The 332227-nt window shown below is 63.6% G+C and carries 313 protein-coding genes, 10 tRNA genes and 12 pseudogenes; 137 read left to right on the top strand and 198 right to left on the bottom strand.

Annotation, left to right across the window (positions count from 1 at the left end; genetic code table 11):
• The 3 genes and pseudogenes from H0485_RS21990 to H0485_RS05220 form a co-directional block, all read right to left on the bottom strand.
• Positions 1-182 (bottom strand): annotated as a pseudogene (locus H0485_RS21990) (IS3 family transposase); the annotation flags it as partial.
• A gap of 65 nt (positions 183-247) precedes the next feature.
• Positions 248-495, bottom strand: a pseudogene (locus H0485_RS21985) (transposase); the annotation flags it as partial.
• 68 nt (positions 496-563) lie between these two features.
• Complete coding sequence (locus H0485_RS05220) at positions 564-1004, bottom strand: universal stress protein (RefSeq protein WP_226934288.1); 441 nt, start codon at positions 1002-1004, stop codon at positions 564-566.
• Between the two features lie 631 nt (positions 1005-1635).
• On the opposite strand from H0485_RS05220, the gene H0485_RS05215 reads away from it, so the two are divergent.
• Entirely contained in the window at positions 1636-2028 is a 393-nt protein-coding gene (locus H0485_RS05215) for a hypothetical protein (RefSeq protein ID WP_226934287.1), read from the top strand.
• Between the two features lie 591 nt (positions 2029-2619).
• Here the strand turns inward: H0485_RS05215 and H0485_RS05210 are convergent.
• The 7 genes and pseudogenes from H0485_RS05210 to H0485_RS21825 all read right to left on the bottom strand — a co-directional run.
• On the bottom strand, positions 2620-3021 hold the full coding sequence (locus H0485_RS05210) for a YbaY family lipoprotein (RefSeq protein ID WP_226934286.1): 402 nt from the start codon (positions 3019-3021) through the stop codon (positions 2620-2622).
• 464 nt (positions 3022-3485) lie between these two features.
• Complete coding sequence (locus H0485_RS05205) at positions 3486-3773, bottom strand: hypothetical protein (protein WP_226934285.1); 288 nt, start codon at positions 3771-3773, stop codon at positions 3486-3488.
• A 13-nt stretch (positions 3774-3786) separates the two neighbouring features.
• Complete coding sequence (locus tag H0485_RS05200) at positions 3787-4833, bottom strand: linear amide C-N hydrolase (protein WP_226934284.1); 1047 nt, start codon at positions 4831-4833, stop codon at positions 3787-3789.
• A 10-nt stretch (positions 4834-4843) separates the two neighbouring features.
• Entirely contained in the window at positions 4844-5569 is a 726-nt protein-coding gene (locus tag H0485_RS05195; RefSeq protein WP_226934283.1) for a hypothetical protein, read from the bottom strand.
• 10 nt (positions 5570-5579) lie between these two features.
• Entirely contained in the window at positions 5580-7028 is a 1449-nt protein-coding gene (locus H0485_RS05190) for a metal-dependent hydrolase family protein (protein WP_226934282.1), read from the bottom strand.
• 320 nt (positions 7029-7348) lie between these two features.
• Positions 7349-7690, bottom strand: a complete 342-nt coding sequence (locus tag H0485_RS21830) for a 2Fe-2S iron-sulfur cluster-binding protein (protein ID WP_226934311.1) — start codon at positions 7688-7690, stop codon at positions 7349-7351.
• A 46-nt stretch (positions 7691-7736) separates the two neighbouring features.
• A pseudogene (locus tag H0485_RS21825) lies at positions 7737-8279 on the bottom strand (FAD-binding oxidoreductase); the annotation flags it as partial.
• Here H0485_RS21825 and H0485_RS05175 point away from each other — a divergent pair.
• The 4 genes and pseudogenes from H0485_RS05175 to H0485_RS05165 form a co-directional block, all read left to right on the top strand.
• Entirely contained in the window at positions 8272-8424 is a 153-nt protein-coding gene (locus tag H0485_RS05175) for a hypothetical protein (RefSeq protein WP_226934281.1), read from the top strand. The pseudogene H0485_RS21825 and the gene H0485_RS05175 overlap by 8 nt on opposite strands.
• Before the next feature lie 7 nt (positions 8425-8431).
• Positions 8432-8818, top strand: a complete 387-nt coding sequence (locus tag H0485_RS21820; protein ID WP_354002438.1) for an amidohydrolase family protein — start codon at positions 8432-8434, stop codon at positions 8816-8818.
• Positions 8815-8967 carry a hypothetical protein gene (locus H0485_RS21815; protein WP_354002435.1) on the top strand — a complete coding sequence of 51 codons (153 nt, stop codon included), beginning with the start codon at positions 8815-8817 and terminating at the stop codon, positions 8965-8967. Before H0485_RS21820 ends, H0485_RS21815 begins: the two co-directional genes overlap by 4 nt.
• A gap of 102 nt (positions 8968-9069) precedes the next feature.
• Positions 9070-9672, top strand: a pseudogene (locus H0485_RS05165) (YeiH family protein); the annotation flags it as partial.
• Between the two features lie 120 nt (positions 9673-9792).
• Here H0485_RS05165 and H0485_RS05160 read toward each other — a convergent pair.
• Complete coding sequence (locus tag H0485_RS05160) at positions 9793-10590, bottom strand: helix-turn-helix transcriptional regulator (RefSeq protein WP_226934280.1); 798 nt, start codon at positions 10588-10590, stop codon at positions 9793-9795.
• 219 nt (positions 10591-10809) lie between these two features.
• Positions 10810-11925: a C4-dicarboxylate TRAP transporter substrate-binding protein gene (locus H0485_RS05155; RefSeq protein ID WP_226934279.1), complete on the bottom strand. Its 1116-nt coding sequence runs from the start codon at positions 11923-11925 to the stop codon at positions 10810-10812.
• 501 nt (positions 11926-12426) lie between these two features.
• Between H0485_RS05155 and H0485_RS05150 the strand changes: the two genes are divergently transcribed.
• The 6 genes from H0485_RS05150 to H0485_RS05125 all read left to right on the top strand — a co-directional run bounded on the left by H0485_RS05150 (position 12427) and on the right by H0485_RS05125 (position 18288).
• A complete protein-coding gene (locus tag H0485_RS05150; RefSeq protein WP_226934278.1) occupies positions 12427-13308 on the top strand; it encodes an MBL fold metallo-hydrolase in 882 nt (293 codons plus the stop codon).
• 2 nt (positions 13309-13310) lie between these two features.
• Positions 13311-13643 carry an ArsR/SmtB family transcription factor gene (locus H0485_RS05145; protein ID WP_226934277.1) on the top strand — a complete coding sequence of 111 codons (333 nt, stop codon included), beginning with the start codon at positions 13311-13313 and terminating at the stop codon, positions 13641-13643.
• Positions 13644-14072, top strand: a complete 429-nt coding sequence (locus H0485_RS05140; protein ID WP_226934276.1) for a YeeE/YedE family protein — start codon at positions 13644-13646, stop codon at positions 14070-14072.
• A gap of 3 nt (positions 14073-14075) precedes the next feature.
• Positions 14076-14492 carry a DUF6691 family protein gene (locus H0485_RS05135; RefSeq protein ID WP_226934275.1) on the top strand — a complete coding sequence of 139 codons (417 nt, stop codon included), beginning with the start codon at positions 14076-14078 and terminating at the stop codon, positions 14490-14492.
• An 885-nt stretch (positions 14493-15377) separates the two neighbouring features.
• Positions 15378-17156, top strand: a complete 1779-nt coding sequence (locus H0485_RS05130; protein ID WP_226934274.1) for an SLC13 family permease — start codon at positions 15378-15380, stop codon at positions 17154-17156.
• 343 nt (positions 17157-17499) lie between these two features.
• The gene (locus H0485_RS05125) at positions 17500-18288 is read left to right on the top strand and encodes a helix-turn-helix transcriptional regulator (RefSeq protein WP_226934273.1); all 789 of its coding nucleotides are present in this window, start codon (positions 17500-17502) and stop codon (positions 18286-18288) included.
• Between the two features lie 119 nt (positions 18289-18407).
• On the opposite strand, the gene tsf is transcribed toward H0485_RS05125, so the two are convergent.
• On the bottom strand, positions 18408-19319 hold the full coding sequence (gene tsf / locus H0485_RS05120) for a translation elongation factor Ts (RefSeq protein WP_226934272.1): 912 nt from the start codon (positions 19317-19319) through the stop codon (positions 18408-18410).
• A gap of 97 nt (positions 19320-19416) precedes the next feature.
• Positions 19417-20175: a 30S ribosomal protein S2 gene (gene rpsB / locus H0485_RS05115; protein ID WP_226934271.1), complete on the bottom strand. Its 759-nt coding sequence runs from the start codon at positions 20173-20175 to the stop codon at positions 19417-19419.
• A gap of 321 nt (positions 20176-20496) precedes the next feature.
• Between rpsB and H0485_RS05110 the strand changes: the two genes are divergently transcribed.
• Positions 20497-20886, top strand: coding sequence for a GFA family protein (locus H0485_RS05110; RefSeq protein WP_226934270.1), 390 nt, complete (start codon positions 20497-20499; stop codon positions 20884-20886).
• Between the two features lie 177 nt (positions 20887-21063).
• Entirely contained in the window at positions 21064-21684 is a 621-nt protein-coding gene (locus H0485_RS05105; protein ID WP_226934269.1) for an FMN-binding negative transcriptional regulator, read from the top strand.
• A gap of 76 nt (positions 21685-21760) precedes the next feature.
• Here H0485_RS05105 and lpdA read toward each other — a convergent pair whose 3' ends face one another.
• The 5 genes from lpdA to H0485_RS05080 form a co-directional block, all read right to left on the bottom strand.
• Positions 21761-23158: a dihydrolipoyl dehydrogenase gene (lpdA, locus tag H0485_RS05100; RefSeq protein WP_226934268.1), complete on the bottom strand. Its 1398-nt coding sequence runs from the start codon at positions 23156-23158 to the stop codon at positions 21761-21763.
• Positions 23159-23254: 96 nt separating this feature from the next.
• On the bottom strand, positions 23255-23824 hold the full coding sequence (locus H0485_RS05095; protein ID WP_226934310.1) for a DUF924 family protein: 570 nt from the start codon (positions 23822-23824) through the stop codon (positions 23255-23257).
• Between the two features lie 51 nt (positions 23825-23875).
• Positions 23876-25255 carry an MFS transporter gene (locus tag H0485_RS05090; RefSeq protein WP_226934267.1) on the bottom strand — a complete coding sequence of 460 codons (1380 nt, stop codon included), beginning with the start codon at positions 25253-25255 and terminating at the stop codon, positions 23876-23878.
• Between the two features lie 53 nt (positions 25256-25308).
• Entirely contained in the window at positions 25309-26358 is a 1050-nt protein-coding gene (gene queA / locus H0485_RS05085; RefSeq protein ID WP_226934266.1) for a tRNA preQ1(34) S-adenosylmethionine ribosyltransferase-isomerase QueA, read from the bottom strand.
• Positions 26358-29663: an AsmA family protein gene (locus tag H0485_RS05080; protein WP_226934265.1), complete on the bottom strand. Its 3306-nt coding sequence runs from the start codon at positions 29661-29663 to the stop codon at positions 26358-26360. Before H0485_RS05080 ends, queA begins: the two co-directional genes overlap by 1 nt.
• 423 nt (positions 29664-30086) lie before the next feature.
• Between H0485_RS05080 and H0485_RS05075 the strand changes: the two genes are divergently transcribed.
• The 4 genes from H0485_RS05075 (at position 30087) to H0485_RS05060 (ending at position 33673) form a co-directional block, all read left to right on the top strand.
• Positions 30087-30560 (top strand): peroxiredoxin, encoded by a 474-nt coding sequence (locus tag H0485_RS05075; protein WP_226934309.1) that lies wholly within the window; start codon positions 30087-30089, stop codon positions 30558-30560.
• Positions 30561-30983: 423 nt separating this feature from the next.
• Positions 30984-32327, top strand: a complete 1344-nt coding sequence (locus tag H0485_RS05070) for a M23 family metallopeptidase (RefSeq protein ID WP_226934264.1) — start codon at positions 30984-30986, stop codon at positions 32325-32327.
• Complete coding sequence (locus H0485_RS05065) at positions 32317-32817, top strand: bactofilin family protein (RefSeq protein ID WP_226934263.1); 501 nt, start codon at positions 32317-32319, stop codon at positions 32815-32817. Before H0485_RS05070 ends, H0485_RS05065 begins: the two co-directional genes overlap by 11 nt.
• Before the next feature lie 265 nt (positions 32818-33082).
• Complete coding sequence (locus tag H0485_RS05060; RefSeq protein WP_226934262.1) at positions 33083-33673, top strand: DUF2585 domain-containing protein; 591 nt, start codon at positions 33083-33085, stop codon at positions 33671-33673.
• Between the two features lie 99 nt (positions 33674-33772).
• On the opposite strand, the gene prfB is transcribed toward H0485_RS05060, so the two are convergent.
• The 4 genes from prfB to H0485_RS05040 form a co-directional block, all read right to left on the bottom strand.
• Positions 33773-34891 (bottom strand): peptide chain release factor 2, encoded by a 1119-nt coding sequence (gene prfB, locus H0485_RS05055; protein ID WP_226934261.1) that lies wholly within the window; start codon positions 34889-34891, stop codon positions 33773-33775.
• Positions 34892-34985: 94 nt separating this feature from the next.
• Positions 34986-37550 carry a penicillin-binding protein 1A gene (locus H0485_RS05050; RefSeq protein ID WP_226934260.1) on the bottom strand — a complete coding sequence of 855 codons (2565 nt, stop codon included), beginning with the start codon at positions 37548-37550 and terminating at the stop codon, positions 34986-34988.
• Positions 37551-37707: 157 nt separating this feature from the next.
• Complete coding sequence (locus H0485_RS05045; protein WP_435531481.1) at positions 37708-38886, bottom strand: N-acetylmuramoyl-L-alanine amidase family protein; 1179 nt, start codon at positions 38884-38886, stop codon at positions 37708-37710.
• A gap of 180 nt (positions 38887-39066) precedes the next feature.
• Entirely contained in the window at positions 39067-40221 is a 1155-nt protein-coding gene (locus tag H0485_RS05040; protein WP_226934258.1) for a pyridoxal phosphate-dependent aminotransferase, read from the bottom strand.
• A gap of 86 nt (positions 40222-40307) precedes the next feature.
• On the opposite strand from H0485_RS05040, the gene H0485_RS05035 reads away from it, so the two are divergent.
• Positions 40308-41057, top strand: a complete 750-nt coding sequence (locus H0485_RS05035) for a DsbA family protein (protein WP_226934257.1) — start codon at positions 40308-40310, stop codon at positions 41055-41057.
• A gap of 83 nt (positions 41058-41140) precedes the next feature.
• Here the strand turns inward: H0485_RS05035 and ispG are convergent, their stop codons facing one another.
• The 4 genes from ispG to H0485_RS05015 form a co-directional block, all read right to left on the bottom strand.
• A complete protein-coding gene (ispG, locus tag H0485_RS05030; protein WP_226934256.1) occupies positions 41141-42283 on the bottom strand; it encodes a flavodoxin-dependent (E)-4-hydroxy-3-methylbut-2-enyl-diphosphate synthase in 1143 nt (380 codons plus the stop codon).
• A 79-nt stretch (positions 42284-42362) separates the two neighbouring features.
• Entirely contained in the window at positions 42363-43580 is a 1218-nt protein-coding gene (locus tag H0485_RS05025; protein ID WP_226934255.1) for a helix-turn-helix domain-containing protein, read from the bottom strand.
• Between the two features lie 118 nt (positions 43581-43698).
• The gene (hemA, locus tag H0485_RS05020; RefSeq protein WP_226934254.1) at positions 43699-44928 is read right to left on the bottom strand and encodes a 5-aminolevulinate synthase; all 1230 of its coding nucleotides are present in this window, start codon (positions 44926-44928) and stop codon (positions 43699-43701) included.
• 129 nt (positions 44929-45057) lie between these two features.
• Complete coding sequence (locus H0485_RS05015; protein ID WP_226934253.1) at positions 45058-45459, bottom strand: hypothetical protein; 402 nt, start codon at positions 45457-45459, stop codon at positions 45058-45060.
• Positions 45460-45649: 190 nt separating this feature from the next.
• Between H0485_RS05015 and H0485_RS05010 the strand changes: the two genes are divergently transcribed.
• Both H0485_RS05010 and H0485_RS05005 read left to right on the top strand, forming a co-directional pair.
• Positions 45650-47047, top strand: coding sequence for a M20/M25/M40 family metallo-hydrolase (locus tag H0485_RS05010; protein WP_226934252.1), 1398 nt, complete (start codon positions 45650-45652; stop codon positions 47045-47047).
• A complete protein-coding gene (locus H0485_RS05005; RefSeq protein WP_226934251.1) occupies positions 47044-47490 on the top strand; it encodes a GNAT family N-acetyltransferase in 447 nt (148 codons plus the stop codon). The genes H0485_RS05010 and H0485_RS05005 overlap by 4 nt, the downstream gene beginning before the upstream one ends.
• A gap of 126 nt (positions 47491-47616) precedes the next feature.
• Here H0485_RS05005 and H0485_RS05000 read toward each other — a convergent pair.
• From H0485_RS05000 to H0485_RS04985, 4 genes are all read right to left on the bottom strand, one after another.
• Positions 47617-47693 (bottom strand) — tRNA-Asp (locus H0485_RS05000).
• Between the two features lie 35 nt (positions 47694-47728).
• A tRNA-Asp gene (locus H0485_RS04995) sits at positions 47729-47805 on the bottom strand.
• 37 nt (positions 47806-47842) lie between these two features.
• Positions 47843-47919, bottom strand: a tRNA-Asp gene (locus H0485_RS04990).
• Positions 47920-48066: 147 nt separating this feature from the next.
• Positions 48067-49005: a pirin family protein gene (locus tag H0485_RS04985; RefSeq protein WP_226934250.1), complete on the bottom strand. Its 939-nt coding sequence runs from the start codon at positions 49003-49005 to the stop codon at positions 48067-48069.
• A 202-nt stretch (positions 49006-49207) separates the two neighbouring features.
• Between H0485_RS04985 and H0485_RS04980 the strand changes: the two genes are divergently transcribed.
• Positions 49208-49283 (top strand) — tRNA-Val (locus H0485_RS04980).
• A gap of 79 nt (positions 49284-49362) precedes the next feature.
• Positions 49363-49539: pseudogene (locus tag H0485_RS21810) on the top strand (DUF6538 domain-containing protein); the annotation flags it as partial.
• Positions 49540-49790: 251 nt separating this feature from the next.
• On the opposite strand, the gene H0485_RS04975 reads toward H0485_RS21810, so the two are convergent.
• Both H0485_RS04975 and H0485_RS04970 read right to left on the bottom strand, forming a co-directional pair.
• Entirely contained in the window at positions 49791-50168 is a 378-nt protein-coding gene (locus tag H0485_RS04975; RefSeq protein ID WP_226934249.1) for a hypothetical protein, read from the bottom strand.
• 65 nt (positions 50169-50233) lie between these two features.
• Complete coding sequence (locus H0485_RS04970; protein ID WP_226934248.1) at positions 50234-50581, bottom strand: COG4315 family predicted lipoprotein; 348 nt, start codon at positions 50579-50581, stop codon at positions 50234-50236.
• Between the two features lie 210 nt (positions 50582-50791).
• Here H0485_RS04970 and H0485_RS04965 point away from each other — a divergent pair.
• From H0485_RS04965 to H0485_RS04935, 7 genes and pseudogenes are all read left to right on the top strand, one after another.
• Positions 50792-51548, top strand: a pseudogene (locus tag H0485_RS04965) (IS5 family transposase).
• Positions 51549-52147: 599 nt separating this feature from the next.
• Positions 52148-53707, top strand: a complete 1560-nt coding sequence (guaA, locus tag H0485_RS04960; RefSeq protein ID WP_226934247.1) for a glutamine-hydrolyzing GMP synthase — start codon at positions 52148-52150, stop codon at positions 53705-53707.
• A 213-nt stretch (positions 53708-53920) separates the two neighbouring features.
• The gene (locus H0485_RS04955; protein WP_226934246.1) at positions 53921-55060 is read left to right on the top strand and encodes an OmpP1/FadL family transporter; all 1140 of its coding nucleotides are present in this window, start codon (positions 53921-53923) and stop codon (positions 55058-55060) included.
• 139 nt (positions 55061-55199) lie between these two features.
• Entirely contained in the window at positions 55200-56081 is an 882-nt protein-coding gene (locus tag H0485_RS04950; protein ID WP_226934245.1) for an ATPase, read from the top strand.
• Between the two features lie 52 nt (positions 56082-56133).
• Positions 56134-57060, top strand: a complete 927-nt coding sequence (locus tag H0485_RS04945; protein WP_226934244.1) for a homoserine O-succinyltransferase — start codon at positions 56134-56136, stop codon at positions 57058-57060.
• Positions 57061-57166: 106 nt separating this feature from the next.
• Complete coding sequence (gene ppk2 / locus H0485_RS04940) at positions 57167-58066, top strand: polyphosphate kinase 2 (RefSeq protein WP_226934243.1); 900 nt, start codon at positions 57167-57169, stop codon at positions 58064-58066.
• The gene (locus H0485_RS04935) at positions 58063-58674 is read left to right on the top strand and encodes a TetR/AcrR family transcriptional regulator (protein ID WP_226934242.1); all 612 of its coding nucleotides are present in this window, start codon (positions 58063-58065) and stop codon (positions 58672-58674) included. The genes ppk2 and H0485_RS04935 overlap by 4 nt, the downstream gene beginning before the upstream one ends.
• A gap of 130 nt (positions 58675-58804) precedes the next feature.
• Here the strand turns inward: H0485_RS04935 and H0485_RS04930 are convergent, their stop codons facing one another.
• The 4 genes from H0485_RS04930 to H0485_RS04915 form a co-directional block, all read right to left on the bottom strand.
• On the bottom strand, positions 58805-59881 hold the full coding sequence (locus H0485_RS04930; RefSeq protein WP_226934308.1) for an ABC transporter ATP-binding protein: 1077 nt from the start codon (positions 59879-59881) through the stop codon (positions 58805-58807).
• A gap of 41 nt (positions 59882-59922) precedes the next feature.
• Positions 59923-60732: an ABC transporter permease gene (locus H0485_RS04925; RefSeq protein WP_226934241.1), complete on the bottom strand. Its 810-nt coding sequence runs from the start codon at positions 60730-60732 to the stop codon at positions 59923-59925.
• Complete coding sequence (locus H0485_RS04920) at positions 60729-61670, bottom strand: ABC transporter permease (RefSeq protein ID WP_226934240.1); 942 nt, start codon at positions 61668-61670, stop codon at positions 60729-60731. Before H0485_RS04920 ends, H0485_RS04925 begins: the two co-directional genes overlap by 4 nt.
• A gap of 263 nt (positions 61671-61933) precedes the next feature.
• On the bottom strand, positions 61934-63337 hold the full coding sequence (locus H0485_RS04915) for an aminotransferase-like domain-containing protein (protein ID WP_226934239.1): 1404 nt from the start codon (positions 63335-63337) through the stop codon (positions 61934-61936).
• Between the two features lie 85 nt (positions 63338-63422).
• Here H0485_RS04915 and H0485_RS04910 point away from each other — a divergent pair, with 85 nt between their 5' ends.
• The gene (locus tag H0485_RS04910) at positions 63423-63650 is read left to right on the top strand and encodes a DUF1127 domain-containing protein (RefSeq protein WP_226934238.1); all 228 of its coding nucleotides are present in this window, start codon (positions 63423-63425) and stop codon (positions 63648-63650) included.
• A gap of 210 nt (positions 63651-63860) precedes the next feature.
• Here the strand turns inward: H0485_RS04910 and rpsI are convergent, their stop codons facing one another.
• The 4 genes from rpsI to H0485_RS04890 form a co-directional block, all read right to left on the bottom strand.
• Positions 63861-64364: a 30S ribosomal protein S9 gene (rpsI, locus tag H0485_RS04905; protein WP_226934237.1), complete on the bottom strand. Its 504-nt coding sequence runs from the start codon at positions 64362-64364 to the stop codon at positions 63861-63863.
• Between the two features lie 5 nt (positions 64365-64369).
• Positions 64370-64834 (bottom strand): 50S ribosomal protein L13, encoded by a 465-nt coding sequence (gene rplM / locus H0485_RS04900; RefSeq protein ID WP_226934236.1) that lies wholly within the window; start codon positions 64832-64834, stop codon positions 64370-64372.
• A gap of 176 nt (positions 64835-65010) precedes the next feature.
• Positions 65011-65799 (bottom strand): SseB family protein, encoded by a 789-nt coding sequence (locus H0485_RS04895; protein ID WP_435531480.1) that lies wholly within the window; start codon positions 65797-65799, stop codon positions 65011-65013.
• 19 nt (positions 65800-65818) lie between these two features.
• Positions 65819-66400, bottom strand: coding sequence for a uracil-DNA glycosylase family protein (locus H0485_RS04890; protein ID WP_226934234.1), 582 nt, complete (start codon positions 66398-66400; stop codon positions 65819-65821).
• A gap of 299 nt (positions 66401-66699) precedes the next feature.
• On the opposite strand from H0485_RS04890, the gene H0485_RS04885 reads away from it, so the two are divergent.
• From H0485_RS04885 to H0485_RS04875, 3 genes are all read left to right on the top strand, one after another.
• Complete coding sequence (locus H0485_RS04885) at positions 66700-67926, top strand: Na+/H+ antiporter NhaA (RefSeq protein ID WP_226934233.1); 1227 nt, start codon at positions 66700-66702, stop codon at positions 67924-67926.
• Positions 67927-68064: 138 nt separating this feature from the next.
• Positions 68065-68715 (top strand): ABC transporter ATP-binding protein, encoded by a 651-nt coding sequence (locus tag H0485_RS04880; RefSeq protein WP_226934232.1) that lies wholly within the window; start codon positions 68065-68067, stop codon positions 68713-68715.
• Positions 68702-70495, top strand: coding sequence for a KpsE/RkpR family capsule polysaccharide export protein (locus H0485_RS04875; protein ID WP_226934231.1), 1794 nt, complete (start codon positions 68702-68704; stop codon positions 70493-70495). The genes H0485_RS04880 and H0485_RS04875 overlap by 14 nt, the downstream gene beginning before the upstream one ends.
• A gap of 54 nt (positions 70496-70549) precedes the next feature.
• Here H0485_RS04875 and H0485_RS04870 read toward each other — a convergent pair whose 3' ends face one another.
• Positions 70550-71731, bottom strand: coding sequence for a BaiN/RdsA family NAD(P)/FAD-dependent oxidoreductase (locus H0485_RS04870; RefSeq protein ID WP_226934230.1), 1182 nt, complete (start codon positions 71729-71731; stop codon positions 70550-70552).
• Positions 71732-71804: 73 nt separating this feature from the next.
• On the opposite strand from H0485_RS04870, the gene H0485_RS04865 reads away from it, so the two are divergent.
• The 4 genes from H0485_RS04865 to H0485_RS04850 all read left to right on the top strand — a co-directional run bounded on the left by H0485_RS04865 (position 71805) and on the right by H0485_RS04850 (position 73279).
• Positions 71805-71879, top strand: a tRNA-Gln gene (locus tag H0485_RS04865).
• 73 nt (positions 71880-71952) lie between these two features.
• Positions 71953-72027, top strand: a tRNA-Gln gene (locus H0485_RS04860).
• Positions 72028-72245: 218 nt separating this feature from the next.
• Positions 72246-72698 (top strand): c-type cytochrome, encoded by a 453-nt coding sequence (locus tag H0485_RS04855; RefSeq protein WP_226934229.1) that lies wholly within the window; start codon positions 72246-72248, stop codon positions 72696-72698.
• Between the two features lie 410 nt (positions 72699-73108).
• On the top strand, positions 73109-73279 hold the full coding sequence (locus H0485_RS04850; protein ID WP_226934228.1) for a hypothetical protein: 171 nt from the start codon (positions 73109-73111) through the stop codon (positions 73277-73279).
• 294 nt (positions 73280-73573) lie between these two features.
• On the opposite strand, the gene H0485_RS04845 is transcribed toward H0485_RS04850, so the two are convergent.
• From H0485_RS04845 to tgt, 5 genes are all read right to left on the bottom strand, one after another.
• Positions 73574-73726, bottom strand: coding sequence for a hypothetical protein (locus H0485_RS04845; protein WP_226934227.1), 153 nt, complete (start codon positions 73724-73726; stop codon positions 73574-73576).
• Between the two features lie 127 nt (positions 73727-73853).
• Positions 73854-73928 (bottom strand) — tRNA-Val (locus H0485_RS04840).
• Positions 73929-73940: 12 nt separating this feature from the next.
• Positions 73941-74312, bottom strand: a complete 372-nt coding sequence (locus H0485_RS04835) for an HU family DNA-binding protein (protein WP_226934226.1) — start codon at positions 74310-74312, stop codon at positions 73941-73943.
• Between the two features lie 184 nt (positions 74313-74496).
• Entirely contained in the window at positions 74497-76902 is a 2406-nt protein-coding gene (lon, locus tag H0485_RS04830) for an endopeptidase La (protein ID WP_226934225.1), read from the bottom strand.
• 363 nt (positions 76903-77265) lie between these two features.
• On the bottom strand, positions 77266-78396 hold the full coding sequence (gene tgt, locus H0485_RS04825; protein ID WP_226934224.1) for a tRNA guanosine(34) transglycosylase Tgt: 1131 nt from the start codon (positions 78394-78396) through the stop codon (positions 77266-77268).
• 166 nt (positions 78397-78562) lie between these two features.
• Between tgt and H0485_RS04820 the strand changes: the two genes are divergently transcribed.
• Genes H0485_RS04820 through H0485_RS04810 form a run of 3 tightly spaced genes read left to right on the top strand, consistent with a single transcriptional unit; the run spans position 78563 to position 83689 of the window.
• A complete protein-coding gene (locus tag H0485_RS04820) occupies positions 78563-79243 on the top strand; it encodes a TetR/AcrR family transcriptional regulator (RefSeq protein ID WP_226934223.1) in 681 nt (226 codons plus the stop codon).
• A complete protein-coding gene (locus H0485_RS04815; protein ID WP_226934222.1) occupies positions 79213-80385 on the top strand; it encodes an efflux RND transporter periplasmic adaptor subunit in 1173 nt (390 codons plus the stop codon). Before H0485_RS04820 ends, H0485_RS04815 begins: the two co-directional genes overlap by 31 nt.
• Before the next feature lie 13 nt (positions 80386-80398).
• The gene (locus H0485_RS04810; protein ID WP_226934221.1) at positions 80399-83689 is read left to right on the top strand and encodes an efflux RND transporter permease subunit; all 3291 of its coding nucleotides are present in this window, start codon (positions 80399-80401) and stop codon (positions 83687-83689) included.
• Between the two features lie 141 nt (positions 83690-83830).
• On the opposite strand, the gene H0485_RS04805 is transcribed toward H0485_RS04810, so the two are convergent.
• The 7 genes from H0485_RS04805 to H0485_RS04775 all read right to left on the bottom strand — a co-directional run bounded on the left by H0485_RS04805 (position 83831) and on the right by H0485_RS04775 (position 89919).
• Positions 83831-84223 carry a Fur family transcriptional regulator gene (locus H0485_RS04805; protein ID WP_226934220.1) on the bottom strand — a complete coding sequence of 131 codons (393 nt, stop codon included), beginning with the start codon at positions 84221-84223 and terminating at the stop codon, positions 83831-83833.
• A 128-nt stretch (positions 84224-84351) separates the two neighbouring features.
• Complete coding sequence (locus tag H0485_RS04800; protein WP_226934219.1) at positions 84352-85560, bottom strand: ABC transporter permease; 1209 nt, start codon at positions 85558-85560, stop codon at positions 84352-84354.
• Positions 85557-86291, bottom strand: coding sequence for an ABC transporter ATP-binding protein (locus H0485_RS04795; RefSeq protein WP_226934218.1), 735 nt, complete (start codon positions 86289-86291; stop codon positions 85557-85559). Before H0485_RS04795 ends, H0485_RS04800 begins: the two co-directional genes overlap by 4 nt.
• Positions 86291-87541, bottom strand: a complete 1251-nt coding sequence (locus tag H0485_RS04790) for an efflux RND transporter periplasmic adaptor subunit (protein WP_226934217.1) — start codon at positions 87539-87541, stop codon at positions 86291-86293. The genes H0485_RS04795 and H0485_RS04790 overlap by 1 nt, the downstream gene beginning before the upstream one ends.
• A 138-nt stretch (positions 87542-87679) precedes the next feature.
• Complete coding sequence (locus H0485_RS04785) at positions 87680-88222, bottom strand: DUF2478 domain-containing protein (protein ID WP_226934216.1); 543 nt, start codon at positions 88220-88222, stop codon at positions 87680-87682.
• A 19-nt stretch (positions 88223-88241) separates the two neighbouring features.
• Complete coding sequence (aroB, locus tag H0485_RS04780; RefSeq protein WP_226934215.1) at positions 88242-89372, bottom strand: 3-dehydroquinate synthase; 1131 nt, start codon at positions 89370-89372, stop codon at positions 88242-88244.
• 4 nt (positions 89373-89376) lie between these two features.
• Positions 89377-89919 (bottom strand): shikimate kinase, encoded by a 543-nt coding sequence (locus H0485_RS04775; protein ID WP_226934214.1) that lies wholly within the window; start codon positions 89917-89919, stop codon positions 89377-89379.
• Positions 89920-90100: 181 nt separating this feature from the next.
• On the opposite strand from H0485_RS04775, the gene H0485_RS21635 reads away from it, so the two are divergent.
• From H0485_RS21635 to H0485_RS04765, 3 genes are read left to right on the top strand one after another with little or no spacing between them, the layout of a single operon-like run.
• A complete protein-coding gene (locus tag H0485_RS21635; RefSeq protein WP_255613323.1) occupies positions 90101-90235 on the top strand; it encodes a hypothetical protein in 135 nt (44 codons plus the stop codon).
• A complete protein-coding gene (locus H0485_RS04770; protein ID WP_226934213.1) occupies positions 90225-91904 on the top strand; it encodes a hypothetical protein in 1680 nt (559 codons plus the stop codon). Before H0485_RS21635 ends, H0485_RS04770 begins: the two co-directional genes overlap by 11 nt.
• Before the next feature lies 1 nt (position 91905).
• Positions 91906-92847: a tyrosine recombinase gene (locus H0485_RS04765; protein WP_226934307.1), complete on the top strand. Its 942-nt coding sequence runs from the start codon at positions 91906-91908 to the stop codon at positions 92845-92847.
• Positions 92848-92928: 81 nt separating this feature from the next.
• Here the strand turns inward: H0485_RS04765 and H0485_RS04760 are convergent, their stop codons facing one another.
• Positions 92929-94506, bottom strand: a complete 1578-nt coding sequence (locus tag H0485_RS04760) for a helicase HerA-like domain-containing protein (protein ID WP_226934212.1) — start codon at positions 94504-94506, stop codon at positions 92929-92931.
• A gap of 515 nt (positions 94507-95021) precedes the next feature.
• Here H0485_RS04760 and H0485_RS04755 point away from each other — a divergent pair.
• Positions 95022-95723, top strand: coding sequence for an invasion associated locus B family protein (locus H0485_RS04755; protein ID WP_226934211.1), 702 nt, complete (start codon positions 95022-95024; stop codon positions 95721-95723).
• A 7-nt stretch (positions 95724-95730) separates the two neighbouring features.
• Here the strand turns inward: H0485_RS04755 and H0485_RS04750 are convergent, their stop codons facing one another.
• The 4 genes from H0485_RS04750 to H0485_RS04735 are packed head-to-tail and all read right to left on the bottom strand — an operon-like array spanning position 95731 to position 99993.
• Positions 95731-96933, bottom strand: coding sequence for a beta-ketoacyl-[acyl-carrier-protein] synthase family protein (locus H0485_RS04750; RefSeq protein ID WP_226934210.1), 1203 nt, complete (start codon positions 96931-96933; stop codon positions 95731-95733).
• A complete protein-coding gene (locus H0485_RS04745; RefSeq protein WP_226934209.1) occupies positions 96930-97199 on the bottom strand; it encodes an acyl carrier protein in 270 nt (89 codons plus the stop codon). Before H0485_RS04745 ends, H0485_RS04750 begins: the two co-directional genes overlap by 4 nt.
• Before the next feature lie 21 nt (positions 97200-97220).
• Positions 97221-98318, bottom strand: a complete 1098-nt coding sequence (gene lpxD / locus H0485_RS04740) for a UDP-3-O-(3-hydroxymyristoyl)glucosamine N-acyltransferase (protein WP_226934208.1) — start codon at positions 98316-98318, stop codon at positions 97221-97223.
• Positions 98319-98352: 34 nt separating this feature from the next.
• Positions 98353-99993 carry a L,D-transpeptidase family protein gene (locus tag H0485_RS04735; protein WP_226934207.1) on the bottom strand — a complete coding sequence of 547 codons (1641 nt, stop codon included), beginning with the start codon at positions 99991-99993 and terminating at the stop codon, positions 98353-98355.
• 334 nt (positions 99994-100327) lie between these two features.
• On the opposite strand from H0485_RS04735, the gene mepK reads away from it, so the two are divergent.
• Positions 100328-100897 carry a peptidoglycan L,D-endopeptidase MepK gene (mepK, locus tag H0485_RS04730; RefSeq protein ID WP_226934206.1) on the top strand — a complete coding sequence of 190 codons (570 nt, stop codon included), beginning with the start codon at positions 100328-100330 and terminating at the stop codon, positions 100895-100897.
• 170 nt (positions 100898-101067) lie between these two features.
• On the opposite strand, the gene H0485_RS04725 is transcribed toward mepK, so the two are convergent.
• Both H0485_RS04725 and H0485_RS04720 read right to left on the bottom strand, forming a co-directional pair.
• Positions 101068-101850, bottom strand: a complete 783-nt coding sequence (locus tag H0485_RS04725; protein ID WP_226934205.1) for an RlmE family RNA methyltransferase — start codon at positions 101848-101850, stop codon at positions 101068-101070.
• A gap of 2 nt (positions 101851-101852) precedes the next feature.
• Positions 101853-102986, bottom strand: coding sequence for a Ppx/GppA phosphatase family protein (locus H0485_RS04720; protein ID WP_226934204.1), 1134 nt, complete (start codon positions 102984-102986; stop codon positions 101853-101855).
• 270 nt (positions 102987-103256) lie between these two features.
• Between H0485_RS04720 and H0485_RS04715 the strand changes: the two genes are divergently transcribed.
• Genes H0485_RS04715 through H0485_RS04705 form a run of 3 tightly spaced genes read left to right on the top strand, consistent with a single transcriptional unit; the run spans position 103257 to position 105531 of the window.
• Positions 103257-103571: a virulence factor gene (locus tag H0485_RS04715; RefSeq protein ID WP_226934306.1), complete on the top strand. Its 315-nt coding sequence runs from the start codon at positions 103257-103259 to the stop codon at positions 103569-103571.
• Between the two features lie 35 nt (positions 103572-103606).
• Positions 103607-104521, top strand: a complete 915-nt coding sequence (locus H0485_RS04710) for a methylenetetrahydrofolate reductase (protein ID WP_226934203.1) — start codon at positions 103607-103609, stop codon at positions 104519-104521.
• A 26-nt stretch (positions 104522-104547) separates the two neighbouring features.
• Positions 104548-105531 carry a methyltetrahydrofolate cobalamin methyltransferase gene (locus tag H0485_RS04705; protein ID WP_226934202.1) on the top strand — a complete coding sequence of 328 codons (984 nt, stop codon included), beginning with the start codon at positions 104548-104550 and terminating at the stop codon, positions 105529-105531.
• 22 nt (positions 105532-105553) lie between these two features.
• Here the strand turns inward: H0485_RS04705 and H0485_RS04700 are convergent, their stop codons facing one another.
• Positions 105554-106285 carry a GNAT family N-acyltransferase gene (locus H0485_RS04700; RefSeq protein ID WP_226934201.1) on the bottom strand — a complete coding sequence of 244 codons (732 nt, stop codon included), beginning with the start codon at positions 106283-106285 and terminating at the stop codon, positions 105554-105556.
• An 83-nt stretch (positions 106286-106368) separates the two neighbouring features.
• Here H0485_RS04700 and msrB point away from each other — a divergent pair, with 83 nt between their 5' ends.
• Positions 106369-106776 carry a peptide-methionine (R)-S-oxide reductase MsrB gene (msrB, locus tag H0485_RS04695; protein WP_226934200.1) on the top strand — a complete coding sequence of 136 codons (408 nt, stop codon included), beginning with the start codon at positions 106369-106371 and terminating at the stop codon, positions 106774-106776.
• A gap of 302 nt (positions 106777-107078) precedes the next feature.
• Here the strand turns inward: msrB and H0485_RS04690 are convergent, their stop codons facing one another.
• Positions 107079-107567: an outer membrane protein assembly factor BamE gene (locus H0485_RS04690; protein ID WP_435531476.1), complete on the bottom strand. Its 489-nt coding sequence runs from the start codon at positions 107565-107567 to the stop codon at positions 107079-107081.
• A gap of 150 nt (positions 107568-107717) precedes the next feature.
• Between H0485_RS04690 and H0485_RS04685 the strand changes: the two genes are divergently transcribed.
• From H0485_RS04685 to H0485_RS04650, 8 genes are all read left to right on the top strand, one after another.
• Entirely contained in the window at positions 107718-108344 is a 627-nt protein-coding gene (locus tag H0485_RS04685) for a YceD family protein (RefSeq protein WP_226934199.1), read from the top strand.
• A gap of 191 nt (positions 108345-108535) precedes the next feature.
• Complete coding sequence (gene rpmF / locus H0485_RS04680; RefSeq protein WP_226934198.1) at positions 108536-108742, top strand: 50S ribosomal protein L32; 207 nt, start codon at positions 108536-108538, stop codon at positions 108740-108742.
• Between the two features lie 26 nt (positions 108743-108768).
• Positions 108769-109905: a phosphate acyltransferase PlsX gene (gene plsX / locus H0485_RS04675; RefSeq protein ID WP_226934197.1), complete on the top strand. Its 1137-nt coding sequence runs from the start codon at positions 108769-108771 to the stop codon at positions 109903-109905.
• Positions 109902-110873, top strand: a complete 972-nt coding sequence (locus tag H0485_RS04670) for a beta-ketoacyl-ACP synthase III (RefSeq protein ID WP_226934196.1) — start codon at positions 109902-109904, stop codon at positions 110871-110873. Before plsX ends, H0485_RS04670 begins: the two co-directional genes overlap by 4 nt.
• Positions 110874-110990: 117 nt before the next feature.
• Positions 110991-111293: an integration host factor subunit alpha gene (gene ihfA, locus H0485_RS04665; RefSeq protein WP_226934195.1), complete on the top strand. Its 303-nt coding sequence runs from the start codon at positions 110991-110993 to the stop codon at positions 111291-111293.
• A 7-nt stretch (positions 111294-111300) separates the two neighbouring features.
• On the top strand, positions 111301-112383 hold the full coding sequence (locus H0485_RS04660; RefSeq protein ID WP_226934194.1) for a MerR family transcriptional regulator: 1083 nt from the start codon (positions 111301-111303) through the stop codon (positions 112381-112383).
• 97 nt (positions 112384-112480) lie between these two features.
• Positions 112481-112558: transfer RNA gene (locus H0485_RS04655), tRNA-Pro, on the top strand.
• A 120-nt stretch (positions 112559-112678) separates the two neighbouring features.
• On the top strand, positions 112679-113755 hold the full coding sequence (locus tag H0485_RS04650; RefSeq protein WP_226934193.1) for a 2'-deoxycytidine 5'-triphosphate deaminase: 1077 nt from the start codon (positions 112679-112681) through the stop codon (positions 113753-113755).
• A gap of 78 nt (positions 113756-113833) precedes the next feature.
• Here the strand turns inward: H0485_RS04650 and scpB are convergent, their stop codons facing one another.
• From scpB to epmA, 8 genes are all read right to left on the bottom strand, one after another.
• On the bottom strand, positions 113834-114481 hold the full coding sequence (gene scpB, locus H0485_RS04645; protein ID WP_226934192.1) for an SMC-Scp complex subunit ScpB: 648 nt from the start codon (positions 114479-114481) through the stop codon (positions 113834-113836).
• The gene (locus H0485_RS04640) at positions 114478-115239 is read right to left on the bottom strand and encodes a segregation and condensation protein A (protein ID WP_226934304.1); all 762 of its coding nucleotides are present in this window, start codon (positions 115237-115239) and stop codon (positions 114478-114480) included. Before H0485_RS04640 ends, scpB begins: the two co-directional genes overlap by 4 nt.
• Positions 115240-115292: 53 nt before the next feature.
• Entirely contained in the window at positions 115293-116333 is a 1041-nt protein-coding gene (locus tag H0485_RS04635; protein ID WP_226934191.1) for a glycoside hydrolase family 3 N-terminal domain-containing protein, read from the bottom strand.
• Positions 116330-117145 (bottom strand): SPOR domain-containing protein, encoded by an 816-nt coding sequence (locus H0485_RS04630; protein ID WP_226934190.1) that lies wholly within the window; start codon positions 117143-117145, stop codon positions 116330-116332. The genes H0485_RS04635 and H0485_RS04630 overlap by 4 nt, the downstream gene beginning before the upstream one ends.
• Before the next feature lie 194 nt (positions 117146-117339).
• Positions 117340-119082, bottom strand: a complete 1743-nt coding sequence (gene argS / locus H0485_RS04625; RefSeq protein WP_226934189.1) for an arginine--tRNA ligase — start codon at positions 119080-119082, stop codon at positions 117340-117342.
• Positions 119083-119226: 144 nt separating this feature from the next.
• Positions 119227-119700: a cytochrome c maturation protein CcmE gene (gene ccmE, locus H0485_RS04620; protein WP_226934188.1), complete on the bottom strand. Its 474-nt coding sequence runs from the start codon at positions 119698-119700 to the stop codon at positions 119227-119229.
• 47 nt (positions 119701-119747) lie between these two features.
• Positions 119748-120776, bottom strand: coding sequence for an N-acetyl-gamma-glutamyl-phosphate reductase (gene argC, locus H0485_RS04615; RefSeq protein WP_226934187.1), 1029 nt, complete (start codon positions 120774-120776; stop codon positions 119748-119750).
• Between the two features lie 241 nt (positions 120777-121017).
• Positions 121018-122067 carry an EF-P lysine aminoacylase EpmA gene (gene epmA / locus H0485_RS04610; protein ID WP_226934186.1) on the bottom strand — a complete coding sequence of 350 codons (1050 nt, stop codon included), beginning with the start codon at positions 122065-122067 and terminating at the stop codon, positions 121018-121020.
• A gap of 117 nt (positions 122068-122184) precedes the next feature.
• On the opposite strand from epmA, the gene efp reads away from it, so the two are divergent.
• Positions 122185-122751, top strand: a complete 567-nt coding sequence (gene efp, locus H0485_RS04605; RefSeq protein WP_226934185.1) for an elongation factor P — start codon at positions 122185-122187, stop codon at positions 122749-122751.
• A gap of 276 nt (positions 122752-123027) precedes the next feature.
• Entirely contained in the window at positions 123028-123837 is an 810-nt protein-coding gene (locus H0485_RS04600) for an alpha/beta hydrolase (RefSeq protein WP_226934184.1), read from the top strand.
• 85 nt (positions 123838-123922) lie between these two features.
• Here the strand turns inward: H0485_RS04600 and H0485_RS04595 are convergent, their stop codons facing one another.
• On the bottom strand, positions 123923-124684 hold the full coding sequence (locus H0485_RS04595) for a DeoR/GlpR family DNA-binding transcription regulator (RefSeq protein WP_226934183.1): 762 nt from the start codon (positions 124682-124684) through the stop codon (positions 123923-123925).
• A 327-nt stretch (positions 124685-125011) separates the two neighbouring features.
• On the opposite strand from H0485_RS04595, the gene glpD reads away from it, so the two are divergent.
• The 9 genes from glpD (at position 125012) to H0485_RS04550 (ending at position 135462) form a co-directional block, all read left to right on the top strand.
• On the top strand, positions 125012-126604 hold the full coding sequence (glpD, locus tag H0485_RS04590; protein ID WP_226934182.1) for a glycerol-3-phosphate dehydrogenase: 1593 nt from the start codon (positions 125012-125014) through the stop codon (positions 126602-126604).
• A gap of 24 nt (positions 126605-126628) precedes the next feature.
• On the top strand, positions 126629-127732 hold the full coding sequence (locus H0485_RS04585) for an ABC transporter ATP-binding protein (protein ID WP_226934181.1): 1104 nt from the start codon (positions 126629-126631) through the stop codon (positions 127730-127732).
• Between the two features lies 1 nt (position 127733).
• Positions 127734-128804, top strand: a complete 1071-nt coding sequence (locus H0485_RS04580) for an ABC transporter ATP-binding protein (protein ID WP_226934180.1) — start codon at positions 127734-127736, stop codon at positions 128802-128804.
• A gap of 3 nt (positions 128805-128807) precedes the next feature.
• Positions 128808-129683: a carbohydrate ABC transporter permease gene (locus H0485_RS04575; protein ID WP_226934179.1), complete on the top strand. Its 876-nt coding sequence runs from the start codon at positions 128808-128810 to the stop codon at positions 129681-129683.
• Positions 129683-130486, top strand: a complete 804-nt coding sequence (locus H0485_RS04570) for a carbohydrate ABC transporter permease (RefSeq protein WP_226934303.1) — start codon at positions 129683-129685, stop codon at positions 130484-130486. Before H0485_RS04575 ends, H0485_RS04570 begins: the two co-directional genes overlap by 1 nt.
• A gap of 11 nt (positions 130487-130497) precedes the next feature.
• A complete protein-coding gene (locus H0485_RS04565) occupies positions 130498-130899 on the top strand; it encodes a DUF2160 domain-containing protein (RefSeq protein ID WP_226934178.1) in 402 nt (133 codons plus the stop codon).
• A 97-nt stretch (positions 130900-130996) separates the two neighbouring features.
• Positions 130997-132718 carry an ABC transporter substrate-binding protein gene (locus H0485_RS04560; protein WP_226934177.1) on the top strand — a complete coding sequence of 574 codons (1722 nt, stop codon included), beginning with the start codon at positions 130997-130999 and terminating at the stop codon, positions 132716-132718.
• 125 nt (positions 132719-132843) lie between these two features.
• Complete coding sequence (gene glpK, locus H0485_RS04555) at positions 132844-134328, top strand: glycerol kinase GlpK (protein ID WP_226934176.1); 1485 nt, start codon at positions 132844-132846, stop codon at positions 134326-134328.
• On the top strand, positions 134329-135462 hold the full coding sequence (locus H0485_RS04550) for an iron-containing alcohol dehydrogenase (RefSeq protein ID WP_226934175.1): 1134 nt from the start codon (positions 134329-134331) through the stop codon (positions 135460-135462).
• Positions 135463-135574: 112 nt separating this feature from the next.
• Here H0485_RS04550 and H0485_RS04545 read toward each other — a convergent pair whose 3' ends face one another.
• Positions 135575-137104: an NAD(P)(+) transhydrogenase (Re/Si-specific) subunit beta gene (locus tag H0485_RS04545; RefSeq protein WP_226934174.1), complete on the bottom strand. Its 1530-nt coding sequence runs from the start codon at positions 137102-137104 to the stop codon at positions 135575-135577.
• Between the two features lie 12 nt (positions 137105-137116).
• The gene (locus tag H0485_RS04540) at positions 137117-138691 is read right to left on the bottom strand and encodes a Re/Si-specific NAD(P)(+) transhydrogenase subunit alpha (protein ID WP_226934173.1); all 1575 of its coding nucleotides are present in this window, start codon (positions 138689-138691) and stop codon (positions 137117-137119) included.
• 341 nt (positions 138692-139032) lie between these two features.
• Here H0485_RS04540 and kynU point away from each other — a divergent pair, with 341 nt between their 5' ends.
• Both kynU and H0485_RS04530 read left to right on the top strand, forming a co-directional pair.
• Positions 139033-140283 (top strand): kynureninase, encoded by a 1251-nt coding sequence (gene kynU, locus H0485_RS04535; protein WP_226934302.1) that lies wholly within the window; start codon positions 139033-139035, stop codon positions 140281-140283.
• Between the two features lie 307 nt (positions 140284-140590).
• Positions 140591-141706 carry a L,D-transpeptidase gene (locus H0485_RS04530; RefSeq protein WP_226934172.1) on the top strand — a complete coding sequence of 372 codons (1116 nt, stop codon included), beginning with the start codon at positions 140591-140593 and terminating at the stop codon, positions 141704-141706.
• A gap of 67 nt (positions 141707-141773) precedes the next feature.
• On the opposite strand, the gene H0485_RS04525 is transcribed toward H0485_RS04530, so the two are convergent.
• Together H0485_RS04525 and H0485_RS04520 are read right to left on the bottom strand one after the other, a co-directional pair.
• A complete protein-coding gene (locus H0485_RS04525) occupies positions 141774-142460 on the bottom strand; it encodes a D-lyxose/D-mannose family sugar isomerase (protein WP_226934171.1) in 687 nt (228 codons plus the stop codon).
• Between the two features lie 173 nt (positions 142461-142633).
• Positions 142634-143395 carry a gamma-glutamyl-gamma-aminobutyrate hydrolase family protein gene (locus tag H0485_RS04520; protein ID WP_226934301.1) on the bottom strand — a complete coding sequence of 254 codons (762 nt, stop codon included), beginning with the start codon at positions 143393-143395 and terminating at the stop codon, positions 142634-142636.
• A gap of 307 nt (positions 143396-143702) precedes the next feature.
• On the opposite strand from H0485_RS04520, the gene copM reads away from it, so the two are divergent.
• From copM to H0485_RS04500, 4 genes are all read left to right on the top strand, one after another.
• A complete protein-coding gene (gene copM / locus H0485_RS04515; protein ID WP_226934170.1) occupies positions 143703-144113 on the top strand; it encodes a CopM family metallochaperone in 411 nt (136 codons plus the stop codon).
• A 75-nt stretch (positions 144114-144188) separates the two neighbouring features.
• The gene (locus tag H0485_RS04510; RefSeq protein ID WP_226934169.1) at positions 144189-146069 is read left to right on the top strand and encodes an ABC transporter ATP-binding protein; all 1881 of its coding nucleotides are present in this window, start codon (positions 144189-144191) and stop codon (positions 146067-146069) included.
• 147 nt (positions 146070-146216) lie between these two features.
• Positions 146217-147035 (top strand): CAF17-like 4Fe-4S cluster assembly/insertion protein YgfZ, encoded by an 819-nt coding sequence (ygfZ, locus tag H0485_RS04505; protein WP_226934168.1) that lies wholly within the window; start codon positions 146217-146219, stop codon positions 147033-147035.
• Positions 147036-147317: 282 nt separating this feature from the next.
• Positions 147318-147644 carry a DUF6280 family protein gene (locus H0485_RS04500; RefSeq protein ID WP_226934167.1) on the top strand — a complete coding sequence of 109 codons (327 nt, stop codon included), beginning with the start codon at positions 147318-147320 and terminating at the stop codon, positions 147642-147644.
• Between the two features lie 130 nt (positions 147645-147774).
• Here H0485_RS04500 and H0485_RS04495 read toward each other — a convergent pair whose 3' ends face one another.
• The 4 genes from H0485_RS04495 to H0485_RS04480 all read right to left on the bottom strand — a co-directional run bounded on the left by H0485_RS04495 (position 147775) and on the right by H0485_RS04480 (position 151716).
• Positions 147775-148485, bottom strand: coding sequence for a hypothetical protein (locus tag H0485_RS04495; protein ID WP_226934166.1), 711 nt, complete (start codon positions 148483-148485; stop codon positions 147775-147777).
• 163 nt (positions 148486-148648) lie between these two features.
• Positions 148649-150082 (bottom strand): TolC family outer membrane protein, encoded by a 1434-nt coding sequence (locus tag H0485_RS04490; protein ID WP_226934165.1) that lies wholly within the window; start codon positions 150080-150082, stop codon positions 148649-148651.
• 178 nt (positions 150083-150260) lie between these two features.
• Entirely contained in the window at positions 150261-150914 is a 654-nt protein-coding gene (locus tag H0485_RS04485; RefSeq protein WP_226934164.1) for a protein-L-isoaspartate O-methyltransferase family protein, read from the bottom strand.
• 160 nt (positions 150915-151074) lie between these two features.
• Positions 151075-151716, bottom strand: a complete 642-nt coding sequence (locus H0485_RS04480; protein ID WP_435531479.1) for a lytic transglycosylase domain-containing protein — start codon at positions 151714-151716, stop codon at positions 151075-151077.
• Between the two features lie 365 nt (positions 151717-152081).
• Between H0485_RS04480 and ssb the strand changes: the two genes are divergently transcribed.
• Positions 152082-152651 (top strand): single-stranded DNA-binding protein, encoded by a 570-nt coding sequence (gene ssb / locus H0485_RS04475; RefSeq protein ID WP_226934163.1) that lies wholly within the window; start codon positions 152082-152084, stop codon positions 152649-152651.
• 117 nt (positions 152652-152768) lie between these two features.
• Here the strand turns inward: ssb and H0485_RS04470 are convergent, their stop codons facing one another.
• Complete coding sequence (locus H0485_RS04470; protein WP_226934162.1) at positions 152769-154178, bottom strand: aminotransferase; 1410 nt, start codon at positions 154176-154178, stop codon at positions 152769-152771.
• 203 nt (positions 154179-154381) lie between these two features.
• Between H0485_RS04470 and H0485_RS04465 the strand changes: the two genes are divergently transcribed.
• From H0485_RS04465 to H0485_RS04450, 4 genes are all read left to right on the top strand, one after another.
• Positions 154382-154744: an SUF system Fe-S cluster assembly protein gene (locus tag H0485_RS04465; RefSeq protein ID WP_226934161.1), complete on the top strand. Its 363-nt coding sequence runs from the start codon at positions 154382-154384 to the stop codon at positions 154742-154744.
• 154 nt (positions 154745-154898) lie between these two features.
• Positions 154899-155255 carry a HesB/IscA family protein gene (locus tag H0485_RS04460; protein WP_226934160.1) on the top strand — a complete coding sequence of 119 codons (357 nt, stop codon included), beginning with the start codon at positions 154899-154901 and terminating at the stop codon, positions 155253-155255.
• Positions 155256-155503: 248 nt separating this feature from the next.
• A complete protein-coding gene (gene tpiA / locus H0485_RS04455; protein WP_226934159.1) occupies positions 155504-156247 on the top strand; it encodes a triose-phosphate isomerase in 744 nt (247 codons plus the stop codon).
• Positions 156248-156449: 202 nt separating this feature from the next.
• Positions 156450-157388, top strand: a complete 939-nt coding sequence (locus H0485_RS04450) for a DMT family transporter (protein ID WP_226934158.1) — start codon at positions 156450-156452, stop codon at positions 157386-157388.
• A 46-nt stretch (positions 157389-157434) separates the two neighbouring features.
• Here the strand turns inward: H0485_RS04450 and H0485_RS04445 are convergent, their stop codons facing one another.
• The gene (locus H0485_RS04445) at positions 157435-157896 is read right to left on the bottom strand and encodes an Lrp/AsnC family transcriptional regulator (protein ID WP_226934157.1); all 462 of its coding nucleotides are present in this window, start codon (positions 157894-157896) and stop codon (positions 157435-157437) included.
• A 133-nt stretch (positions 157897-158029) separates the two neighbouring features.
• On the opposite strand from H0485_RS04445, the gene cobA reads away from it, so the two are divergent.
• From cobA to H0485_RS04415, 6 genes are all read left to right on the top strand, one after another.
• Positions 158030-158803 carry a uroporphyrinogen-III C-methyltransferase gene (gene cobA, locus H0485_RS04440; protein WP_226934156.1) on the top strand — a complete coding sequence of 258 codons (774 nt, stop codon included), beginning with the start codon at positions 158030-158032 and terminating at the stop codon, positions 158801-158803.
• On the top strand, positions 158800-159108 hold the full coding sequence (locus H0485_RS04435; RefSeq protein WP_226934155.1) for a DUF2849 domain-containing protein: 309 nt from the start codon (positions 158800-158802) through the stop codon (positions 159106-159108). Before cobA ends, H0485_RS04435 begins: the two co-directional genes overlap by 4 nt.
• Positions 159101-160771 (top strand): nitrite/sulfite reductase, encoded by a 1671-nt coding sequence (locus H0485_RS04430; RefSeq protein ID WP_226934154.1) that lies wholly within the window; start codon positions 159101-159103, stop codon positions 160769-160771. The genes H0485_RS04435 and H0485_RS04430 overlap by 8 nt, the downstream gene beginning before the upstream one ends.
• Positions 160761-161510, top strand: a complete 750-nt coding sequence (locus H0485_RS04425) for a phosphoadenylyl-sulfate reductase (protein ID WP_226934153.1) — start codon at positions 160761-160763, stop codon at positions 161508-161510. The genes H0485_RS04430 and H0485_RS04425 overlap by 11 nt, the downstream gene beginning before the upstream one ends.
• Positions 161511-161544: 34 nt before the next feature.
• A complete protein-coding gene (locus H0485_RS04420; RefSeq protein ID WP_226934152.1) occupies positions 161545-161949 on the top strand; it encodes a DUF934 domain-containing protein in 405 nt (134 codons plus the stop codon).
• Positions 161950-162030: 81 nt separating this feature from the next.
• Positions 162031-162864 carry a ferredoxin--NADP reductase gene (locus tag H0485_RS04415; protein WP_226934151.1) on the top strand — a complete coding sequence of 278 codons (834 nt, stop codon included), beginning with the start codon at positions 162031-162033 and terminating at the stop codon, positions 162862-162864.
• Between the two features lie 156 nt (positions 162865-163020).
• Here the strand turns inward: H0485_RS04415 and H0485_RS04410 are convergent, their stop codons facing one another.
• Entirely contained in the window at positions 163021-163659 is a 639-nt protein-coding gene (locus tag H0485_RS04410) for a hypothetical protein (RefSeq protein WP_226934150.1), read from the bottom strand.
• A gap of 89 nt (positions 163660-163748) precedes the next feature.
• Between H0485_RS04410 and infC the strand changes: the two genes are divergently transcribed.
• From infC to H0485_RS04395, 3 genes are all read left to right on the top strand, one after another.
• Positions 163749-164384: a translation initiation factor IF-3 gene (infC, locus tag H0485_RS04405; protein WP_226934149.1), complete on the top strand. Its 636-nt coding sequence runs from the start codon at positions 163749-163751 to the stop codon at positions 164382-164384.
• A gap of 239 nt (positions 164385-164623) precedes the next feature.
• Positions 164624-167737, top strand: coding sequence for a valine--tRNA ligase (locus H0485_RS04400; protein ID WP_226934148.1), 3114 nt, complete (start codon positions 164624-164626; stop codon positions 167735-167737).
• A gap of 217 nt (positions 167738-167954) precedes the next feature.
• On the top strand, positions 167955-169058 hold the full coding sequence (locus H0485_RS04395) for a pyridoxal phosphate-dependent aminotransferase (RefSeq protein ID WP_226934147.1): 1104 nt from the start codon (positions 167955-167957) through the stop codon (positions 169056-169058).
• A gap of 6 nt (positions 169059-169064) precedes the next feature.
• Here H0485_RS04395 and H0485_RS04390 read toward each other — a convergent pair whose 3' ends face one another.
• From H0485_RS04390 to gatB, 3 genes are all read right to left on the bottom strand, one after another.
• Complete coding sequence (locus H0485_RS04390) at positions 169065-169529, bottom strand: DUF4177 domain-containing protein (protein ID WP_226934146.1); 465 nt, start codon at positions 169527-169529, stop codon at positions 169065-169067.
• A gap of 138 nt (positions 169530-169667) precedes the next feature.
• On the bottom strand, positions 169668-169982 hold the full coding sequence (locus H0485_RS04385; protein ID WP_226934145.1) for a DMT family transporter: 315 nt from the start codon (positions 169980-169982) through the stop codon (positions 169668-169670).
• A 195-nt stretch (positions 169983-170177) separates the two neighbouring features.
• A complete protein-coding gene (gatB, locus tag H0485_RS04380; protein ID WP_226934144.1) occupies positions 170178-171689 on the bottom strand; it encodes an Asp-tRNA(Asn)/Glu-tRNA(Gln) amidotransferase subunit GatB in 1512 nt (503 codons plus the stop codon).
• A 345-nt stretch (positions 171690-172034) separates the two neighbouring features.
• On the opposite strand from gatB, the gene H0485_RS04375 reads away from it, so the two are divergent.
• Positions 172035-172679 carry a transglycosylase SLT domain-containing protein gene (locus H0485_RS04375; RefSeq protein ID WP_226934143.1) on the top strand — a complete coding sequence of 215 codons (645 nt, stop codon included), beginning with the start codon at positions 172035-172037 and terminating at the stop codon, positions 172677-172679.
• A gap of 63 nt (positions 172680-172742) precedes the next feature.
• On the opposite strand, the gene pepN is transcribed toward H0485_RS04375, so the two are convergent.
• From pepN to H0485_RS04355, 4 genes are all read right to left on the bottom strand, one after another.
• Entirely contained in the window at positions 172743-175349 is a 2607-nt protein-coding gene (pepN, locus tag H0485_RS04370) for an aminopeptidase N (protein WP_226934142.1), read from the bottom strand.
• Between the two features lie 107 nt (positions 175350-175456).
• Positions 175457-175909, bottom strand: a complete 453-nt coding sequence (locus tag H0485_RS04365) for an NUDIX hydrolase (protein WP_226934141.1) — start codon at positions 175907-175909, stop codon at positions 175457-175459.
• A 107-nt stretch (positions 175910-176016) separates the two neighbouring features.
• Positions 176017-176484, bottom strand: coding sequence for an SRPBCC domain-containing protein (locus H0485_RS04360; protein WP_226934140.1), 468 nt, complete (start codon positions 176482-176484; stop codon positions 176017-176019).
• A 125-nt stretch (positions 176485-176609) separates the two neighbouring features.
• A complete protein-coding gene (locus H0485_RS04355) occupies positions 176610-176861 on the bottom strand; it encodes a BolA family protein (protein WP_226934139.1) in 252 nt (83 codons plus the stop codon).
• 85 nt (positions 176862-176946) lie between these two features.
• Between H0485_RS04355 and H0485_RS04350 the strand changes: the two genes are divergently transcribed.
• The gene (locus H0485_RS04350) at positions 176947-177579 is read left to right on the top strand and encodes a J domain-containing protein (protein ID WP_226934138.1); all 633 of its coding nucleotides are present in this window, start codon (positions 176947-176949) and stop codon (positions 177577-177579) included.
• A gap of 184 nt (positions 177580-177763) precedes the next feature.
• Here the strand turns inward: H0485_RS04350 and H0485_RS04345 are convergent, their stop codons facing one another.
• Positions 177764-178060 carry a hypothetical protein gene (locus H0485_RS04345; RefSeq protein ID WP_226934137.1) on the bottom strand — a complete coding sequence of 99 codons (297 nt, stop codon included), beginning with the start codon at positions 178058-178060 and terminating at the stop codon, positions 177764-177766.
• Positions 178061-178279: 219 nt separating this feature from the next.
• Between H0485_RS04345 and cobS the strand changes: the two genes are divergently transcribed.
• The 3 genes from cobS to H0485_RS04330 all read left to right on the top strand — a co-directional run bounded on the left by cobS (position 178280) and on the right by H0485_RS04330 (position 183147).
• Entirely contained in the window at positions 178280-179254 is a 975-nt protein-coding gene (gene cobS / locus H0485_RS04340; protein WP_226934136.1) for a cobaltochelatase subunit CobS, read from the top strand.
• Positions 179255-179413: 159 nt separating this feature from the next.
• Complete coding sequence (gene cobT, locus H0485_RS04335) at positions 179414-181282, top strand: cobaltochelatase subunit CobT (RefSeq protein WP_226934135.1); 1869 nt, start codon at positions 179414-179416, stop codon at positions 181280-181282.
• Between the two features lie 74 nt (positions 181283-181356).
• On the top strand, positions 181357-183147 hold the full coding sequence (locus tag H0485_RS04330) for an aminopeptidase P family protein (protein ID WP_226934134.1): 1791 nt from the start codon (positions 181357-181359) through the stop codon (positions 183145-183147).
• 53 nt (positions 183148-183200) lie between these two features.
• Here H0485_RS04330 and H0485_RS04325 read toward each other — a convergent pair whose 3' ends face one another.
• The gene (locus H0485_RS04325) at positions 183201-183617 is read right to left on the bottom strand and encodes a SufE family protein (protein ID WP_226934133.1); all 417 of its coding nucleotides are present in this window, start codon (positions 183615-183617) and stop codon (positions 183201-183203) included.
• 169 nt (positions 183618-183786) lie between these two features.
• Here H0485_RS04325 and H0485_RS04320 point away from each other — a divergent pair, with 169 nt between their 5' ends.
• Positions 183787-184260 (top strand): hypothetical protein, encoded by a 474-nt coding sequence (locus H0485_RS04320; protein ID WP_226934132.1) that lies wholly within the window; start codon positions 183787-183789, stop codon positions 184258-184260.
• Positions 184261-184486: 226 nt separating this feature from the next.
• On the opposite strand, the gene rnd is transcribed toward H0485_RS04320, so the two are convergent.
• Complete coding sequence (rnd, locus tag H0485_RS04315) at positions 184487-185650, bottom strand: ribonuclease D (RefSeq protein WP_226934131.1); 1164 nt, start codon at positions 185648-185650, stop codon at positions 184487-184489.
• Between the two features lie 305 nt (positions 185651-185955).
• On the opposite strand from rnd, the gene H0485_RS04310 reads away from it, so the two are divergent.
• On the top strand, positions 185956-186423 hold the full coding sequence (locus H0485_RS04310; RefSeq protein WP_354002434.1) for a YbaN family protein: 468 nt from the start codon (positions 185956-185958) through the stop codon (positions 186421-186423).
• Between the two features lie 19 nt (positions 186424-186442).
• On the opposite strand, the gene purN is transcribed toward H0485_RS04310, so the two are convergent.
• From purN to H0485_RS04230, 16 genes are all read right to left on the bottom strand, one after another.
• Positions 186443-187030, bottom strand: a complete 588-nt coding sequence (gene purN, locus H0485_RS04305; protein WP_226934130.1) for a phosphoribosylglycinamide formyltransferase — start codon at positions 187028-187030, stop codon at positions 186443-186445.
• Entirely contained in the window at positions 187027-188109 is a 1083-nt protein-coding gene (gene purM, locus H0485_RS04300; RefSeq protein WP_226934129.1) for a phosphoribosylformylglycinamidine cyclo-ligase, read from the bottom strand. The genes purN and purM overlap by 4 nt, the downstream gene beginning before the upstream one ends.
• A gap of 251 nt (positions 188110-188360) precedes the next feature.
• Entirely contained in the window at positions 188361-188729 is a 369-nt protein-coding gene (locus tag H0485_RS04295; RefSeq protein WP_435531478.1) for a hypothetical protein, read from the bottom strand.
• A gap of 8 nt (positions 188730-188737) precedes the next feature.
• A complete protein-coding gene (locus tag H0485_RS04290) occupies positions 188738-189445 on the bottom strand; it encodes a hypothetical protein (RefSeq protein ID WP_226934128.1) in 708 nt (235 codons plus the stop codon).
• On the bottom strand, positions 189445-190140 hold the full coding sequence (locus tag H0485_RS04285; RefSeq protein WP_226934127.1) for a response regulator transcription factor: 696 nt from the start codon (positions 190138-190140) through the stop codon (positions 189445-189447). Before H0485_RS04285 ends, H0485_RS04290 begins: the two co-directional genes overlap by 1 nt.
• Positions 190140-191681, bottom strand: a complete 1542-nt coding sequence (locus tag H0485_RS21805; RefSeq protein WP_226934126.1) for a sensor histidine kinase — start codon at positions 191679-191681, stop codon at positions 190140-190142. The genes H0485_RS04285 and H0485_RS21805 overlap by 1 nt, the downstream gene beginning before the upstream one ends.
• Positions 191678-193036: an ATP-binding protein gene (locus H0485_RS04275; RefSeq protein WP_226934125.1), complete on the bottom strand. Its 1359-nt coding sequence runs from the start codon at positions 193034-193036 to the stop codon at positions 191678-191680. Before H0485_RS04275 ends, H0485_RS21805 begins: the two co-directional genes overlap by 4 nt.
• Positions 193017-194195 (bottom strand): FIST N-terminal domain-containing protein, encoded by a 1179-nt coding sequence (locus H0485_RS04270; RefSeq protein WP_226934124.1) that lies wholly within the window; start codon positions 194193-194195, stop codon positions 193017-193019. Before H0485_RS04270 ends, H0485_RS04275 begins: the two co-directional genes overlap by 20 nt.
• A gap of 16 nt (positions 194196-194211) precedes the next feature.
• A complete protein-coding gene (locus H0485_RS04265; protein WP_435531475.1) occupies positions 194212-194910 on the bottom strand; it encodes a response regulator in 699 nt (232 codons plus the stop codon).
• A gap of 179 nt (positions 194911-195089) precedes the next feature.
• Positions 195090-195701, bottom strand: coding sequence for a hypothetical protein (locus H0485_RS04260; RefSeq protein ID WP_435531477.1), 612 nt, complete (start codon positions 195699-195701; stop codon positions 195090-195092).
• A gap of 65 nt (positions 195702-195766) precedes the next feature.
• A complete protein-coding gene (locus H0485_RS04255; protein WP_226934122.1) occupies positions 195767-196564 on the bottom strand; it encodes an ABC transporter permease in 798 nt (265 codons plus the stop codon).
• On the bottom strand, positions 196561-197343 hold the full coding sequence (locus H0485_RS04250) for an ATP-binding cassette domain-containing protein (RefSeq protein ID WP_226934121.1): 783 nt from the start codon (positions 197341-197343) through the stop codon (positions 196561-196563). The genes H0485_RS04255 and H0485_RS04250 overlap by 4 nt, the downstream gene beginning before the upstream one ends.
• A complete protein-coding gene (locus H0485_RS04245) occupies positions 197340-197594 on the bottom strand; it encodes a PepSY domain-containing protein (RefSeq protein ID WP_226934120.1) in 255 nt (84 codons plus the stop codon). The genes H0485_RS04250 and H0485_RS04245 overlap by 4 nt, the downstream gene beginning before the upstream one ends.
• Positions 197595-197637: 43 nt before the next feature.
• On the bottom strand, positions 197638-198078 hold the full coding sequence (locus H0485_RS04240) for a cupredoxin domain-containing protein (protein WP_226934119.1): 441 nt from the start codon (positions 198076-198078) through the stop codon (positions 197638-197640).
• Positions 198079-198090: 12 nt separating this feature from the next.
• Positions 198091-199065 (bottom strand): PQQ-dependent catabolism-associated beta-propeller protein, encoded by a 975-nt coding sequence (locus tag H0485_RS04235; protein ID WP_226934118.1) that lies wholly within the window; start codon positions 199063-199065, stop codon positions 198091-198093.
• 12 nt (positions 199066-199077) lie between these two features.
• On the bottom strand, positions 199078-200259 hold the full coding sequence (locus H0485_RS04230; RefSeq protein WP_226934117.1) for an ABC transporter substrate-binding protein: 1182 nt from the start codon (positions 200257-200259) through the stop codon (positions 199078-199080).
• Between the two features lie 194 nt (positions 200260-200453).
• Between H0485_RS04230 and H0485_RS04225 the strand changes: the two genes are divergently transcribed.
• Both H0485_RS04225 and H0485_RS04220 read left to right on the top strand, forming a co-directional pair.
• On the top strand, positions 200454-200984 hold the full coding sequence (locus H0485_RS04225) for an SRPBCC family protein (protein ID WP_226934116.1): 531 nt from the start codon (positions 200454-200456) through the stop codon (positions 200982-200984).
• 65 nt (positions 200985-201049) lie between these two features.
• Entirely contained in the window at positions 201050-201964 is a 915-nt protein-coding gene (locus H0485_RS04220; RefSeq protein ID WP_226934115.1) for a YncE family protein, read from the top strand.
• 79 nt (positions 201965-202043) lie between these two features.
• Here the strand turns inward: H0485_RS04220 and H0485_RS04215 are convergent, their stop codons facing one another.
• The 14 genes from H0485_RS04215 to H0485_RS04150 all read right to left on the bottom strand — a co-directional run bounded on the left by H0485_RS04215 (position 202044) and on the right by H0485_RS04150 (position 215086).
• Positions 202044-202898: a substrate-binding domain-containing protein gene (locus H0485_RS04215; RefSeq protein ID WP_226934114.1), complete on the bottom strand. Its 855-nt coding sequence runs from the start codon at positions 202896-202898 to the stop codon at positions 202044-202046.
• A gap of 2 nt (positions 202899-202900) precedes the next feature.
• On the bottom strand, positions 202901-203416 hold the full coding sequence (locus H0485_RS04210; protein WP_435531474.1) for a c-type cytochrome, methanol metabolism-related: 516 nt from the start codon (positions 203414-203416) through the stop codon (positions 202901-202903).
• A gap of 210 nt (positions 203417-203626) precedes the next feature.
• Entirely contained in the window at positions 203627-205432 is a 1806-nt protein-coding gene (locus H0485_RS04205) for a methanol/ethanol family PQQ-dependent dehydrogenase (protein WP_226934113.1), read from the bottom strand.
• 373 nt (positions 205433-205805) lie between these two features.
• A complete protein-coding gene (locus H0485_RS04200) occupies positions 205806-206270 on the bottom strand; it encodes a c-type cytochrome (RefSeq protein ID WP_226934112.1) in 465 nt (154 codons plus the stop codon).
• Between the two features lie 71 nt (positions 206271-206341).
• The gene (gene fghA, locus H0485_RS04195; RefSeq protein WP_226934111.1) at positions 206342-207172 is read right to left on the bottom strand and encodes an S-formylglutathione hydrolase; all 831 of its coding nucleotides are present in this window, start codon (positions 207170-207172) and stop codon (positions 206342-206344) included.
• Positions 207173-207297: 125 nt separating this feature from the next.
• Entirely contained in the window at positions 207298-208428 is a 1131-nt protein-coding gene (locus tag H0485_RS04190) for an S-(hydroxymethyl)glutathione dehydrogenase/class III alcohol dehydrogenase (RefSeq protein ID WP_226934110.1), read from the bottom strand.
• A 110-nt stretch (positions 208429-208538) separates the two neighbouring features.
• Positions 208539-209120, bottom strand: coding sequence for an S-(hydroxymethyl)glutathione synthase (gfa, locus tag H0485_RS04185; protein ID WP_226934109.1), 582 nt, complete (start codon positions 209118-209120; stop codon positions 208539-208541).
• A gap of 96 nt (positions 209121-209216) precedes the next feature.
• Positions 209217-210341: a hypothetical protein gene (locus H0485_RS04180; protein WP_226934108.1), complete on the bottom strand. Its 1125-nt coding sequence runs from the start codon at positions 210339-210341 to the stop codon at positions 209217-209219.
• A 20-nt stretch (positions 210342-210361) separates the two neighbouring features.
• Complete coding sequence (locus H0485_RS04175) at positions 210362-211012, bottom strand: hypothetical protein (RefSeq protein WP_226934107.1); 651 nt, start codon at positions 211010-211012, stop codon at positions 210362-210364.
• A complete protein-coding gene (locus tag H0485_RS04170) occupies positions 210955-211905 on the bottom strand; it encodes a VWA domain-containing protein (protein ID WP_226934106.1) in 951 nt (316 codons plus the stop codon). Before H0485_RS04170 ends, H0485_RS04175 begins: the two co-directional genes overlap by 58 nt.
• Positions 211902-212864, bottom strand: a complete 963-nt coding sequence (locus H0485_RS04165; protein WP_226934105.1) for a VWA domain-containing protein — start codon at positions 212862-212864, stop codon at positions 211902-211904. The genes H0485_RS04170 and H0485_RS04165 overlap by 4 nt, the downstream gene beginning before the upstream one ends.
• Positions 212861-213226, bottom strand: coding sequence for a hypothetical protein (locus H0485_RS04160; protein ID WP_226934104.1), 366 nt, complete (start codon positions 213224-213226; stop codon positions 212861-212863). Before H0485_RS04160 ends, H0485_RS04165 begins: the two co-directional genes overlap by 4 nt.
• Positions 213223-214158 carry a DUF58 domain-containing protein gene (locus tag H0485_RS04155; RefSeq protein ID WP_226934103.1) on the bottom strand — a complete coding sequence of 312 codons (936 nt, stop codon included), beginning with the start codon at positions 214156-214158 and terminating at the stop codon, positions 213223-213225. The genes H0485_RS04160 and H0485_RS04155 overlap by 4 nt, the downstream gene beginning before the upstream one ends.
• Entirely contained in the window at positions 214142-215086 is a 945-nt protein-coding gene (locus H0485_RS04150) for an AAA family ATPase (RefSeq protein ID WP_226934295.1), read from the bottom strand. Before H0485_RS04150 ends, H0485_RS04155 begins: the two co-directional genes overlap by 17 nt.
• Before the next feature lie 505 nt (positions 215087-215591).
• Here H0485_RS04150 and pqqA point away from each other — a divergent pair.
• The 5 genes from pqqA to pqqE are packed head-to-tail and all read left to right on the top strand — an operon-like array spanning position 215592 to position 218745.
• A complete protein-coding gene (pqqA, locus tag H0485_RS04145; RefSeq protein WP_226934102.1) occupies positions 215592-215693 on the top strand; it encodes a pyrroloquinoline quinone precursor peptide PqqA in 102 nt (33 codons plus the stop codon).
• A 16-nt stretch (positions 215694-215709) separates the two neighbouring features.
• Positions 215710-216594: a pyrroloquinoline quinone biosynthesis protein PqqB gene (gene pqqB, locus H0485_RS04140; protein WP_226934101.1), complete on the top strand. Its 885-nt coding sequence runs from the start codon at positions 215710-215712 to the stop codon at positions 216592-216594.
• A complete protein-coding gene (gene pqqC, locus H0485_RS04135; protein ID WP_435531473.1) occupies positions 216591-217346 on the top strand; it encodes a pyrroloquinoline-quinone synthase PqqC in 756 nt (251 codons plus the stop codon). The genes pqqB and pqqC overlap by 4 nt, the downstream gene beginning before the upstream one ends.
• On the top strand, positions 217346-217618 hold the full coding sequence (pqqD, locus tag H0485_RS04130; protein WP_226934100.1) for a pyrroloquinoline quinone biosynthesis peptide chaperone PqqD: 273 nt from the start codon (positions 217346-217348) through the stop codon (positions 217616-217618). The genes pqqC and pqqD overlap by 1 nt, the downstream gene beginning before the upstream one ends.
• Positions 217615-218745, top strand: coding sequence for a pyrroloquinoline quinone biosynthesis protein PqqE (gene pqqE / locus H0485_RS04125; protein ID WP_226934099.1), 1131 nt, complete (start codon positions 217615-217617; stop codon positions 218743-218745). Before pqqD ends, pqqE begins: the two co-directional genes overlap by 4 nt.
• Positions 218746-218772: 27 nt before the next feature.
• On the opposite strand, the gene H0485_RS04120 is transcribed toward pqqE, so the two are convergent.
• From H0485_RS04120 to H0485_RS04065, 12 genes are all read right to left on the bottom strand, one after another.
• Complete coding sequence (locus H0485_RS04120; RefSeq protein WP_226934098.1) at positions 218773-219507, bottom strand: SDR family oxidoreductase; 735 nt, start codon at positions 219505-219507, stop codon at positions 218773-218775.
• A 40-nt stretch (positions 219508-219547) separates the two neighbouring features.
• Complete coding sequence (locus H0485_RS04115; RefSeq protein ID WP_226934097.1) at positions 219548-219871, bottom strand: antifreeze protein; 324 nt, start codon at positions 219869-219871, stop codon at positions 219548-219550.
• Between the two features lie 196 nt (positions 219872-220067).
• Positions 220068-221738: an amidohydrolase gene (locus H0485_RS04110; protein WP_226934096.1), complete on the bottom strand. Its 1671-nt coding sequence runs from the start codon at positions 221736-221738 to the stop codon at positions 220068-220070.
• 90 nt (positions 221739-221828) lie between these two features.
• Positions 221829-222854, bottom strand: coding sequence for an ABC transporter substrate-binding protein (locus H0485_RS04105; RefSeq protein WP_226934095.1), 1026 nt, complete (start codon positions 222852-222854; stop codon positions 221829-221831).
• 51 nt (positions 222855-222905) lie between these two features.
• Positions 222906-223709 (bottom strand): ABC transporter permease, encoded by an 804-nt coding sequence (locus tag H0485_RS04100; RefSeq protein ID WP_226934094.1) that lies wholly within the window; start codon positions 223707-223709, stop codon positions 222906-222908.
• Complete coding sequence (locus tag H0485_RS04095; protein WP_226934093.1) at positions 223702-224628, bottom strand: ABC transporter permease; 927 nt, start codon at positions 224626-224628, stop codon at positions 223702-223704. Before H0485_RS04095 ends, H0485_RS04100 begins: the two co-directional genes overlap by 8 nt.
• A 4-nt stretch (positions 224629-224632) precedes the next feature.
• Positions 224633-225700 carry an ABC transporter ATP-binding protein gene (locus H0485_RS04090; protein ID WP_226934092.1) on the bottom strand — a complete coding sequence of 356 codons (1068 nt, stop codon included), beginning with the start codon at positions 225698-225700 and terminating at the stop codon, positions 224633-224635.
• A 158-nt stretch (positions 225701-225858) separates the two neighbouring features.
• Positions 225859-226929, bottom strand: a complete 1071-nt coding sequence (locus H0485_RS04085) for an AbrB family transcriptional regulator (protein ID WP_226934091.1) — start codon at positions 226927-226929, stop codon at positions 225859-225861.
• 173 nt (positions 226930-227102) lie between these two features.
• A complete protein-coding gene (locus tag H0485_RS04080) occupies positions 227103-227885 on the bottom strand; it encodes a L,D-transpeptidase (protein ID WP_226934090.1) in 783 nt (260 codons plus the stop codon).
• A gap of 355 nt (positions 227886-228240) precedes the next feature.
• Positions 228241-228444, bottom strand: coding sequence for a hypothetical protein (locus tag H0485_RS04075; protein ID WP_226934089.1), 204 nt, complete (start codon positions 228442-228444; stop codon positions 228241-228243).
• Entirely contained in the window at positions 228441-228611 is a 171-nt protein-coding gene (locus H0485_RS04070; protein WP_226934088.1) for a hypothetical protein, read from the bottom strand. The genes H0485_RS04075 and H0485_RS04070 overlap by 4 nt, the downstream gene beginning before the upstream one ends.
• A complete protein-coding gene (locus H0485_RS04065) occupies positions 228608-229258 on the bottom strand; it encodes an RBBP9/YdeN family alpha/beta hydrolase (RefSeq protein WP_226934087.1) in 651 nt (216 codons plus the stop codon). The genes H0485_RS04070 and H0485_RS04065 overlap by 4 nt, the downstream gene beginning before the upstream one ends.
• A gap of 405 nt (positions 229259-229663) precedes the next feature.
• Here H0485_RS04065 and H0485_RS04060 point away from each other — a divergent pair, with 405 nt between their 5' ends.
• Positions 229664-229975: a YdeI/OmpD-associated family protein gene (locus tag H0485_RS04060; protein WP_226934086.1), complete on the top strand. Its 312-nt coding sequence runs from the start codon at positions 229664-229666 to the stop codon at positions 229973-229975.
• A gap of 121 nt (positions 229976-230096) precedes the next feature.
• Here the strand turns inward: H0485_RS04060 and msrA are convergent, their stop codons facing one another.
• The 12 genes from msrA to H0485_RS04000 form a co-directional block, all read right to left on the bottom strand.
• On the bottom strand, positions 230097-230603 hold the full coding sequence (msrA, locus tag H0485_RS04055) for a peptide-methionine (S)-S-oxide reductase MsrA (protein ID WP_226934293.1): 507 nt from the start codon (positions 230601-230603) through the stop codon (positions 230097-230099).
• A gap of 22 nt (positions 230604-230625) precedes the next feature.
• Positions 230626-231792: a M20 aminoacylase family protein gene (locus H0485_RS04050; protein WP_226934085.1), complete on the bottom strand. Its 1167-nt coding sequence runs from the start codon at positions 231790-231792 to the stop codon at positions 230626-230628.
• Positions 231793-232035: 243 nt separating this feature from the next.
• Positions 232036-233379: an NAD(P)/FAD-dependent oxidoreductase gene (locus tag H0485_RS04045; RefSeq protein WP_226934084.1), complete on the bottom strand. Its 1344-nt coding sequence runs from the start codon at positions 233377-233379 to the stop codon at positions 232036-232038.
• A 78-nt stretch (positions 233380-233457) separates the two neighbouring features.
• The gene (locus H0485_RS04040) at positions 233458-234750 is read right to left on the bottom strand and encodes a DUF3422 family protein (protein WP_226934083.1); all 1293 of its coding nucleotides are present in this window, start codon (positions 234748-234750) and stop codon (positions 233458-233460) included.
• 131 nt (positions 234751-234881) lie between these two features.
• Positions 234882-236141: a glutamate-5-semialdehyde dehydrogenase gene (locus tag H0485_RS04035; protein WP_226934082.1), complete on the bottom strand. Its 1260-nt coding sequence runs from the start codon at positions 236139-236141 to the stop codon at positions 234882-234884.
• A gap of 87 nt (positions 236142-236228) precedes the next feature.
• Positions 236229-237344, bottom strand: a complete 1116-nt coding sequence (proB, locus tag H0485_RS04030) for a glutamate 5-kinase (protein ID WP_226934081.1) — start codon at positions 237342-237344, stop codon at positions 236229-236231.
• A 12-nt stretch (positions 237345-237356) separates the two neighbouring features.
• On the bottom strand, positions 237357-238382 hold the full coding sequence (obgE, locus tag H0485_RS04025) for a GTPase ObgE (protein ID WP_226934080.1): 1026 nt from the start codon (positions 238380-238382) through the stop codon (positions 237357-237359).
• A gap of 210 nt (positions 238383-238592) precedes the next feature.
• Positions 238593-239105, bottom strand: coding sequence for a GNAT family N-acetyltransferase (locus H0485_RS04020; RefSeq protein ID WP_226934079.1), 513 nt, complete (start codon positions 239103-239105; stop codon positions 238593-238595).
• Positions 239102-239692: a GNAT family N-acetyltransferase gene (locus H0485_RS04015; RefSeq protein WP_226934078.1), complete on the bottom strand. Its 591-nt coding sequence runs from the start codon at positions 239690-239692 to the stop codon at positions 239102-239104. The genes H0485_RS04020 and H0485_RS04015 overlap by 4 nt, the downstream gene beginning before the upstream one ends.
• Positions 239693-239884: 192 nt before the next feature.
• Positions 239885-240154, bottom strand: a complete 270-nt coding sequence (rpmA, locus tag H0485_RS04010) for a 50S ribosomal protein L27 (RefSeq protein ID WP_226934077.1) — start codon at positions 240152-240154, stop codon at positions 239885-239887.
• 6 nt (positions 240155-240160) lie between these two features.
• Complete coding sequence (gene rplU, locus H0485_RS04005) at positions 240161-240598, bottom strand: 50S ribosomal protein L21 (RefSeq protein WP_226934076.1); 438 nt, start codon at positions 240596-240598, stop codon at positions 240161-240163.
• Positions 240599-241116: 518 nt separating this feature from the next.
• A complete protein-coding gene (locus tag H0485_RS04000; RefSeq protein WP_226934075.1) occupies positions 241117-241869 on the bottom strand; it encodes a hypothetical protein in 753 nt (250 codons plus the stop codon).
• 422 nt (positions 241870-242291) lie between these two features.
• Here H0485_RS04000 and H0485_RS03995 point away from each other — a divergent pair.
• Positions 242292-242381 (top strand) — tRNA-Ser (locus tag H0485_RS03995).
• 138 nt (positions 242382-242519) lie between these two features.
• Positions 242520-243812, top strand: coding sequence for a site-specific integrase (locus H0485_RS03990; RefSeq protein WP_226934074.1), 1293 nt, complete (start codon positions 242520-242522; stop codon positions 243810-243812).
• Here H0485_RS03990 and H0485_RS03985 read toward each other — a convergent pair.
• The 21 genes from H0485_RS03985 to H0485_RS03885 form a co-directional block, all read right to left on the bottom strand.
• Positions 243794-243937, bottom strand: a complete 144-nt coding sequence (locus H0485_RS03985) for a hypothetical protein (protein WP_226934073.1) — start codon at positions 243935-243937, stop codon at positions 243794-243796. The genes H0485_RS03990 and H0485_RS03985 overlap by 19 nt on opposite strands.
• Before the next feature lie 372 nt (positions 243938-244309).
• Positions 244310-244690 (bottom strand): hypothetical protein, encoded by a 381-nt coding sequence (locus H0485_RS03980; RefSeq protein WP_226934072.1) that lies wholly within the window; start codon positions 244688-244690, stop codon positions 244310-244312.
• A 96-nt stretch (positions 244691-244786) separates the two neighbouring features.
• Entirely contained in the window at positions 244787-245317 is a 531-nt protein-coding gene (locus H0485_RS03975) for a hypothetical protein (protein ID WP_226934071.1), read from the bottom strand.
• A 91-nt stretch (positions 245318-245408) separates the two neighbouring features.
• Positions 245409-245594, bottom strand: coding sequence for a hypothetical protein (locus H0485_RS03970; protein ID WP_226934070.1), 186 nt, complete (start codon positions 245592-245594; stop codon positions 245409-245411).
• Positions 245595-245782: 188 nt separating this feature from the next.
• On the bottom strand, positions 245783-246460 hold the full coding sequence (locus H0485_RS03965) for a hypothetical protein (protein ID WP_226934069.1): 678 nt from the start codon (positions 246458-246460) through the stop codon (positions 245783-245785).
• Positions 246461-246522: 62 nt separating this feature from the next.
• Positions 246523-246969 carry a hypothetical protein gene (locus tag H0485_RS03960; protein WP_226934068.1) on the bottom strand — a complete coding sequence of 149 codons (447 nt, stop codon included), beginning with the start codon at positions 246967-246969 and terminating at the stop codon, positions 246523-246525.
• A gap of 407 nt (positions 246970-247376) precedes the next feature.
• Positions 247377-249758, bottom strand: coding sequence for a phage tail tape measure protein (locus tag H0485_RS21980; RefSeq protein ID WP_435531472.1), 2382 nt, complete (start codon positions 249756-249758; stop codon positions 247377-247379).
• Positions 249759-249771: 13 nt separating this feature from the next.
• Positions 249772-251307, bottom strand: coding sequence for a terminase large subunit (locus tag H0485_RS03950; RefSeq protein WP_226934067.1), 1536 nt, complete (start codon positions 251305-251307; stop codon positions 249772-249774).
• Between the two features lie 77 nt (positions 251308-251384).
• Positions 251385-251777 carry a phage terminase small subunit P27 family gene (locus H0485_RS03945; protein WP_226934066.1) on the bottom strand — a complete coding sequence of 131 codons (393 nt, stop codon included), beginning with the start codon at positions 251775-251777 and terminating at the stop codon, positions 251385-251387.
• On the bottom strand, positions 251774-252088 hold the full coding sequence (locus H0485_RS03940; RefSeq protein ID WP_226934065.1) for a phage head closure protein: 315 nt from the start codon (positions 252086-252088) through the stop codon (positions 251774-251776). Before H0485_RS03940 ends, H0485_RS03945 begins: the two co-directional genes overlap by 4 nt.
• Positions 252085-252507: a tail completion protein gp17 gene (gene gp17, locus H0485_RS03935; RefSeq protein WP_226934064.1), complete on the bottom strand. Its 423-nt coding sequence runs from the start codon at positions 252505-252507 to the stop codon at positions 252085-252087. Before gp17 ends, H0485_RS03940 begins: the two co-directional genes overlap by 4 nt.
• Positions 252504-252962: an HK97-gp10 family putative phage morphogenesis protein gene (locus tag H0485_RS03930; RefSeq protein WP_226934063.1), complete on the bottom strand. Its 459-nt coding sequence runs from the start codon at positions 252960-252962 to the stop codon at positions 252504-252506. Before H0485_RS03930 ends, gp17 begins: the two co-directional genes overlap by 4 nt.
• Positions 252962-253264: a head-tail connector protein gene (locus H0485_RS03925; RefSeq protein ID WP_226934062.1), complete on the bottom strand. Its 303-nt coding sequence runs from the start codon at positions 253262-253264 to the stop codon at positions 252962-252964. Before H0485_RS03925 ends, H0485_RS03930 begins: the two co-directional genes overlap by 1 nt.
• Positions 253265-253505: 241 nt before the next feature.
• The gene (locus H0485_RS03920; protein ID WP_226934061.1) at positions 253506-253988 is read right to left on the bottom strand and encodes a hypothetical protein; all 483 of its coding nucleotides are present in this window, start codon (positions 253986-253988) and stop codon (positions 253506-253508) included.
• A complete protein-coding gene (locus tag H0485_RS03915) occupies positions 253975-254322 on the bottom strand; it encodes an HNH endonuclease (RefSeq protein WP_226934060.1) in 348 nt (115 codons plus the stop codon). Before H0485_RS03915 ends, H0485_RS03920 begins: the two co-directional genes overlap by 14 nt.
• A complete protein-coding gene (locus H0485_RS03910; protein WP_226934059.1) occupies positions 254322-254930 on the bottom strand; it encodes a hypothetical protein in 609 nt (202 codons plus the stop codon). The genes H0485_RS03915 and H0485_RS03910 overlap by 1 nt, the downstream gene beginning before the upstream one ends.
• Before the next feature lie 6 nt (positions 254931-254936).
• Complete coding sequence (locus H0485_RS03905; RefSeq protein ID WP_226934058.1) at positions 254937-256439, bottom strand: phage major capsid protein; 1503 nt, start codon at positions 256437-256439, stop codon at positions 254937-254939.
• Positions 256436-256771: a gene transfer agent family protein gene (locus H0485_RS03900; protein ID WP_226934057.1), complete on the bottom strand. Its 336-nt coding sequence runs from the start codon at positions 256769-256771 to the stop codon at positions 256436-256438. The genes H0485_RS03905 and H0485_RS03900 overlap by 4 nt, the downstream gene beginning before the upstream one ends.
• Positions 256764-257966: a phage portal protein gene (locus H0485_RS03895; protein WP_226934056.1), complete on the bottom strand. Its 1203-nt coding sequence runs from the start codon at positions 257964-257966 to the stop codon at positions 256764-256766. Before H0485_RS03895 ends, H0485_RS03900 begins: the two co-directional genes overlap by 8 nt.
• A 491-nt stretch (positions 257967-258457) precedes the next feature.
• On the bottom strand, positions 258458-259765 hold the full coding sequence (locus H0485_RS03890; RefSeq protein ID WP_226934055.1) for an ATP-binding protein: 1308 nt from the start codon (positions 259763-259765) through the stop codon (positions 258458-258460).
• Between the two features lie 8 nt (positions 259766-259773).
• Positions 259774-260505, bottom strand: a complete 732-nt coding sequence (locus H0485_RS03885; RefSeq protein WP_226934054.1) for a response regulator — start codon at positions 260503-260505, stop codon at positions 259774-259776.
• A 276-nt stretch (positions 260506-260781) separates the two neighbouring features.
• Here H0485_RS03885 and H0485_RS03880 point away from each other — a divergent pair, with 276 nt between their 5' ends.
• The 4 genes from H0485_RS03880 to H0485_RS03865 all read left to right on the top strand — a co-directional run bounded on the left by H0485_RS03880 (position 260782) and on the right by H0485_RS03865 (position 268750).
• On the top strand, positions 260782-263031 hold the full coding sequence (locus H0485_RS03880; RefSeq protein ID WP_226934053.1) for a FepA family TonB-dependent siderophore receptor: 2250 nt from the start codon (positions 260782-260784) through the stop codon (positions 263029-263031).
• A 69-nt stretch (positions 263032-263100) separates the two neighbouring features.
• Positions 263101-264495 (top strand): YncE family protein, encoded by a 1395-nt coding sequence (locus H0485_RS03875; RefSeq protein ID WP_226934052.1) that lies wholly within the window; start codon positions 263101-263103, stop codon positions 264493-264495.
• 290 nt (positions 264496-264785) lie between these two features.
• Positions 264786-265214 carry a hypothetical protein gene (locus tag H0485_RS03870; protein ID WP_435531471.1) on the top strand — a complete coding sequence of 143 codons (429 nt, stop codon included), beginning with the start codon at positions 264786-264788 and terminating at the stop codon, positions 265212-265214.
• A 326-nt stretch (positions 265215-265540) separates the two neighbouring features.
• Entirely contained in the window at positions 265541-268750 is a 3210-nt protein-coding gene (locus tag H0485_RS03865) for a bifunctional RecB family nuclease/DEAD/DEAH box helicase (RefSeq protein WP_226934051.1), read from the top strand.
• A gap of 179 nt (positions 268751-268929) precedes the next feature.
• Here the strand turns inward: H0485_RS03865 and H0485_RS03860 are convergent, their stop codons facing one another.
• Positions 268930-271092: an esterase-like activity of phytase family protein gene (locus tag H0485_RS03860; RefSeq protein WP_226934050.1), complete on the bottom strand. Its 2163-nt coding sequence runs from the start codon at positions 271090-271092 to the stop codon at positions 268930-268932.
• Positions 271093-271435: 343 nt separating this feature from the next.
• Between H0485_RS03860 and H0485_RS03855 the strand changes: the two are divergent.
• The 3 genes and pseudogenes from H0485_RS03855 to rarD all read left to right on the top strand — a co-directional run bounded on the left by H0485_RS03855 (position 271436) and on the right by rarD (position 273732).
• Positions 271436-272047, top strand: a pseudogene (locus tag H0485_RS03855) (integrase core domain-containing protein).
• 162 nt (positions 272048-272209) lie between these two features.
• Positions 272210-272755 (top strand): pseudouridine synthase, encoded by a 546-nt coding sequence (locus H0485_RS03850; protein WP_226934049.1) that lies wholly within the window; start codon positions 272210-272212, stop codon positions 272753-272755.
• A gap of 71 nt (positions 272756-272826) precedes the next feature.
• Positions 272827-273732, top strand: a complete 906-nt coding sequence (rarD, locus tag H0485_RS03845) for an EamA family transporter RarD (protein WP_226934048.1) — start codon at positions 272827-272829, stop codon at positions 273730-273732.
• Between the two features lie 61 nt (positions 273733-273793).
• Here the strand turns inward: rarD and H0485_RS03840 are convergent, their stop codons facing one another.
• Positions 273794-274771, bottom strand: coding sequence for a DUF808 domain-containing protein (locus H0485_RS03840; RefSeq protein ID WP_226934047.1), 978 nt, complete (start codon positions 274769-274771; stop codon positions 273794-273796).
• Positions 274772-275059: 288 nt separating this feature from the next.
• Here H0485_RS03840 and gap (H0485_RS03835) point away from each other — a divergent pair, with 288 nt between their 5' ends.
• The 3 genes from gap (H0485_RS03835) to gap (H0485_RS03825) all read left to right on the top strand — a co-directional run bounded on the left by gap (H0485_RS03835) (position 275060) and on the right by gap (H0485_RS03825) (position 277373).
• Positions 275060-276061, top strand: coding sequence for a type I glyceraldehyde-3-phosphate dehydrogenase (gene gap / locus H0485_RS03835; protein ID WP_226934046.1), 1002 nt, complete (start codon positions 275060-275062; stop codon positions 276059-276061).
• A 45-nt stretch (positions 276062-276106) separates the two neighbouring features.
• Positions 276107-276253, top strand: a complete 147-nt coding sequence (locus tag H0485_RS03830; RefSeq protein ID WP_226934045.1) for a hypothetical protein — start codon at positions 276107-276109, stop codon at positions 276251-276253.
• Positions 276254-276371: 118 nt separating this feature from the next.
• Positions 276372-277373, top strand: a complete 1002-nt coding sequence (gap, locus tag H0485_RS03825) for a type I glyceraldehyde-3-phosphate dehydrogenase (RefSeq protein WP_226934044.1) — start codon at positions 276372-276374, stop codon at positions 277371-277373.
• 88 nt (positions 277374-277461) lie between these two features.
• On the opposite strand, the gene coaD is transcribed toward gap (H0485_RS03825), so the two are convergent.
• From coaD to H0485_RS03810, 3 genes are all read right to left on the bottom strand, one after another.
• A complete protein-coding gene (gene coaD / locus H0485_RS03820) occupies positions 277462-277953 on the bottom strand; it encodes a pantetheine-phosphate adenylyltransferase (protein WP_226934043.1) in 492 nt (163 codons plus the stop codon).
• Between the two features lie 139 nt (positions 277954-278092).
• Positions 278093-278524, bottom strand: coding sequence for a CBS domain-containing protein (locus tag H0485_RS03815; RefSeq protein ID WP_226934042.1), 432 nt, complete (start codon positions 278522-278524; stop codon positions 278093-278095).
• 76 nt (positions 278525-278600) lie between these two features.
• Complete coding sequence (locus H0485_RS03810) at positions 278601-279512, bottom strand: LysR family transcriptional regulator (RefSeq protein WP_226934041.1); 912 nt, start codon at positions 279510-279512, stop codon at positions 278601-278603.
• Between the two features lie 107 nt (positions 279513-279619).
• On the opposite strand from H0485_RS03810, the gene H0485_RS03805 reads away from it, so the two are divergent.
• Positions 279620-281119, top strand: a complete 1500-nt coding sequence (locus H0485_RS03805) for a CoA-acylating methylmalonate-semialdehyde dehydrogenase (protein ID WP_226934040.1) — start codon at positions 279620-279622, stop codon at positions 281117-281119.
• A gap of 167 nt (positions 281120-281286) precedes the next feature.
• Here H0485_RS03805 and H0485_RS03800 read toward each other — a convergent pair whose 3' ends face one another.
• The 3 genes from H0485_RS03800 to recA form a co-directional block, all read right to left on the bottom strand.
• Entirely contained in the window at positions 281287-281577 is a 291-nt protein-coding gene (locus H0485_RS03800; protein WP_226934039.1) for a DUF1330 domain-containing protein, read from the bottom strand.
• 3 nt (positions 281578-281580) lie between these two features.
• Complete coding sequence (gene alaS / locus H0485_RS03795; RefSeq protein ID WP_226934038.1) at positions 281581-284238, bottom strand: alanine--tRNA ligase; 2658 nt, start codon at positions 284236-284238, stop codon at positions 281581-281583.
• Between the two features lie 198 nt (positions 284239-284436).
• Positions 284437-285504, bottom strand: coding sequence for a recombinase RecA (gene recA, locus H0485_RS03790; RefSeq protein ID WP_226934037.1), 1068 nt, complete (start codon positions 285502-285504; stop codon positions 284437-284439).
• A 234-nt stretch (positions 285505-285738) separates the two neighbouring features.
• Here recA and H0485_RS03785 point away from each other — a divergent pair, with 234 nt between their 5' ends.
• Positions 285739-286344 carry a hypothetical protein gene (locus tag H0485_RS03785; protein WP_226934036.1) on the top strand — a complete coding sequence of 202 codons (606 nt, stop codon included), beginning with the start codon at positions 285739-285741 and terminating at the stop codon, positions 286342-286344.
• Positions 286345-286347: 3 nt separating this feature from the next.
• Here H0485_RS03785 and H0485_RS03780 read toward each other — a convergent pair whose 3' ends face one another.
• From H0485_RS03780 to H0485_RS03770, 3 genes and pseudogenes are all read right to left on the bottom strand, one after another.
• A complete protein-coding gene (locus tag H0485_RS03780; protein ID WP_226934035.1) occupies positions 286348-288657 on the bottom strand; it encodes an ATP-binding protein in 2310 nt (769 codons plus the stop codon).
• A 148-nt stretch (positions 288658-288805) separates the two neighbouring features.
• A complete protein-coding gene (locus tag H0485_RS03775; RefSeq protein WP_226934034.1) occupies positions 288806-289972 on the bottom strand; it encodes an RsmB/NOP family class I SAM-dependent RNA methyltransferase in 1167 nt (388 codons plus the stop codon).
• 592 nt (positions 289973-290564) lie between these two features.
• Positions 290565-290807, bottom strand: a pseudogene (locus tag H0485_RS03770) (IS3 family transposase); the annotation flags it as partial.
• Here H0485_RS03770 and H0485_RS03765 point away from each other — a divergent pair.
• Positions 290793-291229: pseudogene (locus H0485_RS03765) on the top strand (IS66 family transposase); the annotation flags it as partial. The pseudogenes H0485_RS03770 and H0485_RS03765 overlap by 15 nt on opposite strands.
• A 169-nt stretch (positions 291230-291398) precedes the next feature.
• On the opposite strand, the gene H0485_RS03760 reads toward H0485_RS03765, so the two are convergent.
• A tRNA-Leu gene (locus H0485_RS03760) sits at positions 291399-291482 on the bottom strand.
• A gap of 147 nt (positions 291483-291629) precedes the next feature.
• Positions 291630-292520: a KPN_02809 family neutral zinc metallopeptidase gene (ypfJ, locus tag H0485_RS03755; RefSeq protein ID WP_226934033.1), complete on the bottom strand. Its 891-nt coding sequence runs from the start codon at positions 292518-292520 to the stop codon at positions 291630-291632.
• A 243-nt stretch (positions 292521-292763) separates the two neighbouring features.
• Here ypfJ and H0485_RS03750 point away from each other — a divergent pair, with 243 nt between their 5' ends.
• Positions 292764-293228, top strand: coding sequence for a disulfide bond formation protein B (locus H0485_RS03750; protein ID WP_226934032.1), 465 nt, complete (start codon positions 292764-292766; stop codon positions 293226-293228).
• Between the two features lie 52 nt (positions 293229-293280).
• Here the strand turns inward: H0485_RS03750 and H0485_RS03745 are convergent, their stop codons facing one another.
• Positions 293281-294477 carry a deoxyguanosinetriphosphate triphosphohydrolase gene (locus tag H0485_RS03745; RefSeq protein WP_226934031.1) on the bottom strand — a complete coding sequence of 399 codons (1197 nt, stop codon included), beginning with the start codon at positions 294475-294477 and terminating at the stop codon, positions 293281-293283.
• A 92-nt stretch (positions 294478-294569) separates the two neighbouring features.
• Between H0485_RS03745 and H0485_RS03740 the strand changes: the two genes are divergently transcribed.
• Both H0485_RS03740 and xth read left to right on the top strand, forming a co-directional pair.
• Positions 294570-294932 carry a HesB/IscA family protein gene (locus H0485_RS03740; protein WP_226934030.1) on the top strand — a complete coding sequence of 121 codons (363 nt, stop codon included), beginning with the start codon at positions 294570-294572 and terminating at the stop codon, positions 294930-294932.
• A 181-nt stretch (positions 294933-295113) separates the two neighbouring features.
• Positions 295114-295893 carry an exodeoxyribonuclease III gene (gene xth / locus H0485_RS03735; protein ID WP_226934029.1) on the top strand — a complete coding sequence of 260 codons (780 nt, stop codon included), beginning with the start codon at positions 295114-295116 and terminating at the stop codon, positions 295891-295893.
• A 20-nt stretch (positions 295894-295913) separates the two neighbouring features.
• On the opposite strand, the gene H0485_RS03730 is transcribed toward xth, so the two are convergent.
• A complete protein-coding gene (locus tag H0485_RS03730; protein ID WP_226934028.1) occupies positions 295914-297086 on the bottom strand; it encodes an FAD-dependent oxidoreductase in 1173 nt (390 codons plus the stop codon).
• 125 nt (positions 297087-297211) lie between these two features.
• Positions 297212-297634 carry an RNA polymerase-binding protein DksA gene (dksA, locus tag H0485_RS03725; protein WP_226934291.1) on the bottom strand — a complete coding sequence of 141 codons (423 nt, stop codon included), beginning with the start codon at positions 297632-297634 and terminating at the stop codon, positions 297212-297214.
• 171 nt (positions 297635-297805) lie between these two features.
• Between dksA and H0485_RS03720 the strand changes: the two genes are divergently transcribed.
• The 4 genes from H0485_RS03720 (at position 297806) to H0485_RS03705 (ending at position 301366) form a co-directional block, all read left to right on the top strand.
• The gene (locus H0485_RS03720; RefSeq protein WP_226934027.1) at positions 297806-298645 is read left to right on the top strand and encodes an AAA family ATPase; all 840 of its coding nucleotides are present in this window, start codon (positions 297806-297808) and stop codon (positions 298643-298645) included.
• A 578-nt stretch (positions 298646-299223) separates the two neighbouring features.
• Positions 299224-299391 carry a hypothetical protein gene (locus H0485_RS03715; protein WP_226934026.1) on the top strand — a complete coding sequence of 56 codons (168 nt, stop codon included), beginning with the start codon at positions 299224-299226 and terminating at the stop codon, positions 299389-299391.
• A gap of 16 nt (positions 299392-299407) precedes the next feature.
• Entirely contained in the window at positions 299408-300589 is a 1182-nt protein-coding gene (locus tag H0485_RS03710; protein ID WP_226934025.1) for a vWA domain-containing protein, read from the top strand.
• A gap of 78 nt (positions 300590-300667) precedes the next feature.
• Positions 300668-301366: a M48 family metalloprotease gene (locus H0485_RS03705; RefSeq protein WP_226934024.1), complete on the top strand. Its 699-nt coding sequence runs from the start codon at positions 300668-300670 to the stop codon at positions 301364-301366.
• Between the two features lie 79 nt (positions 301367-301445).
• Here H0485_RS03705 and H0485_RS03700 read toward each other — a convergent pair whose 3' ends face one another.
• Together H0485_RS03700 and H0485_RS03695 are read right to left on the bottom strand one after the other, a co-directional pair.
• Entirely contained in the window at positions 301446-301985 is a 540-nt protein-coding gene (locus H0485_RS03700; protein WP_226934023.1) for an RSP_2648 family PIN domain-containing protein, read from the bottom strand.
• Positions 301985-303217, bottom strand: coding sequence for an RSP_2647 family RNA methyltransferase (locus tag H0485_RS03695; RefSeq protein ID WP_226934290.1), 1233 nt, complete (start codon positions 303215-303217; stop codon positions 301985-301987). The genes H0485_RS03700 and H0485_RS03695 overlap by 1 nt, the downstream gene beginning before the upstream one ends.
• 341 nt (positions 303218-303558) lie before the next feature.
• On the opposite strand from H0485_RS03695, the gene edd reads away from it, so the two are divergent.
• A complete protein-coding gene (gene edd, locus H0485_RS03690; protein WP_226934022.1) occupies positions 303559-305376 on the top strand; it encodes a phosphogluconate dehydratase in 1818 nt (605 codons plus the stop codon).
• Between the two features lie 60 nt (positions 305377-305436).
• Positions 305437-306081: a bifunctional 4-hydroxy-2-oxoglutarate aldolase/2-dehydro-3-deoxy-phosphogluconate aldolase gene (gene eda, locus H0485_RS03685; protein ID WP_226934021.1), complete on the top strand. Its 645-nt coding sequence runs from the start codon at positions 305437-305439 to the stop codon at positions 306079-306081.
• Between the two features lie 96 nt (positions 306082-306177).
• Here the strand turns inward: eda and H0485_RS03680 are convergent, their stop codons facing one another.
• Positions 306178-306444: a hypothetical protein gene (locus H0485_RS03680; RefSeq protein ID WP_226934020.1), complete on the bottom strand. Its 267-nt coding sequence runs from the start codon at positions 306442-306444 to the stop codon at positions 306178-306180.
• Positions 306431-309244 (bottom strand): [protein-PII] uridylyltransferase family protein, encoded by a 2814-nt coding sequence (locus H0485_RS03675; protein ID WP_226934019.1) that lies wholly within the window; start codon positions 309242-309244, stop codon positions 306431-306433. The genes H0485_RS03680 and H0485_RS03675 overlap by 14 nt, the downstream gene beginning before the upstream one ends.
• A 248-nt stretch (positions 309245-309492) precedes the next feature.
• Between H0485_RS03675 and H0485_RS03670 the strand changes: the two genes are divergently transcribed.
• From H0485_RS03670 to ilvN, 4 genes and pseudogenes are all read left to right on the top strand, one after another.
• Positions 309493-309957: a DUF2852 domain-containing protein gene (locus tag H0485_RS03670; RefSeq protein ID WP_226934018.1), complete on the top strand. Its 465-nt coding sequence runs from the start codon at positions 309493-309495 to the stop codon at positions 309955-309957.
• 381 nt (positions 309958-310338) lie between these two features.
• On the top strand, positions 310339-311202 hold the full coding sequence (locus tag H0485_RS03665) for an arginyltransferase (RefSeq protein WP_226934017.1): 864 nt from the start codon (positions 310339-310341) through the stop codon (positions 311200-311202).
• A 372-nt stretch (positions 311203-311574) separates the two neighbouring features.
• Positions 311575-313323 (top strand): annotated as a pseudogene (locus H0485_RS03660) (acetolactate synthase 3 large subunit); the annotation flags it as partial.
• A gap of 79 nt (positions 313324-313402) precedes the next feature.
• Positions 313403-313963: an acetolactate synthase small subunit gene (ilvN, locus tag H0485_RS03655; protein WP_226934015.1), complete on the top strand. Its 561-nt coding sequence runs from the start codon at positions 313403-313405 to the stop codon at positions 313961-313963.
• Positions 313964-314128: 165 nt separating this feature from the next.
• Here ilvN and H0485_RS03650 read toward each other — a convergent pair whose 3' ends face one another.
• The 3 genes from H0485_RS03650 to H0485_RS03640 all read right to left on the bottom strand — a co-directional run bounded on the left by H0485_RS03650 (position 314129) and on the right by H0485_RS03640 (position 317679).
• Positions 314129-314905 carry an enoyl-CoA hydratase-related protein gene (locus tag H0485_RS03650; protein WP_226934014.1) on the bottom strand — a complete coding sequence of 259 codons (777 nt, stop codon included), beginning with the start codon at positions 314903-314905 and terminating at the stop codon, positions 314129-314131.
• A 174-nt stretch (positions 314906-315079) separates the two neighbouring features.
• Complete coding sequence (locus H0485_RS03645; protein WP_226934013.1) at positions 315080-315550, bottom strand: cytochrome c-type biogenesis protein; 471 nt, start codon at positions 315548-315550, stop codon at positions 315080-315082.
• The gene (locus H0485_RS03640; protein ID WP_226934012.1) at positions 315547-317679 is read right to left on the bottom strand and encodes a heme lyase CcmF/NrfE family subunit; all 2133 of its coding nucleotides are present in this window, start codon (positions 317677-317679) and stop codon (positions 315547-315549) included. The genes H0485_RS03645 and H0485_RS03640 overlap by 4 nt, the downstream gene beginning before the upstream one ends.
• A gap of 287 nt (positions 317680-317966) precedes the next feature.
• Here H0485_RS03640 and rocF point away from each other — a divergent pair, with 287 nt between their 5' ends.
• Entirely contained in the window at positions 317967-318890 is a 924-nt protein-coding gene (gene rocF / locus H0485_RS03635) for an arginase (protein WP_226934011.1), read from the top strand.
• Positions 318891-319007: 117 nt separating this feature from the next.
• On the opposite strand, the gene H0485_RS03630 is transcribed toward rocF, so the two are convergent.
• The gene (locus tag H0485_RS03630; protein WP_226934010.1) at positions 319008-320057 is read right to left on the bottom strand and encodes a lysine-2,3-aminomutase-like protein; all 1050 of its coding nucleotides are present in this window, start codon (positions 320055-320057) and stop codon (positions 319008-319010) included.
• 197 nt (positions 320058-320254) lie between these two features.
• On the opposite strand from H0485_RS03630, the gene gyrA reads away from it, so the two are divergent.
• Genes gyrA through gluQRS form a run of 4 tightly spaced genes read left to right on the top strand, consistent with a single transcriptional unit; the run spans position 320255 to position 325599 of the window.
• Complete coding sequence (gyrA, locus tag H0485_RS03625; protein WP_226934009.1) at positions 320255-323089, top strand: DNA gyrase subunit A; 2835 nt, start codon at positions 320255-320257, stop codon at positions 323087-323089.
• Positions 323086-323403 carry a hypothetical protein gene (locus tag H0485_RS03620; RefSeq protein ID WP_226934008.1) on the top strand — a complete coding sequence of 106 codons (318 nt, stop codon included), beginning with the start codon at positions 323086-323088 and terminating at the stop codon, positions 323401-323403. Before gyrA ends, H0485_RS03620 begins: the two co-directional genes overlap by 4 nt.
• A 31-nt stretch (positions 323404-323434) precedes the next feature.
• Positions 323435-324763, top strand: coding sequence for a methylenetetrahydrofolate--tRNA-(uracil(54)-C(5))-methyltransferase (FADH(2)-oxidizing) TrmFO (trmFO, locus tag H0485_RS03615; RefSeq protein ID WP_226934007.1), 1329 nt, complete (start codon positions 323435-323437; stop codon positions 324761-324763).
• A gap of 5 nt (positions 324764-324768) precedes the next feature.
• Positions 324769-325599: a tRNA glutamyl-Q(34) synthetase GluQRS gene (gluQRS, locus tag H0485_RS03610; protein WP_226934006.1), complete on the top strand. Its 831-nt coding sequence runs from the start codon at positions 324769-324771 to the stop codon at positions 325597-325599.
• An 11-nt stretch (positions 325600-325610) separates the two neighbouring features.
• Here the strand turns inward: gluQRS and hisI are convergent, their stop codons facing one another.
• Entirely contained in the window at positions 325611-325970 is a 360-nt protein-coding gene (gene hisI, locus H0485_RS03605; protein WP_226934005.1) for a phosphoribosyl-AMP cyclohydrolase, read from the bottom strand.
• A 76-nt stretch (positions 325971-326046) separates the two neighbouring features.
• Between hisI and H0485_RS03600 the strand changes: the two genes are divergently transcribed.
• Positions 326047-326484 carry an iron-sulfur cluster assembly scaffold protein gene (locus tag H0485_RS03600; RefSeq protein ID WP_226934004.1) on the top strand — a complete coding sequence of 146 codons (438 nt, stop codon included), beginning with the start codon at positions 326047-326049 and terminating at the stop codon, positions 326482-326484.
• 378 nt (positions 326485-326862) lie between these two features.
• Here the strand turns inward: H0485_RS03600 and H0485_RS21625 are convergent, their stop codons facing one another.
• The 5 genes and pseudogenes from H0485_RS21625 to H0485_RS03580 all read right to left on the bottom strand — a co-directional run.
• Positions 326863-326985 carry a hypothetical protein gene (locus H0485_RS21625; RefSeq protein WP_255613299.1) on the bottom strand — a complete coding sequence of 41 codons (123 nt, stop codon included), beginning with the start codon at positions 326983-326985 and terminating at the stop codon, positions 326863-326865.
• A 222-nt stretch (positions 326986-327207) separates the two neighbouring features.
• Positions 327208-329298, bottom strand: coding sequence for an ATP-dependent DNA helicase RecG (gene recG, locus H0485_RS03595; RefSeq protein ID WP_226934289.1), 2091 nt, complete (start codon positions 329296-329298; stop codon positions 327208-327210).
• Positions 329295-331556 carry an NAD-dependent DNA ligase LigA gene (gene ligA, locus H0485_RS03590; RefSeq protein WP_226934003.1) on the bottom strand — a complete coding sequence of 754 codons (2262 nt, stop codon included), beginning with the start codon at positions 331554-331556 and terminating at the stop codon, positions 329295-329297. Before ligA ends, recG begins: the two co-directional genes overlap by 4 nt.
• 151 nt (positions 331557-331707) lie before the next feature.
• Positions 331708-332007, bottom strand: a pseudogene (locus tag H0485_RS03585) (winged helix-turn-helix domain-containing protein); the annotation flags it as partial.
• 56 nt (positions 332008-332063) lie between these two features.
• A pseudogene (locus tag H0485_RS03580) lies at positions 332064-332227 on the bottom strand (IS5/IS1182 family transposase); the annotation flags it as partial.

Here is a 332227-nt window from a genome sequence, read left to right as displayed (position 1 = left end):
CCGTAGACCTTGCCGCTTTCGGTCCATGCCTTGTGCAGAAGGTCTGTTTGACGCGCATCCTCTTGGGCGCGCTTGCTCATCGGGCGTTGCAACCAAGCATAAAACCCGCTGGGCTGGATGCGCAGGCACCGGCACATGGCCCGGACCGAGAACTGTCCCCGATGCTCGGCCACGAACGCCGTCGCCATCGGGCTTGAACCGATGGCGCTCCAATGGCTCCGCTCACTTTGCATCCCGAGCGAAATACGCGGTGGCTTTTTTTAGGATGTCGCGCTCCTCGGAGACCCGCGCCAGTTCCCGCTGCAAACGCCGGATCTCGGCGTCCTTATCCGTTTCGCCGGACGCGGACTTCGCGAACTTGCGCTTCCATGCATAAAGCGAGTGCTTGCTGACACCCAGGCGCTCTGAAACCTCGCTGACGGGGTAACCCCGCTCGGTGATCTGCGCGACCGCGTCGCGCTTGAAGTCGTCGCTGAAAGTGGCTGTGCCCATCATGGCCTCCTTGCCTCAAAATTAGCGAAGAAGGCGTCCATGAAATATGGGGCATCTCAGCTGCACACGGGCTATTTAACAATCAGGACCGGCAGGTTCGTTCCGGCGAGAACTTCGGCCGCCTGACTGCCGAGAAACAGTTTGGTCAGGCCGCGGCGTCCGCGCGAGCCGATCACGATCAGGTCGCAGCCGAGCTCCCCGGCTTTGGAATCGATGGCGGCAGAGCCGTAAGAATTTGCCACATAGATATAGTCAGGGCTCACATTGCGCTGCTTTGCGAGGATATCCAGCTCATCAAACAGATCCTGCGCCCTCAGTTCCAGCGCGCGGGCGGTTTCGCTGAACTGCGTGACTGATATGATGCCATCGCCAAACAGGTAATGCGGATTTGGCTCAGAGGCATGCACGATGCTGAGACGTGCGCCGAGGCTGGCAGCCATATCGATGGCGACATTCACGCCTTTAAGCGCCCAGTCTGAGCCGTCGGTGGCGGTAAGGATGTGCTTAAACATGGCTTCCTCCTTGCTTTATCGCCGGGAGGTGCGGATCTGCCGGATCTGCCCCGACGTCAGTCATTCTACACTGTAACCCCTGGCGAGTCACGACATCTGCGCGGGGCAGGGACGGGCATGGCCCTGGCTGCGCCGCGCCCCAGGCTGAAAGATCAGAGCGGGGCGGAAGACTGACCTGGCACTCAAAAGGCGCGCTTACGCAAAGCTGTTCCTGGCCCGCTCACTGGTCCCGGCCGGGCTGTCGCCGGGTTCCGGTTTTGCGCCCGCTGCATCCGGCCCGGTCCCGCAGCTGGACCGGTATTGCCGCGAATTTCAGGCGCATGTTTTGCGGCGAGTGCATCCCTCCTGCCTTTCCGGCCCCGGCCTGGAGGTCAGAGCCGGCCTCGAGCTCAAAGCTGTCGTTTTGACGATTTTCGGCCAGGTCATGAACCGGCCCTGTCATGAAACAGTCTGCTCTCAGGGCACACGACAGGACCGGGCGACAGGTTGCCTGCCCCCCCTTCATGCTGCGCCGCAAGGGCATCGCTCTTTGCTGCTTTGCCCGGCTATCATCCGCCTGCACCATAAGGTTGCCAGTGCAGCCGCTGCCGGAAGGGGCTATAATCGCGGCGGTGAAGCGGAGGGTTCTGGCATGGCTGTTTCGTTCAATCTTAGCGCTGCGATCTTTGCCGCCACGCTTCTGGCAGGCCCGGCCCTGGCAGAGGCAAAGAAGCATCGTGGTGCTCATGGCGATGATTATGTCGCGGCGCATTGCCCGCCGGGCCTGGCCAGAAAGAACCCGCCCTGTGTCCCGCCCGGCCAGGCTGGAAAGCTTCATAAGAAACATCGCGAGGACCGGCAGCACCGCATTGGCGAGCGGCTGGATCCCGGGCATGTCATCCTGATCCGCGATCCCGGGCGATATGGTCTCGCTCTGCGCAATGGCTGGACTTATTACCGTGACCCCTATGGCATCTATAGGGTCGATCCCGAAACGCGAAAAATCCTTGCGATCCTCGATCTGATCGAGGCTTTCGCCAAGTGAAGCGGTGACAGGCTGACGATCTGAAAGCAGCGCGGTGCTGGTCTGATGTCGCACCGGTCCTGGATCTGGCTGATCAGACAGCGCTGCAACCTGAGAACGGAACGCTCAGGGGGCAGGGGCTGCAGAGCGCTGTTGCGGGACATAAGACGGGACATAAGACGCAGCCGCCTGACTGATAGCCACAGAAAGCCAATCCGGGGCCGCAGTCTTCACCGCAAATCCGGCTGAGCATGGCGTGTAGCGGCCAGTGATATGACCGGGCCAAAGGCGCTGATATCAGCGGTCTATGTGAAAATCAGGAGCAGCGGCCATCGCAAGGGCCACTGACTTAGAGGGCGGGATGGCCAGCGGCCCCGCACGCGATAACTCGTTACTCCCTGTGAAAAGCAAACTGCTCCTGGTTAACGATTCGCGCAATACTGGTAAATGTGATGGTTAACCTATCCTATCGGGTGATTTGTCAATCACCCGATAGGATGAATTATCGCATGATATTGCGATCACCCCGGCGAGAAAACCGATCCGGCGGGCAGGCCCGCCCGCCCCAGCCTTCCGCAGAAGGGCGGCGCAGGGGACGGGCTGCTCACGCGCTTAGTTGCCGACGCGTTGCAGGACGAGATCAGATTCGCCCGGCACGCCATTGACCAGCTCGTTGCGGGTTGTGGTGATGAAAAGCAGCTTATCACCCGAGGTGATCTTTGCGGCAATCGCATAGCTGTGCCCGGCCTGCATTTTGGCCGGATCGTAGCTCAGCTCCCAGTTGGCGGGCACGCCTTTGAGCGCGGCTTCATATTCTGACACTGTCACAGAAGGGGCGTCTGCAAGCGAGACATCCTCAAGCGTCACCCGCAGCTGGGCATCCGGCGGCAGGGCAATGCGCTCAAGATATGTCGCCGTACCCGCAATGGTCTTGCTATCGGCCTTCTGAGGCCCCGATTCTGTGCATCCTGCAATGGCAAGTGCAACAACAGCGGCAGTGGTAAAGCGGATCATCCTGGCAACCTGTCAAAAATTACAACGCGTTGAACATACAAAAGCAGCAGGCCATCTCAACCCGCAATGCATTGGGCCGAAGATAAAGTCTCTGTGAGGCAACAGAAATACCACGCGGAGGCGGTCGGGGTACCGGTCATTCAGATAAGGGCTGCGGCAGGGATGGAAGGGGGCCAGGGATGGTGGCGGGCCGGGCCAGCGCAGATCGCGCTCAGACCCGGCCGGAACGGGGCTGGGGCGGAGGGCTGTGCCGGAGAGGGCAGGGGCGGAGGGCAGGGGCGGATCCTGATAACCATATGCGATCTGAGCACAGCCACACCGGGGCAAGCTGCCCGGTGTGGCCGCGTGCAAAGGGCAAAAGCCCCTGGTATTTCCGAGGCGACCCCGGGCCTGAACCGCGCGGGGCCGCGCGACGCGCGACCGGCCTGCACCGGAAAACGCGCCTCAGCCCCCTCGGAACAGCGTCACTTCCCCGCGGTGCAGTGATAGGTCACATCAAAGCCAAAGGTCGATTTTTGCTCCATTTTTGCAAAGACCGCCTGTTTGCCCGCCCGGGCGCATTCGCTTTGCGCCAAAACCTCATAGCGTTCGGGCGGGGTTGTGCGTGTGGCATCAATCAGCCCGTGCAGCACAACACTATCGGCAGTGCTGCGCAGCACACGCACAGGCTCATCTGTGCCCGTCGGGACGCAGGCCGAAAGCGAAGCTGCGAGCAGCACGAAGAGGGGAACAGGGATCAGGGAATTTGACATAGGCCGACCTCTATCACTCTGCAGGCTCGAAACGGAATGGTTCAGCCGGGGTAAATCCGGCAGAAACCTCACCGGAATGGATTTTGCCCATATCCATTCCCAGATCCAGCCGGCGCACGCCGCTGGTTGCAGAGAAATCAAGCTGCTTCAGATCGACCCAGAATACATTGGGGGAAATCGCGGATTCGACATAGAACAGCCGGTCCTTCTGATCGGCGACCACCCGCCAGCGCGTGGTGGAAAGATTGGGCGCATCCGGCGTCGAAATGCCATAGGGGACCGAGGTATTGCGGATCACGCTGAAGGCCGCCGCTGCCGCCTCGCGCGGGTCATCCGATTGCACAACCATATCGATATAGGTGCCGGCGCGCACGAAACGGTCTGCCGCCCGGGTGGTGCCCGGCAAGACTTCGCGCGGGTTAACGCCCTGCCAGTAGGAGGCCAGGGCCAGCTGCTGATCATAGGGCGGATCATTGGTCATGACGTTGAATTCAGGCCCGTGATGGATCACCAGCTCGCCATTGAGCCATTCGAGGATCGCGCTGTCACCCGAGGCATCCGAGAGCGAGAGATGCACCGTGGTCAGTCGCCCGGGCTGCATCGGCACATCGCGGGTCACCACATGGAAGGGCTGCTTTTCCAGCCCCTCGATAGCTTCGGCAACACTGGCGTAATTATCCATGAAATACTGCGCCCAGAGCGAGAGCGACATCTGCGGCGTCTCGCCATCATCCCCGGGATAGTCCGAAGAGACCAGCCAGAGCATATTCGCCACCAGTCCGGCCTCGTTCATGCCATCGACGGTGGCGATGTCATAGCCGGTGACGATCATGCTGCCGTATTTTGATGTCCATTCCAGCGAGCGCGGGCCTGCCTCACCGCTGCGGGCCATGCCGCGCGGAAAGACCCAGAGATTGGAGACCATCGGCAGGCTCCAGTCCATCGAACGCGCGGTCAGCACCCGGCCCTCGGGCCCGTGATAGACCACGCGGGTGCAGGCCTCGGCGACCGGGGTTGCGGCGAGGGCGCAGGCCAGCGCCAGGCTAAGGGATCTGATCATCTGCATCTCCTCAGAACCGCCAGGTCAGGCCGAAAAGCGGCCCGCCCATCTGCACATCGGCCTCGGTGCCGCCGCTGCGATAATCGACATTGAGCTGGCGGTAGCCAAAGGACAGCCAGAGGTTTTCATTCACCGCATAATTCGCCGTCGCCATGATCTGACTGGTGCTTTGCGACCCCACACCAAAGCCGCCGAAATCGGCATAGAGCACCGCCGACCACTGCGGTGCCAGGGCGATATTGGCGCGCGCGGCCAGGATCGGATCGACAAAATCCTTGCCGGGTGCGGCCTGCATCATCCCGCCGGCCAGGCTGATGCTGCTCCTGATATTCCAGGCCCGGGCACCGCCGAGCAGATCCAGGGTAAAGGCTTCATTCTGCACCGCGCGCCAGCCCGCGAGCAGGGTCAGCGAGCGCTGGGTCAGCTTGCCTTCGGCAGGCAGGCCTGGCGGAACCAGCCCGGATTTCGAGCTTGAGGACCAGCTCAGATCCCCCATCAGCACCAGCCGGTCGCGCCGCGCATAGCCCGACAGGAAAAAGGCGCCATCGAGATCTTCGAGCACCTCAGAAAAGCCCTTGCTGAAGGACAGGCTATGCGCGCCGCTATAGGGCGTGATATCGCCGCCAAAGCCTGCCGCCCAGACATAGGGGGTGATCTGTCCCGACCAGTCTTCGGCCAGGCTGGCGGCTGATCCGGCGAAAAGAAGGGCCGTGGCCGCCAGAAGATTGCGGATCATATCACTTTCCTCACAGGGTATTTTTGAACATACGGCCACCTTTGAGGATGACCCGCAGATTTGAGCTGTCGGCCAGCCAGTCAAGCCCCGCCTCGGCATCGCCCTCAATCACCAGCAGATCGGCCAGCGCGCCTTCGGCGATCACGCCCAGAGCGCCGTCATAGGGCGCGCGCGCGCCCGACAGCGCCAGCAGGTCACCCGCCGCCCCGGTCGCGCGGTGCAGCGCTGCCAGCGGCGACATGAAGCGGGCCAGCTTGGTCAGCTGTTTCGCCTGGGTCTCACCGCCGCCATAGAGAATATCGGTGCCAAAGGACCAGTTCACCTTATGCTTATCGGCCCATTCAAAGGCCCGCATCGTGCCCTCAGCCACCATCTTCTGCGCGGCGATGGCCTTGGGATCGGTATATTTATTGGCATCCTCATCGGCGAGGAAGGGCTGGATCGACCACCAGGTGCCATTGTCCGCCATCATGCGCACGGTATCCTCATCGGCGAGCTGGCCATGTTCGATCGACTTTACGCCCGCCTTGATGCAGCGCTGAATCCCGGCCGAAGTATAGACATGGGCGCAGACATAGGTGCCCCAGTCCGTCGCCGCATCCACCGCGGCGCGCATCTCTTCAAGGGTGAACTGCAGCGATTCCAGCGGGTCATATTGCGAGGCAACCCCTCCGCCTGCGGTGATCTTGATCTGGCTGGCGCCTTTCATCAGCTGTTCACGGGTGCGGCGCAGAACCTCGGGCACCCCATCCGCCAGTGCCGACATTCCGGCTTTGGTCGCGTAATCGGCCTGATCCACCGGCATCATCGGCAGGGCATTCTGGAAGCGGAAATCGCCATGGCCCGAGGTCTGGCTGATGATCGCGCCCGCCGGGAAGATACGCGGCCCCGTTACCACGCCACGATCAACCGCCGCCTGCAGGCCAAAGGCCGGGCCGCCGACATCGCGCACCGTGGTAAAGCCGCGCATCAGCGTCGCGCCCGCTTCTTTCCCGGCCATCAGATGCAGAAAGCCAATATCCTGGGTCATAGCCGCCATCTGGCTGACCGAGGCCAGGGTGGTATGCCAGTGGCTGTCGATCAGGCCCGGGATCACCGTGCGTCCGCCGCAATCAATCCGCTCAGCCGCCTCAGGGCCCTGGCCCGCAGCGGGCAGGCCGGTGATGCGCCCGCCCTCGATCAGAATATCCGTTCCGCTGTGCAGGCGCAGGGTTGTGCCGTCGAAATAGCGCAGATTGGTCAGCAGCAGTGGCGCGCCGGTGGTCTGGGCCCGCAGCTCTTTCGGGGCAAGGCCAAAGCCAGCAAACATGCCGATGACGGCCGCCATGCCGCCCAGCATCTGCCGCCTGGAAATATCGGCCTCAATGCGGCGCATCGCCGTCAGCGTGGCCGGGCTGCCGCAATGGCAGAAATGCATCAGGCCACTGCCGGGGAGGGTTTCAAAACAGGCGGTGCACACAGGATCACTCCGGGAGGGTGAAAGATGAATAAAATCCTAAAGTTGGCGACACCCTATCAACTCAATCCCGGATTGAAAGATTTTTTTCCCGGCGGACGGATCACAATGCAGCCGCCAGCGGATGCCGCCTCAGCCAGTGCGGCGCTGCCATTTGCCTGTCCCACAGTGTTCAGCAGCGACAGGGCTTTGCATCTGCCTGAGCCTGCCACGGCAGCGGGCTTGGCCCCGGCCCCGGGATCCGTCTGCCCGCTGCCGGGCCTGATCCGGTCCGGCCAGCCAATAGGGGCCGAGCGCCCTCTGCAGGCCTTGCCCGGGCCGGCTCAGGCCTCAGCCGATACGGCACCTCTGGGCCGGCTGCAGCAGGCGAGGACATAGCCTGCGGCCCGCGCATCCTCAGCCAGGCCGCCTGCATCCTCGGTATCGACAGCGCCGCCGGTCAGCCGGACCCGGCAGCTGCCGCAGACACCCTGCTGACAGGAACTGTCGATCCAGACGCCTGCGTTCAGCGCGGCTTCGGGAAGGGTCTCGCCCGGCGGATGTCTGCCGCGTTTTCCCGAGAGGGTAAAACGAACCTCCCCCCCCGGCTGCTTCCCCCCCGCCAGATTGCCTCCCCTCTGCCTCCACGTCGTGGAGGCAGATTTTTTCACCAAAACTCTCTTCATGAATGGCGGCAACCCCGATCTCGCGGGCGACGGCGCGGGCGGATTTCATGAAGCCCTCCGGACCGCACATGAAAATCTCGCGTTGTGCATGATCGGGCACAAGCCTGCGCATCAGCCCGTCCGAAATATGCCCCACCACGCCACTGAAGCCGGGTTCCTCACCAGCATCACCGACGACCAGATGCATCTTCACCGTGCTGAAGCGCCTGCCGATGAATTCCAGCTGATCGCGGAAGATAATATCCTTTGGCCTGCGGGAAAAATGGACAAACACAGTATCGGTCGGATCCGCCAGATCGCTGATATACTGCAGCATTGACATCACCGGCGTCACGCCTGAGCCGCCGCTGAGATAGAGCGGCTTTCTGGCCGGAATATCGAGCGCGTTGAACCGCCCGCCGATATCGGCAATCTCCAGCCGCATCCCCGGGCGCAAGCTGTCGTTCAGCCAGTTCGAGGCCAGGCCGCCGGGAACGCGTTTTACCGTCACCTGGATGTTATGGGGCATGGTCGGGGCCGAGCTGATCGAATAGCTGCGCAGGCAGAGCTGGTCACCGATGCGAAGCCTGAAGGTCAGGGATATGTTCATCCGCGGCGAAAGGACCGGCCCGCGCGGCGCCTTTCCACATGGTCACCGCCCCTGGTTCCATCCCGAAGGCTTTGCGCGCCATGACATCAACCCGATCGAGGAAGATGATAACTATCTGATCATGAAAGGAAAAACATCTCGATAAATTTAATATCGACGTTGCGATTCTGACCGGGGATGAGCCAATTGAGGCCTCGACCCTGGCAAATCCCTATTCTGCCAATGCCCTGTGCAAAGCCTATAATGATTATATGATCGATTACTGCCTGCCCAAGGATGCGCGCTTCTGGGGTTCGCTGGTGGTGGCACCGCAGGATCCGCAGCTCGCCGCCGCAGAAATCCGCCGCGCCGGAGCCCATCCGCGGATTGTTCAGGTGCTGGTCAGTCATGGGGCGCAGCGGCCCTATGGTGATCCTTTCTACCATCCCATTTTTGAGGCCTGCGCAGATATGGGTCTTCCCTTCGCCATGCATCTGGGCGGGCAGGGCCCTCGACCTTCTTCTGGGAGACCCATGCGATCCTGCCGCAATCGGCGATGACGCATATGGCCTCGCTGATTGCTCAGGGCGTGTTTGAGAAATGGCCCGCTCTCAAGGTCGTCATCATTGAATGCGGCGTTGCCTGTGTGCCTTCGGTGCTCTGGCGTCTGGATGCAAATTACCGCGCTTTGCGCAAAGAGACGCCCTAGCTGAAGCGGCTGCCCTCGGATTATTTCAAAAGCAATATCCGCATGTCGACCCAACCGCTGGAGCAGCCGGCAAATCTGCAGCATCTCTGGGCCACGCTGGAGGCGATGGCGATTGCCGCTGTTCTGCCCCGAAGCAGATTTTCCGAGCGCAATCTGATCTTCACCGTGCTGTCAGTGACCGTGCTCTCGACGCTTTCCATGATCCTCTATCCGATGATCGCCCAGGCACTCGGCCTTGATGCAAGGGCCACCGGGATCTTCCTCGGCGGCACGATTCACGATGTGGCCCAGGTGGTGGGGGCAGGATTCTCGGTCTCGCCCGAGGCCGGCGAGACCGCGACCCTGGTCAAGCTGATCCGTGTCGCCATGCTGGCGCCGGTTGTGCTGATCTTCTCGCTCGCCACGCGCAGACCAGGTTCTGCCGGCGAGACGGGCGCGCGGCCAGCGCTGCTGCCTGGTTTTGTTCTCGCTTTCCTGGTTCTCGCCGCCGCCAGTTCCTTTGGTCTTGTTCCCGCTTTGGTGTCAGAGGCCGGGATGGAGGTCTCCCGCTGGGCGCTGCTCGCCGGTATCGTCGCGGTTGGCATGAAAACCTCGCTGCGCCGCGTGCTTGAGGTCGGCGGCGACGCAATTGCCCTGATCGTGGCGCAGACGGTTTTCATCGCGCTCTTTATCCTCGCCGGGATCTGGCTGCTCGGCTATGCCTGAGCAAGACACCGGCACTCCGTTCGAAGGGAAAACCTTCCGCATGCTGCTCGCACGGGAGGGCTGAGCGGGGCAGGCACCCTGGCACCAGGTCCTTAATCTGAAAAGGCTGAGGGCAGATCGTCAGCTGCAGGCCTGGTCGCCGATCATCAGCTGCAGCAGCTCATTCTGGCTCGAGATATTCAGGCTGGAATAGCATCTTTTGCGATAGGTGCGCACGGTATTGATGCTGATCCCCAGCTCCAGTGCGATGCCTTCCGAACTCAGCCCACAGGCAATCCCGGCCGCCACCTGCAGCTCACGCGGGGTCAGATCTGTGCCCATGTTTTTAATCAGCATTTCAGCCGATCTGCGGGTGAGCCGCGTGTTTTTCCTGGCCTGATAGGCGCCATGTCTGGCCAGCAGCGCCTGCATCACCGGAAAGCTGTCTTTGAGAAACCGCGTGCAGCCTCTTTCCTGAAACCGATCCCTGGCGAAGTAGAAATTGGTCCGCGACTGCCCGGCCTCGCCGGGCTGGCAGAGGCTGAGCCGCAGCGCATAGCCGAGCCGGTCATAGCAATCCTGGCGGTAATCGGAATCGGTGATCTCGTCCGCGCTCTGCGGCACGACGGTAAGCTCCTGGCTGCGGTCTTGCTGCAGGCGGTGCAGCAACGGATCGGCCCGCCAGTAGCGCGACATATACATCTGATTGTGCCAATGGGTGGGCTGGCGTCCCACCATGAAGGTGGTAGAGGGCGGGGCGCCGGAGCCGTTCACAAAGACGATGATCTGCTCACAATCGAGTTCGAGCCGCACCGCATCGAGCAGGATGCTGGCAAATTTTTCGCTGCCGATATGCTGAATCAGCCTCGGGATTTCGCGGTTAAACCCCATCGGCGCCAGCCCCTGTACCATCCGGGCGGCGGCAGTTCTGCGCAACACCACCCGGGCCAGGCCGCCCGCCGGATCGGTTTTCTGCGGCGTTCAAACTGCTTCTCCCCCCCCATGCCAGGGAGAGCACCCTTATGGCCCTGGATCAGGATTAATAGCGCTTAAACTTATATCATTTGCAACGAATTTTATCGCCACCAGAGGAAAAATGCAGCAATAAGGCCCCGCAACCGGGCGGGGCCCCAGAAATTAAGCCTCAGAGATTAAGCTTCAGAGCCCGAAGCTGTTCTCATCCAGCCCGTCATAGAGGTTCTCGCGCACCGCCCGGGTCACCGCGGTCAGATCCTCGCGGTCGACACCGGCAAAGATCTCGCGCCATTTTTCCTCAAGCCTGAAATAATCGGCAATCACATCAGAGGGATCGGCAATGCCACGCTCTTTCATCGCGCTGGCCGCCAGGCTGGCCGAATGGGCGCTCTGGAACTCCTTAAGCGATTGCGCCAGATCTTCGGCAGCAGGGCCGACATCGAGGCCGCGCTCTTGCGAGCCTTGCAGCGCCGCTGCGGATTCCATCGCATATTGCGCCTGGGTGCGGGCGATGCCTTCGGCGAAATTATCGAGCATCAGGCGCCGCTCAGCCGGCGGCAGTTCAGACCAGAAGCGCTGATTGGCGACGAAAGTGGCGCCGATGATCACCCCGGCCTCGACCGTGGTAACGCCTTTTGCAATCTCCCAGAGCCGGTTGCCTTTATCCAGCGCCGTGGCATCGGACATGGTGCAGTCCAGCGAGCCGCGCTCAAGCCCGGTATAGATATCGGGCGAGGGCACCGAGACCGGCACGCCGCCGAGCGAGGCAATCCAGGCGGTCTGCGCCGCGCCGACGGTGCGGATCTTCTTGCCCTTCACATCGGCAAGGCTCTTCACCACCGGGCCGCAGATCAGCTGATAGAGCGGCGTCGAATAGCCACCAAGGAAGATCGTGCCGCGCTTGTTCCATTCCTCGGCCAGCCTGGCATTGGTCAGGCCAAGCTCGGTCCAGGCGAGGGCGCTGACCAGGGCATCGCCCGAGGCAAAGACCAGATCATTGATCGTATTGGTCAGCGGCAGTTCCGAGGCGGTATAGGCCGGAACCACCAGACCGAATTGTGCCACCTCATCGCCCAGCCCCTGCAGGGTGGTGGTGGCCGGAACCAGGCTGCCCGATGAGAAAAGCTCAATCGAAAACGCACCGGCAGCTTCGCGATTGATCTTCTGCACCGTCGCCTCAACGCCTGCGGCATGCAGCGGATTGGTGGGGTTGAGATAGCTGGTAAAGATATAGCTGTCGGCCAGTGCCGCCGAAGACATCAGCCCGCCCAGTACGCTGGCGATCAGAAGCTTTTTCATAGGTCGTCCTCCTCACTCACAAAGGCCGGGGAATGCCGCAAAAGCCCGCGACTGTGTATCGCTTTCGGTCATCAGGATGGTTTGCGGCCAGGCCCTGAACCGGCAATGTGATCGAGGTCGCGCCCGGACATCAGTCACATCGGCATGTGACCGTGACCGGACCGGGGCTGAGAGGGAAGGGCCGGGCAAAACAGATAAAATACCTGATTTCATCTGGTTGACTGATAAACCCACCCTGCCACAACGCCTGTTTTCCGGGATCCGCCTACTGCCTTGCCCTGACCCCGACGGCGCGCATTGCCCCGAGCCGGTCATCGGCAAGGGCCTGGTCTGCGAGGGCACAGGGCACAGGGCACAGGGCAGGGTAGTATGGTTGCGCTACTTTAATATAGTCAAAACGATTGCAATTTAATGCAATCGTTGATATCTCGTGCCGGAGCAGCCAGACTCGCAGGGGATGGCGCACCGCACCGCAGCCCTGATCATGTCAGAGGAGATGAGATGACCCGACAGGCCGAAGTCACCGCCTTTTACGATCCGCGCACATTCTCGCTGCAATATGTTGTGGCCGATCCTGACACCCGGTCCTGTGCCATCATCGATCCGGTGCTGGATTTTGATGAGAAATCGGGCCAGACCGCGACCGGGAATGCGGACCGGATTCTGGCTTTCATCGCCGGGCAGGGCTATGCGCTGCAATGGATCCTCGACACCCATCCGCATGCCGATCACTTTTCGGCCGCCAGCTATATGAAGGCAAAAACCGGCGCGCCCATCGCGATAGGCGAGAAAATATGCGAGGTGCAGAAGCTTTGGAATGGCTTTTATAACTGGCCCGCAGCCCCCAAGGATGGCCGCCAGTGGGACCGGCTTTTTGCCGATGGCGAGAGCTTCCGCATCGGCAACCTTCCGGCCCGGGTGATGTTCTCGCCCGGCCATACCCTGGCCTCGGTCACCTATGTGATCGGTGATGCCGCCTTTGTACATGATACTTTGTTCATGCCCGACAGCGGCACGGCGCGGGCCGATTTCCCCGGCGGCTCGGCCAGCGCTTTGTGGCACAGCATCCAGGCCATTCTGGCCCTGCCAGACGAGACGCGGCTTTTCACCGGCCATGATTACCGGCCCGGCGGGCGCGAGGTGCAATGGCAAAGTACAGTGGCTGCTCAGAAGGCCTCGAACAGCCATATTTCGGTCTGTCGCAGCGAGGCTGAATTTATCGCGCTGCGCGAGGCCCGCGATGCCACTTTGCCGATGCCGCGGCTGATCCTGCAGGCTTTGCAGATCAATACCAATGCCGGGCGTCTGCCCGAGCCGGAAGCAAACGGGCGGCGCTATCTGAAGATCCCGCTCGATCTGCTCAAAGCTCCCTGGGGGAATTGAGCATGGAGCATCTGTCGCCCGAAACCCGGGCCATGCATCAGCGCGCCGGCGAGGCGACGGCCTTTCTGAAGCTGCTGGCCAATCAGGACCGGCTGATGGTGGTCTGCGCTCTGGCCGAGGGCGAGAAATCGGTGCGGGAGCTGGAAGATGCCCTCGGCATCCGCCAGCCCGGGCTGAGCCAGCAGCTGGCGGGCCTGCGTGAGGCGGGGCTGATCCTCGGCCGTAAAGCGGGCAAGCATATCTTCTACCATCTTTCCGATCCGCGCGCCGCCGCCGTAGTGGCCACTTTATATCGCTTGTTCTGCGCGCCGCAGTCCGGCGAAGAGGAGCTGTAAATGACTGAATTCACCCCATTCCTCTCTCTTGCCGGCGGGGCTCTGATCGGGCTCGCGGCGGTTTTGCTGATGCTGTTTCATGGCCGTATCGCGGGGATCAGCGGCATGTTGCAGGGGCTTTTGCCGCCCTTTGCCAGCGACTGGCACTGGCGGGCCGCCTTTCTGGCCGGTGCGGTGCTGGCGCCGGTGCTGATCCTGGCCCTGACCGGCTGGCGCCCGGATTTCGTCTCTGAGACCCCGGTTCTCTGGCTGATCATCGGCGGGCTGATCGTCGGGGCAGGGGTGCAGCTCGCTTCGGGCTGCACCTCGGGTCATGCGGTCTGTGGCATCGCGCGCTTCTCGCCGCGCTCGATCGTGGCGACGCTGAGCTTCATGATCACCACCACCATCACCGTCTATGTCATCCGCCATCTGCTGGGAGGCTTTTGAACCATGCGTATACTGACAGCAGCTCTGATCGGTCTGATCTTTGGCGCGGGCATCGCGCTGGCTGGCATGATCAATCCGGCCAAAATCCTGAATTTCTTTGATATTGCAGGCAGCTGGGATCCGTCGCTGGCCTTCGTCATGGCGGGGGCGCTGATCGTGACCGCGATCGGCTACCGCCTGGTCTGGCAGCGCAAAGCCCCGGTGCTGGAGGCCAAATTCTCACTGCCAACGCGCCGCGATCTGGATCCGGCCCTGATTGGCGGTTCGGCTCTGTTCGGGATCGGCTGGGGCATTGCCGGCTTTTGCCCGGGCGGCGCCATCCCGGCGCTTGGCCTCGGCAAAAGCGATGCCTTACTCTTCGTCGCCGCCATGCTGGCCGGGATCTGGGCCATGCGGGCCATACGCGGCCTGAAGAACTGAGCTGCTGCCGCGCGGATCCGCAGACCAGCACAGGATCCGCGCGCCCGGTCCGGCCGGGCGCAGCTTTTCCTGCACGCTGCGGTTCTGGTCCCCCGGCTGAAGATGTCAGGCTGAGTGCAGCCATATTTCTGGCAAGCTGTTGCGCTTCCGAGCTCTGATCCGGTTGCAGGCTGCGAAAAAACCGAGGGAAGCGGATGCAGAGTTTCAGCGCAAGCCATTGAAATTATCAACACTCCTGGCGCGAAACTTGGCTTTCGCAGCACCATGCCAGGGCACGACAGGCTGTGAGCGAACCTGTTGCTCTTCTGCTCACTGTCAGGTGAGAACATTGCACGGCATTGATTTTAAATGATTTATAAAACTTCTCGCATCCAGTTATCTTTCGTTTCTGGAAGATAATGTTTGCCCTTTAGCGTAAAATAATTTTCGGCCACACAGGGATGAAACCGAGGGATAACCACATATGATGTGACCCGCGCTCCGGCGACATCTGTATGCCAGGATTGGTCTGATATGATCCATATCGGATAGCCGTCATGTCGGAGATTATCGCTTCGGGGCGGGACGATAGCGATACCGGCTCCGTCAACAGGCTGGAAACCGAAATCTTCCTGTCGCCAGAACGAAGCCTCTGCGGAACATGAAAGCGCTTCACCATATGGACTCCGGTTTGAAAACTGAAATTGAGGCATATGCAACCGAACACGAATTTTGTGGGACAGATTGCGAAGGGTCAGAGGATCTCAGGCAGGGTGACAGGCCTGATGACAGGATGCGCCAAACTCAGGCGCCGTGATCCGGACAGTAAGCCCGGCTGCATCACTGGGAACTTCTCTTATCCGCCAGCGTTTTAGAGGTTCGTTCCCCAGATCCGGTTTCCTTGACATGACCATGCCTCAGATTGCTGCCTTCGCCATTATCATCGGGATGATGGCGCTCTTTATCCATGGGCGGTTGCGCTATGATGTGGTTGCCATGGTCGCGCTGGCAGCATCGGTGGCCGCAGGAACGGTGGCACCGGAAAAGGCCTTCAGCGGTTTCAGCGACGATATCGTCATTATCGTCGCGAGCGCGCTCGTGGTAAGCGCGGCCGTATCGCGCTCCGAACTCATCGAAATGGCGCTGCGCTGGCTGGTTCGTAAGCTGTCGCATTTCCATGGGCAGCTTCTGGTGCTGATCGGCTCGGTGACAATCCTGTCCGCGCTGATCAAGAATATTGGCGCCTTGGCGATGATGATGCCCGCGGCGCTGAAAATGGCGAAGAAATCCGGCAATTCGCCATCGCTCTATCTTATGCCGATGGCTTTCGGTTCCCTTCTGGGCGGTCTCATCACGCTGGTCGGAACATCGCCCAACATCATCGTCAGCCAGCTTCGGGAGGAGATGACGGGCACGCCATTCGGGATGTTCGACTACGCGCCGGTCGGCCTTGGGCTTTCGCTGGTCGGGATCATCTTCCTGGTATTCGCCTCCCGGTTTCTTCTGCCCTCAGACCGGAGGGCGACCGCATCGCTGGGCGAGGCGGTTAATATCAGCGATTACAATACCGAGGCCCGGGTCGATGCGGGGTCCGCCCTGTGCGGGAAGACCATCGGGGCCTTTCTCAGCCTTGCAGATGGGGAGGTGACCGTCACCGGGGTGATCCGTGACGGGAAGCGGCGGGCGGTGATGCTTTCGGATTCAAAGATCGAAGAGGGCGATATCCTGCAACTCCGTGGCCAGCCGGATAGTCTGGAGCGCGCGGTCACAACGGCGGGCCTGGTCCTCGCCCGGCAGGATGAGCCGGCATATGCGGATCTCCCCGCTGGCAAGATCGGTGTGATCGAGGCGGTAATGAAGGTGGATTCCTCCCTGATTGGCCAGACCGTTAAGAGGGTAGGCCTCTTCGATGCGCATGGCGTCAATCTGATCGCGATCTCCCGCTCAGGGCAAAAGATGACGGAACGGCTTTCGGAAACGGTGCTGGCACCGGGCGATGTTATGCTGTTGCAGGGCCCATTGGAAAGCCTGAGCGAAAGGATGCAGGCGCTCGGCCTTCTGCCGCTTGCGGGGCGAGAGATGCGGCTCGGTTCGGTCCGTCGCGATATCGTGCCGCTGCTGATCCTCACGGTAGCGATGGGAGCGACCGCTCTGGGGCTGGTGTCCGTTTCTATCGCATTTTCTGGTGCGGCCCTGGCGATGATCCTCACCGGCGCGATCAGCCTGGAGGCGGCCTATGGAGCGGTAGAATGGCCACTGCTTGTGATGCTCGGCGCACTGATCCCGGTCAGTGAGGCTATGCAGACCACCGGGAATACTGAACTTATTGGTGATTTGCTTTCCTCTATGGCAACCGGCCTTCCGGCCTGGGGGGCGGTCGGGCTGATCATGATTGTTGCGATGGCCGTGACGCCGTTTCTGAACAATGCCGCGACTGTTCTGGTCATGGCGCCGGTGGCGGCAATTTTTGCACAACGTCTCGGACATGCGCCGGACGCCTATCTGATGGCGGTTGCGGTTGGCGCGGGTTGCGACTTCCTGACCCCGATCGGCCATCAGTGTAACACGCTGGTGCTCGGGCCGGGCGGATACCGTTTTGGCGACTACGCGCGACTGGGTGCGCCGCTGACTCTCCTCGTCGTGCTGGTCGGGGTGCCGCTGATATTGCTGACCTGGCCGGTCTGATCAGAAAAGCAGGAGCTCTGCAGTTTGAAGCGGAGGGGTTGAAGGATCCCTCAGCATCGCGAATTGGGTGAACTGGCAAATTATCTGGTTCGCTTACACCTATAGGATTGATGCTCAGCAATAATCGCATAACCAGTATTATGTAATATGTTAGTCATCAATCCCAGCCCAACCCCGCTGAGACCACCTGGCCCGGCTGCTGCAGATGACAAGTTCCGTCATAAAAAGTTTGAGGCTTCTCCAGGGATCGACAGCTCGGAAACGTCTGCATAGGTAGATCACAGGATCTGCGGCGCGGACAGATTGTGCTGAACGGCTTCAGGGAAAGTAAGGAGGTTCTCATATGCCCGGTAACCCGCTTCTGAAACAGCTTGGCAGCATTGCCGCTGCGACCTGCATTGATCAGGCATGGGATATTGCCACAGCGCATTTCGCCGCGCTTGGTTTTTCCCGGGCGAATTATGGCTTTACCCGGTTCAGACATCTGAGAACCATCGGCTATCCCGATGATGCTTTATTCCTCTCCACCTGTGACAGTGCCTATGCGCAGCGCTATTTTGACATTGGTGCCTGGGCGCGCTCGCCGATGTTTCGCTGGGCCGAGCAGAATACCGGGCTGAGCACCTGGAAATGGGTGCATGACGCCTATAGCGCCGGCAAGCTTCCGGCTGATCAGATGGAGACCGTCCGCGCCAATCTTGCAGCCGGGATCCGGGCCGGAATTTCGGTCAGCTTCCCCGATGCCTCGGTCCGCGCCAAAGGCGCGCTGGGGCTGATTGCCGATCCCGGTCTTTCTGTCGGTGATGTTGAGGCGATCTTTGCCGAGCGTCAGGATGAAATCGCCGCCGTGGCCAATATGATGCATCTGCGCATCGTGCAGCTGCCGCAGCTCAGCCGGGCCCGGGCGCTCAGCCCGCGGCAGCGGGAGGCGCTGGAATGGGTCGCCGATGGCAAAACCACCCAGGATGTGGCGCTGCTGATGGGGGTTTCGGCGGCGATGGTAGAAAAACATCTGCGTCTGGCGCGCGATGCGCTGGCGGTCGAGACCACGGCCCATGCGGTGGCCAAGGGGGCGCTGCTGAATATGATTTTCCAGCATGCGCCCGAACATATGGCCCAGGCGGCCCGCTGAAACCCGGGGCGACAAGCCCTGCCCGGCCCGTGGCGAAGGCCCAGGGACAAAACCCTCCGGCGCCAAAAGAAAAGGCCGCATCCGAAGATGCGGCCTTTCTGTTTTCCACTGAAAAGCGATCAGCCGCCCGACAGGGTTTTCGCAACTTCTGCTGCGAAATCTTCTTCTTTCTTCTCGATGCCTTCGCCGACAGCGACGCGGGCAAACGAGGTGATCTCAACGCCGGCTTCTTTGGCAGCAGCCTCAACGGTCAGATCGGGATTGATGACGAAAGCCTGGCCGAGCAACGTGTTTTCTGCCAGGAATTTCTTCATCCGGCCCGGGATGATGTTGTTGTGGATGACCTGCTCGGGCTTCGGCTTGTCCGAGGAAGCGTTTTCTTCCAGGGCCTTAGCGGTCTGAACCTGCAGTTCGCGCTCGACGATTGCCGGATCCAGGGTGGCTTCCGACAGCGACAGCGGGCTGGTGGCAGCGATATGCATTGCAAACTGCTTGCCGATTTCCAGGGCCTTGGCCGCATCGCCTTTCAGAGCGACGAGAACGCCGATTTTGCCCATGCCTTCGGTTGCAGCATTATGCACATAAGAGACAACGGTATCACCTTCGATCGAGACGAAACGACGGAAATCCATCTTTTCGCCAATCGTTGCGATCGCTGCGGTCAGGGTATCCTCAACGGTTTTGCCGTTCAGATTTGCCGCTTTCACCGCTTCGACCGAACCACCGACTTCCAGTGCGACGCCGGCGATATCACGCACCAGAGCCTGGAAATCAGCGTTTTTGGCAACGAAGTCGGTTTCCGAGTTGATCTCGACCGCGACGCCTTTGCCCGCGGCAACTGCCACGCCGACCAGACCCTCAGCAGCCACGCGGTCTGCTTTCTTCGCGGCTTTCGCCAGACCTTTGGTGCGCAGCCAGTCGATAGCGGCTTCCATGTCGCCATTGACTTCGGTCAGCGCTTTTTTCGCGTCCATCATGCCTGCGCCGGTGGTTTCGCGCAGTTCTTTCACCATTGCTGCGGTGATGCTCATCATTCAGCTCCTTCGGAAACGGGGCACGGCGGAACTAAGCCCGCCGCGCGACATCCTCGTGACAGAAAAGGGGGCGCTGGCGCCCCCTGCCCTGTGATCAGGCCTCTTCGGCTGCTTCTTCTTCCGGAGCAGCTTCCAGCGCGCCGAGGTCAACACCGGCAGCACCCAGCTGAGCCGACATGCCTTCGAGAGCCGCACGTGCGACCAGGTCGCAGTACAGGCTGATCGCGCGGGCGGCGTCATCGTTGCCCGGGATCACATAGTTCACGCCTTTGGGCGAGTTATTGGTGTCGACAATGCCAACAACCGGGATGCCCAGCTTCTGAGCTTCCTGGATGGCCAGGTCTTCTTTACCAACATCGATGATGAACAGCAGGTCCGGAACGCCGCCCATCTCACGGATGCCGCCCAGCGAAGCCTGCAGCTTAGCCTGGTCGCGTTCCATGTTCAGACGCTCTTTCTTGGTCAGGCCTTCGCCGCCTGCCGAGAGCACCTCGTCGATGTTTTTCAGACGCTGGATCGACTGGGAAACGGTTTTCCAGTTGGTCAGCGTGCCGCCCAGCCAGCGGTGGTTCATATAGTACTGAGCGCATTTCTCAGCGGCTTCAGCGATCGGCTTCTGGGCCTGACGCTTGGTGCCGACGAAGAGGATACGGCCGCCTTTTGCAACGGTGTCACGGACCGCTTTCAGCGCCTGTTCCAGCATCGGAACGGTCTGGGTCAGGTCAACGATATGGATGCCGTTGCGATCGCCGTAGATATATTCGGCCATGCGCGGGTTCCAGCGCTGGGTCTGGTGGCCGTAGTGAACACCAGCTTCGAGCAGCTGACGCATCGAGAAATCAGGGAGTGCCATCTTAATGGTCCTTTCCGGTTTGTGCCTCAGCGGAGGGTCTCAGGGCAGATGCCCCAACCGGTGGACCAGTACAGGATTTCTCCCCGCAAAGGCCCGCCTCCGCCTGTGAAGTGCCGCGCGTATAGCCGGGGTCACGGGGAAGTACAAGCCCCGAGCTGCATCTTCCCGCCCGGTCCGGCAGCTGTCGCCGGCGAAAACCTGACCGCGCTCCGGCCGGGTTAAGCACTGCCGCATTTCTGGGGAAAAGTCGATTGCCGGCATTGCAATCTGGCATATGTTCCTGTATTGTTCCGACCATCTGAACGAAGAGAGGGGACGGTCATGATTCAGGGCAGCTGCTGCTGTGGCGCGGTGAAATTTGAACTTCTGGCTATCCCGGCGATGATGGGAACATGCCATTGTTCCAGATGCCGTAAGGCAGGCGCCAGCACGATCGTTTTCACCAGAAAAGAAGATCTGAAATGGCACCAGGGCAAGGAGCATGTCGCACGCTACATGCCCGAGGCCCCCTATAAATATGGCCGGTGCTTTTGCAAAATCTGCGGCAGCTCGCTCGGTGAAATCCTCTCGGAGGAGGCCAGCTTCCCTGTCGCAGCAAATGCCCTCGACGGGGATATCGGGCTGAAGAATCAGTTCCACGAATTCACCGCTGAGAAGCCGGGCTGGTATCAGATCTGTGATGACGCCCCGCAATCACCAGGCCATCCGTAATCATCCGCCCGGCCCGCTTGCGCCTCAAAACACGCGCTGATGCGCCCTTGCCAGAGGGCGGCCCGGGTGCATCAGCCGCGGGCGGCTGAAAAACGCGGCCTGCTAAAGGGCAAAGGTGCACTGCCACAGCTGTTTGCGCAGAATGAGCGGAGCGCACAATCACTGGCAGGGCCACAGATGTATATCCCGCCGCATTTCGCAGAGGCCGACCCCGCGGTCATCGCCGCTGTTATCAGCGAGGCGCCGCTGGCCTGCATCATTGCCCAGACCGAAACCGGGCTGATCGCCAACCATCTGCCGCTGTTTCAGGCCCCGGGCGGCGATCTGATCGGCCATGTGGCGCTGGCCAATGATATGCACCGGCTGATCCCTGCCGATCAGGAGGTGCTGGCGGTATTCCGGCGCGGGGATGCCTATGTCTCGCCGAATTTTTATCCCGGCAAACAAGAGCATCATCGCCATGTGCCGACCTGGAATTACGAGGTGGTTCATGTCTATGGCAGCCTCAGCTTCCAGCATGATGAGGCTGCTAAACGCGCCGCAGTGGCTTTATTGACCCGCGGCCATGAGCGCCGGGTGAATGGTGCCGGGGCCTGGCGGATGACGGATGCACCGCCCGATTATATCAGCCAGATGCTCGGCGCGATTGTCGCCTTCAGGATGCGCGTCACAAAGGTTCTGGCAAAATCAAAGCTCAGCCAGAACCGCGAGGCCCGCGATTATCTGGGCGCGGCCGAGGGGCTGCGCGCCAGCGGATATGGCGAGATGGCCGACAGAATGCTGAGCCGGATCGGCTGAGCGGCCGATCCCGGGGCCAGAGCGGTTCCGGGCCAAGGCCGTTGCGGGCCAGCCCGAAGGCCGGCCCGGCAAAAGCTTACATATGAATGGCGCGACCGTAAGCGTCGAGCACCGCCTCATGCATCATCTCCGACAGCGTCGGATGCGGGAAGACGGTGTTCATCAGATCTTCCTCGGTGGTCTCAAGCTGGCGACCCACGACATAGCCCTGGATCATCTCGGTCACTTCGGCGCCCACCATATGCGCGCCCAGCAGCTCGCCGGTCTTTGCATCGAAGATGGTTTTCACCATGCCCTCGGCCTCGCCCAGAGCAATCGCCTTGCCATTGCCGATAAAGGGGAAACGGCCGATTTTGATATCAAGCCCCTGCTCTTTCGCCTTTGCCTCGGTCAGGCCAACGCTGGCGATCTGCGGATGGCAATAGGTGCAGCCGGCGATGGAGCCCGGCTTGATCGGATGCGGATGTTTGCCCGCGATCAGCTCGGCCACCATCACACCCTCATGGCTGGCCTTATGCGCCAGCCAGGGCGCCCCGGCGATATCACCAATAGCATAGAGGCCCGGAACGCCGGTGCGGCAGAATTCATCGGTGACGACATGGCTGCGGTCGATTTTCACCCCGAGGCCTTCCAGCCCGAGGTTTTCGACATTGCCGACAATGCCGACCGCCGAGATCACCGTGTCGAATTCATGGGTGGTGATTTTGCCATCCTGCTCGATATGAGCGGTAACGCCGACACCCGGCTTGCGGTCGAGTTTTTTGACGCCGGCTTTCTCAAGGATCTTCATCCCCTGTTTGACGAAGCTTTTCTTGGCAAAAGCCGAGATTTCGGCATCCTCGACCGGCAGGATGCGGTCCATCACCTCGACCACGGTGGTATCGGCGCCGAGAGTATTGAAGAAGCTGGCAAATTCGATGCCAATCGCGCCCGAGCCGATCACCAGCAGCTTTTTCGGCATCCGGCTGGCAACGAGGGCATGTTTATAGCTCCAGACCAGATCGCCATCCGCTTCCAGCCCCGGCACTTCACGCGCCCGCGCGCCGGTGGCGAGGATCACGTCTTTCGCCTTCAGGGTCTCGCTGCCCTTCTCGGTCTTCACCTCGACCACGCCCGCTTTCGCGAGGAAAGCGGTGCCCATGAAGACGGTGATCTTATTTTTCTTCATCAGATGACCGATGCCACCCGAAAGCTGTTTGGCCACGCCGCGCGAACGCGCCACCACGGCGTCGAGATCAAAGCCGAGATTTTCAGCTTTGAGGCCAAATTCCTTGGCGCGGTGCATCAGATGGAACACTTCCGCCGAGCGCAGCAAAGCCTTGGTCGGGATACAGCCCCAGTTGAGGCAGATGCCGCCCAGATGCTCGCGCTCAACCATGGCAACTTTTTTGCCCAGCTGTGCGGCGCGGATCGCGGCAACATAGCCGCCGGGGCCGGCGCCGATCACGATCACATCAAAGCTCTGCTCTGCCATCATTCTCTCCCTGCTCAAACTGGTTCACCCTTAAACTATCTGCCGCAGGCAAGCAATAAAGGCTGCGCCGCAGCCCCTTGCAGCCGATGCATAGCCTCAGCGCAGGCTTTCCACCACAGCAGCATAGGCCCCGGCATCGAGGAAAGCCTGTTCCTCCGGCGTGGTTTCGCGCCCCAGCGCCTTGTTGCGGAAGGGAAAACGGCCAAAACGGCGGATGATTTCCTGATGCGCTTTCGCATGTAACAGGGTTTCGTCCGCCCCTGGCATACGCTCGGTAAACAGCTGCACCGACAGGGCCTGATCCTGCAGATCCTCGGAATGTTCAAACGGCATATAGAAGAACTGGCGCTCGGGCTCGGGCGCGCCCAGATCCCAGCCCGCCGCAATGGCACGGCGTGCCGCCGCCCGGGCCAGCGGGTCGGCGGCAAAGGCCGCAGCCTTGCCGCGATGGATATTGCGCGACAGCTGATCGGCGAGGATCAGATAGGCCAATGTGCCGACCGTACCCTCAACCCAGTGTTCCAGCCCGCCATCGCTGAGGGCGGCCAGCTCTTCGCTGAACAATTCGCTGCAGCGCGCATCAATTTCGGCACCGCCGAGATACCAGCCCTCAGGGCCGATATCGCCCAGCCAGAAATCAAGAACGTCAACAGGATCAGACATCAGCGCCTCCGCATTTTTGCCAGAGTGTCAGGCCTGATCCGGGGTTGCAATCCCTCAGCCCTGCGGCGGGCGCGCCTCCCCTTCCCCGTCCGGGCGCCCGGCCTTCTCCTCCGGCGCGGGCACATCGCCTGGTGCCGCCGCCTCACGCGGCTGAATGATCAGCGCCTCGGCGGCCTCGGCCGCGGCTTCTGGATTTTCCGGCGAAGGATTGATCTCGGCCGCGCTCTCGACCACGGCAACCGAAGCCACAGCCGAAGCGGTCGGGCTCAGCCTGACGAAGACGCCGGTGGCCAGGGGCGTCGCGCGCCGGGTCATCCGCCAGGCGGCATAGCCCGCCAGCATGGCGTAAAGCGCGCCGTTGAACAGAAAGAAGCTGCGCGTGCCGATCACGCCCATCATCCAGCCGGTGATCAGCGGCCCGAAGATCGAGCCGATGCCATTGATGAACAGCAGCCCGGCCGAAGCCGCCGCCATCTGCTCTTTCGACAGGTAATCATTGGTATAGGCGATCAGCAGACCATAGACCGGATAGGTGATACCGCCGAGCAGCGCCGCCACGATCAGCAGCGCCCAGAACGGCAGGCTGAAAACCGTTGCCACCAGCATCACCAGGGCTGCAATCACTGACAGCCACAGCATGACCTTCCGCCGGTCGACCCGGTCCGAAAGCTTGCCGATCGGATATTGCATGATCAGCCCGCCGATATAGAGCGCCGAGGAGAACAGCGCGATCTCCTTGACCGTCAGCAGGCTGAGCGTGCCCCAGACCGAGGCCATACCAAACATCGACGAGAAAATGCCGCCGATCAGGAACATCCCCACGCAGCCAAGCGGCGAGATTTTGTACAGCTCACGAAAGCCCAGCCGCTCGCCGCTCTCAAAACTGGGGGTCGGGAAAGTGGCCAGGAGCAGCGGCAGGAAGGCGAAGGACACCATGACCGAGGGGATGATGAACAGATCATAGCCCAGCGGATCGCCATAGGCGATCAGCCCCTGAGCGGTCACAATCCCGACCATCTGCACGATCATATAGGCCGAAAGCGCCTGGCCGCGGTTTTCATTGGTCGAGATGCTGTTCAGCCAGCTTTCGGCGGTGATGTAGATCCCCGAGAATCCAAAGCCGATCACGATCCGCATCAGCGCCCAGACCTGCCAGTCGAGCAGCAGCGGATAGAGCACCAGAATGGCCGAGATCAGCGAGCCGAGCGCGGCAAAGACCCGGATATGGCCGACATGGCGCAGCATCTCGGGCACCAGCCGCGAGCCGAGCAGGAAGCCGGCAAAATAGGCCGACATCACCACCGAGAGCTGGAACGGGCCAAAGCTCTCCAGCGTGCCACGGATCCCGAGCAAAGTGCCCTGGACGCCATTGCCCACCATCAGCAGCAAAACGCCCAGAAGCAGGGGCCAGGTGGTGTAAATCACACGCAGCATCGCGGTTTCCTCAGAAGACAGGAGAGCAGGTTAGACCAGACCCGCAATGCAGGTCAGGCAGGATCAGCGGGGATCAGCAGCGAGGAATCCCCGTAAGAGAAGAAACGATAGTCATTCTGCACCGCATGTTGATAGATCTCGCGGATCCTTGCCTCGCCCATCAGCGCCGAAACAAGCATCAGAAGCGTCGACTTCGGCAGATGGAAGTTGGTCATCAGCGCATCTGTCACCCGGAAGGTAAAGCCCGGGTAAATAAAGATATCGGTTTCGCCCTCCCAGGGCTGAATTTCGTCGCTTTCGCGCGCCGCGCTCTCGATCAGCCGCAGCGCTGTGGTGCCGACCGGGATCACCCGCCCGCCCGCCGCCTTCGTGGCCCGGATCTCTGCCGCCGCCTCCGGGCTCACCCTGCCCCATTCGGCATGCATTTTATGGGTTGTGACATCCTCGACCTTGACCGGCAGGAAGGTACCCGCGCCGACATGCAGGGTCACTTCGGTAAAGCTGACCCCTTTGTCGCGTAAAGCCGCCAGCAGTTCGGCATCGAAATGCAGGCTGGCGGTGGGGGCGGCCACCGCGCCCGAATGGCGGGCAAAGACGGTCTGGTAATCCTGTTTATCCGCCTCATCCGCCGGGCGTTTGGCGGCGATATAGGGCGGCAGCGGCATGGCCCCGCACAGGGCCAGCGCCGCATCGAAATCATCGCCCGCAAGGCTGAATTCCAGCCGCAGATCGGTTTCGCTTTTTTCGGCCACCACGGCGCTCAGCTGATCGGAAAAGCGGATCTTCTCGCCTTCTCTGAGCTTGCGCAATGGCTTTGCCAGCGCGCGCCAGCCACCTTTGGCCGAGGGTTCGAGCAAAGTGATCTCCACCTTCGCCACCGCCTCGCCGCGCGTGCGGCTGCCAAACAGCCGCGCCGGGATCACTTTGGTATTATTGAGCACCAGCCGGTCGCCGGGGCGGAAAATATCAACCAGGTCACGCACATGCAGATCACGGATCGCAGCGTTTTCGGCCAGCAGCAGCCGGGCCGAGCTGCGCGGCCGCGCCGGGCGGGTGGCGATCAGGGTTTCAGGCAGATGGAAATCGAAATCAGACAGCTGCATCAGCCGGCTCCTTTCAGGACCGGCGCCGGCCGGCGGAAGATATCACGGAACATGCCCGGGGTCAGGATCGACAAAGGATTGACGCTGACCGAGGGCGATTTGACCGGCCCCGAGAGCCGGTAGTTAAAGCCGAACAGCCCCTCGCCCTTGCGGGTAAAGATCGAGCCAATGCCATTCAGCAGATAGATCGGAGAGATGGTGCCCTGGATCTCCACCGCCTGACGGGCGGCATGATAGAAGCCCGAGAAGGAAATCCCCATCGAGGCACCAATGGCCGCCCCCCGGGCGATCTGCACCCCTTCAGGCAGGATCAGAAAACTCACATCCCCCTCCTGAAATGCGATGCCGCCGCCCTGCAGCTGCTCGAGCAGTCCGACAACCGAGGCCGCCGAGAGCAGTTCCGCCAGGATCGGTGCATTTTCAACCCGGAAATTCTCAACTCTGGCGACACCGCTGTATTGCCCCGCCACATCGCGTGGCTGGATGGTCATATCAAGACTGCCACCGCGTCCCATCGAGAAGATCCCGGCTGCCGCCATGATGCGCCCGGCATCCTGCGAGGTCAGCCGCACCGCCGTGCCGCCTTTATAGGCAATGGTCGCGCCCTGCACCTGGCCTGCGCCATTCACCGCCGCGACAAATCCCCCCTCCAGCCCCGCGCCGACCGGGCGCAGATTGCCGCTGAGCCCGGTCAGCGAAATGCCTTCGGTCACCACCAGCCTGTCGAGAGATACAGAAATCTCATCCCCGCGCCCGCCGCCCGAAGCGCCGGCGCTGCCGCCTTTGGGCAGATGGCGCAGATCGAGACTGCCGCCGGTCAGTTTGACCGCGGGCATGGTGTTCCTGCCGCGTCCGCTCAGTTCAGCCGTGGCATCGAGCCAGTCGCCGACCCGCAGCCGGGTGATCTCCATCTTTCCCAGACCGCCCCCGGTCGCGGTGGTCAGGCTGGCATGCAGATCAAGGCCCGCAGCGGAAAGATCAAGACGCGGCACCACCGGCGCGGCGCCAAGCACCGCATCGAGCGAAAGTTTGCCGCCGGTGGCTGCGGCTTTGCTCCAGCTCAGCGGCGGCACAGCAAGTGTGGCGCCTTTCAGATCGCTGGTCAGGCTCAGCTCGGCCGGACGCCCGCGCGCGAGGCGCAGCTGCACCTCGGCCCCGGTCTCGCCCTTCAGCCAGCCTGCGGGCAAAGCCACGCCCAGACGGCGCAGCCCGGCATCTGAGAGCCGGACCGTGCCGCGCAGCGAGGCCGCCCCGCCGGTCTCCTTGCCAAAGGGCTGTTCATAACGCGCCACCGCCGGCACGCCCTCAATTTTGCCCGCCCCCGAGATGCTCAGGCCTTTGCGGGTCACTTTCACCGCCAGATCCGGGCTTTCGAGCAGCTTGCCCGGCACCAGGCTTTGCGAGCGGAAATCAGTCACCCTGCCGCTGACCGAATAGCTCACATCCTCCTGGGCGATTTTCTGCTTCAGCGGGAAGGCCAGATCGGCGACCAGATGCGCCCGCCCCTCGCCCAGACCGACCTTCTGCCCGGCTTTGGTGATGAAGCGGAACGGCTCCTGATCGAGCAGCGACAGAGTGGCGGTCAGCCCGGCCTCGACCAAGAGCCGCACCTCGGCACTGGCGGGCTTTTGCGTGATATCGGGCACCCGGAACAGCGAGCCATCGACCCGGATCCGCGCATCCCTGTCCCCGGCATCGGGTGCGGTGATCTCGCCGCCCTCGATCACCACCGTATAGCTGCGATCCATCAGCGTGGCGCGGCCATAGCCATTCTGCACCGGCGGCAGCGAGCGGATCACCCTTACCTCGGCACCGGAAAATTCGTAATCCAAAGCGAAATGCGGCTCGCTGCCCTCTTTAAAGCGCAGCGCTGCCGCGACATCGGTCAGCTCGCCCTGGCCGACATTCTCGGCCAGCCAGCTCCGGGTTTTCGGCACCGCCGCCAGCGGCCAGAGCCGGATCAGCCGGTCAGTGCTGATCTGGTTCAGCGCCACGTCAATCGCGCCGCTCCAGCCCTCGCCCGGTAAAACCGAGGCCTCCCCCCTCAGGCTCAGCCTTTCCTCGCCCTCCAGCAGATTGACCTCGCCGATCTCAACCCGGAACGGGCGCAGCCAGAGCCGCCAGCTGGCCGAGCCGGCCGAAAAGCGCACCGGCGCGGCAAAAAGCCCCTCGGGATCGACCATCAGCTCGGAGATCCGCAGCTGGGTCACCGCGGATTCCGGCAAAGCCCCGGGCTGCAGCGGCGCCCCCCCGGCATCCATCAGATCGACCGTGCCGCTGGCCTGGAGCCGGGCCGAGGGGCTTTCGACATTCATCTGATCGAGAAAGACCCTTTGCAGCGTGGAATCGTAGCGCAGGCGCAAAGCGGCACGGTCAAATTCCAGCACCCGGCGGCGCGGCACCGGCGGGGCATCGCCGGGCTCCGGGCGCGACAGGGCGATGGCCTCGCCCTCACCGGGACGCAAAGCCCCTGCAGCAAGGGTCAGCTCGGCCTCGAGCCCGGCCGGTTTGCCCGAAGCATCCAGCGCGCCGCGCAAAGCCCCCGAGATCGGGGCATCGATCACCTCAAGCATGGCCAGCGGCACGGCCTGGGCCGCCAGATCGCGCGAGGCCACATGATCAAAGGTCACGCTCAGCCTGGCTGAGGCATCCTGTTTCGAGCTTTCAACCAGCATCGAGGCCCGGGCCGGGGTGCCGAGCTGGGTCAGCGAAAGCTCGGCCGCCAGCGCATCGGCGCGGTTCTCCAGCACCAGACGACCATCGCCCAGCTCCCAGGTCCGCCCCGCCCGCGCGTCTTTCAGCGAAAAGGCCAGCCCCTCCATCTCGATCAGCTTCAGAACGGAAAGCGGGCCGGTGGTGAAAACCTGCTCGATCGCCGCCAGCAGCTCGGCAGGCGGGCGGCTTTTGCCGCCGGTCAGCCCGGCCAGATCCAGGGTCAGCAGCCCGTTCTCATCGCGGGCCATAGCGATGCGCGCCGCGCTCAGCCGCAACAGCCGCGGGCGCAGCTCGCCGCGCAGCAGCGGTGCCGGAGCAAGTTCCATGCGGATTTCCGGCAGCACCAGCCCGGCGCGGCCCTCGCCCTCGCGCAGCCGCAGATCGCGCAGCACGAAACGCGGCGCCAGATCCGGGGCAAGGCCGATCTCGACATCATCAATCGAGATTGTACTGCCCGGCGGCAGGCCCGAGGCCTTCATCGCCAGGTTGATCCGCTCTTCCAGCTCGGCCACGGCCCAGACCGGCAAAACGATATTGCGCCCCAGCAAAGCCATAGCGGCCATGCCAACGCCCAGCATCAGCAGCAGCATGACCAGGGCCAGCCCGATGCCAAAACGCCGCCTTCTCCGCGGTCTGGGCTTATCCTGCGCCCTTCGGCGGGCAAGAAATCTGCCGCGCTCCGGCGCTGCCCCAGAAACGGGCGCAGCTGAACCGGTCTCGACGGCACCTGGCGCAATGCCCGGCCCAGCCTCAGCGCCAGGCAGCCCTTCTGCCGGGCTCTGCAGCCTGGCAGGGCCCGGGGCCCGATTGTCGCGCTCAGCCTGGCTGCCTTCTGTCACGCCCTGATCTGCCTTTCGCCGGTCCTCTGCCGCAGAGCGGCCCTCGCCCTGCGCCCCGAAAAGCGCAGTGAGTTTTTTCGCTTTGCCCTTGCCTCTATCCTGGTGTGAAGGCAATCGGAACATTAAGCTGAAGCATCACCGAAGCGAGGAGCCGCGCATATGACCCTCTCTCTCCTGCCCGAACCCGGACAGATCGCCCCCGATTTCACCCTGCCCGCCAGCCAGGCCGAAGGCGAAACCGCGGATCTGCAGCTGTCTTCGCTGCGTCCGGGCAAGGTGGTCGTGTATTTTTATCCCAAAGATGACACGCCCGGCTGCACGCTTGAGGCACAGGATTTCAGCCGTCTTGCTGCGGAATTTGCCGCAGCCGGCACCCGTGTGATCGGCATTTCAAAAGACAGCCCGGCCCGGCATGAGAAATTCTGCCGCAAACACGGGCTGGGCGTGACCCTGGTCTCGGATGCCGAGGGCACGACCTGCGAGGCCTGGGGCACCTGGGGCGAAAAGCAGAATTACGGCAAAACCTATATGGGCATTACCCGCACCACTTTCCTGCTTGATGGTGAGGGCCGCATTGCCCGGGTCTGGCCGAAGGTAAAGGTAAAGGGCCATGCCGAAGAGGTGCTCGCGGCCGCCCGCGCGCTCTGAGCCTGCAGTGGGTGAGCGCCAGACCTGCCATCAGACCTCCGCCTCCGGCCCGGCCACAAGACCCGGGCCTGGAAGCGGCCTGAGGCCTCGGGCGAAGGCGCGGCCGGGGTGCCAGGCCGGTCCTGACAGCGGCCCGGCACAGACTCAGGCCATCCCGGGGCGTTCTGCCGGTCAGCGGCAATGACAAGGCGGTTCCTTGCCACAACCGCAGGATGATCGGCGGGATCTTGCCGATCATCGGCCAGTTCCTGCGCCTTGCGCCCGGGAATTTCGCAGCTCGGTTGCGACAGGGACTTAGCGGCGATAATCACCCTGAAACGCCGCAACGCCCTGCCCCTGCAAACGCCCGTTCCGACGCCCGCCCCCAGGCCGCGCGCGCCGGAGGCCGCAAGGGTGTGACGGGCCCCGATGATGGATTGCCCCTTGCTGACCAGATTAGCCATCCGGATCAATGCCGCCCTTGAAACGGTATTCCCCGAGCAAAGGCTCTATCTGAAATCAGAACATGGCACCCATTACCTGCGGCTGCGCCCGGTCACCCAGGGGCTGGTGGTGCTGGTCGGGGCCATGGGCCTGGCCTGGACCATCGTCGCCACCGCCTTATTCATGATGCATTCGCTCAGCGCCGGTTCAGTGCGCGATCAGAGCCAGCGTCAGGGCATGATGTTTGAGGAACGGCTGACCCTGCTCTCGACCGACCGCGATCTGCGGGCGAGTGAGGCGCTGCAGGCCCAGGAGCGGTTCAATATGGCGCTGACCCAGGTCTCCTCGATGCAGGAAATGCTGCTCGCCTCGGAAGACCGCCGCCGGGAACTCGAGACCGGCATTGATGTGGTGCAAAACACCCTGCGCGGTGTGATCCGCGAGCGCGACAGCGCCCGCGACGAGGTGAGCCGGCTCAACACCGCCCTCAGCCAGCAGGGCGGCAATGCCACCGAAATCGGCCGCGCGAAAGACACTGTCGCCTCGCTTGATTTTCTCAGCAGCAAACTGGCCGCGACCGCCGCCGAGCGTGATCAGCGCGGCGAAGAGGCCCTCGCGGCCCGCGATGAGCTGATCCTCGCCCAGGATGAGCGCCGGGCGCTGGAGCTGCGCCATGATGCGATCTTTGCCAGGCTGGAAGAGGCGGTCACGGTTTCGGTCGAACCGCTGGAGCGGATGTTCCGCTCGGCCGGGCTTAATCCCAACGATCTGATCGCCACGGTGCGGCGCGGCTATTCCGGCCAGGGCGGCCCGCTGGCCCCGATCACCGCCTCCTCCATGGGGGGCGGCTCGCTGAGCGCCAGTGAGAAACGCGCCAATGCCATCCTTAAACAGATGGAAGAGATGGATCTCTACCGGCTCGCCGCCTGGAAGGCCCCCTTTGCCAATCCGATCCCAGGTGGCGGCGTGCGGCTGACCTCGGGCTTTGGCGGGCGCAATGATCCTTTCGGCAAGGGCCACCGCCAGCATGAGGGCCAGGATTACGCCGGCTCCTACGGCACGCCGATCCATGCCACTGCCGAGGGCGTGGTGGTCCATGCCGGCTGGCAGAATGGCTATGGCCGGCTGATCAAGATCCGCCATGCCTTTGGCATTGAGACAAGATACGCCCATTTGTCGCAGATCCGGGTCAAGGTGGGACAAAAGGTGTCGCGCAGCGAGCGGATCGGTGATATGGGCAATTCAGGCCGGTCCACCGGCACTCACCTTCACTACGAAGTTCGCATCGGGGGCAGTGCCGTCAATCCGATGACCTTCATAAAGGCAGCGAGAGATGTTTTCTAAGAGCCGTATCAACGAGCCGGGCCAGAAGCCTGAAGCGGAAAAAGCCAAAGCCCCGGAGGCCCCCGTGTCCAAACCTTCGATGGATTTTGCCCCTTCAGCGCCCAAGGGCAAAGCTGTTGCATCGGTCCTGTCCTCTGACCTGACCGTGGTCGGCAATCTGCGCACCACCGGCGATATCCAGGTCGAAGGCACCGTCGAGGGCGATATCCGCGCCCATCTGCTGACCGTTGGCGAAAGCGCCACCATCCGTGGCGAGATCGTCGCTGATGATATCGTGGTCAATGGCCGGGTGATCGGCCGGGTGCGTGGCCTGAAGGTCCGCCTGACCTCGACCGCCCGGGTTGAGGGCGACATCATCCACAAGACCATCGCCATCGAATCGGGCGCCCATTTCGAGGGCTCGGTTCAGCGTCAGGAAGACCCACTGGCCACCGGCCGCGTGGCCGCGCCGCATGCGCCCTTCCCGCCCGAGCCGGTCACCGAAGGCTGAGCCTGACAGCCCCACTGAATTTGAAAGCCCTCCGGTTCCGGGGGGTTTTTTTATGACAGCGCCAGCCCGGGGGGCGCTGCCCGCGCGCGCGCCTGCGCCGCCCACCCCCCCCGGGATAGTTGCCGACAGATGAGGTGGCGACGGGCCCCTATAGCCTGAGCCGAAATTCCTGACTCTGGCCGCTGTTTCATACAGATTTCGCTTTCCCTGCCGGGCCTTACTGCGCAGTCTCAGGCCAGAGTGACTGCATTGAAATGAGACCTTCATGACCGCTCCGCCCGGGCTGCGCCCCGCCTGGCCACCCGCTTTCTGGTATCGCATCGCCGCCCTGCTGCTGCTGATCCAGGCGATCAGCCTGATGGCCATGGGCCGGGTGCTGATCTGCGATTGTGGCTATATCAGGCTGTTTGAACCCGGGGTGAATACCGCCGGTAATTCCCAGCATCTTGCCGACTGGTATACGCCGAGCCATTTCCTGCATGGGGTGCTGTTCTTCCTGCTGACCTCGGCGCTGTTTCGCCACCACGCGCTGGCCTTTCGCTTTGCCTTTGCCGTGCTGCTCGAGGCGGGCTGGGAAATCCTCGAGAATACGCCGATGGTGATTGCGCATTACCGCAATGAGACCATGGCCCTGGGCTATAGTGGCGACTCGGTGCTGAATTCGGTGATGGATAGCGTTTTCATGGGCCTCGGCTTCTTCTTTGCCGCGCGGATGCCGGTCCGGGTCTCGGTGCTGAGCTTCCTGGTGCTCGAGATCGGCACGCTGATCATGATCCGCGACAATCTGAGCCTGAATATACTGATGCTGACCTGGCCGGTTGAGGCGGTGAAGACCTGGCAGGCCGCGGGCGGCTGATCCGGGGCTGCGGCCTGCGGGGCTGGGGCCTGCGGGGCACAAAAAACCCCGCACCGGCGCAGCGGGCGGGGTTTTTCTGAGACAGATATGAGAGATGGCTTATTCGTTATCGGCGCGGCTTTTGCCCGACATATCCATGGCCAGCGTCGCCGCCATGAAACCATCCAGATCACCATCCAGCACGCCCTGGGTATCCGAAGTCTCGTGATTGGTGCGCAGATCCTTCACCATCTGATAGGGCTGCAGCACATAAGAACGGATCTGGTTGCCCCAGCCGGCATCGCCCTTGGCATCATGCGCCTCATTGATCGCGGCCGAACGCTTGTCCAGCTCGATCTGATAGAGCCGTGCCTTCAGCGCATTCATCGCGATCTCGCGGTTCTGATGCTGTGATTTCAGCGAGGAGGTCACCACGATCCCGGTCGGGAAGTGGGTGATCCGTACCGCCGAGTCGGTTTTATTGACGTGCTGACCACCGGCGCCTGAGGCGCGCATCGTGTCGATACGGATATCTTTATCCTGAATATCGATCTCGATATTATCGTCCACCACCGGATAGACCCAGACCGAGGCGAAAGAGGTCTGGCGTTTATCGCCCGAACCGAAGGGCGAGATCCGCACCAGGCGGTGCACGCCGCTTTCGGTCTTCAGCCAGCCATAGGCATTATGGCCACTGATTTTATAGGCGACCGATTTGATCCCCGCCTCCTGCCCGGCTTCCTCGGCGAGCATCTCGACGGTGAAACCGCGGCGCTCGGCCCAGCGGGTATACATCCGGGCCAGCATCTCGGCCCAGTCCTGCGACTCGGTGCCACCGGCGCCGGCATTGATCTCAAGGAAAGTATCATTGCTGTCGGCCTCGCCATTCAGCAAAGCCTCCAGCTCTTTCTGGGCGGCGACGTCCAGCAGCGCTTTCAGGGCGGCCTCAGCCTCCTCGATGATGCTGTCCTCGCCTTCCATCTCGCCGAGCTCGATCAGCTCGAGATTATCGTTCAGCCCGGATTCGATCATCTTATAGCCATTGACCGCATCCATCAGCGACTGGCGCTCGCGCATCAGCTTCTGGGCCTTGGCCGGGTCATTCCACAGATCGGGCTGTTCGATCAGCGCATTGAATTCTTCCAGCCGGTGGGGAGCCGTCTCCCAATCCAGCCGCTGCGCCAGCAGGCCCAGCGATTTGCGGATCTGTTCGACATTGGCTTGCGTCTCGGCGCGCATCTTCTACCCCTTATTCGTCGGAATCGGCTCTTAGCGCCCCTGCGCCCTCCCGGCAAGGGGAGGCGCAGAGCTGCGGCAGGAAGACCGGTGCTGGTTAATACAATCCGCCCGAAGAGACGGTGCCGAAATCGGCCTTGCCGGGGATCACCCGGGTCTCGCCGGTCGAGGTGGTGACCTCGGCCGCGCCGCCCTCATTCTCGCCATGGGCAAAGAGCGGCAGGTTCTGGCCCATTTCAAAGCCGCCATCGACCAGCGCCCCCATGCCGAAGACCGGATCCTCGCCATCGCGGAAATATTCCGCCACCACATTCGCACCGCTGGCATCATCGGGCAGACGCGCGCCGGTGAAACGGTCGATCTTCATGAAATAGCCCCCCGGCGGCACCCGGAAGCGCGAGCCGCCGTATTTCTTCACCACTTCTTTCATGAAGTCCTGGAAGACCGGCACACAAAGCGTGCCGCCATAGGCCCGTGCGCCAAGGGTGCGGGGCTGGTCGAAACCAATATAGCAGCCCGCGACGATGTTTGAGGTATAGCCGATGAACCATACGTCCTTGGCATCATTGGTGGTGCCGGTCTTACCCGCCACCGGCACCGGCAGATTGACGCCCGAGGCCGAGCCGCGCGTCACCACCCCCTCCATCATCGAGGTCAGCTGATAGGCGGTGATCGCATCCATCACCCGCTCGCGGTTCGAGGTGATCTGCAGGCCTTCGCTGCCCGCTATCACCCCCGAAGCGCAGTTTTCACAGACCCGGTGATCATGGCGATAGATGGTGCGGCCATAGCGGTCCTGCACCCGGTCGACGAGGGTCGGCTCGACCCGCTCGCCGCCATTGGCAAACATCGCATAGGCGGCGACCATTTTATAAAGCGTGGTCTCCTGCGCGCCGAGGCTGTTGGCCAGATGCGGCGCGAGCCGGTCATAGACGCCGAAACGCTCGGCATATTGCGCCACCGTCTCCATCCCGACTTCCTGGGCAAGGCGGATGGTCATCAGGTTACGGCTCTGCTCGATGCCGGTGCGCAAAGGCGTCGGGCCGTAGTATTTGTTCGAGGCGTTCTTCGGCGTCCAGAGGCCCTGGGGGGTCTGAATCTCAATCGGCGCATCCACCACGATGGTCGCCGGGGTGAAGCCGCTGTCCAGCGCTGCCGCAAAGACAAACGGTTTGAAGGACGAGCCGGGCTGACGTTCGGCCTGGGTGGCGCGGTTAAACACCGAATCCTGATAGGAGAATCCGCCCTGCATCGCCAGAACCCGGCCGGTATTGACATCCATCGCCATGAAAGCGCCCTGCACTTCCGGCACCTGACGCAGGGTCCAGCGCAGGAAGGAGCCATCGCTGTCTTTGGTCATGCGGCGCACCAGCACCACATCCCCCGGTTCCAGCAGATCGCTGGCCCGGCTGGCTTTCTTGCCCAGCTTGCCATCGGCAAGGCGCTTGCGCGCCCAGGTCACATCCTCGGCCGGGATGAAATGGCCATCGCCATCCTCGGCCACGTCCTCAATACCGATCCGGGCCGATTTATCGCCCAGAGACAGCACCACCGCCGGATACCAGTCCTCGATATCGCGCGGCACATCGGTTGCGCTCAGCGCGGCGCGCCAGGCCTGTTCCGTGCCAAGCTGATCGGCGGCGATCACCTTGCCGGTGCCGCGCCAGATGCCGATGCCACGGTCGTATTTCTCCAGCGCCTTGCGCAGGCTGGCCTCGGCAATGCCCTGCAGCTCCTGGTCGATAGTGGCGCGGATGGTCAGACCGCCGCGGAAAAACTCCTCGCGGCCAAAGTTGCGCGACAGCTGCCGCGAGACTTCCTCGGTGAAATAGGTCCGGCCCGGCAGTTCCTCGCGGAAGGACTGGAAATCGCCATTCTGCACCGAACGCAAAGGCAGCTGCCGCTCAGATTCCATCACCGCCTGGGTGATATAGCCATTCTGCGCCATTTCGCGCAGCACGTAATTGCGCCGGTCGGTGACGCGCTGTTTTGCGGTCACCGGATGATAGCGCCCCGGGGCCTGGGGCATCGCGGCCAGCATCGCCGCCTCATGCGGGGCCAGCTCGGTCAGGCTCTTGTTGAAATAGGTCTGGGCAGCGGCGGCCACGCCATAGGAATTCTGGCCGAGGAAGATCTCGTTCAGATAGATCTCAAGAATGCGCTCTTTGCTCAGGCTTTCCTCAAGCCGGGTGGCGAGGATGATTTCCTTGATCTTGCGCTCGACCCCGGCCGCACCTTTGCGGGTGCCGTCGAGCAGCATGTTTTTCGCCACCTGCTGGGTGATGGTCGAGGCGCCTCGCACCTCTTCGCCACGGCTGACCACCGCCTCGCGCAAAGCCGCCAGCATACCGCCGGCATCATAGCCGGAATGGGCGTAGAAATTCTTATCCTCGGCCGAAACAAAAGCGGCTTTGACCAGATCGGGGATGTCTTCGGCCGAGACGAACAATCGGCGCTCTTCGGCGAATTCATCAAGGATGCGCCCCTCGCCCGAATAGATCCGGCTGATCGTGGCCGGAGCATATTGCGCCAGGGTGTCATGACCCGGCAGATCGCGCGAATACATCCAGAAGATAGCGCCGATGGTCAGGGCACCAAAGAAGATGCCCAGCGTCACCGCCGTGAAGATCGCTCCGAAGAACGAGCCGATGAATCGCAGCACCGCAATATCCCCGCCTGATGGAGGCTTTCCCCTATATCAGACGCATGGCGGGGTCAAAACCCTCGGTGAATTTCCGCGCGGCTCCGGCCATTTTATGTCGATAAAGAACCGCCGGGTTCAGTTCTGGCCGGATCTGCCCGGAACGGGTGCCGCCGCTTCAGTCCTGCAAAGCGCTGATCGCCTGATCCTCATCCGCCCAGGCCCGCAGCCCGGCCGCAAGGGCTGCGGCCATTTTCGCCCGCCAGTCCGGATCGGTCAGACGTTTGAGATCACGCGCCGAGGAGAGGAATCCCAGCTCGATCAGCACCGAAGGAATATCGGGCGATTTCAGCACCGAAAAGCCACCGCTCTGGCGCGGTTTGCGGTGCATACGCAGCTCGGCGCCCCTGATCGCGGTCTCAAGCGACGCCGTCAGCCTTTCGGTGCGCGGTGCGGTGACGGTGCGCGCCATATCCATCAGCACAGTGGCCACCACATCATCCTGAGCCGCCAGATCCACGCCTGCGAGCAGATCATCGCGCTCATGGCGTTCGGCCAGCGCCTTAGCCGCTGCATCGCTTGCCGCCTCGGAGAGGGTGTAGAGCGTCGCGCCCTGGGCCTCGCCCTCGGCAATCGCATCGGCATGGAGCGACAGAAAGACATGCGCCCCGGCGGCGCGCGCCACCGAGATCCGCGCCTCGAGCGGCACGAAAATATCGTCATCGCGGGTCAGAACCACGCTATAGCCGCCGTCGCGCAGCAAAAGTTCTTTCAGCTCCCGCGCAAAGCTCAGCATCAGATCGGCCTCTTTATGGCCATCACGCTCGGCGCCGGGGTCAATGCCGCCATGGCCGGGGTCGATCACCACCACCACCGGCCCGGAGCCGCGCTTTTGCGGCGCGGGCAGTTTGCTGGCCACCGGCAAGATCCATTCGGGCGGCTCGGGCTGGGCTGCCGCTCTGGCAAAAATCTCGCGGGTGGCGCGCTGCAGCCGGATCTGCACCTTCGCACCGGCATCGCCGGTCTGCATCTCGCTGCGCATGATCAGCCAGGGGCCGTCAAGCATTACCACCAGCCGCGACCAGCCCGGGCGGAACACCCCTGCCCGCAGATCGGGCCGCTCGCCCTGGCGTGGCACGGCGGCAAGGCCGGTCCAGTCGACCTCGCGCATGTCAAGCACCAGGCGCGGCGGCTCATCAAGCAGCCGCACCCGCCAGGGCACCGGCTGGCTGATGGCGAAATCGAGGCTCATATCCTGAATGCCGGTGCTGATCGCAGAGCCGCCCGGATTGAGCCGGGCCAGAGCCGAAAGCCCCGTTGACAGCCCACCCGAAAACCCCTCGGCTGCCGCCGGCATCACCGGGGTCAGGCCAAGGCAGAAAGCCACAGCCAGAAACTGCCTCAGAAATCGCATCATTGCCCTCGTGCTGCGCCCTGGTCCCTTTGGTCCGGTCTTTTACCGTCTGTCCGGCCCCGTCTGTCCGGGCTTTTTACCGATTATCCGCAAAAAGCCCGGGCAAGTCCATGCGTCGCCCGATCAGCCGCGCGCCGCCATAAAGGCCTTCAGCCGCCGCAGCCCCTCGATAATATCAGCGGTGGCGCGGGCATAGGAAAAGCGCAGGGTCTGCCCGCCGCGAAGCGGATCGAAATCAAGCCCGGGCGTCACCGCCACCCCGGCCTGTTCAAGGATTTCCCCGGCAAAGGCGAGGCTGTCCCTGGTCAGATCCGAGACATCGGCATAGATGTAGAAAGCGCCGTCCGGCGGGGCGAAATTGCGAAAGCCCGCCTCGCGCAGCCCCTCGGTCATCAGCCGGCGGTTTTCGGCATAGACCGCGCGGTTCGCCTCCATCTCGTCGATAGAGTCCAGCGCCGCCAGCGCGGCAATCTGGCTGGCATGGGGCGGGCAGATGAACATATTCTGCGCCAGCCGCTCGACCCGGCGTATCTGATCCTCGGGCACCACCATCCAGCCGATGCGCCAGCCGGTCATCGAGAAATATTTCGAGAAGCTGTTGATCACCCAGGCATTTTGCGAAATTTCCAGCGCCGAGACCGCGCGGTCGCCATAATGCAGCCCGTGATAGATCTCATCCGAGATGAAGGGCACGCCCGCTTTTTCCGCCCAGCCGATCAGCGACGAAAGCGCCTCGTGATTGAGCATCGTGCCCGAAGGATTGCCCGGCGAGGCCACGATCAGACCGTCAAGCCCCTTGCCTTCCAGATCGGCCGCCACCGGCTGCAGCCGGTTTTCCAGGCTCGCGGGAATACCCACCGGCTCGAGCGAGAGCGCGCGCAGGATCTGGCGGTAGCTCGGATAGCCCGGCTCGCCCAGCCCCACCCTCTCGCCCGCCTCAAACAGCGCGGTAAAGGCCAGCAGGAAGGCGCCCGAAGAGCCCGGTGTCACCACCACCCGGGCCGGATCCAGATCGACGCCGTACCAGTCTTTATAAAGCTTTGCGATCCCGGCACGCAGTTCGGGCAGGCCAAGCGCCACAGTATAGCCAAGCGGCTGATCCAGCGCGGCGGCCAGGGCTGCACGCGCGGTTTTCGGGGCGGGAGTGCCGGGCTGGCCCACCTCCATATGAATGATCGAGCGACCCGCAGCCTCCAGCGCCCGGGCGCGCTCCATCACATCCATCACAATGAAGGCATCAACATCGCCGCGACGGGAGGCCTCACTTGATCTGCCCATTCATAACCCCTTAATCTGCGCCCAGTTTTGCGCCCGGTGCTTTCGTGCCCCCGGGCTGCTCCCAGGTCAAGCCGGAAGGATCTCTGATGCGTCTCGCCCTCTCTCTCGCCGCCATTCTGTCGGTCAGCTCACTGGCGCCGGTACAGGCCGAGGGGCTTACCGCAATGAACGATGCCGAGCGTGTCGCATTTGACGCGGCGGTCAGGGATTATCTGCTGCGCAATCCCGAAGTGATTGTCGAAGCCATGACCGAATTGCAGCTGCGCGAGGAGCGCGATGCTGCCAGCCGCGATATCGAGATGCTGGCCGCGAATAAAGACCGCATTTTCAACAGCCCCGGCGACTGGGCCGGCGGCAATCTTGAGGGGGATATCACCCTCGTCGAATTCATGGATTACCGCTGCGGCTATTGCCATAAGGCCTTCCAGGAGGTCGAAGAGCTGGTGAAATCCGACGGCAATATCCGTTTCGTGCTGAAAGAATTCCCGGTTCTGGGCGAGCAATCGGTGCTGGCCGCGAAATTCGCCATCGCCATCCGCCAGCTTTACGGCGACGATGCCTATAAGGCGGCGCATGATGCGCTCTTTGCTTTGCGCGGCGATATGACCACCGAAACCCTGAGCCGCGTCGCCACCGATCTGGGCCATGATGCCAATGTGGTGCTGGCGAAAACCGGCGATCCGGCGGTGCAGGCGGTGATCGATGAGAATTACGCGCTCGCCGGGGTGATGGAGCTGAACGGCACCCCCAGCTTCGTGCTCGGCGATGTCATGCTGCGCGGCTATCTGCCGCTTGATGTGATGCGGCAGATGGTGGCGGATGCCCGTAAAGGCTGATCCGCACTGACAGCAGAAAAAACCCGCAGGACCAGGTGGTCTTGCGGGTTTTTTATTTTATAACAGCTTGTTACACGTCGAACTTAAGATTTTACATTAAGCGCAGCCTCGGCTGCCGCCTCTTCATCCCTGAGCTTTGCCGCCCGATCCTCAACCAGTTCGACGATATGGTCGATCATCTGCTCATTCGACATTTTATGGCTTTGCTTACCCGCCATATAGATCATGCCTGACCCCGCACCGCCGCCGGTAAAGCCAAGATCGGTCATCAGCGCTTCGCCCGGCCCATTGACCACGCAGCCGATGATCGACAGGCTCATCGGCTGTTTGATATGCTCAAGCCGCTGTTCCAGCTTCTCAACGGTTTTGATCACGTCAAAGCCCTGCCGCGCGCAGCTCGGGCAGGAGATGATCTGCACGCCGCGGGTGCGCAGGCCGAGGGATTTCAGGATTTCATAGCCGACCTTCACCTCTTCGACCGGATCGGCCGAGAGCGAGACGCGGATGGTATCGCCAATGCCGAACCAGAGCAGCGAGCCAAGCCCGATCGCCGATTTCACCGTGCCCGAGGTCAGCCCGCCGGCCTCGGTGATGCCAAGATGGATCGGCGCATCGGTGATCGCCGCCAGCTGCTGATAGGCCGCCGCCGACAGGAAGACATCCGAGGCTTTCACCGAGATTTTGAACTCGTGAAAATCATTATCCTGCAGCAGTTTGATATGGTCGAGTCCGCTTTCCACCATCGCATCGGGGCAAGGCTCGCCGTATTTTTCCAGCAGATGCTTTTCCAGCGAGCCGGCATTGACGCCGATGCGGATCGAACAGCCGTGATCCTTCGCCGCCCTGACCACCTCGGCCACGCGTTTTGCATCGCCGATATTGCCGGGATTGATGCGCAGGCAGGCCGCGCCCGCCTCGGCGGCCTCAATCGCGCGCTTGTAGTGGAAATGGATATCGGCGACCAGCGGCACCGGGCATTCGCGCACGATCTGGCGCAGGGCAGCGGTGCTTTCCTGATCCGGGGTCGAGACCCGGACGATATCTGCCCCGGCATCCGCGGCCCGGATCACCTGATCGAGCGTGCCACGGATATCGCTGGTCAGGGTATTGGTCATGGTCTGGACGGTGATCGGCGCATCGCCCCCCACCGGCACTTTACCGACCATAATCTGACGGCTTTGGCGGCGCTCGATGTTACGCCAGGGGCGGATCGGGTTCAGACTCATGCCGTATGCTCCGGATATTGTCGGAGCAAGTCTTTAGCCCTGCCGGCGCCTGAGGGCAACCGGCGGGGCCGCCTCTCAGTCACTGTTGAGCGGGTCTGGTCGCCGCACAGCCCGCCGCCAGATCAGGCGTCGCGCCACTGGCATCAGCGGTCATGATCCGGGCCAGATCGCGGTCGCCCGACAGATCAGCCTCGGCATATTTGCCGGTAATTGCCTCGGGCGAGAGAGCGATCTTGCTGGCGACATTGGCACCGGGCGCGGCCGGACCATAGGTCTTGCCGCCAACTACGAAATAGACCGCTCCGGAATTGCCGGTGCGCAGCTGGGCCACATCTTCCAGCGCCGGGACCTGATAGCTTTCGCAGGCGTCGAGGATTTTCTCGAACAGAACCGTGCCATCGGCCGCGCTGACCCGCATCCAGGCCGGACGCACCGGCAGGATCTGCACCCCTTCCGGGGCCGAAGCGGTCACCTGAATCTCGGGCTCGGCCGCCTCGGGGGCGGCGGCAAGACCAGTCGCGGCGGCAAGGGTGCCGGTGCTTTTGGGATTGATCGCGCCGATCGGGCCATTGCGCGAGATAAAGACCGGCACATCCAGCGCTTCGGGGCGATAGAGACGGTCCATCACATCCGGAGCCGCATTGCCCTGGGCCAGCTGCTGGCTGGCATCGCCGCCTGCTCCGGCGCTCTGCACCGGGTTGTTGTTTTGCAGCGGGTCGAGCGAGACCACCACCGAGGGCGCCTCATCCACCGGCGCCAGCTGCACGCGCTGCACCTCCTGCAGGATCGACCAGCCACCATAGCCAATCGCGCCGATCAGCACCGCCAGCACGGCGAGAGAGCCGACCGCGCCGGGTTCGACCCGCGACAGCCAGGATTCGCCACGCGGCACAAAAGCCAGATTGGGATTGGCCAGCGGTTCGGCAAATTCGCTGCGCACCCGGCTCTGGGCGGTGCGCGCCGGAGCAGCCTGGGTCGACATGCCATGGGCCGGGGCGAAATTCGCCTCGCGGCAGAAACGGGCAAAGGCCTGATCGGGATCCATCCCCAGATAGCGCGCATAAGAGCGCACATAGCCTGCGACAAAGCCGGGCGTCTCAAAGGCTGAAATATCAGCATTTTCGATTGCCGCTATAAAGGTGGCTTTAATCTTCAGGTCACGCTGCACATCCAGCAGCGATTTTCCGAGTGTAGCGCGTTCACCGCGCATGAGATCGCCCAGGCGAAGGTCGAAATCATCAAAGCCCTTTGGCTTTTCCTCTTCCGCTGCCTGAGGTTCTGACCTCCAGCCGATCATACGATGCCCGTCCCCCTGGCGCCTGTTATGCCCGATTCGCGCAGAAAACGCGACTCACGGTGTTTTGTATTGCTGTAACGCTAACACAGGGCAAGGGACTTTGCACCTGCAGGATCGGTCAGGCAGTGGCTTCGGCACGATTCAGCGCACAATGCCCCCAGAGTCTGTCCATAGCTTTTACCAGGTGATCAATTTCCTGTGCACCATGCACCGGCGAGGGTGTGAAGCGCAGCCGCTCGGTACCGCGCGGCACAGTGGGGAAATTGATCGGCTGCACATAAATCCCGAACTGATCAAGCAGCATATCCGAGAGCATCTTACAATGAACGGGGTTGCCGACATGAACAGGCACAATATGTGTGTCGTGATCGATGATCGGCAGGCCAAGTCCCCGCAGACGCAGTTTCAGCACTTTCGCCTGTTCCTGATGCTTCACCCGCAGCGCACGACCGCCCTCGCCTTTCAGGAAACGGATCGCTGCCGCCGCCCCTGCTGCAACCACAGGGGGAATCGATGTGGTGAAAATAAATCCGGGCGCATAGGAGCGGACCGCATCCACCATCTTCGCAGATGCAGCAATATAGCCGCCGAAAACCCCGAAAGCCTTGCCGAGCGTGGCATTGACTATATCGATCCGGTGCATCTGATGATCGCGCTCGGCAACCCCGGCACCGCGCGCGCCATACATGCCCACGGCATGGACCTCATCAAGATAGGTCAGCGCGTTAAACTCTTCGGCCAGATCGCAGATCTCGCGGATCGGCGCGACATCGGCATCCATCGAATAGATCGATTCAAAGGCGATCAGCTTCGGTGCTGCCGGATCATCGGCCGCCAGCAGCTCGCGCAGATGCGCCAGATCATTATGCCGGAAGATCCGTTTGGCGCCGCCGCCACGCCGGATGCCCTCGATCATCGAGGCATGGTTGAGCGCATCGGAATAGATGATCAGCCCCGGGAAAATATCGCGCAGGGTCGAAAGCGTGGCATCATTGGCAATATAGGCCGAAGAGAAGACCAGCGCCTTCTCTTTGCCATGCAGATCGGCAATCTCGGCTTCCAGCTCATTATGATAGATCGTGGTGCCCGAAATATTGCGCGTACCACCCGAACCGGCGCCGGTGGCGTCCAGCGCGTCATGCATCGCCCTGAGAACCTCGGGATGCTGGCCCATGCCCAGATAGTCATTGCCGCACCAGACGGTGATCTCTTTTTCGCTGCCATCGGGACGGGTCCAGATCGCATGCGGGAACTGACCCTTGCGGCGCTCGATGTCGATAAAGGTCCGGTAGCGACCCTCCTCATGCAGCCTGCCAAGCGAAGCGTCGAGCGCAGCCTCGTAATTCATGGGTCCGTCCTCACGTCTTAATGCAGCCCGCCTTGTGCAGCGGCCCGCTCTGGCTGGCCTTGATATGCGTCAAGAGCCATACCGAAAACAGGGGACGAAATGTCGCCCCCCTATCGGATAACGGATTTTTCAGCCAGGTTCCACTGCAAGAACCAGTACACAGGGCTTTTTCCCCTTCCGACTTTGGTTGCAGGCGGCCAGAGCATTCTTCGTGGCAGTCTGCGCATCGGGCAGGCCAGCGATGGCAATCGCCGAGGCCACCGGCTGGCCATCGCGCAGGAAGCCGTCATCGGGCGAGACCGCCATGGCGGCAAAACCTTTGTTATCGGGCACGAAGATCGCCAGCGCCTGATCATTGGTCTGCACCATGCGCAGCATCGCCAGCTCATCCTCGCTGAGGAAAGCATGCGACCAGAGCGTCACCTTTGCCGTGCCATTCTGGCGGGTATCGCCCTGATCGCCGGCGAGCGCGGGCAAAAGCATCAGGCCGAGCGCAAGGCTGGCAATGGGAAGAACGGCAAGACGTATCATCGGCGATCCTTAACTGGCAGTGCGGCGGGATAATCCGGCGGGTGGTTCTGGCGAGGTTTTTCGGCGGACGGCACAGCAGGGCCCGGCTCAGTGCCAGCCCTGCTGCCCCGAAATAACCGATCCGGCCAGCTCTGGCGAGTTGGTTTTGCCCCTGATAGGCTGCCCGGACCATCACAGTCAGGAGAGTGCCATGAGCGCCGCAGTATCGCGCAACCATCAGATGAGTGAGGTTCTCGCCCGGATCGATAAAGATCTGCCAGAGGCCATTGACCGGCTGATGGGCCTGCTCCGCATTCCCTCGATCTCGACCGATCCCGCCTGGAAGGCCGATTGCGCCAAAGCCGCCGACTGGCTGGTCGCGGATCTGAATTCGATCGGGTTCAAAGCCGAATCCCGCCCCACCCCCGGCCATCCGATGGTCGTCGCCCATGGTGGCGAGGGCGAGCGTCATATTCTGTTCTATGGCCATTACGATGTGCAGCCGGTCGATCCTTTGCATCTGTGGAATCGCGATCCCTTTGATCCGGCCATCGAATCAACCGCCAGAGGCGATGTGATCCGTGGCCGTGGCGCCTCCGATGACAAGGGCCAGCTGATGACCTTTATCGAGGCCTGCCGCGCCTGGATCCAGGTCAATGGCAAGCTGCCCTGCCGCATCACCCTCTTCCTTGAAGGCGAAGAGGAAAGCGGCTCGCCCTCGCTGATCCCCTTCATGAAGGAAAATGCCGCCGAGCTGACCTCGGATATCGCGCTGATCTGCGACACTTCGATGGTCTCGCCAGGCGTGCCTTCGATTGCCGGTCAGCTGCGCGGCATGCTGAAGGATGAATTTACCCTGCACGGGCCGAAGATCGACCTGCATTCCGGCCATTACGGCGGCCCGGGGCTGAACCCTCTGCGCGAGATTTCCAAAATCATCGCCAGCTTCCATGATGATACCGGCCGCGTCGCGGTTGAGGGCTTCTATGACGGGGTGCATGAGGTCCCGGCCGAGCTGAAGCGCCAGTGGGAAGCTTCGGGCTTTGATGAGGCCGACTATCTGAATTCGGTCGGCTACACGAAATCGCATGGCGAGGCGGGCTATTCCTGCCTCGAGCAGCAATGGGCCCGCCCGACGCTGGAAATCAATGGCCTCTGGGGCGGCTATCAGGGCGCGGGCTCGAAAACCGTGCTGCCGGCCGAGGCGCATTGCAAGATCACCTGCCGCCTTGTCGGTGATATGGATCCCGATGATCTGCGGGTGAAGCTGCGCAAACATGTCGAAGACCGCCTGCCCATTGATGCCCGCGTCACCTGGGACAGCAATCTCGAAGGCTCGCCTGCAGCGGTGATGAACACCTCGCGCGCGGAATTCGAACAGGCGCGCATCGCGCTTTCGGAAGAATGGAACCGTGAGGCGGTGATCGTCGGCATGGGCGGCTCGATCCCGATTGCCGGTTTCTTCAAGACCGTGCTCGGCATGGATGCGATGCTGATCGGTTTTGCCAATGATGATGACGCGATCCATTCGCCGAATGAGAAATACGATGTGCAGAGCTTCCATAAGGGCATCCGCTCCTGGGCGCGGATTCTGGACCGTATTGCATGAGCCGGATCAGCATCCGCGATCTGACCCAGGCGGATTTTTCCGCCTGGGGCCAGGTCTGGCAGGAATATCTCGCCTTTTATGAGGTGGATCTTGCCCCCGAAGTGACCGCTGCCACCTGGGCAAGGCTGATCGACCCCGCTTCCGTGGTCAAAGCCCGGATCGCAGATTTTGACGGCAGGCTGGCGGGCTTTGCCATTCATATGCATCACCCCTCGACCTGGGTCATGGGCGATGACTGCTATCTGGAGGATCTCTGTGTCAGCGCCGCAGTCCGGGGCCAGGGCATCGGCCGCGCCCTGATCGATGATCTGATCCGCCTCTCCAAAGCAAAGGGCTGGCACCGCCTCTACTGGCATACCAATGCAAAGAATGCCCGGGCCCGCGCGCTTTATGACAGCTATGTCGAGAGCGATGGTCATATCCGCTACCGGCTGGCGCTCTGAGCCTGTGGCTCAGGGCCCCTGCCTTTTACGCCGCCTCAGACCGCATGATCTGTCCCGGAGCAGAAAAGACAAAAGCCGCGACAACCCGAAGGTGTCGCGGCTTTTTGTATGCCACCTTCAGTGAAATGGCGCGGTTGACGGGGCTCGAACCCGCGACCCCCGGCGTGACAGGCCGGTACTCTAACCAACTGAGCTACAACCGCACTAAACTTCACAACAGGCGTTTTCAGGAAACAAATGGCGCGGTTGACGGGGCTCGAACCCGCGACCCCCGGCGTGACAGGCCGGTACTCTAACCAACTGAGCTACAACCGCGCAATATTTGTTCCCAGAGGATCATCGAAAAGATAAGTGGCGCGGTTGACGGGGCTCGAACCCGCGACCCCCGGCGTGACAGGCCGGTACTCTAACCAACTGAGCTACAACCGCACTTTATCTTTTCCGGCGATCCAGCCGGTGTGAGGGCTATCTACCTGGGGGTTCGGGTGGCGTCAAGCACCCGATTTCCGTTTTTTCACCCCGAAAGGAAAACTTCTTCATGAAAGCGTCAATAAACCCCTATTTTCCTGATTTAATTTAATTATTCGGGGCCGGAATAAATTCCTGATTGTCCTGCGGCGGCAGGCGGAAGCGGCCATGCGCCCAGTCTCCGGCACGCCAGGCCTCTTTTGCCGCCTGAATCCGCTCGGGCGAAGAGGCGACGAAATTCCACCACAGATAGCGCGGCCCATCCATGGTCGCCCCGCCCAAGAGCATCAGCCTTGCACCCTGCCCGCCCGCTTTGACCGAGACCTGATCGCCGGGACGAAACACCAGCATCCGCCCCGCCTCATATTCCTGCCCGCCCGAGAACAGGCTGCCGCTCAGGATATAGATGCCGCGATCCTCATGGTTATCGGGCAAGGGAATCGCCGCACCAGGCTGGAGCACCGCATCGGCATAGAAAACCTCAGAGGGCATTTCGAGCTCCATCCGCGCCCCCCAGGCCTCACCCAGAATCAGCCGCACCTGTTTGCCCTCCCCCTCCAGCTCGGGCAGATCCTCTTTGCCACGATGCACAAAGGCCGCCGGATCATCCTCACGCGATTTTGGCACCGCCAGCCAGGTCTGCAGCCCGAACATCGACAAAGGCGCCTGCCGCGCCGCGCCATCGGTGCGCTCAGAATGGGTGATGCCATGCCCGGCCATCATCCAGTTGACCGCGCCCGGCTCGATCCACTGATCGGTGCCAAGGCTGTCGCGGTGATGCAGCCGCCCCTTCATCAGATAGGTCACCGTGCCGAGGCCGATATGCGGATGCGGGCGCACATCAATGCCCTCGCCGGTCAGAAATTCCGCCGGGCCCATCTGATCAAAGAAGATAAAGGGGCCAACCATCTGGCGCTGCACCGAAGGCAGAGCCCGGCGCACCTCAAAGCCGCCCAGATCCCGGGCACGCGGCACGATCACGCTCTCAATCGAATCCACCTGGTCACCGATCGGGATCGAAGGATCAAGGGCGGGGTTCCAGCTCATGGCTCACTCTCCTGGCAGGGCAAATTATTTTTCTGCGGCAAAGTTAGGCAATTTCCAGAGCCTTTTCACTCTTTACCCTAGTGTAAGGGGCTGTGCGCCAGTGAACAGAAGCGGCCGGCGCATTTCCCCCCTTGCGCCCGCCCGCCGCCCGGGCTACCTCAGCGCCACAGAGCAGGGTGCCCACGCCCCGCAGCCTCTGTCCGGGTGGTTAGCTCAGTTGGTAGAGCGCTTCGTTTACACCGAAGATGTCGGGGGTTCGAGTCCCTCACCACCCACCACTTTTAGCCTCTGATCGCAAATAAACACTTTATTACAGGGGCTTAGTGCCGCTATTGGTGCCAGAGCGAGGCAAAAACGCTGGCCGCAAAGCTACGAGAGCGGAAGGAAAAGGGCGAACGTTTCTACGCCCGGCTCGCCGTTCCGGCCGCTTTAAAACCGATCCTGAGTAAGTCCGAACTGATTGAGGCACTCGGTGCAGATCGCAAGGCTGCGCTCTACAGGCAACCAGCTGCTGTAACGCGCCTGCAGACCCAGATCGCTCACGCCAAGAAAAAGATCGAAGCTCGCCTCCTATATTGGTCGGATGGCAAAAGCACCGCTTACCGATTTGGAAGTGTCAGACCTGCTGAGCAAGGTCTGGAACCAGCTCGCACCCGAATGGGGCGCATCCATACATGGCGACACAGCGCTGAAATCTGCATCACTGGCGCTGATGATGATCAACACGGCCTTCACGAACATACTGGACAAAGAATGGCGGGGCCTGGCGCCCTACCCTCTCAGGATCACATCGAAATAGACCGCCACGCCGCCGGGTCGAAAGGCTCGCAGCGAACGATTGCCATGCCACCCGGGCTGGCATCACTGCCGGTGATGGTGACAGATGCCGGGGCGACCAGCGCGATGCGGTCTGCCGTGGTGGGCGTGACGCCCTCGGCCGCCATCATCACGCGGATATCGCTGGCCCGGATCTCGGCCCCGTCAACCAGCCCAAGGCCAATGGTGTCCTGCATCACGCGGATGGGGTGCGTGGTGGGTGGGCCTTGAACGGGTTCCCACTCGGGTCCGGTCGGCACCCCCGGCCGGATCAGGGTCGCGGTAAAGCCGACCTCGGCAAGGCTGGCCGCGACTTCTTCAGCGATGGCGGTCCAGTCTTCAGCCATTGGGTGCTCCCAAACGTAAATGGCCCCGCGAACCGCGAGGCCACCTTGCGTCAATCTCACGACATTCAGTCTTTAATGACGTGCCAGACCCCACCCTTGCCGTCGCCAAGCATATCCCCGGCTTTGGTATCCTCGGCGTAGAGGTAGGTCGGCTTTCCGTCATAGGACCATTGATGGGTTCCGTCAGTACGCTCAACAAGCGTCCAGCCTTCACCCTTATCTTCGCCCGCTTTACCGATGTATGGCGGCCATTTCGTCGCGCAATCATCGTAGCAAGCGGATTTGCCGCCTTCATCCTTGTCATAGGTGTAAAGCGTCATCTTCGCATCATTGGTCAACAGGGTTTGTGCAGAAGCAACACCAACTGGCAGAATGACCAGAAATGCAGATAGCAAGGAGATTGATGACTTCATCACTTCCACTCCCGGAGCATGCTGAGCCACAGATTGGGGGGCACGGCAACGCTGCTCCGAGACGCAGCCATGAGCCACCCAGTCAACAGCTGCGCCTGTGAAACACGTCTGTCACTTCACCTTTTCGAAATGAGCGCAGAGCCGCTAGGGTCAGGACCCATTGATTGTGCTGCTGTTTGGTGATTCAGCAGGTGTCAGGAGCCCCTTCTGATGAGCAATCTATTCTGGCTGACTGACGCACAGATGGCGCGGCTCGAGCCGTTTTTCCCCAAGAGCCATGGCCGCCCGCGCGTCGATGATCGCCGTGTCTTGAGCGGCATAATCTTTATCAATCGCAATGGGTTGCGCTGGTGTGATGCGCCTCGCGAGTATGGTCCATCAAAGACGCTCTACAACCGCTGGAAGCGCTGGAGCCGGATGGGGGTGTTCACCCGAATAATGCACGGCCTGGCATCGGAGGCTGCCGACGAGAAGACCATCATGATCGATGCGACAACCTGAAAGCTCATCGCACGGCCTCCAGCCTGCGGGTGAAAAAGGGGGGCGTGGTCGCCTGATCGGTCGCACGAAGGGTGGTATGAATACCAAGCTTCACGCCGTTGCCGATGCCCAGGGCCGCCCGATCAGCCTGTTTGTCACAGCCGGTCCGGTCAGCGACTACAGCGGAGCCGCTGCTCTGCTACGCAGCTTTCCAAAGGCAGAGTGGATGCTGGCGGATCGGGGATACGATGCCGATTGGTTCAGAGATGCGTTGAAAGACAAAGGCATAAGCGCCTGCATCCCGGGGCGGAAAACCCGCAAGAAGACAGTTCGATACGACAAGCGCCGCTACAAACGCCGCAACCGCATCGAGATCATGTTCGGCAGGCTCAAGGACTGGCGACGAGTTGCAACCCGATACGACAGGTGCCCCATTGTCTTCCTCTCGGCCATAGCCCTCGCCGCAACCGTCCTCTTCTGGCTCTAAAGTTAATGAGTCTGGAGCCTAGCCACTCGCCCCCATTGAAATTGCTAAGAAATGGGTAAACCTCACCACCTACCACTTTAAGCCCCCGATCGAGAATAAAACTTTTGATTACGGTGGCTTAGTGCCGTTGTTGGTACCAGATCGAGGCAAAAACGCTGGCCGCAAAGCTATGAGAACGGAAGGAAAAGGGCGAACGTTTCTACGCCCGGCTCGCCATTCCGACAGCTTTGAAGCCGATCACAGGTCCGTCTGAACTGACTGAACCGCCGAGCGCAGATCCTAAGATCGCGCTCTACAGGCCCCCTGCCGCCATTCGGCACGGGCTCTTTCGCCCGGCTTACCGTTCCGGCCGTTCTGAGGCCGATGAGCGACAGGTCCGATCCTCGGGCAATGCAGGCCCGGACTGGCGGGCCGTGCCCAGAAGCTTCCCGCCTGCAGATGCAGATTGCCCAGGCAGTTCTGCAGGCTCTGCCCCGCCAGCCCCCGGCCAGTGGCCTTTCGCCTCACCCCGGGGTTTCGCCTTTATTTTCGCACGCGATGAGGTGCTTTCGCCCGCTCTCACCTCTTGCGATTTTTCGCCCCCGGGCCTAAGCGGAGCCATGACCCAAGCTCATCAGCGCCTCCTCATCATTGATTTCGGTTCTCAGGTGACGCAGCTCATCGCGCGGCGGCTGCGTGAGCTGAATGTCTATTGCGAAATCCATCCCTATCAGAGCGTCACCGACGCCTTCCTGAAAGACTTCGCCCCCCAGGCGGTGATCCTTTCCGGCGGGCCGGATTCGGTCACGCGCCCCGGCAGCCCGCGTGCGCCCGAAAGCCTCTGGGGCTTCGGCGTTCCGGTGCTCGGCATCTGCTATGGTCAGCAGACCATGATGCATCAGCTGGGCGGGCTGGTGGAAACCGGCCATGGCACGGCCGAGTTCGGCCGCGCCTATGTCACCCCGAAAGGCCAGGATCTGCCGCTGCTGGCGGAATGGTTCACCGAAGGGGATGAACAGGTCTGGATGTCGCATGGCGACCATGTGTCGAAAATTGCCCCCGGCTTTGAGGTCTATGGCACCTCGCCGAATGCGCCTTTCGCCATCACCGCTGACCCCTCGCGCAATTTCTATGCGGTGCAGTTCCACCCCGAGGTGCATCACACCCCGAAGGGCGCGAAGCTTTATGAAAACTTCGTCCGTCTGGCCGGCTTCACCGGCGACTGGACCATGGCGGGCTACCGTGAACAGGCGATTGCCGCCATTCGCGAACAGGTCGGCGACAAGCAGGTGATCTGCGGCCTTTCGGGCGGCGTCGACAGCTCGGTCGCGGCGATCCTGATCCATGAGGCGATCGGCGATCAGCTGACCTGCGTCTTCGTTGACCACGGGCTTCTGCGCAAGAACGAGGCCGAAGAAGTCGTGAAGATGTTCCGCGACAATTATAAGATCAGGCTGATCGCGGCGGATGAATCCGAGCTGTTCCTCGGCGAGCTGGAAGGCCAGTCTGACCCCGAGACCAAGCGCAAGATCATCGGCCGTCTGTTCATCGACGTGTTCCAGAAATACGCCAATGAAATTGAGGGCGCGGAATTCCTCGCCCAGGGCACGCTTTACCCCGATGTGATTGAATCGGTCTCCTTCTCGGGCGGCCCATCGGTCACCATCAAATCGCACCATAATGTCGGCGGTCTCCCGGAAAAAATGGGGCTCAAACTGGTTGAGCCGCTGCGCGAGCTGTTCAAGGACGAGGTTCGCGCCCTTGGCCGCGAGCTGGGCCTGCCCGCCAGCTTCATCGGCCGCCATCCCTTCCCCGGTCCGGGTCTGGCGATCCGCTGCCCGGGCGAGATCACCCGCGAAAAGCTGGCGATCCTGCGCGAGGCCGATGCGGTCTATATCGATCAGATCCGCAAACACGGTCTCTATGATGAGATCTGGCAGGCTTTCGCGGCGATCCTGCCGATGAAAACCGTAGGCGTGATGGGCGATGGCCGGACCTATGATTTCGCGGTCTCGATCCGTGCGGTCACCAGCGTCGATGGCATGACGGCAGATACCTATCCCTTCAGCCATGAATTCCTTGGCGAGACCATGACCCGCATCATCAATGAGGTGAAAGGCGTGAACCGGGTGTTCTACGATCTGACCTCGAAGCCGCCGGGCACGATCGAGCTGGAGTGATCCCGGCCCTGCTCCGGAGCTGAAAATACAACGCGCGGCAGACCCCTGCCGCGCGTTTTCTGTTTCAGCGCGAAAGCAGGGCTGGCAATTCCGGCACAGCCGGAATTCGTGCCTCTTCGTCATATTTTCGTGACGTGGCGTCGTGATTGACGCTTCACGGCCCGGGTTCATAGCCTTTTTCCAAGGGAGCCTTTGGAGGGGATGGGGAAAGCTATGAAATATCTGACAAGCGTTTCGCTGCTGGCGCTGAGCGCCGTTGCAGCTCAGGCTGGCGGCATCGAAAGATCGCATTCGCCCTATGCCATCCTGTGGGAAAAGGGAAATTACGTCGAGCTGAGCTATGGCCGGGTGATGCCCGACCTGACCGGTGAGCGTCCGGTTGCACCGGGGGTGTCGCTGGGCTCGGGCAATATTCTTGAGGATTTCAGCCAGGTTGGCCTCGGCTTGAAATATCAGCTGAACAGCAATCTCGATCTCGCGATTGTCTTCGATCAGCCGATGGGCGCGGATATCGCCTACCCGGGCGGGCTTATCTCCGGCCCGGCCCCCTATCCGATCGCGGGCTCCAATGCCGAGATTGAGACCAATGCCATCACCGCGATGCTGCGCTATAAATTCGACGACAGCTGGAGTGTGCATGGCGGTCTGAAACTGCAGCGCACTAAAGGCAATGTTGAGCTGTTCAACACGGCCTTCCCGGGCGGCCGCTATGCGATGGAAACCTCGAGCGAGACCGATGCCGGTTTCCTCATCGGCGCCGCCTATGAGCGCCCTGATATCGCACTTCGGGTCGGGCTGACCTATCAGTCGGCGATCAAGCATGACTTTGAAGTGATGGAGGGCTTTGGTCCGGGCGCGCCCACCACCGCCGGTGCCATGGAAGTTGAGACGCCGCAGTCGCTGACGCTTGATTTCCAGTCCGGCATTGCGGCTGACACCCTGCTCTTCGGCTCGCTGCGCTGGCGCGAATGGTCGGCCTTTGACATCACCCCGCCGCTCTATTCCTCGATCGGCTCGTCGGATCCGCAGAACCCCAATAATGCGCTCGTCGATTATCCGCGCAATGTGGTGACGCTGAACCTCGGGCTGGGGCGCAAATTCACCGAGAATTTCTCGGGCATGGTCTCGATCGGCTATGAAAAGGCCAATGACTTCCGCACCTCAAACCTCGGGCCGCATAACGGCATGAAAAGCATTACCGTGGGCGGCTCCTGGACCCAGGATGCCTGGAAGGTCTCAGGCGGGGTGAGCTATATCAAATTCGGCGATGCCGAAACCTATGCCCCGGTCTCGGGCCAGTTTGCCGATAATGATGTGGTCGCGGTCGGGGTGAAGGTCGGCTACAGCTTCTGATCCTGCTCCGGCCCTGCAAGGGGCTGGTGCAACAGCGTTTTTCATCGAACTGCCCGCTTCCGCCTCCCGGAAGCGGGATTTTTATTGCTTCAGTTCCGCGCGCGGGCTACCTCCGGGCTGAATTTCGCATGGGGCCGTTATGATTTATTCCACCGGCGAGGCCTGGAGCCAGGCCAAGAACAAGCAGGTGCTGCTGTTTGGCATGTCAGGCCTCGGCAAGACCTATCTCTCGAATATGCTGCGCGCGGCCCCCCCGGATGAGGGCGGCTGGTTCCATTACTCGGTCGATTACCGGATTGGCACCCGCTATATGGGCGAGTTCATTGCCGATAATTTCAAGCTCGAGGCGATGAAAGTGCCGCTGCTGCGTGAGCTGCTGATGTCCGATTCGGTCTGTATCGCCTCGAATATCACTTTCAACAATCTGGCGCCGCTTTCGACCTATCTCGGCAAGCCCGGCGACAGCGCCCGGGGCGGCCTGGCCTTTGGCGAATATATGAAACGCCAGGAGCAGCACCGCGAGGCCGAGATCGCCGCCACGCTCGACACGCGCTGGTTCATCGAGCGCGCCCGCGCGCTCTATGGCTATCAGCATTTCATCTGCGACACTTCCGGCTCGGTCTGTGAGGTGGTCGATCCCTGGAATCCTGAGGATCCGGTGATGAGGCAGCTCTCGGAAACCCTGCTGCTGGTCTGGATCAAAGGCTCCGAAGCCCATACCGAAGAGCTGGTGCGCCGTTTTGACCGCGCCCCCAAGCCGATGTATTACCAGCCCGCCTTCCTGCATCAGATGTGGGAGGAATACCGTGGCAGCCATGACGTGACCGAGGCCGGTTGTGATCCCGACCACTTCGTGCGCTGGACCTATGCGCGCGCCCTCGCCCATCGTCAGCCGCGCTATGCGCAGATGGCCGAATGGGGGGTGACGGTCACTGCCGATGAGGTGGCCCAGGTCCGCAATCCTGCGGATTTCAATGCGCTGATCGCCGCAGCCATTGAACGCAAGCGCAGAGCGGCTTAGGTCTCTGCTATCCCTCCCGGTCCGTTCAGGCCGGCCAGTTCAGGAAAGCCCGATGCCGATTACCCTGCCAGAAACCCTTCCCGCCTTTGACGTGCTGCAGCGCGAAGGCGTGATGGTGATGTCGCCCGAACGGGCGGCGAGGCAGGATATCCGGCCGCTGAAAATCGGCCTGCTGAATCTGATGCCGAAGAAGATCCAGACCGAGAACCAGTTCGCGCGGCTGATCGGGGCGACGCCCTTGCAGATTGATCTGCAGCTGATCCGCATGACCGAGCATCAGACCAGAAACACCGCTGCCGAACATATGGCGACCTTCTACCGCTCGTTCCAGGAGGTGAAGGAGGAGAAGTTCGACGGCCTGATCATCACCGGCGCGCCGATTGAGCATCTCGAATTTTCCGAGGTGACCTATTGGGATGAGCTCTGCGAGGTGTTTGACTGGACCCAGAGCCATGTGCATTCGACCTTCGGCGTCTGCTGGGGCGGCATGGCGATGATCAATTATTTCCACGGCGTGCCGAAACATCTGCTGCAGCAAAAAGCCTTTGGCTGTCACCTGCATGACAATATCGCCCCCGCCTCGCCCTATCTGCGCGGCTTCTCGGATGATTGCTTCGTGCCGGTCTCGCGCTGGACCGAGATGCGACGCGGCGAGATCGAAGGGCTCGACGGGATGAAAATCCTGCTCGACAGCGAGGAGACCGGGCCCTGCCTCGTCGATGATCCGAAACGCCGCGCGCTTTATGTGTTCAATCATTTTGAATATGACAATGACACGCTGAAGCAGGAATATGACCGCGATATTGCCAATGGCACGCCGATCGAGGTGCCGGTGCATTATTATCCGGCCAATGATCCGTCCCGGGTGCCGCGCAACCGCTGGCGCGGCCATGCGCATCTGCTCTATGGCAACTGGATCAATGAGATCTATCAGACCACGCATTTCGATCCGGCGCTGATCGGATCGGAGAGGGTCTGAGCCCTGCCTCAGGCCTGAGAAGGCAGTTGCGGCCCCGGCGCCGCGCCGCCAGACTGGCCCCCTTAAAGAGGGGGGCCGCCCCCTGACAGCACCCGGAGCCCCGCCAATGGATCTGCCCTTTAACGGCGCCATCAGCCAGTATTTCCGCGACGAAGCGCCGGAAGAGATCCGCGCCGCGATCCGCGCCGATGACGGCAGCAGCATTCTGACCCCCTCTTATCCCTACCGCGATGAGATGAAGCGCCGCGATTATGATCAGGCGATGGAGGGGCTGCAGCGCCAGCTGGTCCGGCTGCAGGCCGATCTGAAGGCCACCGGCAAGCGGCTGATTGTGCTGTTTGAGGGCCGCGATGCCGCCGGAAAAGGCGGTACAATCGACCGGTTCAGCGAGAATCTGAACCCGCGTCTCGCCAGTGTCGTCGCTTTGCCCACGCCGTCAGACCGCGAAAAATCACAATGGTATTTCCAGCGCTATATCGACTGGCTGCCTGCAGCCGGTGAAATGGTGCTGTTCGACCGCAGCTGGTACAATCGGGGCGTGGTCGAGAAGGTTTTCGGCTTTTGCACCGCCGCCGAGCGCGAGCGTTTCTTCACCCAGGTGCCGCAGCTTGAGGCCGCCCTGGTCTCAGAGGGCATTGTACTGATCAAACTCTGGCTCGAGGTCGGCCGGGCTGAACAGCTGAAGCGCTTTCTGGCGCGCGAACAGGATCCGCTGAAACAATGGAAATTGTCGCGCATCGATATTGAGGGGCTGGCGAAATGGCAGGATTATTCCGATGCCATCGCCGAAACGCTTGCGCGCAGCCATTCCGCCGCCGCGCCCTGGACGGTGATCCTGTCGGATGACAAGCGCCGCGCCCGGATTGAGGCGATCCGTAAAGTCTTGCTCTCAATGGATTATCAAGGCAAGGATCCGGTTAAAATCGGCAGTCCGGATCCGCTGATCTGCGGCGGGCCCGAGCTGTTGCCGGCGGATCTGCGGCCAGAGGAAAGCAGGCAGGGGTGAAACGCGGCTATCATCATGGCAATCTGCGCGAGGCTCTGGTCGCGGCGGCGCTGGAGCTGATCACCGGGCGCGGCCCCCAGGGCTTTACCCTGTCAGAGGCGGCGAAAGCCGCCCAGGTGACGCCGGCGGCGGTCTATCGCCATTTTGCTGGCCGCGATGATCTGCTGGCCGAGGTGGCGCGCCAGGGCTTTGGCATTTTCGCCGCTTTGCTCGATTACGCCTGGGATGACGGCCGCCCGACCAAACTCGCGGCCTTTGAGGCGACGGGCCGGGCCTGGCTGGCCTTTGCCCGCAAATATCCCGGCCATTATCAGGCGATGTTTGAAAGCGGGCTGCAGCCCGGCAATCATCCCGATCTGGCGATTGTCTCCGGGCGGGCGCGGGCGCTGATGGACCGGGCCGCCGAAGGTATGCTCGAGGCCCTGCCCGCCACGCGCCGCCCGCCGGCCTCGATGGTCTCGGCCCATATTCAGGCGATCAATCACGGCATGGTCGAATTATACCTGCGCGGCAATGGCGGCGCCCAACCCTGGCCCGTCGAGGATCTGCTCGAGGCCGGGATCGGCATCTATCTGCGCGGTCTGGGCGTGCTCGCCCCCGACGATTAGCGGCGCGGCCCCTGGCGGCCCAGAGCGCCCCCCCCGGGATATTCAGCGGCCAGATGAAAAGCCGCCTTCATCTGGCCCTTAAATATCCCCGCCGGAGGCTTCCCCGGGGCCTGCACCCCGGGGAAGGTTCTCAGCGAAACAGCACGAGGGCTGAGGGCGACCAGGCCAGCTCGACTTCGGTGCCGACCTCCAGCACCTTGCGGCCCGGCACATTGCGCATCGAGAGCCGCACCTCGACATCGGTGCCACCGATGAAGACATCGTAATAGGTCATATCGCCGAAATAGATCACCTCGTCGATTTTACCCTTCACGCTGCGCTCATCGGCCTTCTGGCCGGGATAGAGCAGGGTCAGGGTCTCGGGGCGCAGCCCCACCACCGGCTCCCCCTCGCCCGAGGGCGGCGGTGCCTGATCAGCCTCAAGTGTGACCCGGCCAAGGCCTTTGGCCTCGACCTCGATCTGGCCGTTGTTCTCCGACAGGATCTCACAGGGGATGAAATTCATCGTGCCGATGAAATCGGCCACCCGGCGGCTGTTCGGGCGGCGGTAGAGGGTCTCGGGATCAGCGAGCTGGGCGATCTGGCCCTCAAACATCACCGCGATCCGGTCCGACATCACCAGGGCCTCTTCCTGGTCATGGGTGACGAGGATGAAGGTAATGCCGACCTGGCGCTGCAGTTTGATCAGCTCAACCTGCATATGCTCGCGCATTTTCTTATCCAGCGCCGAGAGCGGCTCGTCGAGCAGCAGCACCTTCGGCTTCAGGATCAGCGCCCGGGCCAGTGCCACGCGCTGGCGCTGGCCACCGGACAAAGCATGGGCGGCGCGGCCACCATAGCCTTTCAGCCCGACCATGGTGAGCGCTTCCTCGACCGCTGCGGCCTTTTCGGCCTTGCTGCGCGGATCGCGGCGCAGGCCGAAAGCGACGTTTTCGGCCACCGACATGTGCGGGAAGATCGCATAGCTCTGGAACACCATATTGGTCGGCCGAGCATTGGCCGGCACATTGGCCATATCCTTGCCATCGATCAGCATGACCCCGGCATCAATGCCCTCAAATCCGGCAATGGTGCGCAAAAGCGTGGTCTTGCCACAGCCCGAGGGCCCGAGCAGCGAGAAGAATTCCCCCGCCCGGATCGAGCCGTCAATGCCGCGCAGGGCATGGTAATCGCTGTAGTATTTATGAATGCCGCGGAACTCGATCATCGCGGGGCGCTGATCTGCCTGGGGGCGTTGCTCGGGTCTGGTCACAGGAAGCCTCCGGTATCCTTGCCGCCGGTTTTTGCGATGCCGCGACGACGGAAATATTCAGCAATGGTCAGAAGAAGGATCGAGAGCCCGACCAGAATGGTGCCGAGCGCCAGCATCGAGGGCACTTTGGCCGGGAAGCGGAACTGGCCGAAAATATAGACCGAGAGGATCGGCTGGCCCGAACCAAGGAAGTTCGCCACGATGAATTCATCGATCGAGATGGTGAAGGTGATCAGGAAGGAAGACAGGATCCCCGGCATCACCAGTGGCAGGATGATCAGGCGGAAGGTCGAGGCCGCGCTCTCGCCCAGATCCAGCGCCGCCTCTTCCAGCGAGCGGTCAAGCGACTGGAAGGCCGAGGTCAGGATCACCACCGCATAGGGGGTGCAGAGCAGTACATGGCCCATGATCACGGTAAAGATCGACAGATTGACGCCGATGCCGAGCAGCAGGATCAGCAGCGCCATCGCGACGATCATCTCGGGCAGCACCAGGGGCAGCATGATAAAGCCCATCACCACCGGCTTGCCCGGCCACTGATAGCGCACCGAGGAGCGCGCCGCAAAAATCCCGAGCACGGTCGAGAGCACCGCGGTCGAAAGAGCAATGATCAGGCTGTTTTTCAGCGCCTTCCACAGGTTCGGATCGGCCCACATCTCGGTGAACCATTTGGTGGTGAACCCGCTCAGCGGGAAAGAGACGATGGCCGAATTGTTAAAGGCGAAGACCGGCAGAATCAGGATCGGTCCGTAAAGGAAGATCAGATAGGCGATGGCATAGGCTTTAAAGCCAGGGGCTTTGCTCATGATTTCCGGCCTCCGAGGAAACGGCGGTTCCACAGGATGAAGATGAGCGAAATCACCGCCACGATCATCATCGAGGTCGCCGCCAGCGCCGAGCCCATGGCAAAGTTGCGCCGTTTCAGCAGTTCCACCTCAACGAGGTTTGAGATCATCGGCACCTTGCCGCCGCCGATCAGCTCGGGGGTGACATAATCGCCGACGGTGGGAATGAAGACGATCAGCACCGCCGCAATCACCCCGGTCATCGACAAAGGCAGAGTGACGCGCAGGAAGGTGACCCATTTGGTCTCGCCCAGATCCTGACCGGCCTCGAGCAGCGAGCGGTCGACCTTTTCCAGGGCGATAAAGATCGGCAGCACGGCGAAAGGCGCATAGGCATGCGACAAGGTGATGATGATCGACAGGATGCCGTTTGACAGAATATTGAGCTGGCTGTCCATCAGCCCGAGGCCGATCAGCGAGCTGTCAACAATGCCGTCATAGCCCAGAATGGTGCGCCAGAGCGCGACGCGGATGATATAGCTGGTCCAGAACGGAATGGTGATCAGGAACAGCCAGAGCGATTTTTTCGAGGCCTGGACGTGGAAGCTGACGAAATAGGCGATCGGATAGGCCAGCAACACGGTGGCGAGCGTCACCGAGAAGGCCACCAGCAGCGCCCTTCCCATCACCAGCAGATAGGGTGCCTTGCTCAGCGCCTCGGGGATCTTGCCCCAGTCACCGCTGAAGATCAGATCGAGAATATTTCCCGGGCCGCTGCGGAAGAAACTATAGTAATTCTCTGCGGTCAGCGGCAGTGAAACCGTGCCGCGCCCCCCGGTCATGATTGAGTAAATCAGGACGGTGGCCAGTGGTGCTGCCAGGAGCAGCAATGTCACCAGCGCCGGAGGCGTGATCAGCAGCCATCCGGTCCTTCCTTCGGTAGATTTGGTTTGCGCCATCGGCCCCCCCGCCGTGCCAGAGAGTGTTTGATCAAATTTTGACGAGTCAGATCTGTTCTGGCAAGCAGGGAATGGACTGACGCCCCTCAATTTGGGCCGATTATATGCCCGAGGCGCAACCCGGGGGCAACTGGCCTCGACTGCAGATCAACCGTTCCATTCCGCTGCGGCGGCTGCTTTTATCCTGCCAGAGCGGCAGATTGCGGCGCTGTGCCACAGCGTGAGCCGGGCCCCTCCGGGCCGCGCCAGGGCCCTGACCGGCGTCAGACCGAAAGCGCCGAGGGCGGATTGCCGAGCAGCCGCGCCAGCCGGTCGAGCCCGGCCTCGAATTCATCGGGCGGCAGATGCGCCGCAATCGCCAGGCGCACGGCATTGGGGGCGCGGCCGCCGACCAGGGCATATTCATCGGCCGAGCGCAGCAAAATGCCCTCGGCCTCGGCCTCGCGCCCCAGCGTCGAGGCGCGCCAGCCCATCGGCAGGTTCAGCCAGACAAAAGGCACCGTGGCCTGCCAGGAGATATCAAATCCGCCGAGCCGGTTCACCATCTGCTGGATCCGCACCTGGAATTCAGCCTGAACCCTGGTGCGCAGCTCTGCCGCCGCGCCTGAGCGGAACAGATGCAGCATCATGCCCGAAACCGGGCGCGACAGCGCGAAAAAGCCATATTGTGCCGAAAGCCGCCCCGCCTCGCCAAGGCCGGTCGGGCAGATCACATAGCCAAAGCGCAAAGCCGCTGACAGCGTTTTCGAGACGCTGCCGACCAGCCAGACCCGCTCGGGCGCCAAAGCGCGCAGGCTGGGGATCTCGCTCATCGCCACGGTATAGCAATCATCCTCAAGAATTTGTAGATCATAAGTTCTTGCAATGGCTGCGATTTTCTGGCGCCGCTCCAGCGGCATCCGCCGGTTGGTCGGATTCTGCGCCTCGGTGGTCAGGCAGAGCACCTGGGGGCCATAGCGGCGGCAGGCGGCCTCCAGCGCCTCGGGGACCATGCCATCGGCATCGATCTCAATGCCCACCACCTCGGCCCGCGCCGCGCGCGCAGCATAGCGAAAACCGGGATAGGCCAGTTCTTCCAGCAGCACCACCGGGCGGTCACCGCGCAGGCAGCAGTCAAAAACCAGCCCCACCGCATTCTGCCCGCCATGGGTCAGCATCACCTCATCAGCGGTAGCCGGGCCGATAATACCGCCCTGCAGCCAGTCGAGCACCGCCTCGCGCAGCGGATATTCACTGCTCTGACTGGTATAATCGAGCCATGCGGCGGTTGCCGCCTCGCTGCTCAGCGCCTGCAAAGCCGCGGCAAAGGCCTTGCCCTGCCCGACTTCCGGCACACGCGGCGCGCGCAGATCGACGAAGCCGCTGCCAGGGGCCGGCCGCTCGATGAACAAAGGCTGCGAAGGGCCAAGTCTGGGCTGGGCCGAGGCAACGAAAGTGCCGCGCCCGACCGTAGCCTCGAGCAGCCCCTCCTGGGTGGCAAGCTGATAAGCCCGGGCAACGGTGCCCGGGGTCAGCGACAGCCGCCAGGCCAGATCGCGCACGGTCGGCAGCTGGGTGCCGGGCGGCAGCTCTCCCGAACGCACCGCCTCGCGCAGCGCCCGGCTGAGGCTGAGATATTTCGGACCGCTGAAGGCCGTGAGGTCGGGGGACCAGGTTGTATCAGGCACAATATCACGCTGGATTTGAGAATTGGTCTATTGTACTTATAAATGTACGCGAGAAACAGTTTTGTATCAATACAAGGTTTGCATCATGGCGCAGCTGAAAGGAAGCTCCCTCCCCGCCCTCCCCGCCTTGCCGGTCCAGGGCCCGCTGACAGCCCGGCTGCTGATCGGCCTTGCCATGCAGATCACCCGTTTTGATGAACGCCGCCGCTCGCGCCGCGCCCTCTCCCGGCTTGATGATTATATGCTGCGCGATATCGGCATCTCGCACGCAGCGCGCGAGGCGGAAATTGCCAGGCCGTTCTGGCGCGCCTGACGCCGGTGCCGCCCCCTGTCCGTACCCCCCTGGCGCCGGTTCTCCGGCGCCTTTTTTTAAGTCCCGCCCTCACTCCTGCCCCGGCTGGCGTGGCTGATCTGCTGCACAGGCCCACCCCGGATCCATGCGTCGCCCCCGCCCATACCGGGCAAAAGAAAAAGGCGCAGGGTTGCCCCCGCGCCTTTTCCTGAATTCGCAGTAAGAAGCGGATCAGCGCTTCGAGAACTGGAACGAACGGCGAGCTTTTGCTTTACCGTATTTCTTACGCTCAACCACACGGCTGTCGCGGGTCAGGAAGCCAGCGGCTTTCAGAGCAGCGCGCAGTTCCGGCTCGTGCAGCTGCAGAGCTTTCGAGATGCCGTGCTTGACAGCGCCGGCCTGGCCCGAGAGACCGCCACCGGCAACGGTAGCCATCACGTCATACTGACCTTCAACATTCGCAACCTGGAACGGCTGACGCAGGATCATCTGCAGCACCGGACGGGCGAAGTAGAGCGAATAATCGACATATTCGCCTTTGTTGTTGCGGATCAGGAACTTGCCCGAGCCCGGCTTGACCCAGACGCGTGCGACAGCGTCTTTACGCTTGCCGGTTGCATAGGCGCGGCCCAGCGAGTCACGCACTGCGGTACGCGGAGCAGCCTCAGCAGCAGCTGCCGGAGCAGCGGTGCCAACAGCGGCTTTCAGATCGTCGAGAGACTTGATATCGGCCATCTGAATTACGCGCTCCGGGTGTTCTTAGCGTTCAGCGGCTTCACGTCGAGGACGGCGGGCTGCTGAGCTTCATGGGGGTGGTCAGCGCCGGCGTAAACGCGCAGATTGGTCATCTGCTGACGGCCCAGACGATTGCGGGTGATCATGCGCTCAACAGCTTTGGTCACGACGCGCTCGGGATGCTTGCCTTCCAGCACTTCGCGCACGCTGCGCGACTTGATGCCGCCCGGGTGGCCGGTGTGCCAGTAGTAACGCTTATCATCCCGCTTATTGCCGGTCAGCTGGATCTTCTCAGCGTTGATGATGATGACGTTATCACCCATGTCCATATGGGGGGTGAAGGTCGGCTTGTTCTTGCCGCGCAGGATATTGGCGACGATCGTGGCGAGGCGGCCCAGAACGACGCCCTCAGCGTCGATCAGGATCCACTTCTTCTCGATGTCCGCCGGGGTAGCGGTAAAGGTTTTCATCGGTGATTCCAGTTTGGAGTCTGGCAAGGGTTGCCCCTCGCGCTATTAAGATGCTGGCTTTTCGCAGAATGCCCGGCATCGGTCAAGCGCAGTGAAAAGCATAATACATATACATTTCAATGCGTTACAATTTGGGGTTAAATAATACCCCAAATCTTTTGCCCATTTTGCTGCCTTCAGCGCAGCCGGGGCGGTTTGGCCGGGTCAGAACCAGGGGCGACAGGCTGGCGCGGAGCGGTTGCTTCGGGGGCGGCGGGCTGCGGCAGATCAAAGCGGGTGGCCACCCGGGCCAGGGCAGGCAGCGCCGGATCTTCGGGCGCGAGGAAAGCGACATCGATCTCGCCCGCCTCGATCCCCGAGAAGACCAGCGCCTCACGCGCCGCCGCCGCCAGCGCCGGTTCCGCCGCCGCCCGGGCACCGATAAAGGCCAGGATATGGCCCTGGCGCCCGCCGTGATATTTCACCCCGGCCAGGAGCGCCGCGCTCGCCAGCCCCGGCATCAGCGCCAGCTTGGCCTTGAGGCCATCGGTCAGCGCCGCAGGCGCAGCGGCGGGCAGGAAGGCCTCGGGGCGGGCCAGGGTCTCTTCGGGGGCGGCATCAAGCGTCTCGGCCAGCCAGTCCATCGCCTCGGGCGGCAGGAGCATTTCCGAAGGCGCACAGCCAAGATTGACGCCCAGACCGATGCCCTGCCCCTTCAGCAGCCCGGCGATCACCCGGCCCGGCAGCGCCGCCCAGGGCGCAACCCCGCCGGTAAAGCCCGAGAGCCGCTCTTCCAGATCAAAGACCAGCACCATCGGCCCGGTTTCCAGCTCAAAGATCTTGGGCTCAAGCGTTTCGCCCTGCGCCTCACGCGCGAGCAGCAGATAAAGCTCACCATCCGCCAGCCGCTCGTAAAACCGCAGCCGCGCCGCGTCATCCTCGGGATCGGCTGAAACGGCGGCATGGGCCATATCAAGAGGGGTCAGGATCTCGCTCATCGGGGGGTTACTCCAGCACGGCGCGGACGCGGGCCCGCAATTGGGGCAGCAATTCCGCTTCAAACCAGGGATTGCGCTTCAGCCACCCCGTATTGCGCCAGGAGGGATGGGGCAAGGGGAAGCTGCCGCTTTCCGCCCTGGCGCGCCAGTCGGCCACCAGATCCGCCACCTTTCCCGGGCCGATATGCCAGCGCATCGCCGCGCCGCCGACCGCAAGCGTCAGCCGCAGCTCCGGCAAAGCCGCCATCACCCGCAGACGCCAGGTGGCCGCACAGATCGCCGGCGGCGCCAGATCGGCGCCTTTCGCATCATAGCCGGGAAAGCAGAAGGCCATGGGCACGATTGCGATCCGGTTCTGATCATAAAATTCGGCCTCGCTCAGCCCGAGCCAGTGCCGCAGCCGCGCGCCCGAAGCATCGGTAAAGGGCCGGCCCGAAGCCTGGACCCGCGCGCCCGGCGCCTGGCCGGCGATCAGCAGCCGCGCCCCGGGCCTGAACCAGGGCACCGGGCGCGGCGCGTGCCGGGTCGCGGTCCGGGCGAATCGCTGCGCACAGAGGCGACAGCTGCGGATCTCATCTGAAAGGCTCATGGCAAGATATATAGCGCGGCGAGGCTGCCTGACAAAGCCCAGGCCGCACGCGCGCGCCCCCCGCCAGCCCGGCCCGCTTGTTTCAGGCCCCATACCTTTATTCAGACCCTGCCCCAGGCCCGAAAATCAGCCCGGCGCGGCAAAGCCGCCTGTCCGGGGCAACGCACCTGCCCCGGCAGCTGCGCGCCGACCGCGACCCCGCTGCAACAGGGCCGAACAATCCCACCGGCTCAGTTGCCCGTGCTCAGGCCGCTGGTCTAAGCCCGGGAAAAGTCCTCTCCGGTTGCTGATGGTTGCCGATGTACAGAATCTCGCCCCATGTCCGCTCCTTCGCGCTGGCTTTGCTCGCAGGTGTTCTGCTCGCCACGCTCTGGGTCAATGCCGATCCGGCAAGCTATTACGATTTCATCGAATGGCGCATTGCCGATCTGGTGCTGCCGGGCTGGATCTGGCAGGGCACGGTCTCGCTGACCGCCTTCATGATCGTCACCGATATGCTGATGGCGCTGTTCTTCTTTGTCATCGGCAAAGAGCTGTGGGAGGCCATGGTGCTGGAGCGCGGCGCGCTGGCCGGCAAACGCGCCTTCCTGCCGATGGGGCTGAGCTTTGGCGGCCTCGCCGGGGCGGCGCTGGCCTGGCTTTTGCTCTCGCTGCTGATCGAGACCGCCGAGGAGGCGGTGCCCGGCGGCGGCTGGACCGCGCCGCTTGGCACCGATGCGCTGCTGGTCTGTCTGTTTGGCCGCGCGGTCTTCGGCTCGCGCCCGGCGCTGCATCTGGTGATGCTGATCGCCATTGCCACCGATATTTTCGCGCTGCTGCTGCTGGGGTTCAGCAAGGCCGAGCTTAATCTGCGGCTGTTGTGGCTGCTGCTGCCGCTTGGCGCGGGGCTGCTGCTGCATCACCGCTATGGCCGCCTGCCCGGCCCTGGCCTGTCGGAACGGGCGCGCCGCGCCGGGCAGAGCCTGCTGCCCTGCCTGGTCGCGGGCGCTTTGTGCTGGTTTGGCGTGGCGGCGGCGGGCATGCCCGCTTCGCTCGGGCTCTTGCCGCTGATCCCGGCCATTGCCCATGCCGAGCGCAGTTTTGGGCTTTTTGCCGAGGCCGAGAGCTTCCTGATCGATCCGCTGAACCGGCTGGTGCGCCTGCTGATCTGGCCGGTGATGGTGATCCTGTTTCTGTTCGGACTGATCCGGGGCGGCATCGATTTTGCCGCTTTCGCCCCCACCACTCTGGTCATGCTGGGCAGCCTGTGGCTCGGCCGCCCGCTTGGCATGATCCTCGCCCTGATCGCTTTGGCCAGCGCCTTTGGCGCGCGGCTGCCGCGTGGCCTCGCGCGGCGCGATCTGCCGCTGGCGATCCTTCTGCTCTCGATGGGCTTTACCGTACCTGCGGTGGCGATTGAGGCCTCGCTGCCGGGCGGGCTGATGCGTGAGGCGGCGCGGATGGGTATGGCGATCAGCCTGCTGGCCGGTCCGCTGGCGGTGCTGCTGGCGCGTCTTATGCCGCGCCATCGCCCCGCGAACAGCTGATCTGCGCCAAACTTCAGCCAGATTTCCCCGTCATCACCGGCTGAAGACAACAGGCACCGCCCCGGCTGCGCTCTGTTGTCACTGCCATGTAGCTGTTAGGCTGCGGCGTGGCTTTGTGTAATCCGGGTGATGGGCGCGATGATCGAATTTGACCAGGTCTCAAAATCTTTCTGGACCGGCACCCGGCGCAAAGTGATCCTTGACCGCGCCTCTTTCCGGGTTGAGCTTGGCACCTCGCTGGGCATTCTCGCCCCCAATGGCACCGGCAAGACCACACTGATTCAGATGATGGCCGGGCTGGAAAAACCCGATGAGGGCCGGATCAGCAAAACCTGCCGCGTCTCATTCCCGCTGGGGTTCATGGGCGGGGTGAATGGCAAAATGTCGGCACTCGAGAACAGCCGCTACATTGCCCGGCTCTACGGGCTGGATCCCGATTATGTCGAAAGTTTCTGCCGCTGGGTCTGTGGCCTTGGCGAATATTTCGAAATGCCGCTGGCCACCTATTCCTCGGGCATGCGCTCGAGGTTCAATTTCGCGCTGCTGCTGGCGCTGGATTTCGATATTTATCTGATTGATGAGGGCATGCCCTCGACCAATGATATTGAGTTTAACCGCAAGGCCGGCACTTTGCTGCGCGAGCGGCTGAGGAATGCCACCGTAGTGGTGGTGTCGCATTCGCCGCAGACCCTGCAGAAATTCTGCCGCCAGGCGGCGGTACTGCGCAATGGCCAGCTTTATATGTTCGACACTCTCGAAGAAGCGAAACGCCTCTATGATTATGCTTAAGGCCGTACGCTATAATATCCGCGGCCGCGATCCCGTCACTGCCCGGCCCGCGATGCGTATTGAGCGCCGCGCCAAAACCGGCACGGCGGCGGCCGCAGCTGCCGCGCCCGCCGCTGCCAGCGCTGAGCCTTTACTGTTTGACAATGACGAGGATGGTTTCGGCCCGGAAGGCTTTGCCACCGCCGGTCAGAGCAGCCAGACCAGCCCGGCCGCGGCACCCGCCCCCCCGGCTGAGGCTGCCGCCAGCCCTGATACACCGGCCCGCGATCCGGGGCAGATTGCCGCCGCGCTCGAGGCGATCCGCGCCGAGGGGCTGACCGGGCGGCAGCTGCGCAATGCCCGGCGGGTGGCGCAGCGCCATGAGATCAGCGCCGCCTCGGATATCGACGCCGTTCGCCTGCTGCGTCAGGCCGGGATCGATCCGTTCCAGCGCGGCGCGATGCTCGATATGGTCGAGCCAGAGGAAAGCAGCGCGACCGGGGCGTCCGGGGCGGCCCGGCCTGACCCGGCGGCCAGCCCCGAGGGGCAGAGCCGCGCCCTGACCGCCCTGAACGGCGAGCCACAGCGACTGCCGCAGCCCATCAGGCCCGGGGCCGCCACGCCCTCGCCCGAGGCCCGCGCCGAGGTAAACCATGCCGCTGAGATCCGGCGCATGCAGCAGGATATTGCCCGGCGGCGGCGGCGCAAACTCTCGCTGCTGTTCATGCGGCTTTTCATGTTCGTCCTGCTGCCGACCCTGTTCACCGGCTGGTATTTCGCCTCGGTGGCCACCCGGCAATATGGCACCAAATCCGAATTTGCCGTGCAGATGGCGGAAAGCCCGATGGCGGCAGGTGGTATGGGCGGGCTGCTGCAGGGCACTTCTATGGCCACTTCGCAGGATTCGATTGCGGTCCAGGGCTATCTGCAGTCGCGTGAGGCGATGCAGCGGCTCGAGGCCGATGTCGGCTTCCGGCGCTATTTCACCGGCGACAATATCGATCCGGTGCTGCGCCTCGCACCCGATGCCGCTTTTGACGCCGGATATAAGCTCTATCGCAGCCATCTGAAAATCTCATACGACCCTTCGGAGGGCATCATCCGCATGGAAGTGATCGCGCCCGATCCCGAAATTTCGGTGAAATGGTCCGAGCAGCTGATCTCTTATGCCGAGGGCCAGGTCGACCAGCTGACCCAGCGGCTGCGCGCGGATGCGATGCGCGGCGCGCGCGAGAGCTATGTCGAGGCCGAGGCGGCGGTGGTTGCCGCCCAGGAGCGGGTGGTGGCGCTGCAGGAGCGGTTCAAGATCCTGTCCTCCGAGGCCGAGCTGTCGCTGCTGACCCAGCAGATCTCGGCGCTGGATACCCAGCTGATCCAGGAAAAGCTGGCGCTCGCCCAGATGGAGGGCAATGCCACCCCCAATCCGGCCCGGATCGAGCCGGTGCGACGGCGGATCACCATTCTGGAGAATGAAATCTCGCTGCTGCGCAAACGCCTGACCGAAGGTGAGGATGGCTCGACCTCGCTGGCGCAGATCCAGGGCCAGCTGCTGGTCGCCCAGGCCGATGTCGAGACCCGGCAGATGATCCTGGCGCAGTCGCTGCAGGCGATGGAAAACTCGCGCATCGAGGCCAATCGCCAGACCCGCTATCTCTCGACCTCGGTTTCGCCGATCGCGCCCGATCTGCCCTCTTATCCCAAAGTGTTTGAAAACACCCTGGTGACCATGCTGATCCTGCTCGGGATCTATCTGATGATCTCGATGACGGTGGCGATCCTGCGCGAACAGGTCTCCTCGTAAAGCCTGCTCTGCGGCGCGGCCTGATCCCCTGCGCCGCGCCGCAGAGCCAGGGGATCAGGCCACCTGGCCCGCCGCCCAGCCCGAGGACCAGGCCCACTGGAAGTTATAGCCGCCGAGCCAGCCGGTGATATCAACCAGCTCGCCCACCACAAACAGGCCAGGCACCGCCTTGGCCTGCAGGGTCTTCGCATCCAGCCCATCGGTATCGACGCCGCCCAAAGTGACCTCAGCGGTGCGGTAGCCCTCGCTGCCCACCGGCATCAGCCGCCAGTCGCGCAGCCCCGCCCCGATCCGCTCCAGCTCCTCGCCCGACAGTTCGGCCAGTGGCCGCACCGGCCCGAGGCGCTGTGCCAGATGTTTCGCAAGGCGCTCGGGCAGGAAACTGGCCAGAGCCGTGCCGATACCGGCCGCGCCGTTCTGTTTCTTGAAGGCCTTCAGCATCCCGGCCGGATCCCCGCCCGGCAGCAGATCGACCGAGACCGCCTCGCCCTCGCGCCAGTAGCTTGAGATCTGCAGCACCGCCGGACCGGAGAGGCCACGATGGGTGAACAGCATCGCCTCATCGAACCGGGTCTTACCGGCAGCGATTCGCACCGGCAGCGCCACCCCGGCCAGCGGCCTGATCCAGTCCAGCTCCTGCTCGGCAAAGGTCAGCGGCACCAGAGCGGGCCGGGTCTCGGTCACTGCGAGGCCAAAATCGCGTGCGATTTTATAGCCATAGCCGGTTGCCCCCATTTTCGGGATCGATTTGCCTCCGGTGGCGAGAATCAGTGATTCGCAGCTTTGCAGCCCGCGATTGGTGGTGATTCGGAAGCCCTGCGAATCGCGTGAAATCTCACCCGGCTCGCAGCCCAGCCACAATTCCACCCCCGAATCGCGCAGCTCTGCCAGCAGCCAGTCGACGATCTGCTTTGCCGAACCATCGCAAAACAGCTGCCCGAGGGTCTTTTCATGCCAGGCAATGCCGGCGCGATTGATCCGCTCGATGAAATCCCATTGCGAAAACCGCTTCAGCGCCGACAGCGCGAAACGCGGATTGGCGCCGAGAAAGCGCGAGGCCTCGATGCCGGTATTGGTAAAGTTGCAGCGCCCGCCGCCCGAGATGCGGATCTTTTCTCCTGCTTTTGCAGCGTGATCGATCAGCAACACCCGCCTGCCGCGCCGACCCGCCTCAATCGCCGCCATCATTCCGGCAGCGCCAGCCCCCAGCACCACCACGTCAAAGGTGAGAGCCATTTGAAAACTCCTGTTTTTTTCTCATCCCCCCCTTGCAGCCCCCGGACCCCTTATGTAAATACCCGCTCACGGTTGGGGCGTCGCCAAGTGGTAAGGCAGCGGTTTTTGGTACCGCCATTCCCAGGTTCGAATCCTGGCGCCCCAGCCAATCTTCTCTGCAAGTGCAGGGTCTGATTGGATAACCGTAATACGAAGCTCAGACCAGATCTGAACTTCAGGATTGGGGCGTCGCCAAGTGGTAAGGCAGCGGTTTTTGGTACCGCCATTCCCAGGTTCGAATCCTGGCGCCCCAGCCAATCCTCATAAAAACAGATCCGTAATACCGCGCGCAGCCCTCAGCTGCGCTTTTGTCATTGCCGCATCTGTCCCCGGCCTGCCCTGGCCGCCTGTTCTGGCCGAAGCGCCCGGCTGAACACGTTCACGTGCCGGTGACCTCGCCCTGCACCGCTGTGATCCCGGCCCGCTCTGGTCTATGAACCGGCAGACTGGATTTCGTCTTTCACGAGGGCAGATTATGAAAAAATCAATTATTGCCGCAGCACTGGTTTCCGGCGCCGTCGCGGCTGGCGCGGCTTTTCTGCTGCTTCGCACCGACGGGTCTGCGCCTCAGGCCATGGCGCAATCCGGCAGGCCAGCGCCCGCCAGCCGCCTTGTCGATCTCCGCATCCCCGCGCGTCTTTCTGCTGCGGCGGAAGCCGGCGAGGCCGCCTACAACCAGTTCTGCGCCTCATGCCATGGCGTGAATGCGGCAGGCCAGGCCGATACCGCGCCGCCGCTGGTGCATGTGATCTATGAACCCTCGCATCACGGCGATCTATCCTTCGTCCGGGCGGTGAAACAGGGCGTGCGGGCGCATCACTGGCAGTTCGGCGACATGCCTCCGGTTGTGCCTGCGCCCTCGGAGGATGAGATCGCCCTGATCATCGCCTATATCCGCGAGCTGCAACGCGCCAACGGCATCAACTGACGCGCCGCCAGAGCGGGGGCAGGCAATGCCTGTCGCTCTGGCACAATCTGCGGCGGTGAATAGAGACCCGCTGGTTAAAACAGCCAGGCCTTACGGCCCGGCGCTGCGGCAGCCCCGCCCCCCTCTGGTAAGGGGAGTGCCGGGCTTTGCAAAATTACCCCCTGCCACCGCTTGCAGCCCCTTTACCGCAGGGACAGTTACTTACTCAGCCGCGCACCTGCCCCCTGATCCGCTGACCGCGCGCATAGCTTCGCAGCCCTTGGCGCCATGAGCAGAGGCCCTCGCTGAAGCCTGCGCCATCTTCCGCCACCCCATCAGGTGAAGAGATGGCCCCCAGGCCTGGGATAGCGCTTGCGTTGCAGCCTGCGGGAGTATCTGTGAGCGAATACTGCAACCAATGAGAATCAAACATGAAAATTCTTTTCGCCCTCGCCCTGATTGCCCCGCTGGCCGCCTGCAGCACCGCTGACAAGGTCGCCGATACTGCCAATACCGGCGCAAAGACCGCAGGCACCATTGCGGTGATCGGCGCGGTTGCGGCCGGAGCGGCAACCGTGGCTGCGGCAGCGGCGGGCGGCTGACCCGGCCCAAAGCGCCCGGACCCGTGCTCCGGGCGCATACCCTGCCCCTGCCGGCGCGCCCACAGGGAGCCCCTCCTGCTGCCGCCGGGGGATGACAGAGGGTAAACCGATGCTGATTACCGATCTCAGCAAGGCACCGCCTGCCCCAAGGATCGCCCGGACCTGCCCGCCCGGCACCAGAACGCCGGTACCAGACCTCCCGGCCACGGCGTTTCCCGGGCGGCCACCCCCTCCCGCGGGACCAGAGCGCAGCAGCCAGAGCCGGTCACGCCCGCTTTTCCCAGCACAATGATGTCAGAACACCGGAGCAGGCCCGGGTTCAGCCAGTCGTGGCGTTACATTGCCGTCACCCGGTTCGAACGGGCCCTGGCCTGCGCCGTAGCCCTTCACATAAGCCGTCATCTGGCGGATGGCGATGATGATGCTGGCCGGTTTGCCCCGGCTCACCTGACCGATACCGCCGAAGGGCTGGATTTGTCAGGCTTCATGCCGGGAAGCAGGTTCAATGAACCCGGGGGCACCTTTTAACATCAAAAAGCCCCGGTGCGAAACCGAGGCTTTTCAACTGAATAGATGGTGGGCGATAACGGATTTGAACCGCTGACATCTTCGATGTGAACGAAGCGCTCTACCGCTGAGCTAATCGCCCGATGAGGGGCTTTTAGCCAGGCGCGTCGTCCTGCGCAACCCCTTCTTTCGCCTCTTTTAATTTTCCTGGTGCAGATCTTTTCAACTTCAGCGTCAGCAATGTGCCACCGGATTTCTCAGTGCGTTTCACCTCTCTGAACTTCCCCAGCCCGGCGAGGTTTACCGCATCACCCCGATCAAGCGCCGCGCCGATTTCGGCCAGCACCGCCTCGGTCACCTCGCGCGCGGTTTTCTTTCCGGCACCACTGCGGCCCTGGCTGACCATGTCGATCAGTTCCTTGAGCCGCAGCCCGCCCTCCGCCGCTTCCGGCGTGCTGTCTGCAGCTTTTGCGCCCTGTTCTTTCGCCCAAGCCCCGGCCGCGCCAGATGTCTTTTTACCCGCCATATCATCCCCTCTGCACCAGGCCCCTGCCCGCAGCGCAGCCTGCACCCGCGCCCAGGATCCTGGCAAATCAAATCGGAATGCCTCTGGCCAATATAAAAGCGCGGCAGATACACTGCCGCGCTTTTCAGATTTTACCAGCCGATCAGATCAGGCACCCTGGCCCGGCCTGTTGTCGGCCAGGCCGTCAATGCGCGACCTGGGCCGCATCGCGATTGCCCGAGGCGCGGGCAGCGGCAGCAGCTTCTTCTGCCGCCTCATCCCATTCCACCGGCTCGGGCTGACGCACCAGCGCGCGGGCCAGAACCTCGCGCACATGGGTCACCGGCACGATCTCCAGCCCCTCTTTCACATTGGCCGGGATATCCGCGAGGTCTTTCTCATTCTCTTCCGGAATGAAGACGGTGCGGATACCGCCGCGCAGGGCTGCGAGCAGCTTTTCTTTCAGCCCGCCAATCGCCATCGCATTGCCGCGCAGCGAGACCTCGCCGGTCATGGCGATATCTTTGCGCACCGGGATGCCGGTCAGCGCCGAGACAATCGCGGTGACCATGGCCAGACCGGCCGAGGGGCCATCCTTGGGCGTCGCCCCGTCCGGCACGTGGACATGGATATCCGTGGTGTCGAATTTCGGCGGCTTAACCCCGAGCTGCGGCGAGATCGAGCGCACATAGCTCGATGCGGCGTCAATCGACTCCTTCATCACCTCGCCAAGCTTGCCCGTGGTCTTCATCCGCCCCTTACCGGGCAGTTTCAGCGCCTCGATATGCAACAGATCACCGCCGACCGAGGTCCAGGCCAGGCCCGTCACCACGCCGACCTGATCCTCTTTCTCGGCCAGACCATAGCGGAAACGCTTCACGCCGAGATAGGCTTCGGCCCTGGCCTCATCGACCTCGACGCTTTTCACCTCGCCCTTCAGGATCGAGGTCACCGCCTTACGCGCCAGTTTCGCCACTTCACGCTCAAGGTTACGCACCCCCGCCTCGCGGGTATAGTAGCGGATCACGTGATCCAGCGCCGCATCCGTGACCGAGAATTCGCCTTTTTTCAGACCATTGGCCTTCACCTGCTTTGGCAGCAGATACTGGCGGGCGATCTCGCGTTTTTCATCCTCGGTATAGCCCGAGAGCGAGATGATCTCCATCCGGTCCAGGAGCGGGCCGGGCATGTTGTAGCTGTTGGCCGTGGTCAGGAACATCACATTCGAGAGGTCATATTCGACCTCGAGATAGTGATCGACAAACGTGCCGTTCTGTTCCGGATCCAGCACCTCAAGCAAAGCGCTGGCCGGATCGCCACGGAAATCCTGGCCCATCTTGTCGATTTCATCGAGCAGGATCAGCGGGTTGTTGGTTTTGGCCTTTTTCAGCGCCTGGATAATTTTGCCAGGCATCGAGCCGATATAGGTCCGGCGGTGGCCGCGGATCTCAGATTCGTCCCGCACGCCGCCGAGCGAAATGCGGATGAACTCACGCCCCGTGGCCTTGGCAACCGAGCGGCCAAGCGAGGTTTTACCGACGCCGGGCGGGCCGACGAGGCAGAGGATCGGGCCTTTAAGCCTGGTCGAGCGCGCCTGAACCGCCAGATATTCGACGATGCGCTCTTTGACCTTCTCAAGGCCAAAGTGATCGGCATCGAGCACCTTCTGGGCGGCGGGCAGGTCTTTCTTGACCCGGCTTTTCACGCCCCATGGCACGCCCAGCAGCCAGTCGAGATAATTGCGCACCACCGTGGCCTCGGCCGACATCGGCGACATCGACTTCAGCTTTTTCAGCTCGGCCTCGGCCTTTTCCTTTGCCTCTTTGGACAAAGCGGTTTTGCTGATCCGCGCTTCCAGTTCGGCAATCTCATTCTGGCCCTCGTCGCCATCGCCGAGTTCCTTCTGAATGGCCTTCATCTGCTCATTCAGGTAATATTCGCGCTGCGTCTTCTCCATCTGGGTTTTGACGCGGGTCTTGATCTTTTTCTCGACCTGCAGGACCGAAAGCTCACCCTGCATATGGCCATAGACCTTCTCAAGCCGCTCGGCGACATTGAGGGTCTCGAGCAGCTCCTGCTTCTGGGCCACATCAACCCCGAGATGACCGGCCACCAGATCGGCCAGACGGGCCGGCTCGCGGGTTTCCGATACCGCAGCCATCGCCTCTTCGGGGATGTTTTTCTTGATCTTGGCGTAGCGCTCAAATTCCTCGCCCACCGCGCGCAGCAGCGCATCGACGGTTTCCTGATCACCGGGCTGCTCTTCCAGCGGCTCGGCCAGGGCTTCGAAATACGAGTCGTTCCCGACAAATTCGGTGATGCGCACCCGGGCCTTGCCCTCGACCAGCACTTTCACCGTGCCATCGGGAAGCTTCAGCAGCTGCAGCACATTGGCCAGCACGCCAGAGCGATAGATCCCGTCCGAAGTCGGGTCATCCACAGTCGGATCAAGCTGGCTGGAGAGCAGGATCTGACGGTCGTCCTGCATCACCTCTTCCAGCGCCCGCACCGATTTCTCGCGGCCAACGAACAGCGGCACGATCATATGCGGGAACACCACGATGTCGCGCAGCGGCAACACGGGATAGCTGAGGGGTCTGGATTCGTTCATAATTCATCCTTCCAGGCGGCAGAGGGTGTGGTCCCGTTCATCGGCGGCCATCGCCCTCTCCTCGGATCACGGCATTATCTGTGGTGCCGTTCAGTTCTTTTCAAGCGCCCGGCTGGGTCACAGAGGGGCCAGTGTGGCGAAACTCCCGGGCCGCTGCAAGGCCGATCCGTCCGGACAAACCCTGCATTCAGGCCCGCAAAACCCGATCCTCCGCCGCCCGCGGCCGTCCGCGCGATGGTGCACTCCGGCAGCGGATGCCGGCGGCACAAGCCCATGGCAAAACGGTACCAGGCATTGATCCCGGGGATGACCAGGGACAGCCCCCTGCGCGCGCGGGTCAAAACCAGGCTCAGACCGCCAGGCTCAGAGCGGCTCGATATCGCCCTCGGCGCGGCGGGCGTGGAAATCGGCGACAAAGGCCGACAGGCTGCCCGCCTCAATCGCGCCGCGCAGGCCTGCCATCAGCTCCTGATAATAATGCAGGTTATGCCAGGTCAGCAGCATCGAGGCGATGATCTCCTGGCTGCGCAGCACATGATGCAGATAGGCGCGGCTGTAATTGCGGCAGGCCGGGCAGCTGCAGGCCTCATCGAGGGGACGCGGATCATCCTGGTGGCGGGCGTTTTTGATATTCACCTGGCCGCGACGGGTCCAGGCCTGGCCGGTCCGCCCCGAACGCGAGGGCAGAACGCAATCCATCATATCAATGCCGCGCTCGACCGCGCCGACGATATCATCGGGCTTGCCGACCCCCATCAGATAGCGCGGCTTATCCTCGGGCAGCATATCAGGCGCATAGTTCAGCACGCCGAACATCGCCTCCTGGCCCTCGCCCACCGCGAGGCCGCCGACCGCATAGCCGTCAAAGCCGATGCCTTTCAGCGCCTCGGCGGATTCGCCGCGCAGCGCCTCATTCACCCCACCCTGCATGATGCCGAAAAGCGCATGGCCGGGACGGTCACCGAAAGCATCGCGCGAGCGCTGCGCCCAACGCATCGACAGGCGCATCGACTTTGCCACTTCCTCATCGCTCGCGGGCAGAGCCGGGCATTCGTCGAAACACATCACGATATCCGAGCCGAGCAGCTTCTGGATCTCCATCGAGCGCTCGGGCGTCAGCATATGTTTTGAGCCGTCGATGTGAGAGGAGAATTTCACCCCCTCCTCGGTCAGCTTGCGCAAACCGGCGAGGCTCATCACCTGAAAGCCGCCCGAATCCGTCAGGATCGGCTTTTCCCAGTTCATGAATTTATGCAGACCGCCAAGGCGCGCGATACGCTCGGCGCCGGGGCGCAGCATCAGGTGATAGGTATTGCCGAGCAGGATATCCGCCCCGGTCGCCGCCACCGATTCCGGCATCATCGCCTTTACGGTTGCGGCCGTGCCCACCGGCATGAAGGCGGGCGTGCGGATTTCGCCGCGGGTGGTATGGATCACCCCCGTACGCGCCTTGCCATCCGTTGCCTTCAGCGTGAAGCCAAATCCCTCTGCCATCGCAACCCCCGGTTCGCTCAGATCTCTGCCCGGCAAGCGCTGCAATATGGCGCCTGCGGTGTGTCGACGCCCCTTTGCCACAGAATTTCCGGATTTGCACTTGCAGAATGTGCCGCATCTGCTGAACTGAGAATGAACGTTCATTTTCATTGCTTCTGAGTCGTCCTTGCCCCAGTCCCAGTCCTTGCCCCCGTCCCATGCCAGCGCCGAGCCAGGCCATGCCAATGCCGCGCGCAGTGCCGAGATCCTTGGCCTGATCCGCTCTGCCTTTGCCCAGAAGGGCTTTGACGGCACCTCGATGAGCGATCTGGCGCGCGAGGCCGGGATCTCTGCCGGCAATTTCTACCGCTATTTCCCCTCAAAACTGGCGATTATCGATGCGCTGGTGGCCCAGGATATCGAAGAGATCCGCAGCCGGTTCGAACAGACCATCGCCGCCCCCGATCCGCTGGCGGCGCTGCGCGCCAGTATTGCCGGCTATATCCATGAGATCTGCGATGATGATTGCCGGCTGATGGCCGAGATCGCCGCCACCGCCTTGCGCCAGTCAGAGGTCGCCAACACCTGCGCCCGGGTCGAGGAAACCGCCACCGGGCTCATGGTTGAGGTATTCGGGCTTGCCACCGGGCTGGGCCCCGAAGACTGCCATGCCCGCTTTCACCCCCATGCCCGCGCCATTGCCCTGATCGTGCGCGGCTATCTGCAGCGCAGCGATCTGACCCCGGATCCTGCGCTGCAGGCGCTGCTGCTGCGCTCAATCAATATATTGCTTGATGATATTGCCTGCCTTTCCCCCGTTCCGCTCAGGATTGATCCATGCGTTCCGCTCTCCTGCCCCTCACGCTGACCCTTGCCTTCACCCTGCCCCGGCTGGCCCTGGCCGAGGCTGCTGCCCTGGCTGACCCGCCTGCGCAAAGCCCGATTGCTTTGCCCGCGATTGCGGTCAGCACCCTCGGGCTGCGGCTGATGACCGAGCGGGTGATTGCCACCGGGCTGATCACCCCGGTCGAGGAAATTCAGGTCCAGCCGCTGATCGAAGGCCAGCCGATTGAGGCGCTGAAGGCCGATGTCGGCGATCTGGTGGCGGGTGGCGCGGTGCTGGCGGTGCTGTCAAAAACCTCGCTCGAGCTGCAGCGCGCGCAGAATTACGCCAGCCTTGCCGCAGCGCGCGCCACCATCGCCCAGAGCGAGGCCCAGCTGATCGAGGCCGGGGCTGCCGCCGGCGAGGCGAAAACCGCCGCCGAGCGGGCGAAACGGCTGCGCGATCAGGGCGCGGTCAGCGAGGCGGCCTGGGACAGCGCCCGCGCCAATGCCACCGCCACCGCCGCGCGGGTCTCGGTCGCCAGCCAGGCGCTGGAAGCGGCCCGCGCCCAGCTGGCTCTCGCCGAGGCCCAGCTCGCCAATGTCGAGCTGATGCTGACCCGGACTGAGGTGAAAACCCCCTATGGCGGCCGGATCACCGCGCGCAATGCCACGATTGGCGCCATTGCCTCCGCCGCAGGCGCGCCAATGTTCGTGCTCGAGCGCGACGGGGCGCTGGAACTGCGCGCCGATCTGGCGGAAAGCGATCTGATCCGCCTCGCCCCCGGCCAGAAGGTCATGCTGCATGCCACCGGCCTCGCCAGCCCGGTGGCGGGCAAGGTGCGCCTCGTCGAGCCGGTGATTGACGCCGTGACCCGGCTTGGCCGCGCCCGGATTGAACTGCCCCCACATGAGGATCTGCGCGCCGGGATGTTTGCCGAGGCCGAGATCATCATCTCCGAGGGCGAAAGCCTCGCTCTGCCGCTCTCGGCGCTTGGCAATGGCACCGTGCTGCGGGTCGAAAACGGCCTTGTTACGGCCGTGCCGGTGCAGACCGGCGCCCGCGACGGCAGCTTTATCGCCGTGACCGAAGGTCTCGCCCCTGGCGACCAGGTGGTCTCGCGCGCCGGATCCTTCCTGCGCGACGGCGATCAGATCAATCCCGTCACCGAACCTGCGATCCGCTGAAGGAAAGCCCGCGATGAATTTCTCTGCCTGGGCAATCCGCAATCCGGTCGCGCCGCTTCTCGCCTTCTTCCTGCTGATGGTGCTCGGCTGGCAAAGTTTTAACGCTCTGCCGATCACCCGTTTTCCCAATATCGACGTGCCGCTGGTCTCGGTCACCGTGCCTCAGGCCGGTGCGGCGCCTTCCGAGCTGGAAGCTCAGGTCACCAAAGAGATCGAGGATGCAGTGGCCGGCATCACCGGGGTGAAAAACGTCACCTCAACCGTGACCGACGGGCTTTCGACCACGCTTGTCGAATTTCGCATCGAAATTCCGACCGATACCGCCGTCCAGGATACCAAGGATGCGATTGACCGCATTCTGGCCGATCTGCCCGCCGATGCCGAGACCCCGATCGTCACCCGTGTCGATGTCGAGGGTCAGGCGATTGTCACCTATGCCGTCTCCTCGCCCGGGCGCACGCTGCAAGAGCTGTCCTGGTTTGTCGATGACACGCTGACCCGCGCCCTACAGGGCCGCCCCGGCATTGGCCGGGTCGACCGCTATGGCGGCGTGCAGCGCGAGATCCGCATCAGCCTCGATCCGGTGCGGCTTGGCTCCTATGGCATCACCGCCGCCCAGGTCAGCCAGCAGCTGGCGCTGACCAATGCCGATATCGGCTCGGGCAAGGCCGAGCTGGGCAGCGGCGAGCAGTCGATCCGCACCCTTGGCAATCAGCAGACCGTCGGGCAGCTGGCCCGCACCACCATCGCATTACCCGGCGGCCGCCATGTGCGGCTTGGCGATCTGGGCGAGGTTCAGGACAGCTATGAAGAGCCGCAGAGCTTTGCGCGCAAAGACGGCCAGCCGGTGGTGATGATGGCGGTGTTCCGCTCGAAAGGCGCCTCTGAGGTCTCGGTCTCAGAGACGGTCGATGCGGCGCTGGCAGCGGTAAAGGCCCGCCATCCCGATGTCAGCCTGCAGCTGGTCGATGATCAGGTCTATTTCACCCGCGGCAATTATGAGGCGGCGCTGCATACGCTGATCGAGGGCTCGATCCTTGCCGTTCTCGTGGTCATGGCGTTTCTGCGCAATGCGCGGGCGACGTTCATCGCCGCCGTGGCGCTGCCGCTCTCGGCGGTGCCGACCTTCCTGATCATGGATCTGCTCGGCTTTTCGCTCAACCTCGTATCTTTCCTCGCGCTGACGCTGGCCACCGGCATTCTGGTCGATGATGCGATTGTCGAGGTCGAGAATATCGCCCGCCATATCCGCATGGGCAAAACCCCCTACCGCGCGGCGATTGATGCCGCCGATGAGATCGGACTTGCGGTGATCGCCACCTCGGCCACCATTGTCGCGGTCTTCGTGCCGGTCTCTTTCATGCCCGGTGTGCCGGGGCAGTATTTCATGCAGTTTGGCGTTACCGTGGCGGTGGCGGTGCTGTTCTCGCTGCTGGTGGCGCGGCTGATCACACCGATGATGGCCGCCTATCTGATGCGCAGCAAGGATGCGCTCGGGCATAGCGACAGCCATCAGGACGGCCCCCTGATGCGCGGCTATCTCTGGCTGGTGCGCCATTCCACCGCCATGCCGGTGATCCGCGGCCGCTCTGTCCCGGCCTATTACCTCACCCTGATCGGCGCGGTGGGGGTGGTGATCCTCTCGGTCATTGCCATGAGCAAAATCCCCGGCAATCTCTTCCCGCCCGATGATGAAAGCCGGATCGCCATTTCGGTTGAACTGCCGCCCGGATCCAGGCTCGCGGAAACCGACCGCGTGACCGAGGCGATGCGCCTCGCGATTGCCGATATTCCCGGCATCAATCATGTGCTGGTAACCGGCGGCACCTCGCCGCTGGGCGACCGCGAGCTGCGCCGCGCCAGCATGACGCTGATCCTCGAGCGCCGCGATGTCAGCCTGACCCGCAAACTGGCGGAGCTGGCGGCAAAGCTGCCGCTGATCGGCCCGGCGCTGCCGCTGCCAGAATCGAAAACCCGCACCGTGCCGCAGCAGGAAATCGAGGCCGAGGTCTTTGCCCGGCTGGCACAGCTGCCCGATCTGCGCGCCTATAAGCTGGGCGGGCCCGGCGGCCCTGGCGGACGGCCGGTCTCCTATGATGTGCTCTCGGAAAATGACGCCGATCTCGCCCGGGCTGTGGCACTGATCGAACATGCTCTGGCCAGCGAACCGCTGCTGGAGAATGTCTCGACCCAGTCCACCCTGCCGCGCCCCGAAGTGCAGATCACCCCACGCCTTGATGAGGCAGCGCGGCTGGGGGTGACCACCCAGGCCATTGCCGCCACTCTGCGCATCGCCACCATCGGCGATCTCGATGCGGCACTGGCCCGGCTCTCGCTCGACAACCGGCTGATCCCGGTGCGGGTGCGGCTGAATGATGCGGCGCGCGGCGATCCCGAACGGATCCGGGCGCTGAAAGTGCCGACCGCCTCCGGCGCGCTGGTGCCGCTTTCTGCCGTGGCCGATCTGACCCTGGCCGAAGGCCCGGCGCAGATCAAACGGTTAAACCGCCAGCGCGTCGCCACCATTGGTGCCGATCTGCCGGTGGGGGTGGCGCTCGACAATGCCACCGCCCGCTTTGAGGCCGTGGTGGCCGGGCTTGATCTGCCTGAAAGCGTGGTGGTGAAACCCTCGGGCGATGCCGAACTGCAGGCCGAGCTGCTGACCAGCTTCTCCAATGCCATGATCATGGGGCTGATGCTGGTGCTCTCGGTGCTGATCCTGCTGTTTAAATCAGTGATCCAGCCGGTGACCATCATCGCCTCGCTGCTGCTCTCGGTGGGCGGGGTGGCGATTGCGCTGATCGTGACCGGCAATGCCATGTCGATGCCGGTGCTGATCGGCATCCTGATGCTGATGGGGATCGTGTCGAAAAACGCCATCCTGCTGATCGATTTCGCCATCGAGATGCGCCGGCGCGGCCTCGGCCGGATTGAGGCGGTGGTCGAGGCCGGCCATAAACGCGCCCAGCCGATCATCATGACCTCAATCGCCATGTCGGCGGGCATGCTGCCCTCGGCGCTTGGCGTCGGTGAAGGCGGCAGTTTCCGCGCGCCGATGGCGATTGCCGTGACCGGCGGCATCATCGTCTCGACCGTGCTCAGCCTGGTGATCGTTCCGGCCTTCTATCTGGCGATGGATGATCTGTCGCGGCTGATGGCCTGGATAACCGCGCCGCTGATCGGCCCGCGCGACCCCGGGACCGAAGCGCTGGCGCCCGAAGTGCTGACCGAAAAACTGGCGGCGACTGAAACCGAGCTGGCGGCGCTGCGCGCCCGGCTGCAAAGCCTTGAGGCCCGGGGCTGAGCCCCGGCCCCTCCCGGGCATCTCCCCCACCGGCCTTTCATCTGTCTGAAAATATCCCGGGGGTCCGGGGGCAGCGCCCCCGGCCTCTCGCCCTCAGCCCTCTTGCCCTCAAGACCCCAAGACCGGACCCGGCCCCGGCCCTCAGGCCTTGCGGCAGTAAAGTTCCAGCCGGTGATGGACGATCTCATAGCCCATCTCGGCTGCGATCCGGCGTTGCAGCTCTTCGATCTTTTCGCTGTGAAATTCGATAATCTCACCGCTGTCGAGATCGACAATATGATCGTGATGCCCGGGTTCGGCGATCTCGAACCGCGCCGAGCCATTCTCAAAGGAATGCCGCGCGATCACCCCTTCGCGTTCCAGCACCGTCAGCGTGCGGTAGACCGTGGCCAGCGAGACACTGGGATCCAGGGCCTGGGCGCGGCGGTGCAGCTCGGCGGCATCGGGATGATCCTCCGATCCGGTCAGCACCTGCAAAATCGCCTCACGCTGCCGGGTGACCCGCACCCCCGCATCGCGCAGGGCCTGGCTCATCCGTTGGGTACGGTCTTGAATCCGTTCAGAAATATGGCTTTTCATCGGCCGAGCCTAGCACCCGTTTTCGCAAAAGGAAACCGCCAGTTGCGAAAACGGCAGCAGGCTGCGTCAGTTGCACGCAGGCCTTACTGATGGCGCAAAGCCTCAATCGGGTCGAGCTGCGCGGCGCGGCGCGCCGGGAAATAGCCGAAAATCACCCCGATCACTGCCGAGAAGGTAAAGGCCATCAGCAGGACCAGGGGATCGGGGCTGAAGGGAATGGCCATGAACAGCCCCGCCCCCCAGGCCAGGGCCAGCCCGACCAGAATACCGGCGATGCCGCCCAGCAATGACAGAACCACTGCCTCAACGAGGAACTGGGTCAGCACCTGGGTCGCGGTCGCGCCGATGGCGAGGCGGATGCCGATCTCGCGGGTGCGCTCGGTCACCGAGACCAGCATGATATTCATAATGCCGATGCCGCCCACCAGCAGGCTGACCGCCGCCACCGAGGACAGCATACCCGACAGCACCGAATTGATCGAATTCAGCATCTCGGCCACTTCGCGCATATCCGAGACGGTAAAATTATCCGGCTCGCCAAAACCGATCCGGCGCCGGTCGCGCATCAGATCCTGAACCGCCGCGATCCCCTCTTCGGATGAGGTGCCCGTGGCCAGGGCCAGCTGGATCGAGGCCACGTCATTATCGCCGTTCAGCCGGCGCTGCACCAGGCGGACCGGCATCAGCACCACCTCATCCTGGTCATTGCCGAAACTGCCCGCGCCCTTGGCCTGCAACAGGCCGATCACCTGGCAGGAGATCTTTTTCACCCGGATGGTCTCGCCAATCGGGCTGAGAGGGCCGAACAGCTTCTGGCGGATCGTCTCACCGATGATGCAGAACGCCGCGCCGCTGCGCGCCTCGGCGGCGGTCATATTGCGCCCCTCGGCCAGGCTCCAGCCGCCGATTTCACTCCAGGCCTCGGTGCTGCCGGTAACCGAAGCGGTGGTATTGCTATTGCCATAGACAATGGTCGCCCCCGAAGCATTGGCCACCGGGGCGACGAGGCGGATCTGGCGCAATCCGGCCAGGGCATCGGCATCGCGCAGCTCAAAGCGTCGCGTCGCCCCGCCGGTCGGCGGGCCAAAGCCGCGCGTGCCCGGGCGCAAAGTCAGCGTATCCGAGCCAAGCCCCGAGACCGATTGCGAGACCTGCTGTGAGGAGCCCTGCCCGACCGTCACCATGGCAATCACCGCGCCCACCCCGATCACCACCCCAAGGATGGTCAGGAAAGAGCGCAGCTTATTGCGCAGGATCGAGCGCAGCGCGAGTTTGACCGCCTCGAGGATCATGCCCGCACCTCACGCGCATCGGGATCGACCGGCTCGTCGCGGGTGATATGACCATCGGTAAACACCACTAGGCGGCGGGCATAGGCGGCAATATCGGGCTCATGGGTCACCATGACGATGGTGATCCCCTCCTCGCGGTTCAGCTGCTGCAGCAGGGTCAGGATCTCATGGCTGCGCTGGCTGTCGAGATTGCCGGTCGGCTCATCGGCGAGGATCACCGTCGGATGACCGGCGAGCGCGCGGGCGATTGCCACACGCTGCTGCTGGCCGCCCGAAAGCTGCGAAGGGTCATGGCCTTCGCGCCCGGCAAGGCCGACGCGGGCCAGCGCCGCATTGGCGAGAGCTTCGCGCTCGGCAGCGGGCAGGCCCTTATAGATCAGCGGCAATTCGACATTTTCGCGCGCCGTGGTGCGGGCCAGCAGGTTAAAGCCCTGAAACACAAAGCCAAGATAATGGCGGCGCAGCAAAGCCAGCGCATCACCGCCAAGCTGCGAAACATCGGTGCCCGCAAACAGATAGGCGCCCGAACTGGGCCGGTCGAGGCAGCCGATGATATTCATCGTCGTCGATTTGCCCGAGCCCGAAGGGCCCATGATCGCCACGAATTCGCCCTTGCGGATCATCAGATCCACCCCGTCCAGGGCGCGCACCTCGGCCTCACCCTCGCCGTAGATCCGCGTCACCTTGCGAAATTCCATCAGCGGCTGCGCCGGTTCTGCCGCCCCGGCCATCACTTGCCCTCGCGCTGGCTCAGGATCACCTGATCGCCGGGCTGCAGCTCTTCTGAGCGCACCGCGATATTGCTGCCATCCGAAGCGCCAGGCGTGGCGCGCAGCCGTTCCGGCTGTCCGCCGCGCAGCACCCAGACCCCCGATCCGTCGGCCGAAGCCCCGCGCGTGCCACCGCGCCCTGGCGGTCCTGGCATGATAAAGCCCATCAGCCCCTGGCCCGAACGGCTGGACGCGGCCTGCACCGGCGGGCTGTAGCGCAAAGCCGCGACCGGGACGAGCAAGGCCCCCTCCTCGCGCGAGACGGTGATAGTGGCGGTGGCAGTCATACCCGGCCGCAGCAGCAGCTCGTCATTTTTCACCGAAAGCACCGCCGTATAGGTCACCACATTGGTTTCCGCCGCATCCGGGGCAAAGCGCAGGCTGGTGATCACCGCCTCAAAGCTGCGGCCCGGCCAGGCATCAACGCTGAAGCTGGCCTGCTGGCCCATCGCGACCCGGCCGATATCGGCCTCATCAATCGCCACCCGCAATTCCATGCGGCGCAGATCCTCGGCCAGGGTGAACAGCACCGGCGCATTCAGCGAGGCGGCAACGATCTGGCCCTTCTCGGCGGTGCGCGACAGCACGATGCCGTTGATCGGCGAGCGGATCTCGGCCTTTTCCAGATCGGCACGCACCGAAGCCAGATTGGCCTCGGCCAGCGAGACATCGGCCCTGGCAATCGCAACCGCGGCCAGCGCCCGGTCATGCGCGGCCCGGGCCGCGACCACCACGGTACGGGCATTGAGCCCACGCTCGCCCAGAACATCGGCCTGGTGCAAAGCCTCGGTGGTTTCGGTCACCGTGGCCTCTGCCGAAGCGAGCCGGGCTTTTGAGGCCTGCAGGCTGGCTTCGGAATTCAGCACCTGGGCGGCAAGCTTGGTGTCATCGAGCCGGGCCAGCACCTGGCCCTCGACCACCTCGGCATTGAAATCTGCATCGACGGTCAGCAGCGTGCCGGAAAGCTCGGAGGAAATCTCCACCTGGGTGGTCGGCTGCACCGTGCCGGTGGCCACCACCGTCACCACCAGTTCGCCCTGGGTGACCTCGCGGGTATCATAAATGATTTGCGTCGCCGGAGCGCGCAGAAACAGCGCCCAGCCTGCCGCTGCAAGGCCTGGCACCAGCAGCAGCCAGATCCAGCCCCTGCCTCGTTTCTTGCGACCAATACGGGTGATGCTGGCGATATCAGGCGGGCTTTGCGACGTCACGGGAGCTGGCTTTCAGTCAGATTTCAGATGAAACGTCCGCGCGCGGTCATTCCGTCGCCGGATCCGGGAACAAAATCCAATTATCTCTGCAGGGGCAAAACAAAAAACAGCGATGGCTGCGGCCAGGCCCGACGCGGCTCAGAAAGCCGCCGCCTTTGCGGCAGAGGCTGCGGCTGCGGCGGCGCGGTGGCCCTCGAGCAGCCAGGCGGCAATCTCTCCGGCCTCGCCGGTCAGCTCGCGCGCATGGCCCCCGGCATAGCGCAGAAACCCCTCGAGGAAATGATCGGCCAGACCGGTGATCACCGGCTTACCGGCCAGCAAAGCCTCGCTGACAGAGCCGGCCATGCCATGGCCATCCGCCTCCTGCTTGCCGAATTTATTGACAAAAAGCACATCGGCAGCGGGCAGGCGCTCTGCCACCACCACGGATGCCTCTTCCAGCGCCGAGGTATCGAGACGGCAGCCCAGGGCGGCGGGACCACGGTCGAGGCTGATCGGCAGCACCGGGCCATCGGGCAGGAGCAGCAGATCCATCGCCGGTCTGGCACGCCCGGGCAGCGCCCGGTTCAGCTGCAAAGCCCCGGCCAGCACCAGCCCCTCAGCGCGCAGCAAAGCCGCCACCTCGCCCATCAGCCGGTCGGTCTCGCCCAGGCCCTGGCGACAGATATAGCCCAGATACATCGCCCGCCTCTCCCCGGCCTCAGCGGCTTTTCAGCGCGTCATTCAGCACGGCGAGCACCTGGTCCGAGGGCACATCCGCGGCGACGAAAGCCTCGCCAATGCCGCGCGCCAGGATGAAACGCAGCCTGCCGTCGACAACCTTTTTATCCTGGCCCATCAGATCGAGCAGCCCCGCCGCATCCGGCAGATCGCCCTCGATATCGGCGAGATCGGTTTTCATCCCCATCGCCTTCAGATGCGCCCGCACCCGGCTCGGATCTTCCTGCGCGCACAGGCCAAGATGCTGCGACAGCTCAAAGGCCAGAGCGCAGCCGATCGCCACCCCCTCGCCATGCAACAGCCGCTCGCCAAAGCCGGTGGCCTTTTCCAGCGCATGGCAGAAAGTATGGCCAAGGTTGAGCAGCGCCCGCTCGCCCTCCTCGGTCTCATCGCGTTCGACGATACCCGCCTTCATCTCGACCGAGCGGGTGACAGCGCGCAGCCGCGCCGCCGCCTGTACCGCCGGATCGGTATTTGCCCCGGCCAGGGCCGGACCTTCGGCCTCGAGCCAGTCAAAGAAAGCCGCATCGCCGAGCAGACCATATTTGACCACCTCGCCGTAACCCGCCAGAAAATCGCGCGGCGTCAGGGTATTGAGCAGGCCAATATCGGCCAGCACCAGCGAGGGCTGATGAAATGCCCCGATCAGGTTTTTGCCCGCCGGGCTGTTGATCCCGGTCTTGCCACCGACCGAGCTGTCGACCTGGGCCAGAAGCGAGGTCGGGATCTGCACGAAACGCACGCCACGGCGCAGAACGGCGGCGGCAAAGCCGACCAGATCGCCGATCACCCCGCCGCCAAAGGCGATGACGATATCCTTACGCTCGATCTTCTCGGCCAGCAGCCATTCGGTAACTTCGGTAAAACGGGCCCAGGATTTGGTGGCCTCGCCCGGGGGCAGCGTCAGATGGCTGACCGCAATCCCCTCGGCGGCGAGGCCGGCGATCAGGCTTTGCAGATGCAGCGCGCCCACGGTCTCATCGGTGACAATCGCCACGCGTCTGCGGCGCAGAAGCGGCAGGATATGCGCCCCGGCCCCGGCCAGCAGGTCAAAGCCAATCCGCACTTCATAGGAGCGCTCGCCCAGATTGACGGGAACGATATTCAGCATGATCTCAGGCCTCTTCCAGCACATCCGGGCGGGTTTTCAGCGCCTCGATCACCCGCACCGCCATATCCTCAATCGAGTAAACCGCATCCGAATCAACGACAAGATCGGCCAGGGCATAGAAAGGCTCGCGCTGTTCGCAAAGCTCATAGAGCGTGCGCCTGGGATCCGCAGTATGCAGCAAAGGCCGCGTCGTCTTATGGCGCACCCTTTGCCACAGCACCGCCGGATCGGCGCGCAGCCAGACCGAAATGCCATGGCTGCTGATCTGTTCGCGGTTGCGCGCAGCGAGAAAGGCCCCGCCGCCGGTCGAGAGCACGGCGGGCTTTTCGCGCAGCAGCCGCCCGATCACCTCGAATTCGCGGTCGCGGAAGAAAGCCTCGCCATCTCGTTGAAATATCTCGGCAATTGAGCGATCCGCCGCTTTGACGATCTCATCATCCGAATCAACGAAAGGCACCTTAAGATGCCGCGCCAGGGCCGTTCCAACGGCGGATTTGCCTGCACCCATCATCCCGACAAGCGCGACAGTCTTATGCAGTCGATACATAGTCTTCACCATCACGTGAATGGCGCACAGATCTGCTGGAGAGATGCGCTTTTCACGTCTCAATGGCGTGATCTTGTCGGAAATGCCATATATATATTCCGGTAAGCCGCAGCCTTCGGGCCAGTATAATCACCGGGACAGGCGGCAGGGCCCGGAAAACTGTGAGGCTAAGGGGCAGAGAATGGGTCGTCTTATCAAGATTTTACTGGTTCTGATCGTGATTGGCTTCGCCGCGCTCACTGGTTACGCCTATCTCGTCGAGATGACCCCGCCGCAAAGCGAGATCAGACAGCCGGTGATGCTGAATGCCAATTAAGCGCAGCGGCGCCGCCCGGCGCGGTGCCCCGCGACCGCTGCAGTGCCTCACGCGTCAGGGGCTGAGCCCGGCCCGGCGCCCGCTGCGGTCCGGCCTTCTGGCGGGCGCGGGCCGCAGGCTCGGCCCGGGCGGGCTGGTGATCCTGCTGCTCAGCGCCGCCCCTCTTGCCTTTACCCCCTCGGCCCTGCGCGCCGAAGCGCCGCTTTCGGCGATTGACTGGCTGTCGAAATCCGTGACCACCCCGGCGGTGGCCCCGACCGCCCGCCCTGATGAGCCACCGGTGGCCAGTGGCGGCGCATTGCCCTATGCGGTGGCCAGCACGCCGCTTGATGGTCCGGCCCCGGATGCAATCGGCCTGATCGCACCGGCGGTTTCGGGCCTGCCGCGCAATCTCTGGGGCGCGGGTCTGACCGATGAGATTGCCCGCGCGGTGCTGCGCGACCGGATGGAAAGCCTGCCGGCGCTGCGCCAGCTGTTTCTGACCATGCTGCTGGCCGAAGCCGATCCGCCGATTGACAGCCAGGGCAAGGGCCATCTGCTGCAGGCGCGGATCGATAAGCTGTTGCTGATCGGCGCGCTGGAACAGGCGGCAGCGCTGATCAGCATTTCCGGCGTTGCCACCCCGGATCTGTTCCGGCGCGGCTTTGATATTGCCATCCTGACCGGCAAAGAGGACCGGGCCTGCCAGCAGATGCTGAAAGCGCCGGGCCTTGCGCCGACGCTGCAGGCGCATGTGCTCTGCCTCGCGCGCGGCGGCGACTGGGATGCGGCAGCGCTGACCCTTTCCACCGCCGAGGCGCTTGGCGAGGTGCCCGCCGCCCAGGCGCAGCTGCTGGCGCGCTTCCTTGACCCCGATCTTTTCGAGGGCGAGCCGCTGCCGCCGCCGCCCAATCCGGTGACGCCGCTTGACTGGCGCCTCTATGAGGCGGTGGGTGAAACCATCCCGACCAACAGCCTGCCGATTGCCTTTTCTTATGCCGAGATCGGTCCGAATTCCGGCTGGAAGGCGCAGATCGAGGCGGCCGAGCGGCTGACCCGGGCCGGGACCATCGCGCCGAATGTGCTGCTCGACCTTTATACCGCGCGCGACCCGGCCGCCTCGGGCGGGGTCTGGGAGCGGGTCCGGGCCTTCCAGAATTTTGACACGGCGCTGAACCTTGGCGAGCGCGAGCGCATCATTGCCACCCTGCCCGCCGCCTGGAGCCGGATGCAGGAAGCCGAGCTCGAAGTGCCCTTCGCCTTCCTCTATGGCCTCAGGCTGAGCGCGCTGCAGCTTGAGGGCGAGGCCGGGCGGATTGCCTTCCGCATCGGCCTGCTCTCGCCCGCGCTTGAGGAGATTATCGGGGGCCATAGCCCGCGCGATGAAACCGAACAGTTCCTTATCGGCCTGGCAAAGGGCGATCTGACCGGGCTGCGCGCCCCCGATTCCATGGGCCGCGCCATTGCCCCGGCCTTCCTGAGCCCCGGGCTTTCCGACGAGGCGAAGGTGCTGCTGGAGGGCAAAAGGTTCGGCGAGGCGCTGCTGATCGCCATTGAGGAGATCCAGCGCGGGGTTGAGGGCAATGCCAGCGGCGTCACCCGCGGCCTGTCGCTTTTGCGCGAGGTCAGGCTGGAAACCGTCGCCCGACGTACCGCGCTCGAACTGATGATCCTTGAGCGGCGCGGCTGATATGGCGGCGCCGCGCGATGCTCATGGCTGGATTTCGGTGTTTCTCGAGGCCATTGCCGCCGAGGCCGGGGCTGCGGGCAATACCCGCCTCGCCTATGGCCGTGATCTGAAAGATTTCGCCGACTGGGCCGGGCAGGAAAAACGTGAATTCGCCAGCCTGAACCGTGCCGATATCGAGGCCTATCTGATCTTCTGCGACGCCCAGGGATTGTCGAAAGCCACCCGGGCGCGCCGCCTCTCCTCGATCCGCCAGATCTATCGCTTTGCTTTTGAGGAAGGCTGGCGCGAGGATAATCCGGCTTTGCGCATCACCGGTCCGGGGCGGGCGAAAAGCCTGCCGAAAACGCTCTCGCCCGAACAGGTCGGGGATCTGCTGGAGGCGGCGCGCAACCATGGCCGCCAGGAGGAAGACCGGCTGCGCAATGCGGCGCTGGTCGAGCTGCTCTATGCCACCGGGCTGCGGGTCACAGAGCTGGTCTCGCTGCCGCGCGCTTTGCTGCGCGGCGATCCGCAGATGATCCTGGTCAGGGGCAAGAGCGGCAAGGAACGGATGGTGCCTTTGTCGCTGCCCGCGCGCGAGGCGGTGGCGCTCTGGCTTGAGGCACTGGATCAGCGCGATGAAGCCTTGCGGCAAAACGGCACCGCGCCGTCAAAATTCCTGTTCCCGGGCCGGGGCAAGGCGGCGCATATGACCCGGCAGAGCTTTTTCACTTTACTGCAGAATATCGCGGTTCAGGCCGGGATTTCTCCCGCCCTCGTCACCCCGCATGTGCTGCGCCATGCTTTCGCCACCCATCTGCTGGCGGGCGGTGCAGATCTGCGGGTGATTCAGATGCTGCTGGGCCATGCCGAGCTGGGCACCACCGAGATCTATACCCATGTGCTCGATGAGCATCTGAAAGAGCTGGTGCTGACCCGCCACCCGCTCGCAAAAAACCGCTGAAGACCGGGGGCAAATAAAGGGGAGCAGCTATCACCCGCCCCCCTTTATAGCCCCGCCCTGTGGCCGATCAGCTGTGGCGGATCAGCGCTTTTTGCCGAACAATGTGCCCAGAACCCCGCGCACCAGCGCCTGGCCGCCTTTGGTGCCGATCTGGCGGGCGAAGCTTTTGACCAGGGTATCGGTCGCCGAATCAGAGCGCGAACTGCGGCTGGTGCGCGGCGCCTCGCGCCCGGACGCAGCGGAACCCGAGGAGCGGCTGCCACCATAGCGCCGCCCCTGCGCAAATTCGCGCTCGGCCGCTTCGGGCGCGGCCTGATCCGTGGCGGCGACTTCAGCGGCGGCTTTTTCGGCCCGGGCCTTCAGGATCTCAAAGGCGCTTTCGCGGTCAATCGCCTGCTCATATTTGCCCGCCAGCGGCGAGCCGCGCCGGGCCGCAGCCAGCGCCGCCTCGCTCGCCGGGCCAAGCCGGCTGAAGGGCGGGCGGATCAGCGTGCGCTCGGCCATGCCCGGCACGCCTTTGGCCTCAAGCAAAGAGGTGACAGCCTCGCCGGTGCCAACCTCACGGATCGCGGTTTCAATGTCGAAACGCGGATTGGCCCGATAGGTCTGGGCGGCTCTCGCCAGGTCTTTCTGATCGCGCGCGGTAAAGGCACGCAGCGCATGCTGCACCCGGTTGCCGAGCTGGCCGAGGATATTATCGGGCACATCGGCCGGGTTCTGGGTGACGAAATAAACGCCCACGCCTTTCGAGCGGATCAGCCGTGCCACCTGCTCGACCCGCGCCACCAGCGCGCGCGGCGCATCGTCAAACAACAGATGCGCCTCGTCAAAGAAGAAGACCAGCTTCGGCTTCTCGGGATCGCCCACTTCGGGCAGCACCTCAAACAGCTCTGAGAGCAGCCAGAGCAGGAAGGTGGCATAGAGCCGCGGGCTGTTCATCAGCCGGTCGGCGGCGAGGATCGAGATCTGGCCGGTGCCATCGGCGGCGCATTGCATCAGATCGGCAATATCGAGCGCCGGTTCCCCGAACAGATTGGCCGCGCCCTCATTCTCCAGCACCAGCAAGCGGCGCTGGATCGCCCCCACCGATTGCGAGGAGACAAGGCCGTAGCGCGCCGAAACCGCCTGGGCATTCTCGGCGATAAAGCTCAGCAAGGCGCGCAGATCCTTCAGATCCAGCAGCGCCAGCCCCTCTTCATCGGCGAGGCGGAAAGCGACATTCAGCACCCCTTCCTGCGGCTCGCTCAGCTCCAGCAGCCGCGACAGCAGCAAAGGCCCCATCTCGGCAATGGTGGTGCGGACCGGATGGCCCTTCTCGCCGTAAAGATCCCAGAACAGCACCGGATAGGCGCGGTAGCTCAGATCAAGGCCGATGGTTTCGGCGCGCGACAGGAAAGAGGCATGGGTCTTTGCGCCCGGGTCGCCCGGTTCGCAAAGGCCGGTCAGATCGCCCTTCACATCCGAGAGAAAGACCGGCACCCCCGCCGCGGCGAAGCCCTCGGCCAGCACCTGCAGGGTGACGGTTTTGCCGGTGCCGGTCGCGCCTGCAATCAGCCCGTGGCGATTGCCATATTTCAGCAGCAGCTCCTGGGGGCTGTGATAGCCCTCACCGCCGCCGCCCGCGAAAATCCGGTCCTGTGCCGTCTCTGCCTGCCCCATATGCGCCGCTCCTGTCCGGTAAAACTTCGCCACCAGCATACAGGGCTGCATGCCCCCGGCGCCAGCCCGGCTGCGGCAAATCCCGGGGATCCCTCCCGGGATCCGCCTGCGACCAGGCGAGAGGATGCCTGTTCTGCAATCCCGGCCCTGCACAGCATAATTTTCATCTTTACCCCTGCGCCCGGGTAACAGTTTTTCGTTGACGCATTCCGGAAACCTGCTTAGCGTCCAGGTTGTGAAGTCGGCCTGTCCGACAGGGAGCACAAAATCTAAAAGCGTTTCAGACGCAGCCAAAGGGCCGGTTTACCCGGCCCTTTGATGTATTTGAAAGCCGGTGATTTTTCCTGGAACCGCTGACCGCCGCCATCTGTTGCCCCCAGGCGCCGGGCTGCCGGCAAGGCCTCGCCGCTGACGCAATTGGCAACTGACAGCCCCACTGCGCCATGCTATTTACTCCCGGCCCGTCTGGTTCATCCGGACCTGCTCTGGTCACTGTTCATAAGGACAAGCTTTCGATGCTGAACTCCCGGATTTCGCTTCTCGCGCTGATGCTCTCGCTTGGTGCCCCGCTGGCTGCGGTGGCTCAGGAGACTGAGGCCGCGACCGACGCCCCGGCAAATGCTGAAACCGCTGAAACCGCCGCTCCGGCGAATGACACTCCGAATCTCGCCATGGGTCAGGAAATCGGCGGCGACAGCCCGATCTATGTTGCGGCCAATTTTGAGGCCTGGGAACAGCGCTGCGAAAAAAGCAGCCTCGGGGCCGATCCCTGCCAGCTTTACCAGCTGCTGAAAGACAGCGAAGGCAATTCCGTGGCCGAGCTGGCCATGTTCAACCTGCCCGCCGGCTCGAATGGCCCGGCGGTGGCAGGCGCGAATTTCATCGCACCGCTCGAAACCCTGCTGACCGCAGGCATGCAGCTGACCGTCGATACCGCCAAGCCGCGCGCCTATCCTTTCTCGGTCTGCACCCCGATCGGCTGCGTCGCGCAGATCGGCTTTACCGCTGAAGAGATTGCCGCCTTCAAAAAGGGCGCAAAAGCCACTTTCACCATCACCCCCTTCATCGCCCCCGATCAGAAGGTGAATCTGGAAGTGTCGCTGAAGGGCTTCACCGCCGGTTATGACGCGATGATCGCGGCCAATGAAAAGGCCGATGAGGCGGTGCGCGCTGCAGCGGCGGCCAAACCGGCCGAAGCCACCGCACCGGCGCAGTAAGCGCCGCTCAGGCGCTGGCCTGTTTCAGGGCCAGCACCGCATTCAGCCCGCCAAAGGCGAATGAATTTGAAAGCGCCGCAGTCACCCGACTGTGGCGTTTTTCATTGGCCACATGGTCCAGATCGCAGTCCGGATCGGGCTGATCGAGGCCAAGGGTGGGCGCAATCACCCCCTGGCGCAGCGCCATGATCACCGCGAGCAGCTCAATCGCGCCACTGGCGCCGATGGCATGGCCATGCATCGCCTTGGTCGAGCTGACCAAAAGCCCCTCTGCCGCCGCGCCAAAGACCTGGCGGATCGCCGCCACCTCAATACGGTCATTGAGCCGGGTGCCGGTGCCATGCGCATTGATATAGCCGATCTCCCGGGGGGAAAGCTGCGCCTCGGCCAGGGCGAGCCGCATGGCGCTGGCCGCGCCCTCCACCGAAGGTGCCAGCAGATCCGCGGCATCGGCGCTCATGCCAAAACCGGCGATCTCGGCGAGGATCTCAGCGCCGCGCGTCCGGGCCCGCCCCTCTTCCTCCAGCACGAAAACCGCCGCGCCCTCGCCCATCACCATGCCGTTTCGGCTGGCCGAGAACGGCCGGCAGCCATCGGGCGACATGACCCGCAGCCCCTCCCAGGCTTTCAGCCCGCCAAACAGCAGCATCGCCTCGGAGCCGCCCGCCAGCATCGCCTCTGCATGGCCGTCACGGATCAGCCGGAACGCCTGGCCGATGGCATGGCTGGCGCTGGCACAGGCTGAGGAAACCGCGAATGTCGGGCCATGCAGCCCGTGGCGCATGGCGATATGCGAGGCGGCAGCATTGAGCATCAGCCGCGGCACGGTCAGCGGCGGCACCCGGTTTTTGCCCTGCTGAAACACCGCGCGGTAATTGTCTTCCCAGGTCGAGATCCCGCCTGCGGCCGAGCCGATGATCACCCCCGCGCCCACCCACGCGCCCTCACCCGCCATAGCGAGGGCCTCACCGGCCGCGACCAGGGCAAAGCGGGTGAAGCGGTCGTAAAGCCCCTGCTCGCGCTCGGAAAACCCCGCCTCCCAGGCCTGATCCTGCACCTGCGCGCCGATTTTCACCGCCAGCCGGTCCCCGTCGCGCAAATTCAGCGCCGAGATCCCCGGGCGCCCGGCCGCCATGGCCCGCCAGGTCTCGGGCACGCTCGTCGCCAGCGCATTCACACTGCCAGCGCCGGTAAGGACCACCCGCCTCACCCGCAGCGCTCCCGCGCGATCAGCGCATTGATACTGGCGATCACCGAGCCGAGGCTGGTCGGATCAAATCCGGCCTCATCCGGGCTGGCCCCGGCGGGATTGAAGGGGATAGAGATGTCGAACCATTCCTCCAGCGCGAAAATCAGCTCGACCACGGCAACGGAATCAAGGCCGAGATCGTCAAGCCGCGTCTGCGGCTGCAGCTGGCCCGGCTCAACCCCTGCCGCCCGGGCGATCAGTGCGGTGATATCCTCTGCCAGGCTCATGGCGCGCCCGTCCTGCAGCTTTCAGGCTTGCGTCTCATCAGCCGGCCCCGCGTTTTTCTCCAGCGCGGCAACCCTGGCGGCCAGACGCGGCAGACGGCGCAGATATTTCTGAATTTCGACATGGCTCTCCATCTTCACCGCCGGATAGCCCAGCAGCACCCGTCCGGCGGGCGCATTGGTAAAGACCTTGGTGCCGCCGCCGCAGATCACATCATCGCCGATGAAGATATTGTCATTGACCCCGACCTGACCGGCCAGAACCACCCGGCTGCCGATTTTCGAGGATCCGGCAATGCCGACCTGACCGCAGAGCAAAGTATCCTCGCCCACCTGCACATTATGGCCGATATGCACGAGGTTATCGAGTTTGGTGCCGCGCCCGATCACCGTGTCGCGGATCGTGCCGCGATCAATACAGCTGTTGCCACCGACCTCGACATCATCACCGATCAAAACTGCGCCGAGCGAATGGATCCGGGTCCAGCTCTGTTCGCGGATCGCCTCGCGCTGGCCGAGGGTCTGGCGGATTTCCTCGACCCCGGATTTCTCGGGCGTCACGAAGGAAAAGCCATCCGAGCCGATCACCGCCCCGGGCTGGGCGATGAAACGCGCGCCAATTTTCACCCGGGCGCCGATCCGCACGCCCTGGAGTAGCAGTGCATCCGCACCAAGCTGCGCCCCCTCAGCGATGCTGACATGGCTGGCGATCCGGGCGCGGGCGCCGATCTTCACCCCGGCCCCGATCACCACGAAAGGCGCGATCCGCGCGCCCTCGCCGATTTCCGCCGAAGGATCAATCACCGCCATCGGATGGATGCCATCGGGCAGCTCTGGCCCGGGATCGATCATGGTGGTCAGCCCGGCCATGGCCAGACGACCGCGCGGCGCGAAAATCGCCGCCTCCAGCCCCATGGCGCGCCAGTCTGCGCCCGGCCAGACCACCGCCGCTTTTGCCCCGCCCTTGGCAAGGCCATCGGCATAGCGCGGATCCATCGCCAGAGCCAGCTGATCGGGCTTTGCCGCCTGAGGTTCGGCCGCACCGCTGACCCGCAGCGAGAGATCGCCTTCGGCTTCGGCGCCGAGTGCTGTCGCAATGTCGCGGATGCTGTGGCTTTGCATAACCAATCCCTCTGTAAAAGCTGAGCTTTTGATTTTAATGCGAAACCGGCGCCGCGACCACCCCTGCCGCCTCTAGCGCCGACCAGAGCCGGGCATCACGGCCATAGACATCGCGGCGATAGCCGATCCGGCCTTTGCCCTCGGGATAGGCGGTGAAATAGACGATATGGATCGGCACTTTCACCTCAAGCTTTACCGGTGTTTCCTTGCCGCCCTTCAGCGTACTGTTGAATTCACGCTCAATCTCGGGGGCCTGGGTGCGAAACAGAGCATGCGCAAAATCAAAGGGATCAGCGAGGCGGATACAGCCATGGCTATAGGCGCGCTTGTCATGGGCAAACAGGTTTTTCGAAGGCGTATCATGCAGATAGATGTTGTACTTATTGGGGAACATGAACTTCACCTTGCCAAGCGCATTGCTGTCGCCGGGCGGCTGGCGCATGCCAAAGGGGAAGCTGCGCGCCGTATAGGCCGAGAAATTCACCGAGCCGCGTGAGAGCACCCGGCCATTGCGGTCAACCACCTGCATATGGCTCAGCGCATTGGGGTTGCGCTGCAGCAGCGGCAGATATTCCCCGACAATGATCGAGCGCGGCACCCCCCAGGAGGGGTTCACCACCATATGATTCATCATATCCGAGAATTCCGGGGTGCGCCTTTCCATATCCTCGCGCCCGATCACCGTGCGGGTGCGGAAGGTGACGCGGCCGTCATCGACAATCTCGGTGGTGAAATCGGGCAGGTTAACCCAGATCATCCGCCCCGAACGGTCGATATCCATCCAGCGCTCGCGTTCCATCGCCACCAGAACCGAGCGGATGCGGTCCTGCGGGCTCTTGTTGATCTCGGCAATCGTATCGCCCCCGGCCACGCCATCGGCGGGCAGTCCATGGGCGCGCTGGAAGCTCATCACCGCGCTCTGCACGGCACGGTCATAGACGGCCGTGGCGGTAGGTGCCAGATAACCCATCGCAATCAGACGGTTACGCAAAGCGAGGAAGCGCTCCCCCTGATCGCCCGGTTTCAGCGTATCGCCCGGCACCGCCGGCCCCCAGCCCTGCGTGGCGGCAATTTCCTCAAGCTCAAATTTCGCCCGCATCAGCTGGGCATAGATATCTGATCGCGGCAGAAGATCGCGCAGAACCTGCTCCGGATCGCCCTGTTCCATCGCCCGCAGCAACAACAGCGGATCCTTCCGGCTGATCTCGCGCACGATGGTGCTGTCAATCTCTGACGGGGTGAGCAGGCCCGAGCTGAGATCCCCGGCCCAGTCGAGATAGGCCCGGGTCAGTCTGGCCTCAATCCGCCCCACATCGCCCTCGGTGCGCACCGCACCAAGCGCGCGTCGCAGCCCGGCCAGATCATAGCGCGCCACCGGCAGGCCGTGATCGGGGGCCAGTTCCAGCGCCGCCAGCAGCGCGCTGCGCCGCGCCGTATCACTTGCCCCGGTCCAGAGCGGCCGGTAATCGCGGGCCTGATACCAGGCTGCGACCAGCTCATCCTGGCTGAGCGCGGCGGCCAGAGACTGGCTGAAGGGCAAAGAGGGCTGAGAATCGCTTTCGCGCGCCGCAGCCGGGCTCAGCGCCACCTGGCCGAGCAGCAGAGCGAGCAGGAAGGGAGCAGCCAGCCGTCTGAATGAGGCGCGATGGGCGAAAGACGAAACGGCGGCAGGCATTTTGACCTCGTCAACTACAGCGAAACAGTCCCGGGAGAAGAATTCAAGGATTCCCGGCGCCTGTCCATTCACATATGCGCCGAACCGGCTGGCTATGCGGTGAAATTGACGCCCTGGCCGAGCAATTTTCCCCTGTCGTTGCACCGCAGCAACGGCAGAAGTTTTCCACCAGTTCAGCAAAAATTTGCTTATCTGCCGTTGAATCCCGGAACCGGTGGTAATCTGTGCTTGGGCTTAGAATCGTGCTGTGTCATAAAACGGCAGCACCTCGGGACAGGTGTGGTGAACAGAAGCTGTCGGGTCAGGCAGTCAGCAGACGAAACGGGACAGGCAAATGACCGAAATCGCACAGAATCTTTTCTCGCGGCGCTCTCTCTTGCGCGCTTTCGCCGCGACCACACTCGTCGCAGCCCCCACCTATTCCAATGCCTTTGGCATTCTGAAGGGCGCTGGCGATATCCGCCGCATTCGCATGTATTCGGGCCGGACCGGCGAAAGCATGGATACGATCTACTGGATCGAAGGCAAATATATCGCGGAAGCGCTGAAGGAAGTGAACCATTTCATGCGCGACTGGCGCACCGGGGACGTCAAGCAGATGGATCCGCGCAATGTCGATATCATGGCCGCCGCGCATCGCCTGATGGATGTCTCTGAGCCCTATATGCTGCTCTCGGGTTACCGCAGTCCCAAAACCAATAATATGCTGCGCTCGCGTTCGGGCGGTGTGGCGAAAAACTCGCTGCATCTCGTCGGCCAGGCTGCCGATCTGCGGCTGAAATCGCGCTCGGTCAATCAGATGGCCAAAGCGGCCAGTGCCTGTGCCGCCGGCGGTGTGGGCCGCTATTCGCGCTCGGATTTCGTCCATATGGATTGCGGTGTTGTGCGCTCCTGGGGCGCCTGAGACAAGTCAGGAATTCTGACCGTTACACCTTTGATATCCATCGCCAGAGGCGCCCCTTCGCGGGCGCTTTTTGCTATTTCGCGCCCCCGGCTCCCCCGGCGCGGAAAGGCAATGAAAAAGGGCGGCACCCGCAGGCCCGCCCCCAATTCTCAGCCGCAATGCGCGCGCGCTTATTCCTCATCATCCCCGAGGTAATCGCGCGGATCGCCGTCAGGCGCGCTGCCGGCCCGGCTTCTGACGCCGCGAAAGCCCATAGCCACCACGAACTTCTCGGAACTGTCCGAACGGCTCGAGGCCGGTTTCACATTGGCCACTTTCGTGAAATTGCGCTTCAGCTCGGCCTGCATCTCATTCTCGGCGCCGCCCGCCAGAACCTTGGCGACAAAGGTGCCACCCTCTTCGAGCACATCATAGGCAAAGGACAAAGCCGCCTCGATCAGCGCCACGATGCGCAGGTGGTCGGTGGCCTTATGGCCCGATGAGGCCGCCGCCATATCCGACATCACCACATCAGCGCGCCCGCCCAGCCATTCCTTGACCAGGGCATCGGCATCCTCTGACAGGAAGTCGAGCTGATGCAGCTCGGCCCCGGCCAGCGGCTCCACCTCCTGCAGATCGACACCGATGATCCGGCCCTGGGGCTTTTTGGCGTTCTCGCCAAGCGCATTGATGCGCGGCACCGCAACCTGGCACCAGCCACCCGGTGCGCAGCCAAGATCGACCACCCGCGCGCCCGGCTTCAGGAAGCCATAGCGGTCATCAAGCTCCATAATCTTAAACGCGGCCCGGCCACGATAGCCCTCGCGTTTGGCACGCTGGACATAGGGATCATTCAGCTGCCGCTCGAGCCAGAGCGTCGAGGAGAGCTTGCGCCCCTTGGCAGTTTTCACCTTGACCCGCAGGTCACGCTGGCCACGGCCCGAAGTGTTTTTGCCAGTCGGTGTTTTACTCATATTCAGGGCCCTTCCTCAAGCACGCCATCGGCGCTCATCTGGGCGTATAACAGCCCTTCGCGCAGACCGCGATCCGCAACCGACAGCCGGTCGGTGGGCCAGATCCGCATCAGCGCCTGTAAAATAGCCGCGCCCGACATGATCAGCGTATGCCGGTCACGCCCGATGCGCGGATCGCTGCGCCGCCCGTCCGGGCCAAGCGCGAGATAATCGCGGATCACGCCGTCAATCTGGCCCGAGGTCATCTCGAGCCCGTCAACCTTGGCGCGGTCATAGCGTTTCAGCCCCAGCCAGGAGGCGGCCACCGTGGTCACCGTTCCCGAAGTGCCGATGATCTGAAAGCCCCGGCGCGGCCCCGGATTTTGATAGGGCGAAAAGCTGGCGAGGTTTTCCTCAAAGAACCAGGACATCAGCGCGAACCGCGCCGCATCATCCTCGACATCCTGGAACTGATCCTTCAGCGTCGCAACGCCCAGCTTGACCGATATCCAGTCGACCACCCGCGCCGATGGCCCCGCCCCCTGGGCGTTAAAGCCCATCCGCATCCGCATGATCGATTTCGCCCGCTCTTCGGGCGGCACTTCCGAGAGGTCGATCCAGACCAGCTCGGTCGAGCCGCCGCCGATATCGACCACCAGCAGCTGCTCGGTCTGCGGGCTGACCAGCGGCGCGCAGGAGACGACGGCAAGCCGCGCCTCCTCCTCGGGGGTGATAATCTCAAGGCTCATCCCGGTCTCACGCCGCACCTGGCGGATGAATTCGCGGGAATTGCGCGCGCGCCTGCAGGCCTCGGTCGCAACCAGGCGCATACGGGTGACCCCGCTTTTCTCGATTTTCTTCTGACAGATCCGCAGCGCCTGAATGGTGCGCGTCATCGAGGTCCGGCTCAGCCGTCCCGATGCTTCCAGTCCCGCGCCGAGCTGCACGGTTTTGGAAAAACTGTCCGTGACGGTAAACTGAGCGCCCGTCGGATGGGCGATCAGCATCCGGCACGAATTGGTGCCAAGGTCCAGCGCCGCATAAAGCGCGGGCCCCCGGCCTTCGGGGGGTGACGGAACACCGGAGCGGGACAGGGATCTGCCCTGCTCGACCGGAACCGGTGTCGCGTCCGCCCCCAGGGGACGCTCGGGCGCCATAGCCGCCCTCCATATGTGGTTGCCCTGAATGTAGCGGTGCGGCCCGGCGCTGACAAGGGCAGCCAGGGCGCCGGTCGCGGCCGGAAATCCCCCCGGGCCACGAGGGTAAAGCCAGCGCCCGGCCCTGCCGCCCGCCCGGCCCGGGCCCGCAGAGCAGGCCCTGGGGTTGCCCTGGTCGCGGATCGCGCCCACCATGTCGAAAATCGGCTTCGATGTGCTGTTTGCGACCTCTACACACAGAGGGGCAATCACTTGGGAATCGCCCTCGCCATGCCGGAAATCACCATCGTCTGCTGGCGGGACATTCCCGCTCAGGTCATTATCGGCAAAGGCCGCCGCGGGACGAAAGTCCAGCTTCCCGAGCGGTTTGAACAGGCGATTGACCGCTGCGCCATGAAGATCGGCGCCCGCGATTCCGACGCCTATCTTGCCGAATGGCGCAAGATCAGCCGCGGCGAGGCCGAGGGCGAGCCCGAAGAGCTGGCCAAAGCCACCGCCGCCGCGCTGGAGGCGGAATATGACGCCGAGAAGATCAGGGCGCTGATTGCCAGTGATGGCTGGGCCAGCCCGCCCGCTGACGCCTGATCCGAGATATGAAATCCTGTCTGAAGGAGCGCCTGATGGCCCTGTTTCCGTTCCGCAAATCTCCGGCGCCCACGACAGGATCTGCGGATCTTGAGGGCTTCCTGACCGGCTATTCGATCGAGGTGATGCCGCGCACCGCCGAAAAGGTCGAGGATTTCCGCGCCATTCTGCCCAAAGGCACCCGGGTCTATATCGCCCATATCGAGGGCACTCCGGTTGAGGAAATGGTCGCCACCGCAAAGCGCATCGGCGCGGAAGGCTTTGATGTGATGCCGCATTTCCCGGCGCGTATCATCAAAGACAAGACCACGCTGCAAGACTGGATCCTGCGCTATAAAGATGTGGGCGTTGAACAGGCGCTCTTGCTGGCGGGCGGTGTTGCCCTGCCGCATGGTGATTTCGCCACCTCGATGCAGCTGCTGGAAACCGGCGCTTTTGATGGCTTTAAGCGGCTGCATGTGGCCGGTCACCCCGAGGGCAACCGCGATATCGACCCCGATGGCTCGGATAGGATGGTCATGGAAGCGGCGCGCTGGAAATCGGCCTTTGCCGAGCGCACAGATGCGAAAATGGCCATGGCCACGCAATTCTGCTTTGACGCCGCCCCGGTGATCGCCTGGACCGACCGGCTCCGGGCCGAGGGCGTGCATCTGCCGGTGCATATCGGCATCGCCGGCCCGGCCAAGCTGCAGACCCTGATCAAATTCGCCATCGCCTGCGGCGTCGGCCCCTCGCTGAAAGTGCTGCAGAAACGCGCGCTCGACGTGACCAAACTGCTCTTGCCCTATGAGCCGGGCGAAGTGCTGGCCGCCCTGGCCGCCCATAAAGCCGCCCATCCCGGCTTTGGCATCGAGCAGGTGCATTTCTTCCCGCTGGGCGGGATCAAGACCAATGCCGAATGGGTGACCGCCAATGGCGGCCTTGCCGGAAAACCGGCCCGCGCGGCCTGATCACAGCTTTATAAACAGGTTTAAGAATGACCCGCACCGTTATTGAATCTAAAACAAAAACTGTGATCATCGGCTTTGACGAGCCCTTCTGCGTCATCGGCGAGCGTATCAACCCCACCGGGCGCAAAAAACTGGCAGCCGAGCTGGAAGCGGGCAATTTTGACACTGTGGTCAAAGACGCGCTGGAACAGGTCGCCTGCGGTGCCACCGTGCTCGATATCAACTCGGGCGCGGTCTTCACCAATATGATGGCCAAAGATCCGCGCTATGCCGATAATAACTTTGTCGAGCCGCCGCTGATGAAAGCGCTGATCGAAATCGTGCAGCAGACCGTCGATGTGCCGCTTTGCATCGACAGCTCGGTCCCGGGCGCGCTGGAGGCGGGCCTGCAGGCCTGCGAGGGCCGCCCGCTGCTGAATTCGGTCACCGGCGAGGAAGAGCGGCTCGAGCTGGTTCTGCCGCTGGTCAAAAAATATAATGTGCCGGTGGTGGCGATCTCAAACGATGACACCGGCATCTCGCCCGATCCGGAAGTGCGCTTCAATGTGGCGAAGAAAATCGTGCAGCGCGCCGCCGATTTCGGCATTCCGGCGCATGATATCGTGGTCGATCCGCTGGTGATGCCGATCGGGGCCATGGGCACGGCGGGCCAGCAGGTCTTTACCCTGGTGCGCCGCCTGCGCGATGAGCTCGGCGTGAACACCACCTGTGGCGCCTCGAATATCTCCTTCGGTCTGCCACACCGCCATGGCATCAACGGGGCCTTCCTGCCGATGGCGATCTGCGCCGGCATGACTTCGGCGATCATGAACCCGGTGCGCCAGCAGGAGATGGAGGCGATCCGCGCCGCCAATTTCCTGATGAATCACGATCCGAATGGCGGCGAATGGATCCGCTTCTCGAAAGTGGTTGAGGCGGTCGAGGCAGGTTCGAGCTTCTCCGAAGCCTCGGCAGCGGCGGCGCTGATGGCGGCAGGCGGGCGGCGCGGCGGGCGGCGCGCCCGGGGCTGATCCCAGGCCGCCCCCGGTGGCTTTAATCTGACCCCATGGCGCGCAGGGATTTCCCGCGCGCCATCGGCAGTTCGGCGGTCTCAAGCCAGGTCAGCACATGTAAAGTGTCGAGCTGCCGGTCGCGTACCGCATGATCGGAAATCCGCGCCCCAAGGCTGAGATAAAACCGCAAAAGCGGTGGCAGAGCGGCCGGATCGGGCGTGACGCCCGGGCCCGGCGCCGCGAATTCGACCCGCTCTGCTGCGGGATGGTGTGGCAAAACCAGCTGCCGCCCCCCTGCCAGCACCGCCAGCGCGGCCCGATGCGGCTCCGGCTCGCCGCCGGTGAAAGAGGCGCAGCCAAAAAGCCGCGTCACGCCCTCTCCCCCGGCGATCCGGCTCAGCGCCGCCCAGGCCAGACGCAAAGCCTCCCAGGCCTCGGGCGCGGCCGGGGCGAGGCAGAGCCGGCCAATTTCCAGCGCCGCCCCCGGCAGGGCCAGCAGCGGCCGCAGATCATAGAATTCAGCGCTGTAGCTCTGCGCCGGAGCCGCGCCCCCGCGCAGGACCATCAGCCGCAGGCAGAGCAGCAGCCGACCATCACGCCCCTCGACCAGCAGATGACGGCAGCGCGCATCGAAAGCATCAGCCTGGCCCGCCAGCGCCGGAAAAGCCTGATCGCGCAGGCTGCGCCGCCGCGCCATATCCATCGGATCTGCAGCATATCGCGCCACCAGCCCGCCCCGGGCCAGCAGAATTTGGGATGGATCAAAGCTCATGCGCGCCCTCCCCCTCGACTTTCAGCCAATGCTGCCTAGATTCGGCGTAACATCTCCGGCCCCAATGCGAAAGGCAGACCGTGATGAGCAAAATCGTGAAAACAGATGCGGAATGGCGCGAACAGCTCTCTGATCTCGCCTATCAGGTGACCCGCAAACATGCGACCGAGCGCCCCTTCAGCCATGATGATTTCCCCGAAGGTGAAGGCATTTATCACTGTATCGGCTGTGGCGCGCCCCTGTTTGCCTCGGAAGAGCGCTACGATTCCGGCTGTGGCTGGCCGGCTTTCACCGCACCTCTCGCCGCCGAAAGCGTCGAGGGCAGCGAGGACCGCAGCCATGGCATGCTGCGCACCGAGGTGCATTGCGCCCGCTGCGAGGCGCATCTGGGCCATGTCTTCCCCGACGGCCCGCGCGAGCGCGGCGGGCTGCGCTATTGTATCAATGGCGTCGCGCTGGACTTTGCCCCCGGGGAAGATCAGGCGAAGTAAGCCGCGCGTGCGCCGGGCCTTGCGATAAGCTGCACCGGCAAAGAACAGAACAAGGCCGGTCTCCTGCGCGGGACCGGCCTTTGTCATTGCAGCGCTGCCGGGGCACGCGATCAGCCGCCAAGCAGGCTGGCCCAATCGACAGGGCCCGGCTTGCCCGGAGGCTGGCCGATAAAGCCAGCCCCCCTGATCCTGGCTCGGGTCACAGGGCGCGACACTCCGGTGTAGCAAAAAGGCCGGCCCCTGCGGGGACCGGCCTTTGTCATTGCAGCGCTTCGGGGACGCGCGGCCCCCGGGGCGCGGGATCAGCCGCCGAGCAGGCTGCCCGCATCGATACGGCCCACATTGCCCAGCAGCTGGCCGATGAAGCTTACGCCCTTGATCGTGGTTTCTGTCACGCGGCGCGACAGTTCGATCACGCGGCCATCCTCCAGCCCGTAGCGGCCGATATTCGAGACCGTCCCGGCCTCGGTGAAATTGATCACCACCACCTGGCGGCTCACCTCTTTCGGCTCGCGCGGGCCGTAATGTTCAAAGCGGCTCTGGACATAGAACCAGCCGACATCATTGAGCAGGCCCTGGGCCGAGGGCCGACCTACTTTTTCCGCCACGCTTTCGCGGTTGTCCTTGCCGACCTGGATCTGCGCCAGCTCCACCTCATCGGGAACATAGCCGTGATTGCGGGTGATTGTGGCACAGGCCGCAATCAGCAGCACAAGTCCAAAGGCCGCGAGGCGCAGCGCCATACCCGTCTTGCCTGCCATCTGTGCCCCGTCGCTCTGATCGCTTTTCATTTCCGGCCCTCGGCTTCCCTCAGGAAACCAGCTTGACCCTTGCGCCTTGGGATAGCAGATGCAACGCCCAGAGTTCAAGGATGGAGGCGGGCCAATACGCGGCTTCGCCCCCAGCCACCGCCGCAGCCTTTTATCAGCCGGAGCCCCGTCATGACCAAGTCCGGATCCCGTCCGCCCGCCCAGGCCCCGCAGACCAGCCGCCCCGAGGATGCCGATGCGCCACAGTGGCGGTCTGCGGCGCTGTCGCATCGCAAGCCCACGCGCTTTCACTGGCGCCCCGATGCCGCCACCCGCAAGGCCCTGGCCCGCGACCTTGATCTGATCGCGGTGGAAAGCCTGTCTTTGCAGGGCGAAATCACCCCCGAGGGCCGCGCCGATTTCCGCATGGAGGCCATGCTTGAGGCCCGGGTGACCCAGGCCTGCGTCATCACCCTCGCCCCGGTTCCCGGCGTGATCCGCGAGCCGGTGCTGCGCCGCTTTCTGAGCGAATGGAAAGACCCCGAGGGCGAAGAGGCCGAGATGCCCGAGGATGACAGCGCCGAGCCTATGCCCGAAGTCATTGATCTTGCTGTGATCGGCGAAGAAGCGCTCAGTCTTGCTCTGCCACCCTATCCACGCGCCGCCGGAGCCGAGCTTGGCGAGAGCGTTCATAGCGAATCTGGCACCACGCCTTTGCGCGATGAAGATCTGCGGCCATTTGCAGGGCTTGCCAGCCTGATGAAAAAGAGCGACAAGCCCGACAGCGAACCTGATCCGCAGCCGGAAGAAAAAGGCTGAGAATAGGGCTTGCACCTTTGTGGAAAGCGGGTATTTTCCGCGCCTCATTCAAGCCTGTAAAATGGCCTCCCGAGTCACGCTTCGAGACCAAGGTCCGATAGCTGACAAAAGAGACATATTACACATCAGGGGGCCTCGCCCCCGCCAACAAAACAGGGGCTTGTCCCCGTTACAAGCCCCGAGGTTGAGACATGGCAGTCCCTCAGAACCGAGTTACGAAATCGCGTCGCAATATGCGTCGTGCACATGATGCGCTCTCGGCCGCAAACCCCAACGAGTGCAACAACTGCGGCGAGCTGAAGCGCCCGCACCACGTTTGCCCGTCCTGCGGCCATTACGACTCGAAAGAAGTCGTGGCAGTTTCGCGCGAAGTCGATATCGACGAAGACGCGGCATAAGCCGGCTTCCGGCGGCGCTTCTGAACATGCAGAGCCTTAACACCTCGCCTGTTACCAGTGGCGCCGCTGCGCGAATCACGATTTCTGTCGACGCCATGGGTGGCGACAAAGGGCCGGCGGTTGTTGTCGCCGGCCTTGTCGATTCGATACGTCAGCGGCCTGATCTGGATATTCTTCTGCACGGCGATCAAGCCCTGCTGCAGCCCCTGCTCGAGCGTGAGCCCGGGCTGAAGGGCCGGGTTACCCTGCGCCACGCCCCGGGTGTGGTGACGATGGAGGATAAGCCGGCGCAGGTCATGCGACATGGCCAGGACACTTCGATGTGGGCCACGATTGATTCGGTGCGCGATGGCGCGGCGGCGGCGGCGGTTTCCTGCGGCAATACCGGCGCGCTGATGGCGGTGTCGATGATCCGGCTGCGCAAGCTGCCCGGCATCAACCGCCCGGCTATTGCCTGCCTCTGGCCCTCGCGCAATCCCGGTGAATTCAATGTCATGCTCGACGTTGGCGCCGATGTGAAAGCCGATCCTTCCGATCTTTTACAATATGCAGTCATGGGTTCGGCCTATGCTGCCAATGGTCTCTCGATCGCGCGCCCCCGCGTGGGCCTGCTGAATGTCGGCACCGAAGAGCATAAGGGCCGCGCCGAGCTGAAAGAGGCCAATGAGCTGCTCGCCCGCGAGGCGGATCGCGGCGGTTTCCAGCATATGGGCTTTGTTGAGGGCTCAGATATTCCCGGCGCCAGTGTCGATGTGATCGTCACCGATGGCTTTACCGGCAATGTGGCGCTGAAGACCGGCGAAGGCACCGCCAGACTGGTGGCCGAGCGGCTGAAAGAAAGCTTCACCTCCGGCCTGCTGGCCAAGATCGGGGCGCTGCTGGCCCTGCCCGCCCTGAAGCGGTTCCAGAAGCGCATCGATCCGCGCCGCGCCAATGGCGGGGTGTTCCTTGGTCTGCGCGGCACGGTGGTCAAATCACATGGCGGCTCGGATGCCACCGGCATTGCCGCGGCAATCGGCCTTGCCTATCAGCTGGCGCTCTCCGGCCTGACCGAAGGCATCGCCGCCCGGCTTGCATCCATTGCGGCTGCGGGGCAGGATGCGCCCCTCATGGCACCAGGTGACAGCGCCGGTGCCGGCATAAAAGGCGGTTCTACCGAATGACGTTGCGCGCGGTTGTTACAGGTGTCGGACATTATCTTCCCGAGCGGATCGTTCCGAATGCCGAATTCGAACAGCGGATTGACACTTCGGACGAATGGATCCGCACCCGCTCAGGGATCGAGCGCCGCCATTTCGCCGCCGAAGGCGAGCTGACCTCGGATCTGGCCTGCAAGGCCGCACAGGCGGCGCTGGCCAGAGCCGGGCTGCAGCCTGATGCGATCGACGCCATCGTTCTGGCCACCTCGACCCCGGATCTGACCTTCCCTTCCGTTGCCACTATGGTCCAGGCCAAGCTTGGCATGACGCGTGGCTTTGCCTTTGACGTCCAGGCGGTCTGCGCCGGTTTCGCTTTCGCGCTGGCCAATGCCAATGCGCTGATCCTCGCGGGTCAGGCACAGCGGGTGCTGGTGATTGGCGCCGAGACCTTCTCGCGGCTGATGGACTGGGAGGACCGCGCGACCAGCGTCTTGTTCGGCGATGGCGCCGGGGCGCTGGTGCTGGAAGCGCGCGAGGGCAAGGGCGATGCCAGCGACCGCGGCATCCTCGCCACCGATCTGAATTCCGACGGCCGTTTCCGCGACCTGCTCTATGTCGATGGTGGCACCTCGACCGGCACCACCGGCCATCTGCGCATGGAGGGCAAAGAGGTGTTCCGCCATGCGGTCGAGAAACTGGCCGCCACCGCCCATGCCGCGCTCGATAAGATTGGGCTGAGCGGCGAGGATGTCGACTGGATCGTGCCGCATCAGGCCAATATCCGCATCATCGAAGCCACCGCCAAGCGCATGAAAGTGCCGATGGAGCGGGTGGTGGTGACGGTGCAGGATCACGGCAATACCTCTGCCGCATCGATTCCTCTGGCGCTTTCGGTCGGTCATGAACGCGGCCAGATCAAAGAGGGCGACCTGCTGGTTGCCGAGGCCATTGGCGGCGGTCTGGCCTGGGGTTCGGTGGTTCTGCGCTGGTAACCCCTGGCCTCCCGGCAAAACCGGGCCTTAATTGCCACCTGCAAGTCTTTGATATTGACAAAGCAATTGCTGATTCAGCATCCTTTCAGCGACGCCACGTCCTGGGGGAACCGAACCATGAGTGAGACGACACTTACCCGGATGGATCTGACTGAGGCGGTTTTCCGCGAAGTCGGGCTCAGCCGCAATGAATCCGCCGATCTGGTCGAGGCCGTGCTGCAGCATATGTCTGACGCCCTCGTCGCCGGTGAGACGGTGAAAATTTCATCCTTCGGCACTTTCTCGGTCCGTGCCAAATCGGCCCGGGTCGGCCGCAATCCGAAAACCGGCGATGAAGTTCCGATCAGCCCGCGCCGCGTGCTGACCTTCCGCCCCTCTCATCTGATGAAAGACCGCGTCGCCGCAGGCGCCGCCGGTTAAAGCGTGAATGTCCAAGTCGCCTGACGCCTTTCGCACCATCTCTGAGGTTGCCGAGGCACTTGATACGCCAGCCCATGTGCTGCGGTTCTGGGAAACCCGGTTTCCTCAGATCAGGCCCGTCAAACGGGCCGGAGGGCGGCGCTATTACCGCCCTTCCGATCTTGCCTTGCTCGCCGGGATCAGACGCCTGTTGCATGATCAGGGCATGACGATCCGCGGCGTGCAGAAACTGCTGCGCGAACAGGGCATCCGTTATGTCGCGGAACAGGCCGGGATCGGCCCCGAGGGGCTTTACGAGCCTGATCTGAGCGCGATTGCCGCCTATGCCGGCGATGTGCCACCGCTCAGCCCGGAGGGCGAGATTGACGCGGATGCCTATGACGACGAGATCCGGCGCGAGCGCCCCGATGCCGGGCCGCCGGTTGCCATGGGCCTGCACCAGCCCGCGCCCGATACGGATGCCGGTGCCGATGCCACGCCGCCCGCAGAGCCAGCCCCTTCTGCCACGCCTGCCGGGGCCGAGGTGATCAGCTTTCCGGGTGATCAGAGCCGGGCCCCCGCCCTGGACGAGGCCGCCGAAGACCCCGCGCCGCAGCAGGCTATTATGCCCGGCCTCACGCCAGCCGGGGCGGATGAGGAAGGACCGGAGCTGATCGAAGCTGACCAGGACAGCGGCAATCCCGATGCGGCGCCAGGGCCGGAGCTGACCGAAGCCGCGGAAGTGGCGGCCAGAGCAGAGCCTGAAACTGCGGCCGCAGCCGAAACGACACCGGAGCCGGAACCCGAGGCGGACAGCCTGCCCGATCCGGCAGCGCCAGCCATGCCGGCGGAAGAAGATGAAGAGATCGAGGCCCCCTTTGCCTTTGATGTCGAAGCGGAGACTGACATGGCCGGACCTGCCGAAGTAACCCCCCTGTTCCGGCCCCACAGCCGCCCCGAAGCGAGCCTGCCGCAGCAAAGCACCCTCGCCGCCCGGCTGCGCGCGATTCCCCCTGGCCAGCTTTCAGCACAGCGCGAAGAACTGCAGGCCTACAGCGCCCTGATCCGCGAGCTGCAGCAGCGCCTCACCCGGTCGCAGCAGAGCCTGTAAAAACTGAGGAAATCCTGCCTGCTGTAAATTATTCAATCTGATGTGCAGTTTAGCGCTTGCGCCCGCCGTCAGATAGGCTATTGAAACGCTCATGTGTCGGGCCGTAGCGCAGCCTGGTTAGCGCGTCCGTCTGGGGGGCGGGAGGTCGTGAGTTCGAATCTCACCGGCCCGACCATTGAGAAACCGCCCGCCTGCCCTGTGCAGCGCGGGCGTTTTTCATTCTGCCGTACCCGGCCCCCACAGGGGCCCCGACCCGCCGCCGCCTTGCCTGACCAACAGCCGGAGATCAAAGCCAATGACAGTCCAGGGTGTTTTGCCGGATCACGCCATTCGCGCGCTGATCGAAAGCGGGGCTTTGCGCGCCGAACCGGCGGTTACCGACGCCCAGATCCAGCCTGCCAGCCTCGATCTGCGCCTTGGCAGCCATGCCTGGCGGGTCCGCGCCTCTTTCCTCGCCGGCGAGGGCCGCAGCGTCGAATCGCGGATTGCGGAATTCGGTATGCACCGGATTGATCTGACCGAGGGTGCGGTGCTGGAAAAGGGCTGCGTCTATATCATCCCGCTGGCCGAAAGCCTGGCGCTGCCGCCGGGGGTGACCGCGGTGGCCAATGCCAAAAGCTCGACCGGGCGTCTCGATCTGCTGACCCGCACCATCACCGATGGCGGCAGCGAATTTGACCGTATCGCCGCGGGCTATCACGGCCCGCTTTATGCCGAGGTCTGCCCGCGCTCGTTCTCGGTGCTCTTGCGCGCCGGGCAAAGGCTGAACCAGATCCGCTTCCGCCAGGGCGAGGCCCGGCTCTCGGACGCTGATCTGACCGCGCTTCACGCCGAAGTGCCGCTGGTCGATGGCAGACCGCTGATCTCGGAAGGGCTCGGCTTCTCGGTCGATCTGCGCCCGCAGGGCACCAGCCTCGTCGGCTACCGCGCCAAACCCCATACCGGGGTGATCGATATCGACCGCATCGCCCATTATCCGGCCCGCGAATTCTGGGAAGAGCTGCACAGCGAGGATGGCCGCATCATCCTGGATCCCGGCGCCTTCTATATCCTCGTCTCGCGTGAGGCGGTGACCATCCCCCCCGATCATGCCGCTGAAATGGCGCCCTATCTGGCGATGGCGGGCGAATTCCGCGTCCATTACGCCGGTTTCTTCGATCCGGGCTTCGGCCATTCCTCGGCCGGGGGCGCTGGTTCGCGTGGCGTGCTGGAAGTGCGCTGCCATGAGGCGCCTTTCGTGCTCGAGCACGGCCAGGTGGTCGGACGCCTCGTCTATGAGCGTATGGCGGCTTTGCCCGAGCGCCTCTATGGGGCCGATCTGAAATCGAATTATCAGGGCCAGGGGCTGAAACTCGCCAAGCAGTTCCGCTGACAGTCGGCCCCTCTCAGATATAAAAAGGCGCGCGGATCGCCCCCCGCGCGCCTTTTCTTTTGTCTCACGCCTGAGCCGTTATTCGGTGAACAGCTCGCTCTGATCGGTTTCGGCCTCTTCGGGCTCCTCCGCATCGGGATCGGGAATGCCGAGGCCCGGCATCGGCCGGTTCTCGAGCAGGCCCGCCGCGCGCAGCTCTTTCAGCCCCGGCAGATCGCGCGAGGATTCAAGGCCGAAATGATCCAGAAATTCCTCGGTCACCACGAAAGTCACCGGGCGGCCCGGCGTCATGCGGCGGCGGCCAAAGCGGATCCAGTCCATTTCCATCAGCTGATCAATCGTGCCGCGCGACAGCGCCACGCCGCGGATTTCTTCCACCTCGGCCCGGGTCACCGGCTGATGATAGGCGACAATCGCCAGCGTCTCGATCGCCGCGCGCGAGAGCTTGCGGCTCTCAACCGTCTCGCGCACCATCAGATGGCCAAGATCGCCCGCCGTGCGCATCGCCCAGGCCTCGCCAATATGGACCAGGTTCACCCCCCGGCCCTCATAGCGCCTTTGCAGATAGGCAAGCGCTTCCAGCGGGTTACAGCCATGCGGCAGGCGTTTTTCCAGCTCACGCAGCGTGACCGGCTCGGCTGAGGCAAAGAGAATGGCCTCAACCATCCGCTCCTGCTCGCCCATCGGCGGCGCGTCAAACAGGCTTTCTTCGACAGCCGGGTTCATAGATCTTCCTCTGCGCGGCGGATCTGGATCGGGGCGAAAGTCTCGCCCTGACGCAGCTGCAACTGACCGCTTTTCACCATTTCAAGCACGGCGGCAAAATGCGCCGCAGTGGCCGAGCGCCGCGCCATTGGCGTCGCATTCCAGCCCTCGGGCATAAAGCCCGAGAGATCGGCCCATTCACCGACATAGCCCAGCAGCCCGCGCATCCGCTCCAGCGCCTGTTCCATCGTGAAGATATTCTCACGATCCATGACAAAGGGCCGGAATTCGGCTTTGGTCTGAATCCTGGCATAGGCCCGCATCAGATCCAGCAGCGAGGCATCCCAGGAGACTTTGCGCTGCAGGCTGACGCTTTCGGGCTGGCCGCGCACAAAGAAATCGCGGCCCTTCTGATCACGCGCCATCAGCCGCGCCGCCGCCTCGCGCATCGCCGAGAGCCGTTCCAGCTGGAACGAGAGATGCGCGGCGAGGTCTTGGGCCGAGGGCCCGGTATCGCCTGGCTCGGCGGGCAGCAGCAGACGCGATTTCAAAAAGGCCAGCCAGGCCGCCATCACCAGATAATCTGCGGCAAGTTCGATGCGTAACTTTGCGGCCTGGTTGACGAATTTCAGATATTGCTCGGCCAGTTCCAGCACCGAGATTTTGCGCAGATCGACCTTCTGGCTGCGCGACAGCGTCAGCAAAAGGTCGAGCGGCCCTTCAAAACCATCGACATCGATGATCAGCGCTTCGGCCGCAAGACGCGCGGCGGGGTCCAGCTGATCGGGGACAGACCAGTCAGCGGCAAGCGGCGCCGCCTCGCGCGTCTCGCTCACAGGCGCCCCCCGGCGCTCAGCGCAGCGAATTCGTCGCTGAAAGCCGCCAGATCCGCCGCGGGCGGCTGCAGACGCTGCGCCAGGGCGGCACGGGCACGCGCCAGAGAGGCCGCGCCCATCTCCCCCGCCGCCGCCGCCACCTGCTGCATCTGCGCGAAATCGCCCTTGCAATGCAGCGCGATATCGCAGCCCGCCGCCAGCGAGGCCCTGGTGCGCTGGCCCAGATCGCCCGACAAAGCCTCCATATTCAGATCATCGGTCATCAGCAGGCCGGCAAAACCGATCTCCTCGCGGATCACCCGGATCATCCCCGGGCTCTGCGTTGCCGGGTTTTGCGCATCATAGGCGCTGAAGATGATATGCGCGGTCATTGCCATCGGCAGCTGGTTCAGCGCCCGGAACGGCGCGAAATCACCGGCCAGCAGCGCCTCGGGCGCGGCTGTGACCACGGGCAGCTCGTGATGGGTATCCATGCCCGAGCGGCCATGGCCCGGCATATGTTTGATCACCGGCAGCACACCGCCGTCGAGATAGCCCCGGGCCACCGCCGCAGCGATCTGCGTCACCAGGCCCGCCTCCTCGCCATAGCAGCGGTTGCGCAGGAAAGGATGGGTTTCGGCCCGGGCAATATCGGCCACCGGGGCGCAATTGCTGTCGATGCCCGATGCGCGCAGCTCGGCCGCGATCAGCCGCGCCTGCAGATACATCGCCCGCGCCGCAAGCGCCGGATCCGCCATGCCCGCGATCAGATCAAAGGGCGGCTGCCATTCGCGCCAGTGCGGCGCGCGCAGACGCTGCACCCGCCCGCCTTCCTGATCGACCAGCACCGGCGCCTCACGCCCCACCGCCGCGCGCAGATCAGCGGTCAGCCGCGACAGCTGCTCCGGGCTCCCGACGTTGCGGGCAAAGAGGATAAAGCCGAAAGGGTCATACTCGCGGAAGAAATCACGCTCGGCCGGCAAAAGCTCTGGCCCGGCGAGACCGAAAATCGCCGCCCCCCGGCCGGTGGCCGGTGCAGCCTCATCTGTCATTGTCATCTTTTCGTCACCGGAATGCAGTTCACCCCCTCGGCCACAGCAGCCGAGCAGAAGCGACGCGCATCATCCTCATTCTCAAATCCATGGCCGCGCAGGCGCCAGAAGGTCATCCCGCCGCTCTCCGCCGCTTCCACTACCATGGCTTTACCCACCATCAAAGGGCCGAGCCTGGCGGCAATTTTCGCCCATTCCGCCCGGGCCAGCTCGGCCGTGTCATAGGCGCCGAACTGCACGAGACGCACCCCGGCGGCAAGGCTGGCCGGATCAATCTCAACCGCAGGGGCAACCGGCGCGGCCGGGGCCGCGCCTTCCGGCCGGGTTCTGGGACGCAGCGAGGCCGCCATGGCCCCGGGCGGCAGATCGGTGGCAAGATCCCCGGCCAGGGCTTCGGGATCCGTGCCGAGCGCCTCCGCCAGGGCGGCGGCGACCGCATCCTCCTGGCTCAGCGCCTCGGCCGGCGGCTCTGGCAGCCGGGGTTCGGCAAGGGAATCCGGCAGGCTGGCAGTGGCATTGGTCAAAGGCTGCAGATCATTGCTGAGACCGGGCACATCCTCGAGCGTCAGCTCGACCGGGGCCGGAGCCAGCACCAGCCGGTCCGAACCAACGGATCCGTCGCGGGCGGCAACATCATTGACCGCTAGCCCCTGATGATCGACCACCGCGCCACCCGGATCCTCGGGCGCAACCCGCATCGGCCCTTCCAGCGCGCGCACCACCGGCACGCCGCGCAGATCACGCACCGCCAGTTCCCAGCCCCACCAGCCAAGGCTGGCGATCAGGGCGACCGAGCCGAAAGCGCCGATCAGATTCATCACCCGCTGGCCACGCGAAACCGGGGGGGGCGGTGCAATATAGGTCTCTGCCCCGGGCTGCGGGGCAGAAGCTGAATATCCTCGGGCGGGATGTTGGCTGTAATCAGCTGCCATGCCTGTCCTCTGCGCCTGCTCGTCTTCGGGCGCGCCAGGGCGCGCCCCTCAGTCTGCAGCCGGCCTGGCGGCTGATTTCTTCAGCGCATTTCTTCAACCGGCGTCACACCAAGGATAGCAAGACCGGCGCAAATAACAACGGTCGTGGCGCGGGCAAGGGCGATTTTCGCCTGTGACACCGCCTTATCCTCCTGGATGAAGCGCAGCTCGGTCTCATCATTGCCACGGTTCCACAGCCCGTGCAGTTCCGATGCCAGCTCATAGAGATAGAAGGCAACCCGGTGCGGCTCATTGTTGCGCGCGGCAATCTCAACCAGGCGCGGCCATTCGGCGATCTTCTTCAGGAGCTGCAGCTCAGCCGGATGGCTGAGCAGGGCATGATCCGAAGCCAGCAGCGCCGCATCCGAAGCCTCAATCCCCGCATCCGCCGCCTTGCGCAGCACCGAATTCACCCGGGCATTGGCATATTGCACATAGAAGACCGGATTGTCTTTCGACTGTTCCAGCACTTTGGCAAAGTCAAAATCCAGCGCCACATCGTTTTTGCGCGTCAGCATGATGAAACGGGTGACATCGGCCCCCGCCTCCTCGACCACGTCGCGCAGAGTGACGAAGGTGCCGGCGCGCTTCGACATTTTGAAGGGCTCGCCGTTCTTATACAGCTTCACCAGCTGGATCAGCTTGATATCGAGCGGCACTTTGCCCCCCGAAAGCGCTGAGACCGCCGCTTTCATCCGTTTGACATAGCCGCTGTGATCGGCGCCAAAAATATCGATCAGCTGATCGAAACCGCGTTTCACCTTATTATAGTGATAGGCGATATCGGGGGCGAAATAGGTCCAGGAGCCATCCGATTTCATCACCGGGCGGTCGACATCATCGCCATGCGCGGTCGAGCGGAACAGGGTCTGTTCGCGCGCTTCCCAGTCTTCCGGCAGCTTGCCCTTCGGCGGCTCGAGCACGCCTTCATAGATCAGCCCGGCGGCGCGAAGTTCGGCAATCGCCGCCTCGATCTCGCCGGTGCCATAAAGCGCCTTTTCCGAGGAATAGACATCCATCCGCACGCCGAGCGCCTGCAGATCCTCGCGGATCATCTGCATCATCTCGGTGGTGGCGAATTCGCGCACATCTGCCAGCCAGACCTCTTCGCCCTGGTTCAGCAGGCTGTCGCCATATTTCTCTTTCAGCTTCTCGCCGACCGGGATCAGGTAATCGCCGGGGTAAAGCCCCTCGCGGATTTCCGGCTCGAGGCCATTGGCCTCGCGGTAGCGCTCAAAGGCCGAACGGGCCAGGACATCCACCTGGGCGCCGCCGTCATTGATGTAATATTCGCGCGTCACATTCCAGCCGGCAAAGGCCAGCAGGTTCGAGAGCGCATCGCCCACCACCGCACCGCGCACATGGCCGACATGCATCGGGCCGGTCGGATTGGCCGAGACAAATTCGATATTGACCTTCTCGCCCGCACCGATCACCGAGCGGCCGAAATTCACCCCCTCGCGCAGGGCGGCGCCGATCAGCCCCTGCCAGACTGCAGGGGCAAGACGCAGGTTGAGAAAGCCCGGCCCTGCCACTTCGGCGGCGGCGATCCGGGGATCTTCGGCGAGTTTTACGGCCAGAGCATCGGCAATCGCGCGCGGCGACTGGCCGGCGGCTTTCGCCAGCACCATCGCGGCATTGGTCGCCATATCGCCATGCGCGGCATCGCGCGGCGGCTCTACCGCCACATTCGAGAAATCGAGACCTTCGGGCAGAAGGCCTTCGCCCTGCATCCGGGCCAGAGCATCGGTCACCACGCCGCGGATATCGGCAAAGAGGTTCATCTGATCAAATCCTGTGCTGATGGCTCTGGTCCTGCCAGAGGCCGCGTCCGGGGTCAAGCGCAGGGCTGGAAGGAACATGGCCCTGGCGGCGGCCGGGCCGCCGCTTTACCGCAATATTCAGCCCGGTTAAGGGCCGGAAACGGCTCAGCTATCGGGTTGCTGATAGACGCCCTGGGCCTTCAGCGCATCCATGACCTCTTTCGGCATATAGGTCTCGTCATGTTTGGCAAGCAGCGTCGTTGCCTCAAAGGTGCCGGCAATCAGCCGCCCGGTGGCGATGGTGCCGGTGTTTTCCTTGAACAGATCGGGGCGCGGATCACGGCCGATATAGCGCACCGGAATCTCGGCCCCGCCATCGGTGACGACGAAATCGAACTGCACGCCTTCGCGGTTGACGATCGAGCCGGGCTTGACCAGGCCGCCGAGACGGAAGGTCTCGGTCTCGGGCGGGGCTTCCGCCAGCACCTCAACGGGCGAGCGGAAGAAATTGATCCCGTCCTGCATCGCATAGGCGACCAGCCCGACCGAGAGTGTCAGCGCAGCAAAGGCCAGGGCCACGATCTGGATCCGGCGTTTCTTCTTCAGACCTTTAAGGCCGGTTCCGGCTCTGCTCTGCATGGCTGTTCCTTATTCCCGCCCGCTCGGGCTCTCGTCACATTCCGGCCTCAGGGGAAGACCGGCGCCATCATCAGACCGGCGGTCTCCTCCAGCCCCAGCAGCAGATTGGCATTCTGCAAAGCCTGGCCGGACGAGCCCTTGGTCAGATTGTCAAGCACCGCCACAACCACCGCACGACCGGCAATCCGGTCGCCGGTCACACCGATATGACAGTAATTAGACCCGGCAATGTCGCGGGTCGAGGGGAGTGCGCCAAAAGGAAGCACCTTCAGGAAACATTCCCCGGCATAGGCCGCGGCAAGGGTCTGATGCACCTGAGCCGGATCGCCCTTCACATAGACCGTCGCGAGAATACCACGGTTCATCGGCAAAAGATGCGGGGTGAACTGCACCCGCACCTCGCGCCCGGCGATTTTCGAGAATTCCTGGTCGAACTCGCCCAGATGGCGATGTTTGCCGCCCGCCGAATAGGCATGGGTGCCGCCCGAAAGCTCGGCATGCAGCAGGTTTTCTTTCAGCGAACGCCCTGCCCCGGACACACCCGCTTTCAGATCGATCAGGATATCATCAAGATCAATCACCCCGGCGGCGATCAGCGGACGCAGCGCATATTGCCCGGTCGCGGCATTACAGCCGGTTCCGGCCACAAGACGCGCCGATTTAATCTCATCGCGGTAGAATTCGGTCAGCCCGTAGACCGCCTCTTTCTGCATCTCAACCGCGGCATGGGGCTGACCATACCATTTCTGATATTCCGCCGGATCGCGCAGCCGGAAATCCGCCGAAAGATCAACGATCTTCAGGGTTTTCGGCAGCTTGCTGATCACTTCCTGGCTGGTCGCATGCGGCAGAGCGCAGAAGCACAGATCAATCTGGCTGAAGTCGATCTCATCGATCTTCACCAGGACCGGCAGATCAAGATGGCGCAGGAAGGGGAAGACATCGGCCATCGCCATACCGGCTTTGCGATCCGCCGACAAAGCGGTGATGGTCAGATCGGGATGGGTGGCGATCAGGCGGACCAGTTCAGCACCGGTATAGCCCGAGGCGCCAAGGATGGCGATGCGATGGGTCATTTTCTCTTCCCCAGAGGCAGACAGAAAGGTTTGGCCCTGCATAAGCCAATGAACCGCTGATGCAAGATCTCTCCGCCGCCGGGCCCACCGTCAGGCCCGTCGCGCGCGGCCTTCCGCTTTTGCAACCCTCCCCGGCGCTTCTGCATCTGTCCCATGCGGTCAGGCGGTCAGAGCCCGGGGACCGGGCTCCAGGGACTGGGGGGCTGGGGCTCGCCCCGGCCTCCGCCCCCTCGCAAGCCGTTCAGCCGACCGGCACCCAGATCACATCCTCGACCCTCGGCGCGGCGGTGGCCAGCATCACCAGCCGGTCAAAGCCAAGCGCACAGCCCGCCGCATCCGGCATCAGCCGCAAAGCGGCAAGGAAATCCTCATCAATCGGATAGTCCTCGCCATAGGTGGCGCGCTTGATCGCCATTTCTTCCTGAAAGCGCAGACGCTGCTCATCGGCATCGGTCAGCTCGCCAAAGCCATTGGCCAGCTCGACGCCGCAGGCATAGACCTCAAAGCGCTCGGCCAGACGTGGATCCCCCGGCACGCGGCGGGCCAGCGCCGCCTCGGCCGCCGGATAAAGGTCGAGCACGGTCAGACGGCCCTGCCCCAGATGCTGCTCGACCCGCTCCGAGAGGATGCGGCTGAACAGATCAGACCAGCTCTCGCCCGCCATATGCGAAATGCCCTGGTGATCCATCTGCGCCGCAAGCGCTGCGGCACTGGTCGCGCCGCGCGCATCCATCGTGGCGGCCAGATCGATCCCGGCATAGCGGGCAAAGGCATCGAGCACCGAAAGCCGCTCGAAGGGCAGCGCCGGATCGCAGCTCAGATCGCCCTTGCGCAGCATGCTGGTTCCGGCGGCCTGAACCGCCAGCTGCGCCCAGGCGGCGATATCCTCCATCAGCCGGGTGTAATCCGCGCCGACCCGGTACCATTCGAGCATGGTGAATTCGGGGCTGTGCCGCTGGCCGCGCTCGCGGTTGCGCCAGACATGGCCCAGCGAGAAAATCCGGGTCTCGCCCGCCGCCAGCAGCCGTTTCATGGCAAATTCCGGCGAGGTATGCAGATACATCTCTCGCGCGGCGCCATCCTCGCCGATCAGAGTGGTGCGAAAGGCATGCAGATGCGCCTCATTGCCGGGGCTGACCTGCAAGGCCGAAGGGTCGACCTCGAGGAAATCCTCAGCCTCAAACCAGCGCCGCAAAGCGCTGGCAATCCGGCCCCGCGCCAGCAGGACCGGGCGACGGTCAGCATGGCGGGATGGATGCCACCAGGGGGTTTCAGAAGCGTTTCTTGTCATCTCAGCCATTCCTGCTGGAAATCCTGCCCTGCTTGCGCTATCTGGCGCGGCAATCGCCAGCGCGATCCCCGCCGGGATCCGCAGCCGGCGCATCCGCTTATCAAAGGATCATCACCCGTGAAAGTCATCGCCTCGTCGCTTCGCAAAGGCAATGTCGTCGAACTGGACGGCAAGCTTTACGTTGTTCTCTCGGCAGAAACCTATCGCCCCGGTAAAGGCACGCCCACCACTTCGGTCGACATGCGCCGCATCTCGGACGGGGTGAAGGTCTCGGAGCGCTGGAAAACCACCGATGGCGTCGAAAAGGCCACCGTGGATGAGCGCGACTATGACTTCCTCTATGAAGACAGCGAAGGCTTCCACTTCATGCAGCCCGAAAGCTATGACCAGGTGGTGGTGACCGCCGATGTCATGGGCGATCTGAAGGTCTATCTGACCGAAGGCATGCGCTGCTACGTCAAGACCTATGAAGGCGCGCCGATCGCCATCGAAGTGCCGCAGAAGATCACCGTCGAGATCGCCGAGACCGAACCGGTGGTCAAAGGCCAGACCGCCTCTTCCTCCTATAAGCCGGCACTGACCACCAGCGGCATCCGCGTCATGGTTCCGGCCCATATCGGCCCGGAAACCCGCATCGTCATGAATACCGATGACAACAGCTATGTTGAGCGCGCCAAGGACTGATCTGTCCGAAGTGCGGCAGTGAAGGATCAGGGCCCGGAGCATGTTCCGGGCCCTTTTGCATCTCACGGGCCGTTCTGAGAGCGGCCCGGCGCCTCGCGACCGGGGAGCAGAGGCGCGCAGCCTGCGGGCCCGGGCGCGGCCAGGGCCTTGCGCCCAGCCACAGGCTTTCACCAGCCACAGGCTTTCGCCGTCGCGGCGCTTGCCGCCTATAGCAAAGACCACCGCGCCAGGGCAGAACAGTAAGACCTGATCATCCTCTGTCCGCGTGAGAAAACCGTGACCTCAGCTTTCCAGCCCCCCGCCTATTGCTGGCCCGATCCGGACCGCGATTACGCCAATGGTGATTTCATCGCGGGGGCCGCGCTCTATCCGCCGCGCTGGCAGGCCGCCGCCCAGGCCTTTCGCGACAGCCTTGGCGCGAGGGCCGAATGTGACCTGAGCTATGGCAGCCATCCGCGTGAGGCCTTTGACCTGTTCCACCCCGAGGGCGAGGCGCGGGGTACGCTTTTGCTGATCCATGGCGGCTGGTGGCTGGCCTTTGGCCGCAAGGACTGGTCGCATCTGGCGGCGGGCGCGCTGGCGCGGGGCTGGCGGGTGGTGATGCCCTCTTATCCGCTCACGCCCGAGGTCCGGATCAGCACCATCACCGAAAGCCTGGCGCGGCTGACCCGCAGCCTGAAAGCCAGCTACACCGGCCCGCTGGTGGCCAGCGGCCATTCGGCGGGCGGCCATCTGGCGGCGCGGCTGGCGACCACTGAATTCGGCTTTAACCTCAGCCGCTGCCTGCCGATCTCGCCACTGGCCGAGCTGGGGCCGGTGCTCGGGCTGAAGGCCAATCAGACGCTCGGCCTGACTGAGGCTGAAGCCGCAGCCGAAAGCCCGGTGCGTCAGCAGCTCTGCCCCGGCACCCGGGCCCATATCCATATCGGCGGGCTGGAGCGGCCCGGCTTCTTCTGGCAGGCGCGGATGCTGGCCGAGACCTGGAACTGCCCCTGGAGCATCGCCGGGGGCAAACATCATTTCGATGTCGTCGATGATCTCTGCGATCCGGATTCTGCGCTGATCAGCGCCCTGCTCGCCGATTAACCAGGCCTGGCGGCGCCGCCCGGGATTTCCCCGGCTGCGGATCTTCCGGCGCCGCGGCTTCAGGCCGGGGGGCAGCGCCCCCTTCTCAGCCTGCCAGATGCAGCTCGGTCCCGGATCCGGCGCAGAGCTCGGCCAGGCGCGGGCTGAGCGGCTGATCGGTAAAGACCGCATCCAGATCGACCAGAGAGGCCAGCCGCGCCGGGGCCGAGCGGCCAAATTTTGAACTGTCGGTGACCAGAAATTTCTGCCGCGCCTGGCGCAGAATGGCCTTGGAGACCCGCACTTCGGCCAGATCGAAATCGAGGATATCGCCATCCTCATCTACCGCCGAACAGCCGATCACTGCGAAATCGACCTTGAACTGCGCCAGAAACTGCGTGGTCAGCTCGCCCACCAGACCAAAATCTGAGCGCCGCAACGTGCCGCCTGCCAGCACCACCTCACAGGTGCTGCTCGCCGCCAGGATATTGGCAACATTCATATTATTGGTGACCACAGTCAGATTGCGATGCTGCAGCAAAGCCTGGGCCACGGCTTCGGTGGTGGTGCCGATATTCAGGATCAGCGAGGAATTATCCGGGATCAGCGCCGCGCAGCTGCGCGCAATCGCCAGCTTCGCCCCCTCATTCATTCCTCGCCGCCGCTCCCAGGCGATATTGCTGACGCCGGTGCGCGCCACCGCGCCGCCATGCACCCGGTCAAGATGCCCTGCCTCGGCCAGTTCGGCCAGATCACGGCGGATGGTCTGCAAGGTCACGTCAAAGCGCACCGCCAGCTCTTCGACCACCACCTTGCCCTCGGCCCGGGCCAGTTCCAATATTTCGCTTTGGCGAAAGCTGAGCGCCATATGCTGGTCTCTCCTGGCCATTTCCCTGACGGGTTTCTTCCGGGGCAAAGCGGCATCGTTTCTGCGCCACCCTGCCCGCTTTTGCCCGGTCCATGCCATGGAATGCGCGCCTTGTCATCGGCAGGTCGCAGCAGAGATTGCGCCGGTCTGTGCCCTGTTTCGCGCCGCAGCCGCAAAGCCGGCGGACTAAGCCCCTGATAAGGCCGGTTCTCTCATTTCGCAGGTGCGGAATATTTCGTTTATTTGCAAAACGAAAAAAAACGAAAATAAATGATTGACCTGCGCGCAGAGATAGCCCAGCCTGAACCTGGGAAAGGAGGGCCAGTGATGCAGGAGAAAATGCAGCCGGAAACGGCAGATCTTTTCATCATTGGCGGCGGCATCAATGGCTGCGGCATTGCCCGTGACGCCGCCGGGCGCGGGCTTTCGGTCATTCTCGCCGAGCAGGATGATCTGGCCCAGGCCACCTCCTCTGCCTCGACCAAGCTGTTTCATGGCGGGCTGCGCTATCTCGAATATTTCGAATTCCGCCTTGTGCGCGAGGCGCTGGCCGAACGCGAGATTCTGCTCAGCGCCATGCCGCATATCGCCTGGCCGATGCGCTTTGTGCTGCCGCTCGATCCGGCGATGCGCTTTGAGGGCGACACGCCGACCTCGCGCCTGCTCGGGCTGTGTATGCCCTGGCTGAAGGGCAGCCGCCCCGCCTGGCTGATCCGGCTGGGGCTGTTTCTCTATGATCATCTCGGCGGGCGCAAAATCCTGCCCGCGACCAGCAGGCTGGATCTGCAGGACGATCCGGCGGGCAAGGCGCTTAAGCCCTATCTGAAAAAGGCCTATGAATATTCCGACTGCTGCGTCCAGGACGCCAGGCTGGTGGTGCTCAATGCCCGCGACGCGGCGGCGAAAGGCGCGCAGATCCTGACCCGGACCCGCGTCACCGGCGCAAGGCGCGCGGCGGATCACTGGGTGATCAGCACCGAAAGCGCTGCAGGCCCGCGCGACTACCGCGCCCGCGCCCTTGTCAATGCCGGCGGCCCCTGGGTGGGCCAGATCATCCGCGACACGCTGCAGATCCCCTCGACCGAAGGGGTGCGCCTGGTGCGCGGCAGCCATATCGTCACGCGGCGGCTCTATGATCACAACCGCAGCTATTTCTTCCAGGGGCCGGACGGGCGCATCTGTTTCGCCATCCCCTATGAAGAGGATTTCACCCTGATCGGCACCACCGACCAGGATCATCAGGGCGCCCCGGGCGAGGCCCGCTGCACCGAGGCCGAGCGCGATTATCTGTGCAGCTTTGCCAGCCGCTATTTCCGCCAGCCGGTCCGCCCGGAGGATGTGGTCTGGAGCTATTCCGGCGTGCGCCCGCTCTATAATGACGGGGCGAAATCCGCGACGGCGGCGACGCGCGAATATGTGCTCTCGCTCGATCAGAACGGCGCGCCTTTGCTCAATGTCTTTGGCGGCAAGATCACCACCTATCGCCGCCTGGCCGAACATGCGCTGGAAAAGCTGCTGCCCTTCTTCCCCGGCGCCCGCGCGCCCTGGACCGCCGGAGCAGCGCTGCCGGGCGGGGATTTCGCCACCGATGGCTACGGCGCCGAGGTCAGCGCGCTGCAGCGTGACTATCCGTTCCTGACGCCGTTTCATGCCAGACGGCTGATCCGCTCCTATGGCACCGAGGCGCGGCAGATCCTGGGCGAGGCCCGCCGGGCCGGAGATCTGGGTCAGGATTTCGGCGCCACGCTGAGCATGGCTGAGCTGCGCTGGCTGATGACGCGCGAATATGCCCGGACCGCCGGGGATGTGATCTGGCGCCGCACAAAACTGGGGCTGCGACTGACGGAGGATGAGGTCGCAGCGCTTGAGACCGCGATGGTGCAGATCCGCGCCGAAGGAGCGACAACAAGCGCGGCCTGAACCGGTCGCGCTCTGGGAGGGATTATGGTTCTGGAACTGAAGGCTGTGGGAAAGAGCGTCGCCGGTCGCCCCCATATCCATCCGACCGATCTGCGGCTGGAGGGCGGCACGATGAATGTGCTGCTCGGCCCGACACTTTCGGGCAAAACCACGCTGATGCGGCTGATGGCCGGTCTCGATCTGCCGACCAGCGGCCGGGTCTTTCATGACGGCGAGGATGTCACCGGGGTAAAAGTGCAAAAGCGTGGCGTGGCCATGGTTTATCAGCAGTTCATCAACTACCCCGGCCTGACGGTCTATGAGAATATCGCCTCGCCTTTGCGTATTCTGGGCCGGCCAAAAGCCGAGATCGACCGCAAGGTGCGCGAAACTGCCGCCATGCTGCGGCTCGAGCCGATGCTGCAGCGCAGGCCGCTGGAGCTCTCGGGCGGGCAGCAGCAGCGCTGTGCCCTGGCGCGCGCTCTGGTCAAAGGCGCAGGTCTGGTGCTGCTTGATGAGCCGCTGGCCAATCTCGACTATAAACTCCGCGAAGAGCTGCGCGCCGAAATCCCAAAGATATTCGAAGCTTCCGGCGCGATCTTCGTCTATGCAACCACCGAGCCGGAAGAGGCTCTGCTGCTGGGCGGCAATACCGCAACCCTCTGCGAGGGCCGGATCACTCAATTCGGCCCCACCGCCGAAGTCTATCGCCATCCGGTTGACGCCACCACCGCCCGGGTGTTCTCGGATCCGCCGATGAATTTCATGGCGCTGGAGAAACAGGGCGATCAGATCCGGCTCGGCAGCGCCGTGGCCACCCGGGCGACCGCGCCGATGGCAGGCTTGCCCGATGGCAGATATCTCGCAGGTTTCCGCGCCAACCATATGGCTTTGCAGAAACATTCGCCCGGCGCCGCGCCATTTTCCGCGCGGGTTGAGGTGACCGAGATCACCGGATCGGAAACCTTCATCCATCTCAGCCATGGCGAGGAGCGCTGGGTCGGTCTGGTCGGCGGCATCCACTCTCTGGCACGCGACACCAGCCTGCCGGTCTGGATCGATCCGGCGCATCTCTATGTCTTCACCCCCGAGGGTGCCATGGTGGCCCCGGCCGGCTATACGCTTGCCAGCAGCGAGAGGATCGCCTGATATGGCAATGATAACGCTGGAAAATCTTGCACATTCCTATCACCAGAATCCAACGGGTGACGCGGATTACGCGCTCAAGCAGATGACCCATATCTGGCAGGATGGCGGCGCCTATGCGCTGCTCGGGGCCTCGGGCTGCGGCAAGACCACGCTGCTCAATATCATTTCGGGCCTTGTCACCCCCTCGCATGGCCGGGTGCTGTTTGGCGACCGCGATGTCACCAGGGCCGATACGGCTGATCGCAATATCGCCCAGGTGTTCCAGTTCCCGGTGGTCTATGACACGATGACCGTGGCCGAAAACCTGGCTTTCCCGCTGCGAAACCGTGGCAAGGACGCAGGCTATATCACGGATCGCGTTCAGAAAATCGGTCAGATGATCGGCATGGAGCATATGCTGAAACGCAAGGCACGCGGGCTGACTGCCGATGCCAAGCAAAAGATCTCGCTCGGCCGGGGCATGGTGCGCGAGGATGTCAATGCCATCTTGTTTGACGAGCCGCTGACGGTGATCGATCCGCATATGAAATGGGAGCTGCGCACCCAGCTCAAACAGCTGCACCGCCAGTTCGGCCATACCATGATCTATGTCACCCATGACCAGACCGAGGCGCTGACCTTTGCCGATAAGGTGGTGGTCATGCATGAGGGCCGGGTGGTGCAGATGGGCACGCCGGAAGAGCTGTTCGAGACCCCGGCCCATACCTTTGTCGGCTATTTCATCGGCTCGCCGGGGATGAACCTTTTCCCGGCCGAGGTGCGCGGCAATCAGGCCCGGATCGGCGATCAGAGCCTGGAGCTTGGCGCCGATTATGGCATTCCCCCGGGCCGGCTGCAGATCGGCATCCGGCCCGAATATGTCCGCCTCGCGCCCGAGGGCCTGGCGCTCAGCGTCACCCGGGTTGAGGATATCGGCCGCCACCGCATTCTGCGCGGTCAGGTCGCGGGCCATCCGGTCAATGCCATTTTGCATGAGGGCGAAGCCCTGCCCGATCAGCCGAAGCTGCGCTTCGAGCCGGGCCGGATCAATGTCTATGCCGATGACTGGCGCCTCGCGCCGACAGGAGTTTAAGCGATGGAAAACCCCTGGAATAATAAGGCCTGGTTCCTCGTTCTCCCGGTTCTGGTGCTGGTCGCCATCTCGGCGGTGATCCCGCTGATGACGGTGGTGAACTATGCTTTCAACGATACGTTCGGCAATAACCAGTTCTTCTGGGCCGGGCTGGAATGGTTTGACGAGATGATCCATTCCGAGCGCCTGCATGGCGCTTTGGGGCGGCAGGTGATGTTCTCGGCGATCATCCTGGCGATCGAGGTGCCTCTGGGCGTGTTCATCGCGCTGAATATGCCGAAAAACAAAGGCTTCTGGTCCTCGCTCTGCCTTGTGCTGATGGCTTTGCCGCTGCTGATCCCCTTTAACGTGGTCGGCACGATCTGGCAGATCTTTGGCCGGGTCGATATCGGCCTGCTGGGCCGTGGCCTTGCCGCGATTGGCATTGATTACAATTATGTCGCCGATCCGCTCGATGCCTGGATCACCGTCATCGTGATGGATGTCTGGCACTGGACCTCGCTGGTGGCGCTTTTGTGCTTTGCCGGGCTGCAATCGATCCCCCAGGCCTATTATCAGGCCGCGAAGATCGACCAGGCCAGCCGCTGGGCGGTGTTTCGCTATATCGAGCTGCCCAAGATGAAGGGCGTGCTGCTGATCGCGGTGCTTTTGCGCTTCATGGACAGTTTCATGATCTATACCGAGCCCTTCGTCGTCACCGGCGGTGGCCCGGGCAATGCGACCACTTTCCTGTCAATCGATCTGGCGAAAATGGCCACTGGACAATTCGATCTCGGGCCCGCTGCCGCCTTCTCGCTGATGTATTTCCTGGTGATCCTGCTGATCTCCTGGGTGTTCTACACTGTCATGACCAGTCTCGACCGCGATGAGGTGAAATGATGCGGATGAAATCCTCGGCGGTCGTGATGACCCTTTACCTTCTGTTCCTGCTGGTGCCGATCTACTGGCTGCTGAATATGAGCCTGAAGACCAATGCCGAGATCACCGGCAGCTTCTCGCTCTGGCCGCGCGATCTGACCCTGCGCAATTATGCGACCATTCTCGGCGATCCGAGCTGGTATATGGGCTATGTGAATTCGCTGATCTATGTGGTGATGAATACGGTGATCTCGATCGCCGTGGCTCTGCCCGCCGCCTATGCTTTCTCGCGCTACCGTTTTCTGGGCGATAAGCATCTGTTCTTCTGGCTGCTGACCAACCGGATGGCACCGCCTGCGGTTTTCGCCCTGCCCTTCTTCCAGCTCTATTCGGCGATGAATCTGATCGATACCCATATTGCGGTGGCTTTGGCGCATTGCCTGTTCAATGTGCCGCTGGCGGTCTGGATCCTTGAGGGCTTCATGCGCGGCGTGCCGAAAGAGATCGACGAGACCGCCTATATCGACGGCTATTCCTTCCCGCGCTTCTTCCTGCGCATCTTCATGCCGCTGATTGCCAATGGCATCGGGGTCGCCGCCTTCTTCTGCTTCATGTTCTCCTGGGTCGAGCTGCTTTTGTCGCGCACCCTGACCACCACTGATGCCAAGCCGATTGCCGCGATCATGACCCGCACCGTCTCGGCCTCGGGCATGGACTGGGGCGTGCTGGCGGCGGCCGGGATGCTGACCCTGATCCCCGGCGCGCTGGTGATCTGGTTTGTGCGCAATCACATCGCCAAGGGCTTTGCCCTCGGGCGGGTCTGAGGGGGCCGGATATGACGCAGAAAAACTTTATCCTGTCGGGGGCTGGTTTTGCCGCTCTTATGCTGGCGCTGCTGGCATTGCTGTGGAGCATGGTGCCGCAAAAAGACGGCGCGGCCAATATCTATGGCCAGCTGAGCGATGGCAACTGGATGGCCTGGACCTTCCCGGTCGCTTTGTTCTTCTGGTGCATTGCCGCGCTTCTGATCACCATGACGCTGCTGGCGCTGCGCTTTCCCGAGACCCCGCGCCGGGGTTTGCTGCGGATCGAGACCACCCGCGGCGACCGCCTGTTCATCAGCCTGCTCGGCTCGGCCTTTATCGCGCTGATCTGGCTGTTCTTTGCCGGTCCCCCGGTCTGGGGGGCCCTCATCCTCTGTCTCATCTGGGCCGCCGTGGTTTTTGCCTGGGTCTGAACAGCACGAAACCCGGCCCGCACGGGGGGAGGAGATCTCCCGGGCGAGGACGGGGTGACACCACCAACCATAAGATCTGAATCCATGGGAGGATTGAATGAAACCTGGACTGTCCACCACAGCTATGGCTCTGGCGCTGATCGCGCTGGGTGCTCCGGCTTTCGCCGATATTGAGGCGGCGAAAAAATTCCTCGACACCGAGATCGGTGAGCTCTCCTCGCTGTCGCGCGCCGAGCAGGAAGCCGAGATGCAATGGTATATCGATGCCGCCAAACCCTATGCCGGCATGGAAATCAAAGTGGTCTCCGAGACCATCACCACCCATGAATACGAATCCAAAGTGCTGGCCCCGGCCTTCACCGCCATCACCGGCATCAAGATCACCCATGATCTGATCGGTGAGGGCGATGTGGTCGAGAAGCTGCAGACCCAGATGCAGTCGGGCGAGAATATCTATGACGCCTATGTCAACGATTCCGACCTGATCGGCACCCACTGGCGCTATAAGCAGGCGCGCTCGCTGACCGAATGGATGGAAGGTGCGGGCAAGGATGCCACCTCGCCGACGCTGGATCTGAAAGATTACATCGGCACCGATTTCACCACCGCCCCCGATGGCCAGCTCTATCAGCTGCCCGATCAGCAATTCGCCAACCTCTACTGGTTCCGCTATGACTGGTTCAATGACGCAAAAACCCAGGCCGATTTCAAAGAGAAATATGGCTATGATCTGGGCGTGCCGCTGAACTGGTCGGCCTATGAGGATATTGCCGAATTCTTCACCGGCCGCGATATGTCCTATATGGGCGGGCCGGCCACGGGCGTTTACGGCAATATGGATTATGGCAAGAAAGACCCCAGCCTCGGCTGGCGTTATACCGATGCCTGGTTCTCGATGGCCGGGGGCGGCGATAAGGGCACGCCGAATGGTCTGCCGGTCGATGAATGGGGCATCCGGGTCGATGAAAACTCGCGTCCGGTCGGCTCCTGCGTGGCGCGGGGCGGCGCAACCAATGATGCGGCGGCGGTCTATGCGGTGACCAAGGCCATTGAATGGCTGCAGAAGTACACCCCGCCGGAAGCCATGGGCATGACCTTTGGTGAGGCAGGTCCGGTCCCCGCCCAGGGCAATGTCGCCCAGCAGATGTTCTGGTACACCACCTTCACCGCCGATATGGTCAAGCCCGGCACCCCGGTGATGAATGAGGATGGCACGCCGAAATGGCGCATGGCCCCCTCGCCGCATGGCGCCTACTGGTCTGAGGGCACCAAGGTTGGCTATCAGGATGTGGGCTCCTGGACGCTGATGAAATCGACCCCCGATGACCGCGCTGCCGCCGCCTGGCTCTATGCGCAGTTCGTCGGCTCGAAGACCGTCGATGTGAAGAAATCGCATGTCGGCCTGACCTTCGTGCGCCAGAGCTCGATCAACCACGACAGCTTCACCAAACGTGCGCCGGAACTGGGCGGTCTGGTCGAATTCTACCGCTCGCCCGCCCGCATCGCCTGGTCGCCCACTGGCACCAACGTGCCGGATTATCCGAAACTGGCCCAGCTCTGGTGGCAGAATATCGGCGATGCCATGTCGGGGGCAAAATCCCCGCAGGAAGCGCTTGATGCCCTTTGCGCCGAGCAGGAAAAGGTGATGGAGCGTCTGGAACGCGCCGGTGTCCAGGGCGATATCGGCCCGAAACTGAACGAGCCGAAAGATCCCCAGGAATGGCTCGATGCCGAGGGTTCGCCGGTGGCAAAACTGGAGAATGAGGATCCGGCGCCGGAAACCATCAGCTATGATGAGCTGATCAAATCCTGGCAATAAGCCTTTGAACTGTGGCTGCGGGCAGCGCAATCTGCCCGCAGTTTTTTGTCAGAGCCTGGGCTTGCTGACCGGGGCCGCCGCCGCCCCTCTCCCCGCAGCAAAGCCATATAACCGGAGCGGGCCGCATGCCTTACATCCTTGCCATTGACCAGGGCACCACCTCCTCACGCGCGATCCTGTTTGATACGGCGCTCAGACCTGTGGCCTCGGCCCAGGAGGAGTTCCGGCAGATCTTCCCGCAGCCCGGTCAGGTCGAGCATGACCCCGCCGATCTCTGGGCCTCGGTCGCCGCCACCGCCCGCGCGGCGATCGAGAAAGCAGGGGTCAATGCGCGCCAGATTGCCGCTATCGGCATCACCAATCAGCGCGAGACCGTACTGCTCTGGGACCGCAGGACCGGCCAGCCCTTGCATAATGCCATTGTCTGGCAGGACCGCCGCACCGCCGCTCATTGCGAAAAGCTGCGCGCGGATGGCCAGGAGGCGATGATTTCCGAGCGCACCGGATTGCTGCTTGACCCCTATTTTTCCGGCACCAAGCTGAAATATCTGCTCGATCATGTCGAGGGCGCGCGAGCCCGGGCCGAAAAGGGCGAGCTGGCCTTTGGCACCGTCGACAGCTGGCTGATCTGGAACCTGACCGGCGGACGCTCCCATGTGACCGATGCCACCAATGCCTCGCGCACCATGCTCTATAATATCCGCGACAATGAATGGGATGCGGATCTGTGCAGGCTGCTTGATATTCCGATCTCGGTTCTGCCCGAGGTGAAGGACTGCGCTGACCAGTTTGGCATGACCCGCGCCGATCTGTTCGGGGTTGAGATCCCCATTCTGGGCGTGGCGGGCGATCAGCATGCCGCCGCCATCGGTCAGGCCTGTTTCCAGCCCGGTATGATGAAATCAACCTATGGCACCGGCTGCTTTGCCCTGCTCAACACCGGCAGCGAATTTGTCCCCTCGAAAAACCGGCTGCTCTCGACCATCGCCTACCGGCTGAAGGGCGAAACCACCTATGCGCTGGAGGGCTCGATCTTCATCGCAGGCGCGGTGGTGCAATGGCTGCGCGACGGGCTGCAGATCATCCGCCAGGCCTCGGAGACCCAAGGGCTGGCCGAAAGGGCTGAAGAGGCCCAGGGCGTGATCCTGGTGCCCGCTTTTACCGGGCTCGGCGCGCCCTACTGGCGGCCCGATTGCCGCGGCGCGGTCTTTGGCCTGACGCGCAATTCCGGCCCTGCCGAATTCGCCCGCGCGGCGCTGGAAAGCGTCGGCTATCAGACCCGTGACCTGCTCGAAGCCATGCTCGCCGATATGGGCGCGCGGGGTGAAGGGGTGCTGCGCGTCGATGGCGGTATGGTGGCTTCGGACTGGGCGATGCAGTTTCTCTCAGACATCCTCGGCCAGCCGGTCGACCGCCCGGTGGTGACCGAGACCACGGCGCTTGGCGCGGCCTTCCTCGCCGGAATGCAGGCCGGGCTGACCGGCGGGCCCGAGGAATTTGCCCGTTCCTGGGCGCTGGAACGCCGCTTCACCCCTGAGATGAGCGATGCTATCCGGGCGGAGAAATATGCCCGCTGGGGCAAGGCCATCAACGCCTGTATGGAATTTTAAATGCAATATTCAATCGAAGCCCCGGCCCGGATTTTCTTTGGCCGGGGCGAGGCAATCAAGGCCCCCGCGCTGGCCCGCGCTTATGGGCCGCGCGGCGTGATCGTCCATGGTGCCAGCGCCTCCCGGGCCGCCTGGCTGACCGAAGCGCTGCAGGACTGCCAGATCCTTTGTATCGCCGCCCCGGGGGAGCCGGTTCTGGATGAGCTGGAGGCCGGAATTGCCGTAGCCCGTGCGCATCGCCCGGACTGGGTACTCTCCATCGGCGGCGGCGCCGCGCTCGATCTCGGCAAGGCGCTGGCGGCGCTGATCCCGGCGCCGGGCGGCGCGATGGATCATCTCGAAGTGGTGGGCAAAGGCCTGCCGCTCTCGGCCCCGCCTCTGCCCTGGATCGCGGTGCCGACCACGGCGGGCACCGGGGCCGAGGTGACGAAAAACGCGGTGATCGGCGTGCCGGAACATGGCCGCAAGGTCTCGCTGAGGGATCCTGCGATGCTGGCCCGGGTGGCGATCATCGACCCGGCTCTGACCGATGGCAGCCCGCCTGGTGTGACCCTGGCCTCGGGCCTTGATGCGATCACCCAGGTCATCGAGCCCTTCATTTCGGCGAAAGCGACGCCCTATAGCGAGATGATCACCCGCGCGGCACTCTCCCCTGGCCTGCCGGCGCTGATCACGCTGATGCAGCGCGAAGATCCGGCCGCGCGCGACGCTATGGCCCATGTCAGCCTGACCGGCGGCCTTGCGCTGGCCAATGCCGGCCTTGGCGCGGTGCATGGCCTGGCGGGGGTGATCGGCGGGCGCTTCCCGGCACCGCATGGCGCGATCTGCGGCGCGCTGCTCGGCCCGGTTCTGCGCGCGAATTATGCCGCCACCGCCGGCACCAGGTTCGCGCCGCGCCTGGAAGAGGTGTTCACCACCCTCGCCGATGCCCTCGGCTGTGCAAAGGCTGAGGCCCCGGAGCAGCTCTCGGCCTGGGCCGGGGCCGCAGGCCTGCCCCGGCTGGCAAGCTACGGCATCCGCGAGGCCGATCTTGCCAGCATCGCCGAAGCCTCCGCCGCCTCAAGCTCGATGAAGGGCAATCCGGTGCCGCTGAGCGCCGGCACGCTGACAGAGGTGCTGCGCAAAGCGCTCTGAACCTTTTCATCTGTCCTTAAATATCCCGGGGTGCGGGGCAGCGCCCCGCCCTCTCACCATAAAAAAGGCCGCGCTGTGCAGCGCGGCCTTTTTCTTTCTCAGTGCATGAGGCTCAGTCGATCATCGGCAGCAGCTGATCCACCGACTTTTTCGCATCGCCATAGAACATGCGGGTATTGTCTTTGTAGAACAGCGGGTTCTCGATGCCCGAATAACCGGTGCCCTGACCACGTTTCGACACGAAGACCTGACGCGCTTTCCAGACTTCCAGCACCGGCATACCGGCGATGGGCGAGTTCGGATCTTCCTGCGCGGCCGGGTTCACGATGTCATTCGAGCCGATGATGATCACGACATCCGTTTCCGGGAAGTCTTCGTTGATCTCATCCATCTCGAGCACGATATCGTAAGGCACTTTGGCCTCGGCCAGCAGCACATTCATATGGCCCGGCAGACGGCCTGCGACCGGGTGGATCGCGAAGCGGACATTCTTGCCTTTGGCGCGCAGCTTGCGGGTCAGCTCGCTGACCGATTGCTGCGCCTGAGCCACCGCCATGCCATAGCCCGGCACGATGATGATGCTGTCAGCATCATTCAGCGCCGAGGCCACGCCATCGGCATCAATCGCCACCTGCTCGCCTGTGACTTCCATCGCCGGACCGGTGCTGCCACCAAAGCCGCCGAGGATCACCGAGATGAAGGAGCGGTTCATTGCCTTACACATGATGTAGGACAGGATCGCACCCGAAGAGCCGACCAGCGCCCCGACCACGATCAGCAGGTCATTGCCGAGCGAGAAGCCGATGGCCGCTGCCGCCCAGCCGGAATAGCTGTTCAGCATCGAGACCACGACCGGCATATCGGCGCCGCCGATGCCCATGATCAGGTGATAGCCGATAAAGAGCGCGGCCAGGGTCATGATCGCCAGCGGCCAGACCGAACCGGTCTGCAGATAGACCACCAGCATCACCAGCGAGATCAGCGCCGCAGCGGCATTGAGCAGATGGCCGCCCGGCAGTTTCTTTGCCTTGCCATCGACCTTGCCCGCCAGCTTGCCGAAAGCAATCACCGAGCCGGTGAAGGTCACCGCGCCGATGAACACGCCGAGGAAGGTCTCAACGCGCAGGATATTGATCTCGGTCGGGGTTTTCTGCAGCAGCTTCTGTGCGAAAGCCGAGAGGTTTTCGCCCGAGGCCATGCGCTCAAGATTGGCCAGCGCCGCATTATCGCCCGAGGCAGCCGCACCAAAGGCCAGCTCCAGCAGGGCTTCGGGGTTCTGCGCCAGACCGATAAATTCGGCCAGGCCCGCCAGTTCGATATGGGTGTTAAAGCCGACGAAAACCGCGACCAGACCGACCAGCGAATGCATGGCGGCAACCAGCTGCGGCATTTCGGTCATCTGCACTTTTTGCGCGACGACCCAGCCAATAGCCCCGCCCACCAGGATCAGCGCCAGCGAGGTGGCGGCGAAACCAGGGGTCAGGTCTTTCGAGATCAGCGTGGCAATCACTGCCAGGCCCATGCCGACAATGCCATACCAGACGGCGCGCTTCGCGCTTTCCTGGCCCGACAGACCGCCGAGCGAGAGGATCAGAAGAACGGCCGAAACAACATAGGCGGCCGTGGTGAATCCGTATTCCATGCGACCCTCTCCTTACGACTTCTGGAACATGGCGAGCATGCGCCGGGTGACCATGAAGCCCCCAAAGATATTGATACCGGCCATAAAGACCGAGAGCCCGGCGAGGATGATCACCAGCCAGTTGCCCGAGCCGATCTGCATCAGCGCGCCGAGGATGATGATCGAAGAGATCGCATTGGTGATCGCCATCAGCGGCGTATGCAGCGAATGCGCCACATTCCAGATGATCTGGAAGCCAACGAAGCACGACAGCACGAAGACGATGAAATGCTGCATGAACGAGGCCGGAGCCACGAGGCCCACCAGCAGCAAAGCCGCGCCCGAAACCCCGAGCAGCGTGAACTGGTTGCGGGTCTGCGCCTTAAAGGCGGCGGTCTCAGCGGCGCGCTTTTCCTCAGGCGTCAGCTCTTTGGCTTTTTCCTTCGGCTTTTGCGCGGCAATCGCCGCGATTTTCGGCGGCGGCGGCGGGAAGGTGATCTCGCCCGCTTTGGTCACGGTCGCGCCACGGATGACGTCATCTTCCATATTATGGTTGATGATCCCGTCTTTGCCCGGGGTCAGATCGGCCAGCATATGGCGGATGTTATTGGCATAAAGCGTCGAGGCCTGGGTGGCCATACGGCTCGGGAAATCGGTATAGCCGACCACGGTCACGCCGTTAGCGGTGACGATTTTCTCATCGGGAACGGTCAGATCGCAATTGCCGCCACGCTCGGCCGCAAGGTCGATGATGACCGAGCCGCGCTTCATCAGCTGAACCATATCCTCGGTCCAGAGTTTCGGCGCCGGACGGCCCGGGATCAGCGCGGTGGTGATGACGATGTCAATCTCCGGCGCCAGTTCGCGGAATTTCTTCAGCTGGGCTTCACGGAATTCCGGGCTCGACGGAGCGGCATAGCCGCCGGTCGCCGCGCCATCGGTCTGGGTCTCGGCGAAATCAAGATAGACGAATTCCGCGCCCATCGAACTGATCTGCTCGGCCACTTCCGGACGCACGTCAAAGGCATAGGTGATCGCGCCCAGCGAAACGCTGGCCCCGATCGCTGCCAGACCGGCAACGCCGGCGCCGACCACCAGCACTTTCGCCGGCGGCACTTTACCCGCTGCCGTCACCTGGCCGGTGAAGAAGCGCGGGAAGTTATTCGCCGCCTCGATCACCGCACGGTAGCCCGCGAGATTGGCCATCGAGGACAGGGCGTCCATCTTCTGGGCACGGCTGATGCGCGGCACCATATCCATGGCCACGGCGGTCACGCCTCTGGCCTTGGCCTGCTCGAGCAGCTCGGGGTTCTGCGCCGGCCAGAAGAACGAGATCAGCGTCTCGCCCTCATGCAGCAGATCGAGCTCGGCCGGTTCCGGCCCGCGCACTTTCACCACCACATCCGAGGCATCCGCCAGGGCTTTCGCCGAAGGCAGAACCGTCACCCCTGCTTTCGCATAGGCCTCATCCGTAAAGCCTGCCGCCTGGCCGGCTCCGGTCTCGATCAGGCATTCATGCCCGAGCTTCGAGAGCAAAAGCGCCGAGTCGGGTGTCATCGCCACCCGGTTCTCGCCCGCAAAGGCCTCTTTCAACGCACCGATTTTCAACGTGCTGTCTCCCCATTCCTGACTGCGGCTGCCGCCCGCATATCATCGCGCAACAAAATTTCAATGCTGCAATTGCAAAGGCACTGAAGTTACCGGGCCATTCTTTCACAGTGAGAGCATGGCCCGCGCGGGCTCACATTCCCCCTGATCGCGAAAAGTGCAAGCAGTTTACGGCATTTGGCAGCGCAAAAGCGGCTTCTGCACTGCAGAATGAACCGGGGCTCATACTTTTGGCTCCGCCCGGCCCCCGCCCCTGGTTCAGCCCCTGATTTCGCCCCTGGTTCAGCCCTGGCCCGGCGGCGCCGGATCAGCCGATCTTGCCGCCGCCCCGGCTTCAGAGCATGGTCTGGCAAAGCCCCTTTCTCAGCCCGGGGCATCATACAGGAGAGCGCAGGGTGGCGACAGATTTTTCCGCGACCAGAGCCATGTTCGATCTGCCCGAAGGGGTGATCTATCTCGACGGCAATTCCCTTGGCCCCCTGCCGAAAGCGGTGCCCGAGCGGCTGGCGAAAGTGGTGCGCGAGGAATGGGGTCAGATGCTGATCCGGGGCTGGAATGAGGCCGGCTGGATGGAGATGCCGCGCCGGATCGGTGACCGGGTCGCAAGGCTGATCGGGGCGGAGCCCGGCTCGGTGGTGATGGGCGACACTTTGTCGATCAAGGTCTGGCAGGCCCTGTCCTCGGCGCTGGAACTGGTGCCCGGGCGCCGGGTCATTCTGTCCGATACCGGCAATTTCCCCTCGGATCTCTATATTGCCGACGGGCTGACGCGCAGCCTTGGCAAGGGCTATGAGGTGAAAACCGTGGCCCCGGAAGAAGTTGCGGCCGCGATTGATGAAAGCGTTGCCGTGGTGATGGTGACCGAGACCGATTACCGCAGCGGGCGGCGCCATGATATGGCGGCGCTGGCGCAGCTGGCCCATGCCAGAGGCGCGCTGCTGGTCTGGGATCTGGCGCATTCGGCCGGGGCCTTCCCGGTGCATCTGGCGCGCGACGGCGCCGATTTTGCGGTGGGCTGCAGCTATAAATACCTCAATTCCGGCCCCGGCGGTCCGGCCTTCATCTATGTGGCCCCGCGCCATCAGGCAAAGGCGCGCCCGGGGCTTTCGGGCTGGATGGGGCATGAGAAACCCTTTGCCTTTGACCTCGACTACCGCCCCGGCCAGGGCATTGAGCGGATGCGGGTCGGCACGCCGCCGATCCTCGCCCTTGCCGCGCTCGATGCCGCGCTTGATGTCTGGGAGGGGGTCGATCCCGAGGATCTGCGCAAAGCCTCGCTCGCCTTGCAGGAACAGTTCATCCGCGACACCGAAGCCGCCTGCCCCGAACTCGAGCTGGCCAGCCCGCGTGATCCCGGGATCCGTGGCAGCCAGGTCAGCTTCCGCCATCCCGAGGGCTATGCGATCATGCAGGCTTTGATTGCCCAAGGGGTGATCGGTGATTTCCGCGCGCCGGACATCCTGCGATTCGGCTTTACCCCGCTTTATATTGATGAAAGCGATATCCGCCGCGCCACTGCGATCCTTGCACGGGTGATGGCAGAACGGCTCTGGGACAATCCCGCCTATAAAACCCGCGCCGCGGTGACCTGAGCCCCGGCTGCCCCGCAAGCCCCGAAGGGTTTTGCCCCGGCGCCCGGACGGCGCCGGACAGGGCTATGCCCCGCCCCCCGGGTCAGGGCCAGGGGCAGCCCTCAGGCCATCGGCCGCCCTCAGATCCTGAGTGTTTTTCCTGGCAAAACCGCCAGAGCCTGGCCATCACGCTCCTGTCATTCAAAGCGTGCTGCTACAGTTTGACGCCCCTTGACCTCTCCGTTAGCGTCGCGCACTGAACCAAAGCGGGAAAATGGCCCTGATCGGGGTCCTGATGCCCATCGTTTGTGAACATGTGAGACCCCGGATGCGAATTCCCAGCCTGGCCACTCTTTCAACTGTAAATTTCCGCGGCAGTTTGACCAAAGCCCCGGTCGCTCTTCTGACTTCAGCCCTGCTGCTCTCGGCCTGTGTCGATACAATGACCGGCGAGCAGCTGGTTCAGCCGCAGCTGGCAGAACAGCCCGAGATCACCACCGATCCCACGATCTATGCCGCGCGCTCAGATGGCAAATTTGCCATTCCGGCGGTTCCGGTCGAACAGATCCCGGAAAGCCACCGCCGCCAGGTCGTGGCCTATGAAAGCGATCAGCCGCCGGGCACGATCATCATCGATCCGCGCTATAAGCTGCTTTATTATGTGCTCGGCGATGGCAAAGCGATTCGCTATGGCATTTCGGTCGGCGCCGAGGGCTTCCAGTGGTCGGGTGAATCCATTGTCTCAAACAAGCGTCAGTGGCCGACCTGGACCCCGCCCTCCGAGATGATCGACCGCAAACCCAGCCTCGAGAAATGGCGCAATGGCCAGCCGGGAGGCCCGACCAACCCGCTGGGCTCGCGCGCGATCTATCTGACCTCGGGTGGCCGCGATTACGGCTACCGCATCCATGGCACCCCGGAATGGAAGACCATTGGCCGCAATGCCTCTTCGGGCTGCTTCCGGATGATCAACCAGGATGTGATGGACCTTTATGAGCGGGTCAAAGGCGGTGAGAAAGTCATCGTTCTGACCGCTTCCGGCGAAATGCCGAAAGGTCTGAACATTCCCAAGCCGCCGGCCCCGAAGAAAAAAGCCGAGCCGAAACCGGCGGCCGTGACCCCGGCGGTCACACCGCCCATGATCGGGCCCATGATCGGGCCCTCGCTGCCTGCCGCACCGGCAGCAGCTGAGAGCGCAACCCCGGCGGCAGGCAGCAACACCGCCCCGGCAGCCCCGGGCCAGACGGTGATCGCGCCTTCGACCGCACCGGCCAGCACCGTCCCGGCGGCAAATGCCCCGGCCAGCCCGGCCCCGGCAGCGACTGCCCCGGCCAGCACCGCTCCGGCGGCGACTGCCCCGGCTGCCCCTTTGTTCGCGCCGGCTGAAACCGCGACCCCGCCTGCGGTCACGGCCCCCTCAGCGATCGGCAACAGCGCCGAGTAAGCATCGGTGAACGCACTAAAAAAGGCCGCCCCCGGGCGGCCTTTTTCATCTGCGCTGAAGCCTCGGCTCAGGCCAGCCAGCGGTCGTAATCGCTGACCAGCAGATGGGTCGGGGCGACATCCTCTTCGATCTCGGCAAAGCGGCCGATCGGCAGGCGGTAGATATTATCGGTCAGATCGTCATTCACGGTCGAGACCTCGCCGATCAGCACATCGCCGCCCTCGCCCCAGAAAGCATGCCAGTCGCCCGGCATCAGCGTGACGGATTCCCCGGGCGCGAGCTTCAGCCTCTCGCCCGGGCCATAGGGCCGGTCAATGCCGTCACAGCGCACCAGACCACCGCGATCCTCGGCAAAACCGCCTTTGTCATCGCTGCCATAAAGCTCAACCACCAGGGTAGCGCCGCCGCGGTTAATAATATCCTCGGCCTTGAGGAAATGGGTATGCATCGGCGAGATCTGATCCTGGCGCGAGATCAGCAGCTTTTCGGCATAGCACATGCCGCCGCCACGCTGCAGATCCGCGAGCGAGCCATTGCGCAAAGTGAAGAGGAACAGCCCCATCTCATCGAAGCGGCCATCGCCGAAATCGGTGATATCCCAGCCGCAGCGCCCGGCGATCAGCCGCGAGGCCTCGGCCTTGCGGGCCTGAAACTGCTCCGGGCTCCAATAGGCGAAGGGTGGCAAAGTAAAGCCGTAATGGCGGATCATCTCATCCGCTGCGGCCATAATCTCATTCACGCGTGAGCGTTTCATTCTGCCTCTCTCCCCCGGAAAATGCGCGCGGCCCCCCTGATTTCAGGCGGACCGTTTGCGCTAACCTAACGCGATCCCCACCCCTGCAGCAAGCCTGGGCACCAGGGCTGAGCGGCGCGGCGCGAGGCGGACCTCAGAGACGGGGGCCTCAGAGACGGGCCCAGAGCCGGGCCTCAGGCGCCCCCGGCCTGCAGCGGGCCTTGCCCTGCCGCCCAGGCGGCGGCCGATCTGCCAAAGGCCTCAAACAGCCGGCGCGACACCGGATCCTCGCCGGCCCGCCATTCGGGATGCCATTGCACCGAAAGGGTAAAGCCGGGCGCGCCCTCGACATAGATCGCCTCGGGGGTCTGATCCGGCGCACGGCCATCAATCATGATCCGCGCCCCGGCCCGGTTGATGCCCTGGCCATGCAAAGTATTGGTCATCACCTCGCTGCTGCCCATCAGCCGGTGAAACACCCCGCCCTCGGTAAAGCTCACCTTATGGCGCAGAGCGAATTTCTCATCCATCGTGCCATCGGGCGGCATACGGTGGTTCATCCGGCCCGGCAGATCGCGGATCTCGGGCCAGAGGCTGCCGCCCATCGCCACATTCACCTCCTGAAAGCCGCGGCAGATGCCAAACACCGGCTGGCCGCGCTCGACACAGGCGCGGATCAGCGGCAGCGTGACCGCATCGCGGCCACGGTCAAAAGCGCCATGCGCAGGGGTTTCATCCTCGCCATATTCGCTGGGATGAACATTGGGGCGGCCGCCGGTCAGCAGAAAACCATCGCAGAGATCGAGCAGCTCCGCCACCTGCACCAGGCGCGGATCTGCGGGGATGATCAGCGGCAGACAGCCCGCCACCTGAGCCACCGCAGCAGTGTTGATATCGCCACTGCCATGCAGGTTATATCCGCCCTCAATCTCATGAGGGTTAGAGATAATCCCGATCACCGGGCGCCGGTTCCGGGTCTGGCTCGGGGGCTGGTTCAGGGTCTGGGCATTCCGCGATCCGCAGCTCGGCGATCCGGTACTCTGGTCTGGCATTATCCGCACCATTCTGGTCTCGGTGCCACCTTAGCCCTGAGCGGCCCGAAACAGAAGCGCCCCGGGCTGCACAACCACCCCTGTCCTGCTGCACAGAGACCTGCCCGCGCCGCCGGGGTGGCAAGAATCCGCCGGCGATCACGCAGCTGCGATTTGCCTTCCCCCCGCTGGAAGGTGCGACAGCTGAAAAAACACCAGAGGAGAAACTGCGATGTCCCCCTTTACTCTGCGCGGGCTGCTGCTGATCAGCAGCCTCAGCCTTGTCCCTGCTTTGCCGCTCATGGCCCAGGAGATGGATCATTCGGCGCATGGCGCCCCGGCGGCGATGAGCGCCAGCGATGATGCCAGCGCCAGCGCCTCGACCCGGGCCTATGAAGCGGCGGCGGCCGAAATGCATGGCGGCATGGCGATTGCCTATAGTGGCGATGCCGATGTCGATTTCATTCGCGGCATGATCCCGCATCATCAGGGGGCGGTGGCCATGGCACAGATCGTGCTCGAACATGGCAAAGACCCCGAAGTGCGCAAACTGGCCGAGGAGGTGATCGCGGCGCAGGAAAAGGAAATCACCTGGATGCAGGACTGGCTGGCGGCGCATGAGAGCGCCAGCCCGGCGCCCTGACGCCGGGTTGAGCGGGGGGCGCGGCTGCGCTACACCCTGGGTCCAGACGCAGGAAAGGCCGGGTCCAGGGTGAGCATGAGTGACGATCGCACAGAAGCCACAACCGCAGCCGCCGCTGCCCCGCCCTTTGCGGCACCAGAGCGACCGCTGAGCCCGGGCACGGCGGGCACGGCAGCAGAGGCCACGCCCCTGCCGCCAAAGCTGTTTCGCCGGTTCTGGAGCGAATTTGTCCGCAAGCGCTTTGGGCTGATCTTCATTGCGCTGCTGCTGTCCGCGATCGAGGGCTCGACCCTTGGCCTGCTGTCCTGGATGCTCGAGCCGCTGTTTGATGAGGTCTTCGGCCAGCGCTCGACTGCGGCTCTGGTCTGGGTCGGCCTTGGCATTCTGGGCCTGTTCCTGATCCGGGCCGTCACTTCGGTGCTGGGGCGCTGGCTGATCGCGCTGGTCAATCAGACCACCGCCGCCGATATGCAGGAGGCCTTGTTGCGCCATATCCTGACCCTCGACGGCAGTTTCTTCCAGCATAATGCCCCCGGCGCGCTGATCGAGCGCATCCAGGGTGATACCGTGGCGGCGCAATCGGCGACGCAGATGGTGATTGCCGGCATCGGCCGCGATCTGGTCTCGCTGCTCGGCCTGTTCATCGTCGCCCTGTCAATCGATATGCGCTGGACGCTGGTGGCGCTGATCGGCACGCCGCTGCTGCTGCTGCCCGCCATTGCCCTGCAGCGCTATATCCGACGCAAGACCATGCAGACCCGGGTTCAGGCCAGCCTGCGCACCACGCGGCTTGATGAGATTTTCCACGGCATTCAGCAGGTCCGGCTGAACCGGATGGAGGAATACCAGGCCAGCCGCTTCCAGAAAATCGTGGCGCGGATCTGCCGCGCCGAGGTGAAATCCACCCTTGGCCGCGCCACCATGCCCGCACTTGTCGATGTGGTGACCGGCATCGGCTTTTTCGCCGTGCTGATCCTTGGCGGGCGTGAGGTGGTGGCAGGCACCCGCACCACTGGCGAATTCATGGCCTTTTTCACCGCCATGGCGCTGACCTTCCAGCCGATCCGCCGCCTCTCGGATCTGGCAGGCTACCGCCAGATTGCCATTGCCTCGCTGGTGCGGATCTATGAGCTGTTTGACGCCCGCCCCTCGATGCAGCGCCCCGCGATCAGCACCGCCAGCCCCGGGGCACTGCCGCCCGAGATCCGCTTTGAGAATGTGCAGTTCGGCTATGATGCCCAGCCGGTGCTCAACGGCCTGTCCTTCACCGCGCCCGCCGGCAAGGTCACGGCGCTGGTCGGGGCTTCGGGGGCGGGAAAATCAACCGTCTTCCATCTGCTGACCGCGCTGGCCGAGCCCCAGGCGGGGCGCATTCTGATCGGCGGTGCCGATGCGCGGCAGTTTTCCCTCGCCGATCAGCGCCAGCTCTTTGCCGCGGTGAGCCAGGAAGCGGCTTTGTTTGATGAGAGCCTGCGCGAGAACCTGATCCTTGGCCGTGAGGGGATCAGCGAGGCGGCGCTGGCGCGCGCGCTTGAGGATGCCAATGTCACGGGCTTTCTCGCCCGCCTGCCCGCCGGGCTCGACAGCCTGGCCGGGCCGCGTGGCTCAGCGCTTTCGGGCGGTCAGCGTCAGCGCATCGCCATTGCCCGCGCCTTGCTGGCCGAAGCGCCGGTGCTGCTGCTGGACGAGGCCACCTCGGCGCTGGATGCCGCCTCGGAGCTGGCGGTGACCGAGGCGCTGGCCAAGGCCCAGCAGGGCCGCACCACCCTGGTGATTGCCCATCGCCTTGCCACGGTGCGCAATGCCGATCAGATCCTTGTGCTGTCGCAAGGTGAGGTGGCCGAGCGCGGCACCCATGCCGAACTGCTGGCCCAGGAGGGGCTCTATGCCAGCCTCTATGCGCTGCAGTTCCGCGATGGCACCACGCCGCCCGCCGCCGCCAACCCGGCTGGCTGAGCTTTGCCTCAGCCCCCCCCGGCGGGGGCACGGGCCGGCGCGCCTCCCCGGTGAGCGGGTGACAGAGGCGAAGTGGCGGGGGGCTTTTCTTCGCTGCGCCCCCCGGGCATAGTCAGCCCCCAGCCCTGCTTTCCGGAGCCGTTCCAGATGTCTTCCCTGCCCCCCGCCACCGCTGAAACCGATCCCGGCACTGCCGATGCGCGGGTGATCTGGCAGATCGCGGGGCAGGATGCGGTAAGCTTCCTGCAGGGGCTTGTCACCAACGACATCCTGCCGCTCGGCCAGGAGCCCGGCATCCGCTGGGCGGCGCTGCTGAACCCCCAGGGCAAATATCTGGCCGATTTTTTCCTGTTCCGCCGCCCCGGCGAGGCCATGCTGCATCTGGATATTGATGCCCGGCTCGCCCCGGCCGTTCTGCGCCTGCTGCAACTCTATAAACTGCGCGCCGATGTGCAGATTTCGAGCAGCGATCTGCGGCTCAGCCGGGGCACCGGCCCCCTGCCTGCGGCGGCTTTCGCCGATCCGCGCCATCCGGCCATGGGCTGGCGGCTCTATGACAGCACCGGGCTGGAATCGGCAGAGCCGGTCGATTTCGCCGCGCTGCGGGTCGAGCATCTGATCCCGGAATATCCCCACGAGCTGCGGGTGAATGAGAGCTATATCCTTGAACAAGGTTTTGAGCGGCTCTCGGGCGTCGATTTTCGCAAAGGCTGCTATGTCGGCCAGGAAGTCACCGCACGGATGAAGCATAAAACCGAGTTGCGCAAAGGACTTGTCCGGCTGCAACTTGAGGGCGAGGCCGAGCCTGGCGCGCCCGTTACCCTGGAAGACGGGCGCGAGGCGGGCATTCTCGGCACGGTAAGCCATGGCCGGGCGCTGGCCCATATGCGCTTTGACCGCCTCGCCCAGCCGTTGTTTTCCGGCGCTGCCCGGCTGACCGGCGAAACCCCGCCCATACAATCCTGAGAAGAAAGCTGCGCAGTTTCAGCGGCTCTGACCGGCGCCAGGCACTTTTTTAGAAAATGAGCAAGAGCAATTGCTCCGAATAGCTCACCATGATCCTTGATTTCGCAACCACTTAGGCTATATCAGCCAGAACAGACGGCTGATCCGCCTCTGCATCCGGACATTTTCGCTCTCGTTATGCGCCAGGCGCATGACGGGACTGTCAAACCAGGGTGCCCGAATCACGGTCAGTTCGTTACAAGCACTCGGCGCAGTTAAGCAATGATACAAGGATTGTGAGTAATGCTGGATTCGATCGACAGCACGGCGTTCAACTTTGAGCAGGGCCAGCGCGCACGTAAACTGTTTGCCGCAGTGGTTCTGGCGGCGCTCGATGATGCTATCGCCGATGACAAGAAATACGGCAACGGTCCCGAGCAGATTGCACGCTGGGCGCGCTCGCGCGATGGCCGTGAAGTTCTGTCCTGTGCCGGCATCGATCCGAACGAACGCGTGGTTAAGGGCCTGATGGAATTCGTCGGCAAAGGTATCCGGACTTCGGTGGCGCTGAGCCGCGAAGAATCCGAGCGCCGCGCTGCCCTCGAAGCGGATCACGCCGAAGCCGCCTGAGAGGCCGCTCTCAGGCCGGGGTCCGTCTCAGGTCTCTGGCACCCAAAGGAAAACGCGCCCTTTCAGGGGCGCGTTTTCCTTTTGAAACAAACAGGTATAGCAGCCTGCGCCGGGAGATGACCGGGAAATATCAGCTCTCTCCCGTCACCGCCCGCTGCAGTTCCAGCCGCACCAGCCGCCGCATATCGGGCGCCGCGCCGCCGCTCAGCTGCAATGCCGCCAGCTCTTCGCGCACGATCTGGCGCAATAAAGCGCGCAAAGCCATTTCATCGATCACCACGCTTTCACGCGCCGGGGTCTCAGTGGCTGCGCGCGGGTGGCGGATGAAGGGCACCGCCTCGCCATCCGCCGCGCCCGGATCCTTCGGGGTCAGCAAAAGCGGCGCCGGACGCGGCAGGGCGGTAAAGACCGCGACCGGCGATTGATCCCCGGCTTCCGCCGCGGGTGTGGAAAGCGTGAGCCGGGTCTGGCCTGCAGCCGGGGTGGGTGCGGCCGGGGTGGATGCAGCAGGATCCGGGCTCGTCGCGGCTGCGCCCTGCCAGCTGGCGCGGGTCACGCCCAGAGGCGCGGCCTCGCCAAATGAGATCTGCGCCTCAGCTGCGACTGCCGGGCAAGCGGTTTCCCCTGCAGTGGCAATGCTCTCCCCCCCGGCGGGCAGATCCGCCTCGGCGCCGACGATGCGCAAAGCCGGGGTCAGCAGCAGCTTACCAGAGGTATCGGCCTCAGCCCCCCCGGCCCCGCCGGCGGCAGCGGCAGAGGCCGGCGGCGCCACATCCAGCACCAGCCGCCGGAGGGACGAGAGCACATCCTCAGTGTCATGCGAAGCGAGTGGTTCTGACATTTTTCTGCCCGGTCAGATTATTCCTGGTGGGTCAGTCTAACCACGCCCGGCCGGACAGACAAGAAATTGCGCCCCCGCCGCAGGGGCAAAATGAAAAAGGGGCGGCTTTACGCCACCCCTTTGATAATTGCGATTTTTCCCGCCAGGATCTGGCGCTGCAGGCTCAGTTTCCGCCGCCGCCACGCTTCAGGATCCGGTCAAGTTTTTTGCCCTGAACCGAGGTGGCCGGAGCATTTTTGACCGCATCATAATAGGCATTCGGATCATAGGTCGGAATGCCGAGATTCAGATGCTCAACCGTCAGCAGGCCCATAGCGGCAAGGATCTGATAGACCGCATAATAACGGCTGGCCTCAGACTGCAGCCGCGAGGCGCGGGCATCGAGCAGATCCTGCTCGGCATCGAGCACATCAAGCGTGGTCCTTGCGCCGAGCGCCGCCTCTTCGCGCACGCCGTCAAAGGCGGCCTGGGCCGCGGCGATCTGCTGGCGCGAGGCATCAATCGAGGCGATATAGACGCCATTCATCGCCCAGAGCGTGCCGAGATTCTGCTCGACCAGCACCACCGCCTGTTTCAGGCCCGAACGCGCGCCCTCTTTCTGCGCCAGCGCCTTGCGGTAGCGCGCCGAAAGCTCGCCCCCGGCATAGATGGTCTGGTTCAGGTTCAGCGAAACCGAGCCGCCCAGCGTATCGCTGTCGCGCAACAGCCCATCGGCCTCGCTGCGGCTGGCTGAAAGCGAGGCGCCAAGGCCAAGCGTCGGCTTCATCGCCGCCTCGGCCATGGCCACGTTCAGATCGGCGATCTTCACCGTATGCTGGCTCTGACGGACAGAAGGATGGCTGCGCCGTGCCACACCGATTGCCTCGTCCAGCGAATTGCCAATGCGCGGACTGTTCGGCAGGGCTGCCAGACGGCCCGGATAGGCGCCGGTGGCGGCCTTATAGGCCTCACGCGCGACGCGCAGATCGCCCTCGGCCGAGGCCAGATTGGCCCGCGACAAAGCCAGCGCCGCCTCGGCAATCGAGACATCGGTACGGGTGATCTCGCCGACTTCGAACCGGTCCTGGGCCGCGCCCAGCTCCTGAGAGATCAGCCGGGCATTGGACTGACGCAGAGCCACGATCTCTTCCGAGAGCTTCACCTCGACATAGGCGCGCACCGCCGCCAGCAGCACATCCTGCTCGACCGAAACCAGCTGCTGGCGGGTCGCCATGACGTTTTCGCGCGCCGCCTCCAGCGCCAGCTGGCGACGGCCGTAATCATAAATGACCAGCGAGACCGAAAGGTCGAAAGCGGCGTTAAAGGTTTTCGAGAAGCTCGAGCTGGGAACCACAGTGCCGGTGAGCAGACGGGTATTGCCGTTGACATCCGAGAATGACGATCCGGCGCGAATGGCATAGCTGACCACCGGACGCAGGGTCGACATGGCAATCGCAGCATCCTCATCGGCAGCGCGCAGCACCGCCTGGTTCTGCGCCATCAGATTTGAATTGCGATAGGCCGCGATCAGCGCATCGGCCAGGGTCTCAGCCTGGGATGGCAGGGCAAATACCGCCGCCGAGACCGAAAGGGTAACAACCTTAAGCAAGTTCCGCATGCGCCACCGTCCTGTTGGTGATGTCGGGAGCGAGCTGACCAGGTCAGCGCCCTGCCGCTTTACTTTCAAAACCGTCACATTCCGGCCCGGGACCCCCTGCCCCGAAGCCACTTTTTCTCTCCTGCGGCTCTGCGCGCGCGCCAGGCCTGGTGCTCGCGCCGAAAGACTGCGGGGCCGCTCAGAGCGAGAAAGCCGCCGCCCGGCCAAAGCCCGGCAGAACCGGCGCTGCAGCATTGAAGGCAAAACGCCAGTCGATCCGGCCGTCGCGCTTCAGCCCGTGTTTCACCGTTCCCAGCGCGCCATTCATCTCAACCGCGGCGATGCGGCCGCCCTCTTTCAGCTGATCGGCAATCGCATCGGGCAGCTCTTCGATGCCGCCCTCGATCACGATCACATCATAGGGGCCATGTTTCGCGGCACCGGCCACCAGCGGAGCCTGGTGGATGATCGCATTATCAACCCCCTCCTGGCCAAGAATGCGCGCAGCCTCAGCCGCCAGAGCCTCATCCTCCTCGACGCCGACCACAGTTTCGGCCAGCCGCGCCAGCAGCGCAGTCGAATAGCCAAGGCCCGCGCCCAGATCGAGCACCAGCTCATCGGGGCGGATGTCGAGCGCATCGAGCATCTTGGCCATGGTGCGGGCCTCAAGCAGAACCCGGCCCGGAGCTAGGGGGACATGGGCACCGGCATAGGCGGCATCGCGCAATGCGGCGGGGACGTAAGTCTCACGCGGGATATGCAGCATTGCCTCAATGATCGGGAATTTGGTCACATCGGAAGGACGGACCTGGGTATCGACCATCGTCATGCGGCGGGACGCGAAATCGCTCATTCTGAACCCTGCGGTCTTGATCGTGCAAAGGAGGCCGGCGACCTGTGGCGGGCAGCGCGGCAAGGACTGTGCCTTTCTGCCCTGGTGCGACAAAATTGGCCAGAGCCGAAACGACCCCGAGCCGCTGCGCGCTGCAAACTGTTGCCCGCGCTCTCCGCCCTCACCCGAGAATGGCCGCGACATAGGCTTTGGTCTCGGCATAGGGCGGCACGCCGCCATGCTGCTCGACCGCGCCCGGACCGGCATTATAGGCGGCAAGCGCCAGCTTCCAGGTGCCGAATTTGCGGTGCATCATCTTCAGATAGCGCGCGCCGCCCTCAAGATTATCCTTGGGATCGTCGATATTCACCCCAAGAAGCTTCGCCGTGCCCGGCATCAGCTGCGCCAGTCCGGTCGCGCCTTTATGGCTGACCGCCCCGGCATTCCAGCCGCTTTCACGCTGCACCAGGCGCAGGAACAGCTCTTCCGGCACGCCATGTTTGCGCGCGACCGAACGGGCATGTTCGAGATATTCGCCTTTATACTTACCGGCGTAGCGCGGGATCGTCTCACCGCCTTCCGCCTCCGGGGCGGTGCCGTCTTTTTCCGCCGCTTTATATTTCGGCGTCAGTTTGACCGAGCCGGAATATTGCTTCGCCAGCCGGCCATCGAGCAAAGCCGATTGTGATTCGAAGACCGAATTGCGCGATTTGGAGGAGCCATGCAGTTTCAGCCCCTCGGCCAGGCCCGCTGCCGGCAAAAGCGCCAGCATCAGCGCCGGGGCAAGCCGGAAAAGCCTGTATCTGCCACTTTCTGGGGCCATCGCTCTGGTCTGAGGCTTCATGAAAACAACAATCCCGCAGGTCAAAACCAGCGCGGATCATAGGCAGGCTGCAGGTTTCACACCAGAAGGGAATTGCTGACCCGGACCGGTCGACCGGCAAATCCTTGCCTGGTCTGCTAAATATCCTGAGCCTGGCCGCCCTGGCGGACCCGGCTGCGCCCGATCAGCGCCTGCCTGCCAAGCTGCAGGGCGGGTCCGCAGCGCCCTTCTGGCCGCCCTGCCCGCCCGGGCGGGCGAAAGGTTGCTTGCGAAGCGATGCCCCCGCCTCTATCAGCACGCCTCAATCTTGTGTTAATCCTGTCCGGTCCACAACCGGATCAGGCAGCGAAAAGGCGGAGGCGTTTATGGCGGGATCGGTCAATAAGGTCATCATTATCGGCAATCTCGGCCGCGACCCCGAGGTCCGCAGCTTCCAGAACGGCGGCAAGGTGGTAAACCTGCGCATTGCCACTTCGGAAACCTGGCGCGACCGCAATTCGGGCGAACGCCGCGAGCGGACCGAATGGCATTCGGTGGCGATTTTCTCTGAACCCCTCGCCAAAATCGCCGAGCAATATCTGCGCAAAGGCTCGACCGTTTATATCGAGGGCGCGCTGGAAACCCGCAAATGGCAGGATCAGTCCGGCCAGGACCGCTATACCACTGAAATCGTGCTGCGTCCTTTCTCGGGCAATCTGACGCTGCTGGGCGGCCGCGGTGATGGCGGCGGCGGTGGCGCATCGGCAGGCGGCGGCGACCGCGGCTATGATGATTACGGCGGCGGCCAGTCGGGTGGCTATGGCGGCGGCCAGGGCGGCGGTTATGGTGGTGGCAGCCAGGGTGGCGGCAACCAGGGCAGCGGCGCGCGCGGCGGCTATGGCGGCGGCGCACCGGCGGGCGGCAATTCCGATCTCGATGATGAGATCCCGTTCTGATCTGACGCCCGGAGCGTAACGACATCAAACCCCCGCGTGGCCCTGAGTGGCGGCGCGGGGGTTTTCAGGACCGGACCAGCCTCAGCGCGGCAGCCGGGCAGCCTAAACCAGGCAGCCTCAGCCGGGCAGTTCGCCCTCGGCCTGCAGATCGGCAATCGTCGCCAGGATGCCCTCGCGCAGGATCGCGACCATGCGCTCAATCACCGCCTCATCAATGATAAAGGGCGGCGAAATCACGCACATATTGATCAAAGGCCGCACCAGCAGCCCCAGCTTCTGGCAATGCAGATCGACGCGTTTGCCCATTTTCTGCTCTATCGCCAGGCTCGCGGCATCGGATTTTCCCGTCGCCAGCTCGACACAGGCCATCAGGCCGATGCTGCGCACCTCTTTGACAATCGGCAGATCGCGCAGGCTTTCAAGCCTGGCCCGGAACAGCGGTTCCAGCCGGCGCACCCGCTCCAGATCGCCCGCCTCCAGCAGGTCGAGCACCTTCAGCGCCACCGCGCAGCCGATCGGATGGCTGGTATAGGTCAGCCCATGGGCAAAACAGGCCTCGGGGTGGTTGGACTGACGGATCCGCTCCAGCAGCCGCTCCGAGATCATCACCCCGCCCAGCGGGAAATAGCCCGCCGTCACACCTTTGGCGAAGGTGATCATATCGGGCTGAATACCGAAAACCGCTTCCGAGGCAAAGACATGGCCCAGCCGGCCAAAGGCCGTCACCACCTCATCCGAGATATAAAGAATATCATGCTCGGCGCAGATCTGACGCATCTCGCGCAGATAGCCCTCGGGCGCGATCACCACCCCGCCCGAGGCCTGGACCGGCTCGGCGACAAATGCGCCGATGCTCGCGGCCCCCTCCCGCGCGATCAGATCGCGAAATTCCTGCGCCAGCCGCGCCGTCAGCGCCCTCTGCCCCGCAGCATCAAGGCCCGGCGCGGGCTTCGGCTCGCTCAGATGCAGCACCAGATCTCTGGCCTGGTCCATCCAGTCGCCATCCCGCGGCCGGGCATTCATCGAGGCTGAAAGATAGGTCGAGCCGTGATAGGCCCCGCCCCGGGTGACGATGCGTTTCTTTTCCGGGCGGCCCAGCACATTATTGTAAAACTGCATGAAGCGCAGCGCGGTCTCGACCGCGGAGGAGCCGCCGGTGGTGAAGAACACATGGTTCAGATCGCCCGGCGCATGGGCGGCGAGGCGCTGCGACAGTTCAACCGCCTGTTTGCTCATCGTATACCAGGGCGAGCAATAGGACAGTTCCATCGCCTGATTATAGAGCACCCGGGCAATGCCTTCATGGCGATGGCCGAGATTGACGCACCACATGCCGGCAGGCCCGTCGATCAGCCGGTTGCCCGCGCCATCCTCGACCATGATCCCCTCGGCCTGCTCCAGATACATCCGCGCCTCGGCGCCGATATCCTCGGCCGCAGGCCAGGGCTGCATCAGATGCTGCTCTGCTGCCCTGATCGCCGCCTGCTCCCGTCCCGCCTGGTCCCATTCCGCCAGCTGCTGCCGCATGACGCCCCGCCTTATTCTAACTGGATGTTCAGTCAAAATCTTTCGATCTGTGATTCGGTGCAACTTATTTTCTGCGCCGCCCGGGCTCTGACGGGCAAAATCCCTGCGCAGGGCTGCACAGAGCAGCCGCCGGTTGCGCCCTTCCCCCCCGGAGGCAGATCCGTTAAACCAGTAGCAACCCTATGCCAGTTGCAGGACTTCAGATGGACGATAGCAAAGCCGCAGCCGAAGGCGCGCCGGTGATCCGCCCCTCCTCAACCGAACATCCGCTCTATGAAGATGTGGTTGATGCCTGCCGCACGGTCTTTGACCCCGAGATCCCGGTGAATATCTTTGATCTTGGTCTGATCTATACGATCGAGATTGATGAGGGAAATGCCGTTGCCATCACCATGTCGCTGACCGCGCCGGGCTGCCCGGTGGCGGGCGAAATGCCGGGCTGGGTGCAGGATGCGGTGGAATCTCTGCCCGGTGTGCGCGAGGTCAGCGTCACCATGACCTTCGATCCGCCCTGGGGGATGGATATGATGTCGGATGAAGCCCGGCTTGAACTGGGCTTTATGTAACCCTCTGCCCTGTGGCAGGACGGGGTTGAACCCCTGACCTGCCGCCCTTACTTTCAGAGGATATACCCCCGCGCCTGCCAGCTTTCGCCCCGGCCAGCTTCTGCCCGCCACAGCCTATGGATGAGGAAAGGCCGGATGTACAAAGGATCGAGCCATGTTCAGCATTCCCGGTAAGGCCGCCGTCACCCTCTCGCCCGCTGCGGTAAAGCAGATTTCGCGGCTGATGACGCGTGACGCCAAGGAAGGCCTGCGGATCGGCGTCCGCAAAGGCGGCTGCGCGGGCATGGAATATACCATGGATTACGTCGCCGAGGTGAACCCGCTTGACGAGGTGGTCGAGCAGGATGGCGCAAGGGTGCTGATCGCGCCGATGGCGCAGATGTTTCTGATCGGCACCGAGATCGATTACGAGACCAGCCTGCTGGAGTCGAAATTCGTCTTCCGCAATCCGAATGTGACCGAGGCCTGCGGCTGCGGCGAATCGATCAAATTCAGCGATCCCAGCCTCTGACCATACCCTCCGGCCAGGCATGGGGCGGCTGAAGGCCCCGGGCCTGCCCGGAATTTACACCCCTTGAGAACCTGCCTTCTGCGCTGCCGCTCAGCGCGGGTCGCGGGCGCGCCCTGTGTCCTGCGCCTTCCGGCAATTCATCGCGGTGTTTTGCGGCAAACCTGCCCCTGCCCGCCGCGCGCCATTGCGCCAGCGGATGGAATTTGCAATTGCGGTTGCAGATCAGCAGATCCGACAGGAGCACAGATATGCGCAAACTCGCCGCCGGTAACTGGAAGATGAACGGCACGCTCGCCGCGCTGGAGGAAATCCGGGCGCTGCTGGCCGATCACCCCGCCCCGGGCTGCGATATGCTGATCTGCCCGCCCGCGACTTTGCTGGCGCCCATGGCCGCGCTCACCGCGGGCTCGGCCCTGGCCCTGGGCGGCCAGGATTGCCATGCCCGCGCCTCGGGCGCCCATACCGGCGATCTCTCGGCCGCCATGCTGCGCGATGCGGGGGCGGCTTATGTGATCCTTGGCCATTCCGAGCGCCGCGCCGATCATGGCGAAAGCGATGCCGATGTTCAGGCCAAAACCCTTGCCGCCTGGCAGGCCGGGCTGATCGCCGTGGTCTGTATCGGCGAGACCGAAGCCGAGCGCGATGCCGGCAAGGCCCTGGAGATCGTCGGGCAGCAGCTGGCCGGCTCGCTGCCCGAAGGCGCGACGGCGGCAAATACCGTTCTGGCCTATGAGCCGGTCTGGGCGATTGGCACCGGCCGCACCCCGACAGCCGGGCAGATTGGCGAGATGCATGGCTTCATGCGCCAGAGCCTGACCGCGCGTTTCGGTGCCACGGCGCAGGAAATGGCGCTGCTCTATGGCGGCTCGGTCAAACCCTCGAATGCAGCCCCGATCTTCGCTATTGCCGATGTCGACGGGGCGCTGGTCGGCGGGGCCAGCCTGAAGGCGGCAGATTTCGGCGCGATCGTGGCGGCGCTCTCGGCCGCCTGAGCGGCTTTTGCGCCGCTTCAGCGCGCAAAACCGACAGAAGCCACGGCCCGGCAGGCCCGTAGATTTTTTCTTTGAAAAGAGGGCTTTGCGGCATCATTCTGAGGGCGTAGATCTGGGCTGCGCGCTTATGACGCGCCTCTGGCTTCGCTGCCCCCGCCCGGGCAGAAAGCGCCGGAGCCCCGCCTCAGAAAGCGCCTTTGCCATGACCACTTCGCCTGCGCCCCTGCCCCTGTCGCTGCCCGCCCGCAATCTGGCACTTGGCAATATTTTCGCGATGGGCTCGATGCTGGCCTGGGCGGCGGGGCTGCCAGCGGCAAATCTGCTGATCCCGCTATTGCCCGCCGAGCAGCTCGGCGCGGTCCGGGTCAGCATTGCGGCGCTGTTTTTGCTGCCAATCTGGCTCATTGCCGAAGGGCCGCGCGAAATGCTGCAGGCCAGCTGGCTGCGCGGCATTATGATCGGGTCGCTGCTCGGCATTTCCTCCTGGATGATCATCATCGGCCAGGGGCTTGGCGGCGCGGTGACGGCGGCGGTGATCACCGCGACCATGCCGATCTTTGCCATCGCGCTCGAGGTGCTGCTCGACGGCCGCCGCCTCAGCCGCCGCCTGGTGCTGGGCATTGCGCTTTCCATGGCCGGAGGCGTGCTGACACTTGATTTCTCAGCCGGTGGCAGCGACGTGCTGCTCGGGGTTGGTTTTTGCTGCCTGTCGATCCTGTGCTACGTGCTCGGCTCGCGTTTCACCGTGACCGCTCTGCCCGATCTGTCGCTGATCGGGCGCACCGCGCTGACCCTTTCGGGCGCGGCGATTGCCAGTATCGTGATCGCGCTGATCAGCCTCGCGCTTGGCACGCCGCTGGCCGATCCCGGCCTCTGGGGCCTGAGCGAGCTGATCGCCTTGCTGGTCTTTGCCATTGCCGGCCTGTCGCTGGCGCAGATCTTCTGGATCCGGGCGGTGCGGCGCATTGGCATTGGCATGACATCGCTGCACAGCAATGCCGCGCCCTTTTATGTGATGATCATTCTGTGGCTGTTCTTTGCCGCGCCCTGGAACTGGGCCCAGGCCGCAGCCGCGGCGCTGGTGGCGCTTGGTGTGCTGATCGCCCAGGGGGTGGTGCCGCTGCCGCGCGCCTGGCGCTGAGCTGCTCCACCGCTCCTTCGGCCCTCCCTCGCCTCTCCTGCCGCCGTTACACCGGCAGGATGGTGGTGGATTTGATTTCTTCCATGCTCAGCAGCGCGGTGACATTGTAGATTTTCACCTCTGAGATCAGCGCCTGATAAAACTGATCATAGGCCCGGGCATTTTTCACCCGCACCTTGAGGATATAATCAATATCCCCGGCCAGACGATGCGCCTCAAGCACTTCCGGGCGCTCGCGCAAAGCTCTGAGGAATGTATTTTGCCAGTCCGCCTCATGTTCCGAGGTGCGGATCAGCACGAAGAAACAGGCCTCCAGCCCCAGGGCCTCGGCATCAAGGATCACGGTCTGGCGCGAGATCACGCCCTGTTCCTTCATCCGCCGGATGCGGTTCCAGACCGGGGTCTTGGAAGAGCCGACCTTGCGGGCGATTTCATCCAGGGACTGCTCTGCATCCAGCTGCAGTTCGGACAGAATTTTCCGGTCCAGATCGTCAAGCGCGGCGCTCATTCCTGATTTCCCTCTCACAGCAGAACCTGGTTCTGACTGGGCGCAGTATCGGAATAATTTTCCTTATCTGCAAGGGTATATAGCCTGAACCCGGGAAAAAGTCCTATATATCCTGCAGCAAACGGGTATCGCCATGACTGATCTTCATTCCCTGCCCCCCTCTGTGCCGCCGGTGCTGTTCCTTGGTGCCGGTCCGGGCGCGGCAGACCATCTGACGCTTGGCGCGCTGCGCGCGCTGGAAGCCGCCGAAGTGGTGATCCATGACCGGCTGGTCGGCGATGAGGTCATGGCGCTGATCCCGCCCCATGTGCAGCGCATCGATGTCGGCAAAGAGGGGTTCGGCCCCTCGGTCAGCCAGAAGGAAATCAATCAGATCCTGGTGCGCGAGGCGCTGAGCGGCCAGCGCATCGTGCGGCTCAAGGGCGGCGATCCCGGCATCTTTGGCCGCCTTGATGAAGAGATCACCGCGCTGGAGGCGCATCGCCTCGCCTATCGCATCCTGCCCGGCCTGACCGCCGCCAGCGTGGCCGCTGCCGCGATTGGCCAGCCGCTGACCCGGCGCGGCCAGAACAAAAGCCTGCGCATTCTGACCGGCCATGACATGGCGGGCTTTGCCGAACAGGACTGGCGCGGTCTTGCCCGCCAGGGCGAGGTGGCGGCGATCTATATGGGCAAGAAATCCGCGCGCTTCATTCAGGGCCGGCTGCTGATGTATGGCGCGCGCCCCGAAACGCCGCTGACCCTGGTCGAGAATGTCTCGCGCGCCGATCAGCGCATTCACCCTGGCACGCTCTCGGATCTGCCGGGGCTGGCCAGCTGTTGCGACGGCCCTGCCGTCATCTTGTTTGGCATCGCGCCGCGCGATGCTGCCATTACCATTGCCAGAATTCACGAGGCCAAAGCATGAGCCGCCGCTATACCCCCAAAATCGTCACCGCCAACCGCCTGCGCGAGGGTGATGTGGTTTATCTGACCAGCGATGACCGCTGGAGCCTGGTACATGGCGAGGCCGAGCTGATCGAGGATGAGGCCCATGCGCAGCTGCGGCTGCTCCATGCCAATGCCCAGGGCCGCTACGTGGTCGGCGCCTATCTCGCCGATGCCAAAGCCGGACCCAAAGGCCCCGAACCCACCCATTTCCGCGAGGAATTCCGCACCCGCGGCCCCTCGAACTACGCTCATGGAAAACAGGCAGACCTCGGCCATGTATGATTACACCGATTTCGATGAATCCTTCGTGCGCGAGCGCGTGGCGCAGTTCAGCCAGCAGGTGGAACGGCGCCTCGATGGCAGCCTGACCGAGGATGAATTCAAGCCTTTGCGGCTGATGAACGGCCTCTATCTGCAGCTCCATGCCTATATGCTGCGCGTGGCCATTCCTTACGGCACGCTGAACCCCGCCAAAATGCGCCAGCTCGCCTATATCGGGGAGACCTGGGATAAGGGCTATGGTCACTGGACCACGCGGCAGAACATCCAGTTCAACTGGCCGAAACTGCCCGATGTTCCGGCGATGCTGCAGGCCCTGGCCGATGTCGGCATGCATGCGATCCAGACCTCGGGCAATTGCGTGCGCAATGTCACCGCCGATCATTTTGCCGGTGCGGCCGCCGATGAGGTTGCAGACCCCCGCCCCTATGCCGAACTGCTGCGCCAGTGGTCGACCGATCACCCGGAATTCCAGTTCCTGCCGCGCAAGTTCAAAATCGCTATCACCGGGGCCAAGGCTGACCGGGCGGTGATCCGCGCCCATGATATCGGGCTGCAGGTGGTGAAAAATGACCAGGGCGGGATCGGCTTCCGCGTTCTGGTCGGTGGTGGCCTTGGCCGCACGCCGCTGATCGGCATGGTGGTGCGTGACTTCCTGCCCGAAGCCGATCTGCTGCCCTATGTTGAGGCGGTGCTCTCGGTTTATAACATCCTCGGCCGGCGCGATAATAAGTATAAGGCCCGGATCAAGATCACTTTGCATGAGACCGGCCGCGAAGAGATCACCCGCCTGGTGGAAGAGCGTTTTGCCGAGCTGCGCCCGCTGTTTGGCGGCGCCGATCAGGCGCTGCTGGAAGAGATCCGCGCCGCCTTCGCGCCGCCCGCATTCCGCGATGCGCCCACCGATGCCTATGAGGCTTTCTACAAAGCCGATCCGGTGTTCCGCGCCTTTGCCGATACCAATCTGGCCAGGCATCGCAATGAACAATATGCAATCGTGACCATCTCGGTCAAAGCCCATGGTCAGACCCCTGGAGATGCGACCTCGGATCAGATGCGCCTGATCGCTGATCTGGCCGAACAATATGGCCATGGCGATATCCGCATCAGCCATGAGCAGAATGTGATCCTGCCGCATGTCCATAAATCCGACCTGCCGGTGATCCATGCGGCGCTGGTGAAAGCCGGTCTTGGCACGGCCAATGTCGGCCTGGCCTCGGATATCATCGCCTGCCCGGGCATGGATTACTGCGCTCTGGCCACCGCGCGCTCGATCCCGGTCGCCCAGGAGATTGCGCTGCGGATGAAAGAGCTGGATCTCGAGCATGAGATCGGCCCGCTGAAGATCAAGATCTCGGGCTGCATCAATGCCTGCGGCCATCACCATGTCGGCCATATCGGCATTCTCGGCCTCGACCGGGCCGGGGTGGAAAATTACCAGATCACCCTTGGCGGCTCGGGCGCCGAGGATGCGGCCATTGGCGATAAAACCGGGCCGGGCTTTGCCTATGATCAGGTGGTGCCGGCGGTTGAGCGCATCCTGAAAGCCTATCTCAGCCATCGCAAAGATGCCGGGGAAGACTTCCTCCAGGCCTATCGCCGCCTCGGCATGGAGCCTTTCAAGGCAGCCCTTTACCAGACCGCAGAGGCCCAGGATGCCGCTTGATCTGGCGCTCTACCCGGTTCCGGGGCGGGTGACGGCGCTGAACCAGCGCTATAAACACCATTCCGCCACCGATGTTCTCAGCCATGCGCTGCAGGATGCCGATCTGGGCCGGGTGGCGCTGGTCTCTTCCTTTGGGGCGGAATCGGTGGTTCTGCTGCATCTGGTCTCGGTTCTGGCGCCAGAAACCCCGGTGATATTCGTCGACACCCGTCTGCTGTTCAAAGAGACACTCGATTATCAGCTTGAGCTGGCCGACCGGCTCAACCTCACCGATGTGCGCACGATCCGCGCCAATCGTGAGCGGCTGAATTTTGAGGATCCGGATAATACGCTGCATCTCTACAACACCGATTCTTGCTGCAATATCCGCAAGGTAGAGCCGCTGGAACGGGCGCTTGCCCCGTTTGACGGCTGGATCACCGGCCGCAAGCGCTTTCAGAATTCCGAACGCGGCACGCTGGATTTCTTTGAGAATGAGGGCGACCGCCGCATCAAGGTCAATCCGCTGGCCCATTGGGGCCGCGAGGATCTTGAGGAATATCTGGTCAATAATAACCTGCCCCGCCATCCGCTGGTGGCGAAGGGTTACCCTTCCATCGGCTGCGCGCCCTGCACCAGCCCGGTAAAACCCGGCGAAGACCCGCGCGCCGGGCGCTGGCGCGGTCAGGGCAAGACTGAATGCGGCATCCATTTCGTCGATGGCCGCCCGGTCCGCAGCCCCTCGGGCGGTGCTTTGTGAGCCCGCCCGCTCTGCCTTTATCAAGGAATAAGCCATGAGCATTCTCGTCACCGATGCGGGCTTTGCCCCCCTGCCTGAGCGTCAGATCCCGGATCTTGCCGGTTTCGGCCCTGAAGACAGCGCTGTGGATCTGTCGAATACCGATGATCCGACCGCGCTCGGGCCGCATCTTGGCCGGATCAGCCTGATCCGCGTCGCTTTCCCGGCTTTCTCGGATGGCCGCGCTTTCACCATCGCGCGGCGGTTGCGGATGCTGGGCTATCAGGGCCAGCTGATCGCGCATGGCTATGTGATCGCGGATCAGTATGCCATGTGCCGCCGGGTCGGCTTTGACGGGGTGGAAATCTCTGAAGAGCTGGCCGCACGTCAGCCTGCCGCTCAGTGGCAATACCGCGCTGACTGGAAAGCGCATGATTACCAGAGCCGGCTGCGCGCCTGAGCGCCGCCGCGAAGGCGCCGGGCTTTCCCTTTCCGCGCCAAAGTTCTAGAAGACCGCTGCCCGAAAGACGGAGCCCGTAAAATGACCGAGACCACTGCCACTGCCGAGCGCCCGGCCAAACCACATCTGCCGGATGCCCAGATTGTCACCTCGGTGCAGCACTGGACCGACCGGCTGTTCTCGTTTCGCGTAACGCGCCCGGCCTCGCTGCGCTTCCGCTCGGGCGAGTTTGTGATGATCGGCCTCATGGGTGAGAATGGCAAACCACTGCTGCGCGCCTATTCCATCGCCTCGCCCGCCTGGGATGATGAGCTGGAATTCTATTCGATCAAAGTGCCGGAGGGCCCGCTGACCTCAAAGCTGCAGCATATCCAGCCCGGCGATGAGATCATCCTGCGCCCCAAACCCGTTGGCACCCTGGTGCATGATGCGCTTTTGCCCGGCAAAAGGCTCTGGCTGCTGGCCACCGGCACCGGTTTTGCGCCTTTCGCCTCGCTGTTGCGCGAGCCCGAGACCTGGGACAAATACGACCAGGTGATCATGATGCACACCTGCCGTGAAAAGGCCGAGCTGGAATATGGCCGCCAGCTGGTGGAAAGCCTGTCGGAGGATCCGCTGCTGTCCGAGCTGTTCGGCGAGGCGATCCGCGACAAGCTGCGCTATTATCCGACCACCACCCGCGAAGAGAGCCCGCTGATGGGACGCGTCACCGATAATCTGACCAGCGGCAAGGTCTTTGCCGATCTCGGCCTGCCGCAGATGAACCCGCAAGAAGACCGCGCCATGGTCTGCGGCTCGCTGGCCTTCAATGTCGATGTGAAGACGATCCTTGAGCAGTTCGGCCTTGAGGAAGGCGCGAATTCCGACCCGAAGCACTTCGTGGTCGAAAAGGCCTTTGTCGGCGACGGGATCTGAGCCCGCCGGATCAGCGCGGACAGAATCAGGGCCGGGGCAAAGCTGCTCCGGCCTTTGCCTTTCCGCGCCAGGCTTTTGAAAACACTTGAAAACTCTAACGAAAAAGGCCGCAGAAAATCCTGCGGCCTTTTTGCTTTTTCTCATAAAATCAAAAGCTCAGAGGCCGAGGGCCTTCTTCACCGATTCCACCGCCGGAGCGACCAGAGCCGGATTGGCCTTTGCCGCTTCCACTGCGGTTTTCAGCGTGGTTTTGCTGGCTGCATCCAGCGTCGAACCGTCGATCAGCGCCAGAACCGCATCGGCATTGAAGCTGGCCGGATCCAGAGCCGCAGCCGCGTCGCCTGCCGGTGCGCTGGTGGTGCCGCTGGCACCTTCCACCGCATTGGCCACAGCCTCACCGGCCGAAGCAGCCGCTTCCCCGGCGGCTTCAGCCGCACCGGCCGCAGCCTCGCCCAGATTTTCAGCCGCCTGCGCGGCCGCCTCGCCTGCAGTGCCTGCCGCTTCTGCAGCCGCCTGAGCCGCGGCCTGGGCCGCTGCTTCGGTCTCAGCCGCCAGAGCAGCCGCTGCCGCCGCCGCCTCTTCCTCAGCGGCCTTTGCAGCCGCCGCAGCCTTCTCAGCCTCAGCCGCCGCCGCTGCCGCAGCTTCCTCTTCAGCCTTTTTCGCTGCTTCGGCTGCCTGTTTCGCCTCGGCCTCGGCCAGAGCTGCCGCTTCCTGAGCCGGTTTATAGCTGAACTGATAATATCCGCCCGCCGCCAGAACGATCACGATGGCGCCGATGATTACACTTTTGTTCATGGTTACTCTCCCATTGCCGGCAAAAGGGGCCGGATGCCGCGGATATGGCAGGATTACCCTGTTTTGGGAAGCTTGGTGAAGGGTTTAGCATGAAAGACGGCGGAAACACCGCAGTCGACCGCTTGAAAGCCGCGCCAAGCAGGAGTAAATTCCCTGCGATTAAAACTCCAGAAGGAATCCTTACCATAGGACGCAGACCCCACAATGCCCCGCCGCAACGGGAAACCGGCCCGCGCATCAATGATCGTATCCGCGCGCCCGAGATCCGTCTGATCGGCGCGGATGGCGAAAACGTCGGTGTTGTGACCCCGGCGCGTGCACTTGCCATGGCAGAAGAAGCTGGCCTTGATCTCGTCGAGATCTCGCCCAACGCCGTTCCGCCGGTCTGCAAGATCATGGATTTCGGCAAATTCAAATACGAGAACCAGAAGCGTGAAGCCGAGGCTCGTAAAAAGCAGAAGATCATCGAGATCAAGGAAATCAAGTTCCGTCCGGGTACGGATGAGCATGATTACCAGGTTAAGATGCGCTCGGTGGTGAAATTCCTCGGCGAAGGCGATAAGGTGAAAGTCACCCTGCGTTTCCGTGGCCGGGAAATGGCACACCAGCAGCTCGGTCTGGAACTGCTGCACCGCATCGCCGGTGAAGTGACCGAGATCGGCAAGGTCGAGTCGATGCCGAAGCTGGAAGGCCGCCAGATGGTGATGATGATCGGGCCGAAATAAGCCTGAGCACATGCAGCTTTCAGAACCCCGCGCCCGGCGCGGGGTTTTTCTTTGCCCGGATCGGCTTTCGGTCCTCCGCCGTCCCCTCCACGGGGCGCGATCAGGCCGCCTCTCCCGCTGGCATCTGTGCTGAAATATCCCCGCCCGGGGCCATAACATCAGCCTTGCGGCGCGGCGCTGCCCCTTTTCCTTTGTGCCCTTATTGGCTACATCCTCAGCCCAAGAGAAAGGGACGCCCGATGCCGATGGAAAAGACCTTCAATGCCGATGAGGCCGAAGCCCGCATTTCAAAGCTCTGGCTTGATCAGAAAGTAGGCCGGGCCGGTGCCAATGCCAAAGAGGGCAAGCCCGCTTTCTCGATCATGATCCCGCCGCCGAATGTGACCGGCAGCCTGCATATGGGCCATGCTTTCAACAATACGCTGCAGGATGTGCTGGTGCGCTGGCACCGCATGCGGGGCTTTGACACGCTCTGGCAGCCCGGCACCGACCATGCCGGTATCGCGACGCAGATGGTGGTCGAGCGCGAGCTGGCCAAAGAGGGCAAGCGCCGCGACGAATTCTCGCGCCCCGATTTCCTCGGCCTCGTCTGGGAGCAGAAGAAGAAATCGCGCAGCAATATCATCGGCCAGCTGCAGCGCCTCGGCGCCAGCTGTGACTGGGACCGCGAAGCCTTCACCATGTCAGGCGCCCCGGGCGCACCCGCAGGCGAGGAAGGCAATTTCCATGATGCGGTGATCAAGGTCTTTGTCGATCTCTATAACAAGGGCCTGATCTATCGCGGCAAGCGGCTGGTGAACTGGGATCCCCATTTCGAGACCGCGATCTCGGACCTTGAGGTCGAGCAGACCGAGGTCGACGGCCATATGTGGCATTTCAAATATCCGCTGGCCGGCGGCGAGACCTATATCTACCGCGAGAAGGATGAAGACGGAAACGTCACCTTCGAGGAAGAGCGCGATTATATCTCGATCGCCACCACCCGGCCCGAGACCATGCTCGGCGATGGCGCGGTGGCCGTGCATCCTTCCGATGAGCGTTATGCCGCAATCGTCGGCAAATACTGCGAAATCCCGGTCGGGCCGGAAGAATTCCGCCGCCATATCCCGATCATCACCGATATCTATCCCGATCCCACCTTCGGCTCGGGCGCGGTCAAGATCACCGGCGCGCATGATTTCAACGATTACGGCGTGGCGCAGAGGAATGGCATCCCGCTGTTCCGGCTGATGGACACCCGGGCGCAGATGCGCTCGGATGGCCTGTCCTATGCCGAGAGCGCGGCGCTGGCGCATCAGATCCTGAATGGCGCGAAACTCTCGGAAGCCGAGATCGACCGCATCAACCTGGTGCCGGAAGAGCTGCGCGGCCTTGACCGCTATGAAGCGCGCAAGATCGTCATCTCTGCGGTGAATGGCGAGGGGCTCGCGGTCACCAAGCTGGTGAAATCGATCGATCCCGAGACCAATGCCGAGCATCTGGAACGGGTGCCGGTGGTCGAGAATAAAAAGATCATGCAGCCCTTCGGGGACCGCTCGAAAGTCGTCATCGAGCCGATGCTGACCGATCAGTGGTTCGTTGAAACCTCGAAAATCGTCGGCCCGGCTCTGGATGCGGTGCGCAATGGCGAGACCAAAATCCTGCCCGAGCGCGATGCCAAGGTCTATTTCCACTGGCTCGAGAATATCGAACCCTGGTGCATCTCGCGTCAGCTGTGGTGGGGCCATCAGATCCCGGTCTGGTATGGTCTCGATGTCTTCCCGACCGGCTTTAAGGACGATCAGGGCGATAATGCGCTGGATGAGGCCGAGCTCTTCGCCTTCCTCTATGAGGGCGGCTTCAACCATGCCGATCCGATCTATCACTGCGCCCCTTCGTTTGAGGGGGTCAGCGATCAGTTCCGCGATGCCCTGGCGCCGCTGCCGATGCCGCTGAACCAGGCCCGTCTGGTGGAAGTGGCGGACCGCGCCGAGGCGATGGACATGCTGGCCGCCAGCCTCGCCGCCTATAATCTCGACCAGGATCCGACCAAGCTGGTCTATCCGGTCTGGCGCGATGCCGATGTGCTCGACACCTGGTTCTCTTCCGGCCTCTGGCCGATCGGCACGCTGGGCTGGCCGGAACAGACCCCGGAACTGGCGCGCTATTTCCCCTCGAGCGTGCTGGTTACCGGCTTTGACATCATCTTCTTCTGGGTCGCCCGGATGATGATGATGCAGCTGGCCGTGGTCGAGGATATTCCGTTTAAAACCGTCTATGTCCACGCCCTTGTCCGCGACGAGAAGGGCAAGAAAATGTCCAAATCGCTGGGCAATGTGCTCGACCCGCTGGATCTGATCGCGGATTACGGCACCGATGCCGTGCGCTTCACCCTCGCCGCCATGGCCGCGATGGGCCGCGATCTGAAACTGTCGAAAGACCGGATCGCCGGCTATCGTAACTTTGGCACCAAATTGTGGAATGCCTGCCGCTTCGCCGAGATGAACGGCGTCTGGGAGGGCCATGCCACGCAAGAGGAGGCACCGAAGGCGACGGCTACCGCCAACCGCTGGATCATTGCCGAGACGGCAAAGACCCTCGCCGAGGTTAATCTGGCGCTGGAGGAGTTCCGCTTCGACCAGGCCGCGGATGCGCTTTATAAATTCGTCTGGGGCAAGGTCTGCGACTGGTATGTCGAATTCGCCAAGCCTTTGTTCGATGGCGCGGATGCTGATGAGACCCGCAAGGTCATGGCCTGGGTGCTCGATCAGTCGATGATCCTGCTGCATCCTTTCATGCCCTTCATCACTGAAGAGCTCTGGGCCACCACCGGCAGCCGCGCGAAACTGCTGGTCCATAGCGACTGGCCGGAATATGGCGCGGATCTGGCCGATGCCGAGGCCGAGGCCGAAATGGGCTTTGTCACCGGGCTGATCGACGAGATCCGCTCAGCCCGGGCGCAGTGCCATGTGCCGGTGGGGCTGAAGGCCGATCTGGTCGCCACCGACCTGCCCGATGCGGCCCGCGCGGCTTTCGCCCGCAATGAGGCGCTGATCCGCCGTATGGCGCGGATTGAGGCCTTCTCGGAAGGCGCGGCCCCGAAAGGCTCGATGGCAATCGCCGTTGGCGGCGCCGGTTTCGCCATCCCGCTGGAGGGGCTGATTGATGTGGCCGAAGAAAAGGCGCGGCTGAAAAAGACCGCCGAGAAACTGGCCAAAGAGATCGGCGGGCTGAAGGGCAGGCTCGACAATCCGAAATTCATCGCCTCGGCCCCGGAAGATGTGGTCGATGAGGCGCGCGGCAATCTTGAGGCGCGCGAGGATGAAAAGGCGAAAGTCGAGGCGGCGCTGGCCCGGCTGTCAGAACTTTCCTGATCTGCGACAAGGCCGCGCCCCCAAAGCGCGGCCTTTTTGCTGACCGCGTCGCGCCGGGAAAAGCGCCTCCAGGCGTGGATATTCAGGGACAGATACCCCCCCTGTCTGAATATCATCTGTCCGTAAATATCCCGGGGGGAAGGCGCGGCATGCGCCGGGGGCAGCGCCCCCCTCTCCCTTCCACCTCCTCCCAGCCAGAAACAGATTTCCAGATCCTATGAGCCGTTTTCTCACCCCGCATATTGCCGCCCTTCCCTCCTCTGTGCCCTTTACCGGGCCCGAGACCATCGAGCGGCGCAAAGGTCAGGCCTTCCGGGCCAGGCTGGGCGCCAATGAAAGCGGCTTTGGCGCCCCGCCTGCGGCCCTGGCAGCGCTTCGCGCCGCAGCGGATGAGGTCTGGATGTATGGCGATCCGGAAAATTACGATCTGAAACAGGCCATTGCGCTGAAACATGGCTGCGGGTCTGAGCATATCGCCATCGGCTCCGGGGTGGATGGGCTTTTGGGGCTGACCTGCCGCCTGACCCTGGCGCCGGGCGATAAAGTGGTCACCAGCCTTGGCGCCTATCCGACTTTTGGCTTTCATGTCGCCAATGCCGGGGCAGAGATGATCCGCGTGCCCTATCTGGGCGATCACGAAGATCCCGAGGCGCTGCTGGCGGCGGCAAAGCGCCATGGCGCAAAACTGCTCTATCTCGCCAATCCCGATAATCCGATGGGCAGCTGGCATAAAGCCGCGGTGATTGAGGCCCTGGTCAAGGCCCTGCCCGCCGATACATTGCTGATCCTGGATGAGGCCTATGGCGATCTCGCGCCCGAGGAAGCGATCCCTGAGATTGCAGCCGATCACCCCCAGGTGATCCGCTTCCGCAGCTTCTCAAAGGCCTATGGTCTGGCCGGTGCCCGGGTCGGCTATGCGCTTGCCGCGCCGGAGCTGGCCCGGGCTTTCGACAAGATCCGCGATCATTTTGGCATGTCGCGCCTCAGCCTTGCGGCCGCCACCGCAGCCCTTGGGGATCAGAGCTGGCTGGGGCAGCTGCGCGCTGATCTGAGCCGCGCAAAGGCGCGCATGGCGCAGATTGCCACGGAAAACGGCCTGACCGCGCTGGCCTCGGCCACCAATTTCGTCGCGGTGGATTGCGGAGGGGACGGTGCTTTCTCGCGCCGCATCCTCGCGGGCTGCGAGGCGCGTGGGCTGTTCATCCGTATGCCGGGCGTGGCGCCGCTCGACCGCTGCATCCGCATCAGCCTTGGCCCGGAAGCGGCGATGGATGTTGTGGCCGAGGTTCTGCCCCAGGCCCTGGCTGAAGCCAGGGCCTGAACAGGCTTACCTGGAAACCGGCTCGCTGCTCTGCGCCGGGCCGAGGGCCGGGCTGCTGCCTTCGGGGGTGATTGCCGCCCCCAGCCGCAAGGGCCTTTGCAGCGCTCCCGCCTCGGGCAGCGGATCGGCTGCGGCCAGCGGAGCAGCCCCCACGACCGGAGCCACAGGCGCAGGCGCCGCGACAGGGGCCGGGGCTTCGGCTGCACGCAGCACCGGCTGACCGGCACTTGCCGCCGTGCCGAGACTGCGGCGGAACACCAGCAGGTTCTGGAAACTGGTTTTGGTGCCGGTCAGCCCGGCGCGCTCATCCACCGGCAGGCTTTCGGCGCGCTGATACTCCCAGCCCTCGGCCGCCATTTCATTCATCAGCGCTGATAGCGCATAGGCGAAACGGTCCTCGGTGGTTTTCACACCGCGGGCTTTCTCGCCACGGCGCGGCGCCGGGACCACACGGTATTCGTATCGCTGCATCGCCTCTGGACTCCGGCCTGTTTTCCCGCTGGCCCTTATAGAGGAGAAAGCCGGCGAGGAAACTGCGCAATTCTGTGAGCAGGCCGCAGCCCGGCCTGCCCCGGCTCAGATCCTGTTACCGCAGCGGCGGCAGCGCGCTCAGGATGAGAGTTTCATCAGCACAAGCCCGCCGACGATCATCACCGCCGCCAGGATGCGCATAGCAGTGGCGGGCTCACCCAGCACCCAGATGCCGACCACAAAGGCGCCAACCGCGCCGATCCCGGTCCAGATCGTATAGGCGGTTCCAAGCGGCAGGCTGCGCATGGCAAAGGACAACAGGCCAAAGCTGAAAATCATCGCCACCAGCGTGACCACACTTGGCCCGATCCGGGTGAACCCTTCCGAGAGTTTCATCGAATAGGCCCAGAGAACTTCGAGCAGGCCAGCAATAAAAAGAAATACCCATGCCATCGGGGCAGGCTCCTGAGAAAGCCGGGCCGTCCCGGAACAGAAGTCACGAAAGCCGGGTCGTCCCGGCCCCGTTCTGCCGCCACGCGGCAAGGGCCACGGTTTCCGCCCATGACGGGGAAATTAACCAAACAGGGGCGCAGGTCAAGCAAACCTGCGCCCCTGTTATCACTTTAATGCCCCGCAGAAAAACCCGGCTCAGAGGCCGAGCTTTGCCATCACCAGCTCATTGACCGCGCCGGGAGCGGCCTTGCCGCCGGTGGCTTTCATCACCTGGCCGACGAACCAGCCCGCCAGTTTCGGGTTCTGCTTCGCCTTCTCGACCTGCGCCGGGTTCTCGGCGATGATCTGATCGACCGCCGCCTCAATCGCCCCGGTATCGGTGACCTGTTTCATGCCGCGCGCCTCGACAATCTCGGCAGGCACGCCGCCTTCGGTCCAGACAATCTCGAACAGATCCTTGGCGATTTTACCCGAGATCACATTCGCCGAAATCAGATCGACGATCCCGCCCAGCTGATCGGCCGAGACCGGGCTTTCGCCGATCTCCTGGCCTTCTTTCTTCAGCCGGCCAAACAGCTCATTGATCACCCAGTTGGCCGAGAGCTTGCCGTCACGACCCTTGGCGACCGCATCGAAATAGCTGGCGTTTTCCAGCTCGGCCGTCAGCACGGATGCATCGTAATCGGTCAGGCCGTAATCGCCCATGAAGCGGGCTTTCTTGGCATCGGGAAGCTCCGGCATCGAGGCGGCAATGTCATCGACCCAAAGCTGCTCAATCTCGAGCGGCAGCAGATCCGGGCAAGGGAAGTAGCGGTAATCATGCGCTTCTTCCTTCGAGCGCATCGAGCGCGTCTCGTTTTTATCGGGATCGTAGAGCCGGGTTTCCTGGGTGATCTCGCCGCCATCTTCCAGAATTGCGATCTGGCGACGGGCCTCATAATCGATGGCCAGCTGGATGAAGCGCATCGAGTTCATATTCTTCAGCTCGCAGCGCGTGCCGAGATGCGAGAAATCGCCGCTGGCCTGGAATTTCTCATACTGACCCGGACGGCAGACCGAGACGTTCACATCGGCGCGCAGATTGCCGTTTTGCATATTGCCGTCACAGGTGCCCAAGTAGCGCAGGATCTGGCGCAGCTTGACCACATAGGCCGCCGCCTCTTCCGGGCCACGGATATCGGGGCGCGAGACGATTTCCATCAGCGCCACACCGGTGCGGTTGAAATCGACGAAGCTGAGGTTGGGGTCGATATCATGGATCGACTTGCCGGCATCCTGCTCAAGATGGATACGCTCGATGCGCACCAGACGGCCCACGCCCGGCCCCATCTCGACCATCACCTCACCCTCGCCGACGATCGGGTGGTAAAGCTGGCTGATCTGATAGCCCTGCGGCAGATCCGGGTAGAAATAGTTCTTGCGGTCAAAGGCCGAGCGCAGGTTGATCCCGGCTTTCAGGCCCAGCCCGGTGCGCACCGCCTGTTCGATGCAGAATTCATTGATAACCGGCAGCATGCCCGGCATGGCGCTGTCAACGAAAGACACATTGGTATTGGGCTCGGCACCGACCTGGGTCGAGGCACCCGAGAACAGTTTGGCGTTTGAGGCAACCTGGGCATGGATTTCCATCCCGATCACCAGTTCCCAGTCATGCTTCGCGCCTGCGATTACTTTCGGGGCGGGGGGGGTGAAGGTCAGGTCGAGCATCTCATCCTTCCGGGTGGCAGCTGCTGTATAAAGGGTCTTTCGCCCGGGTTTAGGGCCGCAAGGCCCCGGGAGCAAGGGGCGGATTGCTTCTACAGCCCGGCGCAGCAGCCGCAGGCCAGTGCCAGAGACCGGGCGGCTTTGTCACAGAAAATGCCGCGATTTCCCTGTAGACAGCGGAAATACGCTCAGCGCCTGCCGCGCGGGGTGGCGAGAATTCGCCGCCCGGTTTTCGCGTGGTTGCTGAAATCTGGTGGCGGGACCGGCTTTGCTCTATGCCGCCCCGGTCAGATCCGCCGGGCTAACCGGGAAGAAGACACCGTCCCGGGGCCACAGCGAGCTTAACCTATGCAAGTTTTCAGATCAGGCATCAGTGCCATCGCAACCCTGACAGCAGCGCTGCTGCTCGCAGGTTGCGTCGAAGCCGGAAATACCACCCGCTTTGGCTCTGCGCCCTCTGAAAGCTTTATCGCCCGCGCCCCTATGGGCTGGGAACGCCATACCGGCAACAAAGACTGGACCATCGAGGCGCTGGCGGCGGTGACCGCCAAGGACGCGCTGCTGTCCTCGAAAGTCCCCGCCGATATCGCCACCTGGTGCCCGGGCTATAAGGATGCGCCAATTGAACAGCGCCGCGCCTTCTGGGTCGGGCTGATGAATGCGGTGGCCAAGCATGAGAGCACCTGGAATCCGCGCGCCTCGGGTGGCGGTGGCCGCTATATCGGGCTGATGCAGATCTCGCCCGCCACGGCAAAGCTGTATAAATGCGACGCCACCTCGGCGGCGGCGCTGAAAGACGGCGGTCAGAATCTCAGCTGCGCCGTTGAGATTTTTTCGAAAAATGTCGCGCGTGACGGTGTGGTTGCCGGCAATGGCAGTCTCGGCATCGGCCGCGACTGGGGCCCGTTCCGCAAATCCTCAAAGCGCGCCGAAATGGCGGCGGTGACCTCGGCTCAGCCCTGGTGCGCCGGGAGCAAACAGGCCAAACTCTGACGCAAGACCTGCCGCCCGGAGAAATCTGAAAGCCGCCCCCTCCCGGGAGCGGCTTTTGTCATCTCAGCCCGCGGCGCGCATCCGTCCGGCCATTTCGCCCAGATCGCGGCTGAGGCCCGGGGTGGCGAGGATGCGGTCGAGCTCGGCCGTGATCAGGGCGCGCCGCGCCGGATCATAACGCGGCCAGGTCTCAAACGCCGCCGAGACCCGGGCCGCGCTTTGCGGGTTCAGCGCATCGAGCCGGATCAGCCAGTCCGCCAGCAGCCGGTAGCCCGCGCCATCGGCGCGGTGGAAACCGGCATGATTGGCACTCAGCCCACCAAAGACCGCACGGAAGCGGTTGGGGTTCTTCAGATCAAAGCCTGGATGTGCCGCCAGCTCTGCCACCAGCTCCACCGCCTGGTCGGGCGCCGCCAGCGCCGCCTGCAGCATGAACCATTTGTCCATGACATTGCGGTCCTGTTGCCAGCGGGCGGCGAAAGCGGCCAGCTCGGCCCCGCCCGCGCCAATATCGAGCAAAGCCGTCAGCGCGCCGATGGCGCTGGTCATATTATCCGCCGCATCAAAGGCCTGGCGCGCCGCCGCGCCGCCATCGAGCCGGGTCTGCAAGGCCAGAAGCCCGGCCGAAAGACTGCGCCGCCCTGCCCCTTCGGCATCAGGCAGGAAGGGCCGGTCCGAGGCGAGACCGGCGATCAGCCCGGGCAGATCAGCGCTCAGCCCCCCGGCCAGCAGATCCTGAGCCGCGCGCCGGGCGCTGCGGATCGCTTCCGGATCCGGCAGATGGCCGCGCTCACTCAGCGCCTGGGCCAGATCATCCTCGGAGGGCAGCCGCAGCGTCAGCGCCCGGAAGGCCGGATCAAGGCTTTCGTCGCGGATCAGCGCCGCCAGCGCCGCAGCCCAGGTTGCGCGCAGATCCGCGCCGCCGGTCAGCTGCGCCACCAGCATCTCGCGCGCCAGCGAGCGCCCGGCCTCATAGCGGTTAAACAGATCGGTATCATGGGCCAGCAGGAAGGCACGCTCGGCGGCGCTGCTGTCGCGCGCCAGCAGCACCGGCGCCGAGAAGCCGCGCAGGATCGAGGGCACCGGCCGCGCCGTCAGCCCCTCAAAGCGGAAGCTCTGCTGCACTTCGGTCATTTCCAGCACTTCGGTCGGGCGGATCTCATCGCCATTCGGCCCCAGCAGGCCGACCGCAATCGGGATCACCCGCGGGTTTTTCTGCTTTTGTCCCGGCGTCGGCGGCGTGTGCTGGGTGAAGCTCAGGGTATAGACCCCCGCCTCCCCGGCCTCCCCCACCTCCCAGGCCTCACTGACTTCAAGGCGCGGCGTGCCGGCCTCGCTGTACCAGCGTTTGAACTGCGACAGATCACGGCCGGTCACATCCTCAAACACCTTCAGCCAGTCCTCGATCGTCGCCGCCTCGCCATCATGGCGGCTGAAATAGAGATCAAGCGCCTTCGCATAAGCCGCATCCCCGACCAGGGTCTTGAGCATAGCGATCAGCTCGGCGCCTTTTTCATAGACCGTGGCGGTGTAGAAATTATTGATCTCGACAAAGCTTTCGGGGCGCACCGGATGGGCCAGCGGCCCCTGATCCTCGCGAAACTGCCGCGCGCGCAGCAAAGCCACATCCTCGATGCGCTTAACGGCATGGCTGCGCATATCGCCCGAGAACTGCTGATCGCGGAACACGGTCAGCCCCTCTTTCAGGCAGAGCTGGAACCAGTCGCGGCAGGTGATGCGGTTGCCGGTCCAGTTGTGGAAATATTCATGGGCAATGATCGCCTCGATCCGGGCGAAATCATCATCGGTAGCGCTTTCGGCATCGGCGAGCACGAATTTGGAGTTGAAGATATTCAGCCCCTTATTCTCCATCGCCCCCATGTTGAAATCATCCACCGCGACGATATTGAACACATCGAGATCATATTCGCGGCCGTAGACCTCTTCATCCCATTTCATCGAGCGGATCAGGCTGTCCATCGCCCAGGCGCAGCGGCTCTCATCCCCGGCCCGCACCCAGATCGCCAGATCGACCTTCCGGCCCGACATGGTGGTGAAACTGTCGCGACAGGCCACCAGATCACCCGCCACCAAAGCAAAGAGATATGAGGGTTTCGGCCAGGGATCATGCCATTCGGCCCAGCCCGGCCCCGAGGCGGTGGGATTGCCATTCGACAGCAGCACCGGCAGATCGCTCTCGATGCGCACCGTATAGCGCGTCATCACATCGGGACGGTCGGGCCAGAAGGTGATTTTGCGAAAGCCCTGAGCCTCGCACTGGCTGCAATACATGCCATTGGACATGTAAAGCCCCTCCAGCGCAGTATTGCTCACCGGATCAATCAGCACCTCGGTTTCCAGCACGAAAGGCGCATCGGGCAAGAGATCGGCAGGAAGGGTCAGCCCGGTCGGATCCGGGGTCAGATCGATGAGCTGGCCATCGAGACGCAGCGACACCAGACGCAAAGCCTCGCCGTCGAGACGCAGCACATGGCGGCCACGCGCCGCAGCCGAGGGCCGCAGATGCAGCCTGGCGCTGACCCTGGTGCCTTTCGGCGCGAGCCGGAAGCAAAGCTCTGCCTTATCAAGCACATGGCTATAGGGCTGATAATCGGCGAGCCAGATGCTGCGCGGATCGGCAGCGGTGACCGGCGGGGTTTCAGAGGACATGACTTTCCCTTTCCTCAGGCAACGCCGCCCTGAAAGTCCAGGGGGCGCGGCACAGGCAGGGCTGCAGACTGAACCTCTGCCCCGGCAGATACAAGCGCTGGCCGGGCTCAGCCCGGCAAAGCGGCGGCCTCGCGGCGGGCCAGCGCCAGCTGCAGATAAAGCGCCACATCCTTGCTAAGCCCCAGCTCGCCCTCCAGCACGCTGGCAAAGGGAAACCAGGCCGCCTCTTCCGCATCATCCCCGGCGCAGACCGGGCCGGGCTGGCCCTCGCAGAGCACCACGCCGAGGTAATAATGATAGAGCACCCCACCCTCGGGATCGCGGTCGATCAGCTCGATCCGGCCCAGCTCCTCAACCGCCACCGCGACCAGCCCGGTCTCCTCGGCCAGTTCGCGCACCGCCGCCTCGGCCATGGTCTCGCCAAATTCAACCTTGCCGCCCGGATAGCCCCAGAGGCCCTGATCGGGCGGATTGGCGCGGCGCACCAGCAGCACTTCACTGCCGGACAGGGTGAGAGCAAGCGCGGCAAGCCGCGGCAGGCGAGGGGAAATTTCGGTCAAATCCGGCTCCGGCTGGCCGGCTGAGATCGCCGGGTCGGCGCCAGAATGACAGGAAAATCAGCATACTGTCCATGCCGCATCTGCCATCTGGCCGCCGCGAAACCGGCTTACAGGCTGAGCGCCAGCTCCCCCAGCTGATCGGCGGCTTTGCCCCAGCCCTCATGAAAGCCCATTTTCTCATGCTCTGCGCGCTGCGCCTCGCTGCGATGCAGGGCAGAGCTGCGCAGGAAAGTGCCGCCCGCCTCGGCGCTCAGCTCGGTCACCGCGGTAAAGCCAAAGCTGTCACTGTTGGGATGCCAGCCCGCGCGCAGCAGATCGGTCCAGACCAGCCGCCGCTCGGGCTCGATCGCCAGAATGCAGCCCCTGCCCCTGATCTCCTCCATGCCCGGCACATCCATCACCGAGTTAAAGGCGCCGCCGGGCCAGGGCTCGAACACCACATCGCGCACCCTGACCGGGCGCGGCGCGAACCATTGCTCAATCAGGCCGGGCTCGGTCAGACAGCGCCAGAGCGTCGCAGGCTTTGCCTGAAAATGGCGCTCCAGAAACAGGTCGGTCACAGGATCGAAATGCATCTCCACCTCCCGGTAAGGAATGATTTCCCGCCCGGATCAGCCCGGGCGGATGCCGTCCCATTGTGACAGACCTCCGGGACAGACAGGACCCGCTGCGGCGCGCCCCGCCACTGCCCCGGCCAATATCAGCCGATATCGAGGCCCAGAGCATGGATCCGCGCCGGAATATCGCCAAGCGCCCGGATCACCGCGCGGTGCCGCGCCACCCGGCCCTGAGCCGCAAGCTCATCGGCGCGGATCATCACCTGGAAATGGCTTTCCCCCGTGCCATCATCCCCGGCATGGCCTGCATGTTTATAGCTTTCATTCACCACCTCCAGCTCACGCGGCGAAAACGCGCTCTCAAGCCGGCTGCGGATCTCTTCGGTCATGTTCATTTTTGGACGACCCCCTTCTCTCTGCCGGTAAAATACCTAAAACTAGCGCCCCGAGTCGAGAAGGCAGCAGAGGCCCTGCAACCCTATGGTAAATAAGAACCCGTTAAACTTCGATCTCCGTGTTTCAACGGATAAGAAACGCAAATCCGCAGGCCGGCGCGCCGCAGGGGTTGCCCCCAGCGATGCCCGGGGCTGCGACTATCCCAATTGTGACAAACCGGGCCAGTTCCGCGCGCCGAAATCGCGCGAGCAGCTGGAAGAGTTTTTCTGGTTCTGCAAGGATCACATCCGCGAATATAATCTGAAATGGAATTTCTTCGACGGCACTTCGGATGAGGAATTCCGCCGCATCGTCGAGAAAGACCGGCTCTGGGAACGCGAGACCAAGCCCTTCTCGAAAAAAGACGATGGCAATTCCTGGGCCCGGATGGGGGTCAGGGATCCGCTTGAGATTCTGGGCGAAAAGGGCACGCTCAATCCCGGCAATAAGCCGGTGAACGGAGCCACGCGCAAACTGCCGCCGACCGAGCGCAGAGCGCTGGAGATCCTCGACAGTCGCGACAGCATGACCAAACCGGAAATCCGCAAGCAATACAAAGCGCTGATCAAGGTTCTTCACCCTGATATGAACGGCGGCGACCGCAGCCAGGAGGAGATGCTGCAGGAGGTGGTCTGGGCCTGGGATCAGATCAAGGACAGCCGCTATTTCCGCGACTGAACCTGCCTGCGGGAAGGCTGCAGCAGCAGGGCGCGCCGCAGCAGGCCCGCGCGCAGCTGCAGCCGCCCGGCACTGCCGGGGCAGACTGCCCCCTCCAGCAGCCTGAACAGTGAGAGCGGCGCCTCCCGCGCCGCCTCGCGGTAAATCCGCCCCGCCGCCTCCGGCACCGCCGCCAGATCCCGGATCAGCAGGCCCGGGCGCGGCAGCCGAGCGCCGCCGGAGCGAAAGCATGGCGCAGCAGCACCCCGGCCATCAGCCCCAGCAAGAGCGGCCCGCTCAGCGCCATCAGCGTGGCACCCAGCCCCGCCAGCCCCCGGCGCGAGCCCCAGAAGGCCGTCAGCACAAAGCCAGGCAGCAAAGCGGTGAGAACCAGCGATAAAACCGGCAGGCTGAGCAGGTCAGCGCCTGCCCCCGATCCCGGCCCCGGCCCGGCTTCACAGAGCAGCACCGCCAGCGCTCCCCGGGCAGAGAGCGCCAGCACAGCCGCTCAGATCAGCCTTGCTCCTGTTCCTGTGTTCCTGCCATCGGCCCCCGCTCCTGTCGGACGAGATCCTTCCCGGCCCCGGGCGCGCCGGAATATCTGCTGTTCATGCCACCAAAAGGCTGAGCCGGGACGCCCCGCTTTCCCCGCCGCTGCTCTTGCACCCGAGGGCGTAATGTTCCATGAACCTCACGGTACTCCTGAATTCCGGACGAGAGCATGCCTGATACTGCGATGAAGCCGACTGAGGAAATTTCTGTCCGCGATGTCTTTGGCATCGACAGTGACATGCGCGTTAAGGGCTTTGCCGAACGCAGTGACCGCGTGCCGGAGATCGATCCGACCTATAAATTCGATCCCGATACCACGCTGGCGATTCTCGCAGGCTTCGCCTACAACCGCCGGGTGATGATCCAGGGCTATCACGGCACGGGTAAATCAACCCATATCGAACAGGTTGCGGCGCGGCTGAACTGGCCCTGCGTGCGGGTCAATCTCGACAGCCATATCAGCCGGATCGACCTGATCGGTAAGGATGCGATCAAGCTCGAGGACGGCAAGCAGGTTACCAAATTCCAGGAAGGCATCCTGCCCTGGGCTTTGCGCAATAATGTCGCCATCGTTTTCGACGAATATGACGCCGGCCGCGCCGATGTGATGTTCGTGATCCAGCGCGTGCTGGAACATGATGGCAAGCTGACTTTGCTTGACCAGAATGAAGTGATCACGCCCCATCCCTCGTTCCGCCTGTTTGCCACGGCAAATACCGTCGGCCTCGGCGATACCACCGGGCTTTATCACGGCGTGCAGCAGATCAACCAGGCCCAGATGGACCGCTGGTCGCTGGTCACCACGCTGAACTACCTCAGCCATGATGCCGAGGCCGCGATCGTTCTGGCCAAGAACCCGCATTACAATACCGCTGAGGGCCGCAAGGAAATCAGCCAGATGGTGACCGTGGCCGATCTGACCCGCACCGCCTTTACCAATGGCGATCTCTCGACCGTGATGTCGCCGCGCACCGTGCTGAACTGGGCCGAGAATGCCCGGATCTTCCGCAATATCGGCTATGCTTTCCGGCTGTCCTTCCTCAACAAATGCGACGAGCTCGAGCGCCAGACCGTGGCCGAATTCTATCAGCGCTGCTTCAATGAGGAACTGCCCGAGAGCGCGGCCTCAAAGGCGATGAAGTAAAAACAGAAAGGGGGCTGCCTGCCCCCCACGGCCTTCGGCCTCCCCCCGGGGATATTTTTCGACAGATGAACAAAAAGCAGCTTTCATCTGTCTGAAAATATCCTCAGGGGGTCCGGGGGGCGAAGCGCCCCCGGCCTTTCTCATTCACAGGGTCGATCCATGAGCAAGCCTGGCGACAATCCCGCCGATCCGTTCAAAAAGGCCCTGGCAGAGGCCACCAAAGTACTGGCCGATGATCCGGAGATGTCGGTCTCATATTCGGTCGACCCGCCTGGCATGAATAAAGAGGGCGTGCGCCTGCCCCAGGTCTCGCGTCGCCTGACGCGCGAGGAAGTGCTGATCGCGCGCGGCACTGCCGATGCTTTCGCCATGCGCCGCAAATTCCATAACGAGGCTCTGGCGGCGAAATATCTGCCCCAGGGCCAGCTCGCCCGCGATATCTATGAGGCGATGGAAACCGCCCGCTGCGAGGCCATGGGCGCGCGGCTCATGCCCGGCACTGCCACCAATATCGACGCCAAAATCGGCCAGGAAGCGGATCGCAAAGGCTATTCCCAGATCACCAGTGCCCAGGAGGCGCCTTTGCCGGTAGCGGCGGGCTATCTGGTACGCTCACTGGCGACCGGGCGTAAACTGCCTGCGGGCGCCGAGAATGTGCTGAACCTCTGGCGTGGTTTCATGGAGGAACAGGCCGGCGGCGCGCTGGAAAACCTCGATGATGTTCTGGCCGATCAGAGCGCTTTCGCGCGGCTGGCGCGCCGGGTGATCTCGGATCTCGGTTACGGCGATCAGCTGGGTGATGATCCCGACCGCCCCGATGAGGAGGAAGGCCAGGACGAGGCCGAGGAAGATCAGGACAGCCCCGAAAGCGAGGGCGAGGAACAGGAACAGGGCGAAGAGGCCGAGGCCTCGCCCGAACGTTCCCAGGAAGAGCAGCAGGACGAGAGCCAGGCTCAGGTCCAGATGGATGATAATGCCGAGATGGAGCTCGGCGATGAGACCGAGCTGCCCGAGGGCGAGGCACCGATCGAGCCGCCGCCGCCCCCGGCCCATTCCGATGCCGATCCGAATTACGCCGTCTATACCACCGCTTTCGACGAAGAGATCCGCGCCGAGGATCTGGCCGAACCGGCCGAGCTCGAGCGGCTGCGCGCCTATCTCGATCAACAGCTCGACCCGCTGAAAGGCGCGGTCGGACGGCTGGCCAATAAGCTGCAGCGCCGCCTGCAGGCGCAGCAGAACCGCTCCTGGCTGTTTGATCTCGAAGAGGGCATTCTCGATGCCGGGCGTCTGGCGCGGGTGATTGCCAATCCGACCACGCCCTTGTCGTTCAAATGGGAAAAAGACACCGAGTTCCGCGATACGGTCGTGACCCTGCTGATCGATAATTCCGGCTCGATGCGGGGCCGGCCGATCTCGATTGCCGCGATCTGCGCCGATGTTCTGGCGCGCACGCTCGAGCGCTGCCAGGTCAAGACCGAGATCCTCGGCTTTACCACCCGTGCCTGGAAAGGCGGGCAGAGCCGCGAGAAATGGCTGGCCGATAACCGGCCCCAGCAGCCTGGCCGGCTGAACGATCTGCGCCATATCATCTATAAATCGGCCGATGCCCCCTGGCGGCGCGCCCGCCCCAATCTGGGGCTGATGATGAAAGAGGGCCTGCTGAAGGAAAACATCGATGGCGAGGCGCTGGAATGGGCGCATCGCCGGATGCTGGCCCGGCCCGAGGCCCGCAAGATCCTGATGGTGATCTCGGATGGCGCGCCGGTCGATGACAGCACTTTGTCGGTGAACCCGGCGAGCTTCCTCGAAAAACATCTGCGCGATGTGATTGCCATGGTCGAAAAGCGCCGCGGCGTCGAGCTGATCGCCATTGGCATCGGCCATGATGTGACGCGCTATTATCAGCGCGCCGTCACCATTACCGATGTCGAGCAGCTGGCAGGCGCGATGACCGAGCAGCTGGCCGGACTGTTTGACAAAGACCCCAAAGCCCAGAGCCGCGGCGGGGCCCGGCGCGCCGGCTGAGCCGGTTTACAGCAGGCCGGAGCAAGCTTCTCCGGCCGCTGCAAGGTCAGATAAATCAGCTGAGGGTCAGCCCGATGTTCCAGAGTTTCGACAGTGCTGCCTCGCCCGGGCAGGGTCCGGCACGGCTTTCCGCATTGCGTGAGGCAATGCATGACGCGGGGCTGGAAGGCTTTATCGTGCCGCGCGCCGATGTCTATCAGGGCGAATATGTCGCGCCCGGCGATGCACGGCTGGAATGGCTGACCGGCTTTACCGGCTCGGCGGGGTTTTGTATCGCGCTGCAGGAAGCGGCGGGGGTGTTCATCGACGGGCGCTACCGTACCCAGGTGAAAGCCCAGGTCGATCTGGCGCATTTCAGCCCCGTGGCCTGGCCCGAGATCAGACCCGGCGACTGGCTGCGCGACAATCTGAGCGCAGGCGTGGTGGGCTTTGACCCCTGGCTCCATACCGCCGATGAGATCGCCCGGATCGAGGCAGCGCTGCAGGGCACGGCCATCACTCTGCGCCCCTGCGACAATCTGGTCGATGCGATCTGGCCCGACCGGCCTGCCCCGCCCGCGAAAGCGATTTTCCTTCATGCCGATGATCTGGCTGGTGAAAGCGCCGCGGCGAAACGCCAGCGCCTCGGCGCAGAGCTGCGTAAATCGGGCGAGCGGGTGGCGGTGCTGACCCAGCCGGATTCGATCTGCTGGCTGTTGAACATCCGGGGCCAGGACGTGCCGCGCAATCCGGTCGCCCAGGCCTTTGCCTTCCTGTTTGCGGATGACAAAGTCACCCTCTTCACCCCGCGCGCCGGGGAGAACGGGCTGGCAGAGCTGCTCGGCCCCGATGTCAGCCTCGCCCTGCCCGAAGCCTTCAGCGCCGCGCTGAGCGCGCTGCAGGGCCCGGTGCGGCTTGACCGGCTGACCGCGCCGCTGGCTTTGTCGCAGATCCTGAGCCGAGCCGGGGTCGAGGCCCGCTTTGGCGAGGATCCCTGCCGCCTTCCCAAGGCCTGCAAAAACCCCGGCGAGATTACCCATACGCGTGAGGCGCATCTGCGCGACGGCGCGGCCATGGCCGAATTCCTGTGCTGGCTCGACCGTGAGGCGCCGGGTGATCTGACCGAGATTGCGGTGGTCAGAGCGCTGGAAGAGTTCCGCCGCGCCAGCAATGCTTTGTTCGATATCAGCTTTGACACGATCTGCGGCGCGGGCCCCGATGGGGCGATCATCCATTACCGGGTGACGGAAGAGACCGATCGCGCGCTGCAGAGCGGAGAGCTGCTGCTGGTCGACAGCGGCGCGCAATACCAGGACGGCACCACCGATATCACCCGCACCATCGCCATCGGCGATCCGGGCGAGGAGGCGCGGATCTGCTATACGGCGGTGCTGCGCGGCATGATCGCGATTTCGCGGGCGCGCTGGCCGCGTGGCCTTGCCGGGCGTGACCTCGACGCCCTCGCCCGCCAGCATCTGTGGAGCCTTGGCCTTGATTACGACCATGGCACCGGCCATGGCGTCGGCGCCTTCCTCTCGGTGCATGAGGGGCCGCAGCGCATCTCGCGCGTCTCGGAAGTGGCTTTGCAGCCCGGGATGATCCTGTCGAATGAGCCGGGCTATTACCGCGAGGGCGCTTTCGGCATCCGGCTGGAAAATCTGATCGTGGTGGATGCGGCCGAAAAACTTGGCGACGGCCGCGATCAGCTGTCGTTTGAGACCCTGACCTTCGCGCCCTTTGATCGCCGTCTGGTGCTCGCCGATCAGCTGTCTCAGGCCGAGCGCGCCTGGCTTGATGCCTATCATGCCGAAGTTCTGGCAAAGATCGGCCCGCGCGTCAGCGCTGAAACCCTCTCCTGGCTGGAAAGGGCCTGCGCGCCGCTCTGAGGCGCGCAGATAGGTTCAGCTCACAGAATGGCTCAGGTGCCAGACCTCAGACCTCAGGCCGCAGCCGCCTCAGCGGCGATCTCACGGATGCGGGTGATCATCGCCCGCAAGCCGTTCGAACGCTGCGCCGAAAGATTATCCTTCAGCCCGATCCGGTCGAATTCAGCGAAAGCATCGACCGCCAGCGCCTCGGCGGGCGTCAGGCCGGAATAGAGCGCATGCAGAATGGCGATCAGACCGCGCACGATCATCGCATCGGATTCGCCCTCAAAATCCACCCGGGAATCGCGGATCATCGGCCGCAGCCAGACCTGGCTGGCGCAGCCCTCGACCTTATAGGCCGGCACCCGGAAGCTGTCTTCCAGCACCGGCATCGCCTTGCCCAGCTCGATCACATGGCGATAGCGATCTTCCCAGTCGTCGAGAAATTCAAGCGTCTCGGCAATGTCCTCAAAAGCGGCAGTGGCCATAGCGGATCTCCTTTATCCCTGTCAGGTAGCGCCGCGCGGGCGCGAGGTCCAGTGCCCTGCCACCGCAGAATTGCCGCGCCTGCTGTGAAAGCCCGGCGCAAAGCTGCGCAGCGGCTTTTCAAAGCAGCGCTTTCGGGTTAGCCAGAGGCGGAAGATGGAGAATGCCCGGATGATCCGACCCAGCCTGTTGCGCCCTGGTCTTGTGCTTTGTCTGACCCTGAGCCTCGCCGCCTGCGGCTTTGGCCAGAGCCGACTGAACCCGCTGAACTGGTTTGGCAGTTCCCAGCCCGCCGCCCGGGTCGAACAGCCCCTAACGCCCGGCCAGCCCCAGGACGGGCGCGAGCGGGTCTCGCAGGTGCTCTCCATGGCGGTTGAGCCGATCGGTTCCGGGGCCATCATCCGCGCCACCGGCCTGACCCCGAGCCAGGGCTGGTGGAAAGCCAGCCTGGTGGAACTGCCGCAGACCGAGCCCGGCGTGCTGGTGCTGGATTTCCGCATCATGGCGCCGCCAAAGGCCGAAGCGGTGAACAGCCCGCGTTCGCGCGAGGTGACGGTGGCGCTGCATCTGTCGCGCACAAGGCTTGCCGATATCCGCACCATCGTGGTGCAGGGCGCGAATGACGCGCGCTCGGCCGGGCGCTGATCGGATGCAATAAGGGGGCCACTGGCCCCCTCAGATTTCTGGCCCTCTCAGATTTCTGGCCCTCTCAGATTTTTCAGGCGCAATCAGGACGCGCGCGCGTGGCCCGGGATCAGTGCGCAGACCAGGGCTGATCCGGCGGCTGATCCGGCTTCCCCTCCGACAAATATCCCCGGGGGTCAGGGGGGCAGAAGGCCCCCCTTTTGTTTTGCTCAGTCGCGGGAACGGCTCAGCCGCCGACGCGGATCGTGCGCACTTCCGTGCCCCTGGCCATCAAAGCAATCTCGCCCTTGCACAGCCGCAAAGCCTCTTCGCCAAAGGCCTCAAGCCGCCAGCCCTTCAGCGTCTCGACATCGCGGCCGCCGGCGGCAATGGCATCGAGCTCGGAAGCCGAGGCGATCAGGCGCGGCGCCACGCCGAGCTGTTCGGATTTCGCCTTCAGCAGCACCCGCAGCAGATCGGCCAGCGCGCCATTGACCTGCGGCTGATCGGCATGGGATTCGGGCTTCGGCAGATCATCGGTCCGGGCCTCAAGGCCCTTTTTCACAGCCGTCAGAATGCCTTCGGCAATCTCAGGCTTGCGCCCCTCGCGCAAAAGCAGCCGCGAGCGGCCCAGCTCTTCCAGGCTGGTTGGCCGGGTTGAGGCCAGTTCCAGCAGCGCGTCATCCTTCATCACCCGCGAGCGCGGCACATTCTGCTCCTGGGCCCAGGCCTCGCGGAACCGCGCCAGTTCGCGCACCACCGCCAGGAAGCGCGCCGAGGAGGTGCGGGTCTTGATCCGCTTCCAGGCCTCATCCGGATGCACAGTATAGGTCGCCGGATCGGTCAGCACCGCCAGCTCTTCCTCGACCCAGGGCGCACGGCCGTTTTTCTTCAGCTGCGCCGCCAGCCATTCATAGATCACCCGCAGATGGGTGACATCGGCCAGAGCATATTCTTTCTGGGCCTCCGACAAAGGCCGGCGCGACCAGTCGGTGAAACGCGAGGTCTTGTCGAGATTGGCGCGGGCAATCTTGCGCACCAGGGTCTCATAGCCGACCTGCTCGCCAAAACCGCAGACCATAGCGGCAATCTGGGTGTCAAACAAAGGCGTCGGGAACACCCCGCCCTCGACGAAGAAAATCTCCAGATCCTGACGGGCGGCATGGAAGACCTTGACCGTCGCCTCATGGCGGAACAGGTCATAGAGCGGCTCCATCGACATTTCGCTGCCCTCAATCGGGTCAACCAGAACAGCATCACCATCCTTGCCCGGCAGCGCCATCTGGATCAGGCAGAGTTTGGACCAGTAGGTCCGCTCACGCAGAAACTCGGTATCGATGGTGACATAGGGAGCTGCTTTTGCGGCGGCACAGAATAATGCCAGCTCTTCAGTCGTGGTAATGGTACGCATCAGTCCTCACGGCTCACGCGGGGGTATCCCGCCCATGGATCAGGCAGTCTGATGGCTGACGCGTTCTCGCGGGCCCCGGCTGCGACATAATCTGTCTACTGCCGGGCGTCAGGATTGAAAAGAGTTGCTTTAGCGTGATCTGCCGCCTGTTTCAGGCCCTGCCCGCGGCCTGCCCATGTCCCGCCCCCGCCCCTCCCGCGCTCAGGCCGCCCGCTGGCCCCCGGGGGTTTTTCTTTGCCCTGAACTGGCTTAGAGCTGATTGCACTGCGCCCTGTTCCGCTGCGCGGCCCGAAGCCTGGAGCCCTATGTCTGATCTGCCCCCCTCACAGCCTCTGCCACCCGGCGACGGGGCGGCGAAACCGGCGCTGGCACTGGTGCGGCCGCTGTGGTTTCTGGCGGGCTGTCTGGCGCTGGGGCTGGGGATTCTGGGGATCTTTCTGCCCTTGCTGCCGACCACGCCTTTCGTGCTGCTGGCGGCGGCCTGCTTTGCCCGCTCTTCCAGCCGGGTGCATGACTGGCTGCTGGCGCATCAGAGCTTTGGCCCACTGATCCGCAACTGGCGCGATCACGGCGCAATCAGCCGGCGCGGCAAGCGCGCGGCGCTGCTCGGCATGGCAGCGGCTTTTCTGCTGAGCCTGGCGCTCGGCCTGCCGCTCTATGCGCTGGTGATCCAGGCGGGCGTGCTGTCGCTGACCGCGCTCTGGATCTGGACCCGGCCCGAAGGCCCCCGAGGCCCAAGGCCCCCCCGGGACCGCCAGGGCCGGGCGCGCTGAGCGTCGCCCGGATGCGGTTTCACAGACAGACCGGCGTCCGGTCGCCCGCTGCATAGCGGCGCAGAACCTCCGGATAGAGCCGGTGCTCCTGCACCAGCACCCGGGCCGCGAGGCTGTCGGCCGTATCACCGGGCAGAACCGGCACCCGCGCCTGGCCGAGCAATGGCCCGTCATCGAGTACCGCCGTCACCTCATGCACCGAGCAGCCCGCTTCCGCATCCCCGGCATCAAGCGCGCGCTGATGGGTATGCAGCCCGGGATATTTCGGCAAAAGCGAGGGATGGATATTCAGCATCCGCCCCTCAAATTTCTGCACGAAACCCGGGGTGAGCACCCGCATGAACCCGGCAAGGCAAAGAATATCGGGACTGGCCGCCTCGATATGCTGCAACAGATCGGCCTCAAAAGCGGCGCGGTCCCTGCCATAGAGGCGGTGATCGACGGCGGCGGTGGCAATGCCACGCCCGGCCGCTTTCACCAGCCCCGAAGCCCCTGGATCATTGGAGGCCACCAGAACGGCGCGCGCCGGATGATCCCCGATCATCGAGTTCACCAGCGCGACCATATTGGAGCCACCCCCCGAAATCAGGATGGCAATGCGTTTCACAGAAGACGGCCTTTATAGACAACGCCTTCGCTGCCTTCCGGCGCGGCGATGATCTGGCCCATACGCGAGACTTTCTCGCCAAAGCCGGTCAGCAGCGCCGCGATCTCATCAGCCTGATCCGCCGCTACCACCAGCATCATGCCAATGCCGCAGTTGAAGGTCTTGAGCAGTTCCGGCTCGGACATCTGTGCGGTTTGTGCCAGCCAGCGGAACACCGGCGGCAGCTCCCAGGAGCCGAGATCAATCTCGCAGGCCAGGCCCTCGCTCAGCACGCGCGGCGGGTTTTCCGTGATGCCACCGCCGGTGATATGCGCCAGCGCATGCACGCCACCGGCCCGCATCGCCGCCAGAGCCTGTTTGACATAAAGCCGGGTCGGCGCGAGCAGCGCCTCGCCGAGGCTGCCTTGCGAGAAGGGCGAGGCCGCATCCCAGCCCAGGCCCGAGAGTTCAACCACTTTGCGCACGAAGCTGTAGCCATTGGAATGCACGCCATTCGAGGCCAGACCCAGCAGCACATCGCCCTCGGCCACGCCGGCCGGCAGATGGGTGCCACGCTCCATCGCCCCGACCGCGAAACCGGCGAGATCGAAATCACCCTTGTGATACATGCCCGGCATCTCGGCGGTCTCGCCGCCGGTCAGGGCGCAGCCCGACTGACGGCAGCCCTCGGCAATGCCTTCGACAATGCGGGCCGCCTGATCGACATCAAGTTTGCCGGTGGCGAAATAATCGAGGAAGAACAAAGGCTCGGCGCCCTGGCAGACCAGGTCATTGACGCACATGGCAACAAGGTCGATGCCGATCGTATCGACATTGCCGGTATCGATCGCGATGCGCAGCTTGGTGCCGACGCCATCGGTCGCGGCGACGAGGATCGGATCCTCAAAGCCTGCCGCTTTCAGATCGAACAAAGCGCCAAAGCCGCCAAGCCCGCCCATAGTGCCCGAACGGCTGGTCGATTTTGCCGCCGGTTTGATCCGGTCGACCAGGCGGTTGCCGGCATCGATATCAACCCCTGCCTGGGCATAGGTCAGGCCGTTATGACCGGCCTTCTGTTCAGTGCTGCTGCCATTGCTCATTGCCCGTCTCCCGGCCCGGAAATCACTGCCGCCCGCTTAGACGAGACGTCACAGAAAGGCAACGCGCGTTGGCCCCCTCAAAGCGAAGGAAAGCCGGGGATGCATTGCCGCAGCCCTGAAAACCGGGGCGAAACCCCGCCTGGCCGGGCTTTCCCCCGGCCTGCGCCCTCTGCGCCGGTCCGGCTCTGCCCCTCCCCCTCCCGCGCCCCACGCGGCCGCTCGGACCAGGCAGCCCCAGCGCGCCCAGGCTCTCAGCCAAAGCAGATCATCTCAGCCTCGGCCTGGGCGCGGCGCAGATCGCCAAGGATGCGCATGGTCACCGGCGTGCCACCGCGAAACATCGCCGCCCGCTCGCCGCCGCCCTGGCGCATCCTGAGCACGGTCTCGGCCGCGACGTAATCCTCATAGCTCAGGATACCGGCAATCGCATCGATCGAGCAGGAGCAGCGCCGCAAAGCCTCCTGGCTCTGGCCATTGGTCGCCATACAGCCAAAGACATATTCGGCCCGGGCCTCGGTCGGGTAATCATTCAGCGCATCGGCCAGCGCATCGGCCCCGAGGGCCGCGAAAGGCAGCAGGCCCAGCGCGAGGCCCGATGCCAGGATGGGGGATCTGTGCAAAGTCACCGTCATTCCTCCGGCTGCAGGATCAGATGTTCATGGTAGCCGCCCGGCGCGGCTTCACCATCCCCGCTGGTATCAGCCTTTAGTTCGAGGATCCGGCCCGGGCTGGCCTGATGCCAGCGGAGCTGCAGCCGCAATCCGGCAAAAGCGCCGAGCCGGGCCCTCTCCTCTGCACCCAGCGCGGCGAAAGGGGTCAGCTCCAGATGGCTGATGCCCGCCGCATCGGGAGAGATCTCAGCCGCGACCAGCGCCTCGCGGATGCGGTTGCGCAGATAGAAGGGGCTGCCGCCGGTCTGAACCGAAGCGGCGCGCACGATATTTTCCAGCCAGAACAGCAGCACCGGATTGGGCGCGGCCTGTGGCAATTCGCTCAGCACCCGGCCCGGCGCGGTGGCATCCGGCGCGAGGGTGAGGCGCAGCCGGTCCGGCGTGGCTTCGGCGCGTTCGAGTACCAGCGCCGCCCCCTGCAGCGCCTCGGGCAGCGCGATGCCATGCCCGGCGCCGGGCCAGCCCGCCCCGGGCGCAGGCGCGAGACTGCGCTCCACCCGGTAGCGCAGCACTTCCCCCCCGGGGGCGGCGCTATAGAGCCCGGGCTGCATGATCTGATCACTCACCCCCCCGGCATGGCTGAAAGTGGGGAGCGCAGCGGGGCCCAGCGCCAGGCAGATCAGCCCGGTCGTCCCCATCCGCCCCAGGATTGCGCGCAGTCTCATCATGCCTCCGCAAGGCTCAGGATAAAGCCCTTGCCGCGCAGAGTGCGCAGGCTCAGGCCATAAGGGGTGAAATTGCCAAGCTTGCGGCGCAGATATCCCAGATAGACATCAACGACATTCTCGGTCGAGCCGCCATGGCTGGCCCAGACCGCATCGAAAAGCGCACCCCGGGTCAGCACCTCGCCGGGCGCCGCCATCATACAGGCCAGAAGATCACCCTCACGCTCGGTCAGCAGCACGCTGCGCGCCGGGCCCGGCGGACCGGCCGAGGTCACATTGCGCAATCTGGGATCATAGATCAGCCCCCCGAGCATCAGCCTCGTCTCCCGCGGCGTGGTCAGCCGCAGCTGAACCTCGAGCCGGGCCAGCAGTTCGGTCAGAGTGAAGGGTTTGACCACATAATCCTGAGCGCCCGCCGCAAGGCCATCGCTGCGATCCTCGACCCGCGACAAAGCCGAGAGCATGATCGCGGGCATCCGGTGCCCCTGGGCGCGCAGCCCGGCCAGCAGATCGGCGCCGCTCTCCTCGCCCAGCATCATATCAATGATCGCCGCATCACAGCCCTGGCTGCTGATATGCTGCAAGGCGGCGGCAGCGGTTTCCACCCAGGCCACCTGATGTCCCGCCGCCCCCAGCCCGCGCTGCAACAGCGAAGCAATGTCGGGATCATCCTCGATCACCAGAATATGCGCCATTACCCCTCCTCCCAAAGCGGCAGCAACAGATCCAGCCCGAAACCCTGCCCCTGCGGCATCGGGACAAGGCTCAGCCTGCCACCCGAAGCTTCCACAACCCAATGCGCAAGGGCAAGCCCGAGACCAAAGCCCGATCCGGTGCTGCCGGTGCCGCGCGCAAAGCGGTCGAGCAGCTGTGCCGGATCTTTCCCGGCGCCGGGGGTGAGGCCCTGGCCATTATCCGCAATGCGCAGCAGCACAAAGCCTGCCGGTGCCCCCTCCAGCGCGGTAATGCGCAGCTCGGCCCCCGCTCCGGCATATTTCGCGCTGTTCTCAAAGAAACCGGCAAAGACCTGACGCAGCCATTCGCCATCGGCGCGCAGCAGCAGCGGCGGCAGATCGGTGTGACAGGTGATCTTTGCCCGGCGCAGAACCGGCAGCAGATCACCGAGCGCGGCCTCGACACAGGCCTGCAGCGGCACCGGGCCGGGCTGCAGTTCCAGCTGGCCACTTTCCGAGCGCGCGATGCGCAGCAGATCCTCGGTCCGCCGGTACAGGCGCGCCGCCCGGGCGCTGACGGTGGCGAAAGAGGCGCGGACCTGCGGATCGGCATGTCCGGCCCCCAGCTCGGCCTCGCCAAGGATCACCGTCAGCGGCGTGCGCAGCTCATGGCCGACATCGGCAAAAAAGCGGCGCCGGTTGCTGTCGATCCGCGCCAGCCGCGCATTGGCCCCGGCCAGATCAGCGGTGCGGGCGTTCACCTCCTGTTCCAGATGACTGCGGCGCCGGCCCAGCCGCGCCGCCATCTGGCGCTGGCGGGCAAACATCAGCCCCAGCTCATCATGCCCCCCCGCCCCCGGCGGCAGCCGCCCGGTGGCCAGTTCCGGTGCCGCCCGGGTCGCCTCGCGCAGGCGGCGAAACAGCGGGCTGAGCACGGTGAGATAGAGCCCGGCCAGCACCAGAGGCGCGGCCAGCGCGATCAGCGCGGCGGTGAGGCGCAGGGGCTGGCGCAGATCCTCCATCGCCGCCAGTGCCTCATCATGGCGCTGGCGCTCCTGTTCGAGCGCGCGCAGCAGCAAGGGCTGGGCGCGGATGGCATGATAATTCAGCGCCATCTGTCCGGTCGGGCTGTCGGGAGGCGCGTTCTGCAACGCCGTCTCCAGCCCCTGAAACAGCGCGCGCAGCCGGGCCGGGGTCAGATGGATACTGCCCGGACCGGCGACCACCCCGGCCTGGCCCGCCAGATCCCCGGCCACCAGCTGGTCGAGCAGATCCAGCGCCGCCAGCACCGGCCCGGGATCCGGCGGCTGGGGCATGGTCTGGCTCTGCCCGGCGCTGTCGCGCACCAGAGCCGAGGTCAGCCAGCCAAACAGCCATTCCCCCTCGCGCGCCTGAAAGGCGGCATAGGCCTCGGTCCGGCTGCGCGCCGCCAGGGCCTCTGAGGCATAGCCATGCAGCCTGCCCGCACCCCAGGCCGCCAGCCAGGCGGCCAGCATCGCCAGCAAGGCCAGCGACAGCGCCCCGAGCCAGAGCCGCGCCGAAAGGCTGGGCCGGCATTTCACCCCGAGCCTCCCTGGCGGATATGATTCTGGATCGCAAAGGCCAGGCCGCGGCGCAGCTCATGCTCGGCCACCGGCTTGGTCAGCACCTCAACCGGACGGTTGCCCGCCTCGGCATGAATGAATTCGGCGGTCTCGGCGCTGACGATCAGCGCGGGCAGGCTATGGCCCAGATCCGCCTCGAGCAGATCCAGCGCCTGGAATCCAGTCTCGCCATCATCAAGCCGGTAATCACTCAGCACCACATCCGGGGCCTGGGCGCGGGCAAAACGGCGGGCGGTGGCAATTTCCGAAGTGGCCGAGACCTCCATGCCCCAGCCATTGAGCAGGAAGCTGAAGGCGCGGCGCATCGCATCATCATTCTCGATCACCAGCACCCTGCGCCCGGCCAGCGGAATGGTGGCGCGCACCGGCAGGGCCTGCGCCCCCGGCGGCACCGCCCCTTCGATCCGGCGCATCACCGGCAGCGCCACCCTGAAACATGAGCCCCGCCCCGGTTCGGAGCGCAGCTCAAGGCGGTGCCCCAGCTGCTGACAGGCGCGCTGAACAATCGACAGACCCAGCCCGTGCCCGGCCTGCTGCGAGCGCGACAGCCGCTCAAATTCGTTAAAGATCCGCTCCTGATCGCGCAGAGCAATGCCCGGCCCCTCATCCAGCACCTCGAGCCAGACGTGATCGCCATCACGGCGCAGCCCGACCAGAACCCGCCGCCCGCTGGTATATTTCAGCGCATTGCCGATCAGGTTCTGCGCGATCTGGCGCAGATAGACCGGATCGCTTTCCACGGTGACCGCCGAGGCGACGAAGCGCAGATCAATGCCGCGCGCCGCAGCCTGGGGCTGCATATCGATGATCAGCCGCCGGAACAGCCGGCCAATCGCCACCGGCCCCGGGTTCATCGCGAAATTACGGCTGTCGAGCCGGGCAATATCTGACAAAGCCCGGATCAGTTCTTCCGCCGATTCAATGGTTTCGGTCAGATGCGACAGCAAAGCCTGCTGGTCGGGCATCGGCGACAGCTCGGCCAGATGCGACAGAAACAGCCGCGCGGCAGAGAGCGGCTGCAGCAGGTCATGGCTGGCGGCACGCAGGAAACGCGATTTGGCGCGATTGGCCTCATCGGCGCTTTCGCGGGCCCGGGCCAGTTCGGTATTGGTGCGCGCCAGATCGGTCAGCGCCGCCTCAAGATCGCGGTTGCGCGCCATGACCTCGCGCTCGAGCACCGCCGCGGTCCGGGTCAGCGCATAAGAGGGGCCGCGCTGCTCCTGAATGCGTTCGAGCCGTCCAACCAGAGCCTCATTGATCCGCTGCAGCTTCTCGATCTGGCGTTCGGGCGGATCACTGTCCCGCAGCATCATCCCCGCCCTTCTTGCCACGATCGAGCAGCGCCAGCCCGACGAAAGTCTGGTTCACATGGATACCGCCATGCTGCTCGCCATAGGTGTTAAAGCCGGCAATGCGGTAATCGCGGCATAATTGCCCGACCGTGGCCTGCTCGCCCGCCTCCTCGACCGCAATGCGGCGCAGGATACAGTCAAAGCCCAGCACCAGCTCGGCCGGGCCGATCTGCTCCATCCGCGAGCGCAGCCCCTCGGTCAGGCTTTCCGGCCTGCCAATGGTCAGCAATGTGCCCGGCTCGACCGCCGAAAGCAGTTTCAGCGCGCCGCTGCGGGTGACCGAAGTGATGGCCCGCACGAAATGCCGCCCGCCGGTGCGCTCAAGCAAAGGGTTTTCGGCGAAATCGCGCGGCGAGAGCGCCGCCGGGTCAACGCCGATCATCCGGGCATATTCCTGGGCGGCAGGCTCGGCATTAATCTCATGGATCAGCCTTGCATCGGGATCAGCCTCGGTCACCACCATGGTCGAGCCCAGCGGCAGGAAGTGATCAAAAATCACCTCTTCCACCGCGAAATCGGTGCTGACAAGGCAGAACAACGCGCTTTGCGGCCGGGTTTCGCCATCCATGGCCAGATGGGTCTGATCAAAGCGCAGACCATCCCCCGCCGAGCCGCCCAGCACCAGCAGATCGGGCAGAGTGGCATCCACCGTGGTGGTCACCAGTTCCTCGCGCCCGCTCATGCCATCGATCAGCAACAGGCCAAAGCGGTTGCGCCCGGCCGAGGCCGGGAAAGCCTCGCCCAGCCCGCGCAAAGCCATCATCCAGTCGAGCGCCATCTGCTGGCGCAGATTGTTCAGCCAGACCGCCCCGGCGCTGAAAGTCGCAGCCGGAAAAGCAATGGCAATCACCGAGTCATCATCATAGCCGTCAAAGGCAAATCCGCCGGCAGAGGAGCAGGCCAGCACCCGGCAGGCCGGTCCAAAGGCGGCGGAGAGCTCGGCGCTGAGCGGCGCCACCACCGCGCCATCGCCGGTGAAAATCAGCACCAAAGCCGGATCGCAGCCCGCCAGTCGAGCGATGATCTCGGCCCCGGTGCCGACCCCGCCCGCACTGGCCCCGCCGGCACCGGCAAGGACGACCTGAGGCCGGAGCGGATGCAAAGCTTCCTTCGGTTGCACGCCTGATTTCTGCATATCAGCGCGAGAACAGCCTTGCCTTGCTTGCAAGCAGCGCGGCCTGGGTGCGGTTTTGCACATTGATCTTCGACATGATCGCCGCGATATGGGTTTTCACCGTCGCCTCGGCGATCGACAGCTCATAGCTGATGATCTTATTGGGCGAGCCCTGGCAGATCAGCCGCAGAATATTCATCTGCTGCGGCGTCAGCGAAGCAAAATTCTGCGCCAGAACGGCGGTGTCATTGCTGGCGGGCGTATCTTCCTCATAGCCTTCGGGCAGCACCACCTCACCGGCCCATTGCCGCCGGAAAGCCTGCACCAGCTCGGCGCGCGGCAGGGATTTGGCTATAAAGCCCGAAGCCCCCGCCCCCATGGCCGCCGCCACCATCATCGGATCGACCTCGGCCGAGATCACCGTCAGCGGCGTGCCCGGCAGGCGGTTGCGCAAAGTCACCACCCCCTCAATGCCGCGCACATCGGGCAAAGTCAGATCCAGCACCACCGCATCCGGCGCGCCGTCACTGCGGATGCTGGCCTCAGCCGCAGCAAGGCTGGCCGCCTGACGGATGCGCGGATGGCCAAAGGCATGCGCGAGCGTGGTGCTGAGCGCCTCACACATCAGCGGATGATCATCGACGATCAGAATATCGCGCCGCGGCACAAAATCACCGGACACGGAACGAAGCTCCGCATCCCTCACAGAATGATGTTCCATGATTCCTCCCGGTAACAGCGCAACCAGCCTCCACTCCGGTTACGCTGAGGAAATCATAAGTGTTTACCGCGGCGATGCGAGGGTTATTTTCCCCGGGGAATATCCTTTGCGCCATTCAGGCCATTTTTACCGGATACCAGGTTTCTGCGCCGGCCAATATCAGCCTGGCCTGGCCCGGCTCAGAGCCGGGCCGCGATGATCCGGCCAATGGCAAAGGCGCGCTGCTCCAGAATCACCGGGGTCTCACAGACATAGGTCAGCGACTGCTGCCGGTCCTGAAAAATCCGCGTCATCCAGTCGAGATCGGCCTCCATCCTGTCGAGCTGGTCGAAATCGGGATCAGCCGCCGCGCTGGCGCTGGCAAAGCCGTGGCGCAGCTCAACAATCTGCGCGTCGAGCGCCTCCTGCTTATGAGCATAGCGGGTGATCCCGGCCATCACCCGGTTGCGCTGGCTCTGGATATTCTCAAAAGTGGCGACGAACAGCGCGGTCAGCTCTTCAGGCCCGGCGCTGGCGGCAAAACCCCCGACCAGCTCTTCGGCCTGCTCAAGGCTGGTGCGGCGCAAAGCCAGCTGCTGGCTCAGAGCCAGCAGAGCCGGGCCAGGCCCCCCTGCCCCCGCTTCAGCCGGTGCATCCCCCTGGGCCCCGGGCAGCGGGCCGGACCAGACCTGGGCCAGCGACAAAGCGGGCTGGCGGCGCTGAATACAGGGCCAGTCCGGATCAACCGGCCCCCCGGCCTGCACCGGCCCTGCCAGCATCAGCCCGATCAGCCCCAAAGCCAGAGATTTCATCCGCATCACCCTTCCTCCCCGAACCGCTGTTTCGGCCCCAACCGCCAAAGCTCAGGCGCCATAGCTCAGCCGCCGCGCCTGCCACGCCACAGCCCGCGGGCCGGATCATACATCACCACCGTCGCCCCGAAGAACACGATGGTGCAGCCCAAAGTCACCGCCAGCGAGCGCGGGTCAATCTGACCGTAAAGCGCGAAACGGATCAACTCGACCGAATGGGTGAAGGGGTTCCACAGGCAGATCTGATGCAACAGCGGGCTGGCCTCGCGCATCCGCCATAGAGGGTAGAGCGCAGATGAGGCGAAAAACATCGGGAAGATCACGAAATTCATCACCCCGGCGAAATTCTCCAGCTGCCGGATCGCCGAAGAGATCAGCAGCCCCAGCGATCCCAGCATCACCCCCGCCAGCACCAGGGCCGGGAAAACCGTCAGCCAGCCCAGCGCCGGCGGGCGCACGCCCCAGAAATAGGCGATCACCAGGAAGGCATAGACCTGCAGGCTGGCCACCAGCACCGCGGCCAGCAATTTAGAACAAAGAAGGAACCAGCGCGGATAGGGGCTGACCAGCAGGCTGCGCATCGCCCCGGTCTCGCGGTCATAGACCATGGAAAGCGAGCTTTGCATGCCGGAAAACAGCAAGATCATCCCGCAGAGCCCCGGCGTGACATAGACCTCATAGAGCACATAGGTCTTGTAAGGCGGCGTGATCGAGACGCCGAGCACCGAGCGAAAGCCGGCGGCAAAGATGAACAGCCAGACCAGCGGCCGCACCAGCGCCGCCAGAAAGCGCTCGCGCTGGCGGGTGAAGCGCAGGAATTCGCGCCGGGCGATCCCCGAAAAAGCAATCAGCCAGCCGTTCATCTGGCCCCTCCGGTCAGGCTGAGGAAGGCCTCGCCAAGATCACCGCCTGCGGCCAGCGCCGCCGCAGAGGCATCGGCCAGAACCGCGCCTTTATGCAGCACAACGATATGATCCTGCGGCGCAATTTCCTCAAAAATATGTGTGGCCCAAAGGGTTGAGACCCCCTCCGAGGCGATCAGCCGCCGCACCAGGCTGAGCAGGTCAGCCCGGGCCCGCAGATCCAGCCCCGCCGTAGCCTCATCAAGGAGCAAAAGTTCAGGCCGGTGCAGCAGCGCCCGCGCCACCTCAGCCCGGCGCTGCTGGCCGCCCGAAAGCGTCGAGGCGCGCGCGCCTGCTTTATCGGACAATCCGACCAGCTCCAGCACCTCGCCGATACGGATCCGCGCTTTCGGCCGCGAGATGCCATGCAGCGCGGCATGATACTGCAAATTCTGTGTCAGGGTCAGATCGCCATCGAGCGCCCGGCTCTGAAACACCACGCCAATCCGTGACAAAGCCTCGCGCGGCGCGCGCCTGGCATCATGGCCCGCCACACCGATATAGCCCGAGGTCGAGGTGTAGAGCCGGGTGATCAGCGAGAACAGCGTGGTTTTGCCTGCGCCGTTCACCCCGAGCAGAGTACAGAATTCGCCGCGCCCGATCTGAAAGCTGACATCCTTCAGCGCCTGCAAAGCGCCGAAACGATGCGAGACCGCCCGCACCTCAAGTGCAGGCGGCAGGTCGGCTGATCTGGCCGCAGGCGCGGCGATTGCAGCCGCCGCGCCGCTGGAACTGCTCATTCTTTCCGACGCTCTTTCTCGGTGAAATCAGCGTTCAGCTTGACGTCATACTGGCCATCGGCACAGATCACATCGTCGAGATCGAAGCTGCCATCATCCTCGAGCTCGATATTGTCGCTGTCGACCTCGCAGCTCATCGCCGCCAGCACTTCATCGATCTTAGCGATCTGCTCGGCCGTGGCTTTGTCTTCTTCGGCAAAAGCGGGCATGGCGAAACCGGCCAGCAGCGCGGCAAGAACAACTTTTTTCATAGTCTCTCCTCCTGGTGAAAAATCGGGGCCGGGCAAAATGGCCTCAGCGGATGTTGAACACGGCTTTCTGGCTGTCCCCCGAAGAGCCCGGGATCGACAGGCTGAAACTGCCGGGCACCACGGCGATGAAGCTGATCTCGGCCTCGCCCGCCGCGTCAAATTCCAGCGAATGCACGCCCATGGGCCGCACTTCGATATTGTTGATCACGATCTCATTGATCCAGATCGCGCGGAAGAAATCACCGCCCGACAGAGCCAGCTCGGCCGAGCCATCGGCGACGATCTTCATTTTGTAATAGGCGCCGGATTTCAGATCGACCGGGGCCTCCTGCACCGGTTTGCCCGAGCCGAGCGTCAGATCCGGCAGCGTCACCCGGTTGGCCTTGCCCATCAGCCCGGCAAAGCCATAGTCAAACTGCTGCGCCCCCGCCGCGCCGCTGCCCAGCGCCAGAGCCGCCGCCAGGAAAATCGCTTTCATCTTCATCCTCTCTCTCCCTTATTCTGCAGCCACGGCCACGATGCCCCAGGGCTGTTCGCCCACCTGGACCGAGACCTCGACCGTGTCCGAGGCCACGTCGATCACCGAAATATCGTTGGAATTGCCGTTGGTTGTGTAGAGTTTCGAGCCGTCGGGCGAGAAGCCGAGCTGCCAGACCCGCTGACCGACCAGCAGGTAATCTTTCACCTCCATCGAGGCGATATCGATCACCGCCACCCGGTTGGCCGGCCCGAGCGCGACATAGGCCTTGGTTCCATCCGGCGTGACGCGCAGACCGACCGGCTGCAAAGCCTCGGGCAGAACACCCGCCACCTCAAAAGTAATCTTGCTGGTGATCGCGGCAGAGGCGGTATCAATCACCGAAACCGTGCCGCCGATCTCGGCAGTGACGAAGAGGATTTTACCATCGGGTGTATATTCGGCGAAGCGCGGCCGGCTGTCGACCAGCACATTGGCCACGATCTCATAGCTCTCGCTGTCGATCAGATGCGCCATATTGGTGGTCTCAGAGGTATTGACCACGATCTTGCCATCGGGCGAGACCCCCATCCCCTCCGGCTCAACCCCGACCGGCACTTCGGCCAGCACCTGACGGGTCTCAACATCAACCACGGTGACGATATTGTCATCCTCATTGGCGATGAACAGCTTTTTGCCATCGGGATGCATGACGAAAAGCTCAGGATCCGGCCCCGAGGGCAAAGCGGGCAGTTCCGCATAGGTCGCGGCGTCGAACACCCGCACCAGATTGTCATCCGAGGCGCAGACATAAATGGTCTTGCCATCCGGCGAGGCGGTGATGCCGCGCGGGCGCTGAATGCCCTCAATCGTATGGATCACCGCAAGGCTGGTGCTGTCGAGCACCGAGATGGAATTGCCTTTTTCGTTTGAAACAAAAATCTTATCAGCCAGAACCGGGGTTGCCCCCAGGGTCGTGCCGCAAAGCAATGTGGCGATGAGAACGCGTTTCATCTTTCCTCCCTGTTAAAATTTGCACCCGGTCTCGGGCCGGTCGATGCCCAGAGTGTCGAGCTGACTGGTCTGATGCAGAAATTCCTCCTGGGGGCTGACCGAGGCGACGACATTATCCGTCACCAGCAGCACCGGCTGGCGCAGCTGGCCATCCCAGTCGCGGAAATTCAGCCCCTGGCCCTTAAAAGCGGCCAGGCCGAACTCCTCTGAGCGGATGAAGGCCTCGACCGCGGCGCGGTCGCCGCCAGAGGTGCGGCTCGCCCCCTCGCCGATCACGCGAAGTGCCATCCAGGTGTTGTAATCCTCGGGCCTGGCGGCACGACCGGCCAGCTTCTCAAAACGGGTATGGAACTGGGTGCCGCCCCAGGCCTCATGCGCCGGATGCCAGGAGACCGGCTTCAGCCCGGCCGAACCCGCCACCGGGCGCGGATCCCAGGTATGCCAGGGCAGCCAGTCGGCAAAGACCCCGGCCTGATCGGCGCTCACCACCACATCATGGGCCGGGAAGCCCTGGGTGAAGACCGGCATCTGCTTTTGCACCTGAATATGGCCGGAATCGGTGCGCCTTGCGCCGCCGGTATCCTCATAAACCTTCTCGGCCACGATCGAGAGGCCGAATTTTGTCGCCGCCTTGCGGTAAGCCCCGGCCAGATCCTGATCCTCGGGATGGCTGCCATAGATCAGCACCCATTCATCCCAGCGCTTCCAGGCCAGATATTGCGCCAGAGCATCGGCCAGCATCTGATCCGAGGGCGCAAGATGCAGCATATTCGCCCGGCAATCCTGACCGCGCAGACTGTCAGCCGAAGATCCGGCATTAAAGATCAGCGCCCGCTCACCCGCCTGATCTGCCAGGGCCAGCGTGGTCGGCGCATCGGCCAGCACCACCACCCATTCTACCCCCGCGCCCAGCAGCTTTTCCAGCGCCTCGCCGGCGGTCTCGGGCGTTGCCGCCACCTGCTCGGTGGTGAAGATCTGCCCCATGAAAGCGCCGGTGGTGGCATTGTCATCATTGCCCAGCTGCCCCCCGGCAAAGCCCAGATCGGCGGGCGGCAGATCAAGACGCGAGATCGGCATCGCGCCGGCCTTATCCACCCGCAGCACCGCGGCGCGATATGCGGTTTCAGCTAAAGCAGGGGCCGTAAAACCTGCAAGGATCAGGGCTGCAGCCGCAGCCGGGGCATATCTGTGCATCTGTCTCTCCCTCAGCGCGAAGTCAGGCACACGAGGCCTGGCCAGGGGAAGCGTTAATTCTTAATAAAAAAATTATAAGTCCATGTTTTCAATGGCCATAATACTTTTGTCTGATTGAAAATCACCGGGCGGGAAAAGCATCTTTTCCCGACAGGCCCGGGAAATATACCCCGGCCATCCCCCCGGAGGAATGAATGATGCGGAAACTGACCCTTGCGCTGGTGGCGCTTTTTGCCGTGATTGCCGGTGCGGCCCAGGCGCATGGCCCCTCGCGCCTGAAGACCGATCAGGCGGTGATCCTGAATGCCAGCCCCGGGGAAGTCTGGGCGGCAATCGGCAGCTTTGAGGATATGTCCTGGCTGCCCGGGGCCGGAACGATTGCGGCTGAGGGCAATGAGAAAGGCGCTCTGCGCAAGCGCAGCCTCGCCGATGGCATTGTGATCACCGAAGAGCTGCTCAAGCGCGACGACAAAAAATTCGCCATTTCAACCCGGCTTACCGAGGATAATCCGGCCTATGTTCTGGCCACCAATTACGCGCTGCATCTGACGATTAAGGATGAGGGCGGCAAGGCGAAGGTTGAGGTGAAGGGCGCTTTCTACCGCGCCTTCCCGCAAAACGACCCGCCCGCGGATCAGAATGATGAGGCCTCGACGGCCAATGTCGAAGCCCTGCATCAGCAGATCATCGATGCGCTGGTGGCAAAATTCGGCGCCGCTGGCTGAGGGCGTAGCGATGAGGGCCAGAGATGAGGGCGCAGCGATGAGGGCGCAGCGATGAGGGCAACCCGATGAGGGCGATGGCCGGGCTGATCGTCTCGCTGCTGTCAGCCTGGCCCGCCCATGCCGATCTGGCGGCGGTGACCTCGCAGAATGCCGGGGCGCTGAGCCTGATCGATACCGCCTCCCTGAGCGTGCTGGCTGAGATCGCTTTGCCCGGCAAACCCGCCGCGGTGGCCAGTGACGGCAGCCGCGGCCGGGTGATGGCCATCGCGGTCGAAAGCCGCGAACTGGCGGTCTTTGATCTGCAGGGCAAAAAGCTCGGCGCCTGGCCGCTGGCGGGCGAGCCTTTCGGCCTGGCAATCCGCCCCGAAACCGGCACGGCACTGGTGACGGGCTGGGAGGGGGTTCTGCGCGAGATTGATCCGCTCGATGGCCAGGAGATCGCGCGCTGGCCGGTCGGCCCTGCCGCCTCGGGCGTCGATATGGCGGAGGGGGTGATCGTGGTGGCAAACCGCGATGCCGACAGCGTGACCATCCTGCGCCCCGGGCGCGAGCCCCAGGAGGTGAAGACCGGCGCCCATCCCTTTGGCGTGACCCTGCATCAGGGCCGGGCCTATGTGAGCAATGTCTATGAAGACAGTATCAGCGTCATAGACATTGCCGAGGGGGCCGAGCTGGTGCGCATCCCCACCGGCGCGCGCCCCTATGCGATTGCCTTTGCCGGGCAGCGCGGCTTTGTCAGCAATCAATATTCCGCCAGCGTCACGGTATTTGATGCCGAAACCCTGAAGGTGACCGGCGAGATCGCCACCGATGAGTATCCCGAGGGCCTCGCCGTCACCTCTGAGGGGCGGCTGCTGGTGGCCTGCTGGTTCAGCGACAGCCTGCAGGTCTTTGATGCGCAAAGCCTTGGGCTGATCGACAGCCTCGATATGCCTGCAGGTCCGCGCGCCTTTGGCCGCTTCACCACCGCCCTGCCCTGAACCACCGCCCCGCCCTGAGCCGCAGCATAAAAACACCCGCCAGTGGCGGGTGTTTGGCGACGGTGCCTGCCAGCCCCTTTCAGGGGGCCAGCAGTTCCTTGCCGTAATCATCGACCAGCGGCACGCCCGCCTCGCGCAGGATGGCATTGATCCCCTCCTGCTGGCGGCGGATCAGGCTGTTCAGCTCGCGCTTCCAGACATCCTCGCCGGCGCGCACCCCCATGGTGATGCGGAAGAACAGCCGCGGCGGCAGGGTTTCTTTCACCAGCGGGATCACCTTCAGCCCGGGCTGGTTTTTAGCCAGCGGACCGGCCAGCGGCCCCCACATCAGCGCGCCATCGGTCAGCCCTGACGCCACATCGCGCAGCATATCCCCGGCCGGATCCTCGACCCGGCGGTCGGTCATCAGATCATAGGGCCGGGCCAGCTTCATCAGCCCCAGCCGCGCCACATGGGTGGCGGGCGGCGACCCGGCCACCACGCCCAGCTTTTTGCCCTGCAAAGCCGGATCAGAGAGTTCGCTGACCCCGGCCAGCGCGCCATCGGCGCGCACCACCAGCACATGGGTTGAGGTGTAGTAATGATTGGTATTGAGCACCAGCTCATCGCCCTGGGCGAAACCGATCACCAGATCGCATTTGCCCAGGGACAGGGTCTGGCGCACGAAGCCGATCACCTGGGGAAACCAGGTATATTGCACCTTCAGCCCCATTTCGGCCGCGAGGAAGTCAGCGATCTTATTCTCAAAGCCGCTGCCATCCTCGGCCGACATCGGGCGGTTGGCCGGATCCGCACAGACCCGCAACAGGCTGCGGTCGACCAGATCGGCCACCTGGGCCGGCGCTGCCGTGCCGAGCAGCAAGGCCAGCGGCAGCGCAATGAGGCCGCAGCGCAGGATCCGGCGCGAGCCGCCCCGGCGGTTGCGGGCCACCATGATCAGCCTGCCCCCATGCATTCAGCCTCGGCCGCGGCATAGGCCTCGGATTTGGCGACTTTTTTCGCCGGACGGCCACGCGGGATCTCTTCGGTGCCACGGGCGCGCAGATAGGTGTAAATATCGTCGAGATAGCACATGACATTCGGATTGGTGCCAAAGGCTGGCATGACCTGGTTCTGCGCCGAATTGATCTCTTGCTTGCCGCTGGCGACAATGCCAATGAAATCATAATAATCCATCGTCACCGCCGAGGTTTTCAGCGCCGGTGCATAGGTCGAACCCTCACCATCCGGGCCATGGCAGACATGGCATTCCGCGTGATAGCGGCGATAGCCCGAGAAGGTCGGCCAGTCGATCGTGCCATCCTCAGCGATCTTAAAGGTCGGAACGTCTTCTGCGTTGCGCCAGCGAATACCATCATCCGTCGCTGCTGCAGTATCGAGCGCAGGCGTTTCCGCAAGAGCGCCGCCTGCCATGAACAGAGCAAGCCCGAGAATCGGCGCGCGGTATTTCATGTGATAATCCTCCCAGATTCCTCAGGGAAAAATCCTAACCCCCGGGGATGATCGCGCATATGCAACTTTAGTTTGGCCATAAGCCTGCAACGGCCCATTGACGAAGCACCGGATTTAACAGCGAAAAACCGCCCCGATTTCGCGGGGCGGCCTCTTTGTTGCAACCGGTTTCCGCTCAGACTGAGCGTGGTTTATCCGCTTAGCCCGGGCTTAGTCCGGCAGTTTGAAGATGGTCAGCTGACCGCCGAGCGCAGTGTAATCGGAAAGCGCTGCATAGCCGCCGACCGCGCCAAGGCCGTCATTGGCATTGGTCAGACCCGCTGCCAGACCGATCCCGGCCCAGCCGCCGATCCCCGAGAGGACGCCGACATACTGCTTGCCCTCCAGCTCATAGGTGAAGACGTTACCGATGATACCCGAGGGGGTTTTGAAGCGATAAAGCTCTTCACCGGTCTCCGAGTCGACGGCCTTCAGATAGCCCTCAAGCGTGCCGTAGAAGACGATATCGCCTGCCGTCGCCATAGCCCCCGACCAGACCGAGAACTGCTCGGGCAAGGACCATTTGATCTTACCCTCTTTCGCATCCCAGGCGATGAAATTGCCCATGCCGCCATGGCTGTTCGGGGCCGGGAACATCGAGAGCGTGGCGCCGACATAGGGCTGACCGGCAGTATAGCTCACCCGGAACGGCTCGTAATCCATGCAGACGTGGTTGGTCGGCACGTAGAACAGCTCGGTCTTGGGCGAATAGGTGGCGGGCTGCTGGTCTTTCGAGCCAAGCGCTGCCGGGCAGATACCGGTCGAGTTGGTATCCTCGCCATTCTGCTCGGTCGAATATTCCGCCACAACCTGCGGGCGGCCATACTGATCCGAGGCCGGGTCCATCTCAACATGGGTCGCCCAGTTGACCGCCGGGTCAAACTTTTCGGCGACCAGCAGCTCACCGGTTTCACGGTCCAGGGTATAGCCAAAGCCGTTGCGGTCGAAATTGGTCAGAAGCTTGCGCATCTTCCCGTCGATTTCCTGATCGGTCAGGATGTTTTCGTTGATGCCGTCAAAGTCCCATTCGTCATGCGGGGTCTTCTGATAGAACCATTTGGCCATGCCGGTATCGGGGTTACGGGCCATGATGGTCATCGACCAGCGGTTATCGCCGGGGCGCTGCGCCGGGTTCCAGGTCGAGGGGTTGCCGGTGCCGTAATAGATCAGGTCCAGCTCGGGATCATAGGTGATCCAGCCCCAGGTGGTGCCGCCACCGATCTGCCACTGATCGCCTTCCCAGGTGTTCAGCGAGCTGTCCTTGCCGATCGGCTTGCCGAGATGGGTGGTCTTTTCCGGGTCAACCAGCATTTCCGCATCCGGGCCGGTCGAATAGGCGCGCCAGGCCTGGGTGCCGTCTTTGGTGTTATAGGCGGTCACATGGCCGCGCACGCCATATTCACCGCCCGAGATGCCGACGATGACCTTGTCGCGCACGATGGTGACGGTGGCAGTATTGGTCTCGCCCTTGGTCGGGTCGCCATTCACCACCGACCATTTCACCGCGCCGGTCTTGCTGTCGAGCGCCACCAGCGTGGTATCGGCCTGGTGCAGATAGATCGTGTCATCAGCATAGGCGAGGCCGCGATACACGGTATCGCAGCACATCACCCCGATCACATCCGGGTTCTGGGTCGGGGTATATTTCCAGATGATCTTGCCGTCGTTCTTCAGATCCAGCGCATAGACCACGTTCGGGAAGGGCGTATGGACATACATCACATCGCCGATCACCAGCGGCGAGCCTTCATGGCCGCGCAGCACGCCGGTCGAGAAGGTCCAGGCGACCTGCATCTTGCCGACATTGCCTTTGTTGATCTGATCAAGCTCGGAATAGCGCGTCCCGGCGTAATTGCCGAGCTGCTGGCCCCATTGCTTGGCATCGCCCTCCAGCGCGGTGACCGATTCATTGGCCAGCACCGGCGATGCCACTGTCAGCAGCAGCCCGGCGAGAAGCCCGTAAACTCCGTTCTTCATGCTTAGTTTCCTCCCTGGATATCGACCGGGCCAGCGGCTCAGACCGCGCCCTGCTCCTGAATGCTGCCGGCCTGCCCCCCGTTTCGGGATTCTTGCGGGTCAGCGGCATTTCTTATTCGTTTCTTATGAAGCGCCCTTCGGCGCCCCGCTGTCAACGCGCAGGAGAGCGGTTGCAACCAAAGTATGAGGGATCAGGCACCCCGCCCCGGCGGCCTTAAAAACAAGGATAAAATATGAAAAGGCCGCGCAGGATTTCGCCCCGCGCGGCCTGTCATTTCTCAAAGCTGAGGCCGGGCCCCGAGACCCGCCCTGACCCTGTCCTGGCAGCTTTTCCCGGCTACAGGCCGGGCAAAGCCCGCCCCGGATCCGGGTCTCAGCCGCCGCTGGCTTCGGTCTCAGCCGGAGCGGCCTCGCCCTCAGCCGGTGCCGCCTCTTCGGTGGCTGCAGCGCCGCCGAGGCTGGCCAGATAGGCCACGAGGTCAGTGCGCTCTTCCGGCTTTTTCAGACCGGCAAAGCTCATCTTGGTGCCCGGCACCATTTTCTTCGGATTTTCGAGGAACTTCTCCAGCTCTTCTGCGGTCCAGATGTGGCCCTCAGCGCCGAGTTCTTTCATCTTGCCCGAATAGGCAAAGCCCTCAACAGCGGCGCTGGTCCGGCCAATGATGCCTTCGAGATGCGGGCCTGCCCGTTTCGAGCCATCATTCTCGACCGTGTGGCAGGCGGCGCATTTTTTGAAAACTTTCTCGCCCTTGGCGATATCGCCTTCTGCCAGCACCGGCAGCGCGGTGAAAGTGGCGATGATCAGGCCCAGGCTTGCTGCCTTCAGGTTGCGTGACATACCGGATAAACTCCTTAAGGTTGTGATGACAGGTCATCCCCGACCCGTTTCCTGTGTCTGGCTGCCATACGTCAGGGCCGGAGCCGCGACGCGTGGAAACGAATATGCTCTTCCATGACGCCCGCAACATAAAAATAGCTGTGGTCCGCACCGGCAATCAGACGAAAGTTCAAGGGCTGGCGGCGGGCGGCAGCGGCCTCGGCCAGGGCCTCCGGTCGCAAAAGATCGAGGAACTGATCCTTCGCCCCCTGGTCGATCATCACCGTTCCTGGATAGCCGCGCTCACGCATCAGAACGGTTGCATCATGGGCCTGCCATTTCGCCTCATCTGCCCCCAGATAAGCGGTAAACTGCTTGCGGCCCCAGTCGCTGGCCCCCGGATTGGCGATCGGAGAGATCGCCGAAAGCGAGCGGTAAATCTCGGGATGGGTCATGCCGATGGTCAGCGCGCCATGCCCGCCCATCGAATGGCCGGTGATGCCCTGGCGGGCCGGATCGAGCGGGAAATTATCGAAGATCAGCGCCGGAAGTTCATGGACGACATATTGCCACATGTTGAAGTGCGGCGCCCATGGCGCCTCGGTTGCATCGACATAAAAGCCTGCACCCTGCCCCAGATCATAGGCCGCGTCATTGGCGATTCCCTCGCCGCGCGGGCTGGTATCGGGAAAGATCAGCGCAATCCCCTCGCGCGAGGCCCAGGCCTGGGCTCCGGCTTTGACCATGGCATTCTCATGGGTGCAGGTCAGGCCCGAAAGATACCACAGAACCGGCACTTTGCCCTGTTGCGCCTGGGGCGGCAGATAGACCGCGAAGGTCATCTCACAGCCACAGGCTTCGGAGGCATGGGAATAGACCCCCTGCACCCCGCCAAAGCTTTCATTCTCTGAAACGGTTTTCATCACACTACCCCCGCTATCATCGGCTCAGAAGACAAAGCCCGGGCCGCTCTCTCGCGCGCCGGCCCGGGCCGCCATAAAGAACCGGGGCCCGCAAAGGCCCCGGCAAGGTTCAGGGAGAGAGTGGCTCAGAAGGTGACCACGGCGCGGATCGATTTGCCCTCATGCATCAGATCGAAACCATGGTTGATCTCTTCGAGCTTCAGGTGATGGGTGATCATCGGATCGATCTCGATCTTGCCATCCATGTACCAGTCGACGAATTTCGGCACATCGCGACGGCCTTTGGCGCCGCCGAAAGCGGTGCCTTTCCACTGCCGGCCGGTGACCAGCTGGAACGGACGGGTCGAGATCTCCGCCCCCGCCGGAGCCACGCCGATGATCACCGAGACACCCCAGCCACGATGCGAGCATTCCAGCGCATCGCGCATCACTTTGACATTGCCGGTCGCGTCAAACGAATAATCGACCCCGCCGATATGATCATTGCCGCGTTTGGTCAGATTGACGATTTCCTGCACCACCGAGCCCCCGATCTTCGAGGGATTGACGAAATGCGTCATGCCGAATTTCTTCGCCATCACCGCCTTATCGTCATTCAGATCGACGCCGATGATCATATCGGCCCCGGCCATGCGCAGGCCCTGGATCACGTTCAGCCCGATGCCGCCCAGACCAAAGACCGCCGCCGTCGAGCCGATCTCGACCCCGGCGGTATTGATCACCGCGCCGATGCCGGTGGTGACGCCGCAGCCGATATAGCAGATCTTATCGAAAGGCGCGTCATCGCGGACCTTGGCCAGCGCGATCTCGGGCATGACGGTGTGATTGGCGAAGGTCGAGCAGCCCATATAATGATAGATCGGCGTGCCATCGAGCATCGAGAACCGGGTGGTGCCATCGGGCATCAGGCCCTGGCCCTGGGTATTGCGGATCGCGGTGCACAGATTGGTCTTGCCCGAGAGGCAGGAATAGCATTCGCGGCATTCCGGGGTATAGAGCGGGATGACGTGATCGCCCGGCTTCAGCGTGGTCACCCCCTCGCCGACCTCGATCACCACCCCTGCGCCCTCATGGCCCAGAATACAGGGGAAAATCCCCTCCGGATCGGCACCCGAGCGGGTGAATTCATCGGTATGGCAAAGGCCGGTGGCTTTGATCTCAATCAGAACCTCGCCCTTTTTCGGGCCTTCGAGGTTCACTTCCATAATTTCAAGCGGTTTACCGGCAGCAACGGCCACGGCGGCACGGGTGCGCATAGAGGATCTCCTTCAACTCGGGATAAGCGCGCTCTGCGCCGTGAGGCGGCAGGCAGATTTCGGCGCGCGGGACCGGGACATGCCGGCCGCGCGCCGCCTTGGTAACAGCTTCAGGCCGGCAAAGCGCCGGATTTCTTCGCCACATGGGTGGCAATCGCATCCATCAGCGGCGGCGAAAGCGCATCATAGGGCTCAAGCCCCAGCTCTTTCAGCCGGCCACGGATACCCTCCATACGCGAAGGATCGACGCCGGATTCGATCACCGAAGACACGAAGGCGGCGAATTGCGGCTCGGACCAGCCCTGTTCCGAAGACAGTTCGGTATGAACAAAATCGAGCCCATAGAACGGGTGCTCTTTGTTCTCGATCCGGCCATACATATGGGTGCCGCAGCCGGTGCAGGCATAGCGCTGGATCGGCGCCGCCTCATTGACGATTTTCAGCTTGCCGGCATTGGCGGTGACGCTGATCGCGTCGCGGCCGACAACTGCCACCTGGCTGAAGACCGCGCCATCGGGCTTCCAGCATTTGGTGCAGCCGCAGACGTGGTTATGCGCGGTCTGCGCGCCCACTTTCACGGTGACTTTGTCGCTGGCGCAGTTGCACGACAAAGTGCCGCCGCCAAAGGAAGCGCTGCCCTTTTTCACGCCCCCGTCCACCTGCGGGTGAATTTTCACATTCTCATAGGTCACGACTCGTCCTCCCTGTCATCGTGGTCCTGTATCGCGCTCTACTCTCTGCTCTTGCACAGGAAGCGGCAATTCAGCCAAAGGATGGAGGGCCAGGCCTCAGCCCCTGTCGCCGCCGGGGCGGCGGTAGATCGCCTGATCCAGCCGGGCCTGACGCACCTGGCTCAGCCCCATAGCCGCCAGGAGCCGCCGCTCGGCCAGAAGATCACCGCCGCGCCGCGCCCGCCAGAGTTCGCGGCGCAAAGCCGGGTTCCAGCGCGCCCGGAGCCGCGCCCAGGCCGCCCGGCCCGAAGGCGGCAAGAGCCAGACAGCGGCAAAACCGAGCCCGGCGCTCAGCGCCAGAAGCGCTGCCAGGGCCAGCAGCAATTTCTGGCTGGTCAGGATCTGGCCAATCGGCACCTGACCTGTGAAGAAACTCGCATAAGCCAATGGTAAGGCTGGTATTTCCACCGTATCCAGCTTGCGGGTGGAACTGTTGTAGAACCGGATCTCCTCGGGTTCCAGCACCCCCGGCTCGCCGGTATGGGGGCGGAACTGCCAGGTCCAGAGCACCTCGGCCACCGGCCCGGCTTCGGTCAGGATCAGCTGTTTCTCGGGCGGCGGCGCGAAGGTGATCAGCCAGTTTTCCGACACCACAGGCCGGGGCGGCAGATGTTCGGGCAAGGCGCCAAGCGCGCGCAGCCGGATCTTGCGGGTCAGCACCTGGCCATCGGCCAGATGGCCGGGATCGCCGTCCAGCTCTTCGCTCAGCTCCAGCGCGCCGGCAGTGAAATGCCAGCCCCGTTGCGGCGGATAGTCCCCCACCGACAGACTGAGCGGTTTCGCCGTCACCACAATATCCTGGCGCTGGCTCTGGCGGTCGATCACGGTCAGGCGGTGGCTGACCGGGCCAAACTGCAACAGCCCGGCGGTTTTCGGCCAGAGCGCCAGCTCGCGCTCCATCACGATGCGCGGCAGGCCATCGATCTGTTCCTCGCGCCAGTGATCGGGTTTGATCTGGATCCAGTCGAATCCGGATCCGGCTGTGATTTCAAGCTTTTCATTGGCGATCTTAAGGTCATAGACCGCGCGGATCGTCACCACGACCATCTCGCCCACCACCGGCTGGGGCCGGTCCGGCGCCAGCACCAGCTCAAGCCGCATCAGCCCGCCACCCGGCACCTCGACCACGCCCGCCCGGGCCAGGGTCGCGCCGAGGGTAAGGGTCAGAATAATCAGTGTCATCAGGGGGATGCAGAGCTTTCTCACCACGGATCCCCTTTCTCCGGCGCGGTCAGCCCCAGCGAGAGCCGTCGCTGATGCTCGGCCTCGAGCCGCAGCCGCAGGAAATCGCCCGCATCATCGGGCAGGCCTGCCAGCCAGGCCGCATCCGCGCTGCGCCCGCCCATCACCAGCTGCCGCCCGAGCCGCATCGTCGCCTCGACCGGCGAGCCGCCGGCCTCTGCAATAGCTTTGGCCGCTATCCGCCCGGCTTCATTGCCAATTCCGATCACCGGCGGGATCAGCGCATTCACCGTATTGCGATTGTCGCGGGCCTGGCTGTCGGCCGGATTGGCGAAAAGCACGGCATCGAAATAGGCCCGCGACAGCGCCAGATCGCCGGTCATCGCCAGTGACAAGCCGCGGTTATAGGTCGAGCCGCGCCCGGCGGTGCGGAAGGCGTCATCGGCGGCGGGAAAATCCCCGGCCTGATAGGCCGCCACGCCCCGGATCGCCGGATCGCTCAGCAGCGTGGCGGCAAGGCCAGGCAGGCCCAGAACCAGCGCCAGTTTCGCCAGCGAGGCGAGACCACCGATTGCGATCAGCACAAGGCCGCTCGCGGCAAGCACCAGCCGGATCATGCCCGCCTCCTGAACAAAGGCAGCAGCAGCAACAGCGCGGGCAGAAGCAGCCATGGGCCGAAATCCTGCCAGATCAGCCCGCCCGCATCGCGCGCCGCCAGTCTGAGCCGCCTCGCGCTGCCAATCTCGGCAAACAGCGCCTCTTCGCCCTGCAGCGCCGGCGCGACACTGCCGCCACCGGCACTGGCAATTTTTGCAAAAGCCCCGGGCGGAGGGGCCGGCGCGCCATCGGCCTGGCGGCTCAGCTCCAGCCCCCAGATCCGGTAGCCCTCGTTTTTCAGCCGCGAGGCTTCCTCAGCGGCGCGCTCCGAGGCACCGCCGCCATCGCTGATCAGGATCAGATCAGCCCCGCCGCTGCCATCGGCACCGCGCGCCGAGGCGTCAAAGAAATCGCGCGCCATGGCAAGGGCAATATCGGGGCGGCTGCCGGTCAGCGGCATGGTCCGGGCATCAAGCGCCGATAACAGCTCGATCGGCCCCTGGGGATCGCTGGTCGGGGCCAGCGCCAGATAGGCATCGGCGGCGTAAAGCATCACCCCGACCGGACGCCCCGCCGCCAGCCCGGCAAGGCGGGCAGCCGAGGCGCGCGCCTCATTCAGCACCGCCGTATCCGCCACCACCGAGGGCGAAAGATCCATGGCCAGGATCAGCGGATCCAGCGCCGCATATTCCGCACTGCCCGGGGCTTCGCGCGCCGGTCCGGCAAGGCCAAGCACCAGCAGAGCGGCGGCAAGGAAGGGCAAAAGCCGGGCCGGATCCTGGCGCGCCCCCTCAACCAGACCAAGCCGGGTCAGCACCGGCCAGAGCACCGGCTCGACCACCGCCGCCCAGCCCCGGCTCCCGCCTGCGCGCAGCCGCCAGAGCAGCGCCGCGATCAGCGGCAGCAAGGCCAGCAGCCAGAGCGGGCGCAGCAAGGCCAGCTCGCCATAGAGCAGCGGGCCGCTCATCTGCCGCCCTCGGCCCGCGCCGCCAGCGGTGCCAGCCCGCCCGCGATCAGGCATAACAGCGCCAGCGCCGCCGGCCAGGGCCAGAGTGTCTGCGCTTCGGCCACCGGCGGGCGGGAGGAGGGATTTGGCTCAAGCCGGTCCATCTCAGCCGCCATGGCCTGCAGATCCTCGAGGCTGCGCACCCGGAACACCTCGCCGCCCGAGCCTTCGGCAATAGAGCGCAAAGCCGCCAGATCCACGGCATCGCGCGCCGCGGGGCGGCTTTCGAGATCCTCGGGGCCGAGCGCAACAGTGTAGATTTTCAGCCCCAGCCCGGCGCCAAGCCGCGCCACCTCGCCCAGATCGACCCGGCCTGCGGTATCGCGCCCGTCGGAAAGCAGGATGATGGCTTTTGAGGTGGCGGTGCTGGCCTGCATGCGTTTGATCGCGAGGCCCAGCCCGCCCGAGAGATTGGTCGAGCGCCCGGCAATGCCGATCTGCGCCTCGCCAAGGCCACGCGCCACCGCCTCGAGATCATGGGTCAGCGGCGCTGCGACATAGGCGTGATCGGCAAACAGGATCAGCCCCATCCGGTCACCGCGACGGGCGCGGATAAAGCTTTCGGCCACCCGTTTCACCGCCGCCAGCCGGGTGACGGTCTGGCCATCCAGGGCAAAATCCTCGGTTTCCATACTGCCCGACATATCCAGCGCGATCAGAATATCGCGGCCCGAGGCCGAGCGGTCGGGGTAAAGCGCGATGCTTTGCGGGCCAGCGAGGGCGAGGCAGAGCAAGGCCCAGCCCAGCCAGAAAGCGATCAGGCCCAGTGATTGCCCCGGCGCGGCCGCCGGCCGGGCGCTGAGCGCAATGGCTTCGGGCAGGCGCATCGCTCCCTCGGCGGCTGCGCGGGGCGGCAGCAAAAGCATCACCAGCGGCAGCGGCAGCAGCAAAAGCGCGGGCAGAAAGGCAAAGCTGATCATCCCCGCCCCCTTCTGCCGCGCATCAGCCGGGCCTCGAGCTGTGCCGCCGCGAGGCTGCCGTCATAAAGACCGCGCTGCTCTTCGGGCGAGAGTGCAATACCGCGCTGTTTTGCCAGCCGCGCCAGTTCAAGCAGCTGTTCAGCCTCGGGCAGCGCCCGGGCAGTACGGATCATCTGGCGCCAGCTGGCCCGGGCCGGGCGGCGGCGCAGCACCGGCGCGAGCAGGGTCAGGATCAGCGCGGCGAGGCACAGACCAATCCCGGCCATGCTGGCCAGATCCGCAGCGCTGAGCGCGGCGAAAGCCTCGGGCAGGCGCGGCGGATGCAGTGCGGCCAGCAGGCCCGGATCGACAGGCTCGCTCATAAACCGGCCCCGCTGGCGCCAAGCCCGGTGGCCCCGGCGGTCATCGGTATGATACTGGCGCCATGGCCCGCCAGCAGCTGCTGCAGCTGTGCCGCCCGCGCCGCACGCAGGCTGCTCAGCCCCTGAAATCCGGCATAGAAGCGCCGATCCCCCTCGCGCAGCGGCAGGGCTGTGGCGGGCGGGGCGCGCTCAAAGGCATCCTCGACCAAAGCCAGGCGCAGCAATCCGCGCTGCGCCAGCCCGACCAGCGCCGCATCACAGCCCTCGCCCGGCAGATCGAGCCCGGTGGCAAGCAGGATGGCCGCGCCGCGCGGCACCCGGGCGGTGATCTGCATCAGCTCTGCCCCGAGGCAGCGCGGCGGCACTGCCTCACCCTGGCTGGCCGCGAGGGCAAGGGCGCGCTCATGCGCCCGCGCAAGACAGGCCGAGACCAGCGCCATGCCGCGCTCACGCGGCCGCGGCGGCTGGTGATCGGGCCCCTCCTCGGTCAGCACGATCACCCCGACCGAGCCATTTTCGCGCAAAGCCGCCCAGCCCGCCAGCGCCAGCCCCCGCGCCGCCACCACCGAGCGTAAAGCCCCCCTGGTACCCCAGAGCATCGGGCGGCGGAAATCGGCGATCAGCATCAGGCTGCGCTCGCGGTCCTCATGAAATGAGCGCAGCTGCGGGCTGCCGGTGCGGGCCGAGGCGGCGGCATCGAGATGGCGGGCATCATCGCCCTCGACATAGGGGCGGATCTCGCGGATCTCATGGCCCTGGCCGCGCCGCCGCGTCGCCACCGAGCCGGGCCGTTCGGCCAGAGCCGGGGCCTCACGCGCCGGGCCGGGCGGCTGAGCCGCAAGCGCCATCAGCCCGGCCGCGCTGACCCGGCCGGGATCGGCGTCACTGCGGGCGCTGCCTTCCCGCGCTGCGGGCCTACCAGGGCGAAACATGATCCAGCAGCCGCCCGATCAGCGCGCGCGCGCTCAGCCCTTCGGAAGTGGCGCGCCAGCCCGGGATCAGCCGGTGCGACAAACTGTCGACGGCCAGCGCCGTCACATCCTCGGGCAGGCCGTGATCGCGCCCGGCCAGAGCCGCCCGCGCCCGTACCGCTGCCGCCAGCGCCAGGCTGCCGCGCGGCGAGACCGCATGATCGACCAGCCCCTCCAGCGGCCCGCCCGCCGTGTCGCGCGTCGCCATCACCAGGCGGACGATGTAATCTTTCAGCGCCGGGGCCAGCCAGACCTTTGCCACCGCCGCCCGCGCCGCGCGGATCGCTTCGGGCGGCAGCTGCAGCTCGGGCGCGGCCGGCGGGGCCTGGCCCTCGGCCTCGACCAGATCGAGAATGGCGCGCTCCTCTGCCGCCCCGGGCAGCTGCAAAGCCACATGCAGCAAAAAGCGGTCGAGCTGCGCCTCGGGCAAGGGGAAAGTGCCCTCATGCTCGATCGAATTCTGGGTCGCCACCACCATGAAAGGATCGGGCAGGATCCGCGTCGCCCCGCCTGCGGTCACCTGGCCCTCGGCCATGGCCTCGAGCAAAGCCGACTGCACTTTGGGCGGGGCGCGGTTGATCTCATCGACCAGCACCAGCTGATGGAACAAAGGCCCCTCAAGAAAGTCGAAACTGCCGCTCGCCGGGCGGAAGACCTGGGTGCCGGTGATATCGGCGGGCATCAGATCAGGGGTGCACTGGATCCGGGCAAAGCCGCCCGAAAGCGAGGCGGCAAGGCGCTTGACCGCCCGGGTCTTGGCAAGACCAGGCGGTCCCTCGATCAGCACATGCCCGCCTGCGAGCAGCGCGATCATCAGCCGGCTGACCAGAATCTCATGGCCGATCAGCCCGCGCGCCACCGCCCCGGACAGAGCGATCACCGGCGCCATAACATCGGCAAATCCCGGATCCGGGGCGGGATGTCCCGCCCGAGGCCAGGCCGCAGCCGGGGCTCCGGCGCCGCTGCCGGCCTCTGCGCGCTTGAGAATTCCACTCACCTCTCACCTCCCCGATCAGGGTGCTGAGGCCTGAGCCTACAGGGAAATTATTCCCTTGCCAGTGCCGCATTCTCCCGTTCCGGTCAGACTTTCGGATGACAAAAACGCGCTTTCAGCCGGCTCCGGGCGGCGATTATGCAGCAGGCCGGGCACGGTTTGGCGCCAGACTCCGGCCGTTAACCGCCCGTAAAGGCAAAGAGTTCGCCTTATGTTTCACTTATTTTCAGCGCCCGTTTGCATGCACAGCCCGGCAAAGGGTTGAATCCAGGACACTCTCACCCGCCTGGCGCGAATCCTCTCCGGCGCGGGCGGCATCTAGCACCAAAGTTGTATTGACGCCCGGGGCGGTTGGGACCAGTCTTTTCCCACTACTGCACTGTGCAAAGGAGGAATGCATATGTCCTGGTCTAAGCCGAAAGCCCGTGAAGTGAAGTGCGGCATGGAAATCAATATGTATGGTCCCGCTGAAGATGACAGCGATACCCGCCGCGTGATCTGAGCCTGACAGACAGCCTATGCATGTCAGGATTCTTGGGGCAGCCGCCGGCGGCGGTTTGCCCCAATGGAATTGCGGCTGCCCCAATTGCCAGGCCGCGCGCCAGGGCGTGATTGCCCCGATGAGCCAGTCTTCGGTGGCGGTCTCGGCCAATGGCAGTGACTGGGTGGTGCTCAATGCCTCGCCCGATATCCGCGATCAGCTGATGCGCTCGGGCCTGCATCCGGCCAGTCTGCGCGAAAGCCCGCTGCGCTCGGTGGTCATCACCAATGGCGATGTCGACCATATCGCCGGGCTGCTGGTGCTGCGCGAAAAATCGCCCTTCACGCTCTTTGCCACTCCGGCGATCTTTGAGGTGCTGGATCAGCCGGTATTCCGGGTGCTCGATCCCGATTGCGTGCGCCGCGAAACCATCGCGCTTGAGGCCGCTTTCAGCGCCGCTCCAGGGCTGGAGATCACCGCTTTCGCAGTGCCGGGCAAGGTGGCTTTGTTTCTGGAGGAAGGCGAGCCTGACACGCAGCTGATCGGCGAGCAGACCGTCGGGCTGGAGATCCGGGCCAATGGCCGGCGCTGCCTTTATATCCCGGGCTGCGCCGCGCTGACGCCTGAGATCATCGCCCGCATCGAAGGGGCCGATCTCTTGCTGTTTGACGGCACGGTCTGGGCCAATGATGACATGGCACGCAGCGGCACCGGCCAGAAAACCGGCGCCCGGATGGGCCATATGGCAATGAGCGGCGAAAACGGCACGATCACCGCCCTCGCCCGCAGCAAGATCGCGAAGCGTCTGTTTATTCATATCAATAACACCAACCCGGTGCTGAATCCCGAAAGCCCCGAAGCCCAGGCACTTGCCGCCGCGGGCTGGGGCCTTGCCGCCGACGGAATGGAGATCCGGCTGTGAACGATCTGACCCCCTCGCAGAGCAGTGCCAATCCCGGGCTCGAGGCGCGGCTGCGTCAGATCGGGGCCGAGCGTTATCACGACAAACACCCGTTCCATCATCTGCTGCATTCGGGCGGCTGCTCGATTGATCAGGTGCGGGCCTGGGTGGTGAACCGCTGGTATTACCAGTCGCGCATTCCGATGAAGGATGCCGCCTTCATGTCACGGGTCGAGGACAGCGCTTTGCGCCGGGCCTGGCGCTCGCGCATTGAGGATCATGATGGCACCGCAGATCGCGCGGGCGGCATTATGCGCTGGCTGAAACTGGCCGAGGGCGTGGGGCTCGACCCCGATTATGTCGCCTCGGGGCGCGGCGTGCTGCCCGCCACCCGTTTCGCCGTCGATGCCTATGTGCGCTATGTGCGGGAAGAGCCGCTGCTCGCTGCCGTCGCCTCATCGCTGACCGAGCTTTTCGCGCCGGCGATACATGAGCAACGCATTGCAGGTCTTTTGAAACATTACGATTTCGCCCGGCCCGAGACCATTGCCTATTTCCAGCATCGCCTGAGCGAGGCCCCTAAAGACGTGGCTTTCGGTCTTGCCTGGGTGCTGGAAAATGCCCGGCTGCCGCATGAGGAAGAGATGGCGCTGCGGGCGCTGACCTTTAAGACCGAGGTGCTCTGGGCCCAGCTTGATGCGCTCTGGGGCGCCTATGTCGAACCGGGCCGCATCCCGCCGGGGGGCTGGCAGCCGGGTGAGGGATTGCTGTGATGGAAGCCTCTGCCCGCCCGGCCCTGCCGCGCGGCGTGCGGCTGCATCAGGATAGAGTGCGCAACTGCCCGGTGCTGCTCGGGCCGGAAGTGGCGCTGATCCTCGATCCGATCGGCGAGATTGTGCTGGGCGAGATCGACGGCAAACGGTCCATCGCCGAAATCGCCGCCGAACTGGGCCAGCGGTTTGATGCCAGTCCGGATGAGATTGCCGCCGATATGCGCGAATTTCTGGAGGGGCTGGCGGCACGCCGGCTGGTGGATCTGATATGAATGCGCCCTCGCGCCCTGCCCGCCCGCCTCAGGCCCCGCCGATTGCCATGCTGGCCGAGCTGACGCATCGCTGCCCGCTGGCCTGCCCCTATTGCTCGAACCCCTTACAGCTGACCCGGCGCGAGGCCGAGCTTTCCACCGAGACCTGGGCGAGAGTGTTCCGCGAGGCCGCCGGTCTGGGTGTATTGCAGCTGCATCTTTCGGGGGGCGAGCCTGCCTCCCGCCCCGATCTGGTGGCGCTGGTGCGTGCCGCGCGTGAGGCCGGGCTTTACACCAATCTGATCACCTCGGGGATTGGCCTGACGCCCGCGCGGCTGGCCGAGCTGGATGCGGCCGGGCTCGACCATATCCAGCTGTCTTTGCAGGGCGTGCGCGCCGATGTGGCCGATCATATCGGCGGCTATCAGGGCGGTTTCGCACGCAAGATGCTGCTGGCCGATGCGATCCGCGAACTGGGCTTGCCGCTGACCATCAATGCGGTGATGCATCGCCATAATCTCGACGATCTGCCCGAAAGCTTTGCTTTGGCGGCAAAGCTCGGGGCCAGGCGGATCGAGGTGGCCTGCGTGCAGTTTCAGGGCTGGGCGCTGAAGAACCGCGCCGCGCTGCAGCCCACGCGCGAGCAGGTTGAAATGGCCAAGGCCGAGGTGTCAAAAGCGCGGGCGGAATATGCCGGGACGCTGGCGATTGATTTCGTGCCACCCGATTATTTCGCTGATTTCCCAAAGGCCTGCATGAATGGCTGGGGTTCAACCGGCCTTAATATCAACCCCGAGGGCAAGGTTCTGCCCTGCCATGCCGCCGAGATCATCCCCGGGCTGGACTTCTGGAATGTCGCCGGGCACAGCCTCGCGGAAATCTGGCAGGGCCCGGCCTTTAATGCCTATCGCGGCACCGACTGGCTGCCCGATCTGTGCCGCTCCTGCGAGCGGGTCGGGATTGATTATGGCGGCTGCCGCTGCCAGGCCATGGCGATTGCCGGCGATCCCGGCGCCACCGATCCGGTCTGCCGCAAGTCGCCGCACCGCGCGAAACTCGATGCGCTGATCCTTGCCGAAACCGCTGCCGAAGCCCCCGATTTTGACTATCGCCGGATGCCAAAGCCAGAGCGCGACACGGCCGGGTAAGCGGCCGCGCTGAGCGGGCGGGACGCCTCAGCCCCGCCCGAGCCAGGGCATATCGCGCGCCATAATCGAGACGAAGGGCATATTCACATCGCCCGGCATCGCGGCCATATGCGCCACCGTGCGCGCCACATGCCCCACATCCATCATCGGCTCGGGCCGGAAGCTGCCATCGGCCTGTTCCATCCCATCGGCAAAGCCCGCCGCCATATCGGTGACGGCATTGCCAATATCGATCTGGCCGCAGGAAATGCCAAAGCGCCGCCCGTCGAGGGCCAGGCTTTTCGTCAGCCCGGTCACCGCATGTTTGGAAATGGTATAGGGGGCCGAGCCGGGGCGCGGCGCATGGGCCGAGACCGAGCCATTATTGATGATCCGCCCGCCCTGGGGCTGCTGACGCCGCATCAGGCCAAAGGCGGCGCGGGCGCAGAGCACCATGCCGGTGATATTGGTGCGCGACAGATCCAGCCAGGCCTCGACATCGATCTCATCAATCGGCGCGGCGGGCAGAAAGATCCCGGCATTATTGAACAACAGATCGAGCCGGCCCCATTCAGCCGCCAGCCGGGCAAAGACCCGCTCGACATCCTCGGCAATGCCGACATCGCCGGGCAGCACCAGCGCCCCGCCACAGGCGCTGGCGGTCTCTTCCAGCTTTGCCGCCTTGCGGCCCATCAGCGCCAGGCGCCAGCCATCGGCGGCGAGCGCAATCGCCGTGGCGCGGCCAATGCCCGCCCCCGCCCCGGTGATCAATGCCGTTCTCATTGTCGCTCTCGCTCCTGTCTCATCTTCTGCCCGGCCCCGCTCAGCGGGGCAGCTTGCCCGGTTTTGCCAGCCGCCTGGCATTGGCTCTGGTGCGCCGCCCGACCGGCTTTAACGCCGCCTCGGCCACGCCCAGCGGCGAGGCGCCGCGCATGACCGCCTTCAGCGCCGCCGCCTGGGATTCCTGCAGCGCGCGCAGCTTTTCACTGACCATCCGCGCCTCTTCCCCCGGGCCAAGCGGCCAGAGGCCGATCATGCCAAACAGCCGCATCGCCATCACCGCCTGGGCCTCGGCCAGCAGGACCGTGCTCTGCAGGCCAAGCCGCAGCATTTCATCGGGTTTCAGCGCTGTTGCAAAGGGAAACATCGGTCCTGCCTCTTACCCCCGACCCCGCGCGCCCCTGGCACCGGATCATCAAAGCTGCAGCTTAGGCGCAGGATTTCCAGCCGCAAGCCAGGCTTTGCGCAAATCACCAGGGAAATGCCGTCACCCGGAGCAGAACTGCCTCAGGCGGCGGTCCTGGCCAGATCCTGGCCAGATTCAGCCCTGGATCAGTCCGGGCTCAGATCGCCTCGCCCGGGGCGGCATAAGTCACCCGGCCACCGCAGATGGTCAGCGCCACATCGACCGAGCCGATCTGATCGGCTTCGACGGCCTCGAGATCAGCATTCAGCAGCACCAGATCAGCGGCAAGGCCCGGCATCAGCCGGCCGCAGATATGATCGGCATGCGCCGCCCAGGCCCCGCCCGCCGTATAAGCAAAGAGGCTTTGCTCAAGGCTCAGCCGCTCATCAGCGCAATCCGCACTATAGGCTTTGCGGGTCAGCACTGCCTGGAGCGAGCGCATCACCGAGACATCGGTCACCGGCCAGTCCGAAGCATAGGCGATATGCACGCCCAGATCGGCAAGGCTCCTGTGGCGATAGGCATCCTTCCAGCGCGCCGCTCCGATATTGGTCAGGGTCGGCTCAAGGCCGAAATCCATCGCGCCCGGCGGATGCGAGGGCTGCAGGCTGGCGGTGATGCCCAGCGCCGCCAGACGCGGCGCATCCTCGGGATCGATCAGCTCGATATGCTCAATACGGTGACGTGCGTCGCGTTTGCCATTCTGCACCCGGGCGGTCTCATAGCCGTCGATCACCGTGCGTACCGCGCCGTCACCGATGGCATGAACCGCGATCTGCAGCCCGCGCCGGTCAATCTCGCTGGCGAGCGGGTTGAACACTGCAGGCGGGAACAAAGGCACCGATGTATGGCCGAAGGTCGGATAGGGCTGCAGCATATAGGCGGTGCCGCTGTCCATCACCCCGTCCATGAACATTTTCACAAAGCCCGAGGACAGCCATTCATCATTGAAACTGCGGCTCATCTCCTCGGCGCGGTCGAGATCGGCATGACCCATATGCGGCTTGAAATGGAACGGCACTTTCACCCGCGCCAGCAGCCGGCCCTCATCGCGCAGTTCGGCCAGACATTCCAGCGTGTAGCGATTGCCATCCATCGTCACCATCGAGGTGATGCCATGGCGGGCGCAATGCTGCAATCCGCGCTCAAAACAGGCTTTATCGGCATCGCGCTCAGCCTGGCTGACCTCGCCCTCCGGCTCGCCGCCGGTGGCAATACCAAGGTTCATCCGCTGCAAACCACCCAGAGCCACCACCGGGCCAAAGGCCTCAAATTCCAGCAGCTCGCCCGTGGCCAGCCCGTCCTCGCCCATCACCACCTCATGGCCGGGCGGGGTTTCGAGGCCATTCAGGATCCCCGCCAGCTCGAGCGCTCTGGTATTGGCCCAGACCGTATGGTGATCATGCGAGGTCATGGCGATCGGGCGGTCGGCAATGATCTGATCAAGCTGCAGCCGCGCCGGCTCACCCTCGCGCAGGAAGCCATAATGCGCGCCCTGCGCCATCAGCAAAGCCCGGTCGGGACTGGCGGCGGCAAAGCCGAGGAAAGCCTCGCGCAGCCCCTCCATCCCCTCGACATGGGTCAGCTGCAGATCATCGAGTTCGGCCCCGCCGAGGCCGATATGCAGATGGCTCTCAAAAAAGCCCGGCAGCAGCATCCGCCCCTTCGCATCCACCACTTTGGTCGCCGCGCCCCGGCGTGCCAGCACATCCCCCGCCGTGCCAACCGCAATGATGCGCCCTGCCCCGAGTGCCAGCGCCTCGGCCCTGGGATTGGCCGGATCCATGGTCAGGATTTTGGCATTGGTGATGATCAGATCTGCAGTCACGGCGAATATCCCCTGTCGCGCAAAGGGCGGCCCGTTGCAGGCCGCCCGGCTCTTAGTCCAAAGCCCGGGGATCGGTCCCCGGCTCCGGGTTTATTTCATCAGCTCGGTCCAGATCGCGGTGATATATTCCTGGGCCTTGGGCGAGCAGAGTTCGAGGAAGTGACCGGCGGCTTTATGCTCTTCCGGGATCACCACTTCGGGCGCGTCTTTCATGTCATCGGGCATGAATTCTGCCGAACCCGAGATCCCGTTGCCGTAGCGGGCAAAGGCCGAGATCATCGCCGCATTCTCGGGCTGCATGATGAAGTCGAGGAATTTATAGGCCTCTTCGACATTCTTGGCATCTTTCAGGATCGTCACCGAATCCATGAACAGGGGATAGCCCTCTTTCGGATAGCCGTAAGCGATCGAGGGTACGTTGATGCGCGAGCGCAGCGCCGCGCCGTTCCAGTAGACCGAAGCGCCCCATTCGCGGTTCGACATGCGCTCGGTCATGCCATAATCCATCGCCACCCAGTCAGGCTTGGCCGCGATCAGCGCATCGCGCGCCTGTTTCAGCACCGCCGGATCTTCCGAGCAGGTCTCGCCGCCGAAATACCAGACCGCCATATTGACGATATCATTCATCTCGGGCGTGACGTTGATCTTGCCCTTCAGCTCTTCCGGCACATCAAGGAAGATCGCCGAAGTGTTGATATCGCCTTTATAGATATCGGTATCGACCACCATGCCGGTCGAGCCCCATTGCCAGGGGATCGAGAATTTGCGGCCCGGATCCCAGGAGACATCGCGCCATTCCGGGGCGATATTGCCGAAATTCGACAGTTTCGACTGGTCAAGCTCAACCACCAGCCCCTCATCGATGAAGATCGGCATATAGTTGGCCGAAGGCACCACCATGTCAAAGCCATGGCCACCGGCGCGGATCTTGGCCAGCGCGGTGTCATTGCTGTCGTAATCGGTGACGGTCACCTTGATGCCGGTCTCGGCCTCGAACTTTTTCAGCAGTTCGGGGTTGGTGTAATCGCCCCAGTTATAGAATTGCAGCACCCCTTCGGCCGCTGCCAGCGAGGGGGCAGCGCAGAGCAGCGCCACCGTGGTCAGTAGTTTCTTCATCTTCATCTCCCTGTGAGAAGTTCTGCGGGCCTGTGAGGCCCGTCTGTTCGCTTAGCTTTTCTTACGATTGACCAGAGTAAAGCCGATCAGCAAGAGAATGGTCAGAGCCAGCAGCCCGGTCGAGATCGCATTGACCTCGGGTGTCATCTCGCGGCGCAGCTGGCCCAGCATATAGGTGGGCAGGGTTTCCTGGCCGGCCGATTTGACGAATTCGGTGATCACCACATCATCGAGCGAGATCACAAAGGCCAGCATGGCGCCCGCCGCGATCCCCGGGCCGAGCAGCGGCAAAGTGACATAGCGGAAAGTCTGCCAGGGCGTGGCGTAAAGATCGGCCGCGGCGGTCTCGAGCGAGAGATCCATCCCCTCCAGCCGGGCGCGGATCGGCAGATAGGCAAAGGGAATGCAGAAGGCCGAATGGGCAAGGATCAGATACCAGAGCCCCTGATAGCCGGTCCAGGCCTTGATCACGCCAAAGAAGATCAACAAAGCCACCGCCGTCACGATCTCGGGCACCATCAGCGGCTGGTTGATGGCGACAAAGATCACATTCTGGCCGCGGAACTTTTTACGCCGGGTGGTGGCGATTGCCGCCATGGTGGCGAGGCAGGTCGAAATCAGCGCCGCCGAGGCCGCCAGCAGCAGCGAGCGCATCGCCGCCTCCTGTACAGCGCGGTTTTCCAGCGCATCGGCATACCAGCGCAGCGAAAAGCCCTGCCAGCTGGTCAGCGTATTGCCGGCGTTGAAGGAATAAAACACCAGGGTGATGATCGGCACATAAAGCACCACAAACACCCCGATAGCGATGGTGGCAAAGCCTGGCAGGCGGGCCACGGCAAAGCTTTTCTCAGCCATGTGGATTGCTCCCCTTCCCGGCGGCGCGGACATAGAACAGCAAAGCCACCATCACCACCACCAGCAGCGCCACCGAAAGCGAGGCGCCAAGCGGCCAGTTGCGGCCCTGGCCGAACTGCAGTTCGATGAAATTGCCGATCATCATATTCTTGCCGCCCCCCAGGATGCGCGGCGTGACATAGGCGCCGAGCGAGGGCACGAAGACGAGGATCGAGCCTGCGACAATGCCCGGCCTGACGATGGGCAGGATCACATGGCGCAGAACCTGCAGCCGCGAGGCATAGAGATCATAGCCCGCCTCGAGCAGCCGCATGTCAAAGCGGTCAATCGCGGCGAAAAGCGGCAGCACCATCAGCGGCAGATAGACATAGGCCATGCCAATCAGCACCGCGGTATCGGTGTTCATCAGCCGGATCGGCGCCGAGATCAGCCCGAGGCCGATCAGCGCGGTATTCATCAGCCCCTCGGCCCGGATCACCTCGGTGATGGCGAAAGTGCGGATCAGCAGATTGGTCCAGAACGGAATGGTGATCAGAAACAGCCAGAAGGCGCGCGCGGCCGGCGGGCGGGTGGCGATAAACCAGGCGGTCGGGAAACCGACGGCAAAGGTGATCAGCGTGGTCAGAACCGAGATTTTCAGCGAGCGCCAGAAGATCGTCAGATGGGCATCGGCGAGCTTCAGCGTGTCATCAAAAATATCGCGGCTATAGAGGATCGAGGTCCAGGCATCCCAGGAAAACTCCCACTTCACCCCGCCGGTCGGCCCGGCGGTGAGGAAGGAATAGACCACCACGATCAAAAGCGGACCGCAGGCGGCGACGAAGAGCAGCAGCAAAGCCGGGGCCGAGAGCAGCCAGGCATTGCGGGCAGAGGCGCGGCTCTGCGCCAGCTCTGCCGCGGAAAGAGAGGAACGCGTCATCGCTTTACTCCCGGATCAGCCGCGCCGCACCCTCGGCAAAGCCGAGGCCAAGGCGCTGGCCGGTCTGATGCATCGGCGCGCCATCCGCCGGGCTGGGCACCCGGGCGGTCAGGCCGGTGCCATCTTCCAGCTCCAGATAGACATGGGTATCGGTGCCGAAATAGACCACATTGGTCACCCTGGCTTTCAGGCTGCCGGGGCTGTCGGCGGGCACAAGGCGCAGCTGCTCGGGGCGGATGGTCAGCAGCGTACCGCTGCCCTGGGCCGCGATCACCGAGCCATTGGGCAGACGCGCGCCGCCTTCCACCGGCCGCACCGGGATGAAATTGGTCTCGCCGATGAAATCGGCAACGAAGCGGTTGACAGGGGCGGTATAGATCTCACGCGGGCCACCGACCTGCTGGATCTTTCCTGCCGACATCACCGCGATGCGGTCCGACATGGTCAGGGCTTCTTCCTGATCATGGGTAACGAAGACGAAGGTGATGCCGGTCTCGGTCTGCAGTCGTTTCAGCTCGACCTGCATTTCCTTGCGCAGCTTCAGATCCAGCGCCGAGAGCGGCTCATCGAGCAACAGCACCTTGGGGCGCGGTGCCAGCGCCCGGGCAAGCGCCACCCTTTGCTGCTGCCCGCCCGAAAGCTGGCTGGTGCGCCGCCCGGCCATAGCTTCCAGCTTGACCAGAGCCAGCATCTCACTGACCCGCGCCCCGGTCTCGGCTTTGGATTTTCCCTGCATTTTCAGCGCGAAACCGACATTCTCGGCCACGGTCAGATGCGGGAACAAAGCATAGGACTGAAAGACAGTATTCACCTCGCGCCGGTTCGGCGGCCGGCCGGTCACATCGGTGCCATCGATCAGGATCTGCCCCGATGAGGGCATTTCGAACCCGGCGATCAGCCGCAGCAAAGTGGTCTTGCCACAGCCCGACGGACCGAGGAGCGTGAAGAACTCGCCCTGCCGGATCTCGCAGGACACATTATCCAGTGCCCTGACACTATGTTCGCCCTGACCAAAGGCCTTGATCACATCCCGGGCGATGATCGCCGGCTTTGCGGCAGAATTCTCGTGCAACGGTCTTCCCCTGCTGTCTTATCTTTTTGATCATATTGTGGGGGCAACTGTGCTTTGAGCAAGGAGAATTACAGCGGCCCCGCTGTTTTCATCGGGGCCGGAGTGAATTATCCTGAAATTGCCTGAAAAACGGCTGTCCGGCCCTGATCCGGACAGGCTCAGCCCGGGCCTGAGCCTGGGTCTGAGCCGGGGTGGCTCTTGCCGAGCCTGCGATCAAAGAGGGTAAAGACCAGCGGCGCTGCCACCAGGACAATCAGAATCCGCACCACATGATGCAAAGCGACAAAGGCCACATCCGCCTCGATCGCCAGTGCAATCAGCCCCATTTCGGTCAGCCCGCCCGGGGCCAGCGCCAGCAGAGCCTGCATCATATCAATGCCGAGCAAGGCCTGCATCGCCCAGGAAAAGCCAAGCGCCAGGCCCAGAATCAGCGCCGTCGAGCCAAGGCTGAGCAGCGCTGCATGGCGCAGAGCCGCCAGCGGCACGCCGCGAAAGCGGCAGCCCAGCACCGTGCCCAGCACGATCTGCGCCGCGTTGACCAGAATGCCGGGCGGCGCGCTTTCGGAAATCCCGCTCAGATGCAGCACCGCCGAAAGCGCCATCGGTCCGAGAAATGTCGGCGCGGGCCAGCGCAAAGCCCTGCCGATCAGGCTGCCAAATACCGCCGCCGCCAGCAAAAGGCCCGCCTCGCTCCAGGAAAGCGCGACAGAGAAGCCCGCGCCACTGCCGACCGAATGGCCAAGGATCAGGCGAAACCAGACCGCGATCAGCGCAATGGTGACCACGATCCGCAGGCTGTGCGACAGGATCACCGGCTGCACTTTGCCGCCCTTCGCCTCGGCCAGTTCGATCATCTCGGCAAGGCCGCCGGGCATGCCGGCGAAATAAGAGGTGCGCCAGTCATAGCCGCCGATAAAGCGGTAGAACGGCACATTCACCAGCCCCATGGCGATCAGACACAGCGTCAGCAGACCGAGCGAGCCGAGCCAGGACAGGGCCTGGGCCATCACTTCGGGCGAGAATCGCGCCCCGAGCATCACCCCGATCACCGCCACCACCCAGGGGCGGAAACGATCAGGTCCGGCAAGCGGCAGGCCGCAGACCGAGGCGATCATCGTGGCGCTCAACGCGCCGAGCATCCAGGGCAGCGGCAGGCCAAGCTGCCAGAACAACAGGCCCCCGGCCGTGCCAAGACTGAGACCAAGGATATAGCGCCGAAAAAGGGTCAAAACTCAGATCCGCAAGCGGCTGGTTCCGCCCTTCGGGCCAGCCCTGTCCGCAAGGGTTTAAGCCCGATCGGCGCCGGATCCCAGCCCGGCTGGCCCCTCTCTCCGCAGTTCGGGCACAGGGGGGATCTGAAGGGGCCGCTTATGCGCATGGGCGGGTGCAAAGGCCCGGCCGGTCAGGAATCGGCATAGAGCGAAGGATCGGTCGGCACCGGATCGGTGCGGATATAATCGCTGAACGAGCCGCCCGAATAGGGCGTGGTCGCGGGCACAAAGGCGCCGAAGGCAGCCTGGCTCTGCGCCTCGGTCAGCACCAGCACTTTCGCGCCCCGGCGATAGGTTGCGGCCAGATGGATCGCATCCTGATTATACATCCGGATACAGCCGGCCGAGGTCGCATGACCGACCGAGGCCACCTCATTGGTGCCATGGATGCGGTAATAGGTATCGACCTTACCACGGAACAGATAGATCGCCCGCGCGCCGAGTGGGTTTTTCAGCCCGCCTTCCAGCCCGTTTTTATAGGGGCCGTACATATCGGGGAATTCGCGGATCATATTATCGGTCGGGCGCCAGCTCGGCCAGTTGCGGTCATATTGCGCCACGGCCTCGCCCGAGAAGGAACGGCCCTGATCGCCGACCGCAACCCGGTAACGGGTGGCGCGGTTGCCCGGCAGGATGAAATAGAGATAGCGTTGCCAGGGGTCGATCACGATGGTGCCCGGCGCATCGGTGATCGCCAGATCGACCTCGCTGCGGATATTCTCGGGGGTCAGATAACGCGGCGGCACGGCGGGAATATCAAAGCCATTATCCGTCAGCGCGGCATATCTCTGCAGCACCTCCGGCGGGACACTGGCCGCCGGATCGACAACGGCGGGCGCTTTCGGTGCACAGGCAGCCACAAAGGCCGTGCCCATAAGCAAAACCATCTTCCGCCGATCAAGAACCACAGACATTTTCTTCCTTTCCGCAGCGCCCTCCCGCCGCAATCCCGCAGGGGAGTGCCAGCCGGGGCCTGATACTCTGCCACAGCAGAGATCACACAAGTGAATTCTGCGGCTATGCGCCATGATCCGCCAGTCTAGGTCAACCCCAGGGCAGGGCAAAGCTTCGTGAACAGAATGCTGTACAGAAAATTCAGTTCCCCTCCGGGCGTCTGCGCGAAGCAGAAAATTATCCCGCCCGGGACTGCGGGTCACGGGCGGGCTGCGGGAAGGAGGCGAACGAGAGGTGAAAAGCCCGGCTGCTGCCCGCAGCCAGGCCTGAGGGCAGCCCGGTCTGAGGGCAGCCCGGTGACCCGGGCCTTTGTGCTTACCCGCCCGACCAGAGCCAGGCTGCCAGCCCGGCAGCGGTGCTCAGCCAGAGCAGAGCACAGAGGACGAGCGGCCAGGGCCGCCCCTCAGGCGGCGCCAGAGCTGTATCCACCCCCGGCTCTGCCAGCTCCGGCCCGGCCGGACCAGTTTCAGCGCGGTCCGGAAACCTGGCAAAACCCGGGTCAAAACCATGAAAAATCATCTTTCCCCTCCCTGCGCCGGCGCGGCCCTGTCCGGCAGCGGGCCGACAAAGGTCTGGCGCGGGGCAAGGACCAGGCCCAGCACCAGCCCGAAGGCAAGGACCAGCATCAGCCCGCCGAAACCGTCGCGCAGGCTGCGGCTGCCCCAGGCGGTGGTGCGGCGGCTCATGACACCACCCGCAGCGCCGCACCCCGACCTGCCCCGGGCCCCGTCACAGGATATGGGGGCCCCGCATATGAGGGCACCGGATATGGCCGCACCGGGTGCAGCGGCCCGGGCGCAGCCCCGCCCCGCGCCCGGCGCAGCAGCGCATCGCGCAAAGCCTTGCCCGCTTTCCAGGGGCCATAGCCCGAGGCGGTATTGATATGTCCGGCAAAGCCGAGATCGACCAGATCCGCCTGCCAGACCCGGGCCAGATGCGCGGCGCGGGAAAAGCCCATCCAGGGATCATTGCGGCTGGCCACAACCGTGGCGGGCAGATCCAGCGGCCGTTCGGGCAAAGCGCCGAAACTGCTGATCCGACCCCTGCCTTCGGTCTCGGCCGGGGCAACCAGCAGCGCGCCGGCCACCCGCAGATGCGGCCAGCGGCTCAGCAGACGCGCGATCAGCACCGCCCCCAGTGAATGGCCGACAAGGATACAATCGGGATGCTGCAGGATCATCGAGGCCAGCTCGACCTCCTGCACCTCCGCCACCGGGCGCGAAGGCTCTGAAAGCCCGACCATCAGCGCGCGCGGATCGCCTGCGGCCCACCAGTGCTGCCAGTGCGGTGCGGGCGATCCGTCGAGGCCAGGAACGAGAAGCGTGGTAATCATCTGTCCGGTCCTTTCCTTGAACAGGAAAAAGACTACAGGAATTATCGTCATTCGGAATTCTAAAGATAAGCCGCTTTGGGGAATGAGATTCCCCCCGCACCACCCCCCCGCGCCCCTGCAGCCCTGCCCCCGCCTGCGTCGCGACCAGAAATTTCCAGGAGCGGCGCAACCCGCCGCATCGCGCCCGCCCGGCCCTTTCCCGAAAGGCGCTGAGCCGGCAGGCCAGTTTTCAGCACGTTCCGGCCCTTAATCCCCCGCCGGCTTCCTGCCGGGACATACGCGGTTTTAACCTTCTGGTGGACATTTCGCGCTTTGGGGTCCAGCCTCAGACCATGCCCTTGCCTGCTGCGCCCGATCAGCCCGGCGCAGCAAATCCGGCTCAGCTGATCTTTCGGAGCTCTGGTGATGCGTGATTTTCTGCATGGCACTGTCCACGAAGCGCAGCAGGATCTGCGAACCGCGCTGAGCGCCAGTCCCGAACTGCTGGCTTTATGGCAGGGCCTCACGCCGCTCGGGCGCAATGAGTTCATCTGCTGGGTCGATGACGCGAAACAGGCAAAGACGCGCGCCAGCCGCATCGGGCGCTGCTGCGCCGAAGTGCTGGCAGGAAAAAAGCGGCCCTGCTGCTGGCCAGGCTGCACGCATCGCAGTGACAAGCCTCCGGGCCCCTGGCAGGAGGCGGTGCTGATCAACCGCCAGGGCAAGCGCCGCGCCTAGCCGGACCACGCCTGGCCGGACCGGCGCGCAAAAGCTGCAGCGCGGCAGCGAAAACGGAAACGGCAGCGGCCGGGAATGCGCCGGGGGGCTGAGCGCCCGGCCCTCTGTCCCGAAGGGCCGCTCAGGCCCCGGCGCGCCTGGGCAGCACCCAGCCCGGGCGGATGAAATGGCAGGTATAGCCATCGGGACGCCGCTCGAGATAATCCTGATGCTCGGGCTCGGCCTGCCAGAATTCGGCCGCCCCCTCGACCTCGGTCACCACTTTGCCCGGCCAGAGACCCGAGGCATCGACATCGGCAATAGTATCAATCGCGGTGGCGCGCTGCGCCTGTGACGTCCAGTAGATCGCCGAGCGATAGCTTGGCCCCAGATCATTGCCCTGACGGTCGCGGGTGGTCGGATCATGGATCTGGAAGAAAAACTCCAGCAGCTGCCGGTAGCTCAGCCGCGCCGGATCAAACACCACCTCAATCGCCTCGGCATGATGGCCATGGTTGCGATAGGTGGCATGGGGCACTTCGCCGCCGGTATAGCCGACCCGGGTCGAGATCACCCCCGGCATCCGCCGGATCAGCTGCTGCATCCCCCAGAAACAGCCCCCCGCCAGAACTGCACGCTCTTCACTCATCTCACTCATCTCACACTCCTCATCAGGCGACCGGCATCCGGCTTTCGGCCATGCCCGCGAACCAGCTCACCCCGTAAGGGATGGCGGCATCATCGAAATCATAGCCAGCATGATGCAAAGGCGCGGTCGCCCCATTGCCAAGGAAGATATAGGCGCCGGGGCGGGCTTCAAGCATATAGGAGAAATCCTCGGCCGCCATCAGCGGCGCAACCTCGCTATCGACCCCGGGGCTGATCGCCTCGGCCACTGCGGCGGCGAAGGCGGTGTGATCCGCATGGTTCACCGTCACCGGATAGCCGCGGAAATACTCCAGCTCTGCCTTGGCGCCAAACATCGCCGCCGTGCCCTCGACAATGCGGCGCAGCTGCGCTTCCGAGAAATTGCGCACATCCTCATCCAGCGCCCGGATCGTGCCCTTCATCACCACATCCTGCGCCAGCACATTATAGGCCGTGCTGTCGCTGGCGAGGGTCGAGACCGAGACCACCGCCGATTTCAGCGGATCGGTATTGCGCGAGACGATGCTCTGCACCGCCACCACGATATGCGCCGCGACAAGGGTGGTATCGATGGCCTCATGCGGTTTGGCGGCATGACCGCCGCGCCCGGTCACCCGGATGATGAACTGATCCGAGGCCGCCATGATCGCGCCGGAGCGGATGGCGAACTGGCCGGTGGCAAGGCCCGGCATATTATGCATGCCGTAGACCTCATCAATGCCCCAGCGCCCGACCAGGCCATCCTTCAGCATGGCGAGGCCGCCGCCACCGCCCTCTTCGGCGGGCTGGAAGATGCAGACCACCTGGCCGTCGAAATTGCGGGTCTCGGCCAGATATTTCGCCGCGCCGAGCAGCATGGCGGTATGGCCGTCATGGCCACAGGCATGCATCGCCCCCGGGGTCTGCGAGGCATAGGGCACGCCACTGGTCTCATGGATCGGCAAAGCATCCATATCGGCGCGCAGCCCGATCACCCGGCCACTGCTATCGTTGCGGCCTTTGATCACCGCCACCACGCCCGAACGCCCGATGCCCTCGGTGACCGCATCACAGCCAAAGCTGCGGCAGAGTTCCGCCACCCGGCCAGCGGTGCGCGGCAGATCGTAATCCAGTTCGGGGAAGCGGTGAAAATCCCGGCGCCAGGCGGCGATTTCCGGGGCGAGTTCAGCGATACGGTTCCTGACGGGCATTTGGCACTCCTTAGCGCCGCCAAAACTGCACCCGCCCCGGCGGAAGGGCAAGCCCTCTCCTTACCGCGCCAGTTCCGGGCTACACCTGTTCCGGGCCGCACCAGTTCTGATCTTCGCGCCATGCGCCCCGGCCCGGAGCACGAGATCCGGGCATAGAGATCAGCCGCCCGGATCTGCAGGCCCGGGTCACAGCAGCCATAATCCGCCCGCCCTGGTCAGAGCGCCCTGGTCAGCCCGGCCTGGTCAGAGCGCGGGGCCGGGCACCAGTTTCGAGCCATCGCTGAAGCGGCCAAAGCGGAAGCGGCTGAGATCATGGCCGGTCTCGCGGCCCAGGGTCAGATCGGCAATCACCCGCCCCATGCCCGGGCCGATGCCAAAGCCATGGCCACACATGCCGGTGGCAATCACCAGCCCGCCGATCTTCGGCGCGCGGTCGATCACCGGCACGATATCGGGCATGGTATCGATCATTCCGGCCCAGGCGGTCTGCAGCTCCGGGCGGCCGATCTGCGGGAAAGCGGCGGCAAAGCGGTCCTGCAGCCGCGACAGCGCCTTTGCATTCGGCTTCGGGTTCAGAATGCGCATCTTCTCAAACGGGCTGACCCGGTCGCCATCGAGGCGGCGGCTGGTGCCCCAGGCATCGGGGAAATGCTTCGGCGCCATGGGCCTGTAGCCCATATTGGTAAAGGTGCGCCCCATCAGCGGCAGATAGGTGAGGAATTCGGCAAAAGCATCCGGGCCGATCAGGAAATCCTGATGATCGCCGGGGGCGATTGTATAGCCGCCATCCATGCGGCGGCGGAAGGCAAAATGGCTGTCGACCGCATTGCCGGCATAGACTTCGGGCAAGGCTACGGTGGCGGCAACGCTGGACAGCACCGTCAGCTGCGGGAGGCGGATGCCATGCGCCTTCAGCAACAGCCGCGACCAGGCCCCGGCCGCGACCACCACCTGGTCACAGGCGACCCGGCCCGCCTCGGTCACCACCCCCGCCACCTGCCCCGCCGCCAGATCAAGGCAGCGCAAAGCGCAGTTCTCGCGGATCTCCACGCCCTTTGCCGCGGCAATCCCGGCCAGCAGCGGCACCGTCACCCAGGGCTCGGCCCGGGCATCCGAAGCGGTCAGAATGCCCCCCGCCCAGCCCGCCTGACCCGTCGGGATCAGATCGGCGACGGCGCTGCGCGTCAGCAGCCGGCTGTCGACGCCCGAGCCGCTGACCGATTCCAGCCAGCTTTCGAATGCCGCCATATCGCCGGGCTTATTGGCCAGATAGAGCACGCCCTGCTGCCGGAAGCCGATGGCCTCGCGCAGGGTTTCGGGCATTTCCAGCCAGAGCCGCAGGCTCTCCATCGAGATCGGCAGCTCGGCGGGATCCCGGCCCTGCTGACGGATCCAGCCCCAGTTGCGGCTGGACTGCTCGCCGGCGATGCGGCCCTTTTCCAAAAGCAGGACCTTCTGGCCGCGATCGGCCAGATGCCAGGCGGTCATCACCCCGATGATACCACCGCCGATCACCACCACATCCACCCTGTCAGGCAAGGCGCCCTGAAACCGGATCGGGGTCGCCTCATGGATCGGGAAAGTCATAGCGGGCCTGCTGCGCTCAGTATTTTCTGCCGCGACACTCGCGCCGGTTGCGCGCGAGGTCAATGCCCGTCCCCCGCCTCAGTGAAAGGATTTTCGCACCCGGCGCAGCCCCGCCCAGACCAGGCCCAGCACCGGCAGAACCAGGGCTGCGGTCAGCAGCTCTTTCGAAACCCCGGCCAGCGCCGCCAGCGGATAAAGCGCATAGGCCCCGAGGCTGACCGCATAATAGCTGATCGCCACCACCGAGAGCCCCTCGACCGTATGCTGCAGCCTGAGCGCCAGATCGGCGCGCCGGTCCATGCTTTCGAGCAGCCGCTGGTTCTGCGCCGAACGATCGACATCGACCCGGGTGCGCAGCAGCTCGGCCGCGCGCTCGGCGCGTTCCGACAAAGCCTTCAGCCGCACTTCCGAGGATTTCACCGTACGCATCGCCGGATCATAGCGGCGCATCATAAATTCGCCAAAAGTCTGACGGCCATCGATCCTTTCCTCGCGCAGCACCGAGATGCGCTGGGTCAGAATCGCCTCATAGGCCTGGGTGGCGCCAAAACGGAACGAGGCCCGCACCGCCTGACGCTCAAGCGCCGAAGAGATCGACAGCAGCTCATCAAGCGCCGCCTCCGGATCCGGCCCGGTCTCGCCAGGGCTGTCAAGGCCCGAGACCAGGTTCGACAGCCGCGGGTCAAGCCGGTTCAGCTCGGCGCTCAGCGCCCGGGCCCGGGCAAGGCCCAGCATCGACATGGCACGGTAGATCTCAATCTCGCACAGACGCTGCACGATCCGGCCGATGCGGCGCCGCCCGGTGCCGGGGCGCACGAAAACCGCAAAGCGGGTATGGCCGGCGGCATCGATGCGGAAGTCTCCGGCGATCACCGCCGCGCCATCCACCACCCGCGACAGAGCCAGACTTTCGGGGACGAACCAGTCCTCGACCCGGGCAAAAATCTCGCCCAGCGATGAGGGCATGGTCTCAACCCGGATCAGGAGCGAGGCAATACGCTGGCCGGGGGCGGCCTCGAGCCAGTCCTCGGGGAAGACCCCGCTTTCCGCCGGATCAAAGGCGCGCGGGCTGACGCCGGGGGTAAAGGCCGAATAGCTGACGAACTCGGTATGACTTTCCCATTTCAGCGTGCCCCGGCCGATCTCGCCGGAATAATGCGTCGCCTCGGGCTGGGGATGGCTGCCGCCATGGCGGTCGACCAGATCAATCAGATGCGCCAGATCGGCGGCACGGTCGCGCCCGGCGGCGTCATGCGGCTCTTTGAAGGCCATCACCACAGCGGTGCAGGGCAGTTCCAGCGCGGGGAACGGCCGGGCATGCAGCTCATTGACGGTGGCGTAACGCAGCGGGTGGTCGGAAACGGGGGGCATAGATCGGCCTTAGTCACAGGAGGGTCTCAGCCCCTGGGTCTAGGTCGCCTGCCGGGGCGCGGCCAGTAAAAACCCTGCATACCGGGGTATGCAGGGGGAATGTTGCCAGGTTGCCCGGGGCTTTTCGGCAATCAGCCGCGGATTGTACCGTCGCCGGTCACCAGATATTTAAAGCTGCAGAGCTGCGCCGCCCCCACCGGGCCGCGTGCATGCATCTTGCCAGTGGCAATGCCGATCTCGCCGCCCATGCCAAATTCACCGCCATCGGCGAACTGGGTCGAGGCATTGCGCATCAGGATCGCGGAATCGAGGCGGCGGAAGAAGCGATCTGCCACCGCATCATCCTCGGTCAGCACCGATTCCGTATGGTTTGAACTGTAGCGGCGGATATGGTCAATCGCCCCGTCCACACCCTCGACGAGTTTCGCGGCGATGATCATATCGAGGAATTCACAGCCGAAATCCCCGGGCGCGGCCTGAACCGTGCCCGCAACCTGCAGCAGTTCGCCCTCGGTCCGGACCTCGACCCCGGCCTGCACCAGATCCTCGATCAGCACCGCGCCGTGCTTTTCATAGAAAGCGCGGTCGATCAGCAGGCATTCGGCCGAGCCGCAGATCCCGGTGCGCCGGGTCTTGGCATTGAGCACCACGCGGCGCGCTTTCTCCAGATCCGCTGCCCCATCGGCATAGACATGGCAGATGCCCTCCAGATGGGCAAAGACCGGCACCCGCGCCTCGGACTGCACCAGGCTGACAAGGCCCTTGCCACCGCGCGGCACGATCACATCGATATACTCGCTGGCGCGCAGCATGGCCGAGACCATCTCGCGGTCGCGCACCGGCACCAGCTGGATCGCGGCCTCGGGCAGACCGGCGGCGCGCAGCCCCTCAACCATAGCGGCATGGATCGCCTGCGAGGAATTGAGGCTGTCCGAGCCGCCGCGCAGAATGACCGAATTCCCGGCCTTCAGGCACAGCGCCCCGGCATCGGCGGTGACATTGGGGCGGCTTTCATAGATCACCCCCACCACGCCCAAAGGCGTTGCCACGCGCTGGATATGCAGCCCCGAGGGGCGGTCCCATTCCTCAAGCACCCGGCCGACCGGATCGGCCTGGCCCGCCACATCGCGCAAAGCCGCCACGATGCCGGCGATCCGGCCTGCATCAAGGCGCAGCCGGTCCTGCATCGCCGGGCTCAGCCCTTTCGAGGCGGCATAATCGAGATCGAGCCGATTGGCGGCGAGGATCGCCGCCTCTGCCGCCTCAACCGCAGCGGCGGCGGCCATCAGCGCGGCGGTTTTCTGCTCTGGCGGGGCAAAAGCCAGCTCTGCCGCGGCTTTGCGCGCGGCTGTACCGATTTGCTCCATCAGATCTGAAAACTGGCCGTCCATGGTCTTTTCCTTCCAGGTCAGGGGCCCTTCCCCTGACGTCACACTTCCGGGCGGGCGGGCTGACATGCCCCGGCCCTCCCGGCTCTCTTATACCACCATATCGTCGCGGTGGATCAGTGCGGCGCGCCCGGCATAGCCGAGAATCGCCTCAATCTCGCCCGAGCGGTGCCCGGCAATGGCCCTGGCCTCCTCGGATGTATAGCGGATCAGCCCCTTGCCAAGAGCTGCGCCCTCCGGACCGAGGATGCCGACCGGCTCGCCGCGGCCAAACTGGCCCTCTACCCCGACCACCCCGGCAGGCAGCAGGCTTTTGCCCTGGCGCAGGGCAGTGACCGCCCCGGCATCAAGCCGGACCCTGCCCTTTTCCTTCATCGCATTGATCCAGCGCTTGCGCGCCGCCTGGGGGTCGCCCTCGGCCAGGAACCAGGTCCGGTTCGCGCCCTCGGCCAGCGCCTTCAGCGGCCGCGGCACCGAGCCCTCCATGATCGCCATGGCACAGCCTCCCGCCACCGCGGTTTTCGCTGCCATCAGCTTGGTCTTCATCCCGCCTTTCGACAGGCCCGAAATCGGATCCCCGGCCATGGCCTCAATCTCCGGCGTGATCTGATCGACCAGATCAAAACGATGCGCCGCCGGGTCTTCTTTCGGATTGGCGGTGTAGAAGCCGTCAACATCAGAGAGCAGGATCAGCTGATCGGCCCCGGCGGTCACCGCGATCTGCGCCGCCAGCCGGTCATTGTCGCCAAAACGGATCTCATCCGTGGCGACTGTATCGTTTTCGTTAACAATCGGCACCACGCCGAGGCTGAGCAGGGTCTCCATCGTGGCGCGGCTGTTGAGATAGCGGCGCCGGTCGGTGGTATCCTCCAGCGTCACCAGCACCTGGGCGGTGGTGATGCCATGCGGCGCCAGCACCTCCTCATAGGCGCGGGCCAGCCGGATCTGGCCGACCGCCGCCGCCGCCTGGGCCTGTTCCAGCGCCAGCTCGCCCTGGGGCAGGCCCAGAACCATGCGGCCAAGCGCGATCGAACCGGAAGAGACCAGCACCACCTGGGTGCCATTCACCCTGGCCTCGGCAACATCCATCGCCAGAGCCGAGAGCCAGGACTGCCGCAGCCCCCTGGCCCGGTCGACCAGCAAAGCCGAGCCGATCTTAATCACCAGCCGCCGTGCGGCACGAATATCAGGGGCCTGAAGCGCCACGGTCTTACTTCCTCAGGGGCGCCAGGGCCCGTCTTCCACTTCCAGCGCCCCGGTGGCGCGGATCTCAGCCATCAGCACCCGCAGCACCTCTGGCAGGCCCTTACCGGCCGCGCCCGAAATCACATAGACCCGGCCGCCCGAGGCTTTTTCCAGCGCCGCGCGGCGCTCTTCAATCTCTTCATCGAGCAGCGCATCGACCTTGTTCAGCGCCAGAACCCTTGGCTTGTCGCCCAGCAGCTCTGAATAGGCTTCCAGCTCGGTGACAATGGTCTGGTAATCCTCGGCCACCGTCTCTGACGTGCCGTCCACCAGATGCAAAAGCACCTTGCAGCGCTCGACATGGGCGAGGAACTGGGTGCCAAGGCCCCGGCCCTCGCTCGCGCCCTCGATCAGGCCGGGAATATCGGCCATGACGAATTCGCTGCCATCAATCCCCACCACGCCGAGATTCGGAATCAGGGTGGTGAAAGGATAATCCGCAATCTTCGGACGGGCATTCGACACCGCCGCGAGGAAGGTCGATTTCCCGGCATTGGGCAGGCCCAGCAGACCGGCATCCGCGATCAGCTTCAGCCGCAGCCAGATGGTGCGCTCGATACCCGGAATGCCGGGATTGGCCTTGGCCGGCGCGCGGTTGGTCGAGGATTTGAAGCGCAGGTTGCCCCAGCCGCCATTGCCGCCCTGAGCCAGCAGCACGCGCTGCCCCGGCTCGGTCAGATCGGCGAGGACAGTTTCCTCATCCTCATCAAGAATTTCAGTGCCCAGCGGCACCTTCATAATCACATCTTCACCGGATTTACCGGTTTTCTGATTGCCCATGCCATGCTGGCCGTTACGGGCAAAGAAATGCTGCTGATAGCGGTAATCGATCAGGGTGTTCAGCCCCTCGACCGCCTCAACCCAGACCGAGCCGCCGCGACCACCATCGCCGCCATCCGGCCCGCCGAATTCGATGAATTTCTCACGCCGGAACGAGACGGAACCAGCGCCGCCGCCGCCCGAGCGGATATAGACTTTTGCGAGGTCAAGGAATTTCATCGGTACAGGCTTTCGTCAGGGTTACTCGGCGATACAGGAGATGCGCCGCTATCTCAAGCGCGGCGCTCGGGCAATGGGGCTGCGGCAGGCAGAAGGGCCTCCGGCGGGGATATTTACAGACAGATGAAGCGCTGCGAGGCGATGCGGCAACCGCAGATGTCTGCGCCCCGGCCCCCGCCTGCAAAGGCGGCGCCGGGAACGGCGATGCGCTCAGGGCGATGGTCGCTCATCGAGCCGCAGCTCCATGAACTGCAGATCCAGCCAGCGGCCGAATTTCTGCGCCACTTCACGCATCAGCGCGGTTTCGCTGAAGCCAAGGCGGCGGTGCAAGGCCAGAGAGGGCTGATTGCCCGCCTCAATCGCCGCCACCAGCACATGCAGGCCATCGGCGCGGGCGCGGGCGATCAGCTGCTGCATCAGCGCCAGCGCCAGCCCCCGGCCGCGGGCGGCCTGTGCCACATAGACCGAATGTTCCGCCGTCAGACAAAAGCCGTCATGCGGACGCCAGGGGCCGTAGCTGGCATAGCCCGCCACCGCGCCATCGCAAAGCGCCACCAGCACCGGGAATCCGGCCTGCTGGCGCGTCGCCATCCAGTCTTCGCGGTCTTTCACATCGACCTGATGGTCGTTGAAAATCGCCGTCGTCCGCGCGACCGCATCATTATAGATCACCGCGATGCCCGCAGCATCAGCAGCACTGGCCTCGCGGATCACCAGACTCACTTCACCAGCTTCCGGATATAGGTCCAGGTCGGCACGATGGCATTGCGCGCCACCGAGAAAGCCTCGGCATCGCCCAGATATTCAAAACCGGCATTGGTCAGCACCCTGGCCGAGCCGGGATTATCCTGGAAAACCTCGGCAAAATAGGTACAGTCTTTCAGCGGGTTAGCCTCAACCAGTGCCCGTACCGCATCCGAGGCTATGCCGGTATTCCAGAAGGCTGGCGCGACCCAATAGGCCACTTCCGACTGCCCCGAACGCCCGGCCTTTACCTCCATCGGCTTCAGCGAGATCACCCCGAGCAGTTCGGACAGGCCGCTGACCGTGCCATCCATGGCCCAGATCGTGCCGGGATGGTCGTGATCCATGGCGCGCGCCACATAGGCGGCGGCGGCTCCGGGCGGGAAAGGATGCGGAATATTCTGTGTCGCCTCGGCGAGACGGCGGTCGGCGGCATAATGCGCGATCAGCCCGGCATCGGAATGGCGCACCGGGCGCAGCTCAAACCGGCCGGCAGCAAGGCGCAGCCCCTCTGTTCCGGCAAGGTTCACCCCCTCACCAAAGGCCTGACCGCGGACCCCGGGCATCTGGCCCGGATTTTTTGTCGGCGCCCGACCGGGGTTTTTCAATGCATCGGCAACCATAGCGTCTCCTCTCCGGAGGTCTTACAGGCAGAATGTCGCTTACCCCATCCCTGCCCGTGCTTCGCGGCAGGAATGAGGAAGGGGACCGGCTTCTCAGCCGATCCCCTGTTTACATTCAGAATGTAAAGGTTCGGCTTACTCGGCCGCTTCCGCAACCGGAAGAACCGAAATAAAGGTGCGGCCTTTCAGGCCCTTGCGGAACTTAACCGCGCCTTCGACGGTGGCGAAGATCGTGTGGTCACGGCCCATGCCGACGCCATCACCCGGGAAGAAGGTGGTGCCGCGCTGACGCACGATGATATTGCCCGGGATGACAGCCTGGCCGCCATAGAGTTTCACACCGAGGCGACGACCAGCCGAGTCACGACCGTTGCGGGATGAACCGCCTGCCTTTTTAGTTGCCATGGGGGATTACTCCTCTGCAGCAGCGGCCTTAGCGGCCCGCTTCGGTTTGGCGGCTGCAGCAGCAGCCGGCGCTTCATGAACAGCGCGGCGTGCATCGGCAGTGCCGGTTGCAGCTTTGATGCCCGACTTGTCAGCGCCTGCAGCGAGGACTTCGGTCACGCGAACCAGCGTCAGGTGCTGGCGGTGGCCTTTGGTGCGCTGCGACGAGTGCTTACGGCGACGCTTCACGAAGTGAATCGTTTTCTCGCCTTTGATCTGGTCGATCACTTCTGCCTGAACCGCAGCGCCAGCCACGAAGGGCGCGCCGATGGTGGCATCGACCATCAGGATTTCGTTGAACTGGATTTTTTCACCAGCCACAGCGTCAAGCTTCTCAACGCGCAGAACGTCACCCGCCTGCACTTTGTACTGCTTGCCGCCGGTCTTCAGGACCGCAAACGTCATGGGTCTTCCTTTTCCTTAACCGCGCCCTGTGGCCCCTTGGTCCCTGCGCCCCCTTATGGGGCCTCAGATCCTTGGTATTGCCGGGGGATCCCCCGCCTCGGACTGCGCATCCGTCGCCGGATGATGTTCAAAACAAACCACCCCGGGATTCGCACCCCGGGGAAGATGGCTGCTTATCTGCGCGCAGACCGCCTCAGTCAAGCCTTTTCCCCGTAAAACCACGCGAATTTGCCAGCAGAACCGCCAGAAAGACCGCGCCGCAGCAGCGCCGGAACCCGCTGCCGCCTCGCGGGTGCAGGCGCGCGCGATCTCTTTGGCTTAGCAGGCGAATTACCCGGCGGCCTGCGGCAGCTTCACTTTGCGGCCCGCAGCGGTTCAGCCTGCGGAGGTTCAGCCTGGCGCGACCAGGCCGCAGGGGTTCCGCCTGCTCCGCACCGACCAGCCCTGCACCAGCGGATCCGGCAGCGACGCGCACCCCGCCTTGTCAGATATGCTGCCTGCTCAGATCTTCTGGCCGATCAGATCTGCTGGCCGCGCAGCATCAGACCGGCCTCACGCCCCAGACCGCGCAAAATCTTGCGAAAACTGTCACCCGAAGCGCTATAGAGCGCCGCATTCACCACCTGCCCCGCCGGCGAGGCCAGAAAATCACTATAGGCCCGCAGCTCGGCCTCGCTCAGTTCCGCATAGGCCAGGGCCGTATAGGTCATGATCCAGGCCCCGGATGAGGCGCGATAGGCCCCTTCCTGCGCCCAGACCTGTTCGGCCATGTGACCGGTCTCGCGGCGCGTCGCGGCGGGTTCGCTCTCGGCCAGACCCTGTTCAAAGGCGAGCGCGCCGCCAAGGCTGTTTGCGACATTATTCTCGATCTGATCGCCCGCCGTGATCAGCGCGCGGTAAAGCCGCAGCCGGGGCGAGCGCGCATCGCGCAGCTTCATCACCGCCACTTCGGCGGCCTCGGTCTCCTCAGGGTCAAGCAGCCGCCGCCGCGCCGCCACCTCGGCCGCCACCACCTTCTGCCCGAGCGCCGAGTCGAAAAACGCCCGGGCCCCGGCAACCGCCTGATCCTGGCCCTGCAGCGCCCGGATCAGGCCCGCGGCCAGATCCGCCCCGAGCGCCGCGCTGTCATAAAGCCGCTCCACCGCCGCCTGCCAGGCGGGGCCATCACGGCCCGGAAAGGTCGCTGCGCCGAGCGATGCGCCATAGCTCTGCCCCTCTTCGGCCAGAACCGGCATCAGCTGCGGCAGGCCCATCGCCGCGAAGAGCGCCATGATTCGCGCTGATTCTTCGGCAGAGACCGCCTCACCCGCCGCCGGGCCGGTCTCACCCGCCGGATTCGCCGCAATCACCCCCGGCAAAGCCGCAATGCCCGGCCGGCCCGCGCCTTCCTGCGCCAGAACCGGGGGGGACGGCAGGGAAAGACAGGCGCCCAGCAGCAGGAAAACCAGCGGAAATCCCGGAGATTTCGCCGCTGCAGAGGCTGCGGAACGCCGGCCGGAACCGGTTGTTTTTATGCCCCTGAACATAGTGCTCTCTCCGATCCTGCGGCCTCGTTCTGACTATGCACCCCGCACCCCTGCCCGCCAAGTCCGCGTTTTTTCAAACTTTCTCAAACTTATGTGCATGAGGCCTCTTGCACTCCCCCAAAGCCGAAGCTAAACACCGCCTCACAAGACGACCCCCCAAGAAAGCCGGAGAGGTGGCGGAGTGGTCGATCGCGCCGGTCTCGAAAACCGGAGTAGGTGCAAGCCTACCGTGGGTTCGAATCCCACCCTCTCCGCCATTCACGCATATGTGATTAGATGTAAGTCGTTGAATTCAAATGGATTCACGCTTTCGCGCACCTTTAGTGCTCCAAATCTGCTATACATTTTGCGTTACATTTTGTGCTACACTGCCCATGAACATGTAGGGCAAGGCCATGGCAATTCAAACGCGCAACGGGTCCGTGAAGGGAACCCTCTACCTCTATAAGCGGGTTCCCAAGCGTTACGCCTCGGTAGAGCCGCGCCAGTTCGTCTGGATCAGCCTCCATACCGACTCCCCTTCCGTCGCCAGAGCCAAAGAGGCCGCGACATGGGAGCAGATGCTGGCCGCATGGGAAGCAAAACTGGCCGGTGACAGCACTGATGCAGATCAGCGTTTTGCCGCTGCCCGTGATCTCGCCGAAGCGAGGGGCTTCCGATACATGCGGGCCGATCAGGTCGCCAAGCTGCCAGTTGAAGAACTCCGCGACAGATTTGCCGCCATCCCCGGTTTCAAGGATCAGCCTGAGGAACCGGATATGCTTGAAGCCTCTGCCCTACTTGGGGGCGCCAAAGAATCGCCGCTCACTGTCACAAAGGCGCTGGAACTCTATTGGACGCTGGCGAAGGACAAGACCCTTGGCAAGTCAGAGGATCAGCTTCGGCGCTGGAAGAATCCACGCGTGAAGGCGGTGAAGAACTTCGTCGCGGTCGTCGGTGACAGAGCTATGAAGGACATCACTGGCGACGATATGCTGGATTTCCGCAACTGGTGGATGGAGCGGCTGGAAGAGGAAGACCTAACGCCGAACAGCGCGAACAAAGACCTGATCCACCTTGGCGACATTCTCAAAACCGTGAACCGGATGAAACGCCTCGGGCTGGTGCTGCCGCTCACTGATCTCGCTTTCAAGGAAGGGGATGCAAAGGTTCGCCCGCCGTTCTCGGCCAAGTGGATCAGGGAAAAGCTGGCTGCGCCGGGCGCTCTAGACGGATTGAACCCAGAGGCCCGAGCAATTCTGCTGGTCATGGTAAACACCGGCTGCCGTCCCTCGGAACTTGCCGCGCTATCCGCGAACACGATAAGACTGGCGCATAACGTGCCCCATATCTCGATTGAGCCGGAAGGCAGGCAGGTTAAAAGCAAATATGCCAAGCGCACCATCCCTCTGCTTGGCTTGTCTCTGGACGCAATGCGGGCGTTCCCCGAGGGGTTCCCGCGCTATCGGGAAAGCAGTGCCAGCCTTTCGGCCACCATCAATAAGTTCCTGCGAGAGAACGGATTGATGGAAGGCCCTGATCACACGCTTTACTCACTGCGCCATGCTTTTGAAGATCGGATGCTTGCTGCCGGGATTGATGATCGGATCAGGCGCGATCTGTTCGGCCACCGACTGAATCGTGAACGCTATGGAGATGGTGCCACGCTGGAACACAAGCAGCAGCTTCTTCAAGCAGCCGCCTTGTGACGGGCCGCAATGGCGCGAGCGCGGCTGATTGCATCGTCTTTGGCCTCATATGCCGCAAGTTCATGCTCGATGCGCTCGAAAACCGGCAGATAGACGGGGTCGGCCACAACAAGTGCGGCAGCCATGCTGTGCATTTTTTGTAGATCGGCAAGAGTGACAGGGGCAGACATAGGGGCAGCCTCGGGCGCAATTATTCTATTCTGGTCACGGCATCACCTGTTCGTTGAGGGGGTAGGCGGGATGGGCGGAAGGTCCGCCCATCCCGTCAGCGTAAGTAAGGCTACTTGGCACCGCGCAGCCCAGAGCAAGGCTGCCGTGCCGTGTCGGGGTTCCGGCGATATGATGCCGCGCACTCACCGACTAATCGCAGCGCTTTCGTGGGTTCTGAACCATCAGGTGCGCCAGCCTGCTACTCGCTTTTACGGTTGCCGGGGGAGTGTGTCGCATCGGGATGAAAAAACGGGCGCATGATTGCGCCCGTTCTCAGTTAGGTTTTGTCAGGCGGCTTTGAGATCGGCCTGGGCAACCATCAAGTCTACGATCTGGCGCAGGTTCGTGGTCGGCTCAAAGCCCACCAGAACCTCGACACTGCCGACCTTCCTGAAAAACAGGGCGACAACAGGGCCGCATTCAGTATGGGTGTAGCCCATCATTTGGGTGAATACACTTTGCTCATCGTCATCCATGTCGATGACAAAGTCTGCGGGGTAATAATCACCCGTATCCGGGTCAATCCCCACCAGTTCTTCGAGCCACCGATAGAAGGCATTGGTCTCCATTAGGACAGTCCGAGGCCTCGGGGTGATCTTGGCGGTGGCAGGATCGACATGGGTAGAGGTTGCCGCCGAGGTGGTGGGCGTGTTATTGTTAGAAGTCATCGCGATTTCCTTTCGTGTTTATCGCGTTTCACAAGACAGGGCGGGAACCTTCACGGCGTAGGAACTTTGACGGTTCCCGCTTTTGTTTCGGGCCTGTCAGCCCGTCACCTTCCATTGTGGGAAGGTTATACGAACCTGCTTATCTAGCTGGTCCAGCATCTTGTTCAGCCTTGCGGCCTCTTTCAGCGCCGCCTTTTTGGCCTCAGGTTCCGACAAGTCGGATGCCTCGATTTCAGCCAAGCGGGCTTTGATCTCGTTACGCTTGTAGTGGTTCACCGCACCGGCAAGGGTCTCGGTGGCCTCCTTTAAGCTGCCGATCATTTCCTCAACCCGACGAAGTGAACCATTCGACAAATCGGGAAAAATTTCGGCCAGTTGGTTAGCCGGATAATGGTCCGGCGCAAAAGCTTCCGGTCCATCGTCATTAGTAAACTCCGGCGCGTCGATGCCGGTCTGCTCAAAGTATGCATAGAAGTCGTTCTGGTAACTCGAAAGCTCATTTCCAAGTGCAAGCCAAAACGGACGTTTGAAGTCATTGCCCGTGCTCGTAAGCCTGCTCTCTTCTTCCAGTTTCTGCTTTTGCCGTTCGCGATAGCGGCGGACTTTTTCGGCATTTGATAGGACCATGTTGCGTCTCCTGCCCCCGCGGTGTCGGTGTTGTGTAACCAAAACCAACTAAGGCGCGCAACAAGAAATTACATCAGCATGCGAAAATTCTTCACGCGGCCGGCACACGCCCCTCAAAATCACCCCGGCAGGCCTCGGGAAGCACACCAGCACAAGCCAGCGCCTCAGCCAGCTTGTCGTTAAGGTCTGCCCCTGTGCTGGTGGCTGCGGCCATGAACGCGCCCGAGAGATCAACCAGCAGGCGATTGTAGATTTCGGTGGAAATGAAATTCGGCATTAGGTGGTTTTCCTGATTTGCTTCGTATCAGGAATCTGAATCATCGAATCCCGTTTTTCAATCCCTATCTCTCAAATTTTTTTAATGTAAGTATATGATTGTGAATAATAATTTGCGAGTAAGTGCTTACTTATCGGCATCCGAAACCCACTGGAAATAGCTATCCAGATAGATAGCTAAAGCACCGATCAGAACATGCCGAAGGTCGGCTGACTGGTCATCGCGTCAGCCTCGGCAATGGCTTGGGCCTTTTTGGCGCGCTTCTCCTGTAGTGCAGCGAAGGCCACGATCAGCTTGGCTTGAATTTCTGCCTCAGAAAGTCCCTTCGCAGCCATGCGCAGCCGCGTCTGGCGCTCCCATGCGCGATTGTCGTCATTCGTCTTGGCCTCTTCCGGGGTCATCCTCTTGCGATCAGCATTAGGTCGATCACGCTTGCGCCGTTTGGCATTATACTTCGATTTTCCCTCTGGGGTGGTCCGATATTCGTCAATGCTTTCGCGCTTGCGGGTGAGGTCGCTCTGGGCTTGCTTGATCGCACCTTCGGCGTGCTTCAAAGCTTCGTCGAGAACCAGCAGGGTGCGCGGGTCATATCCCAGCGTTTGTGTCAGGGCCTCGCGTTCGGCCTCAAGCGTCCGGCGCTTCACGACAGCTTTGTCATACCGGGTCGGCCTGATCGGTGCGCGGGTGATATCCGGGTCGTCAAAATCTGGGTCTTGAAAGCGGCCAGCGGATGCCCGAGGCGTCACCTTGGGCCGGGCATCAGGAACGGGATCAGCGTCTTCATCGGTGCCGATGGCCGCAAGCTGGCGCATGATGTCAGCGTCAAATGCGCTATCTTCATCTTGTGATTCAGCGGGATTCCGCATATGTTCTTCTCAGCTTTAAAGTGATCTTACAGGGGGTCGGCGTTGGCGCGCTGACCCCTGTTTTATTCCGAGGCGGGGCTGATCTGGTCGGCCAGATCGGCAGCCACATCAAGGTTCAGTGGGAACTCTTGACCGGTGATCGGGGACACAAGTTTCAGGCCGTTGCCCGCCCGCTTCACCTTGATACCGGACAGAGCCGCCAGACCTTCCATCCACCGCGACTTGCGCTCGGGGTCTGCGGTTGCCGTAGCGGCGCTTTTCAGCAGATCGGCAAGGGTCGGACCCTGATCAGCCGGAAAGGTGGCCTCGAACCCGCTGGCGGCGCGAATGGTGATCTCAGGCCCGGTGGTGGAAATGTCGATACCGGGGATGGTGGCGGGGATCGTGCCCTTGTCGATCTCGGCGCGGACGAAACCGGCGATCACTTCCGGGATGGTGGCATTCTTGGCCTTTGCGATCATGCGAAGCTGTTCCACACGTTCATTCGGCAGGCTGATATGGGTCGGCATTTAACACCTCAGTTGGTTACTGAAGTGACATTTAAACACTTAAGCCTTAAGCGTCAATACCGGAGCGGCATTTATTTTGTCACGGTTTTGCCCGTTACGCACCCCCCACCCGAGACAGAGAAATTTGTCACGATTCTGTCCGTATATGTAATATCTTTAAGTAACTACTTCTTCTTAGAAGTATTAACGTAACGGACAAAATCGTGACAAACCCATTGAACCCTCTCCCGGTCGTATCGCGGGCTTCGCCCGCTCTCCTTCCCTCGGGATGATAAGCCCCGCGCCCCGGCTCCATAGCTACAGGCCCGCAGAGACTCAGGAAGGGGTCGCACAGCCGCGCGACCTTTCTTTCCTCCCCACACCAGCCCCGGCGCGACAGAGCTGCCCTAGCGGCCTCTCCATGAGTCTTAGCGCAACATGCCGCCCGGTCGCATTTGCTTGACGATTTCGTTCTGGACCAACGCCCGGAACATCGCCTCGGATTGTTTCGCGACCTGCGCCGCCAGATCGGCGTTTGCCTCGGGCGTTCCACCGTTTGCGTTCACCGTCACCGGGGCGCTGATCGTGACCTGCGGCGCGGATGCCTTCGCAGAGTCCATAGAACGCGCACTGGCGGCCTGCGCGATCTTTCCGGCATCACCGACCAGTCCGCCGCTTGCATAGCCCCTGCGGGCGCTCTGGTGGAGTCTATCGAGGTTCGCGGCCCCGAGGCGCTGCACGGTCTCTTTCGAGAACACATACTCGCCCTTATGGACCACGCCCGCAGGCTCATATTTGCCACCCGCCCCGGTATAGCCGCCTTCGGCAAAGCCCAGCAGCCCGCCGACGAACTCACCGATGCCACCCCCTGCACCGCCCGAGAACATGTTCACGAACAGCTTGTTCATCTGCGCCTTGGCGATTTCCATCAACAGCCCAGCCAGCGCCTCCTCGGCAGAGGCTGCCCCGGTCAAGACGCTGGTGAACACGTCCGACAGCGCATCAGCGCCCTTCTTGCCGCGCTCTTCCACCGCTTGCAGATCGTCGGCTGCCTTCTGGGCCGCATTGCCAGCCGCGACATGGGCCTGTGCCAGCCGGTCAATATCTGCGGTCAACTCGGGGGTGATCTGCTTGCCAGATTGTTGTGCTGCATTCAGAAGCTCCGCACGGGTCCGGGCGAATTCGATGGCATCCGCATAGCCCTTGCCCGCCTCTTTGGCTGCGATCAGGGCCACCGCCTCGGCTTCCAGCGCGGCCCGTTCACGGTTTAGCCCCTCCACGACACGGGCGAAGTCGTCACCAGAGCGGCCACCGCCCCCTTTTGCTCCCTTCGGCGCGCCGTCTTCCTGCGTGGCATCCGGGATGCCGTCGCCATCCATATCCGCGATCCAGTTCGCCGGGCGGGCCTCGGGCCTTTTACTGGTGCTGACAAAGGTTTTCGGATCGGGCGGCATCAGCCCATCTACATCGCCAGTCAGAGGGATGCCGGTGGTTTGGCCCAAAGGCATAGCGTCACGCGCTTCACGGCCTTTCTGCGCCACATACTCCAGCATCGCGGCCAAGCGGCTCAGGCCACCCAGCACCATCCCAAAGCCGATGCCGTCCAGCTTGCCCACTTCCTCGGTGGCCGTGCGGGCATCGCGGATGGTATCCGACATTTTGATTTGGAATTCGTCGGCCTCGATCCAGCCCTGCTCAAGCTGGAAGGCCAAAGCGTCCATATTGTTCGCGGCACGTTCGATCTCCCCGGCCATCTCGGGGCTGCTCTGCGCCATAGCCTCGGCCACACCGCGCAGGCTCTCGGCCATCGCTTGGGCAAAGGGGACAGCATCCTCGATCCCCTCGGCCATGTCCGAGACGATTTCCTTTTGGGCCTCCGAAAGGGTCTTGGCTTCGCGGACGCGGTCATAGACCTCATTGCCAAGGATGGTGCGGGCGCGCGCCTCATCGCCCAGAAGCGAGTCCACTTCCGAGCGCAGACCTACCATCCCGGCAACCGCATCAGCGGCACCCACGGCCACGCGCTTGAACAGGTTGGCCCCGGTGGTGGTCAGTTCATTCCAGCGTCGATCAAGCTCCTGTGCTTTGCGGATAAGCTGTTCATCCATCACCGCGCCGGTTTCATGGGCGCGCTGGATGGTCTGGCGCAAAGCGGCCTCGCCCTGACCAAGCAGGGCTGAAAACTGCTCACCACCGGCACCGCCAAAGATTTCTTCCAAAAGGAAGGACTGGCTGGCCTGATCCAGTTGCGACAGCCGCCCGAGGATTTCCACCATCAGGTTTGAGGGGTCTTGCAGCTTGGCTTTCAGTTCCTCGGCGGAATAGCCAAGTTTTTTGAATGCCTCTGCACCTGCCCCGGTGCCATCAAGGAAGAACTCGCCCGCCCGGATATGCAGTTCCTTGAAGCCATCGGTCAGGGCGTCAATGCCGATGCGGTTCTGTTGGGCGACGAACTTCCACTCTTGGAAAGCCTCAAGGCCGATCCCGGCGCGTTTAGCCTCGTTGGAAAGCTCTGCCATAGCTTGCACCTGGCTACGCACGGCACCGACCACACCCGCCACGCCGATGCCTGCGGCCATGCCCGCCACGCCTGCCAGCTTCGGCATGGCGATGGTTTTGAAGGCGTTGCCAATGCGCCCGCCCATGCCCTCATAGGTCTTGGCGATCTGGTCTGCGGATTGCTTGGCCTTGGCTTCCATCTGCTTTGAAGCTTTGGCCTGAATGGAGTTGGCGCGGGCAAAGTCGCGTTGAAGCTGGCGCGTCTGCGCTTCCAGCTTGATGATCAGCCCCATCATATCGGCGTCGGACATATTCAGTTACCTTTTAAATCACAGTCAGCCCGAACACTTCGGGGTCGTCATAGCGGGATTTCTTGTTATGGGCGGTCACGGCCCGCGACACGGCCATGGCAGAGGCAATGGCGGCATCAATCCGGCCATTGCTGCGCTGCTTGTGCATACGGATCAGCCCGGATTGCGGGTTCTGGCTCACGGCTACATTGTCAAAATGCTGGCGCAGCACCGGGTCGCCGTTGTGGCGGATCATCTCGCCATTCACCACGCGCACCAGATTGCCGGTGGCCTCTGACATGATCACCGCACTTTGCGGATGGGTGAAGACCGGCAGGCCGTCATCGGAGAGGTTCTGCGACATGACACGGGCCAGTGCCGGGTCCACTGCGATCTCCTGCACGTCATAGGTCGCGCAAAGCTCGCGGATATGATCCTCAACCTGCCTTTGGTCTATCACCCCACCGGGGCAAAGCTGGATCAGATCGCGGTCGGCCCATTGCTGATAGGGCGCGCGGTCGCGGTGCGCCCGACCTTCCAGATCGGCAGCAGGCACAAAGCAAGTATTGCGCAAGGTGATCTGCCCATCAGGGTGCCGGAAGGCGATGGCAACGGCGGTCAGGTCGCCGGTCTGCGACAGGTCAACACCGATATAGGCCGGAAGCTGTTCAAGATCGGTCGCATCATCATCCAGCTTGCGGGCGTCATAGGTCGGCAGGTCAAACAGCGGGTCACGGCTGTTCGCCTGCCAGATGTTCAGGTTGAATTGCCGGAAGCTGGCAAGTTCAGACGGGTTCCCCTCGGCTTCCTTCGCCAGCGCCCGCAGGCCCGAGAGTGACGGGAAGCCAAAAGGCAAGCCGGGGTTTACCTTGCGCCAAACGTCTTCATCCTGCCAATCGTCATCAGGTTCCGCCATGAACAGCACCGGCAAATACTCGGGGTTCACGATCTCGCCCTTTGCCACTTGCACCGCATAGGCGAATTGATCGGCGGCAAGACCCTCGGCACCGCGCCCCGCCGTGGTGGCGATCACCATCAGAGTGTCATCGGTCTTGGCCAGCCCGGATTTGATCGCTTCCCAAAGGTCGCGGCCCTTCCATGCGTGAATCTCATCAATCAGGGTGAAGCTTGGCGTCAGGCCATGCGCCGCGCCGCCATCCGAGGCCAGCGCGGTCAGGGTGCTGCCGTTCTGTTTGAACGTGATCTGCTTTTTGCTGTTGAAGGCATCGCGGATTTTGACCGCATCCAGCAAGCGGCGATCTTCGCGGATGATATTGGCGGCCTCGCGAAAGCCAATGGATGCCTGTTCCCGGTCACAGGCCGCAAATAGCACCTGACCAGCCGCGCGGCTTTCCGGCCCGAACAGGTGCAGCAGCGCCAGCGCGGCGGCAAGGCTGGTCTTACGGTTGCCACGCGGCAGCAATAGCATCACCGTTTTCACGATCCGGCTGCCGTCTGCATGGCGCGGCCCATAAATGCGCCGCACGATCCGCTCCTGCCAGTCGTGCAACTGGAAGCCCCGGCGCGGTGCCGTGCTGCTGGGATGGCGTAAAGCCCGAAGAAAGCGCACCGCACGTTCCCCGTGCCCGAGCGGGTCAGCAATGGGCGAGCCGTCATAAATCCATGCCGGTAAGGCGCTGGCTGCCATCACGCCACCGCCAGCGGGTTGTCGGTATCATCTTCGGGCTGCGGTGCCGCGCCCATCCGCGCCCGGCTGGTCGGGGTCAGGCCATATTCAGCGGCAAGCTGGCGGGCGGTCTGCGCATAGCGGATTTGCAGCCCTGCAAGTTTCAGGTCAGGGACGGGGTTCAGCGCCAGAATGTCCGCGATCTGGCGCACCGCGCCCGCTGCCACGCAATAGTTCTCGATGCCTGCCAGATCGGCCCGCATGATCACCTGCCGGGCGATCAGTTGCGGCATGATCCGCCGCCACTCAGCCTTGGCATGGCTGGTCAGCCAAGCGGGCGCAGATGGTGCCTTGGTCAGGGCCTCGGCATCAATTGCCGGTGCAGGTTTCACGCCGCGAAGATGCTTGCTCATGCTGCCACCGCCCGCAACTCAATGCCCTTCCTGCGCCCGATCTCGGCAATGGCGACAATGTTCCAGACCTTGCCGCCATGCAGGATGCGGTCAGAGACAGCCACGCCCGGCAGCCACCGCAGCAGGAACACGGCGTTATTGCTCACGCCCTCGCCAAAGGTGGTCAGGAATTCGGACAGGCCAGACTGGCGCAACTCGGCCTTCCCACTGGCGTAGGTCGTCCACGTCTGCACCGCCTGCCGGTTCGGCCCGAGGGTTTCCGAGAGGCGCTGCAACTCGATGCGGTGTTGAAGTTTACCGGCCTGCATCATTCAGCCCTCCACCGCAGCACGGCCCGCAGGGCAATCGTGCCATGCGTGTAACTGCGCTCGGGTGCGGGGTCGCGCATCCAGACCAATTCGGGGCGCTGCCAGTCATCAACGGCAAAACCATCAGGTCGGGGCGCGTCCATCAGCGCCAGCATGGCGGCACCGGCCAGCGCCTGCGCCACCGCGCTGCCATCCTCCACGGCCCAGATGTGCAGTATCATGCGGACCTCGGCCACCACATGACCGCCCGAGGCATGACCCAGAAACGCCACGCGCGCCGGGGCCAGCACGATTGCAGGCAGGTTATCCGGGCGAATGGAACCAGACCGGATATTTACCGGGTCCACATGCGCGGTGATCTTTGGATCAGCCGCCAGCAAGTCACCGATCAGGGTTTGAAGGGCAAGGCTCGGGTCGGTCATTGCTGAGCCGCCTTCTTGGCCTCGGCGCGGATCACCCGGCGCAGGCGGTTCTTCACCCTGTTCATGTTCAACCGCCATGCAGGCAACAGAAACGGCTCAGCGGGCATCTTGCCGGTGCTGGTGCCGTCTTTGTGGTGGCGTTCCTCAGTGCCGAACTCCACCAGATGCCCATGGCGGGCCTCGGGGCTGCCAGCGGTGACAAATGCCTGCCCATCCTCGGCGGTGCGCCTGCCACCGTTGGCAGCATAAGAGGGCGTGGTCTCGCCGGGGCCGGTGGCGTCGATGCTATCGGCAAGGCTGCCGGTGCGCCGGGACGCCTCGGCCAAAGCCCGCGCATCGGCGGCCACTTCCTCGGCAGAGCGTTTCAATGCAGGGTTCAGGGCCGCAGCCACCGCCGCCGGAAGCGCCGCCAGCTTGCGCGACAGGGCGTCAGAGCCTTGGACATAGCGCGCCATTATGCGGCCTCTGGCGCGGTCTGGTGGCCGGTCACGCGCTCTTTCAGAGGCGACAGCAGATCATGAACGCCGAAGGGAAGCTGATAGGGGTTTGCGAAGGTCACGCCCTCGCGGCTTTCATACTGGTGCGCGACCAGCAGCAGCGCCGCCTGCACCATCAGCGCATTGTCTGCGGTGAAGGCTTGGCCGGTATAGGCCGCGACCCAGAGCGCTGCCACATTCGCATAGTGGCTCAGCAGATCGGGGTCGCGGTCGTCGTCAAGATTCAGGTGCGCCCGGATCAGGGGCAAGGGAACGGACATGAAACACTCGTAACAGCACTAACTGTTATAATGTAACATTACCCGCGTGACGTGTGAATCCTGAAAAAGTTATATTCCGGCGTATCTTGTGCGAAGGACCACACGCCGGTTCCCTGAACGGGGCCGGAATTAAGAGATACCCGCGCCACCCGCAGCACATCCGCCACTGGCCAGCCCTTCTTGTGTCTCTCGCGAGTGGTAAGCCAGTTCAGGCAGGTGCGCTCGGCCTATTATCTGTTGGTCAGGGATTCTCACCCATGGTGATAATGTTGGCGCTCATCTGGCCTCGGCGCTGGTGCGATGCACTCTGCGGCACTGACAGGGCATCCGATACTGTCCAGCCGCTTCGTAATCGCGCATGTATCGCACCGGCTGAAATACCTGTGCGCTCTGACCACTCCCTGACTGTCAGCGATGCCCCTCCATGTTCCAGCCGCCTGTTCCGCGTCCGGGTTGGTTGCAATCTGACTGGTGAAAGCTTTGGCATAGGTGGCAGAGGAGCTGCATCAGCCAAACGCTTCCGCATCCGTTCAAGCAGGGCGTCCATCTCGATACCCGCAAGGCTGCACACCTCGGCTAGATCATCGCTCGGCGTGGTCAGGTAATCGCGGGCCTCTTGGGCCTGTCGTATGCGCCGGGACTCGCCTGCGCTTGTCGTGGGGGCGTTCAGGGCATCATTGATCGCGCACAGCAGCACTTCTTGCCACAGGTCACGCTCCGACATTGGCCCGCTCTTGCCTCTGCTTCTCAGAGTCGTGGCACCGTTTGCACAACGCTTGCAAGTTGTTCCAGTTCATCACCAATGTGCGGTCGCCGTGGTGGCGCTTGATATGGTCCACAACCTCGGCACCGCAGCCGCAGAAAGCACAGGTCGGGTGCAGGCGCAGGAACTCGGCCCGCAGCGCTTCCCATTCGCGTGTGTAGCCCCGCTGGCGGCTGTTCGGGCGGCGGGCGTCATGGCGGCGGCCTCGGACACGGATACGGTCGCGCTGGCAGGCGCAGAGGCTGCCAGTGGCCACAATGGCACCACAGGAACAGAGGCGCGGTGGCGCAGGCATCAGCGCATCGCTTTCAGACGCGCCAGCCCGGCCCGGTCAAAATCAGGATCCAGCCCTGCCGCGATATTGGCTTGGCGCTGTTCGGTCTTGGCCGGGGTATTCTCGGGCTGGATACCAGCCTGCCGCAACTCACGCTCAGCGCGGGCTTCCAGTGCGGTGACAATTTCCGCCACAGACGCGTTCCAGACCTCAGAGGGCGGCCAGCGCAGCCAGCTTGTTGCTTGGCTGAACAGTTCGGTGAAGAACCGGGACAGCGGCATGGGGTCGGATTTGGGGGCCCGTGATGGGGTTGCCTCGCCCTCGGCTGGCGCAAGGATGGACGCCAGAAGGGCGAGACAAGCCGCCTGTGCAGGGCCAAGAAACTGCACCAGCGGAAGGCTTGCTGCATGGGCCAGAAGCCTCTCGGCCTCTTGGCGGTCGGTCGATGCCGCCCGGATGACGGAATGCAGTGCGGTAATTTTCTGCCGGGCGATGCCATCCCAAAGGGACGCGATACCGCCCGGCAAAGCTTCAAGGGCGACTGTCACCCGCAGCGAAGCCCGCAGCGTCACAGCATGGGTGCCGATCTGTAGCAGGATCTCGGTCGCGGGTTGCAGCGCCTTAGTCATAGCCGATCAGGCGCTCATCTTCAGCTTGCGGAAGACATCGGTGCGGACCACGCCAGCCCCCACCCGGCGGCGGGCATGGAAGCGGGCAAGCCCAGTGGTGCGCTGGGTCAGCAGATCGGGCAGCACGTCCAGCGACACGCGGTCATAGATCCGATAGCCAGCCTTGAAGTCGCCAAAGATGATCGGCGTGGCCGCAGCGGCAATGTCCGGCATGTCGATGGCTTCCACCACCGCGCAACCAAGGATCGTTTCCGGTTGGCCTGCTTGATAGCTCGGCTGCCAGAGGAAGTTGCCGTTGCCATCCTTCAGCTTGCGGATGGCGGCCAGCGTGCTGCCGTTCATCACCCAAGCACCACGGCTGCGGTAAGTCGCGGGCATGGCATACATCAGCGAGATAAGCGCCTCTGCGGAAAGAACAGTGGCGTGGCCGTTGTTCGTCTCGGCAATACCCGCTGCGGTCATAAAGCCGGTCGGTTCAACGGCGGTGCTGCCTTTGACGAAGGACAGCGCCTCTTTCGCGCCAAAGTCTTCTGCCAGCGCAAGGCGGACTTCTGCTTCCACGTTGCCGGAATCTTCCAGCATCCGCAGCGACAGGTCCACATGGGTTGCGATTTCCTTCACCTCGATCTGCATCTGGACGAAGGTCGGTTCAGAAGCGGTGCGGGTCGCGGTCTCACCCACCCAGACGGCATTAGTGATGCCGGTGCGCTTGGGCAGCAGGATCGTATGGCTGCCGGTGCTGCGCACATCCGCGATAGCCCGGATCGGGCTGAACTCGACCAAGTTGCGAATGAACTCGCCCGAAGTCTCTTCCGGGGCCAAAACATAGGCCGGGGCATCGGCTGCAACGGTCAGCGCCTTTTGGTCGATTTGGCCGGATTGCAGGAAGCTGACAAAGGCTTTGCGATCTTCTACGCCCTGCACGATGGCAGGTGCGCCAAGGCGCTGGCCTTTGGCTTCCAGCTTATCCAAACGCGACAGGACCGCGTTGAAGGCTTTCAGGTCGATTTCCGGCGCATTGGCCGGGGTTTGGTCGTCTTGGTTTTCCAAGGGTGAATCCTTTTCACTCGATACAGATTTGACAGAGGTAATCTGCGCCCCCGGATGGGCCGGGACCGCAACAATGCTGATTTCATGCAGTTCTAGGGCGTTGATCGTGCGGCCCTTGGCGTGGCGTTTGGCGTCTTTGGTGACAAAGCCAATGGAGAGTCCCGAGACAGCGCCCGCCTTGACCATGGCGCGGACCTCGCGGGCGCGTTCCACATCATCCACCAGCAGACGGCCTTTGACGGTCAGGCCGCTATCGGTCTCGCTGATCTCTTCCCAGACGCCGATCACTTGGCCCTGATCATGGGCAAAGAGCATCGGCAGCGTGGCCGGGCCGGTGAAAGCGCCCTTCTCGATCACATCGCCCACCCGGTCAGGTGTGCCGAAGGGCCATGCGGTGCCGGTGATCTCACCAGCGTCAGAGACAGTCAGCGCAGCCTTGATCTCGATCCGGTCGCTCATGCGGCCACCGGCAGCGCTTCATCGGCCTTGGCACCCCAGCGGGCAGCCATGATCTCAAAGGCCAGCCCCAGCACCTCGGCCAGCGGACGGTTGACGCCATAAGCATCACAGAGGCGCTTGGCTTGTTCCGGGTTCATCCCGCCACCGATCAGGCCAAGCCGGATGATCTCGCGCAGATACTCGGCGGGATAGGCCAGATTGAGCATCTGGAAGTAGAGCGCACCGACACCAAGGCCGGTGATCTTTTCAAGCTCGGCCAGCATGGGGTCGGTCAGGGTGAAGGTATATTCCGCGTCACCGAAGAAAGCGCGGTGGCTGATCTGGTCATTCATCTTGGGAATCCTTGGGGGCAGCCGGAGCGGGCTTTGCGTCCGGCGTGGTGGTGAAGGGGTTGGACAATTCATTGCCCTCGGGCAGCGCGGCCAGATTCAGGCCGCTGCGCACCTCGTTTGCGGTCATGGCACCCATGGCGCGATATTGACTGTAAGCGGTGGCACGGGCCGCAAACTCGACAGACAGCAGATCGTCGGGCGTCGCCTCGATGTAGAAGGAAGCGCGTTCCTCTGGCGTCAGCAGCACCCGCGTATAGGCAGCCTGCCAGCGGGCAATCCAAGGCCGCAGGGTGCCGGTGAGAAAGTCGCGGTGCGATTGCTCGAAGTTGGACCAAGTGCCACGCGAAAGCTCATAGAGCAGCGCTGGCGGCACGTTGAAGGCGCGGGCGATCTCGCGCACCTGTTCACGCCGGACTTCGGAGAACTCGGCGTCTGCCAGCTTCACCGCGATCTCTTTGAAGGCCATGCCCTCATCCAGAATGGCGGTAGAGCCGGACTGTTCGCCGCCATGCGATTGGAACCAGCTTGCCGCCAGCTTCTTCGCGGTCTCAGCGTCCAGCTTGTTCGGGTGCAGGATTACACCCGAGGGACGCCCACCGTTCTTGAAGAAGCCCGCAAGGTGGCCTTCGGCTGCCAAAGCCAAAGCGATAGCCTCACGCGCCAGCACAATGGGCGAGACGCCCCGAAGCCCTTGGATGTGCAAAACGTCATGGTGGGCCAGAACCGCGTTGCCGCCGTTCTTCAACTGCACCCGGTAGGACGGTTCGCCAAAGTCGTCATAGTCGATACTCACCGCGCCGGGGTCCATGCGGTGCAGTTCCACCGGACGCCCTTCAACGCGGACCACTTGGGCAAAGCCGTGGCCGGTCAGCAGCGCATCAGCGGTCAGCAGTTCGCGCAGTTCCTCGGCGCTGGTCCAGTCATTGGCCCAGTCATGCACCAGCGAATAAGCAGGGTGATCTTTGGCCGCGTCCTTGTTCTCGGCATAGGCCTTGAACGGCAGCGTGGCGACGGATTCAGCGATCAGCGAGACGGCCCGGCGAACAGCCGGAACCCGCATCGCGCTGGCTGCGGTGACAGTGATGCCCGAGGCGGAAGGCGCGATGCCGAACAGCGGCAAGGCTGCCGGATCGGTCAGGCGGATAGACTTCTTTTCAGAAACGCCTCGCCCGGCAATGCGGGCGAGGCTGGACATGATACCCATGCGATACTCGTAAGAACACTACCGGAACAGAATCCCATAGGTTGATTCGAGGCGCAAGAAAATTTGTTATACATCCTGATATACATTCAGCTATACAGTGATTGTGTAAGTTATTGATATTTAATAAATTTAATTAGATAAACCCAAAGCATGTCGGACACCCTCTCCGCCACTTTGGCAAAACAGCATAAGTGATTAAATTTACACCAGAATTAATGGCGTAGATTTTAATTCCAGACGCTTTCCCCCCAGCTGTCGCTCTCATAGATTTACAGGCTGTCAAACATTGCTCTTCGCCCATTCGGCTCTGCACTGAATGGCATGCAGCAGGACCCTCGGCGCCGGGCTGCTTCTCAGAGGTTTTCGGCAGGATCTGTCATCGGCTTTGCGGCACAGGCACCGCCCCTCCGTCAGCCGCCGGCGCTCAAGGAACACGCCCGGTGCCTGCACCGGGCGCCAGGGAACCGCCTCTCGCTCCGGCGCTATAGCAGCGGCAAGCGCAGCTCGGCGCAGAGGCCCCGGGGCTGGCGATTGCTGAGCCGCAGCTCTCCGCCATGCGCACCGGCGATATGGCCTGCGATCGACAGGCCAAGGCCATAGCCTCCGGTCTGCCGGTTGCGGCTGGCCTCGCCGCGCCGGAAGGGTTCGGTGATCCCTGCCAGCTCGCCCGGCGGGATGCCCGGACCGCTGTCGCACACCCGGATCACCGCCCCGCCCTCGCTGGCCTCGAGGCTGATCTCAGCATGGCCGGCATAGCGCTGTGCATTGTCGATAAGATTGCTCACTGCCCGCCGCAAAGCCACCGGCCGCAGCTTGAGGTGCAGCGCTTCGGCTGCGTGGAAATCCAGCCCGCGCTCGCTGCAGATCTGCCCCAGCAACGCCGCCAGATCGATGCTCTGCACCGGTTCTGCCATCTGCATATCGCGGGCGAAAAGCGTGATATCCGCGGCCATCACCGCCATTTCATCCAGAGTGCGGATCATCGGTTCGCGCTGCTGGTCATCCCCGAGCAGCTCGGTGCGCAGCCGCAGGCTGGTGATCGGCGTGCGCAGATCATGACCGATCGAGGCCAGCATCTGCTGCCGGTCGGCCTCAAAACGCGAGATCTGCCGCTGCATCTCATTGAACGCGCCGGCCATCTGCCGCAATTCGCCCGGGCCGCTTTCCGGCAGGCGCAGCCGGTGATCCCCTGCCCCGACCGCTGTTGCCGCCAGGGTCATCTGCCGCAGCGGCCGGGTGATCTGGCGTAAAAACCACAGGCCAGCGATCAGCACCGCCACCAGAGAGGCCAGGAAGGGCAGGAAAAACGCCCATTTCTGCGGCCAGGCCCGGGTCGCAGGCAGCGGCAGCACCCGCAGATTCAGCCATTCGCTCGCCCTTGGCCCATAGCCAAGCTGCACCGAGAGCCCCAGCATGGCCGCCCCCCCCTCCTCTCCGGCGCTGACGAGGCCGCCGGTGGTAATCTGCACCGGATTATAGGGCAAAATCTCACGGACCTGGGCTGCAAGCGCCTCATCGCCGCGGCTCTGGCTCCGGCCAAGCGGCTCTTTATCGACCGAAAAATGTGTATAGCGCGTGCTCCAGCGCCCGAGCAGCGTCAGCCCCGCCTCGCGGTCGCCAAGTTCCAGCGCTTTGACGAGGCTGGTCAGACGCGGCAGATCGCGCTCGATGCGGATTGCCATGTCAAAGGCCGTACCGGCCCGGCCCAGCATCGAAGCGAGGATCAGATTGCTGCTCAGCAAAGCGCCGATCAGCAGCAATGCAAAGCGACCAGCAATGCTGTCAGGCAAAACCCCTTTCATAACAGGGTGATGTCCCCGGCGTTCAGACGGTAGCCTCCGCCCCATTCCGTCACCAGCAGCACAGGTGCCCGCGCATCATCGCCAAGCTTGCGTCTGAGCCGCAGAATGCAGTTATCGGCGGCCCGGCTGCCAGAGGCGACGCTGCCGGGCTGCAGTAAAGCGGTAATCTCCTCGCGCCGGAACACGCTGCCCGGCCGGGCCAGCATGGCCTCCAGCAGACGGTTTTCCCCGGTGGTCAGACGCTGTTCGGGGCCATTATCCTGACGCAGGGTCCGGGCCTGAGGGTCATGCAGGAAACCGGCAAAGCTGCGCCGCTGGCCCGGCGGCGGAGCGGTTTCGGCCCCGGGCGGTTCCGGCGCGACCCGGCGCAGCACCGCACCGATACGCGACAGCAATTCGCGCGGGTTAAAGGGTTTGGCAATATAGTCATCGGCACCGTAATCAAGGCCGCGGATCTTATTGCTGTCGCTGCTCAGCGCCGAGACCAGGATCACCGCCGGCCCCTCCTGCTGCGCGAGGCTGCGGCAAAAGCTCAGCCCGTCCTCATCGGGCATCATGATATCGAGCAGGATCAGCTGGCAGGGCTGCTGTTTCAAAATCACACGCGCCTGTGCCACCGAGGCGGCCGCGCATGCGCTATAGCCCTGGCGCTGCAGATAGAGCACCAGGCTTTCGCGGATCTCGGCGGCATCATCCACCACCAGGATATGAAACAGGTCTTTTGACATAGATCCTCATCCGGTCCGCCCGACAGCCAGAGCCCGACAGGGCTCACGGACAGGGCCCCCGGGCAGGCTCTCGTGCAACCGGGGCTCGGGTCCATGAGTGGCTGAAATGCCGCTCCTGCCGGGGAAATTTTCCTGCAGCTGGCCGGGAACAGCCGCATTGTGACAGTTCGCAACAATTTCTTACTATTTTAGTTTGACACCTCCCGCAACCCGGCTTCTGACGGGGCGAGCAAGCGTGACGCCAGCTTACACCCTCTCAATAATCAGGAGTATGCGATGGCCCGGTCCAGCGCCCGCCTTGCCTCTGGCACAGCTCTCAGTCTGTTGCTTTCCACCGGCATCCTTATCGGAACGGCTTATGCTCAGGAGGCTGCCGGTGAGGATGAGGCAGAGGCACTGGGCACTATTGTCCTCTCGGCAGAAGATCAGATCAAACAGGCCCTCGGCGTCTCAACCGTGACCAGCGAAGATCTGGCTAAGACACCGGTCGTCAATGATATTTCCGAGATCATCCGCAAAATGCCGGGGGTCAATCTGACCGGGGCCACCGCCTCAGGCCAGCGCGGCAACCAGCGCCAGATTGATCTGCGCGGCATGGGGCCGGAAAACACTCTGATCCTGATCGACGGCAAGCCGGTCAATTCGCGCAGCGCGGTTAAAATGGGCCGCAATGGCGAGCGCGACAGCCGCGGCGATTCCAACTGGGTGCCCGCCGATCTGATCGAGCGGATCGAGGTGATCCGTGGCCCGGCCGCGGCGCGCTATGGCTCGGGTGCGGCGGGCGGTGTGGTCAATATCATCACCAAACGCCCCGAGGAAATGACGGCCTCGGTCGGGCTGCATTTCAACTCGCCCGAAAGAGGGGCCGAAGGCGCAACCCAGCGCGGCAGCTTTATGGTTGCGGGCCCGGCGGGCGAGCGCCTCAGCTTCCGCCTCCATGGCGGCTATGCCCGGACCGATGCTGATGCGCTCGACATCAATGATGGCGCAATCACTGATGCCGGCGGCACCAGAATGCTGGCCGGTCGTGAGGGGGTGGTGAACAAGGATCTCGGCGCGCTGCTGACCTGGCAGGCGGCCGAGGGCCATGAGGTCGATTTTGAGGCCTCGGCCTCGCGTCAGGGCAATATCTATGCCGGCGATACCCAGCTTGGCTCGATCGGGACCATTCCCGCCGGGCTCTGGGGCCAGGAGACCAACCGGATGTATCGCCGGACCTTCGCGCTCAGCCATCGTGGTGACTATGATTTCGGCACCTCGAACAGCTATGTGCAGCTTGAGAACACCAATAACACCCGGCTGTGCGAGGGCCTGGCCGGATCGGGCGAAGGCGCCATCACCAATTGCGTCGACAGCGATGGCGACGGGGTGAATGATGCGCCCGGCTTCCAGACGATCAGAACCAGCAATATCAGCGCCAAAACCGAATGGATGCTGCCGCTGAATCTGCGCGGCAAGGAAACCATGCTGACGCTTGGCGCCGAAGTCCGGCATGAGAAGATCGATGACCCCGCCTCGATCACCGTGACCCTGCCGCCCACGATCACCGGTCCGGATCTGGAAAACGATCCCTCGCGGCGTGACACCAAACTGTCACAGACCACGATCGGCCTGTTTGCCGAGGCCAATATCTACTGGAATGACCGGCTGATCCTGACCCCGGGCCTGCGCTATGACCATAACAGCGGCTTTGGCAGCAATGTCTCGCCCAGCCTCAATGCCGAATATACCTTCTCGGATGAGGTAAAGCTGAAGGTCGGTGTTGCCCGCGCCTTCAAAGCGCCCAATGTGTTCCAGCTGAACCCGAATTATGTCTATAACACCAGGGGCAATGGCTGCCCCTGGGTCGATGGCGTGCGCCTGCCCGGGCCCTGCTATGTGGCCGGCAACCCCGATCTGGATGCTGAGATCAGCCTCAACAAGGAAATCGGTGTCGCCTATGAGGGCGAAAACGGCCTCAGCGCCAGCGTGACCTGGTTCCACAATGACTATAAAAACAAGATCTATTCCGGCCAGGTCCAGCAGAATGAGGATGCGACGACCAACCGCCTGTTCCGCTGGGAAAATACCGGCCCGGCGGTGATCGAGGGGATCGAGGGCAATTTCGCCACCGCGATCGGCGAAGATCTGATGCTGAATACCAATTTCACCTATATGATTGATTCAAAAATAAAATCGACCGGGCAACCCCTGTCGCTTGTGCCCGATTACACCATCAATGCCTCGCTCGACTGGGCGGTGCGTGACGATATGCTGCTGCTCTTATCTGCCACCCATTACGGGCCGATCCAGCCCTCGGCAGTCAGTGTTGTCACCGGCAGCGTGACCGAGGATCCCAATGAGCGCGGCGGCTACACTTTGTGGAACCTCGGCATGAAATGGGAGATGAACGAGGCGACGCAGCTTTCGGCAGGGGTCAGCAACCTCTTCGATAAGCAGGTGTTCCGCACCGAGACCTCTGGCGGCTCAAACACCTTCAATGAGCCGGGCCGCGCTTTCTACATCGGTCTGAACGCGACCTTCTGACCCCGGAGGGGGCCAGAGCACCGTCTGGCCCCGCCGCTTCCTGTCCGCCTTAATCCCGAAAGATTCTGTATGTCTCTGTTCAGAACCCCTCTTCTCGGCGCCTCTGCGCTCACCCTTGCTCTGGCAATACCCTGTTTTGCCGAGACCCCTTTCACCGCGCCGGTTGATTTTACCGGCCGGGTCACGGCCGCCGCGCGCGAACGCGGTACCCCGATCTATAAAGGGGGCCCGGTGGTGATCAGTGGTGAAGGGCTGATCCCGGGCCAGACCGTCGATCTGCTGCGCGGCAGTGTTACGCTTAATGGCGAGGCGCCGCTGCTGGTCGATGCCGAGGGTAAATTCAGCTTCGAGCTCACCCTTGACGAAACGGCTGCCACCGGGCGGCAGCCCATTCTGGTGGTGACCGAAAACCCCGCCAGCGCTGAGGTGATCACCATGAAAATCTCGCCGGAAGTGCCGGTGGCAGGGGCGGAGAATTTTGACATTTCCAGCGGCCCGGTCACCCGCGGCCTCTACCAGGTCGCCTGGTCCGGGGCCTCGGATGCGGTCTTTGTCACTTCGGCCGTCGGCCGCCCGCCGGTGAGGCAATCCGCCCTGACCAAGCTTGATGCCCAGAGCCTGGAAGTGCTGGCCCAGATCTCGCCCGAAGCCGCCCCGGCGGCGGAAGATGGCAGTGAGGCCGGTCTCTTCGCCCTTTATGGCATTGCCGTCGATGATGTGAATGGCATGGTCTGGGTCACCAATACCCGCCAGAATACCCTCGCTGTCTATGCCCAGGCCGATCTGCGGCTGGTAAAGCAGTTCCCGCCGGGCAGCGCCAATCATGCCCGCGATGTCGTGCTGGATCAGGCGGGGGGCCGGGCCTATGTCGCCGCCACCCGTACCGGCAATATCGAGGTGTTTGACACCAGAACGCTTGAGCAGCTCGAGCCGATCAGCCTGACCTCGGGCAAGCGCGGCGGCGCATATTCGGCCATGGCGCTGGATATTGATCCGGTCGCGGGCGTGCTGGTCAATGTCTCGATGTCGACCGACGAGCTGGCGGTGATCGATCTGAAAACCGGCGAGGCCAAAGTCATCGCATTGCCGGGCGCAAAAGCCGCTTCGGGCGTGGCCTATGATGCGCAGGAGGGCCTTGCCTTCGTGGTCTCGCAGCATTCGGATAATCTGCTGATCGTCGATGTGGCAAAAGGCGAGGTCATTGCCGATGTCGCCGTCGGCGCGCAGCCGCTGAACGTGACCTTCGAGCCGAAAACCCGCCTCGCCTATGTCGCCAATCGCGGCTCGGGCACGATTGCGGTGGTCGATACCAAAGGCGCGATCGTCGCCAATATCGAGGCAGGCTCGATGACCAATCAGCTGCGCGCCGATGGTCAGGGCCGGGTCTGGGCGGTGAACAAGGCGCGGGGCGAGAATGATCCGCTCGGGGATCAGATCTGGCGTCTGCAGGCAAAGACCGAATAAACCCGCGACATAAATCCGCGACGGTCTAAAGTTTACAGCCTCTGCCCGGCCTGGTCCGGGCAGAGGGATTTTCACACAGGGCTTGCGGCAATGGCACCGAGCGCCGATGACTATATCCGCTCGGTCGCCTGGCCGGATCACTTCCATGCCTGGCAGGACCCGGTGCATCTGGCAGTGGTGATGGCGGCGGCGATCCCCTGGCCAATATCAACCGGCTTTCGGTGCCCGAGGCTGCGCGGCAATTGCTGGCGCCCCTGCCCGCCGGGGCAGCGCGCGAAACGCTTAAGGATATGGCCTGCAATCAAAGCCTGCGCAGCGATATCTTTACCCGGCCGGGCCCGGCCCTGCCACCGCCAGCCCATCCCGATCTGCTCAATGCGTTTCTGTGGCAATTGCTTCCCGGGGCCGCGCTGCCGGCTGATGGCCTCTTTCCCACGAAAACCGGCCCGGTCGGCAGCGCCCCTGAAACCGGCAGAGCGCTGTTCTCGGCGCTGGCGCGCAGGTCGCAGCGCTTTGCCGGTCTGCTGGCGCTGCCAGCCTTTCGCTGCCGCCCTGCGCTGCTGAATGAATTCCTGCAGCTGTTCCTCGCCATGGCTCTCGCCCATCCGGTTTTCCCCGGCTATGACCCCGCCGCCGCTGCAAGGCTGAACCGGGTGCTGCAAAGCGGCAGCGGCAAGCCCCCGGCCCTTGCCGAAGCCTTTATCGCCTCGGGTCTGTAATATCTCCTCGGTTCTGAGCCCGGGTCTGTAACCAGCCGGACCCCGGCCCGCCACCTGCCCGCCAGGCCCCTGCCCGCCATCGCCCCTGCCCGCCATGGCCCCATGTGATCCGCCGCGCCCGCCGTCCCGGGCCGGCGGTTTTGGCATTCTCAGTCAGCCGCCGATCCGCCCACAGCACAGGGTCAGCCGGATGGTCGGCGGCACCCCCTCCGGCAAGGGCGGCGAATTATCCCCGCACCTGCCGCCCGCCTGGCCTTATTGCCGCGCAGGTGATCTGTTACAGCAGCTTATCGCGGCATGTATTTTTTTCTGACTGAAGGCTGACCATGAAGATTTCGGACGATCGCATGTTATTCTCGGCGAGCGATCTGACGCGCTTTATCGGCTGCGCCCATGCGACCTCTCTCGATCTGCTGCAGCTCTGCGATCTCGCCACCCTGCCCGATCCGCCTGCAATCCCCGGGGCTGAGGCCAGAAAGCAAGGTGCCAGCTGTGAGCGGATTTTCCCCGAAGGGCCGCAAGCGGCAGGCCGGGTGATCATTGCCATCACCGGCGAAGAGCCGGGCGATGATTCGCAGGTCACCCGCGAGGCGCTGCGCCGCGGTGCGGATCTGGTGCTGCGTGCGGTGTTTCTCTGCGGCAACTGGAGCGGCCAGGCCGATGAGCTTCATCTGGTCGCGACCCCGCCCGGGCAGGAGGGCTTCAGCTATGAGCCGGCCCGCTATATCACCAGCGCCGCTCCCACGGCGGCGGATGTCACCGAACTGCTGCTCCTGAGCGATCTTCTGGCCGAAGAGCAGGGATATCTGCCTGAATTTGCACATTTTCTCTCGCCCGACGGCAGGCATCACTGCCTGCGCGTCAGCGCGTATATCCATTACATCCGCCATGCCCGCGACCGGTTTGAGCTTTTTGTCGACCAGGCCCAGATCACCCGGCCCCGGCCCTGCGCCGCCTGTGCCAGCTGCAGCTGGGAAGCGAGCTGCACCGCCCAGCTCACACGCGAGGACAGCCTGTGCACCCTGCCGCAGATCAGCCGCGCCGAGGTGAAAAAGCTCGAAGCGGCGGGGATCAGCACTGCTGCCGCTCTGGCCCGCCATGACGGTCCCCTGCCCGGGCTGAGCGCGGCCACTCAGGCGCGTCTGAGCGCCAGCGCAAGGCTGCAGCAGGCCAGGGCGCGCGGCATTCCCGGCTATGAGCTACGCCCGCCGGTCCCGGGCCGGGGCTTTGATCTGCTGCCCGAACCATGCCCGGGCGATCTGTTCTATCAAAGCGGGATCAGCCCCGGCCGCGGGCTGGTGCATCTGCTGCAAAGCGGCGGCCAATCCTGGCGCTTTGCCCCGGCCGGGGACGAGGAGGGGGCAGAGGACGGGGCAGAGACCGAGGATGGGGCCAGTGCCCTGAGCGCTTTGCTGGATTTCCTGCGCCGGCACAGCGCGGCCCATCCCGGTGCCAAACTCTGTTATTTCGGCGCGGCAGAGCTGGCACAGCTGCGCGACTGCGCCAGCCGCCATGGCTCTGGTGAGGCCCTGCTCGACCGTCTCGCCCGCGAGCGGCGGCTGGTCGATCTGGCGCGGGTGCTGCGCGGCGCGGTGATCAGCTCGGAGCCCGGCGACAGCCCCTCTGGCCTCGCCCCGTTCTGGGGCAAAGACCCGGCAGAGGCGGCAAAAGATCCGGCGGCTGCCGCAATGGCGCTGCGCGACTGGCTGACCAGGATCCGCCCCGAAGCCCCCTGGCCCGCCCCGGCGCCGGAAGCGGCAGAGAAAGAGGCCAGCGAGGAAGAAGACATGCTCGCGCTGCGCCGGCTGCTCGAAGCCTCAGAGCTGCCGCCCGAGCGCCAGGCCTTGCTGTTCAACCTCGGCCTGTTCCATCAGCGCGAGGTCAAACCGGCGCAATGGGCGGTGTTTGACTCCACCAGCCGCGATGACGAGGCTTTGCTGGAAGATCTCGACTGCCTCGCCGGTCTGCAGGCCTGTGGCCCGGTTGAGCCCTTTAAACGCTCGCTTTTGCGCCAGTACCGCTTCCCGCCCCAGGAGAGCAAACTGCGCCAGGGGAAAAAGGCCACGGTGCCGGTGGCGGGCGGCGCCCCGGCCGGGGTGACGATTCACGAACTTGACCGGCGCGCGCACCGGGTCACGCTCAAGGTCGGCGCCGGCAAGGCCGCCCTGCTCGCGGATCAGCTGTCGCTGCATCCCGACTGGCCGGTCGATAGCAAGGTGATTGCCGATGCTTTGCGCGATGTGATTGCCGATCAGTGCGGGCCGCGCCGCTACCGTGCCGTCGATGATCTTTTGTCGCGCCGCCCGCCGCGGCTGAGCAGCGGAGCGCTGCGCCAGCCCACAGAGCTGGTCGGGGATACGATTGCCGCCATCACCGCGATGGAGGACAGCCTGCTGCCGGTCCAGGGCCCGCCCGGCACCGGCAAGACCTATGTCACCGCCCGGGCGATCCTCGCTTTGCTGCGCAAAGGCGCGAGGATCGGCGTCAGCTCGAACAGCCATGAGGCGATCCGCAATCTGATGATGGGCTGCCTCGGCGCGATGGAGGCCGAGGATCTGCCGCTGGGCTTTGATCTGATCCATAAGACCGCGGGCGAGGCGGATGGCTATCCCGAGGGCTGCGCCGTGCGCCGCACCAGCAGCAATGACGAGGCCGCTGCCGGGCCGCATCTGGTCGGCGCCACCGCCTGGTTCTTCGCCCGCGCGGAAAATATCCAGGCCTTTGACTGGCTTTTCGTCGATGAGGCCGGCCAGGTCGGGCTGGCCAATATGGCCGCGATGGGCCGGGCGGCGCGTAATATCGTACTGGTCGGCGATCCGCGCCAGCTGCCCCAGGTGATCCAGGGCAGCCATCCCGAACCGGCGGGCCTGTCCTGCCTCGACTGGCTGCTCGGCGATCAGGTCACCGTGCCGCCCGGGCGCGGTATCCTTTTACCGCTGTCGCGCCGCATGCATCCTGCGATCTGCAGCTATATTTCGGAACAGGTCTATGAGAACCGCCTGACCAGCCATGCCGATGCCGCGCGCCAGGCGGTCACCGGCACCGCTTTCCCCGAAGCCGGCGTGTTCTGGTGCCCGGTGGCGCATCAGGGCAATACCCAGATCGCCAGCGAGGAGGTCAGCGCCATTGCCGCTGCGGTGCAGGCCCTGCTCGGCGGCAGCTGGCGCAATAAAGAGGGGCGCCTGCGCTCGCTGCGCCCTGCGGATATTATCGTCGTCGCGCCCTATAATGCCCAGGTCAATGCTCTGCGCGAGGCTTTGCCCGAGCAGGTCCGGGTCGGCACAGTCGATAAATTCCAGGGCCAGGAAGCGCCGGTCTGCCTCGTGTCTATGACCGCTTCCTCGGCTGAAGAGACCTCACGCGGGATGGAGTTTCTGCTGTCGCTGAACCGCATCAATGTCGCGGTGTCGCGCGCCAAAGCCCTGGCCCTGGTCTTTGGTGCGCCTGGCCTGCGCGAAAGCGCCTGTGAGACCCCGGCACAGATGCGCCTCGTCAATAGCCTCTGCGCTTTGCCTGATCTGCCGGGCCGGGCCTGATCAGACCGGGCCCGCCAGGCTTCTGCCTTCTGCTCTGTCCGGCCCGGGACGCGACGCGCCCGGCAAAATGAAGCCAGGTAAGACGAGGCCCGGTAAGATCAGGCCCGGTAAAACGCAGCCAGATAAAACGAAACCGGGCTGCAAAGATGCAGCCCGGTCTGATCAGGATTCAGGCTGGCTCAGAGCTTGCCGGCATTCCAGAACAGGGTCTCGCCCGAACTGTCATCAACCCCGTCATTATCGGTGATGATCCAGGCATTGCCCTCATGATCAAAGGCCAGACCCTCAACCTTATCAACCACATAGCCATTGGTCAGCGCTTTCAGCTCGGGGATCAGATCGCGCATTTCCTCTTTCGCCACCAGCGGCAGGGGCTCGCCTGGCTGCACCGGCTGCAGATCCGCAAGCTTCACCCGGAAGATCTTTTTCACCTTCGCCTGATCGCCGATCAGATTGTCGCGCTCGATGACATAGGCATAATCGCCATGAACGGTCAGCTCCGACAGGCCCATCCAGCCCTCGCCCTTTTCCTCGAGCGGATAGGCCACCGCGCCCCATTCCTCGCTTGCAAGATTATAGGAGAGCAGTTTCACCTGGCCCTTCACATCATCGCCCCATTCACGCTGCATCGCCAGCCAGAGCGTATCACCGACCTTCGCAATCCCTTCGGCGCCAAAGCGGGTCTGATGCGCCAGCAGCTCAACCGGCAGCGAGATCTCGCGTTTAATCTCGCCCTGTCCGTTCACCTGCAGGATGGCATGGGGCACCAGCTTTTCGGCATTGCCCTCACTGGCCAGCCAGAAGCCACCCTCGCCATCCGAAGTCAGCCCCTCGATATCGAGCTTCTGCGCCGCCTGGCCGCCACGGGTGATCAGGGTCTGGCCGATGATCTGCGCCGGGCTTTGGGTGATGTCGATCTCATAGATCGAGGGCATAGCGCTATAGACGCTGTCCGAGGCGGCGAAGAGACGGCCCTCGCGCCCTTCGACCGAGGCCAGCGCACCAAGCGCGCCCCAGCCGATCAGCCGATCCGCCCCTTTCGAGCTCAGCATCGGATAGGCCGGGGCCGCATCCGACAATTCATAGATCATGACATGGGCGCGTGCCGCGCCATCCTCGCCCAGATCGGCCTCATTAGCGGTGACCAGCAGATTGCGCGCCGGGATCGCCACCGCGCCTTCGGGCGAAATGCCCGAGGGCAGCAGCTGGGTCAGCTTCGGCGCGGCAAGGTCGGTGACATCATAGACCGCCGCAACCGAGCCCCGCTCGGACAGAACGAAGAGATAGGGCACATCGCCGAAACGGGCGAATTCCATACCCTCGATCTCGACCCCTTTGGATTTTGAGCGTTTTTCCGGGTAGTGGCCGATCTCAGCAATCGCATGTTCCAGGCTGTTGCCCGCATCGTAAACCACGGTGCCGTCTTTTTTCCAGATGGTGAAGCCGCGCGAGCCGCCCTTCCAGTCGCCCTCATTGGAGGTGGCGAAGTGATCGGCATCAACCCATTTCACCGCATCCGGCTCGCGCGGGATCGGGTCGGTCGTGGTGGTGAAATCGAGCCTGCCATCGGTTTTGCTGTCGACATTTTCCAGCACCACTGCCCCGGCCGGGAAATGATGCGCGACCGCGCCATCAGCACCGATCACCACGATATGGTTATTTTCCTGCAAAGTGACGACGATCTCGCCTGCGCCGTTAATATCGACGAATTCCGGCTCGGGATCCTCGCCGCCAACCTCTGCCAGCCCGGTCAGATCGATCTTCTGCAGGCTGGCGCAATCAGCCTCGCCCTGCAGCAGTGGCAGTTTCACCACATAGCCCGCTGGCATCTGCGGCAGACCGCCATCGCCTGCCTCCTCGTCGCGCTCATTCTCGATCGCCACCGCAAGGAAGCTGCCATCGGGGGCAACGGCCACCGAATCCGGCTGCCCGCCCAGATCGCAGCTGGCAACCTGCTGTGCCGTCGCCATATCGATCACCGCGAGATGGCCCGAGGGGCTGGTATAGCTTTCTGAGGTATTCACCCCGACAAAGGCCTTGCCGCCGATGATATGCGCCGTGGTCGGCTCACCCTTAAGCGCGACATTTCCCAGCGGTTTCGGTGCCCTGGCATCCGAAATATCGATCAGCCCGACCACGCCCAGCGGGCTGTCGGTATAGATCAGCACATTGCCATCCTCTGAGACCGAGATGATTTCAGCCGAAGTCTCGCGCGCTTTATCCTCGCCCCCGGCCATATTGGCTGCGACCGGGAAAGAGGCGATGCGGTTGAAACTGTCAGCAAGCGCGGGGCTGGCGAGCAGGGCCAGGGCGGATGCGGCAGAAAGCAGACGTGCGGTCATAATATTCCCTCAGGCGGTTCCTGGGGAGGGCCCTAAGACATCTTTGCAACAGGGATGTGTCACTCTGGCCGCCTGATCGCCGCCAGCCGCGGGACCGCCTCCCGCCCGGGCGGCCGGGGCGCGGCAGAAGGGCCGGATCAGGTCTTGCACCCTGGCCGCCCTGCCCGGCGATATTGGCGGATCAGCGGCTGCTTTTGCTTTGCCGCCTTATGTCTTCGGGAAAGCGCCCGGGAAAAGCGGGCCAGAAATCCTGGCGCGATGCCGGAAGACGGGTAATCCTCCCCATGGTTAAGGTGCTGCAGAAGTAGGATTTTCTCGTGAGCCGTGAGCTGAGGAGATTCGAATGAGAAAGAGCCGTTTCACGGAACCGCAGATCATGGCTGTGCTTCGCCAGGCTGAGAGCGGTGTGGCCGTGCCTGAACTTTGCCGTGAGCATGGGATCAGCACGGCGAGCTTCTGCAAATGGCGCTCGAAATATGGCGGCATGGATGTCGGGCCACGCGAACGCCACCGGTTCGAGTGACCGATGGCCGCCAGTTCCGGCTGCTAACGTGCCGGACGACTTCAGCCGCGAAGGCCCGGGCTCGAGGTCGACTTCTCGCGCCCGGCCGAGCGGGTCGTCCGGTCGCTGAACCGGATCATCGAGTGGCGCGGTAAACCTCGGGCTATACGAGTGGATAATGGTCCGGAATACATCAGCTCTACGCTGATGATCCGGGCCGAGAAGCAGGGCATCGCCCTGAACAATATCCGGCCCGGGAAGCCCCAGCAGAACGCTTATGTCGAACGATACAACAGAACGGTCCGGCATGAATGGCTGGACCGCTGCATCTTTGAAACCATCGAGGAGGCGCAGGAGGTCGCAACCGACTGGCTATGAACTTACAACAATGAGCGCCCCAACATGGGTATCGGCGGCATCACACCCGCCCGGAAACTACAGATGACTGCCTGAAGTCTGCTTCTGCAACCCGTTAAAACGGGGAGGATTACCCCTGCCTCTTTGCTGCATGATTTGATACTTTACAACACATCAAATCATGCATTCCCAGAGCCCGCCGCATTCAGAGCCCGCCGGCGCAATTCCCTTTTGTCCGGGCCTGTGCGACACAGGGCCATGGCGCGCACGATCCTTCTGAACAAACCCTTCGACATGCTCTGTCAGTTTACCGACCTGAAGAGCCCCTCGCCCCGCCCGACCCTTTCGGCGGTGCTCGATGTGCCGGATGTCTATCCGGCCGGGCGGCTTGACCGCGATTCCGAGGGGCTGGTACTGCTGACCGATGATGGTCGCCTGCAGGCGCGGATCGCGGATCCGAAGCATAAGACCGAAAAGACCTATTACGCCCAGGTCGAGGGCCTGCCCGATGCGAGGGCGATTGAGGCTTTGCAACAGGGCGTGATGCTGAAAGACGGCATGACCCTGCCCGCCCGGGCGCGGATGGTCGGGGCGCCCGCCTGGCTCTGGCCGCGCAATCCGCCGATCCGGGTGCGCCAGTCCATCCCCGACGCCTGGATCGAGCTGACGATCCGTGAGGGGCGCAACCGCCAGGTGCGGCGCATGACCGCTGCCATCGGCCATCCGACGCTGCGGCTGATCCGCTGGCGCATCGGGAGCTGGACGCTGGAGGGGCTTACCCCGGGAGACTGGCGCCAGATCTGAGCGCCACACGGCTTTGTGACCGAAACAACTTCGCCCCTCGCCGCGCCCCGGGAGCGGGGATAGGAAGGGTTATGGACAAGCACAGCACCGAACAGACGGGATCAGACAGCCTTTCCGGCTTTCTCTATGCCCTCGCCGCCTATGTGATCTGGGGCATGCTGCCCCTTTATATGAATGCGCTTAAAGCGGTCTCGCCGCTGGAAGTGCTGGTACACCGGGCTTTGTGGTCGGTGCCGGTCTCGCTGCTGGTACTGGCCTGGCTGGGCCGCACCGCCGATCTGCGCGCCGCCTTCCGCTCGCCGCGCACGCTCGCCATGAGCATGATCTGCGCCCTGCTGATCACCTCAAACTGGCTGACCTATGTGATCGCCGTGACCACCGGCCATGCGCTGGATGCGGCGCTTGGCTATTATATCAACCCCTTGTTCTCGATCCTGCTCGGCTCCGTGCTGCTGGGCGAGCGGCTGCGCGGCGTGCAATGGCTGGCACTGGCGCTGGTGGCGATCGGCGTGGCGATCCTGACCTGGGAGAATGGCCGGCTGCCGCTGGTCGGGCTGATGCTGACGCTGACCTGGGCCTTCTATGCCTATTTCAAAAAGAGCCTGCCCATCGGCCCGAACCAGGGCTTTGCGCTGGAAGTGCTGCTGGTCATGCCCTTTGCCCTTGCGCTGCTGGTCTGGCTGATGCTCAGCGGGCGGGGCATTGCTTTTGGCACCGGACCGGGATGGCAGTCTTTGCTGCTGTTCCTGCTTGGCATTGTGACGGCGGTGCCGCTGATGCTTTACGCCAATGGGGCCAAGAAGCTGCGGCTGACCACCATCGCGCTGATGCAATATATCTCACCCACCATGATCTTCCTGATCGCGGTCTTCGTGTTTGACGAGCCTTTCAGCCAGACCAAGCTGGTGGCCTTCGGCTTTATCTGGGCAGCGCTGGTGATCTATTCGCTGAGCAGCCTCGGCCGCAGCCGGGGCTGAGACCAGAGATCTGAGTGCTTGAAGCCGCGAGAGCGCCCCGCAGCATGGCGCGCGGCCGGGCTTAATGCCCCGCCGCCGCCGGTTTACCGCGCAGTTTTGCCAGCACCGGCCCGATCACCTTCAGCGCCACCGGGATGAGCAAAAGCCCGAAGATCAGCCCGAAAATGCCGTCAAACAAAGCGGTGACCGCCCAGCTGACAAAGCCCATTGCCGTGCCGACCTGCAAAGCCACGGCTTCGGCGATATGATGGATGGTCTGATAGGGCCAGGACCAGATCCCGGTCACATCCAGCCCATGCAGCACGATATTGCCACCCACCCAGAGCATGGCCGCGGTGCCGATCACCGAAAGCAGTTTCAGCAGCACCGGCACGAAATGCACCAGACCACGGCCAAAGCTGCGCCCGACGCCGGTCCGGCCGGTCTCGGCAATATAAAGCCCCATATCGTCGAGCTTTACGATTACCGCCACCACACCATAGACCAGCGCCGTAACCAGCACTGCCACAACCGCCAGGGTGATGCCCTGCATCCACAGGCTGTTGCTCTCGATCACCGAAAGCGACAGGGTCATGATCTCGGCCGAGAGGATGAAATCGGTCTTGATCGCGCCCGCGACGCGCTCCTCCTCCAGCCGCAGCGGATCGCCGGTGCTCATATCGGCCGCGATCTGCCCCTCATCATGCGGGAAAAGCGCATGCCAGATCTTTTCGGCACCCTCAAAGCACAGATAGGCACCACCCAGCATCAGCAGATAAGGAATGACATCAGGCAGGAAGCTCTCGAGCAGCATCAGCGCCGGCAGCAGGATCACCATCTTATTGAAGATCGAGCCGCGCGCGATACGCCAGATGATCGGCAGCTCGCGGCTGGCCTGGAAACCGGTGACATATTTTGGCGTCACCGCCGCATCATCGATCAGCACCCCCATCGCCTTGGTGCCGGCCTTTGCCGCATTGGCGGCAATATCATCCACCGAAGCCGCCGCGATTTTGGCAATCGCGGAAACATCATCCAGAAGCGCCAGAAGTCCGCTCATCCATCAACCCTTTACCTGTCAGAACCGCTGCCGGATCTGAACCCATGTTCGAAATGACAGGAAGGGAATCGGCGCGCCGACGCAAGCCTTTCGCCATATCCTGCCGCCGGCCCGGCAGGCTTCACCCCCGGAGCTGTTACCGCAAACGGGCCGACCGATAGCGCAAGCAGATAGCGCAAACATGGTGAGTTTGCGCTAACAAGCTGAAATCATGTCGTTTTTCATCTGTTCACCCGGGTATTGAGCCGCTAGCACCAGGGTCAACGCGCATGACCGGAGCTGAGCCCAATGACGATCACCGTCGGTATCAACGGATTTGGCCGCATCGGCCGCTGCACCCTCGCCCATATCGCCGAATCGAACCGCAATGATGTTCAGGTGGTGGCGATCAATGCGACCGGCCCGATTGAGACCAATGCCCATCTGCTGAAATATGACTCGGTGCATGGCCGCTTCCCCGGTACGGTGAAGGTTGAGGGCAATTCGCTCGATCTCGGCCGTGGCCCGATGCGGGTGATGTCGACCTATAATCCCGATGAACTGGACTGGGAGGGCGTCGATGTCGTTCTCGAATGCACCGGCAAATTCAACAACCGTGAGGCCGCCGCCGTGCATCTTGGCCGTGGCGCCAAGCGGGTGCTGGTTTCGGCCCCGGCGAAGAATGTCGACAAGACCGTGGTTTACGGCGTGAACCACCGCGCCCTGACCGCCGAGCATCTGGTGGTCTCGAACGGCTCCTGCACCACCAACTGCCTCGCGCCGCTGGCCAAGGTGCTCAATGATGCGATCGGCATTGAATCGGGCATCATGACCACGATCCACAGCTATACCGGCGATCAGCCGACGCTGGACCGGCGCCATTCCGATCTCTACCGCGCCCGCTCGGCGGCGATGGCGATGATCCCGACCTCGACCGGCGCGGCGAAAGCGCTTGGCGAGGTGCTGCCCGAGCTGAAGGGCAAGCTGGACGGCTCGGCGATCCGTGTGCCGACCCCCAATGTCTCGGCGGTTGATCTGACCTTCATCGCCGCGAAATCGGTGACCGAGGCCGAGGTGAATGAGATCGTGCGCGAAGCCGCCCAGGGCTATATGGGTATGGTGCTTGCCTATGATCCCGAGCCGAAAGTATCGATCGACTTCAACCATACGCCGCATTCCTCTATCTTCGCGCCCGATCAGACCAAGGTCGTCGGCCGTTCGGTGCGGGTGCTGGCCTGGTATGATAATGAATGGGGCTTCTCCTGCCGCATGGCCGATGTGGCAGGTGTGATGGGTCGCCTCGCCAGCTGAGAGGGTCGCGCGTCCTGCCGCCTCCCCTGAACCGGAGTGCCGCGCGTGACCGACCGCATCGCAATCTGTCTGTTTGTGCTTCTGGTCCTCGCGGCCGGTATGGATCTGCTCCTCAATGAGGCGCAGATCCTTTTGTTTCTGCCCCGCAAATTCCTCGATCTGGTGGCCTGGGTACAATTCTGGCGCCGATAGACTGCGTGACGCATTGCAATCTGTGCTATTCTGGGGTTGTTAGCGCTATCAAGCGGCGCTGCCGCCGGGCTGGCCCCGGTGTGCCTGCGTTTCAACCGTTGCCCCGGAGGTACAGAGCATGGTCGTCAAAGTCGCTATCAACGGATTTGGCCGAATTGGCCGCAACATCCTGCGCGCCATTATCGAATCGGGTCGCACCGATATTCAGGTGATCGCGCTGAATGATCTGGGCCCGGTCGAGACCAATGCCCATCTGCTGCGCTTCGATTCGGTGCATGGCCGCTTCCCCGCCGAAGTCACCACCGGCCCGGACTGGATCGATGTCGGCCGTGGCCCGATCCGGGTCACCGCTTTGCGTAACCCGGCAGAACTGCCCTGGTCTGATGTTGACGTGGTGCTCGAATGCACCGGCATCTTCACCTCAAAAGAAAAATGCCTCGCCCATCTCGAGAATGGCGCGAAACGCGTGCTGATCTCGGCCCCGGGCGAAGGCGCAGACAAGACCATCGTCTACGGCGTCAACCATGACACGCTGACCGCTGAGGATCTGATCGTCTCGAATGCCAGCTGCACCACCAACTGCCTCTCGCCGGTGGCCAAGGTGATCCATGATGCCATTGGCATCGAAAAAGGCATGATGACCACGATCCACAGCTATACCGGCGACCAGCCGACGCTGGACACGATGCATAAGGATCTCTACCGCGCCCGCGCGGCGGCCTTGTCGATGATCCCGACCTCGACCGGCGCGGCCAAGGCGGTGGGCCTGGTGCTGCCCGAACTCAAAGGCAGGCTCGACGGTTTCGCCATCCGCGTGCCGACCCCGAATGTCTCGGTCGTCGATCTGAAATTCGTCGCGAAACGCGCCACCAGCGTCGAAGAGATCAATACTGCGATCCGGGCGGCGGCTGACGGCCCGCTGAAAGGCATTCTCGGCTATACGCCCTATGCCAATGTCTCGGCCGATTTTAACCACGATCCGCATTCTTCGATCCTGCATCTCGATCAGACCAAGGTGATGGATGGCACGATGTGCTCGGTGCTGTCCTGGTATGATAATGAATGGGGCTTCTCGAACCGTATGGCGGATACCGCCGTGGCGATGGGCAAGCTGATCTGAGCCCCGATCCGGTACAAAAAAGGGGGGCGGTTTGACCGCCCCCCTTTTTTAATGCCTGCCGTGCTCTTCCCGGGGGAGGCAGATGGCCTCAGCCGAGTTTCGCGCTCAGCGCCTTTGCCACATCGGCGGGCACGAATTTGGAAATATCGCCGCCGAGCCGGGCAATCTCTTTCACCAGTTTCGAAGCAATGGCCTGACGCCGGGCATCGGCCATCATGAATACCGTCTCGACCGTGTCATCGAGCGCCCGGTTCATACCAACCATCTGAAACTCATATTCAAAATCCGCCACCGCGCGCAGGCCGCGGATGATCACACTGGCGCCGACATCGCGGGCGCAGTCGATCAGCAGGTTTTCAAACGGATGAACCACAATCTCACCGCCGGTCTTTGCGGTGATGGCATCGCATTCGGCGCGCAGCATCGCCACCCGCTCTTCCAGAGTGAACAAAGGCCCCTTATCGCGGTTGATCGCCACGCCGATCACCAGCCGGTCCACCAGCGCCATAGCGCGCTGAATGATATCAATATGGCCGAGCGTTACCGGGTCAAATGTCCCCGGATAAAGACCGATGCGCATGAAGTCCTCCCTCAGCCAACTCTGCCCGCCGGCTGCTTCTCGCGCGCACGCAACAATATTGCCTGCCGCTGTGCAAGGCCAAATCGTCCGCGCGGGCCAGCCGTTTTTTACCGCCGGCCCGGCTGCAGAACCCCTGGGCCTAATGGCCCATAATCATCCCTTCCAGCGCGGCTTTCTCCGCCGAAAGCTCCTGGAGGCGGGCTTTGACCACATCGCCAAGGGTGACCATGGCGACGATCTGGCCCTGCTCGATCACCGGCATATGGCGAAAGCGCCCCTCGGTCATCCGGCTCATCACATCGGTGTTTTTATCGCCGCTGGTGCAGGTGACCAGTTTCGCCGTCATCATCTCATCGACGCGCCGCGTCAGACTTTCCGGCCCGTTGCGGCCCAGTTCGCGCACGATATCGCGCTCGGACAGAATGCCGAGCGCTTTCTTCCCATCGGTTGAGACGATCAGGGCACCGATCCGGCGCTCGGACAGCAGCACCGCCGCCTCGGCCACCGTCTTATCCGGAGCGATGGTGTAAACCCCTGGTGCCTTGGTTTTCAGAATCTGACTGACAAGCATTGGCTCCTCCCGGCTACACACTGTCTGTCAGCAGAAGCGTCAGGCAGAGCAGGCCAGCCTGTCAAGCCCCGGCTCTTCAACCACCTGTTCCCGTGGCCTTTTCATGCCGTGCCATCTCGGCCCGGGTTTCGCGCACTAAAGCCGCGGCAAAGCGGTTCAGCCGGGCCACCCGACCGTCATCCGCATGGCGGATCAGCCAGAAGCTCCGGGTGAGACCTATCTCATCGGGCAGGATCTGCCGCAGTTCAGGCGCCTGGGGAAGGGCGAAATCATGCACCACCCCGACCCCTGCCCCCTGGCGCAGAAAATTCAGCTGCACCGAGACCGAATTAGACGAAAGTATGACCGGCGGCGCGCCCAGCTCGGCCAGATAATCCAGTTCCTTGTCGAAAATCAGATCGGGAATATAGCCGACGAATCGCAGCCCCTGCAGATCGGCCCGGCTTTCAGGCCGGCCATGCGCCTGCAGCCAGGCCTCGGAAGCGGCCAGAACCAGCCGGTAATCGACCAGCTTCTGCACCGTCAGCCGCCCGGTTTCGGGCCGCGAGACACCGATCGCCATATCGGCCTCGCGCTTGGACAGGTTGAACACCCGCGGCAGGGCAACCAGCTGGATCTCGAGCCCCGGATTGGCGGCGCAGAGCCGGGTGATCACCTGGGGCAAAAGGTAATTGGCGCAGCCATCCGGCGCGCCCAGCCGGATCAGCCCGGTCAGCCCGCCCTCGCCCCGGTCCTGGTGCGAGGCCACCTCGCCCGCCGCCTGAAACGCCGCCTCGGCGCGTTCGGCATGGGGCAGCAGCCGCTCGCCTGCGGCCAGCAGCTGATAGCCCTGGGGGCTGCGGGCAAACAGGCGCTGGCCCAGCCCCTCCTCCAGCCGCGAGATCCGCCGCCCCACCGTGGCCGCGTCGATCTTCAGCCTTTTGCCCGCCGCCGAGAGGCTTTCCTCGCGCGCCACCTCAAGGAAAATGCGCAGATCATCCCAGTCCATCCCGCCTCCTTTTGCATAAATGCAAAACACATCTGAGGTTTTGCCGCTTTGATCCGCATTTACGCAATAGTAAAACAATCCGGAACAGAATTCTGGGAGGTTTCCTCATGCAAAAGATTGGTCACTGGATCGACGGCAAAATGGTTGACGGCACTTCGGGCCGCTTTGCCGAAGTCTTCAACCCCGCCACCGGCGAAAAGCAGGCCGAGCTGGCGCTCGCCACCCCGGCCGAGCTGAATGCGGCGATTGCCTCGGCTGAGAAAGCCCAGGTGAAATGGGCGGCGACCAACCCGCAGCGCCGCGCCCGCGTCTTCATGGCCTTTGGCGCGCTGATCAACCGCGATATGGAAATTCTCGCCGAGATGGTGTCGCGCGAGCATGGCAAGACCATTCCGGATGCGCGCGGCGATATCCAGCGCGGTCTGGAAGTGGTTGAGGTCTGCATGGGTCTTCCGGCCCAGCTGAAAGGTGAATTCACCGACAGCGCCGGCCCGGGCATCGATCTTTATGCCATGCGTCAGGCGCTCGGCGTTGTGGCCGGCATCACCCCCTTCAACTTCCCGGCGATGATCCCCCTGTGGAAAATGGCCCCCGCCATTGCTTCGGGCAATGCGATGATCCTCAAGCCTTCCGAGCGCTGCCCCTCGACCGCGCTGCATCTGGCCAAACTGTTCCAGGAAGCCGGCCTGCCGGACGGCGTGCTGCAGGTGGTGAACGGCGATAAAGAGATCGTCGATGCGATCCTTGATCACGACACCATTCAGGCGGTCGGCTTCGTCGGCTCGACCCCGATCGCGCAATATATCTATGGCCGCGCCGCCACCAATGGCAAGCGCGCGCAATGCTTCGGCGGCGCGAAGAACCATATGATCATCATGCCCGATGCCGATCTCGACAAGGCTGCAGACGCGCTGATCGGCGCAGGCTATGGCGCGGCGGGCGAGCGCTGCATGGCGATCTCGGTTGCGGTTCCGGTCGGCCAGAAAACCGCTGACGCGCTGATCGAAAAGCTGGTGCCGCGCATCGAAAAGCTGAAAGTCGGCCCCTATACCGCTGGCGAAGACGTTGATTTCGGGCCGGTGATCACCGCCGCCTCGGCCGCGCGCATCAAGGGCCTGATCGACTCGGGCGTTGAGCAGGGTGCCGATCTGGTGGTCGATGGCCGCGATTTCAAACTGCAGGGCTATGAGAACGGCTTCTTCGTCGGTGCCACGCTGTTTGACAATGTCACCGCCGATATGGAGATCTATAAGCAGGAGATCTTCGGCCCGGTGCTCTGCCAGGTGCGCGCTGAAAGCTATGAAGAGGCGCTGAACCTCGTCATGGAAAATGAATTCGGCAATGGCACCGCGATCTATACCGCGGATGGCGACACCGCCCGCGATTTCGCCAGCCGCGTCAATGTCGGCATGGTCGGCATCAACTTCCCGATCCCGGTGCCGCTGAGCTATTACTCCTTCGGCGGCTGGAAGAAATCGGCCTTTGGCGACCTGAACCAATATGGTCCGGATGCGTTCAAATTCTACACCAAGACCAAGACCGTGACCGCGCGCTGGTTCTCGGGCATCAAAGACGGTGCCGCGCTGAACTTCAAAGCCATGGACTGATCAGCAGCTGTTGCGGGGGGCAATCCCCCCGCAACCTGCCCGCAATCTTTGTCAGAGGCCGCCTTCGGGCGGCCTTTTTCATCCGCCGGGCTCCAGGCCGGGCTGCAGACAGAAAAAGGGCCGCGGCAAAGATGCACGCGACCCTTTTATTCAGCTTTTTCTATGGCTTACTCGTTGGCTTCGACCACCATCAGATCGCGGACCGAAGCGCCGCGCGCATGTACCAGCGCCGCCTGATAGGCCTCGGAATGATAGCAGGCCACCGCGGTTTCGAGATCGGGGAACAGCACCACGACATTGCGGGCGCGGTCATTACCTTCCAGCTGCACATAGCGGGTGGCCCGGGCGAGGAATTTCCCGCCATGGGCCGCAATTGCCGGTCCGGCGGCCTGCGCGTAAAGCGCATAGGCCTCGGGGTTAGTTACTTCGATATGTCCGATCCAATAGGCCTGCGGCATTATTTACCCCTGAAGAATGGCTTCGGCCGCAGCAATGGCTGCCTCGGCACCTGAAATATCATTGCCCCCGGCCTGGGCCATATCGGGGCGGCCACCGCCGCCTTTGCCGCCCATGGCCGCCGCCGCCGCCTTGACCAGATCCACCGCCGAAACCCGGGCGGTCATATCCTGGGTCACACCGGCGGCCACAGCCGGTTTCGCGCCGGTATCGGCGATCAGCACCACCGCACCCGAGCCGATCCGGCCCTTCATCTCATCGATCATCGCCGGAAGATCCTTGCCCGAGACGCCTTTAAGCACCTGAGCAATCAGCTTCACCCCGTTGATTTCCTTGGCTTCCGGGCCAGCAGCCCCACCACCGCCCATCGCCAGTTCGCGGCGCAGGGTTGCAACTTCATTGGCCAGCTGGCGACGTTCTTCGGCCAGCGCCTTAACGCGTTCGACCACTTCGCCCACCGGCGCTTTCAGCGCCGCAGCCAGCTCGGCCAGACGGGCATCCTGGGCGCGCAGATGCGCCAGCGCCAGCTCACCGGTCAGCGCCTCAATCCGGCGCACACCGGCCGAGGAGGCGCTGTCGCCGAGCAGAACGAAGGCACCGATATCGCCGGTACGCGCCACATGGGTGCCGCCGCACAGCTCGAGGCTATAGGTCTGACCGTCCGTCCCCTTGCCCGAGCCTTCGAGACGGCCCATTGAGACCACGCGCACCTCATCGCCGTATTTCTCACCGAACAAAGCCTGGGCGCCGATGGCGCGGGCATCATCCGGGGTCATGATCCGGGTTTCAACCGGGGTATTCTGGCGGATATAGGCGTTCACATCGGCCTCAACCTTCGCCAGCTCGGCCGCGCTCAGCCCCTGCGAATGCGAGAAGTCAAAGCGCAGACGCTCGGGTGCGTTCAGCGAGCCCTTCTGCGCCACATGATCGCCAAGCGCCTCGCGCAGAGCCTCATGCAGCAGATGGGTGGCCGAGTGATTGGCGCGGATCGCGGCGCGGCGGCTATGCTCAACCTGCAGACGCGCGGCCTGGCCTTTCGAGATCGTGCCCTCGGTGACGGTGCCGTTATGGATGAACAGCCCCGCCGCCTTTTTGGTATCGGTGATGCGCACCAGCGCGCTTTCGGTGCGGATCTCGCCGGTATCGCCGACCTGGCCACCGGATTCGCCGTAGAATGGCGTCTGGCTGACCACGATCTGCACCTCCTGGCCTTCGCCGGCCGAAGTGACCTCGCCGCCGCCTGCCACCAGGGCCTGGATCACGCCCTCGGCTTTTTCGGTCTCATAGCCGAGGAATTCGCTGGCGCCATGTTCTTCGGCCAGTTCGAACCAGATTTTGGCATCGCTCGCTTCGCCCGAACCGGACCAGGCGGCGCGCGCCTTGGCCTTTTGCTCGGCCATTGCGGCATCAAAGCCCTCGGTATCGACGGCCCGGCCCTTTTCGCGCAAAGCGTCCTGGGTCAGATCGAGCGGGAAACCATAGGTGTCATAAAGTTTGAACGCCGCCGCGCCCGGCAGGTTTTCCCCTTCCGGCAGCTGTGCCAGCTCTTCGTCGAGCAGCTTCAGCCCGCGCTCAAGCGTCTGGCCGAATTTGCTTTCTTCCAGCTTCAGCGTCTCTTCGATCAGGCTTTGCGCGCGCACCAGCTCGGGGTAAGCGCCGCCCATCTGCTGCACCAGCGCCGGAACCAGGCGGTGCATGACCGGGTCTTTCGCCCCCAGCATATTCGCATGACGCGCGGCGCGGCGCAGAATGCGGCGCAACACATAGCCACGGCCATCGGCCGAGGGCATCACGCCATCGGCGATCAGGAAAGCGGTCGAGCGCAGATGGTCGGCGATCACCCGGTGATGCACCTTGCCCGGGCCATCGGGGTCCGAGGAGGTGACATTGGCCGAGGCCTCGATCAGCGCGCGCATCAGATCGGTGTCGTAATTGTCATGCTTGCCCTGCAAAAGCGCGCCGATCCGCTCCAGCCCCATGCCGGTATCGATCGACTGCATCTCGAGCGGGCGCATCGTGCCATCCTCGAACTGCTCATTTTGCATGAAGACGTTGTTCCAGATCTCGATGAACCGGTCGCCATCCTCATCGGCCGAGCCGGGCGGACCGCCCCAGATATGTTCGCCATGGTCGTAGAAAATTTCGGTGCAGGGGCCGCAGGGGCCGGTCGGTCCCATGCGCCAGAAATTGTCATCCGAGGCGATGCGGATGATGCGGTCATCCTTCAGGCCCGAGACCTTTTTCCAGATATCCGCCGCCTCGTCATCGGTATGATAGACGGTGACCAGCAGCTTGTCTTTCGCAAGGCCGAAATCTCTGGTCAGCAGCTCCCAGGCGAAGCTGATCGCCTGTTCCTTGAAATAATCGCCAAAGGAGAAATTGCCCATCATCTCGAAGAAAGTGTGATGGCGGGCGGTATAGCCGACATTGTCGAGATCGTTATGCTTGCCGCCGGCGCGCACACATTTCTGCGCAGTGGTGGCGCGTTTGTAATCGCGGGTCTCGGCGCCGGTGAACAGGTTCTTGAACTGCACCATGCCCGAATTGGTAAACATCAGCGTCGGATCATTGCGCGGCACCAGAGGCGAGCTTTCCACCACACGGTGGTCATTCCTTTTAAAGTAATCAAGGAATGTAGAGCGGATGTCGTTGAGCGACGCCATGGCCGGGCCTCTTTCGCGCAGATGATCTGAGTTCGGCCTTCCCTGTACCCCTGCCGCCTGCCCCTGTCCAGCATGATGCAGCCGGATGGAAAATCAGCCTAAAAAAAGACCGGGACAGCGTGTCCCGGCCTGATTTTATGATCAAATTCACCCAAGGCAGCCTTGCCGCCCCCCCCCCCCGGAACCGGGCGCAGAGGATCAGTCCTCCTCGACCACGCTTTCCTCGGCCGACATGCGGAAATCGAGCCCGTTTGCCGCGCGGATTTTTTCCTCAATCGCCTGGGCGGTGGCGGGATTATTGCGCAGGAAAGTTTTGGCATTCTCACGCCCCTGGCCGATGCGCTCATCGCCATAGGAATACCAGGCGCCCGATTTCTCGACCACGCCGGCCTTGACGCCGATATCGACCAGCTCACCGGTTTTCGAGATGCCTTCGCCATACATGATATCGAATTCCACCTGTTTGAACGGCGGCGCCACCTTGTTTTTCACCACTTTGACGCGGGTGCTGTTGCCCACCACCTCATCGCGGTCCTTGATCGCGCCGATGCGGCGGATGTCGAGACGCACCGAGGCGTAGAATTTCAGCGCATTACCGCCGGTGGTGGTCTCAGGCGAGCCGAACATCACCCCGATCTTCATCCGGATCTGGTTGATGAAGATCACCATGCAGTTTGAGCGGCCGATCGAGGCGGTCAGCTTGCGCATCGCCTGGCTCATCAGCCGGGCCTGGGCGCCAACGGTGGCATCGCCCATATCGCCCTCAAGCTCGGCCTTGGGGGTCAGCGCGGCAACTGAATCGACAACGATCATCGAGACCGCGCCCGAGCGCACCAGGGTATCGACAATCTCCAGCGCCTGTTCGCCGGTATCGGGCTGCGAGATCAGCAGCTCATCAAGGTTAACGCCGAGCTTTTTCGCATATTGCGGATCCAGCGCATGTTCGGCATCAACAAAGGCGCAGACCCCGCCTTTTTTCTGTTCTTCGGCGACGGCATGCAGGGTCAGCGTGGTTTTACCCGAGCTTTCAGGGCCGTAAATCTCGACGATCCGGCCCTTGGGCAGGCCGCCGATGCCAAGGGCAATATCGAGACCGAGCGAGCCGGTCGAAGTGGCCTCGATCTCCATCGCCGGGCTGTCGGCGCCCAGTTTCATGATCGAACCCTTACCGAACTGGCGTTCGATCTGCTGCAGCGCGCTTTCAAGCGCCTTCTGCTTATCCATGTCGCGCTTGCTCCCGAAGTCCAGCAGACTGGCTGTCGCCATAATTCGTCCCCTTATCCCACAGCCGCCCGCAAGCAGCAATCCCGGCACTGTTCGCCTGTTGTTCTCAAAATATATGAGACCAAAAAGAGAACAAATCAAGCTTAAATCGCAGGAACAGAATTCGCAGCAAATGATTAAAAGCTGGTTTAATCTGCAGGCATTATCGCATCTGAGCCGCCGCGCGACCTGCGCCAGCGCCGGTTCGGGGGCAGAAATCTATTCAGGAACAAAGCCATGCTGGTCTTCTGGGAGCAAAAACTGGTCTTTCTGGCAACGCCCAAAACCGGCTCGACAGCGATTGCCACCGCCCTCGAATCGCAGGCCTCGGTCTCGATCCAGCGCCCGCCGGTGCTGAAACATACCACCGTGCACCGCTTCCGGCGCTATTTCGGCCCCTATCTGGAAGCGGCGGCAAAGGCAGACTGGACGGTGGTGGCGCTGATCCGCGAGCCATGCGACTGGCTCGGCTCATGGTATCGTTTTCGCAGCCGTGAGGATCAGACCGATGCGGCGAAATCCACCCGCGGCCTCAGCTTCGATACATTCGTTCAGGCCTGGTGCGGTGATCCGCGTCCGGCCTTTGCCGATGTCGGCAGCCAGGAGCGGTTTTTGCGGCCGCGCCAGGGCCAGGGCGTGACCCGGCTGTTTCGCTATGAGGAGATGGATCTCTTTACCAGATTTCTGCAAGACCGGCTGGGGCAGAGCATCACCCTGCCCCGGGTCAATGTCTCGCCGCCCGGCGCGCTGCAGCTTGCGCCCGCCACCGAGGCCCGGCTGCGCGAAGTGGCCGCGGCGGATTTTCAGCTTTATCACCGGCTGATCCATCCTGACTGCTCCTGAGAATTATGCCAGCTGCCCCTGAACGGTCGCGGTCAGATCGGTCAGCGAGAAAGGCTTGGGAAGAAAGACAGAATTCGGGATCTGAGCCTGATCGGCAGCGAGATGATCCTCGGCATAGCCCGAGACGAAAACCACCCGCACCCCGGGCCGGTCCTCCATGGCGCGCCGTACCCAGCCCGGGCCATCAAGCCCCGGCATCACCACATCAGTCACGATAATATCGACCGCCAGAGCCGGATCCTCCAGCAGATCCAGCGCCTCTTCGGCATTCTGCGCCTCGATCACGGTAAAGCCGCTCAGCCGCAGGGCCCGGCTGGCAAAGGCCCGTACCGGTGCCTCATCCTCGACCAGCAGCACCAGCCCGGCACCGCTGCGCACCAGCGCCGGTGCCGCAGGTTCAGGCGGGGCCGGATCTGTTTCGGCGGCGGTCTCACAGGCCGGGAACAGCAGTTCAAACACCGTGCCGCGCCCTGGACCGGGCGTGGTGTCGGAGCTGACAAAAATATAGCCGCCCGATTGTTTGACGATGCCATAAGCCGTTGAAAGACCAAGCCCGGTCCCCTCGCCGGTGCGTTTGGTGGTAAAGAAAGGATCAAAGATCTTGCCGATCCTTTCGGGCGGGATGCCACAGCCGGCATCGGCGACGCGGATCACCGACCAGCGCCCGGCCGGCACGCTGGCGCCATCACGCTGCAGGGGCTGGCTCAGCTGCAGGGTCGCGGTGCTGATGCGGATCTGGCCGCGCCCGCCCATGGCATCGCGCGCATTGACCACCAGGTTCATCAGCACCTGCTCCAGCCGGCGGCGGTCGACCCGGATCGGCATCAGCCCGGCCTCACAGCTCTGGCTGAGGGTGATTTTCTCGCCCACCAGCCGGTTCAGCAGATGCACCATCTCGCTCAGCACCTCGCTGATCTCAAGATGTTCGGGCCGCAGCGTCTGTTTGCGCGAAAACGCCAGCAGCTGGCTGACCAGCGCCGCGGCACGATTGGCATTCTGCCGGATCTGCTCCAGATCGGCGAATTCCGCATCCTCGCGGCCGCGCCGCAGCATCAGCAGATCACAATGGCCCGAGATCGCTGTCAGCAGATTATTGAAATCATGGGCGATTCCGCCTGCAAGCTGGCCAATCGCCTGCATCTTCTGGCTCTGGTCAAACTGCGCCTCCAGCCGTTTGATCGCCGTCACATCCGAGAGCACGGCAAGCGCCCCGGGCCGGCCCTCCTCGATGATGCGCGACAGCTGCAGCTGGACGAAACTATCCTCTTCCCCCTCGGGCGCGCGCAGCCGCATCATCTCGGCCCCGGCCGGCAGCCGCGCCTCGATCACATCGGCGAGCCAGTCCTCGACCGGGCGGCCCAGATCCTCAAACAGATCATGAAAGCGCAGCCCCTCGATCCGGCGAGGGCCGAGCATGGAGAGCGCCAGCCGGTTGGCCGAGCGCAGCGCGCCATTGCTGGCAAATTTCATCAGCGCCAGCGGCACATTCTCAAGATCCACCGCCGGGCTGTCGGCCTCGCGCCGCTCGGGCGCGGGCAGCAGATAGATTTCGCGCCGCTCGGGATGGGGCGTCAGCTCGGCCGCGATCACCCGCAGATCACTGCCGCGGCTGCGCAGCAATACCTCTTCGCCACTGCTGAAACGGCGCTGCACGAACAGCCGGTCGAGGCGGCGCGGACGCTCGCCCAGCAGCCGGTGCAGGGCCTCATTCGAGCTCTGGATCACCCCGGCGGCATTGGCCACCAGCATCGGCAGGCTGATCCCCTCACCGCCGCGCCGCGCCGGGTGATGTTCGGTGAAATCCTCAATCCGCCACAGAAACTGATCGCGGCCAAGACGGTGCACCGCCAGGCGCAGCAGGCCGCGCTGGCTGACCACATCCTCGGCCACGCCGCCGCGCGCCGCCGCGCGCGCCTGCAGGCGGTACATCACCGCCCCGGGCGAGGCGATCTGTTCATGCAAGGCATCATTCAGCCCCTGGCCCGGCAGATCGCCAAAGCGGATGCGGGCGGCGCGGTTCTGAAAGCTGATCTGGCCAAGGCTGTCGGTGGCAAACCAGGCCGCGCTGTCCTCGCCCAGAAAGCGGCCAAGCTGCTGACGCAGCAGCGCCTGGGCGCGGGCAGCACGCCAGGCCAGCAGCCAGATCACCGCATTCACCATCAGCAGCGACAGCCCCGCAACCGAGAGGCTGAAACGCAGCCCGCTGTCGCCCGGCAGCACCGCCAGGCCGAGACAAAGCGCCGCCAGGCCCTGCAGCCAGCCGATCCGATCCGACAGATGGCGCGCCGCCAGCGCCAGCCCGGAAAAATCCACCCAAGGCCCCTGCACCGCTCCCCTTTCCTCCTCGCGGATGGATTTCGCACCATCCGAAAGCTGCAGTCAGGGCTAAACCTGTTAAGATCGGCTTAACGCCGGGATCCAGGGCGGGCAGATCTGCATAAAAACCGCGCTTCGCGGCCCCTCAGGCCTCGCGCTGCAGCAAGGCGAGATAGAAGCCATCGCCGCCCTGCAGCGGGCTGAAGCGCAGGCTTTTTTCCAGCGTCCAGCCCGGATGGGCGGCGCGGAAGGCCGCGATCTGCGCCTCATTCTCGGCGCTCAGGAAAGAGCAGGTCGCATAGGCCAGCCAGCCGCCCGGGCGCAGCATTTTCGCCGCCCGCTCCAGGATTCCGGCCTGGATCTGCTGCAGCTCCTCAAGCCGGGCGGGCGTCAGCGCCCATTTCCCGGCCGGATCGCGCCGCCAGCTGCCCGAGCCCGAACAGGGCACATCGGTCAGCACCAGATCAAAGGGCGCAAGCGCCTCCGGCGTCGCGGTCAGCCGGACCTCAATCCCGGCCCGGGTGGCGCGGGTCTTCAGATCCTCCATCCGGCGCGGGCTGAAATCATGGGCGAAAAGATCAAGATCAGCGAGGCCCGCCATGGCAAGCGTCTTGCCGCCGCCGCCCGCGCAATGATCGAGCACCCGCATGCCATCGGCGAGTGGCAAAGCCGCGACCACCGCCTGAGAGGAGAGATCCTGCAACTCGACCACGCCAGAGAGATAGGCCTCGGCATTCTGGATTTTACGCGCGCCCTCAGAGACTTCCAGCGCGGTCTTCACCATAGGATGAGGTTTTGCCACAATGCCTTCGGCGGCGAGCATATTCACCGCCAGCTCGCGGCTTGCCCGGGCCAGATTGACCCGCAGAAACACCGGGGCGCGCTGGCGCAGTGCCGCGATCACGGCGTCGAAATCCGCCGCCAGATCCTGACGCAAAGGCGCTTCGAGCCAGTCCGGCAGATCCAGAGCCGCCGCGCCTTCTGCGACGCGCGCCGCCTCATCCGCCCTGACCGGTGCCGGGCCATGCGGCGCCCCGGCAAACCAGGCCTCCACGGCCTCACCCCGGGCCCGGATCAGGCCCAGCACCAGCGCGCGGCCGTTTTCCTCATCCGCCGCCGCCCCGCCCAGAGCCGCCAGGCTGCGCCGGGCCCGCAAAGCCTCATAGACCAGATCGCGCACCGCGGCGCGGTCCTTCGAGCCGGCATAGCGCGAGGCCCGCCCCCAGGCGGTCAGCGCCTTCTCGGCAGGTTCGCCGCCGAGGATCTGATCAAGGATCTGAATGGCGGCGGCAGCGCGGCCCGGATTTTGCATCTCTGTACCCCCAGAGCCCCGGCCAGGCCGGGCGTCACAATGAAAAAGGCGGCCCGCAATCCGGACCGCCCCGTTTTAACCGGTCAGACCGGATCAGCCAGCGCGGTAATTCGACGCTTCGCGGGTGATCTGCACGTCATGAACATACGGGCAAACGCCGATTTTCTGAACAAATCTTAGCATTTGTATCTACCTGTATCTACCCGATAACCCCTGAAGCGTTGAGGCGGCTCACGGCGCGATGACCAGTTTCACGCTATTCGTGGCTGATCTCTGTAACCGACTTGAACTGTAGCAACAATCTGAATGGTAAGATTCGTAAACTAAATGCCTTCCTAACCTTCACGCCTTAGCTTGATCGCCGCCATGGAAGCATTTCGAGACCCCAACTGGCGGCAGCGGCAAGCCCCTGTCGGTAAATGTCGAGGCGAAGCATAGTTCAGGTCAGCATCGCCAACGAGCAACATGTTTGTCTTGTCTGTTGTCAGGTCTGCACAAGCGTTAGAGTTCCTGGCAGTGACTGTCGAAAATGGCCTCTCGCAGAGTATTGTGAATACTGCGTGCTATTCTCGACTGAATAGCCCCGAGTTTCTTATACGCCTTCGCGTCTCATCTTCTGCTGCCGTTCTAACCCGGCGGGCGACAGCATCCCGTTCCTCGCATGCTCGCGCTTCGGGTTGCAGAACATCTCGATGTAAACGAACACCTCCTGCCTTGCGTCTTCACGGGTCCGGCAGGTCCTGCGTCTGATCCGCTCGCGCTTGAGCAGGTTGAAGAAGCTTTCGGCGACTGCGTTGTCGTGGCTGTTGCCGCGGCGGCTCGCGCCGCTTTCGAGCCGCGTCCCATCTTCGACGCCCTGCTGCAGGATCTGAAGCAATCCAGCAAGCTCTTCATGGATGAGACACGTGTCCCCGTCTTGATCCCGGGGCGCGCAAGACCAGGACAGGATACTTCTGGGCGCTGGCCCATGACGAGCGCCCCTGGGGCGGAACTGCACCGCCCGCCGTGGCCTTCAGCTATGCCCCCGGACAGGGCGGGCAGCATGCCGAACGCATATTGCAGGGCTTTACGGGCATCCTGCAGGTGGATGGCTATGCCGGATATAACCGGCTGCTGGCGCCTGACCGAAGAATCCGACTGGCTTATTGCTGGGCTCACGCGAGGCGAAAGCTGATCGAGATCATCCGCATGGGGCCGGCTCCAATCGCAGAGGAAGGCCTGCGCCTGATCCGCACCCTATATGCCATCGAGGCAGAGACACCTGATGGGAGTTTTCTGAAGCTGGCGATTTTACGCAGCTGCGGGATTTGTGCGTAACAGGAAGGACAAAAACCGCTGAAAAAGCAACCCATGCCAAGAAATCATCACCAATATGGTGTGAAATTTCCCTTATTTTCCTAGGTTTCGGCTAAATCTGGGAAATTCGTGGTACGGGTGGTCGGACTCGAACCGACAAGCCTTGCGGCGGGGGTTTTTGAAACCCCTGCGTCTACCATTCCGCCACACCCGCACGCAGACGATCCTCCATGGCAGGACGGCGAAACCGTCGGAAGACCGTGATATCACCGGAAGCGATCCGGCTGCACTGCCTCTACCGCGACAGACCGCGCCTCGTCAACGGGGGCAGTGCAGCTTTGCTCTGCCCCGGTGAAATCTCTTACAGCGTCGCCTGACGGAACGTATCGCAATCCGCGATCCGGCCCGATTGCAGCCCGGTGGCAAACCAGCGCTGACGCTGCTCCGCGCTGCCATGGGTGAAACTATGTGGCATCGGGCGCCGCCCGGCAGCACGCTGCAAAGTGTCATCGCCGATCTGGCGCGCCGCCTGCAGCGCCTCGTCAAAATCGCCGGGCTCGACCACGCCGAGGCTGGCCTGGGCCTCGCGCGCCCAGATCCCCGAAAGGCAGTCAGCCTGCAGCTCGATCCTGACCGAAATCTCATTCGACTCACGCTCGCTGACCTTAGCGCGGATCTCATTGGCCTCAGACAGAATGCCCAGCGCGTCCTGGATATGATGGCCCACCTCATGCGCCACCACATAGGCGGCGGCGAAATCGCCTTTCGCGCCCAGCTGGTGCTCCATGGTCGCAAAGAAACTGGTGTCGAGATAGACCTTGTTATCGGCGGGGCAGTAGAACGGCCCTGTGGCGGCGCTGGCTCCGCCGCAGGGCGATTGCGTGCCGGTGCTGAACAGCACCAGCACCGGCGGCGTATAGCGCCGGTTCAGCTGATCGGCAAAAAGCCGGGTCCAGATTTCCTCGGTATCGGCCAGAACCACGCTGACAAATTCGCCCGCCTGCTGTTCCTCGGCGCTGAGCGGCGCCGCGCTCTGGCCTGAGCCGGAACCGGAGGAGCCGCCGCTGAGGCTGCCGCCCGCGCCCTCAAGCAGGTGGCGCGGATCGACGCCGAGCAGCATGGCGATGACAAAGACCACCACCACCCCCAGCCCGCCTGCCCCGGCGACGCCGCCCGAGCGCAGCCCGCCGCCCCCGCCCTGGCCGCGCCGGTCCTCAATATTGCGGCTGCTGCGCCGACCTTTCCACTGCATCACCCTGCTCCCTGCCAGACCAGAAGGCGGGCCGGCGCACCGCCACACCCCTGTTACCCGCCCAAGCCTAGCCTGCCGGTCGCAGCGGCGAAAGCCTGTTGCCGGGCCTGAGCCAGCCGCCGCTGCTGCTTCGCGGGGCGGCTCTCACACGCGAAGCCGTGACTTCTCCTTTTGCGCAGCAGCGTTTAGACAGGTCCGGACATATGCCTGTATAAAGCCTGGCCGCGAAAGGTTCCCCCTGTGATGAAATCGCCCGCCATCCTCCTCGCCGGTCTCGGCTCGGCCGCGCTTCTGGCCGGGGCCTTTGCGTTTCAGTATCTCGGCGGACTTTATCCCTGCCAGCTTTGCCTGATGCAGCGCTGGCCGCATGCGGCGGCGGTGCTGATCCTCGGGCTCTGGGCGCTGAGCGGCTGGCGCATCCTGCCCTGGCTTGGCGCGCTGGCCGCGCTTGCCACGGCCGGGATCGGCCTCTTCCATGCCGGGGTCGAACAGGGCTGGTGGGATTATGTTTCGGCCTGCACCAGCGGCTCGGTCGCCGGGGTCTCAATGGCCGATCTGATGGATCCCTCCAAAGCCGGAGCGCCGCTGCCGCGCTGCGATGAAATCCCCTGGAGCCTGGCCGGCCTGTCGATGGCGGCCTGGAATGCGGTCCTGTCCTTCGGCCTCGCGCTGTTGTGGCTGGCGGGGGCCGCGCGCCAGCGCGGCTGAAATCCCCCGGAGGATCTGAGGCCGGCCTGAGGCCGGGCCGGGGCTAGGGGCTTCAGCCCCGCTCGCTCACCGGGGCGCAGTCAAACAGCCGCGCATGTTCCTGGATGGCGAAACGGTCGGTCATCCCGGCAACATAATCGCCGATGATCCGTGCCAGCTCCACCTCACCCCCGGCCGCCGCCACATCGGCCTGCCATTCCTCGGGCAAAAGCCCGGGCTGTTCCATGAACAAAGGGAAGAGCTGATCCATCACCCCGGTCACCTTCTCGCGCATCACCATCACCGATGGCGCGCGGTACATGCGCTGAAACAGGAAGCCGCGCACCGATTTCAGCTCCTGATAGAGCGGCTTTGAGAAACGGATGATGGTGGTGCCCATATGGCGGATCTCATCGACCGATTTCGGCTGCGCCGCCTCGAGCCGGTTTTTCGCCACATGGATCACATCCTCAACCATGCGGCCAAACACCCGGCGCAAAGCCTCATGGCGGCGGCGCATCCGGTCGAGCCCGGGATAAAGCCGGTCCACCGCCTCAAAGGCCGGGCCGGTCACCGGCAGCGCCATCAGATCCTCTTCGGTGAAAAGCCCCGAGCGCAGCCCATCATGCAGATCATGATGCGAATAGGCGACATCATCGGCAATCGCCGCCACCTGGGCCTCGGCCGAGGCATGGGTGGAAAGCTCCAGATCCCAGGCCTGGTTCACCTCATCAAGCGCATAGGGCAGATGCGCCGGATCATGGGCATGTCTGGCATCGGCATTCGGCCCGGTGACCGGGCCATTATGTTTGGCAATGCCTTCCAGGGTTTCCCAGGTCAGGTTCAGCCCGTCGAACCCCGCATAATGCCGCTCGAGCCGGGTCACGATGCGCAAAGCCTGAGCATTATGGTCAAAGCCGCCATAGGGCGCCATCAGCCGCGCCAGCGCATCCTCGCCGGTATGGCCAAAGGGGGTATGGCCCAGATCATGGGCCAAAGCGATGGCCTCGGCCAGATCGGTGTTCAGCCCCAGCACGCCGGCAATGGTGCGCGCCACCTGCGCCACCTCAATCGAATGGGTCAGCCGGGTGCGGTAATAATCGCCCTCATGTTCGACAAAGACCTGGGTCTTATGTTTCAGCCGCCGGAAGGCCGAGGCATGGATGATCCGGTCGCGGTCGCGCTGAAACGGCGAGCGGAAAGTGCTCATCCCCTCGTCAAACAACCTCCCGCGGGAGGCATCGGGCTGACAGGCATAGGGTGCAAGCATGAGGTCTCGGCTTTCGGTCTCGATGGGCGACTTGTTCAGGCGGCTCGCCCCCCCTATATTGGCAAAAAGCGCTGAAAGATACCGGAACAGCCATGGAACTGACGCTTCCCCCCGATGCCACCCCCTTTGCCGATGCCCTGCCCCGGGTGACCGACCGCGCCTTCGCGCGGCTGGCCGAGATTGCCGAGATCACCGGCGAGGCGAAACCCCTGCGCATCGGCGTCTCGGGCGGCGGCTGCTCGGGCTTTCAGTATGAGATCGTGCTGGGCGAGGCCGCCCCGGATGATCTGGTGTTTGAGCAGGATGGCCAGAAGGTCCTGGTCGATCCGGTCTCGCTGCCCTTCCTGCAGAATGCGGTGATCGATTTCACCGATGAGCTGATCGGCGCGCGCTTCGTAATCGAAAATCCGAATGCCGCCAGTTCCTGCGGCTGCGGCACCTCTTTCTCGGTCTAAGACCGTTCCGCCCGCTCATGCGGGCGAAAGCCTCCGGCGGGGATATTTTCAGACAGATGAAAGCCGGCGGAATTTCATCTGTCTGAAAATATCCCCGGGGGTCCGGGGGGCGGCGCCCCCCGCACTTGTATCCGCGCCCCGCCCGGCTCAGAATAGCCCCCTGCCTGCGGAGTGCTGCCCCATGAAAATCGCCACATTCAATATCAACGGTATCAAAGCCCGGATCGAGGCTTTGCCGCGCTGGCTGAATGAGGCGCAGCCCGATGTGGTCTGCCTGCAGGAAATCAAATCGATTGATGAGAATTTCCCGCGCGAGTTGTTTGAGGAGATGGGTTACCGGGTCGAGACCCATGGCCAGAAAAGCTTCAACGGCGTGGCGATCTTATCAAAATACCCGCTCTCTGATGTGACGCGCGGCCTGCCCGGCGATGAGACCGACGAACAGGCACGCTGGATTGAGGCCCTGGTTGAGGGGCCGCAGCTGGTGCGGGTCTGCGGGCTCTATCTGCCGAATGGCAATCCGGCGCCGGGGCCGAAATATGAGTATAAACTGGCCTGGATGGCCCGGCTTGAAGAACGGATGAAGGCGCTGCTGGCGCTGGAAGAGCCGGTGATTTTCCTTGGCGATTACAATGTCATCCCTCAGGCGATCGATGCCGCCCGGCCCGAGGCCTGGACCGAGGATGCGCTTTTTCTGCCCCAGACCCGCGCCGCCTTCCGCCGGATGCTCAATCTCGGCCTGACCGAGGCGGTGCGGACCCGCAACCCGGCGCAGGGCCTTTATACCTTCTGGGATTATCAGGCCAATTCCTGGGAGCGCGGCAATGGCATCCGCATCGACCACCTGCTGATGAGCCCCCAGGCGGCGGATCTGATTGAGGAAACCGGCATCGACAAAGATGTGCGCGCCGGTGACAAGCCTTCGGATCATGTGCCGGTCTGGGTGCGTCTGGCCGCGTAAGCTCTGCGGGGCGGAGGGCCTCAGCCCTTCGTCACATCATAATCATAAAGCCAGTCAAAGCGCGACAAAGCGAGGCCGGGCGCCAGCCGCCCGCCCATGCGCAGCACCAGATGCGCCATTTTTTGCGTCACCCCGGAGAGGTGGTAATTGCGGGCATTACGGCTGGCGGCATCGACGATCTTCGCGCAGCGCTTCTGGCGCCGCGCCGCCCAGACCTGCAGATCGGCGCCCTGATCCAGCGCCTCGGCCAGGCTCCAGACATCCTCCAGCGCCATATTCGCGCCCTGGGCAAGGAAGGGCAAAGTCGGATGGGCGGCATCGCCGAGGATCACCGCCTGGCCGGCTGCGAGGCTTTGCACCCAGCAGGAGGCGACCGGATGGCGAAACAGCCCCCAGAGCCCCACCTCTTCCGCCCCGGCCAGCCAACCCCTGACCCGCGGGCTGAACCCGCTGAACGCCGCCTGCAGATGCGCCGGATCATCGCGCAGCGACCAGCCCTCCTCGATCCAGGCCCGGCGCTCCTCGACCGCCACGATATTGCGCCAGGCCCCGCCGCGAAGCGGATATGACACCAGATGCCGGCCCGGCCCCATATGCACCTCGGCCAGTTTCGGCTCGGAGGGATCACAGGGCACGAGGCAGCGCCAGGCCACCTGGCCGGTGAATTGCACCGCGCGGGGCGCATTCAGCGCGGCGCGGCATGGCGAATGCAGCCCGTCGGCCCCGATCAGCAACCCGGTGCTCTCGCGCGCGCCGGTGCAGGTCTCGGTCACCGGCATCACGCCGGAAAGATCGACCCTCCGCACCTTCTGCAACAGCCGCAGCTCGGCCCCGGCGGCGCGGGCGCCATCGGCCAGCAGGCGGATCAGATCGGCGCGATGCAGGAAATGCCAGCCCTGATCGGGGCGCAGCCGGCCGACCTCAAGCCTTGTGACCAGCCCGCCCTCGCCGCCCTCGCGCAGCTCAACCGCCTCGGCACGCAGCGAAATTTCATCAAGCCCTGCCCCGAGACCAAGCGCGCGCAGCACCACCGCGCCATTCGGGCTGATCTGCAGCCCGGCGCCAACCTCGGAAATCGCCTCGGCCTGTTCCAGCACCGTGACCTTGGCGCCGCGCAAAGCCAGGGCCCGCGCCAGTGCCAGCCCGGCAATGCCCGCGCCCAGAATGGTGATCTTGCGCCCGCTGAGCCGCATCCGCCTCTTCCTTACCCTTGCAGCCCGTCCTGGCTGCAGAAACAAAAACGCCGGGCCAAAGCCCGGCATTCTGTTGCTGTGTAACCGCCGGGGGGCCCTAAGGCGAGGCCCCGGCGTTACCGCGATCAGTCGTCGCGATGAACCTTTTCCCGGCGCTCATGCTTTTCCTGCGCTTCGAGCGTCATGGTGGCAATCGGGCGGGCGTCGAGGCGTTTGAGGCTGATCGGCTCGCCGGTCATTTCGCAATAGCCATATTCGCCATTATCAATTCGCCGCAGTGCAGAATCGATCTTGGCAATCAGTTTGCGCTGACGATCGCGGGTGCGCAGCTCGAGGGCGCGGTCGGTCTCTTCGCTGGCACGGTCCGCGAGATCGGGGACATTGCGCGCGCTTTCATTGAGGTTTCCGAGGGTTTCAGCAGACTGCTCGAGCAATTCCTGCTTCCAGATCACCAGCTTGCGGCGGAAATATTCCAGCTGACGATCGTTCATAAATGGTTCGTCTTCGGCAGGACGATAATCGTCGGGCAGGAAGACTTCGGCCTTCATCGCGGGACTCTCCATTTTGTCGGGCTGCGCCGACAGGGTGGCATCTGTCATAGCGCATGCTCCTGTTGGCGCGGCATTTAGCCCATGCAGCATGGTTTGTCACTAGCGGTTGCGACAAAAACTTGGGCTGTTTAGTCTCGGGCCATAATTCCCCGAGGATATCCTAGCCCGATGAAGTTCCAGTCTACAGAGCGCTACATTGCCGCACCCGATCTGCAGGTGGCGGTGAATGCCGCCGTTACCCTTGGCCGTCCGCTGCTGATCAAGGGCGAGCCCGGCACCGGCAAGACCGAGCTGGCGCATCAGGTCGCCGCCAGTTTCGGCACAGAGCTGATCGAATGGCATGTGAAATCGACCACCCGCGCCCAGCAGGGGCTTTATGAATATGATGCGGTCAGCCGGCTGCGCGACAGCCAGCTCGGCGATGCGCGGGTGCATGAGGTCAGGAACTATATCCGCAAAGGCAAGCTCTGGCAGGCGTTTGAGGCCGATCACCGCGCGGTGCTGCTGATTGATGAAGTCGATAAAGCCGATATCGAATTCCCGAATGATCTGCTGCAGGAACTCGATAAAATGGAGTTCCATGTCTATGAGACCGGCGAGACCATCCGGGCAAAACAGCGCCCGGTGGTGATCATCACCTCGAATAATGAGAAAGACCTGCCCGACGCCTTCCTGCGCCGCTGCTTCTTCCATTACATCCGCTTTCCCGATGAACAGACCTTGCGTGCCATCATCGGGGTGCATTTCCCCGAGATCCGCGAACAGCTGCTGAGCGCGGCGCTGACCGAATTTTTTGAGATCCGCGACACGCCGGGGCTGAAGAAAAAGCCCTCGACCTCGGAAGTGCTGGACTGGCTGAAGCTGATCCTGGCCGAGGATCTGTCGCCCGAGGATCTGCAGCGCAGCCCCGGCCATCTGCTGCCAAAGCTGCATGGGGCTCTGCTGAAAAATGAACAGGATGTTCAGTTGTTTGAGCGCCTGGCCTTCCTGTCGCGCGGCCAGCGCTGAGACAGCGTGTCGCAGAAATTTTCTGCGATCTGACGCAATTGCCGGGCGCGGCGCCCTGGCCCTCTCCGCCAGAGGGTGCTATTGCCACTGCAGGCTAGGCGGATCGGCCTGCGGCGCGGAGAGATCCCCGCGGTATGATCGGCTGCTCCGGCCTGTTTCGCCCCCCTGCCAGGGGGCAGAACCGGCCAGAGACCAGAAGCGCCGGCGGCCGGATTATTCCGGTCCGGCCGGATGCGGCATGAGAGCGCGGGGCACCTTTGGGTCTGCTCGCCCCCTCGCCCTCGCCGCAGCGCGCGCTGTGCCCCGACCCCTGTCGGAAAGCGACCGGATCCTGATGCGGGGGCATCGGGATCCGGCGGCTCCGGCCCCGAGCCTGGCCTCACAATTCCGCGCGCGCCGCCCTGCGACCGGGCTGCCGGTAGACAGCACCACTGTCGCAGGCTATGGCTGCTGACGGAAAGCCGGGAGCGGGATGCAAAGGCGCTGATTGCGCCACAGACCCCGGGCCGCTTTTGCGACAGCCAGCCCCGGGACAGGCCCCCAGGCGCTCAGGCTGCAACATGAAGGACGTGGCGCAGATGTTTGCAATCATTGGATTTATCCTCGGGGCGCTGCTGGGTGCCTGGCGCGCGAAATCACTTGGCGGCACCCGCGCCGATCTGGCGCAATATGCTGCCAGCTGCGGCTTGCTCGGCCTGCTGCTGGGGATTGGCCTCAGCCTCATTCTCTACCGCTTCCTCGCCTGAGACGAGGGGGCGGCTGATGTTTCTGCCCTTTTTCCAGGCTTTGCGCCGCGAGGGTGTTCCGGTCAGCCCGCGCGAATTCCTCGCCTTTCTTGAGGCGCTTGCGGCCGGCCTTGCCACCAATGACACCGAAGCCTTTTACCATCTGGGCCGGATCTCGCTGGTCAAGGATGAGCGCTGGCTCGACCGCTATGACCGCGCTTTCGCTGCCAGCTTCGCGGGGCTGGAAAACATCCCCGATCAGGCCGTGATCCAAGCGCTGGATCTGCCCGGCGACTGGCTGGAAAAACTGGCCGAAAAATTCCTCAGCGAAGAGGAAAAGGCGCAGATTGAGGCGCTTGGCGGCTTTGACAAACTGATGGAGACCCTGCGTCAGCGGCTCGAAGAGCAGCAGGGCCGCCATCAGGGCGGCAATAAATGGATTGGCACCGCCGGCACCTCGCCCTTTGGCGCTTACGGCTATAATCCCGAGGGCATCCGCATCGGCCAGAACGAAAGCCGCCATCAGCGCGCGGTGAAAGTCTGGGACAAACGCGAGTTTAAAAACCTCGACGATAAAGCCGGGGTCACCTCGCGCAATATTAAGCTCGCTTTGCGGGTTTTGCGCAAATGGGCGCGTGAAGGCGCGGTGGAAGAGCTGGATCTGGGCGGCACGATCCGCGCCACGGCGCATCAGGGCTGGCTGGATGTGAAGACCAGACCCGAGCGAAGAAACGCCGCTAAGGTCTTATTGTTCCTTGATATTGGCGGATCTATGGATCCGCATGTGAAGCTGCTCGAAGAGCTGTTCGCCGCCGCGCGCAGCGAGTTTCGCCATCTTGAGACCTTTTACTTCCACAATTGCCTCTATGAGGGGGTCTGGAAGGATAACCGCCGCCGCTGGTCGGAGCAGATCCCGACCTGGGATATTCTGCGCAGCCATAATGCGGGCTGGCGGGCGATCTTTGTCGGCGATGCCGCGATGTCGCCCTATGAGATCAGCCATGCCGGCGGCGCGAATGAGCACTGGAATCCGGAGCCGGGTGAGACCTGGCTGCGCCGCGCCGCCGAGGCCTGGCCGCATCACCTCTGGATCAATCCCCTGCCCGAAGACAGCTGGCACTATAGCCGCTCGACGCAGATGATCCGGCAGATCCTGCCCGGGGCCATGGTGCCAATGACGCTCGACGGGCTGGCGCGTGGTATGAAAAGCCTGCGCTGAGATCAGCGCGACAGAAACCGGCGGCAAAAACCGGCGCAAAGCACTGGCCCTGACCGCGCCCTGCCCTATATTCCCCCTATGATCCGTCTCCTGCTCATCCCGCTGCTGATTGCCGCTGCCACCGCCTGGGTGATGGCGCGCGTATCGCTTTACCGCTCGCGCCAGGCGCTGAATGCGCAATCCGCGCCTTTGCGCCATCCGCCGATCCTGCTCCAGGCCGAAAGGCTGGCCCGCGCCCTCGATATGCCCGAGGTGAAGGTGATGGAGCTGAGGCGCGATGAGGTGAATGGCCTTGCGGATGGCGACGGGCGGATCTTCCTGACCTCGGGCTTTTTACGCAAATTCGGCGCCGGCGAGGTTTCGGCCGAAGAGATCGCCAGCGTGATCGCGCATGAGCTCGGCCATGTGGCGCATGGCCATGCCCGGCGGCGCAGCCGCGATGTCATGGGCCAGCAGACCGCGCTGATGATGGTGAATATGGTGGTGGCCCGGGCCCTGCCCTTCATCGGCCCCTGGATCGCTGCCCGGCTCGCCACGGCGCTGATGCTGAAACTGTCGCGCCGCGATGAGTTTGAGGCCGATGCCTGGGCCTCGGCTCTGCTGATCAAGGCCGGGATCGGCACCGGGCCGCAAAAGAGCCTGTTTCGCAAACTGGGCGCGCTGACCGGCCAGAATGAGGCCGCCCTGCCGCCCGCCTGGCTGCTCAGCCACCCGCGAAGCGAGGACCGGATCGCAGCGATTGAGGCCAATGAAAAGCGCTGGCTGCCCGAGGTGTAAAGCCAGAGCGGAATGCCGGAGCGCAAACCGGGAGCCAGAACCGGGGGCCCGGACCGGCGGCGGAAAAAACCGCCGCCCTTCAGGCGACGGCTTTGGCCAGGCGGTAAAGTCTGGCGCGTTTCAGCAGCGCCTTCAGCTCCTGCTCACGCCCCGAAATCGCTTCGGTCCTGGAGCGTACCGCCTCGAGCACCGCGCCCATCTTTTCGGGGTGCTTTGAATAAAGCTCCCAGAGGAAACCATCCGGATCGCGCCGCTCGATCCCTTCCGCCGCCAGCATATGGCGCGGGAAATCCGAGGCATTGAAGGTAACAATCGCATCAGCATGACCGGCGATTGCCACCGCCAGCACATGCAGATCATCGGCATCGGGCAACACGAGGCGGCTTTCAATCGCGCTCTGGGCGTAGATATGGCCGCGCGGGAAGGCGGCGCGGAACAAAGCCGCCTCGCCTTCGGCGACCAGATCCATGCCCGGCCCCAGCTTTTTCGCCGATGAGGTCCATTCGCCTAAAATGCGCTCAGACCAGAGCGGCTCAAACAGGCCGGCGGCCCCCGCGCCCTGTAAAATCTCCCGCAATACGGTCGGGAACAGGACGCAGGCGTCGAGCAGGACTTTCATCAGCCGTCGAGCCGGAAGGCCAGAGCCTTCAGATAGCCCGATTCCGCCAGCTGCGGCATCACCGGGTGATCCGAGCCGGCAAAGCCGGTATAGATCACCTGGCTGCGCCGGCCGCCACGGCCGATGCCGCGCGCCGAAGCATTGCGGAAGCTCGACAGATCAGCCGCATGCGAGCAGGAGCAGAGCACCAGATAGCCGCCCGGCGCGACCAGCGGCGCCGCCAGACGGGCCACCCGCTCATAGGCGCGCAGACCCGCCTCCAGCGCCGGTTTGGCCGGGGCAAAGGCGGGCGGGTCACAGATCACCACATCAAACTGCGCGCCTTCGCGGCCCAGCTCTTCAAGCACGGCGAAAGCATCGCCCTGGCGGGTGGTGAAGCGATCAGCATAGCCCGAAGCCTCGGCGCCTTTCGCGGCCAGAGCCAGCGCCGGGGCCGAAGCATCCACCGCCAGCGCGCTTTGCGCGCCACCGGCCAGGGCGGCCAGCGCAAAACCACCGACATGGGTGAAGACATCGAGCACTTTCGCCCCCTTCGCCAGGCGGGCGGTGAAGGCATGGTTCTCGCGCTGATCAAAGAACAGGCCGGTTTTCTGACCATGGGTCAGATCGGCCATATAGGTCGCGCCATTCATCAGCACCGGCACCGGCTCGGCAGGGGTGGTGCCCAGAACAGTCACAACCTCTTCCGGCAGGCCTTCAAGGCCACGCGCCCGGCCCGAGCCGTTTTTGATCACCGTGGTCACGCCGGTCACTTCGGCCAGCGCCGCCACCAGCGGCTCAATATGCGCCTCGGCCCAGGCCGCATTGGGCTGAACCACGGCAGTATCGCCAAAGCGGTCGATCACCACGCCCGGCAGGCCATCGGCCTCGGCATGGACCAGACGGTAATGCGGCGTCGCGTAAAGACGCTCACGCATCGCCAGGGCGCGGGCAATGCGGGTGGCGAACCAGGCCTGAGTGATCTCGGCCGCAGGATCGCGGTCGAGCATCCGCGCCACGATTTTCGAGGCCGGATTGACGGTGACAAGGCCAAGCACCCGGCGCTCGACATCCTCGAGCACCGCCAGCGAGCCCGGCTTCAGCCCGGCCGAGCGGCGGTCAAGCACCAGCTCATCGGCATAGACCCAGGGGTAGCCGTGGCGGATGGCACGGGCCTCGGCCTTGGGGCGAAGGCGGACAACAGGGCGTCCCGCTGCGGCGGCGGGGGTGGAATTCTCGGGGCTCTCGGGCATATCTTGCGGGCTCATGCGCCCTGATAGCGCTGCCTGCGTCGCCGCGAAAGCGGATCTGACAGCGATCGGCAGAAATATCGCCGGTTTCAGCAGCCTTTTTCGCTGCAACGCCCATTTACCGCCCGCTGATCTCGCTTCCGGCGGCCCCGAGGGATATACTGGCCCTGCCCCGGCTGCAGATCCCGCCGCATCCAGCCCGGTTTCAGGCTTGCATCAGGACCGGTGCAAAGCTATGTTAGCGCTAACGAACCTAATCTTACCGAACGCCTCACAGCCCCAGTTTCCCGCCGCACCGCCACCCCGGCAGCCGCCAGACCCAGAGCTCAGGACCGCGACGTATCATGGACCGACCCGCCCCCCTTCACCCGACCATCGCCCGCGTGACCGAACGGATCCGCGCCCGCTCGCGCGCTGCGCGTGAGCCCTATCTGGCGCGTCTGGCCGAGGCCGCGGCAAAAGGCCCGGTGCGGGCGCATCTGAGCTGTTCGAACCAGGCCCATGCCTATGCCGCCATGGCCGCAGATAAACCGGCCCTCGCCGCAGGGCGCGCTCCGAATATCGGCATTATCACCGCCTATAATGACATGCTCTCGGCGCATCAGCCCTATGAGAGCTATCCGGCGCAGATCCGCGAGGCGGCGCGGCGCCTCGGTGCCACCGCCCAGGTGGCGGGCGGGGTTCCGGCCATGTGTGACGGTGTCACCCAGGGCCAGGCCGGGATGGAATTGTCGCTGTTCTCGCGCGATGTGATCGCGCTGGCCGCCGGAATCGGCCTCAGCCATAATTGCTATGACTCGGTGATGTGGCTCGGGGTCTGCGATAAGATCGTGCCCGGGCTGATCATGGCCGCAGCGAGCTTTGGCCATCTGCCCTCAGTCTTCGTGCCCGCCGGGCCGATGGTCAGCGGCATCCCTAATGATGAAAAGGCCCGGGTCCGCAATGCCTATGCCGAGGGCAAGGCCACGCGCGAAGAGCTGATGGCGGCCGAGATGGGCAGCTATCATGGCCCCGGCACCTGCACCTTCTATGGCACAGCCAATACCAATCAGATGCTGATGGAGGTGATGGGCCTGCATCTGCCAGGCGCCACCTTCATCAACCCGGGCACGCCGATGCGCGAGGCGCTGACCGGGGCCGCAGTGGCGAAAGCCGCCTCGATCACTGCACTGGGCAATGATTACCGCCCGGCGGGTGAGATCCTTGATGAGCGCGCCTATGTGAATGGCATGGTCGGGCTGATGGCCACCGGCGGCTCGACCAATCTGATCCTGCATCTGCCCGCCATGGCGCGGGCCTCGGGCGTGCTGCTCGATCTGGAGGATTTCGACGAGATTTCCGCCGTGGTGCCGCTGATGGCGCGGGTCTATCCCAATGGCCTCGCTGATGTGAACCATTTCCATGCCGCGGGCGGGCTGCAATATCTGATCCGCGATCTTATCGGCGCGGGGCTGTTGCATGAGGATGTGAAGACCATAGCCGGTGACGGGCTGGCGCATTATACGCGTGAGCCGGTGCTGAGCGATGGTGTGCTCAGCTGGCGCGACGGGCCTGCGCATTCTCTGAACCAGAAGATCCTGCGCCCTGCCGCCGATCCTTTTGCCGCGAGCGGTGGTCTGCGCCAGCTGAAGGGCAATCTCGGCCGCGCCGTGATCAAAATCTCGGCCGTCGCGCCTGAGCGCCATGTGGTGGAGGCCCCGGCCCGGATCTTCCAGGATCAGGAGGCGGTAAAAGCCGCCTTCCGCGCCGGGGAATTCACCTCGGATGTGGTGGTGGTGATGCGCTTCCAGGGGCCGCAGGCCAATGGCATGCCTGAACTGCATTCGCTGACCCCGGTGCTCTCGGTGCTGCAGGATCGCGGCCTGAAAGTGGCGCTGGTGACCGATGGCCGGATGTCGGGCGCCTCGGGCAAGGTTCCGGCGGCAATCCATGCCTCGCCCGAGGCCATGGGCGGCGGGCCGCTGGCGCGGCTGGAGGATGGCGATGTGATCCGGCTGGATGCCAGGGAAGGCAGGCTCGACTGTCTGACCCCGGGCTTTGCTGAGCGCGCGCCGCTGATCCCCGATCTTTCGGCCAATCGCCATGGCATTGGCCGCGAGCTGTTTGAGACCTTCCGCCGCAATGTCGGCACTGCCGAGACCGGGGCCTGCGTGCCGCTGTAACGCTTTCCTGCCTTTCAAAATCAGGGGCGCGCGCCCGCGCCCGCATACGGAGCCTGAGCCATGACCCCCGCTGAACAGTCAAAATCCGCCGAAGCGATCTGCCGCCTCGCCCCGGTTGTGCCGGTGCTGGTGGTTGAGGATGCCGCCCGCGCGGCCGGCCTCGCCCGGGCGCTGGTCGCGGGCGGTCTGCCGGCGCTCGAGGTCACGCTTCGCACCAGCGCCGCGCTGGATGTGATCCGCGCCATGGCTGAGGTTGAGGGCGGCGTGGTTGGCGCAGGCACCCTTCTGACCGCGGCCGATGTGAAGGCGGCGAAAGCGGCAGGGGCGAAATTCGGCGTCTCGCCGGGCGCCACGCCGGCGCTGATCGCGGCCTGCGAGGACGAGGGGCTGCCGCTTCTGCCCGGTGCTGCCACCGCTTCCGAGGTGATGGCGCTGCTCGAGCGTGGCTATACGGTGCAGAAATTCTTCCCGGCCGAGCAGGCGGGCGGCGCGCCCTTCCTCAAAGCGCTTGGCTCGCCTTTGCCCCAGGTGCGTTTCTGCCCGACCGGCGGCATCAGCCTGAAAAACGCGGGCGATTATCTGGCCTCGAATAACATTCTCTGCGTCGGCGGCTCCTGGGTGGCCCCGAAAGAGGCAGTGGCGGCGGGCGACTGGGACAGCATCACCCGTCTGGCCCGCGAAGCCGCCAGCCTGGCCCGCGCCTGAGCAGAGCCCGGCCTGACAATTACCCGGTCTGATCCGCCCTTGGTCTGACAGGCCCTTAGCCTGATCAGGCCCTTAGCCGGATCAGGCCGCTGCGGATCAGACAATACGCCCCAGCCTGCCGCCGCGCCGTTTCGCATTCCCGGCAGGCGTCAACGCCAGTTCCAGAACGCCGTTCATCGGGTGACCGGGGGCGGCTTTTGCATAGGTATCGATCAGAAGCGATACCGCCTCGGGCACGGAACGCTCCTGCGGGATGCTCAGCGCCCAGTCCATGAAGATCGAGCGGCATTCGCCGAGCGTGATCCCTTCGATACGATAGCTTTCGCGCACCAGCCCTTTTGGATCGGCCTCATTCAGCTGCACTGCCGCTTTCTCCTCTCGCCGCGTCAGCGCTAAACTGCCGCGCCATCAGCGTTGCGACAAGCGCCGTCACCGACTGAAGACGCGCCAGAAGCGTCGCCGCATCGCTTTCGCCGGTCTGGCGCAGCAAAAAGGCCTGCCCGCCCTCGCCAAGCGCTTCAGGTTCAAGGGGTTTATCGCTCAGAAGCCGCGCCGCGCAATGCAGCGACCACAGGAAGCGGAAGCTGGTCGCGAGCAGCTCCTGCTCCTCTGGCGCCAGCAGGTTTTTTGCCCCCGCGAGCTGGCGTTCGACCGGGCGGGCCGGATTGCCGCTGATCAGCGCCAGCATCCCGGCCATCAGCTCAATATCCATCAGCCGCCCCGGGCCGTTTTTGGTCTCCCAGGGGCTGTTCGCGGATTTCGCCTCTTGCAGACGGGCGCGCATTTTGCCGACATCGCCGCGCACCTCTGCCCCCTGGCCCTTCTCCAGGATCACCGCGCGGCGGATCGCCTCGACCTCGCCCGCCAGCCCCGGATCGCCCGCCAGCACCCTGGCCCGGGTCAGCGCCAGATGCTCCCAGGTCCAGGCCTCATTCTGCTGATAATCGCGCCAGGAGGTGACCGAGGTCGCCACCGGCCCCTGCCGCCCCGAAGGCCGCAGCCGCACATCAACCTCATAGAGCCGCCCCTCGGCGGTGCGGGCCGAAAGCGCCGTCACCATGGCCTGGGTCAGCCTGGCGTAATATTGCCGGGTCGGCAGCGGGCGGCGCCCCTCAGAGCTTTCCACCCCGCTGGCATCATAAATCAGGATCAGATCGAGATCGGATCCGGCATTCAGCCGCCCGGCCCCGAGGCTGCCCATGCCCAGCAGCACCGCGCCGCGCCCCGGCGCGGCCCCGTGTTTACCGGCAAATTCCGCCAGCACCACCGGCCAGAGCCCGGTCAGCACCGCCTCGGCCAGATCGGCATATTGCTTGCCGGCCTCGAAACTGTCGATCAGCCCGCGCAGATGATGCACGCCGATGCGGAAATGCCATTCCTTCATCCAGCGCCGGGCCTCATCAAGACGGCGCTCATAATCGCTTTGGCCATTCAGCCGCCGGGTCAGATCGGCGCTCAGCCCCCTTGTTCCGGGCCAGGGCTCAAAGAACGAGCCGCCGAGCACCGCATCTAGCACCGCAGCATTGCGCGACAGATAGCGCGCCAGTTCCGGTGCCGTGCCGGCAATATCGACGATCAGCTCGATCAGCGTCGGATTGGCCTCAAACAGCGAGAACAGCTGCACCCCGGCCGGCAGCCCGGCAAGGAAACCATCCAGCGCCACCAGCGCCTCATCGGGATGGGCGGCACGCATCAGCTGGCCGGTCAGCTGCCCGCGCAGGCGGCGGAAAATCTGCCGGGCGCGTTCCGAGCGCAGACAGGGATAGGCCTCCCAGCCGGCGATGATCGCTCTGGCATGATCGGGCAGCTCGGGCAAAGCCTCGCTCTCCGCCTCGCCGGGGGCAAAAAAGCCCTCGGTCAGCTCATCCGTGCGGATCAGTCGCGCCAGCAGCCCCTCGCGGAAAGCGGCTTCATCCTGATCCATGAAAGCCGCGATCCGCGCCACCCCCTCTGCCGTCGGCGGCAGGGTCTGGGTCTGGGCATCGCCCACCATCTGCAGCCGGTGCTCGAGCTCGCGATGCGCGCGGTAAAGGCTGATCAGCTCATCCTTCACCGCCTCCGGCACCCAGCCTTTGGCCGCCAGCGCGGTGAGGCCACCGACCGTGGTATTATCGCGCAGATCGGGATCACGCCCGCCCGCGATCAGCTGGCGGGTCTGGGTGAAGAACTCGATCTCGCGAATGCCGCCGAGACCCAGTTTGATATTATGGTTCTCGACCACCAGCGGCCCGTTCAGCCCGCGATGTTCGCGGATCCGAAGCCGCATATCATGCGCATCCTGGATCGCGGCGTAATCGAGATGACGACGCCAGACGAAAGGCCGCAGCGATTTCAGAAACCGCGCCCCCGCCTCCAGATCGCCGCCACAGGGCCGGGCCTTGATATAGGCGGCGCGTTCCCAGGTGCGGCCCTCGGCCTCATAATAATTATAGGCCGCGGCCATCGACAGGCAGACCGGGGTGACGCTGGCATCGGGACGCAGCCGCAGATCGGTGCGGAACACATAGCCCTCGCTGGTCACATCTGAGAGGATCCCGGCCATTTTGCGGGTGACGCGGATGAAAGCGGCGCGCGCCTCCTGCCAGTCCTCGCCGTAGCGCTCCTGATCGAACAGGCAGATCAGATCGATATCCGAGGAATAATTCAGCTCGCCCGCGCCCATTTTGCCCATGGCCAGCACGCTCAGCCCGGCCGCGGTTTCGGCATCCTCGGGTTTCGCGCCGGGCAGTTTGCCGCGCCGGATCTCATCGGCGACCAGCCATTTCACCGAGAGATCCACCGCCAGATCGGCAAGGCCAGTCAGCGCGCCGGTCACCTCTTCCAGCGACCAGACCCCGCCCAGATCGCAAAGCGCGGTCAGCAGCGCGGCGCGGCGCTTGGCCTGACGCAAAGCCGCGCCGAGCGTATCAAGCCCCGCCTCACGCGGCTCGGCCAGCAGCGAGGCCAAAGCCGCCTCCGGCGGGGCCGAGAGCGCGGGCGCGAGCCAGCCGGCCTCTTTTTCCGCCAGCCCCTTCAGATAGGGCGAGCATCCCGCGCTCGCGGCGATCAGCGCGCGCAGCTCAGGCGCCAGCCCGGGAAACAACGCGGCGGCATCCGCCCCGGCAGAGGCATCAAAAGCGCGGGGAGAGCGGGTCAGACGGGAGGCGAAATCAGCGTGAGTCATAGCCGCAACATGCTGCGCCACCCCTGCGGGGTCAATCACCCGCGGGGCCGGTTCCGGGGAAATCCCGCGCCCGGCCCGAACTGGGCTGAAAGCCCTGCCGCGCTGGCGATTTTCCGCCGAAATCCGCCCTGCCGGGCGGCGACGGGGGTCAGAATGTAAAAACCATTCACATCCCCCTTGAAAGCCGGAATTCCACGCCTCATCTTGCGTCATGTAAAACACCTTCACATGCTTACGGAGCAACAGGAATGACACAAACTGCCGAATTCCGGTCCGACCGGGACCTGCTCTACTGGCCGCGCCGGGCCGATGCCTGGCTCGATGCCCGGGGCAAATGGGCCTGGCTCGCCGCGATGGTGACCGGCTTTATCGTCTTCGTTCCGCTGGGGCTGGCAATCCTGGCCTGGCTCATCTGGGAGAAAAAAATGTTCGGAAAATGCAGAAGCAGCGCGGCAAAGCGCTTTGATTTCAGCAAGATCAATTCGCGCTCCAGCGGCAATCTGGCCTTTGACAATTACCGCGCCGAGACCTTGCAGCGCCTTGAGCAGGAGCAGGAAGCCTTTGAGGGCTTTATGACCCGGCTGCGCGAGGCCCGCGATAAGCAGGAATTTGACCGCTTCATGGAAGACCGCGCCCGCACGGCATCGGCTCTGCCCGAAACGCTCAGCCCTGCCGGTGCCGAAGGCAGCGCGCCGCGCCGCGGCGCAGAGTGATCCGCCTGAACGGATGATGAAACGCCCCGGTCCGCGTGACCGGGGCGTTTTGCTGCGGGCCGGCCGTCGCAACAGGCGCAGAGCCGCCACCGCCTGGCCGCCAGACTATCCGGACAGCGGAATGCCCCGAGCCCAGGATGTCCGGAGACCAGGATATCCGGGGACCAGGATGTCTGGCTATTGCATAAACTGCTCTCTTGGCGGCAGGGCAATGCCTTGCTAGGCTCTGCCGCGCCAAAGACCTGACCGGCCAAATTTCTGCGCCCCCGCGCAGTCCCGGCTGAGCAGAGCCCGGCCCTGCCCGCCCCCCTTTCGCGTCACAAGGCGCTTTGCCCCTTTGCCTGCCCGATGACCCTTCTTATCCCCCGCGCCTGAAAGCCGATGCGTCACACCCTGCCGATCGCCCCGCAATTCTATGTCACTGCGCCGCAGCCCTGCCCCTATCTTGAGGGCCGGATGGAGCGGAAATTATTCACCGCTTTGCAGGGGGATTATGCGCAGAAACTGAATGATGCTCTGTCGAAACAGGGCTTCCGGCGCAGCCAGAACGTGCTCTACCGGCCCAGCTGTGCCGAATGTTCGGCCTGTCTTTCGGCGCGGATCCGGGTGGCAGATTTCACCCTGACCCGTGGTCAGCGCCGGGTGCTGAGGAAAAACGCCGATCTGGCGCGCAATGCCACCAGCCCCTGGGCGACCGAGGATCAGTTTCAGCTGTTCCGCCGCTATCTCGACAGCCGGCACGCCGATGGCGGCATGGCGGATATGGATATTTTCGAATTCGCCGCGATGATCGAGGAAACCCCGATCCACTCACGGGTGATCGAATACAGCCGCCCCGATCCCACAGGAGAAAGCCCGTTTTCCGGCGGGGACCGCGATGACGGGCGGGTGCTCAGTGCGGTCTGTCTGACCGATGTCTTTGAGGACGGGCTGTCGCTGGTCTACAGCTTCTATGACCCCGATCTCAGCCCGCGCTCGCTCGGCACCTGGATCATCCTCGATCATATTGAAATCGCGCGCGAGGCCGGGCTGCCCTATGTCTATCTCGGCTATTGGGTGCCAGGCTCGCGCAAGATGGGCTATAAATCCGGCTTTGACGCGCTGGAAATCTATAAAGGCGGCGAATGGCAGCCGATCGGCGATGCCTCGGGCCATAGTTCCGAGCTGCATCCGCTCTCGGTTGACCCGATTGCCGAACAGGTAGCGCGGATCAGCCTGCCCGAGGCGCGCGGTACAGGCGACTGAGGGGAAAAAGCCCGCTGCAGCAGCAGAGTCGGCGGACCGGCAGGGCGGGCGCGCTGCGGGATTCAGAAAAGTTCACCCCAAAGCGCGTCCCGGCAACAAAATTGCTATTTTTTCACCAGGCGCGACAGATTCCATGCGCTTCCGGGGTTGACGCCCCTTTTCGGCTTGCCTAACTTCCCGGCTGACGCGCGACCAGGGATCCAGTCCCGGAGTCGCAGCGATGGAGATGCAGATGACCCTAATTCTTGTAGTCAGCAAAGCCAGGCGCATGGACCGGTAACGGTTGCCATAAAATCCCCCATGCGCCCCCGGAATAACCCTCGGGGGCTTTTTTGTTTTTGACGGCGGGCCGCACGAAAGCGGCGAGAGGACCAGAGAATGAAGACGATGACCGGCGCGAAGATGGTGGTGCAGGCCCTGAAGGATCAGGGCGTCGAGGTGGTCTTCGGCTACCCGGGCGGCGCGGTCCTGCCGATTTACGACGAATTGTTCCAGCAAAATGACATCCGTCACATCCTGGTGCGCCATGAACAGGGCGCGGTTCATGCGGCCGAGGGCTATGCCCGCTCGACCGGCAAGATCGGCGTGGCGCTGGTGACCTCGGGTCCTGGTGCGACCAATGCGGTGACCGGCCTCGTCGATGCTCTGATGGATTCGATCCCGATCATCGTGCTCTCGGGCCAGGTGCCGACCTTCATGATCGGCACCGATGGCTTCCAGGAGGCCGATACCGTCGGCATCACCCGCCCCTGCACCAAAATGAACTGGCTGGTCAAAGAAACCGAGCGGCTGTCGGAAACCATTCACCAGGCCTTCCATGTCGCGCTCTCGGGCCGCCCCGGCCCGGTGCTGGTCGATATTCCGAAAGATGTGCAATTTGCCACCGGCAGCTATACCCCGGTGCAAAAGGCCCGCACCGCGCATTACCAGCCGAAGGTGAAAGGCGATATCGAGGCGATCACCCGCCTGGTCGAGCTGATGGAAACCGCTGAGCGCCCGGTGTTCTATACCGGCGGCGGCGTGATCAATTCGGGCAAGGGCGCCAGCCAGCTGCTCTGCGAATTTGCCGATGCCACCGGCTTCCCGGTCACCTCGACGCTGATGGGCCTTGGGGCCTATCCGGCCAGCGGTAAATCCTGGCTCGGTATGCTGGGGATGCATGGCCTTTACGAGGCCAATCTGGCGATGCATGGCTGCGATCTGATGATCAATGTCGGCGCGCGTTTCGATGACCGCATCACCGGCCGCCTCGCCGATTTCAGCCCGAAATCGACCAAGGTTCATATCGATATCGACCCTTCCTCGATCAATAAGGTGATCCGTGTCGATGTGCCGATCGTCGGCGATGTCGGCCATGTGCTGGAAGATGCGCTGAAAATCTGGAAGGCGCGCGGTCGCAAGGTCAATAAAGAGGGCCTGGCGAAATGGTGGAAACAGATTGAGGAATGGAAGGCGGTCAATTGCCTCGCCTATGAAAACTCGGCCAGCATCATCAAGCCGCAATTTGCTTTGCAGCGCCTTGAGGCCCTGACCAAAGGCATGGACCGCTATATCACCACCGAGGTCGGCCAGCATCAGATGTGGGCGGCGCAGTTCCTGCATTTCGATGCGCCGAACCGCTGGATGACGAGCGGTGGCCTCGGCACTATGGGCTACGGCATCCCGGCCTCGGTCGGGGTGCAGATCGCCCATCCTGAGGCTCTGGTGATCAACGTCGCGGGTGAGGCCTCCTGGCTGATGAATATGCAGGAAATGGGCACGGCGATGCAGTTCCGCGCCCCGGTCAAGCAGTTCATCCTCAATAATGAGCGCCTCGGCATGGTGCGTCAGTGGCAGGAATTGCTGCATGGCGAGCGCTACAGCCAGTCCTGGTCGGAAAGCCTGCCCGATTTCGTGAAACTGGCTGAGGCCTTCGGCTGTAAGGGGTTGCGCTGCTCGGATCCGAAGGATCTTGATGATGCGATCATGGAGATGATCCGTTACGATGGCCCGGTGATCTTTGACTGCCTGGTCGAAAAGCACGAGAATTGCTTCCCGATGATCCCGAGCGGAAAGCCGCATAATGAAATGCTGCTCTCGGCCGATGCGAGTGCGTTCAAATCCGGCGCGGTGCTGGTCTGAGGCGGATCCGCCGGGGGTTATCCTGCCCCCGGCCCCCTCGCCTGCGCTCTGACCCTCTCTTTTCTCAAGGCTTAAACCCATGTCGGCACTGAATATCAAACGCGGCTCGACCAGCCATTCCGCCTATGATCTGCGCGATCCGCATTCCGAGATCGTCGAAAGCCATACCCTCGCCGTCATCGTCGAGAATGAGCCGGGCGTGCTGGCGCGCGTCATCGGCCTGTTCTCGGGGCGTGGCTATAATATCGACAGTCTGACCGTGGCCGAGGTCGACCATACCGGCCACCGCTCGCGCATCACCATCGTCACCCGCGGCACGCCGGCGGTGATCGATCAGATCGAAAAGCAGCTCTCGCGCATGGTGCCGGTCTATGCGGTGCATGATCTGACCGCCGAGGGCCCGAGCGTGCAGCGCGAGCTGGCGCTGCTGAAAGTGGTGGGCTCGGGCGATGCAAGGATCGAGGCTTTGCGGCTCTGCGAGATTTTCCGCGCCAAGGTCGTCGATACCAGCCTCGAGAGCTTTATCTTTGAGATGACCGGCACCCCGGAAAAGATCGATGCTTTCGCCGATCTGATGCGCCCGCTCGGCCTGAAAGAGATCGCCCGCACCGGCGTTGCCGCTTTGTCGCGCGGGATCTGAGACGCAGGGATCTGGGCCACAGGGAACTGGGCCACAGGGAACTGGGCCCCGGGGGATCTGAGCCCCCGCTCTCAGCCAGAAGAAAAGGGGCCCGTCGTGGCCCCTTTTTTGATCTTGCTGCCCCCCCCGGCGGCGGCACAGGGGGCTGGCCTCTCCCGCCCCCGCTCAGCCGCCGGTGAAGCGGGGCGCGCGTTTTTCCAGAAAAGCGCGGACCCCTTCGCGGAAATCCGCGCTCTGCCCGGCCTCGCCCTGGAGCCGCGCCTCAAGCGCCAGCGCGCTTGCGAGATCAAGATCGAAGGACTGGCGCAAGGCCTGTTTCACGCCGCGATAGGCGAGACCAGGCCCCTGTGCCAGATGCGCCGCCCGTGCCGCGATCACCGCCGCAAATTCGGCATCGGGCACCGCCTCCCAGATCATGCCCCAGTCAGCGGCCTGGCGCGCCGTGATCCTATCGGCGAAAAGCATCGCCCCCATGGCGCGGGCAAGGCCGATCTGGCGCGGCAGCCAATGGGTGCCCCCGGCATCGGGAATCAGGCCGATCCGGGTGAAGGCCTGGATGAAACTGGCGCTTTCGGCCGCGATCACCACATCGCAGGCCAGCGCAATATTCGCCCCCGCCCCCGCCGCCGCGCCATTGACCGCGGCGATCACCGGGATCGGCGCTTCGGTAATGGCGCGCAAGAGCGGCACATATTCGCCGTTCAGCACCGCCTCAAAATCAATCTGTGACGGATCGCCCGCATCCTGCAGATCCTGGCCCGAGCAAAAGGCCCGGCCCTCGCCCGTCAGCACCACCACCCGCGCCTCCTCCACCGCCCTGGTCAGCGCCGCGCGCAGCTCGCGCCGCATCAGCGCCGAGAGCGCATTCATCACCTCGGGGCGGCTGAGCGTAATCCGGGCAATACCGTCCTCAAGCTGATAGCGGATGGTCTGATACATCATGGCGGCTCCTCTGCCCCGGGGGTCAGAAAAATCTGCCCGCCGGAGCAAAGCGCTGCAATGGCTACGCCACGTCAGCCCCCCCGTTCAGCCCCGGATCAGCCCCGGACCGGCAGCGGATTTGCCACCATCAGCCCCGGGGCATCCCCGGGTCAGCCCTCGGGTCAGCCGCTGCTCTCACTCGTCTTTCAGGATCTCGCTGAGCCGGGCCTCCTCAGCCGGGCTCAGCGCCTCAACCGGCTTTGGCCCGGCCCGCTGCGCGCGGCGCAGAACCAGCCAGACGCCGCCGGCGGCGATCAGGAACATCACCGGACCAGCAGCCCAGAGCACGATATTCCAGCCCGCCGGGCGCGGGTTGAACAGCACGAATTCGCCGTAGCGCATCACGACGAAATCGATCACCTCATCATTGCTGTCGCCCGCCAGCAACCGCTCGCGGATGATCAGCCGCAGGTCGCGGCTGATCGGGGCATTGCTGTCGTCAATGGTCTCGCCCTGACAGACCGGGCAGCGGATCTCGCGGCTGATCATCCGGGCCCGGGCCTCAAGCCCCGGATCCGCCATGATTTCATCGGGCTGCACCGCCAGTACCGGTGCAGCGCTGCAGGTCAGGGCGAAGCTGAGCAGAAGCGCACGAAGCTGGCTCATTTCGCCGCCTCCGCCTTACCGCCCGCGACCGGTGCCCGCGCTTTCGCGCTGCCCGCCGCCAGGCGCAGCCGGCGGTCGGACAGGCTCAGCAGCCCGCCAAAGGCCATCATCAGACAGCCAAGCCAGAGCTGATTGGCAAAGGGCTCGATATAGGCGCGCACCGCCCAGCCGCCGTCCTGCTGCGCATCGCCGATCACCAGATAGATGTCGCGCAGCAGCCCGTAATCAATCGCCGCCTCGGTCGTCGGCATGGCCTGGACCGGATAGATCCGCTTTTCGGGGTATAAAGTCACCACATTCGCCCCGCCGCGCGTCACCCGCATCTCGGCCATGGTGGTCAGGTAATTCGGGCCCCGGGTTTCCTCGACATCAACCAGCTGCACCTGATAGGGGCCAAGCGCAAAGCTCTCACCCTCTGAAACCACGCGGATTTCTTCGGTCTTCCAGGCCATCAGCGCGGCAACCGAGAAGATCACCAGCCCCATCCCGGCATGGGCCACCGCCTTGCCCCATTCAGCGCGCGGCAAACGGGCCAGCCGGGCCAGACGGCCCCTGCCCCTGCCGGTGCGCGACCAGAGGTCGGTCATGGCCCCAAAGATCACCCAGGCGCCCAGCATCACCCCGATCGGCCCCAGCGCCGAACGGCCGCTGGTCACGGCATAGACCAGGCCGATCAGCCCAAGAAGCAGCACCAGCAGCGGCAGTTTTGCCCGGAAAGCGGCGGGAAGTTTCGGCCAGATCAGCGCCAGCGCGAGGCCGGTTGCGGCAAAGATCGCCAGCGCGATCAGCCCCTGGCCGGCAACCGTTGCCAGTGCAATCAGCCCGGCAGCCAGCGCCAGAAGCGCCGCCGGGGCCAGCTGTGCCGTTACGCGCGCCGGATCGCCGCGCTTCCAGGCCAGCATGGCACCAGGCGGCAGGATCAGCGCAAGGCCGACGAAGAACGGGGTGAAGGCGGCGTTGAAGAAGGGCTCGCCCACCGACATCACCCGGCCGAGCACCAGTTCCGCGAACAGGGGCCAGAGCGTGCCGACAAAGACCACGAAGGCCGAAACCGCCAGCAGGATGTTATTGGCGACCAGCGCGCTTTCGCGGCTGACGAGGCCAAAGACGCCCTTCGCCTCCATCGCCGAGGCCCGCCAGGCGAAAAGGATCAGCCCGCCGCCGGTGAAGAAGGCGAGGATGGCGAGGATGAACGAGCCGCGCTCGGGATCATTGGCAAAGCTGTGCACCGAGGTGATCACGCCCGAGCGCACGATAAAGGTGCCGATCAGCGAGAAACCAAAGGCGAGGATCGCCAGCAGCACCGTCCAGCTTTTCAGGGATTCACGCTTTTCGACGACAATCGCCGAATGCAGGAGAGCGGCGGCCAGCAGCCAGGGCATGAAACTGGCATTCTCGACCGGATCCCAGAACCAGAAGCCGCCCCAGCCCAGCTCATAATAGGCCCACCACGAGCCGAGCGCGATGCCGATGGTCAGGAAGATCCAGGCCGCCAGGGTCCAGGGCCGGACCCAGCGCGCCCAGGCCGCATCCACCCTGCCCTCAATCAGCGCCGCAATGGCAAAGCTGAAGGCCATCGATAGGCCGACATAGCCAAGATAGAGGAAGGGCGGATGGAAGGCGAGACCGGGATCCTGCAGCAAGGGATTGAGATCGCGCCCGTCCATCGGTGCGAAGGCGCTGCGCAGGAAAGGATTGGAGGTGAAGAGCAGGAAGCTGAGGAAGGCCACGCCGATCAGCCCCTGAATGGCGATCACCCGGGCACGCAGCCTCTCAGGCAGATTGCCGCCAAACCAGGCGGCTGAGGCGCCGAACAAGGCGAGGATCAGCACCCAGAGCAGCAGCGAGCCCTCATGATTGCCCCAGACGCCCGAGACTTTATAGAGCATCGGCTTCAGCGTATGCGAATTCGCCACCACCAGCGCCACCGAGAAATCGGAGGTCACAAAGGCCCAGGTCAGCGCCGCAAAAGACAAAGCGATCAGCGCGAACTGCACCACGGCTGCGGGCGCCGCCAGGGCCATCAGCATGGCATTGCCCCGGCTGGCGCCCCAGAGCGGCAGCACCGACTGCAACAGCGCCACCATCAGCGCAAGGATCAGGGCGAAATGCCCAAGTTCAACAATCATCCCGGATCTCTCCCCGTATTGCCGCCGACTTTAGCGGCGCAAAGGCGCTGATCCAATGGGCTGCGCCCATCAGCCGCGCCGATTTGCCTTACATCCTTGTGATGAGGCCAGCTCTCCCCCGGCGGATCAGGGCAGAAACACCGCCAGCGGCGGCGCAGCAGACTGGCCCGGCCGCCCGGAAACGGTTAGGCTGACCCTGACCTGCCTCAATAAACCCGGCTCTTTCGCAGGAAATCCGGGGTTTTTCTCAGCAATCCAGTCGCTTTCTTAAAAAAACGGAGCCGGCCTTGCCCCCTATCACCCTGATCGGTGCCCCTGTCGACAGCGGCCAGCGCCGCCCCGGCTGCCTGATGGGCCCCGCCGCCTACCGCGTGGCCGGACTGGCCCGCGCCATTGCCGCCGAAGGCCATCTGGTCCGCGATTACGGCGATGTCGCCATTGCCGCATTGCCGCTGGCCGACAGCCCCAATCCGGCGGTGGATCAGCTGCCCGAAACCCTCGCCTGGACCGAGGCCCTGTCGGCGGCGGTCGCCGGGGTGCTGGCGCTGGGCGAATGCCCGGTGATCATGGGCGGTGATCACTCGCTGGCGCTGGGCAGCGTTGCCGGGGCAGCGCGCCATGCCGCAGCCATCGGCCGGCCGCTGTTTTTGCTCTGGCTTGATGCCCATTCCGATTTTCACACGCCGCTGAGCACCACCAGCGGCAATCTGCATGGCACGCCCCTGGCCTATATCAATGGCCGCGAGGGGTTTGACGCCTTCCCGCCCTTCCCTGCACCGGTGCCGGGCGAGCGGATCTGTATGTTTGGCATCCGCTCGGTCGATCCCGAGGAACATGCCGCCATGCTCGAGCGCGACATTGCCATCAATGACATGCGGGTGATTGACGAGCGGGGCATTGCCGCGCCTTTGCGCGAGTTTCTCGCCAGGGTGCGGGCGGAAAACGGGCTGCTGCATGTCTCGCTCGATGTCGATTTCCTCGACCCCGCGATCGCACCGGCGGTTGGCACCACGGTGCCAGGCGGCGCCACCTTCCGCGAGGCGCATCTGGTGATGGAGCTTTTGCACGAATCCGGCCTGGTCAGCTCGCTTGATCTGGTCGAGCTGAACCCTTTCCTCGATGACCGGGGCATGACGGCGCGGCTGATGGTCGATCTGGTCGGCTCGCTTATGGGCCGCAAAGTCTTCGACCGCCCGACCCGCGCGAAATGAAAGAGGCCGGGGCGCTGCCCCGGACCCCGGGATATTTAAGAGACAGATGAAATCTGCGCATTTTTCATCTGTCGGGAAATCTCCCGGGGGACCGGGGGCTGGCCCCCGGCCTTTGCCTTACAGATCGCGGTAATCATGGCGCCCGCCATTCGGATCGGTGACGATCCAGCGCCCCTCGCCCTGGGGCTCCAGATAGCCCGGCCCGATCGGCACTTTGCCAAAACCGCCCGGAATATCGAGCACATAGGTCGGCAGAGCCGTACCCGAGATCCGGCCGCGCAGGGCGGCGAAGATCTTCTGTCCCTCGGCAATCGACAGCCGGAAATGCCCGGTGCCTTTGGCCAGGTCGGGATGATGCAGGTAATAGGGTTTGACCCGGTTGCGGATCAGGGCGCGAAACAAAGCCTCAAGCACATCCGGGTCGGCATTGATCCCCCTGAGCAGCACGGTCTGCGACAACAGCGGGATCCCGGCCCGCGCGAGGCGCAGGAACCCCTCTTCGGCCTCGGGGGTGATTTCGCCGGGGTGATTGGTATGGACCACCATCCAGACCGCCGGGCGCACCTGCAAAGCCGCGATCAGTTCCGGGCTGATCTTCTCTGGCGCCACCACCGGAATGCGGCTGTGGAAGCGGATCACCTGAACCGATTCTATGGCCGAGAGCCGCTCAAGCATCGCGCCGATCCGGCGCGGCGAGAGCACCAGCGGATCGCCGCCGGTCAGGATCACCTCATGGATCTGCGGATGATCCGCCAGATAGGCCAGCACCCGGCGAAACTCCTCCTCGGCCAGCTGTCCGGTCTCGCCCACCGCCTCACGGCGGAAACAGAACCGGCAATAGACCTCGCAGCTTTGCGTCGCATGCAGGATCACCCGGTCCGGATAGCGATGCGTCAGCCCCTCGACCGGGCGGTGCACATCATCGCCGATCGGATCGGCCAGCTCTTCGGGCAGGATCTGCAGCTCAGACGCGGCGGGCAGGAACTGATCCGCCACCCCCGGCCCGGCCAGATCAGCTGCGGCCCGCATCGCCCCGGAGATGCGCATCCGGAACGAGGCGGTGACTTTTTCCAGCACCTCCGCTGCTCCGGGCTCGGCCAGACCCTCGCGCAGAAGATCACTCACCGTGGTCAGGGCCGGTTTTTCAGGGGAAATGCGCTTATTCATAGGCGCTGATTTAGATCCGCAAAGCCGGGGCCACAAGTCCCGGCCGCGCCCTGCCCGGGCCCCGGGCCCCCGGCGAAGGCTTGGCGCCCGGCTGATCCTGGCCCTCGCGGATCCGCTGCCATTGCACCCTGGCGCTGGTATGGTGTAGGCTTTTAGCCAACCAAATGAAGGCCCCTCAGGGCAAGAGAAGGCAGATCGTGGCGGACATTCCGGAAGATATTGAAAACGCAGCCGAACAGCCGGAAAAACCGGTCTGGGACGGCCCCCAGGTCGATATCACGCAGGAAATGCGGACCGCTTATCTCGATTACGCGATGAGCGTGATCGTCAGCCGCGCGATCCCTGACCTGCGCGACGGGATGAAGCCGGTGCACCGGCGTATTCTCTTCGCCATGCACGAATCCGGCAATACCCATGACAAGAGCTATCGCAAATCGGCGCGTCCGGTTGGCGACACAATGGGGAAATATCACCCGCATGGCGACAGCTCGATCTATGATGCGCTGGTGCGGATGGCGCAGCCCTTCTCGATGTCGCTGAAACTGCTCGATGGTCAGGGCAATTTCGGCTCGATGGATGGCGATATGGCTGCGGCCATGCGCTATACCGAAGTGCGGATGGACAAGCCCTCGGCCTTCCTGATGGCCGATATCGACAAAGATACCGTCGATTTCCAGGACAATTACGACGGCAAGGACCGCGAGCCCACGGTGCTGCCGGCGCGTTTCCCCAATATGCTGGTCAATGGCGCCGGCGGTATCGCCGTCGGCATGGCGACCAATATTCCGCCGCATAACCTTGGCGAGGTGGTCGATGCCACGCTGGCCATGATCGGCAATCCCGATATTTCGACCGAACAGCTGATGGAGATCATCCCGGCCCCGGATTTCCCCACCGGCGGGCAGATCCTTGGCCGCTCCGGCGCGCGTAAAGCCTATCTCGAGGGGCGCGGCTCGGTGATCATCCGCGCCAAAACCCATACCGAAGAGCTGCGCAAGGACCGCTGGGCGATCATCGTTGATGAGATCCCCTATCAGGTGAACAAGGCTTCGATGATCGAAAAGATCGCCGAAGCGGTGCGCGAAAAACGCATTGAGGGCATTGCCTCGGTCGCCGATGAATCCGACCGCGTTGGCGTGCGGGTGGTGATCGAGCTGAAGCGCGATGCCACGCCGGAAGTGGTGCTGAACCAGCTCTGGCGCTTTACCCCGATGCAGGTCTATTTCGGCTGCAATATGCTGGCGCTGAACGGTGGCCGGCCCGAAGTGCTGACTTTGCGCGATTTCCTCGTGCATTTCATCAGCTTCCGCGAGGAAGTTGTGGCCCGCCGCACCGCCTTTGAGCTGCGTAAAGCGCGCGAGCGCAGCCATATTCTCTGCGGTCTGGCCGTCGCCGTCTCGAATGTCGATGAGATCGTCGCCACCATCCGCTCTTCGGCTGATCCGGCCGAAGCGCGCGAGCGGCTGATGACCCGGCGCTGGCCGGCCATGGATATCGCGCCCTATATCCGCCTGATCGACGATCCCTCGCATAAGATGAACGAGGATGGCACCTATAATCTCTCGGAGATTCAGGCCCGCGCCATTCTCGAGCTGCGCCTGCAGCGCCTGACCGCGATCGGGGTCAAGGAAGTCACCGATGAGCTGGAAGAGCTGGCGGCGAAGATCAAGGATTACCTCGAAATCCTCGGCTCGCGCGACCGGATCATGGGCATCATCTCTGACGAGCTGAACGAGGTGAAAGCCCTGTTCGCCGTGCCGCGCCGCACCGAGATCGCCGACTGGGAAGGCGATATGGATATCGAGGATCTGATCGAGCGTGAGGATATGGTCGTGACCATCACCTCCGGCGGTTATATCAAGCGCACGCCGCTGGCCGAATTCCGCCAGCAAAACCGCGGCGGTAAGGGCCTCTCGTCGATGCAGACCAAGGAAGATGACGTGGTCACCACGCTCTTCGTCGCCAATACCCATACCTGGCTGTTGTTCTTCACCACCTCGGGCATGGTCTATAAGCTCAAGACCTGGCGTCTGCCGGTGGCGGGGCGCAATGCCAAAGGCAAAGCCCTGGTCAATATCCTGCCGATCGAGACCGGGGTCTCCATCGCCGCGCTGATGCCGGTGGATGTGGCCGAGGAAGAATGGGCCGATCTGCAGATCGTCTTCGCCACCTCGGATGGCGATGTGCGTCAGAACGATCTGTCGGACTTCACCAATGTCAAACGCAACGGCAAGATCGCGATGAACCTGCCCGAAGGCGTGACGCTGGTGAATGCCGCAATTGCCGATGAGAATGACGATGTGATGCTGGTCACCGCCGGTGGCCGGGCGATCCGCTTCCCCACGACCGAGATCCGGGTGTTCAAATCGCGCGGCTCGACCGGGGTGCGCGGCATCCGCCTGCAGGGCGGGGATAAGGTCGTCTCGATGTCGGTCATCCGCCATTTCGAGGCCGATCCGGCTGAACGGGCCGCCTATCTGAAGCAGCGCCGCCTTATGGCGGGCGTGACCGAGGATGAAGCGGCGGATGAGGAAGAAGATGGCGCAGCCGAAGGCCAGCTTTCAACCGAACGCTATGCTGAGATGTCGGCGGCCGAAGACCTGATCCTGACCATCACCGCCCGCGGTCTGGGGAAACTTTCGTCCAGCCATGATTACCCGGTGCGCGGTCGCGGCGGCCAGGGCGTCACCGCCTTTGCCAAAGCCATGCCCGGCGGTAATCTGGTGGCCTCTTTCCCGGTCGATCTCTCGGATCAGATCATGCTCGCCACCTCTTCGGGTCAGTCGATCCGGGTGCCGGTCGATCAGATCTCGTTCCGCTCGCGTTCGGCGGGTGGGGTGAAGGTGCTCAATACCGGCGGCGAGGAAGAGGTGGTCTCGGTCGCCCGCATCGGTGAGCAGGCCGATGAGGTGGGCGAGGCGGAAATCATCGAGGCCAGCGCTCACGCTGCCAGCCCCGCCCCAACTGACAGCCCCGCCCCGACTGACGGCCCCGGCACTCCGAAGGCTCCGGAAACCGGCCCTGAGGCGTGAGCCTGAGCGCGCTTGAAACACGGCTCGCCGCCCTCGCGGCGGCGGGCGAAACCATCTCTTATGGCAGCCTTGCCCGCGATTTGGGCCTGCGGATGGCTGCGCTGACCAGTGCGCTTGAGACGCTGATGCAGGCAGATCTGGCCGCCCGACGCCCGCTGCGCGCCGCGCTCTGCCGCGCAAGGCTGGGCTCTGGCCTGCCCGCCCGGGGCTTTTTCGATCATGCTGCTGCGCTTGGCCTGGTGATCGCGGATCATGACGCCTTTATCGCCGCCGAGCGCGCCGCGCTTTTCGCCGCAGCCTCTCAGGGCAGTTGAACTGCGCGCCCCCCGGGGCTAGATGCAGGGCATGGAAAAACTTCACATCATCGGCGGCGGCATGGCCGGATCTGAGGCGGCCTGGCAGGCGGCTGAAGCGGGCGTGCCGGTGGTTCTTCATGAGATGCGTCCCGCTGTCGGGACCTTCGCCCATCGCACCGGCGATTTCGCCGAGATGGTCTGCTCCAATTCCTTCCGCTCAGATGATGACGAGCGAAATGCCGTCGGCCTTCTGCACTGGGAGATGCGGGCGGCGAATGGTCTGATCATGGCCATGGCCGAGCATCATAAACTGCCCGCAGGTGGTGCCCTTGCCGTTGACCGCGACGCTTTCTCGGCGGCGGTTTCCGAACGGCTGCGCGCCCATCCGCTGATCGAATTCGCCCCGGGCGAGATTGCAGAGCTGCCCGAGAGCGGCCAGTGGATCATCGCCACCGGCCCGCTGACCTCGGGCGCGCTGGCCAAGGCCATTCAGGCCGAGACCGGGGCCGAAAGCCTGGCGTTCTTTGATGCCATCGCGCCGATTGTCTATGCCGAAAGCATCGATATGTCGGTGGCCTGGCGGCAATCGCGCTATGACAAGGGCGAGACCGAGGAGGAGCAGAAGGCCTATATCAACTGCCCGATGAACCGCGAGCAATATGAGGCCTTTATCGACGCGCTTCTGGCGGCTGAGAAAACCGAATTCCGCGAAGGCGAGACGGCGGGCTATTTCGACGGCTGCCTGCCGATTGAGGTCATGGCCGAACGCGGCCGCGAGACCCTGCGCTTTGGTCCGATGAAGCCGATCGGCCTGACCAATCCGCACCGGCCCGAGGAAAAGGCCTGGGCGGTGGTGCAGCTGCGGCGCGACAATGCGCTTGGCACGCTCTATAATATCGTCGGCTTCCAGACCAAGATGAAATATGGCGCGCAAACCGCTGTTTTCAAAATGATTCCCGGCCTGCAAGATGCTTCTTTCGCCCGGTTGGGCGGCATTCACCGCAATACTTTCCTGAATTCGCCGAGCCTGCTCGACCAGCAGATGCGGCTGAAATCGAAACCGCATATCCGCTTTGCCGGTCAGGTGACCGGGGTGGAGGGCTATGTGGAATCGGCTGCCATGGGTCTGCTCGCAGGCCGGATGGCCGCCGCCCAGATCAAGGGCCAGGACCTGCCGCCGCCGCCGCCCGAAACCGCGATGGGCGCGCTGATCACCCATATTACCGGCGGGGCCGAGGCGAAGACTTTCCAGCCGATGAATGTGAATTTCGGGCTTTTCCCGCCGATTGATGCCAAAGGCGGGCGGCGCGGCCGCAAGGACCGCTACAAGGCCTATACCGACCGCGCGAAAGAGGCCTTCACGGCCTGGCTGGGATAAATCCGGTGAGGGTCACGCGCTTTGCACCCTCACCCACCGGCCCTTTGCATCTGGGCCATGCCTGCGCCGCCCTGGTCGCCGCCGCGCGTGGCGAGCGGTTGCTGTTGCGCATCGAGGATATCGACCAGGCCCGCTCGCGCCCGGAGTATGAGGCGGCGATTTATCAGGATCTGGCCTGGCTGGGGCTGCGCTGGGAAGATCCGGTGCTGCGCCAGTCAGAACGGATGGCGCTCTACCAGGCGGCGCTTGATCAGCTGAGCGCCCAGGGGCTGACCTATGGCTGCCACTGCAGCCGCGGCGATATCAAAGCCGCGCTCTCGGCGCCCCAGGAGGGCGCGCCGATGTCCGGCCCCGATGGCCCGGTCTATCCCGGCACCTGCCGCGATCAGGGGTATAAAGACGGCGCGATCCGGCTGAATATGGCCAAAGCGATGCAGGCAGCCGGGGGCAGGATCAGCTTTACCGAGACCGGCACAAGCCCCGGGATCTACCGCTATACTGCCGGGGAAATGGTGACGGGGATCGGCGATATCATCCTCGCCAGGCGCGATATCGGCACCTCTTACCATCTCTCGGTCGTGGTCGATGACGCCGCCCAGGGCATTACCGAGGTGACGCGCGGCGCCGATCTGTTCGAGGCAACCGCCCTGCATGTGCTGCTGCAGAAGCTGCTGGCGCTGCCGACGCCGGATTATCACCACCATGCGCTGATCCGCGATGCGGCGGGCAGAAGGCTGGCCAAGCGCGATGATGCCCGGGCGCTGGCGAAATACCGCGCCGATGGCAGCAGCCCGGCGGAAATCCGGGCCATGGCAGGCTTTCCGCCCCGCCGCTGAACCCGCGCGGTTCAGGCGATCGGGGCACTCAGGATCTGCTCTTCCCCCGCCCGGATCGCGGTATAGAAACACGAGCGGCGGTTGGTATGGCAGGCCGGGCCCTGCTGTTCGACCAGGGCCAGCAGGCAGTCACGGTCGCAATCAAGGCGCAGCTCGATCAGCTTTTGCACATGGCCCGAGCTTTCGCCCTTGATCCAGAAACTGGCACGCGACCGCGACCAGTAGGTGACGCGGCCGGTCTCGAGCGTCTTGGCCACCGCCTCGGCATTCATCCAGGCCAGCATCAGCACCTCGCCGCTCACATGGTCCTGGGCGATGCAGGGCAAGAGGCCGTTCACGTCAAATTTCAGGCTGGAAGGATCAAAAGGCATCGGCTTCTCCTTGGCGCGACCGGCCAGCGGCATTACACAGGCCCTGACGGAGAGCAAGCTACCGGGGCGCGCGGCTATGAGTGAAAGCAATCTGATCGCGCTCTATTCAGGGCAAATTCTGGATCTGGCGGCCAATATCCCGCTGACCGGGCGGCTCGCGGCCCCCCAGGGCAGCGCGAAACGCCGCTCGCCGCTCTGCGGCTCGAGCCTCACCGTTGATCTGACGCTGCACGAGGGGCGAATCACTGATTTCGCCCAGGATGTACGGGCCTGCGCGCTGGGTCAGGCCTCGGCCGCGATCCTCGGTCAGGTGGTTCTGGGGCGCAGCGCCGCCGAGATCCGCCAGGCCCGCGATCAGCTGAAAGCCATGCTGAGCGAGGCTGGCCCGGTGCCTGACGCGCCGTTTGAGGGCTATGGCCTGCTCGCGCCCGCGCGTGAATTCACCAATCGCCATGCCTCGATCCTGCTGGCGCTTGAGGCAAGCTGCGACGCGCTGAGCGCCGCCGGCGCCTGACGGCCGGGCCGCGCCCGGCAAATTTCCCCGACACTGGCCCTTCGGGAAAAGCATCGCAGACGCCCGGACGCAGCGCCTCTGCCCTCTGCCCTCTGCCCTCTGCCCTCTGCCCTCTGCCCTCTGCCCTCTGCCCTCTGCCCTCTGCCCTCTGCCCTCTGCCCTCTGCCCTCTGCCCTCTGCCCTCGAAGGCCTGCCGCCACCATTGTGCCGGTGCAAGTGATGAAAAAACCGCCGCACGTCTGAAGACGGCGGCGGCAGTTGAGCGGTTGGAGCGCGGGGAGCTGCGAACAGGCAGAAGCAGAACCGGCCTTCTGATCGGGACAGGAAGGCAACCGCGCCCGGGGACAAACCGCAGGCAGAAATTCCAGGAAAAAACGCTCAGATCGGACCGGGCAGGCCAAGCGCCAGGAACAGCAGCGCAAAGAGCGCAATCACCCCGATCACATCCTCTGCAAGGTTCAGATCGGCGCTGCGGCGGGCGGCTTTACGGCGGGCAAACATCCTCATCTCCATCTGTTCGTTGTTTTGTTGCCATATTGTTCTCACAGCAACACCGCCCTGTAAAGAACTTTTTGAGAACATTTGTGAACAAAACAAAATCAAGACAGATCAGAGGCTTATATGCCCCGGCTGTGACCGCCGGGGGGGGAACAGCTGAGAATCAGCTCAGCTTGAGAATCTGTCAGAGAGAGGACCTGGGGTCCGGGCGGGCTGAGGCCGGCCTCAGCCGACGCTCAGCAGCCGGATCGCCCGGTCCTGATCGAGCAGCCAGAGCAGGCTGCGCGCCGCCCGGCCGCGCTCCCCCTCCAGCGCCGGATCGCTGGTGAGAAGCGCCCGGGCATCAGTTTGCGCCACCGCCATCAGCCCGGCCTGGCGCTCGGGATCGGCGATGCGAAAGCGCGGCAAGCCCGATTGCGCCGTGCCGATCAGATCGCCGGCACCGCGCATCGCCAGATCCTCCTCGGCAATGCGGAACCCGTCTTCGGTATCGCGCAAAATTTTCAGCCGCCGCTCACCACTGCCACTGAGCGGCGCCTGATAGAGCAGCAGACAGGTCGATTCCGCCGTGCCACGCCCGACCCGGCCACGCAGCTGATGCAATTGCGCGAGACCAAAGTTTTCCGCCCGTTCCACCACCATGATCGTGGCATTGGGCACATTCACCCCCACCTCAATCACCGTGGTCGCCACCAGAACCCCGGTTTCGCCGGCGACAAACCGTGCCATGGCCGCGTCTTTCTCGGCGGCGGGCATCTGGCCATGCACCAGCCCGACCCGGCCCTCGCCCAGCACGGCGCGCAAAGCGGCAAAGCGGGTCTCGGCCGAGGTCAGATCGACCAGTTCGCTCTCCTCGACCAGCGGACAGACCCAATAGGCCTGATTTCCGGCGCTGATCGCCCGGGCCAGATGCGCCACCACCTCATCGATCCGCCCGTCCGAGACCAGAGCGGTGCGGATCGGCTTGCGGCCCGGCGGCTTTTCATCCAGCACCGAGACATCCATATCGCCATAAGAGGCCAGCGCCAGGCTGCGCGGGATCGGGGTCGCGGTCATCACCAGCACATCCGCCGCCTGGCCCTTCGCCCCCAGCTCCATCCGCTGCGCCACGCCAAAGCGATGCTGCTCATCAATCACCGCAAGGCGAAGATCTTGAAACTGCACGTCTTTCTGGAACACCGCATGGGTGCCAACCAGGATCTGCACCGCCCCCGAGGCCAGGGCTTCCAGCTTGGCCGCCCGCTCGGCGCCACGGTCGCGCCCGCTCAGCAGCTCAAGGCGCACCCCGGCGGCGGCGGCCAGAGGCTCCAGCCCCTCAAGATGCTGCCGCGCGAGGATTTCGGTAGGCGCCATCAGCACAGCCTGCCCCCCCGCCTCAACCGCGATCATGAGCGCCATCAGCGCCACCAGGGTTTTGCCGGCACCGACATCGCCCTGCAGCAGCCGGTTCATCCGCTGCGCGCTGGCCATATCCGCGGCAATCTCGCCAATCGCCCGGTCCTGCGCCCCGGTCAGCGGCCAGGGCAGCGCACCGAGCACCCGCTGGCGCAGCGCCCCGTCGCCAGCACTCGGCCGCCCCTTGCCGCGCCGCATCCCCTGACGCGCCAGCGCCAGGGTCAGCTGATGCGCGAAAAGCTCATCATAGGCGAGCCGCGCCCGGGCCGGCGCGGTGATCGCCAGATCCTCTGCCCCGCCCGGCCGGTGCGCCTGACGCAGCGCTTCGGCCCAGCCAGGCCAGGCCTCGCGCGCCTTCAGCCCCGGATCAATCCATTCCGCCAGATCGGGCAGATCCTTCAGCGCCGAGGCCGCGGCCCGCGTGATCAGTTTCTGGCTCACCCCGGCGGTCAGCGGGTAGACCGGCTCCCATCCCGGCAGGCTGGCGGCATCATCCGGGCTGAGGATATGATCGGGATGAACAATCCGCACCGCATAATCACCAGGTTCGGCCTTGCCCGAGATCAGCCGCTGCGCGCCATCCGGCAAAACCTTTTGCAGATAATCGCCGCGGGCATGGAAGAACACGAGGTCGAGCAGATTTCCGGCACTGTCGCGCGCCTGGACCACCGCCGGGGCCGAGCGGTTACGGGCCGGCAGATGGCGCAGCACCTCAACCAGCAGCGTGACCGTTGCCGGCAGGATCCAGGCGTCGAGACTGTCGCGCGGGCTACGGTCGATCCCGGCATAAGGCAGCAAAAACAGCAGATCCTTTGGCCGGGTGACCTCCAGCCCCTCAAACGCTTTCGCGGTTTTCGGCCCGATCCCGTCGAGCCGGTCCAGCCCGGAAAACAGCGGAAACAGGGCCTCGGGGCGGCTCACGATGCGCCGCCGCCGATCAGATCCAGCCACTCATCCTCATCAATCACCCGGACACCATATTTCCCGGCATCCTTCGCCTTGGAGCCGGCCCCGGGGCCGGCAATCAGCAGGCTGGTTCTGGCCGAAACCGATCCCGCCACTTTCGCACCCAGAGCCTCGGCCCGGGCCTTGGCCTCGGCCCGGGTCATTTTTTCGAGCGTGCCGGTGAAGACCACCGTCATTCCGGCAACCGGGCTGCTCGTCGCCCGCGCGGCCGGTGCGGTGATCTCGCGCAGCTGGGCCACCAGCGCCTCGACCGCCGCACGTTCATGTCCGCCCGGCGCCAGGGCCGTGACCAGCGAGACCGCCAGAACCGTGCCGATGCCGTCGATCGACAGCAGCTCATTCCAGGCCGCAACCGCCCCGGCTGGCAGCGCCGGTTCTGCATCCCAGACCGCAGCACGCACCCGGCCCGGGGCGGCACGGCGACCGGCCTGCAGGGCTGCGGCCCGTTCATCAGCCTCGGCCTCATCGGCGGCGATCTGCCGCAAAGCCGCCGGATGCGCCGCATCCACCGCTGCGATCAGCGCCGGCCAGCTGGAATAATGCCGCGCCAGATCGCGCGCCGCCACCTCACCCACATCGCGGATGCCCAGAGCAAACAGCAGCCGCTCGAAAGAAATCACCCTCCGCTCATCAATCGCTGCAAAGAGTTTGCGCACCGAAGTCTCACCAAATCCTTCACGGTTCTTCAGTTTGCTCAGCGGATTGGCGGCATCGCGTTCGGCAAGGGTGAAAATATCCGCCGGGCTGCGCACCGGCAGCACCGGATCGCTATAGAACATTTCAATCTGTTTCGCGCCGAGCCCTTCGATATCAAAAGCAGCACGACTAACGAAATGCTTCAGCATTTCAACGCCTTGCGCCGGGCAGATCAGCCCACCCGAACAGCGGCGCACCGAATCGCCGGGCGCGCGGATCGCCGGGCTGGAGCATTCCGGGCAGATCTCGGGGAAGAGATAGGGCGCAGCCCCGGCCGGGCGCTCGGCCAGATTAATATCGGCAATTTTAGGGATAACATCCCCGGCGCGGTAGATCTGCACCAGATCGCCGATGCGGATATCGCGGCCCTCGCGGATCGGCGCGCCCTTCGAATCGCGGCCCTGGATGTAATCCTCATTATGCAAAGTCGCATTCGAGACCACGACGCCGCCGACCGTGACCGGCGTCAGCCGCGCCACCGGCGAAAGCGCGCCGGTGCGGCCGACCTGGATATCAATCGCCTCAAGCCGGGTCCAGGCCAGCTCAGCGGGGAATTTATGCGCAATCGCCCAGCGCGGCGTGGTGGCGCGAAAGCCCAGCCGGGCCTGCAGGCCCAGATCATTCACCTTATAGACCACGCCATCAATATCATAGCCGAGCTTCGGGCGCTGCTCGCCAATGCGCTGATAATGCGCAATCATTTCCTCTGGCCCCGTACAAAGCACGGTCAGCGGATTGGTGCGGAACCCCATGGCCTGCAGCCGGGCGATGGCCCCGAACTGGGTGGTGGCCAGCGGCTCGGAAAGCTCGCCCCAGGCATAGGCAAAGAAATTCAGCACCCGCCCGGCGGTGATCTCTGCATCAAACTGGCGCAGGCTGCCCGCCGCCGCATTGCGCGGATTGGCAAAAACCTTGTCGCCTTTCGCGGCCTGGCGCGCATTCAGTGCCGCGAATTCGGCATGCGACATATAGACCTCGCCGCGCACCTCGCAGATCGCCGGGGCGCCTTCGAGGCGCTGCGGGATATCAGCGATGGTCAGGGCATTGGCGGTGACATTCTCGCCGGTCGTACCATCGCCGCGGGTCGCAGCCTGGACCAGAACACCATTTTCATAGCGCAGCGACAGCGACAGGCCATCGATCTTGGGCTCGGCCGTATAGGCAATGGTGCCGGGCTGGTTCAGAAAACTCTGCACCCTTGCGTCAAAATCAACGACATCACTATCCTCAAAGGCATTGCCAAGGCTGAGCATGGCGACCGCGTGGCGGATCTTGCCAAAGCCCTCTGCCAGCGGCCCGCCGATCCGGGCCGAGGGGCTGTCTTCCCGGCGCAGCGCCGGGAATCGGGCCTCAAGCGCGGCATTGCGCTGTCTGAGCGCATCATAATCCGCATCGCTCAGTTCCGGCGCATCTTCCGTATGATAGGCGCGATTGGCAGCGGCAAGGCGCCGGGCCAGATCCGCCAGTTCGGCACGCGCCTCGGCTTCGGTGAGTGTTTCGATCGCTCTGGCGTTCATCGCCCCCTCCGCCGCTATGGTGGCGGCGAAATTAGGCGCGCTGCGCGGCGAGGTAAAGCCGCGTCATGCCCCGCAGCCCGTCGGCCAGCGGAAATTTCAGCCCTGCCCGGCCCCACGCCGCGCGCGCCGGGATCCCTTTGCCGCAGCAGCCTCAGCCGACGGCGGCAATGCCATCCTCTTCCTTGGTGACATCCGGGTCGCGCAGCACATAGCCCCGGCCCCAGACGGTTTCGATATAGGTCTCGCCGCCGGTCGCCTCGCCCAGTTTTTTGCGCAACTTGCAGATAAATACATCAATGATTTTCAGCTCGGGCTCATCCATTCCGCCATACAGATGATTTAAAAACATTTCTTTGGTCAGCGTGGTGCCTTTGCGCAGCGAGAGCAATTCCAGCATCTGATATTCTTTACCAGTCAGATGAATTTTTTTCCCGCCGCTTTCCACAGTTTTTGGGCTCTGTTGCGCAAATCGCGTGTTGGCCGAGGTTCCCCTTTCCCCGGACAGACTTATCCCACGGCTTCCGTGACAGGTATGCCGAGCGCGGTGTAGCCGTTCAGGACGGCGATGCGGACCTGGAGCTCGGCGACCTGACGGTCGAAGTCCCGAGCCATGAGCCGCTGGCCCAGCAGCTTCACGCAATGCATCTTCGTCTCGACGCGGCTTCGGCGGT

Source organism: Pseudogemmobacter faecipullorum, from assembly GCF_020539525.1.
GTDB classification, from domain to species: domain Bacteria; phylum Pseudomonadota; class Alphaproteobacteria; order Rhodobacterales; family Rhodobacteraceae; genus Pseudogemmobacter; species Pseudogemmobacter faecipullorum.
This window is presented reverse-complemented; position numbering and strand designations above follow the sequence as displayed.

Bases quoted from the DNA above. Each gene is read 5' to 3' on its own strand.
- H0485_RS05130 (WP_226934274.1), top strand. From the start codon at position 15,378: ATGACCATGCCTCAGATTGCTGCCTTCGCCATTATCATCGGGATGATG.
- H0485_RS03745 (WP_226934031.1), bottom strand. From the start codon at position 294,477: ATGCTTGCACCCTATGCCTGTCAGCCCGATGCCTCCCGCGGGAGGTTG.
- H0485_RS05110 (WP_226934270.1), top strand. From the start codon at position 20,497: ATGATTCAGGGCAGCTGCTGCTGTGGCGCGGTGAAATTTGAACTTCTG.
- H0485_RS03945 (WP_226934066.1), bottom strand. From the start codon at position 251,777: ATGAGCAAGCATCTTCGCGGCGTGAAACCTGCACCGGCAATTGATGCC.
- H0485_RS04510 (WP_226934169.1), top strand. From the start codon at position 144,189: ATGAGTGACGATCGCACAGAAGCCACAACCGCAGCCGCCGCTGCCCCG.
- H0485_RS04160 (WP_226934104.1), bottom strand. From the start codon at position 213,226: ATGAGCGAGCCTGTCGATCCGGGCCTGCTGGCCGCACTGCATCCGCCG.
- H0485_RS04735 (WP_226934207.1), bottom strand. From the start codon at position 99,993: ATGCCTGCCGCCGTTTCGTCTTTCGCCCATCGCGCCTCATTCAGACGG.
- H0485_RS05015 (WP_226934253.1), bottom strand. From the start codon at position 45,459: ATGATACGTCTTGCCGTTCTTCCCATTGCCAGCCTTGCGCTCGGCCTG.
- H0485_RS05195 (WP_226934283.1), bottom strand. From the start codon at position 5,569: ATGATCCGCAATCTTCTGGCGGCCACGGCCCTTCTTTTCGCCGGATCA.
- H0485_RS03675 (WP_226934019.1), bottom strand. From the start codon at position 309,244: ATGACTCACGCTGATTTCGCCTCCCGTCTGACCCGCTCTCCCCGCGCT.
- ypfJ (WP_226934033.1), bottom strand. From the start codon at position 292,520: ATGCAGTGGAAAGGTCGGCGCAGCAGCCGCAATATTGAGGACCGGCGC.
- H0485_RS03920 (WP_226934061.1), bottom strand. From the start codon at position 253,988: ATGTCGGAGCGTGACCTGTGGCAAGAAGTGCTGCTGTGCGCGATCAAT.
- H0485_RS04450 (WP_226934158.1), top strand. From the start codon at position 156,450: ATGACCACTTCGCCTGCGCCCCTGCCCCTGTCGCTGCCCGCCCGCAAT.
- H0485_RS04945 (WP_226934244.1), top strand. From the start codon at position 56,134: ATGCCGATTACCCTGCCAGAAACCCTTCCCGCCTTTGACGTGCTGCAG.
- H0485_RS03965 (WP_226934069.1), bottom strand. From the start codon at position 246,460: ATGCGGAATCCCGCTGAATCACAAGATGAAGATAGCGCATTTGACGCT.
- H0485_RS04375 (WP_226934143.1), top strand. From the start codon at position 172,035: ATGCAAGTTTTCAGATCAGGCATCAGTGCCATCGCAACCCTGACAGCA.
- H0485_RS04795 (WP_226934218.1), bottom strand. From the start codon at position 86,291: ATGGCCGGGGCGGCAGAACCGGCGCAGCCGCTGATGGAATTTCGCAAG.
- H0485_RS04950 (WP_226934245.1), top strand. From the start codon at position 55,200: ATGATTTATTCCACCGGCGAGGCCTGGAGCCAGGCCAAGAACAAGCAG.
- ppk2 (WP_226934243.1), top strand. From the start codon at position 57,167: ATGGATCTGCCCTTTAACGGCGCCATCAGCCAGTATTTCCGCGACGAA.
- H0485_RS05035 (WP_226934257.1), top strand. From the start codon at position 40,308: ATGCGTCTCGCCCTCTCTCTCGCCGCCATTCTGTCGGTCAGCTCACTG.
- H0485_RS05040 (WP_226934258.1), bottom strand. From the start codon at position 40,221: ATGGGCAGATCAAGTGAGGCCTCCCGTCGCGGCGATGTTGATGCCTTC.
- pqqA (WP_226934102.1), top strand. From the start codon at position 215,592: ATGTCCTGGTCTAAGCCGAAAGCCCGTGAAGTGAAGTGCGGCATGGAA.
- H0485_RS03670 (WP_226934018.1), top strand. From the start codon at position 309,493: ATGACACAAACTGCCGAATTCCGGTCCGACCGGGACCTGCTCTACTGG.
- cobS (WP_226934136.1), top strand. From the start codon at position 178,280: ATGCCTGATACTGCGATGAAGCCGACTGAGGAAATTTCTGTCCGCGAT.
- argS (WP_226934189.1), bottom strand. From the start codon at position 119,082: ATGAACCTCTTTGCCGATATCCGCGGCGTGGTGACCGATGCTCTGGCC.
- scpB (WP_226934192.1), bottom strand. From the start codon at position 114,481: ATGAACCCGGCTGTCGAAGAAAGCCTGTTTGACGCGCCGCCGATGGGC.
- rarD (WP_226934048.1), top strand. From the start codon at position 272,827: ATGGACAAGCACAGCACCGAACAGACGGGATCAGACAGCCTTTCCGGC.
- H0485_RS04485 (WP_226934164.1), bottom strand. From the start codon at position 150,914: ATGAGCGATTTCGCGTCCCGCCGCATGACGATGGTCGATACCCAGGTC.
- H0485_RS04785 (WP_226934216.1), bottom strand. From the start codon at position 88,222: ATGTATCTGGGCTATATCTGTCGCCAGGGCCTGGGCGAGACCGACCGG.
- H0485_RS04420 (WP_226934152.1), top strand. From the start codon at position 161,545: ATGAGCATTCTCGTCACCGATGCGGGCTTTGCCCCCCTGCCTGAGCGT.
- H0485_RS04175 (WP_226934107.1), bottom strand. From the start codon at position 211,012: ATGGCTGCTTCTGCCCGCGCTGTTGCTGCTGCTGCCTTTGTTCAGGAG.
- H0485_RS03750 (WP_226934032.1), top strand. From the start codon at position 292,764: ATGAAATCGCCCGCCATCCTCCTCGCCGGTCTCGGCTCGGCCGCGCTT.
- H0485_RS04975 (WP_226934249.1), bottom strand. From the start codon at position 50,168: ATGGCTGAAGACTGGACCGCCATCGCTGAAGAAGTCGCGGCCAGCCTT.
- H0485_RS04325 (WP_226934133.1), bottom strand. From the start codon at position 183,617: ATGGCCACTGCCGCTTTTGAGGACATTGCCGAGACGCTTGAATTTCTC.
- copM (WP_226934170.1), top strand. From the start codon at position 143,703: ATGTCCCCCTTTACTCTGCGCGGGCTGCTGCTGATCAGCAGCCTCAGC.
- H0485_RS04170 (WP_226934106.1), bottom strand. From the start codon at position 211,905: ATGAGCGGCCCGCTGCTCTATGGCGAGCTGGCCTTGCTGCGCCCGCTC.
- H0485_RS03840 (WP_226934047.1), bottom strand. From the start codon at position 274,771: ATGAGCGGACTTCTGGCGCTTCTGGATGATGTTTCCGCGATTGCCAAA.
- H0485_RS04155 (WP_226934103.1), bottom strand. From the start codon at position 214,158: ATGTTTCGCCCTGGTAGGCCCGCAGCGCGGGAAGGCAGCGCCCGCAGT.
- H0485_RS04855 (WP_226934229.1), top strand. From the start codon at position 72,246: ATGAAAAAATCAATTATTGCCGCAGCACTGGTTTCCGGCGCCGTCGCG.
- glpD (WP_226934182.1), top strand. From the start codon at position 125,012: ATGCAGGAGAAAATGCAGCCGGAAACGGCAGATCTTTTCATCATTGGC.
- lon (WP_226934225.1), bottom strand. From the start codon at position 76,902: ATGAACGAATCCAGACCCCTCAGCTATCCCGTGTTGCCGCTGCGCGAC.
- H0485_RS04180 (WP_226934108.1), bottom strand. From the start codon at position 210,341: ATGACACTGATTATTCTGACCCTTACCCTCGGCGCGACCCTGGCCCGG.
- tgt (WP_226934224.1), bottom strand. From the start codon at position 78,396: ATGGCAGAGGGATTTGGCTTCACGCTGAAGGCAACGGATGGCAAGGCG.
- H0485_RS03645 (WP_226934013.1), bottom strand. From the start codon at position 315,550: ATGAGCCAGCTTCGTGCGCTTCTGCTCAGCTTCGCCCTGACCTGCAGC.
- H0485_RS05150 (WP_226934278.1), top strand. From the start codon at position 12,427: ATGACCCGACAGGCCGAAGTCACCGCCTTTTACGATCCGCGCACATTC.
- H0485_RS04910 (WP_226934238.1), top strand. From the start codon at position 63,423: ATGGCGCAGCTGAAAGGAAGCTCCCTCCCCGCCCTCCCCGCCTTGCCG.
- H0485_RS03930 (WP_226934063.1), bottom strand. From the start codon at position 252,962: ATGGCGCGCTATGTCCAAGGCTCTGACGCCCTGTCGCGCAAGCTGGCG.
- purM (WP_226934129.1), bottom strand. From the start codon at position 188,109: ATGAGCAATGGCAGCAGCACTGAACAGAAGGCCGGTCATAACGGCCTG.
- infC (WP_226934149.1), top strand. From the start codon at position 163,749: ATGAAAGACGGCGGAAACACCGCAGTCGACCGCTTGAAAGCCGCGCCA.
- H0485_RS04040 (WP_226934083.1), bottom strand. From the start codon at position 234,750: ATGCCCCCCGTTTCCGACCACCCGCTGCGTTACGCCACCGTCAATGAG.
- glpK (WP_226934176.1), top strand. From the start codon at position 132,844: ATGCCTTACATCCTTGCCATTGACCAGGGCACCACCTCCTCACGCGCG.
- H0485_RS05220 (WP_226934288.1), bottom strand. From the start codon at position 1,004: ATGTTTAAGCACATCCTTACCGCCACCGACGGCTCAGACTGGGCGCTT.
- H0485_RS05060 (WP_226934262.1), top strand. From the start codon at position 33,083: ATGACCGCTCCGCCCGGGCTGCGCCCCGCCTGGCCACCCGCTTTCTGG.
- H0485_RS04760 (WP_226934212.1), bottom strand. From the start codon at position 94,506: ATGGGGCAGGCAGAGACGGCACAGGACCGGATTTTCGCGGGCGGCGGC.
- H0485_RS03695 (WP_226934290.1), bottom strand. From the start codon at position 303,217: ATGCCCGAGAGCCCCGAGAATTCCACCCCCGCCGCCGCAGCGGGACGC.
- H0485_RS03630 (WP_226934010.1), bottom strand. From the start codon at position 320,057: ATGAATAAGCGCATTTCCCCTGAAAAACCGGCCCTGACCACGGTGAGT.
- H0485_RS05045 (WP_435531481.1), bottom strand. From the start codon at position 38,886: ATGCCGGCGGCAGCCGAGGGGTTTTCGGGTGGGCTGTCAACGGGGCTT.
- H0485_RS04430 (WP_226934154.1), top strand. From the start codon at position 159,101: ATGTATGATTACACCGATTTCGATGAATCCTTCGTGCGCGAGCGCGTG.
- H0485_RS04115 (WP_226934097.1), bottom strand. From the start codon at position 219,871: ATGTTTCCCTTTGCAACAGCGCTGAAACCCGATGAAATGCTGCGGCTT.
- H0485_RS03885 (WP_226934054.1), bottom strand. From the start codon at position 260,505: ATGTCAAAAGACCTGTTTCATATCCTGGTGGTGGATGATGCCGCCGAG.
- H0485_RS04850 (WP_226934228.1), top strand. From the start codon at position 73,109: ATGAAAATTCTTTTCGCCCTCGCCCTGATTGCCCCGCTGGCCGCCTGC.
- H0485_RS04395 (WP_226934147.1), top strand. From the start codon at position 167,955: ATGAGCCGTTTTCTCACCCCGCATATTGCCGCCCTTCCCTCCTCTGTG.
- H0485_RS04985 (WP_226934250.1), bottom strand. From the start codon at position 49,005: ATGAGCTGGAACCCCGCCCTTGATCCTTCGATCCCGATCGGTGACCAG.
- H0485_RS04930 (WP_226934308.1), bottom strand. From the start codon at position 59,881: ATGATCGAGTTCCGCGGCATTCATAAATACTACAGCGATTACCATGCC.
- cobA (WP_226934156.1), top strand. From the start codon at position 158,030: ATGACTGATCTTCATTCCCTGCCCCCCTCTGTGCCGCCGGTGCTGTTC.
- H0485_RS05010 (WP_226934252.1), top strand. From the start codon at position 45,650: ATGAGCGCCGCAGTATCGCGCAACCATCAGATGAGTGAGGTTCTCGCC.
- mepK (WP_226934206.1), top strand. From the start codon at position 100,328: ATGACCGAAATCGCACAGAATCTTTTCTCGCGGCGCTCTCTCTTGCGC.
- eda (WP_226934021.1), top strand. From the start codon at position 305,437: ATGACCCCCGCTGAACAGTCAAAATCCGCCGAAGCGATCTGCCGCCTC.
- H0485_RS04310 (WP_354002434.1), top strand. From the start codon at position 185,956: ATGTCTGATCTGCCCCCCTCACAGCCTCTGCCACCCGGCGACGGGGCG.
- H0485_RS04690 (WP_435531476.1), bottom strand. From the start codon at position 107,567: ATGAAAAGCGATCAGAGCGACGGGGCACAGATGGCAGGCAAGACGGGT.
- H0485_RS04560 (WP_226934177.1), top strand. From the start codon at position 130,997: ATGAAACCTGGACTGTCCACCACAGCTATGGCTCTGGCGCTGATCGCG.
- H0485_RS04805 (WP_226934220.1), bottom strand. From the start codon at position 84,223: ATGAGCCAGGCCCTGCGCGATGCGGGGGTGCGGGTCACCCGGCAGCGT.
- H0485_RS04215 (WP_226934114.1), bottom strand. From the start codon at position 202,898: ATGGTGGCCCGCAACCGCCGGGGCGGCTCGCGCCGGATCCTGCGCTGC.
- H0485_RS04870 (WP_226934230.1), bottom strand. From the start codon at position 71,731: ATGGCTCTCACCTTTGACGTGGTGGTGCTGGGGGCTGGCGCTGCCGGA.
- rplU (WP_226934076.1), bottom strand. From the start codon at position 240,598: ATGACGTTTGCGGTCCTGAAGACCGGCGGCAAGCAGTACAAAGTGCAG.
- kynU (WP_226934302.1), top strand. From the start codon at position 139,033: ATGGTCTGGCAAAGCCCCTTTCTCAGCCCGGGGCATCATACAGGAGAG.
- H0485_RS03970 (WP_226934070.1), bottom strand. From the start codon at position 245,594: ATGCCGAATTTCATTTCCACCGAAATCTACAATCGCCTGCTGGTTGAT.
- H0485_RS05210 (WP_226934286.1), bottom strand. From the start codon at position 3,021: ATGATCCGCTTTACCACTGCCGCTGTTGTTGCACTTGCCATTGCAGGA.
- cobT (WP_226934135.1), top strand. From the start codon at position 179,414: ATGAGCAAGCCTGGCGACAATCCCGCCGATCCGTTCAAAAAGGCCCTG.
- H0485_RS03975 (WP_226934071.1), bottom strand. From the start codon at position 245,317: ATGGTCCTATCAAATGCCGAAAAAGTCCGCCGCTATCGCGAACGGCAA.
- H0485_RS04920 (WP_226934240.1), bottom strand. From the start codon at position 61,670: ATGGCGCAAACCAAATCTACCGAAGGAAGGACCGGATGGCTGCTGATC.
- ccmE (WP_226934188.1), bottom strand. From the start codon at position 119,700: ATGCAGAGCAGAGCCGGAACCGGCCTTAAAGGTCTGAAGAAGAAACGC.
- H0485_RS03600 (WP_226934004.1), top strand. From the start codon at position 326,047: ATGAGTGAAAGCAATCTGATCGCGCTCTATTCAGGGCAAATTCTGGAT.
- H0485_RS03880 (WP_226934053.1), top strand. From the start codon at position 260,782: ATGGCCCGGTCCAGCGCCCGCCTTGCCTCTGGCACAGCTCTCAGTCTG.
- argC (WP_226934187.1), bottom strand. From the start codon at position 120,776: ATGACCCATCGCATCGCCATCCTTGGCGCCTCGGGCTATACCGGTGCT.
- H0485_RS04550 (WP_226934175.1), top strand. From the start codon at position 134,329: ATGCAATATTCAATCGAAGCCCCGGCCCGGATTTTCTTTGGCCGGGGC.
- H0485_RS04465 (WP_226934161.1), top strand. From the start codon at position 154,382: ATGGACGATAGCAAAGCCGCAGCCGAAGGCGCGCCGGTGATCCGCCCC.
- H0485_RS04275 (WP_226934125.1), bottom strand. From the start codon at position 193,036: ATGATGCTGCGGGACAGTGATCCGCCCGAACGCCAGATCGAGAAGCTG.
- msrB (WP_226934200.1), top strand. From the start codon at position 106,369: ATGAGCAAAATCGTGAAAACAGATGCGGAATGGCGCGAACAGCTCTCT.
- H0485_RS04225 (WP_226934116.1), top strand. From the start codon at position 200,454: ATGATGCGGAAACTGACCCTTGCGCTGGTGGCGCTTTTTGCCGTGATT.
- H0485_RS04245 (WP_226934120.1), bottom strand. From the start codon at position 197,594: ATGAAAAAAGTTGTTCTTGCCGCGCTGCTGGCCGGTTTCGCCATGCCC.
- H0485_RS04000 (WP_226934075.1), bottom strand. From the start codon at position 241,869: ATGGCGCTCTTCGCGGCGATGGGCCTGCCGCAGCTGATGCCGGTTCTG.
- H0485_RS21980 (WP_435531472.1), bottom strand. From the start codon at position 249,758: ATGTCCGACGCCGATATGATGGGGCTGATCATCAAGCTGGAAGCGCAG.
- H0485_RS04350 (WP_226934138.1), top strand. From the start codon at position 176,947: ATGGTAAATAAGAACCCGTTAAACTTCGATCTCCGTGTTTCAACGGAT.
- H0485_RS04770 (WP_226934213.1), top strand. From the start codon at position 90,225: ATGCCAATTAAGCGCAGCGGCGCCGCCCGGCGCGGTGCCCCGCGACCG.
- H0485_RS04015 (WP_226934078.1), bottom strand. From the start codon at position 239,692: ATGCCCGGGGTCCGCGGTCAGGCCTTTGGTGAGGGGGTGAACCTTGCC.
- H0485_RS05090 (WP_226934267.1), bottom strand. From the start codon at position 25,255: ATGCTGCGTGTGATTTACACCACCTGGCCCCTGCTTCTGGGCGTTTTG.
- H0485_RS03715 (WP_226934026.1), top strand. From the start codon at position 299,224: ATGTTTGCAATCATTGGATTTATCCTCGGGGCGCTGCTGGGTGCCTGG.
- H0485_RS04565 (WP_226934178.1), top strand. From the start codon at position 130,498: ATGACGCAGAAAAACTTTATCCTGTCGGGGGCTGGTTTTGCCGCTCTT.
- H0485_RS04710 (WP_226934203.1), top strand. From the start codon at position 103,607: ATGGCCCTGTTTCCGTTCCGCAAATCTCCGGCGCCCACGACAGGATCT.
- H0485_RS04755 (WP_226934211.1), top strand. From the start codon at position 95,022: ATGCTGAACTCCCGGATTTCGCTTCTCGCGCTGATGCTCTCGCTTGGT.
- gap (WP_226934046.1), top strand. From the start codon at position 275,060: ATGACGATCACCGTCGGTATCAACGGATTTGGCCGCATCGGCCGCTGC.
- H0485_RS04525 (WP_226934171.1), bottom strand. From the start codon at position 142,460: ATGAAACGCTCACGCGTGAATGAGATTATGGCCGCAGCGGATGAGATG.
- H0485_RS04235 (WP_226934118.1), bottom strand. From the start codon at position 199,065: ATGAAACGCGTTCTCATCGCCACATTGCTTTGCGGCACGACCCTGGGG.
- H0485_RS04500 (WP_226934167.1), top strand. From the start codon at position 147,318: ATGCTGGATTCGATCGACAGCACGGCGTTCAACTTTGAGCAGGGCCAG.
- H0485_RS04150 (WP_226934295.1), bottom strand. From the start codon at position 215,086: ATGGCGCCGGTGATCGCTCTGTCCGGGGCGGTGGCGCGCGGGCTGATC.
- H0485_RS03940 (WP_226934065.1), bottom strand. From the start codon at position 252,088: ATGATGCAGGCCGGTAAACTTCAACACCGCATCGAGTTGCAGCGCCTC.
- H0485_RS04230 (WP_226934117.1), bottom strand. From the start codon at position 200,259: ATGCACAGATATGCCCCGGCTGCGGCTGCAGCCCTGATCCTTGCAGGT.
- H0485_RS04585 (WP_226934181.1), top strand. From the start codon at position 126,629: ATGGTTCTGGAACTGAAGGCTGTGGGAAAGAGCGTCGCCGGTCGCCCC.
- H0485_RS04470 (WP_226934162.1), bottom strand. From the start codon at position 154,178: ATGCGGCAGCAGCTGGCGGAATGGGACCAGGCGGGACGGGAGCAGGCG.
- H0485_RS04810 (WP_226934221.1), top strand. From the start codon at position 80,399: ATGAATTTCTCTGCCTGGGCAATCCGCAATCCGGTCGCGCCGCTTCTC.
- H0485_RS04385 (WP_226934145.1), bottom strand. From the start codon at position 169,982: ATGGCATGGGTATTTCTTTTTATTGCTGGCCTGCTCGAAGTTCTCTGG.
- H0485_RS05155 (WP_226934279.1), bottom strand. From the start codon at position 11,925: ATGAAAAAGCTTCTGATCGCCAGCGTACTGGGCGGGCTGATGTCTTCG.
- H0485_RS03730 (WP_226934028.1), bottom strand. From the start codon at position 297,086: ATGCGGCTCAGCGGGCGCAAGATCACCATTCTGGGCGCGGGCATTGCC.
- lpdA (WP_226934268.1), bottom strand. From the start codon at position 23,158: ATGGCAGAGCAGAGCTTTGATGTGATCGTGATCGGCGCCGGCCCCGGC.
- H0485_RS04545 (WP_226934174.1), bottom strand. From the start codon at position 137,104: ATGGAATACGGATTCACCACGGCCGCCTATGTTGTTTCGGCCGTTCTT.
- H0485_RS04285 (WP_226934127.1), bottom strand. From the start codon at position 190,140: ATGGCGCATATTCTGGTGATCGAGGATGATCCCGACATTGCTTCGCTG.
- H0485_RS03775 (WP_226934034.1), bottom strand. From the start codon at position 289,972: ATGCAAAATCCGGGCCGCGCTGCCGCCGCCATTCAGATCCTTGATCAG.
- H0485_RS03860 (WP_226934050.1), bottom strand. From the start codon at position 271,092: ATGACCGCACGTCTGCTTTCTGCCGCATCCGCCCTGGCCCTGCTCGCC.
- H0485_RS05205 (WP_226934285.1), bottom strand. From the start codon at position 3,773: ATGTCAAATTCCCTGATCCCTGTTCCCCTCTTCGTGCTGCTCGCAGCT.
- H0485_RS03665 (WP_226934017.1), top strand. From the start codon at position 310,339: ATGCGTCACACCCTGCCGATCGCCCCGCAATTCTATGTCACTGCGCCG.
- H0485_RS04745 (WP_226934209.1), bottom strand. From the start codon at position 97,199: ATGAGCCTGGCAGAGGATATCACCGCACTGATCGCCCGGGCGGCAGGG.
- H0485_RS03960 (WP_226934068.1), bottom strand. From the start codon at position 246,969: ATGCCGACCCATATCAGCCTGCCGAATGAACGTGTGGAACAGCTTCGC.
- H0485_RS04210 (WP_435531474.1), bottom strand. From the start codon at position 203,416: ATGAAATACCGCGCGCCGATTCTCGGGCTTGCTCTGTTCATGGCAGGC.
- H0485_RS04035 (WP_226934082.1), bottom strand. From the start codon at position 236,141: ATGGACGGCCAGTTTTCAGATCTGATGGAGCAAATCGGTACAGCCGCG.
- H0485_RS04095 (WP_226934093.1), bottom strand. From the start codon at position 224,628: ATGACGCGTTCCTCTCTTTCCGCGGCAGAGCTGGCGCAGAGCCGCGCC.
- H0485_RS04060 (WP_226934086.1), top strand. From the start codon at position 229,664: ATGCGTGATTTTCTGCATGGCACTGTCCACGAAGCGCAGCAGGATCTG.
- H0485_RS03740 (WP_226934030.1), top strand. From the start codon at position 294,570: ATGGAACTGACGCTTCCCCCCGATGCCACCCCCTTTGCCGATGCCCTG.
- H0485_RS04100 (WP_226934094.1), bottom strand. From the start codon at position 223,709: ATGGCTGAGAAAAGCTTTGCCGTGGCCCGCCTGCCAGGCTTTGCCACC.
- coaD (WP_226934043.1), bottom strand. From the start codon at position 277,953: ATGCGCATCGGTCTTTATCCGGGGACATTTGACCCGGTAACGCTCGGC.
- H0485_RS04080 (WP_226934090.1), bottom strand. From the start codon at position 227,885: ATGTCTGTGGTTCTTGATCGGCGGAAGATGGTTTTGCTTATGGGCACG.
- H0485_RS04595 (WP_226934183.1), bottom strand. From the start codon at position 124,684: ATGGCGCTCAGCTTTCGCCAAAGCGAAATATTGGAACTGGCCCGGGCC.
- pqqB (WP_226934101.1), top strand. From the start codon at position 215,710: ATGCATGTCAGGATTCTTGGGGCAGCCGCCGGCGGCGGTTTGCCCCAA.
- H0485_RS03800 (WP_226934039.1), bottom strand. From the start codon at position 281,577: ATGCCGCAGGCCTATTGGATCGGACATATCGAAGTAACTAACCCCGAG.
- gap (WP_226934044.1), top strand. From the start codon at position 276,372: ATGGTCGTCAAAGTCGCTATCAACGGATTTGGCCGAATTGGCCGCAAC.
- H0485_RS04355 (WP_226934139.1), bottom strand. From the start codon at position 176,861: ATGAACATGACCGAAGAGATCCGCAGCCGGCTTGAGAGCGCGTTTTCG.
- H0485_RS21815 (WP_354002435.1), top strand. From the start codon at position 8,815: ATGACGCATATGGCCTCGCTGATTGCTCAGGGCGTGTTTGAGAAATGG.
- H0485_RS03850 (WP_226934049.1), top strand. From the start codon at position 272,210: ATGGCGCGCACGATCCTTCTGAACAAACCCTTCGACATGCTCTGTCAG.
- ygfZ (WP_226934168.1), top strand. From the start codon at position 146,217: ATGTCTTCCCTGCCCCCCGCCACCGCTGAAACCGATCCCGGCACTGCC.
- H0485_RS04880 (WP_226934232.1), top strand. From the start codon at position 68,065: ATGATCGAATTTGACCAGGTCTCAAAATCTTTCTGGACCGGCACCCGG.
- H0485_RS04220 (WP_226934115.1), top strand. From the start codon at position 201,050: ATGAGGGCGATGGCCGGGCTGATCGTCTCGCTGCTGTCAGCCTGGCCC.
- gp17 (WP_226934064.1), bottom strand. From the start codon at position 252,507: ATGACCGACCCGAGCCTTGCCCTTCAAACCCTGATCGGTGACTTGCTG.
- H0485_RS04165 (WP_226934105.1), bottom strand. From the start codon at position 212,864: ATGATCAGCTTTGCCTTTCTGCCCGCGCTTTTGCTGCTGCCGCTGCCG.
- H0485_RS04885 (WP_226934233.1), top strand. From the start codon at position 66,700: ATGTACAGAATCTCGCCCCATGTCCGCTCCTTCGCGCTGGCTTTGCTC.
- H0485_RS03985 (WP_226934073.1), bottom strand. From the start codon at position 243,937: ATGGCTGCCGCACTTGTTGTGGCCGACCCCGTCTATCTGCCGGTTTTC.
- H0485_RS04685 (WP_226934199.1), top strand. From the start codon at position 107,718: ATGACCAAGTCCGGATCCCGTCCGCCCGCCCAGGCCCCGCAGACCAGC.
- H0485_RS04320 (WP_226934132.1), top strand. From the start codon at position 183,787: ATGATCCGACCCAGCCTGTTGCGCCCTGGTCTTGTGCTTTGTCTGACC.
- H0485_RS05200 (WP_226934284.1), bottom strand. From the start codon at position 4,833: ATGATCAGATCCCTTAGCCTGGCGCTGGCCTGCGCCCTCGCCGCAACC.
- ispG (WP_226934256.1), bottom strand. From the start codon at position 42,283: ATGAGTCTGAACCCGATCCGCCCCTGGCGTAACATCGAGCGCCGCCAA.
- H0485_RS04955 (WP_226934246.1), top strand. From the start codon at position 53,921: ATGAAATATCTGACAAGCGTTTCGCTGCTGGCGCTGAGCGCCGTTGCA.
- H0485_RS04650 (WP_226934193.1), top strand. From the start codon at position 112,679: ATGACAGTCCAGGGTGTTTTGCCGGATCACGCCATTCGCGCGCTGATC.
- H0485_RS04700 (WP_226934201.1), bottom strand. From the start codon at position 106,285: ATGAGCTTTGATCCATCCCAAATTCTGCTGGCCCGGGGCGGGCTGGTG.
- H0485_RS04835 (WP_226934226.1), bottom strand. From the start codon at position 74,312: ATGGCGGGTAAAAAGACATCTGGCGCGGCCGGGGCTTGGGCGAAAGAA.
- H0485_RS21625 (WP_255613299.1), bottom strand. From the start codon at position 326,985: ATGTTTGCCCGCCGTAAAGCCGCCCGCCGCAGCGCCGATCTGAACCTT.
- H0485_RS05080 (WP_226934265.1), bottom strand. From the start codon at position 29,663: ATGCTGCTGCTGATGCTGGGCGTTGGCATGGCCGCTATGGCTTTGCTG.
- pqqE (WP_226934099.1), top strand. From the start codon at position 217,615: ATGAATGCGCCCTCGCGCCCTGCCCGCCCGCCTCAGGCCCCGCCGATT.
- H0485_RS04570 (WP_226934303.1), top strand. From the start codon at position 129,683: ATGCGGATGAAATCCTCGGCGGTCGTGATGACCCTTTACCTTCTGTTC.
- H0485_RS03915 (WP_226934060.1), bottom strand. From the start codon at position 254,322: ATGCCTGCGCCACCGCGCCTCTGTTCCTGTGGTGCCATTGTGGCCACT.
- lpxD (WP_226934208.1), bottom strand. From the start codon at position 98,318: ATGCAAAGCCACAGCATCCGCGACATTGCGACAGCACTCGGCGCCGAA.
- H0485_RS04265 (WP_435531475.1), bottom strand. From the start codon at position 194,910: ATGGAACATCATTCTGTGAGGGATGCGGAGCTTCGTTCCGTGTCCGGT.
- ilvN (WP_226934015.1), top strand. From the start codon at position 313,403: ATGTCGGCACTGAATATCAAACGCGGCTCGACCAGCCATTCCGCCTAT.
- H0485_RS04765 (WP_226934307.1), top strand. From the start codon at position 91,906: ATGGCGGCGCCGCGCGATGCTCATGGCTGGATTTCGGTGTTTCTCGAG.
- H0485_RS04445 (WP_226934157.1), bottom strand. From the start codon at position 157,896: ATGAGCGCCGCGCTTGACGATCTGGACCGGAAAATTCTGTCCGAACTG.
- H0485_RS03785 (WP_226934036.1), top strand. From the start codon at position 285,739: ATGCTGGTCTTCTGGGAGCAAAAACTGGTCTTTCTGGCAACGCCCAAA.
- ihfA (WP_226934195.1), top strand. From the start codon at position 110,991: ATGAGTGAGACGACACTTACCCGGATGGATCTGACTGAGGCGGTTTTC.
- aroB (WP_226934215.1), bottom strand. From the start codon at position 89,372: ATGCTGAATATCGTTCCCGTCAATCTGGGCGAGCGCTCCTATGAAGTG.
- H0485_RS04925 (WP_226934241.1), bottom strand. From the start codon at position 60,732: ATGAGCAAAGCCCCTGGCTTTAAAGCCTATGCCATCGCCTATCTGATC.
- fghA (WP_226934111.1), bottom strand. From the start codon at position 207,172: ATGAAAACCGTTTCAGAGAATGAAAGCTTTGGCGGGGTGCAGGGGGTC.
- H0485_RS05105 (WP_226934269.1), top strand. From the start codon at position 21,064: ATGTATATCCCGCCGCATTTCGCAGAGGCCGACCCCGCGGTCATCGCC.
- H0485_RS04050 (WP_226934085.1), bottom strand. From the start codon at position 231,792: ATGCCCGTCAGGAACCGTATCGCTGAACTCGCCCCGGAAATCGCCGCC.
- H0485_RS04705 (WP_226934202.1), top strand. From the start codon at position 104,548: ATGACCCGCACCGTTATTGAATCTAAAACAAAAACTGTGATCATCGGC.
- H0485_RS04635 (WP_226934191.1), bottom strand. From the start codon at position 116,333: ATGACAATGACAGATGAGGCTGCACCGGCCACCGGCCGGGGGGCGGCG.
- H0485_RS04200 (WP_226934112.1), bottom strand. From the start codon at position 206,270: ATGTCACGCAACCTGAAGGCAGCAAGCCTGGGCCTGATCATCGCCACT.
- H0485_RS05025 (WP_226934255.1), bottom strand. From the start codon at position 43,580: ATGATCGGCTGGAGGTCAGAACCTCAGGCAGCGGAAGAGGAAAAGCCA.
- rpmA (WP_226934077.1), bottom strand. From the start codon at position 240,154: ATGGCAACTAAAAAGGCAGGCGGTTCATCCCGCAACGGTCGTGACTCG.
- hemA (WP_226934254.1), bottom strand. From the start codon at position 44,928: ATGAATTACGAGGCTGCGCTCGACGCTTCGCTTGGCAGGCTGCATGAG.
- H0485_RS04255 (WP_226934122.1), bottom strand. From the start codon at position 196,564: ATGAACGGCTGGCTGATTGCTTTTTCGGGGATCGCCCGGCGCGAATTC.
- H0485_RS04425 (WP_226934153.1), top strand. From the start codon at position 160,761: ATGCCGCTTGATCTGGCGCTCTACCCGGTTCCGGGGCGGGTGACGGCG.
- H0485_RS03710 (WP_226934025.1), top strand. From the start codon at position 299,408: ATGTTTCTGCCCTTTTTCCAGGCTTTGCGCCGCGAGGGTGTTCCGGTC.
- gatB (WP_226934144.1), bottom strand. From the start codon at position 171,689: ATGCTCGACCTGACCTTCACCCCCCCCGCCCCGAAAGTAATCGCAGGC.
- H0485_RS04250 (WP_226934121.1), bottom strand. From the start codon at position 197,343: ATGAGCAGTTCCAGCGGCGCGGCGGCTGCAATCGCCGCGCCTGCGGCC.
- H0485_RS04190 (WP_226934110.1), bottom strand. From the start codon at position 208,428: ATGCGCACCCGTGCCGCCGTGGCCGTTGCTGCCGGTAAACCGCTTGAA.
- H0485_RS03990 (WP_226934074.1), top strand. From the start codon at position 242,520: ATGGCAATTCAAACGCGCAACGGGTCCGTGAAGGGAACCCTCTACCTC.
- H0485_RS03980 (WP_226934072.1), bottom strand. From the start codon at position 244,690: ATGACTTCTAACAATAACACGCCCACCACCTCGGCGGCAACCTCTACC.
- guaA (WP_226934247.1), top strand. From the start codon at position 52,148: ATGACCCAAGCTCATCAGCGCCTCCTCATCATTGATTTCGGTTCTCAG.
- rpsB (WP_226934271.1), bottom strand. From the start codon at position 20,175: ATGGCACTCCCTGATTTCTCGATGCGTCAGCTGCTCGAAGCTGGTGTT.
- H0485_RS03815 (WP_226934042.1), bottom strand. From the start codon at position 278,524: ATGCTTGTCAGTCAGATTCTGAAAACCAAGGCACCAGGGGTTTACACC.
- H0485_RS04290 (WP_226934128.1), bottom strand. From the start codon at position 189,445: ATGAGACTGCGCGCAATCCTGGGGCGGATGGGGACGACCGGGCTGATC.
- ligA (WP_226934003.1), bottom strand. From the start codon at position 331,556: ATGAACGCCAGAGCGATCGAAACACTCACCGAAGCCGAGGCGCGTGCC.
- tsf (WP_226934272.1), bottom strand. From the start codon at position 19,319: ATGAGCATCACCGCAGCAATGGTGAAAGAACTGCGCGAAACCACCGGC.
- H0485_RS04070 (WP_226934088.1), bottom strand. From the start codon at position 228,611: ATGAGCCGCCGCACCACCGCCTGGGGCAGCCGCAGCCTGCGCGACGGT.
- pqqD (WP_226934100.1), top strand. From the start codon at position 217,346: ATGGAAGCCTCTGCCCGCCCGGCCCTGCCGCGCGGCGTGCGGCTGCAT.
- H0485_RS03705 (WP_226934024.1), top strand. From the start codon at position 300,668: ATGATCCGTCTCCTGCTCATCCCGCTGCTGATTGCCGCTGCCACCGCC.
- H0485_RS03805 (WP_226934040.1), top strand. From the start codon at position 279,620: ATGCAAAAGATTGGTCACTGGATCGACGGCAAAATGGTTGACGGCACT.
- dksA (WP_226934291.1), bottom strand. From the start codon at position 297,634: ATGAAGGCCGAAGTCTTCCTGCCCGACGATTATCGTCCTGCCGAAGAC.
- H0485_RS04240 (WP_226934119.1), bottom strand. From the start codon at position 198,078: ATGAAGATGAAAGCGATTTTCCTGGCGGCGGCTCTGGCGCTGGGCAGC.
- H0485_RS05145 (WP_226934277.1), top strand. From the start codon at position 13,311: ATGGAGCATCTGTCGCCCGAAACCCGGGCCATGCATCAGCGCGCCGGC.
- H0485_RS04720 (WP_226934204.1), bottom strand. From the start codon at position 102,986: ATGGCGCCCGAGCGTCCCCTGGGGGCGGACGCGACACCGGTTCCGGTC.
- H0485_RS03810 (WP_226934041.1), bottom strand. From the start codon at position 279,512: ATGGACTGGGATGATCTGCGCATTTTCCTTGAGGTGGCGCGCGAGGAA.
- H0485_RS04495 (WP_226934166.1), bottom strand. From the start codon at position 148,485: ATGTCAGAACCACTCGCTTCGCATGACACTGAGGATGTGCTCTCGTCC.
- H0485_RS04660 (WP_226934194.1), top strand. From the start codon at position 111,301: ATGTCCAAGTCGCCTGACGCCTTTCGCACCATCTCTGAGGTTGCCGAG.
- H0485_RS03650 (WP_226934014.1), bottom strand. From the start codon at position 314,905: ATGATGTATCAGACCATCCGCTATCAGCTTGAGGACGGTATTGCCCGG.
- H0485_RS05175 (WP_226934281.1), top strand. From the start codon at position 8,272: ATGTTCATCCGCGGCGAAAGGACCGGCCCGCGCGGCGCCTTTCCACAT.
- H0485_RS04105 (WP_226934095.1), bottom strand. From the start codon at position 222,854: ATGAAGAAACTACTGACCACGGTGGCGCTGCTCTGCGCTGCCCCCTCG.
- H0485_RS04575 (WP_226934179.1), top strand. From the start codon at position 128,808: ATGGAAAACCCCTGGAATAATAAGGCCTGGTTCCTCGTTCTCCCGGTT.
- rpsI (WP_226934237.1), bottom strand. From the start codon at position 64,364: ATGGCCGATATCAAGTCTCTCGACGATCTGAAAGCCGCTGTTGGCACC.
- H0485_RS04390 (WP_226934146.1), bottom strand. From the start codon at position 169,529: ATGCAGCGATACGAATACCGTGTGGTCCCGGCGCCGCGCCGTGGCGAG.
- H0485_RS04530 (WP_226934172.1), top strand. From the start codon at position 140,591: ATGCGAATTCCCAGCCTGGCCACTCTTTCAACTGTAAATTTCCGCGGC.
- H0485_RS03640 (WP_226934012.1), bottom strand. From the start codon at position 317,679: ATGATTGTTGAACTTGGGCATTTCGCCCTGATCCTTGCGCTGATGGTG.
- H0485_RS04400 (WP_226934148.1), top strand. From the start codon at position 164,624: ATGCCGATGGAAAAGACCTTCAATGCCGATGAGGCCGAAGCCCGCATT.
- H0485_RS04435 (WP_226934155.1), top strand. From the start codon at position 158,800: ATGAGCCGCCGCTATACCCCCAAAATCGTCACCGCCAACCGCCTGCGC.
- H0485_RS04815 (WP_226934222.1), top strand. From the start codon at position 79,213: ATGCGTTCCGCTCTCCTGCCCCTCACGCTGACCCTTGCCTTCACCCTG.
- H0485_RS05065 (WP_226934263.1), top strand. From the start codon at position 32,317: ATGTTTTCTAAGAGCCGTATCAACGAGCCGGGCCAGAAGCCTGAAGCG.
- H0485_RS03905 (WP_226934058.1), bottom strand. From the start codon at position 256,439: ATGAGCGACCGGATCGAGATCAAGGCTGCGCTGACTGTCTCTGACGCT.
- H0485_RS04075 (WP_226934089.1), bottom strand. From the start codon at position 228,444: ATGATTTTTCATGGTTTTGACCCGGGTTTTGCCAGGTTTCCGGACCGC.
- H0485_RS03865 (WP_226934051.1), top strand. From the start codon at position 265,541: ATGAAGATTTCGGACGATCGCATGTTATTCTCGGCGAGCGATCTGACG.
- H0485_RS04065 (WP_226934087.1), bottom strand. From the start codon at position 229,258: ATGATTACCACGCTTCTCGTTCCTGGCCTCGACGGATCGCCCGCACCG.
- H0485_RS04970 (WP_226934248.1), bottom strand. From the start codon at position 50,581: ATGAAGTCATCAATCTCCTTGCTATCTGCATTTCTGGTCATTCTGCCA.
- H0485_RS21635 (WP_255613323.1), top strand. From the start codon at position 90,101: ATGGGTCGTCTTATCAAGATTTTACTGGTTCTGATCGTGATTGGCTTC.
- H0485_RS05125 (WP_226934273.1), top strand. From the start codon at position 17,500: ATGCCCGGTAACCCGCTTCTGAAACAGCTTGGCAGCATTGCCGCTGCG.
- H0485_RS04775 (WP_226934214.1), bottom strand. From the start codon at position 89,919: ATGTATCGACTGCATAAGACTGTCGCGCTTGTCGGGATGATGGGTGCA.
- H0485_RS04800 (WP_226934219.1), bottom strand. From the start codon at position 85,560: ATGATCCTCGAGGCGGTCAAACTCGCGCTGCGCTCGATCCTGCGCAAT.
- H0485_RS03870 (WP_435531471.1), top strand. From the start codon at position 264,786: ATGGCCTGCAATCAAAGCCTGCGCAGCGATATCTTTACCCGGCCGGGC.
- H0485_RS04875 (WP_226934231.1), top strand. From the start codon at position 68,702: ATGATTATGCTTAAGGCCGTACGCTATAATATCCGCGGCCGCGATCCC.
- epmA (WP_226934186.1), bottom strand. From the start codon at position 122,067: ATGACAAGAAACGCTTCTGAAACCCCCTGGTGGCATCCATCCCGCCAT.
- H0485_RS05135 (WP_226934275.1), top strand. From the start codon at position 14,076: ATGCGTATACTGACAGCAGCTCTGATCGGTCTGATCTTTGGCGCGGGC.
- pepN (WP_226934142.1), bottom strand. From the start codon at position 175,349: ATGTCCTCTGAAACCCCGCCGGTCACCGCTGCCGATCCGCGCAGCATC.
- H0485_RS04670 (WP_226934196.1), top strand. From the start codon at position 109,902: ATGACGTTGCGCGCGGTTGTTACAGGTGTCGGACATTATCTTCCCGAG.
- H0485_RS04490 (WP_226934165.1), bottom strand. From the start codon at position 150,082: ATGCGGAACTTGCTTAAGGTTGTTACCCTTTCGGTCTCGGCGGCGGTA.
- H0485_RS05140 (WP_226934276.1), top strand. From the start codon at position 13,644: ATGACTGAATTCACCCCATTCCTCTCTCTTGCCGGCGGGGCTCTGATC.
- H0485_RS04725 (WP_226934205.1), bottom strand. From the start codon at position 101,850: ATGAGTAAAACACCGACTGGCAAAAACACTTCGGGCCGTGGCCAGCGT.
- H0485_RS05215 (WP_226934287.1), top strand. From the start codon at position 1,636: ATGGCTGTTTCGTTCAATCTTAGCGCTGCGATCTTTGCCGCCACGCTT.
- rnd (WP_226934131.1), bottom strand. From the start codon at position 185,650: ATGCGTACCATTACCACGACTGAAGAGCTGGCATTATTCTGTGCCGCC.
- H0485_RS04410 (WP_226934150.1), bottom strand. From the start codon at position 163,659: ATGAACAAAAGTGTAATCATCGGCGCCATCGTGATCGTTCTGGCGGCG.
- xth (WP_226934029.1), top strand. From the start codon at position 295,114: ATGAAAATCGCCACATTCAATATCAACGGTATCAAAGCCCGGATCGAG.
- prfB (WP_226934261.1), bottom strand. From the start codon at position 34,891: ATGCGCGCCGAGACGCAAGCCAATGTCGAACAGATCCGCAAATCGCTG.
- hisI (WP_226934005.1), bottom strand. From the start codon at position 325,970: ATGCCTTTTGATCCTTCCAGCCTGAAATTTGACGTGAACGGCCTCTTG.
- H0485_RS04480 (WP_435531479.1), bottom strand. From the start codon at position 151,716: ATGGCCCCAGAAAGTGGCAGATACAGGCTTTTCCGGCTTGCCCCGGCG.
- H0485_RS04890 (WP_226934234.1), bottom strand. From the start codon at position 66,400: ATGAGCCTTTCAGATGAGATCCGCAGCTGTCGCCTCTGTGCGCAGCGA.
- H0485_RS05005 (WP_226934251.1), top strand. From the start codon at position 47,044: ATGAGCCGGATCAGCATCCGCGATCTGACCCAGGCGGATTTTTCCGCC.
- H0485_RS04330 (WP_226934134.1), top strand. From the start codon at position 181,357: ATGTTCCAGAGTTTCGACAGTGCTGCCTCGCCCGGGCAGGGTCCGGCA.
- H0485_RS03925 (WP_226934062.1), bottom strand. From the start codon at position 253,264: ATGTCCGTTCCCTTGCCCCTGATCCGGGCGCACCTGAATCTTGACGAC.
- H0485_RS03910 (WP_226934059.1), bottom strand. From the start codon at position 254,930: ATGACTAAGGCGCTGCAACCCGCGACCGAGATCCTGCTACAGATCGGC.
- H0485_RS03900 (WP_226934057.1), bottom strand. From the start codon at position 256,771: ATGAATGACCAGATCAGCCACCGCGCTTTCTTCGGTGACGCGGAATAT.
- trmFO (WP_226934007.1), top strand. From the start codon at position 323,435: ATGGAAAAACTTCACATCATCGGCGGCGGCATGGCCGGATCTGAGGCG.
- obgE (WP_226934080.1), bottom strand. From the start codon at position 238,382: ATGAAATTCCTTGACCTCGCAAAAGTCTATATCCGCTCGGGCGGCGGC.
- H0485_RS04630 (WP_226934190.1), bottom strand. From the start codon at position 117,145: ATGAATCTGATCGGCGCTTTCGGCTCGGTCGCCCTGATCGCCAGCCTT.
- alaS (WP_226934038.1), bottom strand. From the start codon at position 284,238: ATGGCGTCGCTCAACGACATCCGCTCTACATTCCTTGATTACTTTAAA.
- rplM (WP_226934236.1), bottom strand. From the start codon at position 64,834: ATGAAAACCTTTACCGCTACCCCGGCGGACATCGAGAAGAAGTGGATC.
- queA (WP_226934266.1), bottom strand. From the start codon at position 26,358: ATGCAGCTGTCTGATTTCGATTTCCATCTGCCTGAAACCCTGATCGCC.
- plsX (WP_226934197.1), top strand. From the start codon at position 108,769: ATGCAGAGCCTTAACACCTCGCCTGTTACCAGTGGCGCCGCTGCGCGA.
- H0485_RS04415 (WP_226934151.1), top strand. From the start codon at position 162,031: ATGACCGAGACCACTGCCACTGCCGAGCGCCCGGCCAAACCACATCTG.
- msrA (WP_226934293.1), bottom strand. From the start codon at position 230,603: ATGAGTGAAGAGCGTGCAGTTCTGGCGGGGGGCTGTTTCTGGGGGATG.
- H0485_RS03875 (WP_226934052.1), top strand. From the start codon at position 263,101: ATGTCTCTGTTCAGAACCCCTCTTCTCGGCGCCTCTGCGCTCACCCTT.
- recA (WP_226934037.1), bottom strand. From the start codon at position 285,504: ATGGCGACAGCCAGTCTGCTGGACTTCGGGAGCAAGCGCGACATGGAT.
- H0485_RS03720 (WP_226934027.1), top strand. From the start codon at position 297,806: ATGAAGTTCCAGTCTACAGAGCGCTACATTGCCGCACCCGATCTGCAG.
- H0485_RS04260 (WP_435531477.1), bottom strand. From the start codon at position 195,701: ATGAAATCTCTGGCTTTGGGGCTGATCGGGCTGATGCTGGCAGGGCCG.
- H0485_RS03700 (WP_226934023.1), bottom strand. From the start codon at position 301,985: ATGAAAGTCCTGCTCGACGCCTGCGTCCTGTTCCCGACCGTATTGCGG.
- H0485_RS04715 (WP_226934306.1), top strand. From the start codon at position 103,257: ATGCCGGAAATCACCATCGTCTGCTGGCGGGACATTCCCGCTCAGGTC.
- rpmF (WP_226934198.1), top strand. From the start codon at position 108,536: ATGGCAGTCCCTCAGAACCGAGTTACGAAATCGCGTCGCAATATGCGT.
- H0485_RS04205 (WP_226934113.1), bottom strand. From the start codon at position 205,432: ATGAAGAACGGAGTTTACGGGCTTCTCGCCGGGCTGCTGCTGACAGTG.
- H0485_RS03895 (WP_226934056.1), bottom strand. From the start codon at position 257,966: ATGTCCAGCCTCGCCCGCATTGCCGGGCGAGGCGTTTCTGAAAAGAAG.
- H0485_RS21830 (WP_226934311.1), bottom strand. From the start codon at position 7,690: ATGAAGAGAGTTTTGGTGAAAAAATCTGCCTCCACGACGTGGAGGCAG.
- tpiA (WP_226934159.1), top strand. From the start codon at position 155,504: ATGCGCAAACTCGCCGCCGGTAACTGGAAGATGAACGGCACGCTCGCC.
- ssb (WP_226934163.1), top strand. From the start codon at position 152,082: ATGGCGGGATCGGTCAATAAGGTCATCATTATCGGCAATCTCGGCCGC.
- H0485_RS04120 (WP_226934098.1), bottom strand. From the start codon at position 219,507: ATGAGAACGGCATTGATCACCGGGGCGGGGGCGGGCATTGGCCGCGCC.
- H0485_RS04360 (WP_226934140.1), bottom strand. From the start codon at position 176,484: ATGCATTTCGATCCTGTGACCGACCTGTTTCTGGAGCGCCATTTTCAG.
- H0485_RS04580 (WP_226934180.1), top strand. From the start codon at position 127,734: ATGGCAATGATAACGCTGGAAAATCTTGCACATTCCTATCACCAGAAT.
- H0485_RS04045 (WP_226934084.1), bottom strand. From the start codon at position 233,379: ATGACTTTCCCGATCCATGAGGCGACCCCGATCCGGTTTCAGGGCGCC.
- edd (WP_226934022.1), top strand. From the start codon at position 303,559: ATGGACCGACCCGCCCCCCTTCACCCGACCATCGCCCGCGTGACCGAA.
- H0485_RS04460 (WP_226934160.1), top strand. From the start codon at position 154,899: ATGTTCAGCATTCCCGGTAAGGCCGCCGTCACCCTCTCGCCCGCTGCG.